Raw genomic sequence first — 461373 nt, forward strand, 5'->3', positions numbered from 1 at the left:
ACGCTTCCTGACATCGACACACCTCCTACAGGACAAGTCTTCGTTGGTTGGAGTGATGGTACAACGACCTATAAAGCGGGTGAAACCTTCACGATGCCAGCTAAGGATGTGACGCTTACAGCGCAGTACACAGCAGCTTCAACCTTATTCAACATAAACATCACACCAACTGATGGAACAGCTGATAAGGCTCAAGTAGCTTTAAATGAAACCGTTACACTCACTCCTCCAGAGACACTTCCTGAAGGGATGCAATTAAAGGGATGGACTGTTACACCTGCTGATCAGAACATCGCACCATTCACAGTTCCAGTAGATACAGCTTCCTTCCAAATGCCTGCATCGAACGTAACAGTTAAGGCTGTGCTAGAACCCATTCCATATACACTTACAATCAATCCTAACAACGGAGTGGCTTCTACAATTCAAACGGTTCCTTTTGGAACAACGGTTCAGCTAAATGCTCCTACAGTTCCAACGAATAAACGGTTTGTAGGATGGAAGATTAATGATGGCACAGCAGAGGCAATTCTACCAGCCTCTCAAACCTCTTACACGATGCCTGCAAAAGATGTGACACTCACTGCTCAGTATGTACCTATCTACTACGTAGAAGTCGTTAACGGTGTTGGTGACGGCTGGTACGCAGCAGGAGATATCGTTTGGATCGATGCTTACAGTGCACCAGCTGGTGAAATCTTCTACGGCTGGCATTCAAGTGATCTAAACCTCGTGTTAAGTAACATTTTTGATGCTAATACATCCTTTGTCATGCCAGATCATGACGTAACCATGACGGCCTGGTATGCTAATGAAGCACTACAATATAGCATTAGCCTCACCGTTCTAAACGGTTCAGGTGATGGCAACTACCTCCCTGGTTCGAAGGTAGTCGCTACTGCAGATCCTGCTCCACCTGGCTACGTATTTGATCGTTGGATAACACGTATTGGTCAAGTAACTTATAACAATCGTTTTGATCCACAAAGCGTTGTTACAACGAGCGGATTCCATACAACCATCGAAGCGACCTATCGTCCGATTAACGTGACACCACTTCCGATGACTTCTATCGATCGAATTTCCGGTTATGATCGTATCGGTACAGCCATCGAAGTGTCACAGAGCCAATATGCTTCTGCTTCAGCAGTTATCATTGCTCGGTCTGACATGCCATTTGATGCACTGGAAGTTGCCTCACTTGCAAAGTCTATGAATGCTCCCATTCTCTTAACGGATGGTGCTTCACTCGATGCACGTGTAGCTAGAGAAATTGCTCGCTTAGGAGCTAAACATGCTTACGTTTTTGGTGGACCTCTCGCTGTTAGTAATAATACATTCTCACAGCTTCAGAAGGTCGTAAGTAATGCAACACGCATCGGTGGAGGTGATCGCTATGAAACAGCTACTCTTATCGCTCAACAAGTTCTAGCTAAGTATGGTAACCAAGGTAAGGTCATCATAGCAACAGGCGAAAGTTACTACGATGCCATCGCTGTTAGTAGCTATGCTGCAAAAGCTGGTCTCCCCGTCGTTCTCGTTCAAAGAGATTCGATCCCTGCTGTTACGGAGAAATTCTTAAGTGACCATGGGTTTAAAGAAGCTATCGTTATTGGTGGTACGACTGCTATTAGTAACTCAACGGTAAATGCACTTGGAATTCCTGCAAACCGTGTTAGTGGTGCAACTCGCTATGAGACGAGCGTAGCCATTGCCAATGAGTTCTTCCCAACTGCTACTCATGCATTCTTAGTTAGCGGTGAGAACTTCTCAGATGCACTCGTAACAGGGCCAGTCAGTGCTTCCTACAATGCACCGATCCTCTTAACGACTAAAGACCATGTACCAACAGCTGTAGCTAATCACTTAGCAGCACACAATTACACTCACATAACCATCGTGGGTGGACATCTAGCTGTATCTGGTGTAGTTCAAAACACACTACATTGAGACTTTAAAAGGCTATCCGACGGGATAGCCTTTTTTCATTGATTCTTTATTTTATTTTCTGTTTTTTCTATCCTACTCTTCCTTCCAGACCTTTGCGCCTAGACCTCTGAGTTTTTCTTCCATGTCGCTAAATCCACGATCTACGTGGTAAGCGTCAAAGACTTCTGTCTTTCCTTCTGCCACGAGACCCGCTAAGATCAGTGCAGCACCGGATCGAATATCGGTTGCTTTAACCTTTGTTCCCTCTAGCTTATCGACTCCATAAATCGATGCGATGGCTCCTTCAATCTTTACATCTGCGCCCATTCTCTGAAGCTCTGTGACGTGCTGGAAGCGGTTGTCGTAGATCGTTTCCTTTACGGAGAAGCTTCCCTTACAGAGTGCAAGGAGCACGATAATAGGAGCTTGTAGATCGGTAGGATAACCTGGATAAGGCCAGGTAGTGATGTCAAAGCCCGTGTATCCGTCTGTGGCATCGACTAAGATGCTGTCATCTCGTTCTACAATGATGACACCTGCTTCTCTGAGCTTTGAGATGATGGGTCTTAAGTGTGTCGCTAGAACGTTTTTAAGGGTTACTTTACCCTTTGTAAGAGCCGTTGCAATCATGTAGGTTCCCGCTTCAATGCGGTCTGGAATGACCATGTGGGTAACGCCCTTTAGGTGCTCTACACCTCTTACTCTAATGGTCGAGGTACCAGCTCCTGAGATCTTTGCACCCATCTTATTTAAAAAGCCTGCGAGGTCTGTAATTTCAGGTTCTTGGGCCGCGTTTTCAATGATGGTCGTACCCTCTGCCTTTACGGCTGCCATCATGATGTTCTCTGTGGCACCGACGCTCGGGAAGTCCAAGAAGATCGTCGCTCCGTGAAGTCCATCCTCTACGGTTGCTTCAAAGTTTCCGTGTTCTAGCTCTACCATGGCTCCTAGGGCATGAAATCCCTTGAGGTGTAGGTCGTGCTTTCTAGAGCCTATAGCATCTCCTCCAGGAAGCGATACCTTAAAGGTCTTGTTTCTTGAAAGGAGCGGTCCCATCATAGTAACTGAGGCACGGATTCGACTACTTAGTTCATAGTCGATCGTGCAGTTTTCGGGATGGATGACGTTTGTCGTCATGCGTCCCGATTCGACGTCAAATTCAACTTCACTACCGAGTGCTCTTAGAATTTCTATCATGACGTGCACGTCTAAGAGGTCAGGTACGTTTTCTATGACACAGGGGCCCTCTGCTAGGATGGTTGCACCCATGATTTTTAGTACGGCATTTTTAGAGCTACCTATGGTCACTTCACCTTTTAGTGGTGGTGATTGTTCTATGATAAATTTACTCATTCTGTCCAGATCCTTCCGCCCACTTGAGAGAGCTTCTTTTCTATCGACACAAACCCTCTATTGATGTGATCGGGTTCGTAGACGACGGTTCTTCCATTCGCTACAAGTCCTGCAATGATGAGCGCTGAGCCTGCTCGTAAGTCTGTAGCCCTTACTTCTGCTCCTTCGAGCTCCTCGACTCCTTGTACCATGGCACTCGAGCCATCGAGCTTGATGTTGGCTCCCATGCGCATGAGTTCATTGACGTGCATAAAGCGATTTTCAAAAATCGTCTCTTTTACTACATGCATACCCTTACAAAGGGTCAAGAGAACCATAAATTGAGCTTGCATGTCGGTAGGAAAGCCAGGATAAGGAAGTGTTGTGACGTCGACTCCATGAAAGCCATTTGTGGCATCTACAAGGATTTCTTCGTCCTTTATGTCTAAGTATACACCTGCCTCTTGAAGCTTCGAGATGACAGGGCGTTGGTGCGTCGCTAGGACATTCTTGATAAGTACCTTACCCTTTGTAATCGCTGTTGCTACCATGTAGGTTCCAGCTTCAATTCGATCAGGGATGACTTGATGGCGAACACCATTTAGTTTATCTACTCCCTTAATTCGAATCGTAGATGTTCCTGCTCCGTAGATGTCAGCTCCCATCTTTACTAAAAAGCTTGCGAGGTCTGTAATTTCAGGTTCCTGTGCAGCATTTTCTATGACGGTCGTGCCTTCTGCCTTTACAGCAGCCATCATGATGTTCTCTGTGGCACCGACACTCGGGAAATCTAAGTAGATGTTGTTTCCCTTCATTCTCTTTTGGACGGTTCCACTTACGGATCCGTGACCCATCTTTACATCGACACCTAAGGCCTTAAATCCTTTAATGTGAAGGTCTATGGGTCTTGAACCGATGGCACATCCTCCGGGAAGTGCAACCTCTGCTCGGTTGCATCTTGCAAGAAGTGCACCCATTACAATAATCGAAGCTCGCATTTTATTCGTGAGCTCGTAATTCACTTGATACTTTTCTGGGTCTATAACCTTCGTTGTAATGCGGTTTTCTTCTTCGTAGTAGTGAACCTCACTACCGAGCTCTCGTAGAATTTCTATCATGACGTGTACATCGAGAAGATTTGGTACATCTTCTATGATGCATTCGCCTTCTGCGAGTAAGCTTGCTGCCAATATTTTTAAGACCGAGTTCTTTGCACCACTGACTTTAATCACACCTTGAAGTGGCGGACTCGTTTCTATAACGAACTTTTTCATTCATTACTCCTAATAGGGTAGTCAATTAATTATAGCATGGTATAATCGAGTTGTTCTATTTCTAGGAGAAAAACATGCTTTTAGACAATTTCTTACTCGGAGTACAGGTCGTTATCCCTGTATTTATCCTGATTGGCATAGGATTTCTATTAAAACAATTTAAATTTTTATCAGAAGAAGCGCTCACAGGTCTCAATGACCTGGTTTTTACTGTATTGCTCCCTGCAAACCTCTTCTACTCCATCTCAAGAAGCGATTTAAAATCCGTCTTTAACCTGCCCATGGTGCTTGTCGCTTGCTTCTTTGTGACCTTCACCTTCTTCTTTGGGATGTTCCTCATGAAAAGAGTAGAACCCGAAGGATTAAAGCGCGGTGTCATGGTTCAAGCGATGGTTCGAGGAAACTTTGTCATCTTAGGCTTTCCCATTCTCACAGCCATCTACGATCCTTCAGCGATCGACCGCTGTGCTGTGCTTCTCGTCCTTTCGATGCCTCTTTATAACGCTTTTAGTGTCATCGCTTTAGAGAGTGCAAAGGGACAGAAGGAAAAGTCCAAGATCTTTTCGAACATTCTTAAGAACCCTCTTATCTTAGGGACGATTGTTGGCTTTCTCTTTATCCCGATTCCCGTTCCAGACCTCATCATGAAGCCCCTTTCGATGCTAGGAAATATCTCTTCTCCCCTGGCTCTTTTAACGCTTGGGGCAAGTCTTGAGCTCTCTGGGTTAAGAGACAATCGAAAGCGTCTCGCCTTCATCTCTTTTTATAGACTTCTACTCATTCCCTTCTTAGTCCTTCTCGTAGGCCTTCTCATAGGTTTTGAGGAGCGCGTGATGATGACGCTAATGGTCTTTATGGCAGCACCTACTGCCGTCTTTAGCTTTACCATGACGAAGAAGATTGGAGGGGACATCGCACTCAGTCAGCAGATTATATTGGCGACCACCGTCTTAAGTCTTTTTAGCTATGTCGGTTGGATCTTTGCAGTAAAGAGTTTATTTGTATGAAAAAATTTCGTTGGATTTTCTTTGCACTCCTCGCCTGTCTTTTATGGGGAAGTGCCTTTGGTGCCGTAAAGAGTGGCTTCGCTCTCTTTCAGGTCGATCCCTCCAATATCTTTAGCCTCTTCCTCTTTGCTGGAACGCGCTTCAGTTTAGCAGGGCTCTTGACACTTATCATTGGCCTTCTAATCGGCCGTGGATTCCCGAAAGTAAACAGAGAAGATGTCCCGAAGCTCCTACGTGTGAGCCTCTACTACACCTTCTTTCAGTACGTCTTCTTTTACATCGGACTCTCGCATACGTCTGCCGTCCACGGATCCATCATCGCTTCCTTTAACTCCTTTTTACCCGTCGTCCTCGCACACTTTTTCTTAAAGGACGATCCCTTAAACCAAAGGAAGCTCATCGCGATCGGCCTCGGTGTCTTAGGCATTATCACCTTAAACCTCGGGGGAAGCGATCAACATGCGACGCTCTTTGGAGACGTCTTCATGTTTCTCGCTACTTTAAGTAACTCCTATGGAGTCATCGTAAATAAGAAGTCGAGCTCCTCGATCGATCCCTTTCACCTTACGAGTCTGCAGCTTCTCATAGGAGGCCTAGGGCTCCTCATTCTGGGCGTTTCTTTTGGTGGTCGACTCATACCATTAAATTCGACTTCCTACGCTCTTATGGCCTACCTAGGGCTTTTAAGCGCACTCGCCGTTTCCATCTGGACCGCACTCCTATCGAAGCACGATGTGAGTAAGTTATCGATCCTTTTATCACTCGTTCCTGTCTTTGGGGTCTTAGGTTCCTTCTTCTTTATGAAAGAAGATATCTTTAAACTAAAAAATGCCTTGGCACTCCTTTTTATCGTAGCCGGCATCTTATACATGAACATGAAAAAACGACCTACAGTAGAGTAGGTCGTTTCCTTTTAAAGGTTATTAAAGAGGATCTCGCCGTTAACCATCGATAGAAGTGGTTTGACGTTTCTTAGATCCATCGGATCGATCGTAAAGACATCCCTATCTACTACGATGAGATCCGCACAGTATCCTTCTTTAATGCGTCCGAGTTCGTTTTCTTTAAACATCGCTCTTGCACCCTCGATCGTATAGCTATCGATCGCATCATAGATGTCTACGCATTCTTCAGGATTCCATCCTTGTTCAGGAAGTCCCTTTTTGTTCTTTCTCGTAACCGCCGTATAGATATTGATCCATGGATCAGGATCCTCTACGGGAGAGTCTGTTCCAAAGGCTACGTGTGAACCACCCTTAATGAGTGTTTTAAAGGCATACGATGTACGAGCCATCTCTTTCCCTACGCGATCCTCTACGACAGCCATGTCGTAATCTAAGAAGATCGGCTGTGTGAGTACGTAGATGTTGGCCTTTGTGATTTCATCGAGTAGTTCTTTATCCGTAATCTGACAGTGTACGAGGGCAAAGCGCTCAGGGTTACCTTCTGTCATAAATTCTTTATAGAGTCTTACCGTATCGGAGACAGCACGGTCTCCAATGACGTGGGTTACAACTTGAATGCCATTGTCCTTGGCGATCTTTAGGAGTTCGCGTTGAATGCTTTCGCTCATCGCTTCTACACCGTAGTTACCCGGATCATCTGCATAAGGCTTTCTCATGGTCGCCGTTCTTGCACCAAGGGAGCCGTCTTTAATGCACTTTAGGGGCCCTAATGTAAGAAGTGGATTGGAGTAATCGCCTGAGACGAATTCCGTCTCCGTGTAGCGTTTAAATTCCTTAGGATCTTCTAGGCGAAGCTGATGATGATAGCGGATCTTTGCTTTCTTCTCGTCATAGACCTTATGAACGAGCTTAAAGACATCGTCGGTCTTTGCAGGACCTTCTCCAATGTCATTACTGTGAACACACGTAATACCGTAGTTCATGCAGTATTCCATCGCCTGTAGATACATGCGCTCTACGTCTTCTTTCGTGGGCTTTGGAATGACACTGTGGATGTAAGGAAGCGAATTCTCCTTAAAGATTCCATTCGGATATCCATCCTCGATCTCGAAGGTTCCACCTTCATATTGGGGCGAATCTCCAGTGAGTCCTAGAAGCTCAATGGCCTTCGTATTGGCAGCACAAATGTGAATGCAAACGCGGTCTAAGACAATCGGAATCTCCGTACTGATGCGGTCGAGATCGTGACGATTGGGAATACGCTTTTCATCGGTAAAGAGGTCTTGGTTCCATCCTCCAGCGTGAATACCGTTTTTTACAGCTTCTGGATGCTCTTCGATAAAGCGCTTACACGTCTCTACGAGATCATTAATGGAAGTACAGGAGCTGATATTTACAGTACTTAGTCCCATTCCTGTAAAGATGAGGTGAAGGTGTGTATCGATAAGACCTGGAAGAACTGTCTTTCCCTTAAGGTCGATCACATTAGCACCGTCTGATAGTTTCTTAATGTCTTCAGTTGTTCCAACGCATTGAATGACGGAGTCCTCTACGAGAACTGCCTCTTGAAAACGATCTCTTTCAAGATAGATTTTGCCATTCAAAAATACGGTTTTCATAAGACCTCCTATGCGCGTTCTGATTTAACTCTCTTATCAAAGAGGAAGTAAACTCCAATACCTACAGCAGGTACGACGAGTCCGATAAGTGCTGTAACAGGGTCTTCTAAGAAGGTGTTGACCATGAGGCCGACGTTAATGAGAATCGTAAGGACGATTGTAAACATTCCGCCCCAAACTCTATAAGGTCTTTCCATGTCTGGATACTTCTTACGTAGAACAGCTACGGCAACAAAGACGAGTACGTTAAAGAGAATACTTGTAAAGACGACTAAGCTTGTAAGCTGGTCGAGGCTACGCACCCAGATGAGGATGAGTGTAATGATGCATTGTGCAATAAGTGGAGCAGTTGGAATTTTGTACTTCGGATGAAGCTTTTTAAAGCTTTTAAAGAAGTGACCTTCTTCTGCCATTGCGTAGTAAACACGCGGGAAAGCAAGGCACATGCCGTTAATGGAGCCGAGCATGGAGATGATCATACCGACAGAAACGATCGTTCCACCGATTCCACCGAGAAGACGTAGGGCAACTTCTGTTCCGAGGTAGTATTCCTTCTTCGTGATCATAGCCTTGATCTCTTCGATAGGTAGAACCTTGAAGATTGCAAAGTTAAAGACCGTGTAGAGGAGCGTAATGCTACCAATAGCGAGAATAATCGAGAGAGGTAGGTTTTTCTTTGGCTCTCTAATTTCTTCTGCTACGCTGTTTAGGTTTGTCCAACCTTCATAAGCCCATAGTGTTGCAATCGTTGCAAAGGAGATCATACTGATCATCTTTCCAAGACCAACTGGTCCATCTAGTGGTACCATAGCTAAGTTTGGTTGTACCTTACCCATAAATAGAGCACTTAGCATGATGATAAAGATCGGAATGAGCTTAGCGATCATGGTGACGTTTTGTAGAATAGATCCCATCTTGATACCAAAGTAGTTGTATGCAGTAAAAGCTAAAATGATAACAGTTGCAAAGATTTTTCCGTTGGTGTCAGAGAAGTGAAACATTGCTGCGAGCGCTAAAGCTGCTGCTGAAAGGGAACCAGGACCACCGATTAACCAGCTGTTAAAGCCACTTAAGAAGCCGACGAGTGGGTGAAATGCTTCGTTTAGGTATACGGTCGTTCCACCGGCTTTAGGCATCATAGCACCGAGTTCTGCAAAGCAAAGGCCGCCAAGAATAGAAACGATACCACCGATGACCCAGCAAAGTAGGGATAATCCTAAGCTGAAGCCCGTTCTTTGAAGCACGTAGGAACCGAGGTAGAAGATACCTCCACCGATCATGATTCCACCTAGAATGCTTACGCCACCGAACAGACCGATTTCACGTTTAAACTCCGTCTTTTCACTGGCTAGTTCTTGTATTTTATTCTCTTCGTTCATTCATTCCTCCTATGTTGTTTAGAGAATAACGGTATTATAGCATGATTTGTATACAATATAAAGAATTTTATTTTTTCTTAAAACACCTGAAACAAAGACTTAAAAGAAAAAAAGGCCCTCAAATGAGGACCTATCTTAGTGGCCTAATATCTGTAAAGAGTGCTTTTTCGCTTTCAATCTTCGAAGGTGAACCGAGAACTACAAGCGCTCCCTCGTTGATCACTTTTTCGATTTCCTCTCCATACGACTGAATCGTTTCTTTCGTCGTCGAAAGAGCATCTTGTAACTTCTTTTCAATGCTCTCTTTGGTCGAACCGAGAAGTGTTCTAGTGACCATGAGGTCTCCTAAGATTGAACTATCGAGCGGTGGATCAAAGCGAGTGATCGTACCTAGAATCATATTTTTTACATCAGCTTCTGAAAGCGGTAGATTCTTTAAGTACTCACCCATCTTCTGATACGCTTCGATCGTCTCTTTTAAGTTTGGATCTCGATAGCTATACGTGCGTAGATCTCCATCGGGTTCGATGGCAATTCCTGCACCATAAGCACCACCTTGCGCACGGATCTTGTTGTGAAGGTAGTCGTTATCTAGAAGGTTTGAAAGGACAGCAACGGAACCAAAGTGCTTGATTCCCTCCCCTTTCATGTTTCCACCCATGGAGACGTATTGGACGATACCGTTGGTCGTAATGGCTTCCTGCTTAATGTTTGGTTCAAAGGAGTAGGAATAGTCTTTTACTTCAAAGCTAGGAAGGGCCTTGAGAAGTGGAAGGAATGCTTCTTTATATTCCTCTTGATGCTCTTCATCGGTTACAAGCGCAGCCGTTAAATTTTCTTTCGAAAAGACCTTCTTTAAGGTGCTTTCTAGGCTCTCCAATGCACGATCGGAAAGATCCTCAATGAGTTCTTCGATGCGATCTAAAGTAGAAAGTCCTTGAAGGATCTCTCTCACCTTTCCAGCGAGTGAGAACTGACTGTTGACGCGCATCATTGGAACACCAGAGGAGCTTTGGAAGTCCATGGTCTTTAGCGAGCGAGCCGTTAACAAGGCTTCCTTTATACGCTCTTTATCAGTGAGCTTGGTGCGAAGGAGGACTTCCTCTACAAGAGCGATCATTTTCTTAAGGTTTAAGTGAATCGCTTTGGTGTTTACAAAGAGTACGGGGAAAAAGTTATCCTCTGATCGAAGCACTCTCGCTTGAAACATGAGTCCACTCGTCGCTTGATGGAGTGCCTTTGTAAGGTCCATAAAGCCGTAATTCTCTGTATCGAGCTTACCTAGTAATTCAGTGAGTACAGCTACATCAGAAAGCTCTTCTTCACTCAAGTGCTTTAACGTAAAGCCGAGCGTCAGATAATCCATTCCACCTGAACTCATAGGAAGAATGAGAACGTTTGCACCATCGATCGATTCCTTTTCCATCTGTACTGGCGTAATCGTCGGTTCAATGTCTTTTAAGTCGATCTTTGGAATCGAAGCCTTGGCTTCTTCGGAGTCTTCTGTCTCCTGGAAAGCCTTTAATTCTTCATTCAGACGAATGAGCTCTTCGATCTCCTTATCGCTCATTCGATCCTTTTTCGCTTTGAGCTCTTCTCTTACTTTTTGATCCATCTTCTCAAAGTGATCGCTCTTCGGTACGTGTGTTAAGAGAATCTTAGCGGGGTTCTCTAAAATTCTCTCTTTAATGAGCTTTTCAAGAACTCCTTCCTCAATCTCTTTACGTACTTCTTCTAACGTATCGTAGAAGCGAAGTTGATCGAAGAGTGACTGATCATAGCGGAAAGCATACATGGAATGAATGAAGGCATAGATACCTCGATACGTTCCACCGAGCTCACGCTGTTCGATTTCGAGGCGATTTAAGGTAGCGCTCGAAAGATCCTTATCAAGTCCATTTTCTACGATCTCTTGTAGAGCTTCTAGGATGAGCTCTTCAAAACGAGCTGCATCCTTTTCGTTGGCATTTTTAGCAACGAGACCAAAGTGTAAGTGATAATCACCCGATTCGTAGGGAAGGATGTCTTCAGCAATCTTATGGTCTAAGAGCTTTCTCTTAAGCGGTGATGCATCGCTCTGAATGAGAGCTTTTTGAAGGACGCTCCAGAGAAAACGCTCCTTTGGATTTGTTCCATCGCCAACGTTTACGCTAAAGCTTAAGTAGCTGGACTTACTAGCATCACTCTCTTCATCGCCCTGGAAAGGAATGGTCTTTTCTACCTTTTTTGTAGGAAGTGCTGAAGGCTCGACGGAAATGGTTGTCGTCGGTGCTTTGAAGTCCTTTAAAAACTCTTGAAGTTTTGAAAGACAGCGCTCGACATCGACATCACCGTAGAAGAAAGATAATGAGTTTCCCGGGTGATAGTTTTTACGGTGAAAATCTAAGAAGCTCTCGTAGGTTAGATTGGGAATGTCATAGGGGTATCCACCAGATTCGTGGGAATACGTTCCTGTTGGCGTGAGTTCCATTCCAATATCATTATATATCTGATCTTCGGGTGAACTGTAGGCACCGCGCATTTCGTTGTAGACAACGCCTTTTAGTACAATGTCATCCTCTTTTTTAAAGAGCTCGTGGTGCCAACCCTCTTGGTAGAAAATGTTCTTGTTTTCGTAGATGAGAGGGTTAAAGACAGCATCGAGGTAGACGTCTATGAGGTTAAAGTAGTCGGTCTCGTTCATCGTAGAGATCGGATAGATCGTCATGTCGGAGAAGGTCATGGCATTTAAAAAGGTCTGCATGGAAACCTTTAAGAGATCCATGAAGGGCTCTCTTACGCGGTACTTCTTCGAACCGTTTAATACGGTGTGCTCGATGATGTGCGGAACACCTGTAGAATCCGTAGGAGGTGTTCTAAAACCGATACCAAAGGTCTTGTTCTTGGCGTCGTTTTTTACGACCAGAACGGTTGCTTTTGTTTCATTATGCATAAAGAGGAGCCCTTGGGCATTGAGCTCTCTTATGGGCTCCTCTTTTAGTAGTGTAAAGTCTTTCATCTAGTTCCTTTCGTAGCTAATTGTTCCATTGACCATTGTAAGAACTGGCGTAATATCCTTAATTTCATCCGAGGAAACGGTAAAGATGTCGCGGTCTAGGACGACGAGGTCTGCAAGGTAACCTTTCTTTAAGCGGCCGAGTCTGTCTTCCATCTGAACCATGTAGGCGCTCTCTAGTGTGTAGTTATCGATGGCTCTTTGAACATCGACACACTCATTCGGATACCATCCACCTTCAGGGAATCCGGACATGTCTTTTCTTGTTACAGCACAGTAGATATTTGCAAAGGGGTTGGAGTCTTCGATCGGTGCGTCTGTTCCGTAGGAAGTATGTGCACCTAGGTCTTGCTGTGTCTTAAAGGCATAGCTTGTGCTTGCGAGTTCATCGCCTACGCGGTCTGCTGTGATGTGTAGGTCGTAGTGTAAGAAGATCGGTTGATAGTAAACTGTGAGGTTTGCTGCGACGACTTCTTTTAAGAGCTCGACGTCAGTAATCTGCTCGTGAATGAGACCAGAGCGGTTTGGGTTTCCTTCTGGACCGACCGTTTTTAAGACATCGATGGTCTGCTTTACAGCGCCGTCACCGATGACGTGAACGACGGTGCGGAAGCCGTACTCTTTTGCAATGTTTCCAAGTTCGATCATGCGATCGTCTGTGATGGTCTCGACGCCTTTTGTGGATGGATCGTCGTGATAAGGCTTACGCATGAGAGCGGTTCTTGCACCAAGAGATCCGTCCTTATAGAGCTTTAATGCACTGAGGTAGTGCATGTCTGTGTATTCGTTCTTATGGCCCTTGGCCTCTTCTTCTAAGAAGGCTTTGAGCTTATCAGGATGTTCAAAGTTAAATTGGTGGCCGTAGCGGACCTTCATGTTTCCTTCTCTTTCGATCTCTTTAAGAGCACGAACGAGTACGGGCCAGTTATTTTCATACGTGTCGTTACATTGAACCGCAGTGAGTCCTTGACGGCTTACGTAGTCCATGGCCTTTAGGAAACGGCTCTTTTGCTCTTCATAGCTTGGCTCTGGGAAGATCTCACGGATGTATCCGTCAGCATTTTCTTGACAGATTCCGGTGAGCTTTCCGTTTGCATCCTTTTCAAAATTTCCACCCTCTACGACTGTCGTCTCGTCGACGCCTCTCATTTCGAGCGCTTTGTCGTTTGCTACACTGATGTGACCGCAAGCACGCGTAAAGACGATCGGAATCTCTCTTGAAATCTCGTTTAAATCTTCTTTTGAAGGCATTCTCTTATCGGTAAAGTAGTCTTGGTTCCAGCCACGACCGTAGAGTCCAGCTTCCTTGACTTCGGGATTCTCTTCGATAAATTTCTTAGAAACTTTGATGAGTTCATCGATGCTTCTGACATCACCGAGTCTTAGGATCGAAAGCATCTTACCGATATTTAAAAGGTGCTCGTGGGAGTCGTGAAGTCCTGGAATGACCGTACGACCTTCGAGGTCGATGACACGGTCTGCCGCTTCTTTTTTCACTTCTTCTGTCGTTCCTACGAGAGCGATGTGTTCGCCGTCTACGAGGAGTGCTTCTTCAAAGTGATCTCTTTCTACATAAATTTTTCCGTTAATAAAGGCTGTTCTCATATATTATCCCTCTAGCATAGATACGCGGCGCTCATGGCGTCCGCCTTCGAAAGATTCTTCTAGCCATGCTTTGGCTATGCTTTTTGCAAGTTCTGTACCGACTGTTCTTCCTCCCATAACGAGGACGTTTGCATCATTATGGCGTCTCGACATGCGAGCAGAAAATTCTTCACTGACATTGGCTGCTCGAATGCCCTTTACTTTATTAGCTGCAATGCTAATTCCGATCCCTGTTCCACAAAAGAGCATACCGAGTGTCTTTTCTTCTAAAACTCTATGGCAAACTCTCTGTGCGATGATGGGATAGTCGACACTAGCTGTATCGAAGCAACCCATGTCTTCTACTTCATGACCATTTTCTTGTAAAAATGTTTTGATCTGTTCTTTGAGATCAAAACCACCGTGATCACTTCCTAGAATGATCTTCATTTTCCCCTCCTAGTCGTTTCGTTTTATGTTCCGTTGAACGCATCATGCGATCCATAAGGGCTAGCCCTATTCCCGTACGCTCAACCTTTGGAATGTAGATGGCGTCGTAACCTTTTTCGTCTAGTTCTCTTAAAAGCTCGTAGAAATGCTTAGAGGCTTCAAAGAGATTTCCCTCTGGAAGAAATCGTCGGATCCGTTCCTCTTTAGTATACAATATGTCGTCTACAAGAAAAGCACTCGTGATCTCATTTTCTATAAATTTTCTTTGCTCTTCCACAGAGCCTTCTAGAAAATAGACGGGCGTCTTCGGTGCGTAGTGCTTGTACATTCTTCCAGGAGAAGCCGTCTTTTCCTGTCCTTCGTAAAGCGAGGCATCAGGGACGATGGTTCGAATATCTTCTAAGGTAACGGCTCCAGGTCTAAGAATTCTCTTTCCGAGGACATCGTAGACGGTGCTCTCAAGACCTACGTCACAGTCGCCATCCATGATGATCGCATCGACCTTCCCCTCCATCTCGAGCGTATGAGAAGCCTTGGTTGGAGAAGGATAACCGCTGGGGTTTGCACTCGGTGCAGCCACAAAGAGATCCTCTCCTAAGAGCTCTAGTGCCACGGGATGACTTGGCATTCGGACACCTACCGTCTTTAGGCCCGCACTCACCGTATCGGATACGCTTTCTTTTTTAGGTAGGACGATCGTTAAGGGTCCTGGCCAGAAGGCATCGATGAGTTTATACGTCTCTTCTGGAATCACAGAGAAGATGTCTTCGATCCTTTCTTTTTTTCCAATGTGAATGATTAAGGGATTGTCCTGAGGGCGACCTTTAGCTATAAAAATGTGTTTGAGTGCTTCTTCGGAATCAATCGAAGCACCGAGTCCGTAAACGGTCTCTGTAGGAAAAATGACATTGCGGCCAGCTTTTAAGAGCGTTCTGGCCTCAGCAATGTCATTTTTTGTTAAGATTCTTGTATTCATGATAGATCCAGCTTTTCAAGAGCTTCTGCTTGATAGTAAGTAATAAGTGCCTCTACCATCTCATCGATGTCACCTAACATAAAGGCCTCTAATTGATAGACCGTAAGGTGAATGCGATGGTCTGTGATACGGCTTTGTGGGAAGTTGTAGGTTCTAATCTTCGCCGAACGATCGCCTGTACCGATCTGCTCACGGCGTTCTTGAGCGATGGCGTCATTTTGCTCCGTGATAGCTTTTTCATAAAGCCTTGCACGAAGGACCTTCATCGCCTGTTCCTTATTCATCTGCTGACTCTTACCGTCTTGGCAGGTGACGACGAGTCCCGTTGGAAGGTGGGTTACGCGTACAGCAGAGTCTGTGGTGTTTACAGACTGTCCACCGTGACCCGAAGAGCGGAATACGTCAACTCGAATTTCATTCGGATTGATCTGGACTTCGACTTCATCGACCTCTGGTAAAACGGCAACGGTTGCCGTCGAAGTATGAATGCGGCCTTGGGATTCTGTTTCAGGAACGCGCTGAACGCGGTGGGTACCCGATTCGTACTTTAGCTTAGAGTATGCGCCGTGCCCTTTAATCTGCACGCTCGCTTCTTTAATGCCACCGACATCGGTCTCTGAATAGTCGATCATCTCGGTCTTCCAGCGATGTTTGTCAGCATAGCGTAAGTACATATTTAAAAGCTCGTTTGCAAAGAGTCCAGCTTCATCTCCACCGGCTCCTGCGCGAATCTCTAGGATGACGTTCTTATCGTCGTTGGGATCCTTGGGAATGAGAAGGATCTTTAGCTCTTGATTGATCTCTTCTTCTCTGGCTTTGAGATCCTCAAGTTCCATTTCTGCCATCTCTTTTAGTTCAGGGTCTGAGCCGTTAAGCATCTCTTCAGCACCCTGCTTTTCTTCGAGGACGCTTTTGAGTTCTCCAAACTTCATGACGATGGGTTCCATGTCACTATGCTCTTTCATGAGCTTTTGCCAGCGCTTATTATCACTGATCACCTCTGGATCGGAAATGATTCCGCTCAGTTCATGATACTTTTTTTCAATATTTTCTAGTTTCTCGATCATTTATCCCTCACTCGACTGACGACTACGCGGTAAAACCCTGCATAGTCCTTTTTAACTTCAATCTCTTCGTAGCTCTCTTTAAGCATAGCACAAACGCTGTCCTTTTGATCATACCCGATCTCTAGAATGAGTCGCCCGTCTGGATTTAAATACTTCGTGGCTTCAGGGATCAGGCGCTTATAGATATCGAGTCCACCCTTTCCTGCATCGAGTGCAAGCTTGGGTTCATACTTACTCACTTCGAGGGTTTTAAGTTCCTCGGAATCGATGTAGGGAGGGTTTGAAACGATGACATCGAAGGTTCCTTCGATAGGTTCAAAGAGGTCTCCTTCAAAGAAGGTGATGTTCGTTTCATGGGCCTCAGCATTTCTTCTTGCAACCTCTAAGGCTTCAGGACTGATGTCTGAAGCAAAAACTTCAGCGTCGGTCTCAAGGGCCGTCGTAATCGCAAGGATTCCAGAACCCGTACAGAGGTCTAGGACGCGCTTCGGTTTAAGGGCTTTCACCTCTTCTATGAGTAGCTCCGTCTCAGGCCTTGGAATGAGTACGTTTTCATTGACCTCAAAGCGTCTACCGTAGAAGTAAGCATAACCTAAGATGTAGGCGATGGGCTTTCCTTTTTCACGCTCTTTTGAGGCTTCAAAGAAGATGTTTTCTCGAAGCTCTCCAAGCTCTAAGTCTTGTCGTAAAAAGAACTCCGAAGGTGAGTAACCAAATAGCTCCATCAAAAGGTACTTCGCTTCTCTAGTCGGTAGATTCGATTGTTTGAGTGCGTTTCGTATCGTCATCAATGGCTCGTTTCATGGCTGTAAGAGCTACTTCTAGCTCATCGTCATCTGGTTCTTTCGTAGTAAAGTGTTGAAATAGAAGGCCCATAGAACGTAGGGCTCGGTTTACGGGTGTATCTTTGGCGCTATACTTTAAAACTTCAAAGCTCACTCCTGCTAAAAGCGGAAAGAAAAGAAGCTTTGTAAGAACTCTCTCTAGAACGGTTTCAAAGCGAAAGAGGCTAAAAAATAAAATGGAGAGTGCTAGGACAAAGAAGATATAGCTCGTTCCACAGCGTGGATGAAAGCGCGACATCGTTCTAGCATTTTCTACCGTAAGGGGAAGTCCTTTTTCGTAGGTAAAGACTGCCTTATGCTCTGCTCCGTGATATTCAAAGACGCGCTTGATATCGGGAATGAGCGAGATCGAAAAGACGTATAGGAGAAAGATGAGGACTTTAATGAGTCCTTCGATGAGACTTAGAACGAAGCGGCTTTTCGTAAGGGGTTTTAAAAAGCTCGTAAGAAAGGTCGGTAAAAAGCCAAAGAGGATAAAGGCGAGTGCAAAGCTAATGATAAGGTTTAGGATAAAGATACCGTTTTTTCCAAAGTGTTTTTCTACAGCCTGTTCAAACTTGCTCTCTTCGACCTCACCGACTGCGACTTCACTCGAACGATTGAGTGCATCCGTTCCCACTTTAAAGGAGGAATAGAGCGCATAGAGGCCGCGAAAGACCGGCAGACTCCAAATCCCCTTGGTCTTTACTTCCATCGTCCTCGATTCTGTTAGAAGTGTTCCATCTGGTTTTCGAAAGGTCATCGCGACACTCGAACCAGAACGCATCATGACGCCTTCAATGAGCGCTTGTCCGCCTACGGTCTTATTTGCCATACTCACTCCGATATTTTCTATAACAGCTTCCACAGAGGCTTTCGTAGCTTACTTCCCCCTGATCGATCGCCACTTGTTCTCCTTCAAAGACAAACTTTCCGTTGATCTTTCGGCCATTAAAGAGGGCCTTTTTGCCACAGCGACAAATGGTCTTTAACTCCTCTAGTGCGTGTGCTAAGAGAAGGAGTCTTTCGCTCGCAGGAAAGCCTTCGGTTAAAAAGTCTGTGCGTAAGCCGTAGCATATGACGGGAATGTTATCTTCTACGACGAGCTCAAAGAGCTCATCCACCTGCTCTACTGTTAAAAACTGTGCTTCATCGACGAGCACACAATGAACTTCTCCACGAGAGAGGATCTCTCTTCTTACGTTCATCGTTTTCGTCGCTAGAATATCGACTTTTCTCGAGACACCTAAGCGAGACGTAATCTCATCAGCACCTTTCGTGTCGATGGCAGGCTTAATAAGGAGAACTCTCATTCCCCTTTCTTCGTAGTTATAAGCGACCTGTAAAAGCGCCGTCGATTTTCCTGAATTCATTGCTCCGTAGCGAAAAAATAACTTAGCCATAGCAAAAAAGAAAGACTAGAGAAACTCTAGCCTTCCAAACCATACTTTTTCTTGAATTTCTCAGCACGGCCGCCGCGTTCATGACTCTTTTGAGTACCTGTGAAGAACGGATGGCATTCTGAACATACTTCGATACGGATTGTGTCTTTTGTGGAGCGTGTTTTAAAGGTGTTTCCACACGCGCACACAACTTCTACTTCTTTATATTCCGGATGAAGATCCTTTTTCATGAATTCACCTCTTTCTCGTTTTAATTCGATTAACTCCGATATTATAACACAGAATCGATAGATTGCAAAAGATTTTTCTTCGTTTTCTTACTTCGCCACTTTACAAGCTTCAATGACAGCCTTTAGGTACTCTTTTTTATCGACGAGCGTACAGCTAGAAAGCGCATCATTATCCTTCGTATCGCTCTCAATATACTTCTCGAGATCCTTTACGGTCTTACCCTTAATGAAGGCTTCAAGGGCGTCGTGATTTTCTTTAAAAGTCTTGGTGGCATTTCCTACCGTTTTCATTTCTTTCGAGTAGTAATCACTATTTAATGACTTGGTCGCTAAGGTAAACGTTTCGTCTCTAAATTCATGACCAAAGGTACCAGGAAGGTTTTCATCGCTATTCGGTACGCCTTTGACCTTATCTCTCGGTAAGAATTGATACTCTTCGATCGAAACGCCTTCGATCACGTCTCCTTTTAAAAAGACGACAATGTCTGCAAAGCTTTTTAGTCCATGAGGAGCGGCCTGAAGGCGTCCTACCTTGGTGACGTCTTCCGTCTTACTGCACCCTAAAAGCAGAAGAAAAAGGAGTGCAAGCATAAAAATTCGCTTCATATGTAGTCCTTTCTATAAAATCATCGATATCATAACACGAAAGATACCCTATTTTTCTTTTTTTGGCAACATGGAAGAAAAGGATGCCTTGGTGTATACTTAAGCTGGAGGAGATCATGAAAAAACGAATACTCTTTTTAATGATACTATTGCTTTTCATCCCGAGCTTCGCTTTTGCCGAGGGAGCTGTTATTACATACGTCGCGAACCCACCAGCGATTACGATTCCTGCAGGAACAGATCCCAACGAGCTCATTCTCACAGAGACCGTTCGCGTTATTACAGAAGACGGTATGAGCTTAAGTGCAAACGTCAAGTGGGATAAATCGAACCTCGATACGAGTGAGGCCGGTAAGGCGACTGTTAAAGGAACGCTTACGCTTCCAGAGGACGGTTCACTATTAAATCCTAAGAACCTCGCGCCTTCGATAGAGATCATCATCCTCGGTAAGAAGGCTCCAAACATTGAATCGATCATTCCGATAAGACCGATCTCGGTCACACTCGGAACGAAACAGGATGCGATCAACTTCCCCACCTCTGTAACCGTATCTTTAGAGGATGGAACGGAAGTCGATCTCAAGGTTCACTGGAATCGTTCGACTCGCTATGATTCACAGGCTGCTGGAAAATACACGTTCTCAGGTGATATCGTACTTCCGCCCGATGGAAGTATCGGTAACTTAAAAGGCGTCGTCGCAGCCATCGTGGTTGAAGTCAAAGGAAAAGTCGTAGCAACGGTTCCAACCGTAAGCTCCATTCAAAATCCGGTCGATGTAAACGTCCCCTTTAACACGGATAAGGACGAACTCGACCTACCAAAGACTGTTCTCGTAACGCTCGATAACAATCAGGTGCTACCACTTAATGTAAAGTGGAGTGCTCCCTCTCACTTCGATAAGGAAGATCCAAAGGTCTACACCTTTACAGGTGAACTTGAACTACCGGACGATCACTCCATCGAAAACCCAGGAAACTTAAAGGCGAAACTAAACGTCACTGTGATGACAGAAGAGACGCTAGAAATTAAGGACATTCCAAAGCTCACACCGATTGAAGGCGTACTCGGTAAAGACGCCAAGAGCCTCGACATTCCAAAAACCGTGAGTGTCATTTTATCCGATGGAAAGACGCTTAGCCTTCCTGTCGAATGGACGACAGAGTACAACCCAGAACTCAGTGAACAGACGCTCTTTGGTGTACTAGAACTACCAGAAAACATAAAGAATCCCGATAACCTCGTCGCAGAGGTCACGATTCAGCTTCAAAGCGAACAAGCTGAAACGTCAGAACCCGTCGATGTGACGACGACAGAAAGTCCAGGAGCCCATTTAAATCCACTCATTTGGATCATCGTGCTCGTGGTACTCATATTGATCTTCTTACTCTACTTGATTTTTAGCGGTAAAAAGAACGAATAAAGCGAGGCACATTGCCTCGCTTATTTAAATAGATTCATAAGGGAATCCCAAAATCCCGTTTTTTCAACTTCTGGAACAGCGATGGGCTTCGATTTAATCGGCTTAAATCCATCGGTGAGAAAGACAAATTGGACCATATCCACTTCATTTCTCTCATCGACAAAGCTCACCATCTTAAAGTCTTCAGGTTTTAAGGTCTGAAGCTTATCACTAATGAGCTGGTCGATATCCGTTGTTCCTTGTCTTAGAGCACCCGTACCTGATTTGAGTGCACTCGTTCCTTGAGACGTCTTTTGTACGCCTTCGATATAGGCTCTAAGTCCTTTCGCGTACTCGTCTGCACCACCCGAGATCGATGCGTTAGCTGTTTTTAACTCGATAGAACCTGATACGAAGGGCTCAAAGCCTAGGTAAAGCTTTTCGATTGCAGCCTTTAAGGACTTCGTTCCTTGTTCGAGTTCAACGAGCTTTCTCGTATCGGTTGAGGGCGTTTGACTAATCATTTGATCACTAGCTTTCGATAGTTTTGTCGCAGCTTCTTTAAGGCTTCCTAAGTCTGGGGCTTTGTAGCCTTGAAGTCTTCCAATGAGTTCATCGACACCTGATGAGAAGGATTTTAGACCTTGATCAAATTGGCCATATTGGTTTGAAAGCGTTTCAATCGCTGATCCTAGAGACCCAGCATCACTTAAGCCTTGAGATAGCCTTTGAATCCCACCGTCAATTTTCTCATAATTCGTCACGAGATCATCGACAGCTTTACTTAAATCTTGAATACCACCTAATGACTGAAGAGCTTTTTGAAGATCACTTCCCGCTCCACTTAAGTTCTTCGCAGAATCTAGAAGTTCTGCTCTAAGCGCTTGGTCTTCGATTCCTTGTGCAAGTGCTTGAAGCTTTCCGGCTTCCGTAAAGACCGTCGTAACAGGGCCTGTAACATCGACTTGAGGTACGTTGAGTCCGCTCTTAAGAGCTCTTAATCCTGCTAAAAATTGACTGCTTCCTTCAGAAAGACCCGTGATGGATCCACCATTCATCGATCCCGTTTCCTTCGCCATGAGAGCGAGACCATCTCGGATCTCACTCGAAGCGTGTGAGAGCTTAAAGGAAGCTTGCTTTAGCTCCTCTAGTCCCTTTTGATCCATCTCGCTACCTTGAGGTAGCTCTTTTAAAATGCCTTCTGTAAAGGCCTTTACGCCTTTGGCGTAATCGGTAAGTCCCTTTGTATTTCCGCTCATCTCTTTAAGCGTATTGGTAAGTGTTTGGATACCTTCGGTGTACTTTAGAAAGCCTGTTTTAAAATCCCCTAAGCCTTTTCTGTAAACTGAAAGACCTTCTGCAAGTTTTCCTTGACCAGTAGCTGTCTTTAGTAAGCCACTTGAGATGGCTTCCATACTCGTAACGAGTGCATCACCGTTTAATGAAAGCGTCTTGGTGCCATCATTTAGTAACTGTACGCTGTCGTCAAGCTTAACAATCGCATCCTGAAAGACCTTGATGTCATCCGTGTACGTACTGAGATTGGGAATGTTCATGTCCATCTTAAAGGGGAGCGCTGAAATCTGGATTCCTGCCATCTCAAACGAGGTGGCATCGAGTTCGACGAAAAAGTCGAACTTTTCTTTGGGAAAAACGATGTAGTTTAAGAGTTCGTTCGATCCCTCCATGGCTCTCGTCGCACCGTCTGCTTTTACGACCGTGACGCATTCTGTAGGAAAGCTAAGTCTTAACTGCAGCATGTAGCGATCGCTAAAGGTATTGTTTTTTCCAGAAGGGGCGATACTTCCATGGAGGACGACTTTTCCTTTCGAACCGGGAAGGAGGCCGATATCTACAGGTTTTCCTTCGAGTTCATAGGAAAAAGTGATGTTCCAAGGGAGTTCTCCTTTGGGATTCTTTCCCTCGTAGGTAAAGCTTCCTCTTTTTACAGGAACTAATACCTCTCCCTCTTTCACCTTCATTTCCTCTTTCGAGGTGAGGTTTACAGCACTTTCGTAGGAACCGAAGTCCTTTAAAAGCTGATCATTCGATACGTCAAAGATATTCATGACACTCGTATTTTCTACGTTACCTAGAGAATCGAGCTTTACGTAGACGATCTCTTTCTTTTGAAGAGGTACTTCAGCAAAGCAGGTCTCAAACGATAGGAGTAGTAATAGGAATAGGGCTACAATTCGTTTCATTTCTCCTCCTTTTTAAAAGAGATCTTTAGTGTCGTCTTTTCTACGAGCCTATCGAAGAGAGCGAAGAGTGCAGGTAGGAAAAGAATGGTGTTTAAAAAGCTTAGGAACGCTCCTCTACCGAGCACTTCACCGAGCTCACTCACCACCTGAATGCTTGAAATTCTCCAAAGCAAGAGGCCGGCAAGGGTCAAGATGAAGGCCGTGGGAACTAAGGGAGCGATGACTTCTTGAAGGGTTGTGACAAGTGCTTCTTTTTTTAAGAGCTTTTGGCGGTTATCGAGGTAGTGCTGCGTAAAGAGGATGCCGTAGTCTACGGTTGCTCCAAGTTGCACACTACTTATGATGAGGTAGCCTAGGTAACTGAGCTTTGTCTGTGTAAAGTACGGGACGCTCAAGTTGATCCAGATGCTCGTTTCGATCGTAAGAAGAAGGAGCAGTGGAATACTTAAGGATTTAAAGGCAAAGAGGATGACGAGGCCGATCGTAAGGATCGCGAGACCGTTTACGATGGCGTTGTCCTTATTGGTCACATCCTTTACGTCGTAAAGGGCTGGTAGAATTCCTGCAATATGGGCCTTTGGGAAGCTCTCTCGAACACGCTTATCGAGCGCTTCTTCAAAGGCAAAGGACTCTTTTCCTTCCGATTCCAGGTCGTTAAAGACGATGATGCGGTTGTAGTTATTACTGACAAATTGGTTGCGCTCTTTTTTTCCTAAGATCTCTTCTGGAATGAGCACACTCACATTTTCTGTATAACTTACGACGGCCTTTACGTGATCCATGGCCTTGATGTCTTCGACGAGTTCTTTTTCTTTAACGAGTTCGTCTTTATCGACGAGGATTACAATCTGATTTTCCCGTCCAAACGTCTCATCGATAAAGGTGCGGTCCATCGCTTCTTTGGACCCCTTGGCATAGGGGTCGTTTCCGTAGAGGAAGTCGTTTTTTCCTTGGGCTAGAAAGGCGATGATGGTGATTAAAAAGATGAGTAGAAAGGCTTTGTGGAATCGACCGACAAAGTTTGAAAAGCCTTTAAAGCTCGGTAAGAAGGAACGGTGTCTCGCCTTTTCAACGATTCCCTTTAAGTAGAGGACGAGAACCGGTAGGAGCATGATTACTGTTAATAGGCTAAAGAGGATTCCTTTAGCAAGGACGATTCCGAGGTCGCTTCCGATGCGAAATTGCATAAAGAGAAGTGCTAAGAAGCCTAAAAAGGTCGTAAGAGCAGAGCTCGTAACGGCTACGGAGGACTTCACGATGGCCTTTTCCATGGCGAGCTCGTGATCGTCTCCTTCTTGAAGGTTATCGTTATAGCGGTGCAGTAAGAAGATCGCGTAGTCTAAGCTCACCGCAAGCTGTAAGACACTCGAGACGCTTGCCGTAATAAAGGAGATATTTTTAAAGGCGACGTTCGTGCCCATATTTAAGCTGATGGCAACGCCGATCGTTAAGAGGAGCAAGAAGGGTTCTACGTAGTTTCTCGTCGTAAACATGAGAAGGAGGAGTCCTAGAGGAATCATGATGATCATGATCCTAGCGATCTCACCCTCTGACGCTTGGCGCACTCTCGCATTTTCTACGAGTTGACCACTCATGTGGCCGTCCTCACCGATAGCTTTTCGAATCGCTTTGACCGTTTCTACCGAGCGGTCCGTTCGAGATGTTAGCTGCATCATGACGGTAGAATCTTTGTAGTACATCTCGAGATAATCGGCATCGATAAAGCTCACAGGGACCTTAACATTCGTAATGTCATCGAGCCAAAGCACACTCTCTACTTCTGGGATCTCTTCGAGGCTCTTTTTAAGCTCTAAGGCCTCTACGATAGAGAGGTTTTCTTTGGCAATTCTCACATTGGGGATAGCTTGACCAAATTCCTCCTTTAGCACATTCATAGCAACCGTACTCGGTGCGTGCTCTGGAAGATAGTCGAGAAGATCGTAATTAATTTTTACAAACGGAATGGAGGCGAGACTTAAGATCATAAGAATGATAAAAAGAATCAGCACCAGTCGTTTTCGATAGACGATAAAATGCGCTACTTTCTGCATATTAACCTCCACCTTAGTTATACCACTTGGCCTCATTTCTTCCTAGGTTCATAAGTGAAGCATTCGTCTATTAATGGACACTTGTTGCGAAACCTGTCTAAAACGACTAAAATGTTTCTAAGGAGGACATATGGATCGAAGAAAACGTAAGACCGTTCACGCACTAAAGCGTCACGTCATCACCCTTTTACACGAAAAACCACTACAGGACATCACAGTGACCGAGCTCTGCCACTTAGCTGACATCTCTCGCTCCACCTTTTACCTGCACTTTAAAGACATTCACGAGCTCTATCAAGCTCTAGAAGAGGACCTTTTAAACGATTTTCAAGAGCTCATCGATGAGACGATCGTAAAGAAGGCCTCAGTCTTTACCTCAAAAGAAGGCGTCATCACACTCCCTCACCAGACCTCCATTTATCAGTACATAAAAAAGAACGCGGAACTCGCGCTCTTAATTTTAACGGAAAATGGCGACAATGCCTTTTTTAATAAGATTTACGAACAAGGTCGCATTAGCTACAATAAGCTCCTTAAGGTAAAGACGCCCATTACGGAGTACTACTACGACTTCATGGCCTCGGCTTTTATCGGTCTCATTCGAGCCTGGATGCGAAGCGGCATGAAAGAAAGCCCAGAAAAGATGAGTCAGCTTGCAAACGAATTTGCGATGCGAAAGATCTCTCTCTAGCGCTTTTTCATGACATCTAGGAATTCATCGTTCGACTGCGTTTGACGAATGGTCTTTACGATGTCTTCAACGACCTGCTCTTGGTTCTGGCTATTGAGTGTTCTTCGAAGCGTATAGACAAACTCTCTCTCCTTCGGTTCGTAGAGTTTCTCTTCTCTTCGAGTGCCGCTCTTTAAGATGTCGATTGCAGGGAAAATTCTTTTATCTGAAAGAGAGCGCGTCAAGATGAGCTCCATATTTCCTGTTCCCTTAAACTCCTCGAAGATGACCTCGTCCATTCTAGAACCCGTATCGATGAGGGCAGTCGCAAGGATCGTAATCGATCCTCCTTCTTTAAAGTTACGAGCAGAACCAAAGAACTTCTTCGGCTTATGTAAGCTTGCAGGATCGATACCACCACTTAAGGTACGACCAGAGGATTCCGTCTCTAAGTTATAAGCTCTCGCTAAGCGCGTTATAGAGTCTAAAAGAATAATGACATCGTGCCCCATCGATGCTAGTGCTCGAGCTCTCGCTAGAGCGAGTTCTGCGATTCGAATGTGATTGGAGGGAAGTTCATCAAAGGTTGAAAAGAGTACGTCACTTTCGATCGATTCGATCATCTCTGTGACTTCTTCTGGACGCTCGTCGATTAAGAGCATCATGATCGTGAGGTCCTTATAGCGTTCTTCAAGGCTTCTTGCAATATTTTGTAAAAGGACTGTCTTACCTGCTTTAGGCGGTGAAACGATGAGTCCTCTCTGGCCACGACCTACGGGACTAAAGAGATCGATGAGTCTCGTCGAAAGCTCGTTAAAGCGGTGCTCTAAGCGAAGACGTTTATCAGGGTGCACGGGTGTCAAGCGGTCAAAGCTCTGACGGTGAATGCACTTATCGAGTGTCATGCCGTTGACACTATTGATATAGACCATGGCACGGTAGCGGTCGGTCTCATTGTTGCGCTTGGCTTTTCCTACGAGTTTATCGCCCGTTACAAGGTTTAACTTTCGAATGAGTACAGGAGAGACGTAGACGTCGTCTTCGGAGCTTGCGAAGTTTGCTCCACGCAAAAATCCGAAGTCCTTTCCTTCGACTTCTTCGAGAAAGCCTTCGACCGTGTCTGCACCTTGAAAACGCGCTTCACGATCGACTTTTAATTGTGCTTTTTCAATGGCTTCAATGAGCTCCTGCTTCCGAAACGAAGCGACCGATGGAATCTCCAAGCTCTTCGCGAGCTCTCTAAGCTCGACTAACTTTAAACCAGAAAGATCTCTAGGCATGGGCCCTCCAAAAAAAAGAATATGGGAACAATACAATTGCATCGTAACATAGTTTAGAAATCGAGTAAAGAAACGCGAGATAGGGTATTATTGAGGAGAACCAAGTAGAAAAGGAGAAGACTATGCCAGTACTCTATATTATTATCGCAATTGTCGTCCTCGTTGCCCTTTGGATTATGGGCGTTTTCAATAAGCTAACACGTCTTCGCATGGCAGTAAAAAATGCCTTTGCAAATATCGACGTTCGCTTAAAGAAACGCTATGACTTAATTCCAAACCTCGTCGCTACAGTCAAGGAATACATGACGCACGAACGCGAACTTCTAGAACGCATCACAGCACTCAGAAGTCAAGCAATGCAACCAGGATTAGAGCCAAAAGAACAAATGAAGGTGGAGAATCAACTTTCAAGCTCGCTACGTCAACTGAACGTACAAATTGAAAATTATCCTGACCTCAAAGCCAACGACAACGTGCTCATGCTTCAAAGCTCCCTCTCTCAAATTGAACAAGAGATTGCTATGAGCCGCGACATGTACAACAACCTTACGGGTGAATACAACACACAAATTGCTATTTTCCCGAATAACCTCTTTGCAGGTATGCTAGGATTCCAAGCTGAGTCCTTTCTAGAGACACCACAAGAAGAGCGCGCTAACGTCTCTGTCGGCGAACTCTTTAAAAAATAATTAAGGCTTCAATGTGATAAATAGGAGCTCCGGTCGATTAAAAAGACGCGGAACCCTCGTACTTTGTGTTGCAAGTCCACGGCCCGTGATCATGGTCACGGGTCCTTTTTTTACCATTCCTCCGGCAAGCTTTGGAAAGAAGCCCTGGTCCGGTGCATAGACGCCGTTAATGAAAGGAAAGATCCACTGACCACCGTGCGCGTGGCCACTTAAGATGAGATCGTAGCCCGATGCTACGTATTCATCAAAGCGCTCCGGGCGGTGCGATAAAAGAAGTTCGAAGCGATTTTTATCGACAGTTCCTTTAAAGGGAGGTAGTCCTGCTTCGGGGTCTTCATACCCTGTTAAGACAATACCTCCAAGATCTATTTTTTCATTCGAAAGGATCGTCACTCCGTAGTCTCTTAGAACCTCTTTAAAGTGATCCATCCTTCCGCTCCAATATTCATGATTACCGCTTACATAAAAGACCCGGTATCCCTTTAGTCCTTGAAGAAGCTTTATCGCACCCTCTTCTTCCCTCACGTCATCAAAGATGTCTCCACCGAGGAGAACGTAGTCGACCTTTTCTTTTTCGATGATACCTAGGATGTCCTTTTCTTCACTGTGGAGGTCACTGATAAAACAGAGCTTCACTTCACTCGTTAGCTTCTCGTTTTCGATCGAATAACGAACGACTTTTACATCCCATCTCACGGCCCAGAGAATGAGAAGGAGGACCAGTACAAGCCCTATAATCCAGCGTTTTCTTTTAGTTGAATGTTCTTTCATAATCTTATTACCCCATTAAATACAAGACTTTTTAGATCTCTACTTTATCCTTTTTAGATCCCTTTGTAACTCTTTTTTAGATATCTCTATCCCTATTCCAGCAGAAAAAACCTCGAAAAAGTACGACCTTTTCCCATTTTTTCAAGGCTTTCACTAACTTTTTGTATACATTTCTACAAGTTTCTGTTATAATGTCCTCGGAGGTCCTATGCGCCGATTATCCATACTTTTACTGAGTTTGATCCTACTCACGAGTTGCTCGAATCGGTCCCTCACAAGCGACGAAAGTATCCGAGCAGCCTATACCAAAGAAAAGGTGACAGAGCTCGCCAAGGAATGGATCAAGACTAAATATGACAAAGACATCGAGATTCAATCGATCGATGAATTAGAAGCGACTCAGACCGACGAAACTCGCTTCCAAGGGTATGCACTTCGCACAAAAGACGGTGGAGCGCTACAGTTTCATGCGCTCTCAAACGACACACATTACTTTGTAGATAGTTACCAGGAACCGATTTATCGATCGATCATCACAAAGGAAGTGGAAAGACTGACGAATGGTAACGCCAAGGTCTTTTTCTCAAACGACCCCCTACCGCGTTACTTCTGGGCAGAGCCCACGGAAGCTTCTTCTCCCTTTATGCTTCTCGAGCAGAAGCTAAGTCCCGACATGACACTTGAAGATCTCGAAGCCAAGGACGTCTATGTCAATGTCCTACTCTATCACAACGAAAGGGATCTCACGGAGCTCGAGGGTCTCGTTCGAAGCCTCGATAAGGTCGGCATCCACGCCAATGTCTTTGAGCTCTTAGATAGCGTAACAAAAGAGGACACCAAAGATGGTCTCCTCTATGAGCAAGTGGCTCGTACGTATAAGTTGAATGGCCCTAGCTTTGTCGTTCATGATTACTTAAAAGAAGAGCAGTTTGGTGTCTTCTCTGACGTACCCGTGCTCATGAGTAAGGGCTCGAATGTACAGAGCTTCTTAGAAGCAAGTCTTACAGAATATGACCCGAACCTTTTAAAGGGTGCTGTCTTTGCACTCTCTTCAAAGGGCATGGTCATTATCGATACCGAGAAGTTCTTATCGGGAGAGCTTACAAAATATAAGCTCCAAATTCGTCTAGCGAAGGAAGGAACCGAAGTTCCTTACTATCAGACGGGAAAATACATCGTGATCAGTGCGAAGCTTCCCGTAAAAACGGATGCTCCGAGAAATAACTTACTCTTCTACTTGACTTCTGAATCAAAGTAACTCGTCTGTTTGTATAGATCAAAGACGAGTGTACCGCGTTCACCGGCGATCGTAACGCCCTCTACGAGTTCGACCTTCTTTGTGCGCTCCATGAAGCGTGAAATCCACTCGTAAATGGTGATACTGATCTTTTCGTCCGACTGTCTCACGCCTGTTCGAATTTCATCACGAACCTTGACGGCGTTTCTTAATAGCATTTCAAAACGATCATTCACACTATCGACGAGCTCTTTGAGCTCGCCTTTTTTCCATAATTCTTCCTCGTACGCTCTAAATTCTTCAAGCGATTCAAAAGTCATTTTATCTAATGTCATTCTTACTCCAATGTAATGAGGTTGTATTCACTCGTACCGAGACCGATTTTTTCTGCGTGCTCGATCGTCCTACGTCCCTTATCGAAGAGGAGCTTTCCTTCTCTCTCTTGTAATAGCGTGAGGCATGCTGTATCGAGTGCTACAGGGTCAGTAGATGCTAAAATTCCGATGTTATCTGCTACTGTCTCGAGTTCTTTTCCTACGCAGTCACAGACATTTGTAATCTGAAAAGCAAAGTTCAGGTAGATATTATTTCTACCCTTTTGAGCGCCGTAAGCGTACTCTGCAAGCTTTTCGTAGAAGTCCTTTTGACTCCATTCCGTTTCAATGGCACCTGTAGGGCATGCTGCAACACAGCCGGCACAACCGACGCACTTGCTGCTATCGATGGAAGCTTTCTCTACGATCTCGATAGCATCGTAGTTACAAGCGCCTTTACAGATTCCACAGCTTACGCAGACATCTTCGTTTACGAAGGGTTTGATGGTCGCATGTTGCTCAAGCTTACCACCTCTTGCTGCAAAGCCCATGCCGAGTTGCTTCATGGCACCGCCAAAACCTGCTTCGACGTGGCCCTTAAAGTGCGCGAGTACGATAAACTGCTTATAGGGAGCATAGCCCTTACCGATCTTTACAGACTTTAAAAGTTCTCCGTCGATCGCTACGTTATCGTACTCTTCGCCGTGATCGCCGTCTGCAATCGTAATAGGTAGCATGGTAAAGCCGTGGGAACGAGCCGTTTCTAAGTGCTTATCGCGAGTCGTTCGTGAACCACGATAGAGTACGTTCGTCTCGATAAAGCGCGTATCCACGTGCTTTTCTTTTAAATAGTCGATGACTCCAAGGTAACAGGTAGGCGGAATAAAGGTCACGTTTCCCTGTTCGCCGAAGTGAACCTTGAGAGGAACTTCCTTTTCGAGCACTACATTTTCTTTCGTTACGAGATGATCTAAGATGCGCTTTGCTTCGACGCTGATCTTCTCTGGGTTCCAGTCCTTCATGGGAATAAAATATACGTTCTTCATAGAGCCTCCTATCTAAAAAAAGTATACCATACTAGAGCTTTTTTCTTAAGATACGTGTGGCATTTAACACGGCGAGGAGTGCAACCCCGACATCGGCAAAGACGGCCATCCACATGTTCGCCATACCAAAGGCTGCGAGGAGCATGACAAAGGCCTTCGCAAGGAGAATAAAGAGGATGTTTTCCTTTACAACGTGCTTCGTAAAGCGGGCCACATCGAAGCCTTTTTTAAGCGTCATAAGACTTCCATCGATTAGGACCATGTCGCTCGCTTCAAGTGCTGCTTCACTTCCGATGTCACCCATGGAAACGCCGATGTCTGCAAGGGCAAGGCTCGGTGAATCATTCGTTCCATCGCCGCAGAAGAGGACTTCTCCGGGATGCTTTTTAAGAATCTCCTTAAGCGCGTCGAGCTTTCCTTCAGGAAGGAGCTCGGCTTTGTAGGAGTCGATTCCCGTCTCCTCAGCAATTCGCTGAACTTGTTCTTCTCTATCACCACTTAGTAGCGTAAAGCTTTGAATACCGCTCTCCTTGAGATGTCGAATCGCTTCCTTGACGTCACGTTTTAGTTCATCGCTGATTTCGATCGTTCCTACAAAGCGATGGTCCTTTGCTACATAGACGACTGTCCTCTCGCTCGTACTCTTTTCGACGTCCACGCCAAAGCGCTCCATGAGCTTTCCATTACCTACGAGCAAGGACTCTTTTTCACTTACAAGTCCCTCGCCAGAGATCTCCTTTACATCTAGAACCGGTCTCAGTTCTCCCTCGTAGGCACTTAGGATGCTACTTGCGATCGGGTGGTTCGAACCTTGTTCTAGTAGAGCAGCGTATAAAAGGGTGTTCTCTCCTGTAACGTGTCGAACCTCGAAGCGTCCTTCTGTAAGCGTTCCTGTCTTGTCGAGAACGACGTGTTTCACGCGATCGAGTGCTTCTAGGTAGTTTGCACCCTTCATCATTAAACCGAGCTTAGAAGCGCTTCCTAGGCCACTAAAAAAGCTCAGTGGAATCGAGAGAACCAGAGCACAAGGACAACTTATGACAAGAAAGATCAATGATCTTTTAATACTTAGGTCAAGTGGTAGCGAGAAGAAAAAGTAACTTACGAGGCCATTTATTACACTTAAGGCTACGACGATAGGCGTGTAGATGTTTGCAAAGCGCGTAATAAAGTGTTCCGTCTTTGCCTTCTTTTCGCTCGATTCTTCGACCAGGCGAATGATACGACTTACGGTAGAGTCATAGAAGTCTTCGGTCGCTTCGATCACGAGCGAATCGGTCATATTGATCGTAGAGCTTATGACTTTTTCTCCCGCCTTTACGCTTCTCGGTACGCTCTCCCCTGTGACAGACGAGGTATTGAGTGTCGATTCACCCTGGATGACGATTCCATCTAGCATGATGCGCTCCCCTGCTTTTACTAAGAAGCGGTCGCCTTTCTTACACTCTTCTGCAAGGACGTCTTCGAGATGTTCTCCTTCAAAGCGGTGCACTCTGTCGACTTTCATCTCTAGGAGGTCGCGAATGGAACGCTTGGAGCGATCGACGGCGAGATCTTCAAAGTACTCACCGATGAGATAGAAGATCATAACGGCTGCAGCCTCTTCGTATTCACCTAAAAAGAGGGCTCCGATGGTTGCGATACCCATTAAGAAGTTCTCGTCAAAGACCTTACCAGAAAAGAAATTCTTTACGGCTTCAAGGAGTACTTCGTAACCGGAAATGGCGTAGGCTATGAGGTGAAAGGTAGGATTTTTAAAGAAAAATCCGAAACCTAAAAAGACGAGCGAAAGAAGAATCTTTATGCGGTCGTCGATTCCTTTTTCTTCCTCTTCTTCCTCCTCTTTTTCAAAGACGACATGGACGTCCTTTTCGTGCTTTTTTACGATCTTGCGGATCGTCTCTTTCTCAATCTCACCACGTACAGTGAGGACGCCTGTGAGAAAGTTTATGGAGGCATCATTTACTCCCTCTTTTGCTTTTAGTTCCTCTACAATGAGGCCTGAACAGTGCTCACAGAGGGTTCCTTTTAATTGTGCTTTCATCGGTGGCTCACGTGCTCCTTTGTAATATCTAGAATTTTTTCTACGTGTTCATCGTCTAAGGAATAGTAGACCGATCGTCCTTCCTTACGCTTTTTAACTAAGCGATACGTCCTTAAGAGGTTTAGCTGGTGACTCACAGCAGAATGGGTCATCTCGAGCTTCTCTGAGACCTCTGTCACGTTGGCTTCACCTTCTCGTAGGACAGCAAGAATCCTTATTCTCGTTTCATCGGCAAAGATCTTTAATAGCTCTGCCATCTCTTCTATGATGGAATCCATGAGACCTCCTAATATATGTTCATCTGTTCATATATTAGTACGCGAGAGAAACGGTGTCAAGAAAAAAAGGACGCATAAGCGTCCTTACTTGATGAGTGACATGGCTCCTATAGAGAGCGTGTACATGATCGCACTAGCTCCTAGAACTCCAAGGGCACAAGCTAAAAAGCTTCTTCCCTTTTTCATGCCGAGAATCACAGCGATGAGGCTTCCTGTCCAAGCGCCTGTTCCCGGAAGAGGAATGGCGACAAAGAGAAAGAGGCCTAGGAATTCAAAGGTTTCTTTGTTTTTTACTTTATTTAGTGACCGCTCAATGATGTGGTCCAGTTTACTAGTAAAGCCCTTCAGTTTCTCTTGTTTCTTTAACCACTGATAGAAAGGATCAAAGAGATAGAGAATGGGAAGGATGACGAGAATATTTCCTAGGATCGGAAGAACTAACGTCCAAGGCATCGGAACACCACTCGCTACAGCATAAGGTAGTGCTCCGCGGACCTCTAGGATGGGTGTCGCCCCTAGAAGGAAAGCGATGAGGTATTTCATAGTAGTTGTTCAAACTCCGAAACCATCTCTTTAAAGGTCTCAAGCGCTTCTCTTACGACGTTAGGATCGGTCATGTCGAGTCCAGCATCCTTTAGTACTTCGAGTGGATACTTGGAGCAACCAGCCTTTAAGAAGCCCTTATATGCTTCGAGTGCGCCTTCTTCTTTATTGATGATGCGCTTAGCAAAGGCCGTAGCTGCACTCATACCGGTAGCGTATTGGAAGACATAGAAATTGTAGTAGAAGTGTGGAATACGACTCCATTCGTAGTCAATTTCCTTATCTACGAACATCTCTGGTCCAAAGTAGAGCTCATTGAGCTTGTGGTATCTCTCGTTTAATAAGTCGCTCGTAAGCGTTCCACCCTCTTCTACGATCTTATGGATGTCGCGTTCAAATTCTGCAAACATGGTTTGACGGAAGATGGTGCCCTTGAAGGCATCGAGGTAGTTGTTGATGATCGAACGACGAACTTCTTTATCGGTCTCTGTGCTTAAGAGGTAGTGATTTAAAAGTGCTTCGTTGAAGGTCGATGCAATCTCTGCAAGGAAGATCGAATAGCCACTGTTTACATAGGGCTGGTTCGTTCTGGAGTAGTAGGAGTGCATCGAGTGACCGAGCTCGTGAGCGAGCGTAAAGGCACTGTCTAGTGTATCTTGATGGTTTAGAAGGAGGTATGGAGGCATGTCGAAGGCACCGCCACTATAAGCTCCACTTCTCTTTCCTGGTGTCTCATAGACGTCGATCCAGCGGTTATTGAACGCTTCTTCGATCTTTTCCATGTAGTCTTCACCCATGGGTTTTAGCGCATTTTCTACGAGCACGCGTGCTTCTTCAAAGGAAATTTCTTTGGCCTTTTCTTTAATGAGCGGTGCATAGACGTCGTACATGTGAAGTTGATCGACACCTAAGACCTTCTTACGGATCTCAAGATACTTATACATGGCTGGAAGTGCATCGTGAACGGCATCGATTAATGCATCGTAAACACTCTCAGGTACGTTATTTTCAGCTAAGCTCATCGCTCTAGCAGAAGGGAATTTTCTTAAGCGTGACTGAATGACGTGGTTTTTAACGGTCGAATGAAGCGTCGTAGAAACGGTATTCTTATGACCCTCAAAGACACTGTAGAAGGCCTTAAATGCACGCTCTCTTAGATCTCGATCGAGGCTCATGAGCGTAGGAACGAAGTTACCTTGGGTGAGTGTAAGGTCCTTTCCTTCGCTGTCTTTAATGGTTGGGAAAGTGAGGTCAGCGTTTGTGAGATCCGAGTACACCTTGGAGCTTGATTCGGTCACTTCACTTACAGCAGCTAAAATCTTCTCTTCAGCTTCCGTGAGCGTATGCTCCTTAAAGCGGAAGATATCATCGAGGAATCTCTCGTACTTATCGTCAGAAAGGAGTGCAAAGACTTCTTCACGGTCATATGAGAGTAATTCTGGTCTTAAGTAAGCGATCTTTCCCTTGTAGAGCGCAAAGACCGAATACATCTGCATCACGCGATTTTGCCACTCGGAATCTCTCGTATCGAGGTCTGAAGAATGGGATGCATAGACATAGGCATTTTCTATTCTTCTTTCGATATCCATGATCTCATCGAGAGCACTTACGAGTTTCTTTTCAGAGATGAGCTTTCCCTTAAAGCGCTCTAAGCCTTCGATGTCGTTTGTGATTGCTTCTCTTTCTTTTTCAAAGTCCTCTACGCTCTTAAAAGCAAGCGTCATGTCCCATTTGTATTTTTCCGGAATATCCGAACGTTTTTCGTATGCCATTTAGTTCTCCTTAATGAGTAAATTTTCGATCCGATTCAATGCATAGAAACCGTCACGATTGATCGGATCACGACGGTTATAGAGGATCTCCTGGTTTTTAAAGTCCCGAAGAACCCCTCCTGCCTCATGGACAATGAGGTCCATGGCACAGGTATCCCACTCCATAGTATAACCCATGGAGAAATAGGCTTCAGCTTCTCCTTTTGCGATGGCGCAGCCCTTTAGGGCACTTCCCATCTTCGTGACCGTTACGACCTCGTCACGCTCAAAGAGACGTTTTAGTTTTTCTGAAATATTGGAACGACTACGGACGATGCGAAGTTCCTTGGTGCGCTCACTCACGTGAAGAGGAGCTACTTCATCCCCCACTTTTTCAAACGCTCCCTCACCCTTTATAGCATAGTATGATACGCCCGTTACGGGTGCATAGATGTAACCAAAGACAGGCCTATGATCCTTTACGAGGGCGATCAAGATACTGAAGTCACCGTTACGTTTAATGAATTCCTTCGTACCGTCTAAGGGGTCGATAATAAAGACGTATTCTTTATCGAGTCTCGAAAGGTCATCTTCGCTCTCTTCTGTGAGAAAGCCGTAGTCGGGATATTGTTCTTTTAAGGTATCGACGATTAGTGAATCAGCCCCCTTATCAGCTAGGGTTACCGGAGAATCGTCGGCCTTGATCTCAACGAATAGCTCTTCTCGATCGTAGACCTCCATGATAAAGTCGGCTGCCCTCTTACAGGCGAGCTCAACCGTTTTTAGTAAGATTTCTGACATAACTACTCCAAAGGGTGTGCGGTTTATTTAGCATGATGTATCCGAGCTCTCTGAGCTCAGTAATTTTCTCAGGGTCACTTAAATCGTCCACAATGACACTTCTACCCATTTTGTAGCCTTGAAACAGCACCGTTGAATAGACACTGATGACTGTTTTCGCACGAGTGAGTGATTCTTCGATACTTAGATTTTTTTCGATTTCAATTCCCTTAAAGGCACGCTCGACACTAGGCATGTCGCTAAACCTCGGGTGGGGCCTTACAGCGACGGGTGAATCCATCTGAAGAAGTGCTTGTGCGATGATCTTCATCTTCTCTTCGTCTTCTTTTTGCAGGTAATAAGTCGTATAGGATCCTAAGGGAGCAGAATGCAAAAAGGAGGGCGCCTCAACGACAAAGGAAGCTTCTCCCTTTAAGAGGGAGAAAAGTTCTTTATAGTATTCGTCAAAGACGTAGAAGCGAGAGAAGCTCACATAGCTATCGCGTGGGTTTAAGAGCTTATCGCCGTGCATCATGTTGATGTGCTCCATCCCTTCTTTCTCACAGAACTCTGTAAGAAGGGATGAGATGAAGCTGTATTCGATGCCACTTAAGACGGCCTTCACACGGTAGGCGTCCTTTGCATAGCGTACATTCGCTAGGTTTCTAAGGATGTTGTACTGGTAAAAAAAGCGAAAAGGTGCCTTAAAGACGACGTTCTTATAAAAGAAAGCGAGGTCTTTAAAGGTCAGTGCTTTTTTTGCCGTTTCGATGCGCTTAGGAAACTCTATCTTTATGCTCTCTGGCATCGTCTCTTTAAGAACCGTCCGATCGAGGGCATCAAAAGATTCGATGAAACGCACTTTTTTAAAGACGAGAAAAAAAAGCGGAATCAAGAGAAAGAAGCTAGCGACGTTTTTAAGAAAGTGCTTCCAAGGATTCTCTTGTTTTACGCTTTCAAGGTACTGAAAGAGAGAGCGTTCAGCTCGATCTTTCGGTACTTTTTTTAGACTCGAAAGAATTTCTTCTCGAGGCTTTTTCATCCAATCGGTTCGAATGGTATTAAAGCGCCTATAAAGTGCTTTTTTGTTCATACATTATGAGTGCTTCGGCTAAGAAAAAGTCATCCATGCTGTCGATGTCGACCGAATGGTTCTTTTTCATCATATAGGCGAAGCTCCTTTCTCCATAGAACGTTTGATGAGCTTTAAAGTGCTCTGTATCGGATAGATAGATGGCACCGTTTAAGACGAAGTTCTTCTTCAGTTCCTGTGTCCTTACGCCCTCTTTTTTTAAGAAGTTCTCAAGACTTAGTGATTCATCTAAAGTATTCATAAGTGCTAAGGGCTCGCACTCCGTAACACTTACGACACTTAAGGCACGCTTTTCTTCAAAGAGTAAAAAGGCCTTTTCGATGTCGGTCTCATCTCTTAAAGGCGAGGTCGGCTGAAGAAGCATGAAGCGATCTGATGGAAAGTGCTCTAAGACATCTAGGATGACGTCGTTGGACTTCGCGGTATCGGTAGAAAGCTCGGGGCTTCTAAGGTGAAACTCTGCTCCAAAGCGTGTAGCAATCTCACCATACTCTTTGCTATCGGTCGTAACGATGACTCGGTCAAAGCGCTTACTCTTAAGGGCCGCCTCGATCGTATAAGCGATGAGGGGTTTACCTAAGATCGGCTTTATGTTTTTATCGAGGATTCGCTTGGAACCTTGTCTCGCAGGAATAATGGCAATGTTCATAGGTCGTAAAACCCTTTCATAAGATCGATCGCTGAAGCTTTTTCTTCGATGATCCTGGCAATGAATCGCTTAGGATCCTCTCCTTCATAAGGATTCGTATAGTCTCCCTTATATTCTAGTGCTTCATGGATTGCACGTTGAATGCTTTCACTCTTACACTCGGCATGTAGTACACTCTCTGCTCTTTCACGGCCTCTTTGACGGTTTCCGATGTCTACAGAAGGAACCTTAAGGCTTGGAATCTCGATGACTCCAGAAGAGCTATTCCCTACGACTGCTAGAGCATGTTTGGCTGCACTTAAGTATCTCTTAAGGCCAAGGGATGGAACAAAGTGAATGCGAGGATCCGTCTCACTTTTCTCTCGAAGCACTTTATTAATGTCATCCCCTCTTGGGTCGGCGTTAGCTCCCGTAAAGAGTACGTCACAATCGAACGCTTCAAGTGCTTTTAGGAGTTCATCGAGTTCATCACTACCTTGTAGTGTCACGGGATGATAGGTCGATAAAATGTAGTTCTCTCGAAGATTTAAATCCTTAAGAACCTCCTCTTTACTTAGAAGTTCGGTCTCTAAGATGTTTTGAACACCTAAGGCTCCTACGTTAAAGACGCGATCAGGGTGTTCGCCGAGCTGAATGACGCGCTTTCGATGGGACTCGGTTGAAACGAAGTGAAGACTCGAAAACTTCGTGATGCTATGACGATAGGCGTCATCGAGCGCCCCTTCTGTCACTTCTCCGCCGTGAATATGGGAGATCGGAATGCGGTTTAAGTGTGCCGCTACAACAGCCTCAAAGATCTCATAGCGGTCCCCGAGGACTACAAAGTGATCGGGTCGATCCTTTTTAAACGCTTCATCAAAGCCTAAAAGAGAACGACTCATGGCTTTTGAAACCGATCCCGATTCATCGAGGATGGGAATCTCTATAAAAGGGAATTCAATCTCATCGGCTGTATATCCATGAGCCTTTGAAAGGTGCGTTCCCGTCACGTAAAGCGTGAGGTCGTGATGTTTTTTAAGCTCTAAAAGTAACGGGCGTAGGAGAAAGTATTCTGCCCTAGAGCCCGTAGCACAAGCTAGCTTCAAAGTGTAATCTCCTCATCTTCTTGAAAGTTCTTTTTAGCCGTCTTTCCGATGACTTCATCCCAAAGCATCGGAGAAAGGCCTGTAGCAGGGCGCTTTACAGCGAGGTTTTCCTCGGTAAAGACTTCGCCTTTTTTAATGACTCTCTTTGCGACGATCGACTTTCTTACGGCCTTTATGTTCTTCGCTTCCGACTCGGTCGGGGCTTTCAGTCCATCGCCTAGTGCTTTTTCAATATTTCGAATGGCTGAGACCATCGCTCTTAATTCTTTTGGATCCAAAGAAGCCTTATGGTCTGGGCCCTTTAATTCTTTATCTAAAGTAAAGTGCTTTTCAATGATCTTTGCACCGAGTGCCACGGCTGCGATCGGAACTTCGATCCCTAGCGTGTGGTCAGAATAACCGACTTCTCGAGCAAACATCTCTCTTAAAGTGATCATGGCAGAGAGGTTTACGTCTTTCATAGGGGTCGGATATTCACTGTTGCAGTGAAGAAGCGCCACTTCTCTCGCTCCAAAGCGGTCGAGGATCTCGAGGGCATTTTGGATCTCTCCTAAGGTACTCATACCAGTAGAGAGGATGACCTTGGTCTTGAGTTTTGCAACTTCTCTTAGGTATGGAAGGTTTGTAATCTCTCCCGAAGGAATCTTAATGGGAGAAAGCTTGAGTTCTCCTAGAAAGCGCACAGAAGAGAGATCGAAAGGAGAGCTCAACATGTTGATATCTAGCTGATGGGCATAAAGAACGAGCTCCTTCGTGGCTTTTTCAGAGAGTTCGAGGCTTTTTAGAAGCTCACTTTGATCAGCGATCGTGCCATCCTCTTGATAAGGAGCTAAAGGCGTTCTTTTTGTGGTAAGCTCTTCCGTTTTAAAGCTTTGAAATTTTATGGCATCGACACCAGCTCGCTTGGCTTCTTGAATCATCTTTTTTGCAAGCTCAATGTCTCCATTGTGGTTGACGCCGGCTTCGGCAATGATATATACGCTCATTTTATCTCCTTCGCGGGATTTCCCACGAGCCAGTTTTTTATCGTAACGTCTTTCGTTACGACACTCCCCGCTCCAATCTTAGAGCCTTCTACAAGATGGAGTCCTTGAAGGACGGTCGCATGGAGTCCAACGTGAGAATGACTTCCCACAGTGACCGTGCCAGCGAGGACTGCACCCGAACTTACGTGAGCGAAGTCACCGACTGTTACGTCGTGTTCTACGATGGCACCTGAATTTATAATGGCATGACGACCAATTTTTGCGCCGCTATTAATAATGGCACCTTTACCGATGAAGGTTCCAGGTTCTACTTCTACATCCTCTGAAAGGATGGCACTCGGATCGATGATGGTAGCGGCCTCTAATCCGAGTGCTTCCATTTTTTTCGAGATTCTTACACGTATGCTCGTATCCCCCAGAGAACCTACTGCGATAAAGTAGAGATCGGCTTCATCTTTATGGCTTTCTAAGTCTTTTTCTAGTGAAAAGATGGGAAGGTTCGTATCGGCTTCACTCGGTACGATGACGCCTACAAAGGTAAACTTCTCTTTATCGATTGCGCCGAGGACGCTTCTCGCATGACCTCCGCCTCCAAAAAGGGCTACGCGCTTCATCAGAGACCGAGCCTTTCGATCATGGAGTGCATCTCTGGTAGTTCACCCATGTCGAGCCAGTCGTCGCCACCTATGATAAAGGCACCGAGACGCCCCTGTTCGATGGCCCACTCTAAAAGCTCTGTCATGGGATAATCTCTTCCTGAAGGAACTTCTTTTAGAACTTCAGGCTCCATGAGATACATTCCAGTCGATGTAAAGTGCGTAAAGGAAGGCTTTTCTTTTATCGCAATGACGCGGTCCTCTTTGAGTTCTACGACACCGTAGGGAATGGTCGTATCGCGCTTTGCAAGGACGAGCGTGATGAGGTTTTTATTTTTCTCATGGACTCTACGAATCTCGTCGTAGTCGGTTCGAATGAGGATGTCGCAGTTTGTGACAAAGAACGGTCCATCGATGATCTCTGTCATTAAGGAGAGACTTCCTGCTGTTCCAAGCGGTGTGTCCTCTTCGACAAAGCTCACTTGATAGTCCTCGTTGCTCTCGTTAAAGTAGGCTTTAATCATGTCTTTTTTATAGTTTAGGCTCAAGATAAAGCGCTCATAGCCTTGGTCTAAGAAGCGGTCCATGATGCGCTCTACAATGGGCTTATCACCGATGGGGATTAAGGGCTTAGGGAGGACCTTCGTATAAGGGTTTAATCTCGTGCCCTTCCCACCTGCCATGATGACAATTTGATTCTTTTTCTTAGTGACAGGCTTTCTCTTTTCATGAAGAAAGACGATGTCTTTGATCTCAAGGTTTTCATTTACAACAGGAACCGATTCAATTTCATGTTCCTTCATAAACTTTACCGGGTCCTTAAGAGAGCCCTTTATTACGTACTTCACGCCACGATACATGGCTTCACGCACAGGGCTATTTAAAGAGCCTTCTTTTAAGATCCAGCGACGAATGTCACCATCCGTGACGCTTCCTACGAGCTTCGATCCCTCTACGACGTATAAAATTTTTCTAGCGTTTCGGTCGAGCTTTTGCATGGCATCGAGCACGCTCCGATCAGGAGATATGATGAGTTCATCGATCATGACTTAGCTCCTTTAGGGCTTCTGTAACGGTGAGTAGATCTTCTTTCGTTAGATTCGTAGAACAAGGAAGATTTAATACATGTTCATAGTAATCTTTGGCTTTTTCTATGTCAATGTGAAGAGCGTCTTTATAAGGTGTCTGCTCGTGAATGAGTCCCCAGATGGGACGCGTTTCAATGCCACGCGCTTTGAGCTCTAAGAGGAGCTCATCTCTAGAGTAAGGAAAAGACGATTCAATGTAGAGTGCGTAGAACCAGTAGTTTGGTGACGTTCCTTCACGGAAAGGAAGAAGGCGTAATCCCTCTACACCATCGAGTTCCCTTTGATAGAGCTCGTAGTTTCCTCGCTTCGTTTCGAGAAAACCTGGTAGTACTTCCATTTGAGAAAGCCCTAGAGCCGCTTGAAGGTTTGTCATGCGGTAGTTAAACCCAACATCTTCATGACGGTAGTAGAGTGGATCGTCTTTGGCTTGCGTCGATAGATAACGAGCGCGTTTAGCCATTTCTTCATCTTTTGTTACGATCATGCCGCCGCCACCCGTTGTAATGATCTTATTTCCATTAAAGGAATAAGCACCAAAGTGAGCGATCGTTCCCGCCATACGGCCCTTTTCATCGAAGCTACCGAGTGCCTCGGTAGCATCCTCTACGACGGGAATCATGTACTCAGTAGATAGTTTCATGATAGAATCCATGTCACCGAGGTTACCGAAGACGTGAACGACGACGATGGCACCGATGCGCTTTCCTTCGTAGTATGTACCGTCAGTCCTCTTTTCACACGATGCTAAAAAGCCTTCGAGCTTTTTAGCGTCCAAGGTAAGAGAATCATCGCAGTCAAAAAAGATGGGATTTGCACCCAAGTAGTGAATCGGATTAATAGCTGCAATGAAGGTTAAAGTCGGTGCGATGACGTATTCATCGCGCTTCACTCCTGCCATGACAAGGCTCAGGTGAATAGCTGCCGTTCCACTTTGACAAGCGACACAGTAAGCGCCGTTCATCTCACTTACTTTCGATTCAAACTCGTCGATAAAGGCTCCACCTGTAGAGACCCATTCCGTCTCTATGGCTTCCCTTACATATTTCATCGCATTTCCCGATAGATTCGGTACCGATAGCGGAATTCGTTTCATAATGACCTCTAGATGTTATAGATATCGCTCTTAAAGGCGTCTTCGTGGGCTTTAATCCAGTTGATGGTCTCATTGAGACCTTCTTCTAGCGTATAGCGAGGAGCCCAGCCCGTGAGCTTTTTCATCTTTTCATTACTTCCTAAGAGTCTGTTGACCTCGCTCTTTTCAGGACGAAGACGAATATCTTCTGTGACGATGCGAGCGTTTTCGTTGATGAGAGAAATGAGTGTTTTTGCGAGCTCTCCGATGGAAATTTCTCTCGAAGTCGCAATGTTCACTTCTTCTCCGATGGCTTCATCACACTGACTTAGTGCTAAGAAGCCCTCTACCGTATCTTTTACGTAGTTAAAGTCTCTCGTAGGCGTGAGGGATCCTAAGTGAATCTCTTCTTTTCCTGCGAGAAGCTGACTAATAATCGTTGGAATGACGGCCCTTGCAGACTGTCTCGGACCATACGTATTAAAAGGGCGAACGATCGTAACGGGGAGGTCAAAGGATCGATAGAAGCTCTCCGCTAAGCGGTCAGCACCGATCTTTGTCGCAGAATAAGGAGACTGTCCTTGGAAAGGATGCACCTCATCGATCGGAACGTATTGAGCCGTTCCGTAGACTTCACTCGTACTCGTTACAAGGACTCGTTCTGTATTTAAAAGCCTTGCTGCCTGAAGCACGTTGAGCGTTCCCTTGATGTTCGTATCGACGTAGCTATCGGGTGAATGATAGCTAAAGGGAATGGCGATGAGTGCTGCCAGGTGAAAGACCGTATCGATCGATTCCATGGCGGTTCGAACGCCATTCGGATCTCTGATATCTCCAGAGAAGATCTCAATCTCCTTTTGCATATCTTTGGGGAGATCTTCAATCCATCCCCAAGAGTTAAAACTATTGTAATAGACGAAGGCTCTTACATCGTAACCCTCTTCTACTAAGCGCTCGACTAAGTGACTTCCGATAAACCCGTCACTACCTGTGACCAATACTCGTTTTGCCATGGTCTCTCCTTCTAAACATATTCAATTCTATTCTATCACAAAGTGTTTTAGAGAGAAAAAAAAGCATCACTTAAAAGTGATGCTAGTCTAGGAGTAATCCTGGTAGGTCGAGTGGCTGAATGTATTCCGTTCCTCTGTAGACGCGCATGTTACCACCGCTAATCTCATCGATGAGAACGACTTTACCGTTTAAGTCACGACCAAACTCTAATTTGATGTCGTAGAGTTCGAGACCTTTCTTCGCAAGCTCGTCTTTAACGAGGTTTGAGATCTCTCTTGTCATCTTAACGAGCTCATCGTATTCACTGTCTGTGACGATCTTTAGCATCGTTAGGATTTCACGCGTCATCGGTGGGTCACCGGCTGCATCGTCCTTAATGGTAATCTCTACGAGAGCATCTAATGGTTCACCCTCTGTGACGTACTTCTTAAAGCGACGAAGGAAAGAACCGACAGCTTTATAACGACATACAAATTCGAGACCTTGACCAAAAGGTTTTACTGGAATAACTTCCATTTCATTTTGATCGACGTTGGAATCGACGTAGTGTGTATAGATACCGTTTTCTTTGCACTTTTCGAAGAAGAAACGAGTGAGGCGAAGAGCTGCATTACCTGAGCCCTCAATGGATAATCCGACTTGGTTCTCACCCGGATCAAAGACACCGTCTTTACCTGTGACGTCGTCCTTAAACTTTAACATAATGTTTCCATTATCGAGTGCATATACGTTTTTTGTCTTACCTTGATAAATGAGTTTCATACTTACCTCCTGACTTGCTCATTATACATCACTCATACCCTTAACGATGTGTTATTCTTGTCATCTTTTTAGAAAATAATGGAGAAAACAAGGGTACAATGGAAATGGAGGTAGGAATGAAAAAACTCATCGCATGTATTTTAGCCATCATCTTACTCACAGGTTGTGAACTCGTCGATGTAGCGAGACTCAAAGAACTCGAAGAAGACAACGAAAGGCTCAGAAAAGAGCTTGCCGTCTTAAAGGAAGAAGAGACGGGAAAACCGAATAGAAACACACTTCCAAAGATCAAGGAGCTCTATGGGCAGGGAGAATCCAAAGATATCTATGCGATAGAGACCATAAAGGTCGGAAAAGGTGGTCATCTAAAGCCTGGAATCTACGATCTAAGTGCCACTACAGGCACAGGAAATGTCATCGTAAAAAGAAAGCTCTTTAAACAATTAGAAACAAACTACGTCTTAAAAGCTCAAAATATCAAACCACCTCGCTTTCCCTCAAAAACTCGAGTGATACTCTTTGAAGGCGACTCATTGGAGTTCATGAATGTCAATAAGGTACACTTTGAAGCCGTACCAAAAGATGTCACAAAGAAGACGGAACTCAGTATGGGAGAATGGATCGTAGGACGAGATATTGAGCCAGGAAAGTATAAGCTTGAGACCAATGGTGCTTTTAATAAAGAGTATCCGAGTCTCGGCTGGACGATCGACCAGTACAGCGATGACGAAGAATATAAAAAGTACATATCCTTCAATTTGGAAGAAAATGATGTGGCCGTTAACCTAAAGCCCGGAGATGTACTCATGATCGAGTGGATCTTTGGTTCCGTAGGAGATGAGCCAGCAGAAGAAGACGTACTTAAATTCGTACCTCTAGAGGAACAAACGAATTAAAAGACTGCCTCCCTTTTCATACGAAAGAGGGAGGCAGTTTATTTTTAGTGGACTCTTTTTATAAATCCAGAATCGCCTCATTAAGAAGAAAGTCCTCTATTCCAATGTACAAGATGCCGTAGTTGTCGTGCCTAGGAATGATGGGGTTCCTGACCACCACAATCTTTTTAAAGGAATCATCAATTCTCTTAAGAGAAGCTGTTTCTTGCTCTCTTTTCTCTGGGCTTTCTACATTCAAAGCCGATTGAATGTAGTACCTTTGGTGTCCTTTGTTTATAACGAAGTCCACTTCAAGTTGAATCTTTTTTCTCGTTCCGTCTTTCTTCACATCGTGTTCAAGCACACCGACATCGATATTGTATCCTCTACGAAGTAAGTCGTTATAGATGATGTTTTCCATGATGTGGGTGTCTTCTATTTGCTTAAAGTTTAGTCTGGCATTTCTAAGGCCTATGTCTGCAAAGCAGTATTTTAGTGGCGTTGAGAAGTATCTTGAACCTTTTACGTCATAGGATTTACCACATCTTCTGATGCCTGTAATAATCTTTATCCTTCCGTTCTCTCTTTTGTCGATGAGTTTTTTAGATAATCATCTCTTCGGATGGTCATAGGGCTACCTCTTAAGAATAATCGAGGTGGATTTCCACCTTTTTATTTCGATTCTGTTGTTCCGTTAAGGGATCTCCTACGGGATGAAATCATGCGTATTAAACGAAAAATAATCATCACTTATCGAACAATAGAGTGTTTTTACAGTCAAAAATCTCCCCTACCTTTTCGTATATCGCTATCGTATCTAAAAATTGTATCTCTTTCGCATAAATATTTCCCATCACGAATTTTTTCCACATACTTTTTATCGATTCACTATGGTAAAGCATTTTTGCAACTTCTTTATGCATGAGAATAGAATCAAAAGTTCCTCTATGCCTACTTGTTCTTTCAATCGCTTCTCTTAACGTATCTGTATCAATTTTCATACTATACAGTTTATAGATCATGTACAGGTCATAAAAATCTCTTGCCCTTGTTGTAGTAATATTTCGGCTAGTAATCGTCTCGAATTTTTCAGCAAGAATCGTCTCAATGGTATATGCTCTTATGGGTATTACGCCTTCATCTAGTATCCTTGGATAACAATAACTCATCTCACTAGGAGTGATAACATCACCTGTAGTAATGTCAATATTGAGAATGGCATTGATTTTTCCTAAGGTACATGAGACCCTTGCACTAAAATTTTTGTAGACATCATTTGAGCGAATCGGTGATATCTGGATAAGGTGATATTTTATCTCCGATTCGATCTCGACTTCTAAGATCTCATTAATAACTCTTCTAATAGCTTCTTGGTTTACAGGAATCCCTTTAATGGTCGTATCCATATCCATCGTGCTTCGCATGTCTACTCCAATGAGAGAAGAAATTAAAAGTCCGCCCTTTAAGATAAAATGATCTCTGTATCTAGATCTAGAAAGTTTTTCCAATACTCCTTCAAATAGGCACATTTGCAGTAGTGAATTAGGATTGACCCCTGTTTTCTTGGAAATATTCCTAATCGCCCCCTTTATTTTTTCTGCTGTACTCATAGAAGAACCTCTGTATAGGTCCTTAGCTTTTCTTCCATGTTCATTTGAATCGCATACTGAGAAAGCTTTAGTAAGTCTTTCTCTCGCGAGGAAAAATATTCCTTTAGAGCTTCACTAAAACTGTAGGTGTCGAGACGCTCTTTATCCTTGATTAGATCTAAAATCGTTCTTTCTTTATCATAAACTGCCACAAATCTTCCGAATGGATTTTTAATCGTGGTTTTTCCAATGTCAAAGGTATCACTTTTTACATACTTAAAAAGCACGTCATCTCTCTCTGTCTTGACTCTTGTGACATTGGTTCCTGTTATCACACTCATTACGTAAAGAAGCGGCATTCTGGTAGTCAGGCCATGTAAGTAAGCTGCTGTTTCATGGGAAAAAACACCTTTAGGTACTCTGTGCGAGAAGTAGATGTACTCATCTATTTCCTCACCAGGTAAAGCATACAGACCAGTAGCAATTTTTACTACTTCATACTTTGCAAGCGACTCCTTTAATACATCTTTATGAATACCAAGAGATAACGCCTCTTTGGTCGTGATGAGTCCATCATTATCTTTTAGTTTCATTAGTAAAAAATCTCTCTGTGTCATAGCAACACCGCCTTTTCATGCTTATATTATAAATTTTATAAGCACATAAGTCAATTTTAGTACCACTCATTCGCTTTCATCTAAAGTCTAATATTACTTAGGATACGTCCATTAGATTCTATCCTAATCTCTAACTACTAGTTGAATTAATCTGTGATGTTGCTTTTTGAAACAAAAAAAGGACTAACCCCTTACAGGATTAGTCCGTTTTCTTATCGATCCATGATCACGCCATACACTGGAATTTCAAAGCGGAAGCTGAAGTTATCTACCATTTTGTACATCTTATTCATCTGATACGTTTGAGCCTCTGCCCAGCTGACATCGGTTGCATACTGATGATACATGTTGGTGTAGTTCCACTTCATCTTGTAGAGCGTGTTCTGCTTGTATTTGTCTGAGTTAATGTAGTTAACGCTGATCCACTTGGCACCGCCTGAAATGGCCTTTGCTGGTGTATCCCAGCCGTTTTGATAAGCGTGCTTAATGCCACCGTTAATGGGGTCATTGTCGTACGCTCCGATGCCATACATGTTGTAGTAGAGCTTTCCGTCTCCTACAGGTGTCGTAGAAGCCTTTTGTGTCACAGGGTCATAGTAGAGACCTCTTGCGAGCTTACTCGTACCGTTACCGCTTTCTAGGAAGGCATGAGCTACGAGGTAGATCTCGTTTACGTTAAAGGTCTTGGATCCTTCGATAAAGGCTGCACCTTGTCCTTCAAGGGTGCCCTTACCGATGAGAACCTTTTCGTTGAGTTCTCTTTCACTCAGTCCAGAGTAGTGCTTGAGGTTTAAGAACTGATACATCGACGGAGGAATTTGGCGTGTAATCTTAGCATCTACGAGTACGCTAGAGCTCGTCGTATAGGCCGTATAGATCCAACCCATGACTCCGTTTCTATTGATCTTAACCCATCCAGAGGAGTTTCCAAGGACGATGTAGACCTCACCATTTTTTGCCGTTCCGACTTGACTTGCTGATGTCGTAGGTTCCGATCTCATGGCGAGACCATCGAGCGTATAGATTTGAACGAGTGTTCCAATCGGATGGAATTCTTCTGGATTTTTCGTGATGGTTGCGTAGTTACTTGCGATAAAGGCGCGTTGACCTTGGAAGCGAATTTCGATCCAGTTGTTGAAGACATCGATGACATCGAAACGCTCTCCACGGTTTACTCGACCTAGGATCTGACCGCTTTGATCGGCCTTATCTCTGACGTTTAGACCATTCGTTGTAATCGTCGCAACGCCTATGGAGTTGTAGTTATTTTTAATACCAGCTGTGATATCGAAACCGAGAATTTTTACCGGGTCGATCGTCGCTTCGACGTCAGAGAGTGTCGCACTCACCCAGCGTCCGTTCTTCTGTACCGTATTCGATCCACGGTTGTACTCAAGGTGAGCAAATTCGGAAGCCGTGAGTTTATGATAAGTCACTTCAAAGTAATGGGCAGAACCCACTTCGTTTGAAATCATAATGGTCCTCGTCTGCGTTTTCACTTGGTAGCTATCGCGATCTCTCGCTTCAACGGTAAAGGTATATGTTCCTGGTGTATCGGTTGAGAAGCTTACCCCTGATTCTTCGGTCCAGTCTTGAAGGACACTTCCATTAACGAGGTAGCGGTAGAGGATGATCGGTGAACCTTCTGCTTTTGCAGAGATCGTGATCGGCTCTTGTCTCTTATAACTACCTGTCATCGGCGGGAAGAGGCTTAGTTCGAGACTGGTCACTTCCCTACGAAGAACGCGAACCGTTCTTTGTGTCGTCGCTTCGACGCGGTCTGCAAATTGATCCTTGGCTCGAACGACGATGTTGTACGTTCCAGCTTGTGTCGGTCTCCAGGTAAACTCGGTGTTCGCGATAAAGCCGTAGTTTAGCGGTGCACCGTTTACATAGACTTGATAGACAGCATTTGGAGATCCTTCTGCCAATACGTGTAACGTGTTGTCCCAATCGGTGTAGAAGGTCTCTTCGTTTAAGCTAACAGCCGTCACGTGACGACGACGTGCTGTAAAGTCAAAGGTCTTTTCATAGGTGTCGCTTGAAACAGGTGAAGGGTTCTTTCCTGTAATGATGAGGCGGAAGGGTCCTTCAAATTCAGGCTTAAAGCTAACCGTATCGAGCTCACTATAGTCTTTTACGAGCGTTCTTTGACCATATCTTTCAAGCTCAAGCTTTACTAAGGCCTTTGGAACAGTTCCTATGGGTTTTACTTTAAAGGTCAGATTTTCTTTATAGAAAGCTTCTTTGCTATCGGTACTTACTTGAATTCCTGTAAAAGTACCATAGCTAAAGGTAAGGCTCTTCTCTTCTGTATAGAACTTTCCATCCTCACTTCTCGCTTCGACCTTAAAGTTCTTGGTGCCTTCTCCATTCGGTGAATAGCTAATAGAACTTACTTTAGAGAAGTCACTTAGAACTTCTCCGTCCACGGTAAAGCGGAAGACGGGGTTAATGAGACTTGTCGGTAATGCCGTAAGCTTAAGTGTCGTAGGAAGAGCTGTTCCTCCTTCAACCTGTAAGCTGACGCCTGGTTCCAGGCTCATAACCTTCGTGTAGTAATCGAAGACGTAGCCCTTAATTCCGTTGAAACTCACTTGATACCAGCGTCCTGACTTATCGTAGAAAGGAACAACCTGGTTATAGGGAATGGATCCTAGGGCACTCGACGACGTACTCATTTGAGAACGCATCGTAAGGCCGTCGGATGCTGTCACTTGAATCGTTCCCTTGGCATCACTTGTACTTACGGGAGCTGGCTTCGTTACGACATCATTTCTGATTTCTTTCGTGTAGTAGTTATAGATGTAACCACTCTTACCAGCGTAGGTGATGTAGTACCACTTGCCGTAGACCTTATAGAAAGGGACCTCGGCATTATAAGGGATGGCTGTTACGATCGCAGACGACGTGGATGCACTCGTTCGAACGTTTAGTCCATCGGTCGCTGTGATTTTAAGTTTTCCGAGGCTATCACCTGTCGTAGGCGTTGGGTCATTTACAACTTGACTAACGACTTTCGTGTAGTAGTCAAAGACGTAGCCCGTTTTTCCGTTGTAAGTGAGCTTATAGTAGCGTCCGCTCTTACTAATAACGGGAACCTTCGTACCATAGGGAATGGTCGTAAGGAGTGTCGATGACGTATTCATCGCCTGACGGACGTTGAGTCCATCACTCGCTGTAATCTGAATCGTCGTACTGGACGGCGATGGCGGTGTCTGTGGCTTAGGTGTAGGAGCTGGTGTAGCCTGAGTTACAGGCTTCGTGTATTGCTTTGCAATGTAACCTACTTTTCCGTTATACGTAATCTTAAGCCACGTTCCGTCATCGGACGTGTAATTTAGTTTTGTTTGATTGGGAATCTTTGCGAGAATCGTGCTCTTAGTTGTGGCACTTGCTCGCATATTTAATCCGGCTTTCGCATCGACAATGACAGAGCCTGAGGCTGCATCTGCATTCGTAGGAAAGAGAAACAGCGTGAAGATCATTGCGATGGAAAGGACGATTGATAGCGCTTTCTTCATAGCACCTCCTTTTCAATCGTCCCTATTTTATCACAGCTTTGTGGATAAATCGAAAAAAAACGAGAATTCCAACGGTTTGGAACTCTCGCCACTATATTTGGATGCATCTTCACCCGATGGGCACAAGATGTGGTACTCAATAATATTATATTTTAGAAATAAACTTGACAACTATTCGTTAAAATATTGAACAGCGAAAAATTCGTCGAGAGTGACACCGCTTTCTTTGATAAGCTTGGCCCAGTAAGGCCCAACGTAGCGGTAGTGCCACGGCTCATAGATATATCCTGTAACATTCTTTTTTCCTTCGGGATAGCGAAGGATAAAGCCATACTCGAAAGCGTGTTCCGTTAGGAAGCGGTCTGCCCTACTTCCCTTCGTGATTCTTCTGGAGTTTGCCACGAGATCGAAGGCGAGACCCAGTTGATGTTCACTTTGGCCTGGTTTTGCCGAGTAGTTGTTGGCATTCGGGTCTTTTTTAAGGTAATAGTTATAGAGCGTCTTTTGCGTCTTGTAGCTACGGTAGCTTGAAGAGAAGTCGAGCTTAATCCCTTCTTTTCTCGCAGCTCTTCTCATGCGCATAAATTGCATGAGGGCCGTCTCATTCATTCCATCCGAAAGGGACTCAGGAATTGAATACTTTTTATTTACGATAGGAACGGTATTTACGCTCGTCACACCCTTTGTAACCTTTACATCTCTTCTGAAGGCCGTATTCTTAAAGACCATGATCTCTCGCGACTCCTTAAGGACTTCAGAGTCTTTTTTAAGTTCCATGGTGACCTTAATGAGCCCCTCCTTATTAGGAACAAAGCGAGAATCGACTTTTCTTCTTACACCGTTTTCTTCCACTTCATAGGAGACGTCATAGCCAGGTGCGAGATAGAACATGCGAACTTCTTTACTGTTTCCCCAGACGAAGAAGACGTGTTGGGGATTAGGAATGGTTACAAGTTCTGTGTAGTACTCGTGAATCCAGCCTTCCTTTTGATCGCTCGTTTTCACTTTAAGCCAGGAGTCGCTCTTTCCTAAGACCTCCACTTCGTCGGAGAAGGGGATGCACTTTAGGATCGTGCTCTTACCATTGGGCTCACTTCTAAGGTTTAGTCCTGTAAGAGCTGTGATTTCTCGCGTTTCTGCGAAACTCACAGATGTGATAAAGAGCGCTAAGAATAAGAGGAGTAATCTTTTAGCGCGCATTGGTATACACCTTTCCCGGCGTAAAGGATTTTCCCTTTAGGCTTAGAAGATCACTTACCGTAACAAAGGTATAGCCTTGTGCTTGAAGGGTCTTTACGATCGTAGGAACGGCACGAATGGTATTCGGTTTCGTGTCGTGTAAGAGGATGATTGCACCGTCATAGCTATGGCTAATGACGTATTTGGAGATGGTCGCTGGGCTCTTTCCCTTCCAGTCTTCGGCATCCATCGACCAGAAGATCATCGGCTTATTTAATACCGACAATACGCGCTTATTGTATCCACCGTAAGGAGTGCGTAGTACTCTCGGTGTCTTTCCGATGGCTTTTTTAATCGCCTGATCGGTGCGACTCACTTGGCTACGAATTTGTTCATTTGTAAGCTTCGTATAAAGCGGATGGTTCCAGCCGTGATTCGCGACTTCATGACCACCTTGATCCATCTTCTTTAGGACCTTTTCCATGCGCGGTACACTAGCCCCCACGACAAAGAAGGTGGCCTTCGCACCTAAGCCATTCAGAGTATCTATGAGTCCACTCGTATAAGCACTCGGTCCATCGTCAAAGGTAAGGGCGATAAGTTTCTTTCCCCCCTTTACTGGGGCACTCACCGTTCCCTTTTGCTCTGTCACGAGGGTTCGAATGACGTAACCCGTCTTACCGTTAACGCTCACTTGAATCCAAGGAGCTTTGTAGTCTTTAATGATGAGTTTAGCATCGCGTGGAAGCTTTTCTAGGACCGTGCTCTTAGGATTCGGTTCACTTCTTAATACGAGTCCTTGAACCGCTGGATAGATGGCTCTGTCTTTCTTAATTAGAACGGTATGGTAGTCGTAGATAAAACCACCCGACACGCAGTAGAAACGACCTACTTTTTTATCTAAGGGAAGAAGTCTTCCTTTTTCAAAGGTCTTTACGACCGGGCTCTTTAGATCTGCGCTCTTTCTTACGTTTAATCTGTCGCTCGTTACCTGAATCTGAGGTGTAAAAGCAAAGCTAAAGCTAGGTAGTAATAGAACGACCAGTAATAGGATTGCTATTGTCTTTTTCATAAGTCCTCCTTTCTGTAATGATACCACCTATTAGCCCGCTAAAAGACTAAAAAAAGGTAAAGCTTTGATATAATGATCATAGATAGGAAAAGAAAAGAAAAAAAGACCGCGCTTTTATTGTATAATAGCCCTATTGATAAGGAGATTTTATGAAGATTACATTTTCACCCCCCGACATCTCTGAAGAGGAGATTCTAGAGGTTCAAGATACCCTTCGTTCCGGATGGATTACGACGGGACCTAAAGTAAAGCGCTTTGAAGAGGAACTCACAGCATTTACAGGTAGTGCTGAGACGGTGGCTGTTGCTTCTGCTACGGCAGGACTTGAGACGGTCTTAAGACTCTTTGGAATTAAAGAGGGAGACGAAGTCATTACACCGAGTTATACGTATACGGCTTCTGCAAGTAGTGCACACCATGTAGGAGCAAAGATCGTACTCTGTGATGTGAAAGAAAACACTTGGTTTTTTGACCTTGAAAAGCTTGAGAGCTTAATTACAGAAAAGACCAAGGCTATTATCCCCGTAGACATCGGTGGAGTAATGGCAGACTATGAAAAGATCTATGAGATCGTAGAGAGAAAGAAACATCTCTTTAGAGGCGATACGGAGCTTCAAAAGAAGCTCGGAAGAATTCTCGTATTAAGTGACAGTGCCCACTCCTTTGGAGCCGTCCAAAAGGGTAAAAAGAGCGGTACGGTTGCAGACTTCAGTGTCTTTAGCTTTCACGCCGTAAAGAACCTTACAACAGCTGAAGGTGGAGCGATTCAGTGGAAGAAGGAACTCGCTCTAGATGATGAAAAGATTAAGAAAGAGCTCTACTTACTCATCCTCCACGGTCAAAGTAAGTCGGCGTTAGAAAAGAGCTTAGCGGGAAGCTGGGAGTACGACATCGTGCACCTAGGCTACAAGGCCAACATGACAGACATCTTTGCATCCATTGGTCTCGTACAGCTAAAACGCTACCCAGAGCTTCTAGAGAAGCGAAGAAACATCGTAAGAAAGTACAATGAAGCCTTTAAAGACGAGCGCTTTCAAGTCTTAGAGCACCTAGGAGATGACTACACCTCAAGCTGTCACCTCTACCTCATTCGACTTCTTGGTGAAACATCAGACTGTAGAAATGCACTCATTAAGAAGCTTGCAGAAAAAGAGATTGCTGCAAACGTTCACTATAAGCCTCTTCCCCTCTTTACAGCCTATAAAAACTTAGGCTTTAAGATGGAAGATTACCCTGAAAGCTTCAAGCAATATGAAAACGTATTAACGCTACCCTTGCACACTCTACTAACGGAAGAACAGACTGACTACATCATTAAGTCCTTCTTGGAGAGTTATCATGATTGTAAAAAGGATTTTTGATTTTACCGCGTCCTTTTTTGGTTTAATCGTACTCCTACCGTTCTTTATCATCTTTGCACCCATTCTCATACTTACGAATGGTCTTCCGATTCTTTTTAAGCAAGAACGCATCGGAAAGAATGGCGTGCCCTTTAAGATCCTTAAGCTAAGGACCATGAAAGATGAAAAAGGACCGATGGTGACAAAAAATAATGACCCTCGTATAACGAGAGTCGGAAGGTTCTTAAGAAAGACAAAGCTCGATGAGCTTCCACAGCTCATTAACGTCCTAAAGGGAGAGATGAGCTTTGTAGGGCCGAGACCAGAGGTTAAAAAGTATGTCGACCTCTACACAGAAGAACAAAGAAAAGTCCTACAGGTTCCTCCAGGAATTACAGATCCTGCTTCGATTGAGTATCGTAATGAAGGAGCACTCTTAGAGGCTTCAAAAGACCCTGAAAAGACGTATATTGAAGAAATCATGCCTAAAAAGCTTTCGATGAACCTCGAATACCTCGAGGAAAGGACTTTTTTAAAGGATATTGGAATCATCTTTAAGACTATCTTCGGATAGTCTTTTTGATTCGAATAAAAAGGACTCACCGGGAAGTTTCTCTTGAACTTTAAGTGCTTCCTCACGTGTTAAAAAGAGACTAAAAAGCGATGTCCCTGAGCCACTCATGGCCGTATAGTAAGCGCCTTCTCTTAGAATTTCTTTAAACGCTTTTAAACGCGGTTCTAAGCGCATAGCAGGTGCTTCTAGATCATTACCCTTAGAACCGTAGTCAGAGGGTTTTAGCTCCTTATAGACGTCTTTTGTAGAGAGGGAAAAGGATGGCTTAAAAAGCACGAGGTAGGGCACAGAAAAGGGTGCAACGGGAGAAAGAATCGTTCCCGTGCCCGTAGCGAGCTGAATGGTGTCAGATAAGAAGAAGGGTACGTCACTACCTAACTGTGAGGCGATAGCATGAAGGGTTTCATCGTCTACAGGTAGTGAAAAGAGCGATCTTAGCGCTAAGAGGGTCTTTGCAGCATCACTGCTACCTCCCCCTAGTCCTGCGCCAAAGGGAATGCGCTTTTCTAAGTGGATGGTGACGGGAGGTACCGTGACGTGCTCTCTAAGAAGAAAAAGAGCACGAAGGACGAGATTTCCTTCACGTAAGGAAGACTCTGAACACGTAAAGTGATCAGAGTCTGAAGGATTGATATGAAGAGTGTCGTAGAGAGGAATGGGCATCATAAGGGTTTTTAACAGATGATAGCCGTCCTCACGCTTACCTAGAATCTCAAGATTTAGGTTAATTTTCGCAGGTGCTTTAATGATCATAACCGGCTCGATTCGGCTTATAGGTATCTACAATCTCGGTGAGATATTGGATCAAACGATCGGTTTCGTTGGTCATAGCGATCTCACGAAGGACCTTTAAGCGCTCCATGAGAACGGGAAGTTCTGTAACGGGAGGCGATTCGATCCAAATTTTTTCATACTGTGTCTTTTTCGCTTTGCTCTTATCTAAGAGGAGCTCTTCGTAGAGTTTCTCACCCGGTCTTAAGCCTGTAATCTCAATCTTAATGTCCTTATCGAGTTCGAGTCCACTCAAGCGAATCATGTCCTTTGCAAGGTCAATGATCTTAACGGGCTTACCCATATCTAGAATGAACACTTCTCCCCCGCTTGCAAGACTTCCTGCAGCAAGAACGAGTTCACTCGCTTCAGGGATGGTCATAAAGTAGCGGTTAATGTCTTCATGCGTTACGGTTACAGGACCGCCGTCACGAATCTGCTTACGAAAGAGCGGAATGACAGAGCCGGAAGAACCTAGGACATTACCGAAGCGGACAGCGACAAAGTCGGTCTCACTTACAGGGTCATAGGCTTGAACGATCATCTCACCGAGACGCTTTGTGGTACCCATGACGTTTGTCGGGTTTACGGCCTTATCGGTAGAGATCATGACAAACTTTTCGACGTTAAATTCGTCACTTAAGCTTGCGAGGTTTAGGGTGCCAAAGACGTTATTAAGAACTGCCGACTGCGGAGAATCCTCCATGAGAGGAACGTGCTTATGGGCTGCCGCATGAAAGACGATCTCTGGCTTATGAGACTCAAAGATCGTGCGCATACGGTCGCAGTTACGAACAGAGTCAATAAGAACTACGAGGTTTAAGTCGGGATAGTTCTTACGAAGCTCAAGCTGAAGATTATAGACGTTGTTTTCGTATATGTCTAAGAGGATGAGTTCAGCTGGTTTGAAGGATGCAATCTGTCTCGAAAGCTCGCTACCGATAGAACCACCGCCTCCCGTCACAAGAACTCGTTTTCCTGTCAAGAAAGCCCTCATCTTGTCGTGATCGAGTTCGATCGGATCACGATGTAAGAGGTCTTCGATGGAGACTTCACGGATATCTGTGAACTTAAAGTCTGGGGAGATAAATTGGTAGACGCCGGGAACGGTACGAACCTTGGCCTTTGTAGTATAAGCGCGTTCAATGATGTCCTTACGGTCTTCATCGGAAGCCGAAGGAAGCGCGATAATAATCTCATCGACTTCATACGTCTCTACAAGTCGAGCGAGATCTTCACGACCGCCTGCAACTCGTACACCGTGAATCGTACGGCCAATCTTCTTCTTATCGTCGTCTACAAAGCCTACGATGTTATAGCCTAGGTGAGGGTTTCTTCGAACTTCTCGAAGCACGAGATCTCCAGCTTCACCAGCACCGACAATGAGAAGGCGTTTTGCTGTTCCATTCTTTTTAAAGAGGTTTGGACCCCTTGCCACACGGTAGAGCACGCGAACGCCAGCTAAGAAAAATGCATCTAAGATGACGACGACGGGATAAATGCCCTTTGGAATGCGGCTATTAATGAGAATGAGTATTGCAATGGAGATAAAGTTTGCTATAGCACTCATGACAAAGAGGTACATGTACTCCTTGACACTTGCGAAAGACCACATGATGCGGTAAAGGCCAGTAGCTATGTAAACGATAAGCTTAATGGCAACAATGAGTGCCATCCACTGAAATACGATATTTTGATATAATTCGATAAATTCTTTTACGCTAAAGCGAATGTGAAGCCCGATCCAGTAGCTAAGAACGATGATCAGCGCATCCACAAGGACTAGCGAATACTTCTTCAAACGATCCATGAATACTCCTTAAATGATTCTTAGTACATTATACAATGAAAAGGTTTTGAATCAAAGAAAAGGAGAGGAAAAAAATAAAGGGCAGGAAAACCTGCCCCCACGGAGGAAACTACTTACCGCTATCTTTCTTAAAGGTTAGGAACCAGTCCTTCATCTCGTAGCCATCTCCCTTAGCAATCTCTTTAATCTCTTGGATTGCTCCACATGTTCCTGGAGGTGGAACGATGACATCCTTACCTGGCTCCCAGTTTGCTGGAAGTGCAACGCCATCCTTCTCAGACTTTTGAAGACCTAAGAGAATGCGTTTAATCTCTTTAAAGTTACGACCTAAGCTCGATGGATAGTAGAGAATGGTCTTAACGATGCCTTCTGGATCGACAAAGAAGACGGCACGTACAGCGCTCGTGTCGCTCTCACCTTGAAGCATGCCATAGAGGTTTGCAACCTCCATCTTGATGTCTGCAATGAGTGGGAACTTCACTTGTGGCTTCTCGATGCCTTCCCAAGTGTAACCTTGGATGGAACTTAGCCATGCGAGGTGGGAGTGAATGGAGTCGATGGATAGACCAACGAGCTCACAGTTTAGAGACTTAAACTCCTCGTGCATGCTAGCAAAAGTCATAAATTCTGTCGTACAAACAGGTGTAAAGTCTGCAGGGTGGCTAAAGAGGATAATCCACTTACCAGCGAAGTCCTCTGGGAAGGAGATGGGTCCTTGTGTTGTCGTAGCTTCAAAGTGCGGAGCCTTTGTCCCGATTAGCGGGAAATTAATTGTCTTCATTTCTTCGTTCATTTTTTCTCCTTATGATGTTTACATTGGTTACATAGTCCGCTCACAACAATCTCTTCCTGTTCGATGGAGAATCCCACAAGCGAATCATCGAGTGACTTTAGTTCATAGGGAAAGTTTTGAATCTTTCCACAAGAAAGGCATACAAAATGTGCATGCTCACTCACATCGAGATCGTAGTGGATCTCACTATGATCAGGTGACATCGAAGATAACAGGCCGCACTCTGTAAAGAGATGAAGCGTGTTATAGACCGTTGCCTTAGAGATTGTAGGAGACTCGTTCTTAAGTTCTAAAAAGATCGTTTCGGCCGTCGGGTGTGTGTCGTGTTTAAGTAGATAATCCAAGATTAGAAGCCTCTGATACGAAGGCTTAATCCCAACGTCTACTAAGAGATCCATGGCGCGTTCGTACATCGCTCCTCCTTCCTGGTAATAGATAAATACCCGATTAGAATTATTCTAAACATAGAATAGATATAAAAAAAGAGACACATCTGTGTCTCTTAGTTGTTCGTATATCGTTCAAAGACGACAGGCTTAATGACGCCCGTTCCTCCTAAGAGGTACATCGTCTGAGGATTCAGGTTCTTAAGGTAGCTTTCAAGGGTGTTTAATGCCACACTGTTTGGTGATAAAAGTACAGGTGCGTGCTTTAGACCACCAAGAGGTCCTGCGACCAACGCATCGGAAAATCCCTCACCACTTACGATAAAGACGGTCTTTGCTTTATTAAAGTACTTCCTAGCGACAGCGAGCGCTGTATCGTAGCGAGTAGCCCCCTTAACACGCGTCACACTTCGAGCCATGCGTCCAAGAGATTGTTCTAGGGTAGCACTTACAGAACGCTCTCCCCCAATAATTTCAACCGCTGGCTTAAAGGAGCCAAGGAGAAGAGTTTTAGCTGACGATGGTAATTCGTTGGGCTTTACGAGAAGAATCGGTCGATAGAGTTCAGCGGCCTTCGCACCGATCGTAAGGGCGTCGTGGTACGATTCACCAGAAGTGATGAAGTAAGATGAGGCATCTCCTGTGAGACGGATGAGTTCCTTAGCGATTGTTACACTTGTCTCGTAGCGGTTAGAGCCACCCAGACGAGTAACAGAAAGGGATGAAGGAAGAGCGTCTTCTACGCGCTTACTGAGAGCGTTTAAAGAGCCTAAGAGGTAGACTCTCTTAACACCCAAACGTTCGATCTCAGAGAGCACTCTGGAATCTAAAGAATTCGCACGAGTTAATAGAATCGGAGCACGGAGCTTACTTGCTAAAGGTGCTGCACCCAGTGCATCAAAGGGAACGTCCTTACGAGCAAGGATCACAGCATCGCAAGAAGAATAGAATCTTCTAGAGCACTCGATAGCGGTAGCGATGCGGTCTGAACCGAAAAGACGAGTGCCCTTTACAGAAAATGTTGGTCTAACGGTCACAGAACGAGAAGTTAGGGAGTCCTTCGACTGCGTGATCGTAAAGACAGAGTTTGAGGTAATAAGACCGATATCGATCTTCCAGTTCCCGTAGTGATCGACGACCACCTCACGCTTTTCTTTCGAGTAGATAATGGTAATCGTAGAACCGGGAACACCCGTACCCTCTAGAATGTAGTCACCCACCTTTAAAGGCGTCACAGTAAAGGGTAGTTCTCCTCCTACTTCTCCACCAACCTGCATGGTAACACCATCACTTGTGGCACTACCGTTCGACTGGTAGACGTCAAAACGATCCCCAGGAAGCGTCAGAGGAACCTCGATAAACCAGTACCCTGAAGCGTCAGAAACGGTCGTATAGGTCGAGTCACGGTGAATTACAGTAATCTTAGCGTAAGGTAGCGAATACCCAGAAAGATTACGAGAACCGACCGCTACAGGATCGATCACGGGGCGTTCAAAGAGCTTCGTGCGAGACTGTACATAGACGTAGGCTGAAGCGTCATTGGAACGAACGGTTACAATGGTTCCACGAGAGAGTGGACCAAAGGGTATGCGGAAATTTCCAGCTCCATCGATGACCCCAGAAACAGAGCGACCGTAAGAGTCTAAGAGGGTAACGACAGAACCAGGCTCTCCCGTACCAGAGACGTAAGCATCGTCTTCATGAAGAAGAAAGACCGTTAAAGGCCTGACTTCAGGCGTAGCTTCTTCTGGCGCAGGAGCCGCAAAAGAAAGCATTTGAGTCATAAGACACAAGGTAATGAGACATAGTAGTATAGCTTTTGTTTTTTTCATAATAATCTCCACTTTTTTTATTAGTAATTCCCCTAACGCTAGTCTAAAACAAACGAATCACACTTACAATATGACTCATTGTATATCTTTTTTCACATAGTGAAGGTAAGAAACGAGAATGCCTAGAAGGCCAAAGGAAAGGCCTATAAAAAGCTTTGTCGTATCGAGGCTCAAAGAGGTTACAATCTCAGCCCCATCACAGTAAGAAAAGGGTGTGATGTACTTCAAGAAATCCACCTTCTCACTAATATTCGCTATTAGATGTAAGACATACATAAGAAGCGCGATTCCTAAGCCTAAACCAGCCCCAGACTTTCTTAAAAAGGATGAGATACCAAAGCATACGCCAGCGAGTTCAAGTTGAAGGAAGTAGAAGCTTACGTGCAACAAACCAACTTCCTTCCAAGGAATGGGCTCACCGATGATAACAATAGTACCTACCGTAACACCAAAGACGATGAGGTTTAAAGAAGTAATTAAGACAAAGAGAGCACAGAGTTTCTCCGTAAGAACTCGAGTACGGCTAATAGGGTGAGAAAGGAGAAACTCGGCGGTCTTATCCTTTTCTTCTTTACTTAGCATTCCAACGGCAGTAAGAGAAGCATAGAAAGCACCACCAAGCCCCAAAATATTTCCGCACTCCAACGCATAGAAGCCAACGAGTGTACCCATGTTTAAGCGATCCATCCCAAAGGCTTGAGATAAGGAACCCATGGAAGAAAACATGTCGTTAAAGCTACTCATCTTGTCTTTCATCTCAGGAAAGAGAAAGACACAGAGGGAAAGTAAGAAGCTAATAGTAACGGTCCAGATCCAAAAGGGAGTCCGAGAAGTCTTTAATTCGTGTTTAAAAAGAGTCATCTTATTCCCCCCTCTCGTAATAGTGTAAAAAGATCTCTTCTAGATCGGGTTCTGTAATCGTAAGATCTGAAAGATCAAAGGTAGATAAGAAGCGAACCAAAGAGTTAGTAGAGCCACTAAATAGAAAGCTCGTAGAGTCATCGGTAACGCTAAGATCGCGAACACCTGATAAACGACCAAGATCCACCGAACCCTTTAGCGTAATGCGCTTAGCATTCGTCTTTGTAAGAGCCTCCACACGATCTAGGGCGATGATGCGACCGTCACGAATGATGGCTGCACGGTTACAGTAGTGCTGAATCTCCGTTAACACGTGACTCGATAAAAAGATCGTAGACCCTTCCTTATGACGCTCCTTAAGGATGTCAAAGAACTCCTTTTGCATCAGAGGATCGAGCCCACTCGTAGGTTCATCTAAGATTAAAAGCTTTGGCCTATGAGCTAGAGCACAGACGATAGCAACCTTCTTCTTATTACCAAAGGAAAGCTCTTCAACCTTTCGAGACATGTCGAGCTCTAGACGATCACAAAGCACCCGAGCTTCAGAAAGAGAGTCTGAACGACGCAAGTCACTCGAAAACTTTATGGCATCCCGAACACGCATACCAGGGTAAAAGGCTCCCTCAGAAGGAAGATAACCGACGTTTTTTAAGATAGAGAGCTTATCCTTAAGGATGTCGAAACCTAAAACGGATGCACTCCCCCCTGTCGGTTTAATGAGACCTAAAAGCGTTCGAATCGTCGTCGATTTACCTGCACCATTAGGACCGATGAAACCGAAGAACTCCCCCTCAGCAACCGTTAAGTCAAGGTCTACGATCCCCCTCGCTTTACCATAGCTCTTTGTTAGCTTAACTGCTCTTATTGCATCCATACCTTCTCCTATCTAGACCTATCTCTCTTTAGTTATATGTCCACAGAGAGCTTTTTTCAAGCAACTTTAAGTTGAAATTTTTAAGGACTCGCATTTCCGCGAATGCTAGTTTGCCTACCTCTATCTTCCATAGACCAAAAGAAAAACGAGCTAACCCCCATTCAAATGGGATTAGCTCGTTTTCCGTTCATTTCAGTGCGTTTTCATCTTTTTGCATTTCTGCGAAAAGGTGTTTTATTATTTTAGGAAGCTTGCTAGGTAAACTTCGATAGCCTTACCTAGAACAGATTCTCCACCGACGATATTAGCGCGTTTTACATAAGCGTTGCGTAGGAATCCTTCGATCGGACTTGGAATGCTGAAACCTTCAATGAGAAGGATTGGAGCATTCTTTTGTGATGCGTAAGGTCCAGCAACGAGAGCGTCTGCAAAGACACGGCCGTTTGCTACAAAGACTTCTGAAGCGTAGCCACTAAACTCTCTTGCAATTTGAGCACTCGTATCGAAACGGTCAAAACCACCAATACGGCGACTTACGTTGTTAAGTTGGCTCTCAACATTCTTTGTCACAACGCCAGTACCTCCGACGATTGTTGTCGAACGGATACCAAGTTCTTGAATGACTTCACGAATGCTTGCTGGAGCCTCATTTCCTGCAACGAGGAGAATTGGAGCAACCTTGCTTGATGCAACAGGGCTAATGCTTAATGCGTCTGGGAAAGAAGTACCAGAAGCGATAAAGGCTTCTTGTACACCACCATTTAAGCGAGCAATTTCTCTAGCAACTAAAGCACTTGTCTCGTAACGGCTTGTACCTGCAATACGTTTTACTTCAGGAACGATGCTTTGAAGCTCTGATTCGATGACAGTGCTTAGACCGTTTTCACCACCGATGACAACAGCCTTCTTAGCACCTAAGCGAATGATCTCTTCAACGATACGAATGTCTAGACCAGATCTGTTGCTTAAAAAGATTGGAGCATTCATAACCTTAGCAAGAACGCTTGCAGAAAGAGCATCTGGGAAGTCGTCTTTGCGGACGATAATAACAGCAGGAGCACTTTGTGGGAATTGACTACGGCTAATGGCAACAGATGTACCAATGCGGTCAGGTCCCATTAAGCGAGAGATGTTTTGCATTCCAGGGAGGGTTGGTTGTGGTTGTGGCTCAACTGGCTTAGCAACTTCTTTAAAGATTGCTTCAAAAGTCATGTCAGCACCTTGCATCATGACTGTAGCTTCTGCAGTCTTAATCGGTTTTAGCTCAACGTCGCCTGACTTTACCTTCCACTCTACAAACTGATAACCAGCTTTGGCCACATCAGCTTTAATCGTAAACTCTTGGCCTACTAGAGCCACCGTTGTGCTTGATGTACCGTTTTTCACAGTGATTTTGTGTGTTTCTGCGGAGCCTGTTTTCGTTACAACGACGAAGACGCTCTTACGAACGCGACCGGTTGCATCTGTAAACCAAACTCTTGTAGCTCCCTCTTTCATAGCTCTGATGTTTTGGAAGCTGACTGTAGCTACAGCTGGGTTTTCGCTGTAGTTTTTAATAGTCTTATCTGTTGCACCAGAAGGGAAAAGTGTTACGTCAATGTGAGTAGAACCGTTTACCGGTAAGATTATAGAATCTTCTGAGAGTTCCATCTTCTGGACAGCAATAAAACCAGGGCCATCAAGGGCTTGTGCTGTTGGTACGAGTGTTAAGATCATTAACACTGCTAACAGCAAACTCATTGTTTTTTTCATTATTTCTCCTATCTAGTAAGTAGATCGATTGTAGATTGGTCGATGACACTATATCCACCGACAGCGTAGATCGTTGTAGGCTTCTTTTCTTTTACATAGTTTTGTAGGCTTAGGCTTGGAGCAGACTTCTCTGTGAGAAGAATTGGCGCATAGTTTGCACCAGCTACAGGACCAGCTACTAGAGCATCAGCAAAGCCATCTCCGTTTACGACAAAGACTGTCTTTGGTGTATCGAAGTACTTCTTAGCAATTTCAAGTGCAGTTTCGTAGCGAGTAGAACCAGCGATACGTTCTACTGTTGCATAGCGATAATCTAAGTCTTTTTTTAATGCTTCACTGATCACACCGACACCACCGATGATCGTTAGTTTCGGATGATTTGATGCATCTAGAATAGCACGTGTAGGAGCAGGAACCTCATTCTTCTTTACTAAGAGGATAGGTCTCTTATACTGTGCTGCTCTTGAACCGATAGCTAGTGCATCGGCAAAAGACTCACCAGTAACAACAAAGTAACTCCAGTTATTTCCTGTTAAACGAATCACTTCCTTAGCGATCATAGCACTTGTTTCATAACGAGTGGATCCACCGAGACGTGTAACAGTACCCATTTGTCTAAGAGCAGACTCAACGCTTGGTGAGAGTGCTTGATTCGAACCAAGGATGTAGATATTTGTAGCGCCGAGACGACGAATTTCATCCATTACACGACGATCGAGTTCTTGAGTAGCTGAAAGAAGAATGGGAGCATTGAGTTGACCTGCGAGTGGTGCAGCAGAAAGTGCATCATATGGTACACCACTACGTGCAATGACAACATTCTTTGAGCTTGTGTAGAACTTGCGAGACATCTCGATTGCCGTTTGAATGCGGTCGTTTCCGTAGATACGAGAAGCATTCACTGCAAGACCAGGTTTAACCGTTAGAGGTGCAGAAACACCTTGAGCATTTGATTGAACCACTTGATACTCACTACCTTGATAGATCGTACCAACATCGATAGACCATTTTCCAAAGTAGTCAACGATTGCTTCTTTCTTGAAGTATCCATTAGTAATCGTAACCGTTGCACCAGGAACACCTGTACCACGGATGACTGTATCGCCAACTACAAAAGGTTGAACGGTTGGTTGTGCTAAAACAAGGGCCTTATCTAAAGCTTTAACTGTTACAGAGTCACTGATACCATTCGCTGTCTCTTGAGAAACAGTATAAACATCTCCGACTGATGCTTCAAAAATTGCTTGCTTCCAGTTACCTTGACCATCTGCATTCGTATTTACTGTTCGTTTTGCGTACTGAATGATCACTTTAGCATATGGAAGCGCCTTACCTGTAAGAACGGTATCTCCAGCACGAACAGGATTTACCGTTGGTTTTTCTGTAATGCTTCCCTTTGGAGCTACACGTAAATTCTTAATGTCCTTAATTCCTTCGTGTTCAACATAGATGTTCATGCCAGCTTTTAAGGGACCAAAGGCAACTTTCCATGTTCCATCGGCTAGGACAGTTGTAGTCATCTGATTGAAGCTATCGTCACGAACGGTAATCTTTGAACCAGATGCGCCTGTACCTGAGACATAAATGTCTTCAGCACGTGGTTGAGAAACAGTAAATTGTGCTGCTGGAGCAACTGTACCAGAACCAACGACATAAGTTACAGGGTTTGATGTTACACGATTATATGTTTGTGTTACCACAATTGTTTGACCAGCTAAAAGCACAGGTGTTGTAACCGTCCACTTTCCGTCACTTCCGACAGTGTCAGAATAAGTGAAGTTATCAAAACGAACAGAGACAGATGCTCCCGGAAAACCTGTACCTGAAACATTTCTGGAACCAGCAACTGCGTAAGTAATGACAGGTGCTTGAAGAGCACTAGGTGTTGTCGTAGAACCTACAACTGCTGAGGTCGTTCCATAAGATATTCCATTAATCGATTGACTAGCATAAACGGTATCACCCGCTTTAAGGGCGAAGTAGAGATTTACGGTAAAACGACCGTATCCGTTTGCAATCGCTGAATTGGAGTAACCATTAACAGTAACGGTAACAGTAGCACCCGGAGTAGCACTACCAGATACTGAGTTTGTAGCTGCCACTAATGGATCTAGTTTTAGCGTTGACGTTGTAGTCGAAGATCCACCGTAAACTGTGAACTCTCTTGTTTCAAAAAGTTGTCCAGGTTCAGCATATTGAACGATAATTTTCTCTCCACCATTTAGTTTGTAACCAACAGGAACACGCCAGATTCCTGAGGGTTCAACTACAGTTGCTTGAACAGCAAAGTTTTGAATCTGAACATTGACTGTAGCTCCCGGCAGTCCACGACCAGAGATTTGAGTAGAACCAGCACCAACAGGATCAATATCCCAGTTTAAAGCTGCGAAGCTTGGCATAACTGGAATACATCCAAGTACTAGAGCGACGAGTAGTAGTAGACTAATAGTCTTTTTTAATTTCATAGTAACTTCCTTTCTTTATTTTACTAAGAATTAGGGTCTCCCCCACAATTAGTTTATCTCTATCTTCATTATTTGTAAAGAAGTAACACAAAAAGCCTGACCAAATGGTCAGGCTTTAAGTTGATGATTAGTCGTTAAACTATTTTGAAAGAACAGCAGCTTCGAGCTCTGCACGAACTTTTTCGCTTACAGAGTCTGTTCCGCCGATGACTGTAACACTTGTGATCTTGGAGTTCTTGATGTACTCAATTACCTTTGGATCAACATTGTCTTTGCCAACTAGAATGATAGCTGCGTTGTGTTCAGCTGCGAGTCTGCCTGCTACGAGAGCGTCAGCATATTTCTCACCTGTAGCTACGTAAACCTTTGTAGCGTTCGGGAAGAATTTCTCAGCGATAACCATAGATGTTAATTGACGGTTCCATCCATAGAGACGTTCTTTTGTTGTTGTGTTGATTGCTGTGTAAACGTTAGCGCCTACAACTGCTTCACCACCGACAACTGTTGTCTTGTAGAATGCCTTCATTGCATCGTATGTTACTTGTGGAAGTTCATCTTTTGCAGTGAGAAGGATTGGGAGACCGTATGTTACAGCAGGTACAGAAGCGATAAGAGCGTCTGCATATGTGTAACCGTTAGCTAGGAATACGTTTTCGTATGGGTAAGCTTTGCCATGCCATTTTTCCCAGTATTTGATCAATGTGTCTTTGACCTTAACAGCTGTTTCAAAACGGTTAGCACCAGCCATACGTGTTGTTTGGTATCCGAGTTGTTCAAGTTGTGATTCAACGTTAGCAGAGATTGCTTGTGTACCACCAACGAGAACTACTTCAGCAACGCCTGGGTGATCTGCTAGGTAGTCAGCAACTTCCTTAGAAAGTTTGTCTTTTGTTGTAAGAAGTAGTGGAGCATTGTAAGCCCATTCAGCTGTGAGGCCGTTAGCTACGAGAGCATCTGGGAAGTTTGTTCCTGTTGTGAGGATGATCTTGTTGTTGAAGCCCTTACCTCTGAAGTTAAGAGCGTTTTCGAGAGCGGTAGCTACTTCTACTGCTGTAGCGTAACGTGTGTTACCAGCGATACGATCTACGATGTCAGGATTCTTAACACCCTTCATCCAGTAGTATTCCATGAAGTCATCATTGATGTCTTTCATCGTGATGAAGTATGTTTCTGAATCTTGTTGTCCATCGTGTTCTGTATCGTATACGAAGAAACCGTCCTTAGAAGCTACAACCTTAGAACCGAGCATTGCCTTTGTTGGGAATGTTGTTCCTGAGTATTTGCCATTTAATTCTACCCACTCGAGGAATCTCTCAGAGTTTACAATGCTGTCGCGCTTGAAGTATGCGATACCGTTTTCGCCAGAAACTTGTGTTTCAACAGCTTTTTCTTCGAATACTACAGCTGCGCCGATTGCTTTTGTTACGTTCTTGAACATCTCAACCTTAACGTCCTTGAGAGGATGTTTGGTAAAGATTCGTCCAAGATCGTCTTCATAGTACATAGAATGGAATGCATCTAGTGCTTTGACCGAGGTAGCTTCAGAAAGTTCCTTAATTGTTAGGCGTTTTCCATTTTCAGTGTAAATTGATGGAGCGTTTTCGTCAGCGATTGTGCGGATTTCAAAGTTACGAACTTGGAATCCAAGTGCATGATCAGAATCGATCTTAGCTACAGCCTTGTCATCTGAAAGGTTAGCGAAAGATACGATACCCTTTTCATTTGTGTTAGCTAGTTTTGTGTTTTGGAAGATATAATTACCTTTGTTATAAACGTCTCCGCCTGTTGCTCTAACAGCTACTGTTCTTGGTTGACCAGGAGCATAGAGAAGCTTAGCGTTCATATCATTGATTTGTGCATCTGTTAGAACGATGTGTCCATCAGCGTCAACGGGGAATGAACCGATTGGCATAGCCTCGTTGATGATAGCGTTCTTTGTTGCTGTTGTAGCATCGAGAAGGATTTCACCTTTTTCGTCTGTCATTACAGCGTAGAATGTTACCCAACCTGGAGCAGCATCGCCACCTGTGTATACTCTGTAGAGATCGAAACCATCAGCTGTAACGAGTTGTGCTGGTTCGTTCTTGAGCTCAAGAATTACAGGGTTTACGTCAGCAACGAGGTCAGCATCTGTTACAGAAATCTTGAAGACTTCTTTAACGCCGCTCTTAAGAACTGAGTAACCTGTGAATGTGTATGTTGTCTTAGGTTGTAGGTAAGAAACGCCTGTGTTTGCATCGATAGCAGTATCGCCGTCGAATCCGAAGAATTCGAAATGACCGAATTCATCTGTGTAGAGCGTGTCCTTGTGGCCCTTGTTGTCTGTGATGACTACAGGGATTCCACCAGCGTTAAGGCCGTTAACCTTTGTGATAACTTCGATGAAACGTGTAGCTGGAACGATTTGCCAGTTTCCGTTACCGGTAGCATCAACTACGTTGATTGGAGCAAGTGCTTTAACGTCCATAGGAACAACTACTTTAGCAACTTCTTTGCCATCAACTGTAACTGTGTATGTTCCTTGTTCGAAAGCCCAGAACTTTGCAGTTCCATCAGCTGAAACAGGAAGTGTAACTGACTTTGTTCCGTCAGAAACTACAACATTACCAGTTGTGTAAGGAACGATTTGGCCGTTAACGTTCTTCTTCATTGTGATGACTTGTTCAGCCCAATGGAAGTCAACGCCGTCTTCGTTGTTAGCGAATTTTAGTTGATTGTCAGCAACGATAGCAACACGTTCACGCATTACGTCAAAAGTACGGTCTTTTGATGTGAATGCGAAAGTACCATCTCCTGGGAAGGTGTATGTGAATGTTGTGTTGTGTGCATCATTAACGTTAACAAGAACTTGGTGTGAATCTTGTGCAACACCGTTTTCGTAAACGTTTACTGTTGTTGAAAGAGGGGCGTTAACGAGTTCGATTGTAGCTGGATCAGCAACGTCGTTTGTAACTGTTACTGGAACTGCTTTGAATCCAGGATACTCGAATGAGTAGTTACCATCTGTTGTTGTAAACCATTTGAAGGTACCGTCTGCAGCAGATTGGATTGTCTCTACGAGAACGCCATCTTTCATAACGTTTACAGGACCAGGTGTAGCAACGCCATTAATGAGACGTTGTCCTTCAACACCAGCAAAAGTTACTAGGAACTCAGCTGCTGTAGCTCCTGCTGCTGGCTGTGGTTCAATTGACCAAACGAATAATGGGTTAGACGTACGAATTCTTAGGTTAGAACTAATCTTACCAGGAATTGTTACAGGCTCCATAACGCCGTTCGTAAAGAAAGCGCCTGTAGCTACTGCTGGATCGTACTTCGTACCATTCCATGTGCTAGTTACAATGTGGTAGCCTGTGCCATATTTGTCGAGTTCTGGTCCTGTGTAATCAGCGCCGTTTACTTGGATTTTGCCAGTTAGTGTCATGTCAGGACCGACAATAGCTGCAAATGCGCTGAAAGGAACCATGCTTAGAACCATTAGCATTGCTACGAGCATTGCTAACATTCTAGTTGATTGTTTCTTCATTTTTCCTCCTTGAATTTGTGAAGAATCCATTAGTTTTAACGACTTCTTCTTTGTCATCAAGACAATTATATAGAAACCGAGAGACAAAGGCAACTTATTTTTTTGTCTCAAGGGGTTTCCCGATGGGATTTATCATGCCTTTAACATGATCTTTTTGTGCTTAAGTGGCAAAGAAGCGATTGAGTTCCGACCAACTTAACGTTCTTCCCTCCTTTCTTTGTTACTTAACCTTTGACGTACGTAACTTAGAACGGGAGTTACTTCTTCGGTTTTTAATAATAATAGGAAGAAGAAGTAGCTTAGGGCTCCTATGACTCCCATGACCATTACGGTTACATATTTATTCATGGAAGTGAAGGGACCTAGTGTTCTAAGGCCATATATCAAAGCACCCATTAGTATGGACGCTACGGTTATCTTTATGATGCTCTGTGAGTAGAGCTTTAATCCGTACTCTTTAAATACTTGCTTTGCGTTATATAGTAGAAGAAGTACGGCCAAGATAGCAGCGATGCTAGAAGCACTAGCTAGGCCATTGAGGCCTCCTAGTCTTACTAGGATGTAGCTTAGGATGATGTTTAGTACCATGCCTGCTATAGCAGAAGTCATGACCTTTCTGTACTGGTTCATACTGAAGAACATCTTTGAAAGGAGTTCTGTCAGTGCAAACGGGATGAGGCTGGGTGCGTACCAGAGTAGGACGCCTGCGGTGTTCAGACTGTCTTCTGTACTGAACATGCCTCTTTCGTAGAGAACTTGTACGATCGGAATCGATAGTACCATGGTTCCTACAACGACAGGAAGGACGAGCATGAGTACGTAGTAGAGATTATCTCTACTGACCTCTAACATACCCTTTATGTTGTTATCACTCACAAGCTTTGCTTGTTTTGTGAATACGACCATGGAAAAGGTGACTACGAGAATCTGCTGAAAGAGGATGATGATCTTCTGTGAGTAGGTGAGGTAAGAGATAGATCCTTCCGAAAGACTTGTTGCGAAGGATTTACTTACCATGTAGTTAATCTGACTCGCCGATAGGATGAGTATGACGGGAAGGATGGTTGCGATCATGTTTCTAAGATCTTGATCCTTGAGGTCTACTCGAAATTTAAAGGGCTCGGAGATCTTTTTATAAGGAGCCCATACCCAGATCATCTGTGCGAGGTAACCTATGATAGTCCAGTAGACGAGTGTTTTAACATCAGACGTGTTCTTTGCAAAGATTACACCTAAGATAATGAGGAAGTTCAAGGGAACACTTACGAAAGAAGCCATGTAGAAGCGCTCGCTTTGCTGTAAGTAACCGATATATGCAAAGGTAAAGATCTGAAAGATGGCAATGATACTCATCCACCTAGAATAGAGTACGACGTCAGAAAAAGAAGATTGGGGTTTGAAATCTCCTACAAAAAGCTTGTTAAGTGGCTCAGCGAACACGAAAAGTGCAATTGTAATTGCAATGCCAACTATTATTAATAGACTCATTAAATTATTAAAAAAGTGAGTCTTCTTCCCTTCCTTCTCCGTCTTAGAAAGCGTTGGAATGAGGGAATTATTGAGCCCTGTAACAACAAAGCTAATGATTAGAACAGGAACGATCATAGAAGCAAAGTATATGTCTGTCGTAAGTCCTGCTCCAAATTTGTTGGCTAGAAAGATCTCTCTTAAAAAGCCTGTTAGACGGCTTAGAAAAGTAAAGACCATGAGAATAAAGATTTTTTTTCTCATAGGGTGCCGTCCATGATGCTTTTAATATCTTCTACGGCTTCTTTAAAAGAGTACTTTGGAGTATAACCTAGGATATCTTTTGCCTTGGTGGAATCCATGAAGCTACTTTTTAGTGTTCCTTGGCCCTTTTGTTCAGCAAGTCTTGGGTTATCCATCACTTCATTAATCGTGACTGCAATCTCTTTATTCGTGAGGTTATTTCCACTACCGATGTTAAAGATTCCTGAGCCTTCGTACGTAAGGCTTAATAGGATAGCCCTTACGGCATCCTTAACGTATAGCATCTCTCGCTTTGCCGTCTCTTCTCCAAAGAGAATGAGCTTTTCGTGGTTGTAGCTCTGACGTAAAAAGCGGTTAATCATGTAGTCGTTTTCTTCGTTGGCTCCAAAGATGTGACCAAAGCGAAGACAAATCGTTTGGAAGTCTTCCAGTTCTAGTAGCATCTCTGAAAGTCTTTTTGAAACGCCATAGGGGTTAAAGGGGTTGGTCCTTTGATCCTCATTCCATGGAAGAAGACTTTCGTCCGAATAGACGGAGATGCTAGAAGCAAAGATGATTTTCTTTACTCCCTTTTCTCTACTCGCTTCAATGACTCTTTCTGTAAGGCCTACGTTTACTTTGTAGTCCTTGGCACCTCGCTCTGCTGCGAGGTGGATGACCGTGTCCCCTTCATGAAAGATCTTTTTTAAGCTCTCTAACGAGTAGTCACACGTATTTCTTGAGATGACGTTGCACTCTTCGAGCTCGGGAACGAGGTTTCTTCCTACGAAGCCACTACCACCTAATACGTGTATCATTTGTGCTCCTCGAGGGAGTAACCGATCTTCTCTTGGAAGGTATTGATGGGTCTTACGGTGTCGCCCTCTTTGTAGTAGGTTTCAAAGTATAGTGAACCATCTGGCTTCTCGTAGTGAGCCATGGGTGTATGGGGTGGCTGTGTGATAAAGTTTAGATCGATCGTTCTCTTTACACCGGTGTACTTTTTAAGTTCTTCGGTGGTGCCAAAGATTAGATCTTCTAAGGTGAGCTTTAAGAGGTTGAAGCCTGTGGCGTGGTAAATGGCGTTCCAGAGGTGACAGCCATCGAGCCTTGGCGTAATTTCAATGATGTAGGGCTCGTTTTCAAAGATTTTAAACTGGATATAGGCAGGACCATTTAGTATGCCTACCTTTTTACAAGTGGCCTCTGAAATAGCTTCGATCTTTTTAGTTGTTGTTTCATCGATCGATACGGCAGGGGTAATGTGTCCCTTTACAATGCCCGTGTATTCTTCAAAAGTAATGCGGTCACTCACCATGCAGAAGACCATTTTTCCGTCTTTCATGTAGATGTTCGCGCTGACCTCGAATCCTCCGATAAAGCGCTCGACGATGACTTCTCCACTTCGGCTGAATTCTTTCGTCTCTTCGAAGTACTTGTCAAAGTCTTCTTGGCTGTTTATCGGATGGATTCCTCTTTGACCTTGACTATCCGCTGGTTTCATCATGAAGGGAAATGGAAGAGAAACATTCTGTTTCTCTTTTAAGATATCGAAGGGGACGTTTCCCTTAAAATCTTTTCCGAGTGTCTTTCGCATGAGTCCTTTGTTGTTACAGATTTTTGGAACCTCTGGTGGAAAGAAGCACTTCGTTGAGAAGTACTCCGAGAGCTTTGCGACTTCTGGCATCGCAATGTCACTTCCGGCAGAATAGACGAGTTCAATTTCTTTTTCTTTTATAAACTCGATGACTTTTTGTGTATCTAAAAAGTTGATCGCTTCAAAGTGGTCCGAAAGAGCGGCTCCCGGGCCATCTAACGCTTTTGCGATCGCAAACGTTTCTATGTTCATGTCTTTAAGTACACCGATGGCGTCACGCTGTGTTGGGGCAACGCCTAGAATCAGGACTTTTTTCATCCTTCCCCCTATCTAAGAAAATCTACGTACCTTGCGCCTTTGCCCTTTTCCATGAAAAGAGCAGGGATCAATAGAAAGATCCAGACGATATAGCTCACTTCAAACGATGGATTGACAAAGCATTCCATGGAGTAGACGAGCATAAGGATATCATAAAGGGCACGTTTGTCTTCACGTAGCTCCTTACGAGTTGCTAAATAGATGTAGCCGTGTATCAGTATGAATACGATAAACCCAATCATACCAAATTGACTGAATACGTCAAGTAAGAAGGAGTGGTTTCCGATGGGCCAGTCTCCCTTACCAAGTCCTAGTAGACCTACGAATGGTGAGTAGTTGTAGACACTCAAGCTCTTTAGGTACACGCTTAGGCGGTTACCGAGTTTTTCAGAGATGTTGAGTGTGCCCATGTCATACTTGTAGGTTAAGTCGATGATGGCTTTACTCAAGGGGTTGTCGAAGGCCATGAGGAGCATAAAGAGAACGAGTAGCGAAAAGGCTACGATTAAGATCGTTCGAAAGGCTTTTCCCTCGTAGTGTGTGAAGTGTCTTAAGAGTACGAGTACAAGGCCGATGAGTAGGATAATGATCGCAAAGCTGTAGTCAGCGGCGATAACCATTCCGACTAAGAGAGCTGTGAGGATTCCAAAGAAGATCCTGTCCCTTCCCTTATTCTCTAGTACCCTCGATAAGGTATAGAGAGCCATGATGACGCCTAAGTAGACGGCATGGAGGTTCGATAGATAGGTCGAGGCTCTAAAGTTTCTCTCTCCTATTCGGCCTAGGGCAAGGTCTCTAGAGATACCTGGGTTTAGAATGTTCATCACGATCGTTACAGCTGCAATTTCGATCCAAAAGACGAAGAGGATCATTCCCACGGTCTGTACGTATCCCATGCCATCGATCTCTCGGTAATACCAAAAGAGAAGTAGGAGTAGGCTTATGGCTCCGTAGTTCAGTGGAATTTCTCTAAGCTTTAGCACCCAGCAGACCATAAGGAGTGCGGGCCAGATGAAGACGACGAGGATCTTTCTTGAGAAGATCACGCTCATGCATTCTCTGGGGTTTCTTACGAGAGCTAAGAGTAAGAAGAGAAGGAGTAGCCCTGCCCAGATGCCCCACTTGTAATAGAGGCTTTCGGGGCTTGTAATCCAAAGGCAGATGACAAGCAGTAGTACGTTCATGAGGTTTAAATAGAGGTCCCTTGAAAAGAAGGTCTCTTTGATTCTAGAGCGGATCGTACTCATTAGCGCACCTCTTCTCGAGTCGTCTTCTTACTTGTAAGAAAGACCATTAGGCCAAGGTTAAAGATATTGATGAGACTCGGTACACTTGGAATGTAACGTAAAAGCTTACCCACGGTGAGCTTCTTTGCCTTTAGTACCTCTCTCTTATTGTCTTCATACGTTCTGTATTGTTCTCTAAAAAAGTCATCTCGGATCTTCGCCTCTTCCGCGTTGTAGTTCGGTACAAAGGGATCGAGGCTCTGAATGATAAAGTCAGGGTTCATGGAAGTGGAGCGGTAGTCTTTACCGATTTCCATCGCTTCCCCTGTTCCGTTTCTTTTGTATCTCAGTGTTTCGAAGCGCTCACTTACGACATAATCTTCTTTAAAGAAGACGACGTTAATGAGCTCTCCCCAGCGCGCTCTCTCTTTAAAGTCATCGGCTAACTTTTTACTTTGGAAGTAGTATTCGAGCGGATCCTTTTCGATTTTCTTAAGCGCTGTGAAGTCTTCGTTGGGAGAATAGGTCGTAAAGTTCTTATCGTCTTCGTAGATTTGTAGATACGGTAGGTTAAAGTTTAGAGAGTCTTTAGCGATGTTAAAGCCTATGAGCGTCTTTCTTCCGATCGCAATTTCCGGAATCTCTAGCATCTCATCTTCCGTTTCATTCCACTTATGAAGTCTTACGTTTCTCTCTCGATCGAGGCTTAAGAAGTAGAGAGAACCCTCATAGAAGGTACTTTGGTTATAAACTGCACCTTCCGAGTGGAATTCTTCGGGAAGTTTTGTTAGGGTGTCTTTTTCAAGATCGTAGATATATCTACTAATTCTTATATAACGCACTTCCTTACGGTGTTCTAGGATATATAACTTGTTTCCATAGCGGAGCACCGTCTTATTTTTTCCGTAAAGGAATTCCTGATTCTTTTGGGAGAGTGTTTGACTCTTTGTGTAGTCATCCATTTTATGGATGTAGCGCATGGTGTCATTAAAGCTTATGAGCCTGTGTCCGTATTTAAACGGCATGACAGAGGCCTGTTGTCCATCGGCATAGAAGAGATAGGAGGGTTTTAGGGCCTTTTCCGTATCGTCTAAGCTACCGAAGGTCAAAAAGCCGTATAGCCACATGACTACAGGTATGAAAATGAGAAGGATTCGTACAATTTTCTTATTCATAACTCACTCTTTCTATAATGTCTTTGAGTGTCTTTCTTACGGTCTCTTCTTTAAAGGGGATGCTACTTCTTTTCGCTTCCTCTCGCATCGTTTCTTTATCTTCTTTGCTTAAAGAAAAATATTTTTCAAGCTTTTCTTTGATGTCTTTTCCATCCGCTTCAATGTGATAGCCGTTCTTTCCATCTTCTATGAGGTATGTGAGAGCACCTCTCTTGGTCGCAAGCACGGGAGTGCCTGCTTCAAAGGCCTCTACAGCTACCCATCCCAAGCTCTCATCGAGTTTTGTTGGAAAGATCAACAAATCTAGTTGCTCATAGTAGCTAAAAAGCTCCTCGCGTGCTACAGCACCGATAAAACGCGCATTTTTAGCGTATTCTTTGAGTTCCTTTTCGTCTCGACCTTCTCCGACGTAGATGAGTTCTAAGGGAACATCTTTTCTCAGTTCCTCTACCCCATCGTAGATTTCGAAGACTCCCTTTTCTCTAATGAGGCGTCCTACAAAGCCCACGGCAGGTTTCTTTACTTCAACAGGAACATCCTTATGTTCTGGAAGGGCTCCTGGAGGACAGACGACAATTTTTTCTGGATCGAGTCCGTAGCGGTCGATGATTCTTCGCTTGTAGTCTTCACTACTTACGACGATTAGGTTTGACCTCTTTAGGACGCGTCTTGTCCAGGGGTTTAGGAGCTTCTGAGTCGTCGTAAGAGGAAGAGCATCCGTTCCATGGAGCGTCGTTAAGAGAACGGCATCTTTCGGAAGGTGTCTTAAAAGCGTCGGTGCCGAGTGCGAAGGATAGTGGACGTTTACGATGTCGTAGTCTTTTTTTCTTAAGGCATCTTTCATCTCGCTAAAAAACTTCATGTAGTTTGTTAGCTTTCCACTCTTTTCCTTCTTGTATCTTACGAGTGTTACTTCTTCTCCATTTTTTAGATATAAGTCATGAATGCTCTTTACAAACGTTCCATAACTTGGATAATCCTTTGAGGGATAGATGTTACTGATGAGCAGGATGTTCACGTTTCCCTCCAAGTTTTAGGATCATCGTTAAGCCTATGGCTGCAACGAGTGGTAGCCAGTTTTGAGGCTCAAGGAGTAAGAAGATAAAGCGCAGCGCTTGAGCTCTCGGAATGTAAAAGAGCTCACTTAGCATAATAAAGCTCGCTACTTTTACAAAGAGATTTCTATGGTCTTTCGATAGGAGTCCTAAGAGGAGTCCCAAGAAGACGCTATAGATCATGACACCAATGGATCTAAAGTCCATGTAGATTTCAATGATGTGATTCGATCCGATTCCTAGGCCGTTTACAAAGCGCGGTCCATAGAGGTGGTAGGCGATGTCGGCTGCGTAGCTATTACCTAGCTCTACCATGTCCATGCTGTAGGGGTTTACACCCTTTAGGTTCGGGTCGAACTTATCGATGAGCGGTCCAAAGCTATAGTTCTTTCTTTTAGCGAGACGGTGTTCGGTAAAGTCGACACCACGCGTAATGGTCGTAAAGCTAATGCCTTGGTCGTAGACGAGCTGAACAGGCGTGATCATGAGCTTCTTCGGACGGACACCGAAGCGGACGCTATCGATGTATAAAAAGAGCGGTGTCACGACGGTTAAAAAGATGACGCCCCAGAGGACGAGCTTTTTAAGCATCTCGCCATTTCGCTTATCGTTTGCAACCTCGATAAAGAGGACGACAAAGACGAAGAAGAGGGCTTTTGCAAAAGGTGCACGAAGTCCCGCAAGAAGTCCTATGGCATTACTAAAAAGGTATAAGGCAACAAGGATGATTTTCGTCCTTCTCTTTTCACTCAGTGCGTAGGCTGTAACAAACGATGCAAAGAAGGTTCTCGCAAAACCTGTCACGACAAAAGGAAGCGTCGTTTTAAAGGAGCTATAGAGTTCGAAGTAGCTGTGCGTTCTTCGAAAGAGGACTTTCTCTACGTTTTCTGCCGAGTAGCAGAGAAAACCGATGGCAAAAAAGAGTAAGAGGAAGCGAAAGAGATTCGTCTTGTTCTCTTCCATCCACTGTGGTTTTAGTGTCGTGAGTGTCTCTTTTTTCGTAAAGAACCTTTCAAAGGCCACTTGACCTATGTACATACTTACGAGACTGAGCTCGATGAGTAAGATAGCCTTAGTGCCGTTTACTGGATTGTAATGAAGACCTCTTAAGAAGGCAAAGCCTGTAAAGAGATCGATAGAGGGTCTCGAGACGAGAAAAATGGCGATACTGATCGTAAAAAAGAAGAGTACAACGCGCTTTTCGAACTCACGAAGGGATTCTAAGAATAAAAAGAGCGTCACGAGTAAGAGCGATACGATATGGAGATTAAAGTTCTTTAAAACGAGCGCGACGATTGTAAGAAGAATCGCGAGTCCAATCGTCACCGCACTTAGTATAGTCGGGATGCGTTTATTTTCCATCGTTACGGTTAATGCCTTTCCGTCTGAGTACACCGACTGCTGTGAGCCAGATAATTTTTAAATCTAAAAGAAGCGACACGTGGTCGACGTAGTACGTATCGTAATACGTCCTCTCTTCCATGGTCGAGGCGTTTCTTAAGACTGCTTGGTTGTAACCAGTGATACCTGGAAGAACCTGAAACTTCTTTTTAAAAGCCTCCGTATATCTCGCTTCGTTTCCTAAAGGAGAGGGTCTCGGTCCTACAAAGCTCATGTCTCCCTTTAAGACGTTTAAGATCTGTGGGAGCTCGTCGATAGAGCTCTTACGTAGGAAGTTTCCTAAGCGTGTTAAACGTGGGTCCTTTTCGGAGTTAAAGGTCGATCCATCTTCGTTACGGATGTCGGGTGCGTTCACCTTCATCGAGCGAAATTTATGCATGGGAAAGGGCTTCATGTTCTTACCTAAGCGAAGCCCAGAATAAAAAATGGGACCACCGTCATCGAGCTTAATGAAGATCGCTACGGGAATTCCAATAAGGATCACAAAAGGAAGTAGTACGAGACTACCTAAAATATCGAAGACACGTTTTAAAAAGTGTTTATAAAACATAGTAAACCTCATGCTTTCTCACAATAAGTATATCAGAAAGAGAGGCTCTTTCCAAAATAAAAAGGCCTCCTTAGAGACCTTTTAAAGCGTTTCGATGTTCTCACGATTCGTGATATTCTTTAGCGCATTTCTCGTATCGAAGATGAGCTTTGCATTCTTTGATACGTACTCGTAGTCGACATTACTGTGAGCTGTCGTTACGACGACGATGTCGTAGTCTTCGATGGAGTCGAGATTTTCGATGGAATAATATTCCTCTTCCCCGTCTTTATAACTCTTTACCCAAGGGTCGTAGTATTCGACGAGGGATCCCATCTCACGAAATTCTTCTGCAACTTTGATCGCAGGAGACTCCCTGTAGTCGTCAATGTTCGACTTATAGGCCATACCCAAGAGAAGCACGCGTGAGCCATTTAAGGCCTTTTTAAAGCGGTTTAGCATGACGCCTGAGCGCTCTACGACGTAGACGGGCATGCGGTCATTTATAGCTCCACTCGTTTCTATAAGCTGCGTGTGGAACTGATACTCTCTCGCTTTCCAGGAGAGATAGTAAGGGTCTAGTGGAATGCAGTGACCGCCTAAGCCTGGTCCTGGATAGAAAGCCTGGAATCCGTAGGGCTTCGTCTTTGCAGCTTCGATCACTTCCCAGATGTCGATGTCCATCTTGTGGCAGAGCATGGCAAGCTCATTTACAAGGGCAATATTTATATTTCTATACGTGTTCTCTAAGAGCTTTTCCATCTCTGCAACTCTTGGAGAAGAGGCTTCAAAGACGTCGGAGCAGAGGACACTACGGTACATGTAGCTTGCGACTTCTGTCGCATCCTTACCGATGCCTCCGACGACCTTCGGTGTGTTTTTCGTCTTATATTGAAGATTTCCTGGATCGACTCGTTCAGGAGAGAACGCAAGGTAGAAGTCCTCACCATAGGTGAGACCACTCTCTTTTTCTAGAATGGGCTTAATGAGTTCCTCCGTCGTTCCAGGATAAGTCGTACTCTCAAGGACCACGATGGTTCCCGACTTTAAGTACTTACCTACTTCGCGTGAGGATTTTTCTACGAAGCTGATATCGGGCTGCTGATACTTATCGAGGGGCGTTGGAACGCAGATGGCGATAAAGTCGACATCTTTTACAAAGCTAAAGTCGGTCGTAGCTGAGAGCATGCCGCTTTTTACGAGGCTCTTTAAGTCTTCGTTTACGACGTCACCGATGTAGTTTTCGCCTTTATTTACGAGCTCGACCTTTTGACTTTGAACGTCGAAGCCGATCGTCTTAAAGCCAGCCTTGGCCTTTTCTACTGCCAGAGGAAGACCGACGTAGCCGAGTCCAATGACTCCTACTCGAATCGTCTTCTCTTTGATTTTCTTTAATAGATCCTCTTTAATGGACATGTTATTCCTCGTTTATGAGTCTTAGGGTGTCGCCTACTTCTTCATAGCGTCTTCCACAGCTACACTCAAGGCTATGAAGCCTTAGCCCACACTTACAGACAAAGCCGATATGTACGGCAGGATTTCCTACGACTAAGCTAAAATCTTTGACGTCTTTTGTGACGACAGAACCAGCGCCAACCATGGCGTATCTTCCGATGTCGTGACCACAGACGATGGTCGCATTGGCTCCGATTGAAGCGCCTCTTTTTACTACAGTCTTTCGGTATTCATCCTTTCTCGGGATGAAGCTTCTAGGGTTTATGACGTTTGTAAAGACACAGGAGGGGCCCAAAAAGACGTCGTCTTCAACCGTTACCCCTGTGTAGACACTTACGTTATTTTGAATTTTTACGTTTCTTCCGATCGTAACCTTAGGGCTAATGACGACATTTTGACCGATGTTACAATCCTCTCCGACCACCGAATCGTCCATAATGTGCGAAAAGTGCCAGATGCTCGTATTATCCCCTACTTTAGCGCTCGCTTCCACGATGGCTGTCGGATGAATTCGAATCATAGACTGTCCTTTAGTGAGCTTAGGATGTAGCTTCGCTCTTCGATGCCAAGTTCCGGGTAAATCGGAATGGCGAAGGTGCGCTTTGAGAGATACTCTGCAACAGGGAGGTCTCCCTCTACGAAACCTAGATACTCAAAGGCCTTTTGAAGGTGAAGAGGTACGGGATAGTAGATTCCCGTAGCAACTAAACGATCGTTTAAGTTCTTTACGACCTTGTCGCGCTCTTCACTCTTTAGGACGTACATGTGATAGACCGATTCTCTTTCGGGCTTAATAAAAGGCGTTACGAGGTTGGTCTTTGAAAGACTTTGGTCGTATTCTTTGGCAAAGAATCTGCGCTTTTGGTTCCATTCAGCGAGCATGGGAAGTTTAACATTTAAAACTGCAGCCTGTAATTCATCGAGTCTCGAATTATAGCCTACGAGATAGTTGTAGTATTTTGCACCTTGATAGACGCTATCACCAGTCTCTTCGTGATCCTTTAGCTCGACTCCTAAAATATCTCTATAGGCTTCAAGTCCATTTTGACCTGAGCCGTGAGCTCTTAGGGCTCTTACGAGCTTAAAGAGATGTTCATCGCTCGTTACGACCATGCCACCGTCTCCAGCACCACCTAAGTTCTTTGTTGGAAAGAAGCTAAAGCAAGCGATGTCAGAGAGGCTTCCAACGGGACGTCCCTTGTAGGTTGCTCCGATCGCTTGGCAAGCATCTTCAATGACGAAGAGTTCGTGTGCCTTTGCAATCTCATTGATCTCATCCATGTCGGCCGGTTGCCCGAAGAGGTGGACGGCGATAATGGCCTTGGTGTCTTCTGTAATAGAAGCTTCGATCTTTGTCGTATCGATATTAAAGGTGTCCTCTTCGACGTCCACGAATACTGGCTTTGCTCCGACCATAGCGATGGCTTCTGCGGTTGCAAAGAAGGTAAAAGGAGAAGTGATGACCTCGTCTCCCTCGCCAATTCCTAATGCTCTTAGGCTAAGGACGAGTGCATCGGTTCCACTGGCTACACCGAGGGCATAGGTTGAACCTGTAAGCTCTGCCATCGACTGTTCGAGCTTTTTTACCTCGGAACCTAGAATATAGTTGGCTTCTTTTAATGTATTAACTACAGCTTCTGAAAGCTTCGGTTCTAAAGACTGAACCTGAGCTTTGAGGTCTATGAGTGGAATCTTCATGCTAATCTCCTTTCAAACTCTTGCTATCATATGCTTTTTTGAGGTTTGCGTCAAGAATCAGGGCTTTTCGTAGAATACGCCCGCATCTCTTAACTTAGTAAAAAGATACCCGATCGAATGCGCTCCTACTGCATAACGATTCTTCTCTGGGTTCCAGCGATCATAGGAGTAGCCTTTGGCCATCTCTCTCCATAGAAGGAGCTCCTCTTTCGTCGCAATGTGTTCGATATATCCCTTGGGAGCTCCATCCTTTTTCCAAAAGCCTACAAACCATTTGGCGTCCTTTACTCTTTCAGGAAAGTTCTTCTGATAGAGCTTTTGAACTTGCTCTGCAATCGAGTGATCCCGCTTTCCACGAGAAAAGTCGTAGCGGTAATCCATGGTCACCGTCCTAAGTTCAATGGGGCGGTTCGGATAGCGGTTAATGAGACTTACGAGTCTCGGATAGAGCGTATCGATGTTTAAAACCCTTTCATCCATGTGGGAATAGTGAATGTGCTTTTTATCGACACCGAGTACACTTAAAGACTCTTCGAGCTCCGCATTACGGCTTAAAACGATCTCTTTATCCGTAATAGGATCGATTCCTTCTTTTTTAAGCCTGTCGTTAATGACATGGATGGTAGACGTCATGTTTCCATTCGTGGCTTGAAGAATGTGAATCTCTTTTCCCGCCTTGTAGTCACGAATGAGCTGTAGACCTAAAAAGACCGTCTCATCGTCTTGATGGGGGTTTATGTAGATCGCTAAGGGGCGATCTTTCGGTTCAAAGGTACCCATGACGCGGTCGTCTACGAGATCATCGCCGATGACGGTGATATCCCCCTTAAAAGGTAAGTGCTTTAACGACTCTGAAAAGAGCCTTAGCCGAGTCTCTTCGTCGATGAGATTTATGGCCGCTAAGGGGTTGGGAAAGGTAAGTCCTTTGGTCAGAACGAGCCTTTTCGCCTCTTTAAAAAAGCGTTCTCCTACTTTCTCGCTCGTTTCATAGCGCGTTCTTCCAGCAATTCGTTCGGGGTTCGGTAGATACTCTAAAGCCACCTTTTCGATGCACTTTTCTCCCCCTAAGACGTAGGCGCCCTCAAGCTTCGGGTAACGCGTTTTAATGTCTCGAAGTTCTAGTCCTTGGCGCGAAGTGAGTACGAGCGGAAGCTTTTCTTTAAGGGCTACAGCCATTCCCGAGATGGCATCCGAGAATTCTTCTCCGCTTGCGACGACGATCTTCGTGACGTCTTCTTTAAAGATCTCTTCGTTTACGGCGCGGTTTGTCGTATAGCGGTTTCCTCCCTTAATGACTGTAACTGGGGCGATCTCTTTTAGCTTTTCTAAGACCAACTTATCGAAGCCACCGCCTAATACGGTAATCTCTTTCACCTGTAGCCGTTTTAGCTCCTCTAGGACTCTCTCATCCGTTAGACGCGTAGACATAAGAAGAATCGGAGAGCGCTCCTTTATTAATAGAGCAGAAGCACTGAGGGCATCGGGAAAGTTTTCTCCATCGACGATGATGGCGCGATTTGCTTCAGAAAAGCTTTGTGCGGTAAGGATCGCGGTCTCGTAGCGATCCTCTCCTGTCATTCGTGTGAGATCCTCTGCGTATGCTGGTTTTATAAGTAGTAGTAAGAGTACGAGTAGTACTGTGAGCCTTTTCATTTGTCACCTCTTTATAAAAATTATAAGACTTTAAGGAAGTGAAAGCAAACGAAGAAAAGCGCCCTATTGGCGCTTTTCGTAGGCTTCTTTATAGAGTTCAAGGAGTTCCTTTGTAAGGGTCTCCCAGCTTCTTTGAAGCGTGTATTCACGGGCATTTTTAGAAAGGGTCCAGTAGTGCTCCTCGGATTCAAAGAGCTTATCGAGTGCCTTTACGTACTCTTCAGCTTCGTTTTCCATAATGGCATAACCATTGAAGCCGTCTTTTACGTTTTCTGTGACGCCACCTTTAAAGATACTTATGACAGGTAGTCCACTCGCCATGGCTTCCATGATGACGTTTCCGTACGTTTCCGATTCACTCGAAAAGACGAAGACGTCCTGGTTTCTGTACATCTCGTAGAGCTCTTCTCCACGCTTAAAGCCATGGTAGATGACATTTGGGGTGTTCTTTCCCTTTAGGTCTTCTAAGATCGGACCGTCTCCTACAATATGTAGCGTAAAGTCGTAGTTCTTTTCATTAAGTAGCTCTGCTAAGCGAATGAGTACATCGATCTTCTTTTCTAGAGCGACGCGTCCTACGTAGAGGAGGTTCTTCTTTTTCTCTAACTTTCTCTCAGGATTCGGATAGTACTTTTCCGTATCGATTCCTCGCTTCCAGATGACATTATTTTCTAGTCCCATCTCTTCGAGCTGTGCCTTGGAGTGCTCACTCGGTACGAGGTTCATGACGGCATGCTGATGGACGTGCTTTACGTAGGCTTCCATTAGAGGCTTCATGGCTTCAAAGGTATAAAGCCCTGCATAGAGCGGGAGGTTTGTCGTATAGGATGCAATAAAGGGAATCTTTTCATCCCTTGCGTAGTGCTGTGCGTGAAGACCTAATGGCCCTTCTGTGATGACGTGTACGACGTCGGGCTTATAGGCTTCAATCGCACTTTTAAAGATGGGATAGATTACAAAGGCAAAGTGAAGCTGATCGTAGAATAAGAACTTCATGCCCTTAAAGAAGTGGTGCTTCTCGTCATTTTCTTCCGGATTTCCTGGACAGAAGAGCTTGTATTCAAGACCTAGTTTTTCAAAGTACTTTTCTAGATAGACGACGGTATTTACGACACCGCTCACGTCAGGCGGATACGTGTCTATAACAACGGCGACTTTCATTTAGTTCCTCTGGAAGATGTCTCTCGTGTAGACTTTGTCTTTACAGTCGTAGAGATCGGGTTCTAAGCGGTTAGCGACGATGAGCTGAACGCTCTTTTTAAATTCTTTTAAGTCTTTCATGACCTCAAAGCCGTTAAATTCCTTCTCTTTGAGGTTGGGCTCATAGATGACACAAGGGATGTTCTCTCGCTTGAGTCCTTCTAGGATATCTATAATGGCGGCCGAGCGGAAGTTATCGGAGTCGCTCTTCATGATGAGGCGGAAGATTCCGACGCTCTTTGGCTTTTTCTTTACGATGCGTTCGATGATAAAGCGCTTTCTCGTGTTGTTGCTATCGACGATCGCTTGAATGATGTTATTGGGTGTATCAGAGTAGTTGGCCAGTAGCTGCTTGGTGTCTTTCGGTAAGCAGTAGCCACCGTAACCGAAGGAGGGATTGTTGTAGTGCATGCCGATGCGTGGGTCAAGGCTTACGCCCTCGATGATCTCTTTACTGCTTAGTTTCTTCTTTTCGCAGTAGCTATCGAGCTCGTTAAAAAAGCCGATGCGAAGAGCGAGATAGGCGTTACTAAAAAGCTTGATCGACTCTGCTTCTTCCGGATGCACAAGAAGCGTCGGAACGCTCTTTTCGATCACGAGACTCTTATAAATCTCTAGAATCTTTTTAGCATCGTCGTTGACGTCTCCTACGATTATTCTCGAAGGATGTAAGCAGTCATAGAGTGCCTGACCTTCTCGTAAAAACTCTGGGGCAAAGTAGATTCTTTTAAAGCGGAAGCGCTCTCTCATGCGGTTTACAAAGCCTATGGGAATGGTCGAACGAATGACGATCATGGCTTCGGGAGCATACCTTAAGACGCTCTCAATGCTCTCTTCAACGGTCGATGTGTCGAAGTAGTGCGTCACCGAGTCGTAATTTGTAGGCGTTGCAATGAGTACCATCTCGGCATCCTTTAAGGCCTTTTCTTTGTCCGTCGTGACGTTCTTTGCAAGCTTCGACGTGCGTAAGAATTCGCCCATGAGCGTATCTGAGATGGGAGATTTTCTGTCTTCGATCGCTTTGATCTTCTTTTCGTCGATGTCGAGTGCTTTTACCGGGTGCTTCGTAGAAAGAAGGAGTGCATTCGCGAGCCCTACGTAACCTAAACCAACAACTGTTATGTTCATTTCTTCACCTCTTTAGGCTATTGTATGAAAGCAGTATGCGGGAAAGATTAATAGGAGGTTAAATCAGCATTATGTATGATTCCAGAAAAAAGATGCTATACTTTGTTTAGGAGGAATGTATGAAAATTAGTAAAGCAGTCATCCCAGCCGCTGGTCTTGGAACTCGATTCTTGCCTTTCACGAAGAGTATGCCTAAAGAAATGCTAAACGTGGTCGATAAGCCGACCATTCAGTATAACGTCGAGGAGCTCATTGAGAGCGGCATCGACGATATCTTAATCATTACGGCAAGAAATAAGGACGCGATTCTAAACCACTTTGACGAGACGCCGGAGCTCGACGAGTCTTTGAGAAAATCGAACAAGCTCGAGCTTTTAGAGATTAGTAAACAGGCCTCTAGTTTAGGCCACATCCACTTTGTTCGCCAAGGCATCGCCAAGGGCTTAGGTCACGCGGTGCTCTGTGCAGAGAGCTTCTGTCACGAGGAGCCCTTCTTAGTCTTACTAGGTGACGATGTGCTCTATAATAAAGACAATCCTGCCACAAAGCAGCTTATCGATATCTACGAACAGACGGGTGGTTCTGTGATCGCCGTTAAGGAAGTGCCACTCGAACACACGTCTCGCTATGGAATTGTAGCAGGTGAAGAGGTCTCTCCTGGTCTCATTCGCTTAAATCACATTGTTGAAAAGCCAGACCCCAAGGACGCTCCGACAAACTTAGCCGTCATCGGTCGCTACCTTCTCTCTCCTACGATCTTTAAGCTTTTAAAGGAGACGGAACCTGGTAAAGGTGGGGAGATTCAGCTTACAGATGCCATCGCAAAGCTCTTAGAAATTGAACCCGTCTACGCGTTTAAAGTCGATGCCAAGCGCTACGACGTAGGCGATAAACTCGGATACTTAGAAGCTACCGTTGAATACGCCTTAAGACATCCTGAATTAGGAAAAGGTTTCTTAGAATATCTCAAAGAAAAACACAAAGAAGGTCTCTTTTAGAGGCCTTCTTTTTTAGTAAAAGGGTATCGCTTCAATTTTTTTAATGTACTTCTTGACTCGCTCTGAGGGCTCGTAACTTTCGTCATCGTAAACGAGTCGATGGAGCTCTTTTAAGTCTTTTTTGAGGTTTCTTGAGACCTCATACCAGATGCTCTTATAGCGGTAGCTGTCGTGCTTAATAGGGAAGGTTCCCTCGACAAACTGGGCCGAAGAGCGGATCGAGACGTAGAAGTCTAGTAGTGAAAAGACCGAAGAATAGTCATAAGAAGTCTCGACTCTAGGAAGCATGTCGCGAGCCACTTGATAGAGGTCTGCTGCTGGCATGGTCTTAAGCTTCTTTAGAATCTCTAGGATGACTTCACGCTGTCTACCCGTACGCGCACCGTCTCCGCCACTTTGAAGTCGACTTCTCACGTAGATCTGGCTTTCGTTTCCATCGAGCGTATACCAGCCGGTCTTTTCTTTGGGCTTCGCGTGATAGTATTCGCCATTTTCTGCCATGTAGTTAAAGTCTTTGAGTTCTCCCTCATCGATATAGACTTTAACGCCTCCAACGCGGTCTACGAGCGTTCGTAGATCGTCGTAGTCAAATTGAACGAAGTCTCGGATGTCGAGATCGAAGTTCATGTTCATGGCTTTGATCGTCTCTAAGGGACCTCCGTACTTGTAGTTCATGTTGAGCTTTTCGAAGTTTTCAGTAGACGGTGCAAAGGCGATCGTATCTCGCATAAAAGACGTCATGCGAATGTCTTTCGATCCTTTTTTTAAGGTCACCATGATCATGATGTCAGAGCGCTGACCGTCTGCGTAGCCACTCGGCTGATCGACTCCGATCACGAGAATATTTACGATGTCCTTTGAAAAGAAGCTCGAGGGCTCCTTTGTCATCCCTTCTGTCGTTGTCACTTCGGGGCGTGCGGTAATCCCTAGACTCTCGTCGTCCTTTGGAATCGATACGGTATTCAGTTTTGGTACGAGCACATCCCAGAGAATACTAACCGTTCCTAGGATTACGATTAAAAGAAGGGCAATGCGTTCTCGCTTGCCCCATTTAAAGTCTCCAAGTCGCATGGATTATTCGACTCCTGTTCGTTCGACGATCGTATTGGAGTATTCCTCTACACGATCAGACGGTGTATAGCTTTCTAGTCCAAAGATATCCTTGTGGAACGTCTCGACGTTCGATTTTAACGTCTTTGGTATTACATACCAGAGTTTATCGCCCTTATAGATCTTTCCTTCAGATTCTACCGGGAAGGTTCCTGAAGAGAGCGTTGCAGAGCTCTTAATGGTCTCAAAGTATTCGAGCATCTCGACCATCTTTCCGTAGGTATAAGAAGTCTGAACACTTGGAACGATGCGCTGAGCGATCTCTAGAAGCTCGGAGAGGTTCTTTTTCTTCGCACGTTCAAAGACGCTCTTTAAGATCTCACGTTGTCTTTCGTTACGGCCTGGGTCATCGCCCGTATTATGTCTAATTCTCGCATACGTTAGAGCCTGCTGACCGTCCATTACGACATCACCGAGACCAGGTGCTTTTGTACCCTGATGCTTCATCTCTTTGGCTTCTGCCTTATCGACATTGACGTCTACGCCACCGACGGCATTGACGAGTTTTCTTAAAGCATGGTAGTCAAAGGCTACGAAGTTTTCGATGTTCATGTCTAAGTTTTGGTTTACGGTCATGAGCGTTCCTACAGGACCGTCGTAAGCAAAGGCGTGAGTGAGCTTTTCATAGGTTCCCTTTTTCGGTAGGTAAACCATGGTATCTCTCGAAAGGCTCGTAAGCTTAATGTCCTTTGTGACTTTATTGATGCTCATGATCATCATGACATCACTTCGTCTCGCGTCGTAGCCTTCGCCGTCGACACCGATTAAGAGGACATTTAAGACGTCTTTTTCTTTACTTGAAAGTTCTTCCTTTTCGTCTTGAGTGAGGTTCTCATTTTCTGTGATACCTAGCGCTTCCTTATCGACAGGAACTTCGACGCTGTTGAGCTCTGGTAGCATGGCGAAAATGGCGCTCACTCCGACTAAGCCAAGAAGAACGAGTGTGAAGAGCACTTGAAGAACTCGCTTACCTGTTTTTGTTTTTTTCTTCTGGTAAGGAATTTCTTCTCTTGCTTCAGGCTCCGACTTCTGTGGTTCTAGTTGTTTTTTTGGTTCATCTTTATACGGAACCTTTTTCGTTGGTTCCTTATTTATTTGGTATGACATGTATTCCCCCTTTTTGATACTGAGATATTATACAGTATTTTAGGGTCTCTTACAATCTTCGTAGCTTTTTAAGACAATTTCAACACTTTTACGGCCTTCTCTACCAGAGATATAGGGCTCTCTTCCTTCTAAGATTGCTTCCGAAAAGTCCTTATAAAGTGGAGTATGTCCGCTACCGTAGACGTTTTCAACGACGCTCGAAGCGTCCTCGTGGTCGTAGTCGCGCTCGTCTTCAAAGTTCCAGACTTTAAGTTCATTCACGGCTAATCCACCGATCACGACCGTTCCCTTTTCACCGAAGACAGAGAGCGTCTCTTCAAGGTTTTTAGGGTAGACACAAGCACTTCCTTCGACGAGGCCGATGCTGTCGTTTTCAAAGCGAAGGAGGAGCGCACCGAAGTCTTCCATCTCGATATCTCGAAGGAAGGTTCCGCGCTCACTTTTTACGCTCTTTAAGGGACTATTCATCATCCACTGCAAGAGGTCGATGTTATGAATACACTGATTCATGAGTGTTCCGCCATCCAAGGCTTTTGTTCCTCTCCAGGGTGCAATGTCGTAGTAGTTCTGATCTCTCGTCCAGAGGATGCGAGCGGTGATATTTATGATGCGTCCGAAGCGACCCTCTTCGATGGCACGACGGAGCTTTTGAATGGGCTTATTAAAGCGGTTCTGATGGCATACGCCGACTGTTAGATGATGCGCTTCTGCGTAGTCGTTAATGGCATCGATCTCTTCTAGCGTCATCGCCATGGGCTTTTCGATGAGTACGTGCTTACCGGCTTTAAGGGCCTCTAAGGCAATTTCACCGTGGTAGCCGCTTTCTGTAGCGATGGCTACGGCTTCAATGTCTTCACGGCTTAAAAGCGTCTTGTAGTCTTTATAGAGAAAGACGTCTCTACCGGTCGCTTCTTGATATTGTTTTTTTCTATCTTGCATGCGCTCTTCGACGAGGTCACTTAGGGCAACGAGTGTCAAAGTGTCCTTGTTATCGATGAGAGCTTGAACGTGTTTATAGCTGATTCTTCCACAGCCAATGATAGCAAAGCGCATTAGAGCCTCTTTAGCACTTCAAGAAGCATCTTGTAGGTGCGCTCTGTACTTGAAATAGAGAGTCTTTCCTTTGGCGTATGAACGTCGAACATCTCAGGACCGATGGAGATCATGTCGAGGTTTCCGATGCGTTCTTTAAAGATACCGCACTCGAGACCTGCGTGAATGACCATCTCTTCAGCATCTTTTCCGGTGAGTTCACGATAGACGTCGTGGAAGACACCGCGCAGAGAGCTCTCTGGTTCAAAGGCCCAACCGGGGTAATCGCCTTGGCTTTCAAGTGTTCCACCGAAGCGCTTTGATAGGCGCTCATAGAGGTTCATAAGTTCTCTCTTTTTACTGTCTAAAGAGGAGCGGTGTGAACTCTCAAAGACGACCTCATGGTCTCGAGTTTCTACGACTCCGAGGTTTGTCGAGGTCTCTACGAGTCCTTCTAAGAATTGACTCATACCGAGAACGCCAAAAGGTAGAATATTTAAGAGGTCGATGACCTTTTCTGTACTATCTTTATCGAAGGCTTCCGTCTCATTCGAAAGCTCTTCAAAGGTTACCCTTACATCGGGGTCACTCTTTTGTGATTCGTGAGAAAAGATTTCTGTAAAGTCCACTTCAGGAAGAGCATTGGTCGTAAAGATGGCTTCCGCTCTCTTGGCGATGGCATTCATCTTTTCTCCACCCTTTACCATTACGAGTCGAATGTCACCGAGACCACTTAGAACGCGTCCCATGAGTTTATTGGCATTGGAACGAAGCTTATCGATCTCCATGCCACTGTGACCTCCCTTTAAGCCGTCGATCACGACGCGGTACGTCTTCGCCATGGGATTCTTTTCTTTTTTCACAGGAAGCTTTAAGAAGTTTCTTACACCACCAGCACAACCTGTCGTAAAGATGCCTTCTTCTTCGGAGTCAATATTTATAAGTCTCGTCGCTTTAAAAAGCGAACCATCGACTTCTGTCGCACCTAGTAGACCGATCTCTTCGTCGGTCGTGATGAGGGCTTCGATGGCAGGGTGAGGAAGGCTTGGGTCATCTAAGATGGCTAAAATCATAGCGACAGCGATGCCGTTATCAGCTCCTAAGGTCGTGCCCTTCGTCTGAACGAAGTCTCCAACCACCTCTAATGGAAGGGGAGATTCAAAGTCGAAGTCAAAGTCTGCTAAGCAGACCATGTCCATGTGACCTTGAAGGACGACGGGTTCGTGATCCTCGTAGCCTTTGGAGGCCGGCTTTTTAATGAGGACATTCAAGGCTTTATCTTGATGAACTTCTAGAGAGCGTTCTTTAGCGAAGCTTACGAGGAAGTCACTCATTCTTTGGTTATCACTGCTGCAATGAGGAATGGTCGTAAGCTTTTCAAAGAACGTAAAGACGTTCGTGGGTTTTAAGTTTTCTAACATAGTGCTTCATTCTCCTTTTTCACAGGCTCTGTGATCGTAATCGTCACCTGATTTAATGCCGACTCAAGGTCTCCAAGACTCATGCTGTAGAGAATCATTGCTTTCCCTAAACCAGCATCCATGTTCAGTTCTACACGTTTCGTTTCGAGCTTGGTCGTAATGAAGCCTGCAGGAGTAGGATAGTCCATGAGCTCTCTGAGTCCTTCTTTAAAGTTCATGATGTAGTGGTCATCTTCATGAATACTTCGCACGACAAAGTCGGGACCAATTTCAATTTGTCCCGTAACAGGTGCTTCATTTTCCGTGAGATATTCTTTATACGTATAGGTATAACTATACTTGTGCTTTTCCATCTCGGCTTCGGTAAAGAAGACCATCTTTTGTTCGTCTTTGGTATTCACTTCGAACGTGGTTTCAATCGTAATATGAACGGGTTTCAATGAGCGTCCTTTCTAGGAACGAAGACTTTTAATAAGCTCCATGACCGCTTCTTCCACTTGTTTCTTCGATTCATCGGTTGGAGTTCCGTTAAATTCGATCCCTTGAAGTGTCGTAAAGTTCATGCGGTTGCGTTCAACAATTTCGTTATATTCTTTTAGAGCTCCACCACTCCAGCCGTAGCTACCGAGGTAGATGGCCGTCTTATTGTAGAGTCTCTTCTTGCCCATTTCCTCTAAGGTCGATGCGACCATAGGGAACATCTTATACTCGTAGGTAGGAGCAGCTACGATAAGACCCTTGCAGTCGAAGCTCTTTTCTAGGACTGTTCCTAAATCCGTTGCAGGAACCTCCATCGATTCATAGCTTATACCCTCGCGTTCTAAGAGGGATTCAACAAAGTGAACCATCTTTTCGGTCATGCCGTACATGCTACCCCAGACGATGGCAATCTTCTCTTCTCCACCGTTCTTCTGGTAAGCTGCATAGCGCTCGTAGTCACTGAAGATCTTTTCGAGCTTGTCGTCCCAGATGAGACCGTGACCGGGAGCGATGGTTTCAGGTTCTAGAGCTTTGGCTTTTTCAATGGCCTTTTGAACCATGGGGCTAAAGGTCATTAAAATGTTTGAGAAGTAGCGCTTTTGACCGTCTTCAAATTGAGAGAGTTCCTCCATGGTATAAGCGCTAGAAGTAATCTTATCTAATGTGCCAAAGGCACCGAAGTTATCACAGCAAAAGAGTGTCTTCGTTAAAGAGTCGAGGCACATGAAGGTATCTGGCCAGTGTACGTTAGGAGCTTTGTGGAAGCTTAAGGTGCGACCACCTAAGTCGAGCGTGTCACCGTCTGAAACGACAACGACGTTCTCTTCGATGCCAAAGAAAGCTTTAATGAGTGCTGCACTTTCTTTACCAGCGTAGATCTTAGCCTTTGGGTTTAAGGAACAGAAGCTTGGAATCCAACCGCTGTGGTCAGGCTCCATGTGGTTAACAACTAAGTAGTCGACATCAGAGACTTCAATATCGAGCTCTTTTAGCCAAGCGTAGAGTGTCTCTGGAACGCCGTCCCAACCGATGAAGCCATCGATGACAGCTGTCTTTTCTCCCTTTACGACATAGGAATTTAGGGTTACACCTTCGTGTAGATCCCACATGCCTTCAAAGAGAATTTCTTCAACATTTAAAGAGAGAGCATGGATGCCCTTTTTGATTTCAACTGAGTGCATAAAAACCTCCAAAAGTTTCTGATTTTATCATATCATACAGAGAATAAAAAAGGAAAAAGAGCAAGCTCTTTTTCCTGGTGGCAGGGGATGTCGGGATCGAACCGACGAATATACGGGTCAGAGCCGTATGCCTTAACCGCTTGGCCAATCCCCAGTAACATTACGATGATACAGAATTTAACCCTTGATGTCAAGAATTATTCTAAATGGGGCAAGTATGAGATACATCACTTGAAAGGAGAGATTATGAATATAATAGGACTTATCGTTCAGCTACTGATCGGTGCTGTAATCGGTTGGATTGCTGGAGCGATCATGAGAGATCAAAGAGGTCTCATCGGCAACATCATCGTAGGTATCGTCGGTACGGCCATCGGTAGTTACCTTGCAACACACGTTTTTCATACAAACTTTGGAGACTTAGATGTAAAAACGATTCTTTTAAGTGTCCTAGGTGCAATGATCTTACTTTGGGTTAAGAAACTCATCTTTGGTAAAAAATAATGCCGGGTTAACCGGCATTTTTTGTTTTTCTAGGAAAAACTTTCTCGTAGTACTTTGAAACAAAGTACAGAACGAGTGCATTACATACGATAGCTAAGAACTTAAACCACGTGCTTGTCGTAACCTCTGCCATCGCTAAGAGGTAGAGGATCGTAAAGAAGGACCACTTTAGATAAAGGTGCTTACTACAAGCATCGTCAAACCACTTGGAGCTCACGGTGAGTCCTAGGAGAACCGCCGTATGAATGATGAAGGCCTTAATGTATCCGTAGACGAATACGAGGTCTCCTACAAAGTAAGTGGGGTTCGATCCGCTCACATGGTAGATGTGAGCGTGGACGACGTTCGATAGTGGAACCTTTCCTAGGATGAGCCCCGTATCTTTTAGGTAGATTCGATCGATAAAGCCCGATCCTTGGGTGACAAAGAGTCTTCGGACCATTCCTAAGATGTTCTTTGTAATGTCTCGAGTGAGGTATCCGAAGCCTTCTTTTAAGCCAAAGTAGAAGATGGCAGAAACGACACCCATCACGATCACTCTCCAATCGAGTTTAAGCTTTAAGACGTAAACCCAGATGAAGAAGAGGAAGTACAAGAAGACGCCTTTGTTTCCACCGATGAGTAAAAGGCAAGAGATGAATCCGATCATAACGACGTGCATGAGAGGACTCGTCTTTCTCGTCTCTATGATGTAGAAGTAAAAGCTAGGTACAACATAATAGACAAAGGTCATGACCGTAAAGTATAAGGGAATACTTCCTGTAGAGTCTGGCCTATAGGGGTTCTTCTCTGCATCCTGTGTGAGCGCCATAATGAGTGGAAAGCGGTCTCTAAAGTAGAAGATGTAAAGAAGGATGACGACAACGATTCCTGCCATGTAGAGGGTGATTAAGGGGTTACTCTTAATCGCTTCTAGCGGCTTAAAAACAGGGAGCTTTTGCTTTAAAAGCAGGATCGCTGAAAAGCTCAGTAAGATTACGATACTAAAGAGAATAAAGGCCTCTAGGTGTTGATCCTTAAAGTATCGATACGTACGTCCTCCAAAGATGTAATAAGAAGGCGTAAAGTAAAAGATCGTCGATGCCATAAAGAGATAGATTGCCAAAGACTTTTCGTACTCCTTATATCTTATAACGATGAGTATGAGAAGTAGAAAGGCTATGGTAAGTGCGGCAAAATATCCCATCATAAGCTATTCCTAAAGCTTTCAATGCGTTTTTTCGTAAGCTCACACCCTAAAATTTGCTGAATGGCATGAATGTCGGGTGCATTCTGTCGTCCAGTAAGAGCTAAGCGAATGAGCGTAGAGACGTCAGCAACAGAGCCCTTGTAGTTTTCTGGATGCTTCTTGTAATCGCCCATCTTTACTGCATAGTTATACTTGGTTGCAATATCTCTTACACCCTGGAACCAACCGGATGCATCGAGGGAATGGTCGTAGCTTTGTAGGTACTCGTCTAGGAGGACTTTTGCTTCTTCATTAGAAATCTTTTCTGGAAGAGCGTCCTCGACGTTAAAGTATTCTTCGTAGAAGAATTGAATCTGACCAAACATCTGACTAGCAGAGGAGTAGTCCTTTCTAGGATTCTTCTGATCACGACCGATGGAAAGGATAGCTACGAGCTTCTCTTCGTCTTTAGAGAGGACTTCATAAGCTTCAGGGTTATATTCCTTCGCCCACTCTAAGAGGAAGTCTTTAAGCTCTCTCGGGTCGATCGTTACGAGCATGTTTTTAGAGATGTCATTCAGTTTGTCGATGTCAAAGAGTGCACCGCTACCGCCGACCTTTTCAATAGAAAAGGGGAACTCAAAGGCATCAGCGAGAGGATTTTCTAAACGCCACTCTTCGAAGTTTGAATTTAATAAGGTTAAGAGATAGTCGATGACAGCTTTGGGATGGTATCCAACTTCTTTATAGAATCCTAAGCTTAGCTCAGGGTCTTTTCTCTTAGAAAGCTTACGTCGATTTCCATCATCGAGCTTCATTAAGTGCGCTGTATGGCAAAAGACAGGCTTTTCCCATCTTAAAATGTCAAAGAGTTCAATGTGAAGTGGGAAAGTTGAAAGATATTCTTCACCACGCACAATATGAGTAATGTGCATAAAGTGATCGTCTACGACGTGAGCAAAGTGATACGGAGGAATGCCGTCGCTCTTCATGAGAACGCTGTCGAGGTTATTAGGGCGAACTCTCACCTCTCCTCGAATGCCATCTTGAACGAGGTCTCCCTCACCCTCTAGATTTCTAGACTTTAAGCGAAGTACCCATGGCATACCGCTCTTGAGCTTCTCTTCAATCTCTTCTAAGGTTAAGAGGCGATCTGTGGCCCACTCTCCGAAGTAACCCGTCTGAAGGGCACCTTCGGCTTCTTGACGAGCACGGAGAGCCTCAAGCTCTTCTTCCGTCTGAAAAGAAGGATAAGCATAGCCTTCTTCTACGAGCTTCTTTGCGACAACGGAGTAAATCTCTTTACGAGCACTCTGATAATAGGGACCGTAGATTCCTTGTTCCCCATCGTGAAGTACACCTTCGTCAAACTCGATACCAAAATATTTGAGCGTCTCTAGAAGCACCTCTTCTGCACCCTCTACACGACGTTTATCGTCGGTATCTTCAATGCGAAGGATCAGTGTTCCACCGCTCGTATGAGCTAAGCGCTCATCTAAAAGAGCGCTATATAAGTTACCTAAGTGAATAAAACCTGTAGGAGAAGGGGCCATACGTGTGACCTTTGCTCCTTCAGTAAGCTCACGCTTAGGAAAGCGTAATTCTAAATCTTCAATTGTTTCCGTAACAGACGGATAAAGCATTTGAGCGAGTTTCTTCGTGTCCATAATTCCTCCCACATTATAGTAGCATAAAAAAGTGCTTTACAAAATAACTAGAACATGTTATATTTCTTTGGTACACACGGCCCATTGGTCAAGCGGTCAAGACGTCACCCTCTCACGGTGAAATCATGGGTTCGATTCCCGTATGGGTCACCAATCATTTTTCAGAAGAGTATGAAGGGAACATGAAACCCTTGCAATCACTCCATTTGAAAAGGATAAAAGCACTCAACCTAAGAATAGGTGAGTGCTTTTTTTCGTAGTCAAATCGGGGTCAAAAATGTCTCCTGAAAAGACAATAAGAGCCTTAATAACACTTGTTTGACACACGCTTTGTGATGTTATTAAATGAGTGCACAGAGTCGACTCTGAAAAGCAACGCTTTACAAATCCTTAGGAGTAGCCCCCACGATACGGGAAAGGCCAAAACTAAGGATTTACTTTTTTATCTGGAGTTTTTCCGAGCGATTCAAAAATTTTTCAAAAAAAGCGGGCGTTGGTCGTAACCGCCACCCATGAAAAACCTAATGGTTTTTTTGTTCACACCAGTACAATACCACAAATATTATTCAACAAGTAGTCTCTTAAAGGCCTCTTTATAGACCTCATAGGTCACTTCGATATCCTTTAAAGGAACTCTTTCGTTGGGTTCATGAATATGATAATTTTTTCCTGGTAGAGAGGGACCAAAGCTAATGAAGTTCTTCATGGCTCTAGCGTAAGTTCCTCCACCACTGATGACAGGTTCTGTCATATCTCCTGTGACATCTCTAAAGCTCTGAACGAGCGTTTGAACAAAGTCGGATTCTTTTGGTAGGTAGAGACTATCTAGCTTACTTTTGACCTCTGCATGAAGTCCGTAGGCTTTGCCGTCCTCGTTCATCTCCTCGATTACCTTCTCCACATCAAAGGTAACAGGTAGACGCATGTCGATCTTTAGGACTTCTTCCTCTGGTCCAAGTTCTACGAGACCGAGGTTAACTGTCATCGATCCGCTCTCTTTATCACTTGTAACCTTTAAAAGCTTTTCTCCACGAGGAGCATTGAGGAGCTTATCATGGACATATTTAGCAGCTGGACTCTCTTTTCCACTTTGATGGAGGGCACTTAATAGCTCGATGAGTGCATTCTTTCCTTCAAAGCTCACTGCAGCATGGGCGTTCTTTCCCTTTACAACGAGCTCTCCATTTTCTTCAGTTACTGTTGAACCCATCTCCTCTAGCTTCTTCTTTACCTCTTCATCCTTTTGGTAGCGTGCTTCACCACAGACGACGTTATAAGCGACACCACTCTTTAACGATAGGTCGCTTCCTTTTCCCTTGAGGTCCACTTGTAAGATGGTCTTTTCTACGTAAACGACGGGGAAGTCACTGTCTGGTACGATGCCATAAGCTGGAATCTCCATTCCATCGGCCTTATACTTATTAATTCCTCTCCAGTCGGTCTCTTCGTCGGTTCCTAGAATAAATCTTACTCGCTTGTTGAGTTTCTTATCCTTTAATACGTCTAAAAGTGCATGAAGAGCGATGACAATGGGTCCCTTGTCGTCACTTACACCTCTACCGTAGATGTTTTCTTCATCTTGATAGAATTCAAAGGGTGCATGTGTCCATTCGCTGACGTTTCCTGCAGGTACGACATCGAGGTGTCCTAGGATTCCAAAGAGCTCTCCTGTACCCATTTCTGCGTATCCGTAATAGCCTTGTGGATCTTTATAGGTCTCAAATCCGTACGACTTAAACATCTCTAGTGCTTCATTTAATGCTTGGTCGATTCCGTCTCCTAAGGGCTTCTCTCCCCCTTGTTCTACACAGACGGATGGGATGTTGACTAATCGTTTGATGTCCTTTAATAGTTGTTCCATGTTTCCTCCTAGCTCTATTGTATCCAAAGATTTTTAAAACTCAACAAAAGAAGCAGGCTTAAAGCCTGCTTCTAGTGTCTTTTAAGAATCAAGTATCCACCGAGTGTTAAGAGCACTCCTAAGAATAGGATGGATTCTTCTGGGTTGAATCCTGTCTTTGGTAGATTTTCCTTTTCACCGCCTTGAGGTGGTTTCGTAACGAGTGTATTGGTCACATCGTAACCATCATAGGTTGTGGTATAACCATCGACAGAAACTTCCCTCACCGTGTAGGTGACAGCTTTTCCGTCCACGAACTTTTCGAGTCCATCGAAGACGTAGTGCCAAGAATCTTCGGCTCTAACGGTCTTTCTTTGAACCTCTACTCCGTCTCTATAAAGGATCATAATGATCGATTGAGGACGAGTATTTTCTGTGTCTCCAACCCACGTCTTTTGTCCCTCTACTTTTACTAGCTCTACTGGCTTCTTATAGGTGTTAATGATGTTGAAGCCATCGTAGCTCACTTCGTAGTTTTCGATCGAGTCGAGTTCTCTTATGCGATACTCGTAAAGCTCTTTCGTTTCGGGATCAAATTTTGGTAGGTTTGTAAACTCGTGACTCCAATTTTGGTTCTTTAGGATGTAGGTTGGTTCTCCGTATGGAATCCAAGCTTCACCCTCTAAGCGTTCAAGCTGAACCTTAATCGCATCTGGACGAGTCGTTTCATCGTCACCGATCCAGGTCTTTCCGACCTTAATCGAGATCGTTTCTACTGTTGGCTTCTTAACATACGTATTTGTAATCGTATAGCCGTCATAGGTGACTTCGTAGCCACTCGGTGTATCGAGCTCGATGACGCGGAATCCATAAGGCTTACCGGTCGTAGGATCGTACTTTTCAAGACCGATGTAACCGAATAGCCAGTTGTCCTTCGCACTCACTTCGAGCGGTCCACGGACGTTCTTCCAGCCATCTCTTTCAAGACGTTGAAGCTGTACGTAGATGATCGACGGACGAGTACTTTCGGAGTCATTCTCCCAGCGTTTTTCGCCGTAGAGCTCGGTTGTTTCGATCGGTGGCTTCTCAGGCTCTTGATACGTATTAAAGATGTCATTATCCTTATAGCTTACGACATAGTTATCAAGCATTGTAAGCTCGATCACACGATAGGTCGGTCCCTTTTCAAGGTCTCTAAATTCATAAGCCCAAAGTGTTTCTTCAGAAATGGTCTTTTCTGTAACTGTAATCCACTCTGTTCCTTCAAGCTTCTGTAGAGCTATCTTTATACTTTGTGGACGAACTTCAGGAGTATCTCCGAGCCAGTACTTCTGACCATTAATCGTCAAGAGTTCTGGAGGAACGACTTCTTTCGTGTTGATGATGTCTAGGCCTTCGTAGCGAACCGTATAACCTGTTGGAACACTCTGTTCTCTTACACGATAAGCAAACTTTTCATTCGTATGTTCATCGTTTAGAGGTAGATGTGTGAAGGAGTACTTCCAGCCGGTAGCTGCACTGATGGTCTTAGGTTCACCGTAAGGTTTCCAACCGCCACCTTCATAGCGCTCTAGTTGGATGATGAGGCTTTCAGGTCTATCGCTAGGTGTATCATTCACCCAAACCTTTTCACCTGATAGGTCGGTGTACTTGACTTTATAGGGGTCAAGGTTATGGAAGCTAATGACACCGTTTTCTTCCTTCGGGAAGCCATCCTTCGGATAGTAGTAATAGATGTAGTCAGGTGCAACCTTTGACTCATCGATGACTTCTGTCGCTTGATAGGTGACACCTGGTTTTAATCCAGTAATCTTCACGCTATAGACGAAGTTCGAATGTGCTCCTGCAGAAACCTTGCTGACATGAATTCGACCATTTGATACCTCACCGCCTGTTACAACTGCGGATGCAGGAACCGCGATCGGTCTACCATTTTCATAGAGTGTAAAGTAGAGCTCAAAGTTCTCTGGCCACTCCTTCGGGTTGTTTTCGATGTCATACCAGGTCTTTTCAATGATGAGTTCCTTCGTTCCAGCTAAGAGTGAGTAATCGAGTTTAATGATCACAGGCTCACTCGTTCCGTTACTATTTGGAAGAACGAATGGAATCTCTCCCTTACCTCTGGACTCATAGCCAGCAGGTGGATTCTCTTCTACAAAGTAGTACTCTCCGTCAGGTAGGTTTCCGATGCTAATGAGACCTCTTCCATCCGTTGTATAGGTGCCTATGAGTTCAGGCGTTGTTAGACCTGTACCACTGGTCACACTTGGAGCACCTGTCGTAGAACCAGTCTTCTGAGTTGCTCTAATCTCATAACCTGAGCCAGCCTGTACGACTTCAAGATCGACTCCTGGTACGGCATCGAGTGCGATGGAGTAATTTCCTGCTTCTGTGATTCCATCGAAGATGTTCGTTGAAGCACCCGTTAGACTGAACTCTCGACCTGTCGGGAATCCGTCTTTTAGGAGTCGGATCGATGGAATGGTGAGGTTCGTATCGACATTCGGTCCTAATACGAGTGTTACAGGAACATTCGTTGGATTCGTCACAACATCGTTTGTAGGTGTGACGGTTCCTTGCGGTAATTCCGCTTGGATCTTAAATCCTGTGCCTGATTCATCGTTTGTTAGGGTCAAGGTAACACCTGGAACATCGGTCGCTGTGATCGTATAGTTTGCATTTGGATCGATGTTCTTAAAGCTATAAGCACTTTCCGTTGTCACATCGATGGTGTCTACTGGTACGCCATCCTTTAAGAGCGTTACCGTAGTTCTGATGCTTGGATCGACTCCTGCACCTAGTGTTAAACGAACCGGGATCGATGAGAGGACTGCACTCTTACGATAGAGTTTGTATGAAGCGTTCGGTAGAACTTCGAGTGTATCTTTGTCTGTAACTTGTACGACAACACCATTTGTATCTGCAAAGACGTTCGTCAGGCTAAAGCCATCGCGGCTGTTACCTACGAGAATGGTCTCACAAGGAACTGTGGTGGGATCGGCTCCATCGATCAGAGTCTGTTTGATCGTATAGACGATCTCTTTTCCATCCGCATCGAACTTGTCGAGACCTTCAAAGGTCGTCTGGGTGTTACCCGTTAGAGTAACAGTACGAATAGGCACTCCGTTCGCATAGAGCTGAACTTCACTCGTATGATCTGTTGAAGCATCCTTAATGTTCGCCCATGAGAGATCGACGACAACTCGAGTTTGTTCCTGTGTCTTTGTATTTGTGATCGTAAAGCCTGTGGTTTGATCGCCTGTGATGGTCTTCGTGTAACCAGGTAGGCTTCCTACTTCATCGACACTGTAGGTGTAGACGTTACCCATGAAATCAGTTTCAGGGAGGTTCTTCCAGGTGTAGGTGTAGTTATTCGAAGCATTGAGGTCGATGACGCCACCGATGAATTCACGGTTTTGTCCTGCTGCTTGACCAAAGAGTTGAATTTGTACCGGTTCACCCGTTGATCCGACCCATTTCTTCGTAACCGTCACGGTATTGGTCTTCGGTGGAACGTAGGTATTTGTAATAACTGTACTGTTACCACTCGTTCCGATGATTGAAGCATACGATGCAGTGTAGTTGGCTACAGCTTGCTCTCGTACAAAGTAGACGTAAGCTTCACCACTTGGTGCAGTCTTTTCGAGGTCTGACCAAGTGTAGAGATCATTTACAAGCGTTGCTTCTTGAACCTTTGTAGCTTGTGAGTCATCTTCACTTTGAAGCTTTCTCATGAGGTCTACTTTAACTTGAGGTCTTGCAGTCGTTCCTCCGATCCAGACCTTAACGGCCGTATGACTCGTTACACCTGGTTTATAGATGTTCGTAATCGTCGCATTACCGTCTGCGTCATAAGTTGTTTCATTCTTCACGTAGTCTTGAGGTACTTCAATCTCTTCTACTGTGTACTTGTAGTCATAGCCATCGAGTGATTTCGTCTCGAGGTTATTCCAGGTGTACGTGTCTGTTATCGACTGAGAAGGTCCAACCATCTCGCGGTTTCCGACTTCTGTACCAGCTTGATTTAAAGCGATGCGGTAGAGCTGTACCTTTACTTGAGGCTTCGGATCAGGTCCACCACTCCATGACTTCGTAACCGTCAAGGAGCGTGTTCCTACGGTGTAGGTATTTGTAATCACAAAGCCAGTTTTAACATCACCCGTGATCTCTGTACTAAATCCAGAAACAGGATCCTCAGAGATGGTGTAAGTGATCAGTTGACCTGAAGCATCACGAACAGGTAGATCTGTAAAGCTACCCATGAAGGTGCCGTCTTTTAGGGTGATCGCTGGTACTGGTGTACCGTCTGCATACTTAGCAGCTTGACCGTTCGCGAAGAGATTTACCGTGATGTCTGGTTTTGGCGTTGATCCACCAACCCAGCGTTTCGAGAAGGTCACTTGTGTCGTACCACTTAAGGTATTCGTGATGGTATTACCATTAATAGACTTCGTATAACCATTGACATCGACTTCATCGACGGTGTAGGTGTACTTAACACCGTTCGCATCGAACTCTGGAAGGTTACTGATCGTATAGGTCTTGGATGTACCTGTCTTATCGACTGTAACAGTCTCATTAAAGACCTTACCATCGTTTCGAATGGCTTTTAGAGTGATCTCTGTAGGTCTTAGCGATTCGTTTCCTGCCTCTGCCCAGACCTTTGTAACATCCACTGAAGTTGTTCCAGTGTAGGTGTTCGTTACTGTAAGACCACTTACCGTAGCCTCATAACCTTGAGGAACTGTTTCTTCCGCTACGGTGTAAACATAATCTTTACCATTAGCATCGGTCTTATCGAGGCCTGTCCATGTGGCTGTGGTCGTGCCACTTGTTAGCGTAATCGGAGCAGGATCTGTGAGTACCACTCCGTCGCGCACTAAGCTAAGGGTGACATCTGGCTTATTAGCCGGTCCTCCCACCCAAATCTTATTGGCTGTAATATCGATCTTTGGACTTACATAAGTGTTCGTGATCGTTGTGCTCGAACCGTTCTCTTCAACTGTAACGTTGTAATTCGCTGCCTTATCATTCGCTACGGCTTCACCACCGATCACGGTCTCTACGACGGTGTATGTGTATGGATTACCGTCTGAATCATTCATCGGTAGCTTCGTCCACTCATAAGTCGTCATACCATTTGCTAGAGCGACAGGTTCGAGATAGTTCACGCCGTTTTGCTTTAGCTGTACGGTGATGGCTGGATGTTCTGTAGGTCCACCCACCCATGACTTTGTAAGTGTATGTGTCGTTTCAGGACTGTTGTAGGTATTTGTGATCGTATAAGGATCGGTTTCAGTACCTGCTCCTGATACTGGACTTACGCCGAAGTTCGCTGGTGCATTGCTCTCAGCGATCGTGTAGAGATAGTCTTGACCAAAGTCGTCAGTCTTCTTGAGGTTTGTCCAGTGGAAAACGAACTCAGAAGACGTACCTGTACTTGGCGTTATCGTAGCTTGATCCGTTACCTTCACACCATTACGGTAGAGATCGAAGGTTGGTGCAACATGATCAGCTTCTGCTCCACCCGACCATACCTTCTTCGCCCATACTTCTGTCGTTTGAACGATGAATGTATTCGTAATGAGCGTGCTGTTACCGTTAGTACCTACTGGTGATGCGATGGTCGAGGTGTACTCTGCGACAGGTTCTTCTTTTGCAAAGTACTTGTACTCGACACCGTTCGAATCATGGAGAGGTAGGTCGTTCCACGTGTAGAGGTTGTTTTCAAGCGGATGTGTGCTATCAGGGACGGCCTGAGCTTGATCCATTGTTTCTGTCGCTAGGTAGCGATAGAGCGTTGCTTGAACCGTAGGCTTATCGATCGGTCCACCCTTCCAAACCTTAATCGCCGTATGCGATGTAATGCCTGGTGTATAGGTGTTCGTGATCTTCGCCGTGTTCTCTGTTAGATATTCAGTCGGACTCTTCGTATAGTTTGCTGGCCCTTCAATTTCTTCAACCGTATACTTATAGGTCTGACCATCTTTATTCGTTACTTCTAGTTCTGTCCAAGTCTTATCCCAGCCTGTCGTGCTATCGAGCGTGACAGGATCTCCTACGAATTCTCGGTTTCCTACAGGATTTCCCGTACCATCAACTGGAATGCGATAGAGTTGGAATTTAACAGCTGGACGGTTATTAGCATCTCCTCCAGACCACTCCTTCGTAGCTGTAAAGGTCGTCTTATCTACGATGTAAGTGTTCGTAATGAGGAAGCCATTGACGCTCTTTTGGTAACCTTGTACATCGTCTTCTGTGATCGTATAGGTAATCGGTTTACCCGTCTGATCATAGCGAGGTAGGTTCGTGAAGGTTCCTGTGAGTGTTCCGTCCTTTAGAACCATAGGAGCTACATTATTACCATCGCGGTCGACAGCCGGATTTCCATCGGCTAAGAGGTTTACTGTGATGTCTGGTTTTGTCGAAGGACCACCAACCCATTGCTTCGTGAAGGTGACTTCTGTCATGTCACTGAGCGTGTTTGTGATGGTGTTATTCGTTTGATCAACGGACTTCGTATAACCATTGACATCGACTTCATCGACGGTGTAAGTGTAAGCGTTTCCATCGGCATCGAACTCTGGAAGGTTACTGATCGTATAGGTCTTGGATGTACTTGTCTTATCGACTGTAACAGTCTCAGTGAAGACCTTACCATCGTTTCGAATGGCTTTTAGAGTGATCTCTGTAGGTCTTAGCGATTCGTTTCCTGCATCTGCCCAAACCTTTGTAACATCTACTGAAGTTGTTCCAGTGTAAGTGTTCGTTACCGTAAGACCACTTTCTGTCTTCTCATAACCTGTAGGAACAGTTTGTTCTTGTACGGTGTAGACATAGTCTTTACCAGAAGCATCGGTCTTATCGAGGCCTGTCCATGTGGCTGTGGTCGTGCCACTTGTTAGCGTAATCGGAGCAGGATCTGTGAGTACCACTCCGTCGCGCACTAAGCTAAGGGTGACATCTGGCTTATTAGCCGGTCCTCCCACCCAAATCTTATTGGCTGTAATATCGATCTTTGGACTTACATAAGTGTTCGTGATCGTTGTGCTCGAACCGTTCTCTTCAACTGTAACGTTGTAATTCGCTGCCTTATCATTCGCTACGGCTTCACCACCGATCACGGTCTCTACGACGGTGTATGTGTATGGATTACCGTCTGAATCATTCATCGGTAGCTTCGTCCACTCATAAGTCGTCATACCATTTGCTAGAGCGACGGGTTCGAGATAGTTCACGCCGTTTTGCTTTAGCTGTACGGTGATGGCTGGATGTTCTGTAGGTCCACCCACCCATGACTTTGTAAGTGTATGTGTCGTTTCAGGACTGTTGTAGGTGTTTGTGATCGTATAAGGATCGGTTTCAGTACCTGCTCCTGATACTGGACTTACGCCGTAGTTCGCTGGTGCATTGCTCTCAGCGATGGTGTAGAGATAGTCTTGACCAAACGCATCGGTCTTATCGAGACCTGTCCATACGTATTCAAAGGTATCTGCTGTGCCTGTTGCCGGTGTGATCGTTGGAGCATCTGCAACCTTCGTTCCATTGCGGTAGAGATCAAAGGTCGGTGCAACATGATCGGCTAGAGCTCCACCTGAGTAGATCTTCTTCGCATAGATACTAACCTTTTGAACTTGGAATTCGTTTGTAATAACAGTGCTGTTACCATTCGTTCCGAGGACAGAAGAAGTGAGTGAAGTATAACCTGTGACAGGAACTTCCTTCGCAAAGTAGACATACTCTACGCCATTACCATCGGTCATCGGGAGACTATTCCAGGTGTGGATGTTATTAACGAGTGTTGACCTACTTCCATCCACTAGAACAGCTTCTGCTTCCGTTTGAGTCTTTAGATAACGATAGAGCTCAACTTCAACCGTAGGCTTTTCTTGAGGTCCATTCTTCCAAACCTTTAGTGCCGTATGCGATGTAACACCAGGTGTATAGGTGTTCGTAATCGAGCCATGCGTTGCATCTGCGTAGGTTGTCTCAGACTTCGTGTAGTTATCCGGTACTTCAATTTCTTCAACCGTGTACTTGTAGGTCTGAGCATCATTATTCGTTACATCGAGGTTCGTCCAGGTGTACTCTGTCACACCACTTAATGTCACAGGACCACCGACGAGTTCGCGATTACCTACTTCATTATTCGAAGCATCGAGAGCAACTCGATAGAGTTGGAATAATACATCAGGTCGTGTGAGGGTATCTCCACCACTCCAAACCTTCGTAGCTGTAAAGGTCGTCTTATCTACCACATAGGTGTTCTTAATCACAAAGCCTGAAGCTTGATCACCAGTAATTGTCGAAGTGTAACCCGTTACAGCATCTTCTGTGATGGTGTAAGTGATCGGTTTACCATCCTTGTCGTAACGTGGAAGGTTCGTGAAGGATCCGATGTAATCGGCTTCTCCTGTGAGAATCTTCTTGATCGCATTACCTGAACCATCGAGAGCAGCAGTATCGTTTGCCATGAGGTTCAAGGTGACTGCTGGACGGTTCGTTGCATCGCCACCACTCCAGATCTTCTGATAACCGACAGAAACGGTATCAGCGAGCGTATTCGTGATGGTGTTACCATTAATGGTCTTCGTATAGCCGTTGACATCGACTTCATCGACGGTGTAAGTGTAAGCATTTCCATCGGCATCGAACTCTGGAAGGTTACTGATCGTATAGGTCTTTGATGGATTACTATCTACCTTCACAATTTCTGTAAAGACCTTACCATCGTTTCGTGTGACTTTTAGAGTGATCTCAGCAGGTCTACGAGATTCATTACCTTGATCTGCCCAAACCTTTGTTACATCTACTGAAGTTGTTCCGGTGTAGGTGTTTGTTACTGTGAGACCACTTTCTGTCTTCTCATAACCTGTAGGAACAGTTTGTTCTTGTACGGTGTAGACATAGTCTTTACCAGTAGCATCGGTCTTATCGAGATTTGACCACGTGGCTGTGGTTGTGTCATTTGTTAGCGTAATCGGAGCAGGATCTGTTAGTACCACTCCGTCGCGCACTAAGCTAAGGGTGATGCTAGGCTTTGTAGCCGGTCCTCCCACCCAAACTTTTGTGGCTGTGATATCCGTTTTTGGTGAATTGTAGGTGTTCTGGATAGCCGTATTGTCGCCGTTTTCTGTCACATTGACTGTGTAGTCACCTGCAACAGAGTTAGTAACAGTGATGCCATCAATCTTCACTTCACCTACGGTGTAGTTGTAAGGTGTTCCATCTTGCTTATTCTTAGGTAGCTTGTCCCAAGTGTAGCTCGTTGTTCCGTTTGCTAGAGCAACAGGGTTTCCATAAGCCACGCCATCCTGGTAAAGCTGTACTTCAATGGTCGGATGTGTATCCGGTCCATTGACCCAAGATTTATTTACTACATGTGTTGTCTCAGGACTTCCGTAGGTATTTGTGATCGTATAAGGATCATCTACAGCTCCTGTACCTGTGACAGCACTCTTACCGTAGTCTGCATACGTTCCTGTTTCGACTACTGTATAGACGTAGTCGACACCTAAGAGGTCAGTCTTATCTAAACCTGTCCACGTGAAGGTGTAGGTTTCTGCTGTTGCGGTTTGTGGATCCACTGTCGGTATGACATCGATCTTCGTGCCATTTCTATAGACATCGAATTTCGGTTGTACGTGCGTATCCGCTGTTCCACCTGACCAGATCTTCTTCGCATAGAGATCGCGTTTTTCTGGCGTATAGGTGTTCGTTACCGTGAGTCCACTCTCTGCCTTCGTATAATCTTGAGGTACACTAACCTCTGTTACAAAGTATTCGTAGACTGCGCCAAAGCTATCGGTTCTCGGTTGATCCTTCCAAGTGTAAGAGATCTCTCCACTAGCGAGGTCAACAGGAGCACCAACCGCCTCTGGTGTATTGGTCGTTGAAGACGTGCGGTTCAGTTGTAACTGAACAGTCGGTTTTTCGATTGGTCCACCAACCCACTTCTTCACTGCCGTGACATCTGTCACTGGACTATTGTAGGTGTTTGTAATCGTTAGACCATCGACGGACTTACCGTAGTCTTTCGGTACATTGATTTCATCGACAGAGTAGGTGTAAGCCTTTCCTTCGTTATCTGTCGCTGGAACGTTATCCCATGTGTAGGTGGTCGTTCCAGAAGCTAAGGGTACAGGAGCTCCTACTGCTTCTTTTCCATTAGGTCCTTCGCGGTAGAGTTGAAGCTCGATCGAAGGTTTCTCTGTAGGTCCACCAACCCATGTCTTTGTAGCTGTGACAGAGGTTGTTGTGACATTGAAGGTGTTCTTAATCACAAAGCCTGAAGCTTGATCACCAGTAATTGTCGAAGTGTAACCCGTTACAGCATCTTCTGTGATGGTGTAAGTGATCGGTTTACCATCCTTGTCGTAACGTGGAAGGTTCGTGAAGGATCCGATGTAATCGGCATCCGGTGATAATGTCTTCGTAATCGGAGTACTTGTTTCGTCAAGGGCAGCCGTTCCATTAGCTAAGAGCTTCAAGGTGACTGCTGGACGGTTCGTTGCATCGCCACCACTCCAGATCTTCTGATAACCGACAGAAACGGTATCAGCGAGCGTGTTCGTGATGGTGTTCGTCGTTTGATCAACGGACTTCGTATAACCGTTGACATCGACTTCATCGACGGTGTAGGTGTACTTAACACCGTTCGCATCGAACTCTGGAAGGTTACTGATCGTGTACTTCGTTGAAGCACTTGTCTTATCGACTGTAACGGTCTCAGTGAAGACCTTACCATCGTTTCGAATGGCTTTTAGAGTGATCTCTGTAGGTCTTAGTGATTCGTTTCCAGCATCTGCCCAAACCTTTGTTACATCTACTGAAGTTGTTCCCGTGTAGGTGTTCGTTACCGTGAGACCATCCTCTGACTTCGAATAACCTAGTACATCAGCCTCTGTTACATAGTAACGGTAGACATTACCATTCGCATCCGTTAATGGCATGTTCGTCCAGGTGTTCGTTGTAGCTGGGCTCTGAATGGTAGCGGTTCCAAGGTCTTCAACCGTTACATCATCCGTCGTTCTGTGGAGTGTGAGGGTGACTTCAGGTTTGACCTGAGATCCGCCGATCCACTTCTTCTCTGCGGTAATGTCTCCCGTAGGAACGAGGTAGGTGTTCGTAATCTTCGATTGATCACCATTATCCGTCTCTACAACGGAGTAGTTATTCGCCTTACCATCCGTAATCGTTTGTCCACCGATTCGAACTTCTTTTACAGTGTACTTGTAATCGACACCTGAAGCGTCTGTCTTCGGTAGGTTGTCCCAAACGTGAGTCGTCGTTCCGTTTGCAAGAGCTACGACATCACCATAGACTTGATCGTTTTGATAAAGCTGTACTTCAATGGTCGGATGTGTATTCGGTCCACCCAGCCATTCTTTTGTCAGCGTATGGGTCGTGACAGGACTTCCATACGTATTTGTAATCTTATAAGGATCGTTTTCTGTACCCGCTCCTGTGACAGCACTCTTTCCGTAGTTATCGTATGTTCCAGACTCTACTACGGTATAGACGTACTCTTGTCCAAAGGAGTCGGTGAGATCTAAATTGGTCCATGTGAAGCTATAGGTATCTGCTAGACCTGTTGCGGGATCAACTGTCGGTATGACATCGATCTTCGTGCCGTTTCTATAGACATCGAAGGTCGGTTGTACGTGCGTATCCGTCGTACCACCAGACCAGACCTTGGTCGCATAGAGACTTCGTTTTTCTGCGGTAAAGGTATTTGTTACCGTGAGTCCGTTTTCTTCCTTCGTGTAACCCGTGGGTACCGTCGTCTCGATGACGCGGTAGGTGTATGCATTACCGTCTTGGTCTACGAGCTCTTGATCCTTCCAGGTGTAGTCTGTAACATCACCCGTGAGTGTCTGCGTATCGACTTGTGTCCAGCCAGTAGCTAGGTCGGTCTTTCGTTCGAGTGTAAGAGCATAACTCATCGTGCTCTTATCGATCGGTCCACCCTTCCAGACCTTATGAGCAGTGATGTCACCCTTTGTGAGGTTGTACGTATTCGTAATAACCGTCTCGCCGTTTGCTTGGGTGATGCTCTTTCCATAACCAGCTGGAACATCGACTTCATCTACGCTGTAGTTAATCGTCTGTCCAAAGGCATCGGTCTTATCGAGGTTTGACCAGGTGAAGACATAGTCAGCCCCATCTCTAGTAACAACTGGTGTAGCAGCCGTCAAGACTTCGCCATTTCTATAAAGCGTAAAGTTCGGCTGAACATGGTCTGTCGCTACTCCGCCTGACCATACTTTTCTTGCCTTTACTTCGATCTTTTCAGCTTGGAAGGTATTAATGATCTTTTGATCGCTTGTACCAGTGCCTTCATAGGTTGTTACATAACCTGTTACAGCATCCTCTACGAGAGAATACTTAATGACACTTCCATCTTGATTGGTCTTCGGTAGGTTCTTAAAGACACCCGAAACCGTACCATTAGCTAGGGTAATTGGATCAACTGGTTGTCCATCTAAATCCTTGGCATCTTGTCCGTCAGCTTTTAGATGTACAGTAATCGTTGGTTTTTCAATAGGTCCACCGACCCAAACCTTATCAAAGCGTACTTCAGCGATCTCCTTATTATCCATTGTGAGAGTTACTGGAGTCGTCTGATCTGCTGTGATGGTAAAGGTTATTGGTGTCGTGTCGAGCTTAAAGCCTACAGGTGCTGTCTTTTCTACAAACTTATAGTCACCCGGCATGAGGTCTAAGACCTCTACTCGACCATTAACCGTTTGATAGTTCTTAATGAGAACATCGCCAGTTGGTGTCACTTGATAGAGTTCAAATTCGGCACTTAGTCCTTGGGCCATGTCTTGTCCACCCGTGGTCTTTGTTAGAATCACAGAGCCAAAGGCAGGTCTTACGTTAACCGTATTCGTTTCGACACTTGGAAGGTCGTTCGTGGTAATCGTTGCCTTGTTCGGGATGAGACCATTTGGATACTTGGCTTGAACACTTTGAGGTGTCGTTGTATCTTTTAACGTTGCTTTTAATCCGATCGTGATATCAGAAGTTAGAAGCTTATCGATATCTTCTTTCTGATCGATTGTTAAAGTGATCGAATTTCCACTGAGGACTGGTTGAGCGATGAGTGTTGGAGTTACTGTAACCTGTGGATCGAGTGTAAAGAGATCATCGATGGTATCGGTAAGGACGATCTTCGTGATGCCATTTGTATCCGTAATCTTAGGAATCGTGATCGTATAATCGACGACATCGTTATTTGCTGTCATCGTATAAGAATCTTTTCCTTCAACTGTCTTTGTAGCCGTGAGACCTGAGATCGGTTCGTTATTCCAACCGACATTGACAGGATTGATTCCCACCGTCTCTCCACCGAGGATCGTGAATGGAATCTGAGTGCTATCGAGTTTAGCATCAACTGGTGCCACAGTCTCTACAAAGTAATACTCACCTGGTACAAGGCCAGTAACGGTGATCTTTGAGTCTACTGTCGTGTAGCTATCTATCTTCGTTCCATCCTTCTTATAGAGATCGAAGGTTGCTGTAACACCACTCGGTAGTGGCTTTCCTTGAAGCGTCTTTGTAAGTACGACATCGCCCTTTGGAACTGTTACTGTCGTCGTTTCAGAGGTGTTCGTCGTATCGGTGCCGTTAAGCGTACCAGTGAGTGATGCAGTGTTGTCGATCGTTTCCTTGGCATTCGCCTTATCGATCGTAGCTGGAATCTCCACTCGAATATTCTTATTGGCATAGTTATTAGGAGTATCGAGTGTGAGACTCAATACGCCACTTGTAAGCGTTGGTACTAACGTATTATCTACTACCTCATTGACATAGACCTTGATGTCTGCACTATTTACCTTGAGTGCCGGATCGAGCGTGTCATTTAATACGAGCTTTGTGATACCTGTCGTATTTTGAGGCACTTGATAGGTAATCGTATAGAGGAAGGCTTGTTCGATGTTTTCTAAGGTCTTCGTGAGAACGCCATCGACGACCTTTCTCGGTGTCGGGATGACACCAGGAACGGTGACGGTGACATCGTTACTCGTCTGGACTGGACCACCATTAAAGGTCATCGAAGCCGTGTTATGAACGGTCTCGACGTCTCCTGTAACCGTTGCATCTACTTTTACCGTAATCGTCTTTCCAGCATAAGCTGTGAAGTTGTCGGTGATATCGAGGCTCACCTTGTTTCCAGCGACGTTTGCAGTAAGTGCCGATGCTACGCCATCAACGAGGACTGAAGTTCCACTAATTGTTAGCATCGAATCGAGCGTGTCCTCTACATGAATGGACGTATATCCTTCGACGTTTTGAGGTACCTTGACATCGATGAGATAACTGAAGGCTTCATCCTTTGTTTTTAGGTCAGCATGGGTCGTACCGGAAGTGTTGACAGATTTTTCAATCGTCGGTCCACCTTCTGGGATGTTGACTTTTACGGTCTCTGATGTTCTAGAAGTGTTACCGAGCGTTAGCGTTGCCGTGTTTTGAACACTTGCTACGCCATCTGTCGTGACGCTCGTTAGGTCAGCGTCCTTTTTCACGTTGGCATCGATTTCTAATCGAATTAAGCTACCCTTTAATGATTCGAGTTCATTGTCAGGAATCGAAAGCTTAACTAATCCTGTAGCGGTTTCATAGGTAAGGAATGCTTTTAGAGCATCATTCACCTGATCGTTTACATAGATCTTGATTCGATTGAGGGATGTTTCAAGTACAGTGTTTAACGGGTCTTCTAGCGTGAAGTTCGTAAGTCCCGTGATATTTAGCGGTACATAGGTGCGGATGTTGTACTTAAAGCTTTGATCCTTCAAACCGAGGTGTATCTCAGTCTTTCCATCGACATCCTTATGAGGTACAGGATTTTCTCCAGGAATCGTCACCGTAACGACTTCAGTCGTCTTTGTGAGTTCTGGTGTATCTCCTACCGTTAGGGTCGCTGTATTTGGAATCTTTCCGTCTGCATACTTCGCTAAAACAGCATCGTTTGTAGCATTCACGGTCGCTTTAAAGGTTACGGTAACAGTTTGACCTGCAAGCTTTGGTAGGTCAGCTGCATCTGCCGTTACAGTGATCGTATTTCCACTTAAAGTAGGTGTAAAGGTTACGCCGTTTACTGGGTCAGCTGTAACAGAACCCGATGTCACGGTTAGGAAGGAGTCAACGACGTCTGTGAGTTCAAACTTCGTCCAACCGTCCGTGTCTACGACAGGAACCGTAATGGTATATGTCACTTCATCTGTTAGAGAATCTAGAATCGGCTTATCGACTGCTTTTGTGACATTCGGTAGCGTCGTCATGCGGTTATCCATGGAGACTTTTGCTTCCGTCTTGTCTGTCACAGTAAAGGTAATCGGTGTTGTATCGAGTAGATAGCCATTTGGTGCTACTTTTTCTACAAAGTAGTAGTCACCGGGTTCAAGTCCTAATACCTGAATTTGGTCGACGGTTCCAACCTTCTTCGTATCAAAGGTTCCGATTAAGATATCGGTATCTCCATTTTCCTTGTAGAGTTCAAAGGTAGCTGATGTTCCACTCGGTAATGGATTTCCTTCTCCTGTCTTTGTAAGTAAAACAGATCCAGAAGGAACCTTGACGTTAACTGTAGATTGGCTCGTTAAGTTGGGGTCACCATTAAGCATTAATTTTGCTGTATTTGGGATCCCTGAGGTCTTGTATTCAGCTGGTAAATCGTTATAGCTAAAGCCATCTTTAAGCTTCGCTTCGATCGTCAGTGTCACAGCTCCATTCTTAACTTCTTGAGCTGTTGGTTTTAAGGTAATGCTGTTACCACTTGTAACTGGCTGAGCGGTTATGTTACTTGTAGCACTAACAATCGTAAAGAGCGGATCAACCATATCTGTGATCTCGATCGTATCGAAGGACGCCGTATCACCAAACGGTACGGTAATCGTATAGGTTACAGTATCGCTGTAATTTGTAAGATCCGTCTTATTAGCAGTCTTTGTAATCTGTGGAACCTTTTGGTTATCGACTGTAAACGTTCCTGTAGCCGTTCCATCGAGCGTAAGCTCTTGTGGTTTTGCTAAAGCATAGCCCGTAGGAGCGACGGTCTCTCGAATGCGGTAACGTCCTGCGATAAAGGTACCGAGCGATATGTCCTCATTATTCGTACTATCGACTGTGATATTGTCCTTAATGACCTTCCAGTCATTATTGATCCATTGTTCGAGGACAAAGGTTGCCGTACCTTCTGTGAAGGCCCCACCATCGAGTGTCTTCGTTAATAGAAGTTCATTAAGTGTTGGTGTGACACTCTGTGTTGACTTAGCTCCCGGAGCACCATTTACTGTAATGCTTGCCGTATTTACGAGCTTTCCATCAACTAGAGCACTTGAAACATCGGCGCCGTCTTTCACTGCGGCCGTGTACGTTACGGTGATGGTCTTTCCAGCATATGCGGTAATCGTTGCGTTGTCCTTAAAGTCTAACGTGAGCGTATTTCCTGTAAAGGTCGGTACGAGCGTTGCATCCTGATTGCCATCCACCTTCACCTGAATATTTGAGACATTAAAGACACTTGGAACGACGTCCGTAAGCGTTAACGTATCCATGGTCGTAGTATTATAAGGAACGATCATGTTGATGGAGTACTGGAAGTTGTCGTTTGCAATGTCATTCGATGTCTGTTTATCGACAGTCTTCTCTAGCGTTACATTCGACGTTGGTACGACATAAACTGTATTCGAGGATACAGGTGTTCCTTGGTTAAAGGTAAAGGAAGCTGCATTCGGAGCCTTATTCTCTGTATACTTTGTAAGATCGATCGCAGGATCTAACTGAGCATCAAAAGAAAGGATAATCGTCTTTCCTTGAACGGTCGTATAATCAAAGTTCGGTCCAAAAGTGAGTGTGATCTTTTCTGGATCTGGAGATTGAGTGAGTGTGTAGGAACTTTGCGGAATGAGTATGCGTGAAAGCTCTGCTCCACCGGTATCGTACGTGACTGCACGAACCTCGATACCAGAAGCGACGTTGATTCCAGGATCTAAGACATCTTCGATCACAAGATCCTTGTAACCTACTACGCTATCTGGGACCTGAACTTTAATTTCATAGCGGAAAGAATCCGTGTTCTTTTGTAGTGAATAGAGGTCACTACCTTGAACCGTTTTTGAAATCGTCGGAGCTGGTGCTAACGGAGAGTCTGTAATATACGCAGGATCACTCGTAACCGTCTGCATTGTCGGAGTTCCTTCATTTACAACGACATCGACAGTATTCGGTAGACCTTGGCCAGCGACATAGGCTGTATCACCCGTGATTCCCGTAAAGTCTGTAATGGTATCCTCTGCTCTCGCCTTAAAGTTCATTTCGACCGTTCTTCCGACGAGGCTAGTGAGATTCGTTCCTTCTACCTTATAGCTAATCGTATCTCCGGAAATCTCTACCGTGCCTAAACTCTTCACATCCTTACCATCAGCAGTTACAGTGACGTTCGCTACTTGTGATGTAATCTGCATGATCGAAGGAATGGTATCTGTGAGCTTAAAGGTCGTGAGTCCATCTACAGAATCGACTGCGACACTGACCTTATAGGTCACTTCCTCATGAACGTCTTTTAAGGAGTACGTAGGCACATCGTTGACGGTTTTTACTGGCTTTTGAACGGTTGCGATGGTATTAGAAAGAGTAATTCCGTTGGTTTGATCGTTAACGAGAGTAGTATCTCCATCCTTCACCGTAACCACACCGTTGGCATCGACCGTCACATCGTAGATCTTCTCCGGCTTTGTATAGCCCGAAGGAGCCTTCGTTTCAGAAAGCGTATACGTTCCTCCAGGAATGAGGTGCTCGAAGCTTAGGGTACCGTTGGTATCCGTTTTCAGTGTCTGAGCCCAAACGGTTCCATCTGGGTTAATACGCTTTAGGGTAAATTCGGCATCAGAAAGTAGAGTGTCATTAACACCCGTTTTCGTAATCTTTAGTTTTCCCTCGTTTAGCGTATTCGTTACTGTAAGAATGTTGTCATTCTTCGAATAGCTCGCCGTGTAGTTCGCTACTGGATCCTCGACGATAAAATAATCATACAGATTTCCTTCACTGTCATGCATTACGATCGATGGATCGTTAAAGGCATGTGTGTTGGAATCACTTGAAATCGTCGTTGTCATCTGGAAGTCAGGATCAAACGTGTCGGCACCACCAACAGCTGTCGGTGTAATAACCACCTTACCGTCTGTATCCCGAGTCCATGTGTAGGTGTCTTCTCCATCGACGACCACGCGACGAAGGAGCGTTACTGTAATTTCCGTCGGTCTCGTCTGATAGAGATTGTTCTCATCGACCCAAGTCTTTTGTGCTACCACATGTTTTAGGGTTGGGTTTTGAATAGTAAAGTCAAAGGTTCTCGTATCCGGCGTGAGGTTGACCGTTTGAACGGGACCATTCTCCGTTAGATAGTTGCCATCTGCATCTTTTTGTGGTTCACCAACAGCATCATAAACGTAGTTAAATGGCGTTATAGTTGCTACTTTGTTACTAATTTCCACCTTATGCATGCGATAAGGAACTTGATAGCTCTGATCGAAGTATTCTTCCGAGATGAAGTAAGTACCATCTTCAAGCCATGGTAGGAAGTTGACCATTCCGTCTTCACCCGAGCTCAAGTGTGCTACGTAATTTTGCGGGATCGTCGCCGTTCCTACTGCTGGAAGTTCCGCAGCAAGCGATCCATCAGCTCTCACGACAGGTTGTGTCGCAGAGAGATGGAAGGTGATGTTAGCTAGTGGCTTATTATCATCCGTAAGCTTATTAATTCGAATACCCGACTGATCTGGGAATTGGATAGCCGCATTATCGGTGAACTTATTGACGGCATTCATCGTAATGATGGCATTGTTATCGACGATGCCATTCGTATTCGCTACGTCATCGATCGAATTTGCATGACTATTCGTATAAGCCTTAAAGGAGAGACGGACGACTTTGCTTTGAAGCTGCTTTAAGTCTTTTCCTAATTCGCCATCAAGCGTAATGCGTTTTCGCAGTAATCCCGTGACTTGGATGCGATTTTTTAAATAGTCGCCAATTGCTTGATCAGTAGGATTCTGCGACTCAACAAATGTATTTGTCGCACTATCTCGAATCATTACCTGAACATCGAGGGAGTTTAGATCGAGATCGATTCCCGTTGGAAGGTCGTCAAGTAGAGTGATCGACTGATAACCTGTCATATCTCTTGGGAACATGAAGTCAATGACATAGGTAAACGGATCTCTAAAGGAAGGAATTTGTTTCGTCGGCTCACCCGTAGGAACGGTTGCTCCAGAAATGGCATCAGATGTTGCTGCTGGATAGACGACGTGCTTTGATATTCTCATCTTTTGAGGTTGTGGGTCGACGACATCGATGAGCACAGGATCAGCAGATGTGAGTTCTATCGTAAATTCCGTGTCTTGGACTCTTCCGTAACCAACTGGTGCGTAGACTTCCGTTAATCGATAGGTTCCAATATCGAGATTTGGAATATCGATCGTTCCATCGGTATTCGTGTGGAAAACTCCTATGAGCGTATCGTCTGTTCTCAAGTTGGGATCATAGTACTGCCCCATGGGCGTATCCCAAGCGCCTCCCTCCATGTAGTAAAGAGCAAAGGTTGCACTTAATTCTGGAGGTAGACTGAGTCTCGTAACGCCGTCTGGATGCAATAGATATTTTGTGATTTTGGCAGACTTTAAGTTGGCCTTTACGGTCGTTTCATTCGTAAAGACAATGTTTTCTTCGTAGTCATTGATGAGTAAGAAGCCCGAGTTCGTAACGATTCCATCTGGATGACTCTTACCAAAGGTCACACTATCTACCTTGACCTTTACATCGAATTCAAAGTAGATTGTTTGATTTTGAAGTTTTTCATCGATAAAGGCTTTATCGGTCGTTACAAAAGTAATATCGGTACTATCTGTACCTAAAACTGTCGTGAAGTTCGAGGTTAGATCTGTAAGGCCATCCTCTGTTGTGATCTTCCAACTATCTTGAACGACGGCTGTTTCTAGGTCGAGGTTATCTCCGACCATGACTTGCTTAATATCCCCTGTACCTTTAAAAGGCACAGCGATTCGATAGCGTACCGTATCGTGCACGCCATTAACTGTCGTATCGGTTACAAAATCCGTATCGAGTGGAGCTTTTACGCTCTTTGTGGGCTTAGGAAGCAGGTAGTTATAGAACACATATCCTGTGTTGGTTTCATCCATCTTAAAGACGTCTGGTGTTAGCTTAGCAGCACCAAACTCATCTAGAACAAGATGAACCGTTCCACTATTTACGATATAGGGGTCTGAAATAGGAGTCGATTTCTCAGAAATGAGATACTCAACACCAGGAATGAGGCCTGTAAAGGTGACATTACCCGTACTATCAGACACGACCTCTTCATACGCTGTTACCATGTTGGGGCCAATGGGAGTTGCACTACGAATGATAAAGGTCGTTCCTACAATAGGCTCTTTCGTATCACCATTCGTTTTAAGGAGGGTAAAGCTTTTTGTACTCAAGGTGTTTTTAATGTTAAAGCTGCCATCCGTTCCCTTTACAACCTCTGAGGTATATCCCGTAACTGGACTTTCCTCGATAAAATACTCATAGGGCTGTCTTCCCGTTAAGTCGTACTTAATCAGGTCATCCCCTGTAAAGGTGTAGGTTGTGTCCGTCTTTGGCATCTGATACTTCTTTTCAAACGCACCATCTAGTGAGCCATTGAGGTTTCTCTTAAGGACAATTTCGATCGTATCAGGACGTGTGCCGAGGATGTCGTTTGAGTCATCCCAAGTTTTTGTTACAGGAATGGTTACTAGCTCGTTGTTATAGATCTTAACTGATCCATCCGTTTCTGTAGGAAGTATGTTGGTATTGGTATCTCGAATGACGATGCCATCCTTGAAGTCAATATTTACAGTGTAATTAGGATAGTTAGGAACTGTTCCGCTAGGAATGATGGTCTCTTCTAAGGTATAACTTCCCTCTGGAATGTTGGGGAAAGTCACAAACCCCTGAGAGTCTGTTGATGCTTCGTAGGTCTTATTCGCATCCGTTGTTTTCGTAAGCTTAAAGGTTGCACCCGTTAGCCCCTTAGAACCGTCACCGTTAACCTTTTGAAGTTTAACGGTCCTTAGAATCGTTGGAACAATATCTACTCTTGAAGAGTCTTTCTTATCTCCAAACGTTAAGTAACCGGTGTTTGGAATAACTCCAAATTCATTTAACGCATTTTTTTCATAAAGGTTTGTTCCCGGTCTTACGCGGACCTGAACATCAAAGGCAATGATTTTTCCGGCATAGGTAGTAACCACATCTCCTGGAATGACCATTTCAATGTGGTTTAGATTTGAATAGGAAGGTGCTTTGATATATTGCTGAAGTGCTGAGTCGGCGCTAAAAGTCCAAGTTCCAGTGTCATTTGTTGCACTCATAGCAGTAGGATTGTCAACAATTTCAAACCACTGGGGGATATCGTCCGTGAGTGTCAGCGGAAGGGTATCCACGTTTGTAGGAATAAGTGCAGAAACACGGTACGTAAAGATCTCCCCTACAAAGATATGGTGAGGATCTCGTTTAAAGTCTGTTTCTTTTTCGCCCTTAATGCGTTTTGAGATGGTTGGAACTCTAGCTACTGGGTTATCGATCGTTTCGATATCAACACTCGCTGTGTCTGCTGTAATGGTAAAAGGATAAGGTTTTGAATCTTTAACGAATCCACCTGGGGCGTTAATTTCTTTTACGTAGTAGGTACCTAGTTCTAGATTTTCTAAGGTGAGCTTACTACCCGTCGTTTCAGAAACGTTACCTTCTTTTACGCGGATATCGTCGGTTTCTGTATTGCCTTGACCGTCAATTTGACCAACTTGCTTAAAGACGCCGAATACAGCTGTTTGCATTCCCGTTAAGGGCTGACCGCCAGCCGTCTTAGTAAGCGTTACAGAACCACGTAGGACTTGGAAATCTACTGATGATGTTGTTGGTGTTTGACCATTTACACTAACTTCTACCTTGTTTGTTATGACTCCATTGGGATAGGTAGTATAAAGTGTTTTTAAATCGGTATTGAGCGCGCCTTCAAATTCGAGATAGACTGAGGTATTTTGAATCTGTTCAAATTCACTCGATTTTGTAAAGGTTCCTGAGAGATCGTAGACACCTGATACAGGAACTTGGTTGTTGCTTGCATCTAACGTATATGCCTTAGCCGATTGAATAATCGGACTAAAGTACTTCGGCATAAGGTCTTTAATCACAAAGCTCGTCCAACCTTCGACACTTCCGACATCGACTTTAATACGGAAAAATAGTTTTTCCTTACTTGATGTCATCTGATAAGGCGTAGGTGTCGTATGGTAGTCAGGGTTTGTATCATCTGCTCCTCGCATGAGCTTCGTGACGCTTTCAATGGGAAGTGGAGCAGGTTTTGTGTCTTCTACCTTAAGGAAGGCATCTGTAAAGTTATTACTAATTAAGACACCGTTTCGCTCAATCTTTAGATTACCTTCAGGAGACACCGTGATTACATATTTATTTGCAGGGTCTAAAAGGTATCCACTCGGTGCTTTGGTTTCAACAAGGTCGTATATTCTACCCGGTACGAGGTTTTCAAAGAACGTCGTACCGCCGGCATTCGTGATTTTTACCGTTTGAGCATTGTTATTCGCACGATCCGTTAAGGTGAATTCAGCATAAGGTAGACCTTTCGTTGTGTCCGCTTGATCTACCTTCTGAATGTTTAGGTTGTAAAGGGGAGGTGATACGATCGTTTTATTCGACTGCTGTACAGGAAATTCGTTTAGTTGAAAGCTCGCAGTATTTGGGACTTCAATACGTCGGGCAGCTGAATTGAAGAACGTATCAATCTTGGCGTCGGGAGCGATGCTCGTATTAAAGCTTACGGTGAGCGTCTTTTCTGAAAGCGAAGAATAATCGTATCCTGGGAGAAAGACGATCTTCATGAGCTTTGTAGTAGCATCGTACGTATACGTATAATTTGTATTTTCAGCGAGTGTCACCGTCGTTCCATCTGTATTTTTATAAGAAACAGTGACATCTGTAGGCGCGACAAAAGGCGAAGCCAATGTATCTGAAATCGTAAAGCTTCGATAGATGCCTGTATCTAAAGGCATTTGGAAATTTAAGAGGTATTGTATTTCCTGTGTCTTTGAGTTTAAATCGAGTTCCGTCACAGCAGTAGTCATGCTTGCCGTTTTGACGCTCTTGACAAGTCTTGGAAGCTCCGGTGTAGGAGGAACAATACGAACCTTGTTACTTAATGTTTCATTCGTATCTAAGAAAACGGATGAAGTATTGGGAATACCAGCCGATCGTCCGTCGGTATCACGCTGAATGATCATGGCAGCAATATCAGAGTCCTTGAGCTTTGGATCGAGATGACCTGTGATCTCTAACCGGTACTGCGTATTTTCGTATCCACCATAAGGATAAGTCACTGTGTTTACGGTCGAAGGTTTTTGAGGGAAGGTATACTGAACGACATTTCCTGAAACAGTTGCAGGGTCAATCGTTGCAACCACAGTACCTGCGCTATCCTTTAACTCAATTTTTTCGATAATAATCCTTGGGTCGACCTTGTCCTGAATCATGAGCTGATTCGTAGCCGATTGAACACCATGAGAGAATCCGTAGGTCGTAACGAAGGTAAAGGAATCCGTTCTTTTTTCTAGCTGACTATATTCGGCATTCGTGGGATAAGTTTCGTTTTTTAGGTCAATTTCTTTATTGACCGATACATTACATGTAGTAAGCGTATTTGGAGGGAGGGTCGGGCTATCTACAGTTGAGCCGATCTCATAGGTCGTTCCATTGTAGAGTGCTTTAACCGTCACTGGATTCGTCTGAGCCGGTTGGAACTGATTTTCAGAGATCTTGTAGACAATTTTATACGTTCCTGGATCCATCGGCTGCATGTCGACGGTAAGTCCACCTTTCGTACTCGTCGAGTTCGATCCTGGCGTTACCTCACTCCACGTTCCATTAAGATTTCGGTAGAGCTTAAAGGAATTGGTATTGATTCCACCAGAAGGCGAAATGGTTACACGGTCAAATTCAGGATTAATAACACGTTTAAAGGCAGCTTGCATATTGATGGCAAATTGGGTAAATCCAGCGTCGTTCTTTACGGAATAGAGTGGGTCAGATGCCATCACATCAATTGTATTTATAATTTGAGGGCGAATGGTTTGTAAATAGGCTGCACCATAAGATAGTGCTCCCCAGGAATCTTCTTTTGTCTCATAGAAGCCAGCGACGAATTCACTACTCGTTCGAGTGCCATTTATCACGGTAGGAATACCGCCTCTTGTTTTCATCTGGTTTGCATAATATTTCATAGCAGCAAATTGGATGCCGTATTCTTCAGCGTTGGCTGAAGGTTGACCGTTAGAGCTATAGAATGTATTAGCACTGGTTGGCACGAAAAATCGATAGTCACGGTAACTTGGAGCTAACATAAAGAAGGTTTTATTGTTAGCGTCCGTGTAAACCGCTCCGTTGTACCATTGTGAATCAGTATAGTCGTATAACATCATTTTAGGTAGCTTAGCGTAGAGATCAGAGTAGTATTTTGCGTATTGTTGATAATCATTAAATGCGCTAGTACTTGCTTTGTACATAGTAGAAAGACTATTGTAAGCCGTCGGAAGCACACCAGCTGCGAATAGGTTATTCCCTGTGGCAGCATTTGCGATACCGTCCGTGATTAATACATAGATCGTTTTTCGCGTGTATGTGACGCCATTAATCTCATACTTTGCTTGGTCGTAGATATTCGAGGTACTCGTCGAGCTAATATAATCTGCTTGAGCCTTCACCATACCATCTACGGTAGGAGTAGCACCATTAAATGTCATGGCATTGATTGCACCCAATACCACGCTTTCAGTAGCTGTTAGCTTTGTTGTATTTAACTTTGTAGGCGCAGTCGTACCTGAAGGGGCATAAACCATAGTACCATCTCTTGTAAAGGAATATGTATTACCTTGATAAGACGTGAACTGCACGCGGTCCATAGGGTAGGAAACGCCATCTACGGTATAATAGCCTAAATTCAAGGACTTCACCATGTCAGTGAGCATGCCTTTAAGTAAAGGAGCTTCATCCGTGAAGCTTCCAGAAGTGTCTTGAATAAAGACGACGTCTAAGAAGGAGGTCGGTTGAGGCCAATCAAGAGTAATCGTACCGGTTGCAGTACGCTGACAGAGCTGATCGCTTCCCGGATCTAGCTGGATCGTATGAGTTACGTTCGTAAAGGGCCCATACGTCGCAGCGAAGGCTCCTGGACTTGATCCTGTTAGAATATTGAAATACGGTAAGAGCGGACTCATTACCGTTAATATGACAAGGCATAATGCGATCGATCTATTTATTATCTTTTTCATTGGACACCCTCCCGAAAATGGACATAGTTTCACATAGTCATTATAGCATAAATGAAACGTGTTTTGCACACATAATTCACACCTTTTCCACATCTTTATCAACAATTGTTAAGCGTAAAAAAGAAGACTCTATCTAGAGTCTTCTTCTATCTGTTGATATCTTTATTTTTTTAGTGGATCTCTGTTGAGAGCCATGGACATACAACGTGGACCACCACGTCCTCTTGAAAGGTCGGCTGATGGCATCTTTAAGAGTTCAATGCCATGTTGGATGAGAATCTCGTTAGTAACGTAGTTTCTATCGTAAACGACAACCTTACCAGGAGCAATAGCGAGTGTATTGGATCCGTCGTTCCATTGTTCTCTTTCAGCATCGATTCCGAGTCCACCTGCACAGCGGATGAGATCGACCTTATCGAGTTGGAGGTAAGTCTTAAGTGCTGTCTCGAGGTCCATGGAAACTTCTTCGATCTTAAGCTTTCCGTCGACGTATGTGATGTCGTCGATCTTTAATGGGCCTTCTACCTCTGGATGGATTGTAAACTTGTCGTAGTCTACCATCGTAAATACTGTATCTAGGTGCATGAAAGCACGTTTAACAGGAATATGAAGTGCTAGGATGTGTGCGTTTTCTTTTCCTGGAAGAATGCGATTTGCAAGCTCAAGGATACCATCAAAGTCTGTTCTTTGACTTACGCCGATTGCAAGCAGATGATCATTTAGAACAATGATATCTCCACCCTCTAAGCTGTGCTTGCAGTTTCTGTCGTAATATCTTGGAGCATCTTTGAAGTCAGGATGATTGTCAAAGACATATTGACCGAAGATGGTCTCGCGGTTACGAGTTTCCGTTTGCATGTGGTGAATCGTTACACCGTTACCAACGATTGCAAATGGGTCACGTGTAAAGTAGAGGTTTGGCATTGGATCGATGTGTAGGTAGTTCTTAGCTCCCTTAATTTCAGGAACTTCGCTCTCTCTTACACCAGCGATTACTTTGTCGACGAAAGCTCTTCCTTCAAATTGATTGAGGTAATCATAAAGTGTTTGGAAGTTCTTTTCTTCGACTTTGGCCTCTTTAAGGTATTGCTTTAAGAATTGATCTTTAAGCTCCTTTGTGTGAAGTGCTTCGTTTACGAGATCTTCTAGATAGACGACCTCTACGCCTTCTCCACGTAGGATACCTGCAAAGATGTCATGCTCTTGCTTTGCGAGTTCTAGATAGGGAACGTCGTCAAAAAGCAATCTTTCCATCGTAGATGGAGTGATGTTTTCTAGCTCCTTACCAGGCCGATGTAAAAGCACCCGATTGAGCTTTCCGATGTCGGATTGGACATTGAGTATTGGTTTCACTTCTTCCTCCTAGAGTTATACAGTAAAAAAACAGCGTCAGCTGTTCTTTTATGACAGGATGTTGTTTTCAGTCTCGCCTTCAAAGGTCACAATGACAGCCTTTGTTAGGACGTCAGCATAGCTGAAGGAAACATTGCGTGGGGCAGCACCATCGTCCACTTTAACGACAAAGAGACTGGGATATGCTTCGGTGATAACGCCATGCGCAATGCGAACCTTCTTGCGACCACGATTGGTTTGGAGCTGAACACGATTTCCTACTTGTTCTTCCAGTACTTCTTTAATCTGTACTATCTTTGGTCTGTTCATAGCTTTCACCTCTTCTAAATCAGTATACCACAAGAAACTGAAATGGGCAAAAGTTACTGCACCCCTCCATAACGGTAGATGGCATCGAGGCAAAGCTGTCTTAGGTCGCTGTCTTCATCGATCGAATGGAAAAAGAGTCTGAGCTTGGCTTTTAAGAAGTCGGAGGTCTGCATGGCCTGATAACTCGTAATGAGGATGTCTATAAAGAGCGAATACCCTTCAATGTTGATGTCACTTCGAATTTCCCCCTTATCGATCGCCGTCTGAACCATGCGTTTAATGAAGGGGAACCACTCGCCTTCTGTAATGATGACAAGCTCTTCTGCAAGGCCAGGATTCGATTCTGTTCGAAGGCTGTTGTATATCTGAATGAGAGAAGGGTTATTGACGATGTTATCAAAGGCAATCGAAAAAGAAGCCTCTAATTTTTCCTTAAAGGGCATCTCATCTGGAAGAGCCTTTTCTAACCGCTCTCCCATCCCTACAAAGGTGGCTTTAAAGAGAGCACAGAACAGGTCTTCTTTACTTGTACAATAGTTGTAAAGACTTCCTATGCTCGTCTGCGTGGCCTTGGCAATATCTGTCATGCTCGTCGCATAAAAGCCTTTTTTCGCAAAGGCATCAATAGCTCTATCGATAATGAGTTCTTGTTTTTTTTCAGGTAATGCGTAAAAACGCGGCGTGAAGTATTCTTTCATGGGATCTCTCGCTACTATGACTAGATTTACCTCATTTTATAAGTTTAAGTTATTCTAGTCAAGCGAATCAAAGTTCGGTAACTTTAGACTCAAAAGGTAACCCAAAATAAAGAGGGGTAGGATTCCAAAGATGGAGATTCTAGCAGACCCTGTGAGGTCTGTCACAGCGCTCATAATGAAGGGTCCCATGATGGCTGCAAATTTACCAAAGATGTTATAAAAACCAAAGAACTCATTGGATCGTTCCTTAGGGATGATCTTTGCAAAGTAGCTTCTCGATAGCGCTTGGATACCGCCTTGAGCCGAAGCGACTAAGAAGCCTAAGACGAAGATATCTACGATCGATTTCATGAAGTAAGCGTAGACGACGGCGATGATGTAGGTTACTATACCGATTCGTATCATCTTTAATGTGCCTAGCTTTTTCGCTAACTTTCCGTAGAGGATCGCAAAAGGAAAGGCGATGATCTGAATGACGAGTAAGAAGATCAAAAGAAGCATCATGTCGAGGCCTTTTCCGAGCGCACTTTCTGCATAGGGAACGACCATTTTTATGATGGTTCCAACGCCATCGATGTAGAGGAAGTAGCTCGCTAAAAAGAGCGTGATGACAGGGTAAGCTTGAATCTGCTTCATGGTGTCAAAGAGCTGCTTAAAGCTCGAACGAATGACGTTTTTCGTGTTTTCTACGTAGTAGATTTGTTTGACGTTTTTTAAGAGTGGAATCGTAAAGAGTCCCCACCAAAGGGCGGTAATCATAAAGCTAATCTGATAACCGATGGGCTTACTCATACCTAAGAGGTAGATGACGGCAAGGGAGATGCCAAAGGGAATGATGGATGCGATGTAGCCGTAGCCAAAGCCTTTGGAACTGACGTCATCCATTCGTTCATCGGTCGTGACGTCGATTAAGAAGGCATCGTAGAAGATGAGGCTACCCGAAAATCCTACGTTCGTTAGAACGAAGAGGATCGTAATGAGGTTTACCATCTCCATAGGAGCGATACCTAAAGCTGCGGTTGTGATGATTCCTAATAAGAAAAAAAAGGAAAAGAAGCGTTTCTTTTTACCTTTATGATCTGCAAGGGTGCCTAAAATAGGTGCAATGAGTGCAATGATAATACCGGCTACGCTATTGACGTAGCCTAGATCCATGGAGCTTCCTCCCGTTTTTAACATACCATAAAAGACGGGAAAGAGTGCAGTCGTGATGGCCATCGAGTAAGCACTATTTCCACAGTCATAGAGGATCCAGCTGCGTTCGGTCTTTTTGTCCATTTCTTCTCCTTATCGCATGAGCTTCACGAGTGCCTCTTTGCCTTCTTCTGAGCAAAAGACACCAATTTCCATGTATTTTAAGAGTAGTTCGAGATCGGCTAAAATGAGCGCACGGTTTCCAACGAGCTTAGCATTCCTTGCAAGGAACAAGTGAATGCACTCGACGTTTGAAACCTTTGGATAGAGTTTTCCAAAGGGCTTAAGTGATTCGCATTCGAGTGCATAGTCATGTAATATTCTTAAGGCTGTTTGTGTTGGTGTTTCTGTAGGTCCAACGTTTTCTATGGGAAATTCGACACAGAGCTTTTCTCTCGCGATAAAGGAGTTCAAGAAAAACTCTTCTCGTTCACTCATGGCAATCACAAGAACCGATTCACGTGGCTTTAGAAGCGTCGTTTCCTCGATCGATATGCGAAGCGTCGTATACATTAGTCGTCAATGCTTACGTTTCGAAGTAAGCACACTTCGCCGTTATCGCATTGTTTCCAGATGTAGACGTAGGTACCCGTATAAAAGGGTTCCTCATTTTGATCGGAATAGCTATAGGAGAAGAATCCGCTTTCATAAGCGATATCTCCTTGATCCCAGAGGTCCTTTTTGGTGAGTTTGAACGTCAAGGGGCCTAGAAGGTCCATAAAGCTTCGAATTTGATTCTCGATGTTTTCAGGTCCTTGAATGACAAGTCCACCTTCCATGAGAATTTGTCCCTCTTGGCCGTAGACCATGCTGTAGAGCGTGCTATCGCTCTGAGCCATGGCCTCGATCATCGTTTGTTTTACGTGATTAATCTTTCCTTCATCCATTGATCGTCTTCTCCAATGCGTCAATACACGTCTGGGTATCCTCGGGTGTACCTTCGCTGATGCGAAGCCACTCATCATCTCCCCATAAGAATCCCGGTCTTACAATGACGCCTTCCTTTTGTAGCTCTACAAAGAGCTTTCGAGTATCTGTCTTTACATTGACCCAAATGAAGTTACCGCCTGGTTTAACGTAAGTGAGTCCTTTTTTATCAAAGTAGTCCATAAAGGCATGCATTGACTTCTTGTTTAATTCAACGCTCTTTCTAATGTGCTCTTCGTCATCGACACTGGCAAGAGCAGCAGCCTGTGCTAGTCTATTTACGCTAAATACACCTGCGCTTTTCGAGATGTTTTTTAGCATGTTTTCGTTACTCATGATGTAGCCTACGCGCGTTCCTGCGATGCCCATGACCTTAGCAAAGGTTCTTAGAACAATCGTATTGGGGCGTCTCTTTAGAATATCGAGACCATTGGGATAGTCGAGTCCGCTTTGAACGGCAAAGTCGTAGTAAGCTTCATCTAAAAGGAGAACGACATCCTCGGGAAGCTTATCGACAAAGTCGTTTAGTGCTTTCGTCTCAAGGATCGTTCCTGTAGGGTTATTCGGATTACATATGTAGACAATTTTCGTCTTTTCGTTGACTTTAGCGAGCATTCCTTCGAGATCGTACTGGAAGCTTCCTTTTAGGAGCGGTACGTTATGGAAGACGCCTCCCATGTGCGTTACACTGATCTCGTAGAGTGAGAAAGATGGAGATGCTCCGATGGCTTCATCACCCTTATCGATAATACTCATCGCGATGAGTTGGATGAGGCTTTCACCACCATTACCTACCATGATCTCTTCTGGCTTTAATCCATGCTTCTTCGCTAGTCTTTCACGAAGTGCTCTAACAGAAGGATCGGGATAGATGTTTACCATGCCAGCCATTTCCTTAATCGCCTCTACAGCTTTGGGAGAGGGTCCTAAGGGGTTTTCATTACTAGCAAGCTTTACGACCTTCGTGAGGTTAAACTCACGCATAACATCTTCGATGGGTTTTCCTGGAACGTAGGCCTGAAGGTTTTCAAGCTCTGGACGGAATATGTTTTTCATTTTAATCTCCTCGCGATTGATATCAATATTGTAGCACAGCCCCATGAAAAGAGAGTACATATCTCTTTTTTTTAACTGATGCGGTAGAGCTCGGTCACCTGATTTCTCGTAGCAACGTGGACGATGAGATCCTCATCGACTTCGATGCCTTCTTTTCGAAGAAGTCCGGTGACACTCATGAGGGCGAGCTCGGGGTAGTTGTTGTGCTCACTCAAGTGAGCCAAAAGAACAACTTTTAGATTTCCTGCTTCTTTAAATAGTCTAGCGATTAAAAGGGCTGCATTTTTATTCGAAAGATGTCCACGCTCTCCTAAGATACGCTGCTTTAAGACGTAAGGATAGGGCCCCACCTCTACGAGTGCTTCATCGTGATTACTCTCAAGCACTAAAAATTCTGCTTCTTTAAGCGTCTCAACGAGCTTCTCTGAGACGTAACCGATATCGGTTGCGATCGATAGGACGCGGTTAATGGAGTAAAAGGTGAATCCAAGCGTCATTCTGGCGTCGTGACTCACTTCAAAAGGCTTAATAACGACCCCTTCGTACTCGATAGGCTTATCAGGCTCGATCAAGATGATTCGGTCGCTGTCGATGGTTTCCAAATCGTCTTTTAAGTAGTCGTAGATCGATTCGTGTAAGAAGAGAAAAAAGGAGTGCTTTTTTAGAAGCACCTTTAGCCCCTTAATGTGATCGGAGTGCTCGTGGGTAATAAAGACTCCCTCGATGTCTTCCATCCTCTCTCCGATGTCTAAGAGACTATTTGTGATGTAGCGTGCACTCATGCCGACATCGACGAGAAAGGCGTGGCCATTAACTTTTAAAAAGTGGCAGTTGCCACTCGAACCGCTAGCTAAGGAACAGTAATCTATCATAGATCCATTATAACAAAAAAAGAGAAGATTATTATTCTTCTCCTAGGATTATGTAGTTTGGATTGAGTCGTTCCAATACAAAGCCTTTTAGATAGATAGGTCTCGGTCTGAGGTACCCAATGGGTCTCACGCTGTTGTATTTTAAGAAGTAATCGGGTGCATAGTAGCACTTTTCTTCAACAGGTGTTCTACCTGAACCGAAGCTATTTTGACTAAAGACGTAAAAGGCATCGTCTGTGACACCTTTAATGACTGCAATGTGACCACTTCCTCCACCCCATACGACAATGTCACCGAGCTCTGGCTTTAAGCCAAGTTCAAAAGGAATCTTTTCAAAGTAGATCTCGCTTGCATTATAGTAAAGGGAACTCGCATCTCCGAAGCCTAAGGTCTCACGGTGATCAGAGTAGAAGATGGCGTCTACATAGTGATGGACAAGGTCTGTGCACTGTGCTCCGTACGCTCCATCGATGTCGACCAATTCTTTATCTAGTCTTTGGGTTTTGGTCTCGTAGAGCCATTCGTTTTGACTCGCTTCTAAAGCAAAGCCCATAGAAGGGATGGTTAGAAAAAACAAAACGAGGAGCATCAGAATGATTCGTTTGGTCATAAATCCTCCTCGGCCGAGTATAACACAAAAGGGAGAAGAAAATAAAACGATTCTGTAACAAAAATTAGCTCGCTCTTCGTTATAATGAGTAGAGGAGAACGAGTGTGATTAAAAAAACGCCTGAGATCTTCGATCTCAATACCACGACAATTGAAAATATCTTTTTAGACGACTTCATGCTCTACGCGCCTGAAAAGGCCTTAAAGCTTTACCTCATGGTCGTCCGCCTCTTATCGAAGTACCAGGAAATTGAACTAAAAGAGCTAAAAGAGCTCTTAAAGTTCAGTCAAGAGGAGCTTGAAGAAGCACTCTCCTACTGGGAAGAGCAAGGACTTCTTAAAAGACAAAGAGTCGGTATGACTGATGAGATTCGCTTTATTAGCGTAAGAAGCCTCTACATAGAAAGTAACTTCGACCGAAAACGAACAGAGCTATCGATCGACTACAACCCTTACTTTCAGCGCCTCTTCGATGCAGTTAATCATGTCATCGCCGTCCCTTTAACGGAACTCGAGCGTCAAAATTTAGCTGACTTTTTAAAGGATAAGACGGTCGAAGAAGACGTCGTCTGTAAAGCCTACGATCAGTCGAGACGTGCTTCAAGAAGGACAGTGCGTGTCATCGAGAAGCTTCGCTACTGGTTAGAAAATGGGGCTTCTACGTTAAATGACGTACTCCTACTTGAAGAGCGATTAAACTTAAGACAGCTCTACTATAAGCGCGTACTCGAGGCCCTAGGAAGAGGCTACGAGAGCCCCACAGCGGGAGATAAAGAGTGTATCGACCGCTGGCTCGATGAGTTTGAACTCGGTATCGATGAGATTATCGATAAGATTACGACCATAACGATGAGAAAATCGAAACCCACGATGGTTTATCTCGATGCGGCTTTTAGAAATAGTCAAAAGGAACAAGCTGAAAAACCCGAAGAAGACGATCTAAAGAAGATGTTTAGGAATTAAGATGCGAGAGAGGATTCGAAAGGAGCTCGTAGAGCGCTTCGAAAGAAAGCGCACAGAGCGAAAGGAAGAAGCGCTAAAAAGGCGCTACGAACTTTATACGTTAGATAAACGCTTTCAAGAGATCGATGACGCCATTAGAGATTCGAGTGAAAGCTTCTTTTTAGCGAGCCAAGATGAGCCCAAAGAAAGTCTCGAAGAGGCTTTAAATGAGCTTCTAGAGAGAAAGGGCGAAGAGCGAAAGAAGCTTCTAAAGATCCATGGACTTCCAGAGGATTACTTAGACATTCACTATGACTGCACGCTCTGTAACGACACCGGAACAAAAGACGGAAAAGACTGTCTGTGCTTTAAAAGAGAGCTCTCAAAAGAGCTCTATCGTTCGGAAGACTTAACGGGCGGAAGAGGTCCCAACTTAGAAGAGTGGACGGCCGATATCTTTAGAGATCCCACTCAGCGTCAGGAGACTCTTAGTATCTATACGTATACGAAGCGCTATTTTGAGCGCTTTCAAGAAGAGCCCGGTAAAAGTATGATCTTCTACGGGCCCTCTGGTTTAGGAAAGACATATTTATTAAATGCACTGGCTAAGAGCCTTTCGGAAAAAGGCTACTATGTCATCTATCAAAGTGCTCCGGAGCTCTTTAAGGTCGACTTTAAGATGCTTCCGAGCTACCGAGATGAGCTCTTAAGTGCCGATCTCATCGTGATCGATGACCTCGGTAAGGAGTATTTATCAGAACACTTTGAGTCGGAGTTCTTCCAGCTCATAAATTCCCTTACGAGGATGCAAAAGAGCTTTGTCATAAGTACAAATCTCACGTTAGATAATCTTCGTAAGCGCTACGGAGACGCCATTTTCCAGCGATTTGCCATGGTTTCGTCGGTTCATGAATTTGCTGGAAAAGAAGTTCGAAGCGCCGGTCTCTAGCCCCAAAGGTAGAGTGAAAGCGTCGTATTGTAGGGAGAAAAGCGCATTCTTAAATCTTGCGGGTCTTCTCCGGGAAAGAATCGCTCCAGTCCCTTTTTAATGCCGAGGTCTAAAAGACTTAAGACATCGCCTCGGTCAAAGTAGAAGATGAGCATCATTTCTGCACTCCATCTTCCGATGCCTTTCAATTGTGTAAGCTCATTTATAATCTCTTCATCCGTTGACATGATGAGATTTTTTTCGTCCAAATGGGCTTCTGCGATTCCTTTGATGTAATCAATTTTTCTTTGAGAACAGCCGATTCCTGTAAGATCAGCATTCAAAAAGTCTTCTTCCTTCAGTAATCCTCTCTCTTCGATGCGCTTCATGATGGTATCTTTGGCTTTTCCTGAAATCTGCTGGCCGACGATCGTCTCTAAGAGAGCCTGAAAGAGGGTCGTCGGACGCACTCTCAAAGGTTTTTCCTTTGAGAGGAGCTTTTTTAGTCTGGAATCCTTTCTTTCTAGCATCGAAAGGTCGTGATCTAAAATGGTCACGACGTCACTTCTCTTTTCTAAGCGTATTAGAAAGTGCTTCTTATCGAGCCCTCCTGTGTAGCCTCCAAAGCCGTTTTTAGCGACGACACGATGGCAGGGAATGAAGATAGGAAGCTTGTTCTTTCCGTTCGCTTGACCGGCTGCACGGCATCCTCTAGGAGACCCTGCACGCGTTGCTAGCTCTTCATAGCTAATCGTCTCACCGAAGGGAATGTTTAGAAGTTCTTCGTAGACTCTTTTTTCAAAGGCGGTGCCTTGAATCTTTAGCGGCAAATCGAAGTCTTTTCTCTCTCCTGAAAAGTACTCCGAAAGCTGTTTTTTCGCTTCAAAGAGGACTTCTGAAGGGTCGTTTTCATCTTCTTTATATCTTAGTTCTGTAATGAGCCCTGACTCTTCGTAGATGGTGAGTGGGCCTAGGGGGGAATGAATCGTAAGCTTATGCATAGAAAAAAGAGGGGTGTTTCTCCCCTCTTACTGTCCTAACATTTTTCCAAGGAGATCGCCTAGACCACCTTTACCGCCGAGGCTATCTAAGAGTCCGCCACCGTCAGTGTCTTCATGGTCCTGATTTCCTGTGAGGATGTCTTTAAAGAGATCACCGAGTCCTCCGCCCATAGGTGAGCTTTGAGGCTTACTTCCTCCACCGAGCATGTCCTTAATGGACTCTGTGATGTTCGGTAGACCTGCTTCACGTTGAACCTTGGAGAGTTCTTCTGTGACTGCATCTTGAATTCTCGAAGGTGAACGGTCGGTCTTCGTCTTATTGGCGAGCATCTCCATGATAACAGGCATGAGTTTTGCGATGACGCCCTCTGCATCCTCTGTGGATACGTTAGCGTTCTTAGCAATTTCCTCTACGATGCCAGATTTATCTCTACCGAAGATGTGTCCAAGAATCTTAGAACCATCTTGTTCGTCTGCCGTTTCAATTTTATTAAAGATGTCGTTATCGAGTTGGTCCTTGGTGTGCTTTTGAAGGGCGTCGCCAAGAGCTTCTGCCTTTTTCTTACTTTGTGAGTTTCTGAGTAGTGCAAGTAGGATCATCGGTAGTGCCATCTTTACGATGGTTCCTGTGCCAGAATTTCCTTTCGGGGATTGGTTTCCTCCGAGCATTGCCTTTACAATATCTAAAATATCCATGTGTACTCCTTTATACGTGATACTTATACATACCCAATGGAACGAAAAAAACAAGCGTTAGTCACGCTTGTTTTCGTAGAGTAGGTTATCAAAGGTCGTTGTTTCACCGAGCCAGGCGAGTTTAACCTTACCCGTTTCACCGTTTCTTTGCTTCGCTATAATGACTTCAGCGACGCCTTTTTCTTCACTTTCTGGATTGTAGTATTCGTCGCGGTAGAGAAGCATGACGAGGTCTGCGTCCTGCTCGATAGCACCTGATTCACGCAGGTCACTAAGCATCGGGCGCTTGTCGGTACGTTGCTCCGGTCCACGAGAAAGTTGAGAGCAGGCGACGACGGGACAGCCCATCTCGCGCGCAATCATCTTTAAGCCACGCGATATCGAGGAGATCTCGACTTGACGGTTTTCTCCCCCACCGCCGTCCATAAGCTGCAGATAGTCGATTAAGACGAGGTCTAAGGCACCGTTTTCCATGCGGTAGCGACGGAGCTTACTTCGTAGGGCTTGAACGGTTATCGCTGGGGTGTCATCGATCGAGAGGTTAAAGTTTCCGATCACCTTATAGGCGAGTGCAAGCTTCTTCCAGTCTTCATCGAAGAGCTTAAAGTTCATGATGTTCTGTAGGGGAATGCGCGTTTCGGTCGCTAACATACGGTAGATGAGACTCGTACGGTCCATTTCTAAGCTAAAGACGCAGACGTGCTTTCCACGTTGTGCGACCTTTTGAGCGATGTTCATCATGAGCACGCTCTTACCCATCGATGGTCTTCCAGCGATCAGTACGAGGTCGCTCTTTTGAAGGCCATGGGTCTTTTTATCGAGATCGATAAAGCCTGTAGAAAGTCCTCGAATAGCATCGGGATTCTTGGCATTTTCGGCAATTTGATTCTGAACGAAGACGAGGTCCTTTTTAACAGAACGTAGACCCTCTTGGTCGCGTCTTTCACTAATGTCAAAGATGAGCTCTTCTGCAAGCTCTAGGACGTTATCGTTTCCTTCAGAAAAGTAAGCCGTTTCTTTAATCGAATCACAAGCTGAAATGAGTCTTCTTCGGACCGACTTTTCTCGAATGATTCGAGCATATTCCTGGGCATTATAAGTGAGAGATCCTGCTACGAGGAGCTCTTCTAGGTACTCTTGTCCACCGATCGCCTGAAGCTTACCGATGTCCTTTAAGCTATCGGCTAAGACGATGGCATCGATGGTCTCCGTACCTACGGTGAGCTTTTCAATCTGCTCGTAGATGATCTGATGGCTTTCTTTAAAAAAGTCTGATGGCTTCAGTGAACCGATGACATTGGCGATCGCTTCTTTACTTAAAATCATCGCCCCTAAGAGGCTCTGTTCGGCATCGATGTTATAAGGGAGTACCTTGGGCTGAACGGCCATCTTATTCTCCTACGACGTGTAGCTTGATCTTTGCTGTAACCTTGGTATGAAGCTTTACAGGAACGGTATAATCACCTAGCTCTTTAATGGGAGCCTTTAGTTCAATGTCCTTTTTATCGATCGGGAGGCCGAGGTCGTTCATTTTTTGAGCGATGTCCATGCTCGTAATGGAACCGAAAACTCTTCCCTGTTCTCCTGCTTTTACAGGAAGTGTAATGGGCGTCTTTTCAATTTTTTCCTTTAAGGCTTCGCACTCCTTTAAGTGCTCGAGGTCGCGCTTTTCTTTCGCGCGCTTTTGGCTCTCTAGTTCTCGCATGTTGGAATCGGTTGCGAGCATAGCCTTTCCACCCTTAATTAAGAAGTTGTTGCCGTAGCCGTCTTTGACGTTTACGACCTCACCCTTCTTTCCTAAACTTTTCACGTCTTCTAAGAGAATGACTTTCATTGTTCCTCCAAATATTCATCGAGCGCTTGAATGAGTCGAGCGCGTACTTCTTCTAATGTCGTATTTTCAAACTGTGCCCCTGCAACCTCTAAGTGGCCACCGCCACCGAGCTTTTCAGTGACTACTTGTACATTGATATTTCCGTTGCTTCTTGCACTTAAGAAGATCTTTTTGTTCACGTTCATACCGAGTACAAAGGAAGTGTGAATGCCTCGAATGTCGATGAGTTCATCGGCACCGATAGAGATGATCTTAGAGATGTTTTCTACGGGTTCTTCAATCATGGAGACGGCGATGCCTTCACGGATCAGGACGCTATTCGAAACGATTTGACTCGTTAAGATACTCTCTTCAAATTTATCCTTAAAGATCTCACGAACCACTTGTGTATCGGCACCCTGGCGTCTTAGATAGCTTGCGGCATCAAAGGTTCTCACACCCGTATTAAAGACGAAATTCTTGGTGTCAAGGACGATGCCTGCAAGTAATACATTCGCTTCTTCCGGCTCAAGTCTCGGCTTATCCGAGATGTATTGAATGAGCTCAGCGACCATCTCTGCCGTACTCGATGCGTAGGGCTCGAGATACGTGAGCGCTGGGCTTTCGATAAACTCTGTGCCACGACGATGGTGGTCGATGACGACCTTGGTCTTAAAGGCACCTAAGAGCTCTGGATCATCCGTAAAGGTGGGACGATGGGTGTCTACGATAATTAAGATGTCTTTTTCATTGATGTGGTTTTTAATCTCAGAACTCTTAACGAAGCGGTGTTCCTTAAGAGCTTTCACCATGTTGTAGACTTCGGAAACGCTCTCTGTCACTTCGTTCATGATGATGTTCGCGTGTTTTCCGAGGTTTATCATGGACCGACTTAATCCGACGGCTGCACTGAAGCAGTCGAGGTCTGGATAGCGGTGACCCATGATGTAGATATTTTCTGAATCGGCGACGAGGTTCTTTAAGCTCTGTGCAATGACACGGCTTCGAACGCGGTTGATGCGCTCGACGCTCTTTGAACGTCCACCGAAGAATTGATAGCTTCCGTCTTGACGCACGACAGCTTGGTCACCACCACGACCTAAAGCAAGCTCTAAGGCTTTTCTACTTAAAAGGTCGCGCTCGATGATGTCTTCTCCGTCGTGACTTAAACCGATCGATAGTGTAATCGGGCTCTTATTTCCACGGTCGATGCGTCGAATGTCATCTAACACTTGAAAGCGTCTCTTTTCCATGCCGATGAGCTTTCCGCTTTGAAGGGTGACATTGTATTCGTCTTCATCGACTCGTTGAAGAATGGCTTCATTGCGATTGGCCCATTCTTTTAAGACACTCGTCACTTCACTGATGATAAAAGGTGCAGAACCCTCCTCGGCATTCTTAAGAATTTCGTCGAGGTTATCGACTTGAACGTGAGCAAAGAGTGGCTTTTCGTCTTGATATTGCTGTTCGAGCTTTTTGTACTCGGTGATGTCGATCCAGTAGAGTGTAAAGAGCTTGGGGTCAGAAAGAGAGCTTACAGTGCGATAGATGCGGTAGCTCTTTTCTTCCATATTCTCTTCAAAATAGGATTCCTCTGTCTTTTGAAGTTCATTCCACTTCCATTCGGGAAAGAGCTCTGTAATAGGCTTATTAATGAGATCTTTCTTTCCTGGAATAAAGGAGCGGAAAAGCGAGTTATACCAGAGAATCACTCCATTCTCATCTAAGATAACGAGAGGAAGTGGCATGTTTACGATTCCTGAAAGGTGACTTTCAGAGAGCTCTTCCTCGCGCTCACGCATGAACTTTTCCCAGTTGGATCTCTTCTCAAAGCCACGGTACAAGGAATAGAGAATAAAGGCCATGCTGATGGCGATTCCGACGTAACCGAAGTCAGGCTTTGCGACGTAGAGAAGAACGTTCAATACGGCCAAAATGATGACGACAATGATGAAGTTTTCGCCTAGTTCGCGCGTAAAGCGTTTTGGATCCTTCATGATTTGATATGCTCCAATTTTCTGAAGTCGAGGACGTTATCGATAAGGCCTACGACGCCATAGATTCTTTGTACAAAGGGAATGAAGACACTGATGATTATGATGAGGCCACCGACAAAGGGGCTCATCTTCTTTACTCGTAAGAAGAAGTAGACGACGCTCATTCCTTCGAGACCTATGACGAGGTAGAGAATGGAGATGATGTTCGTCAAAAAGACTTCGTTATTACTGATAAGTGCTCCTAAAAAGAGGATGAAGATGAAGCTTAAGAGCTGGCCGATCGTAAGCTTTCTAAAGCGGAAGGTTGCGAGCGGCTGCGTGTAGAACTTCACCATGCCAAATTTTCTTAAGAGTAAAGCGACACCAAAGAGTACGAGAATCCAAGCGAGAGCCATGCTAAAAAGGACCGTTGGAAGCATGCTCGTTGCAATCTTTATGAGTTCCTCTGTACTAATGGAGAGGTTTCCCATCATGGGCTTTAATGCCCCTTCGCTATTTAATACGGCCCGCTTTAAATTGGCGGCGATCATTTGAGCGGCGCTCTGACCACTGATTTCTTGAATGGCAACGTGACTCATGATGAGAGCTGCAAAGGATACGATGGTGCTCTTCATGATCGTATCTTCAATGTGTTCGTTGGATTTTAAATACAGCGTAAAGGCTGCCGGCGTCAGTGCAAAGAGAAGTCCCATCGTAATCGCTTGTGCGTTTCCAAAGAGGAGTGCTACGACAAAGAGAAAGAAGCCGGCTGCAATGTAAGCATGCATCGGCGTCAAGCGTAGCCCCAGTGTTAGAAAGAGTACCGGGATCAAAAAGATCGCAAAAGAGAGCCCTGGTACAAACACGGCTAATAAGACGATAGCAACAGCTAGCGATGTGTATAGGAGACTCTTCAAAATTTGGGTGTGGGTCATTACCTTCCTCGATGTGCGAGCCTATCTAAAAGGTCGCGTTGAACGTCCCAAAGTTTTTGGGACAGGTCGACAAAGTAGCGGTGCGGATTTTGGACGCGTTTTACGCCGTCCCATAGGCGCTCCTCTTCTTTGATGCGGTGTTCGTTAATTTCATTAATTTCTAACTTCGGATAGACGCGTTTTCCGTTTCGAATGACGGGAACGAGAAGCTCTTGAACGCTGAAGTTTTCGAGCGTTTGACGCTTCCAAGTGTAGATGGGGTCGAAGATCTCTAAAGGTTTTGAGGTATCGATCACTTCATCTCGTAAGGTCATGTAGTCGGCTAACGCTTTTCCTGTCTTATTGTCGTAGATGCGGTAGACTTGTTTAAAGCCAGGAACCGTAATCTTTCCGATGTTTTCACTAATCTTGATCTTGGGTTCGATCATTCCTTCGTGCTCGACGGCTACGAGCTTATAAACGCCTCCTAGTACGGCATCACTCGATGAAGTGATGAGGTTTTCACCGATACCGTAGGAATCGATCTTTGCTCCTTGGTCACGAAGGTCTTTTAGTGTCTCTTCGTTAATGGAGTTTGAAGCCATGATCTTTACGTCTTCAAAGCCTGCTTCGTCGAGCATCTTTCGAACTTCCTTCGATAAGAAAGCGAGGTCACCGCTGTCGAGACGAACCGACTTGGGACGATGGCCACTCGGAAGAACGACTTCATTAAAGACTTTAATGGCATTTGGAATGCCACTTTTTAGCGTATTGTACGTATCGACAAGAAGGCTTACGTTGTCGGGATAGACTTCACAGTAAGCTTTAAAGGCTTGATATTCATCGTCAAAAATTTGAATCCAGCTGTGTGCCATGGTGCCATAGACGGGAATGCCATAGCGCTCGCCTGCCATGAGGTTTGAGGTGCCGATGACGCCACCGATGTAGGCAGCTCTAGCACCTTTCGTTGCTGCATCCTTACCTTGAGCACGTCTCGCACCGAATTCTACGATCGGCTTTCCTTGGGCTGCGCGCACGAGGCGGTTGGCTTTGGATGCGATGAGTGTCTGGTGACTAATGATAAGTAGAAGCATGGTCTCTAGAATCTGTGCTTCAATGATAGGAGCACGGACGGTGACCATCGGTTCTCTTGGAAAGACGGGTGTACCTTCAGGGATAGCCCATACGTCACCAGTGAACTTGAAGTCTCTTAAGTAGTCGAGAAAGTTTTCGTCATCAATTCCCACAGAGCGCAGGTAATCGATGTCCTCTTCGGTGAATTCAAGCTCTTCGATGTATTCTAAGAGTTGCTCTAAGCCGCAACTAATCGCAAAACCACCATCGTCGGGATTGTTTCTATAGAACATGTCAAAATAGACGACGAGATCTTTCATACCGTGCTGGAAGTAGCCGTTACTCATGGTAAGCTCGTAAAGATCGACGAGCATGCTGTTGTTATGGCCAAATGCTAAATTATTCATTCCTTTTACTCCTCTTGGGTTTCAACACCATTATAGCACGAATCATTTCTTTTATTGTATGATATGAAGGGAGGAAATCATGATCATTGATGCACATAGTGATATACCACAATATATTCTAAAATATGGAAAAGAAGCTTTTAGGACGCGTTTTGAAGAAGATATGGTAGAGCATGGCGTAAAGGCTATCATTAATGCCATCTTCTTAGAGGGCGAAGAATTAACTCATCCCAAGGAAAGTGCTCTTATGCAGTTAAAGGCCGCTAAAGACTACTGGGAGGACTCCCCTATTACACCATTTTTTTCACTCGAAGGCGCAGAACCCATCGAATCGCTCGATGATGTGGCTTTTTTTAAGAAGGAAGGAATCGGTCTCGTAGGCCTCACCTGGAGTCGAGTCAATCGCTTTGCCAGTGGTTGTGATTTTGACTTTCCCACGAATAATCCAGGGCTTACAAAAGAGGGCTTTGAGCTTTTAAAGGCACTCGAAGAACACGACATCATAATAGATGTCTCGCACCTTAGTGACCTCGGCGTAAAGGACGTATTAAAAGAAACGAAGGGACGTATCATTGCGAGCCATTCGAACTTAAGAAGCTTTACGAATGTTCCGAGAAACTTAACGGACGAAGATGCCAAAGCCATCGCAGATCGCGGTGGAGTCATTGGATTAAATGTAGCTAGTAGCTTCGTTTCAGCGAAAGAAAAGCCTTCTGTAGGCGATCTCGGCATGATGCTCTTACACATGATCGATGTCGTCGGTGAAGATCATGTGGGCTTTGGCCTCGACATGTGCGACACGCTCTTTGAAGAAGGATTCGATGGTCCTCGAAAGAACTACGACGTCCTTACAAACTACAAAGATGTGAAAGCCTTTAGTGAAGCACTAGAGGAATTCATTCCAGAAAGAGTCATTCAAAAGGTAACTCATAAGAACTGGGAGCGAATCCTCTACAAGTAACTACTTCTTTTTCTTCGCCAAAAGTAAGACAATAATGCCCAAGAGAATCAGGACGACGCCTCCGATAAAGAGGAGTCTCCCCTGATCAATATTTTGTAATTGAAGAAGCTGATCCAACATAATAACCTCCGTAAGAAAAAGACCTTCACGTAAACATGAAGGTCTTTTGATTAGTCTGCAACGTATGGTAGTAGAGCGATTGCTCTTGCACGTTTTACAGCTGTCGTAATCTTGCGTTGATGTTTTGCACAAGCGCCTGTTACACGACGTGGTAAGATCTTACCGCGCTCTGAGATGTAACGTTGGAGTGTGCGAATATCTTTGTAATCGATTTCTTCGATTTTGTTTGTGCAGAAATGACAAGCTTTCTTTTTACGTGGACGAAATGCCATATTGTCCTCCTTTAGAACGGAATGTCATCGTCGTTCACCATGGGGAAACTATCCTCTGGTTCTTGTGGGTAGCTCGATTCCTCGTTGGACCCACTCGGTCTACTTAGGAATTCGACGCTATCTGCGACGATGTCTGTGGTGTATCGTGTGTTGCCGTCCTTATCTTGGTAGGAGTTGTTTTCAATTCTACCGTGAACGGCACATTGAGAGCCTTTTCTCAGGTATTTAGAGACGTTTTCAGCTTGAGCTCCCCAAACCGTCACGCGAAAGAAGTCGGTCTTGTTATCGCGTGAGAAGGGTCGGTCTACCGCTAAAGAAAAAGTAGCTACTGCTCGTTGGTTAGCCGGAGTATAACGTAGTTCCGGATCACGAGTTAATCGTCCGATTAGAATAACCTGATTCATTTGCCCTCCTAAGAATCTTTGCGAATGACGTTATAACGAAGCACTTTATCAGAAATTCGGTAATTTCTTTCAAGTTCTTTAGGTAGTGTTTCGTTTGCTTCGAAATTGATAAGTACATAATAGCCTTCAGTTAGCTTTTCAATTTCATAAGCAAGACGACGCTTGCCCCATTCGTCGATCGACTCGATTACACCGTCAGCTTCGATGATGCTCTTAAACTTCTCAAGAAGTTCAACTCTTGCTTCATCTTCCATGTCTGGTCGAAAGACAACGATACTTTCGTATTTCTTCATTTTTACCTCCCTTTGGTCGTTTCGGCCCCAAAAACACTTTGGAGCAGAGAGTAATAGCGACATCAGCCATTATAGCATGAAATGGTCGCACTTGGAAGTGGATTTTTAGAGAAGATCGTGTTTTTGATTTCGTTTACTTCGTTTCCAAAATAAAAGCGACACTTCTTCATGTTATGGGAGTTGCAATTTTTATGAAAACTAGCCTCAGGATTCAGTGGCTGTTGTATTTTCTGTGATCCAAAGGAACCTATTTCATAATACCCTTACTAACCAGTGACAATGATAGTAGTAAAACAAGAAGAGCAAGCCCAGTCTGGCTTGCTCTTTCGAATAAGGTATTTGATTGATTGTATTTTCCATCTAGTGGAACACTTAACAATTGTTATTTACCGCCTTTTCAACGTGCTTTGTCGGTTTTGCCTCCTTATGAAACCCTAATATTTTCTGAAAAATAACGGCTGATAGAACCTCTTTTGTCCAATATATTTACTATAGAAGTTGTAGCGATTTGAAGAGTGTTGTGCAAATTTACCTAAATTCTTAGATACGCATATTGCACTATGATCATATATTCCGTCTTTGTTAAAGTCAATTTGCATTATTCCACCGTCAGACAAGGTTTCCCACGTTCTATCGGAAACTCTTGGGCCCTCCTGACCTGTTTTATTCATAAACATATAGTTCCAATGCGAACCTACTGTTTCCCAAGCGGGAAGACCTCCACCACTACCTGCAGACCATGTGCCAAGTACCATTCGGTAAGAAGTTGGCAAAGAATAAGAGTTAGTGGTTCCAAATCCATAAGAAACACACTGCGATACAAAATTCGTGCAGTCAGCCCCCGCGTCATAAAAAAACGTATTCCTATTAGTAACAAATTGATCTGCATAAGCGACAGATCTGGTGGCTGAATACGCATAATCGTCATATGGCACGTACCTTGACTCCTTATAAGATTTTTCATCTACTCCGTATTCTATATCCACTTGTTTTTGTATATCTGATAATTCGCTAGCCTTAAACTCACTCTCATTTAGTAGCTTCATCAGTACATTATTATCGGCTTTGATAGATTCTATGATCCATTTCCCACCTGATTCCTTAAGTGTAACTGTATTATCACCAAGCGAGATGAAAAAAGGATATCCCCCATCCTTATCTCCATCAACCTTGAGCCAGACTATTGCAGTTTCACCATGGACTGCGATCTTCTCAAAAGACAATATGAGAGGCAGCCTCTTTCTAGGGATATCAGCATACCCCTTTTCTAAGGTATATGCATTTTCTGCGATGCCTTCTTTTATATACACAATGAGGTTTTTCCCAAATTTAGATTCATCATCTAAAACTAGGCTCATGTCTTTTATTTCAAGGTCTATAGTGCTTTCGTAGGACAAATCATAAAACTGTTCAATGACCGCTTTTATTTTTTCTTCAGGCTTGGAATTCGATTCAGTAAAAGCCAATTTTCCTAAAGAGAAAACGATCATTATAGAGAATAAGGCAATGAATAGTTTTTTCTTAAACATAGACCACCTCCATTTTAACAAGTCTGTTAGCTATGATTTTGCTTGAGTTTATGTATACTATGACCCACTTTTACTCTATCATTTTTTGAGATCATTGGCAAGTTTTTTCAAAAGCGGTGTCATATCCCCTTAATGGATTCGTTTCCAAAATAAAAGCGACACTTCTTCATATTAAGTATTCTACCTATGCATAAGTATATGCCCCTATATGTTGCTAGTATTATTCTTTTAATTTACAGTGTAAACTACTTGTGTTATTACAAATATTGAAAGGTGATGAACAGATGTCTACCGTTCCTGCTCAGATCCGTATTGATGCGAATAGAAAAACATGGATGATCTTAAGAGAGTTCTCACATCTTACAAGAAAAGCTATAAAGAGATGAAGAAGTGTGGAAAAAAACCTTTTTCTTCTATTGAATTATAATATTCTTTTTATAACATGAGATTTCTTCCTTCTCTCCGTCCGATTTCCTATACCTAACTCGTTTCTATACTTACCCACAACTCTTCTAGAAACTTGAATATTTCTCTTTTGTAGCTCTCTTTTGATGGCTTCATCACTGAGAGGATGCGCTTTGTCTTCTTCTTCAATAATGTGGCTCATAGCATAGAGGATCAAGGGCTTTGCTGCACTTCCTACGCCGCTTGGAAAGAAGACGCGAAAGGGATAGACGTCCCCTTTATAGCTAAAGGAGCGGTCTTTTAGGATTCTCGTCACAGACGATTCAGAAATCTGAAGGTGCTCTGCGACGTCTTTTCTCGTGAGCTTTTTTAAAAAGAGTTCACCCTCTAAGAAGAATCCCCTCTGTTCTCGTAAGAGAAGTTCAAGGATTCGTTTCATGAGCTCTTCTCGCTTTTTTAAAGCCTTTACGATAAAGCTTGCGCGGTCGTAGTACTCTTTGATGCGTCCCTCGAGTTCAACAATTTCACTATCGGGAAAGCTAAGCTTTGAAAGCTCAAAGGTGAAGTCGTCTTTTATCATGACATCGACCGGTCTCGAAAGGACTTGATTTTCACTAAAGGGCATCGGCTGAAGACTTCTTAGGATGTCGAGCTTTTCCTGAAGCGTCTCTTCAGAGATCTCGAGGGCTTCTTCTATGATGTCATAGTCTTCATAAGCGATGCTCTCTAAATGGTCTGTGATAAGAGCTCTTACGAGCTCATCATCGGTCTGCATGAGAAGCGCTTCTGTCACATCCTCAGCTCCCGCCGGTGGACTTAGGCTCTTTAGAATCTCCTTTGCACGGTCTAGCTCTTTCTTTTCGATTCGCCTGAGTCTCGGATCTCGATCGAGGTCTTTTAAAAAGCCATTTCGATCCAAGGAATGAATGAGGTAGCTTACAAGTGAATGGAGTGGAGCACTTAGTCGTAAAAGCGATAACTCGGTTTCTAGCGCTTCTTTCGGATCGACGGGCTCTAAGAGAGCGAGGTCCAAGTTGGTGATGTCGATCGGATTTCTTGAAAAGTGCGGATTCATCTCGACTTCTTTACGCAAAAATTCCTCGAGCTCGTCAGTAGAATAGCTCAAGAGGTCTAGGGATAGCATCATGTTTTGCGTTAAAGCGAGCTTTTGCTTTAGCTCCGGCTTTTGTTCCAGTATCTGTTTCATAAGAAAAAACGCTCCTACTCAGGGAGCGCTCCGTTGATCTTTCGGATCTTTCGTTCTAGTTTTTCTCTTGTAATCCAGAGCTCCTTCTCACACGTAAGACAGCGCATCTTCATGTCTGCTCCCTTTCTTACGATCTCAAAGCTATTCCCACCACAAGGATGTGGCTTTTTGACGAGAATAATATCTCCGATTTCAAGCTTCATCTTTACCTCAAGAAAAAGGTGATCATGGCGTCTTCATAGAAGAACTTAGCCAGAATAGATTTGTGATAGAGGTCGTAAAGTAATCCAGAGTTGTAGAAGGATGCTACCGAGTGAACGACGATAGCGATTAAAGAAGCATAGATAAAGCTCTTTAATAAGCTAAAGATGATTCCACCGGTGCGGTCGATCGAGGTGAGTCCTGCCATCTTATTACTGTTTTCAATGAGTCCTCCGATGAAGCGTGTAAGGAAGAAAACGAGCAAGTAGAGAAGGATGATGGCGATGATGTTCGTGATGAGCTGTATTGCGAGCTCTGTAAAGACGATCGATTCCTTTTCTCTAAAGAAGCTACCTTGTTTAAAGAAGTAGTTGAACTCTGGTGTCATGTTGATCTCATGGAGCTGTTTTAGGGTAAACTGTGTCTCCTCGTCCATACTAGAAAGCGGAGAAAGAATGCCCTTTTGAACGGCTCCTAAGATGTGGCTTATGCCTGGGATCTTTTGGACGAATCCAGCAAACGTTCCGAATAGACGGAAGGCGACCACGAGAGCAGCAAAGATGCTAAAGAAGTCGAAGAAATTTCGAAATAGGTTTTTTCTGTAGCCTGCAAAGAGTGTAAGCAGGATCGTAATGAGAATTAGGATATCCGTCATAATAACCTCAATAAGTAACTTCGTTCACAGTGATTTTATCTGGGTAGACGAGAATCATGATGTTCTTTTTCGGAAGCATCGCCTTTCGAACGGATTCTTGATACGTTTCTTGGTAAGCGAGTGCACCGTCGTCACTGTACAACATGACATTATTTTTCTGTTGCATGAGTACATAACCCTTGTTCGTATCTATGTTATCATAATTTTCCTTCATTTTGTTATGAAATTCAATACGTTTTGAGTCGAGTGAGAACTTCGTGATTTCGAGTTCCCCTTTGGAGCTCACTGGATTACTCGATCCCGTCGTAAGGTAGAGGCTCGAACCATCACGGTAAGCGCTATTGACCTTTGAAAGCTCGACCTTTCCTAAAGAGTTCATCTTTTCATCGAGCATCTGAATGCCCCAAGGATAGATGACAAAGTATTCGTTCTTTTGGTAGAAGACGTTCATAGCAATGTCAGGAAGCGCTTGGTTTTTTAAAGGCTCCCCTTGAAGACTAAAGACGAGGAAGGAACTCGTAAGTGTTCCTGCGTTATCTTTTAAGACGAGAACCATGATGCGCTGCTCTTCAAGGCTGACGTCAGCATTAATGATGGAGCCGTCTGGAATTTCAAGGTCAGCAATCTGCTCGAGCTTATTATCTAAGAGCTGAACGCGTTTATTTCCTTTGTTAAAAAGGAGGACCGTCTTATTTTCAAGGAGGTCAACACTTACGACTGCACCCCTTGCGAGGTTCGATGCGACGACTTCTCCTTGTTCATTTAATAGATACGTATTTCCCGTCTGTTTTTCAACAACGAGCGTAATGCCACGAGAGTGATCGAGAATGACATTGTCGTTAAATTCCTTCGACCAGAGGGCATTTCCCTCGAGGTCAAAGGCACGTAAAACACCTCTTTCACTAAAGAGTAGGATGTTTTCTCTCGATACGACGTTTTCCATGAGATCGGTTTCCGTTCTCGTGATTTCGTACTCTTTAATCATCTTTACCGAGGCATGTCCTGTCACCTGATCTCCCCGAACGATGGAGAGGAGTGCCCCACGGTTAAAGACGATTAAACCGATGACGACAAGTATAAGCAGGCTTACGCCTGTTGGAATTTTCTGTTTCATCTTACCATCTTTCTTCTGGTTCATATTGGTAGAAGTAAGCTTGGATATTTCCGTTATAGAGCCTTCTTACCTTTGCATAGCGTGAATGGTACTGCCTGGAGAAGTCTGGGTTTCCAAGAAGGAGTCCTAGTCGAAAGGTCTTAAGAGTTAACACTCTTTCAGAAAGAGCCTTCTCCATCTCATCTAGTTCGGTATCGGTACCGATTCGTTTTCCATAAGGAGCATTCGTTACGAGTGTTCCGCCTCGGAGATCCGTTTCAAAGTTCACTAAATTTTTAATCTCAAAGTGAATCTGTACACCTGCACGCTTAGCATTGCGCTTCGCTAGACGCACGGCCTCAGGATTCATATCGGAACCAAAGTACTCACTTGAAGGTTCCTTGATCTTAGCTCGTAAGCGTTCTCTCGTATCAGAACTATCGATCCCCCACGTTTCAAAGAGAAAGCTTCGGTTGATTCCAGGAGGACGATTCTCTGCGATAAGGGCTGCTTCGATCGCGATCGTTCCACTTCCGCACATGGGATCAAAGAAAGGCCCCTTTCCAAAGTAGCGTGAAAAGAGGACGAGAGAAGCTGCAATCGTCTCGCGAATGGGAGCGATCTTACCACTTTCACGGTAGCCTCTTTTATGTAGAGGAAGTCCTGACGTATCGAGAAGCACGAGGACTTCGTCCTTTTCGATGCGAATCGTAATAGGATAGTGGTTTCCCGTCTCTTCCATCACGAGAACTTTATAGCGCTCCTTAAAGCACGTAGCGATCGCCTTTTTCGCGATGCGCTGAATGTCCCTTAGAGAAAAGAGCACACTCTTATGACTCTTCGCTTCAATCGTAACACGCGCATCTTTAGGGAAGTATTCATCGACCTCGATCGAACGGACGAGGTCAAAGAGCTCATCAAAAGTGACGGCTCTTCCCTTTTTTAGAACAATATAGACTCGATCCGCCGTTCTTAGGGCGATATTCGCTTCGACGAGGTCTCCATCAAAGAGCACAGAGCCCTGATCGACTGCATCGATCTCGTAACCTAAGAGCGTACATTCGTTTTTTAAGATTCCTTCAACACCAAAGCCTGTCGTTGCAAAAAGCTTCAAATAATGCTCCTTCCGAGTTCTCTAAAGCCAAATCTTCGATAGAGATGATAGGCAGGATTACCAACAGTACATGCGAGCGTCACCTCTTTAAACCCACGTTCTTCGAGAACTTCAATGACTGCTTCTAAAAGACGTGTGGCGAGATGACGATTTCTATATTCTGGTAGTGTAAAGAGATAGGCGATGAGCGGTTTATCGTTAAGGAGTGAGGTTAAAACAGCACTTACAATACGACCGTCCTCTTTTACAACAAAGGAAGCATCACTTAAGAAAGGGAAGTCTTTTCCCTCTAGGATGCTTTCTACCTCATCTCGCATCTCAAGGAGTGTCTCTCCGTCGTAGTCGATCGTATTTCGATAGCTCGTATACATCGTATCGGCTAGTTTCGGAACGTCACCTTTTACAATGCGTTCACCAAACAGTGAAAGGGAGTACTTATTTTTCCCTTGGAGGGCACGATTCATGTAGATGCGAATTCTAAGATCCTTTTGATTTTTCTTTGTAATAATGTGATTTACTACATAGATCGTCGAGTCTTCAAAGTCCTCTTTGACGTGCGCATAGCGCTTCTCTAATTCCTGACTCTTTTGATCTAAGACAATGACATTTCCGGCCTTATCGGTGAGTTCTTTGAGCACATCGATGAGGTCTAGATAGTCTCCGATGAGTTCACTCGGATTTCTAATAATCACGGTATCAAAAAGGGAGCCTTGAAAATCACCCTTTAATCGATCGACGAGGGTCTGCCAGCTTGAAAAAGAATGATCCCCTTCCTGAAAAAGCACTTCTTCGACAACACAGCCTTCGAGCTTCAGCTGTTCCATGAGTGGTTCGTGCTTTTTTCCAATATATAAAACGTGTTTTTTTAACCTGTGAACGGTATATTGCCACAATACGTGATCCGGGTAATTCAATCTTTCCATCGCTTCTCCTTTCTTGTATTCTAACACAAAAAAAGAAGCAGACATCTGCTTCAAAGAAGTTTTAACTCGGCTAATGTACTCGTCCAAATGCGCTTTGCTTGGCCCTTAAAGCCATAGTATGGAAGAGCCACCCAGCCTTTTCTTCGAAGAAACGGCTTGGTGTGAATGACAAGTGCTTTTTCACTCAGTCTCGGACCAAAGAGTTCTCTCCAACGTGCGAGCTCCTTTGAAGAGCCGTCCCAAAAGAGAAGCTTTAAGTCTTCCCCCCTTGAACCAAAGTGAATGCGAAGGTTCTGCTTATCGAGAGGACCAATGGTCGGATGCTTTTTTGAGAGCTCCTCTAAGCCCTCTTTTAGCCACTCGGGTACCTCTACACCGATACAGTAATCGTAGCGCTTACTTAAGTACTTTAGAAATTGAAAGATGCGTTTTACATCACCGTCGACAGAGAACTCAAGTCTCGGTGCGTCTTTATCAAGAAGAGACTTTTGAAAACGTAATGCGGGATAATCCGTCGCTTGAATCCCCTTTCGGACGTTCTTTTCTAGAAAGACCCTAGAGCCCTCATCGAGCCGCTTTAAGCTCATGAGCTGGTCGAGGTTATCGATGTAGATTAAAAAGTCCTCTTCTCTATACTTTTTTACGGCCTCAAAGTCCATGATGACAAAGGGCTCATTCGTTATGAGTTGATCGACGAGCCGTTCGATCTTTTTTCCTTCGTAAATGATCTTTTCCATAGCTAAAGTATAGAAAAGATCGAAGGCATTTTTTAGTTTTTCTCGAAGGTTTCCAATTCGAAACAGTGAAAATCTTCTCCCATCGATCCATGAAGGCCGACAAAAAAGAGACCCCTATCCAAAGGAATGATGTCCTCACGGTTTTCTATCGTTCGCATTTTTCTCGTAAGAAGATCGAACAGCGCATAGAGCTCGTCATTAATTACGACACCAGCTCTCGTCGATTCATCGTTCCAGATGAGGTAGACGTTATCATCATTCGATAGCGGTGGATCAAGCTCTTCATAGATGCGCATCGATGCGATCACAGAAAGCTCTTTACAATCGATTAAATACGTTTCTGCAGAGCCATCGGTGTCTTCAAAATAGATGGCGTACTCTTCTGAGGGGCTTTTCGCTTCTAAATTCATCGCTCTCTCCTTTCAGAAAAACTATTATACAACAAAAAAAGCGCTATGACACGCTTCCTTCGTTTGTTTCTGGGTCGATATCGGTTTTATGGGTTAAAGACTCTTGAATGATGATTTCTAAGGCCTTTGTTATCTGTTCTAGGGACATGCTGGGTGCATTTTCGACCTGTCCATCCATATAGGGAACGTGGATGAATCCACCTCGCTTTTCTGTACCTTTGAGCTTTTCCATAAGTGCATAGAAGAGCGTGTTGCAGACGAAGCTTCCAGCACTGAGACTGAGTTCACATGGGATACTCTCTTTTCTAAGTGCCTTAAGAATTGCATGGACAGGTAGGGTCGTAAAGTAAGCCGTCTCTCCAGTAGGACTGATGGCTTTAGCTTTCGGCTGAGCGTTATCGTTATCAGGAATCCTCGCATCCATGTAGTTAATGGCAACCTTTTCGATACTAATAGCCCCTCTACCGCCTGCTTGACCGACGTGTAGGATGAGGTCTGGATTCCACTTTTCTAGCGCTTCTTTAAGTGCCTTTTGACTTCCTTCGAAGCTCGTTCGAAACTGAAGCTTAATGACTTCTGCACCTAAAATTTCATCGGGAAGCCTCTTTACAGCTTCAAACGATGGATTCATCGTATCATTTCCAAAGGGATCAAACCCTGTAATTAGTACTCGCATTCACACTCTTCTTCCCGAAAGGTCAGTTCCCCTTCAAAGTTTCTAACGTAGCAGAGATGATCATTACTTAGGATCATCTTAAAGAGCTCTTTTCCTCGAGCGTAGTCCTCTAAAAAGTCATCGAAGAGTTCATCGGTTAGAACAGTCTTATCCTGTGCTTTAGGATAGAAGTAGTGGGAGATATCCTTTTTAGATAGGCTCGATACGACCTTTAAGAAGAGCTTCTTCGGCGGAGCTCCAACGCGCGTGAGCTTTAAATACTGAATGAAGTTTCTGTAGGCAAGGTCGACGGCTTTTTTAGGAAGCTCCTTCTCATAGACAGCTTTATAGGCTCTTTCATACCAAGATGAAATGCATTCAGGGAGTCCACGGTCTATGGAGATGAGTCTATGGGGAAATTCCTTTTGAATCGAGCGACCGCGCCTTAAGCCGTGCATGGCGACATCGATGTTCGCTTCTAAACGCTTGTGGGATGGAAAATCGGTCGTTTCACTGAAAATTAGGGGATGGGTCGAGCTATCGAGTGCATAGTGCGCTAAAAAGCCCAAGAGGTAGCTACGAAGGAGCGGATCCTCTTGCTCTCTTAAATCGTTTTTTACGTATTCTAATAAAGCGTATGTATTCTCTTGATGGAAGTCGCTTCCGGCCTTCTGATACTGACTTTCTTCTTTCCAGGGTTTTAGAGCTAAGTAAAAGAAGAGATCGGGTCCTTGGGAACCGAGATAATACGCACTATCGTGAAGCTCCTTTAAGCGGAGCTCAAGCTTCATCTCTTTTGCAAAAAAATAATGGGTCCAAATATCAGGCATTTTTCACCTCGTTTAGCTTAATTACCCACGGTAAAACAAGAATACACAAAAAAGAGAATAGCAAAAGCTATTCTCTTTCAAAGGAATGGTTTCTTATGACATCAGGGTAGGTGAAGAGGAGCTCGATAAATTCTTTCCTATAGGGAATGAAGAGCTTCTTTTCGAGGAGATCTAGGACCTCATCTTTTGTAGCAAAGCGGGCTTCCTCTACCTCTTCTTCTTGAAGTGTGAGTGACTTTGGATCGAGGTCGAGCTCTACAAAGTAGTAGTCGTCAAAGCCACGATCGAAATTTATCGTAAAGTGCGCTCTTTCAAAGGTGAGGTCGAGTCCCAACTCTTCGAGACATTCTCTGTGCATGCCTTCGGTGCTCGATTCGTCGCCACTTACGCAGCCCCCGACCGATACGTCCCAAAGGCCACTCCAGGAACTCTTTAAGGGAGAACGCTTTTGAATCAAAAGCTCTCCTTTGGAGTTAAAGATACAAAGATGGACCACCTGATGGTAGAGCCCTTTTGGGATCATCTCTCCTCTTAGGATCGTCTGATCCGTAGGCTTTCGGTCTTTCGTATAGAGCCTTAAGATGTCTCTCATTATTTATAGCTCGACTTGAGTCCAACGACTTGGTTCAGTGTAAGCTCTTTGGCCTTAGGATCTACAGAGTAGTAGCCGATACGAACAAATTGGAACTTGTCGAAGGGTTTCATGTCTTTCCAGCGGTTTTCAATGCGTGCCTTATAGACCTTGACGCTATCTACGTTTAGATCCTCGACCGTCGAAGTCTTTTTCGAGTAATCGTCTGGAACTAAGAGGTCAAAGTCTTTTACGATCGCTTCAAAGCTATCGGTTGCATCAACCCAGTGAATCGTTCCTTTTGGTTTTCTCGCGTTAAAGCCAGAACCGCTCTTGGTCTCAGGATCATACGTACAGTGGAGCTCTACGATCTTTCCATCTGTGTCTTTAATGACTTCATTACAGGTGATAAAGTAAGCGCCTCTGAGTCGCACTTCGACACCAGGTGAAAGGCGCTTAAAGCCTTTTTCTGGATTCTCTTCGAAGTCGGTGCGTTCGATGTAGATCTCTCTACTAAAGGTCAAGGGGTAGTTACCCATGGACTCATTTTCAGGGTTTACTTCAAGTTCCAAAGCTTCTGGTCCGTCGTTCTTATTCGTGATCACGACCTTTAAAGGATCTAATACGGCCATGATGCGAGGTGCTTTAAGCTTTAAGTCTTCACGGATAAAGTGCTCGAGTTGACGAATGTCTACGAGGCTATTTTCTTTCGCAACCCCCGTCTCACGAACGAAGTTCTTAATGCCCTCGGGCGTATAACCACGGCGGCGCATACCACTGATCGTGAGAAGTCTCGGGTCGTCCCAACCGTCTACGATGCCGTCTTTAACGAGCTTTAGAATAAAGCGCTTACCGAGGATCGTATTGGTGACGTTGAGCTTTGCGAATTCATATTGGTGGGGCTTCTTTTCGATGTCGGTATGATCGATCACCCAGTCGTAGAGTGGGCGGTTGTTTTCAAACTCCAATGAACACAGTGAGTGCGTGATGCCCTCATATGCGTCCTCTAAGGGGTGTGCAAAGTCGTACATCGGATAGATCTTCCACTTGTCGCCATGACGATAGTGAGGATCGTTTACGATGCGGTAGATGACGGGGTCACGCATGTTGTAGTTGGAGCTCGCCATGTCGATCTTAGCTCTTAGAACCATCTGACCTTCGTCGAATTCTCCCGCTCTCATGCGTAAAAAGAGATCTCTCGATTCTTCAATGGGACGATTTCTATAGGCGCTTTCAATACCCGGTTCGTTCCAGTCGCCGCGTTCCTTACTCATCTGTTCCGATGGCGTTTCGTCGACATAGGCAAGGCCCTTATCGATTAGGATGAGTGCCTTCTCAAACATCCACTCGAAGTAGTCGGATGCATAGCGCTCCTCTTTCCAGTGGAATCCGAGCCACTCAATGTCTTCTTTAATGAGATCGACAAATTGAGCATCTTCTTTCGCTGGGTTGGTGTCGTCAAAACGAAGATACGTACAGCCATTAAATTCCGTAGAAATATCGAAGTTAATCGTGATGGCCTTGGCGTGGCCGATGTGAAGAAGACCGTTGGGTTCCGGAGGAAAGCGTGTAATCGCCTTATCTACGAGCCCTTTTTCAATGTCTTCGATGACTTGATTTCTAATAAAGTTACTGCTCTCTGCCATGAATCCTCCTAAATTTCTTCCTTGCCGTTCATGTAGGGTCTTAAGACCTCAGGGATCACAATGTGTCCATCTTCCGTCTGATAGTTTTCCATAATGCAAGCGAGCATTCGTCCCGTAGGAATACCGGAGCCGTTTAAGGTGTGAACGAATTCCACTTTGCCGTTTTCATCGCGGAAGCGGATGTTCGCTCTTCTCGCTTGATAATCTAAGAAGTTTGAAATCGAAGAGATTTCTCTGTAGCTATTGGACGACGGGAACCATACTTCGATGTCGTAGGTGCGAGCCGAGCTAAAGGTGAGATCTGCACTACAGAGTTCTACTACGCGGTATGGAATTCCGAGTGACTGAATGAGCTTTTCTACGTGAGAAACCATGTCCTCTTGCTCTTCAAAGCTCTTTTCTGGTCGAACGAATTTGACGAGCTCGACTTTACCAAATTGGTGCTGACGGATGATACCGCGCGTATCACGACCAGCACTTCCAGCTTCCCTGCGGAAGCATTGCGTAAAACCTGTGACGTAAATCGGGAGATCTTCAAAGCTTAAAATCTCATCGCGGTAGAGGTTTGTAAGCGATACCTCGGCCGTTGGAATTAAGAAGAGGTCGTCTTCTGTGACGTGATACATGTCCTCTTGGAATTTAGGTAGTTGACCCGTTCCGACCATGGAGTCGCGGTTTACAAGCACAGGAGCATTGATCTCTTCGTACGTGTCGGCATGGAAATCTAAGTAATAGTTCATAAGTGCTCGTTCGAGCTTTGCGAGGTCGCGTCTAACGAATGTAAAGCGTGAACCACTCACTTTTGTCGCTCTTTCGAAGTCGAGCATGCCGCTCTTTTCTCCTAAGTCCCAGTGAGCTTGAGGCTCAAAGTCAAAGACTCTCGGTGTACCGAAGCGGCGGATCTCTACGTTATCCTCTTCGCCCTTACCGATCGGAATGTTTTCGTGTGGAACGTTTGGTACATAGAGGAGCATCGTCTGAACCTTTTCATCGATCTCCTTCATTTCCTTTTCAGCAACCTGAATCTCTTCTGCAAGAACCTTCAGTGATTGCATCAGTTCGGTCGTATCTTTTCCCTCTTTTTTAAGCTTCGGAATGAGGCGAGAATCCGAATTCTGACGCGCCTTTTTCTCTTCAAAAATCTGTAGTTTTTCACGACGAACTTGTTCTAACTTTTGCATCTCTAAGAGACCGAAATCTCCCTTACCACGCTTCATTACACCTTGTAATACTTCGTCAAAGTCCCTTCGAATGCGCTTTAAATCTAGCATTTTTCCCTCCTTTTTAGGAAAAAAAAGAACGATCAAATAAAGGGACGAGCCTTTGGCCCGCGTTGCCACCCTTCTTGATCGATCGATCCTCTTCATTCATCTGTGCTCAAAGCCTGATTCACTTCGCTGTCGCACTCCCTTTCACCACCCGGAAGCTCTCTATAGCGCTCATTGAAGTTACTATTCTTCTCACTGCACGTATCAATTTTCTAAAGTTTAGCACGCTTAACGAATGCAATCAAGAGCTTTTTCGTTAAGGATCTCACTGTTATCGGTGACGACATAGAGCGTATCTCTTCCTTCATATTGGGAGAGTGTCTTAAGATCGTTGATGCCCCAGATGAGAGAGTCTACCTTCGAAGCGCTGAAAAAGGCTTCGTCTTCTCGGTTAAAGAATTCTTCTGAGAAGGAATAGAAGCTCGCCTTTGTCATCTTTAAGTACTCTAAGGGATCTTGAATTCTACCGTAGACGATGAGTCCCGTGTGAAAACCAGGATATTCGTCGTTCCACTTACGAATAAGTTTGTGGTCAAAGCTTTCTAAGCGGAAGCACTTCGGGTCGTACCCTTTAAGCGTTTCATGGAGTAGATCGAGATCTACTTCACCTTTCACTTCGATGACGAGTTCCTTTTTTCCATCAATCGTCTCTAAAACTTCTTTAAGTGATGGAATGGAACCCTCCGATCCCTTTAGCTTAAAACCTTTCAGTTCACTTAACGTGTAGTCCTTAAGTCTACCGGTACCCTCTACCGTTCGACCTAAGATAAAGTCGTGGTGCACGACGATTTCGCGATCCTTCGTCTCGTGGATATCGATCTCGATACCATGAGCTTTTGTGGTGAGTGCATAGCGAATGGCATCTAGGCTATTTTCTGTATGTTGGTAGCTAAAACCTCTGTGTGCAACAAATTTCATGGAAACCTTCCTTTCTTTGTGAAAGCTTTTTCTTTGTTTGTGGTATATATGAGTCAAAGAGACCATAGGAGGACTAATATATGTTCGTACGTGCCATAATGACCCCAAAAAGCGACCTTACAACGGTAACGAGTGATGCTACACTCGGTGATGCGCTAAAAATCATCAATGAAAAGGGCTTCCTTTCCCTTCCCGTAGTCGATGGAACCGACTTCGTTGGATACATTACGAAGCAATATATCTACGAGAAGTTCGTAGAGCTCGGTTGCCAATCTTACGAAGAATTCTTAAAAACACCGATCAAGGGTGCTACTGAGATGAGTATCGACCCGATCGATGAAGGAACTTATGTAGAAAACGCAGCTGAGATCTTCTTTAATAATAAAGCTCGCTTTATTCCTGTCATCGATAAACAAAATCGCTTCCAAGGCATTGTTACCCAAAGAAGCATCTTTGAGTTAGTCATTCGTGCACTTGGATTAAAGGATGCAAAAATTACGATCCTTTCCGATAACTTCGTTGGAACGCTTGCAAGAATATCCGACATCATTCAAAGCCACGGTGCGAATATCACAAATATTACGCAGTTCCAAGTAGGCTTTATGAATACACAGGAGATCGCTATTCGCGTCAAGGGTGAAAACATTGAAGAACTCGTAGAAAAGCTAAAGAACAAGGGAATTCGTGTCAGAGACTACGAACCATCAAAGCTAGTTAAATAAGGAAGATCCCTCCTAGGAGGGATCTTTTCACTTATAGAGAACCTTTGATACCTTGGTAAACATCTGATCGCGGTAACGGATGAGCTCTTTATCGAGGTCATTGGAGTAATCGTAGAAGCCCTTTTGATTTTTAACGCCTAGTGCATTTTCTTCAAAGCGCTCCTTGAGTTTTCCAAATACTTCCTTTTGATCGGCTAGATCCTTAAAGAGATAACTTGAGATGTGATAGAAGATATCTAAGCCACCGAGGTCTGCAACCTGAAAGGGTCCGAGACTTGCATAGCGAAGACCGAGTCCGTACTTCATGACAGCGTCCACGTCTTCCATCGATGCGATGTCTCGCTCGACGATGTTTAAGCACTCTCTCATGATGGCAAATTGAATTCGATTTAATACAAAGCCTGGAGCATCGTTTACGATGACGGGCTTTTTTCCTAATTCTAAGGAAAGCGTTCGAACAGCTTCGGCGTACTCACTCGCGGTCTCTTTTCCCTTAATAATCTCGATTAGAGGAATGAGGTGCGGAGGATTGATCCAGTGCATGCCTAAGAAGCGCTCTGGGTGCTTTACGGCCTTTTGAATCTCCGTGATACTGAGACCTGAAGTGTTCGAGCAGAGGATGACATCACTTTCTACGAGCTCTGAAATCTCCCGGTAGAACTTGTGCTTGATTTCAAGGTTTTCTAGAATCGCTTCTACTACAAGATCTGCTTCTTTAAAAACGGCAGGGTCTGTAGCGTATTGGATGTTAGCGAGTAGATTTTTTGATTCTTCTGCCGTTAACGTCTCTTCCTTGATCTCCGTCTCCTGGTGAAGGCGAATGAGTTCTTTTCCTTTTTCTAGCGCTTCTAAAAAGATATCGTAGATGATGACTCGATAGGAATGCTTCGCAAATGTCTCTGCGATCGATGCGCCCATCGTACCTGCGCCGGCTACTATGACTGTTTTTATTTCTCTCATGAGTGCTCCTTTTTTCTTATTTTTTTGTGTGTACCCAACTTGTTAACTTAGTTATCACAATGAAGTAGGGCTTATGACTTTATTTTCATGATAAAAAGGCGTATACTAAAAATGATATATTTGGCTTTTGCCTAAATTCTAGTGTAAAGGTGGGCCTATGGTAAAGCATTTTGGAATCCCGTTTTTAAAACAAGCCAACATGAGAACAGTGCTCTTAGCACTCACTCCCCTTCTCCTCTTTGGTATATACCTCTTTGGACTTCGAGTCCTCGTGCTTTTTCTCGTAAATATGCTCGTAGCTGTACTTATTGAATACGCCTTTTTTAAAGGGAAAAAGCCCGTCTCTGAAGCAGCCATCGTCACAGCACTCCTCTATACCTTGACGCTTCCTGCGTCGGTTCCACTGTGGATTTCTGTCACAGGAATCGCCTTTGGCATGTTCTTTGGAAAGATGGTCTATGGGGGCTTTGGAAGAAATGTCTACAACCCCGCTCTCGTTGGGCGTGCGTTCGTCTACATTTCCTTCTCAACCTTCCTTACAGCTTCTTGGAGCGAACACTTAAAAGCTTTCCCCGCTGGTTTCGGGCGCTACCTATCCGATTCGATCGAAGTCGTAAGCACGGCGACGCCGATGCTTTCCATGCAAAGCGAGGGAAAAGCGAGTCAATTACTCGATCTCTTTTTAGGCTTTGTCAATGGTTCGATCGGTGAAACGAGTAAGCTCTTGATCCTTCTTGCACTCGTCTTTCTCTTCTTTAAGAAGGTCATCTTTAAAGAGAACGTCATCGGCATGTTCCTAGGTTTTAGTATCACGACTCTCGCTCTTAGAGCCCTAGGACTTCCCGTAAACTCTCTCGATTTTGGACTCTTAAGTGGAGGTTTCCTCTTTGGAATGACCTTCATGATGACAGATCCCATTAGCTCTGCAAAGACTCCTTGGGGACGCTACCTATCGAGTGGAATTGCAGGTATTGTAACAGTCATTATCCGTAGCTTTGCGATCTTTCCAGGCGGTGTGATGTTTGCGATCTTAATCGCCAACACCTTTGCTCCGATCCTAGATGAGCTCGTTCGCTTTATGGAGTCGAGGAGGAAGCATGAAAAAGAAGCATAGTACGCTCTACACCGCACTCTTTATGCTTCTCGTCACCGTCATTACGGTAGGAAGCTTAGCGGCTCTTACGATCCTTACGAAGGATGCTGTAACGGCGAACGAAACGAAAGAAGTGAAGCTTGCGATTCTAAAGGCCGCTGGCATGGATCCCACCGAAAAAGAGAGCGAAGAGAAGTTTGATTCCCTAGCAAAGCTTGTAAAGAATTCTCCCAGACCTCTTTATAAGGTACAGACTGATAAGGGAGAGGTTCTCGTCTTCGAGTACACGGGAAATGCACTTTGGGGAAGTGTCACAGGTTACCTCGGTATTGATCCTTCTCTTAAAACGCTTAAAGGCCTTGCGATTACAAAAAATGCAGAGACACCGGGACTCGGTGGACGCATCACAGAGCGTTGGTTTCAAAAGCAATTTGAAGGCATCGAGGTCAAGGAAGGTGCGTTTATTACTTACCGACCTAACCCAGGTGGAAATGTCGATGCCATTACAGGTGCGACACTCACTTCAAACTCCATTAAGGACATCATTCTAAAAGAAGTTCCAGCCTTTATTAGTGAATATAAAGGAGGTCAATATGAAAAGTAAAACAAAGCTCGTCATCATGTCGGGAATCTTTAAAGAAAATCCCGTTTTAAGACAAGTTTTAGGAATCTGCTCTTCCTTAGCTGTCACAAACCTCATGATGAACTCTCTCATCATGGGACTAGCTTTGACCTTTGTAACGGCCCTTTCCTCCTTTATCATCTCACTCATTCGAGATCTCATTCCGAAGCACATTCGAATGCTCGTTCAGACGCTCATCATCGCATGGCTTGTTATTATCGTGGACATCCTCTTAAAAGCCTACTATCCAGCCATGAGTAAAGCACTCGGACCGTACGTCGGACTCATCATCACAAACTGCATCATCATGGGACGTGCAGAGGCCTTTGCAGCCAACAATCCGCCCTTCCTATCGATGTTAGATGGAGCTTCAAACGGCTTAGGTTATACGCTCGTGCTCCTTTCCATCAGCTTCTTTAGAGAGATCTTAGGCTTTGGAAGCATCTTTGGCATTCAGATTTTTGGAGAAGGTTTTGTGCGCTGGACGATCATGGTCATGCCACCAGCAGCCTTCTTCTTCTTAGGCGTCTTCATTTGGATTACGAACAACATGAAGCTGAAAGCAGGTGAAAAATGACTATTAGCCCAATCGTGATCTTTTTTGCCTCGATCTTTACGAACAACATGATCCTTTCAAACTTCTTAGGCATGTGTTCTTTTATCGCAGTCAGTAATCAGATTAAAACGAGCTTAAATCTCGGTATCGCAGTAACTTTCGTCTTAGCCTTTACGACCCCCTTAAACTGGTTTGCCTATAGACTACTCGTGCACTTCTCCCTAGAGAACTACGCACTCATCGTCTTTATCCTCGTGATCGCAGCGACCGTTCAGATTCTAGAGATGATCATCGATCGCTACCTTCCGACGCTCTACTATGCACTCGGTATCTTTTTACCGCTCATTACAGTAAACTGTGCGATTTTAGGTGTTGCGCTCTTCATGCAAATTCGCGGCTACAACCTCACCCAATCCTTCTTCTTCGGTCTAGGTAGTGGTCTCGGCTGGACGCTTGCCATCACAGCCATGGCTGGTATCCGTAAGCGCATTGAAAAAGCACCCGTTCCAGAAGGACTTAAAGGTGCAGGCATTACCATTATTACGACAGGGCTCATGGCCATGGCATTCATCGGCCTATCGGGCATCGTAAACATTCAGTAGGAGTGATTATGTCAGAAAATATTCAGACCTTTCTCATAAGCGTCGGTGTGATTTCTGCGATCGCAACCTTCTTAGCACTCCTTCTTTCGATCGCACAAAATACCATCGGTAACTACGGTGAAAAAGAAATCACCATCAATAAAGATAAAGTTGTAAAAGTCGACGGCGGTGATACGCTGCTTTCAGGACTCATTGAAAACGACGTCTTCCTCCCTTCCGCCTGCGGTGGTAAAGGAAGCTGTGGCTACTGTAAGTGTAAAGTCGTAAAGGGCGGTGGTCAGATTCTTCCGACAGAGACGGGATTTATCTCTGAAGAAGAGCAAAAGGAAGGCTATCGTCTGGCGTGTCAATGTAAGATTAAAGAGGACGTAGAGATCTCCGTTCCAGAAGAGATCTTAAGCTTAAAGCAGTACCATGCGACCGTCACAGACATCTACGATGCAACAGAGATCATTAAGCACATCACCTTTACCTTCAAAGAAGGGGAAGAGGTTCACTTTAAAGCCGGTCAGTACATGCAGCTACTCGCTCCTGAGTACGAGGGAAACGATGAAGAAGTGTACCGCGCTTACTCCATCTCATCGCCTCCGAGCTTTAAAAATGGAGTGACACTCATCATCGGTTACATTCCAAACGGCATCGCTACGACCTACGTCCATCACTTCCTAAAAGTAGGAGATGAAGCGACATTGATCGGTCCCTTTGGAGACTTCTTCTATCAAGAGGATTCCACTCGAGAGATGCTTCTCATCGGTACGGGAACGGGACTCGCTCCACTTTTAAGTATCTTAAGGCACATGAGAGATATCGGAAGCACTCGAAAGGCGACGCTCTATACGAATGCTAGAACACCTGAAGACCTGTACATAAAAGAAGAACTCGATGAACTCAAGAAGAGCCTTCCAGGATTTGATTATGTGCTCGCTCTAAAACCTGTTCCAGAGGGCTACGAATGGAATGGACCGACAGGCTATGCAACGAATGCCATTAAAGAAAAAGAGAACCTCGAGGAAGCAGAAGCTTACCTGTGTGGTTCTCCTAGAATGCTAGATGGAATTGTAACGATGCTCAAGGAACTCGGTGTTCCAGAAGAGCGCATCTACTTCGACAAATTTGAATGACAGACTTGGTCTGTCATTTTTTATTTCGTAAAGTTATCGAAATAGCCTTGAATGTAGATGATCGGTGTTCCCTTATCACCACTTCCACTCGTAAGGTCACAGAGACTTCCTAAGAGGTCTGTGAGTTGTCTCGGTGTCGTTCCTTGCGTGAGCATTTGACCTACGAGGTGGTCGTCTTTCTTTTGGATGGCGTCTTTAATGGCTTCTTTTAGCGCATCGCCTTTGAGGTCTTTAAATTCATTATCGGCCATGTATTTGAGCTTAATCTCATTCGGTGTGCCTTCGAGGCCCTCCGTATACCCAGGGGATACGACCGGGTCTGCAAGCTCCCAGATCTTTCCAACGGGATCCTTAAAGGCTCCATCACCGTAGACCATGACTTCAATGAGCTTTCCTGTGCGTCTCTTCATCTCGTCTTGAATCTTTAATACGAGTTCCTTAGAGTTTCTCGGAAAGAGCTTAATGACTTCTTCTGTCGACTTATTTGAGCCTAGAAGACCGTACTCTTTGTTGTAACCTGATCCATTCACAGGCTCGTTCATAATTTCTGCAAGTGTCTTTACGGTTGTAGCACCATTTTGAAGGAGTCTTCTCTTCGTGCGTTCACGCGTATGAATGTCACAGTTTAGGACGTATTTCGTGTGCTTTAGGATGGTTAGAGGATCGTTTGAGAAGATGACTTCCACATCTTTTCCTTCTCCTGTAACGATCTCTTTGTAGTATTCAATGTAATCGATTCCTGTAAAGGTGTGCTTTTTGTAGCCAAAGTGCTTGCGGAAGGTCGCTTCATCGAGTTCATCTTTCCATGGGTTTACATTGGCTGCATCGAGCTCATCGTAACTCACTAAGTGATTTCCCACTTCATCCGAAGGATAGCTAAGCATGAGTGTCACTTTCTTTACCTTACTACGAGCGATGGCTCTTAAGATAATGGCAAAGCGGTTACGACTTAAAATCGGAAAGATAACGCCTAGATTTTGGCCGTCATAGCTTTTCGATAGATCCGATGCGACCTCGTCAATGTGGACGTAGTTTCCTTGGGTTCTAGCGACGACACTTTCCGTAATAGCAAGGACGTCCTTTTCACCAATTTCTACATGTTCTTCTTTATAAAACGTCTCGAGTAGATCGCAGACTTCTTTTGCTAGGTCATCGCCTGCTTTAAAGATGGGAGCTCTCAGTCCTCGAACGACCGTACCAACGATTCTTTCCATTTTTTACCTACCTTTCACACTAGTATCATAACGCATTCTGTGGTATAAGAAAAATAAGATATTTACTTATAAGACATAATGAAAGCTTATGGTTCATCATGAAACTATCGATTTACCAAGTATTTTTAAAAGCTTGCGAGAAGAAAAACTTCTCCCAGGCTGCACAGGAGCTCTTTCTCACACAACCTGCAGTGAGTCAGATGATGAGCTCCTTAGAAGAAGAACTTCAGACGACGCTCTTTGTTCGACTCCCTCGCGGTGTACAGCTTACAGAAGAAGGACAAGCTTACTACCTAAAGGTCAAAGAAGCGATGAAGCTTCTTTCCGATGCAGAGGAACTCCTCTCTGACCGAAAGGCCCTTCGGTCGGGTGTCCTTCGATTGGCCGTAAGCGACATGGTCTCGCGCTATCTATTACCCGAAACGCTGAAGCTTTTCTCAAGAAAATATCCAGCACTTAAGGTTCGTATCCTTAGTGGCACGACAAAAGAGCTCGAAGAGCACCTAAGGGCCGGCGATGTAGACCTCGTCATCGGGTTTATTCCAGACGACGAGAGAGAACTCATCTTTCATGAACTCCTTCGCGTTCACGATGGCTTTGTCGCAAGCGAAGAGCTTCTTCACTCCCTCCCCGAAAAGCCCACCATTCAAGATCTTAAAAAACATCGCATCATGATGCTCGATAGAAGAAGTGAATCGAGAAAGCGAACGGATGCGACGCTATTAGCAAATGGGATCGAACTAAAGCCCGATATCGAACTTGCAAGTCACGACCTCTTAATCGAATTTGCTCGCCACAGTTTAGGCATTGCACTTCTAACGCTCGAATTTTCTGAAGATCTAAAGGAAATTAAACTTCCTCTAAGTCTTCCATCGCGTCCTATCGGCTACTATTACAGGAAGTCGAGCCCTCTCACGAAAGCTTCAGAAGCCTTTATCGATCTCTTAACAAAGAGGGGTAGCGAATAATCATACTAGGTGGTACAATGAGAATTGTTCAAAATTTATGAAAGGAGATTTCTATGAACACTCGTACTCTTTCAGCAAGAGACCTAGTGTTATGTGGCCTCTTTGCCGCTCTCATAGCGATCGGAGCATTTATTAAGATCATGCTTCCCTTGGGAGCCTTTGAAGTCACCTTCTCGCTACAATTCTTCTTTGCGCTACTTGCGGGATTACTACTAGGATCTCGAAAAGGGTTCGTGAGTGTGCTCACTTACTTAATCATCGGACTTCTTGGCATACCAGTGTTTGCACATGGCGGCGGACTCGGATATCTACTAAAACCCACCTTTGGGTTCCTCATCGGCTTTGCAGGAGCAGCGTGGATGAGTGGCTTACTTCATGAAAAGATGAAGAAGTCGACTTTCCCCTCCCTTCTCTTTGCAACCTTCGTTGGGGAAATGGTCTACTACTTCTGTGGACTCGTCTATTATTTTATCGTCTTTAACTTCGTGCTCACGCACGGAAAGACGATCGGCGTGGCAGAGCTCTTTAGCGTCTGGTTCTTAAGTACAGTCATTCCAGACTTCGTGCTCTGTATTCTCGCAAGTCTCGTTGCTGTAAGGATCCTTCCGATCATTAATAAGGAAAAGTAGGTGAATTCATGGTCTTTCCCTTTTATGTACATATAGACAACTTGCATTTTCTCATCTTAGGTGGGGGCAAGACTGCGCAAAAAAAACTACAGACACTTCGATCCTTTACGGAGAACATCGTGCTCATCGCTTCCGAAACGGAACTCGATGAGCCGTTTGTTATCCATAGGTCTTTTGAACCAAAGGACTTGGAGGGAGTCGACATTGTTGTCTGTGCAACAGGAAAAAAGGAAACCGATCGAAAGATCGCTTCTCTATGTAAAGAACGGGGAATCCCCGTCGATGTGACGAGTGATCCTGACTTTGGAACATTTATTATCCCAAGTATCATTCATAGAGGAGACCTCCTTGTAAGTATCTCTACCAATGGTTCTTCTCCTCTCTATGCAAAGCTTTTAAGAGAGCGCATAGAAGAAGTCCTTCCAGAACACGTGGAAGAAGACCTTTCCATCTTAAAGGCCTTTCGTGAAAAGGTAAAAGCAGCGGTCACGTCAGAAGTCCAACGAAGAAGTATCTTTGAGAAGTCCCTAAAAAGACGATTAGAGGGGGCATCGCTTGAAGAACTCATTGAGGAATTCCTATGAAAAAGATCATCATCGCCACGCGAGGTTCCAAGCTCGCATTAAAACAAGCGCATATTGTACAGGACATCCTCGGTGTAGAAAGCGAGCTCTTGATCGTTCACACCAAAGGTGACAAGGATCAGACGAGTTCTCTCAGGCACATTGGAGGAAATGGGCTCTTTGTTCGAGAGATTGAAGAAGCACTCTTAAGTGGAAAGGCTGACATCGCCGTCCATTCGGCAAAAGACCTACCTTATGCCCTCCATTCGACGCTTACGATCGGTGCAGTCGCTCCAGCTTGGGACGCACGAGATGTACTCATTTCTAAAGTAGAGATGCCTCGCTCCATTGCTACCGATTCGCCGAGAAGAAGAGCTTCATTAAAGAAGCTCTTTCCTGAGGTCGCTTTTGAGTCTTTAAGAGGAAATATTGAAACGAGACTTCAAAAGCTAAGAGATGGTGACTTTGAAGGAATCGTATTAGCCAAAGCTGGTCTCGACCGCCTCGATATCGATCTACGTGAATTCTTTGTTCGAGTGCTCGATGTCGAAGAATGTATTCCTGCACCGAATCAGGGAATCATCGCCATCGAAGCGAGAAAAAATGATCGAGAGGTTCTAGAACTTTTGAAGGAGAAAAATGACCTTCAAACCTGGAACCGCTTTGAGATTGAACGAAAAGTCTTTGAAAGGCTCGAAGCCGACTGCTCGATGGCAGTAGGCGTTCATGCTGAGATCGAAGGACCCTTACTAACCCTCCACGCACTCTTAGGAGATCGAGAAGAACGAATGGAAGGGACATTTGAAGAAAGGATAGCCTTATGCGAGAAGCTTCTAGAAGCACTTCTTTAAAACCTGTGACGCTCGTCGGAGCTGGAAGCGAAGTAGGGTTACTCACGCTCAAAGGTCTCGAAGCCATTAAGCGTGCAGAGGTACTCATCTATGATAACCTCATCGATCCCTTACTACTAGAACTCGTAAGTGAAACGTGTGAATGCATCGACGTCGGTAAGAGGTCTGGACATCACAGTAAGACACAAGATGAGATCAATGCGATTCTCGTCGAAAAGGCCAAGGAGAATCGACTCGTCGTTCGACTAAAAGGTGGCGATAGCTTCGTCTACGGAAGAGGTGGCGAAGAGTGCTTGGCCCTTGAAGAAGAAGGTATTCCCTACCGTCTCATTCCAGGGGTGAGCTCTAGCATCAGTGTCCCTGAAAGCTTTGGGATACCTGTGACCCACCGTTCGATGGCACAGTCTTTTACGGTCGTAACAGGAACGAGTGCCACCGATGAAAGCGAGAATTATGAAGCGCTTGCAAAGCTTAAGGGCACGCTCGTCTTTCTCATGGGAATTAAAAAGATACGCGAGATTTCAGAAAAACTCATGCACTTTGGAAAGGATCCAAAGACGCCTGTCGCTATTCTCTGTGAGGGCTTTCGAAAGGGCGCTTCAAGAATCGACGGGACGCTCGAAACCATCAGTGACCTAGCGATCGAAAAGGGTGCGACGACGCCTGGAATTATCGTCGTTGGAGAAGTTTCTAAGATGCATCTTAAAACTCCAAGACCTCGAGTCGTCATTACAGGAACGAAGAGCTTTATGAAGGAGCTCGCTGAAACACTTGAAGACCATTATGACATTCTGAAGCATGAATCGCTTCAGTTAGTTCCTATAAAAGACAGCGTTCCAGAGGATCTATCAGCTTATGACTGGGTTGTCTTTACAAGTTCCGTTGGAGTCAACCTCTTCTTTAAAGAGCTACGACAAAGAGAAGTGGATCTAAGATCCCTCTCTCGCCTTCGTTTTTCTTGTATCGGTTCTGGGACTGAAAGAACCCTTCGCTCCTTTGGCATCCATTCCGATCTCACCGCGAATACCTACTCTGCGATAGGACTAAGAGAAGTGCTTGTAGAAGCAGTCGACTCAAAGGAGCGCGTTCTCTTTCTTCGCTCGGAAGCAGGAAGTAAAGAACTTACAAGGGATCTTCCCTTCGAGTTCGACGATTTAAAAATCTACGAAAGTAAACCTCAGAGTGAAGAGCTTCATGCTTCTTACGACGCCATCGTCTTTGGAAGTGCACTCGGAGCTAGAGGATTTTTCGAAAAGAATACAGTACCTGAAGGAGTCGTTACCATCTCCATCGGAGAGATCACAGCGAAAGAAGTTTCAAAGTACGTAAAAGAGAATCACTATGTTGCATCAAAGCACTCGAGAGAGGGCATTTTGGAAGAATTAAAAAGGACGGTTTAGAATGAAACCGTCCTTTTGTTATTCACAGCGTACAACTGCTTCTGCTAATACATCTAGGCTATCGACGATATCGATTCCTAGGACCTTGCCCTTCATGACAAAGCCGATCTCCGTACAACCTGCTACGATCACTTCTGCCCCACGTTCGATGAGGCCAGCGGCGACGTATTCAAATTGGTCGACGGGCTTTCCTGTCGTAAAACCTTGCTTGACGCCTTCTGGTCCGTAGATACCATCCATCACAATGCGCTGTTTATCGGGTTCTGGATAGAGAACCTCAGCTTCTAAGAATTTTTCAAAGAGACCTGCTTGTCTCGAACCGTCCGTACACATGACACCAACCTTTTTGATCGTAGGATAGTGCTCCTTGAGGTAGCGGTTCAGCTCCTTATAAGCATGAATAAAGGTTAGGGGTGTGCGCTTTTCTACTTCCTCTAAGAAATAGTGACTCGTCATACAAGGAATGACGCCGACTCTGGCACCAGCCTCATAGAGTCTGTTGGCCATTTCAGCGATAGTATCGACTGGCGATGTCTCGTGAAATAAGATGGCGCGTGTTCTGTCAGGAACTTGAGGATTGGAGTCTAAGAGAATGTGAAAGTGATCTTGTTCCGTTTCGATAGGTGTCTTCTTTGTGATCTTTAAGAAGAGCTGTGCTCCAGCTTCTGGACCCATGCCACCTAAAATGCCGACGATCGTCCTACGCATGGCTACCTCCTAGCTTACGAAAGACCTTTTTAAAGGCTCTTCGAAGTAAGTGTAATGCATAACTAAAGCCAGGCATTGGGTCGTCCTTATCCCATACAGCGGGAACGATCTTTCGCTTGAGGCTCTCCTTCACCTCTTCCTCGGTTAAGTCGCCTGCTTTAATGTATTCTTTAATCGCTAAGCGGTCTTCAAACCAGTAGCGGAAAGTGAGCTCCGTTTCTTCCGTGATGTTTTTCGGTTCCACGGGATCACCGATCATGTCGCGGTAGAGGATGTAGGGCATGTTGAGTCCGGCTTTTTCGACGAGGCAATTTAGAGAAGTCGTTCGGACGTTGACTTCAATTAAGTAGAAGGCGTTTCTCGTCTCATCGTACTTGAATTCGATTTCGGCATAGCCTTTAAAGCCGACTTTTTCAAAGAACTTGATACCGATCGGAGGAAGTTCTTCAATATACGTCTGTCTCGTAAAGACGCTCGCTCCAAAGTGAATGGGATACTGTCTGAGCTTCTGACACGTGAGCCAGTGAGTGACTTTTCCTTCGTTATTTACATAGGCATCGAACGTCACCATGTGATCGTCAAAGCCTGGAATAATGCGCTGAATGATAACTTCAAGACCCTTGTCGTTCGCTTCTTTTACGCGAGCCTTGAGTTCCTCTAAGTTTTCAACCTGGAAGAGTTTCTTTCTAAAGGTCTTTACGAAGAGCGGGGAATCGGTTGGCTTTACAAGACAAGGAAAACCGATTTCTTCCTCTACGCGCTCGAGATAATCGCCCGTCGTGTGAAGGGTTTCGGGAATTAAAACCTCTGCAAATTCGGCACACTTTTTAAGCTCGTCCTTATTCATAAGAGCCGGCACGAGTCCTATTTCATTTTTCGGAAAGAGATAATAAGGGTCGAGCTTATCTCGATTGGCTTCAATGACCTCTACATAGGGATCGGCTCCTGGAAAGAGAACGGGTGGTTCCTCTTGCTCTTTTGCAAAGTCTATTAGTGCCTGTACGAATGCCTCGGTCTCCTCGCGGTAATGCGGAACAATTCTCGTTTCTTTTACGTAGCGGCTGTTCCAACCGTAGTTATCTCTACTTTTGTAGTCCATGTTTACGACATGGACACCCATTTTTCCTAAGCATCTCGTGATGCTTAGACCAATATAGTAATTGTTTCCCAAGACGACAGCCTTGTTCATTCTCTGTTCTCCTTTAAAAAATCGATGACCTTTTGAAGAAGGACTCGGTCTTCTTCAAAAGTAATAGTCTGAAGTGCCTCGTTAAACGAAAACCAGCGAATCTCTTCAATCTCTTCTGGCTGAGCTTTGAGTGACTTTGAAGTCGGTCTCGCCAAGTAATAAGAGACGGTCTTTTTCGTTCTGGGATCGATCATGTAGTGCGTTTCTTCTTTAAATCCAGCGATAAAGCGGACACTTAAGTTCGTCTCCTCTTTAATCTCTCGCTCTGCCGTTTCCATGTCGCTCTCGTCGTTTTCAGGGTGTCCCTTAGGAAACGACCAATGACCTTGAAGGTGCTTTAATAGAAGTACTTCCTCTTCATCTACAACGACAGCTCCTACCGAACGATCATAGAAGAAGGCGCTTTCTAAGAGCCCATCGATGTCTTCCGCCTTTAACCTACGGTAGAGGCGTTTTTCAAGTTTTACAATGGTTTCGATGTACTCTTTTCTTTTGAGTCCAAAACGCTTTGCAAGTTCCTTTACGGTTCTTGGGATCTCTCCCTTTAAAAGAAAATGGCAGTAGAGCATCTCGCGCTCCTTGGGGTCAGAAAACGATTCATCGATAATGAGTGTTATCTGTTCCCAGTCGAGCTCGTATTCATTTGTCGGTACGTTTCCATTAACCATTTTGATCGCTCCACCATTTCTTCACTTAAGGTATTTTCAATGAGTAGTTCTCCACTACCTAATTCTTGTGGTTCCAGTAAGGACTTTAGCCTCTCTATCGTACCATGATTTCCATCAAAGAAAGTAATCGGATGCTTGAAGTGCTTTTGAATGGCTTCTTTTAAGTATAAAAAGTGCGTGCAACCTAGGACGACGCTCTTCGTGTCGTCGAGTCCCTCTAAGATCTCATCGAGATAGAGGTCGAGTTCCTTGGAATCTAAGGAACCGCTCTCTACAAAGCGAACGAGTCTTGGAGCACTTACGCTGTAGACCTTTTCACCATGAACGACGCGGTCTTTTAGGCGCATAAATTTATCATTTTTTATCGTATAATCGGTAGCTAGAACGAGGATCGGACTTTCTCCTTTTAATACAGCTGGCTTTAGTGCCGGCTCCATTCCTACGATGGGAATAGAATACTCTCGTCTCAGTTCTTCTACGCACGCACTCGTCGCTGTATTACAAGCGATGAGGATAGCCTTAGCGCCCCTTCCTACGAGGTCTTCTGTGATCGCTCGACAGCGCTCTGTAATCTCTTCTTTGCTCTTTTCTCCGTAAGGAGCGTGCTTACTATCACCGATAAAGATATAGTTTTCTTGGGGAAGTTCTCGTTTGAGGTCTGATAGGACCGTGATTCCACCCAAGCCAGAATCAAAAACACCAATAAATTGCATAGTACTATTATAACAAAAACGAGATGATTTTTTTTATTCATTCGACTAAAATAGAACGAGTAACATTGAAAGGAGTTTCCATGAATAACGAAAGCGAATTGAAGTTCAATTCCAAAGCTATCCATGCTGGAAGCAGAAAAAATGAATTTGGAGCCTTTGCTACTCCGATCTATCAGACCTCTACCTTTGTCTTTGATACAGCAGAGCAAGGGGGAAGACGTTTTGCTCTAGAGGAAGAAGGCTACATCTACACACGTCTTGGAAATCCAACGACGACCGTAATCGAAGAAAAGATCGCAGCACTTGAAGGAGCAGAAAGTGCAGTCGCTCTTTCTTCAGGTATTGGTGCGATTACGAGTGCACTTTGGGCACTTCTAAAAGCAGGCGATCACGTCATCGCTCAGACGACGCTCTACGGCTGTACGTTTGCCTTTTTAGAGCACGGTCTTTCACGCTTTGGTGTAGAGGTTACGTTTGTCGATACGAGAGACCCTGAAAACGTAAGAAAAGCAATGCGAGAAAATACGCGTGTCGTCTACCTCGAGACACCTGCAAACCCCAACATGTTCCTAACGGATATTGAAGCCGTTTGTAAGATTGCACACGAAAACGAAAACTGCAAGGTCGTCGTAGACAATACATACATGACACCTTACTTACAGCGTCCGTTAGAATTAGGTGCTGATGTCGTCGTTCACTCTGCAACGAAGTACTTAAATGGTCACGGAGACGTCATCGCAGGCTTTGTCGTTTCAAGCCAAGAGATCATTAACGAAGTACGTTTCGTAGGTCTTAAGGATATGACAGGTGCTGTTCAAAGCCCCTTCGATTCCTTCCTCATTAACCGCGGAATGAAGACACTCCCTCTTCGCATGGAAAGACACTGCGAAAATGCACAAAAAGTAGCAGAGTACCTAGAGACACATCCAGCCATTGACCACGTCATCTACCCAGGTCTAAAGAGCTTCCCCCAATATGAGCTTGCGAAAAAGCAAATGCGTTTACCGGGAGCGATGCTCGTCTTTGAATTAAAGGGTGGAAAAGAAGCTGGAATTAAGCTTATGAATAACGTCAAGCTCTGCACGCTCGCAGTCAGTCTCGGCGACTGTGAAACGCTCATCCAACACCCCTCAAGCATGACACACTCTCCTTACAGTGAAGAAGAGCAAGCTCGTGCTTTCATTACACCAGGTATGGTCCGTCTGTCTGTAGGTCTTGAAGATGTAGAAGATATCATCGCTGACCTCAAACAGGCTCTCGATACACTTTAATCGATGAATAGAAAAACAAACCTCACTGAAGGATCGATTCAACAGAAGCTATTTAAACTAGCACTTCCCATCATGGGAAGTGCTTTCATTGCTATGGCTTATAACCTCTACGATATGTATACGGTAGGTCATATCAGTGCCGATTCCGTGGCAGCCGTAGGTACGGGTGGTTTCTACCTGATGCTGAGCTTTGCTATCGGCATGCTCACACGAACGGGTGGAGAGGTCTTAACGAGTCAGAGCATAGGAGCAGGTGATGAAGAGAAAGCGAGAGCTTTTAGTCAAAGTGCTATCCGCTTAGCGATATTCCTTTCTAGTATCTATGCGTTCTTTGTGTTTCTCTTTAGAGATCCGCTCATCGGTTTCTTTCAGATTTCAGACCTTTCGGTCGTCTTAAAGACACATGAATACCTATCGGTCGTTATCTGGAGTGTCCCTCTTACGATTACATTAAATGCCTTAACAGGTATCTTTAATGCCGGAGGAAACTCGCGCGCTCCCTTCTATGCTTCAATCCTCGGTCTCATTACAAAGATCGTTCTTAACTTCTTTCTAGTAAACAGACTGGGCTTTGGCATTCGTGGAGCAGCACTTGCGACTGTAAGTGCTCAGTTTATAAGCGTACTAACGCTTTTAATCGTAAAGGCGAGATCCTCAGGATACTTAAAGTTTATTCGCTTTCAGCGCCTAGGAACAGAACCTTATAAAAAGGTCCTTTCTTTAGGTGCACCTGCAGCCCTACAAAGTCTTACCTTTACACTCATCGCCATGTACATCGGAAGACTCGTATCGAGCTTTGGAAAGGAAGCCATCAGTGTTCAGCGTTTAGGAGCGCAGATTGAATCGGTCAGCTGGATGACTTCAAATGGCTTTGGAGCAGCACTCAGCGCTTTTGTCGGACAAAACTACGGAGCCAAGAAGTACGACCGTGCAATCGATGGATTTAAGGTAGGAACGGTGATCGTCGCTCTAATCGGCCTTTGTGCTTCACTTCTTTTAATCCTACTTCCTCGAGAGCTCTTCAGTATCTTCATCCGTGAAGATCACGTCATCGAGATGGGTGTCGTATACCTTACGATCCTCGGCATCAGCCAGTTCTTTCAGGCCCTTGAGATCTCGACAAATGGAGCTTTTAACGGCGTAGGACTTACGAAGTTTCCCTCGATCATAGGAATTAGCCTACAGCTACTTCGCATCCCTTCTGCCCTCTTTCTTAAGGAGACAGTCTTAGGCTTAAGTGGCATCTGGTGGTCCATCAGTGGCTCTACCGTCTTAAAGGGAACGATTGGACTCCTCTGCTTCTATCTCTTTGTCATACGTAACTTAAAGAAGGAGTTAAACTAGGCTTTCCCTTGTTATTTCAAGGATAGTGCGTTATAATGAGCCTGAGGTATAATATGAATCATTTTACAATCGATGAATTAATGGATAAGACGGGAAATAAGTACGTTCTCTCTGAGGTCATCGCTCAAGAGGCTCGTCACTTAAAAAAAGAAAAGGATCTTACGATCGGTTATCAGGCGATCAATGCAGCGATTGAAAGCCTCATGAACAATGAATTTTCTTATCACGAAGGTAAAAAAGCGACCTCTACGGAAGAGTAGAGGTCGTTTTTTTATCCATGAAAAAATTGCTCCAGTGCTTTATGTCCACTCCGACTAACGGGGAGTGCTGTTCCTAATATTTTCACCTGCTCTTTGTTCCATGCTTGAATTGCCCTTCCATTTACTAGAAAGGATTGATGAATCCGAATAAAACGGCTTTGAAGCTTCTTTTCGAGGTCCTTCATCGTAGAGTAAAACTGATGACACTCTCGAAAGGTCGTGACCTTCACACGACGTCCCTCTTTCTCTAAGTAGAGAATGTCGGAAATGTCTACCTCGACCGAGTGCCTTCCGAGCTTCAATTCGATCAAGTGATCTTTGGAGTCGATGTTACTTTCAAGAAATCTAAGTTTTTCTGCATCAAAGGGAATATGCACGAGGTCAAGCGGTGCATAGCAAAGAAAATGTCGAAGAAAGGATTTGTCTTTCTCGATTAAAATAACGTTCCTATGAAGGGTTTTGTACTTCTTAAGAAGCTTTTTGAAAAGAGGTAAGAGATCTTCAAGTACAGGAAAGAAGAGTAGATCTGGATGCGTGTCTTTTAGTTCTTTCGTGAGTGTCGTTTCGTCCGTTACGAGTATCAGGTGATTACAAAGAAGCGATGACAGAGGCTGAAAGAATTCACCTTTGGGATCATACAAAATAAGCTGCATGGTTCCTCCAAAAGCGTATTGAAATTTTTCACCATAAATATATCACCTGTTCCAAAGCGAAACAATCGACTACTTTCTAACGATTATGTTCTTAAATTCCTGTTACAGAGCTTTTCCTAAGACTCACAGAATAGTTACATGCTGGTTTCTTGCAAATCTTCGCCATTTCTATTTCTATCGATATATGAATGCGTATCAGAACCTGTGTGAAACTTAAATCTGATAATGATAAAGATCATTGGCGTGAAAAAAATGTTATAATATCAATAACAAGAATTAAACGAGGAAGCATGAAAACAGATAGTGAAATCAAAAAATACAATACCAATGCCACTGAAAAAACTCTTTCAGTCATAGATTTTTTATTTTGTTCTGAGGCCACTTTTACCGATATTCAAAACGCGCTACATATCCCTAAAGCAACGCTTCATAGAATTCTACTCTCTTTAGAAAACCATGATTTTATCTCTAAGAACAGCTTGACTGAAAAGTATTCGTTAGGGAATAAGTTTATTTATTACGGTGAAACGACTAAATCTCAACGAAATTTAACTACTATTTCTGAAGAGTATGTAAAAAAACTGGCTGAAGTAACAGGCGAAAGTGCCTGTTTAAGTGTTTACTACCATGGCGTTTCTATTAGCTTAGTATCTGCAGAAGGCGACTCAACAGCGTTGACATCAAAACTGATTCCTTTTTCACCACTAAATTGCTCAGCAAGCGGAAAAATATTTCTTTCACTGCTTGATGAAAAAACAATGGAAAACTATTTTGAGACGAATACATGCATTCCAAGAACAGTTAACACCATCACGACGTTACAAGACTTTCTTCCTGAAAAAGAGAAGATCTTAGAGCAGAAGATTTCATTTGATGATGAGGAGTATGAGTATGGGTTGTTTTGTGTGTCGGTTCCTCTGGAATCGTACGATCAAACCATCTTAGCATCCGTTGGAATCACTGGGCCAAAAGCTCGAATTATGATGAAAGGCCTAGACTCCATGGTTAATGAAGTCAAATCCTGCTCTGATAAAATCAGTGCTATACTAAAAAAAATGCGATACCAATTCGAATTCTAAATTTAAAAGCCAAACCTAAAAAGGTTTGGCTTTACATCTTATTGGAACAAATCCATTCTGGAAATTCTGTCTAAAGCTTCTTTCAGAACGTCAATATTTTGAGTGCAAGCAAGCCTTAAGTAGCCTTCTCCGCATTCTCCAAATGCATTTCCAGGTAGTGTCAATACGTGCGCTTCCTTTAGTATACGATTGGAAACCTCCGCGGAACTTAACCCAGTTTGTTTGATATTTACAAAAATATAGAAGGTCCCTTCAGGCTCTAATACACTCATGTTAGGAATTCCCGCGATTCGCTTTGCTACATAACGAACCCTCTTTTCATATTCCTCTTTGTAGTATGGCTGAATGGCATCTCGGTTTCTTAACGCAAATAAGGCGGCTCTCTGAGAAATTGAAGGAGCTGTGAAAACAACATTTTCATTGATCTCTTGAATCACTTCAATTAAAAATTCGGGAGCAATGATATTACCTACTCTCCAACCGGTCATCGTAAAATCCTTGGAGAAACTATTAATAATGATTGTCCGTTCTTTCATACCTTCTATCTCGATAAAACTATGAAAGGGTTTATTAAAAGAATATAGCCCGTAAATCTCATCAGCAATCAGTAATAAATCATGCTTTTTAACGATCTCCGCAATCTCGAACATCGTGTCTTCACTCAAAGTACAGCCAGTGGGATTATTGGGGCTATTAACAATAAGTGCTTTCGTGTTTTCAGTGATGAGGGCTTCCAAACGATTAGGATCAATCTCAAAACGATCTTTTTCAAATGTATCCAAAATAATTGGTGTTCCACCTGTTAAACGTACCTGACCGGGATAGGGCGTAAAATAAGGAGCATGCATGATGATCTCATCATAGGGATTAGTAATAGCTTCTAACGCCAAATACATGCCTAGACATGCACTAGCTGTTACCATAACATCCTGATCTTCAATTTGAACGCCAAAACGCTCTTTATAGAATTTACAGATTTCCGCACGCAACTCAGGATCACCCCTAAAGTCCGTATATTTTGTATGCCCTCTCTTTGCATCCTCAAAAGCAGCTTCAATGATACGCTCATCAGTGATAAGATCTGGATCGCCCAGACTTAGATCGATGACATCATGAAACATTTTCGCCATGACATCTGAATTACTCATGGCGTTTTGAGCACTTTTCCAGTACTTAGATGCAATAAATCGATGCTTCATACTATTTCCTTTCTAAGGAAAACTTTCCATCTTTAAAAATCCGAACGGTTTCTCCGGTTTGTAAGACGGCGTCACAATTTAGATCATCCGTTCCAAACATAAAATCGACATGGACACTGGAGGAGTTTAAACCTTTTGCATAGAGTGCGTCAAAACTCCTATCATTCCCTCGAATAACGTCTGTGTATCCAGCTCCTAATGCTAAGTGACAGGCTGCATTTTCATCTAGTAAGGTATTGAAAAAAAGAACACCCATCTTATGAATTGGAGAATCAGATGGTACTAACGCTACTTCACCTAGTCGACGACTCCCTTCATCCGTTTCTAAAAGAGTTCTCAATACGTCCTGCCCCTTCTCGGCTGAGTAATCTATCACAACGCCATCTTTGAATTCCAGGCGCATATTCTCAATTACATTTCCAGAATATACAAACGGCATTGAGCTGTATACAACACCATTAGCGCTATTTCTATGAGGAGTTGATAGAATTTCTTCCGTCGGAATATTGGGAGCAAATAAATCTCCGTCGGGTTCAGGTGAATGACAAATGCCTCCAGCAAACACTGCATCTTCGCATAAATCCAAATGTAAATCAGTTCCCAGTGAATTTGTAAAGTGTAGAGATTTAATCTTTAATTGGTTGAGTTTATGCACATTTTCAAGCATTTCTTGGATATGCTTATCCCAGCCTTTTGTTGAGCTTTCCTCTGTGACATAGCAAGCATCCAATATGTTTTCCCAAAGTTTTTCTTGAGCAACTTCCGAGCTATCGTCTGGATATACTCTTTGCGCCCATTCCGCTCCAGGTATAACCGATGCACTCCATTTAAATAAATTGTCTTTCTTCATGAAATTCAAATCTTTAAGGGGTTCTGTTTTAGCTTTATTCCAAGCATCTAAGCGGTCTTTCTGAACCATTGATAGCCCGCTTGGATCATCGTTATTAAGTCGCAAAAAGCAGGAGTTCGGTTTTCCATAAGTGACTCTAGAATCAACCCACCATTGATCCATGTTTTTTAGAGTATCTAAGCTTGCATTTTGAAGCCTTAAGCGAGTTAACTCTTGATCGGAGAAATGTATAATTACATCCCTAGCCCCCAACTCATAGGCCCTTTTGGTCAATATCCTTAAAAATTCGATTGCCGAGACTGATGTTTCTTCAACCACAAGTGTGTCACCTTTTAGTAAACCAACACCTCTTCGCAAAATTAAATCTGCATAGTTTTCGATTCTCTTACTATTCATCAAAAGATTCCCCTTCCAAGTAATTTCTACAACAAGCTGACAAGTGCCCCTCTGATATCTGTTTGAGCTCCACAGGATACTCTTTACAAATATCTTTGGCATATTTACATCGATGGAAGAAGCGACAATATTCTACTGGTTCAATAGGTGAACTGACCTCTCCTTTAATCAGCTCAAATTTTTCTCCTCGTTTTGAAATATCAATTACCGGGATAGACTTTAAGAGAGCTTTCGTATATGGATGTTTCGGGTTTTGAAACAATTCTTTTTTCGGAGCCAGTTCAACACACTGACCTAAATACATTACTGCAATAACATCAGAAATATGTTTCACTACACTCAAATCATGCGTAATAAAAAGGTAGGAAATATGTTGCTGTTCTTGTAAATCCATTAAAAGATTAATAATCTGAGCTTGAATAGAGACATCCAGCGCAGACACTGGTTCATCACAAACAATAAACTTTGGATTCGTGGCTAAAGCTCTTGCGATGCCCACTCTTTGTCTTCGTCCCCCATCCATTTCATGAGGATAAGAGTTAATTAATCGCTGAGATAGTCCAACAACATCCATGAGTTCTTTTACTCTTTGCTCTAACTCTGATTTTTTAGAAAACAGTTTATTGACAATAAGAGGCTCTTTTATAATTTGAGAGACACTCAAACGAGGATTTAATGAAGAGTATGGATCCTGAAAAATAATTTGCATCTCTCTTCTTAATTTCTTCATTTCTAACTTATTGCATTCAATAATGTTTTTACCTTCAAACAGGATCTCACCAGCGGTAGGTTCAACTAGTCGGAGTATAGTCCTACCCAACGTCGTTTTTCCGCAACCTGATTCACCTACTACTCCAAGAGTCTGCCCGCGTGGAATTTGAAGTGTTATATTATCAACCGCATGAAGCATTCCTTTAGGGGTTGAAAAGTATTTTTTAAGTCCTTTGATTTCCAATAATGGATTACTCATGAGCAGCCTCCTTGTACAAGTGACATTTAATTTGGTGTAATCCTCCTAATAAAAATGTCTGTGGTTCGACTGACTTACAAATCTCCATGCATTTTGGACAACGGGGATGGAAAACACAACCATCAGGTAAATCAGTTGGTTCAGGCATTAGACCAAAAATAGGTGATAACCTTTCGGTTTCAGAGGAAATATCTGGAATGGAGCCAAAGAGACCATCTGTATACGGATGATGTACCGTTGACAAGAAAATCTCCTCAGCAGTTCCGTATTCAATAATATGTCCTGCATACATCACTGCTACTTTCTCGCATGTCTGAGATACAACTCCTAAATCGTGCGTGATGAGAATCATCGAGGTTCCTAATTTTTCCTTTAAATCATTCATCATTTGGAGCACCTGAGCTTGAATGGTGACATCCAATGCTGTAGTAGGCTCATCGGCTATCAATAATTTAGGTTCTAAACTAAGTGCCATTGCAATAACGACTCTTTGCTTCATTCCACCGGAGAATTGATGAGGATATTCATGTTTTCTAGTCGGAGAAATTCCGACCAGCTGGAGCATTTCATCTACTTTATTGTTTATTTGATCTTCTGATAGATCTTTTCTATGTACTTTAAAAGACTCTTTTATTTGATCTCCTATGCGAATGATTGGATTGAGACTTGTCATAGGATCCTGGAAAATCATAGATATCTGATGACCTCGGATAGCCTTCATTTTTTCTTCACTAACTTCAAGAAGATTACCTTCATTTGAAAAATGAATTTCGCCACCTGTCACGAAACCGGTTTTTTTCGGTAATAATTTCATTACTGAAAGGGCTGTCGTTGTCTTTCCTGCCCCTGTTTCGCCAACAAGCCCTAATGTTTCTCCTTCCATCACTTCTAAACAAACGTCATTTAACACCTTATAAATGCCATCATCCGTTCGATACTCAACGGAGAGATTCTGTATATCTAATAATTTTTCTTTCATCTTTTTTATCCTCTAAGCCTTGGATCAAGCGAGTCTCTCAAGCCATCACCGATTAAATTCAAAGAAATGACCGCTGTGGTAATCGCACCTCCAGGAAATAAAACAAGATAGGGTGCTTGCTTCAGATAATCTCGACCTTCATATAGCATAGTTCCCCATTCAGGACTGGGTTGTTTGACTCCCATGCCCATGAAACTAAGTGACGAAATAATCAAAATGGTTGCTCCCATAGCCAAAGTAGCTTGTACGATGATTGGCCCTATCGCGTTAGGAATAATATGCTTGAAAATAATTCTCAAATCGCTCGTTCCGCAACTTTTGGCTGCTTCAACAAATTCCTGATCCTTTATTGATAATATGGACGAGCGAATGACTCGAGCAAAAACAGGAATATACGCTATAGACAGTGCAATCAAAAGGTTAACCATACTCTGACCCAATGCTGCCACGATAGAAATGGACATCAGCATAGGAGGAATTGCCAATAGAACATCCATAAAACGCATTAGAATATTGTCGATCTTACCACCGTAAAATCCAGCCACTGCTCCAATTAGAGCTCCGACAGCAACTGCAATGCTCATCGAAATGATGCTCATTGTTAGAGAAATTCTTCCTCCATGAATGATGCGGGCGAAAACATCACGTCCGAACTGATCCGTTCCGAACCAATGTTTTGCCGACATCCCCTGAAGTCTCATCCCCGTATTTTGTTGAATTACTTGAGTGTCATAGTCAGCAATAACATCTGCAAAAACTGCCAATAACCCAAGTATGGTCAATACGAGCAATCCTACCATAGCTAACTTATTTTTTCTTAAACGCCTCAGTATAGAGGCAAATTGTCCACGACTTTTTGGTTCTGTTTGCATATTAACCCCTTTCATACTGAGCTTTAATTCTCGGATCTATAAAGGCATATATTAAGTCAACTAGTAAATTAACAATGCTATAGGCAAGTGTTACAAACATAATTGCTGCCATAACGGTAGGAGTATCCTTCATGCGGATTGCATTGATTAATAACGTACCTAGACCGGGTATGGAAAAAACGGACTCTACTACTACGGTGCCTCCTAGCAGATAACCAAAATCCACTCCAATGACCGTTACAATAGGGAGAAGTGCATTTTTCAAAGCATGCTTTAAGACAATTGATTTTTCGCCAACTCCCTTAGCACGTGCAGTTCTCACATAATCTTGCTTTAAGACCTCAAGCATTGTCGATCTAGTCATGCGGACTAGAGTGGCCATGGTTATAGTTGATAACGTTACCGCGGGTAATATGTAGTTTCTAAATGAATCAATACCAGTTGGAGGAAGCCACCTTAGTTGTAAACTAAAGACCAACATTAAAACTAACCCCAAAACAAAAGAGGGAATCGATGCAAAAAGTAAAGCTAACGTCGTGCTTATCGCATCAGTAAATGAGTATTGCCTTACAGCAGAAATCACTCCAACTGGAATTCCAATTAATGATGCTATAAACATCGCTATTGCTGATAGCTTTAATGTGGTTGGAAATCTTGCAAAAATCTCTTCAAATACTGGTAAGCCAGTATTATAGGAATTTCCGAAATCTCCTTTTAGCATATTTGCCATATAATGGAAATAGCGCACAAAAAATGGATCGTTAATTCCCAACTTTGCTTCAAGTTTAGCCACCTGTTCGGGTGATGCACTTTGACCGAGAATTAAGTAAGCAGGATTTCCTGGTGTTAAGTTCATAATAGTAAAGACAATAAATGAGATCCCGATAATGACTAAAATCATCATCCCTAATCGTCGAAATATGTATTTTCCCATAATGCCTCTTTTCTAAAAACAGGGGACAATCATTTAATAATCGTCCCCCAATGTGATCACTTATTTCCAACTAAATCGTTTAATCTTATAGATTCCTAAAGAGTTCGCCTCAATGCCTAATAAGTCCTTATTGGCTGTAATTGTAGTAGGCTCATAAACTAAGTTTGCTACATAGGCATTATCAATTAGCATCTTGGTAATTTTGCTATAGGCTTCAACCTTCTTAGAATCATCCACTTGCGCTGCGTCGTCCAAAGCCTTAGAAAGGTTTTCATCTACGACGTGAGTGATATTTCCGGTACTTCCATAGGTGTCTTTATGGAATTGGCTATAAAGCAAGGAATAGGCATCTGGGAACATTGCTGTCCAGCTGATCAAAGTTAATTCGTAATCTCCATTGGTATTGATATCAGTAGAATATTTTCCAGCTTCCATGATTTCAATGTCAATTTCAATATTCACCTGTTTAAGGTCATTTTGAATTACCTGAGCAACTTTTTGAACTTTTGCGTCTTCCTTGATTTTAAGCTTTAATTTTAATGGATTTTGTTCGTTGTAGCCTGCTTCTGATAAAAGAGACTTGGCTTTCTCAACGTCATACTCAAATCCCTTGGTCTCTGCAGAATAACCTGCCACGGTAGGAGGAATAGCTGAATTAGCAACTTTTCCAATTCCTTCTAGAGCTCCATCAATAACATTTTGCCTATTTATTGCGTAGTTAATTGCTTGACGGACCTTTACATTATCAAGTGGAGTTTTCTCAACGTTCATGTCTAGTGAAAGAACTGAAGCCGATTCGGTACTTGAAAATTGGAGATTTTGATCCTTTTGCACGTTAGGTATGTCAATGTAATTAACATTCAAATAAGCATCTAGAGAACCTGTTTGTAGAGAAATCAAACCCGTGTTCTTATCAGTTACTGGTTGGAATGTTACTTTTTTAATCTTTGGTGCACCTTGCCAATACTCTTCGTTAGCTTCTAACTTAATATGTGTTCCTGCCAGCCATTCCACAAACTTGTAGGCACCTGTACCCATAGGTTTTCTTTCAACAATTTCATCGCCATTCTTATCAATATAGGCTTTGCTCATAATTGAAAAATAGGGAGAAGCTAGGCTACCCATCATACCGCCAAAAGGTCTTTTCAACTTCATTACTACTTTAAAATCATCAACTTTTTCCACCTTATCGATAAAAGCGGTCATATCAAAAGCCCAACCCTTTTCGATTGTTCGATTAATGGAAAAAACGACATCATCTGCTGTTAGAGGGGATCCATCATGAAATTTCACGTTTTTTCTGATATCCATCGTATAAGTAAGACCATCATTCGATACATCAATTTTTTCAGCTAAAGAAGGTACAAAATCGCCTTTTTCATTTTCTTCTACTAAATTGTCATAGATCGCATATGTAACACTGAAAGTACTCATCGTAGCAATAGCCATTGGATCAAGTTTATTTGGCTCTGACGCCAGACCAAACTTTATTTCGTCCTTGCCTGTACTACCTTCCCCTGTAGTTACATCTTTACTACCGCAACCACTTGTCATCATTAGCATTGCAATAACTAAAAAGAACAAAGTAAATTTTGTTGCCCAACTGTGTTTAGAACGCATCATTTTGTCTCCTTTCGCTTTTGGAACTCTGTTCCAATTTTCATTTATTTTAACTCCTTATAACATGGAAGTCAATAGGTTACAATTATTACATTATTTTTTGTTGTATTACAAAAAATCAGTCCATTATTCATTGCTACAAAGAGCTCGTCGTTATTTCTGTGTATACATATTGCATCAAAATTACAACAATCCGAACGAACATTGTTTTCTATGATAGATTCTATTTAGGTATTCAATGAAGTAACTCACTTATTATAAAATGATCATAAAATGTCTACTCACGAATCAAAATAGCTCTGGTTGTAAGGTGAATGACTTAATTTCGCAATAGACTTTTTGATTAAAACATCATGTATTTCTTAATCTATGTAATAAATTATAATGCTACAAAAATGATTTATGAAAAGATAAACGAAAGTGTGATAATGTACTCCCTTTTCATGATATACTAGGGTCGAGGTATTATGTAATGAAATATGAGCAGTTTATACGCGACTTCCTTATCGCAAAACAGAATAAAGATGAGCTGATCTTTAGACAGTTTTTAGATCCTACGGTCACACTGACGCTCTTTGACGGTTCGAAGAGTGCGCAAGCTCATGGTATTCACGAATACATTCACTTTATCAGTACAACAGGAAAGAGACTTCTGACCTTTAATACGCTAAGTCATATTCGCGAAGAAGGAGACACGATTGTCGCTATCATTAAAGACTCCAAGGATACCTTTTTAATGAGTCATTTTACGATCGAAGATGAACGAATCACAAGTGAGCGTGATTTTATCGTGACACCCTTAGATAAAGAACGAAGTAGACTGTAAATTAATAAATATTTTGTAATTATTGGTGACTTTGTTTCTTTTTTGTGTTAGTATGTCCATGAGGTGATTCAATGTCAGCAAAAGAGTTTATTACAAAATTCCTCACAACAGAACAAAACCGCGACTGGGACAACTATCCTAGCTTTCTCCATCCAGATATTGAGTTTGTTTTCTTTAACGGAAAGCAAATGCATGAATTCCAAGGAAGGGATGAGTATATCAAGTTCGTCCGTAGTTACTACGATAAAAACCCCGATTATACTCTAAACATCGTAACGATAGAGGAATCAGGTCCCAATCAAGCGATCGCCGTTATGAAAGATAAAAGTGGCGTGTTCTGTATGAACCGATTTGACATAGAAAATGGTCAAATTATTAGGGATACACAATTTTTACAAGACGAAAGTCGTAACTTTTAAAAAGAAAGCGTAATACGCTTTCTTTTTTTGTTAAAAATGATACAACTTAAACGGGTTAATTACATGATTTTCTTGGTATAATAACGGGTGAACGCGATCAAGTAAGTGTTTTTTTTAGAAAGGAAATGAGATATGAAAAAATACGTTTACTCCTTCAAAGAAGGGGACAAGAACATGAAGGATCTCCTAGGTGGCAAGGGTGCTAACCTAGCAGAGATGACAAACATCGGCCTTCCTGTTCCGCAAGGATTTACTGTTACGACAGAAGCATGTAATGAATACTATGAGAAGGGCAAGCAAATTTGGCCTGAACTTAGAGAAGAAATCTTTGCAAAATTAAAAGAATTAGAAGAGACCACAGGAAAGAACTTCGGATCAGATCACAATCCTTTGCTCGTTTCCGTACGTTCTGGTGCTAAATTCAGCATGCCTGGTATGATGGATACCGTGCTGAACCTGGGACTTAATGACCGCGTCGTTGAAACACTCATTAAAGAAACAAATAATCCACGCTTCGTACTAGATAGTTATCGCCGCTTTATCCAAATGTTCAGCGACGTCGTCATGGAAATTCCAAAGAGCCACTTCGAAAGAGTACTCGACGAGATGAAGGCTGAAAAAGGCGTTAAATTTGATACAGACCTCACAGCAGACGATATGAAAGACGTCGTAGAGCGCTTTAAGTCCATCTACAAGGAAGCTCAAGGAAAAGACTTCCCACAAGATGCAGACGAGCAACTCATCGAAGCCGTTACAGCTGTTTTCCGTTCTTGGAACAACGACCGTGCTATCGTCTATAGAAATATGAATGGCATTCCTCATAACCTAGGAACAGCCGTAAACATCCAATCCATGGTATTCGGAAACATGGGTGACGACTGTGGTACAGGTGTTGCCTTTACACGTGACCCTGCTACAGGTGAAAAGAAGATGCTCGGTGAGTTCCTCATGAATGCTCAAGGTGAAGACGTCGTTGCTGGTATCCGTACACCTCAGACGATCGATCACTTAAAAGATGTAAATCCAGAAATTTACCAACAATTCGTAGAGATCTCTACACTTCTTGAAAACCACTACCACGACATGCAAGATATCGAGTTTACCATTGAAAAGGGCAAGCTCTACATGCTCCAAACTCGTAACGGTAAGCGTACAGCACAAGCTGCTCTTCGCGTAGCTGTAGAGATGGTTGAAGAAGGACATATCACAAAAGAAGAAGCGATTATGCGTATTGAGCCAAGTCAACTCGACCAGCTCTTACACCCAGCTTTCGATAAGGCTTCACTCGCTAGCCATACACCAATTGCTAAAGGACTTGCTGCAAGCCCAGGAGCTGCAACAGGTAAGGTTTACTTTACAGCAGATGCTGCAGTAGAAGCTGCTGAAAAGGGAGAAAAGGTCATCCTCGTTCGTCTAGAGACATCTCCAGAAGATATCGAAGGTATGGTCAGTGCTCAAGGTATTCTAACAGCTCGCGGTGGACGTACATCTCACGCTGCCGTTGTTGCACGTGGTATGGGTAAGTGCTGTGTCGCTGGTGTCGATGCACTTGCTGTTCACGAAGAGACAAAGACCTTTACACTTCATGGAAAGACCTTCCACGAAGGAGATGAGATCAGCTTAGACGGTTCAACAGGTAATGTCTACGAAGGCATCATTAAGACCGTAGAACCAGAATTAAGCGGTCACTTTGGAACACTCATGGGCTGGGCTGACGAAGCTAGAAAACTCATGGTTCGCACCAACGCTGATACACCAAAGGATGCGCTCCAAGCTGTGAAGTTCGGTGCACAAGGTATCGGTCTTACAAGAACAGAGCACATGTTCTTCGAAGAAAGCCGTATCGCAGCTGTTCGTGAGATGATCGTTTCCAGAACTGTTGAAGAAAGAAAACATGCACTCGATAAGATCCTACCTTTCCAAAAGGAAGACTTCGTTGGAATCTTTGAAGCTATGGAGAATAGACCGGTTACGATTCGTCTCCTCGACCCACCACTTCATGAGTTCCTACCTCACACCGATGAAGAGATTCGCGATCTTGCAAAGACCATGAACCTCTCCTTCGAAGAGTTAAGAGATGCAGTAGATAATCTACACGAATTCAACCCAATGCTCGGTCACCGCGGTGTTCGTCTTGCTGTAACGTATCCAGAAATTGCTGAAATGCAGACGAGAGCTATCATCGAAGCTGCTATTCAAGTGAAGAAGGAAAAGGGCATCGACGTTCATCCAGAGATCATGATTCCACTCGTAGGCGAGCAAAATGAGCTCACCTTCGTTGAAGAAGTCGTTCGTAAGACGGCTGATACACTCATCCAAGAGAGTGGCGTTGAACTCAAATACATGTTCGGAACGATGATCGAAGTACCAAGAGGAGCTCTCACAGCCGATGAAATCGCTAAGAGCGCTGAATTCTTCAGCTTTGGTACAAACGACCTTACACAGATGACGTATGGCTTTAGCCGTGACGACGCTGGTAAGTTCATCAAAGACTACCTCGAACGCGGTATCTTTGAAGAAGATCCATTCGTAACGATCGACCAAGTTGGTGTTGGTAAGCTCGTTCAAACAGCTGTAGAGCTTGGTAAAAAGACACGTCCAAACATTAAGCTCGGTATCTGCGGAGAGCACGGTGGAGATCCAAAGACAATCGACTTCTGCCATCGCGTAGGTCTTAGCTATGTATCCTGCTCACCATACCGTGTACCGATTGCACGTCTAGCTGCTGCACAAGCTGCTATTACTGAAAAGAATGGTGCTTCAGAGCATACAAATAAATAAGTAATAAAAAGGAAGCCACAGATCAAAAGATCTGTGGCTTTTTATATAGCAGTTCCATAGCTCATGTCGATGAATTCAATCTCACGCTTCTCCGTGATGAGCTTATCGACTGGTAGGTCGTGGTCTTCCTTCGGGAAGGAACAGATGAGCTGTAGGTCAAAGCAGATACCGATGCGGTAGCTCCTCTTCCCCTTTAGATACTCATCGTAGTAGCCTCCACCGTAACCGATGCGATAACCATCGACACTAAAGGCAACGCCTGGTGTGATGACGACATCGACTTCTTCATCCGTCATGGTCGCTTCATCGGATACAGTTAAGATGTCGTAATAACCAAGTCTGAGGTCACTAAGACTTTTGATCTCCGCCTGCCTCATCGGTTCGCCTTTTGATTTTATGTACGGTACGAAGACGCGCTTTCCCTCTTTTAATAGCTCATCGATGAGCTTGTGGGTCTCTACTTCATCCTTAAAGCTTACGAAGCAGAAGATCGTTTTCGCTTTCTTTATATGCTCTTCTTTTAGTACGCGAGAAAGGATGCTTTCGTTGGCGTCGTCAAAGGCTTCTTTATTGCTATAAAACTCTCTTCTTTCCGCAAGAAAGTATTGTCTCAGTTCTTTTTTTAATGATTCCATAAGACTCCTTTCAAACAATCTTTAGGTATTGTATCACAGGAGTACAAAAAATGGTAAAAAAAATTCAGCGCTTAGCGCTGAATATCTATAAAGAACTCCTTAAAGGATAATGCAAAACATTTACAGGAAGGAAAGGAAACTCACAGCATTACCCGGAGGTCTGTAGCTTAAGGATAAGGGGTTCACTTTAAATGAACTAAAAATGCGTAGATTTTTTCCACTCCAGTTCGATTTTAAATTGATCGCTTGTAATTTGAGGCTTTATGGTCCATTTATTCTTTTTTGCAATCTCATATAAAATCGAAAGCCCTAATCCATAGCCTTGTTTTTCCGAGTTTCTCGATTGATCTCCACGATAAAAGCGTTCAAAGTACTGATTCTGATTCTTCGAATCCTCTAGAATCGCTTCGTTTGCGATCGAAAAGCGATACCCTCTTCCCGTCTCCTTTAGTTCAATGGTTATCGGGGTATCGGGTTTTGCATACTTCATGGCATTATCAATGAGTACGCTGTAGACGCGTTCTAAATCGGTGGGGTTCGTATCGATCATAGCTTTTTCTACAGATTCTAGCTTAAATTCATGGTGTGATAGCTTTTCGAGTGCAGCAAAGCTTTGAATCGTCCTTTGAAGCAGAGCCTCAGCATCGACGGGAACTCTTTCGAGCTTTCGCTCTTCGAGTCTCGATAAAAAGAGCAGATCTTTTACGAGTTCATCGAGGCGCTTCGTCTGATTTTTAATGCTATCGGTCCAGTCAGTGGGGCCATATTCCATCTCTAGGATGTCTGCATCCGCAAGGATGATTGAAAGCGGTGTCTTAATCTCATGCGAAGCATCGGATATGAATCTCTTTTCCTTCTTTAAGCTCTCTTCATGAGGCTTTACAATGAGTCCCGAGAGGAACCAGAGGATGAGTCCTATGACTAAAAGACTAATGAATGCTACATAGAGACTGATGGTACTCAGTCGGTTGATGGCGCGGATGTTCGGAGAGATGTCGATGAAGACCGCCATGTGCATGGCGTTTTTCGACGTGACGATAAATTTAAAGTCTCCGATGTGCCCCATCGATGTCTTTTGATTTCTCACTTCATTCACTAGATTTTGTAGATCTTCAAATTCGAGTCCACTCGCCCGCTTTACGTTCTTTGCAAGGAGCATTCCCACGTCGTTATAAAAGATCGTGAAATACCTCTCTGGCATGCTTGAGGGAGTGCTAGGACCAGAGGGGATCCGCCCATAGTCCATTCGATCTAGTGTTCCACCATTCGATGCAATGTACTGAAGCATACTGTCAGCATTTCGTTCAATCTCCTGGCGGTTTAAGACGTTAATGGTAAAGATGACCATGAGGATGACAAGACCCATGAGTAGCATCGATATCAAGAAGAACTGGGTTCGAATCTTTTTAATCATTCTTTGTACCTAAACGATAACCGATGCCTCGGTTGGCGACGATGACGACTTCACTTCCTATGGCTTCAAAGCGTTTTCTAAGAAATGAGATGTGTGTCCATACGACGGCAATGGAACTTTCAGAATCAAAGCCCCAGATGCGCTCTAGAAGCGTTTCACTGCTAAAGAAGATCCCTTGATTTTTCATGAAGAGTTCTAGTAACTGAAACTCTTTATTCGTAAGCTGTACGCTACCTTTGGGTCCCATGATGGAGGCACTCTTTTGATCGAGTGAGAGGTCGTGAAAGTGAAGTCCCTCTTCTTGAATCTCACTCTTTCTTCTCGCAAGGGCTCGAAGTCTTGCAAAGAGCTCACCTCGATCGAAGGGTTTACAGAGATAATCGTCTGCTCCTGCATCGAGTCCTGTGATGCGATCATCCACCTGACTCTTAGCTGTAAGAAGAAGTACAGGCGTATGGATACCCTGCTTTCGAATCTCTTTTAGGACGGATATGCCATCTCTTTTTGGCATCATGACATCGAAGATCATCACCTCGTATTCGGCTGAAAGGGCGTAATCTAGCGCATCTTCTCCGTCAAAGACACTGTCGACCTCATAATGCTCATGCTTTAGCATGTGGACGAGTGCACGATTTAATTCTTTTTCATCTTCTGCAAGTAATAATCTCAAATGCACCTCTTCTTAAAAAGAAAAGTCGTCTTAAAGACGACTTATTCCATCTCCTCTACAAAGGCCTTATATCCTTTGAAGGCTTCATACAGGTCGGCTTTACTGATCACTTCCCAAGGTGCATGCATGTTTTGAACTGCTACACCGGCGTCAATCACCTGCATACCCATGTTTCCCATGATGTAAGCGATCGTACCGCCACCGCCTTGGTCGACCTTTCCTAGTTCACCCGTTTGCCAGTGGACGTTGTTCTTGTTGAATACAGAGCGAATCTTAGCGATGAACTCTGGGTTCGCATCGTTACATCCACTCTTACCACCAGCACCTGTGTACTTATTAATGCATAGTCCACGGTTAAAGAAGGCCGTGTTTTTATCTTCATTTACAGAAGGATAGTTGGGGTCAAAGGCTGCTGAAACGTCTGAAGAAAGCATCATGGAATTTGTGATGGCATCTCTTCTCGACTTATCGTCCTCTTTGCCCATTTTTTCTAGAAGCTCATAGACTGTATTTTCAAAAGCTCTTGAGTGCATACCGGTTGCACCGTAGCTACCGACTTCTTCCTTATCTACGAGAATGCATCCGATGGTGCGCTTTGGAGCTTTCACATCTAAAAGTGCTACGAGTGATGCATAAGCACAGACTCTGTCGTCGTGACCGTAGCCAATGATCATGGAGCGATCTAAACCGTAGTCGCGAGCTTTTCCTGCAGGAACGACTTCAATTTCAGCACTCACGAAGTCTTCTTCGTCGATGTTGTACTTCGTTTCAAGGATGTTTAGGATGTTCTTTTTAATGGCGTTTTTAACTTCCTCATCCTTCTCTTGAGCGAGTGGACGTGACCCGATGAGAATATTTAAGTCCTCACCTGTCACACCTTCACGCATATTTTTTGCCATCTGATCCTTTGCAAGGTGTGGAAGGAGGTCGCTGATACCGATCACAGGATCGTTTTCGTCCTCACCGATCGAGATGTCGATTCTCGTACCATCTTCTTTAAAGACGACACCGTGCATAGCAAGAGGCATTGCAACCCATTGATACTTCTTTACACCACCGTAGTAGTGTGTTTCAAGAAGAGCGAGTTCATTTGATTCATAGAGAGGATTTTGCTTTAAGTCTAAGCGAGGTGAATCGATGTGAGCACCGAGGAGGTTCATTCCCTTTTCGAGTGGCTCTTTACCCATGACAAAGAGGAAGACGTTCTTATCCATGTTTACAGAATAGACCTTATCTCCTGGCTTTAGCTCTTTCATGTCGTGGATGTTCTTAAAGCCCTTCTTCTCTACGAGTGCAATCGTCTCTTTGACGAATTCACGCTCTGTCTTTGCATCAGATAAGAAGCGGATATATTCCTTGGATAACTTTTCAAGCTTGTCGTAGTCGGTCTTTTTGTAGCTAGACCAAACGGTTGTAATTTTTCTTTCCATTGTTTCTCCTTATTTAAATATTGAAAAGATCATAACGATTCCTATGAGGGTTAAGATAAAACCTATATAGCGAAGCGGAATCCAAAGGATCGTATCGAGGTTTTTAAACTTTGTTCTCGTACCACTCACGGGATCGATGTACACTTTTTCAGGTGTCGAAAGAGGGAGTGATCTAAGTAATACCCACTGTAGTACGCCTGCACCGAGAAAGAAGACAGCGAGGGCGATCTTTTTTCCTATAAAGGGTGAAAGCGCGAGGGATACGAGAAAGGAAGCGACGATCAAGAGAAGACCGATCTTTCCTCTTCCCCTTAAAAGGCCCTTCATTTGATTTCTCCCATAGAGAGGACAAAATCCTGGAAGCGTCTTTCAAGCACTGAAAACTCTTTCTTCTTATTGTAGACGAAGTAGAAGCTCCTTGTAAACTTCAAATTTTCAATTTGTATGGCTTTTAGGGTGCCTTTTTCCAATTCATCTTGTACGGCAATTTTTGATAAAAAGCTATAACCTAGACCGTGCTTCACCATCTCTTTAATAGCTGTAGCATTCTCACAGCGACAGGTCACATTACCACTTTCTAAAGAGACTCTCTCGCGATTTAAGATCGACTCAACGGCCGTGCGATGACCACTTCCCTCTTCACGTAATATGAGTGGAAGGGTTTGAAATTCCTGAAGAGTCACACTGTTACGTTCTTCGTTGGAAGGCCCTAGAAAGAGAATCTCATCCCTCGAAATTTCAGTGTAAGAGAGATCTGAGTGGGACTCTTTCACGCCAGTAAAGCCGAAAGTGATCTCATCGCTCTTTAGCATCTCAATGACTTCCTGACTGTCAGAATGCCTTAAGCTAAAGGTGATCTCAGGTTCAAGCTTTTTGAATCTTGCCACGATCTCTGGAATGAGGTACATTTCAGGAATACTCGATGCATGAATTTCAATTTGACCCTTTAGATTCACCCTATTCTTGTTTATTTCATTGACGAGTGTCTTCTTTTTCTCTAACACTTCTTTTGCGTAGTCGTAAAGCAGTCTTCCCTCTTCTGTCAGCTGGATTCCCCAGCTATTCCTTTGAATCAAGACGACATGCAACTCATCTTCTAAACTCTTTAGGTGGTTCGATATGGTAGGTTGTGCTAAATAGAGGCTCTTTGCTGCATCAGAAAAGCTCTCAAAATTCACGATCGCAACGAATGACTCTAACTGTCTGTAATCCATCATGACCTCCTTTTACTAAATATTATATCAAACCGTTTGTCTTATGCTAGACTACCCTTGAAGGAGGTAAAAATGCTTACAATCATTAAAAATGTCGATGTCTACGCTCCAGAACACCTGGGAAGAAGAAATCTTCTTTTAAGCGAAGCAAAGATTGAAAAAATAACGACGGAAGAAATAACTTTGACACCGAGCGAGGGTGTTCAAGTAATCGATGGAAGTGATTTGATCCTTACGCCTGGCTTTATCGACCTACACGTACATATTACGGGAGGCGGTGGAGAGAGAGGTTTTGCATCTCGCGTAAAAGAAAGTGAAACGAGAGAATTTCTAGAAGCTGGAACAACGACTGTCCTTGGACTCCTAGGAACGGACTCCATCACGAGAAGCTTAGAAAATCTCCTCGCTAAGAGTGAAGCCTTAAATGCAGAAGGCATGAGAAGTTTCTTTCTAACAGGTAGTTACTCCTACCCTTCAAAGACGTTAACAGGAAGTGTCGAAAGAGACCTCTGTCTCATAAAAGACTGTGTCGGCTGTAAGATCGCTATAAGTGATCACCGCGACAGTAAAATGACCTTTGAAGAGCTCTTTAAGCTCGTGGCAGAAGTGCGTCTAGGTTCGATGCTCTCTGGTAAAGCTGGCCTTTTAACACTCCATCTAGGGGATGAGGAGAAGAAAATTGACGACCTCCTAAAGATCGCTGAGATCGATAAACGCTACGTAAAGCACTTCTTACCGACACACATGGGAAGAAACACCGAATTATTAACCGCGGGATTAGATCTCATAAAGTGCGGTGGAAACATCGATATCTCCACGGATGACGACCCGAAAGCACTAGAAGAACTCTTAAGAAACGTCCTTCAAATCTTTGATCCTACGACGTTCCCCTCACTGACTCTTTCTACGGACGCCTATGGTTCAATCGCACGCTTTAACGAAGAGGGAGAGTGCATCGGATACACTTACGCAAAGCCCACGGGGCTACTAAGTGCTTTAAGGATCCTCGTAAATTTAGGACTTCCTCTCTCAGAAGCCCTACCCTTTGTAACAAAAAACCCCGCTCAAAGACTTCAGATGAAGCTGGGCGAGGTCAAGGAAGGATACCTTCCCGATCTACTTCTTTTTACCAAAGATTTAAACTTAGAGCGTGTGATCCATAGAGGCCTTCTCTAAGCGCTCTGAAATCTCACTCGCTACCCTTTCTGCCATGGCTTTCGTTAGATGGACGCCATCGACCGTATAGGGGATGCCTTTTTCGTAGAGCTCCTTTTCCATCTCGTAGAGATCGATGAGTTCTGCATCGAGTTTTCTTGCAACTCTACGAATACTTTCTGATGGGATAGAAGTATCCACGAGTGGTGTAAAGGGAAGCGTAAAGAGCATGAGTCTTCCTTTGTAGTCCTTTAAGCGATCGAGGAAGACTTCTTCAAAGTCTTCTTCTTTTAGAAGTTCAAAAATGGTCCCAAGGCCTTGGCTTCTAAAATAGAGATCATTAAAACCTAATTCTACGACGAGGTAATCGATGTGCTTTCTTTCATACTGGCTTAGCCTTTTAAAGCCATGAAGAACGGTATCTCCATTTTGACCTCGGTTGACCTTTTCTTCTTTCGTCTCTACGAGATCGACAAACTGATAAGAGAGATCCCCTCTCGTGAGACTGTCACCTAAAAATAAAATCATAGATCTCCTTAACGTAAAACACCTGCCTAGTTAGGCAGGTGCTTTTCATTCTAAAAGGTTTTGATGGAGGTTGTCACTACGTAAACTATAGTAACCCAAGAGATCTTCAAATGAAAGTCTCCTTACGAACCTTTAACCACCTTTTAACTAGATTGATCTCTTCCGTTTACGCTTCGTTCAGTTTTAGGAATTCCTTCTTGAACTTATAGAGTATTTTCTTTTCGAGTCGAGAGATCGTCATCTGCGATACGTTTAATTCTTCGGCGACGGCAATTTGCGTCTTCTCTTCGAAGAATCGATCGTAGATTATTTTTCTTTCCATGGGATTGAGCTTTTTCATCATGTACATGATGAAGTCCTGATTGTTGATTGATTCAAAAACCTTGTCGTCTTCACCAATGATGTCCATCAAGCGAACGTTTTTGTCGTCGCTAGATGATTCAATTTCGATATCTAAGCTCTTCGGTGTGTAGACCTTTGAAGCTTCCATGGCTTCAATGACAGCTTCTTCTGTGACATCGAGATAACTTGCAATATCTGAAACGAGTGGAGGACGGTTTAGTTCTCGGTAGAGCTTGTCTTTCGCAAGCGATACTTTCTTTGAAAGCTCTTGAATGCGTCGTGGGACACGAATGGTCCACCCCTTATCTCGGAAGTATTTTTTAATCTCACCGACGATGGTAGGCGTAGCAAAGCTCGTAAATTCGAAGCCTTTTTCGACATCAAAGCGCTGTACTGCAAAAAGCAGTCCTAAGGAAGCTACTTGATAGATGTCCTCGTATTCTATGCCTTTATTGATATACTTCTTTGAAAGGATCTCTGCGATATAAAGGTGACGCTTAAAGAGCTCATCGCGGATTTCTTGCGACTGCGTCTTTTGGTATTCACGAAAGAGGTTTTTGGAATCAACACCTTTAAATGATTGTTCCATTTTTCCTCTATTTCTTTTTCGTCATTTGGATTACAGTGCCTTCGTTTGTGGAAGAAGAGAGCTTCACTTCATCCATTACAGAATCGATGATAAAGAGGCCTAATCCACTTCCATCGTAAGCTTCAAGGTCGACGGCTCCGAGTCTTGAGGTATCAAAGCCAGGACCACGGTCCTTGATGGAGATGGAGATCATCTCTTGATCGAGTTCGATGTGCATGTCGATCGAATCGGTTGACTTTCCGTGGATGACGGCATTATTACAGGCTTCACCGACGGCTAAGCGAATGTCTTCGATCTTTTCTACATCAAAACCAGCGACTCCTGCTAAGCTCGTAGCAAGTAGGCGCGCTGCGATGACGTATTCTTTGTTCGCAGGAAGCGTGAAAGAAAAGCGTTCCATCATTCCTCCTTCACTAAAAAGACTTTATCAAGTCCAGTGATTTTTAGGAGTTTTACAATACTTGGTTTTGCACCAGCAATAATGAGGTCGTTGTTCTCTACTCTTAGGCGCTTAACGATACCGATGAGCATTCCTAGACCCGTTGAATCGATATAATCGAGTTCCTCTGCATTAATGATGACGGTGCGGTTCTTGTCTTCGATGATGTCGATGAGCTTTTGCTTGAGTTCAGCTGCTGTGTCGATGTCGACCTCACCGATGACTTTTACTTCCCAACGATCTTTTTTTTCTGAAAAGAGACTTCGAATTTTAATAGCCATACGAATCTTCCTCCTCTTTTAATTCTGTATCCAATGGTTCCTCGCGTGGTTCTTCAAGTTCTTCTTCGATCTCAAGGGCCTTCGTTCCTCCGATCAATTGCTCCCCTTCTGGAAGACGCATGATGCGAACACCTGATGTATTACGTCCGATGACACTGACGTCACTCATGCGGACGCGAATGACGACGCCTAAGGAATTGATGAGTAGAATCTCATCTCCCCTGTCAACACAAGCACTCGAAACGACAGGACCTGTCTTTTCTGAGATCTTATAGTTTAAGATACCCATTCCGTTACGACCTTGCGTACGATATTGATCGGGTTCTGTAAGTTTTCCATACCCATTTTCTGTAATCGTAAAGATAAAGGTATCGGGTTTAATGATGTCAAGGCCGATGACTTCGTCACCTTCGCGTAGTCGAATGGCTCGTACACCTCTCGTTCCACGACCAAGAGTGCGCATCGTCTCTGGTGAGAATCGAATGGCTTGACCGAGCTTCGTTGCGACAAAGAGGTCGAATTTGGCCTCTGAAAGACGAACACTAATGATTCGATCATCTTCGTCGAGATTCATAAACTTCAAACCACTTTGACGATTCGTATCGAGATCCTGTAGACGTAAGCGGTTAATCATACCCTTCTTGGTTACGGCTACGATGAAGCGTTCGTCGAAGTCGTTTACAGGAAGGATGTTTGTAACGCTCTCTTCGGCTTCAAGCTGAAGGAGGTTTACAATCGGTGTTCCCTTCGACTGACGCGTCGATTCAGGAATCATGTAAGCCTTCTGACGGTAAACTTTACCAAGGTCCGTAAAGAAGAGTAAGTAGCTATGAGTCGAGGTACTGAAGATATCTAAGACGAGGTCTTCATCTCGCATCGATAGTCCCGTAATACCGCGTCCACCGCGATTTTGTGCTTGATACGTCTCTTGGTCGACGCGTTTTACATAGCCACGCTTTGTTAGCGTTACGATCGATTTCTTTTCGTCGATCAAATCTTCGTCCTCGATGTCATCGAGGTTCGCTTCGATCGAAGTCCTTCGTTCATCGTTATACTTGGCCTTTAGAGCGTTTAAATCGTCCTTAATGATACCCATGAGTAGGTTCTTATCACTGAGTACGCTCTCATAGAAGGCGATGGCCTCTTGAAGCTCTTTGAGTTCGTCGGCGAGCTTATCGTATTCGAGACCTTGAAGACGAAGTAGTTGCATCTGTAGAATGGAGTTTGCTTGAATTTTACTGAAGCCAAACTCGTTCATGAGTTGTTCTTTAGCATCGTCGTAGGCACTGCGGATGACGCGAATGATTTCATCGATGATATCGAGTGCCTTTAAGAGACCCTCTACAATATGGGCACGCTCTCTCGCTTTTTCGAGATCGTATTGGATGCGTCTCGTCTCGACATCTACCTGGTGCTCAATGTACTTTTCTAGGAGCTGTTTTAGGTTAAAGGTCTTCGGAACGCCTTTATCGAGTGCGATAAAGATCATCGAGAAGGTGCTTTGTAGTGGCGATAGCTTATAGAGCTGATTTAAGATGACATTGGGGTTCGCGTCACGACGAAGTTCGATGATGATGTTTACGCCATTTCGGTTCGATTCGTCGCGAAGCTCCGTGATGCCGTCGATCTTCTTTTGTTTTACGAGATCGGCGATCGATTCGAGGAGCTTGGCCTTATTCGTCATGTAAGGAATTTCTGTTACGACAATTCTGAATTTTCCATTCGACTGCTCTTCAATCGTCGCTCGCGATCGAATTTTAAGTCTTCCCGTTCCCGTCTTATATGCTCTTCGCATGGACTCACGGCCCATGATGAGAGCACCCGTAGGAAAGTCTGGTCCCTTAATAATCTCTAAGAGTTCATCGATCGTAAGATCGGGGTCATCGATGAGGGCTGTCGTGGCATCGATCACTTCACCCATGTTGTGAGGAGGAATCGAAGTCGTCATACCGACGGCGATACCCGTCGAACCATTCACTAAAAGGTTCGGAAAACGAGAGGGTAGAACCCAAGGCTGAAGCTGTGTCTCGTCGAAGTTTGGATACATGTCGACGGTGTTTTTATTGATATCTCGAAGGAGTTCGCTTGCAAGTCCACTCATTCTCGCTTCGGTATAACGCATGGCTGCTGGCATGTCACCGTCCATGGAACCGAAGTTACCGTGACCATCGATTAAGGGATAGCGCATGCTAAAGCTTTGCGCTAAACGAACGAGTGATCCGTAGATGGCACTGTCACCATGGGGATGAAAATTACCCATGACTTCACCGATGATGGTTGCCGATTTTCTATGCGGTTTATCACTCGTAAGGGATAGCTGATTCATGGCATAGAGGATACGTCTATGAACAGGCTTTAAACCGTCACGGACGTCGGGAAGAGCACGTGCTGTAATGACCGTCATCGAATAGTCGATGTAGGCCTTTTCCATGGTCCTCGCTATGTCAGCGTGCTGTATTTCGTCTCTAATTTCTTCCACTTGATCCTCCTAGATATCGAGCTCTGCGTAAGTGGCATTCTCTTGAATAAAGAGCCTTCTCGGTTCTACGGCATCACCCATGAGCGTAGAGAAGATGCGATCGGCTTCTACGGCGTCGTTAATCGTGACCTTTAAAAGAATGCGGTGCTGTGGATCCATGGTCGTGTCCCAAAGCTGTTCTTCGTCCATTTCTCCAAGACCCTTATAGCGCTGTACCGTTCCCTTTTGCTCATCTAAAATTTCCTTGAGCTCTACGTCAGAGAAGGCATAAGTGATCTTTTTTCCACTCTTTACGCCAAAGAGCGGAGGCTGTGCGATGTAAATATGTCCCTTTTCGATTAAAGAGGGCATGTAGCGATAGAAGAAGGTCAAAAGGAGTGTTCGAATGTGACTTCCATCGACGTCGGCATCGGTCATGATGACGATCTTATGGTAGCGAAGTTTCGTGACATCAAACTCCTCTCCTACACCGACGCCAAAGGCTGTGATCATATTTCGAATCATCTCAGAGTTTAAGATGCGATGGAAGTTTGCTTTTTCGACGTTAAGAATCTTACCCCGAAGCGGAAGTACAGCTTGATACTTAGAGTCTCTAGCACCCTTTGCACTGCCGCCTGCACTGTTACCCTCGACTAAGAAGATCTCGCTCTTTGAGGGATCCTTTTCGGAGCAGTCCCAGAGGGCTCCTGGTAAGCTAAAACCATCTAGAAGACCCTTTCTTCGAGTGATCTCGCGGGCACGCTTAGCAGCTTCTCTAGCCTTCGCTGAGCGGATGCACTTATCGACGATGATCTTCGCTTCGGAAGGGTTCTCTTCTAAAAACTGTGTGAGCATCTCACCTGTAATGCTATCGACCGTTGAACGGACGTTGGAGTTACCTAATTTTGTCTTCGTCTGACCTTCAAATTGAGGCTGTGAGACCTTAACGGAAACGATCGCTGTGATACCTTCACGAATGTCTTCACCGAGGAGTGCTTCCTCTGACTCTTTTAGCATGCCTTTTTTTCTAGCGTAGTCGTTTATGGCTCTTGTGAGTGCTGTCTTAAAGCCCGTGAGGTGTGTACCACCCTCGATCGTATTGATATTATTTACAAAGCTAAAGATGTTTTCGTTGTACTGGTCAGTATATTGAATGGCTATTTCGACTTCGGTGCCTTGTTCATCGGCATTGTTCTTATCGCCGTAGATAACCGACTGATGGAGAGCCGTCTTCGATTCATTGATGTAGTTGACGAATTCACGAAGTCCTCCCTCGTAACAGAAGTCATGGGACTTTTCTGTCCTTTCGTCAGTAAAGACAATACGGATGCCTTTATTTAAAAAGGCCATCTCACGAAAACGATTTTCGAGCGTCTTATAGTCGTAATCGAGCGTCTCAAAGATCGTTCCGTCGGCTAAAAAGCGCGTCGTCGATCCCGAGCGATCGGTTGTTCCGATGATGTGCATCTCTTCCGTCGTCTTACCGCGTGAAAAAGCGATGCGATAGATCGAACCATCCTTATGGACATCGACCTCCATCCTTTCACTTAAGGCGTTAACAACTGAAGCACCGACACCGTGAAGACCGCCCGAAACCTTGTATTCGTTATTATTAAACTTACCACCGGCGTGAAGCACCGTATGAATGACTTCAACCGCTGGCTTTTTAAGCTTCGGATGAATATCGACAGGCATTCCACGGCCGTTATCCGAAACCTCTACCGTATTATCTTTTAAAATCGTAATCGAAATGGTATCGGCAAAGCCATTGAGCGCTTCGTCAATGGAGTTATCGACAATTTCATAGACGAGGTGGTGAAGTCCTCTCGGTCCGGTGGAACCGATATACATACCTGGTCTCACTCGAACAGGCTCTAACCCCTCGAGGACCTCGATCTTATCCGCGGTATAATCATTAACCAAAATAGCCTCCTACATTTTTTCCCGCTTCAATCTCAATGAGATTGGCTGGTAGCTGTATCTTTCCAACATCGGTGGTGCTTATGAGCACTTGATGGTTCTGTACGTGTTCTAAAATTTGTTCTTGACGAAGTTCGTCGAGCTCACTAAAGACGTCATCCAAGAGGATGATCGGCGATTCCTTTGTCTGACTTTCGATAAAAGGAATGAGCGATAAGAAGATACTTAGGGCAGCGGAACGTTGTTGACCTTGAGAGCCGAACCTCCTCACATCGATTCCATTTAATTCCACGCGAAAGTCATCGAGGTGAATGCCCTCTGTCGTCGTTCTCATGCGTAGTTCTTGGCTTCTCTTTCTCTTTAGGCGTTCACTTAAAGAAAACTCGGAAAAACCATCGGATTCATAACTTAAAGCGAGTTCTTCTCGTCCAGAGCTGATCTTACGATGCGTCTCTTTTGCGACTTCAGCGAGTTTTTGAAGAAAATCTTTTCGCTTTTCAAAGAGAAAGGCATTGGCTTCGCTCATACCCTCGTCGTAGACACTCAGAAGCGTCTCATCGACACGTTCACTTCGAAGCAGTGCATTTCTTTCAGAGAGTAGCTTTTGATAGCGAAGGAGCTTATAAAAGTAAGTTTTTGAAAGAAAGGAAATCTCTCGATCTAAAAAATCTCTACGTTCGGAAGGACCTTCTCGAACCATCTTTAAATGGTCTGGTGAGAAGAGAACCATAGGAAAATTCCCGAAGAGCTCTGCTCTCGAGGAAAAGCTTACTTGATTGATGTGAAAGAGATGGCTTTTTTTGTCTAATTGATAGCGAAAGTCCTTTTCTTTTCCAAAGGACTCAAAAATGAGCCTCAGTTCCATTCGCTCTTTTCCGAAAGAGATCATATCTTTCGTTCTTGAAGTACGAAAAGGCTTTCCTGTACAAGCGAGGTAGACGGCTTCTAAAAGATTCGTCTTTCCTTGTGCATTTTTTCCTATAATTAAGTTGATATTTGGATCAAAAGAAAAAAATTCATCTTGATAATTTCGAACTTGATATAAACGTGCTTTTAATAGCTTCATCCCACCCTCTTTATACAGTATTATTATAGCATTTTTTTATTGATTTTTCAATAAAAAGAGCCCTTTTAAGAAGGGCTCTACGGTTAGGCTAAAGGAAGGATTAAACTGACTAAAAAACCTGCCATTAAAAAGAAAATGGGATGGATTTTTGGGAACTTTCGGATGAGAAAAAAGAGGAGTAAAAAGAGGGATAAAGGAATGACCTTTAGGCTCGCTTTGGGATAGATAGAAAAGAGAGCAGCTAGGATTAATCCGGCACTGACGGCTCTTAGTCCATAGAAGAGATCCTTTATGGTCTTTGATTCTTTATAAGCATTCAGAACTCGTATGAGTAGAAAGACGATGATCATAGAAGGTACGACCATGATTAAGGTCGCAAGGATACCCCCGACGATCCCTTCTGCTCTTAGGCCAGAGAAGGTTGCCATGTTGATACCGATCGGTCCAGGGGTCGATTCACTAATCGCGATCATGTCGACGAGTTCTTCTTTCGTAAACCAGTCGTAGCGTTCGGCCATCGACTGTAAGAAGGGGATCGTCGCTAAGCCTCCTCCGATCGAAAAGAGGCCGGTGATAAAGAATTCCCAGAGGAGATAGAAAAAGTTCATTTCACTCTCCCTATTACAATGCTTACGAGTCCTCCGACGAGAACAAGTAGTGCAGGATTGATGGAGCTAAAGAGAATCAGAGAAGCACTCACGAAAAAGAGGATCAAGGTGAAGATGTCCTTGACTCCTTTTTTCGCCATCTTTAGAAGTGCATCTAAGACGAGAGCGCTCACGGCGATTCGAATACCTACCATGCCTCGTGCGACGATAGGCGATGTCATGAGCGGTGTAAAGAAGTAGTAGACGAGGGTGATAATAACAATCGAGGGAGCGACCATTCCTAAGACGGAAACAAGGCTCCCCTTCTTTCCCATCGCCTTGTGACCGATGAAATTGGCAGTGTTCACTGCAATGATTCCAGGTATCACTTGACCGATGGCATAGTAATCTAAAAGCTCTTCATTAGTGACCCACTGATTTTTATCGACGCATTCACGCTCGAGTAAGGGAAGCATCGTATAACCTCCCCCGAAAGTGAGCATGCCGATCTTAAAAAAGCTAGTAAAGAGCTTAAAGAGATCGTTCATTCTTAGGTCCCTTTCTCTTGTCGTAAAGAACCATGAAAAAGTTCATAATGAGCGTTACGACCATGGCATAAAAGAGCGAATGATAGCCAAATTGAACGGATAAAACACTTCCTACGGCAGGTGCTAGTGCCCAGCCCAAGCCACCTACGAGTCCTAAGTAACCGAAGAGCTGTCCGCGGTGCAAGGGATCGACGCGTTCTGTTGAAAGGGATGTGAGTAGTGGCTCGATTCCTCCGATAAAAAAGCTTAAAAGAATGTAGAAGATGACAAATTCCCAGAAGCCTTTGTTTACAATGAGATAGCCATTGATCGCAATGACAATCGCAAGGAGGATGAGTACAACTTTGCTCTTCGACCACTTATCACCGAGTCTCGAGAGCGTAAAACCACTTAAAGCCGTCGCTAAGCTAATGCCCATAGCGACATTACCGTTAATTCGAATGATTCCTTCTTTGCCGTGAAGTTCCTCGAGATAAAGCGGCATAAAGGGCGGAAAGAGACTACGTAAAAAGCGGAGTAAGAGGAGTACGACGAGAATAATACCGACGCTCTGAAACATTGTCTTTAGTGTCGTGTTCTTCGTGTCTGACTTCTTAATTCCATAAGTCGATGGGTCCTCGTGAATAAAAAAGAGCGTCATCAGTGCACCAATAAGCATAATGAGCGCACCAATGTAGAAGGAAGCTCTAAAGCCTAAGGATTCGGCACAGATTCCACCTAAAAAGGGTCCAATGGAAAAGCCTAAGAAGTTCGCAGAACTCAGGACTCCTAAGGCATAGCTCATGTGTTCTTTCGGGGAATTAGATCCGATAAAGGCATTGGCTGCACCGACGGTTCCTGTAAAAAAGCCTTGAAGTGTACGTAAGCCTAAAAGCATCCAAGCACTCGTCGAAAGACCCATTAAGAAAATGATGATAGAGGCTGAAAACATCGCTCGAAGCATCATGAGTTTTCTTCCCTTTAGGTCTGCGAGTCTACCCCATACGGGTGCCATAAAAGCCATGCTTAAAGCCGGTGCCATGCTGAGTAGTCCCGTAAAATATTTCAGTGTCGTAGGATCAATGACTCCTAGATCTTCTTTTAAAAAGTACGGCATAAAAGGCAGACCAAAGCCGAAGGAGATCTGGCTTAAAACCTGCCCTGTCCATACGATATATAAATTTCTCTTCCATTTTTCCATATCATTCTCCTCGTCTATTATACAAAACTTCTCTTCTTAATCCAATAACGAAGTATTCTTTCCTTGTTTCTTGTCTTTTTTTTTGGTATTATTGACCAAGAAACTCTGTTTTTTTCTCGAAAAATCAGGTTTTTTTTTGCCTAAATTCCGGAGGTTTTATGAAAAAAGTCTATCAAGTTGAAGAAAAAGTTCCTGCAAAACTTCTCCTGCCACTCTCACTTCAACATACCTTTGCGATGTTCGGTGCGAGTGTCCTCGTCCCCTTGATCTTTCAGATGGATCCAAGCGTCGTGCTCTTCATGAACGGTATCGGAACGTTCCTCTTTATTCTCATTACCAAGGGAAAAGCTCCTGCATACCTCGGTTCTAGCTTTGCTTTTTTAACACCAGCTGGCGTGATCATTGCAAAATACGGATTTAACTACGCTCAAACGGGCTTTATCGCCGTCGGTCTACTCGGTTGTGTGCTTGCATTTATCATTTATAAATTTGGTATCAAGTGGATCGATACGGTACTTCCTCCGGCTGCAATGGGTGCTGTCGTTAGTCTCATCGGTTTTGAACTGACACCGCTAACGGTTCAGGGTGGTGCGATCGGCGCAAACATCATGGTAGAAAACTCTACACCGAATGATCTCATCGTCTTCTTTGTCACCCTACTCATTGCTATTTTAGGATCTGTCCTCTTTAGAGGTTTTCTCTCAGCAATCCCGATTCTAATCGCTATCATTGGCGGTTATATCACATCGCTCGCTTTAGGAATGATCGATTTCACACCCGTTCTTACGGCTAAATTCTTTACGATTCCCCACTTCCAGCTTCCAAGCTTCAACTGGGACAGTGTACTCATCATGCTACCCGTACTCTTAGTCATTACGAGTGAACACATCTCTCACCAAGTCGTTACTTCAAACATCATAGGACGTGACCTTCTAAAAGATCCTGGCCTTCATCGTTCGATCTTTGCCGATAACTTCTCTACGGCTCTTTCAGGACTTGTCGGTGGTGTACCTACGACAACGTATGGAGAAAACATCGGCGTCATGGCGATTACAGGAGTCTATAGTGTTCAAGTCATTGCAGGAGCAGGTCTTATTAGTATCATCATGGCCTTTATCGGACCTGTAGCTGCTCTCATTCAAACGATTCCCGGCAATGTCATTGGCGGTGTCACCTTCTTACTTTACGGAATGATCGGAACGAGCGGCATTCGTCTTCTCGTCGATGCTAAGGTCGATTACTCGATCTCTAAGAACTTAATTCTTACTTCTGTCGTTTTCGTTTCTGGTTTAAGTGGTCTTACACTGAAATTTGGAACGATTGAATTAAAGGGAATGGTTCTTGCAAGCGTCGTCGCAGTCGTACTAAGCTCTTTCTTCTATCTCTTTGAAAAGCTCGGTATTATGAATCAGCAATAAAAAAAGCCCTAGGGGCTTTTTTTTTACCTTCGATACCATTTGAGTGCTAAAAAGTCGAGTACTAAAATCGGAATCGGAAGAAGTGTTGGATACTGGAATCTAAAACCTAAGAAGAGCGGTACGAGCATGATAACCGTAAAAATCGTACTTAATTCATAGCGCTTTTGTGAATAGAGCTCTCGAATTAAGACCGTAAATAAAAAAGCTAAAATCATCATGACGGGATCGCTAAAAAAGAAGATTCTCCACTCATCTGAAGTGATCGTAAGCATCCTCGCACTATCCATCTGATCGACGGTAAAGCGAAGGACGAGTCTTAAAAAGAGGTAGATCGTGAGCGAAAAGCTAAAAATCCAGTGCCAAGTTTGAAGCTTACCTTCTTCAATTTTCTCCATTTTTTGCGCGCTCCGTTCCATAGAGAGCTAAGTATGCTTCGATGCGTTCCTTCATCTCATCATCGATATAGACTTTTCCATTCACTTTTCTATTGTAGAGATCTTTAATAATTTCTCGAATCGTAACGACAGGATAGACTTTGATCTTTAAGAGTTCTTCAATCTCTTCGATGGCTGACTGATCGGTCGTTCCCTTTTCCATGCGGTCGACTCCAATAAGGATGCCATCTACTTTTACGTTGTATGGCTCTAAAAGAGCTAGTGTTTCACGGATCGCCGTACCTGCTGTAATGACGTCTTCAACGATCACTATCGAATCGTTCGCTTCGAGTTTTTTTCCTACAAAGACGCCTCCCTCACCGTGATCCTTTACTTCCTTTCGGTTAAAGGTGACATCTAGGTTATACGTATCACTTAAAGCGATACTTGTAGAAACGGCGAGCGGAATACCTTTATAAGCAGGACCATAGAGGACGTGATTTCCATTAAAGTGTGCCTTATAGTTTTCTGCATAGTAGCGACCAATGCCAGAAAGCGCACTGCCGCTTTTGATATTTCCAAAGTTTAAAAAGTAAGGCGTCTTTCTACCGCTTTTTGTCGTAAAGTCACCGAATGTAAGAACATTCGAAGCGAGTAGAAATTCGATAAATTCACGCTTATAGTTCATTCGTAACTCCTATAGTCTCTTTAATGGTATTGATTTCATCCGAATACTCGACTTCGACGGTATCACCCTTTCGAATCTTCTTTCCTCTCATCGTGCATACCTCTCCATTGACCTTAACAAAGCCCTCTTGAATGAGGTGCTTTGCAAAGCCACCCGTATCTACGACATTGGCGTATTTAAGTAGCGAATCGAGTTTAATAAATTCTTCTTTGATCGTAAGAATCATGAATTCTCCTTTTAAAAAAGCATGGATTCTTCCATGCTTAGATTACTGATTAATTCGAATGGGAACGAGATAATATTCGTAGCTATCGTTGTCCTTAGGCTGAATGAAGCATGGCCTTACAGGGGAGCTCATTCGAATTCGAAGTACCTCGTCATCGATGACTCGGAGGGCTTTAATTAAGTAGTTGGGGTTAAAGCCGATGCGAATGTCACTTCCATTTTTACGGATATCAACTTCTTCCATCGCTGTACCCATCTCCGATTGTGAGGTGATCGTTACCTTATCGTCTGCAAAGTCGAAGATTTCAATGTAACTACGTGACTGATTGGCCATAAGTGCTGCACGGTCGATGGCTTCATAGAAGTCTCTACTGTCTACTTCGATATCGATCGGAAAATCGCTCGAAATGACTTGTTCGTACTTGATGTATTCACCTTCTAAGACTTTAGAGATGATGACGACATTACCGAACGTAAAGGAAACATAGTTATCTGTGACGTTCATGATGAGGTTGTCATCGACGTTATAGGCTGTGATCTTTTGAATCTCGCTTAAGGTCCTACCAGGAATGATAACGCTTAAATCTGGTGCATCTTGAACGGGAACCTTCTTAATTGCGATATTGAAGCCGTCGATTGAAACCATCTTCATTTCGTTGTTTTTGACTTCAATTAAGCTACCTGTTAAGGTAGGACGCGTTTCATCACGACTTACAGCAAAGTTTGTCATGCGAATCATGTTTGAGAAGATCGATTGATTGATCGTAATGACCTTACCCTCTTCAATTTCTTTAATTTGTGGGAAGGTCGATTCATCCATCTGCATGAGTTTATAATGACTCATGAAGCAGACGAGTGACGTATGATCGTCTTTCTTTTCAATCGTAATACCGTCTTCTGGAAGCTTTCTTACGATGTCATTAAAGAAACGACTTTCGATGACCGTACTTCCTTGACGTTCTACTACTGCTGGAACGGTGACGATAATAGACATGCTCAAGTCATTGCTCTTCATGACGATATGATCTTCTTTGGCTTCGATGAAAATACCTTTAAGTACTTCTAACGTCGTTTTGGTAGAAATGGCTCTCGATAAAATATTGAGCGCATAAATAAGCTCAGCTTGGTTTACGGTAAATTTCATGTCTCCTCCAGTCTTAACCTAGTTCATTAGGATCAGTAGTAGTAGTAGAGCCTGTTTGTTATGTGCATAGATCATTATACCATTAGAGTTCTATCGTTGCACGCTTGGGATAAGGATGTGGAGAAAATCCTTTCAAAAAAGGCTTCATACACAGGGGTTCGTTTTCCCAAGAAAAGCTCTTTTTATACACAAAAAAGTGTTACTCAATCATGAGTTCTTTTTTCAAGTTTTCGATGAGCGTTTGTGTCGTCGTATTAGTCTCTAATTCCTTCGTAATCTTATCGCAGGCATGGACAACTGTCGAGTGATCGCGACCACCGAAGATCTCACCAATTTTAGGAAGCGAAAGGTCGGTGTATTCTCGAATTAAGTACATAGCAATCTGTCTTGGATAAGCGATCTTTTTCGTTCTTCTCGGGGAATCGAGCTCTTTTTCAGTCACTTCAAAGGTAGTACAAATGACTTCACGAATAAATTTTTCATCGATGGCCTTAGGAAGGTTTCTGATGAGAATATCTTGAAGTGCTTCTTTTGTTAGCTCGAGGTCGATTTCACGTCCCACGAGACTCGAATATGCATTGACTTTATTGAGTGCTCCTTCGAGTTCACGAATGTTCGATTTGACGTTCTTTGCGATTAAATCGAAGACTTCGGAAGGAACATTTTTTCCGTCTTTTTCGGCTTTCTTTTGAAGAATTGCGACTCTCGTTTCAAAGTCCGGTGGCTGAATGTCTGTAATGAGGCCCCATTCAAAGCGAGAGCGAAGACGATCTGCTAACGTATTGATTTCACTCGGTGGGCGGTCAGAACTGATGACAATCTGACGGTTATTATTGTAGAGTTCGTTAAAGGTATGGAAGAACTCCTCTTGTGTCTGTCTTTTATCGGCGATGAACTGAATATCGTCGATTAAGAGGACGTCGATGTTACGATAGCGGTTTCTGAAGTTCTCACCGCGGTCATTTTTTAAAGACTGGATGAATTCATTCGTAAAGTTCTCACTCGAGGTATAGAGCACCTTGGCATGAGGATTTTTATTTTTAATATGATGACCGATCGCTTGCATGAGGTGCGTCTTACCGAGTCCTACACCACCGTAGATAAATAGTGGGTTAAAGCTTTCAGAGGGGTCTTCTGCTACAGCTACACAAGCAGCATGTGCGAAGTTGTTGTTATTTCCAACGATAAAGTCTTCAAAAACGTACTTGGGGTTGAGATTGGAATGATCCATTCCATCATCTTTTAAAGGGGTGCTATTATCGACATCCTCGGGACTTAAAATCATAAAGTCCTTTGCAATGCCCGTCTCTTCAAAGAAGAGTTCCTTTAGTTTTTCAGGATAACGACGCTTTAAGATGACGCTTTGTGTAAACGAACTAGGACTCATCAGATAGATGGTCTGGTTATCTTCATTAAAAAAGGTCAACGGCTCAAACCACGTATTATAGGAAACGCCATCGACGATTTCTTTAATTCGCACCTTTACCTTATCAAATTGTTCGGCTGTTTTAGTGTAATTCACGTTGTTTTCCACAGATTTTCCTTCTCTTTCGCTCCACATCGTTTTAAACAAAATTTCCGACTGCTTTTTATAAGTGATTTTCTTACTAAGGTGTTCCACGCTTTTTCACAAACCGAAAAGGATTGAAAATTGTGGATAATAACAACCTTATACACACTTTTATCAACATTATGGCAAAAATAGGATAAAAAAAACAAACCACAAAGCAGTTATCAACATTTGAAATAATTTTAGCATCTAACCGAGGTCGTTTCAAGTTAAAAAAACGAGTTATCCACAAATAAAATGTGACGAAAAGCGATTTTTATTGACACTCACCTCATTCAAACGTATAATATAGAACCGTAGTAACTCGCTCAGGAACTAAATCCTAAATCATAAAAGGAGGTGAGTTGAATGAAAGAAACGTTCCATCCAAAAAAACGCCAACGTTCCATGGTTCACGGTTTCCGTGCTAGAATGAGCACTAAATCAGGAAGAAGAGTATTAAAGAGCCGTCGTGCGAAGGGAAGAAAAGTACTTAGTGCCTAGACCGCAAACAAGTGGTCTTTTTTCGTAAGGGTGAGACCATGATTAGCATTAAAAATAATCGAGAGTTCCAAAGAGCCTACAGTAAAGGGCGAAGTTTTGTAACGAAGAGCTTTGTTCTCTATGCCGTAAAAAATCGCCAAAATCAAACAAAAATTGGTTTCACCGTTAGTAAAAAGATAGGTAATGCTGTCACCCGTAACCGAGCCCGAAGAAGATTAAAAGAAGCCATTAGAGAACTTCCTCTTCCAGAAGGCTATGACCTTGTTCTCGTAGCAAGAGGACGCTCACTGACGATAGAATTTGAGTCGTTAAAGCGTGCCCTTCAAGAAGAACTGAACAAATTAGGATGACTAAAAAATTATTTTTATTTCTGATTCGATTTTATCAGAAACACATATCCCCTCATACCCCTCGAGCTTGTCGCTTCTACCCTACTTGCTCTCAGTATAGCTATCAAGCGATTGAAAAATACGGAGCGATTAAGGGTTTGTATTTAAGCATCAAGCGCATTTTAAAATGTCATCCATTCAATCCCGGTGGATACGATCCACTTGAGTAAGGAGAACCAGATTGCAATTCATTCATCAAGGAATCGCCTGGCTGTTAAATACTCTATTTTCCGTGATTCACAGCTATGGTTGGACGATTATTTGCTTTACAATTTTGGTACGCTTTATCCTTTTACCCCTTAATATCTCGCAAAAAAAGAATATGGCAATGCAGCAAAAGCTGCAACCGAAAATTCAAGAGCTTCAACGCAAGTATGCAAAAGATCCTCAAACACTCAATATGAAGACGATGGAGCTCTATAAGGAGCACGGACACAACCCTTTAGGTGGTTGTCTTCCCTTATTGATCCAACTTCCTGTTCTATTTGGACTCTTTGCTGTGCTTAGAAATCCAGTAGAATACGGATTACCACAAGAAGCTCTCAGTCAGAGTTTTATGTGGCTACCTAACATGTCAGCTCCTGACACATTAATGAACGTAATTAAAGTATCAGGCATGGATCGTGTACCTGGGCTATTACCGATCATCGCTGCTATTTTTACGTACTTAACTGCAAAAATGTCTATGGCTAATCAGCCAAAACCTGATCCCAATGGACCAAAAATGCCCAATATGAACTTTATGCTCTACATGGGTCCTGTTTTAATTCTTGCTTTTGCTACAAGCTATCCTGCAGGACTTATCCTCTACTGGGCTGCATCGAATATCATTCAGCTCATTCAAGATCAGGTTTTAAATCTTAAGTTTCGTCAACAGGAAACTGAGGAAGTGAAATGAGAGAAATTGAAAAATCAGGTCGTACCGTCGAAGAAGCGATTGAACTCGCGTTAATCGACTTAGACCTTCAAGAGTCCGAAATAGAATACGAAGTCCTAGAGCGTGAGTCAAAGGGACTTTTCGGTATTTTCGGAGCCAAAGATGCACGTGTTCGCGTCTGGAAAAAAGAGACGCAAGCCGTTGAAGAAAAAGCTCCCGTTGTAAAAGAAAAGAAAGTGGAAGAACCTGTAAAGCCTGTCGAAGTGAAGGAAGAAATTCACGAAGAAAAGGTCGAAGCACCCGTTCAGGATGCTGAATTAGAGGGTCGAGTAAAAAATTATCTTTTACAAGTGACAAAGCATATGGGAATCGACTGTGACGTACAGTTTACGCCAGAAGAAAATCAACTGTGCTGTGAACTAAAGGGTGAAGATATGGCGCTTCTCATTGGAAAGCGTGGAAAGACTTTAGATGCTCTCCAATATCTTACAAACCTTGCCGTCAATGGAAAAGATAACTATACGCATGTGCTTTTAGATACGGAAAACTACCGTGAAAAGCGTAAGCAAGCACTCGAAGATCTCGCTTATCGCATGGCTGATAAAGCGAAGAAACAGCGCCGAGACATCATGTTAAATCCCATGAATGCCTATGAACGTCGCATCGTTCACTCGGCACTAGCAAAAGATCGTAGGGTATCTACACGTTCGGAAGGACAAGATCCCTATCGCAAGATCATTATCTTTTTAAACCGATAACCCAGTCTTGACTGGGTTATCCTTTTTGGAGGAGTATGGATATCATTTCTGCCATTTCAACAGGTTTAGGTCAAGCAGCAATAGGCATTGTGAGGTTAAGTGGTACGGGCGTAGGAAGTCTCGTAGAACCACACTTTACAGGAGCTCGGTTTACGAAAGAACCGAGAAAGCTTTGCTACGGCTATTTAAAAGATGGAGATGAGCTCATCGATGAGGTGATGGTCGTCTATCTTAACGCGCCTAAAACGTATACGGGTGAAGATATGGTAGAAATCTACTCCCATGGTGGGAAGAATGCCCTCACACGTGTTCAGCGTTTTCTCTTAAAGCTCGGTGCAAGAAGTGCTGAAAGAGGAGAATTCAGTGAGCGCGCTGTATTAAATGGACGCATGAATTTGACGCAAGCCGAGGCAGTGCACGAACTCATTACAGGATCAGAAAGTGCTTTTTCAAACCATCTAAAGCACTTAAAAGGCGATACGCTAGAGACATTAAATGAACTAAAAGAAGGTGTTCTTTTCGTTCTTTCAAAGCTCGCTTTAGCGATCGATTATCCGGAAGAAACCGATAGTGAACTCACCGAGCAGGAATTAAAAGAAAAGCTTACAGAACTTCAAGAGAAGCTAGAGATTCTTTTAAGGAATGCGAAAAAAGCGACCATAATGGATAGTGGGTTAAAGCTTGCCATCGTCGGTAAGCCTAACGTAGGAAAAAGCTCACTATTAAACGCACTACTGGGAAGAGATCGTGCTATCGTTACGGACATTGCAGGAACGACGAGAGATACGGTAGAAGACACGCTTCTACTGGGTGGTTACATGGTTCGAGTGATCGATACGGCTGGTATTCGAGAGACGGACGATCAGATTGAACGCTTTGGAGTTGAAAGAAGTCTAAAGGCCATGGATGAAGCCGATATTGTAATTCTTCTTTTAGATAGCAAAGAAGCGATCGATGAGAATGAAAAGATGCTCATGGATAAGCTTAAGCCACACGATTTAATCGTTCATAATAAGGCTGATCTTTTAGATAACATACCAGAAGATGGTTTCTATATTAGTGCTAAGGATAAAAAAGGAATCACAGAACTTGAAGAGAGCATTCTTTCTTTTATCGAAAAATTAGATAGCGATGAATCCCTCCCCCTCATCAGTAATGAAAGACAGCTGGAAGGACTTCGAAGAGCTAAAAAAGCGATCGATGAAGCACTCGAGGGAATTGATTTAGGCGTCTTCTACGACTATATCGAAGTCGATATGAAGGAAGCTTATAATCAAATTGGCTTTGTCTTAGGCGAACGCTTGGAAGGTGACGTGATAAAGGAAGTCTTTGCACGTTTTTGTGTAGGTAAATAAATGTATGATGTGATCGTCATCGGTGCTGGGCACGCAGGTGTAGAAGCTGCTCTCATCGCCGCAAAACAAAAAAAGCATACGCTCATTCTTTCGATTAGCCTCGATGCCATTAGTCTCATGGCTTGTAATCCCAACATCGGTGGAACGGGAAAAGGCCACCTCGTGCGTGAGATCGATGCCTTGGGTGGCATGATGGGGATCGCTGCCGATCATGCGACGATTCAATCGAAGATGCTAAATACGGCCAAAGGACCTGCTGTACATTCGCTTCGAGCACAGATGGATAAGAGAAGCTACCATGTATTTATGAAACAGTGCCTTGAAGATCAGGAGTACTTAGATCTGCGTCAAGGAGAGGTCATAAATATCACGAAAGACGATACGTTTAAGGTAGAGCTTCTTTCAGGGATTACGATCGAGGGAAAGACCGTCATTCTAGCGACTGGAACCTACTTAAAGAGTTCTGTCTTTTTAGGCCACAAGGTGATCGACATCGGTCCGAGTGGTTTTAAAAACTGCCATGAGCTTTCAAAGAGCATTGAATCACTTGGTCATTCGCTTCGTCGCTTTAAGACGGGTACACCAGCACGTATTCATAAGGATAGCGTCGATTACTCCAAACTCACCCTTCATCCCGGTGATGATGAGATCGTTCCCTTTAGCTTCTTACATGACTCTTTAGAGATTGATCAGATTCCATGCTTCCTCGGTTATACAAACGAAGAAACGCACCGAATTATTGAAGAAAACATTGAAAAGAGTGCGCTCTTTTCTGGACTCATTGAAGGAACGGGACCGAGATACTGCCCCTCGATCGAGGATAAGATTACGCGCTTTAAAGATAAGCCCAGGCACCAGCTCTTCCTAGAGCCAGAAGGAATCGACACGAAAGAACTCTACGTACAAGGTATGAGTACTTCCCTACCTGAGGATGTTCAAGAGTCTTTTTTGAAGTCCATCGACGGACTAGAAAACGTAAAAATCATGCGTCCCGGTTACGCCATTGAATACGATTCGATCGATCCTACGACGCTAAAACTCAGTCTCGAATCTCGCTTTGTCGAAGGGCTCTTCTTTGCAGGGCAGATTAACGGTTCAAGTGGTTACGAAGAAGCGGCAGCCCAAGGATTAATCGCAGGCATCAATGCCGTCTGTTACCTTGAACAGAAAGAACCTCTCATCTTAAGAAGAGATCAGGCTTATATTGGAGTTCTCATCGATGACCTCGTCACGAAGGGCACAAACGAACCCTTCCGCATGATGACATCGCGCTGTGAGTACAGATTAATCTTAAGGCAAGATAATGCCGACGAACGCCTCACCCCTATCGCCCATGAAAGAGGACTCGTTTCTGAAGAACGTTATCAACGATTGCTTTCGAAGCGAGAAAAGATTGAAGCGGAAAAGAAGCGGCTCAAAGAGACGAAGGTCAGTTTCCTCGATGCAAACCCCATTCTTAAAGAGTGCGATGAAGGCGAACTACAGGAAAATACGAACCTCTATCAGCTTCTCACGCGTTCTAAAGTAACGTATGAAAAGCTAAAGACAGTTGATCCCAATCGACCGAATGTTCAAAGAGAAATCATCGACGGCATCGAGGTTGAACTCAAGTATAGAGGATATATTGATAAGCAGTTAAAACAGGTGGAACACTTCAGATCACTTGAGGAAAAGAAGATTCCACCCATCGACTACGACGATGTCAAAGGACTTTTAATCGAAGCGAGACAAAAGCTCAAAGCCACGATGCCTGAAAACATCGGACAAGCTTCTAGAATCTCTGGCGTAAACCCTTCTGACATCCAAGTCCTATTACTGTACTTAGAACACTTTAGGAGTAAACATGACAGCAAATGAGAAGTTAGCGCGTTTTCAAGAGATGGTTCTTGAAAAGAACAAGGTCATGAATCTCACAGCCATTACCGACGAAAAGGAGTTTTACGAGAAGCACATTCTAGATAGTATGACTCCTCTACCCTACTTCAACTTGAAACCGAACGATCTCGTAGCAGATCTCGGTACAGGTGCAGGGTTTCCTGGAATTGTCCTTGCGGTACTTAGGGAAGATGTTACCTTTCACCTCATCGACTCCTTAAAAAAGAGACTGACATTCTTAGAAGAAGTGATAAAGGAATTAGACATCAAAAATGTAGAACTCTTCCACGGACGCTTTGAAGATCTAGGTCAGAGCAAAGTTCATCGTGAGCGCTACGATGCCGTCGTCACACGTGCTATCGCAAATCTTCCCGTACTCCTTGAATACGTCGTACCCTTCTTAAAAGTAAATGGTTATGCTTACTGTTATAAGAGTAGACGCATTGAAGAAGAACTTCAGGAAGCTCAAAACGCTATCAATATATTAAAAGTAGATATAATAGAAACTAAACAATATGAACTTAATAACAACGACCGATGCATCCTAAAACTACAAAAGAAAGAAAAAACACAGAAGACGTATCCCAGAAAAGCAGGAACGCCTAGTAAAAATCCACTGTGATATTTTTTGAGTCAAGAATCACCTTGAAGAAGGGCGATTCTTTTTTTATTTCATGATATGATAGATACGAGGTGACTTATGGGAAAGATCATATCATTATTTAACCAAAAAGGCGGCGTCGGAAAGACGACGATTCATATCAACTTAGCCGCCGGACTTGCAAAAAAGAAGAAGAAAGTTCTGTGTATTGACCTCGACCCACAAGCAAATGCAACGAGTGGTTTTGGTGTAACGAGAACTTCAGAGACACTCACAACATACGACGTTTTATTAGGCGAAGCAAGCATTGAAGAAGCAAAATTGAACGTTTTAGATCGCGTAGACCTCGTTCCCTCTTCCCCCGATTTGGCTGCGAGTCAGATCGATCTAGCAAATGAAGCGGATAGAGATTTCTTACTGTATAAGGCATTAGAAGATCAAAAGGACAAGTACGACTATATCCTAATTGACTGCCCGCCAGCTTTAGGAATCCTTACGATAAACGCACTCACGTCGTCAGATAGCGTATTAATTCCCATTCAGTGCGAATTTTATGCGCTCGAGGGATTGAGTCAACTCGTAGAAACCGTTAACATGATCAAACAAGGTTTGAATCCTAAAATCGACATTGAAGGAGTCATTTTGAACATGGTCGATAGGAGAAATAACCTGACAAGAGATGTAATGAATGAAGTAAAGGCTTATTTTGGAGATAAGGTTTACGAGACACAAATCCCTAGAAACGTGCGTTTAGCAGAGGCACCTAGCTATGGAATGAGCATTTATGACTACGATCCGCTAAGCACAGGAGCATGGAGCTTTAATAAGTGGGTGAAAGAGTTTCTAAAAAGGAGTGAGTTAAATGGCTAAGAGGACAGGATTAGGTAAAGGATTAGGATCACTACTAAGCGTACAAACAGAGCAAATACCTGAAAATAGCGGTGTTGTAGAGATCGATTTAGATAACATCAGACCGAATACAACGCAACCGAGAACATATTTTGATGAAGAAGGTCTTGAAGAACTCAAGAATTCCATCTTAGAACATGGTGTGATTCAGCCAATACTAGTAAAACAAGTAGAAAACGGTTATGAAATCATTGCTGGGGAGAGAAGATATAGAGCAAGTAAGCTCGCAAATCAGAAAACAATACCAGCTATCGTACGTGATTACGACGAATTGACGAAAGCAAAGGTAGCTCTCGTAGAAAACTTACAGAGAGTAGACCTAAATATCATTGAAGAAGCAAGAGGATATCAAACATTAATCGAGGATTTCGCTTTAACGCAGCAAGAATTAGCGACAACAATCGGAAAAAGTCGTGTTGCTGTGACAAATACCCTCAGATTATTAGAACTCCCTGCAACGGTCATAAACCAAATTGAAGAAGGACTCCTAACGGCAGGCCATGGAAGAGCAATCCTATCAGGAAAGCCTGAATACTATGAGGAACTAGCAAACATTGCCATCACGAAGAAGCTTTCCGTAAGAGACCTAGAGAAACTAGCTAAAACTTATAAAGAAGGAACAAAGCGAAGGCTTCCCAAGAAGAACCCCCTTGTAGAAAGCTTAGAACGCGAAATTAGCGAAAAGTTAGGAACTAAAGTAGAACTAAAGATGGGTAAGAAGAAGAGCACGATGGAAATCAGCTTCTACTCTGAAGACGACCTACAGAGAATAATCAATAAACTAATTTAGCATGTTTCACGTGAAACCTTTTCCAGAGTGTTTCACGTGAAACATTAGGAGAACGTATGAGGAATTTCTTAATCATTGAGAATATCAATGCGGGGAAGAACAAAAAGAGAAAACACGTACAGAAACTCATTCACACACTCAAGGATGCAGGACATCAGGTGACGCACGATGCGAGCTCTTCAGTACACATCTTTCAAGAGAAGTACAAAGATATACAGAATCTACCCTATACAGATATCGTCATCTGCGGGGGAGATGGAACATTAAACGCTATATTAAACACATTTGAAATTAATAAATATACATTTACACTCTTTCCAGTAGGTAGTGCGAATGATTTCTATTTAAAAGCAGCGGGACCTACAGACTTTAACGCACTCATAGATCGAGTCCTTAAGAACCAGATCAAAGAGTTTGACATCGCGAAAGCTAACGACCACTACTTCATTAATAACGTAGGAATTGGAATCGACGTACTTACTTTAGAATACGTCAATAAAATGCGCGCAGCCCTTAAGTCAGGACCTCTTTATTTTCTAGGTGTCCTTAGAGCCATCGCAACCTTTAAACCCATGAAAGCCACCATTACTCTTGGTGACGAAGTTATAAAAGAAGACTCCATCATTGTCATTGTAAGTAACGGCTCCTACTTTGGTGGGGGAATGAATGTGTCACCTCACTCCGATTTAGAGGATGGAGAGCTAGACCTCGTCATGCTAAAGAACACCAATGTGTTTCACGTGATAAAGCTCTTCAGTAAACTTCTAAAGGCAGAACACCTAAGCTATCCAAGTATCATTTATAGAAAAGTGAAGAACGTGAAGATCGAAGTAGAAGGGGAGACCAAAGCACATCTAGAAGGTGAAATCATAGAGAAGACTCCTCTTCATGTAGAAGTTCTTCCGCAAGCCATTAGGATGATCGTATGAATGATGAACTCTTTATGCTAGAAGCCATAGAAGAAGCAAAAAAAGCCTACAGAAAAGACGAAGTCCCGATAGGTGCAGTCGTCGTCTGTGGGGAAGAGATCATAGGACGCGGTTACAATAGAAAAGAAACACAGTTTGACCCTACAGCTCATGCAGAAATTTTAGCCATACAGGAAGCATCTAGGCATCTTAAGGCCTGGAGGTTGACAGAGTGCACACTCTATGTTACAATTGAGCCCTGTTTAATGTGCATGGGAGCCCTTCACCAAGCTAGGATCAAAAGGCTCGTCTTTGGAGCTAGAGATGCGAAGTTTGGTGCTGCAAAAAGCCTCTATGAGGTAGCTCAGGATGAAAGACTCAATCACCAATTTGAAGTGACAGAGGGAATCCTAGAAGAAGATTGCAGAACTCTCATGGCCAGCTTTTTTAAAGCTAAAAGAAATAAGGAGAGGTGTCCGAGTGGCTAAGGGGCACGCCTGGAAAGCGTGTAGGGCTTAACGGCCTCGCGGGTTCAAGTCCCGTCCTCTCCTCCATACAGTTACACAGTGATTCACTGTGACACGTAAAACCTTGAATTTTCAAGGTTTTTATTGTTTTTGTGTTTCTTTGTGTTTCATAGTGTTTTGGCTAGCGTCTGCACTTATATCTGCACTATCGCTAAATGTATTAGTATATAGATGGGAGCCGTAAATCTAAAAAAGTAACTTTAGATTACCGAGGGGCTTGGAACAAGCATAGCGTTTCATTGATCATGCAAATAGAAGGGTGGTTTCTGATTATTCGAATTATTCGGTAAAACGATTCATGATTGATAGGAACATTTGGAACTTGATTGAAAATCTAACATATAATGAATTCATTAAATTGTTTATGTTCTATGATTCTGAAAAGCATTTTCAAACTCTTACATCACTCATGTTTCTGTCCCAAAAGTTAAGAAATGCTGCTCATAATAATGTTTTGATCCATAATCTTGCCCCAGGAACGCAATATAAATATACGGTGTGTAGACCCTTAGGAATAATATTAGGTGAATGCGGTATCCGAAGGAAAACTGTTAAAAGAATTCTTTCTTATCCAATTACACATGATTTGAGTGCTTCCGTAATTCTCCTCCAAAACTATGCAAGTGAAGGAATAATTAAAAAAAGGATGGAGGATTTAGACACATTTATGAATATTTGTAGAAAAAAACAAAACTATTTTAGATCTCATATACATCTAATCAGCCTTTTTAGGTCTTTCGAAGAATTTCTTAAAATGGATTTCAGAAGTGTTTTGACAAGTCAACAAGATAGAGGGTATAATTGTTTCGAAGAATAAAAACTGAAAGGTTTTCCAGGCCCGAAGCATGCTGACGGCCGTTTTTTATTTGTATAAACTAAAAGAAACGCTGAATTACCAGCGTTTCTATTTTCATTTAACTTCGATAGTTTCAGTTATTCGCTTTGATTCTTCTCTTAAAATTCTTAGAGTTAAGAAAAGAATGACGAGTGTGAGTAATGACATAATCGAACTAACAATTTGCCCCTTTTTCATTGTATCCTCCTTATAAGGGATGATTCATTTAGAGAAGAAGGTAATGCTGAACTGCTATATTACATGTACCTATTCTCGAAATTTATTTTTTTGATCGCTTTTCGTCTTTTAATTGCAGCAGTCGCAGTGTGTCTCTCTCATGATTTGAAACGTTAAGCCAAGTATCACGAGTGTGATGAGGGATAGAACTAAACTTACTATTTGCCATTTTTTCATAGGAACCTCCTAAAGGTCTAGATCTTTCTTTTCAGAGAAGAAAGGAATGCGCCACTTCTATCTGATTAGTACCCCATTATTGAACGATATCTATACCTTTTACCTCCTTTCATTGAAGCCCATTATCATAGGTGCTATACTTATTCTGTATAATGCTCACTAACTACATAGAGGTGGTAATCATGAAAAAAAAGCTGTTGTCACTTCTTTTAGCTGTCGTTCTTGTTCTGGGAATTTTCCCAACAAGTGTCATGGCAGCTCCTAAAAAGGTGACGATCGATCCCAAGGCAACCTATAAGGTTGAAAAGATCATTGATGGTGACTCCATCGTCGTTCGTGTTGGAAAGAGTAAAGTAAACGTTCAGCTTCTCTATGCTGATGCTCCCGAGTATCGTCATCCGATTAAAAAATTGAATGGATTACTCGGTAAGGATGCATTTAAGTTTACTGAGAAGTTCCTAAAAGGAAAGAAAGTCTCTCTCGTCTTAGACAAAGATTCCTTCGATAAGAGTGGAACCGTCTTCGCTTATGTCTATGTAAAGGATAAATGCTTAAATGCAGAGCTCATTAAGGCTCACCTAGCAAAAGTTGGAGACAAGACGAAAAATGAGAAGTTCTATAAGGATTATGTAGAACTAGAAAAAGCCGCGAAGGATCCTGTTCTTGGAATCTGGAAGGACCTGAAAGCAAACTATCCCGTTCTTCCTACAGGACCTGTTCATGCAAACAAAGCATCAAAGATCTATCATATGCCTTATCATTCGTCCTATGATCGCATCTCTAAAAAGAATCTCGTGATCTTTAAGACGGAAGCAGAGGCTATTAAAGCAGGATATCGAAAAGCAAAACGTTAATGTGAGGATAGCTTATGAAACGCAAACTCTTACTTTGGCTTCTTACTTTTGTAATTATCGCTAGTCTGTTTGTTCCTTATAGCACGGCTGCTAAAAAGGACGTGGAAGTTAACCCCAAGGCTCTCTATAAAGTCGTTCGCGTGATCGATGGCGATACAATCGTCGTTCGCATCGGTAAAAGTAATGTGACCGTACGTCTTCTTCAGGTGGATGCACCTGAAAGTAAGCATCCTAATAAGAACAAGAATGTTCCCATGGGAAAGACCGCATCGAACTTTGTAAAGAAGTTTCTTAATAAAAAGTCGGTTCGATTAGAGCTAGATGAAGAAAAGTACGATAAGTACGGAAGACTTTTAGCTTATGTCTACGTAAAAGATAAGTGCTTAAATGAAGTTCTCATTCGAGAGAGTCTAGCAAAGACCGTTAAGTACGGTAAAAACGTGAAACGTTACCAGACGTACTTAGACATTGAACGCAAGCTTCGTGACAAGAAAAAGGGAATTTGGGCAAACATTCAAGCCAACTACCCGAGTAATCGTCCTACTCCAGAAGAGCAGCGCATTGTTCAAAAGAAAAAGGATTCTAAGATTCTACCGATTGTAAGCGAGCCTACAGAGCTATTCATTCGTGGTAATAAACGCAGTAAGATTTATCACATGCCTGGTCAGCGCGATTACGACAAAATCTCTCCGAAGAATATCGTAAACTTTAAGACAGAAGAGGAAGCCATGAAGGCTGGATACAGAAAAGCAAAAAGATAGTTCCTTTGAACTATCTTTTTTTCATGCCGATTTTCTCTGCAGTTTTTGTTTCTTTGGGAAATCTAAGCTAATGAGAGTTCCTTTTCCCAGTTCGCTTGCTATGTTTACGTGTCCATGATGGAGCTCTACAATTCGTTTAACGATACTCAATCCGAGTCCTGTTCCACCAGAACCTCTGTCTCTCGACTGGTCTGCGCGGACGAACGGTTCAAAGATCGACTGGATGTATTCTTCGCTAATGCCTTTACCACTGTCTCTTACGGTAACGAAGATTCGTTCGTTTTGTTCGGTCGCTTTCACCTGGATCTCTCCCTCAAGCGGTGTATACTGAATGGCATTATTAATGAGGTTTCTTAGGACCTCTTTAATGAGTAGTCGGTCACCTTCTAGTTCTACGGGATTACGAAGTCCTTTAAAGGTCGGTGTTTTTTCACGAATGAGCTGTGCTTCTTCGATGACCTCACGAATGAGGTCTTGTACGTTGAAGTTTGTGGGTTCAAAGTTTTGTGTTCCATGGTCCATACGGGAGATGAGTAAGAGTTTCTCTACGAGTTCTCTCATACTCTTCGATTCTCTTTTGATCGCTTGAATGGCTTCATCGCGAACGGCTGGATCATCCTTACCCCATCGATCCAGAAGATTTCCGTAGCCATCGATCACAGAAAGTGGTGTTCTCAATTCGTGAGAAGCGTGATTAATAAACGCCTTCTGTTCCTCTATGCCATGCTCAAGCCTTTTCATCATGTCATTAAAGGTGATGGTGAGGTCTCTGAGCTCATCTTCTGCTGCACGAACGTCTAATCTCGCACTTAAGTCGCTTGTAGAAATCTCTTGTGCTTTGGTTGTCAGTTCTTCTATAGGCTGTAAAAAGTACTTTACGGCCCGGTAGCCGAAGACTGCAATGAGTGGAATTCCAACGGGTCCGATGAGTGGACCTAAGATGGAGGATAGGACCACGAGCATGAGGATAAAGGTAAACGTGATCTTAAAAGCGATCGAGAGTCGAAAGTGTTCCGACTGACCGAGAAAGAAGCGTCCAATACCTTCAAAGATCCCTTCGATCACTCTCCATATTTTTTTGTAAAAGGGAATATTATTTGATTTCTTTTCTTTAGTTTTCTTCATGTAATTTGTACCCGACACCTCGAACGGTTCGGATGAGTTTCACTCCAAACGTATCGTCGATTTTTGTACGAAGGTATCTGACGTAGACATCGACGTTGTTGCTGTCTCCGAGGTAGTCGAAGCCCCAGACGTGGTTCATAATCTGATCTCTCGTGAGAACTTGTTCGGGGTTTGTAAGAAAGTATTGTAGGAGGTCGAATTCTGTTCGAGTAAGCTCTATCTCTTGGTCGTTATAGGTTACTTGATAGCTGTTGGAGTCGAGTGTGAGTCCGTGATAGCTTAAGACATTTTTTGCCACTTGATCTCGAAGTAATCTTCTGATTCTAGCTAATAGCTCTTCGATCGCAAAGGGCTTTGTCAGATAGTCATCTGCTCCGCTATCTAATCCACTCACCTTATCCGTGACGTCGTCCTTTGCGGTGACTAGAATAATCGGCGTCTTTTTTTCTCTACGGAATCTTCTTAAGATTTCCATTCCGCTCAGTGAAGGAAGCATAATATCTAAAAGAATCAGATCGAAATCATCGCGAAGGGCTACTTCTAAGCCTTCTCTTCCGTCATGGCATAGTGTCACCTGATGCTTTTCATGTTCAAGCTCTAATTGAACGAAACGAGCAATCTGTTTTTCATCTTCTATAACCAATATCTTTGCCATAGTACCTCCACCTGCAGTATATCAAAAATAGTCCGCTTGGCGGACTATTTTCCGATCGTTTCAATGTTATCCTGTACTTTGTCGATTTCTTTTTGGAAAGCTACGGGCTGACCTAGTTTTGTGATCTTAAGCTTATATCCAAAGAAGATCGATCCTAGTAGGATCACAATCGATAGAGGTAAGCAGGCGATGAGAAGGATCAGAGCGATCGTTCCAGGGAGTGTCACAAACTCGGTGTCGTGTTTAACGAAACTTACCTTGGTCTTATTGAGTTCTGCAATCCATGCCTTTAGTTGATCCCAAAGTGAATGACCCGTCGTCGTTTTCTTATCATCTAGAATAGCGAGTGCTCCAAGGATGTCTCCATTGGATGCTTCAAGAGCACGCTTTGCTTCGCTGTAACTTACTTGCTTTCTTCTTAATACTTCATCTACCATTTCTAATGTAATTTCTTGATTCATTTTGTCCTCCTTTGATTTGTCTTTATCATACCTACGAACTCTTTGAGTTCTTTTAGAGTAAGATTAGAATTTGATTAGATTATCGACCGATGCTTTCGATATTTTGTTGAAGCGTGTCGAGTTCTTTACCGAGTGCTAGTAGTTCGTTCTCTTTTCTAATCTTTAGCTTGTAACCGTTAAACATGAGTAGGGCTGATACGACAACCGTGAAGGGGAAGGCCATGATGAGTAAGAGTAGTGAGATCGTTCCAGGAAGATTAACGAGTTTCTTTTCAGGCTTTTCGAAGCTTACCTTTGTAGCATGAAGTTTCTTAATGAGATCTTTCACTTTATCGACCATTGCATTGGGTTCGTTCTGATCGATCATTGCTAGAGCTTCTAGTACATTGCCGTCTGTCTGTTCGAGTGCCTTTTTTGCTTCGCTAAAAGATACATTCTTACGCTTCGTGATTTCTTCGACTTTTTCTAATGTGATGTTTTCCATTTTTTTCTCCTTTTTTTGTTCGCTTGTTTTCTACACCCTTAAGATACGCGAAGAGCTTTGGAAAGCTAGGAGAAATACATTAGAAGAGGATGAGAAATTACTTAACTTCTTTCACATTTAGGACGAAGAATAAGAGCAATGGTTGCGATAAGAATAAAGGCACAACCTAGAATCTGAAGGATCGTGACGTTTTCTTTTAATAAAAAGTAGCCGAGCACGAGTGACGTAATCGGTTCAAAGGTACTTAAAATAGCAGTGCGTTTGGCACCGATATGATGAATGGCTTGTTGGAAGAGTAATCCTGCAAGGATGGCGACGAGAATGGTGCTAATAGAGAGATAGAGCCAACCGATGGCAGGAAAACAAAGGGTTACTGGACTCTTTATAACAAAACCGATGAGGTAGATAAAAAGTGAACCAAAGATATTTAAATAAAAGGCAAGACGAAAATCTTTGATGCCTATTCTCTGTGCTCTTTCTAAGAATAGCGAATAAAGTGCATACGTAATAGCACTCGATAAAGCGAGTATGATTCCTTCTAATGAAAGTGCTTGAGAGAAGTCATTGATGAGAAAGACGCCTACGATACTAAAGAGAATGGCTAGAGTTTCTAGCGTACTCGGTCTTTCCTTTAATGAAATCTGCGTGAAAATAAAGATGATCACGGGGTAGAGGAAATGGATCGATGTGGCAGAGCCTGTCGATATGTACTCGTAGGATAAAAACAGTAAAAGTGTGGTGATGCTTAAAAAGAACGAACAGAGTAAAGAAATGCGGAATTCATCCTTTGTTAAGGTGAGACTTTTTTTGTTGACAAACTTTTGCAACAGAAAAAAGATTGGTAGTCCCATAAGCATGCGGATCGTGATGGCCGTTGTGCTGCTAATTCCCAGGTCTAAGAGGGTCTTGGTGATAAATGGCAAAGTGCCAAAAGTGATAGCCGAAATTAGCGCTTCGATATACCCGAGGCGTTTCATAAGTTTCTCCTTTCTACTATGATAAGTATATCAGAGTTACTGAATGTGTTACAATATCCCATGAGAGGAAAAGCCTATGACAAAAGAAACAAAAGGACTCATTGCAACGCTTACAGGTGGCATCATGTGGGGGCTATCGGGAGCATGCGGTGAATATTTAATGGTGCAGCGTGGCTACGATCCATTAAGTCTCACAGGTCTACGAATGCTCGTAGCTGGTGTGGTCATGCTCATCTACTTATTGCTTTTTAAACAGGATGATTTGAAGCAGTTTTTTTATGTTAAGAGAAATATCGTAGATCTCGTCTTGTTTGCTATCTTTGGCCTCTTTGGCTGTCAAATTTCATATCTTTCTGCGATAAAGTATACGAATGCCGGTACAGCGACGGTTTTTAGTTACTTAGCACCCGTCTTTATCGTGATCTTCATCTGTTTAAAAGAGAAGCGTTTGCCGACACTCCGAGAGATTTCAGCGACGCTCTTTGCCGTGCTCGGAACCTTTTTTATCGCGACACACGGAGACATTCGAACGCTTGCCATCACACCGAAAGGGCTCATTTGGGGATTAATTAGTGGCGTTGCCGTATCGTTTTACTCGCTCTTTCCTGTAAAGCTTTTACAGCGCGTGTCGTCACTTGTGGTCATTGCTCTTGCTATGTGCCTAGGTGGTTTTGTGCTGTTCTTTGTGCATCCTTTTTACGTAGGGATGCCACCATTAGATACGGGTGTCATCATTGCACTCGTAGGACTCATCGGCTTTGGAACGATCCTAGGATTTAACCTCTATCTCGTAGGGCTTCATCTCTTAGGACCCATTAAAGCGAGTCTCCTAAGCTCCATAGAAACGGTATCTGCGGTATTCTTTAGCTTTATCGCACTAGGAACACAATTTAAATTTATGGACTTTGTAGGCTTTGCCTGCATCATGTCCACGGTCTTTATCCTAAATGTCCGTTTAAAGAGAAAAGAGAATGCATTGTAAAAATCTTTTGCATTCTCTCTTTTTTCGTTGTAAACTATATACACCGTGCTAGATGGGGAGCTAGCGGTTCCCTGTAACCTGCAACCCGCTACAGCAGGATTGAACGCCAATCGAGGGCTAGTTTACGTGGAGCTGCCCCCAGCAAGTGACGTTGAAGGATGGGTCCGATGCAATGGAAACTTGCGAACCTCGTCAGGTCCGGAAGGAAGCAGCGATAAGGAAGACCTTTCATGTGCCATCGGGGTGCTTGTCCCGAGTAAACTACTGGGGTAACGTCTGTGGAATGTGTTCAGAGTTGGTGCACGGTCTCATAAATATTAAAGAGCGAAAGCTCTTTTTTTATTTCCTTTAAGGTAAAAATGAAATACTAGAATGGAATGGGATATAATTAGATAGAATGTACATAGGAGGTGGAGATGGGAATCCTCAATTTTTTCAAAGAAAAGATCAACAAAGGGGAATTAAATAAGCTTGAAGATCAGGCTTTATTAGTAGAGGAATTAGAGCCTCAAATGCAAAAGCTCTCCGATGAAGAGCTACAGAAGAAAACGGAAGAATTTAGAGAAAGAATAAAAGCGGGCGAGACGCTCGATGATTTATTAGTAGAGGCCTTTGCTGTCGTTCGTGAAGCGTGTGTTCGTACACTCGGTCAAAGACCGTATCACGTTCAGATCGTCGGTGGTATCGTCCTTCACCAAGGACGCATCACAGAGATGAAGACGGGTGAAGGTAAGACCCTTACAGCGACGATGCCTCTTTACTTAAACGCACTCGAAGGAAAGGGTGCACACCTCGTTACCGTAAACGACTACTTAGCAACGTATCAAAGTATGCTCATGAGTAAGGTCTTTCACTTCCTAGGAATGACGGTCGGTTGTCTTACAAACGATGTCGAAGGGGAAGAGCGAAAAGAGCAGTACGAAAGAGACATTACGTACGGTACGAATAACGAATTTGGCTTCGACTATCTGCGTGACAACATGGTCATCTATGCCGAAGAGCGCGTTCAGCGACCGTTAAATTATGCGATCGTGGACGAAGTTGACTCGATCTTAATCGATGAAGCGAGAACGCCTCTTATTATTAGTGGTCGCGGTAGAAAGTCTACGGATGGTTATTCAAGAGCCAATGCCTTCGTAAAGACACTTAAAGAAGACGATGTCATCATCGATGAAAAGCAAAAGACGATCGTCTTAACGGATGAAGCGCTTAAGAAAGCCGAAGCTTTTTATCGCATCGAAAACATGTCAGACCCTGAAAACATGGAGACGAGTCACCACGTGAACCAGGCCATTCGTGCGAAATTCTTAATGCACCGAGACATCGACTACGTCGTAAAAGACGGAGAAGTTCTCATCGTTGATGAATTTACTGGTCGTATCATGGAAGGACGCCGCTATAGTAATGGTCTTCACCAAGCGATCGAAGCGAAGGAAAATATTGAAGTCAAAAAAGAGACGCAGACACTCGCTACGATTACACTTCAAAACTTCTTCCGCATGTATCAAAAGCTCGCCGGTATGACGGGTACGGCAAAGACCGAGGAAGAAGAATTTAGAGACATCTACGGAATGGACGTCGTCGTCGTTCCTACGAATAAACCAGTCATTCGAGAAGACCTCGCCGATTTGATCTTTGGCAACAAAGAATTTAAATACAAGGCCATCGTCGACGAGATTCAAAGACGTCATGAAACGGGTCAACCGCTTCTCGTCGGTACGATTTCGATCGAGGTGAGTGAACTTCTAAGTAGCATGCTTAAAAAGCGTGGCATCAAGCACGACGTGTTAAATGCTAAGCAGCACGCCAGAGAAAGTGAAATCATCGCTCAAGCCGGTCACTTTGGTGCCGTCACGATCGCGACCAACATGGCTGGTCGTGGTACCGACATCATGCTCGGTGGTAACGTCGAATTTATCCTCCGAAAAGAGCTTCGTAAGGAACAGTATTCAGACGAAGTTATCTCGAAAGCACTGAGTCCCTTCCACTACGAAGAAGAGGATGTCATCAGGGCCAAGGAATTCATTCAAAGCATTCGTCCAAAGATCGAAGAAGAAGTCAATAAGAATGCAGAAGAAGTGAGAAAGGTCGGAGGACTTCACGTTTTAGGTACCGAGCGTCACGAATCGAGACGTATCGATAACCAGCTACGCGGTCGTAGTGGTCGTCAAGGAGACCCTGGTTCGAGTCAGTTCTTCTTAAGTTTAGATGACGATCTCTTACGCATTTTCATGAATGAAAACTTCGCCGGTATGCTCAATCGCATGGGACTCGACTCTGGAGAACCCCTCCAACACTCGATGCTCACGAAACAAGTTGAAAATGCACAGAAAAAGGTTGAGTCGAATCACTACGGATCTCGTGCTTATGTTCTACAGTATGACCAGGTCATGAACGAGCAGCGAAAATACATTTACGCTGAACGCAATAAAGTACTCGAAAACGATGACTTAAAAGAGCACATCTTAAGTATGGTTCATAACGTCATCTCTGGTATCGTCGATAACTATACGAGCAATCGTCACTTTGAGGAGTGGGACGTAGAAGGTCTTCACCGGGCATTAAAAGAGATGTTCACAAACGTCGCTCCGTTTGAAAAAGTAGAGGTCGAAAAGTACGATCCGAGCGAACTCAAAGAGCGCTATGAAGAGATTGCAGATAAGATCTACGAAGAGCGAGAAGATCTCGTAGGACCCGAAAGAATGCGTGAGTTTGAACGCAGAGTTCTCTTACTCGTCGTCGACAACCACTGGATCGACCACATTGACGACATGGATAACTTAAAGCAAGGTATTAACCTCCGTTCCATCGGTCAGATTAATCCGATTCAAGCCTACCAAACGGAAGGTTTTGAGATGTACGAGGAGATGATTCAAGCCATCACTGAAGAGACTGTTCGAACGCTTTATGGTGCGAAGATCGAGGATGCGCCGATCGAACGCGAACAGGTTGTAGATGTCATGGCAGAAGGAGAAGCGCAGAAGACGCCGATGGTTCGTACGGAACGAAAGGTCGGAAGAAACGAGCCCTGTCCTTGTGGATCGGGAAAGAAATATAAAAACTGCTGTGGCAGGAGTTAGCCTCATACTGTTGGGAAATCCAACAGTTTTTTCTCTATTATGAGGGTGATCTCTGTTATAATTGAACTAATTGAAAGGAAGTTCATATGATGGAAGAATTATGTCGCGTAGAGCTCGGCCAAGAAAAAGAGCGCTGGGCCTACATTAAGGAGTCTCTTTGACCCGAATAGAATAAAAGAGGAACTCGAAGAGCTGACGAAAAGAATGAGTGAGCCCGGCTTTTGGGATGATCCCAAGACGAGTGCTGAGGTTCAAAGAAAGCACAAGAGCTTAGAGAGAAAGCTCGAAGATATGGATCACATCGAAGAGCTACTTGAAAACTGTAGTCTCAGCTGCGAGCTCTTTGAAATTGGCGAAGAAGTGAGTGAGGGAGAAGAACTCTTTCAAAGCCTCACCAAGGAACTCGATCGCTTAGAGGTCGATACGCTTTTAAGTGAGCCGTACGATCAGAACAATGCCATTCTTTCGATACAGGCTGGTACGGGTGGACTCGATGCCCAGGACTGGGCAAACATGCTCTTAAGAATGTACCTGCGATTTTTCGACAAGAAAGGCTTTAAGAGTCGCATCTTAGATCTCGTAGAGGACGATGAAGCGGGAATTAAGCACGTCGACATCGAAGTCGAGGGTGAATTTGCCTACGGAACGCTGAGATCCGAAAGAGGCGTTCATAGGCTCGTTCGCATTTCACCTTTTAATACGAACGGAAAGCGCCAGACTTCGTTTGCAGCTGTCGAAGTGACGCCGGAAATTGAAGAGGACATCGAAGTAGAAATCAACGACGAAGATCTAAAGATCGATACCTACCGCTCTGGTGGTCACGGCGGTCAGTCGGTCAATACGACAGACTCTGCAGTCCGCATTACACACCTTCCTACGGGAATTGTCGTAAGCTGTCAAAATGAGCGCTCTCAGCTCGACAACAAAAACTTTGCCATGCGCGTACTCCGAGCGAAGTTATACGAAAGAAAGCTCGAAGAAGAGAGACAAAAGCGCTTAGGAATTACTGGTGAGGCCATGGATAATACGTGGGGATCGCAGATTCGTAGCTACGTCCTTCATCCCTACAACATGGTAAAAGACCACCGTACGGGCTGTGAAACAGGTAATGTCCAAGCTGTATTAGATGGAAGTCTTGAAGATTTTGTGAAAGCATATTTAAAGGAGAACAACAAATGATTATTCGCGGAGCCAATGTCCTCACTATGGTAGAGGATAAGGAAAACTATCAAAAAGTAGACGTCCAAGTAAAGGACGGAAAAATTGTAGCAATCGGTAACGTCACAGCAGACGATGAAATCATCGATGCAGAGGGAGCACTCTTACTTCCTGGCTTTATCGATGCCCATACACACCTCGGCATGTGGGAAGATTCCATCGGCTTTGAAGGTTCCGATGGAAATGAGATGACAAATCCCATTACACCTGAACTTCGTGCCATCGATGCCATTAACCCCATGGATCGAAACTTCTCTGAAGCTCTTCAGGGCGGTGTCACTTGCGTTTCCTCTGGACCAGGAAGTGCGAATGTCATGGGAGGAGCCTTCTGTATCCTAAAGACCTTTGGTCATCGCATCGACGACATGCTCGTTAGAACTCCTTCTGCGATGAAGATCGCCTTCGGTGAAAACCCAAAACGAATTTATAGCAGTAAGAATGCTTCCCCTTCAACTCGTATGGGAACGGCTGCAGAACTTAGAAATGTTCTCTTTAAAGCCAAAGATTACTACGAAAAGAAACAGAAGCCAGATCCCAAGGATCATCCGAATTTCGACTTCAAGTTAGAAAGTCTTATTCCTGTCTTTGAGAAGAAGATTCCTTTAAAAGCTCATGCTCACCGTGCTGACGATATCTTTACAGCCATTCGCATTGCTAAGGAATTTGACCTTAAGATCACGCTCGATCACGTGACGGAGGGACATCTCATTGCAGACGATCTCAGTAAAGAAAACCTACCTTGTATCGTAGGACCATCCTTCGGTGAGAGATCAAAGGTAGAGCTTAAAAACAAATGTTATGAAACAGCTGGAGAGCTTCAACGTAAAGGCGTTCTCGTCGCTATCATGACAGACCATCCAGTCATTCCCTTAGAGCATTTAAATATGACGGCAAGCTATTGTGTGAGAGACGGCATGGATCACTACGAGGCACTCAAGGCCATCACCATTAATCCTGCTAAGATTTTAGAGATTGAAGACCGCGTCGGTTCGATCGAAGTAGGAAAGGATGCAGACCTCGTACTCTGGAGCGGAGATCCACTCGACATCCGTTCACGAGTATTACTCACTTTAGTCGATGGACGCATTGCATACAAAAAGTAAGAAGAGTTCTCTCTTCTTTCTTTTTAAGCCTTCAAAAACGGATCAAAACGACCTTTTAAAGCTCATTGCGCTCATTACGATGACGATCGATCACATCGGACTTCTGTTCTTTCCAGAAGACGTACTCCTTCGCATCATTGGGCGCATCGCTTTTCCCATCTTTGCTTATGGAATTGCACGAGGTATCGAGTATACGAGTGACCGAAAGAGATATCTTTTTCGGCTCCTCGTCTTTACCTTGATTTCTGCCATTCCCTATAAGTTCTTAAATGAAGGTGCGACCTTTGATCCCTATTCTATTAATCAGATCGCTCAGCTTCTCTATAGCGCTATCGTTTTAATCGTGATCGACGAAGCGAGGAAAGAAAAACATTACCTCTATCCATTAGCTGTTTTTCTTACCTTTCTTCCAGATGCGCTTGTCTATCATTTTAGAGCGTTTAGCTTTGCCTATGGAAGCTATGGAATATTAATTAGTGTCGTATTCTTTCTCATAAAGGAAGAAAAAGAGCCCTGGCTCTTTTTCGCAATTGTAGCGGTCACCTTTTACTACCGATTAAATCTTATCGTGATGAACCTAAAGCCTATGGAAGCGTCCTTCCTTTGGGCCCATTGCACGATAACTCTCGCTGACTTTAAAGAAGTATTCATCGTAGGTCAGGACTTTGCGTTTCTTTCGCTTCCTATCATTCACAAGGTGAATGGCATGAAAGAAAAGATTCGAATTCCAAAGTACCTTTCCTACTGGTATTATCCCGTACATATTACAGTACTTGTCGTTCTCTATCACTTGATACATTGAGGCATTATGACATTTGAAGCAAAGACCTTAGAAGATACAAAAAAATTAGCTCAGTCCTTTGCTGAAAAGGGCTTTCACATCCTTCTTCTAGAAGGAGATCTCGGTGTAGGAAAGACCACCTTTGTTCAAGCGCTCGCTGAAGCGATGGGCATTAAAGAACACATCGTATCTCCTACGTATTCGATCATTAAAGAATATGATCACCCCGTAGAACTCATTCACATGGACCTCTACCGCATCCTTGAAGAGGAGGAGCTCTTAGCCATCGGCTTTGAAGAGTACTTAGAGCGCGATCATATTGTGATCGAATGGCCAGACATTGCCCGGGATCTCTTACCGGAAGCCACTCGCATGCACATTCAAAGAGATGGTGAAAAGCGCATTTTCACTTGGGAGGAAGTATGATTTTAGCCTTTGATACGGCGACAAAGTACTGTTCTGTCGCTTTAGAAATAGAAGGATCCATCGACTGCATGAGAGATAAGAGTGAAAACGGTCACGCAAAGACCCTTCTCGTTCTTATCGATAAGATCCTTAAAAAACATGATGTCACCATGAATCATCTCGATGGCATCGTCGTAAGCCTTGGACCAGGATCCTTTACAGGACTTCGTATAGGCATTGCCACAGCACTTGGTTTTAAAAGTGCACTGGGAATTCCCGTCTACGGTGTTTCAAGCTTAGAAGCACGCTCCAAGTTTTTAGGAACGACACGTGTTCCCTTAATCGATGCCAGAAGAAATCGAGTGTATGCCGCTTCCTACGGTGAGGTAGAACTACCTCCACAAAACTGCTCCTTTCCAGAACTCTTAGAAAAGCTTCCTAAGGATGTGACCTTTAGCGGTGAATCCATCGAAGCCTTTATGGAGCAAGTGTCAGGAAGTTTCTTAGAAGTACCCTTTTATGACTATGCAAAGGGTGCGATCCTTTGCTACCAAGACGGCCATTATACTGAGGATCTAACCCCCATCTACTTAAGAGAAGCTGAGGCACAAGCGAAGCTCGATGGGATACAACTAGAATAGGAAGTACCATGAATGAATTAAAATTTGCCCTACTCATCGACGCCGAAAACATTTCGAGTCGATACGTCCGTATCATCTTGGACGAGATCGCAAGCTTCGGCGTCGTAACCTACAGAAGAATTTACGGCGACTGGACGAGTCTTGTGCATAGCTCTTGGAAAGAGGTGCTCTTAGAGTACTCGATCACACCCATCCAGCAGTACAGTTACACCTCAGGAAAGAACAACTCGGACTCTGCACTCATCATCGATGCCATGGACATTCTCTACTCTGGAGACGTCGATGGCTTCTGCATTGTTTCGAGTGACAGTGACTTTACTCGCTTAGCCATTCGTCTTCGTGAAAGTGCGAAAAAGGTCATCGGCATGGGTGAGAGTAAGACACCTCAGGCCTTTATTAGCGCATGTAACCAGTTTAAGTACTTAGATATTCTCTATGACAATGAAAACGGTCATAAGAAGAGCATCACGCGTCAGAGCACGCAAAAGCGCGTCGTTCATAAAACGCCACAACCTCAGACGAAGCTTACGATCATTAAAAAGGCTCTCTTAGCCATTGTCGATGAAAACAGTGCTGAGGACGGTTGGATCAGTAGTGCAGACTTAGGAAATCAACTAGCCAAGCGCTATCCAGACTTTGACGTTCGTAACTTTGGCTTTAAGAAATTCACACTCTTCGTTCAGAGCCTCGGTGAATTTGAATTAAAGCGCATTGAACCGAAGGACGACTCCTCTTCATCGGTCGTCTTTGTGAGGACAAAAGAATGAAACGATTTGAATCCGGCCGAAACTTTATGAAATCTACGAGTAGTGATTTTGAATCGGACCAAGATAAAAAGTTACCACAGCCTCCCCTTTTTCATGAGAGAAAGCGAGAGATCGTCGTTCCCCTTCCGAAAGACTTCACGTCGCTCCATCTAAAGGACAACTTATTCGAGCTTTTAGATGCGAGAAAATCGAGAAGACTCTACGAAGAAAAGGGCATTACGCTCTTAGAGCTCTCTTTTCTCTTATGGTGTGCACAAGGCATTAAGGGAAGACGTGGAAAGAGCTATGCGACGCTTCGAACGGTTCCGAGTGGAGGTGCACGCCATGGCTTTGAGTGCTATCTCGCGGCACGAAACGTAGAGGGACTAAAGCGAGGCATTTATCACTACCTCGCAGGAGAGCATGCCTTAGAATTTATAAAAGAATTTAGCGATGAAGAGCTCTTTAAGAGCCTAGAGGAGCAAGCCTGGGCCGTAAAGAGCGACGTCGTCTTTTTCATGACGGCCGTCTGCTACCGCTTTGAGTGGCGCTATGACATCTTTAGTCACCACATTGCACTCATAGACCTCGGTCACATCGGACAGAGCTTCTACTTAGGTGCAGAAGCTCTAAAACTCGGCACGTGCGGTATCGGAGCCTACGAACAAACGCTTTCCGATTCTCTATTGGATGTCGACGGGGAAGAGGAATTTACCGTTTACGCTCAAGCCGTAGGAACACTCACGGATCGCGAAAAGAGTGAAGAAAAAGCATTTTATCAATTTGTCATCGATGAAGGAAGATAATGAGCACGATTATTTTAGGAATTGAGACGAGCTGTGATGAGACGGCTGCGAGCGTCGTAAAAGACGGTCGAGAAATCTTATCTAACGTCGTCTACTCACAGATAGAAATTCATAAATCATTTGGAGGCGTCGTCCCAGAAATCGCCTCGCGAAAGCACGTCGAAAAAATCGAAGGTGTCGTAGAAAAAGCGCTATTAGAAAGTGGCGTAAAAAAAGAAGATCTCTCGGCGATCGCTGTGACGGTGGGACCAGGGCTTGTAGGGGCACTCCTCGTAGGGGTTAGTTTCGCAAAAGCCATGAGCTTTGCATTAGGAAAACCCCTTGTTCCAGTGCATCACCTCGATGGTCACATTGCTGCGAATTATCTGGCTTTTTCAGAGCTCGAACCGCCCTTCTTAGCACTTATTGTTAGTGGCGGTCATTCGCACTTCTATCACGTTCCATCCTATGGAAGTTATACGCTTCTTGGAGCTACTCGAGATGATGCGCTTGGAGAAGCCTTCGATAAGGTCGCAAGACTCTTAGGATTACCTTATCCAGGTGGACCTGAACTTGAAAAGCTTGCAAAGAAGGGAACCAAGGATCTGGGATTTCCACGTCCCTTTTTAGAGGACGATTCGCTCGATTTTAGCTTCAGTGGCTTAAAGAGCGCCATTCGCCAGTATATCGATAAAAATCCCATCGAATCCGATGAAGACCGCGCAAATATCGCCTATTCCTTCCAAGAGGCGGCACTAGAAGTCGTCATTGAAAAGGTGAGACGAGCACTTGAAAAGACCAAAGAAAAGCGCATCGTGATCGCAGGTGGTGTCGCATCCAACATGTCTCTTCGAACAAAGCTCGACGAACTCGGGGTGGACGTTCGTTATCCAAAGCTCAGTTTCTGCACCGATAATGCGGCCATGATCGCATCTGCGGGCTACTATCTCTATCAAAGAGGGGTTACAGCAGACCTCGATGTGAATGCCACACCGAACCTTCCCCTTAATACACAAAGCACGTGTGGATAAAGTGTGAATACTGTTAGTAACGCTCTCAAATGGGGCAGGATGAACGGCTTATAGATGGGATTCTTTTCCACAAGTTATTCACAGACTCAACAAGGATAAAAGATGATCAGTTTAGTGAACTTTCCTAGAGTTGATAACCTCTATTTCGGAGGAAATCAAAGCTGGTTTGAAGAACCTCGAAGAAAAGCGGGAGGCTGCGGAGTCGTTGCAGCGACGAACATCGTGCTCTATTACATGGGTAACTTTACTCCCAGTAAAGAGCAATTTGTCCACGTCATGAATGGACTATACCGCGTCTTATCGCCACTTCATGCCTTTAATCCCTTCATTCATGAGAATACGTACGGTCTCCCTTGTTTTACACTAGTTATCCACAGACTTTCAAAGTACCTAAAAGCCCTAGGTCAAACGAAGCGGTTTCGAGTCCTTAAAAGGGGCAATTTAGCCTCCTTTAAGGCCTTTATTAAAGAAAGTATCGATGAAAAACATCCCGTACTACTCCTTCTTCTCTTTCACAAGAAGTTAAAAGCGTATTCCAATCACTACATGACGATTACAGGTTACGAAGAAGGAGATACCTTTCTTTTAGAGTTATCTACATGGGGGCAGCGGATCACCCTTAATCTTGAAGACATCCTAGACGGGGCAGGAATCATCCGCATGGGGAGGTTCTATTGAATACACATTACTATACGAATAACAGCGAGCTTAAGAGCGCTGAAAAAACGATACAGGTGAAGCTCTTTCAAGAGGAGTACTCCTTTATTACAGACCACGGTGTCTTTAGTAAGGATCGCCTCGACTACGGCTCAGAAGTTCTCATTAAAGCCGTAGAGCCCTTCATTAAAGGAGAAGTTTTAGACTATGGGGCAGGATATGGCCCCATCGGGATCATTCTCATGAAGCGAAAGGGGATAAAGGCTACTTTCGTTGAGATCAACGACCGGGCTGTAAGTCTCATTGAAAAAAATCTTGTAAAAAATAACCTTAAAGGCAAAGTTCTAAACGTTGAGACGCTTCAAGGACTAGGTCCCTTCGACTACGTCTTATTAAATCCACCCATTCGAACGGGAAAGGACTCCATCTATTCGATGTTTCGTGAAGCGAAAGAGGTCCTAAAAGAGGGTGGTTCTCTGATCCTTGTCATTCAAAAGAAGCAAGGACTAGAGAGCGCAAAAAAAGAGCTCCAAACCATGTTTTCTAATATAGAAACCATTGAGAGGAGCTCCGGTTATCACGTATTAAAGTGTACTCTTTAAGTGCTCAATGATTTCATTGAGCGCTTCTTTTTCTACGAGATTGTAGGAAGATTGGTACTTCTCTACAATATAAGCTTCTGCCTTAGAGGGATCTTTTTTCTTAGAAAGTGCTCCCTTTAAGAGTTTAAGCACCGACTTCATCGGAAAGCTTAGCTTTTCGAAATCGACTCCACCAGGAAGGTAGAAGTAAGGCTTTTCTAGCTTATTCGCTTGAATGGCCTTATTGTTATCGTTTAGCTCCTTTGGAAGAGAACCGACAGCGAAGACGGCCTTTAAGTTCTTTTGATCCTTAACTTTTGAGTACCCTGCAATCTTACTTGCGGAGAGCCAGCCACCGAATACGATGCCATCGTAGACGTTTAGGTTTTTTGCTTCCTTAAGTGGGAGACATTTGGCGTCGAGTGCTTCTGCTAACCATTCGGCGTATTGTTTGACGTGACCTGTTTGAGATTCATATAAAACGATCATTATTTCCTCATATTTCCAAAAATGCCGCGGACGATGTTGCGTCCAATTTGGCTTCCGATAGAGCCCATCGCATTTTTTACCATTCGTTGTAGTGGAGAGTCTGATCTGGAGCGACTCTTAAAGAGTCCGTCGAAGAAACCACCTTGTTTCTCTTCTTCCTTCGGTGCTTCCTCGGCCTTTTCTTTTTCCTTTTGCATTTCTTCCATGCGCTTCGTTAGAAGTTCATAAGCACTTTCACTGTCAAAGGACTTTTCATATTTAGAATAGCAGAAGGAATTTCGAACCGTCTGATCGACTTCATCAGCGCTACAGGGTTCAAAGGCTGAAGCAGGAGCTAAAATGTAAGCCTTTTGAGCGACACTCGGTTGACCCTTAATATCTAGGGTACTGATGATCGCTTGTCCGATCTTTAAGTTCAAGAGCTCTTCGAACATGTCGATACCTTCTTCTTGACGGAAGGTGTCTGCAATGGAGCGAACGACGCGTTGCTCGGCCGGTGTAAAGGCACGAAGAGCATGTTGAATGCGGTTACCAATTTGAGCTAGGACATTGTCTGGAATGTCTCTTGGGTTTTGTGTAGAGAAGAAGATCGCAACGCCCTTTGAACGGACGAGTTTTACGACTTGCTCAATCTTTTCTAAGAGTGCTTTGGAGGCATTCTGAAAGATCAGGTGTGCTTCTTCAAAGATGAAGACGAGCTTTGGAAGTGGGTTATCTCCAACCTCTGGAAGGTTCTCATAGAATTCTGATAAGAGGTAGAGGATAAAGGCACTGTAGAGGTCTGGGGAGAGGTAGATCTTTCTAGCGTCTAGAATGTTAATGACGCCTTTTCCGTCCTCTGTACGAAGGAAATCTCTGATGTCTAGAGCCGGTTCTTGGAAGAAATCGCTAGCACCTTGTTGCTCTAGGATGAGAAGTGCTCTTTGAATAGCACCGATCGATGCTGCTTGGATATTTCCGTAGACTTCAGATAGTTCCTTACGATTCTCTTGGACAAAGAGAAGCATCTTTTGAAGATCCTTAAAGTCTAGGAGTAGTAATCCCTCTTCGTCAGCGATCTTAAAGACGATGTAGAGGACACCCGTCTGAACCTCATTGAGGTTTAAGAGACGACTTAAAAGGAGTGGACCCATCTCTGAGATGGTCGTACGAAGCGGAACGCCACTCGTCTTATAGATGTCCCAGAAGACGGTTGGGAAGGACTCGAATGTTGGAGTAGGTGCGCCGATCGATTGGAGTCTCTCTTCGAGCTTTGGGTTCATCGATCCAGCTTTCATAAAGCCTGAAAGATCGCCCTTGATGTCTGTGATAAAGACAGGAACACCTTGCTTTGAAAACTCCTCACTTAAGAGCTTAATCGTTACTGTTTTACCCGTTCCTGTCGCTCCAGCAATGAGCGCATGACGAGTCGCCATGGATTCATCAAATGTGATGAACTGACCGTCTTTCAAGCCAATATTCATGATACCTCCTAAAGAATAAAACCGATTTTCGTTTTGACGTCGTCTAACGTTTCCTTAGCAATTTCTGAAGCGTGCTTAGCTCCTAAGCGATAGATTTCTTCAAGCTCTGCAGGTTTTGCTAAGAGCTCATTTACACGTTCTTGAAGTGGAAGGATGACAGAAAGCACCGCATCCGTCACGTCGTCTTTTAGTGCTTTATACCCTTTTGAATCGAAATGTGCTAAGCATTCATCAATATTCTTTTCGGTAATGAGTGAATAGATGTTTAGTAAGTTTTTTACGCCTGGTTGTTCGTCGTTATATTGAATCTTACCAATATTATCGGTAACCGATCTCGCGATTTTCTTTCGTAGTGTCTTTTCGTCGTCTGAAAGGAAGAGCACACCAGCGCTATTTTCTTCTGACTTACTCATCTTCTTTGTCGGATCCTGTAAGTCGTAGATGCGTGAACCGTGACTATTTAAGAAGGTCTTTGGCATCTTAAAGGTAGGTCCGAAGAGGTTATTAAAACGCTCTGCAATGTCACGCGTGATCTCTACGTGTTGGCTTTGGTCATCGCCTACGGGAACGAGGTCCGTTTGATAGAGAAGGATGTCCGCAGCCATAAGTACGGGATACGTAAAGAGGCCGACTCCGATGCTGTCACCGAGGTTTTTCGACTTGTCCTTAAACTGCGTCATACGAGAGAGTTCACCCATGTAGGTAAAGCAGTTTAGGATCCAGCTGAGTTCAGCGTGTTCCTTGACGTGCGATTGAATAAAAAAGGTGTTCTTTTCTGGATCCACACCACTTGCGATGTAGAGAGCGAGGTTTGTTAGCGTTCTCTTACGAAGTAGCTCAGGATCTTGTCTTACCGTAATCGCATGCATGTCTACAATCGAATAGATGGCTTCGTAGTCGTCTTGAAGTCTAGCCCAGTTTCTAAGTGCTCCTAAGTAGTTTCCAATCGTAAGTGATCCGCTCGGCTGTACGCCGCTAAAAATTCGCTGTTTCATTTTTCCTCCATAATAAAAAAAGACCATGAGTAGGGCGGAAATCCCGCGGTACCACCTACCTTTGGTCTCTAAGTATAACGCTCACGCGATGTATCTTGAAGGTCCATTCCAAAGTTCTTCCCATATCCTCACACCACCCGGATACTCTCTTTAGAGAAGATCATCTCGTACTCTATCTTCGCATCGATACTTACCTTAAGTATAGAGCGTACAGGTTTTCTTGTCAAAGCTTATCCTTTTACAACGTCTTGAGTTTTGCTATAATGGGTCAAGGGGTTTCTATGACAGAGAAAAAAAATATTGATTTTAACAACAAAATGCTCTTTATGTACCTCATGGTACTTCCTTTACTGATGTTTCCTGATGGCCATAGTTTTAATGTAGCGCTCACGAAGTTCATTGCGTTAGCGGTACTTTCTTTGGTTTTCTTTTTGCATGCCTTTACAAGCTCTTCTTTGGAGGGTTTTTCACAGCCAGAAGATAAAATGTTAGGCCTCTACTTCCTCTGGCTAACCTTTACCGCCTTCTTTGCGAGTGATATTGAATACGCCTTCATCGGTTCCAATGCACGCCATGATGGAATCTTATCGATGGCCTTCTACATGATCGCTTATTTTGTGGCAAAATCGAGTCGTATCACGATGAAGTTTTTAAAGGGTGTCATCGTTTCATCGATACTCATCTGTATCTACGGTGTCCTTCAGTTCTATCACCTCGATCCACCCTTCTTACACCTCTATCCTGATTCCTGGATCGGCCTTACCTTTTCCACGATGGGAAACCCAAACTTCTTGGGAAGCTACCTCGTACTGGTGTTACCCATCAGCCTCTATGTCGCCCTAAAGGAACGAAAACCCGTTTACTTCATTCCCTTTGCCTTCATCCTCTTTACGCTTCTCTGTACGAGAACGAGAGGAGCTTGGATCGGCTTTGGCGTATCGATGATCGTGCTCTTCTCATTAAGTCTTCGTGTGTTTCCTAAGAAGCGAGTGATCATCTACGGACTCATCGCACTACTCATCACAGGAGCTGTCTTTGTAGGCTTCGACAGGACGAGTAATGGTGTGTTAACAAAGCGTGTCACGATCGCAAAGGTCGACGTAAAGAAGGTCGTAACCGATCCGGAACATGCGAAGACCGCTGGAACGAACCGCGTCTATCTTTGGAAAAAGTGCATCGAACTCATTAAAGAAAAGCCACTTTTAGGCTATGGTGTAGAAAACATGAGCGATGCCATGTATACGCGCTATAAAGCACAGATTGAAAAAGACTTTGGAAAGTATCTGAACTGGGATAAAGCTCATAATGAGTACTTAAATATCTTAGTGAGCGGAGGAATTCCTGCACTTATCCTCTACTTGGGCTTTATCATCCTCGTCTTAATGAAAGCCTTTAAGCGTCTAAAGGACTGTCCTATGATCGTCCTCTTTCTCTCGGGTATCTTTGGTTACTTAGTACAAGCAATCTTTTCGATACAAATGGTCAGTGTTTATTACGTCTTCATGTGCTACCTCGGACTCTCAACGTCGAGATTCATTTGTCCTGAAAATGTTGATTCGATCGGGGTATCAGTGGAGTACGAACAATAGAAAGGAAATTTCATGGAAAAAGTTTTAGCACTTGTTAATGGAAAAGAAATCACTCAAAAGGACATCGATGAATTACTCGCATCGGTCCCACCGGAATATGCTCAGCGTATGCGACAAGCTGGAGAAGAGTCGCTACTAAATGAAGCGATCAATCAAGAGCTTTTTTATCAAGATGGTCTCGACAGAAAGCTTCAAGAGAGCGATCTCTATAAAGAAGAAATGCGTAAGATCGAGCGCGGTCTCTTAAGAGGCGTCAGCGTCAATCGTGCACTCGAAGGTTCTGAAGCTACAAACGAACAAGGCCTCGCTTACTATGAACTTCATAAGGGAGAATTCATTCGTGAAGAAGAAGTCGATTGCTCACACATTCTCGTAGACAGCGAAGAGAGTGCGAAAGCCGTGAAGGAACGCCTCGAAAAGGGTGAGAGCTTTGAAGAGCTTGCAAAAGAACTCAGTAGCTGCCCATCTAAGGAAAATGGCGGTAACCTCGGTAGCTTCGGTCGCGGAAGAATGGTTCCTGAATTTGAACAAGCTGCCTTTGATCTAAAGGACGGCGAGATCAGTGGTCCTGTACAGACTCAATTTGGCTACCACATCATTAAGAGAAATTCTTCCTCACCAGAGCAACAAATTCCTTACGAAGAAGTAAGTCACGACATCTATCACCGCGTGACGAGCTTAAATCAACAAAAGCGCTTTGATGAATACGTAGAGGAGCTTAAGAAGAAATACCCTGTAGAGGTTAAGTAATGATCGTCTCCTATGAAGAGGTTCGAGAGATATTGAGTGAACTCATCGATGAGCTCCCAGAGCCCTTCTTTAAAGAACTCAATCTAGGGGTCATTTTAGAGGATAAGGCCATGCTTCATCCCGATTCGAATCCCCAAAAGCCTCTTTATACGCTCGGTCAGTATTCGAGAAACGCTCTCGGGAAACAGATTACGATCTTCTATGGTTCGCTTGAAAGACTGTATCCTTATTACGATAAGGAACGTCTAACAGAAAAGCTAAGGGAAGTGCTTCGACACGAGTTTCGTCATCACGTCGAATTCCTCGCCGGTGAGCGCGACCTAGAGATCTATGATCAGGAAATATTAAGGAAGTACTTTTTTGGACTCGAAGGAGAAGCTACGATCGAATAGCTTCTCCTCTTTTTCGGAGGAGACATGAGTTTAGAGATAGGTGCCATCGTCTGGGGGGTAAAGGATCTTTCGAGGGCCATTGAATTTTGGTCTAAGGCCTTAGATTACAAGTTAAAATATCCTGCCGATGTCGATTTTGCGATCCTCGTTCCTCGAAACGGAGAAGGCACACAGCTTTCACTCAACCGCGTGACGAGCGAAAAGGCGAGAAGGCATCACATGGATCTCTTCACCGATGACAGAGAAAAAGAAGTAGAAAGGCTCTTAGCCTTAGGTGCTACTCGAATGGAGTGGCGCTACGAAGAGGGAGCAGATTACGTCGTGTTAAAGGATCCCGATGGGAATCCCTTTTGTGTCATTGGCTAGGATGAGGAAAAGAAGGGAAAGGTGACTATGCACATTTATATTATAGATTTTGAAAAAGGACAGCGCATCGAGGGCTTCTACATGATCCGAAGTTTGAACCTGCGCACGAGCTCTAACAACAAAAAGTATCTCGATCTACAGCTTGCAGATAGTACAGCTGAAATCAATGCGAAAATTTGGGATGTCGATGAAGTCTTAGAAGAAGAGTTAGAGCTTGGTGACATCATTAAGGTTCGAGGCGATGTCACGCTTTGGAATGACGAGCTCCAATTTAAAATCATTCAGACGAGACCGATCCGAGAAGGCGATGAATTCGACTATTCTGCCATCGTTGCGAGTGCTCCGATAAAGCCACAGGAGATGTACGATTACATCCACTCTGAAGTCGAGGGAATGAAGGATGAGGATTATAAAAAGCTCGCCCTACATCTTTTAGAAGTCAATAAAGAAAAGCTCTTTTATTATCCGGCGGCCATGAGAAACCATCATGCCATCCGTTCAGGACTTCTCTATCACCTGCTTCGCATGATGAAGAGCGCCAAGGTCTTATGTCCTATCTACGAATTGAACTACGACTTCCTTTTAACAGGAATTCTCATTCATGACATCGATAAACTTCGAGAGATGAATTCGAATGACCTCGGTATCGTAAGTGGTTATACGACAGAGGGCGTGCTCTTAGGTCACATTGTGACAGGCATTACCTTGATTCATGAACTCGGTAAGGAATTAGAACTACCGAGAGAAAAGACCATGCTCTTAGAGCACATGATCTTAAGTCACCACTATGAAGCAGAGTACGGCTCTCCGAAGAAACCGATGTTTCCAGAAGCCGAGCTTCTCCATCACTTAGATATTATTGACGCTCGTCTTTACGACATGAAAAAAGCTCTTCTTACGACCAAACCTGGAGAATTCAGTGAACCCGTCTTTAGCCTAGATCGAAGAAAAGTCTATCGAGAAAAGGAATAAACGACCCTAGGGGTCGTTTATTTTTCCTTCTTTAAGCAACAAGCTTTATATTTTTTTCCACTTCCACAAGGACAAGGATCGTTTCTTCCCACCTTGTTTTCATTTACGACGATGCTCTCTGCCATAAATTCATGCTTTAAGCGAAGCTTCGTCTCCTTGTCTAGAATCTCATCCCACTCTTTGAGTCCCGATAGCCACTTGGCTTTTGCACGGAGCATATTTTTAAAGAGCTTTGGATAGTCGATTTTAAGCGCTACGACGGAGTCCTCTTCGAGGTTCTCTACATCGTTTGGCGTCTCGATCGATTCATTGATTCCATCTAAGAAACCTGCCATGATCGGCGGTTCTACATGAAAGCGATCAGATAGCTCTTGAACAGTTCCAGTGATTTCTTCTGGACGTTCTTTTAAAATTTCTTGGTAGATTCCCTTTTCTGTATCGAAGTATTCCTTCCAGAACATGGCATGCTGTTCGTTTGTCGTGAGGGAATCACTCATGCCTTTCCAAACATCATAAATTTTCATTTGTACCTCAATTCTTAATCTAGATCTATTATAAAGGAGCAACCTAGGTAAGCAAGACTTTTTCGTGATATGATAGAAATAATGATGAAAAAAATATTTGTTTCGGATCTCGATGGCACACTACTAAACAACAAAGGGGACCTTTCAAGCTCCTCAAGATTAAAGCTAGAAGCTCTTTTAAAGGATGGGCTGCCCTTTACGGTGGCGACAGGAAGAAACTTGTCGAGTGTTCGTAGGGCACTGGGGGACCTTTCGATCGTGCTTCCTATCATAGAAAATAATGGTGTCTTTATTACAGACTTCCAGACGGGAGAGAAGCTAAAGGCACATTTCTTAGAGAAGGATCACCTCGATAGGGCACTCGAAATACTAAAGGATTTTAAGGGGGATTTACTTTTTAACGCCTATCCAAAGAGAGAAAAGCTTTATGTATTAAACACGTCACTTAGCTTCGGTACAAAGTGTTATCTCGAGTATTTACGAGGTATGAATGAACTGGAAATTCAGTTGATCAATTCCATCTCAGAGCTCGATCGAGAGACGATCGTAAACATCCAGTGCGTTGGCCGAAAAAAGGATATCCTAAAGGCGGAAGGAAGCGTTCAGGAATTAAAGGAAGTCACCGATATTCATGCGATGAGTTCCTATGCGAACTACTGGTACATGACGATAGCGAATCGGTTGAGCTCTAAAAAAATGGCACTTCGAGCGCTAAGAGAAATGGTTCCAGAAGCGAGCTTCACTGTCTTTGGCGATAATATCAATGACATAGGGCTCTTTGAAGAAGCCGATTACAAGATTGCCGTAAAAAATGGCATGGACGAATTAAAAAAACTAGCAGATGAAACGATCGATCAGAATGAAAAGGATAGCGTTGTAAACTATCTAGAAAGGATATGGAATGGGACTCAAAGGTAAGATGTTAATCGCACAAGGTGGAGGGCCAACAGCTGTCATCAATCAGTCCTTTGTTGGAGCTGTGTTAGAGGCGAGAGATAATCCAAATATCACTCACATCTACGGAGCACTTCACGGTGTAGAGGGCATTGTAAACGAAGAATTCGTCGAACTCGACTTTGAAACGAACGAGAATTTAGAAAAGGTTGCTATGACGCCTGCTAGTGCTCTTATGAGTACGCGCGTCAAGCCAGACGAAGCTTATTGCGAAAAGATGTTTAAAGTTCTTCGCAGTCACGACATTCGCTACTTCTTCTACATCGGAGGAAACGACTCTTCCGACACCGTTCGCATTGTAAAACAATATGCCGAAAAGAACGATTACGAGCTCGTTGCCATTCACATTCCAAAGACGATCGACAACGATCTCATGGAAAACGACCATACGCCAGGCTTTGGTAGTGCGGCTCGCTTTGTAACGCAAGCGATCATGGGTGTAAACCAAGACAACCGCGCATTAAATGGCGTCTACATCGCTATCGTCATGGGTCGTCATGCAGGCTTCTTAACGGCCTCGAGCGTCCTTGCAAAAGTATTTCCGGACGATGGTCCACATCTCATCTACTTACCAGAGAGACATTTCTCCATTCCTCGCTTCTTAGATGACGTCAAGGCAGTTTACGAAAAATACGGCCGCTGTGTAGCTGTCCTAAGTGAAGGCATTCAAGATGAAGAAGGCGTACCGATCGTCACAAAACTCATCGGAACCGAAAAGGACCAGCACGGAAACATTCAACTTAGCGGTAACGGTGCATTAGGAGACTTACTCGTAAACGAAGTGAAGAACATCCTAAATATCAAGCGCGTTCGTTCCGATACGTTTGGTTACTTACAGCGCTCCTTCGCCGGTGTCGTAAGCGATGTCGATGCGAGAGAAGCGAGAGAAGCTGGCCAAGTGGCTGCCCGCTATGCAACGCACGAAAAGAGTGGTTCCGTTGCGATTAAGCGCGTAGGTGACTATGCCGTAGAATATCAGCTCGTAGATCTTTCATTAGTCGCTGCAAAGACGAAAGTCATGGATCCTTCTTTTATCAATGAAGCAGGTAACTTTGTGACCGATGCCTTTGTCGACTACGTTAAACCGCTCGTCGGAACAGATCTTCCAGTCGTTGCAAGACTCACTGCTCCCCTTGTAGAAAAGGTTAATAAGGAATGAAAAAGCTTCAGAATCAAATTTTAGGAGCAGTAGGCCTACTTGTGGCCTCTGCTACTGTAAATAAAGGCATGGAGTATCAAGAAGCACAGAAGATCACACCAATCGGTACGAGAATCCCTGTGAACTTTCAGATGATGAATGTCGAGGTTCGTGGAAAGGGCGAAAAGACGTATGTCCTCTTAGCGGACCACTATACGGCAGCTCCTGTTCTAGACTTTACTCCACTTACCGATGAACTTTCGAAGCACAACCGCGTCGTCGTCATCGAACCCTTTGGTCACGGCTTTAGCGATGAAGCGAAAGAGGAGAGAACCTTAAAGAATCATTCGGAAGAGCTCAAAGAAGCTATCGATTCCCTCGGGCTTAAAGAGATCCTTCTCGTCGCTCGTGGGACAGCTGCATTTCAGGCGATGGACTATGTGAATCGCTATAAAGAAGACATCTCAGGACTCGTCCTCTATGACATCTTAAATCCAGAAGGAAGAGATTTTTCTTACTCAGAGACACAGCATCAAATAGATACGTTTACGAAAGTCATCGGCGTAAACCGCTTAGCACAGTATCTAAATCTTACGAAAAATCTCCCCTTAAGTGCAGATAAGCGCTATACGAATTCGATTCGAGAAAACATGAAGATGCTTCAAAACTTCTTTGTCGGATCGAATACGTATCGCATGGAAAATAAGGCCATGCGTGCGAGCATCGAAAGTGCCTTAAAGCTTTCCATCCCTAAAGATATTCCACTATTACTCATGGCTACAGGTAAGAAAAAGGATGCTCCCATCGAGATCATGCAGAGACTCATGGGCAAGAGAAAGCGCGGAAAAATGGCGCTCGTAAAGCTTAACGAACCGTCCCACTGGTATGGAGCGAAAGAACTAAGAAAAGTGATGGAATCCTTCTTCGATGAAAAATAGTAGTGTTGTCACACTTCGTCTCGTTCTCATGGTCTTTTGTCTCATGGGACTCGTTCTATCTCAAAACTACAGAGGGTTTGCCATCATCTTCTTTCTTTCGACGGTGCTGTTAAGCCAGGTCGTTTACTACAGCTTCTTTCATGATTTCACCAAGCAAGTAATCCTGCTTTTAGAAATCATCTCATTGATGCTCACGGTAAAGTACTTTTCAGGCTTTGCTTTTGCCGTTGTCGGGATGGTTGCAACCGACATCAGCCTCTGCTCTAAGGGAAAGTGGAGAATCCTTCACTGGGTTCTTTTCTACGGAGGACTCTTTTATGTTCTCTATCCTCCGAAAGAAAGCTTCTTCTTTCTCGCATCCCTCGGCTTTATCATCTTTCTTGCCTTCCATTCTGTGCAAATTGAAGGCAACTTAAAAGTAGAAGCGCAGGCTCTCTACGATAAGCTAAGGCAGACTGAAGAGGAGCTTCGAGAAGCCAACGAAGAGCTAAAAGATTACGCCAAGAGTATCGAAGAGATCACGAAGCTCAGAGAGCGAAATCGCATCGCAAGAGACATTCACGACAGCGCTGGTCATGCGCTGAGTACCTTAAATATTCAACTTGGAGCACTCGAAAAGATGGTCGATGAGTCGCAGAGGGAACTCGTAACAGAGCTTAAGAGCTTTACGAAAAGTTCTTTAGATGACGTTCGTCGCACGGTTCATGCCCTAAAGCCTAAAGAACAGCTCATGTTTGACGGCGTCAAGCAGATTGAACAGCTCATCACAAACTTTAAGCGCATCTCTACGATTGAAATCACAAAACGTGTCAGTCCTTTCGTATGGAACCTTTCTGAGGACCAGTCGAGTGTCTTTTACCGCGCCGTGCAGGAATTTCTTTCGAATACTCAGCGCCACTCCGACTCTACAAAAGTAGATATTACGATCCTCTTTGAGGAAGTGAGGGTCATTCTTACGATGCATTCGAATGGCCTCGTAGAGGGTCCTGTTATCTTTGGAATGGGACTTTCATCCATGAAAGAAAGAACAGAAGAACTGGGTGGTGAGATGGCCGTTCGGACGGACGATGGATTTACCGTTCGAATCGAGCTACCGAGACAGGAGGCACTCGTTTGATAAAAGTCATGCTCGTCGATGATGAAAAGCTCATTCGAGAAGGCTTAAAGGTGATTCTTCAGAGCTATGGAGATATTGGAGTCGTCTGTGATGCCAAGGACGGCGAAGAGGCCTGCAGTATTGCTCAAGAAAAAGAAATTGATGTCATCTTAATGGACATTCGAATGCCTGGAATGAACGGTGTCGAAGCCACGAGGTGTATTAAAAAGTCGAAGCCTGAGATCAAGATCGTAATCCTCACGACCTTTCAGGACAGCGAATACATCGATCAGGCACTGAGCTACGGTGCGAGTGGCTATCTCTTAAAAGACTCCGAGTCGGATGTCATCTATAAGGCCGTTCAAGCAGCCTACGAAGGAAGTGTCGTCGTGCATCCCAGTATCGCATCAGCTATGCTCCATGGAGACCTAAAGAAGGATCTTGAGCGCGTTCAAGAGACGTATGACCTTTCTGAAAAAGAGGTCGAACTCATTCAAGAGGTCGCAAGAGGATATACGAATAAAGAGATTGCAGACAAGCTCTTTCTTTCGACTGGAACAGTAAAGAATCAAATTTCCATGCTTCTATCGAAGCTTGACCTCAGAGATCGAACACAGCTTACGATCTTTGCTTTTAAAAATCATCTCGTTCAATAAATGACTTAAGTCATTTTTCAAAGTGCTTTGGGTGACTAGGACCTAGAGCACTTTTTCTATACAATAAAATCAGGAGGTAGAGATGAACATCATTGAAGTAAAGAATTTAACCAAGCGCTACAGCGATAAGCTCGTGGTCGATAACGTAAGTTTTGATATTTTTGAAGGGGACATGTTTGGACTCATTGGACCAAACGGTGCAGGAAAATCGACAACCATCAACATGATGACGGGACTCTTACAGATCGATGGTGGAACAGCTACCATCCAAGGTCATGACATCACAAAAGAGAGTAAAGAAGCGAAGTCATTAATCGGACTCGTTCCTCAGAACCTCGCACTCATTGAAGAATACAGTGCTGTATCTAACCTAGAGTACTTTGGCATGTACCATGGGCTTTTTGGTAAGACCTTAAAAGAGAGAGTCGATGAAGCACTCGAGATCGTAGGACTTCAAGATAAGAGAAAAGATAAAGTGAAGACCTTCTCTGGCGGTATGAAGCGCAGACTCAACTTAGGTTGCTCCATCCTACATCACCCCAAGATCTTAATTTTAGACGAGCCCACAGTCGGTGTTGATACACAATCTAGAAACTATATCCACGAATACTTAAGAACGATTAACCGCGAATTTAACACCACGATCGTCCTTACGAGTCACTACATGGAAGAGATCGAAGCCCTCTGTAACCGCTTGATCATCATCGACGGCGGTAAGGTCGTAAGCTACGGTAAAAAAGAAGATATTAAGAAGCTCGGTGGCGGTAACCAAAACGTCTTTGTAACGACCGAAGGAGAAGCGGAGATTCAAAGTAAACTCGGACTTCTCGAGGGCGTTCAGCAAGTCGATAAGGACATCGACGACTGGAAGCTCGTCGTCGATACTAAGAGCTTTAGTCTAGAAAATCTCATTGCACTCTTACACCAAAATAACCACAAGCTTAAAAACCTTCGCATCGATGAACCTAGTTTAGAAGAGGTCTTCTTAGCTCTAACCGGCAAGTCGCTAAGAGATTAGGAGGAGCTATGAAAATATTACGTGCATCATTTATGAGTACGATGAAGCAATTGATCGATGCTCCAATGGGCGTGCTTATCATCGTCGCACTTCCACTCCTTCTATCCCTACTCATGGGAGGCATTGAAGGCGTGGAACCTGAAAAGTTTGAGCCGATGGAGATTGCCATCGTCGATCAGGATGAAACGGAGCAATCGAAGCTCTTTACGAGTATCCTTTCAAGCGAAGGGATGAAATCCATCTTTTCGTTCGATGATGACGCCAAGGTTCGAGTGATTCTTCAAAAGGGCTTTGGAGAAGCCCTCGGAGGAGAAGGAAATACGAAGATCATCATTAAAACGACGGAAGAGACGGCAGACTTTAAGTTCATGGTCGTAGAAAATGTCGTTCAGAGCATTGCAAAAGGGTTTAGAGAAAACACATTCCTCTCAAAGCTCGAAGATCAAGAGCTCGCAGCTAAGGTTCGTTCCTTAGATCTCTACATGCCCTTTAAGGACGTCGAGGTTTCTTTTGCGAAGAAACTAAGTAAGAAAGAGCAAGTGGCAGGCACCTACTTTCCACTCTCCATCTTAATGCTCACATCGATGTACTATCTTGGACACCAGAAGCTTAAAGAAACGAATGTGTTACATCGAATTTTGTCGAGTCCACTGACACCTTCGGAATTTTTAACCGATAATGTCTTTTCACTCTTTCTTCAAGGCATCATCTACACGCTCTTTTACTTCCTGTTCTTTAAGCTCACAGGAATGGCCTTTAAAGAGGTTAGTTTACTCGAGATCCTTCCAATGATTCTCGTCTCCTGTCTCTATGTAGCAGGATTAAGTATGCTAGAAACGAGATTCTTCTTGAATAAAGAAGTGGGACAAGTGCTCTCCATTATCGTTTTATACGTTCAGATGATCCTTGCAGGCATTATGTTTCCGATTGAAACACAGAACCCGATTCTTCTTACCATCATGAAATACTCACCAACGAGATCGATGATCAATGGAATGAATCTACTACAGGGTGGTGGAACGTTTGTTACTTCCGCTCCCAACATGATCCCAGTAGCTTGTGGTGCACTTGTGACCCTTGCCATAGGCTACGCACTATGTCATGTGAAGTATTGGGAGGTATAGATGTTCAAATTGATTCGTGCCAATAACCGACTCAGCTTTAAAAAGCCCTTGGGGCTTATCCTCTCTGCAGTCCTTCCGATGATTCTCATCATCGTCATGAACTACATCATTACAAAAGATAACGAAGACGTTCACATTTCGATCGGCTTTGTAAATAATGACCCTCAAGCCGTATCCTTTATCGATGAGATTCAAAAGGAATCGATCCATTCGGAAGAAGAAGCGCTAAAGATGCTAGAAAATGGCGATTTAAAGACAATTGTGACGATCCCAGAGAACTTCATCGAAACACTCGACCGTGGAGAAATTCCTACCCTCGATGTGAGAAAGCGCGGCGAGCATGCACCGTCTATTTCAATGCTCATGCTTTTACGCGATAAGATGATGCAAAGGGCAAAGACAGCACTCTTAAAGGAAGTTCCTGGCTTTGAAGCGAAAAAGGTCTTCTCCAATGCGATTGAGGTTAAGACCGAGAATGCCAAAGGCGTCGATGCCTCAAAGGACAGTATCGTACTTCTCTTCATCTGCTACTTCTCAGGAATGGGAGCAGGAGTCCTTGCGACAAGACTTTTAACCTTTAAAAATAACGGTGTTCTAGAACGCCTTATTACGGCTCCTAACTCACCGAGAGCCGCCATCGGAGGAATTTTTGGAAGCTATATTCTCCTAAACTCCATCGCCGACATTCTCGTCATGGTCATTCTCTACTTTGTCGTAAAGATCCAAGTGGGTAGCTTCTTCTTAATAAGTATCTACTTTATCCTACTAAGCTGTATCAACCTAGGTGTTGCATTAAATGCAGCGAGATACATTAAAAATGAGCAAACGGTCTCTTTACCGATTACAGGCTTTGGCATGTTAACCTTCTTTGGTTACCTCATGTACATGATTCAAAGAGACTTCGGAACGGTAAGCAAACTTCTAGAGATCGCAAATCTCATGAACCCACTCTACTGGGCTATTGAAGGGATGACAAATAACGCATGGTTCCCACACATCCCGATTCTCGTCCTCATGGTAGGCATACTCTTCACCTTTGGAACGATCTCCATGAGAAACTTCATTAGAGCACAGCACTAAAAAGCCCCTCGGGGCTTTTTTTTCGTTCCAAGGTGTCTCTCCGGTGTGCTCGTGTTATGATTAACCTAAGAAAGGTGATTATGACATTACAAGAATTTTTTAAAGAACATCCATCGGTTGCCATCGGATTTTCCGGCGGTGTCGATTCAAGTTATCTTTTATATGAAGCTCTTAAGCACGCAAAGGAAATCCTTTGTTACTTTGTAAAGACGCCCTTTGGTCCTCGCTTTGAGTTAGAGGATGCAAAAAAAATCTCAAAAGAGCTTCAGACGGAGCTCATCATTCTAGAAGAAGATGTGTTAGGAGACGAGCTCGTACGAAGGAATGAAAAGGACCGCTGCTATCACTGTAAGAAGCTGATCTTTTCACGCATTAAAGAGGACGCCTTAAACCGAGGGGTAGAGGTCATCTTAGACGGTACGAATGCATCGGATGACTTAAGTGACAGGCCAGGATATAAGGCACTGCAGGAATTAGGAGTGCTATCGCCTTTAAGATTGTGTGATCTTACAAAAGAGATGATAAGAGAGCACCTTAAGGAAGCGAATCTCTTCACCTGGAAGAAACCATCCTATGCTTGCCTTGCGACTCGAATTCCCACAGGAAAAATTATTACAATGAAAGATCTAAAGCGCGTCGAGTGGGCAGAAGACTACTTAAGAGAGTTAGGATTTATAGACTTCAGGGTGCGAATGACAGAAGAAGGATGTCGCTTAGAGCTCACAAGTGTAGACATGGAAAAGCTCATGATGAATCGAGTAGAGGTTCTTTCCGAGCTAAAGAAGGAGTTTAAGAAAGTTTACTTAGATCTGGAGGAACGATGATAAAAGATTTATTAGAAAAGCTACAACGGGGTGAAGTGTGTGTCGATGAGGTGATGCTCGAACTAAAAAAGGAACCCTTTGAAGAAGTGAAGGACGCACTCGTCGATCACCACAGGTCTTTAAGACAAGGGCAGATTGAAGTGATCTACGGAGCATCTAAGACCGTGGAGCAGATTGCTACGATCACTAAGGCTTTAAGAAAGAGAAGTGATGAAGCAATTCTCGTGACGAGAGTTTCAAAGGAACAAGCACAAGAGCTTCAAAAGGAGCTTCCTTTTACCTACCACGAGGTCGCGAGAATCCTGACCTTAGGAGAAAAGAGAAAAATCGATGGGTTAGGAAAAGTCGTCCTATGTGCTGCTGGAACGAGTGATCTACCGGTGCTCGAAGAAGCAGCCGTTACGTTAGAATATTTAGGAAATGATGTCGTGAGACTTACGGATGTGGGTGTTGCAGGACTTCATCGCATCTTAAGCCATCTCGATGTACTCATGAACGCATCCGTTGTGATCGCGATCGCTGGAATGGAAGGAGCGCTAGCAAGCGTTCTAGGGGGACTCGTTAGTGCTCCTGTCATCGCCGTTCCTACGAGTGTAGGCTACGGAGCAAATTTCGGTGGACTGGCAGCGCTCCTTGCGATGTTAAATAGCTGCGCGAATGGCGTGAGTGTCGTAAATATTGACAATGGTTTTGGAGCGGCTGTACAGGCGAGTCGCATCAACCACATGGAGGCAAAATGATCCTATATCTCGATCTCAGCATGGGAGCAAGTGGAGACATGCTCACTTCGGCTCTTTTAGGACTCTTTGACGATCCGTTTAAGATTCAAGAGGAGCTCAATGATCTGAAGCTCTCTGACGTTCACTTTGCATTAAAAAGAGTGACAAAAAGTGGCATCGTAGGACTCAAGATGGACGTAGAAACCGAACAACATGGTCACGTTCATCGTTCGCTTCAGGATGTATTAGATCTCATCGAAAAAGAAAACGTAGAAGAACCTGTAAAGAGTCAGGCGAAGGAAATTTATAAGCTCATCGCAGAGGCCGAAAGCACGGTCCACGGCGTATCGGTTTCTGACATTCACTTTCATGAAGTCGGTCGCCTAGATGCGATCGCAGACATTACTGCTGTATGTTATCTGATCAATAAGCTAAATCCCACGGAGATCATCGCAAGCCCCGTACACGTTGGCTTTGGGTCGGTAGAGACAGCCCATGGCCTTCTTCCCGTACCTGCTCCTGCTACGGCTCTCCTTTTAGAAGGGATCCCAGTCTATTCAAAGATCGAAGGTGAGCTCTGTACACCTACTGGAGCTGCACTTCTAAAGTACTTTGTCGATCGCTTCGAAAGACTCCAAGACTTCTCCTTTAAACGCATCAGTTACGGCATGGGCACGAAGGAGTTTGAGCAAGTGAACTGCCTACGAGCTTATCTCGGAGAACGTGCGAAAAATGAATCGATCGTTGAATTCAACTTCAACGTAGATGACATGACGGCAGAGGAGATCGCCTTTGCCACGGAAAAACTCTTAGCTGGCGGTGCACTCGATGTCTATACGGTTTCTGTCGGGATGAAAAAGAACCGTCCAGGGACGCTCTTTGTGATCCTCTGTGAAGAAGAAAAGAAAGAAGAGATCCTTGAGATCCTCTTTAAGCATACGACGACGATCGGAGTACGCGAAAAATCTTACCGACGACATACATTAGAACGAACGATCGAAACCGTCGAAACAAAGTGGGGAAGTGTACGAAAAAAAGTTTCTAAAGGCTTTGGCGTCGTTCGAGAAAAGTACGAATTTGAAGACTTAAAGAATCTTGCTGAGAAGCATCAAAAGAGTATCTCTGAGATCAGAGGTTCCCTCGATGAATAAGCTCGCTGTACCCATGATCAGCTTATTCATGGCACTTTTGATCCTCTTTTCGAGCTTCTTTGTGCTCGTACAAAGTGCTCCCTTCTATCGCTTTTTAATGCACAAGAACGGCGTCTATGAGTCGATCGGTTTACCGAGTGAAGTCGTCGATGAAGGGGCTAAAAATATTTCGGACTTCATGGTAGGTCGTACTCCACACCTCATCGTAGAATATGAAAACGAGAGCCTTTTTAAGGCCCAAGAGATCTTTCACATGAAGGAAGTCGTATTGATCTTTAAGTGGATCTTCATCCTCTGTGTCGTGATGTTTACGCTCATGGTATGGGGGCTCTTTTTAGTACCTCAAAGAAAGCGCTTTCTTCGCTACCAGTTCTATGCCATGCTTCTTTTGTTCTTATTCTTTGGAATTTCTGCTCTCTACTTCGATCAAGCCTTTACACTCATGCATAAGGTCCTCTTTTCGAACGACCTCTGGACCTTTACGAGCGAGCACTACCTCATTCAGTTCTTACCTCAAGGCTTCTTTTTAGGCTTTCTCGTAAGTACAATCCTTATCGCTTTTCTCGTGAGTTTTGTACTCTTTTTACTAGGAAGGAAAAAGCATGATACGAATCTATAGTGGTGTCGATAGCTTCGAAAAGAGAAAACGCATCTTTGAACTCGTTTTAAAGGGAGAATCGACCGTCATCACACCGCCTCAGTCGACCTTGGCCTTTGAATCACAGATGATCGAATTGTTAGATCTCGAAGGCCTTATCGATACACAGGTGACGAGCTTTAAGCACCTTTTAGAGGTGCTCTCTCGGGACATCTTTACACCTTCAAAGACCCCGATTACAAAGATCGGAAAACGAATTCTCTTTCGTTCCATTCACGAGTCGGTTCGAAAGGAACTTAAGATCCTTCTTAGCTTTGAAAAGGAAGGCTTCTATGAAGAACTCGAATCGACCATCGAAAAGCTTCAAACCGACCACATCTTACCAGACGATCTAAAGAAACTTTTAAAAGAAGAAAAGGAGGAGTCACTCCTTTATAAGACGCTTCATGACCTCATCCTGCTATACGAAAGATTCCTTGAACGCATGCACGATGAGTACTTTGACGAGGAAGAAAAGGTTGAACTCTTTTTAAAGCATTCCAAGGACTTTGGACTCGTAAGCACTGAAAACGTATGGCTTTTAGACTTTAAGCACTTTGATTACAACACCAAGCGCTTAATCGAATGCATCGAAAAACAGACGAAGTGTGTACATATTGTTCTGAGTCTTGAAGAAGAGAGTGCTTTTGAAGTCACGCAAAACACCAAGGACTGGATCCTTCGAACCTTCCCCTCTGTAGAGGAGATAAAGCTTTCTTTTCCTAATCCTTTTAAGGACTTTGCGACGAGTCTCTTAGAAGAAAAGGGATCTATGAGAGAAGGTATACGCATCTTTGAAGCGAAAGACATCTACGAAGAGGTGGAGTTCGTAGGTTTAGACATTTTAAAGAAGCTAAGACAAGACCCCTCTTTAAAGCTTTCTGACATTCGAATTATTACCTCAGACCTCGGTCTCTACGGATCGATCATTAAGCGCGTCTTTGAAGAGCTCGGACTCTTTGTCTTTAGTGACTCCAGAAAACCGATCCTTAAGACTCGCGTCATGAAGAGCGTCTTTGCGCTATTAAATATCTTTATCCGTGGCTTTTCTAGAGATGACGTCATCGGCTATTTGCGTGGCATTCGAACAGAAGACGACTACGATAAGCTAGACCTCTTTGAAAATGAACTCATTGAGCGAGGAATCGACTACGATCGCTTCTTTGTTCCCTTTGAAGAGGAAGAGCTCGAAGCGATCCGTCAGGATTTTCTCTCTGAGATGCTCCCTCTAAAGAAGTTTATGAATCACAAGGCAACCCTTAAAAGCCACGCCGAAAACCTAAGAGAAGCACTCATTCGACTTCACTTTCCTGAATCCCTCTTAAAAGAACAGGAGGAACTTGAAAGACGTGGGGAGATTGAAGAGGTTGCTGTCATCAGTCAAATTTGGGAGACCTTTGTCGATACGCTCACCCAACTTCAGACGGTGAGTCTAGAGGATCCCATAGAGCTTAAAGAATTTAGACGCATATTAGCTTCTAGCTTAAAGGATGTCACGATCGGTATCATTCCTCCGAGAGAGGATCGAATCTCGATCGTTACGCTTCACCGAAGTACCCATGAAAGTGCTTTGGAAGTCTACTTTACAGGTTTTAACGATGGTTTAATTCCTAGAGAACCGAGTGACCACGGGCTCTTTCGAAGTTCCGAAAAAGACCGCTTAAAGCTCATGGGTTACGACCTTCACGACACCATGGACTTCAATGAAAAACTCGACGAGCTCGACTTCGTGAGCGCTCTAAGTCTCGTAGGAAGAGAGCTTACGATTAGTTACGCCTTAAGTGACTATTCTAAGGATCAAAGGCGAGTCAGTCGCTACTTAAAAGGCCTTACGAAAGATGCCCTTCATACGCTAGACGATCACTACTACGAGCATCCGTCTTTTAGTAAGAGAAGAGCATTAGAAGCTTTAAAAGAAAAGCGTGAAGAGGAACTGATAAACATTACGGAGGAAGAGCTTGAACGATTGAAAAAGCTCTCTGAAGACGTTCCCTTGACAGAAAATCTCGTAGGAAGAGAGATCCTCCATTCGAGTGTTTCAAGGCTTGAGACCTTTAATAGCTGTCCCTTTAGATACTTCGTTCGCTACGACCTGCTTCCGAAAGAACGAAAGGACTTTAAGATCCAGCTCAATGACATCGGTACGCTTTATCACAGTGTCGTTGAGAATGCCGTTGAAGAGTACGTCAAGGGAGAGTGGACGTTAGAAGAGATGGATCCCTATCTAGACAAGCTCATTCAAGAGATTGCAGTAGCCGAGAACTACGACGTCTTTAGAGAAAAGGCGAGTGGTCGCTACTTCTTAAAAAAAGCCAAGCGCATCGTGAGCCGAGTGCTTAGAGACACCTTCTCCTACTTAAAGGAGTCGGTCTTTGTACCCATGCGCTTTGAAGAGAGTGTCTCTTATCTTTTGGGGCAAGTGACACTCTATGGGAAAATTGACCGCATCGATGAAAACGACTCGCACTTTCGAATCGTCGACTATAAGAGTGGTTCCAAGCGCTTCGACATGACGCGTGCAAAAGAGGGACTCGACCTTCAGCTTTTAATCTACGCCAACGCCTATGAAAAGCTCAGTGGTAAGGATGTGAGTGGCGTCTACTACTCGAGAATTCAAGATCCACTCGTAGAGGAAGGAAGTCAGCTAAAGGTCTTAGATGGAATCAGCCTTCCTGGTGTAGAAACGAATGACTATGTCAGTCAAGTGAGTCTATCAGAGAGTGAACTGAAAGAACTAAGAGAGATCGCAGTCGAGAAAGCAAAGGAAACGCTAGACCGCATGAATATCGGAGACATCAGCGCAAAGCCCGTTCTCTATGACAAAAAAGTCCCTTGCACCTACTGTAACTATGCTTCCATCTGTCGCTTTGACCCGATGTATGGGCCGTTTCGAATCATTCGAAAGGAGAAAGAGTCATGAAATGGACACCGAGTCAAGAGCGTGTCATTAATGAACGCGGGAAAAATATTCTCGTAAGTGCGGCTGCTGGAAGTGGAAAGACGGCAGTCCTTACAGAGCGCATTCTCACGCTTCTTCGAGAAGGCGAAGACATTACAAAGTTTCTCGTCATCACCTTTACGAATGCTTCTGCAAAGGACATGCGAGAAAAGATTCATAAGGCCCTTAGAAAGGATCCTTCTTTAAAGGATGCACTGCGTGCTCTTCCTCAGGCGAGCATTCAGACCATCGATAGCTTCTGCCGAAGCGTTGTCCTCGAATGCTTTCACTACCTAGATGTCGACCCGTCTGTCAGTGTCGGTAGTGATACGGAAAATGCCATCTTAGAAGCAAAAATTCTAGATGACCTCTTTGAAGCCTACTACGATGAGGAGAGGCCTTCATTCTTGCGCCTGGTGGAGCGCTTTAGTGACGATCGAAGCGATGAACCGCTTCGAAACATCATTCGAAACTTAGACCGAGAGCTTTCAAACCACGCCTCGAGAGAGCTTGCGGTAGAGGAGATGATAGAAAGGCTTTCCGACAGAGACTACTGGAAAAGTCTCTTTGAAGCGCGTATCGATGGAATGAAAAGAGAAGCACTGGAGCTTTCGGAAGAAGCACTAACACTCTCTTATTCTGAAAAGATGGAAGACTTCTTAAAGGAAGAACAGAAGCTTCTTGAAAACCTCCCTCAGGCCATCTCCTTTGCTACGATTCCAAGGCTTCCTAAAGGAAGTGAAGAGCTAAAGGAGGATCACGAAAGGATCAAGGATCTAAGAAATCGGTATAAAAAGCTAGCCCAGGAATCGATTCTCTATACCGACGAAAGCTTTGAACGCGAATGGGCCGTGTATGAAAAACAGAAGGAAGATCTCAAAGATCTCATCGAACTTACGGAAGAATACCACGAGCGCTTCTTTATCGAAAGAAAGGAAGAGGGGCTCTTAAGCTTTCAGGACTTTGAGGCACTCGCACTGGAAGCCCTAAAGGTTCCCATGATTCAAGAGAGCTTTAGAGAACGCTACGATTACATCTTTATCGATGAATATCAGGACACGAACCGCATTCAAGAGGCGATCGTTACGGCTTTAAAGCGTACCAATAACGTCTTCATGGTAGGCGACTTAAAGCAATCGATCTACCGCTTTCGTCAGGCCGACCCCACGCTCTTCTTAGAAAAGTACGACTCCTTTCAATACTCAGACGATTCCGTACGTATCGACTTAAACCAAAACTTCCGCTCAAGTCCAGGTGTCATAGATGGAGTAAACCACCTCTTTAAGCACCTCTTTTGTAAGGACTTTGGAGGCATCGAATACGACGACAATACGAAGCTCATCTTTGGTAATGAGTCACTAAAGGACATTGAAGATCCAGTCGAGATTCTAATTACGAAAACGACGACCGAGGATAAGGATGTCGATGAGGTTCGAAGTATTATTAAGAGAATCTACGAACTTCGAAGGGAAGGATACCGTTATAAGGACATCGTCGTTCTCTTTCGTTCGACGAAACGATTTAAAGATCTCATCAGTAAGGAATTTTCTCAGTACGGCATCCCTGTCTACATGGATTCCTCCACAGCTTACTTAAAAAGCCTTGAGGTGGATATCCTACTAAATTACTTGAAAGTGATCGATAATTTTAAGCAAGACCTTGCCATTCTAAGCTTACTGAGACTTCCGAGATACGCTCTTACAGACCAAGAGATCTATGATTTTAGAAAAGAGCACGAAGAGATGCCGATCTACGAAGCCATCAAAGAAGAGTCGAAAAATGAAGAGGTGAAGAAAAAAATAGCCTTCTTCTTAGACGAAATTCGAGGATTTAGGCACCGTTTGAGGTCAGTGGGAATCGACGAACTCCTTGAAGAAATTTTCTATGAGACGGAACTAGAGACCTTTATTCTCGCCATGCCTCAAGGGGAGCAACGCATTGCAAACGTTCATCTCCTCTTTAAGCTTGCCAGGGAATACGAAGAGACGAGCTTTGTCGGCTTAGGTAAGTTCCTAAATTATTTAGATGAGCTCGTCGAACGAGAAAAAGACTTTGAAAGTGCAAAGACACTAAGTGAAGACAGTGACACCGTGCGCGTCATGAGTATCCATAAGTCGAAGGGATTACAATTTCCTGTCGTCATCCTCGGTAACTTAGAAAAACTCTATAACGAGATGGATACGCGTGGCCCTATCATCATAGACGGTAGCGACATGGTGGCACTCGATATCGACCTTGAAACTCGCACGAAGACCAAGCCTCTTTTTAAGCGCATGATCGAAGATCGCATGAAGGAGAAGAACCGCGAAGAAGAAGTGCGACTCTTTTACGTAGCTCTTACGAGAGCGGAAAAGCGCCTCATCCTAAGCTTTGCTACGACCGACATTGAAAAGCTCGAAAAGAAAGCTGGTGTTCACTCTTTAGGAAGTCTAAAGAGTGCAAGAAGCTACCTCGATCTCTTTCTAGGCTGCGGTGTCTTTTGTGAAGGCGGATTACACCCATCCTTTACCTTTACCGAACCAGAGGATGTCACCTTAGAAGCTCAAAAGAGATCGGTTCGTTCTGCAGGAAAACTTATTGAACGAAAGATACTTAAGGAAAGAAAGCTTGCGAGTAAGATTAGTGTATCAAAGCTATTAAGTGAAGAGCGTGCTCATACGGTAGAGATCGAGGTTGAAGAACAAGGTGGATCCTTACGAGGAACAGCTTTCCATAAGGCCATGCAGTGGATCGATGTCAATCGTCCCGAAGAGAGCCTTAAGGAACTCATGGAGTTAGGCGTATTAAAGGACTTCGATGAAAAAGAACTCTTAGAGAGTTTCCTAACCGATGAACGCTTTGTAGCACTCCTTAAAGACGCGAAAGGTATGAAGCGTGAGTTACCCTTTGTCTACCGCTACGACGTAGAGGGCGAGACGACTCTTTTACAAGGTATCATCGACCTCGTACTCGAATACGAGGAGGGTGTCGTTCTGATCGACTACAAGACAGACCTTTCGACCGCTTATGTCGAGCGCTATAAGGAACAACTTAGACTCTATGCGACGAGCTATGAGGCGATTAAGAAAACGAAGGTTCTTAAGAAGCTTTTGTGGTTTGTACGCTTAAAGCGCTTTGTAGAAGTGGAATAAAAAAGATGCGAATCAGTTGATTCGCATCATTTTTTTAATTCAACCATCAAGGATCTCGCTACAAAGGCTGCAAAGACGTCGGTTCCTTTTGGCATCTCAGGATGTACACGGTCTTTGTAGAAGATCTGATTTCTACCGTTAGCGTAGTCATACCAACGAATGAAGTGAACATTTGGAAGTTCATCGGCAACTTGCTCTAGGAGCTCATTGTTGTGCGATTCGTTTTGACTCTTCGGCGAGATGTTCGCTACAAAGAAGAGTTGTCGATCGCCTGCAAGCTTAATGGCTTCTCTCAGGTGCTTCTCATGAATGTAACCGTTTACACCGAGGTGAATGATGACCACGGGGTAGAGCGTCTTTTTCGAGAGGTTTACTCGAATCTGTTCCGGTAGCTTTTCAAACTGCCTGCTCTTTTTCGAGTCATTATAGAGCTTAGGGAAGACCTTCTTTAAGCTCGCATTACACATGAGGGTGACGGAGTCACCGATGACGGTAACGGGCATGTCCTTAAAGACAGCGAGTTCTTCATCGGAAAGTTTAATCGATGCTAGGATGTCTTCAAGGGAAGCTTCCTTTGCAGGTGGCTTCATCTTTAGGACGTTTTCACCTAAGACGAGTTTTCCGAAGTTCTCTGGAAGACTGACTTCAGCCGAAGCTGTAGGTTCCATCGTAACGGGTTCAAAGGTCACAGGTTCAACCGTTACAGGCTCTTGACTTTCTAGGGCTTCCTCTTGTTCCTTGGCGACTTCTGCCATGGCATCGATATCACCACGGTCTACAGGAACGAAGAAGGTTGCGATGAGGAGGACGGCGAGGACGAGTGCCGTTCGACGCTTTTGATAAGGATTAAAGATGTTCATAAAGAAGCGGTAAGCTTCTGTTAGAGCGATCATGATGGCTACGGTGATTAGAATCTGGACGAGGAGTCCTTTTTCTACATTCACTGCGACAATTTGAAAGAGCGGGAAGCTCAGTAGATACCACTCATAGCTTCTGTCACTTAAGAAGTTTATGATCTTCGATTCACCGAGGATGCCCATCGAACTCTTTTCACTCACGGCTAAGAAGACGATGAGGAAGAAGAGGAGCGTGTGGAGCTGCATGACAAACCAGAAGGTTTCTGGAAAGTCCGTTCGAACGAAGTGGGCGGTGAACATCGTGAGCAGTAGGAGTACGCCTTCGACGAAGCGAAGATTTCTTTCTGGCATGTTCCTAAGTAGCATCTTCGGTGCACTCTGTTTTACAAAGACCGATAAGAAAGCACCTAAGCTAAAGGCAAAGAGCCTACTGATCGTATGATAATACGTAAGCGTATTATCTCCATTGGCATTTGTAAGAACTGCCATTACGACCATAGAAAGAATCGTGATGACTCCAAAGGTAAGAAGCTTCACGAAATCTGGACGGCGCTTTACGAGAGAAACGACGAGTGGCCAGAAGATGAGAATTTGAAATTCTACTGAAAGGAACCACAGGTGGCTAAAAAGCAGAGGGTACGTCGCTTCGAAGTAACTCTGTCCATCGAGAATTTGCCAAATGTTATTCGTAAATGTCATTGCTGTAACTGACTGCAAAAGGAGCTTACTTAGGAGTACTCTTGCAAAGATACTTGCTAAGATGGCGCTAATTGCAATCGTAAAGAAGACGGGTGGGAGTAGCTTTTGAATCTTCTTTTTCAAGAAGTCCAGAAGAGAAAAGGAATCCTCTTCTAAGAGCTTCTTCGTTATGAGAAAACCGCTAAGCATGAAGAAGGCGTTTACAAAGATATATCCGCCGCGAAATATAGTTGTAGAAAAGTGATAAAAGAGCACAGCCAAGAGGCTGATGGCTCGTATTGTATTGAATCCATTAATTTTTTTCATATCAAATTCATTATAGACATCTTGACTTTTAGTTACAAGAGCCATTTACTGATTCTTTTGGTATAATGAAGTGAGGTAACATTATGGTTAAAAACATCATTTTTGATTTAGGAAATGTAATAGCACTTTGGCATCCCGAAGAACAGCTCGACTTCTATGTCGATAACGAGTTCGAGAAGGAATTTCTCCTAAAGCTCTGTTTTAACGACGAGGTCTTTCATGGACTCGATAGCGGTGCAAAGACACTAAAGGAAATGGTTGAAGAACTTCAAAAGGAAGCGCCAGAGGATTTAAAAAAGACTGTTGAATTAGCTCTCGGTGAGTGGTGGAGACTCGTTCCTTTTGAAGAAGAGGTTCTTTCTTTAATAAGGGATTTAAAAGCAAAGTATGGAATCTACTTATTAAGTAATACGAACGAGGTCTTTGAACGCCTCCGTGAAAGAGACGAGATCTTTTCACTCTTTGATGGCATGATTTTAAGCTACGAAGAAAAGTGCGTGAAGCCAGAAGCAGAAATCTATGAGAAGCTCTTTAAACGATTCGATCTAGAGCCAACCGAGTGCTACTTTATCGATGATCGCAAGGAAAACATCGAAGCCGCTAAGAAGTTTGGCATGGATGGCTTTGTCTTTACAGGTGATGTAAGGAAGCTAAGGGAAGATTTGGGTACTAAAGGAGTCACACTTGGCTAAGATCTATGGATACGTAAAAACGAGAGATGGAAATCCACTCGAAGGGGCAGAGGTCTACCTAAAGAACGATCAATTTGAAGACCTGATGACTTCTTCAACAAATAGCAAAGGCTACTACGAAATGACGTGTGAAAGCACGAAGGCGCCTTTCTTAGCGATCGTTAAGGACTACGCGAAGGATTACCTGGAGTTTTGGGCACACGATCTACCGGAAGCAGAGGAGTTACAGATTGACTGTACGATCGATACGCTCGAACTCTATGGAATCAATGCTTTTGAAGTAAAGGGAGCGTATCCTTCCTACATGATCTACATAAGACCTATGAGTTTAAAGAAGTTTCAAGCCGAAGAGACCGACATCTTCCCCGATCTTACCGATCATTCCGTTAGAGTCTTTATCGATGACGAAGAAGTCGATGTTTTAAAGGCCAATGTCGTAGAAGAGGGCCACGCGCAGGGCTTTATGAAGGGCTTACTCCTCCAGGCGAAAAAGCCAGTCGGACCAAAAGGAACTTATCGCACCATTCGAGTAGAACTAAGAGATCAAGAAGAACATTTAGGGCAAGCACTGCTCTACCTATAGGAGAAAAAAATGAAACCAGATCAGAAGACGATTGATACCATTCGCTTTCTCGCAGTCGATGCGATCAACAAGGCGAATAGTGGACATCCAGGATTACCCATGGGCGCAGCACCCATGGCCTATACGCTCTTTAAGAATCACCTTTCCTTTAATCCGAAGGATCCAACATGGGTGAACCGCGACCGCTTTATTCTTTCAGGCGGCCATGGAAGCATGCTTCAATATGCACTTCTACACCTCTTCGGCTATGACTTATCTTTAGAAGATATCAAAAACTTCAGACAGATGGGATCGAAGACTCCAGGGCACCCTGAAGTCGGTGTGACAGAAGGTGTCGAGATGACGACAGGACCACTCGGTCAAGGAATCGCAACGGCCGTCGGCTTTGCCATGGCTGAAGCGAGACTTCATGCCGAGTTCCCCTCCATTATCGACCATAAGACGTATGTCATCTGCGGCGATGGAGACCTCATGGAAGGCGTTCAATACGAAGCCATGAGTCTTGCAGGACACTTAAAGCTTAAAAACCTCATCGTCCTCTGGGACTCTAACCAGGTTACGATCGACGGTAGAACCGACATCACCTTTACAGAAAACGTCCGTGCTCGCTTTGAAGCCATGGGCTTTGAAACGCTTTATGTAGAAGACGGAAACGACATCAAGGCTATCGACAAGGCCATCACGAAGGCCAAGAAGAGCGATAAGCCAGTCCTCATTGAAGTTCGTACCATCATCGGTTACGGTAGCCCCAACAAGATGGATAAGAGTGCTGCTCACGGTGCACCGCTCGGTAAAGAAGAAGCAGAACTCGCTAAGGACTTCTTAAAGTTTAAACACGATGGAGACTTCTTCGTATCAGATGAGGTCCGTGAATTCTTAAAAGACATCATTAAAGAAAAAGTCGATGCTTATAAAAAATGGAACGATGCATTCAACAAGAATCCAGAAAAGGAGGCTTTCCTTCTTCGTATGGATACGACACTTCCTACAGAAGCAAAGCGTGCTCTTCTAAAAGTAAGTAAAGGTAAGAAAGCAACTCGTATTCATGGCTTTGAGATGATTCAAGTGCTCTCGAAGTATCAAAAGGGCTTATTCGGTGGAAGCGCAGACCTCGCAGGAAGTAATAAGAGCGACGTCAAGGGAGCAGAGTACTTCCAAAGCGACCTTCCGCTCGGACAAAATATCCACTACGGTATCCGTGAATTTGCCATGGGTGCAATCGTTAATGGAATCAACCTCCATGGAGGACTGAAGTCCTATGGCTCGACTTTCTTAAGCTTTAGTGACTACATGAAGCCTGCCATTCGTCTTGCGAGCATCATGAATGTTCCATCCGTCTTTATCTTTACACACGATTCCATCGGCGTCGGTGAAGATGGTCCTACCCATCAACCGATCGAACAACTGACGATGCTTCGCTCCATTCCTGGAGTCGATGTCTATCGCCCAGCAGACGGTTACGAGACGGCACTCAGCTACTACATGGCTTTCCGTTCCGATCGTCCTTCTGCCATTTGCTTATCACGCCAAGACCTTCCAGAACTTACAGGTTCAAGAACGAACATCGAGAAAGGCGCTTACGTCATCTCTCCAGAAACCGATCACTGCGACCTCATTCTCATGGCGACGGGAAGCGAATTACAGCTTTGCCTAGAAGCGAAGGAACGCTTAAAGAAAGACTTCGACATCCGAGTCGTAAGTATGCTCTCGATGGATGTCTTTAACCGTCAAACGGCTGCTTACCGCGAAAAGGTTCTTCCAAACGCTGTTAGAAAGCGCTTTGCAGTAGAAGCTCAGAGCAAGCTAAGCTGGGACAGATACTTAGGTCTTGATGGAGAAAGCATTACACTCGATCACTTTGGCGAAAGTGCAAAGGGCGAAGAGCTCTTTGAGAAATATGGCTTTAGCGTCAATGAACTCGTTCGACGCATTCGCCGCTATATGAAATAAGATGCGCATTGGAGTCGATCTTTTAAAAGTCGATCGCATCGAGCGTTTGATCGACACCTATCAGGAATTTATCCCTCGCTTCTTTAGCGAGGGCGAAGAGAAGCTATATCATGAAAGAAGTGAGAATCCTTTGACCCTCGCTTCGAACTTCGCTTTAAAGGAAGCCTTTGTCAAGGCTATGGGAACGGGTTTAAAGGACTATTCACTCTCCGATATCGAAGTGCTTCGAAAAGACAGTGGAGAGCCCTATATCCATACATTAGGAAATTTACAGACGATCTTTAAAAAGAAAGGCTACCAAGAAGTCCTCGCCAGTCTATCTCATGACGGTGACTATGTGGTAGGAATGGTGGTAATTCTATGAGAAGCACACACGCGATTATCGATCTCAATGCCATTGTAGCGAACGCTAAGCTCTTAAAAGAACGCGCAAAGAAGGACATGGTCTGCATCATTAAAGCAGATGCCTATGGTCATGGCGTTCTTCCCGTTTATAAGCGCTTTCTAAAAGAAGGTTTTCACTTCTTCGGTGTTGCAACCTTTGAAGAAGCGATGGAACTAAGAAATGCATCGAAGGACTCCGATATTCTAGTCATTGGAGACACTCCGGTAGAGGACTTTAAAGCGGCTGCAGAGAACAACATCTGTGTAGCGATTCACGAAATTCACGGTCTAAAAGCAGCACTCGAGATTCCAAATCTCCGTTGCCATTTAAAAATTGACTCTGGTATGCACCGCATCGGTTTTCAGTTAAAGGACCTTGAACACATTGGAAACGATGTTCTTAAGCTTAAACCAGAAGGCATCTTTACACACATTGCAAGAGCTGATGAAGTCGACAAGGCTGCAGCCATGAAGCAAGTCAATACCTTTAAAGAGTGTGTCGACTTCTTTACGTCAAAGGGTCACACCTTCCGCTGGATTCACTTCGAAAACTCCGCATCGATTCTTGAAATCGATCCAGCATACTCCAATCTCGTTCGCGGTGGCATCTGCATTTACGGCTTAAATCCATCAGGCGAAGTAACAGAGAAAGATTTAAAGCCTGCTTTAAGTCTCTATACGAAAATTGTAGACGTAAGAGAGATCGAAGTGGGAGAAGGCGTCAGCTACTCTCACATCTTTAGAGCAACGCGTCCTACAAAAGTTGCAACGCTTCCTATCGGTTATGCCGACGGTTATAAGAGACAGATGTCTACAAAGGCTGAAGTTTATGCCGGCGGTAAGAGACTACCCGTCATCGGTCGCATCACGATGGATCAGATTATGATCGACATCACCGACACCGACCTTAAAGTAGGCGATGAAGTCGAACTCATCGGACCACACGTAACGTGCGATGAACTCGCAAAGTGGGCTGATACCATCAACTATGAAATCGTAACGAATCTCTCGAAGCGCGTACGCAGAGAATATATAGGTGAATAATGGCTGAACAGATCTTGAGAGGAGATATCTTCCTAGCAGATCTCAGTACAGGTGTAGGCAGTGAGCAGCAAGGCAGACGTCCCGTGTTGATTCTTCAGAACAACATGGGTAACCGCTTTGCTCCCACCGTGATCATTGCACCCATTACCGCTCGTATGGAAAAAACCGATCTACCGACACACGTACTCATTCGTGAAGAGGTGAGTGGTCTCGAACGAGATAGCTTTGTTCTTTTAGAGCAGCTACGAGCCATTGATAAATCAAGGCTTTTAAGAAAGATCGGTTCTCTCAATAAAGTAAACCTCATGGAGACAGAGCGAGCGACTTTGATTTCACTGGGACTCCTAAAGGAAGAAGAAATCTAATATTAAGGGCTTTTCTACATATTTAGTCGAAAGATCAACATACGCAAAAAGACTTTTATTACGAAAAAATAACAGATCTCGTAGCTTTGGTTTTGACAACCTTTTTCGGGGGAAATCACTCGTTCCAAAATGGGCTAAAACCACGTAAACATTGAAAAATGAGGAGTTTAAGGCTATAATTGGTGAGACTGGAACTACGAGGAGAGTCACATGGTAGTATTTAAGAACGTTACAATGCGATATCCTACTGGAAACGTCGCTCTAGACGATGTCTCATTGCAGATTAAACCAGGGGAATTCGTATTCCTCATCGGTCCGAGTGGTGCTGGAAAGAGTACCATGATTCGCCTTTTAAGTAAGGAGATACATCCCACCGATGGGCAGATCTTTGTGAACGGAAAAAACGTCACAAATCTTCATAAACGCCTCATTCCGCATTATCGCCGAGAAATCGGTATTGTCTTTCAGGACTATAAGCTTTTAAATAAACTCAATGTATACGATAACGTCGCCTTCGCTATGGATATTACCGGAAGAAGCAGACGTCATATCAAAAAGACGGTACCCCTATTGCTAAATCTCGTTGGACTCGGTGGAAAGGAAAAAGTCTTTCCATTAGAGATGAGTGGTGGTGAGCAGCAACGCGTTTCCATTGCAAGAGCGCTTGCCAACAATCCATCCCTACTCATATGCGATGAGCCGACAGGTAACTTAGACCCTGAGACGAGTTGGGGCCTTATGGACCTACTCGATAAATTGAATACGTATGGAACGACGATCATCATGGCAACGCACGAGCGAGATCTCGTAGATGCCATGAAAAAGCGCGTCATTGAGCTCGAAGCGGGCAAGATCGTGAGAGATGAAAAACGAGGAGGATACCGATGAGAAACAATCCCATCTATCTAGCCCTAAGAAACATCTCAAAGAATGCCCTCATGAGCATTGCTTCCATCATCAGTGTAGCTTTTACGCTCATTATGCTCGGTTTTGTGCTACTGTTACTATTAAATACACAGCATGCTACAAAAAATGTGGCGGAGCGTTTTGATACCATTCGCTATGAAATTCCTAAAGGAACGAACGATAAAACCATCAAAGATCTTCAAGAGAAGATCCTCCATCTTCCAAACGTAACAGACGTAGAACTCATTACGAAAGAAGAAGGATTAAAGGACTTTATCGCTTCTTTAGGAGAGGACGGAAAGAAAGCTCTCGCCGGTCTTGACGAGAACCCACTTCCAGACTCCTTTAACATTAAGATTGCTGATATAGAGACGGCCAACGAGACGCTGAAATCGATTCAAGCGCTCGACAAAGCCGGAAAAACTTTTTATAACCGTGACGTAGCAAACGTCATTACGAATATATCGAGAGCCGTCCGAATTGTCGGTTTAGCTCTCATCCTAGCGCTACTTTTCATTACGATTTTATCGATCGTAAACACCATTCGAATTGGAATCTCCAACCGAAGAAATGAAATCACCATTATGCGCTTTATCGGAGCAACACGCGGTTATATCCGAGGACCATTCCTCGTCGAGGGTGTGATTCTCGGAATTCTTGGAGCGGTGATCAGTTCACTCGTACTCCACTACAGCTACACACAGCTTCTCTTTCTCATGAAGAACTACTTGAGAAATATGAGTTCATCCATCTTAATTAGTGACATTCACATTGTGAATCAGGTCATCTTAGTGAACTTCATCATCGGAGCAGGTGTAGGACTATTAGGCAGTCTATTTTCAATGCGAAAGTATTTGAAAGCTTAGGAGGTTTTACTTGAATAAACGGAGAATATGGGTTTTACTCGCACTTCTTTTGATTTTCAGTCTCGCCTTTAGTTCGTTTGCAAGCATTAAGGCTTCTGAGCAAAAGCTTAAGAATCTTAAAGAACGCATGGAAACGAAGCAAGAACAAATTGATGAGACGTATCAAAATCAACAAGGTGTTGAACGCGACCTCAGAGTCATCCTTTCGAGAAAACTCGTACTTGAAGGGAAGATCAAAGAAAACAACTTAAAAACAAAATTGAAGGAAGCGGAGATCAAACGTCTCCAAGAGACTCTTGTGCAGGCGAAAGCCGATATCAAAGAGCAACAAGCGGACTTCAGTGAAAGACTTCGAGTCATGTACATGCAAGATGGCATGGAGAGCAATCTTTCACTCCTTTTGACGTCTAAGAGCATTGAGGACTTCCTCATGAACTCCTCTTACATGCAAAATATTGTCGATTTTGACAAGGAGACGTTAAAGAAGCTAAATGATAAGCAAATTGAGATTGAAAAGCTCGAGATCAAAGCGAAACAGAGCTTAGAAGAGCTAAGAGTACTACAAGTGGAGCTTGAAAACGATAAGAAGGAACTAACGAGTATTCAAGCGACACTTGCTAAGCGCAATGAAGAGCTCAAAGCTTTGACGGAATCCTACAGACAAGACTATGCGAAGATGCGTTCTGAAGAAGAAAGCATCAAAGCAAGTATTGCAGAAGAAAAACGAAAAGCGGAAGAGCTTCGTAAAGCTCGAGAAGCTCAGGCTCGTAAAGCTGGTAGACCCACAGGAAGCTTTAGCTTTACAGTTTCTAAAGGCTGGGCTTGGCCGACGCCTACCGTTACCTACATCTCTTCACCCTTTGGTTGGAGAGCAGATCCGTTTACAGGAGCGAGCTCCTTCCACAACGGAACGGACTTAGCAGGACCTGCTGGTTCACCGATTGTAGCTACAAAGAGTGGACTCGTCATCGCCAGTGGTTTCCGCGGAATGAGCGGTAACTACGTGACGATCGACCACGGTGATGGTACCGTTTCACACTATGCCCACGGTCTCTCTCGTGTCGTCAAAGCCGGAGATGTCGTGAAAAAAGGCCAGCTCATCATGTACATGGGTTCTACGGGATATTCGACCGGAAGCCACTTACACTTTACAGTTTTTGTTAACGGCCAAGAGGTCGATTCCATGAGTTTCTTTAGATAAGCGACGGTGACGTCGCTTTTTCTAGGATAAAAAAGGAGAGCGTATGAAAAAGAGCACAGTCCTTGTGCTTCTACTGATCGTAGCCATTTTAAGTGCAGGTATTACTTACTACATTCTCGGAAACACATCGCTTGTTACGGGAAATCGAGTAGTCCTTACAAAGACGGAATACGATCAATATCAAGCCCTAAATACCCGCTTTAAAAAGGTCATTGAGCTTGAAAAGCACATTAAAACCAACTTTTACACCGATACCAAGGAAGTCGATTTTGACTCCTATATTCTTAAAGGTCTCTTCTCTGCTTTAAAGGATCCTTACTCCACCTACTATACAAAGGATGAGATGAAGGCCTTCCAAGAAGACATGGAAGGATCTTTCGTAGGTATCGGAACGTATGTAGAGAAGATGGATAACGGCCTCATTAAGGTCGTAAGCCCCATTCAAGGTTCACCTGCTCAAAAGGCAGGAATCCTCTCTGGAGACCTCATCTATCAAGTGGATGAGACTGACATCACCGAGATGTCGCTTCAAGAAGCAGTCAAGCTCATGCGTGGTGAAGAGGGTACCGATGTTACGATTCACCTCCTTCGTGGAAGTGAGAAGAAGACGTTCGATTTAAAACGTCAGCGCATTGTAAATCCATCGGTCGTTTCGTCTGTAAAAGATGGCGACATCGGATATATTCAAATTGTCGAGTTCAACTTAAATACGAGAGAACTATTTGATAAAGCACTCGCTGACTTAGAATCAAAGAACGTCAAGAGCTACATCTTTGATGTGAGAAATAATCCAGGTGGAGACTTAGATGTCGTAAGTCACATCACCGATCAACTTTTAGGTGCTGGCGTGATCGTTACGACCAAGGACCGCGCAGGAAACGAAGAAGTCACGAAGAGCGATGCAGAGCATAAGCTCGATAAGCCGATGGTCGTACTTACAAACCAAGGTTCGGCCTCTGCTTCTGAAATTTTCTCCGGAGCCTTAAAGGATCACAAGGTCGCAACCCTCATCGGCGATAAGACTTTCGGTAAAGGTATCGTTCAGTCGGTTCATCAGCTTCCTGATGGAACAGGCTTTAAGCTAACGACTTCCTACTGGGTGACACCGTCAGGTCACATCATCCACAAGGAAGGAATCGCTCCCGATATTACGAGAGAAGAAGTAGAGAAGAAGGGCTACAAGAGTCCTGAACGCTACGAGATCGGTACAGATCAGGATTCCCTCTTAAAATTTGCCATCGATTTCCTAAAAGGAAGAACGAAATAATGAAGAGCTCTTCGAGATCCCCTCGGAGAGCCTTTTTTTGGGTATCAGAAAGTTAGTTCTTATGGTATACTAACATAGGAACATATGTTCGGAGAAGAGTATGAAATTTGAAGTCCATGCACCCTTTGAGCCTTCAGGTGATCAGCCTCAGGCGATAGAAAAATTAGCAAATGGCGTATTAGATGGCGAACGCTACCAAACACTTCTAGGTGTTACAGGTTCTGGTAAGACCTTTACCATGGCAAAGATCATTGAAAAGGTTCAAAAGCCTACGCTCGTCCTCGCTCACAATAAGACACTAGCAGCACAGCTCGCTAGTGAATTTCGCGCGTTCTTTCCTAAAAATGCCGTAGAGTTTTTCGTTAGCTACTACGACTATTATCAGCCCGAGGCCTACGTTCCAGGTCTCGACCTCTACATCGAAAAGGACGCCTCCATTAATGACGAGATCGATAAGCTTCGTCACTCGGCGACAGCGAGTCTTCAAGAACGAGAAGATGTTCTCATCGTAAGTAGTGTAAGCTGCATCTACGGTCTCGGTGACCCCGTGGACTACAAGCACCTCGTACTGAGCCTTCGTCCAGGAATGGAAAAGAGCCGCGAAGAGATTTTAACGAGACTTATAGATATTCAGTATAAAAGAAACGACATCGACTTTAAGCGTGGTACCTTCCGCGTTCGAGGCGATGTGATCGAAATAATTCCTGCAAACGGTGAAGAGAACGCCTACCGCATCGAACTCTTTGGCGATGAAGTCGAGCGCATCAGTGAAGTGAACGTCCTCACAGGCGAATGGGTCGGTGACCGTGAACACGTCGCCATCTTTCCTGCGAGCCACTTCGTCACCGATAAAGACAACATGGAACGAGTCATTAAAGACATCGAAGAAGAACTCGTAGAACGCATCAGCTACTTTAAGAGTAAGAATAAGCTCCTCGAAGCACAGCGCATCGAAGAGCGCACGCGCTATGATATCGAAATGCTTCGTGAGATGGGCTTTACGAGTGGTATCGAAAACTACTCGAGAATCTTAAGTAACCGCGCTCCGGGATCTCGTCCATTTACGCTTCTAGATTACTTCCCGAAAGACTGGCTTTTAATGGTCGACGAGTCGCACGTGACGATTCCTCAAGTTCGAGGAATGTACTTCGGAGACCGCTCGAGAAAAGAAAACCTCGTGGAATATGGCTTCCGTCTACCCTCGGCTTTAGATAACCGTCCACTCAAGTTCGATGAGTTCGATTCTTTAGTCGATCAGGCCATCTATGTGAGTGCAACGCCTGCAGACTTTGAAAAGGAACGATCTACAACGATCGTCGAACAGATTCTTCGTCCCACGGGACTTCTCGATCCGCTCGTAGAAATTCGCCCCATTGAGAATCAGATGGATGACCTCTTTAAAGAGATCAACGTTCGCACGGAAAAGGGCGAACGCGTACTCGTTACAACGCTTACGAAGCGCATGGCAGAAGACTTGACGGACTATTTAAAAAGTCTTAAAGTGAAGGTCACCTACATGCACTCCGACATCGATACCTTAGAGCGTATGCGAATTATTAGAGATCTTCGATTAGGTGTCTACGATGTACTCGTAGGTATTAACCTTTTAAGAGAAGGACTCGACCTTCCAGAGGTGAGCTTAGTTGCGATCCTCGATGCCGACAAAGAAGGCTTCTTAAGAAGTGAGACGTCGCTCGTGCAGACCATCGGTCGTGCAGCGAGAAATGAACAAGGAAAAGTCATCATGTATGCGGATCAGGTGACAGAGAGTATGCGTAAAGCCATCTCTGAGACGAACCGCAGAAGAACGATTCAGGATGAATACAATAAAGCAAACGGCATTACGCCGAAGTCGGTTTCTAAGGGCGTTCGTCAGGTCATTGAAGCGACCAAGAAGGACGAGAAGCCGATGAGCTACAAGGATCGCATGAATCAAGAGGAGATCAAGGAACGCATTCAGTCGCTTGAAGTTCAGATGTTTAAGGCAGCTAATGATCTCGACTACGAAAAGGCGATCGAATACAGAAACGCGATCGATAACTTAAAAAAGAAACTCAAGAAATAGGACATCATGCAAGATTTTATTCGTATTAAAGGTGCAAAAGAGCACAATCTAAAAAACATCGATCTCTCTTTACCGAGAGATCGCTTTATCGTTATCACAGGACTCAGTGGATCAGGAAAGAGCTCGCTAGCCTTCGATACGATCTATGCCGAGGGACAGAGGCGCTACGTAGAAAGTCTTTCGGCTTACGCGAGACAGTTTTTAGGACAGATGGAAAAGCCCAACGTCGAATCGATTGAAGGCCTTTCACCTGCCATCTCGATCGATCAAAAGACGACGAGTAAAAACCCTCGTAGTACCGTAGGAACGATTACTGAAATCTACGACTACCTAAGGCTTCTGTACGCTCGTGTAGGTACACCTCACTGTCCCATCTGCCGAAGTGTCATTGAACCTACCAACGTCGATGAAGTCGTCGATAAGGTCATGGCACTCGAAGAGGGAACAAAGCTCATCGTCCTAGCCCCCGTCATTCGCGGTCAAAAGGGTACGCATCAAAAGGTCTTTGATGCCCTAAAGAAGTCGGGCTATGGTCGCGTTCGAGTCGATGGTGAGATCTTTGATCTCATGACCGATAAGATCAGTCTCGAAAAGAATAAAAAGCACTCGATTGAAGTCGTCGTAGACCGTCTCGTCATGAAAGAGGGGATCGAAAGACGTCTTGCCGATTCGATCGACACGGCGCTAGGTCTTGAAGAAAGTCAGCTAAAAATACAGATTGTCGGTGGTGAAGAAAAGATCTTCAACATGTCCTTTAGCTGTCCAGAACACGGCCTAGGGATCGAAGAGATGGAACCCAGAATGTTCTCCTTCAACAGTCCCTTCGGTGCTTGTCCCGAGTGTAAGGGACTGGGCTTCTTACAAGAGATCGACCCCGAGCTCGTCATTCCCGATAGAAACCTTAGCATTAACGAAGGAGGTATTCTTCCTTTTAAAAATGCGCAGGACTCCTCTTTTTATAGTGGCATGCTAAAGGGGCTTTTAAAGGGCAGTCCCTATACCATGGATACGCCTTTAAAAGACTTTAGCGATGAGATGTTCAATCGCTTACTCTACGGCGATGCCGGAGAAGAGATTGAAATCGTCTATGAATCGACAAAATACGGTAAGAAAGTGATGCGCAGTCGCTACGAAGGCGTCATCAATAACTTAAAGCGTCGTTACTTTGAGACGACCTCCTCTTACATTAAAGAATGGATTGAAGGCTTCATGTCTCAAACGCCTTGTCCTCACTGCGGAGGCGACCGCTTAAAAGACGAAGTCTTAGCCGTTACGATTCAAGATAAAAACATCATGGAACTCACAAAGCTTAGCATTAAAGAGTGCATGAAATTTTTTGAATCTTTGGAGCTTCCTACGCAAAAGGCAAAGATCGCAGAGCTCATCGTAAAAGAGATTAAGGCGAGACTTAAGTTCTTACTCGATGTCGGTCTCGGCTATCTCACGCTTTCAAGACAGAGTGCCTCGCTCTCTGGTGGAGAAGCCCAGCGCATTCGCCTCGCGACACAAATTGGTTCCGGACTCATGGGTGTACTCTACATCTTAGACGAGCCTTCGATTGGACTTCATCAGCGCGATAACGCCAAGCTTTTAATGACACTAAGACACCTCGTAGATCTCGGTAATACGCTCCTAGTTGTAGAGCACGACGAAGAGACCATGAGAAGTGCAGACTATCTCGTAGACATCGGCCCAGGAGCCGGTGAAAAGGGTGGTTACGTCGTAGCGAGTGGTCCTGTAGAAGAGGTTCTTAAGGTCGAAGAATCCATTACAGCGCAGTATCTTTCCCATAAGAAGTGGATTCCCGTTCCTGAAAAGCGAAGAAAAGCAGAGAAGTGGATCACGATCGAAGGAGCAGAAGAGAACAACCTCCAGTCGGTCGATGTCAAGATTCCACTCGGGATCTTTACAGCTGTTACAGGCGTCAGCGGCTCTGGTAAGAGCACGCTCATTAACGACATCCTCTATCAGCAGATGTATAGAAACGTCTATAAAAACTTTTCGATCAAAGCTGGTAAGCATAAATTACTAACGGGCTGGGAAGGCATTCGAAAGGTTATAAATATCGATCAGTCTCCGATTGGCCGCACGCCTCGAAGTAACCCAGCAACCTATACGAAGCTCTTCGATCACATTCGTGATCTGTTCGCCTCACTTCCTGAAAGTAACATGCGCGGGTTCACCAAGGGACGCTTCTCCTTTAATGTAAAGGGAGGACGCTGTGAAGCGTGTTCAGGTGACGGTATTATAAAAATTGAGATGAATTTCCTTCCTGACGTCTACGTCAACTGTGAGACTTGTAAGGGAAAGCGTTATAATAGAGAGACACTAGAAGTTCGCTACAAGGGAAAGAACATCTATGAGGTCCTTGAGATGACGGTCGATGAAGCGTTAGAATTCTTTAGCGTTCATGAGCCGATGAAGAGAAAGCTTCAAACCCTTAAGGACGTAGGACTCGGTTACATTAAGCTCGGTCAGCCCTCAACACAGCTTTCGGGTGGAGAGGCACAGCGTATTAAGCTCGCAGCAGAACTTTCAAAGGTTCAGACCGGCGATACGCTCTACATCTTAGATGAACCTACGACGGGACTTCATACGGCCGACGTCCACATGCTCATTAGCGTTCTCGATCGACTCGTAGAGAGTGGAAACACCTTAGTCGTCATCGAGCACAATCTCGATGTCATTAAGAGTGCCGACTACATCATCGACCTCGGTCCAGAGGGCGGTGACCAAGGTGGAACGATCATTGCCAAAGGCACACCGGAAGAAGTAGCTCACGTTGAAGGAAGTTTTACAGGAAGCTACCTAAAAGATATTTTACAAGATGTATGATAGAATAAAGAACGAGAAATGAGGTCACTATGAATTTTCTAATCGGCTGCCATCTTTCAAGCTCTAAGGGCTTTCGCCATATGCTGAGCGAAATGGAAAGAATCGGCGCAAACACCTTCCAATATTTTTCGAGAAACCCACGCGGTTCAGGAAAGAAGGCGATCGATCCTGATGATCTAGGAGCCTTTCTCGAAGCGTCAAAGGGCTATGGTCCCTTTGTGGCACATGCACCCTATACATTAAACCCAGCTTCTAAGGACGAAAAGGTTCGTCAATTTGCTGGTCTCGTCTTTGAAGAAGACTTAGAAGAACTAAAAGACCTACCAGAAATCTACTACAACTTCCATCCCGGTTCACACGTTGGTGATGGCGTAGAGGTAGGTATTAACCGCATCGTAGAGATTTTAAACCGAGCGCTAGACCGCGACTTTAAAGGCTACGTCTTACTCGAGGGTATGGCAGGAAAGGGAACGGAAATTGGTAGTCGCTTCGAAGAACTTCAAGCGATCATCGAGCGCGTTGAAAATCGCGATCACGTCGGTGTTCTACTCGACACCTGTCACCTGCACGAAGCAGGCTACGACATCATCCACGATTTAGACGGCGTCTTAAAGCACTTCGATGAAGTCGTCGGACTCGATCGCTTAAAAGCGATTCACTTAAATGACTCAAAGAATCCGATTGGTGCCCATAAGGACCGCCATGAAAAAATTGGTCAAGGTCATATCGGTATTGAAGCACTTACAAGAATCATCAATCATCCTCTCTTAGCACACCTTCCCTTTAACCTAGAGACACCAAATGAGATTGAAGGGTACGCTGAAGAGATTAAGTTACTGAAAGGACTTAGAAGGAACGAGTGAAGACTTATTTTTTAGTTGGACAAACAGATCTTGAAAAAGCAAGAGTTCAAATTGAAGAGTACGTTTCTCTCCTCACGATCGGAGAAGCGGCTACCTTTCGACTTCTCGTAGAGGACGACAAGTCACTAAGAAAGGAAGCGGAGTGGGTTCAACAGGCACTTAAGATCGAACCCAAGGATGTCATCTACGTTCATCCCGACTTTTCGATCCGCGATGTAGCTTCTAAAACAGAGCTTCTCATGGTCCTTGGAACGAGTAAGACCGTGACAGGATTTATGGCCGAACTAGGTCATGAAATCGTCATGAAAGAAAAGCGCATCGCCTGCTTTGAAGACCTACAGTTTAAGTGGCAAAGACGTCTGAAAGAGATCGTCGATGTCTACATTAAACCGGAACTCTTTGATCCTACACCGAGTGAAAAGGATGGACCCTTTCCGGTTGTCTTTCGCATGAAGGTCGATGAAGCGATGGATTACATCCGTGAACGCATCGAATTTTATCGAAACGATCCCACGCTCGTAGAGTCTCCGCACCAACTTCGCGTCTCGATTCGAACCTTTCGTGCACTCATTAGCCTTGTAAAAAAGGCCATGCCACTCGAGACGTATCTCGCCGTGCACGACATCTTCCGAAAAAAAGCAGCAGAACTTGCAAAGCTCCGTGAGACGGACGTCATCATAGATATTTACAAAAAGAAGCACGGTGGAGAAGACGACAAGCTGACAGCGCATCTACAGAAGGTACGAAAAGAAGAGGAACAGCGCGTATTTAGGCTCATTGAGAGCGGATCGTTTTCCGCTGACGTCGAAGCAGGTTATGACCTCTTCGTACGATCCCTAGATTTTACGAAGCTTCCAGAGAACACGTCAGATGTCGTTCGTGGACGTTTAGACGGCTGGTTCCGCTTTGTCGTCGCACGCATGCTTCGCTACAACGAGTTCGATTTCCACTACATTCACTCGACGCGCCTAAAGGTCAAAAAGAGTCGCTACATCTCCGAGATCTTTAGTGATTACATCAATCAGACCTATAAGAAGCGTGCAAAGACTGTAAAGGGTTTACAAGGAAAACTCGGTGATGTCTGTGACGTCATCGCAAACCAGGCGTTTTTACAAGAAGTCATGGCCACAAGTGACCGCGAGGTTCAAGAAGAAGCCCTCGACTTCATCATGAATGAAAAAGAACGATCGAAGGAATACCAGCAGGTCTTAGACGACAACGTGTGGATTCAAGAGATGATGGTAGAAGAGAAGAAGAAACCGAATCTCGAGCTCTTCATAGGCATCGGACTCTTCGTAATACTCATCCTTTACTTCTTATGGAGACACTTCCATGTTTAAGGTTCGTGATTCGATCCTAGAACAACTGAAGACGGTACCGATGGAACCAGGCGTCTATCTCATGAAGGATGCCTTTGGAAAAATCATTTATGTAGGAAAGGCGAAAAGGTTAAAAAATCGCCTTTCTTCCTATTTTCACGGTGTCGACAAGCATCCGAATAAGACCAAAGCACTCGTCGTAAACACCGTCGAGTTTGAATACATCATCGTAACGAGCGAAGCAGAAGCACTTATCCTGGAAGCAAACTTCATTAAAAAGAATCAGCCCAAGTTCAACATCGCTCTAAAGGACGATAAGAGTTACCCGCTCGTTCGCATTACGAAGGAGACGTACCCCAGGGTTCAAAAGGTGCGTAAAGTCGAAGGAACGGATAAGCACTACGGTCCCTTTACGTCCGATTACGACGTAAACATGGTTCTAGATGCCCTAAAGAGTCTCTATCCTATTAGGCGCTGTGATGTCCCTTTAGAGACCATTAAAAGGCCGTGTCTCTACTATCACATGGGGCAGTGCATCGGGCCTTGTAGAAAAGTGGACCTCACCACGGAATACGATGCACTCATGGAAAAGATTCATGAGTTCTTTAAGGGTGATAGAAAAGCACTCGTAGAATCCCTCACCACAAAGCGCGACGAAGCCTCAAGGGCACTCGACTTTGAACAGGCGATTATCTTTAGAGATCAGCTCGAGTGCGTCGAACACTTGACGCATTATCAGAAGATGCTCGATGTGAAGCTCGGAACGAGAGATTACATCGCATTAGAGACTAAGGGAGAGAGAGTCTGCGTTACAGTCTTTGAACGAAGAGAAGGAAAGCTTCAAGAGCGTCAGAATTTTATTATTGAAAATACGATCGAAAAAGAAAAAGCCGAAATGCTTCAGGAATTTATCGTTCAGTACTACAAAGAAGCAAACTTTGTACCTCCTGAGATCGTGTTAGAAGCTGGGGAGGACCTCGAGGCGTTAGAGAGCTACTTCCACACCTTAACGGGAAGAAAGATCACACTCACCGTTCCTAAGCTCGGTGAAAAGAAGCAGACCATTGACCTCGTGAAGCGTAATGCCGAGGAGTACCTCTTAAAATTCAGTGAACGAATCGATAAGAAAGAGCGGGAAAAGGAAGAGCTACAACTCATTTTCCAGACCCTCCTTTCGATCGATTCGATCGACCGTATCGAAGCCTACGACATCTCAAACATCTTTGGTGCAATGAGTGTAGGAAGTATGGTCGTCTATGAAGGCTTTGAAAAGAAGCCCTCGGACTACAGAAAGTTTCGAATAAAGCACGTGAAAGGACCAGACGACTTCCACAGCATGAAAGAAGTTCTAACAAGGCGCCTTTCAAGAATTGCAGAAGAAGGCTTTGGAAAGGTTCCGGACCTCCTTCTCATGGACGGTGGAAAGAACCAGGTTCATGCAGCACTCGAGGTACTAGAGGAGCTAAAGCTTTCTATTCCCGTCATCGGTATGGTAAAAGACGACAAGCACCGTACGAAGGCGCTCTTTTATGAAGAACAAGAGATTGCACTCGAACCTTCAAGCGATCTCTACCGCTTTATCTATGGCGTACAGGAAGAGGTTCACCGCTTTGCTTTGAGTTACCACCAAAAGCTTCGAGGAAAGAGCTTGGCTCAGAGTATTCTCGACGAGGTGCCCTTTATAGGACCCAAGAGAAAGCTCGCCCTTCTTCAGCACTTTGGTTCGATCGATGCCATTCGAGAGGCCACTGTCGATGACTTAAAAGCTGTCGGTGGCATGGATTCTAGAGCTTCTCAGGCGGTTTTTGATTACTTTCACTAATGCTAATAATACGATTTTGTAAAAAAGAAGGCACTTCACGATGTGAAGTGCCTATTTTTACGCGAACAGCAAAGTTTGTTTGATAATAAGAATATATTTTAATAAAATTGTGGTGATAAATAGGCTATAGCCTTGCAAATAAAGGCTTTTAGCCAACATTAGAAGAAAATTCTTATTTATTGAATTCAATTGCAAACCTTGTTACTTTGATTTAAAATATCGATAGAGTCAATGGAAAGGGCTCGAACGGCTCAACCGCTCGGGAAAGGGACTTTTATATGATTACATTTCTTATCGGCATTCTCATTCTTGTAGTCGGCGGCTTACTCTATGGAAAGTACTGCGAATCCGTCTTTGGACCAGATGATAGACAAACTCCAGCACTCTCTATGACAGACGGCGTAGACTATGTTCCCATGAAGCAGTGGAAAAACTCACTTATCGAACTCTTGAACATCGCAGGAACAGGTCCTATCATTGGACCGATCCAAGGTATCCTCTTTGGACCTCTTGCATTCCTAACGATCCCGATCGGTAACGTTCTCGCAGGAAGTATGCACGACTACTTCTCAGGTATGATCTCCATTCGTAACGAAGGTGCTCAGATGCCTCGTATGATCCAAAAGTACCTCGGTAAAAAGACGCGTGCATTCTACGACATCGTCATCCTCGTACTCATGCTCCTTGTTGGTGCTGTATTTATCTATACGCCTGGTGACCTCATTGTTGCAAACCTATTGAACCAAAAGGCTGTTGCAGCAAACCCAACAACATGGATCGTCTATGCTGCAATCTTCATTTACTACCTTGCAGCAACGCTCTTCCCAATCGACCAGATCATCGGTAGAATTTATCCTATCTTTGGTGCCTTCCTCGTACTCAGTGCAGTAGGTATCTTTGTAGGTGTTCTCATGCACCCAGCAGGACTTGAAAACGTCGATTTCTCAAACCTAGCAGCTCAAAATAAGACAGGTCTTCCTTGGATTCCGATCTTCTTTATCACCGTAGCGTGCGGTATCCTTTCAGGATTCCACTCCACCCAAGCAACACTTATTAGCCGTTCTATGACAAGCGAAAAAGAAGGACGTAAGACTTTCTTTAACATGATGCTCGTTGAAGGCTTCATCGCAATGTGCTGGGCAGCTGGTGCTATGATCCTCTTTAGATCAGGAACAGACATTGCTACACCTGCTCCACAGATGATCGGTATTGTAAGCCACGAATTCCTTGGAAATATCGGTGCTATTATCGCTATCATCGGCGTTATCGTACTTCCTATCACATCTGGTGACACAGCACTTCGTGCTTGCCGTTTGATCATCGCAGAGAAGTTCAACATCGACCAAGTTAGCTGGAAGAAACGTATTGCAGTATCTACTGCCATCTTCATTCCTGTAGCTTTAATTCTCGTTTGGGCAAAGCTCGAACCAGCAGGATTCGCAGTGCTCTGGAGATACTTCGCATTCATGAACCAATTCATCTCCATCTTTGCACTCTCCATGATCACGGTTTACCTCATGATCCACAACAAGAACGGCCTCGTATCACTTATCCCTGGCATGTTCTACACCTTTATCGTAACGAGCTTCATCCTCAATGCTTCTATCGGATTCAACTTCGATAAGCTCCTTGGAAGAAGCGACTTCCTCTATAGCTACATCCTAGCTGGTGTCATTACAGTTATCTATGCTATTCTTACAACCAACTATGCGAAGAAACATGGAATGACAATTGAGGATAGAAAGATCTAACTAGTTCTCTAGAGCCCGCCTTTAAAAGGTGGGCTTTATTTTTTTGGGGGAAATCGGAGTTTTTTTCCCAAAAAAGCAGTCTATATCCATTTTTAACGCTGATGTATCGAATTCAAAGAAATATCGTGTTTCATGAAAAAGATGATTTTTATGAATCTGAATAGAAGTACGGATCGTGTATTAAGCGTCTTTACTTAGCAAAATCGGGCCAGAGTGAAAGGAACGAATAGTGTACCTATCTCTCTAGCCCGATTTTGGGGGGAAGGACTCAAAACAAACTATTTGTTGTAAACGATGTTACCGCGAATCATGGTTATATTAACTTCTGCGAATAAGTCAAATGGATGTCTATCCCAAACTACAAGGTCTGCATGTTTACCTGGAGAAATCGATCCTTTGATGTCTGAGATTCCAAGTATTTCAGCGGGGTTTATTGTTACAGATCTAAACGCTTCATCCACTGGAAGTCCTGCTTTTGCAGATAAAGCGGCCCAAAGAATTAAGCTCCCTTGAGGATGGACGGGATGATCACACATCAATGCGATTTTAATGCCTTTTTCAGCTAATACTTTAGGTGTTATAAATGACTTGTTTTTGAGTTCTACTTTGGTTTTAAATCCAAAAGTGGGACCGATTATTGTGGGGAAACCGCTGTTAGCTATGTGTTCGCTAATTAAGTGTCCTTCGGTGCAATGATCTAATGTAAGTTTGACATCGTACTCCTTAGCGATCCGAATCGCAGTCGCAATATCATCCGCTCTGTGAACATGGGCTTTTAAAGGAACTTGTTTTTCCAACACAGGGATTATTGATTCGTATTTTTCATTCCAGGGGGTATGAGGATCTTCTTGCTTTTGTAGCCAGTAGCTTTTAGATTCGTTTAAAAGCTTTCTTAACTCCGCAGCTATCGCCATCCTTGTCATTGGGAACTTGCCTGTTGCGCCGTAGTATCTCTTTGGATTTTCTCCGAAAGCGCACTTCATTGCTGCAAATTGAGAAATGACCATGTCATCAATCACATTTCCTGCCGTCTCGATAATAGCGAATTTTCCTCCAACAATGTTTGTGCTACCAGGGCCAGTACAAACAGTTGTTACTCCACCTCGACGGGCTTCTTCAAAAGCTTCATCGAACGGATTTATTCCGTCAATTGATCTAAGGTGGGGGGTCACAGGATCAGTCATTTCGTTCCCGTCAGCCCCTTCTGTTCCAACGCTTTCTTCCCACATTCCAAGGTGAGAGTGTGCATCGATTAGCCCTGGAGTAATATAGCACCCAGTACAGTCGATGTAGTCCTCGTTGTTAGGCTCGTTGACGAAAAGTTCGCCATCGATATAAATGTCTTTTTGCTCGAATTCACCTGTTTTAATATTTAGAACTTTAGCTCCTGTAATCTTCATTTGGGTAACACCTTTCTTAGAAAACGAATGAGATTTTTAGATGCGATTTTCTCTATTTGAACTTCGGAAAGCCCTATCTCTTTAAGGACGCTGAGTAATTGAGGTACGTCGTTATATCCCTTAACTACATCGAAAGCTGGTCTCGGTAGAAGGTCGAGTTCTGCTTTGGGGACGTATTCCAGTATCTGATCATTAAAATCAAATCCAAAACCCAGATTATCTTCACCACCTAATTCTACAATGTGTCGTAGATGCATGGCATATCCATGGTTGTTCTCTGGAATGTTATTTCCATCTGATATTGTGAAATTCATTGCATTTAAGCCAATAAACCCATCCTTTTCGATAACAGCCTTGATTTGGTCATCGGTGAGGTTTCGAGGAGTAGGATTTAATTTTGCTACCGAGGAGTGTGAAACAAATGGTGGGTGTTGGAGGTGATTCAATGAGTCCCAAAATCCTTTGGCATTTAAGTGGGCTAGATCTATAAAGTAACCTCCTTCACCGGAATTTCTAATTATTTTTTCTGCAAAAGGAGAAAGACCGTATTGTGGTTCTTGTTGAGAATTTGATAATACACTACCTTCGCCCATCTGGTTTCGTCGAGACCATACAAGACCAACACCACGTAAACCCAATCGGTAAAAGGTGTTAAGAAGTTCGAAGTCTGTGTGAATGGGTTCAGCTCCCTCAAAACTAATAACTATGCCGATTTTTTCTGTGTTCAAGACCTCATTCAAGGAGGTTTGATCTGTTACTAGCACAAAGTCTTTGCATTCTTCTATGTCCTGTAAAAGGGATTCCATTTGCTTAAGAGCTTCACGCAATCCAGCCTCTGGAAGATATCTGTTTTCAATGAAAATAGATGAAATCACCAGTTTCAGGTTAGAACGTTTGAACTGTGGTAGGTAAATGTTTTCGAGCACTCGTCGTTGACCATATGATCTTCTGTGAACAATGTCAAAAGCTAAATCCAAATGTGCATCTGCTACAATCATCTGTAAACCTCCGCTGAGTGTGAGTAGATTTTTTCGCGTTCCTGAAGAACCTTTAAAAACACATCTTTTTTTCTCTCTATTAATTCGTTGGTAACTAAATTAATGAAAAAGAGTGCTGTGATCATTGAATTTAAAAAATAATCTGTACGGGAAGTGCAAATAAAACATAGATTAGCGATTTCTTCAAATTCCTTTTTTTGTTGATCAGTAATTAAAACGATTTTAAGACCTTTTTCGCTGGCGTACCTCGCTGCTTGAAGAATTGAACTCGAGTAGGGGAAATAATCTATGATGATCAAAAGATCGTTCTCCTTAGAAGAAAACAGTCCTTCTGCGAATTCTGCATGCCTTCGATATAACAGATTTACATTAACGCCTGCTAGCTTTAATCTGTCCGATAATATCTCGGCTAAGAAAGCGGATTCTCTCCATCCGGCGACATAGCAACACTGCCTTTGGAGTATATCGGAAATGAACTCATTAAATTCCTTTTGATCGAGTTTTGAAATCATTTGTTGAATGAATTCACATTCCTGAATCGCCATTTCACTGCCAGAAATCTCGTGTTGGGAACTCATCAATTCTTGCATTCTCTTTGTGGGAGATGATTGCAATATTTCTTCCTCTTGAAGTGTGCGGCGAAAATCAGAATATCCTTCAAATCCTAGATTTTTTGCAAAACGGACAAGAGTAGAAGCCGAAACCCCCAGTTTTTCTTTAACTTTAGCAATGGGTTGAAGAGCAAATGAAGTGGCATTCTCTGCAATTAGGCGATAGATTTTTTTCTCGCTTGAAGTCATCGTTGGGTATCGTTCTTTCATGGTTTCTTTAATGGTCATTTAAAACCTTCTCTCCGAAGTGGCATGCTACCCAATGGTTAGGTTCGATTTCTCGTAATTCGGGATGATTTTCAGCGCAAAATGCAGATGCGTATTTGCAACGGGGATGGAAAACACAACCATTTGGTAAGTTTGTAGTGGACGGTATTTCACCGGTCATTTGCAATTTTACCCGACCTCGAGATCTATTAAAGTCTGGAACGGAACGAATTAACCCTAGAGAGTAAGGATGCGCAGTGCGAGAGAAAATAGTTTTCGTAGTTCCGCTCTCGACGATCTCTCCACAATACATAACCGCAATATCATCCGAAAAATGCTCAACGATTGAGAGATTATGTGAAATGAAAATATATGATAGATCGTTGTTTTTTTTCAGATCAAGCATAAGATTCAAAATCTGACTTTGAATTGACACGTCCAGTGCAGCGGTTGGCTCATCACAAATAATCAATTTTGGGTTTAATGATAAGGCCCTAGCTATACCTATTCTCTGGCGCTGCCCTCCTGAAAATTGATGTGGGTACTTATACACAGCACCTTCATCAAGACCTACCCGGTTAAGAAGTTTTTTTGCTTCTTCTACACGTTCTGATTTTGAAAGCTTTAAATGTTTTCTAATTCCTTCTGTGACGATTTCCAAAATTGTCATTCTGGGATCTAAGCAAGCAAATGGATCTTGAAACACTAATTGCATATCTTTTCGAATATCATTCATCTCGGAATTACTTAATCTAATTCCATTTTCACTATCCAATAGAGTTTTTCCGTCAAAGACGATTTTTCCTTCGTTAGGAGTGATCAGACCAATTAAGCATTTTCCAACTGTTGTTTTTCCGGAACCTGATTCTCCGACAATGCCTAAGATTCGACCTGTTTCTAAAGAAAATGAGACGTCTCTGACTGCATGAACATATCCAGACACTTTTGAAAAGACGCCTTTCTTTATGGGAAAACGCTTTTTCAAGTGTTGAACTTCAAGTAATTTACCCATGAATATCCTCCTTAGCCTCATGACAACGCACTGAACGATCTGTGAGATTCACTAATTGAGGCGCTTCCGTACTACAAATTTCTTTGCAATTAGGGCATCGTGGAGAAAAACGGCATCCTTTAATAGAATCAAATCTACTTGGCACCATTCCTTGAATTGTGACGTACCCTTTTTGAGGATCGAAATTTTCAGGACGCGATTGTATCAATCCTTTGGTATAAGGATGCTGGGGATTTCTAAGAACGGATTCGCTCTCGCCGATTTCAACAATTTGTCCTGCATACATCACAGCCAAACGGTCTGAAACTTGAGCTATTACGCTTAAGTCGTGAGTAATGAATAGAATAGATATTCCTTTTTCCTCAACTAGTGATTGCATTATATCTAGTATTTCAGCTTGAATTGTGACGTCCAGAGCAGTTGTTGGCTCGTCTGCAATAATGAGTTTTGGCTCACAAGCCAAAGCCATAGCGATCATCACGCGTTGTCGCATTCCTCCAGATAATTGATGCGGATAAACGGAATAAACTTTTTCAGCGTTAGGAATTTTTACGAGTTTTAGAAGTTCTATTACTCGCTCTTTGCAAGAAGCTTTATCAAGGGATTCGTGGATCATTAAAACTTCGCTGATTTGATCGCCAATTCGAAAAACGGGGTTCAATGAAGTCATTGGTTCTTGGAAAATCATACCAATTTGTTTACCACGTATGTGTTCTAGCTGTTTTTCGCTTAAAGTAGTTATTTCTATTCCGTCCACTTGAATTGAACCACTGGCGATAAATCCATGAGGTTTTGGTAATAGTCCCATGATCGACAGACCAGTTACGCTTTTTCCGCTACCGCTTTCACCTACCAACCCTAAAACTTCACCTTCTTTTATTTCTAAACACAAATTTTCAACGGTTGGTACGATACCTTCCAAAGTATGAAAGTGAACAGATAAGTTGTCGATTGTTACGATGTTTTTCATTTCATACCTCACAATTTAAGTTTTGGATCCAGTGCATCACGAAGTCCATCTCCAACGAAATTGATGGATAAGACAGTTAGTAACACCATTATTCCTGGTGGCACCCACATCCACCATTCGTATTGAAGGATGCGCAAATTTTGAGCTGCTGCAAGCATATTTCCCCAACTTGGAACGTTGGGTTTAACACCTAAACCTAAAAAGCTAAGAGCAGCTTCCGTTAATATTCCATTGGCAATTGCTAATGTAGCATATACAGTAACAGGCGCCAAAACATTAGGAATAATGTGTCTAAAAATAATTTCAAAATCATTTAATCCAAAAGCTTTGGCTGCTTCAATGAATTCGCGCTTTTTTAGGCTTAAAACTTCAGCGCGAACAATTCTGGTGACATTAGTCCAGTAAATGATGGCTATAATAAGGATAATATTTTTTAAGCTTGGTCCTACAAAAGCAGCCATTACTATTGCTACTATGAAAAATGGAAAGCACATGATCGTATCAACTATTCGCATGATTACGTTATCTAACCATCCACCATAATAACCAGCAAGCGCTCCTATTAGGACTCCAATCAGTACTTGGCTTAATGAAGCTAAAATACCGATTGTAATAGAAACTTGACCTCCATAAATTAATCTCGAGAACACATCTCTTCCTAAATCGTCAGTTCCAAGAATATGATTTTCACCAGGAGCTGACTCAATGTTGAAGAGATCGATGTCGTCGATTTTGTAAGGTGCAATGAGAGGGGCGAATATGCTTGCTAAAACAAATAATAAGAGTATTCCCATTCCGAATAAGGCTAACTTATTGTTTCTTAGCTTTCTCCAGGCGATTTGTCTGGGTGATAAAACATCAGATTTCATCATACCTCCTCATCATAGCGGATCTTAGGATCTGCGATAGCATATAAGATGTCTGCTAAAAGATTTGATAATAGAATGATTACCGCCATGAGTAATAAAATCCCCATTACGAGTGGATAATCTCTTCCTAGAATTGCGTCATAGTTGACTCGTCCGATTCCTGGCCAAACAAATATAGTTTCCGTTAAAACTGCTCCTGAAAAGACAGTTGGGATTGAGAATGAGAATATAGTGATTATTGAAATCAAGGCGTTTCTGAGGGCGTGTTTATGTATAACTTTGTGCTCACTTACTCCTTTTGCCCTAGCGGTTCTGATATAGTCTTGATCAATGACCTCAAGCATCGAACTTCTTGTGTAACGCATGAACGTCGCGGTTTGCAATAAGGAGAGTACTATAGTCGGAAGAATCATATGTCGCCCAATATCTAAAAGTAGAGGAATCCCTGATAAGTTTGCTCCTATTGTCACCATTCCAGAAGTTGGAAGCAGCTTCCAATCGAAAGCGAGCCATTTAATTAGAAGCAATCCAAAAAAGAAGGCGGGAATAGAGAGCCCTAAGAAGCTAAATATTGTGACCATGTAATCGAAAACGCCATTTCTTCTGGTTGCTGAAAAGACACCTGCTGGTATTGCTATAACAAGACTCACTATCAAGGATGCAATGCCAAGGAGTATGGTATTTGGAAGATAATCGGAAATTACCTGGGTAACAGGTTTGTTGTATTTTATTGAGTATCCTAAGTTACCTTTTAGAGCTTGCGTCATCCATTTGAAATATTGGACATGGACGGGGTCATAGTATCCTATATCGTTCAACATTTTCTCTCTCATCTCAGGAGTGATATTTGGATTAAGAGATTGAATAAATGGATCTCCGGGGGCTAAATGAATCAGGGTAAAGATAACTAAAGTAACTGCGAGTAAAATGACAAGGGATTGCAAAAGTCGTTTGACTAGAAATGCCCACATTATTATTTTCCTTTCTAAAAAAGCGACGGGAATGAGTCATTCCCGCCGCTTTTAAAATTATTTAGCGATTTGCCATTCATGCACGTTGTAAAAATCGACGAATGTTGTGGGAGAATAGTTCATCAGCTTTTGATTGTAGGCTTTAGTAATATTTGGAGCATACAGTAGTACGACTGGCGGATCGTCGTTAAACATCACCGCAAACTCCTGATAGATGGCAGCGCGTTCTTCTTGATTAATTGTTTTCAGTCCATTAACCATCAGTTCGTCTGCTTTGCTGTTTCTATAGCCAGGAATATTCCAAGCTGCTACTCCTTTTTCGTCTGAAGCAGCAGATGAACTCCAATAAGGCGTTGGGTCTGGGTCAAGTGAAAGAGAGCTTCCCATGAGATACATTTCAAATTCGTGGTTTTCCATTGCTTCACTTAAAAGAGTAGAGAATTCCATTGATTTTAACTCAACTTCAATTCCGACGTCTTTAAGGTTTTTCTGAATGATTGCGCCGTATTGCTCACGAATTTTGTTTCCGATAGGATACTTCAAAGTTAGTGTCAAGTTTTTTCCGTCTTTATCAACAAAACCGTCCTGGTTTGAATCACTATATCCGAGGCTGCTTAAAAGCTCTTTAGCTTTTTCTGGATTGTACTCAAACTCATTTAAACCAGTTTTCGGATACTGCCATGTATTTGGTAGCATAGGAGCATTAATAAGTGTTGCGTTTCCACCGATAAGTTTATCAATCACGGTTTTTCTGTCGATTGCATACGTGATAGCTTGTCTTAATTCTTTAGACTTGAATATGTCAAGACGCATATTGAAGCCCATGTATTGATAACTCTTTCCAGGGAACGAAGTGATGTTTAGGTTGTTCGATTTGAGTTGCTCAATATCTTGTGGCTTGAAGTTAGATACATCGGCTAAATCAATTTCGCCGTTGGTTAAAGATGCTATTGCAGTTTCCTGGTTCTTAATTTGATAGATTAAGTTTTTGGTCTTAACATCTCCACGGAAGAAAGACGGATTGCTTTCAAGTTTAACAAATTGCCCAGGTACAAATTCTTTGAATACATAGGGTCCCGTTCCGATAGGCTTATTTAGAAGATCTGTGGATTCTTTCCACTGATTGATAGGAACTTTTGACCAAATATTTTCTGAAACGATACCGACTTCGGTTCCGATTCTAATTAAACCTGGCGAGTAAACTTCTTCATATGTAAAAGAAATTGTGTAATCGTCGATTAGTTTTATTCCTTCGATAGATGGCTTTAATCCTTCGCGTACATCCTTAGCACCGACCATATTGCTTACGATTCCATATAAAGGTCCTAAGTAATCTTTCTGTGCCAATGAATTAAAGGTAAAGTAGACATCTTTTGCGGTAAATGGAGTCTTATCATGCCAAGTGACATCTTTTCTTAAGAAGAACGTAATGGTTTTTCCGTCTTGAGAAATTTCATAACGCTCAGCCAAGCAAGGAATCAATTCCTTTTTGTCATTCAACTCTAGGAGTGTAGAGAATACTACATTATTCACGATAATGTCGTAATCACTGTCGGCATAAAGTGGGTTAAAAACTCCAGTAGGGGAGGTGAATAAGCCGATATTAATGGTATCTTTAAACTCGCCCTGAGTCGTGTTAGTGGCACTTTGTGGTGTGGGTTCGTTGGTTTTTTCGTCGATTTGTGTTTTGCCACACCCTGTGAGGAAAACAGCAGTGATAAGTACGAGACAGAGTAATCTAGTTATTGACCGTTTCATCTGAACCTCCTTTGAAAATTTTGTTCCATTTGCGGAACTAAAATGGTAATTTTTTTACATATTAGCAGGTGCGACTCATAAAGTCAATACAAAATGTAATTATTCGAGCTCTATCGTCTATTAAATTAAATAATTTAACAAAAGCACGTTAAGTGGTAATAATGTTAATAAATGTACCTAAAATATCCAAGTTGTTTCATGCGGTTTTCTTCGGCGTTCTGAAAATTGTTGTATAGTGTTTTTGCAAAGAAATGGTTCATAATGGGTTGTTTTTTTTCTAGGTAAACTTTATTATTGATATGAAGTACTTATAAAGATTTAGGTACTTGAGGTATTATGGAAGAAATTATTGATAAGTTAAGAAAATTCAATCGAGAGCGCGATTGGGAACAATATCACACTCCCGAAAACTTAGCAAAATCTGTCATCATTGAAGCCGCAGAACTCTTGGAGAACTTTCAGTGGAGTCAAGGATACGACATTCAGGCTGTCAGGGAAGAGATAGCCGATGTCTTACTGTATACACTTCAGCTCGTTGATGTGCTGGGTCTCGATTTCAGAGAAATCTGTTTGGAGAAGATCGAGAAAAATGGTAAGAAGTATCCGGTGGAGAAGTGTGCAGGGAGTGCTAAGAAGTACTCACAACTTACATAGGAGAAGAAATGAAACGAACAATGTCAACCAAGATGCTGGCACTGATGGGTATTTTCATCGCTCTAAGTGCTGTCGGAAGCTACATTAAGATTCCGAGTCCAACAGGAACGGTAGCCTTTGACTCTGCCCCAGGATTTTTAGGAGCCCTCATCATTGGACCTATTCCAGGAGCAATCATCTGCTTCTTTGGCCACATGCTAACAGCAGGTATCACAGGCTTTCCTCTCACCGTGCCGATCCATCTTTTCATTGCAGTGGGCATGGGCTTCTGTGGCTACTTCTTTGGTCTCTTTGGAAAGAAGGGAAAACTCGGTCTCATCCTCGCTATCATCATCGGTCTTATTATTAACGTCTTTGTAACGCCACTCGTGGTCGTTCCAAAAGCAGGATGGGGACTCTACGTATCGATGCTTCTACCACTTTTTGTAGGAGCAGGACTCAATATTCTCGTAGCTGTCTTAGTTTTCCTAGCGATTAAAGATCGCGTAACAGTTTAAATTTCAAGCTTTAAGGTGCATCTCGAAAAGAGGTGCACTTTTTTTTCTAAATTTTTTCAAAAAAAGTGTTGACAAATTAGTTGGTTGATTATATGGTTAGTTACAGAAGTAGTTAACCACTTAAGAACGGAGGGGGCTATGGAATTAAATCAAGATCGGTCCATTTATCAGCAAGTGTCCGATCTGATCGAAAACGACATTTTGAGAGATGTCCTCTTAGAGGAGGAACAAGCACCGTCGACTAATCAATTTGCAAGACTCTATCAGATCAATCCGGCTACAGCACTGAAAGGCATAAACATGCTTGTCGATGAAGGGATCCTTTACAAGAAACGTGGAATCGGTATGTTCGTATCACCTGGAGCTAAGGAAAAAATCATTCAAAAGCGCAAAGAGGAGTTTAAACGGACGTTACTACCACAGCTACTAGAAGAAGCAAAAAGGCTTCAGATTTCAGAAGAAGAACTCATAGATTATATTCAGAAAGGGAAAAAATGATTCAGATTACAGACCTTTATAAGTCCTATGGACATCAAAAAGTCTTAGAAAACATCAACCTCACCTTTGCCGATAAAAAGATCTACGGCCTCCTAGGTCGTAACGGCATCGGTAAGAGCACCTTATTAAACATCATCAGTACTCAGATTCCTGCATCGAGCGGAAGCGTCCTAATCGATGGAGAAAATCCATTTTCTTCCATTGACGCAAGAAGCAAGGTCAACATGGTGAAAGAGGGTGGCTTTGGAGTCAACATCAAAGTCGGAAAGATCTTAGATTATGCGAAGATGTACTACCCCAACTGGGATGAGGAATTTAAAGAACGTCTCGTCACCTTCTTCCACATTCCTACGAATAAGAAGTACTCTTCCTTATCTCGTGGTAATAAGACGATGGTCGGCTTTATCATCGGACTCGCTTCAAGAAGCCCATACACCTTCTTTGATGAGCCTTCACTCGGACTAGATGCTGCGAACCGCTATGACTTCTATAACCTGCTCTTAGAAGACTACGAAAAGCATCCACGCTGCATTATCATTTCGACGCACTTAATCGACGAAGTGACCAATCTCTTTGAAGAGGTCGTGATGCTTAAGAACTCCAAGGAATTCATTCAAGGAGAAGTGAGTGAACTCTTAAGTCAGTACAGTTCTATTCAAGGAAGAGCAGAAGATGTCGACTCTTTCCTAAACGGTAAGAAGGTCCTAGCTACAGAACACTTTGGTTCGAGTAAGATCGCTTACATCGAAGGTAGTGTGACAGAAGAAGAGAGAGCACTGCTATCAAGTAAAAATGTCACTGAACAACCCATTTCCTTACAGAAGCTTTTTGTATTACTAACACAAGAAGGAGAGAACAATGCTAGATAAAGCGATCGCCCTACATGAAGGGAAGAAATATTTAAAGAACATTGTGTACGCGTTCCTATTTAATGTCGTATTTCTCATCGTCACCTATGGTTTAGTGAGGGCACTCTCAGAAAAGCCAGATATGACATCATTCAATCAGTTTGTCTTGAAGGGACCAGTCATCAGTGCAGCACTCATCATTGGCGTAGGTATCGCTACCTTCGTTACAGGGATTGGAATGTTTGTTGAAGTCTTTCCGATCTCCATCGGTACGAGTAAGACTCGAACTCAATTCCTCTTTACTACGATCATTACAAATGTTGCCATTGCTGTCGTTATGGCTGTACTACTCGTAGGCATCTTATACCTAGAACTCACGATCAAAAAGATCGATGGATACTTTATTAAAATACTCCTTAATGAGCTGGGTGATGTCAATAATATCGCTATTCTTATCGGACTACTCGTTCGTGGCGTCGCTGGAAGTGGACTCATTGGTTATTTAAGCTACAAGTTTGAGAAGTGGTTCTGGATCCCCTTAGGCTCATTCTATATCTTTGGACCGATGATTGCCTTTATTCCTTTCGTAAGAAGCATCCTTCTAAATATCATGAGCGTTCCGTTCATCAATAAGGTCGTGCTCTTCGTTTCAAGTAACGACTTCGTTCCAGCTATGACGGTTGCACTCATCTGCTTTGTCATCACGATCTTAGGTACGATGCGTCTCGTTCCAAAAGATAAGAGTGCTGCTTAATCGCATTTCGTATATAATAAGTCCAAGGGGGGCTTATGAAACGCATTCATTGGATCACGTTCGAAGGCACAGAAGGTTCGGGAAAAAGTACGCTCATAGAGCTTGTTAAGAAGGCACTCGAAGAGAGAGGAGAAAAAGTCCTTCTTACGAGAGAGCCGGGTGGTGTCTCCATCAGTGAGGAGATTCGACAGATCATCTTAGATGATAAGAATAAAGCCATGGATGGACTCACAGAGGCCCTGCTCTTTGCAGCTGCTAGGCGTCAGCACTTAGTAGAAAAGGTGATTCCTGCCTTAGAACAGGGGATGACCGTTCTCATGGATCGCTTTGTCGATAGTTCGATCGCTTATCAAGGCTATGGTAGGGGAGTAGGAGTCAAAGAAGTCATAGCCATCAATGAACTAGCAATCGAAGGCAATCTTCCCGAGGTGACCTACTTACTCGACCTCGACCCAGAACAGGGGTTAGAGCGAGTGAGAAAGAATGAACGTGCTGTCAATCGAATGGATCAGGAGAAGATCAGTTTTTATCAGAGTGTAAGAAGAGGCTACCTAGAGATAGCAAAGGACTCTGAACGAATCGTAGTCCTAGATGCGACGAGGACCCCAGAAGAATTATTAGAAGATGTCCTTAGGGACTTATCCATTAAGGAAAAATGAAGCCCTGTAACAGTGTTACAGGGCTTTTTCTTTTATAGTTTTTATAGACGTTCTTCTTGAACAACGGAGGTAAAGCGCTGAAGCATCTCTTTTCCTCGTTCGCCTAAGCACTTTAAGAGAGCGACATAGACGATATCTAAAACGGTAAGCTGAACGATACGAGAGACCATGGCGTAGTTCTGCGTAGGGCTGTCGTAGGTGGAACTAGAGAGGGTGAGGTCAGAAAGAGAGGCTAAGCTCGACTGGGTGAAGCTCGTAAGGCTTGCGACAAAGGCACCTCTCGCTTTCGCTTTCTTTAAGGCTTCAATGAGATTCTTTCCCTCTCCCGAGTGATGAATACAGAGAAGAAGCGAGTCTTCGTCGAGTGCATTGGAAGCTAAGCGCATGATGAGAGGATCTTCTGTTCGGATCACGGGAAGGCCGAGCTTAATGATTTTATTAAAAAAGTCGAGACCTACAGGAGCACTCGCACCCGTACTTAGAATGAGAACCCTAGAAGCCGTAGAAATCTTTTCAGCAAGAATTTCGATGGCCTCGAGATCGAGCGAGTTTTCAAGATCTAAAAGCGCATCGGTCGTTCGATGAATGAGCTTATTTCTCGCTTCATCTAGGCTATCGGACATGTGGATTCTAGCTTTCTTCTCTTTGGGATCATCTCCTAGTAGCTCTTGAGCAAGCGTCGAACGAAAGATTCGAAAGGAGCTAAAGCCGATTTTTTGAAGAAAGCGCATCACGGTCGTATCGCTCGTTTGAGCGAGTTCTGCCACATCGCTTAGACGGTACGAAAGAAGCTCTTTGCTGTTTTCTAAAAAGAGATCTGCAATGTGCTTTTGCGGATCACTCAGTGTATGATATTGAGTTCTTATGAGGGTGTGAATCTTATTCATGTGATTATTATAACGGAGAAGGGGAGGAAATTCAAATGGAACGAGGTTCGTTTACGGTTGAACTTACTGTATTTATGGTCATCATTTTACTATTAGTAGGCACCATTCTCATACTGCTCGATCGATCGAAGGCGATGCTCCTTTCGAAGGATCGAGATATTGTCGTTTATGAAGAAGCTTTCTGGGAGAAGATCGATGAGATTCGCGTTGAAAAACTACATAAAGAAAAACGATAAGGGAGCAGTAAGCGTATTCCTCCTCATCCTCACGGGACTTATCATCATCTTAGGTGGTGTCTTTTTTGAATACGCGTATGTGAAGTTTTGCTTTCAAAGGGAGAAGACCAATCTCTACTTAGACCTCGATCAAGCCATGAGTGCCTTTGAGCGTCCCCTCTTTCAGGAGATGGGAATCTTTGCCGTACAGACAAAGAGTGCAGAGAAGTACGAAAATCCACTATCCGATCGAAAGATTCTAGAGAGGTCTATCACAGAACTCATGGATCAGAAGCTTCTGTTAGATGGTGTCATGCTCACAGAAGACATCGTAAACGAGTTTGCCCGAGAGAAGCTTAAGGTAAAGCTTCCGATCCTTGACGTCCAAGGGCTCAATGATGAGCTTCAGTACCTCATTCAATGCGGACTCAATGGAGAAGTGCCCCAGATGAAGCTCGAAAACTTTCTCGTAAAGATCATCACATCAAAAGCCTATCTCGAGCTCGAAGGGGCTCCCGTCGACTATGTGATCGACTGCTTGGAAGCGCTAGACTTTGAGAGTCTAAAGGAACTCAGTCCCGTCTTTGTCATAAAGCCCATCATTCGTAAGCACTACACGGATCTTAAAAATGCCCTAGAGAAGTACGATGCACTAAATCTCATTGGAAATTACGAACTTGCAGACTATGCCATAGGTTACCTCGGTTACTCTGGAACGGAGGAGCAGCCGGAGAAGCTTTTAAGTGAATTCCTTCTTACCGGCATTCGAGATAAAGGGCTACAGCAAGTCGTCGTGGGGGCCGAGCTCTACTCTGTTCGCTTTATCATGAACTTTGCAGAGACACTCTCTAACCCTTTGATTCGTGAAAAGATTGCTGCTGTGAGTTTTGGTGATCCCCTGATCGCACTCATTGAACAGCTTACCCTGAGTGCAGGGGAGTCACTCTTTGACATCGACGACATCTTTGACCGAAGAGAGATACCCCTCTATAAAGGAGAACACGGCTTTCAGATCTTTAAGGGAGGCTTTGTCGACTACCCGAAGGGACTTAAGTATCAGGAATACTTAAAGCTCTTACTCGTCGTCATTCCGAAAAACATCTACTTTAATAACTTACAGACGGCACTTGAAGAAAACTACGACATCAAGCTTTCCGACTGCTATACGGCAGCGCATGAAAAGAGAAAAATTACCATCAAAGGAAAGCTCATTCCTATCGATTTCGTTCGCATTTTTGAAGGGAGGTTAAGCTTTGTCAAGAGGATCGATTAGTGCAGAAGCGTGTATTGGAATATTCGTCTTTTTTATCGCAGTTAGCTTACTTTTTGCCTTTATCTACGGGTATATTTTAGAAGCTAAGGCTTTTGATCATTTTACAGAACACATTTTGAGAGAAAACGACGAACCCATCGCTCCGGCCGACTTAAACGCTGCCATATCAAGTCAGTACGTTCACGTCAGTGAATCGTTTGAAGTAAAAAGTCTCGCCGCAAAAGAATTCATCGAAGCGACAGCGAGTGGCTTTTATAATGCCAGTGACTACGTTGTCTTTGTCACGGATACGGGTAAGTGCTACCACAAACCCTTTTGTCGAACGGTGAGTTTGTCACTCCATCCCATTCTTTTAAAGGATGCAGGGGGTTACACGCCCTGCTCAGTGTGTTATCCTAAGAAATGAAAAAGCAAACCTAAAGGGGGAAACATGCTAGAGTTAAAAGATATTTTTAAACGGTTTGAGTCAAAAGAGGTTTTAAAAGGAGCTACTTATTCTTTTGAAAAAGGAAAGATCTATGGACTCCTAGGACGAAACGGTGCAGGTAAGACGACGCTCTTTAACATCATCTACGATGAATTAGAACAGGATCAAGGAACGATTACATTAAATGAAAAGCCACTCACAGAAGGTGAAGTAGCACTTGTTTTTAGTACGCCCTTTGTTCCAGACTTTCTTACAGGATTCGAGTACGTCAAGTTTTTACTCGACATCCAGCATCTCTCTTCCACTCAAGAAGACGTCGAAACATACCTTAAGCGTTTAGATTTTGATCTTTCAGACGGTGACCGTTTAATTAGAGATTATTCTCATGGTATGAAAAACAAGCTAAACCTCATAAACCTTCTCGTCATGAAGCCTGAGGTCATGCTCTTAGACGAACCGCTCACATCCTTTGACGTCGTCGTTGCCAAAGAGATTAAAGACATGCTTCGAGAACTCAAAGAGGATCACATCATTATCCTAAGTACGCACATCTTAGAACTTGCAAAAGACCTCTGTGATGAGGTGGTGCTTTTACACGATGGCGTGCTATCGGGTCTATCTAAAGATAACTTCAATGATCCAGACTTTGAAGACAAAATTATTGAGATCTTAAAGAGCGGTGAGAACGATGCGTGATCTACTCATACTCCTACGCTTTCAGTTTATTATGAGTCTCAACACGAGACTCTACATGCTTCGAACGATTCCTGGCATGAAGCGGATTCTACCAGATGCGCTCTTTGGAGCTAAGCGTGCGAAAGGTGCTGTTTACACACTTCTCTTTATCCTAAATATCATCTTTAGCTTTGCCATAGCCACTGCACTCTACTTTCTCGTCCATGGAATTTCAGTGAGCCTTTCAAAGTTTTTTGAGACGGATTTTACATCAGCCTTTGTCGGGACCTTTTGGCTTATGATCGTCATGTTTCCAGGACTCGTTTCACCGGAAATGGTTGATGTAGACGTGAATCATGTGACGCTCGTAAGGATGCTTGGTTTTCCAGCGAAGACAAACGTCTTAGGAAGAATCTTTTTAAAGCTCTTAAAGATTGTGCCATATGTTCCTGTAATCTACCTCTTCGCTCCTGAAAATTTAAAGGTCGTCTTTCTCTCGCTACTCGTTCTAAGAGTAGGACTCGTTCTTTTTGCAGAGATCTTTTGGTACGGTGCATACCACTTTAGCGAGGGGCTCTTTAAAACGAGAGGATACTTACCATTAATCATGACCGCTCCTTTTGGAATCATTCTGGGTCTAGGGCTAGGTCTAGGTTTTGACTTCACTATCTTTTCAAAGCCAGCAGTGACCATTGGTGCACTCATTGTATCCCTTCTTTCAGGGGTGATTCTTCTTAAAGCGAACGATTACAAGAAGCTCTTAAAGAAAGTGTTATCGATAGAAAGTGCACTTAAATATAATCCTGAAGAGCTTAAAAAGGCTCAAATTACAGCCAATACGGTAGGTGAGCAGAACATCAGTAAAGAAGCTATTCAAGTTGATGAGTCTAAAAAGGGTTATGAGTACATTCACGAGATCTTCCATAAGCGCTATAAGAAAGCGTTTATGAAGCCCATTCGTTTTCGCGTGATTGCTTATACGATCTTCTTTATCGTTCTCATCGCCGGTAACATTTTTATTGAAGAACCCATTGGTCCAGTGTATCGTGACGTTTTCTCTAAGGGAGCATTCTATTTTCTCTATCTCTTTCACAGCATGGGAAAAAAGTTTGTATCCATCTACTTTGCCAACATGGATGTCACGCTCTTACACTACAGCTACTACCGCCAACCTGAAATGGTCCTTACAGGATTAAAGACGAGATTAAAGGAATCACTGCGATTAAGCGCACTACCGACCCTTGTACTGATTCTAGGTTTCGGCATCCACCTAGCACTCTTCTTAAGGCCCTTTCAATGGACGTATGTCTTATTTATGGCACTAGAGATCATCATCCTCACCGTGTTCTACACACTGCATGAATTTATCATCTACTACGCCATCCAGCCCTACAATGAGAACATGGAGACGAAATCCATCTTTTCCATCATTACCTCAATGGGCATAGCAATAGGAAGCTACCTCCTACTCATGCTTCAAGACATTCCATTAGGAGTCGTCATTGGAATCATCGTCTTCATGGTGATCTACAGTATCGTGGGTGTTCAAGTGATGTTAAGAAGAGCGCCTAAGCACTTTAAGTTAAAATGAAAAAACCTGCACACGTGCAGGTTTTTCTTCGTTTTTTTTACTCAATGAATATAAAAAATGCAGACCATAAATTAAAAAACGGCAACGCTTAGTTTTTTGCCGTCAATTAATTGAATTAAAATAGATTTATGGTATAATTGAAAAAAACTAACATTTTCTACTATTGAGTATATGAATATCTAATAGAGAAAATGTGATTTATTCACTTTGGATACGTTTACCTAGTTGCTGGAACTAAGTCTTCTGTGTTAAAAGCTGACACTGAGTAACATTCCAAATAACATCTTGATAGTTATTTGAATCAAATTTTGATGATTATTAGGAGGTTGGAAATGATTAGAGAACGTGTAAAACATTTGATGAAAACGATGGAGTTTCATTTCAGTGCGTTTTTTTTGCTTGCGTTTGTAACGATTCCGTTTGTATTTCATGCTATCAAAAGTCAGTCCATTTCCGAGGTAATATTAGAACCAGCTAACCAGCAGTATATCCTTTTTAAAACTTCTTCATTCATGGTCCCTGATATTTTTATTTGGATTCTCATTCCATCGGTTTCTGCCTTATGCATTTTTGGGATGTTAAAGTATAATGAGATCAGCTCCATGGGTGGTTACTTTCTGCACAGAACTTCTCGATTTAGGTATTACTTTGGAGGTTTTGTCATTTCCTTTAGTGTTCCTTTTGTCCTTTTCTTCCTCAGCTTAGCACTAAACCAATTACTTTGTATCATTGCTTATCCGTGGAGTTCCTATTCGAATGGATCGTTTAATTTAACAGAATTTCGTGGTCTACGATATCTTCTGTTTCCGGAGATGTATATAAATAGCCCCTATTTATATAGCTTCACAAACATCTTTTTGGTAAGCCTTACTGCAGGATGTTTCTCTCTATTGTTTTATAGCTTGGTTACACTGAAACCCAGTAAGAGGAATGTTTTCTTTATATTTCCCTTTATGTTTTATATGGCTGCTTCTTTGGTCGCTGCTCTGGTTGGCAACTTTGGCTATATCCCTGCTTACTATTTGTACGCAAATAATGGGCTGGATGACATGGATTTATCGGTTTTCGTAGGATTTTTAGGTGTGATGTTGCTTATCAGTTTGATACTAACCAGCTACAGAGTCTGGTTTGAGAAGGATGAGTTGTAAAATGAAAAGAAATAAAAGCCTATTCATAGGCTTCTTTCTATTTCTATTGGCTGTGACGTATTATTTTATCAAGTTAGAACAAGATTTTCCGGACGGAATACTTCGAGTTACGATTTTAATGACTATACCCTATCGATTTTTGTTTATGTATTCCGTGATGATCTTTATTACTGTTCAACAGATACTAAAGAAAGAACAAAATCTACCGATATACTTTCGCTACACAAATCGTAAAGAACTAGCGACAAAGATCACTCTGGCGGTAATAAAAACAAGTTTTTTATTATGTTCAGCCATCTTTGTAGCGGTCTTAGCTAACTGCTTATTACTTCGTATTCCTATCAGTGGATCGCAGCTATTGGCCTCACTCATTATTTGCTTTTTGGGTTACTTTATTGGAATATGCATTTATGAAATGATCTTACTGATATCAAGCTTTTGGTGGTCAAAAGTAGTAGGAGGGGTCATTTATTTCGTGCTTATTGGAATCGATTTTAACCTTTGGTATATCCAGAGGGGATGGAATTTGCTGATCAATCGGATGAACTTTTCAAGAGGGCTTGTTTTTGAAGGATCTATAATTAAGATTTCTCCTGGAGTTTTCCTGAGAGAATTTATCATCCTTTTACTGATATTTTTTCTATTACGAATTGTGCTTCTTTTCACGTTGGAAAAGAAAGAATTTTTAGGAGTAAGAAGATGAAAAAATATGGTGTCTCGATTCTCATTTTACTTGTCTTTTTATTGATTTCTACGGTTATGGTATCTAATGCACTCATTGGCCAGTTGGACCATGAAAAAACGATAATGATCGTCATGTCAGATACAGCGATCATGAGTGTTTATTATCTGATGTTCATTTTTATGATGATACCGTTTTATTTCATGCTAACCATTTTCTTGCGCTATGTGCAGAATACGCTTTCATCTAGTAATCTCTATCGACTGATTCGGCAGAGCACGATGCGAAAGGCCAAAGGGGAAGTGGTTATTACAGCTCTCCTTGCTTCCGTCTTCTACATTAGCTTTAAATTTTTGATACCTAATGTTTTACAAGGCTCTTTTACGATAAACGGGAAAATAGTGCTACAGGCACTACTGCAAATAGAAATTGTGGGCATTATATTGATTCTTTCAGCTTTTCTTCTAGGAAAGGGAGGGATCGGTATTGCAAGTTTCAGTGGTGTGATGATTTACATTGTTCGTTCTCTCGTAGATCGATTCTTGGTTTCGAACGAGATGTTGCGTTTCGTTTGGGGAAGTCTTCTTTTCATTAAAGATTCTTCTTCGGGAATCGAAGTATCAGAAGCGAATGCTGGGATCAATCTTTTTCTCTATGGTTTCTTATTCTTAGGACTATCATGGGTTTTCTATACCCGAACAACTGATGTATTACTTGATACGCAAAAGGGGGAACAGCGATGATTGCAGTACAAACGAAACATCTAACAAAGAATCTGAAAGGACATATCGTCTTAGATGATGTATCTATTTCTCTTGAAAGCGGTAAGATTTATGGCTTTTTAGGAAGAAATGGGTCAGGTAAGACAATGCTCCTACGAGCGATTGCAGGCCTTATTATTCCAACTTCAGGAGAAGTTGAAGTGTTTGGACAGAAAGTTGGAGTAAACGGAAGCTTTGCTCATGATACGGGCATTGTGATTGAGGAGGGTGGCTTTTGGGACGATTCTACTGGATTTCAGAATTTAAAGGCACTCGCAAATATTAATAAGAAAATTGGTGACCAAGAAATTAGAGAAGCACTCAACAAGGTTGGGCTTGCTCCAGATGATAAGCGTACGTTTAAAAAGTACTCTCTCGGTATGAAAAAGCGCTTAGCTCTTGCTCAAGCAATTATGGAAAAACCGAAACTTTTGCTTTTGGATGAACCGACGAATGCTCTTGACTTACAAGGTGTAGAAGATCTGAGACATTTCCTGCTAGAAGAAAAGAACAATGGCATGACCATTGTTATGGCTAGTCATAGCAGTGAGGATATTAAAATTCTATGCGATGAGACGATCTTAATCGATAATGGAAAAATTATAGATGGTGAGAGACATGAATAGCAAGCTTTTACGCATCCTATACTTTTTGATCATTATTGTGCTTGTGGCTTTTGCATTTTATATCAAAGGAACACATCCATCGAGTGCTGAGATGTTAGAGCGCTATGAAAACATGAAGTTTGAGTTAACTGACAGTCAGGAAGAGTTGACTTTGAGTGAAATAAAGCCTGATTTAGTCATGATCGGTGAAGAGGTTAAGATCCTTTCTTTGGCGCAAAACTGTACGGTCTATGAACTTAGCGTAGAAAAGGTCTTAGCGGGTGACAAGTCCTTGGAGGGTCAAACGATTACGTATTTTGAGCCCATCTATATTAGTCCGAATGGGAACCAAATGATTTCCTTAGCACCAGGGTATACACCCATTCAAAAGAATCAGAAGTATGTATTCTCCCTCTATAGATATTCCGATTACCGTGAAGGTTTATTTACGCCCGAAGATAAAACAGGAATCATTTCACCATTTTGTAAGGTAAGCTTAGAAAATAAAGAAGTACTTGTAAATGGTCAATTCGAAATGCTAACGAAAAAAGAACTCGAGAATGTAGAGTTCATTGCTAACAGCGAAGCGCAGAAGGAAGACTTTTACAGTAAGAAAAAAGACATCTTGAAATCATTTGGACTACCTAATGAATGATAAGATAGGAAATATAAAACCCCAGTTCAGTATTCTGAACTGGGGTTTTTGTGTCTTAGGTTTTGTATTATTCAACAATGGATGCGCCAGCGTAGTAGACGAATCCAAGAGCGCTCATTACAACGTTTTGTACTCTTTCATTTAAGAGTGCAGGTTTGGTGTAGTAGTAGACTGGTGCAACGATGTGATCTTCCATCATGAGCTTTTCAGCTTCGATCATGGCAGCGTCACGTTCAGCACCTGTCGTTGTCTTTGACTTGTCGATAGCTGCGTCAAAGGCTGGGTTCTTCCAGTGAGCGTCGTTGTTACCAGAAGTTGAATACCACATGTCTAGGAATGTCATCGGGTCTGTGAAGTCACCGATCCAACCGTGTCTAGAGACTTGGAAGTTACCTTCGTTACGTGTCGTTTGGAATACTTTCCATTCTTCGTTACGTAGTTCAACTTGAACGCCTAGGTTTGCATTCCACATCTCTTGAACGGCTTCAGCGATGGCTTTGTGGCCTTCGTCTGTGTTATAGATAAGTTCTACTGGAGGTAGACCTTGTCCGTCTGGGAAACCAGCGTCAGCAAGTGCTTTCTTTGCGCCTTCTACGTCTGCTGTTTCACTGAGACCATAAGTCGTGTTGGCAGCATCACGGAATTCGCGTTTATCAGAGAGTTGCATACCGTAAGGAACGAATCCCATAGCAGGTTTCTGTCCACCTTGTGCAACGGCTTCTACGATGCCTTTACGATCGATTGCAAGGCTGAATGCCTTACGAACGTTTACGTTATCAAAAGGAGCTTTGGTCGTATTGAAGCAGTAGAAGTATGTTCCGATGTATGGATAGATTTGGAAGTCTTTTCTTTCCTTGGTTAAATTCGGAATTTGATCTTGAGGAATCGTCTCGTCATAGTCGAGCTCGCCGTTTAAGTAAGATTGAAGAGCTGTAGGAGCTTCTACGATCATGTAGAACTCTACGCCTTTAAGTTTTACGTTTTCAGCATTGTAGTATTCGTCGTTCTTGACGATACGTAATACGTCATTGTGTGCCCACTCGTCTAGTTTGAAAGGACCGTTACTAACGTGTGTCTTAGGATCGAGTGACCATTTTTCTGGGTTTGCACTTACGATGTCTTCACGAACTGGGAAGTAGGTTGGGAATGCAGTAAGTGATAGGAAGTATGGTGTTGGAGCAATGAGTTTAACCTCAAGTGTCTTGTCGTCGATTGCTTTCACGCCAACGCCTTCAACAGTACCGCTCTTATCGTTATAAGCTTGAGCGCCTGCGATGTAGTACATTTGGTAAGCATACTCAGAAGCTGTCTCAGGAGCTAATGCTCTCTTCCAAGCGTATTCAAAGTCTTTTGCTGTAACTGGCTTACCATCGGACCACTTGGAGTCGCGAAGATGGAAGGTATAAGTTAGGCCGTCTTCAGAGATATCCCATTTTTCTGCGACGCCAGGAATGACTTGGTTGTCTTTGTCCACTTGAACGAGACCTTCGTACATGTTTACGAGTACGATTGCACCGTCAACAGCTGTGTTGAGTGCAGGGTCAATAGTCTGTGGATCGGCTCCTAGGTTGTGGCGAACGAATTCGCCTGCAGGTGCCTTAGGTGTTTGTGCTGAAGGTTCGCCGCTTGCTGCAGGAGCCGGTTCACCACTCTTTACTGGGCCTGGGTCGTTTGTAGCTTTCTGACAACCAGCAAAGATCGTCAGTACCATTACGACGACGAGTAGTAGTGATAAAAATCGTTTCATGTTCCCTCCTGTGAATTTGAATGTTTAGTAAAACATTCTTATTAGAGCATAGTTTACTACAAAACCTTTATGATTAAAAGCTTTTTTTACAAACTTTTATCATTAAACAGATGGCAAGCTCCGAAGTGACCGGGAGCAATCTCCTTCCACTCAGGTTCTTCCTTGGCACAAATTTCCATCGCCTTTGGGCATCTCGTACGGAAATGGCAACCGGAAGGAGGATTGATGGGAGAAGGTACGTCGCCCTCTAAGATGATTCGCTTCGATTTCTCGCTCATGATAGGGTCTGGAATCGGGATGGCAGAAAGTAGTGCGATGGTGTAAGGATGCATGGGGTTGTCGTAGAGTTCATCGCTCGAGGCGAGTTCTACGAGCTTTCCGAGATACATTACACCGATGCGGTCTGAGATGTGTTTTACCATTGAAAGGTCGTGAGCGATAAAGAGATAGGTGAGTCCTCTCTTCTCCTGAAGATCCTCAAGCATGTTTACAACTTGTGCTTGAATCGATACGTCAAGGGCACTGATCGGCTCATCGCATACGATGAAGTCAGGCTCTACTGCTAGGGCTCTTGCGATACCGATACGTTGTCGCTGTCCACCGCTGAATTCGTGCGGATAACGTGCTGCGTGGTCGGGATTTAGACCGACTTCTTTTAAGAGTGCGTGAATTCGCTCGAGGCGATCTTCCTTGGTTCCGATGTTATGCGTCTCGAGTGCTTCACCGATGATGTCAGCAACCGTCATACGAGGGTTTAAGGAAGCATAAGGATCCTGGAAGATGATCTGCATTCTCTTACGGTAGGGTAGAAGCTCCTTTTCTGGTAGCTTTGCAATGTCTACGCCATCAAAGAGAATCTCTCCCTCTGTAGGTTCGTAGAGTCGAATGATCGTTCTACCTGTAGTGCTCTTACCACAACCTGATTCACCGACTAAGCCTAGCGTCTCGCCCTTTTCGATAAAGAAGCTTAAGTTATCTACGGCTTGAACGTTTTGTACTTTTCCTCCGAAGAAGCCTGTCTTCATAGGGAAGTACTTCTTCAGATTTTTAATCTCTATTAAGGGAGTTTGTTTTTCGTTATTCATGGTTCTCCCCTCTCATATTTCCATTGATCTCTTGAACGAGTGGTGATTCCTCATGCATGAGCCAGCACATCGAGCGATGTGAAGGGCTTACAGAGTGCATAGGAGGTAGCTGTTCGGCACAGATCTTCATTGCATAGTCACAGCGTGCTGCAAAAGGACAGCCCTTGGGTGGAATGAGAAGATCTGGCGGTGTTCCTTCGATAGGAATGAGTCGTTGCTTGTTGGCCTTGGTCGTCACTTTCGGAATGGAGCGAAGGAGTCCTAAGGTATAAGGGTGCTTCGTATTATAGAAGATTTCTTCTTTCGTTCCCTCTTCCATGACGAGACCGCCGTACATGACGACAATGCGCGTACATACGTCGACGACGACACCGAGGTCGTGCGTGATTAAGATGATCGAGGTCGATAGTTTACTCTTTAAGTCTTTCATGAGCTCGAGAATCTGCGCTTGAATCGTTACGTCGAGAGCCGTCGTGGGCTCGTCTGCAATGAGTAGCTGAGGTTCTGTCGAAAGACTCATAGCGATCATGGCACGTTGTCTCATACCACCGCTGAATTCATGAGGATATTGGTCGATTCGCTTTTCAGGACTTGGAATACCGACTAAGCGAAGCATCTCGATGGCTTTCTTTCTAGCATCGGCCTTTGAAATCTTTTGGTGCTTTCGAATGGCCTCAATAATTTGATTACCGATTGTATAGACGGGGTTAAGGGAAGTCATCGGATCTTGGAAGATCATGGAGATTTCGTTACCACGAAGGTCTTCCATCTCTTTTCTAGACTTTTCTTTTAGATTCTGACCATTAAACCAGACGTTTCCGCCTACGATCTCTCCTGGCTTCGGAAGGAGTCTTAAAATGGATAAGCTCGTAACCGACTTACCAGAGCCGCTTTCGCCGACGATGCCTATTGCTTCGCCTTTATCGAGGTAGAAATTGACACCACGGAGGGCTTTAACTTCTCCGACGTGAGTGAAAAAGGAAGTGTAGAGGTCATCTACAACGAGTAAGTGTTCTTTTGGGTTCATACAAGCCTACTTTCTCATCTTGGGGTCGAGGGCGTCACGAAGACCGTCGCCCAAGAAGTTAAAGGCCAACATGGTTAAGCACAGAGCCAACGCTGGGAACAAGAGGTTCTGTGGGTAGAGTGTGTAGTTCGTAAGAGCATCGTTACAGAGTACTCCCCAGCTTGCCATCGGAGCGCTTACGCCTAGACCGATGTAAGAGAGGAAGGCCTCGGTAAAGATAGCGGAAGGGATACTCATCGTAAGGAGTACGATGATGGGGCCCATGGCGTTTGGAACGAGATGGCGGATCATAATCTGACGGTCCTTTACACCGAGTGCCTTGGCGGCCATGACGTATTCTTGCGTCTTTAGGCTAAAGAACTGACCGCGCACGACACGCGCCATACCGATCCAGTAAACGAGTCCAATGGCTAAGAGGATAGGTCCCATACCTTTACCGAGGTAAACCATGAGTAGGATAACGTAAAGCATAAGAGGAATCGTGTAGAGGATATCGACGATACGCATCATGATGTTATCGACTTTTCCTCCGTAGAAGCCTGCAATACCACCGTATAGGACACCTACAAGGAGGTTAATGAGACTCGCGACGAATCCTACAGATAAGGAAATCCTTGCTCCGTAGAGAACACGGACAAAGATGTCACGACCGAGCTTATCGGTTCCAAAGGGGTGATCCCAACTGGACCATTGGTTTCTAGCACTTAAGTTCTGTGAAGAATAGCTGTATTTCCAAACGAGTGGAATCACGATCATCGAGACGATTAAGAGAATGAGAAAGATCGCTGAAATGATAGCTGCCTTATTTTTCTTAAAGCGACGCCATACGTCCTGCCAGTAGGTCAGGGAAGGGCGCATCTTGTTTTCTTTTTGCTTGGCATCCATTGACATCGGATCCCATACGCTTTTATCAAATTGCATGTGCCCTCCTATTCATTAATCTTAATGCGTGGATCGATAAATCCATACAGTAAGTCGACGATGAGAACCATCACGACGAGGATAAAGGCATAGAAAATCGTAGAGCCCATGATGAGCGTATAGTCACGGTTTCCGATACTTTCTACGAAAAGCTTGCCCATACCAGGAATCGCAAAGATCTTTTCAATGACAAAGGAACCAGTAAGGATTCCTGCGGCCAAGGGGCCTATGTAGGTAACAATCGGGATGAGAGCGTTCTTTAAGGCGTGCTTAAAAACGACGACCCAACGGGAAAGTCCCTTTGCTTCAGCCGTTCGAATGTAATCCTGCTGAAGAACTTCGAGCATACTCGATCTCGTAAGTCGAGCGATAAAAGCGATCGAATAACCGCTTAAAGCGATAACCGGCATGATCATTTGCTTCCATGTGCCCCAACGCGATGTCGGAAGCCATCCGAGCTTGGTTGAGAATATATAGATCAATAAAGTCGCGAGCACAAAGCTTGGTATGGTGACACCGAGGATAGCGAAAAACATCACCAGGCTATCGACCCAGGTTCCTTGCTTTAAGGCCGACACGACCCCGATAGGAATACCTATGATAAGGATTAATGCGATCGACCAACCACCTAGCTGAGCACTTACAGGGAAGGTGTCCATGATCATCGTCGTTACGTCTTGACCTTTTTGTTTAAAAGAGGGGCCTAGATCACCGCGGAAGATCCCTGCTAAGTAATCTGTATACTGCTTAAAGAGCGGATCGTTCAGGTGATACTTTTCTTCTAGGGCGCGCTCGATTTCAGGGGGAAGTTTTTTCTCGCCTGTAAACGGGCCACCGGGAATAGCTTTCATGAGAATGAATGTAATCGTGATGACTACAAAGAGCGTAATGATCATCGATAAGATTCGATTTAATATATAGCGTCCCATGATACTCCTTTCCAAAAAATAGATTGTAACTACATTGTAATGGAAAAAGAGACATATATCAATAAGTTATAATTACGTAATATTGAAAAGCGCCATGAAACCATTGTAATTACTGAGTTACAGAGATTTTAATGAAATTGTCATAAATAAACCTTGCGAAAAACAGGGTTTAAAAAAATAATATACGGGGTATTTGACAAACAAATGAAAGGGTGTTATCATGAACTTGCAAAAAGGAGGTTCTCATGAAAAACAATTACAAGGAATTGGGAATTTGCAAACGTTGTAAAAATGAAAAGCCCGTAAACGTAAACGGACTTTGCATTAACTGTGATGATCAAATTGATATGGAACTAACTCAACTATATACAACAAAGACTATGGAATAAACCGAGGAAACTCGGTTGTTTTTTTTAATATAAGAAAGAAAGTGCTTGCATCTTTACTTCGATGAGCGCTTTCTCAGCATCGAGAAATTCTCCGTCGATATCGAAATCAGCATCACTAATGACAGTGATTCGATTTGCTTTAAAGTAGACGACGTCTTCGCTAAGAATTTTCTCTCCGCGACTTAATTTCAAAAGGAACTCTGCAAGATCCATCGCAGAGACTTTTTTTATTAGTAGACAATCTAAGAGACCGTCTGTGATGTTTGCTTCGGGTGCGAGATTTGAAAAGCCACCAGTGGTTTTGGAGTTATTCGCTAAAAAGAGCATAAAGGGACCGCGGTAGAGGTATTCGTCCGTTTCGAGATCGATAAAATGATCCTTCGTAAGATCGGGAAGCTTTCGTATCCCTTCTAAATAGTAAGCAAGAGGTCCAATGATGGCTTTTTCTTCAGAAGACGTGCTGTGAGCGACAGCAGGAAGAGCCCCTGCGGCAAAGACATTGATGCCAAATTGATCGTTGATTTTTAGAACGTCTATTGCATGCATAGAAAAAGAACCTAAGGTCTTTGCAAAGGCCGTGGCATCTTTCGGAAGCTTTAAGTAGCTTACAAAGTCGTTCATAGTTCCTCCTGCGAAGGCTGTGACGGGAAGGGGATGGGCGCTTGAAAGAATTCCTCTTACGACTTCATTTAAGGTTCCATCGCCTCCAAAGCTTAAAATGAGATCGGAAGAAGCTTGATCGCACACGTCCCTCGCATTATTTGTGGCATCCCCTGCCGATGTGGTTTCATGCATTGATACGGTGTAGCCATTTACGAGAAGTTCAAAGGAGAGCTTCATGAGCTCTTTTTCCTTTACAGAGTTTCTATTTACTATGATGTGAATTCGTTTCATGCTTCCTCCTTTAACCTATCTATACCCGAAAAAAAGACCTGCGATTTCGCAGGTCTTTGAGGCTTTATTTTACAATCGTTGCACTTCCGTTGCCGTTTCTGGTGCAGGACGCGCTTCCAAGCGTATTCAAAGTCCTTTGCTGTAACGGGCTTTCCGTCAGACCACTTGGCATCTCTTAAGTGGAAGGTGTAGGTTAGACCATCTTCTGAGATGTCCCGCTTCTCTGCAGCGCCAGGAAGGACTTGGTTGTCCTTGTAGACGTTTACGAGACCTTAGTAGAGGTTATCGAGGACAGTTCCTCCATCGAGCGCTGTATTCAGAGCGGAGGCGATGGTCTGTGGGTCAGCTCCTAGGTTGTGGCGAACGAATTCGCCTGCAGGTGCTGTGGGTGTTTGTGCTGAAGGCTGTCGTCACTAAAAGGACGACGAGTAGAAGGGATAAAAGTCGTTTCATGTTGCTTTATAAATCTTAATGTATATTAAGATTTTCTAAACAATGAATAAGCTACTACAAAATCGTCGCTTTGAAAAGATTTTTTACAACTAGTTTATTTTTTGACGGCTCGTTTTTGCAAAAAAACACATGGCAAAATGCTTCGATTTTGCCCATCTTTCGAGCCTTTTGGGTATGATATACTTGACTTTGGAGGAAGCATGCTTAATACAATTCAGAAATTAAACCAAAATAAACTGCGCTACACCGAAGGAGAACTCTTAAAGGACCATACGAGCTTTCAAATTGGTGGTAAAGCAGATATTATGATATATCCGACGAGTGTCGAGGAACTTAAGAAGGCACTCGAAATCTTAAAAGAGGAAAACGTTCCCTTTTTCGTTTTAGGGAATGGTTCGAACGTTCTTTTTAGCGATGACGGATACCGCGGTGCGGTGATCAAGCTAGGAAAAAACTTTTCTCACTATGAGATTCAGGGAACGACTGTCTTTGCAGAAAGCGGTGCGCTTTTAAGTACCGTAAGTAAGGAAGCTTCAAAGCTAGGATTAAAGGGCTTTGAATTTGCCACAGGAATCCCAGGAAGCATTGGTGGAGGCGTCGTCATGAATGCCGGAGCTTACGATGGGGAGCTTAAAAACGTTATTACAGAAGTGACTGTTTTAACGCCAGAACTCGAAGTCAAGACGTATACGAATGAAGAGATGCGCTTTGGCTATCGAATGAGTCGCGTGATCGAAGACGCTCTCATCGTCCTATCGATGAAAGCAGAGCTTACGCCTGGAGATCCGGAAGAAATAATGGAGAAGGTTCGTGATTTTACCGAGCGTAGAACGACGAAGCAACCGTTAGAACTTCCTTCAGCCGGTTCTACGTTTAAAAGACCTACAGGTTACTTTGCCGGAAAGCTCATTGAAGACAGTGGTCTAAGAGGCTTTCGCTACCGCGGTGCAATGGTCAGTGAAAAACACTGCGGATTTGTCGTAAATATTGATAACGCAACGTGTGAAGACGTACTCACACTGATCGAACTCATTCAAAAGCAGGTCTATAAGGACAGTGGTGTTCTTTTAGAACCTGAAGTCAAACTCATTGGAAAGAAGACATGTTAAGAGCCGATTATCATTCGCACACGCGCTATTCCGATGGGAAGGGCACGATGGAAGATACCATTATAGAAGCTCGAAAAAAAGGTCTTAAGGTCGTGGGCTTTAGCGATCACGCTTGGGGCCATGCTTTCTATGGTTATAAAAAGGAAGACCTTCCTAAGATGCGCGAGGAATTCGACCGCTTAAAAGAAAAATATAGCGACATGACCTTGATCTTTGGCGTTGAAGCGAACATCTTAACGCCTGATGGTGATGTCGATTTAACCGTGGAAGAAATGGAACTCTTCGACCTTGTCCTCTGTGGTTATCACTTTGGATCACGTCTAAAGAACCTCTCTTCACTAAAGATGCACGTCATAAACTTCATTCATAAGTGGACGGGACTCTTTAAGAACAAGGCCATAGAAATGAATACGAGGGCACTTGTACGAGCGATGGAGCGTTATCCTTTTAAGGTCTTAACACACCCTGGAGATAAGGGAATCGTAGACATTGAGACCGTGGCACTCGCTTCCGTTCGAACAAATAAGTTATTAGAGATTAATGAAAGACATCATCACTTAACGACCGAACAGCTAAAAAAGATCAAGCACATTCCCGTGCGTTTTCTCATGAGCTCTGATGCCCATAGGCCAGAGCACATTGGCGTCGTAACAAAAGCAACAGAAAGGGCAAAAGAAGCATCGATTGAACCAGAGCGCATCATAAACGTAAAGGAGTTACTATGATTATTAAGCTCATCACAGGTCTTGCTGGAGGCGGTAAATCGACCGTACTAAACGCCTTTGAAGACCTCGGTTACTACTGCATGGATAACCTTCCGCCAAACCTACTGAAGGAATTTATCGCACTCTTTGAACACCGTGAAGATACAGGAAACATTGCCCTCGTAATGGACCTCAGACTAGGAAGTTTCTTTGAAGACGTTCAAGTGGTCGTTGAGGAGCTTCGTTCACTCGGTTATAATATCGAAATTCTCTTCGTAGAAGCGAGCGATAGTGCCTTAAAAAAACGCTTTGCTCTTACGAGACGTACGCATCCTTTAGAGACCAAGGGAAATGTCATGAAGGCCATCGCAGAGGAGCGTGAAAAGCTTTCCAACTTAAGAGAAATGAGCGACCGCATCATCGATACGAGCTCATTAAATAGTCATCAGCTAAAGAAAATGATTCAAGAGCTCTACGCCGAAAAGCGCGAAGGCGATTTTACGATTAACGTCGTAAGCTTTGGCGTAAAGCACGGTGACTTTGTAGGAGCGGACTTTAGCTTCGACGTCCGCTTTCTACCGAATCCCTTCTATGAAGAAAAGCTACAGAGCCTAACGGGTTACGACGAAGCCGTAAGAGAATACATTATGAAGGATGAAGTGAGTCAAAAGCTATTTGAAGCGATTATAAATGTCCTTGAAATCGCCGTGAGTGAGATGCAAGCGAGTGGAAGAAACTCAGCGACTATCGCTTTCGGTTGCACCGGTGGAAGACACCGCTCGGTGACGTTTGCTTACCTCGTACACGAACACTTTAAGAGACTCGGTTACTCTGTCGAACAGAACGATCGAGAAATCGTCTGATGCGCATCGTTATCATCGGAGGAGGTACGGGTTTAAGCGTACTTCTTCGAGGGTTAAAGCAAATAACGAGCGAACTCGATGCCGTCGTAAATGTTGTGGACGATGGGGGAAGTAGTGGTATTTTAAGAAGAGACCTTGGCTCCTTACCGCCAGGCGATATCAGAAGCTGTTTGATCGCGTTAAGTAACGTGAGTCCTCTTTTGGAAGCACTTATGAATTACCGCTTCGAAAAGGGCGTCCTCGCCGAGCAGTCCTTTGGAAATCTCATGATCACCGCTTTAGAAGATATAACAGGAAGCTTTGAGCGAGCCGTAAAGACGACGGGTGACATCATTCGAATCACAGGAAGAGTGCACCCTGTAAGTCTCGATCATATCGATTTAAAAGGAACGCTAGAAAACGGTAAGGTGATCATTGGAGAAAGTGCGCTTCCTAAAGAGTCGTTAAAAGAAGAAAGCCCCATCCGATCTGTCGACATCTATCCGAAGAGACCTCGTACGACCTTAGATGTCATTGATGCGATTCTGAAAGCTGACTTTGTCTTAGTAGGTCCTGGTAGTCTTTACACCTCGATCCTTCCGGCGTTACTCGTCTCTGGCATTAAAGAGAGCATTCTTCGAAGTAAAGCACGAACGATTTATATCGCAAATCTCATGACGCAGCCGGGAGAGACGACGGGCATGAGCATTTCCGATCACGTCAGAGTCATCTATGATCATTTAGAAGATCCCATCTTCGATGAGATCTTTGTCAATGAAAGCTTTGGACCGGAATCTTCTTTCGAGCACTATCTCGAAGAAAATCAATATCCACTTCGACTTACAGAAGAAGATCGTGCTTACTTTCATCAAGAAGGAATCGCTCTTACGACGGGTTCTTACTTAGAAATGAAGGAGGGCTTCATTCGCCACGACGCCCAGGCCATCGCAGAAGACTTAAAGAAGCTTAAAGCCCAGTTAGATGAGGAAAAGCTCATTAAGAGTTGGCCTTTCAAATAAAGTGGTAGAAAGAACGAATGAAACATGATAGAACTTCAAAATATCTTTAAAAGCTATGGAAAAAAAGACGTCTTAAAAGGCGTCAATCTCAAGCTAAACCGCGGTGAGATCGCAGGTCTTGTAGGAGAGAATGGAAGCGGAAAAAGCACACTTCTATCGATTATGAGTGGCTTAGAGCGAGCGGACTCGGGAAGTATCCTATATAATGGAAAGCTCATGAGTAGTAAAGAGGACTTGAGTCGCTATGCGGCCTTTGTCCCGCAGGATAATCCTCTCATAGAAGAGCTGAGCGTAAAGGATAATTTAAGGCTCTGGTATGCAGAGAGTCCTATTAAATTAGAAGAAGCGCTAGAAAATGGTCTCCTAAAGGAGCTCGAACTCGACTCCTTTTTACATGACCGCGTTTCGACGCTATCTGGAGGCATGAAAAAGCGCCTCTCCATCGCCTGTGCCTTAGCTTATAATAGTCCCATTTTACTTTTGGATGAACCATCGGCCAGTTTAGACCTCTTAACAAAACGCGATGTTCAGGAGTATACTAAGGAGTACGCCAAAAACGGTGGAACAGTCGTTTTGTCGAGTCACGAGCCCGACGAGTTAATTATATGTAATCGATTGTTCTATCTCGTCGATGGTGTGTTAGTCGAAGCCCCTAGGGGTACAAATATCAATGAAGTGATTAGTCACTTAGAAAAAAAGAGGAGGAACGAATCGAATGGAAGATAATCAAGAAAAGGATCTTCTAACGGAGCAGGTGGAAGAAACAGTCGAAGAAGTAAAGGAGACGGTTGAAGCACCTGTAGAAAATCCAACATGGGAAGAGGTTGAGCCTGTTCAAAAGAACACGAAAAAGAGTAAGGGTCTCATCGCAGGTGTATTAGCTGTGATCCTAGCACTCGCAGTTCTCGGCTTTGCCGGAACAAAGCTCGGTTGGTTTGGTTCAAAGGGTGGAACAGAAGTCGCTAAAAACGATACCGATCGCGTCATCTTTGGTCTTCAAAGCATGGCTGGTGGCGGACTATCCGACAAGAACCAAGAGATTCTAGATCTCAAGACTTTCTTTGAAAATATGCAAAAGGCAGCTTCAGTCGATGCGACACTTACACTCGTTGAAGCACCTATCGTAGAACAACAGTCGGGTTTTGCACTTCCTCAAGGATTGACCTTACACTTCCAATCCAATACAGATAGTCAAAAGAAAGCATCGGAAGCAGTTCTAGGCTTTGGATTTAATGGAAGCGACCTCTTAAGCATGAACGTACACGCTCAAGACGAAGCTGTCACATTTATGGTTCCAGCGCTAACAAAGACGGCTTTTACATTGGATCTTTCTGGCGACCTGAAGTCAAAAATTAAAAATGCACCGCTTCTAAAGGATGCAACCATCGATGAACAAAGTCTCAATAGCTTCGTAGAGGGCTACAAATCGATGATGGCTAATTCAGCCAAGTTCCAAGCGATGGCAGCAGGTGGCATTGGAAATCAATTAGACACCTATCCACTCCTTAAAAAAGCACTCGATGACTTTAAGGCCAACTGGAAGGTAACAAAGATAGAGAGCAAGAAGTTCACATACAATGGCACGGAACAAGACTTTGATGGTTTCAATGTAGAAATTCCTCAAGAGACCTACATCAAGTTCTTAGAAGATATTAAGACCTTCGTTACGACAGAAGAAGCTTTCCAAAAAGACTTCATCGATCCATTCATTGGTACTTCGTCACCGACGATGACCAAAGAGGAATTCATGAAGGGCTTCTCCGATAGTATCGATCAAGCCGTAGCGTCCATTAAGAAAGAAAACCTTCCTGCCTTCACTTTCACAGAATATCTAACCGAAGATAACAAGCTCGTAAGCTTTGAGAGTGAATACAAGGTCAAAGATGAAGGCCTAAAGATCGACGTAAAACAGCTCGGTGGTGCAACACACAACCAAAATGCCGAAATCAAGATCGATGCAGTAAGTGCTGCTGGTGCAACACCTGTAATTCACTACGTAAGTAAGGGTGAAAATACAGGAGATCGCGAAGAGACGAACTTTCAATTTGACGTAAACACGGGTGGACAAAAAGCTGTATTTAGTGGTAAAGAAGCAGTAGACTGGGCTCAAAAGACGCTTAGCTACAGCGTTGGAATGACAGATTCTACGAACAAGAAGTACTTCGAAGCCGTAGCAGAAGGTAAAATGGAAGACATCGTAAAGGGCAAATCCATGACCTTAAACTACGACAAGATCGACGTAGTCTTCTCTGGACAAAAAGCAATTGGCTTAAAGGCTAAGATCAAGCTTTCCAATGAAGTGCCAGAGATTAAAGCACCTGACACAGGAAAGAAAGTGGACGTCTTCCAAGCGACAGAAGAAGATCTGAACGCAGTGATGCAAGAGATTCAATCGAACGCTGTTGGTCTCTACATGCAACTACAGAAGGTGTTCGGACAAAAATAGAAACAGAGGTCCGGCGTATGCTATTCACATTCTTTGAATTACAATTAAAACGCGCATTACGTCAGATCCCCTATGTACTCATTGGAGCAATGCTGCTGTTAGGCTTAACAGCAACCATTGCTTTTCTTTCTTCTAAGGCCCTTTATGGTGATTCGATTACAGGAAGGCTAAGTTTAGGAGTCGTAAGGGATGAAGATCAAAAAGCGGAAGAGCTTATGATCAATGCGCTAAGTCAGCAGGAGACGCTAAAGGCACTCGTAGACTTTAAAGACATCGATGAAGAGGTAGGAAGAAGCGAACTCAAAGAAGGAAAGCTTCAGGCTCTTCTACTTATTCCTGAGGGCTTTGTAAGAGGGATCATCTATGGAAGAAATGACCCGGCAAAGATCCTCTTAAACGAGAATCAGCCCTTAGAGAGTAGGCTCATTCGTGTCGTAAGTGAAGCTGGTGCCAAGACCTTAGGAACGAGCCAGGCTGCACTTTACTCGATGTATGACCTCTATGGAAGTAGGGGAGTAAGTAAAGCGGAAGAAGAGAAGATGAACAAGCGCGTCAACGAAGCGTTCTTAAGCTTTACGCTCGCACGCGATGAGTTCTTCGGTAAGACCCTGATTTCAGCTACGGGTGACGTAAGTGCCGTGCTGTACTTTATCGCGTCTATGAGTGTCCTTTTCATGCTTTTAATGGGCATGATGGATGCCTTCCTCTTAAAACCGCTTCACGAGGGACTACAGAAGAAGTTAGAGATCGAAGGGATAACGACATTTTCGAGGCTTCTCATCGACTGGATCATCGTATCTACGGTCCATTTTCTCTTAAGTATTGTGATCGTCGTTCTTTATAATAGCCAGGCGAAAGGACTTCTTCTCGATGTGATCGATCTCAATGGACTTACGATTTTAAAACTCATGCTCTTAAGCTTTTCCATTAGTGCTTTTATCATCATGATCTATAGCTTCTACAAGGACCGCTTAAGTGCCATGCTCACGCTTTTTGCCTTGAGTTTTGTGATGCTCTTTCTCTCGGGAGGTTTCATTCCAACCTCCTTCTTACCAGGAGCGATTAGAAAGTTGCAGTTTCTACTTCCAACTACCTACTGGATGAAATTTACGCAAGATACCATACTGAATACGATCCACGGACCCCATGTGATCGCTCTCTTTTTCGTGCTATTCGGGTCACTCGCTCTCGCATTTTTCGGCAGACGATATGTCAGAAGGGAGGGACTCCAATGAAGCTTTGGATTTGGTGTGAGCTCAGCTTAAAACGTGCTTTTAAAAAGAAGGGCTTTATCGCTCTTCTAGTAGCCCTCCCCCTTTTAAGTGCCCTCATCTTCTACTGGTCGAGTCATCATACGACGGGCGTAGAGGTAGGCGTTCTCAGGTCCGAAGAGGAAGCCTTTAAGGAAGTGAGTGAAAGGATCCTAAAGAACGAAGGGATGTATCACTTTGTTCTCTACGATGAGAGGGAGGTGCTAGAAGAGGACGTAGCGAATAGAAAGCTTGAAGCAGGCGTCGTTTTTGATGCTTCGGAGGGTTCCCTTGGAACGAAGGTTACGATGCTTATGAGCCCCTCTAGTGTAAGCCAGGGGATCATTGCAGAAATCATCTTTAGTGAACTCTTAGATGTCAAGACCGAAGACGTTTTAAGGGATCTCGTAAAGGAGACGAAGCTCTTCGATTTTGATCTTAAAAAAGCCCAGGAAGATGTGCTTAAATACTATAGTAAGCATCAGGCAAACGGAGGACCGTTTCACTTTAGTTATGAATACCTCGATGGAACCAATGCTGATGAAGCGGGCTTTACGCTCTTTCAGTCGGAAGGCCTTATCGCAATCTTCGTCCTTCTCGGTGCTTGGATTCACGTACTCGAGTGGTATAAAGATGAAAGCAACAGGCTCTATCTCGCATTTTCTACAAAGCGTCAAGCGATCGCAGGCTTCTTAAGCGTGCTCGTTCCGACCTTACTCATCACGATAAGTGGAATACTCGTTCTAATCATTACGGAAGGAAGTCAGGGCATTTTTAAGGGCATAGGCCTCATTCTTTACACGCTCTCTGTCTGCTCCTTACTCTTTGGAGCAAAGGCCTTCTTTCGCTCTCCGCTTCGCTATGCGTCGCTCATTCCTGTCGTCTTACTCGGTTCTATCATCACAAGCCCCATGATTGTTAACGTCGGTAAGTACATTCCTGGGATCCATATTCTCGAGAAATTCTTTTTACCGAGTTATTATTTGAACATGTACAGTGGAAAACTCCTTTGGGGGGCTTTAGGACTCGTGATGTTCATGCTTTTCGGGGCATTTTTATGGTACTTTTTCGTACCAAAAACAGATCGAATGTTACGATAAGGTTAAAAAAATTCTGATTAGAATCAGTTGAATGTGTTACAAAAAAGGGCTAATTTAGCCCTTTCTTCTATATTATATAGTCCTGCCAACTCTGGTTCTTGCAAATCTGTCACTATCGTGATAACATGAAGAAAATGCTAGGGAAACCCCTAGCGTCTATCTAAAAGGAGGAAGGGATGAGTAAAAAACTCACAGTATTCTTACTCGTTGCACTCATGATCGCTACAACTGTTCTTGCTGGATGTCAACCAGCAACAAACGGCGGCAATGCAACAAGTGGAGAACCCCAAGTAAGCGGAGAACCCGCTCAATCAGGAGAACCTACTACAACACCAAGCAATGTAAAGAACGAAGTAATCGTTGGTACAAACACAGAACCAAGTGGTGACTTCGCGACACCATGGTGGCAAAACAACGCTACAGACGTATCTGTTAACAGCCAACTCTACTGGTACGGCACACTCGATACCAACAAAGCTGGTGAGTTCGTTTGGAACAAGACAGTCCTTGCAAAGGATCCTGAAGTTACAGCTAATGAAGACGGTAGCAAGACTTACACATTCACAATCAATGACGGTCTCCAATACAGCGATGGAACACCAATTACAGCAAAAGACTATGTTGCTCAAATGGTTCTATTCTCATCAAAGCAAATGGTTGACCTCAAGGCAAAACCAACAGCTGGTTTCTACCTCGTTGGCTACAATGAATTCAACGAAGGAACAGCTAAGGAATTTGCTGGTGTTCGCCTCTTAGATGACAAGACATTCTCTTTCACACTTGCAAAAGAGAACGTTCCTAACTACTGGGAAATCACACAAGTATCTGCTGGTCCAGAACCACTAAAATTCTGGCTCGGTGAAGAATACGACATCAAAGACGATGGTAACGGTGCTTACATCACACCTGAACTCAAAGTTAACCCAGATGATGACAAAGACCCAATCAAGGTTAAAGTAGACACAGCTCGTTTCGCAGTAGAGCGTCCAACATGCGGACCTTACAAGCTAAAGAGCTATGACCCATCAACAAAGACAGTTGTTCTCGAAAGAGATGAAAACTGGAAGGGTAACTTCGAAGGACAAAAACCATCTATCGATACACTCATCTACAAAAAGGTCGAGTCCGCTACAGCAATGGACGAACTCAAGACTGGTTCTGTTGACCTTCTCGAAGGTATGAGCAGTGGTGATGAAATCAACGCTGGTCTAACAGTTGTTGAAGAATCAAACGGTGGATTCAGCTACGTAGACTACCCACGTAACGGTTACGGCAAACTCCTCTTCACATGTGACCTTTACCCAACAAAGGACGCTGAAGTACGTCAAGCAATCGCTCACCTCTTAGACCGTAAAGACTTCGCTAACTCCTTCACAGGTGGTTTCGGCGGCGTTGTAAACGGACCTTATGGTGACGGCGTTTGGGAATACCAAGAATCAAAATCAGTCATCGATTCACAAATCGATACTTATGAATACTCACTTGACAAGGCTAAAGAGCTTCTTGACAAGGCTGGATGGAACCTCGATGAAAAGGGACAACCATATCCTGGAACAGGTCTCCGTTATAAGAAAGACGAAGCTGGTAAGCTCATGCCACTTAAGATCAAATGGTGTTCTTCCGAGAAGAACCCAGTATCTGAACTTCTCGTTGTTAAACTCATGAAGAACAAAGACGTTGAAGCTGCTGGTATCGTTATCGAACAAGATACCATGGACTTCGATACACTTCTTAACTACCTCTACCGTGACGGTAGCCAAGACAAGAAGTACTCTGTTCCGATCTACAACATGTTCAACCTCGGTTCAGGATTTACACTCGTTTACAACCCAGAGCTCTACTACACAACAAAGCCTGAACTCTTAGCACAAGGTTACAACGAAAACTACATCATCGATCCAGAACTCGAGAAGTTAGCTGATAACCTCGCTAAGGTTGATCCTACAGATAAAGAAGGCTTCTTAAAGAACTTCCAGAACTACATCATTCACTGGAACAAGGCTCTTCCAGACCTACCGCTATACTCCAACATCTACCATGACTTCTTCAACAGCAAGATCAAGGGATACGAGAATAGCGCTACAATCGGAATTCCGATGGCACTTCTCTACTCACACGTTGAGTAATCAAAACAAAATAAGTTCATAGTACTTTGGTATATGGGGCGAAAGCCCCATATACTTTTTAAAAAAACATTTTAAGAAATCGTTACTCCCCATAGGTCGCGTCGCTCGGTTTTAAGGGATTGTAACGTAATCAAATCTCGTTTAGGGAAGGTAGAGACAATGGCTAAATATATTGTCAAAAGAATATTTTACATCATCTTTGTATTCTTTATCATGTCCGTTCTCCTCTTCTTCTTATACAACTCGATTCCCGGCGACCCAGCCCGTGCAGAAGTACAAGAACTAAAGGGTAAAGTTTCCCCTGAGGCTATCGAGAAGGCGTATAAAGAAGCAAGAGCCCGTTATGGACTCGATGATCCACTAATCGTCCGTTATCAAAAATGGATGACAAGACTTCTAACATTAAATCTAGGCTACTCACAAAAATACAAAGCCGACATCAACAAACTAATCGTTCCGCCGATTAAAACGACGGTCTTTATTAATATCTTCGATATCATACTGACGCTTGCGATAACGATACCCTTGGGTATTGTGATGGCGGTGCACAAAAACTCTATTTTTGACCGCACCGTGCAGGCCTTAACCATTGTTGGTTTTAGTGTGCCGACCTTTATCGTCGCACTCGTATTCATCTACTTATTCGCAGTTAAACTGCGCTGGTTCCCTGTTTCTGGTATGAATACACCGAACTTCCAGGGAACTCCTTGGGCCAAATTTGTCGATACCGTTTGGCACATTACGCTTCCAATCATCATCATGATCTTTGGTGCGTTGGCTGGAATGACCCGTTATGTTCGTGCTGCTATGGTCGATGCTCTAAGCATGGACTTCATCCGTACAGCAAGAGCTAAGGGTGTTAAAGAAAAGGTAGTTATCTACTCACACGCTTGGAGAAATGCTCTCCTTCCAGTTATCACTCTGATCATCAGCTGGGTTATGAGTATCTTTGCAGGTTCCCTCATTCTCGAATCGATGTTCAGTCTAAATGGCATGGGAAAATTCTACATTGATGCGCTCATGGCAGGTGACTACAACGTTGCCTTGGCACTTCAAGTTTTCTATATCCTCATTGGCTTAGTTGGAAACCTTATCACAGACTTGAGCTATGGTCTCGTCGATCCACGAGTACGTATCAACGAATAGGAGTGTTTCATGGAAGAAAATAAAACAAACAATCCCGTTGAAGCAAAAGTAGATCAGGCGAAGGCCGATCTTCAAGCTCAAATGAATGATCCTGAGCTTCAAAAGCTCATGAAGGAAGAAACGGTTCAAAGTCCTGGAATTACGATCCTGAAGACGTTCCTAAGTAACCGTCTAAGTGTCATTGCACTTGGCGTGTTCTTTTTCATCTTCGCACTCGTACTCATCGGACCTTTATTCTACCCTGTAGACCTTAGCTTTGTAGAGACGACACAGCAAAATATTGCTCCTGGTCAAAACATGATGGCGATTCCAGCAGCGCTTCAAAAAGCTGATAATCTAACCGATCTCAGCGTTGGACGTAGCTTTGCTGTGGGTCTTGATAAAGACGGTAAGGTTCACGTTTGGGGTGAAACCAATGTTCCAGGTGCAGACATCTTAAAGAAGATGCCAAAAGATGTTCCACAAATGAAAGCTATCTCTGCTGGTTTTGACCACGTAGCTGGTATTACCAAAGATGGTAAATACTTTGGCTGGGGTAATAACCGTCAAAAGCAATCGAAGGCAAATGCTGATGTAAGAAAGGTAAATAACTTTGTAAAAGTCCTTGCTTACCATCAATTCACTTTGCTTCTAGATGCAGATGGAAATAGTAATTACCTCGGTAACACGCACATGGTTGACTACAACCACTATCACGAATATCAAGGTCAATTAAAAGACATCGCTTTAACGAGTGATGCTGCGATTGGTCTATTAAAAGATGGAACACCCGTTTACCTCGGTACAATCGATTCTGCTTATCAGAAGATTCCGGAAGGCGTAAAGCTTACAAAGATCGTCGCTTCTTCTAAGGCTGTTGCTGGTATTACAGAAGAAGGTAAAGTCGTTGTCTGGGGTAACTTGTCATCTAAAGGTGAAGGCAATGTTCCTGAAGAATATCGAAACGGCAGTGATAAGAAAGCAGAACATAAAGTCGTTGACCTACACGCTGGTCAATTCCACTTTATTGCAACGCTCGACAATGGCGATACGGTTTCTTGGGGTGATAACACCTACAAGCAACTCGCTACAGTCAATGGCGTAGAACGTGTTTACACAGGCTACTACCAAAACTACTTTGTTACAAAAGACGGTTCCGTTAAGACAACTGGTCTTAAGGGTTACATTCTAGGTAGTGATGAATTTGGTCGTGACGTTTGGCAACGTATGCTAAACGGTGGACGTTGGACGATGACAATCGGTGCTGTTGCCGTATTGATTTCAACCATCATCGGTATCATCATCGGTGGTATCTCTGGTTACTTCGGTGGCGCAGTCGATATTATCCTTCAACGTATTGCTGAAATCGTCGGCTCACTTCCATTCCTACCATTCGCTATCATCTTGAACGCTATCATCGGTAATAAGATGTCTCCGACACAGCGCGTGTACTTGATCATGATCGTTCTAGGTCTCTTGAGCTGGACAGGTCTACAAGCACTCGTTCGTGCACAAGTATTCAGTGTTCGTGAGCAAGAGTACGTTACAGCTGCTCGTTCACTTGGTATTAAAGAGTCATCAATTATCTCTCGTCATATCATTCCAAACGTCATCTCGATCATCATCGTATCGACAACATTGTCGTTTGCATCTTCCATGCTCAGTGAGTCATCACTATCCTTCCTTGGATTCGGTGTTCAACCACCTATTCCAACCTGGGGTAACATGCTCTTCGGTGCAAACAACTCCGTTGTTATTCAAAGCTTCTGGTGGCGTTGGGTGTTCCCAGCTATTGCCTTGGCACTCACTGTTATCAGTATCAACCTGATTGGTGACGGTCTCCGCGATGCAATCGATCCTAAGAGCCAAGACAGGTAGGAGGAGCTATGGCACTATTAGAAATTAAAAACCTTCATACCTTCTTTAAGACGAAAAAAGGTATTGTAAAAGCTGTAAACGACGTGGATTACTCCATTGAAGCAGGTAAGACACTAGGTCTCGTAGGTGAAAGTGGCTCTGGTAAGAGCGTTTCCGTTATGAGCGTTATTCGTCTGCTCGATGGTAACGGTTATATCGAATCTGGAGAAATCATTTTCGACGGAAAAGATATGATCAACATTCCGCTATCTGAGATGCAAAACATCCGCGGTGATGATATCTCTGTTATCTTCCAAGAGCCGATGACTGCTCTTAACCCTGTATTCACCATTGAAAAGCAAGTTGCTGAGCCTTTTATCATTCACCAAGGCTTAACAAAGAAAGAAGCTGAAAAGAAGGTCGTTGACATGCTCCGCATGGTTCGTATTCCGAACCCTGAAAAGGTAGCAAAGCAATATCCCTTCCAGCTTTCTGGTGGTATGAGACAACGTGTCGTTATCGCTATGGCACTTGCTTGTGAACCCAAACTTCTCATCGCAGACGAGCCTACGACAGCTCTTGACGTTACGATTCAAGCTCAAATTCTTGAACTCATGAACGACCTTAAGAAACGCGTAGGATCCGCTATTATCTTCGTTACGCACGACCTCGCTGTTATTAACGAAATGGCAGACGATGTAGCCGTAATGTACTGTGGACAAGTCGTAGAGAAAGCCTCTGTAGAGACGATCTTTGCTCACGAGGAGACAGTGTACCAGCATCCATATACGGAAGGTTTGATGTTCTCCATTCCGCGTCTCGATACGCCACACGGAACAAGACTTGAACCGATTCCAGGTTCAGTACCTCATCCGCTTGCTCTTCCAAAGGGCTGCAAATTTGCACCGCGCTGTAAGTATGCGACGGAAAAATGCGTTCACGAGGAACCAGAGTTAGTCGAAGTAACTCCAGGTCACGTCGTACGCTGCTTCTATCCGAAGAAGGGAGTACGTTCCAATGGCTGAAAAAGAACTACTATTTAAGCTTGAGCATTTGACAAAGCGCTTCCCAATTAAGAAAGAAAAACTCTTCCAAAAGGAACAATACTTTGTCCATGCGAATGAAGATATCAATCTGGAAATCTATAAAGGTGAAACCCTTGGCCTCGTAGGTGAATCAGGTTGTGGTAAGAGTACACTCGGTCGTACGATTCTCCGCCTCTATCCTGTAACGGAAGGTCACATCTGGTACTACGGAATCGATCCGAATAACCCTGTAGACCTTGCAACCTACTCTGAAAAGGAAATGCGTCCTCTTCGTAAAGACCTACAGATCATCTTCCAGGATCCCTATTCATCACTCGATCCTCGTATGACGATTGGTCAAATTATCGGCGAAGGACCAATTGCCCATGGCATGATTAAGATGGGTACTGACGAATCTCAGAACTACATCCTAAAGGTCATGGAGGAATGCGGACTTGCTCCGTATTTCGTTCACCGTTATCCTCACCAATTCTCTGGTGGACAACGTCAACGTATCGGTATTGCACGTTCCGTAGCGATGCAACCAAAGTTCATCGTAGCAGACGAGCCTGTAAGTGCTCTTGACGTATCCATTCAGTCACAGATCATTAACCTTATGATCGACCTCAAGGAGAAAGAGCAACTCACATACCTCTTCATCTCCCACGACCTCTCTGTTGTTAAGTACATCTCTGACCGTATCGGCGTTATGTACCTTGGACACATGTGCGAGCTCGCTTCTACTGAAGCACTCTTTGAAAAGCGCTTCCACCCATATACAGAAGCACTTCTCGCAGCTATTCCTACGACAGACCTTCGTGAAAAGGTACAAGTTAAGGTTATGGAAGGAGATATCCCATCTCCAATTTTCCCTCCAAAGGGATGTAAATTTAACACACGCTGCCGTTATGCGACAGACAAGTGTCGTGAGGAAGAGCCACAAATGGTCGAGTTAGAGCCCAATCATTTCGTAGCTTGCCATTTCCCGCTCATTAAGAAGTAACATGCTGTTTCCAAAAAAAGTAAAACGAGCATTCGATCTACAAAAGGAACAAAATAAAGCTCGCTATGCTGGACGGGAGAAGGAGCTTGAAGCCTTCAACAATGAGAAGCATGAGCTCGAAAAAGGTGATGCTTTAGCGATCTTCCTTTCAGCAGTCATTGTCTTTGGGCCGATCTTTCTGTTCTTTATCATCTTGCTCGTATTGGTGTATATATCGATGTAGAGGTATTCATGATCATCAGTGCTGGAGGTGTCGTATTAAGAGGCGATAGTGTCCTCTTATTACAAACGAAAAAAGGACGTTGGGTTCTGCCCAAGGGTCATCTCGAAGCCGAAGAAACGACGGCGGAAGCGGCTCTTCGTGAAGTTTATGAGGAGTCAGGTGTTGTCGCTAAGATTGAGGCTGAGCTTGGCTGGGCAAAATATCGATACTATTCCGGAGGCAGACTTCATTCGAAGAAGGTCTTCTGGTATAAGATGCGTCCCGTCACTGGTGATATGACACCACTTCGAGCAGAGGGTTTCGTCGATGTTCGCTATTTCCCGAAAAACGAGATTCCCGAGCAAAAGATGTATGAAAGTGAACTTATTATGGTTCAAAAAGCGCTGGCATAAGCCGGCGCTTTCCTTTTGGGTATGAATACGAGGGTGGAGGAACGATGACAACGTATACGAGTAGATTAAAAGAAGATTTAATTCGAAGATTTCCCGGTGACCTCTATGAGCTCGCTGGATTTTTACATACCATAGCCTCAGTCCACTTGAGAGGACGAGGTATTCTTGACGTCTCCTTTGAAACGGAAAAGAACGTGATAGCACGTCACTACTATAAATATTTGAAAACGGACTTTGGTCTCGACGTTGAGATTCGTCTGGAAGAAGTGGCGGCTAAAAAGCGCTACCGAGTGCTCTCTAAGAACAGCTCGAGACTCTTAAAGGAAGTGGGCATTGTAAAGGAACAAAATGGTGTCCTAGAGCTTGAGAGCGCTATTCCGGCACAAGTTCTACAGTCGGAAGGAGCAAAGAGATCCTTCTTTAGAGGTGCGTTCCTCGCTGGTGGAACGATTGCGGATCCGAATAAAAAGTATGAACTCATGCTTTCTTTTCGATCCAAGGAACTCTCAGAAGCCATGCTAGACCTTCTCATCGAATACGGCTCCTTTGGTCTTACTGAGAGCAGAGGACGCTTTATCGTATACTCCAAAAGCGCAGAAGTCATTAGTGACTTTCTCACCCTCATCGGAGCGACCAAAGAAGCGCTGGAACTAGAGAACATCCGAGTCGTAAAAAGCGTTAAAAATGACATCAACCGTCAAGTGAACTTTGAGACGGCAAACATTGAAAAGACCGTAAAAGCTGCTTCCGATATCACACGTGCCATTGAAAAAATTCAAAGTGTTCGTGGGATTCATACGCTTCCACCATCACTTCAGGAGATCAGTATTCTTCGCTTAGAAGAGCCTGAACTCAGCCTAAAAGAGCTCGGTGAAAAGTGTAATCCACCTATCTCAAAAAGCGGCGTAAAAAACCGCTTGGTGCGCATACAGAAGCTCGCTGAAAAGCTTTAAATTAAGGAATGAATTCGTTCAGATGTTTGTGTATAATGAGAATGAACAGGAGTTCCTATGAAACCATTCGTCCACTTACACGTCCATACGGAATATAGTCTCCTCGATGGCTTTGCTCGCATCGATGAGGTGCTTTTGCGCGCCAAAGAGCTTGAACAACCTGCTCTTGCGATCACAGACCACGGCGTCCTCTTCGGTGCCGTAGAGTTTTTTAAGCGTGCAAAAAAAGTGGGCGTAAAACCGATCATAGGCTCTGAAGTCTACGTTCAATCGAACGATCCTAGAACGAATTACCACCTTGTTCTCCTTTGTGAGAATGAAATTGGATACCGAAATCTCGTTGATCTCGTAAGCAAAGGCTTTACCGATCACTTTTACTATAAGCCTCGCATTACCCTAGAAGAGCTTTCTTCTAGGAGCGAGGGTCTCATTGCACTATCCGCCTGTATGCAAGGTGAGGTTTCTCACAAGCTCCTTTCTGGAGATCTAGAAGGGGCTAAGAAGGCGGCCCTCTTTTATCAATCGATCTTTCCCGGTCGCTTCTATCTTGAAATTCAAGATCAATTTATCCCGATTCAAAAAAACTTAAATCGAATGATTGTAGATCTTTCGAACGAAACGAGTATTCCTCTCGTTGCGACCAATGACGTCCACTACGTAAAAAAGGACGATGCACTCGCACACGACATTCTCCTTTGCATTCAGACGGGTTCCACCCTTCAGGATGCAGAGCGCATGCGCTTTCCCTCTGATGAATTCTACCTTAAGAGTCGTGAAGAGATGGAGGAGCTCTTTTCCTATGCTCCTGAAGCTCTTGATAACACCGCAGACATTGCTGAGAGGTGTCAGTTTGAATTCCGCTTTGGCGAGAGACATCTTCCAAGATACTCGAAAGATCCTGAATTTAACAGCCAAGAGGAACTTGTTCAGTTAGCGAACAAGGGACTTAGAGAGCGCATAAAAGATGTCACCGAAGAGTATCAAAAGCGTCTCGATGACGAGCTCGCTGTCATTCACGAGATGGGTTTTGACGACTACTTCCTCATCGTAAGCGACTACATTCGCTATGCAAAGAGTCAAGATATTGCCGTAGGTCCAGGACGTGGAAGTGCGGGAGGAAGCCTCGTTGCATACGCCCTGTACATACACGATATCGATCCCATCTACTATAATTTGATCTTTGAAGTGTTCTTAAACCCTGGAAGAAGAAACATGCCCGATATCGATACCGACTTTGAAGACGAACGACGTCAAGAGGTCATCGATTACATGTACCGAAGGTATGGTTCTGACCACGTGGCACAGATTGTAACCTTTGGAACCTTAGGAGCACGTGCTGTCGTAAGAGATGTCGGTCGCGTCATGGGACTCGACTACAGCGCTGTCGATAAGGTCGCAAAGGCCATTCCTTTTAATAATAAAATGAAGCTCGATGAAGCCGTTCAAGAGAGCGAGAAGCTTCAGTCCTATATCGAAGAAGACGAATCGATTCGCCTCCTTATAGAAAATGCCAGAAAGCTTGAGGGCGTTCCGCGCCACGCTTCGACACACGCAGGAGGCATCGTCGTAAGTGATGAACCCATGGCACACCATGTGCCACTCTACGTTCACGATGAGACGATAAGCACGCAGTATACGATGACGCTTTTAGAGGAACTGGGACTACTTAAGATGGACTTCTTAGGACTCAGAAATCTAACGGTCATTAAAGATGCGATAAAGATGATTAACGAGGGAGGAAATCCTCTCACGCTAGATGACATTAAAGATAAGGATGAACGCACCTTCGAAATGCTTTCACGCGGTGAAACGCTAGGCGTATTCCAGCTTGAAAGTACAGGGATGCGTCGCTTCATTAAAGAATTTAAACCAGCATCCATTGAAGATATCATCATGGGAATTAGTATCTACAGACCTGGTCCCATGGAGAGTATTCCGACCTTCCTGCGCGTTCGAGGAGGAGAGGCAGTAAATTACCCGCATCCAGAACTTGAGCGCATCTTAAAACCGACCTATTCCGTCATGGTCTACCACGAGCAGCTCCTTCAAATTGTTCAAGCTATCGCAGGTTACGACTTAAAGCAGAGTGACCTCGTAACGCGAGCAATGAAAAAGAAGGATGCGCTTCTCATGCAAGCGGAACGAGAGAAATTTCTCTATGGAACGGATGAAATACCGGGTGCTATAAAGAATGGACTCACCGAAGAACAAGCCAATCGCTTGTTCGATCAGATGGTAGATTTTACAAAATACGCCTTTAAAAAGAACCACGCTACAGGCTATGCTACAATTGCTTATAGGACGGCTTACTTAAAAGCCAACTACCCGAAAGAATATATGGCCTCTCTCATGACGAGTGTCATGGGCTTTGAAAGTAAGCTCATTCAGTACATGGAAGAAGCCAAAGCTCAAGGACTTGAAGTCTTAAAGCCAGACGTCAACTGCTCCTTTGAGCGCTTCTCGATCGAAGAAAAGGGCATTCGCTTTGGACTCTTAGCCGTAAAAAACGTCGGCTACGGACTGATCCATTCGATCATTCGTAACCGCACGAAACCATATGAGAACCTCGACGATTTTCTCTCGCGCCTCGATGTCAATGTCATCAATAAGCGTGCCATTGAAAGCCTCATTAAAGCCGGTGCTCTCGACAGTCTCCATGAGACGAGACGCGGTATGATGCAGCGCTATGAGCAGATTATTGAGAGAATTCAGATGGGATCTCGCGTCAATGCCCAAGGTCAACTCTCTCTCTTCGATGACGTCTTAGAAAAGCCCGTCATCATACCGAACATCGAAGAGTTCGAAAAGAGAGACCTCTTAGAGATGGAAAAGGAAGTCTTAGGGATGTACTTTTCTGGTCATCCTCTAGAAAGCTACCGAGAGGCGAGGGAGAGACTTCAGACTTCGACGCTTCTAGAGCTTGAAGAAAACGATGTCTTTGAACTCGACAACAAACCCATGAAGCTCATCGCCATGGTGAAATCGATCGAATATCGACTCACTCGAAAGGGCGAGAAGATGGCTACCGTCCAATTTGAAGACGAATTTGCTCAAATTGAAGGCGTTGTCTTTGCACGAACACTTAAGGAAACGGAATCGTTACTCTCAAAAGACGCTGTCCTTTTAATCGATGGACGTCTTTCTGTAAAGGACAACGGCTCTGTAAGTCTACTCGTTTCAAAGCTTCAAAAAGTAACCGATGAACGAGAAGAAAAGCTCTTTCTAAAGTGCCCTACACTCGATGAACAGCAAATTTTAGACATAACGACACTTTGTGAAAAAAATCCTGGCTCGACGAAAGTACTCATCTACTTTGAAGATACGCGTGAACTCAGAGAGCTCGCTCGTTACAACGTAACCCCGACCGAATGGTTTCTCGATCAGCTGAAGGCATTCTTAGGAGATGATTCAGTGAAGCTCTATTAGGAGGAGTAATGAAACGGATAGGACTTTTGACTAGTGGAGGCGATTCTCCTGGCATGAATGCAGCCATTCGTGCTGTCGTTCGTACGGGAATCTACCATGGCTTTGAGATTATAGGCATTGAACGGGGATACGATGGACTCTTAAGTGAATCGTTCATTCCCTTAGACTCAAGAAGTGTCAGCGACATTCTCTTCCGCGGCGGAACCATGCTTCGTTCGGCCAGAAGTTTAGAATTTATGGAAGAAGCAGGCATCCAAAAGGGTGTCGAGATTCTTAAAAAGCATGCGATCGAAGCACTCATCGTCATCGGCGGTGATGGATCGTTTCGAGGAGCGAAAAAGCTAAGTCATGCAGGCATTAAGACCATCGGTATCCCGGGAACGATCGATAACGATCTAGGTTATACCGATTACACCATCGGCTTTGATTCAGCCATTACGACCGTGATGGAAGCCGTATCGAATATTCGAGATACCTCGAGCTCCCATGGAAGAGCCTTTGTCGTAGAGGTCATGGGTAGAGACTGCGGAGACATCGCTCTCTATGCAGGAATCATCACCGGAGCAGAAAAGGTCATCGTTCCAGAACTCCCATGGGACTACGAAGACATTATTCAGTCCATGAAGGATCGAAAAAAGGAAGGTAAGAGCCACTACATCATCTTACTTTCAGAGGGTGTAGGAAATCCTTACGAATTTACACAAAAGCTTGAAGAGATGAGCGGCATCTCGACACGCCTTGCGGTCATCGGCCACCTTCAGCGTGGCGGTGCACCGAGTGCTTTTGACCGCATCCTAGCTACTCGCATGGGTGCCAAAGCCATCGACCTACTCATCGAAGGTCATACGGGCGTGGCTGTTGGAATTAAAGGTTCCGACATCATAAGCTTAGACATAGACGAAGCCATTGCTGTGAGAGATCACTTAAATCTAGAGCTCTACGAATTAGCTCAGATACTTGCACGTTAGGAGGGAACATGAGACAGACGAAAATTATCGGAACGATAGGACCAGCAAGTGAAAACGAAGCGCTGTTAAGAGAGATCTTTAAAGCTGGACTCAACATCGTTCGTTTTAACTTATCGCATGGAACACATGAGTCACACAAGAAGAACATCGATCTCGTGAAGAAGTTAAGAAAAGAGCTCGATCTTCCAATCGGTATCATGATCGATACCAAGGGTCCTGAAATTCGCTTTAAGACCATGAAGGCAGGAATCGTACTCGAAGAAGGAAGCGAGTTTATCCTTTCTTCTGGTGACTTTGAAGGTGATAACAAGAAAGCTTGTATTACTTACGAAGGTCTCTACCGCGATGTCGTTCCCGGTGGAAAGCTTCTCGTAAATGACGGAAAGATCGTCCTTGAAGTCATTCAGACGGAAGGAAAGGACATTCGCACGAAAGTCCTTCACGGAGGAGAGCTCACGACGAGAAAGGCACTCAATGCACCCGGCATTCGAGTCAAGCTTCCTGCTGTCACAGAGCAAGATGTAGAGGATATTCTCTTCGGTATTAAAGAAGACATGGACTTTCTCTCTCCCTCTTTCATTCGAAAAGCAAGTGATGTCTTAGAGATTAGAAAGCTTTTAGAAGCCAACAATGCAAGTCATGTAAAGATCATCGCAAAGATTGAAAACCACGAAGGTGTAGCAAACCTCGATGAAATTATTAAAGTGAGCGATGGCATCATGGTTGCAAGAGGGGACCTTGGCATGGAGATGCCGATTGAAGACGTTCCCATGACTCAAAAGGAAATGATTCGAAAGGCCAATCTCGCAGGAAAGCCTGTTGTTACGGCAACACAGATGCTCGAATCGATGACGAAGAGTCCACTACCGACGCGTGCGGAAGCAACCGATGTAGCAAACGCCATCCTAGATGGAACCGATGCCATCATGCTATCGGGAGAAATGGCATCAGGAGATTATCCACTGGAAGCTGTTCAGATGATGAACCGCATCAGTCTTGCAACCGAGTCAAAGCTCGACTTTGCTGACCTCTTAAAGCGCACAGAAAACGCCATGCACATGGATAGCGTCACCTATGCGATTAGCCGTTCCACTGTAGAGAGCGCGTATAACCTCCACGCGAAAGCCATTTTAACCGCTACGAGCAGTGGTTTTACTGCAGAGAAAACGGCTATTCATCGCCCCGAGTGCCCGATCATTGCAGGTACGACAAATGAGCGCGTACGTAGACAACTTTCTCTATTCCGCGGCGTTCATCCTTTCATGATGAAGCCTGCCTATAACCTCGATACGATCTTTGCTTCGCTTCAAGAGATGGGACTCGAAAGTGGTCTCATCGAAGAAGGCGATCTCGTCATCTTGACGTGTGGTGTACCGGTCGGAGTGAGCGGTGCAACGAATACCATGAAGGTCCACCTCGTAGGAGAAGTGACACTTAAGGGTACAGGTATCGGCCATAAGAAGCACTACGGAACGGTTCGTTTTGAAGAAGATAAGGACGAATTCATGCCCGGAGATGTCCTCGTCGCTCAAAGCATCGACGAATCGATGATCGAGCTTGTAAAGCTCTCTGGAGCCGTTGTAACAGTCGAGGGAGGATATTCTTCCCTAGGAGCCATTGCAGCACTAAACCTAGACATTCCTGCTGTCGTAGGCGTAGAACACGCACTAGAGAAGCTTCACCGCGGCATGCACGTTACGGTCGATAGCTCGCTCGGAATTATCTACAACAGCGTGAAGGGCAGACTATGATCTATAGAGAAAGAATCGAACCACGCTATAGTGAAACGGATAAGATGGGCATCATCTATCATGCAAACTATATCACCTGGTTTGAAATCTCAAGGACGAAGCTCAGTGACCATCTTGGCCTCCCCGTTCGAGAGCTTGAAGAATTAGGCATGCTCTTTCCCGTATTAAAGGTGGCTTGTGAGTACAAGTCTCCTGTGGCCTTTGGCGATGACGTCGAGGTCGAAGTCTTAATGACCAAGTACACAGGCGTAAGGCTTTGCTATGAATATACGGTCTTTAATAAGACGACGGGAAAAATTGCAGCAACGGGAAGCTCCCAAAGTGGCGTGACGAATGCAGAGCTCATTCCAAAACCCGTAAAGAGCTTTAGCACAAAAGTCGACGAACGATTTCGTGCCTACCACGAAGAATGCTTGAAATACCTTGAAAAGTAGCCAATGAGGCTACTTTTTTTCTTGAATTCAAAAGATAGCTGGGCTATGATGAAAGCATAATGATAAGGGAGGAAATGATGGAACCAAAGATTTTTGCTGTTGCAACGGCCCACCTAGATACACAGTGGACCTGGAACGTCCGTCGAACAATCAGTGAGTTCCTGCCCATGACCCTTCAAAAGAATTTTGAGCTGATGGAGAAGTACGAGAACTATCGGTTCAACTTTGAAGGTGCTTTTCGCTATGAGCTCATTCGGGAATACTTTCCACGACACTTTGAGCTCTTAAAGCAAGCAGTGAGTCTTGGGAAGTGGGTCGTTTCAGGAAATAGCTATGAATCCACAGATGTCCTCATTCCCTCCGAAGAAGCCCTCATTCGAAACATCCTCTATGGCCAGAGCTTTTTTAGAGAAGTATTAAATACGAAGAGCGAAGATCTCTTTTTACCCGACTGCTTTGGATTCTCAAACCACTTAGTGACCATCGCAAGTCACATGGGATTAAAGAGTTTTTCTACGCAAAAGCTTCAGTGGAACGATGCTTCAAGTGTTCCCATTCCCTTTAACATCGGAAAGTGGATGGGGCGAGATGGAAGCTTTCTCTATGCAGCCCTCCGTCCTGGTATCTACGAAACAACTTTTGATATGAGTCTTTTGGGTGGACCATATCGCGAACAAGCATTAAAAGAAGGACTCGTCGTTCTCTACTACGGAACGGGTGATGAGGGAGGAGCTCCTACAGAAGAAAGTGTCCAAGTTATCGAGGAAGATGTAAAAAAAGGAACAGATCCTGAGGCTGAGGTTCAGGTCATAAGTGCGAGAAGCGACGAGTTCTACCAAGATCTCTACCAAAAGGAACTACCGACCTACGAAGGAGAGCTCCTGTTAAAAACGCATGGCGTAGGGACCTTTACTTCAAGAGCCATCTTAAAAAAGTGGAACAGGCTTGCAGAGCGCTTAGCTTTCTACGCAGAAGGCGTCCATGCCATCGCATCCGACTTCGGATACGACTATCCGAGAGAAAATCTAACGAACGCCTGGAAGCGTTTCCTTTGGCATGGCTTTCACGACGACCTCACAGGAACGAGTATTCCTTCTGCCTATAGAATTTCTAAAAACGACTATCTATTAAGTATCGGCCAATTTTCTGACCTCATGAGTGCAGGAGTGAGAAGCTTTTCTCATCTACTCGATACAGAGTCGGATGGTGTCAGTGTCGTCGTCTTTAACCCGACGGGTTTTCCTCGATTGGCTCGAATCTCTTTAGAAGTTCCAGAGGGAAACTTTGTCATAAAGAATAAGGCAGGGGAGAAGCTCTTAACGCAGCTTCATGGGACAGAGCTTAGCTTCTTAGATTACCTCCCTTCCTTTGGCTATAAAGTCTACGACCTCGTTCAAGGAACGAGCGAGAAATCAAACGACTTATCGATAAAAAAAGATAAGGAATATATCTTAGAAAACGACTACTACCGCATTACGGTGACTTTAGAAGGAAAAGTTCGAAGCATCTATGATAAGGAGTTTTCGAGAGAGCTTTTAAGGTCTCCTATCCGCTTCGAGTTCTTTAAGGACACTTCAAAGACGTGGCCCGCGTGGGAGATCCTCTATGAAGATCTGAAAGAACCAAAGAAAGTAGATCTCACGCTAGAATCGATTCAGATTGTTGAAGAAGGACCCGTTAGTGTCGCACTAGAGATCGTCGAGCGTTACGATACGAGTGTCTTTAAATCGACCTATCGCCTTATTAAAGATACTAAGCGCATCGAAGTGAGCTTCGATATCGACTGGTTCATGAAAGCGACGCTCTTAAAAGTCGCCTTTAACCTTTTAATTCCAGGTAAAGCGAGCTACGACATGGGCGTCGGTGCCATCGAACGACCTGTAAATAGTGAAACGGGATACGAAGTACCTGCTCATGACTTTGTCGACCTTTCCGATGGAAACTTCGGAGTGAGTATCTTTAGTAAAGATAAGTACGGCTGGGATCATCCCGACGAAGAGACCATTCGTTTAACGCTCATTCATACGCCAGAGGGAACGTATAAAGATACACACCAGGACCTGCAAGACCTCGGAAAGCACCACACCGAACTTGCCCTCTTTAGCCATACGGAAGACTACAGAAGGTCGACTGTACGCGCGTCTTCTGACTACCACTACGAGCCCGTCGCCTTCTATAGCGATCCTCATCCAGGGCGCTTTAAAGAATTCTCCTTCATAGAAGTAGAGGATAAGAACTTAAGGCTTCTTAGCGTAAAACGAGCTGAAGCATCGAATCACCTTGTTGTTCGCGTGCAGGAGATGGCAGGAGAGGCACATGAAGAGGCAAGGATTCAATTTCACTCGAGAGTCGCTTCCGTTCACGAAGTAAACGGTATGGAAGAACTCATCAGTCAAAAGTCCATCATGAAGGGTTCAACGGTGGCCTTTCACATCGGACCTTATGAACTTAAGAGTCTACTTGTAGAGCTTAAGGAACAAGAGCCCGCAGAACCCATTCGAGAAAAGGAAATTCCTCTCGTCTATAACTACAACCTCTTTAGTCCAGAAGGATCGAATAAAATTAACGCCTTCCTTCCCATTGAAGTGACGCCAAAGACGCTCCTTTCAGGAAACGTTCACTTTACGCTCTATCCAGAAAATCTCTACAGCGTCATGAAGTGTACGGGGCAGAAGATCTTCTTACCAGATGACTTCGAACAGCTTCACTTCTTAGCAGCGAGTCTCGATGGCGATCGAGTGGTCGAATTTGAAGTCGATGGAGTAAAAGAGAAGCTCGTGATCGGAGACTTCTTTGAAGACATTGGAGGCTGGGAGGATCTATCCACTGATAGTGTGAGCTATCTTAAAGAGCAACGCGTAGCCTTCTATGCCACACATCTCCATACGCCCGATGGAAACATTCCCTATTCCTTTGGATACCTCTTCCATTACTCCTTAAGAGGAAGAAAGATCAAGTTTCCGAACAACGAAAAGATCATCGTCTTTGCAGCCACCGCTGCAAGCTACTATGAGCTAGAGAGTGCAAAGAGTCCTCTTACCATAAAAAGAGAACCCACCTACCTTCTACGTGTCGTAGGAGAGAGGGATCAGTACGTGAGAGCAGGAATGGACCTAAGACTCCTATTAGGAGATGGACACTTTGAACCAGACGTCAAAGTGATGCCTGCAAACGATCTAACACTCGAAAGAAAAGAGGTTCGTGTTTAAACTCACTTTTTGGGGTATGAATTTAGTACTCTTGAAAGGAGGAGAACATGGATTTAAAAGACACATTAGAAAAAGCTAAAAAAGAAGTTTCCACTTGGGACGACAAGGCTAAAGAAGCATTTGAAAATGTCAAAGACAAAGTAGAAGACTTTATCGAAGACAATAAACTAGATGAAAAAGCAAACGAAGCACGTAAGAAAGCTGAAGAAGGACTCGGAAAGCTTAAAGACGGTGCTGAGAACGCTTGGGAACAAGCAAAAGACAAACTAGAAGACCTTAAGAAGTAAGAAAAGTGCCTCAAAAGAGGCACTTTTTTCATGGTAAAAAAAAGCGCTCCCCACAAAGGGGAGCCAAAAAAGGGGAGTTATGAAAAGTTTGTCGGAGTTACTTTTCTCAATAGCTACTGCTACTATCGATAGTTTACGAATAGATTGTGTCAAACTTGTTTCAGATTGACATATTTTTGGGAATGCCTAGAAATGCCTAAGAAACAAGGGTCTGACGCACTCAGAGAATAGCCTATTTTTCTAATTATGTCAAGAAAAGCCCCATAGAGGCTTTACTTTCTAGGACCTTGATTGTAAGGGCAATTTCCCATGCCTTGACCTCTTCCCATGCCTTTATGACGTCCATGACCCATTGGGCTTTCTACGCCAGCTGCACGGAGTTTGTCTTGAATAGCATGCATTTGTTGCATCTCAGCATAAGTGTTCTCTTTGATCTTAGAAATGAGGAAGTCACCTTCTTCTTTCGTTAGAACCTTTTCTGAGACGAGGGCATTAACATAGTCGATGCGAGACTTCTGCATGGCATTAAAGAAGGCTTCACCCTTTCCGAGTTCTTCTGCCTTTTCCATGAGACGTGTTCCAGGAGTAGCTTCTACACCCGTTACTGATTTAAAGATGTCTTGTGGATTCTGTTTGGTTGCTGCAAATGTAAAACCAGTAATGAGTAGAGCCATTAGTAGTGTCGTTACAATCATTTTCTTCTTCATAATAGATCTCCTTTCGTATGAAGTGAGATCAGTATGGAAGGACAATGTGTCATATCTTTTTCATATTTTGCTACATTATGTCAATGTCGTTTCAAATGACATCATTTTCATCGCACTTTAATACATCCTCTACATCATCCTCTGTAACCCACAGCTCTTGTTCCTTCTTAGGAAAGAAGCGATCCAAGGGATTTTCCATAACAGGAATTGGTTCCACAGGTGCTGGAGTTTCAGGATTTACAGGCTCTACCGGTTCATCTGGAATCTCTTCAACAATCGTTACGAGCTTACCTTTAAAGAGATTCGATAGCGACTGAAAGAGGATGATGACGATCACTAAGGTTACGAGTGCACTCGGTTCAAAGGTACCACCGATCGTCTCTACCGGAATGTCTTTGGCAAACGCTTTAAAGGGATTTACCGCAAAATCCGTGTAATAGTAGAGTTTTCCGATGTACTCGTTAACACCTGCTCCAAAGAGTTTTAAAAGGACACGACCGACGAGAACAATGCCTATAAGGGCTCCTATGAGGGCAATGAGTTCTCTTAAAAAGGGACTACCACCCTCGACTTTTGTAATTCTTCTTTCTCTAGCCATATGTACTCCTTCCACCCTATTTGTACCCAAAAGAAGGAAAAAGAGCATGGTATAATATTCCAGAGGTAGAAATGGAAAAATATCGAGTGATCATAGAAGATCTAGGAGAAAACGGCGAAGGAATCGCCCATATCGATGGACTCACGGTCTTTGTAAAGAGGGCCACCTTAGGTGACGAAGTAGAGATCGAACCGATCAAAAAGAAGAAGAACTACTGGATAGCTAGAGTAGTAGAGATTGTCACGCCTTCGAAAGATCGAGTCGAGCCCCCGTGTAAACACTTCTATCAGTGTGGAGGGTGTCAGCTACTGGACCTCTCATACGAAAGGGAGCTAGCGTTTAAAGAGACGCTCGTAAAAGAGAGTCTAAGGAGAGTCGGGGGAATCGATGTAGAGGTCGAGAGAATCCAGGGAATGGAAGAACCGTACCACTATAGAAATAAGATGAGTTACCCTGTAAAGGACGGATCCATCGGACTCTACAAAGCACTTTCACACGACATCGTTCCGATCGAGGAGTGCGTCATCTATGATCCAGAAGCACTAAAGATACTAGAGGTCGTTCGAAAGCATCTAAAGGGCTTTAAGAGCTATAACGAAGAGACGCATACGGGTTCACTAAGGCACGTTCTCATCCGTTCGAATGAAAAGAAGAGTGAGCGCATGGTCGTCCTTGTTAGAAAGGACAAAGAGGACTTTAGAAAGCTCATAGAAGAACTAAAGAACCTAGGAATCGATACGATTGTAGAGAATGTAAACCTCGAGAGGGGAAACCGCATTCTAGGAGATAAAAATATTGTTCACGTAGGAAGTGGAACGATAGAAGATGAGCTTCTAGGGCTCAGTTTTCACATCTCACCACACTCCTTCTTTCAGGTGAATCACAGACAGACGAAGAAACTCTATTCTATTGTTAAAGAGAAGGCGAATCTCACGGGAAAAGAAGTCGTCGTCGATCTCTATGCAGGAATGGGAACCATAGGATCTGTCCTTTCGAAGGAAGCGAAGCACGTCTATTCGGTAGAGGTTGTAAAAGAAGCCGTACGAGACGGCATAGAGAGCGCTAAAGAGAATGGCTTAAGAAACATCACCTTCATCGAAAAGGACGCGAAAGACGCCTTTAAAGAGATTCTAAAAGAGACCCCTATAGATCTCATTGTCGTAGATCCACCCAGAAAAGGACTCGACCCCGAACTCATCGAAACCATCATCGCATCAGGTACAGAGCGCATCATCTACGTCTCCTGTAAACCCTCGACACTCGCTCGAGACCTAAAACTCTTTAAAGAGGGAGGGTACGAGATTCAAAGTGTAAACCCTGTCGACATGTTTCCTCATACGGTGCATGTGGAGACGGTCTGCTTGATGTCTAGGAAAGAGAAATAAATAGCGAAAAGTAGCGTATTTACGGGCTTTTTTGAAGTTAGGCAATAGCTCATGAAAGTCCGTATTTCTTATATTGAAACATATCTACTGTAAAAACGGCCAGAGGGTTTAGGCTGTGGATTAGATGTCGTGGGTTGTGGCACTAGGATAGATGTTGTCCAATCCGGCAACTCGACTGTCAGCAATATGGCAGGTAGTGGATTAGATGTTATGGAAGGAGGAGTTTTGTATGCCAACCAAAAAGCAGCATTTTGTACCACGTGTTTATATGAAAGCTTGGGAAACGCAAGTATAAACACTTAAAGAGCCTGATAAAAAATTCAATGGAATTTATGTGATTAAAGACGGAAGTACTGGTGATGGAGCAAACAGAAATTCCGTACTTTGGAAACCACATCTGTATACCATCAATTTTAAGTATTCTTTTATTTGCAATTCATGTGCCAAAGTAAAATCACAGTTTGTTGACATGATTTACGAGTTGCTAAGAAATGAATTTAAACAGCCTGTTGGCCTTGGAAGAAGCGAAAGAATTATCCCAGTAGATACTGCAAGGGATATGTTGGCGTCTTTTTTCATTATGCTTTGTAGAAATCCTGAATTTGATACTATGGGTATTTATACACAAATTAAAGAAAACTTGTTGTATCCTGTCTTTGACTCGATGTGTAAAGACGAGGATGTTGAAACAGTAGACGTGGAGACAAACGAAGGAAAAGAGTATGCTGATGAGTTAATGACGGGAATATGGTATTCTGAGCTCTATAAAATGTTCTTTAAGAATACAGGTGGATTTTATCATAATGTTGTGCAATTCGCGTTAAGCGGTTGTCAGATGATTCTTTTCGAGGCATGCGATAACGCAGGTTTTTTTATCACATCTGATAATCCTGCATTCGAACATAAATCAGCTGTTGTTGAGAGAGATAATGGTAGTGGTCTTGTTTTTCCGATATCTCCTAAATATCTAGTTTTTGTTGCTAAAGGAGATGAAGGAATTAATGTTGTTGACCATAGATTGCAGATGCAGAAACTATTAAAAAGTTCAATAGAATAATCAATTCGCACAAGACGGAAATAATAATCTCTTCATCAAAAAGCTTAATGGATGTGACGTAGTTCGCAAAAATTACAAAGCCTATTATAGAAACAATAGGAGGGGCAGAACATATGGAATACATAGGAATAGGTATTGTCATAGCTGTAGTAATAGCAGCAGGCATTATCATCTATACAAAATTTAATAAGCGTGAGGCTATTCCATCAGGGGATTTGGTATCAGTGTCATCAACGACAACCAGTGGAAAAGATGAGCTTGCTGAGATTCATCAGGAAAATGAACTTATTATTCAGATGGAGATGCTCCCGGCTGAAGCTATTGATGATGAAACTAAGCTGGTAGAAATTACCGATAGCAAGGTTCTGGCATACGTAAATAATCTGGTTCCGGGATTAGCTCAGGCCGGTAATGCAGTCAATAATGCTGCACAAGCTGTTCAAGCAGCAAATGGTGAAGTGTTATATCGTGCGGTTATTCCGGCAGGGGCCAAACTGACAAAATCTAAAGCAATGGAAGGTGCTGTTCGCGGTATCTATCATGGTGCAGATGGGATTAAAGGTCATGTCAATCTTGTAGCTGTAGAAGCACAAAAAGGGACTTCGGTAGTTGCTAATACTGCTGCAGCGGCAATGGGCGTAGCATCGATGGTTGTTGGCCAGTATTACATGACTCAGATAAATGCTGAGCTGGGTGAAATCAGTGATGGTATTTCTCAGATACAGGATTTTCAGGATAATGAGTATCGTAGTAGAGTGTTTTCGCTCGTGGCTCATGTAAAGAAGATTGCTGATTTCCAAACTGAAATTTTAGAAAATGATGAATTGCGTCTTTCGAAGATTGCGCAGCTTGATAGTTTGGAAGAAGAATGCACACAGCTTCTTGGACAAGCAAATCTAACACTCGCAGGTTTCGCAAAGAAAACGGGTCTGGATTATGAAGCTTATGAGAAGGCATTAGGCAATGCACAGAACTGGTTTATGTATCAGAAGTCATTATTGGATGTACTTTACAAGATATCTGATTTGAGATATACATTGCACTTAGGCGTTGTCTCAAGAGAACAGTGCGTTGCGTTATTACCAACCTACACTAAGCAAGTAAGCGAGACGCAAGAACGACTTACAGCATGGCATGATGGAACGACTCAGCACCTAGGCATCGAAACCGACGAAATTCGCAGAAGAAGAGCTGGATTTGATAGCGTGATTCATTTCATACTGGGACTGTTTAATGATGATTTCAATTTCCGTTCAATAGAAAAGAAAACAGCAAAAATGATTACTGCGCAGGCATCTGGCCATGAATCATTACATGTTGTAGATACATCAGAGCTATATGCAGAAGATGTTCAGCTAATTTCAAAAGACGGAAAGATTTATTATCTTCCTGAAAGTAAAGATGAATAATAAAAACAACCCTCTCAACCTGAGGTGACCCCAAAAAGTTGAATTTTTAGGTCCAACTTTTTGGGGGCAGTTCATACCTTTCGCCCTACTTTTTCTTGAAATATCAAATTAATAGTTGCAATTGTGCTTACTAAACGGTACAATGTAAGCACAAATACAACAAGCAGAGGGATACTATGGACTATGCAAAACAAATAAAAGAGAATATGAAAAAAACAGGTGGGGTCATTACAAGCAAAGAGGCGAGAGACTCCAATATTCCTACGATATATCTTACACGAATGGCACAAACAGGTGAGATTATTCGAGCAGACAGAGGAATATACATTCTCCCTGACGGAGACTATGATGAATATTACTTTTTTCATAAACGATATAAAGTTGCTATATTTTCCTACGTATCTGCTCTCTATCTTCATCAATTTACGGACATAATCCCGGAGGAAATAGAAATCACAGTGTATAAAGGCTATAACCCTCATCGTATAAGCGGAAATGTAAAAGTTCGCTATGTAACAAAAGCGATTTATAATTTGGGCGTTACAGAATGTGAAACTGTCTTTGGAAATACTGTAAAGGTCTATGACTTGGAAAGAACGATTTGTGACTTTGTTAAAAATAGAAACGAAATAGAGACGGAACTTTTTTCTAAAACCATCAACAAATATGTTCGTGATAAAAACAAGGATTTGAATAAACTATATGAGTATTCCAAGAAGATGAAGATATATGAAAAAGTAAAAGAAATTTTGGAGGTTGTTTATGAATAAAGGCAAGTTGAGAGCTGTGTGCCAAAAAATATCAAAAGAAACAGGGCTTACTTTTAATCAGGTACAGACGCATTATTTTTTAGAAAGTATTTTAGAAAAGATAGCAGATAGTGATGAGAATGAAAATTTTATTTTCAAAGGCGGGTTTTTACTTGCAAATGTAATCGGAATCAGGCAAAGAAGCACAGTAGATATTGATTTTCTGATAAGAAGATTCTCACTTACAGAAAAAAATATTGAGCAAAGATTTAAGAGAATTCTTCAGACCGGAAAAGACAACGGTATAACTTATGAAATTCAAAAGATTGAAGAAATCCATAAAGAAGATGAATACGGCGGTTTTAGGATTAAGATTCTTTGCAGATTGGAGAATATAAAACAGGTTATTCCGCTTGATATAGCGACGGGTGATCCGATTACGCCAAATGAAATATCTTACGAGTACAAAAGCATTTTCAGCGATAAAGTTTTTGAGATTTGTGCCTATAACATTGAAACAATGCTTGCCGAGAAGATTCAAACTGTCTTTCAAAGAGGGGTATTTAACAGCAGAAGTAAGGACTTCTATGATATTTATGTTTTATATCATCTGAAGAAAGAGGAAATAGACTTTGGAAGTCTAAAGAAAGCGTGTCAAAATACATTCAAGCACAGAAACACGGATTTTAACATAGACAGCATTCTTGGTGTATTACAGAATTTAAAAGATGAGCAAGACCTTAAAACACGATGGAAAAGTTATAAAAAACGATTTACCTATGCAGAAGAAGTCAGTTTTGATGATGTGATAAGTACAGCGATGGAACTCATAGAAAAAATAAGATAACTTATTAAAAAAATATAAGATTTGATTGACGATTAGAGATAAAGAAAAACAGCCTAATGGACAGTGGTTAAAGTCAATAACTTTCAAGCTTCCAATCATTGACGAGGACTTGAATATAAGTTTGGACAATGATGAGCATGTGGAGACGGTGGTAGTGATGAAAAAATAACTGAATTCAATTGATAGGAAAAAATTATGGTTAAGGAAAATATTTTGTGGAATCATCCTGAGAACACAGAGAGTAAAGGATCCAGCTTACTTGTACATGAAACAACTGCGTTGAATTTAGATGGTAACGTACCTAATGTCACGTTAGAAGAAATAGTGAATTGATTAGAAAACATATAAGAAGCAAACATCAGGAAAAAATGAGCAAGATAAATTAGAACTCTGTGATTTGATATGCTTCATTTATAGTTTACTTAACTAGTCATATGATATTTAGAGAGTATATACAGAAAGGGGATTTGATTTATGAAGAGTCAAAAAAAGAAAATAGTATTTTTGAGCATTGCCATCATATTACTTATAGCGTGCTTCATTGTGCTAGATAGATTTAATTATATTCCTCATAAATCGTATAGCACGGAAGACTTTAATATACTTCCTTACAAAAGTGCTATGGACATGGATAATGATGGGATAGATGACCAGAGCGATATTTTATTATCTGCCCGAAAATATTTAGAGGGCAAGCCAAAGTATAAAAGCAAATATTATGCATCGGGTTATTCTGATGATGAATACGGGGTTTGTACAGATTTGGTAGCCAATGCTCTTCGCGGTGCTGGCTATGATTTGATGGAATTAGTGAATCATGAGGTTTTGCAAAACCCAGACAGATATGACATAGACGATGTAGATAAGAATATTGATTTTAGAAGAGTAATCAATTTACAAGTATTCTTTGCAAATAATTCGATATCACTAACTACAGATTGCAAAAGAATAGAAGAATGGCAAGCTGGAGATATTGTTGTCTGGAACGGTCATATTGGAATAATATCTGATCATAGAAATCGAAAGGGAATACCATTTGTCCTACATCATTGGTCACCTTTTCAAGCCAATTATGAAGAAGATATTTTAGAAACCTGGGGAAAAATTATTGGTCATTACCGAATGTCATAGGTATTCTATTAGTCAACTATGCCCATTGAATCATGAGAAATTAGTTAGCTAGAACTCTAGATTTTTTTAAAAGATTTTTGCAGAGGTTTTTACATATGATATTTGGACACGTCATTAAATAGATAGGATTTATTTACACTCGAGGCATGTGGATACGGTGGTTACGTTGGCAAGAGTGACAGAGTAAAAGATAAAAACGAACGATAATCAAAGGATTCCGAAAGATTTCCCCAAAAGGGGCAGATGATCGGAATCTTTTTTTATCTGACAACAGGTCTGATTACTGGAAATAGCATCATGGAACAATGAAGATCAAAAGTGAAAAAAACTCTAATCCCCGTTTAAGATGTAGTAAGAGATTTAATAAAATTTACCTCAGAGGTTAACGGAATTGTTTACGAAAACACGTATTCATGTTAGAATGTATTTACCTTAGAGGTAAATTTACGGAAGAGGCGATGGCGTGGATATCACGTATAAAAACAACAAAATCAGAAAAGTTTGTACGGATGCTTATACTGCAGAAAAAATCTACGGCCTTAAGATGGCCCAAAAAATTCACCAGCGTATCGGCGAAATAGGGGCTGTGGATACGGTTGAGATGATGATTCGCTTCCGTATCGGACGATGTCACCCTCTAACGCAGAACAGGAAAGGCCAATACGCTGTGGACCTGGTTCAACCGTATAGATTGGTATTCGAAAAGTATGGAGACGAAATCCAGATTGTGAACATCTTGGAGATCGTAGATTATCATAAATAAAGAGGGAAATGAAGGAGGTAGCACTATGGTGAGAAGCAGGAGTACTTTTGCAACGCCACCTGGAGCGACAATGAAAGAGCAGCTAAATGACAGAGGCATGAGCCAAAAGGAGTTTTCGGCCAGGATGGATATGTCAGAAAAACATATCAGTAAACTCATCAATGGCGAAGTGCAACTCACACCTCAGACTGCTGTCAGATTAGAAATGGTGCTTGGCATTCCGGCAAAGTTTTGGAACAATCTTGAGGCCATTTACAGGGAAAATCTTGTTAAGGTAGAAATAGAGAATGCCATGGATGCTGATGTCGAAAGAGCAAAACAATTTCCGTACAGCGAAATGGCCAAATATAGATGGGTGCCAGAAACCAGAAATGCCAAGGAAAAGGTAATAAATCTCAGAAAATTCTTTGAGGTTGCTGATCTTTCCCTTCTCGAAAAGGATCAGATTATGCCAATTGCTTGCAGGAAACTCGGGGACACAGAAAAAAGTGATTTTGCACTGATGGCGTGGGTTCAAGCAGCAAAGATAAAGGCGCGTGATATCCAAACAGCTCCTATCAATATAAAAGGTGTAATTTCTGTACTGCCTGAGATACGTAAAATGACGATGAATAAACCAGAGGACTTTTGTCCTAAGTTAATAAAGAGTCTAGCGGATTGTGGAATAGCATTGGTTTTTCTTCCTCATATTAAGGGCTCCTTCCTTCACGGGGTTTCTTTTATAAACGGAAAAAAGATTGTCTTAGGACTTACTGCAAGAGGAAGTGATGTAGATAAGCTCTGGTTCAGTTTATTCCATGAATTGGCGCATATTGTGCTTGGTCACGTAGGACAGCTTAACGGAATATCTGAAGATGATGAGAATGCAGCAAATAAATGGTCGACTGATAAGCTGATCACACCTGAAGATTTTGAAAACTTCAAAGGGAACAGGGATTTTTCCGAGAAAGGTGTGCTTAAGTTTTCCAAAGAACAGGGAATTGCTCCTGGAATAGTAGTTGGAAGAATGCAGTCAGAAGGAATAATTAAATACAACACGCTGAACCATTTGAAAGAGAAGTACGAAATAGCATAAAAATCACATGAAGAGTGTCGTTGGAGGATCATCCTCCGACGACACTTTCTTTTGCAAATGCGAAGTAGGTAATTTTAGAAAAATGAATATGCTCCCATACTCGCTCCGGATAATCGAACCCAAATCGAACAGCAGGCGGAAAGGGGAGTTTGATCGTCTTGATCAAAATGCATTGACAAGTTTACTTGGCGGTGTCATAATGTCATTGACAATAAAACTTGGCAGTGAGGTGTGGTATGAATAAAGAAGAAATATTATCTAGAAGTCGAAAAGAATTACAAAATTCTGACTTGGTCGAAATGCAAATAAGCTATCAAGCCGGGAATATAGCGGGAAGAGTTGGGGCAACCATGTGTGTTCTGATTTCTGTTATTGCGAGATCACTAACAGGAGAATATCTAGTTAGCCCTTGGATTATCTATTTTTCGATTCTTGGGACAAATTGGCTCGTTCGATTCTTAAAATTAAAAAAGAAAACGGATTTGCTTTTAAGTATAGTCTTTATCGCTTTAGCCATCATTTTATTTGTTGTTCAAATGAAGCAACTCATGGGTGAAAGTGTATGAACGAAGAATTAATCCTAAAAAACAATTTGAAAGAAGTACGTACGGAAGCAAAACTATCCCAAGCAAAATTAGCGGAAATGGTAGGAGTATCAAGAAATACCATTAGTTCAATTGAAACAGGGCAATTTAATCCAACTGCTAAATTAGCCTTAATACTATGTATTGCTTTGGACAAAAAATTTGAGGATTTATTTTATTTTTAGAAGGAGTGTAGCATGAAAGACATGGGTTTACTTTTGGTAGGGATATTGGTATCCGTATTAGGAATCGTGAATATTACGGGAAACATCAGCACCATTCATTCCTATAATCGAAGAAAGGTAAAAGAGGAGGATGTGCCTAAATACGGAAGGGCTGTTGGGACGGGGACTCTTATCATTGGAATATCTTTAATAATAGGTTTTATCCTACCGCTACTCAATATTCATATACCACTTGAGTATGTCGTAGCGCCTATGGGTGCAGTAGGGATCCTACTCATATTGTATGGTCAATTTAAATATAACAAAGGCATTTTCTGATTCAATTGAGTTAGAAATAGGCCTACAAAGGTTATTCACCTATTTAAGCCCAGAGAAATCTGGGCATTTTAGTGCGCTATTTTCATCACTCATTTCATCGATTATTTAAGTTGAATAATGATCGATGAACGCTATATAACGAGAACAATGCCTATAAAGGATCCTATGAGGGCAATGAGTTCTCTTAAAAAGGGACTACCACCCTCTACTTCGGTAACAATCGCCGATTGCTGGAAACCTTTATTTTTTGTCTTTCAAAAGTAGGTTAGGTCTTAAAGGATTGTTGGGTTGAAGCTAGAGAACTGTTGTTTAAAAGGGTCTATAATACAGAAAAAGTGTGAAATGAAAGAAGTTGTCCCATCGCCCAAATCAAAAGTAATACCATCTTGTGAATGGATTGAATGGGTTTATGTAATTCGTTGCCCCCATTGTGGTCAAGAAATAGTTCTATCGGAAGAGAATAAAATCAAGAATGGTATTTATGAGTGTGGGAACAAATCTTGCGAAGGTCATTTTGGAGTGAAAAGAGTCGAAGGTATACCAAGTGATAGTATTCCAAGACGTGCACGATACAAAGCTCAACTGATTGAAGATAATGACAGGGTATTCAAACAACAGATACAGCAATGTTTTTCAACTGGGCAATCTAAAGGTGAAATCAGGCAGGATGTTTCCCCGGGAGCTCTCCGCCTATATTTTTGCATGATTCAGGGTATCTTGAATGGGATACTTTTATATCCCAAAGAGCCTTTCGATCTCGGCAATACTGATGAACTGTTTGAGGCATATTGGGATGGTATTCGCGCCAATGGCACCGATTAGCATAAAGAGCACATTAGCAAGAAAAATCGTTGTAATGAAGGAGCAATAAATGATCTCAAATCAATGGTATGCAATACTGCCGTCAAAGAAAGTCAAGGCTGACCAGATTGTAGGCGTTAAACGAATGAATCTGGATCTGGCTTTATTTAGAAACAGCAAGAATGAAATCGGCTGCGTTGTAGATCAATGCACTCATCGTGGCGCTGCCCTTAGTTTAGGGAAGGTTCAGGATGACTGCATCCAATGCCCATTCCATGGACTTGAATTTAATAAAATTGGTCAATGCACGTTTATACCTGCAAACGGTAAAGCTTCTGTGGCTGACATCAGCCGATACAATGTCAGGCATTATCCTGTCAGGGAAGCAAACGGAATCATCTACATGTGGTATGGCGATGAGGAAAAAATCACTGATGATCTGCCGTTTTTTGATCAGGAAATTGATCAATCCTACGCTTTCAGCGAGATTGAGGACCACTGGAATTCCCATTATTCAAGATGTATTGAAAATCAATTGGATGTGGTACATCTTCCTTTTGTCCATAAAACCACCATAGGCAGAGGAAACAAGACTCTAGTCAATGGACCAAAGGTAATATGGGAAAAAGGGATTTTGACGACCAGTGCTAATAACGAGCTGGATCATGGACAAAAACCAAAATCACCTGAAGAATGCGTCATCAAGGATACCCATTTGAGCTTCATATTCCCCAATATCTGGATGAACCACATCAGCGAGAAAATCAAGGTCATTATCTACTTTGCTCCCGTGGATGATGAAAATACCATTCTATATATTCGGTTTTACTGCAAACTGAGCAGCTTTAAGCCAGTAAACAGCTTGATCGCATACATAGGGAAGTTTGGCAACAAAGTCGTTGAAAGGCAAGATAAGCGCGTGGTAATTACACAAAAACCCAAAGCCTCGGCATTAAGATCCGGCGAAAAGCTCGTTCCGGGGGACGGCCCGATCATCATGTACCGAAAAATCAGAGAAGGGCTTAAAATAGCGTCACCTGATGGAGAATAGGATTATCATAAAGCTATACAACATGTCCATTCCTAAAAGCAGTCGGTCCACAAAAAGAAGGGAAGAGTTAAGGAAGATTTCGCTATGGAACTTAATCTAGTCACAAAACAACACACGATAAAACCTAATTATAAGCAGGATTTAAGCATCCAGAGAGTGATTGATTTTTACTATCTAGAGAATGACATGGTTCTTCTTGAGGGCAGTATGGATGGACAATTTCCTTACTGGATTTCGATAACAGCGGTAGATGATACTAAGACAAACGCCGAGATTTTAGAGAGGGTTCTCTTTGATGAGTTCACTATCTTCACAACCTTTCTGCCAGAGGTTAGTGAGAAGAAGAGTGGGTGTTATCACAGAAGAATAATGATTCAACATGGAGAGATAGAGACCCCATTTAATAAACGTTACCTGAGTGACCCAAGAGAGAGGAAACGTTGGGGTCACTATCTAGCAGAAGATATAAAAAGACACGACATCGAGTTAAAAGATCTTTGTAAGTGGAGAGAGATGGATGGAAAATATCTAGACGTCTTAAAAGAGTATTTGACCATCCTGGAGTCCGATAAAGAAACCGATCCTGTAAGAAAGTATCAAAAGAACCTAAGCTTAATAAAGATCATGGAATATGAAGACTATCTGTACCGCTCTCAAAATCAAAGAATTCTATCGACCTATCAAAGGATCAGAGAGGTAACGAAATATCTCTATAATCGCTACATGGACGTCGTAAGGTGAAAAGATTCTAAAGAAGATTTAACACGAGGGCCTCACTTGCGCTCTTTTTTGTGTGCCATAATGGTGACATGAAACTCATAAAGTGAGGAAAGATCAATGAATAAAGTGACTAAGACATTGGGCTTGTTCTTAGGATTATTAGCTGTTCGAATCGTGGAATATTTTTTCCTTAAGACAGATAGGACCTACTTAGCAGAACATTTTATCCATAAAGTCATTGGAATCGTGATCCTCTTGTTGGTTCTAAGGGTAACTCATAGACATATTTCTGATATTGGTTTTACCAAAAAGAGTAGAGATACATGGAAAGGGTTTTTGATGGGAGCCTTTTTCTTTTTGATCTCTTATGGTATTGAGATCATGATTCAAACGATGAATCAAAATCATCCAAAACTCATGATCTATACCGCAGGCTTCTCCCTGGACGATAAAGTGGTGATGAATACCACCTTACTATCTTTTCTATTAGTCATTCTATTTAACCTCATTAATGTCTTCATGGAAGAAGGCGTCTTTCGAGGACTATTCATTCATGATTTAAAAGAGCCCTATGGATTTCACAAGGCGAACTTCCTAGTAGCCTTATTATTTGGCATCTGGCACTGGCCCATGCCTTTTAGAAGCTACTTAGAAGGATCCATGGAGTTAGAAAACATGCTCATTATGATGATAGGATACATCGTAATGTCTGGTATCATGAGCATCAAGTGGGGACTTCTCTATGAGATGACGGGATCACTATGGATGGGACTCGGAGACCACCTATTTAATAACTTAGTCGCAACAAACCTCCTCCATGTCGTTACCGATGGGGGAGCGGATGAACTCATGATCGTGCGCATTGTAGTGGCCCAGCTCTTATCCTTCTTTACGGTGTTGTATGTTTACAAGGTGAAGTACGCTAAAGATAAAACTACATTTGAAAAGAAAAGCTTATGATAAATAGATCTATATGTATTGGCACGTATAACGACTTAGAAATCTTCTATAACAAAGAGACCAAAAGCCTAGAGACATCTGGGGTAAGTGAACGTAGCTTTAATCAATCGCTATTACTAGGACTCATTTTAGTTGCTACTCCCGGATTAAAAATCATTCATTCCATGATGCCTGAGACCGGAATCAAAGTAAGGATTCTCCTCCTGCTCCTAAGTGCTGTAATAGGAGTCTTCTCTGGACTTCTTGTAAATAGAAATGTTAATCGAAAAATAAAGCTAACCCCATTTACTCTAAACAAGTATCAGTTTGAGGTATTTTACCAAGAAAATGAAAAGCGATTAAAGGCACTAAAGTGGGTGAACATTGGTCTCATCCTACCTCTTTTTATTGAAATCCTCATTTTTATTAGCTTTGGGCTATTTATAGCAGCCTTCATTTTCCCACTAAACGTCTTTGCTGTTACCTTATTATTTATAAGCGGAGCACCTTATAGACGAAAAACCTTTGAAGAGATAAGAAGGTCCTACGAATAGTTCTACGATAACACAGGGAATTTCTTTCCCTCTGCCTACTATAACGGGGAAACACTTGAACAGATGCATAGAGATGGTGAGGGAAAAATCCTCATTATAGAGGATAAGAAAGAAGCTGTTGGTTATCTCTTTTATGAGTGGGATGGTACCATCGATTTTCTAGCAGTCGATGAAAGCTATCGAGGTAGAGGGTTGGCACGAAAGCTATTAGAAGGAGCACTAAGAGAGCTTAAAGAACAGGGTGTGAAAGAGGCATCTCTTACGGTAAATCACTTGGATAAAACGACCATTGAATTCTATAAGCATCTTGGATTTAAAGAAAGAGAGAGGAACGTTTCCTTTATCATTGAAAGATAGAAGGGGAAGAAAAGCGTGAAGATCTCCTCCATTACTCCGTTAAGCACAGATTGTTTATTCATCCAATTTGGTTTATAATTGGACTAAATATAACAAACTGGACAAAGGTGGGGCTATGAGACCATTTGATTACAACAAGCTTTATCAAAAGACTTGGGATTCAGATATTCTAAATTTAGTAGCTAAGATTCACGAATGCAAAGGAAGACAAGAGCTCTTTATCCGTAATAAAACGGTAATGCTCAACCGATTGACAGAAATTGCAAGAATACAGAGCACGGAAGCTTCTAACAAAATAGAGGGAATTGTCACAACAAGTGTTCGCCTGAAGAAGCTGTTTGAGGAAAAAACCACCTCGAGAAATCGAAATGAGGACGAGATCATGGGTTATCGAGATGTACTTCAAACGATTCGTGAGAGCTATGAGGTTATTTCGCTTCGACCCTCTTATATTCTTCAGTTGCACCGAGATCTTCTGAAAAGAGCCAAGCTTTCCTTCGCTGGGCATTTTAAAAACGTTCAGAACTTCATCAATGAAACGAGACCTGATGGAACTCAAGTAACAAGATTTACTCCCACACCTCCCGTTGAAACACCCGAAGCAGTAGAGAATCTTTGTAGAGCGTATGAGAAGGCTGTATCTCTCGAGACGATCGATTCCTTGATACTTATTCCTGCATTCATCTGTGATTTTCTCTGTATTCATCCTTTTAATGATGGTAATGGCAGAATGAGCAGGCTTCTCACGCTCCTTCTTTTGTATAAAAGTGGATTTTTAGTAGGGAAATACATCAGTATTGAAAAAGAAATAGAGAAGACCAAGGATCTTTACTACGAGGCGTTAGAAGAATCTAGTCGAGGATGGCTCGAAGGTGCAAATGATCCTACACCATTTATCCGATACATGTTACGAGTTATTCTATCTTGCTATGTAGACTTTGAAGATCGGGTAGGGGTCATGTTAGAAGGTGAACGTGGCACGACAGCATATGACATTGTAAAAAAGTATAGTGCTGAAAAACTTGGTAAGTTTACTGGATCAGAGGTTATAGAATACTCACCAAGCATCGGAAGGTCTTCTGCACTAGCGGCACTTAAAAAGCTTACAGAAGAAGGCTTCATTATTAGAGAAGGGGCAGGAAGAAGTACCTACTACTATCGAGCGATAGAGGAGTGAGCAGAGTGATGCAGATGATAAAGAGTGATGAGGGGTATGTAGTAGAGGTAGACGGGAAGAAGAGAGTATTCATTAAAACCTATAGAAACCCCTATCACAAGGGAAATTGTTACCTCAATTTCAACCTAGAAGATGTAAAAGCATTAAGGGATATCCCGGTTTTTGATCTCATTTATAAAGAAGAAGCGAGTCCATTACAGGTTATGCTATCATCTTTAGAAGTAGAGAAGGGTCATTATCTAGCTTCTAAAGGTTTTACGAAAGCTAGAAGCTGTTATGAGATGGAAGTAAAAAAAGAGGACTTGATCCTTAAGGTTCCTCTCGATGAAGACATCTTAAAGAGAACCCTTCGGGATCAGGAAGGATTCAAGGAATGCTCTAAGATGATGTTCGAGTACTACAAAGAGATACATGAGAACATCAATCCTCTTACCATTCCTTTTGAAGCGTTTTTAGAGATCCTTCCCAAGGCCGCTTACTATACTCAAAAGAATGAGCAAATAGAACACGTTGCTTTTGTCGAAGAAAATGAGATAGCTTACGTGGCATCAAGAGATGCAGATGCCTTTCAAAGCTTTATAAGAGCGCTTCTAGAAATACTCTTTAAAGAGTATGAAACCATTGAATTTGAAGCAGATGATGTAGATCAGGTAGCAATGAAGTTAAAAGACCTATTTCAACAGAAGACAACTGAAACCTTTGATACGTGGATATATAACATAAAAAAATAATGTGTGGATCCTAGTGGAAAGATATGCGTGTTTTTCGGAAGTTTGAAAGTTCTTAATTAATGTTTTCCTAAATATGTTAGAATTTAGGAAACGAATGTAAATAAGATGGAGAAGTATTGATGCAAATCGGAAATAGACCCGAAAGAGTTTTGTTATATCAGGAAGTAGTAGAAGATCTTTATAAGATTATAGACGCACAGAATATCCAGCCAGGAGAAAAATTACCGTCAGAGCGCGAGCTTATTGAGTACCTTCAGGTTAGTAGAAATGTCTTACGAGAGGCATTTCATGTACTTGAGGCAAGAGGCGTAGTCATTTCAAGGCAGGGTAAGGGTCGTTTCCTGAGAGAGCAGCCAAAAGAAATTGACAATATGCGTTATGACAGTCTAAGTAAAAACTTAGAACGCTACTCAATGGTAGAGGCTTATCAGGTTAGACAAGCCTTAGAAGTTCATGGCATCGGTCTTCTTATTATGAATGCCTCGGATGACGACATCGTTGAAATAGAAAGAGCTTACAAAAAGCTAGATGCTCAATTTCATGCGACAGGTAAAACTCAAGGAGAATTTGAGTTACACAGGCTATATGCAGAAAAAACAGGAAATCAATTTTTAACGAGAACACTAGAAATCGTCATCAGTGCAATTAATGAGATGATGTATGGAAAATTCTATGATGTCCTTGAAAATTACAACTTTAAGGACGAAATGCTATCCCACAAAAAGATTATTGAAGCAATTCGTGAGCGTGATGTAGAAAAAGCAAGAAAGTTAATGTTCGAGCACTTACAAATTGTTGTTGATGAAGTCAAATAAATATGATTCTGTTCGCACCGAGAAGAGCATGGAACTAATTATTAGTTGTCCATGCTCTTTTATTATGGAGTTAATTCCTGACAATTAGTTACAATACTAAAATAGTCCGCGTTCAACAAGACAATTATTTACAACGAGAAATAATGATTTGTTTATTTAAGAATTTGTTTGACAACCTTGTCTTTGCAGTGTTACTATTTAGTAAACTACTGGGTGACCGAGTAACCCGGGGACTATGTGAACCAGATCATGCAATGGAAGGATATTATGGATTACAAACAGAAAGCTTTAGAACTACATAAGCTCAAACGAGGAAAAATCGAGGTTGTAAGCAAAGTGGAAATCGAAACACGTGACGATCTTAGCATTGCTTACACTCCTGGTGTTGCCGAACCTTGTTTAGCGATTCATAAGGACGAGAAGGATTCATACACTTACACATCCAGAGGGAATTTAATTGCTGTCGTTTCAGACGGAAGCGCAGTCCTAGGACTTGGCAACATTGGACCCTATGCAGCAATGCCTGTAATGGAAGGAAAAGCAGTACTATTCAAGAAGTTTGCAAACGTGGATGCTTTTCCTATCTGCCTAGACACACAAAATGTCGATGAAATCATTCAAACGATCAAGCATTTAGCGCCTTCCTTTGGTGGAATCAACTTAGAAGATATCAATGCTCCTAAGTGCTTTGAAATTGAAAGAAGATTAGAAGAAGAACTTGACATTCCAGTCTTTCACGATGATCAACATGGAACTGCTATCGTAACGACGGCTGCTCTCATGAATGCATTAAAAGTGGTTCAAAAAAGAATGGAAGACATCACGGTTGTTGTGAATGGAACCGGTGCAGCTGGTACAGCAATTATTAAGATGCTTCATACGGCAGGAGTATCTAACATCATTGCATGCGATAGCACAGGAATACTAAGTCGTGACCGTAAGGTGAATATGAACGAACAAAAGTTAGAGCTTTGTGGGATCACGAACAACGAAAATGTATCTGGTAACCTCAGTGATGCTTTAGCCGGAGCGGATGTATTTATCGGAGTGTCCCAAGGAAACATCTTAACTTCTGAAATGGTTAAACAGATGAATAAGGATTCCATCATTTTTGCTATGGCAAATCCGACTCCGGAAATTATGCCTGATGTAGCAAAAGAGGCGGGAGCAAGAATCATTGGAACAGGTCGATCAGATTTTCCAAATCAAATTAATAATGTCTTAGCTTTCCCCGGCATTTTCAGAGGAGCTTTAGATAGCGGTGCAAGAGATATTAATTCTCAAATGAAGTTAGCTGCAGCTGAAGCAATTTCCTCACTTATTAGTCCAGAGGAATTAAATGAGGAATACATTATTCCATCTGTATTTGATAAGAGGGTTGCTGAAACAGTTGCAAAACATGTGGCAGAAGCGGCTATAAAGTCAGGTGCACTTAGAAAATAAAATCACAGGAAAATGGAGGTTTTTATGGAAAATGTAAAGTGGCCAGAAGGGAAGAAATGTGCTGTCATGTTCAGTTTTGACTTGGATGGCGACATTATTTGGCAGAATATGTCGTCGGATGAGCCTAATGCTGAACAACTAATTCGAGCAAGGTCTATCGGACAATATGGTCCGAATCGCTGTGTCGACATGTTACTCGATCTGCTTGACAAATACAAAGTAAAGGCAACTTTCTATGTACCTGGCTATGTAGCGGAAAAGAATCCAGAAGTAATTAAAAAGATTGATGCTTCAGGTCATGAAATCGGGAACCACGGATACACTCATGAACGTTTCGTCGAGAAAACGGTTGAAGAGCAACTTGAGATCTTAAAAAAGACTCAAAAAATTATTAAAGACATTACTGGTAAAGAACCTGTAGGCTTTAGAACGCCTTCTGGCGATTGGCATGTTCGTACTCCTTACCTTTTATCAGAACTAGGCTTTTCTTATTCAAGTTCGATGAGAGGCGATGACATCCCCTACTATACTCTCCTAGATGGTGAAGAATCAGATTTAGTCGAGATCCCATCAAAGTGGGAATTGGACGACTATGTTGCTCAGGCATATAGCGTTTATCCTGCAGAACCTTCTGGTCTAGATCGCATTAGTTGCTATCGAAATGTACAAGATAACCAACTACGAGAATTTGAAGGTTACTACGACCGCGGATTATGCATCTCCTTCTTGATGCATCCTCAAATTTCAGGAGCTCCAGGCCGCAACTTAGTTTTAGAAAAAATTCTAGAAACGGTGACTTCACGTGGAGACGTTTGGGTGGCTACTGGTAGCGAGATCGCTGAACATTGGAGAAAAACTTATCCTAAAAAGCAATTAGGAGGCAAATAAATGTACGCAAAAGGTATGACGTTACCAAAAGGGAAAAAATGTGTCGCATTCATTACAGTGAATCTTTCCGCTGAGTTTTTTTGGATCTCACTCGATAAAAAAGCCTTAGATATGCCCAAAACCCTATCCCTTGGACAATATGGCATGTCGCATGGATTACCTCGCCTATTAGATATTCTTGATGAATTCAATATTAAAGCGACCTTTTTTACACCAGGTAAAACAGCAGAGACATATCCAGCAAAAATCAAAGAAATTGTCGATAGAGGACACGAGATCGCTTGCCACGGATATGAATATGAAAACTTCGGTTTACTAAGTTATGAAGAGCAGAGAGAAAGAATTGAAAAGTCAGTATCTGCTATCGAAAAAGCATGTGGAAAGAAGCCTCTTGGATTCAGAGCACCTATGGGCGATTTAATGTTAAAGACGTTAGAAATTGCTTCAGAAAACGGAATGGTTTATTCAAGCGACCTATTTGATGATGATAGACCCTATTTTATGGATGTCAATTCAAAAGGCAATGAAATGCTCCAAATTCCTATGCAGTGGGCGAATTTTGATTTACCCTATTTTGCTTTCAACTACCGCCCTGCATTTCCAGCTGGACAAGGCCGCATAGCAAATTACAGTAGCGTTCTATCAAACTGGAAAGATGAATTCACAGGTCATTACAACCATAACCTTTGTTACACGTTGCAATTAGACACGCAAACGACTGGAAGCCCTGGGCGCTCAGCACTCATTAAGGAGTTTCTACAATACATGGTGGAACATGAGGGAGTATGGTTTGCAACGGGAAGTGAGCTTTACTCCTACTGCTTAGAAAATAAAACGGAGGTCGAGAAGCGTCATGTCAAGTAGTTTATGGGGTGGAAGATTTGAAAAAGAAATGGATGATATCGTTAAACAATTTAACGCATCCATTGATATCGATAAAAGAATGTACCTTGAAGATATTAACGGTAGTATCGCGCATGTAACGATGCTCTGTAAGCAAGGCATTGTATCTGAAAAGGAAAAGGAAACAATTATTGAAGGACTTCGTTCGATCCTTAAAGAGATCGAAGAGGGTACGTTAGAATTTACCGTCAATGACGAAGATATCCACATGGGAATCGAAAGTCGACTCATCCAAAGAGTAGGAGATGTCGGTAAAAAACTACATACCGCACGTAGCCGAAATGATCAGGTTCAAGTAGATACAAGACTCTATTTACTCAAAGAAATCAAAGACATTATTAATCGTCTTTGCCACTTGGAATCGGTCATTCTTGAAAAAGCTGAGCAATATGCTGATCAATTGAGTATTGGTTTTACTCACTTACAACATGCTCAACCAATTACCATTGGTTTTATGTTTATGGCGTATTTTCAAATGTTTAAGCGTGATATCGGTAGACTTCAGGACACCTTTGAAAGAATGAATTATTGTCCTCTTGGTGCCTGTGCACTTGCTGGTACAACACTACCCATTGATCGCCATAAAACAGCGGAGCTATTAGGTTTTAAAGCTCCAACTGAAAACGCAATGGATACTGTCAGTGATCGTGACTATACCCTGGAATTTTTAAGTGATGCTTCTATCTCCATGATGCACATCTCTCGTTGGGCAGAAGAGTTTACATGGTGGAATTCATCGGAATTTTCTTATATTGCGATCGACGATAGCTTTTGTACCGGAAGTAGTATTATGCCTCAAAAGAAAAACCCTGATATGGCGGAACTCTTAAGAGGAAAAATTGGCAGAGTCTATGGAGATTTAATCCAGCTTCTTACCGTTATGAAAGGCACACCACTCGCTTATAACAAAGATTTCCAAGAAGACAAAGAAGGCCTCTTTGATGCCATTGATACATGGAAAAGTTGCATTACTATTTTCGCTAAAATGCTTGAAAAAACGGAATTTAGAATCGATAAGATCGAAGCTGCAATGAGCAAAGGATTTTTAAACGCAACAGACATTGCCGAGAACTTAGTTCGACTAGGAATTCCATTCAGAGATGCACACTCCATTGTAGGAAGAATGGTGAAGATGTGTGAAGTTAACAACTGTGATTTCGTTGATCTTACGGATGCTCAACTGAAAGAAATCGATGGTAGGTTAAGCAAAGAATCCCTTGGTGACATTAGCATGAAAGGTTGTGTAGAAGCCAGAGTTTCATATGGTGGCACTGCACCATCTGAAGTTAGAAGACAAATTGAACAAGAAAGCAATTGGCTAAAAGGTTTGACTTTATAAAGCACTTTGATTGACGGTGGTCAATCAAAGAAGGAGGAAAAAATGACAGATTATGGTGTCCTTTCTCTCGTACCCCCTGTTTTGGCAATTTCTTTGGCGTTAATTACCAAGGATATTATTATTTCCCTGTTTGTCACAGTATTCGTCAGTTCAACCATTATTGCAGGTTGGAACCCAGCACTTGGTTTTACCACAATGATTAAGGAACACATTTTTGGTGCTCTGGTTGACCCTGTTAATATTCAAGGTTTAATCATGATGGTAATGATTGGAGGGTTTGTTGCATTACTCACGAAATCGGGAGGTGCATATGCCTTTACAGAAAAAGTTACCAAGTGGGTAAAGACCAGAGAAAAATGTGAAACAGGTATCTGGATCGGCGGCTTAGCCGTTTGGTTTACGGATTCAGGAAACTCTTTAATCGTAGGACCTATTTTTGAAGCATTGGCTGAAAAATTACGAGTCTCAAGAGAAAAGTTTTCCTACATATTAGACTGTACAACAACTCCGATTTGCTCTTTGATTCCGATTATTGGTTGGGGTGTTTATACTCAAGGTCTCATCGACACGGAGTTAGCCGCTGCATCAATCACTAACACGACAGGATTCGAAGTTTTCGTACAAGGAATCCCACTAAACTTCTACTCTATCCTGACTTTATTTATGGCAGGAGTAATGTCCATCACCTCATGGGATTACGGTCCAATGTTACAGGCTCAAAATAGAGCAATGAAGACGGGCCAAACGATCAGAGAAGGTGGAGAGCCCATGCGTGGAGATAACACAGAGAACCTCAATATCGATCTGAGTAAAGCCAAGATTAGTACGATGGTCATTCCACTCTTAGTACTTCTTACGGTTATGTTTGCATACTTAACAAAATGTGGCCTATGGACTACAAAAGTCCCTGGAACAGACATTAGAACAGGTATCGCATCAGGATTTCTATGTGGTTTGATCGTGCTTGTCTACTTGTGTGTTAGAACAGGCGTCTATTCATTCAGAGAATGCATGAAAATTATTGCCAGTGGTTGGTCCAACATGATGTTTATGTGTGTTGTTTTGACCCTTGCATGGGCACTATCTGGCGTCAATAACATCATGGGAACAGGAGACTATTTAGTAGGAATTACAAGTGGCTTCTTACATCCTGGTATTCTGCCTTTTATCCTCTTTATCATGGGTGCTGTCATGTCTTTCGCTACCGGAACATCTTGGGGAACCATGGCTATTTTATTCCCGATTGGAGTACCAGTAGCAGTTAATTTAGGTGTATCACTTCCATTAATTGCAAGCGCTATTATTAGTGGATCTGTTTTTGGAGATCACTGTTCACCTATTTCTGACACAACTATTTTGGCATCCATTGGAGCTGCTAGCGATCACATTGATCACTTCCGTACACAGATGCCTTACGCAGTGACCTGCGGTATCGTTTGTGCTGGATTATTCTTATTAGCTGGTTGGGTTCATATGCCGATTATGACTGTAGTAGGCGGTTTAGTGCTTACGGTTGTTGTTTATTTCCTCCATAAGCACTCAAAGAAGAAACACGGCCAAGTAAAGTTAAGTGACATACAAGGAGTTATGTAATTATGAAAATAAAAGTCATCATGTCGGATAAAGCTATGACCAGAGAAACGATGGATGCACGGGAGATAATGCTTAAACAAGCATTATCTTCCGATGCTGAAGTAAGCGTCGATTGCATTAAACGAGGTCCAGATGAGCTGGATTGCAACACGGATGAGGCTTTTGCCGCTCCTGAAATGGTAAAAGAAAGCATTAAGGCAGAAAAAGAAGGCTTTGATGCCATTGTCATCTATTGCTTCAGTGATGTTGCGATTGATGCGATTCGTGAGAATGTCAGAATTCCAGTCGTGGGACCAGGAGAAGTGAGCCTTGCTGCAGCATCCATGCTCTGTAATCGCATCACCGTTCTCACTTCGGCTTCTTCTAATATTCCACGAACCTATCGTAGATTAATGCGAAATGGAATTGCACGAGAAAAAATGGCGTCAGTAAGAGCGTTAGATGTACCCATCGGTGAGCTACGTGTTGATCCAAAAGCAACAGAAAAATACATCAAAAACGTGTGTGAACAAGCGATTAAAGAAGATGGCATTGATGGTGTTATTCTAGGTTGTCTAGGGATGGCCGGTTATGGTGAAAAACTCGAGGCTGAATTACCTCTAAAAGTGATTGATCCAGCATTCCTCGCTGTGGCCTATGCAGAATTGTGTGTTCGACTCGGCTTGAATCACGCGAAAGCGGTTTATCCGGTCTTTACGAATGCGAGTAATGTAGAGCTTTAAAGATACACATTGAGTCTTGAAAAACACTTGAAGAAGGGAAGAACCTTAAATGACAACAATATTCGAATGGGTAAATAATTTGTTCGCTGCCGTCGTACCAGTAGCTGACTTTTTGTGGGATTTTCCAACAAACCTCGAATGGTATGCTAATATCCCGATTTTAGGTCAATTTTCACTAGCTATTTTGTTACTAATCGGTGGTAGCTTGTTCTTCACATTCCGCTTCGGATTTATCCAGCTGAAAGAATTTAGAACAGGCCTCAAATTACTTGGAGAAAAACAATCCTCAGATGTAGGTACCTCACAGCTAGCTGCCTTTCTAATTAGTATGGGCGGAAGAGTAGGCGCTGGAAATATCGTAGGAGTCACAGGAGCAGTTACTATCGGCGGACCTGGTGCCATCTTTTGGATGTGGATATCAGCATTCCTTGGCATGGCAACGGCCTTTGTCGAAGCGACATTAGCTCAAATCTTTAAAGAGAAAAAAGATAATGAGTACGTAGGCGGATTTACATTCTATATCCAAAAAATTTGGAAGAATAAAAAATGGGTGGGATTCGGCATGTGCGTGTTGTATTTGCTTTACAATATGCTTAGTATACCGGTCCACACGTTCCATGTGTTTACCGCAGTTAGCTCCATTGCCAACGAAGTAACTGGACGTACGACAAGCGTGACGGAACCTTTGTATTACATCATTGCCGTTGCAATCGTTGTTATCATTGCTGTAATTACGTTTGGAGGAATCAAAAGAGTCGTACAGTTTTCGGATGTAGCGGTACCTGTTATGGCAGTAGCATACATTGCTATTGTTGGGTTACTCATTTTATTGAACTTAGAAAAGGTTCCAACTTTCTTTGGAGCAGTATTTAAAGGCGCTTTCCAACCAGCTTCAATGTTTGGCGGTGCCTTTGGAGTGGCACTATCTCAAGGCTTAAAACGAGGACTCTTATCGAATGAGGCAGGTATGGGTACATCCACACAAGCAGCCTCCATTTCTGCGGGTAATCACCCCTGCGAACAAGGATTTGTACAAGCAATTGGAGTTTTTGTCGATACGATTATCATTTGTTCACTGTCAGGATTTGTTGTTGCAGCTGGTGCAATTTGGCAAAACCCAGGACTTGACTGGAATACGATTAAACTAGATAAAATAGGAACGTTTTTAACATCCATTAAAGCCCTAACTCCAGGGGAAGGTGTTCTCGATACAATCGTATTTATTATCGTAGTAGTAGCATTTGGTCTATTCGCATTTACTACTTTACTTAGCGATCTGACTTATACAGAAATTGCTGCGAATAAAATCTCGAAGAGTAAGTCCTTCATCCAATTTTCAAGAGCACTAGGAGCATTGCTTTTTGTACCTCTTGGAACATTAACAGTGCTTGCTGGATTACAGCTAGACAACTTGTGGTATGTTTCTGACCTAATCAATGTCGTTTTAATTCTGATCAACATTCCAACGCTAATCGTCGGCAGAAAAATTGTTCTAAAGGCTTATAAGAATTATAAGACTGGTGGTGGAAAACGATTTGTTAGTTCAGACATTGGAGTTGAAACAGACGTTTGGAAATAATTGTTTGCTCTGATTTTAAGAGAGTATGTAACACATATCTATGCTTTCACTAACGAGTATCAAGCGAGAAATAGTTTTAGAATTGGGAGAATTCATTCATGCGTGAAATAGAAGTAAGTAAGATTACTGAGATCGTTCAAAGACTCTGCGTAGATATCAATCTAAACTTACCACCGGATATCAAAAAGACTCTGTTCTCCTTTCAAGAAAAGGAAGATGGAGAGCTTGCCAAGAACGTTTTAAATAACATTATTAAAAATGTACAAGTGGCTAAATCAGAAAGACTACCTCTTTGTCAAGATACTGGGATAACTTGTGTATTCCTAGAGATTGGTCAAGATGTACACTTTGTGGGTGGTGATTTAAAGGAAGCCATCAATGAAGGCGTTCGGCAAGGATATAAAGAAGGGTATCTCAGAAAATCTGTTGTCAGAGATCCTTTACGTCGTGAAAACACGGGTGATAACACTCCTGCTATGATTTACACCGAAATAATTCCAGGTGATCAAGTCAGTATTATGGTAGCTGCCAAAGGATTTGGAAGTGAAAACATGAGTATGCTCCGAATGCTAAAACCTTCTCAAGGCAGACAAGGCATCATCGACTTTGTTCTTGAAGTCGTTGAACTTGCTGGCCCAAATGCATGCCCTCCGATAGTCGTAGGCGTAGGTATTGGCGGTACCTTTGACAAAGCTGCACTCATAGCCAAAAAAGCACTAATGAGGTCAGTAGATAGCTTAAATCCAGATCCTTTTTACAGAGAACTAGAACAAGAGTTGCTAGAAAGGATAAATGAGCTTGGAATCGGTCCTCAAGGCTTTGGTGGTAGAACGACGGCGTTAGGTGTAAATATTGAAACGCTACCTACACATATTGCAGGCTTACCATGTGCAGTAAACATTAATTGTCATGTGACAAGACATAAGACGGAGGTGTTATAAATGGCAGTAAAGACAATCACACTTCCGTTAACAGAAGAATTGGCAACCACACTAAATGCTGGAGATAACGTTCTCCTCACAGGGACCATTTACACCTCACGCGATGCTGGACACAAAAGAATGATCGAAGCATTAGATAGAGGTGAAGAATTACCCTTTAATCCAAAGGACGCAACCATCTATTATGTAGGTCCAACACCAGCCAAGCCTGGTTCTATCATTGGCTCTGCTGGCCCAACGACTAGCGGACGCATGGATGCTTATACACCTAAGCTATTATCAGTAGGTGTAAGAGGGATGATTGGAAAAGGTCACCGCGCCCCCGAAGTAGTAGAGGCAATGAAAAAACATCATTGTGTTTACTTTGGAGCCATAGGTGGTGCTGGTGCACTCATTGCTCAAAGCATCAAGTCAGTCAAGCCTATTGCGTATGAGGACTTAGGTCCTGAAGCATTAGTAGAGTTGTATGTAGAAGATATGCCAGTTATCGTTATCATCGATAGCAAAGGCAATAATTTATACAAGATAGGAAGAGAAGAATACAAACGCAAACAACAAGATTAATTTGACATTTATGCTAATATCTCTATCCAACTACGAGTTCCTTATAATGTGTAAGCAATGCATGGATTCCTAATTTAGGGATCCATGCATTGTTTTTAGGAAAGGTATTGGAATCCTTCTGTTTCCAATTTATAATTCTAGAAAAGAGGAAAAAGATTGAGAATTTAATTTCCAAGCAACAAATGTCCAAAAGAGCTAAGTAACCTCCCTTGTAATTAAGAGAAATCTGACCCAGATCATCGAACTTAAGAATCAGTATTTAAGGACGGTTTCAAAGCTTTTGCGATTCTAACATTTTCGGAGGCCGCTATGTGGTTACTTTTCGGTATCAGTTCAATCATCTTCTGCATATTAAATTTAGCATGGTCAGCCCAAAAGAGAGATCCTAAATGGTTCCGTTTCCTTAGCTTATCCCTTACGGCGCTTACTGTCTGTGCTTTCTACATGGACGGAGCTACACGTGTAGTTAAGGAAGACTGGGCAGGTCTTATGGACACCATGCCAACGATGAATACTGCCTTATGGATCTGTGTTTTGTTATCGATCCTACTTAACTCTGTATCACTATTTAAAGAATCAAAGAAATAGAATTACTTGGTATTGGAGGTCTAGATGAATAAAAATGAATACCTAATGAATCCAACCTCTGCCTCTTCATTAACCTACTGGAAGACGTGTCACTTTGAAGTCCCTTCTCACATGAAAGTTATTCATGAGTCGGGCTTTGATTCATCTCTTCTTGAAAACTATACAGATGTTGTCTATTTTAAACTCCTTCATGATCTCTCCAATCTACCTGTACCGTTTGAATCTACACGATACACCTTCATGGACGCTCCTACGAAAGACTTTGTAGATCACATTAACTCCTGCTATGAGTTAGAAGGCGTAACTCTTAATGAACTAGAAGCCTATAAAAGTAGACTCGTCTATGACGAGGATCTATGGATCTGTCTCTACGACAAGGAGAAGAATGTGATCGCTGCTTCTGGTATCGCAGAGTATGATCCTGAGGTTCGTGAGGGCTCTCTCGACTGGATTCAAGTGTCTAAGGAGTATAGAGGGGAAGGCCTGGGAAAGGTTATCGTTTACGAGCTCTTACGGAGGCTTAAAAAGAAAGCTCTCTTTGTAACTGTTTCAGGAAGAGTCGATAATCAAACGAACCCTGAGAGACTCTATGAGAGCTGTGGATTTAAAGATAAAGCATTATGGCACATATTGATGGAAAAATAAGGAAAAAGAATGGATATAAAGATTAGAAAAGCACTTCCAAGTGATGCCAAAGATTTACTTGAGTTAGGTAAGATCTGTGGCAGTGAGACAGATAACTTAAGCTACGGAAGTGAGGGGTTTGGTCTTACTCTAGAGCAAGAAGAGAAGTTCCTGGAAAAGCTCTCACAAAGTGAAAAACAGCTCCTCATCTTAGCTTTCGTCGATGGAGAGATTGCTGGTTCAGCTAATTACTCTTCCTCAAACCTTAAGCGCTTCTCTCACCGTGGAACGATTGGTATGGCTGTTCAAAAGAAGTACTGGAACCATGGTATTGCTTCCTTATTTCTAAAAGAACTCATCGATTTTGCAAAGAACAAAGCAAAGGCTAAGATCCTTTCTTTAGGAGTGAGATCGGACAATGAAAGAGCCATTCACTTATACAAAAAGTTTGGTTTTAAAAAGATTGGAACCTTTGAAGGCTACTTTGAGATCAACGGAGAACTTATTGACGTAGACTACATGAATCTAAGACTTTAAAAGAATTTGGGCGTAAATTTCAAGTTCAACTTGAAAAATACGCCCATTCTTTAAAAATATCCCACTTGTAACCTCTTGTTGCGCTAATGGAAAGTGAAGTTGGTAGTGTATTTTGGCCTTTTGGGTTAGTGTAAAGACAGAGAAAGAAGGAGGCCTTTTATGAACATCGGAGAAAAACTCATACAACTTAGAAAAACGAAAGGAATGTCTCAAGAGGACTTAGCTCAGAAAATTGGACTCTCGCGTCAAGCCATATCACGCTGGGAAAATGGTTCCGCTCTACCAGATGCCAATAATCTCTTAGCATTAAGTGAGATCTATGGTGTATCGACAGACTATTTACTAAACGATCACTTTGAGAGCGATGAAGATCTTCCTAAGGTGAAGGAGAATAAAAAGATCCTTCATAGCAATTTGACCCTCATCGCTATCATTCTTCAGGCGTCGTTTTTAAATGCAGCTTTTGCAACTTATACTGGAACAGGGGAGGATCAAACCTTCATGACGATCTTTAAGATCGTTCCTCTTTTACTTACTTCCATCTGGATGGCTAGCAATCACCGTTATGAATTAGATATGGTTCAAAGAGTAAAGAATACGAAGATTGAACTTCTCTACTGCGTGATTCAAGCTCTTATCGCATTCTTTGGTTATCACTTTAAGCTAGGTATCGTGACACCTCTATTACTCATAGCCGTTCTAATGACTTATATCTTTGTCGTGAATCCTAAATTTATGAACCGTAGATTTGTAAAATCAAAGAACCCCAGACCTTAAGATCTGGGGTTTTATTACTCTACAGATAACGTCGAGATGTAGTCATAGATCGCCTTTTCTCGCTGTGGTCCTTGTAAGAACTCTTCCCAGCTATCGATGAGGCAGTCGTGCTCTTTGTTTTCTAGATCCTTAGTCTCTGAGAAGTGGAAGTTTCTCATGTAGTGGAAGTTGTTCCAGCGTCTGTGTTCGAGCTCTGTAAAGAAGTTCTTTACGGGGCTCTTTTCAATGATGCTCACTTCTTCTGTCACACTCACACTCTGAAGTTCCTTCTTCCACTCGTCTACAATCTCCTGACGAGTGTTGGGGAATCCCTCAATGCTCGTGAGTTTCTCAAGGATAGCGCGTTTAATGGGTGCATGTAGACTCTGAGCAAGCGATGACTCCCTCTTAAAGGATGTGAGCTCATTCCACTGTTCTTCACTCGTCTTACTCGGTATCTCCCAGCCCATGAGCTTGGCTGCCGTTTCGTTGTAGAAGGCATTAAAGGCCTTGGCTTTTCTTAAGAAGCGATCTCTTAAGATGACTTCTCTCGTTAAGAGATCCTTTTCTTCACCGAATGTCACGATGTTTGGTAGTTTCTCTTTTATTGCATCGAGTAGTGCTGAGACTTCATCTCTCTTTGGCGTATAGAGAGATACAGGACCATCACTAAAAAGCTTTCTAAAGCGCTCGATCGTAACGAGGCTTTCTTTCGCTGAATCGATCGTAAAGACGACGGATGTGAGGGGATCTTCTTCGATCGCTTTTGAGAGTGCTTGAGGGAGTGCCTTGGCTCTTAAGTCGTAGGGGAGAATGTCTACTCTACAGACCTTCTCTAGCTGATCGATGTCACTTTCAAAGTAGTCAAACTGCTCTTTGGCATTCTTATCGAGTATCGTGATGTGCAGTCTATCGGACGGATTTAACGTAAGAAGGTTTGTCGCCTCTTTAAAAATTTCTTGCCCGAGTGCTGTGAATCCAACGATCAGTAGGTGAGCGTGACCGATTTTCTTTGCCATCGTCATCTCGTTTTCTACATCCTCTTTGGTCCACGCTTCCTTTAGCCCTTTTGTCTCATACGCTCTAAAGTCTTCCCTCTGGAAGAGCTCGATAGCTCTTAGGTGATCGAGGTTAAAGTAGTGAATCGAGAGGGCTTTTAGATGATCTGCTTGGTCCTCTATGAGTTCCTTCATCTTCGTATTCGTACTCATGACGTGAGTAGGAATGCGCTCCGGGCACTTGTCCTCTAGAATCTCATTGATCGCTCTTAGTGTTCTAAAGTTCTCTGGTTCTCCTTCAAAGACGATGAGTGCTTCTGCTTGATGGATCTTATACTTTCTAACGAGTAGTGCGTTTTCAATGTTCTCTGGATGAAGGCAGTCTATCGTAGCTATTTTTATCCTGTGATCGAAGACGCCTTCGAGTGCGTGCTGTTCCTCCATACTCTTTGCTAAGTATAAGAGTCTATCTTTTGGACGTTCTAGGAAGGCCTCTCTTAAGAAGGGCTCTGCAAAGGCGCGGTCACCCATGACGACGAGGTGCTTACGGTTCAAGTGGTAAAGCCAGCTTTGAAAGCGCTTTAGGTACTTTTGACCGATATTTAAAAAGCCACTCACAGTAGAGATCGGCGTTATCCATATGGCGAGTTCGTAGGGCCAAGGGAACGATCCGTCGGAACCTGGTGACGGCATAAAGAGATAGAGCTTTATGACACTTGCGATGGTGTTTGTCACCTTCTCCCAAAGGTTTCGATCGACCGTCCAGTAGATGAGTACGCTACCCCAAACGGCTAGGAAAAAGCCTAGGACATAAATGAGGGTCATGAGCCTCTTTTTCATTAAGGGTAGCCATTCTAGTCGTTTTCTATTCATCCATACCTCTATTTCTTTAAGCTTAATTCGCTCAGTTCATCTTCCGATAGCTTGCGATTTCCTGTAAACTTCTTTGCTTCCTCTTCAAGTTCTTCTCTCGAAAGAAGCTTTAAGTGCATCGTTCTACCGATGACTAAAGACTCCTGTAGGTATTCGCTTTCTGACGGAACGGTAAAGTCGTTAAAGTACGGATCCTCGCTAAAGAGCAGGAGTTCTTTTCCTCCTCTTGCGATGTGGCATTGTACTGTGCTTGCACCTGTATCGAGTGAGAACTCTTTTACAAGCTCTCCCGTTTCAAAGTTTATAAGAACGGCCTTCCTTGAATTATTAAAGCCTTCCTTTTTGATCGTAAGAAGAAGTCCTGATTCCTTGTCGTACTCGTTTAGATTATCGGGCGAATTTCCAAGTTCACTTCGTGCCGAGGAGAGGGTGTGATACGTCTCCTCCTCATCTCCTAGCTTCCATGTGAATCCTTTATCTACAAGTATTCCTTTGGCTTCGAGAATTCCCTTTTCATCATTACCTACGTAGAAGACCTCACCTGTTCCTTCGTGAACAACCGTTTCCGTATCGACTCTTGTAATTCGGTAGTTACCGCTTTGAAAGTTTTCTACATAGAACTTCATGTCGTCACTAAACATGAGGTTTTGGAAGACGTCTGTTTTACTCGGGATCACCTGAACGACCTTATCTTTTTTCCAGTCGATGAGGCGGTTGTAGCCGTCTGTAGTTCTTAGATAGAGTAGATCGGGGTTACTCGTAAAGCCAAAGTAGGCAGTAGAACCAGAAAAAGGCGTGTAGTAGACGGTCTTTAGGTCTTTTAGACGGATGACTTCTACTTGCTGCTTATACTTTACGAGGTCGCCCTTTTCGTTCCTCGTCTCGTAGGCATTCCCTGTGATGACCAAGTTTCCGTCATTACTGAGTCCAAAGTCTTTATTTAAGTAGACGCGGGAATCAAATTCCTGCCTGTTTGCTTTAGGAAGCTCTAAATGCACACCCTTCTTTTCTAAGTCCCAAACGAAGCTTCCCTCTTTCTTATAAAAGAGAGCAAAGCGGTTATTTTTACTGACAGAGACGAGCTGTGCATCGATGTCTTCGAAGGCATTGATGCTTGAGGTCGAGCCAATCTTAATGATTCCATCTTTTAAGGATCCTACGATGGCGTATTTTCCTGTTCTTCCAAGGGTCAGATAACTTGCTTCAGCCTTTCCGTAAGGGACTCTCCAGCCGATGATTTTTAGATCCTTTAGTAGCGTTAGATCACCACTCTTTAAGAGAAGTCCCACCGTTCCGTCTTCTGCCATCATCATTTCATTGATGGTTTCACCTGGAAAGAGACTGCGCAGAATCTTTCCTGTATTTCCGTCAAAGACTACGAGAGAGGAGTTGTCGTTCATGTAGACATACTTTCCATCCGAAGAGACGGCGAGCATGTTGTCATCATTCGATCGATTCATGGGTTCTTTAAAAAGAATCTCTTTGGTCTTTAAATCGAAACAGTAGAGGGCATTGGTTCCTGTGGCATAGAGCTTTGTAAAGTCACTATTTACCCTACAAGATGTGAAATAGGGAGAGTAGACGTCACCTACATCTTCCTTTGGAATGGGAAAATCAAAGACTGGAGCACCAGAGCCCTTTTTAATGATTTTAAGTCTCGTATCCTCTTCTAAGCCGTTACTTGTAAGGATGATGATCTCGTCACTTTCTGGTAGTACGATAAAGTTTTTAAGGTTTCCTGGTAGGAGGGTTTGACTCGTTTCTTTCCAGTCGGTTGTAGAGATGGTCGAAAGGAGGATCTTCTTATCCTTTAAGGATAAGATATGGAGTTCCTTTGCATCTTTCGTAAAACGACTCATGATGACGATATCGTCTGTCGTAAAGGTCTTCACTTCTTTGTAGTCTTTCGTATCCCAGACCTTCACCTGCTTATCAAAAGCACCTGCTACGAGGTACTTTCCATCAGAGCTAAAGTCTGTCTGCTTCACTTGTCCCTTAAATCCATCGAGTGTCTTTACGAGCTCTCCGTTCGATGTCTTATAGATTCCTACGCTCGATGCCCCGAGCCCCGTGGCAACGTACTCTTCTTTGGGGTCTATGGAAGCGTAGCCAAGGGTGTTTCGCGTAGTAATAGATGAAGTGTAGTGAAAGCCACTATGGATGAGGTTTTGACTCAAGATGTTTTCATAGCGAGCGTTGATCTCATCATAGAGAGGCATCTCCTTCGATGCCATCTTCATAGCCTTTTCTGAAACGAGCACTGCCTTTGTGGCATCGCCTTCTTTTGTTAGCTTCGCTGCTTCATTTAAAAGCATTGCGGCGTTTGATTCCTGCGCTTCAAGTCTTGCAATATTCGCCTGTCTATAGGCGTTAAACATAAAGATACCGAAGACTAAGAGTGCAGCTGCTACAACGCCTGTGAGGCGTAGCATGCGCTTTGTTCTTCGTTCCTTTTCACGCTCCTTTAGGTCGCCATAGGAGACGCCAAGCATAGCAGCCATGATGCGATAGATCTCTGTCGTCTTTAAAAGCTTTAGCGAATCTTGTAGTAGTGTCTTTCGCTTTTCGGAGTTTTCTCTATCGAGCGTTTCATAGCCTACGAAATCTGGACTTTGGACTTCTGCTGGCCTTAGCTCCGCAGCTAAAAGTTCCATCTGCACATCGACAGAATCTCCCGCTTCATTCGTGATCGTCTTTTTAAGATCCAAAAGAGGTGCTGGGAAGGACTCCTGAGGTTCACCTTCAACAAGTACAGGGATAATGCGATCTGGTCCGTGGAGGCGAATGAAAGTTTCAATCTCCTTCACGCACCACGGTGAAAGTGGCGTACGCTTGGAGCAGATGACGACGAGAAACTTGGACTCTCTTAGAGCAGCGTCGATCGAAGTACTGAGTTCAGTACTCGTAAGTTCCTCTCGGTCACGGAACACACGGTAGGTGGGTTTTTTCCCGTCTTCATAATGGGTCTTTGGAATCGGGAAAGTTTCTATTAACGTATGAATTTTCGATGCAATGGTAGCGTCAGGTTCGACGTGACGATAGCTAATAAAGGCTTGATATTTATAACTTTTTTTAGGCTCTTTGGTTTCGTCAGGATTTAGAACGATCTTAGAACCGAGATCATTACTTTCAGGATCAAGATGTAACTCTTCTGCCATAGGCTCCTCCTAATCATAGTTTTCTTATTATATCCTAGTTTTGTTAAGTTTTATGGTGATCAAGAGGGTGAGAGCGTTCGATCTCTTCTATTTTTGCTATAGTAAAAGAAAAGGAGGCATTATGAATCACGAATTGAAAGAAAAATCGTTGCGATTAAGCGAAACGGCGAGAGAATATGCACTCGATTTTAATAGGCGCTTCGATTACTCCGAAGCGAGCATTAGGGACTTAGAAGCGATCTTAGACTATTATTCCAAGGACATGAAAGAGAGTCATCCGACAGAGAATCAAGTCTGGTCTATGGCTATGGTCTTCGGTTCCTACCTCGGTGAAGTCCTTTTAAGAAACGGACTCGAAGAACGCGGGTTCTACTGGAACGTTTTAGAAGATTCTCCCATTCCCGTGTTACAAAATGAAAAGGGAGCATTCCTTACGCCCGTCGATAAGGTTTTTAACCGCTTTGTAAATGGTAGTGTTGAGAACGTCATAAGCTTCTATGAAGTGATGAAAGAAGCTACCAAGTGAATAAAAAAAGTGATCCTTTATCGGTGTCTCTACAGTCGTCTCGATCATTTCGAGCTTTTTTATACTAAAAGACCCCTTTTTATTACTACAGCTTGTAGGGGTTATTATCATCCTCGCTGGCGTGTATACAGCGAATCAAAGGAAAACCTATGGAGAAAAATCTATTTAAGAAATATCGAGAAGCGATCCTCTTATTTGTCGTTTTTGAATGCATCGCAGTCATCCTTTGGCTTACAAAAGGAAAGATCTTTTATCTCTTAAACTTCAGCTACCTCGGAAGCTCTTTAGCGCTAGGAGTTGCGCTCTTAAAAAGCGGTCATCCCTATGGTAGAAGAATTGTACAGCTTTTAATCGGCCTCTATATGCTTTTCTACTTAGGTGTCATGAATCGGGAGAACATGCAGCTTGAGGGCTTCTGGTATTATCTCTTCACAGGTGTCTTTGAAGCGGCGACGATTCACTACGCCGTCGCTAAGATCTTCGGCCCGCTCCTCTTTGGAAGAGGTTTCTGTGGCTACGCTTGCTGGACGGCGATGGTACTTGATCTATTGCCTTATAAGAGGCCTGATCACAAGAGAAAGTCGATCGGCTGGATCCGCTATCTCATGTTTCTACTCTCACTAGGCTTTGTAGGAGCGCTCTTTTTCTATAAAGTGTTAGGCTTAGAAGAGATCATGTTCGTCGCTTTTCTTGTAGGGAATGTCCTTTATTACATCATAGGAATTGGTTTAGCTTATGCTTTTAAAGATAACAGAGCCTTTTGTAAGTACATCTGTCCCATTACGATCTTTCTAAAGCCCATGAGCTACTATTCACTCGTTCGAGTAAAGGTCGATGAAACGAAGTGCATCCGCTGTAACCAGTGTAAGAAGGTGTGCCCGATGGATGTCGATGTACTAGACCCTAGTCGTAAGCGTCTTCACGGGACCGACTGCATCCTCTGTATGGAGTGTGCAAGAATCTGTCCCAAGAAAGCTATTTAGAGGAGAAGAAATGTTTCTTTTTGGCTTTAAACGAAGTATTTATAATCTATTCGTGGCCCTCGTCCTTGGTATCCTAGCCAGCACTTGCTATCTCTTGTCAGGAAGAGAAAAAGCTCTATTGCAAGTTGGGCATGCCTTTTCGGCCTTTGCCTGGATCTTTATCTTGTTATTTATACAATATCGAAGGAAAGAAGCGGACCGAAAGAATAAAGATTTTCTCTATGAAGAGAAGAATCACATTCCACATTCGATTCATTCCAAGCACCTGGAAGCCATCATAGAGGGAAAAAGTGAACCTAAAAAAGGAGAACCTTTGAGATACCTCCTACGCGTTCTATCTGGCTGTGTCTCCGTATATGACCGGGTGTCGCTTCCTTCTGGAAAGAAAGCGACGGTCAAAAATCTCTATTTTCCCGAGGAAAGACCAGCGACGTTTACCGCTTATGAGGGAGAAGAAGTGGTAGCTCTCTTTTCAGGGGATCCACTTGAAGTCGGAGATCGTATTCAAAGGATAAGGAAAAATGATGTGGTTTGATTGGAAAAAATACATTGGATGGGTGATCATTGTCATCCTCTTCGGAGCATTCTGGCTCTTTTTACATTTTGATAGACAAACCGATTACGCTGCACCCCAAGAGACGATTGTGCTCTTAGGGGAGGCCCATGGGGTCAAGGAGTTTTATGACATCGAGCTTCAGAGGTGGATCGAAGCCTATAAGTTTGGTAAGAGAGATCTCTTTTTAGAGCTCCCTTATTACACAGGACAGCTCTTAAACGAATTCCTCCGTGCTCCCGATGACAAGATTCTGATAGAGCTTTATAACAATCTCGAAGGAACGAGTCAGCACACCGATCTCTTTTTAAACTTTTTCCGGAATATAAAGATAGTAACGCCGGAAACGAGAATTCATGGAACCGACCTCGGTCATCAATATGACTCTACAGGTAAGCGCTACCTCGCGACACTTACGAAGGGTACGAGGGAATACGAATTAACGGAAGAAGCCATCAATCAGGGGAAAACGTGGTATGAAGAGTTAAAGCGTGACCCAGAGTACCGTGAAGAGATGATGGTTAAGAACTTCATTCGGGCGTTTAATGATGTAGACCGAATGCCTATTTTAGGCGTTTACGGCGGTTACCATGTGAATGTGAAAAACCCTAAGGTCATGGCAGGAAGACTAAAAAATGAGCTCGGTGACATCATTAGTGTGAGGTTTCTTTCGAATCAGGTGACAAAGACCCAATACCACTGGTTTAGCTACGTCGGTATAGCTTTCACACTCCTCGTTACCGTACCTTTTCTCATACTCAATAAAAACAAGCTCAACAGGATGTTTCTTATGGGCTTTAGCGTATATCTCATCTTGTTATGGGAACTCGATCCAATGGTCCTCTTTAAACCGGGCATTGCACTCTACTTTTCCGATCGCTTCCAGTGGATCTTCTTAGCCTTCTTACTCCTCATCCCTTGGTTTAAGTCCGTCATTAAAAAAAGAGTCGATTTCACAATCCCCGGACTCATCATCTCGAGTCTTTTGATGTTTGCCAATGTAGACATAAAGATTGTTCTGTTTCCGCTTCTTTTAATCTTTCTAGAGAGGTTTAATAACTATGCGGCCACACATTAAACTCGATGGCATCACGATCGACTGCCCCGAAGAGCAAGTCGAAGAGATGCTTCATTCCTACGAAAAACTCACAGGCTATATGGCGGAACCCATAGAAGAGGGCGTCATGCCCGGTGTCTTTGGACCACATCTTTCGATCAACATTCAAGGCGTTAAAGACTATCAAGGACCTACCTGGCCCACACAAGAGCGCGGTCAGATGTTACATATGGACTTTTTTGTGAGAGACTTGGATTCAACTGTAGAGTACGCGAAGTCGATCGGTGCAAGAGAAGCGGAACATCAATACGGAGAAACTTGGCGAGTCTTTTTAGATCCAGCAGGTCATCCTTTCTGTTTAACGCTTAATGGAAGGGATGACGGAGAGGAGGAATAGTGGGTCTTTTTAAACATCTTTTTAAGAAAGAGGAAGCAAAAGAACTCGGCAAAGAAGAAGCATACCTTAAAAAGTACATGAAGTCCGATGAACCAGGCGATCTGGCCATTTTAGATGCATTTTCAATTTACTCAGTTGAATAGCAACGCCATTATGAAACAAAGCTACGATTCTTAGACGGTGGAAGCGACCTTTAGACCGACCACGGGTTGGTCACCTTTTTACAGATGGCGGGCATTACATCAGAAGAGTTCGCTTGGCTTTAAGAAGATCCTACGACGGAGCGAGTACAGACATTAGTTGAGCGCCTGAAAAAAGAAAATCCACTTCTGATCACGGATTTGAATCGTAAATAAAAAGAGGTTTGGATGGATTTTAGTAATACGCTTTAAAGCTGTAATTCATGCGTTTATCTTTGACTTTTTCTTAAAGAATAACAGCGAATACGTCGGTTAGTCATAAAAAAATTGAATAGGATATTCCTTTTTTGCGTGTCATTATATGCGGAATTTTATTAAAAATAATAAACAAAGTGCTGTGATTTTTTTATGTGCTTTGTATACAAGGAAAGATTTGCTCATGACTTAAAAAAGCTCGTTTTTACGAGCTTTTTTGTTCATTTTTCAATGAATTATTCAATTTAACGAGAAATTGCTTTGTTTAGTTCATGTTAAATGAGAATGGGTTTTTATGAGAAAAAGCTCATACTCCTTTTTTGTGAATCTATTTTACGAAAAAAAGTTTTTAGAATTTGCGAAAAAAAGGTCACACCTAACCTATAACATGCTATAATTATTTTGCTAATACGGACTCGTGTTTAATAACAGCTATCATCTATATAAAGCATGCTTTAAAACAATATTAATATACATATAAATATAGCTTGGTTCAAAGGGTCGGCGACTCCTCTAATCGCTACATACATATTTCTTATTCTTCTTGCCTTCATTACGCTTTAAGCGTTTCGAATGGACTTTTGTCCGTTTACCCACGTGTAACGTGACAATTTTATAGGCATCGTTTGTTTCAATATTACTAATCAATATTGAATTTTTTGTGCACCTAATTTTTATATTGATTAAAGACTACGAGCCAGAGAGGAGAATGTATTTGGATACCAACAATAACGCCTGTGTCATCGCATTAGCAGGTAAAGGTGGAGTCGGTAAAACCTCACTTTCTGCTGCCATTGTTCGAGTTCTCTGTGAATCGTTTCCAGAAAAAAAGATTCTCGCAATCGATGCAGACCCTGCCATTGGACTAGCTATTGCTTTAGGAGTCAGTCCGCGTGAGACACTCGATGACATTCGTAAACGCGTCGTCGACGATGTCACAGGAAACTTAAAAAGTACGGAAGACGTCTTAGCAGAAGCGAAGTTCAGTCTCTTTGATGCCATGAGCGAGACCGACAAGTTTGCTTTTCTAGCCGTTGGTCGCCCAGAAGCTGAAGGATGCTACTGTGCCGTCAATGCTTACCTTCGAAATGTCATTTCCATGCTCGTTCATGAATTTGACTACGTCGTCATCGACGGTGAAGCTGGCATTGAGCAGATTAATAGGCGTGTCATGGACAAGGTCAGTAAGCTTGTACTCGTTTCTGACCAAAGTAAAAAAGGCATTAACATCATCGGTACCATTAAAAAGGTTGCCGATGAGATGATGATGTGTGAGTCGATCGGAGCGGTCATTAACCGAGCTCCAGCACCGGATAAAATCGACTTCGATAACGTGGAAGGCGCACCACTCGTAGCTGTCATTCCGATGGATATGAGTCTCGTTGACATGGATATTGAGGGCGAAAATGTCTTTACTCTTCCAAAAGAATCAGAACTTTTGAAAGGCGCAAAGAAGATCCTTACAGAGCTCCATGTCCTTGATTGAACGAACACAAGAGTAATAGAGGAGGATGAATCGTGAAAGACCTAAAGCATTTGATTTACTTTGAAGGGCTCCTAGAAAACCCCGATAACGAACTAGTCAAAAAAGCACAAAAAGACGGTGGTCTTGCTATTGGCTGGACTTGTTATCACATGCCTGAGGTCGTATTGAACTTAGGTAATTGTTTTTCTGTGAGACTTCGTGCACCGAGAACGGGTAGCCTCGACGTATCTACCTATTATATGTCGAACTACACGTGTGAATTTTCACGTGCGCTCTTAGAACGTGCCATCGAAGGTGGATATCAGTTCTTAGACGCGCTCGCTGAAGTCGATGCATGTACGGCCATGAACCGCTGTGCTGAGCACATTGAGACCATGAACGTAAATGACAAGCCAAACTTCTTTGTAACGCACTTAGACGTTCCTTACAAAGTGGAGGACTACAGCGTAAAAGCTATGGTTACTCAAGTTCGACTACGTTGGCTCGATGTACTCCACGAAAAGTATGGCGTAGACACTTCTGACGAAGCACTCAGAAAAGCTGTTGAAAAGCACAATGAGCTCTGCCGCGTGATCACAGAGATTGGTGAATTCAGAAAACTCGATAACCCACCGATCACTGGTTACGAATTCGCAGTTCTTACCATGGTTAGCTACACTTCACCGTGCGATCTGATCTTACCTTATCTTAAAGAGACACTCGAAGAGATTAAGACACGTAAGCCAGATAAGGAACCTTGGTACCGTGCTCGCGTAGCTATCGTCGGTTCTGAAATTGACGACCTAGAGCTCATTCAACTCATCGAAGAGTGCGGCGCTATGATCGTTGCAGACCGTTACTGCTACGGATCCTTCCCTGGTCGTGAAGAGATTAAGCTTAACGACGAAGAAGACGTGCTCACTCAAATTTGCCGTCACTACATGCTCACAAGCGAATGTGCTCGCTACATGGCAGACGAAAAAGTTCAACAACGCCGTGATACAGCAGACCGCTTAGCAAAAGAGTTTAACGCTGACGGTATCATCTATGAACAAATGAAATTCTGTGACTTCTGGGCCTTTGAAAGACCACTTGCAAGCCACATCCTAACCGATGAATACGGCTGGCCAGTTCTTTCTATCGACAGACCTTACCGTGCGAGAAGCTCCGGACAGCTTCGTACACGCTTCCAGGCTTTCGTAGAAGCTCTAGAAATTAAGAGAATTCAGTCTGGTAAAGGAGGAACCAAGTAATGGCGAATAAGTATCCGCATCCAAAATTTTACCGTAAAAAAGACAACATCGATTGGAAGGTTCAGGGAGAAAACCTCAAGGAATTCTTTTCGATCACCCTCGATCTTGCAAAAGAAACCAACTGGAAAGACGTTGGTAAAGGCTTCTTAGAAGACCTAAAAGATACAGCCAAACGTATTAAAGACGAAGCCATCGCTGTAAAGAACATGACACCAGCAGAGCGAAAGGACCTCTTACTTAACGGTGAGAAGCGCCTCGGTAAGCTCTATAAAACGGGAAAGATGGCAACTGTTCGTAGAGAGTGGCGTGGTATTCGAGACACTGCTGTAGACTTCTACGGCTGGGCAAGAATCTGGGGAATGCTCCTTACAACCTTTAGTAAAGACCTCATTCCTGCTATGAACGGACTCTTCCACTATCGCTGGATGGTTTCCTACTTCTGCTGTCACTCCTTCATGGATAAGAGCTTACAAGGTCTTCGTGGAACACAACTCAAGATGCACCAAGAGCTTACATATGGTATTTTCCGCTACGTTGCTGAAAACCTCGTGTTCCTCATGAAATCTGACCGTAAAAATGGTAACTCTGTCGATCTAAGTAACCGCATCGTACTCTTCGACGAGATGACCATGGGACAGCTTATGGCAGGTTTCCCGACCCTTTTAGGTATTCCTTATCAACTACTACCAGTATTCTTAGTTTCTGAAGTTGACCAAAACGTCTGCATCCCATACATCGATGCCGTCGAAGCCTATGGTCTTCCTTCTGACACTTGCCCGGTTCCTACCTCAGAAGCTGGTGCTTGCGTCATCGACGCTCTTCCACACATGGGCGCATGCTTCATTAGTAGCTCCATGCCTTGTGACGGTAGCGTCATGGCTTCTAGCTATACATCACGTCGTTATAAAGACCTTCCAACCTTCCACTTGACCTTCCCTGTTCGCTATGAAGACGAATCGATCTTAGATAGCGCAGTAGAAGACGTCAAAGCTTGTATCAAGTTCATTGAAAAGCATACAGGCGCTAAGTGGGACTGGGATGCTTACTTTAAGGCAATGGATCGCTTCAACCAAGAGACCGACTTTGAACTTAGAAAGTGGGAGATGAACCAGACGCCAAATCCACAGCTCATAGGACCCATGTACGAACTCTTCCGTAAGTTCAGCTATGAGATGGACGGCGGTAACGACCCACGTCTACTAAAGACAGCTCAAAAGGTCGACAAGCTCATGACCAAAGCTTATGAGCGTAAAGAAGAAGCTTGGGTTGGTAAGATGCGTCACCGTGCGATTGTATGGAGCGTACCTGCTCACTACTATCCAAACTTCTCTGGTTGGCTTGCAAACTGCTGGGGCATCAACGTGCTCGTAGAAATGGAATCCTTGAACTTTACGAAGCACTTGAATACGACCGATCCAGAAGAAGCACTAAGAGACCTATCGAGACTCTATGAGCGCATGGTTATGAGACGTCACACCAACGGTGGTTATGAAAACGTCGTCAGTGAACTCTGGAGAAACGTTGAAATTTGGAAACCAGATATCGTCATCATGTATCAACACGTTGCATGTAAGAACATGGCAACACTACAAGGTAAGTTAGACGAAGGCGCACGTGAACGTGGCGTACGTCTCATCTGGATCGAGCACGACTTAATGGACCCACGTACTGTATCTCGTAAGGAAATGCGTGAACGCGTCAACAGTTATATGAAGACCGTTATGCGCGAAGAACCCATCGACCCATCACTCGTCGACTTTGATGATGACGTCGCGATGTAAACTAAATTTTTAAAATTTTTTAAGGAGTAGAAAATGAAATATTTTGGTGGATGTGACGTAGGATCAACTTATACAAAGGCTGTCATCTTAGATGAAGCTGGAAAAATCGTAGCTCATACAACGATTAAAAGTAAGATCGTAGCGGAAGAATCAGCTCGTCAAGCAATGCAAGAAGTACTTGAAAAAGCTGGTCTTAAGAGCGAAAAGGATCTCGCATACTTAATCGGTACAGGTTATGGCCGTAATAAAGTTCCTTTTGCAGATGAAAACATCTCTGAGATTTCCTGCCACGCTATGGGCGTACACGTAACCGATCCTCAAGTCAAAGCAATCATCGATATCGGTGGTCAAGACGTCAAGGGTATCGCAATCGATACAGACGGAACCGTTAAGAACTTCGCTATGAACGACAAGTGTGCTGCTGGTACAGGTCGTTTCTTCGAAGCCATGGCTCGTAGCTTTGAATTATCCCTTGATGAATTCTCAAAGCTCTCCTTAGGCGCTAAGAACATCATTCCGATTACAGCACAATGCACCGTATTTGCTGAAAGTGAAGTTATTACACTCGTAGGTGAAGGTAAGCCTATGGATGAGATCGCAGCTGGTATTCAAATGGCAGTAGCTAAACGCTGCTTCGTCATGGCGAAAAAAGCTGGAGCAGTAGACAGCATTACACTTTCTGGTGGATGCGCTAAGAATGCTGGATTAAAGCAAGCGATCGAACAAGTTCTAAAGATTAAAGTCGTAGACTTAAAGACAGACCCACAACTCATGGGTGCATTGGGAGCTGCAGAATTCGCACGTCAGAAAGCCCAATAGAAAGGAACTAAGACATGAAAAAACTTTGCAAAACTCTCCTCAAGATCTTCCTTGTGCTCGCGAAGGTCGTAGGGATTTTGTTCATCGTCTATTTCTGGAACCTCGATCAAAAGCTCTTAACGGGAGTCTATCGCCTCGTCAATAACGTCTTTGATCGTAAGAAAGCTGACATTAAGTTCTAATGAAACTCTTTGATACATTGATTCAAGAGATGCTATCGTTTTTCGGTAAGGATGAGCACACCACTCATCCTTATTCTGAAAAACAGTCTTGGAAGGAGCTTGGCCACAGCGAGCTCGTACTTTCGAGAGATGCCGCCTTTGAGCTCGGGGGAGGAGATTATCCATCCGTAAACTGCACTTATGTGACTTCGAACGGAGAATTCGTTCCAGCCGATGAAATTGTCGTTTACGGTCAACCGCTCGAACGCATCAGTTCTGACACATCGTTTGTACGTATGGCCATTCTTCTCGTAGACGATACTGAACAAAACGAAGAAGAGTCCTACAACATGATCAAGCAACTGGACTTCATTCGCTACAACGTGCACCCTGAAGGTTATATGGTGCGCGTTTCCAGTGAGAGCAACCAAGAAAAGGTTCGCGTCAGTAAGGCAGCAAAAAATGCTAACATCAACTTCTTTGAAGTAGGTAATAGCTATATCAATAAGTACAAGGAAAATCCTAAGGTCAAGCGCGTTCGTCTGATCTTCGCAACCGGCTACAAAGATCTTTCTCCATTAAAGAAAAATGTTGAGTCGGTTCATGAAGTGACGAAAGCACTTACAGAAATTTTAGATGGGCTCATCGCAGATTGTTCCAAGTGTTCCATGAAGCCAGTGTGCGACACGGTCGATGGACTTCGCGAGATGCACATGAGTAAAGTAAAAGGAGGCTCGTCCAATGCATGATGAACATTGCCACTGTGGGCACCATCACCATCATCACCATGAAGCGATTCAAATTGAAAGTGGTGATAAAGCACGCCTGAAGCTCAAGTACATGGCAGAGCATAATGAATCTCATGTAAAAGAGCTTGAAGAACTGAGTGGATTTTTTGAGGGCGAAATGAAACAAGTGATCGATGAAGCCGTAGCGCTTTATCGTGAAGCGAACGAAAAACTCGCAAAAGCCCTTTCAATCGAGGCCTAATATGTGCTTATCTCAAGTCTTTGTCGTAGAAGATGAGAAGAGAACGCTCTTTTGTAAAGACATTCAGACGGTCCATCAAACAGCGGACGATAACTACGTCTTTACGGATCTCTTTGGAGCACAGTTTCAGAAAAAAGGAAAGATTTTACGCGTCGATATGATCCACAATGAAATCCACCTTGAAGAATCAAAATAACACTGAAAAGGCGGTAATCCTGTGAAAGCATTAAGTCATTTCATTTACTTTGAGAGGCTTCTTGAAGAAGCGAAAAATGAACTCGTGCAAAAGGCGATAGATAATGGAGACATTGCATTAGGTTATAACTGCTATTATATTCCGGAGACTCTTTTAAATCTTCCTGGATGCTTCTCCTCACGCCTCAGAGCACCGAATTCAACGTCAACGGAAATTGGCGACTATTACTTAACAAACCGTAACTGCCCCTACACACGTGCAATCCTAGATTATGCCGTGAGTGGAGCGTATAACTATCTAACGGCACTCTTTGGTGCAGAAGCTTGTTCGGCGATGGAGCGCATGGAAGAGCACTTTGAGCTCATTAAGCCTGTAAAGAATAAAGACTTCTTTACGACCATCATCGATGCACCGCTTAAAGATGACGAAGCAGCGATCGCTTATTACAAGAAAGAGCTTCAAGACAAGGTCGTCGATGAACTCAAGAAGCGTGGTATCGATACGTCTGATAAGGCGATGCTCAAAGCGATCGACCTTCACAATGAACTCTCCCGCGTAATTCGTGAGATCGGTGACTTTAGAAAGCTCGATAATCCACCCATTACAGGCTACGAGTTCCATGTCATTCAGCTCGTTACACAAGTGTGCCCACACAGGCTCATCCTACCTCTTCTAAAAGAAACACTAGAAGAGCTTAAAGTGCGAGAGCCAGACAAAACTCCTACCTTTAAAGCACGTGTCGTCATCGCAGGTTCTGAGATTGATGACCCTGAATTTACAAAGCTCGTCGAGCTCTGTGGTGCTTTAGTCGTAGCAGACCGCTACTGCTTTGGTTCCGTTCCTGGACGTGAGCACATCGAAGTGAAAGACGGTGAGACACCGATGGATGCCATCAGTCGTCACTACGTCGAGACGTGCCTCTGTCCACGCTACATGACAGGTTCAAAGATCGATCAACGTCATGACGTCATAGAAAACCTCGTTAAAGAATACAAGGCAGGTGGAGTCATCGTTCAGAGCATGAAGTTCTGTGAATTCTGGAGCTACGAGAAAGTGCTCGCTTCACACGTATTGACAAACGAGCGCGGTATTCCAACGTGTCAAATTGAGAAGGAATATACGCTTGCTTCCGCTGGACAGCTTCGTACGAGAATTCAAGCCTTTGTAGAAGCTTTACAGCTTAAAGAAATTTCGAATGAGAGGAATGGGAAATGAAGCTAGTTGACAAAGTGATTCAAAAAATCGATAAGAGTCTTCAACGCTTTGACCCCATCTGGAGAGCAGAGAATGGTCAAGGTGGCCAGCGTTCTCGCTACAAAGACAATACCGGTATTGCAGCTTATCGTGAGTGGCGTGGCACCAAGGATACCTTAAGTGATTACGTCGCTTGGTTAAGAACGGTCGGTATGATGGGAGCGATGTTTGCAAAGATCCCTGTGAAGTTTACGAAGGGACTTTTTGAGTATCGCTGGGTAGGAAGCTACCTCGGTTCCTTCGCTTTCTTAGACCGTCTCTTTGAAGGCTTCCGTGGAGAAGAGCTAAAGGTTGCTCACCTCCATTCAAACGCTATCGTCTATGAACTTACAAAGAAAATTGCAAGCATCTTAGGAAACGACCGCCGCTTAGGTGGTGGACCGATGACAGATAACATGGTCGGTTTAGATGAAACGATTCCTCCACTCTTTATGGCAGGATTCCCAACGCTAAGACCAGAACCCATGCAGTCACTTCCAGAATTTGTCATCTGTGAAGTAGACCAGCATTTGATGCCTCACTACATCGACATCGCAGAAAGCTACGGCTTACCTGCAGACGTCTGCTCACGCTGTTCAGCTGAAACAGGCGTTACCTTTGACGATGCCTTCCCGATCTTCGGTAAGATGGTCATCTCCACGAACCAACCTTGTAATGCCTCTGAAGCAACCTCGATGTTCCAACGTCGTCGTTTCCACTCCAAAGGACTCATCGACTATCCGTTCGTCTTTGCCATGCAGCACAATACGGAAAACGGCAATGCCTACTCCCGTGAAGAGCTAAAGCAAGCGATCGAAAAGATCGAAGAAGTCTACAACGTGAAGTACGATTGGGATGCACTCTATGAGTCGATCGAACGTATGAACGATGTGAGCCGCACAGAACTCGAAAAGTGGGAGATCATGGCTACGCCTTATTCACCCGCTACAGGTGCACAAGCTTCTGTCTATAAGCTCATTGAATGGGCACTCGTCAATGGTAACGATGGTAAGTTCAATAAGTACGATAAAAAAGTCCTTGAGATCATGCGAAATGCCGCAAGTAATAAATATCTCCCCTTTAAAGGTAAGACGCGTTACCGTGCATTCCTATGGGGACCCTCTGCACCTTACTATGCAGACTTCCCAACTTGGATTCAAAACTGCTGGGGCGTTACCATCGTCCTAAACATGGACTCCACCATGGGACATAACATCATTAGCACGGAGAACCCTGAAGAAGCACTCACGGGTGTTGCTAAGCTTTCTGAAAAAGGCGTTATGCGTCACCATGCAGTCGGCGGATGGGATAACGTCAATGCCGTTTGGGAATGGGCAAAACGCCTTAACTGCGACATGGTCATCTGTAATGAAAACGTCGCATGTAAGGGTATGAACGGCGTTCTCTCACTTCTAGAAGAACAAGCAGAAAAGCACGGTATGAAGTTTGTGCTCTTGCCACAAGACCTAGAAGACAGTCGTACGATTTCACGTCGTGACATGAGAAAGACGATCAATACATACATGTCGGTTGTGCTTGGTGAAGAACCACTCGACCCGACACTCGTAGACTTTGACGACTCATTGGCTTGGTAAGGAGAAAACGATGAAAAAAGTAACCAAAAAGAAACCTTGTGTGGGTCTTCGAATCCTACGACTCTTCAATAAATTATTATTTATTGGAGCGCTCTTTTTCGTCTCGACCTTTACCATTTACATGTTCAACCTTGATAACAAATTAATCTACCGTGTCATTCGTCCCGTCTTGAACCGTCACTATGACGCTCAAGTGCGCGACAGACGTATCTAGTAAAGGAGAAAAACCAGATGGCAAAAGAACTAGATAAGAGCCTTGAACCGCTATTTACCCCCTGGAAAATCGGTAACGTAGAGATCAAAAACCGCTTCGTTATGACTTCCATGGGTGGTACCAACCTTCTAGGCTGGATGGAAATTCACCACTTCGATAAAGTTGGCGCTAAGATGATGATGGAAGCAGCAAAGAACAACTGTGGCCTCATCCTTCCTGGATGCCAACCTGTATATAACCCCATGTTCGGTCAATGGCTCTATAAGAACGAAAAGATGTTTGACGATCTAGCAGACTGGCTCTTAGACTTCCATAAGACCGGTGCTAAGCTCTTCGTTCAATTGACAGCAGGATTTGGTCGTTCCTTTACGATCAGCCCCTTGATGGAGAAGCTCTACACCAATAAACTTCTTCGCGTTCTTTCAAAGCCCTTTATGGACCTCGATAAGATCACAGCGACAGCATCTCCTTCACCGAACCGCTGGAGTGATGTCGTTCCTTCCCGTGAACTAACGGTTGAAGAGATTCACGAATACGTAGAGGCTTTTGCAAAGACAGCGAAGCTTCTAAAGAAAGCTGGCGTAGACGGCGTAGAAGTTCACGCAGTTCACGAAGGCTACCTACTAGACCAATTTACACTTCCATACGTCAACAAGCGTACCGACGAATACGGTGGAAGCTTTGAAAACCGCTATCGTTTCCCAGTAGAGATCGTTCAAGCGATCAAGCGCGAATGCGGTCAAGACTTCCCAGTTTCCCTTCGTTACAGTGTCGTTTCTAAGACCAAGGGATTCCGCCAAGGTGCTATTCCAGGAGAAGAATTCGTCGAAGCTGGTCGTGACATGGCTGAGTCAGAAAAGGCTGTTAAGTACCTACAAGACGCTGGCTATGACATGCTAAACTGCGACAACGGTACGTATGACTCATGGTACTGGGCACATCCACCTGTATACATGCCAGAAAACTGTAACCTCGCTGATGTCGAGCACATCAAACAGTTTGTCGATATTCCAGTCGTAAGTGCTGGTCGTATGGATCCACGCGTTGCTGCTAAATCTATCGCTGAAGGAAAGCTCGACGGAGCAGGCTTTGCGAGAAACTTCCTAGCAGACCCAGAGTGGATCACAAAGCTCATGAATGGCCAAGAAGAAGACATCCGTCCATGTATCCTCTGTCACAACGGCTGCTTCAACATGTGTCACTACAAGGGCGTACCGAACGATCAGAAGCTCACAGACAGTCTCGGTCTTGCGCGTTGTGCAGTCAATGCTGAGACCATGCAATGGAGCAAGCACTACATTAAGCCAACGAAGAATCCAAAGCGTGTAGCCATCATCGGTGGTGGTATCGGTGGTATGGAAGCCGCTCGTGTATTAAAGCTCAGAGGACATGAGCCAGTGATCTATGAAAAGGCTGACGTTCTAGGTGGTACTTTCATTCCTGCAAGTGCTGAAAGCTACAAGGGAAAACTAAGAGATCTCCTCGCATGGTATAGAAGAGAAATGGATAAGCTCGGTATCGAGATCCACTTCAATACAGAAGTTAAAGACATCGCACAATTTGGCAATAGCCCGATCATCGTAGCTACAGGATCTACACCACGTATCCTTAAGAAAGTTCCTGGACACGAGAAGATGGTAGAAGCTTGTGAGTTCTTAAATGGTAAAGAAGTCGGTGAAACGGTTGCTGTCATCGGTGGTGGTTTAACAGGTAGTGAAATTGCTTACGAACTCCACCTCTTAGGAAAGAAACCGATCATCGTCGAGATGAAAGACGACCTCGTAAGTCAAACGGGTGTCTGCTTAGCAAATAGCTCCTACTTAAGAGAATACTTTGAATATCACAAGGTTCCAGTATACCTCGATTCTGTTCTAAAAGAAGTGAAAGACGGATCCATCGTCGTATCACAACTAGACGGCAAAGAAGTCGAAATCCCATGTGATTCTGTCATCAGCTCCGCTGGTTACATTCCAACACCTCTCGTAGAGGGTGGAAAGAATGTCTACCTCGTCGGTGACTGTAATGGAATCGGAAACCTCAGAAAGGTTATCTGGGGCGCATACGAAGCCGCAATGAAGATCTAACATGAAAAACCCAAGCGAAAGCTTGGGTTTTTTTATATCCACTTAACATTCGTCCTGTAGAATAGGATTATTCTGAAGGAGGGACTTATGAAAAAACGTGTTCTTAAATACATCCTCTTAGGCCTTCTCGTCATCGCGGTTATTGGTGCAGGAGTCCTCTTTTACTTACAGTATAAAGGTGAAGAACAGCTGAAGAAGCTCGCTCCCATGAGCTTTCAAGAGACGCTTTTCGCTACGACCAAGGATAACGAACGCGCGGTCATCACGGTTGGTATCGTGAAAGATGGACATAGCGACTTTACCGTCTATGGAAAAGACGCGAAAGAGCTAGAAAAGAAGGAACATCTCTATGAGATCGGATCCATCACAAAGACATTTACAGGTGGTCTCATTAGGGATAGCATGGATCAGGGAAATTTAAACCTCGACGATACCGTAGGTGAGATCTTGGGGTTTGAAGGAAAGACACCGACCATCAAAGAGCTCCTCACCCATACTTCAGGATATAACGGCTATTACTTTGAGTGGCCGATGGTCAGAAATTTCATCTTCGGTGGAAATAGCTTCCGTGGAATCGATAAAGAGATGACTCTTTCTCGCTTAAAGAAGGTCTCAGTATATGATAAGGAACATCCCTTTCTCTATTCGAACTTTGGCTATGCAACGCTTGGACTCATTTTAGAAAAGGTCTACGAAAAGCCCTATGAAGAGATTATGAATGAGTATCTAAAGAGCCTTGGAATGACCCATTCCGTCATGAGAAAAGCGAGTGACCTTGGAAGAACGTGGGAGTGGGAAGAAAATGACGCTTACCGCTCAGCAGGAGATATTCTCTCAACGATTAGCGACATGCTCCGCTACGCTGAACTTCAGTTGACGGATCCTTCGATGGCTTCACACCATGAGACGCTCCATGTCGTAAAGGAATCCTTTCCTCGCTTTGAGTTTCTCGGTATTCACATGAATGAAGCGGCAAGCGCTTGGATGAAGGATACGAAAAATGGCACCATCTTTCACAATGGTGCCACGGGTGATTACAACAGTTACCTTGGATTCAATAAAGAAAAGGGAGTTGCCGTTGTGATCCTTTCGAACCTTGCACCGAACGATCGCGTTCCTGCGACCGTCATGGGTGTAAAGCTCTTAGAGGAGCTTACTCGTTAATGAGAACGGCTTTTTTATCCTCTGGCTTTAAGCTTATAAAGAGGATGATGGAGATCACGATAAAGCCAATAATGTAGACGATCCCATGAAAAACTTCGACGTTTGAAGAGAAGTCTACACGAAGATACTCTGAGTAGTTATGAAGAGCATGGAAGGCGATCGGAAAGTAGAGACTTCTCGTCTTTATGACAAAGAGACACATGGTGATGCCAAAGAAGAAGGCAAAGACCACTTGATTGAGTGTCATCATTGGATCTGCTCCTTGTAGGAGATTTAAGAAGTGACCTACGCCAAAGAGAAAGCTCGAGATGAGAACGGCTTTTAAAAGCCCGTTGTGGCGAAGGGTACGGTAGATGAGTCCTCGAAAGATCGATTCTTCTGTAAATCCTACGATGAGGGCGAAGAGTGCGTGCGTGAGAACGTAGTCTACAGATAGGTTACTGCGAAAGCCTTTAGAGAGGTTAAAGACGATGAGTGCGAGGGCGATGATGATACTTACTACGACGAGTGGATCTACATTCTTAAGGTTTTGATAGCCGACAGCTTGAACGCCACCACGCTTATGAATGAGATTGAAAGCAATGTTTGCGGCGATAAGAAATGCAAAGATTTGTGCTCGTACGACATCTGTCCCTTCGAGCTTCATGACGACAGCTGCTACTCCAGAAGAGGTCGCAAAGACGAGAGGGAGTAGGAGATAGAGAATCGAGACGAGAAGTGGTCGGTTACTGTAAAAGGGCTTATTCATAGGTCCTCCAAAAAGTAATTGGTCTTATCATACACTATATTTATTGACTCAGTATTAAGTAAAGAATAGGAAGTTTAATGAATCTATTTGACTCAACCGCTGGTTTATATGCGATCGATCATATTGTTTATCCTAAAATCACCATCGAAGACGTTCCCATGACCTTTCTAACGGGTCCTAGTGGTTCGGGTAAGAGCACCTACTTGAGGCTTTTAAATCGTACGTTGCTTCCAAAAGCAGGAACGATTCTCTATAGAGGAGAAGAGATCTCAAAGTTTCCAGTACTCGATTACCGTAAAGAAGTGCTTCTCGTTCCTCAAGAAGTCTTTCTTTTAGAAGACTCCATCGAAGAGAACTTCCGATTTTACTACAGTGCACGAGGAGACGCTCTTCCATCGAAAGAGATCATGGAACACTTTTTAGCCCTTTCAAAGCTAGATCAACCCTTAACTGCTGACTGCAAGGTCTTATCGGGTGGAGAGAAGCAACGTGTCTTTTTAGCCATCTTTCTTTCCCTCAAACCGAAGGTCCTGCTCTTTGATGAGCCAACCGCTGCGCTCGATGAAAAGACGTCCTTTGAACTCTTTACGATGCTTAAAGAGAGCTTAATGGAAAGTAAAACGAGTGCTGTCGTTGTAAGTCATAACGAATCCCTGAAAGAGCACTTTGCAGACCGTTCGATTCAACTAGGAGGTGGACGTGGAGCTTGAAATCTGGCGTTTCTTACTCATCTACCTGCTTTTGATTTTTGTTGTCTACGTGATGAAGAAAGCGAGCATCGATAAGACCAAGGTTCTCTTCCTTTCAAGCTTTAAGATGACAGTACAGCTCGTTTTAGCAGGAATCATTCTCACCTACATCTTTAAAAATCCCCATCCCCTCTTTACCTTTAGCTACGTCCTTGTGATGATTGTCTTTAGCGTTCACCGCGTATTAAAAGACCACAAGGACCTGTCCGTTCGCTTTAAACGCGTCATCGGCCTTTCGATCGGGGTCTCAAGTATCGTGATCCTCATCTACTTTGTGGTGCTCGTAATCGGAGAGCGTATCACCAACCCTCAGTACGTCATTCCTCTTTCGGGCATGCTCATGGGAAACTCGATGACGAGCGTTTCCTTAGGCATTAAGACCTTTCGTGAAAGCCTTGAAGGGCAACGTGCGAGGATTCAGGCGCTACTCGCAGTGGGAGCTGACCCTAAAGTAATCCTTCATCCCTTCTTAAAGAGGTCTTTAGAAACGGCTATCCTTCCAACGATCAACTCTATGGTCGGTATGGGTATCGTTTCGCTTCCCGGTATGATGACGGGGCAAATTTTAGCTGGAGCCGTCCCCAACACGGCCATTTTGTATCAGATTGCAATCATGATCGCAATCTCTGCTTCCGTTTCACTTGCGTGCTTCGGTAGCTTATACTTTGGACTCAAAACACTTTATGACAAAGAAACAATGATTATCTAGGAGACACTATGGAACTACACAAAATGAAAACGGATCTTATCCTTAGACAAAAAATGGGAATTCACTTTATTCTAGCCTCTATCATCATCTGGGCACTGATTTTGGGCGTTCATTTGACGAATTTACCTCTTGAAACGAAGAATTTCTTTACCTTCTTCGCTAGCGCTCCACTTGTACCGATCTCATACTTTATTTCAAGAGCCATCGGTGTGGACTTTCAGTCCAAGGACAACCCGCTAACGAAACTTGGAATTATTTTAAGTACGAATCAAATGCTATACATACTTATCGTCATTTGGGCATTCTCAGCACACCCTGAAAAGATGCTCATGATCTATGCCATTATCTTTGGAGGTCACCTACTACCTTTTAGCTGGCTCTATAATTCCAAGAGCTATCTAGTCTTTTCCTTTATAGGATCGATCGGTGGATTCATCGTGGGACTTCTTTTCCCACCACTAATCCTTGCTATCGTAATGCTCGTCGTTGAAATCCTCTTTTCTATTTCCTTAACGCTAGAAAACAAAACCTTTAGAAAGAAGATAAATGAAGAAAAAGAAGGTCTACAAGAGTAAACAATTAGAACGGGCAATCTATTTAAGCAGAGTGAAGTGGCTCATACCTTTAGGGTTTGGATTACTCCACTTTGTTCTTCACTTTGCCCATTATGTTCAGGTGTTCTTTAAAAATCCAAGTCTGAATACGCTCTTAAGCATTCTCTTTGCAAGCTTACTATGGGGCATCTTTTTCGCGGGACTCCCTTTCATTGTCGTACAAGTTTACTCCGATCAGCTAAAGCACGAATCGAAGATGAACGCGACCTTTAAAGGTATCGAATTCCTAGACTACTACAAAGAAAAGCTCCATGGACTCACGCCTGCGATGATCAGTCTCATCGCAGACTTGCAGATTGAAACGGAGAAAGACCTCTCGGCTTCTATCTTAGAACTTAAGATGAGAAAAGCGAGAACGGAGAGTGAACGCTACATCGTAGATGCTTTAAGAGAAGGTGGACTTCAAAAGATCGACCGAAAGAAGTGGAGAGAGATCGCAGAACGAGAAGCCGTTGATGCAGGTTACATTGAAAAAGCAGGAAAGAAGAAGCAAAGGAGCATCGGATGTCTCTTCCATGGACTCATGGTCGTGGGCGTTGGACTCTACTTCTGGCTCGATAAACCGCTTTATAATAAGTTTGAAGTGCTCTCAGAGCAAACTATCGGTGACGAAAAACTCTTAGATGTATTCATTCAAAACCCTGACGTATTAATCTTTAGCTTAGTGGTCCTCGTCGCTTCCTATTCGCTCGCGTACTTCTTCTTCGTGCCGATCGTTGCGGCTTTTGCGATGCGGGGGTATAACGAGGGGCACTCCGACTATCAGAGAACAGCTTTAGGTAATGAAAAGGCTGAGCTAATAAATGGTATGAAGAACTACATTCACGATTTCTCAGACCTTTCTACCGCTCACCAGGAGGAACTCATCCTTTGGGATGACTACCTCATCTATGCCGTGGTCCTTGAAGAGAACGAGCAGATTCTTGAAGACATTAAAAAGAAGAGAAGAGAGAAAGGGATGATCGCATGAAGATCCTTGCCATTTACGGTCAGAGCCACAAAGGAAATACGTATGAGCTCGTAGACATGCTCCTTGACTCTCTAGGAGAAGAAGCAACCGAAGTCTATTTACCAAGGGATTTCGGTTCTTTTTGTATAGGATGTAATGCCTGTTTTCTTAGAGGAGAGGAGTACTGTCCTCATAAGAAGGACCTGGAACCGATAAAAGAGAAGCTCTTCGATAGTAATCTCATTATCCTTTCGAGTCCAGTGTACTGTATGCATGGATCAGCTCATAGGCCAGACGAGAGAATGTTTAAAAAAGATGGTGTCGCTGTCTTAACGACCGTCGGGGCTGGATTAAAGTCGAGTGCCAAGATGCTACAGGACAGTCTCTTTTACTTAGGTCTTAGAAACCGCTATACGCTTAGCTTTGCACTCCGCGAGAGTGATTTTTCCAAGGTTGATGAAAAGCGTTTAGCGGCCTTAAAATGTCGAGTTCAAAAGCTCGCTGAAAAAATTAAAAGAAATCATGGGAAAAAAGGGGTATCTTTAAGAACCAAGCTCTTCTTTTCCCTGTTCCGGTTCCTCATGAGTAAAAAGCTCAATCCATACGATGCAACGTACTGGGAGGAAAAGGGGTGGCTTAATAAAGTAAGACTATGGAGTTCAGATGAAGCTAAGAAAAATGCTCAGTAATTACAATCATCCTGTGATCCAAGACATCATGAAGCAGATGGAGACACAGAGTAAAGAAACACTCGCTCATTGGGCCGTCGATTATTCAGAAAGAGTTCTTCTTCCTGTGCTTAAAAAGCACGTTCCAGAAGAGACGTGTGCAGAAGTAGCCATAGAAGGTGCCAGAGCGTGGCTTAAAAAAGAAAAGAAGCTTCCTGAAGTGAAGCCGCTCTTTCTCGCTTGTCACGAAGCTGCAAGGAATACAGATGATCCCATCGCTGAAGCCATCTTTCGTGCCATCGGACAGAGTGCATCGACTGTCCATTCAGCTCGTCATGCCATAGGACTTGTCTTTTACGGTGCGCTCGCTTTAAGTTATGAGAAGTTTGGGGTAGAAGAAAAGTGGGAGAAGCTTGAAGAAGAAGCTTTTCACGAGGCTGAACTCATGCTACAGGCTCTTAAAGACGGCTCTGTAGAAAACGAACCAAAGCCAGCAAAGATCGTCTGGTACTGTTAGGAGGATTTTTTGAAAAGAAGTATAAAGCGTGTTATTAACGGATTTCCCACTCAAGACGGTGCAGGTGTAAAACTGGTGCGCGTCCTAGGTCACGGTACGGTACAAGATTTTGATCCCATTTTGATGTTAGATAGCTTCGATGCCACCGATTATGAAGCTTATAGAAGAGGTTTTCCTCTTCATCCACACCGTGGCATTGAAACCATTTCCTATGTCTATAAAGGTGCGATGACACATAGAGATAGCTTAGGAAACGAAGATACCATCTCGGATGGTGAGGTTCAATGGATGACGGCAGGAAGCGGTATTATGCACGAAGAGATGATGCCAGAAAGTGAAAGACTTCTAGGCGTTCAGCTCTGGCTCAACTTACCTCAAAAGGATAAGATGTGCCCGCCGAAGTATGTGAGTGTAAAGAATAAGGAGATTCCAGAGGTTCCCTTTGAAGGAGGATACCTCCGTGTCTTAACGGGTAGCTACGAAGAGACAGAAGGATTTACGCCATCGTATCTACCGCTTGATTACTACGACATTCATTTAGAAGAGAACGCTTCCTTTACCTTTGAGGTAGACCCTCAAAATACAGCGATTCTCTTTACCTTAGACGGTGAGATGGAAGTCAATGAAGAACATGTTGATGCGAAGTCGGCTGTCCTTCTTACAGAAGGTGATACGATCACCATTTCCTCAAAGAAGGGAGCTCAGGTACTCTTCCTTTCATCGACTGCTCTAAAGGAGCCTGTTCGTTGGGGTGGACCGATTGTCATGAATACGAATGAGGAACTCAAGCAAGCGTTCTTAGAACTTGAACAAGGAACCTTCCTGAAGGAAACGATCGCTTACTAAAGAAAAAAGATCTCGTGAAAACGAGATCTTTTTCATTATATATATCATGATATCATGATATACTAATAACAAGGAGGAACCTATGGCTGTTCAATACAAAAAACTATTTCATCTTTTATTAGACCGAGATATGACTCCTGCAATGCTTCAACAACAGGCTGGCTTTAGTGCCAATATCATCTCTCGACTGAAACATAACGAATATGTATCTTTAGAAAGCATTGAATCCATCTGTCGTGTGCTTTCCTGTAAAGTTGATGACATCCTTGAGTTTACCTCGAAGGAGGATGTGATTGCATGAATTAAAATCGAAGTTTAAAGAGGTCATGGGATCGGTCCTTCCGATCACATTCTTAGTATTACTTTTGCACTTTACTGTAGCACCATTACCGACCAATCTCATCATTAGCTTTCTCATCGGTTCGGTGCTCGTGATTCTAGGCCTTACAGCCTTTCTCTTTGGCATCGATCAGGGGCTATCTCCTATCGGTAAATCGGTATCAGAAGCACTTGCTCACTCGAAAAACATCTATCTATTTATTGCAGTAAGCCTGATCTTGGGTTTTTTTATTTCCTATGCAGAACCCGATATTCACATCCTAGCAAAGCAAGTGGATCTCGTGACGGATGGTGCTTTGAGTCATCAGACGGCTGTCATTAACGTAAGCATCGGTCTTGGTATCATGATGACCTTAGGAATGCTACGAATTCTCAGAAAAGTCAAAGTGAGCTACGTGATGGCAGGAGCTTATGGGCTGATTCTCATTCTTTCGTTCTTTTCAGGAGCAGACTTTTTAGCCATTGCCTTTGATGCTTCGGGTGCTACGACGGGAGCGATTACCGTACCCTTTATGCTCGCGTTAGCTGCCGGTGTATCGGAGATAAAAAAGGATACGACGGCTCAAGAAGCCGATAGCTTTGGTCTCGTAGGAATCTCTTCCACGGGAGCTATTTTAGGAATTCTAGTTACAGGACTCATCTTAGATACGGAAAAGCTCACGGGAACGCTTTCTGAAAGCGCAGCACTCTCAGAAAATATTTTTGAAGTCTATAGCTCGCTCTTTTTAAAGATTGCGGTCGAGGCATGCTACAGCTTACTTCCGATCGTCGTCGTATATCTCATTGTTCGCATCTTTTCAAAGCGTGCGAGAAGTCAGTCGCTTGTAGACATTGGACGTGGTGTTTTCATTACCCTTGTAGGACTCATCATCTTTTTACTTGGCGTAAACGGCGGTTTTATGGCTGTAGGAACGGAGCTTGGTAAGTCTCTAGGGGCGATGGATGGCTCCTTCTGGGTGCTCTTTGTGAGCTTACTACTAGGGCTTTCTACGGTTCTTGCAGAACCTGCTGTACTCGTTTTAACGGATCAACTGCAGGAAGTTACTGCTGGAGCCGTAAAGCGTTCGCTCGTGCTCTCGTTCTTATCTGTAGCCGTCGGCTTATCGATTCTCATGAGTGCCATTCGCATTCTCGTTCCATCGCTTCAGCTTTGGATGTACCTCTTACCAGGATTTGGTCTAAGTGTTCTCTTAGCCTTTTTCATCCCAGACCTCTTTACAGGTCTTGCGTTTGACGCTGGTGGAGTGGCATCAGGACCGATGACAGCGACCTTTTCACTCGCGTTTATCAATGGACTTGCGCACGTGACGGAGAGTGCCGATGTAGTAACAGACGGCTTTGGAATGATCGCGATCGTTGCGATGATGCCGATCTTAGCACTAGAGATTCTAGGAGCCATTTATCAACTGAAGCTTAAAAAGCTTCAAAAGAGGAGGGGACAATGAAGCGCTTAACGCTCATTTTAAACGAAGAAAAAGTAAAGGGTGCACTCAAGCTTCTTCGACCGAGATCCCTTCATGAGATCTTACTCATCCTTGCGAAAGGAACGGTTGAAGGACATCTCTTAAGAGCCCTTGGAATAAAAAATGAGAAACGAGTGTGGATAGAAGCTGTCATTGAAGACGACACCTATCTAGACGATATCTACGAAAAGAAACGTATCCTTGAAGCCAATGGCGGTATTGCTTTCCTTCAAGAGATCTATGATTATTCAAGCTATATGGATAGAAAAGAGGGTAGTGTGATTCAAAAGATTACGGTCATTGTAGAACGAGGTAAGGGTGAAGAAGTCATGCGCATCGCTAAAGAAAATGGAGCACGCGGTGGTACGATTCTTCACGGTAGAGGCTCGACGACGGATGTCACAGAGACGATCTTTGGGATGGACATTGAACCAGAGAGAGAGCTTGTGGTAATTCTTTTAGAGCGAGAGCTCGCGAAGAAAGTTGCGGAAAAGATCAACGAAGAAATTACACTTCATAAGGAATATCAGGGAATCCTTTACATTGAAGACGTACTCGATGCAAAGGGATTAAGGTAGAGCGTGGTAAAAAAAGGAAGGGAAGGATTAGTGGTCCTTCCCTTCGGCATTTAATACGGCAGTGACTGCAGTGGCGATTAAAAAGATGATCCAGCCAGGATGCCATAGATGAAAAACGAAGCCTAGAAGTAAGTATACGGCTACTGCGACAATCCAGACGACAGGTGTATAAGGATGACTTTGTTCTGAAGAAGACTCCGATGTATTACTGAGGCCTGCAGCTTCTTTTAAGGATTCAAGTTGCATGCTTGAGAATATAATGAGTGCTACGCCTATGGTGATAGGACCAAAAAATCCTAAAGTAACGATGCCTTCTTGAAAATCATTGCTCTCTAGGAAAGATCCTAAGAAGATGCCTATGATACAACAAGCGATGCCGAGAGGGAGAAGGATGTTGAATTTCTTTTGAAAGCTTCTATACTCTCTGAGTGCCATCTGTTCGTCTGCTGTAGGAACTTTTTCAGTGGGTGCAAGACTCAAGTGTTCCTTTAGGTCTTCAATATTTCCGATGCGTTCGATCACAAGTGTCGTAGCTTCGGCTTCCGTCTTACCTGATTGAATGAGTTCATTAAAGTATTCTTCGCTATCCCGTAGAAGATTTTCTTTCATCTTCTGATTCTCTTCTGTAGCGGGAATTAAGGTAAATAAGTTATCGAGATACAATTGGATCGTTTTCATACCTTCCTCCTAATAATTTGTTCGATGAGTGTTTCAATGTCTTTCCATTCCTGTAGTTTCTCGCTTAAGAGTCTTCTTCCTTCCTCTGTGATTCGGTAGTTCGTACGACTCTTTCCGAAGCTCAATTCGCCTTGATATCCTTCTATCGCGTTGAGGGAAACTAAGCGGTTTAGAGCGGAGTAGAGAGTCGTTTCTTTCATGGTGTACTTACCTTCAGAGAGGTCTTGAATCGTCTTAGAAAGGGCGTAACCATAGGAGTCCCCTTCAGCTAGGAGTGAGAGAATGAGAAGGTCATTGAATCCTCGCATTGCATCACTTGTTATCATGAGCTCCTCCTACTTCATCTGTCGTAGTAATAATAACACAACTACTACGACAGGTAAAGTAGTTAGGGAGTAAAAAAGACGTTAAATGAATTAACGTCTTTTTAGGGAAGGTATACTACAGAAAGCGCTTGAGGCTTTCCTCTGTATCAGGATGAAGTTCAATATAGCGACGAATCGTCTTTCTACGTACGAAGGGAGCGAGGAACTTGGGATCGTTCTCTTCAGGATCGATCGCCATGAAGTACTCACTTAAGGTGTCTTTATCGAGAAAGGGTGCAAGGGAGATGACTTCCTTAAAATCCTTATCTAAGATTCCTCTCGATTCCTTTACTTCAGGCTTTTCTTTCTTCGGTGTTACGATCAGCGATCGAAGCGTCTCTGATGATAAGAAGGGAGCGAGTCCTATAATATGGCTCGATGGAACTTGTCCATTTCTAACAATTCGGTCGAGTGTCTTTTCTGAAAGGAAGGGAGCGAGTCCGATGATTCTCTTGGGATCGATGTCGGTTTCACTAACCATACGGTCTAACTGTTCTTCATCTAAAAAGGGTGCAAGAGCGATGAGTTCGTTGGTCGTTGCTTTTCCTTTAATGATCACTTCCTCTAGTGCTTCTTCTGAAAGGAAGGGAGCGAGAGGGACGAGTTCGCCGGGTGTGAGTTGACGTCCTTCTACGATGTCAGCGAGGGCTTCTTCATCTAAGAATGGGGCGAGAGAAACGAGTTCACTTTGAGTGAGGTCGAGCTCTGCTACGAGATCCGCTAGAACATCTTCATCGAGGAAAGGAGCGAGGGCGATAAGAGCATTCGCGTCGTACTTATTATCCATGACGACTTGTTCTATTTTTTTTGGCTTTAAAATGGGAGCGACATCTACGAGATCCTCTGGATCGATCTCTTCTTCCTCTTCAATATCCTCAATGACTCTGGCAGACTTCTTTCCTAGAAGCTGATCGAGTTCTACATCGAAGATATCTGCTAGAAGGATCAGGTTTTCGATATCTGGCATCGACTGACCGCGTTCCCAACCACTAACGGCTTGGTAGCTCACGCCGAGTTTATCAGCGAGCTCAAGTTGTGTCATGTTTAATTCTTTTCTTAATTTAGCAATTTCTTTTCCTGTTTTTACCATGTTGATCATATTGCCTCCTTGGCTTAAGAATACGAGAGCCAGTCGAAAAAGGCTATCAAGCTGTCCTTTACATTTTAGTATACGCACTAAAGGAGTACTTGAAAATGGGTAAGAGTAGCTAACAAGGAGGCGACATGCAAATATATATTCGCGGTGCAAACCGCTTAGCAAGTATTATAGGAACCAAACTCTATCGCTATGGCCACCAGCTGACGATGGGTGTAGATAAAGATTACGTACCTACAGAAGAGTGTTTTGGTCAGGCTGTAAAGGAAGGTTCTGTAGTCCTTTGGAAGATCGAGGGAAGACTCGTCACTTACGATGAGATCGATCCTTTTTGTGTGAACATATTAGTAGGAGAAGAGAAGCGCTTCTTAAAAGAATATCTTCCAGACATCTTTATCGATGCTTCGTTTAAAGAAGAGGTCGATTATACGCTGCACCTTGCTCCCATTGTTATAGGCATAGGAAAGGGCATCTGTGCAGCGACCGATGTCCACTTTGTTATCGATACGAGAAAAGAGTCGGCAGGGGAGGCGCTCTATTCAGGGTCACTTTCTGAAAACGGCGAGGGACTAACAGACCAAGACTATGAAAAAATTGCCGATGGTGTCTTAGATGCCATCATGCGAGTGAGTGACTAGGAGGACCTATGTACTACGATATGCCACTCTATAGGCCCCCGAGTGAGAGAAATAGCCTCATTATTCAAGTGACACTTGGGTGCTCCCATAATGAATGTAGCTTTTGCAGTATGTATAAGAGTAAAGAGTTTCGCATTCGTCCGATCGAAGACGTATTAAGAGATTTAGAAGCGATCAACTCTGATGCTGTACGTAGAATATTCCTTGCTGACGGCGATGCCCTCGTTCTAAAGACGAGTCTACTCAAGCAGTACTTGAGCTACTTTAAAAACCGCTTTCCAAAGCTTGAAAGGGTCAGTGCTTATGGAACTGTTCAAGACCTTCAGAGAAAGACAGAAGAAGAGCTAAGAGAGCTTAAAGAAGCGGGGCTGACGCTCCTTTACGTCGGCTTAGAAAGTGGATCGAATGAAGTTTTAAAGGCTCTTCATAAGGGCGTTACAAGAGAAGAATCGATTGAAGCTTGTTTAAAGGCCAAACGGGCTGGCATGGAACTTTCCGTGACCCTCATGGCAGGCTTATCAAACGAAAGAGCTGAAAACGTTCCCGTAGAGACGGCTGAACTCATTAGTGCCATTAAGCCCACCTATGTCTCGTACCTCACGCTCCACTTAGAGCCAGGAACTGAAATCTATGAAGACGTGAGAGAAGGACGTTTCCGTCCCTATTCACCCGTTGAAGTGGCGCAAGAGATTTATGCGTTTTTAAAGCATGTGGACAGTGAAGGAAGCGTTTTTCGAGCAAACCATGCTTCGAACTATTTGATTCTTCGAGGAACGCTTAATAAAGATAAAGAGTGCCTACTTTCAGAGATTGAAGAGGCACTCTCTACAGAAGAATTTCGTAATGAATCGTGGCGGTCACTTTAAGAAGTGCTTTAGGATGACTGCTAAGAGGATGCACCAGAGGATGAGAATGGGCACCGCATAGAGGAAGCGCTTTTTCGCCTTAGGTGCATTTTTTGCTTCTTCCTTACATTCATTGAGGATGTCCTCTGGAATGAACTTCAAGGAAAGCTTAATGAGTAAAGGAAGAATGACGACGTCATCGAGATAACCTAGGACCGGAATGAAGTCGGGGATTAGATCGATCGGTGAGAGCGCATAGGCGAGTGTAATAGCGAGAAGGATCTTCGCTTTTTTGGGTGTCTCTTTTCTTTTATAAACGAGCACTAGCGCTGGTAGCGTCTCTTTCAGTTGTTTTGTAATTTCTGCTATCTTTTTCATGGTTCTACTATACCCACTGAGCGATTTCCTTTACAAGAAGAAGGCATCCAGAAACATATTGTAATATTTATGTAAAAATAGCTTGATTTATTTCTAAATCTTGATATAATCATGGTAATCAAAAAATATGTCGTAAAGGAGGCTGAATGAATGATCGAATACAGTGAATCTGAAAGTTCTAATGAAATGAATCGTGAAAACAACTCAGTACATGACTCCCATCGACACAATCAGTCTAACTATCAAAAGGAATCTCCATATAAGATCCGAAGGTATTAACATATTCCTACTCCTAGAAAGTAGATTTTTCCACTCTTAGAAAAAAGACGACCTCACTTCTCCAAATCGGTCGTCTTTTTTCTGCGTTCTATTCACGATATTTCTTTACAAGTATTGCCAGTCCACAGTCCACCATAAGTTCAATCACAATCATAAGTAGAATCGTAAAGAGTCCAAAGGGGAGGATCAGGGTAATGACTCGTGTCACGAGACTTCCTCCTAAACCTACGAGAAATTTCGAGTACCACTTGAGTTTTGCGCGTGTTATCGCTGAAGCAATCGTCCCGAAGAGAAAGAGGACGCCGATAAAGAGAAGAAAACCGAGTGCTTTTCCCAAAGAAACATCCTTTCTGTTACAATACAAGAGGAGGAATTATGCCAGAATTACCTGAAGTAGAAACCATCGTTTCAGGCCTTAAAGAGACGGTCCTTAAGCGCACGATCGCTTCCATCGACGTTCTTACAGAACGTTCCTTTCCAGACATCTCTCTTCTAACAGAGGTTCAGGGAAAGAAAATTCTTTCTGTAAATCGAAAAGGGAAAGCGATTCTCATAGAGCTTTCAGGAAATCTCTACTTTCTCATTCATCTCATGATGACGGGGTCCCTTACGACTGAAAAACTTCGTAGTGATACGCGAGTCGTCATTCACTTTGAAGAAGGAGACTGTCTCTATTTCAATGATATAAGAAAATTTGGTTACGTTCGTCTTATGACGAAAGAGTGCCTAGATGGAAACACCTTTCTAAATAGTTTAGGAGCAGATCCATTGAGCGAAGATTTTCCCTTTGACTCCTTCTATGAGACCCTCAAACGAAAAAAGGTGTCGATTAAGGGAGCTTTACTCGATCAAAAGGTGATTGCAGGCTTAGGAAACATCTATGTCGACGAAAGCCTCTTTCTAAGTCGCATTCATCCAGAGACACCATCTTCTTCACTTACGAAAAAAGAAGTGAAAGTGCTTCTCGAATCGATTCGAAAAGTGCTACTTCGTTCCATCGAGCTTCGAGGCTCTACGAGAAGAAACTACATGGATCTTACGGGAAGAAAAGGTGACTATCTCAATGAAGCTTGGGTTTATAACAGAGAAGGATCTCACTGTAGAATCTGTGATACACCCATTCAAAAGACGCGCGTTGCAACACGTGGGACGCATTTTTGCCCCCATTGTCAAAAACCTAAAAGGAGGAAATCATGAACGAACTCTTGGAACGTATGAAAAAATATGAAGAAGTACTTTGGCTAAACGATAGAAAAGAACCGTACTTTCCTTATACTGTAGAGCAGATTGAAGAGGCAGAAGCACTCTTAGACCGCTTCCGTCCCTATTTCATGGATCGCTTTCCAGAAACTCGGGCAAACGGTGGACTCATTGAGTCTCCCTTACTTAGCCTAAAGAATCCCGTGTTTGGGGCGAAAGAAGTTTACGTGAAAGCCGATCATCTCCTACCGATCGCAGGAAGCGTGAAGGCGAGGGGTGGAATCTATGAAGTACTAAAAGTAGCAGAGAGAATCGCAAAAGAAGAAGGGCTTCTTACGAGTTCAACGGATTATAGAGATTTCGCTTCGGATGCTTTCCGAAAGGTCTTTGAGACCTATACCATTCAGGTGGCATCGACCGGAAACTTAGGTCTTTCGATCGGCATGATGAGCGCTCACTTAGGTTTTTCTGTAAAGGTTCACATGTCTCATGATGCCAAAGCGTGGAAAAAAGAAATGCTACGCAGTCACGGCGTAGAAGTAATCGAGTACGAAAAGGACTACTCCGAAGCCGTTCTACGTGGTCGTGAAGCTTCCATGAACGATCCTAAGAGTCACTTTGTAGACGATGAACGTAGTACCGATCTCTTCTTCGGCTATGCTGTAAGTGCTCTACGCATTAAAAAACAATTTGAAGAGCAAGGAATCGTACTTACTCCGGAGGATCCACTCTACGTGTCCATTCCCTGTGGCGTCGGTGGGGCTCCTGGTGGCATCGCCTACGGACTAAAGCTACTCTTCGGTGAGAGCGTTAAGATCTTCTTTGCAGAGCCTACGCACGCTCCCTGTATGCTCTTAGGCATGATGACAGGAAAGCAAGATGAGATCAGTGTCTATGACATTGGTCTCGATGGTCTTACGATTGCCGATGGACTCGCCGTGGGAAGAAGTTCTGCTTTTGTCGGAAGACTCATGGATCACATCTTAGATGGGCTCTATACGGTAAATGACGACCGTATGCTCGCTTTTGTTAAAACGCTCTTTGAGACCGAGTCGATTCGCGTAGAACCGTCTGCAACAGCTGGTTTCTTCCTACCTGAAAAGCTCGGAAAGCCTTGCCGTTATCTTATTTGGACGACGGGTGGTAGACTCGTTCCAGAGAAGGAATTTGCATCTTGGTTGTAATTTGCAAGCGATCTTACAGATCGCTTTTTTTTTACAATAATTATTTCTTCAAAGTAAGAAAAAGATTAGAATATAGGGATTTATCAAATATGAAACAATTCGTTCTGACAACTTGTGTTGATTTAACACGTTGACACAGATAAGAATAACTATTAAAATCTATGTATACAATATGTAGGAGGAACTCATGAAAAAAACATTAGCACTATTACTAGCACTCTTGTTGACATTCACACTCTTCGCTGGTTGTGAAGCCCAAAGCAACGGAAACACAGCTGGTGATACGATCAAGGTCGGTTGGATCGGTTCTTTAACAGGTGACCAAGCCGTTTGGGGAACTTGTGAAAAGCAAACGCTTGAGATGCTCATTGAAGAGTACAACGCTAACGGCGGTTTCAATGGTAAAAAGATTGAACTCGTTGCGCTTGACTCTCAAGGTAAATCATCTGAAGCACTTAACGCAGCAAACCGTCTTGTAAGCCAAGACAAAGTAGTTGCAATCCTCGGACCTAACTCTTCAGGTCAAGCAATCGTTATTGCTCCTGCTCTTGAAAATGCTAAGGTTCCGGATATCGCTACAGTAGCTACAAACCCAAAGGTAACAGTTGGTGACGACGGAAAGGTTAAACCATATAACTTCCGCGTATGCTTCATCGACCCATACCAAGGTGCTGTTGCAGCAGCTTACTCCATCGAAAAGTTAAACTTTAAGACAGCAGCAGTTCTTTACGACCAATCCGATGAGTACTCATCTGGTATGACAGAATTCTTCGTTAAGACATTCGAAGATAAGGGCGGAAAGATCGTTGCAAAAGAAGCTTTCAATAAGAACGACGTAGAATTTAAGACACAACTTACAAAGATTAAAGAAGCTAACCCAGACGTTCTCTTCATGCCTTACTTCTACCGTGAAGTTATCATGACAGCTCAACAAGCTGCTCAACTCGGAATGAAGATTACAATGTTCGGTGGCGACGGTTGGCCTTCAGAAGACCTTATGAAGCTTGCTAAGAACGAAGTTCAAGGCGCTTACTTCGTAAACCACCTCGACTACGAAGACCCAGCTGTTCAATCACTTAAGACAAAGTACACTGAAAAATTTGGTAAGGCTCCAGAAATTAACGGTTACCTCGTTAACGACGCATTCCTACTCTTCACAGAAGCACTTAAGAATGCAAAATCTGTAAATAGCGCAGACATCAAAGATGCTCTCGAAAAGACAGAAGTTCAAGGTATTACAGGTAAGATCAAACTCGATCCAAATACTCACAACCCAATGGGTAAAGACGCAGCTATCCTTCGTATCGAAGGTGACAAATACGTCTTCCTAGAACGTTTCTCTGTCGATATTAAATAAAGCAATGGGGGCGTAAGCCCCCTTCTTTTTGAAGAAAGGTATGCCATGACACTATTCTTACAGTACCTCATCAATGGAATTGCTCTGGGTAGCGTGTACGCATTGATGGCTGTAGGCTATTCACTCGTCTATAGCATCATGAACTTTAGTAACTTTGCTCACGGCGGCGTTATCATGCTCGGTAGTTACATCGGTTACTATTCCATGCTCCTATTAAAATTCCCACTTTGGCTTACGATCATCCTTTCGATGCTCGGTGGACTCATTATTGCCGTTGCCGTAGAACGTTTTGCTTATAATCCTCTACGTAAACGTAATGCTCCAAGTCTTTATTACATTATTTCTGCCATGGGTGTTTCCATCTTCTTAGAAAACATCGTCGTGGCAACGATTGGACCGAACTTTAAGCGTTATCCTGATATCTTTGAGGTTCCTTTTGTGAGCCTAGGATCGCTTTCCATCGGTAAAGTCGATATGATCATTCTACTTATCAGCGTTGTGAGCTTACTTGCTCTCATGTTCTTAATCGAAAAGACGAAGACAGGTATGGCCATTCGTTCTACCTCGTTCAACATGCGCGCTGCAAGCCTCATGGGTGTTAATACCGAATTCATTATCTTCTTAGTCTTTGGACTCGGTGGTGCCTTTGCTGGTCTCGCTGGCGTTCTCTTTGGACTTCGTTATCTCGTTTATCCATCGATCGGTGTCATTACGAACAAAGCCTTCGTAGCAGCCGTATTCGGTGGTCTTGGAAGTTTACCTGGAGCTATCGTAGGCGCCGTTCTCTTAGGTATTATTGAGACGATGGCAGCAGCTTACATCAGCTCCAACCTACAAAACATCATCGCCTTCGTACTGCTCATCATCGTGCTCGTCGTACGTCCACAAGGTATCATGGGCAAGATTACAGAAGATAAGGCATAGGAGGGGAAGATGAGTGCAGATTATATTATTGCGGTAGCGATCCTAGCAGGCATCAACTTGATGACCGTTCTAGGTCTCTCCGTCCTAACAGGTTATACAGGACTCTTCTCATTCGGTCATGCTGGATTTATGGCTATCGGTGCCTATTGTACGGCATTCTTAGCAAATAAATTCCACTTGCCATTTTATGTTGCGATTCTCATCGGCGGACTGTTATCAGGCCTTGTAAGTATCGGCCTTGGTAAGCTAACGCTTAACTTAAAGGGTGACTACTTTGTCATCGCAACCTTAGGTTTCGGTGAAAGTGTTCGTCTCTTTATCGCCTTCCTCGAGCCACTCGGCGGTTCTCGTGGTATTAACGTCATGACACACCGTACGACACTCGTCGACGTACTCATCATCTGTACGATCGCTGTCGTGCTCGTTTGGAACTTAATTCACAGTAAGCACGGTCAAAACCTAAAGGCCATTCGTGAAGAAGAGATGGCAGCGAAGATCATCGGTGTCAATACCTTCTACTACAAGATGCTCGCATTCTTTATCTCCGCTCTCTTAGCAGGTATTAGCGGTGGTCTATGGGCAGGCTATCAACAATTCATTCAGCCGATCATGTTTGACCTCTTAAAATCTACAGAACTTACGATCATGGTCATCTTCGGTGGTCTCGGAAGTATTTCTGGTTCGATCATCGGAGCACTCTTCCTCACCTTCCTACCTGAAGTACTCAGAGACTTAAAAGTATGGCGTTTCGTTATCTACGGTCTCTTAGTAGTCCTCATCATGGTTGCAAGACCAAAGGGACTCATGGGTGGTATGGAATTCAACGATTTCTTCAAGCGTAAGAAGAAAGTGCAGAAAGGAGAGAGCAAATGAGTCTATTAGCACTCGATCATGTGACCAAACAATTCGGTGGTCTGACTGCCGTTGATGATGTCACACTGCACGTTGAAGAAGGCGATCTGTTTGGTCTCATTGGTCCAAACGGAGCTGGAAAAACGACAATTTTTAACCTCATTACTCGAATTTATCCCATTACCTCAGGATCGATTACCTTTGAAGGTAAGCGCATCGACGATATCGAAACCTTTAAGATTGCTGAGGCTGGTATTACGAGAACATTCCAAAACATCAGACTCTTTAAAGAGCTAAGCACCTATGAAAACGTTCTCACGGCTTGCCACTTTATCTCAGACTACAGTGTATTGGATTCACTTTTCCGTACGCCAAAGTATAAAAAGGGAGATACGGCACTTCGTGAGCGTGCAGATGAGCTTTTAGAGATTATGAAGCTTACAGAAGAGCGCGATCTCGTCGCAAAGAACCTCCCTTATGGTGTTCAAAGACGCTTAGAGATTGCGAGAGCTGTTGCTTTAAATCCAAAGCTACTCCTTCTCGACGAACCAGCAGCTGGTATGAACCCCGACGAAACGTTAGAGCTTGTCGGTATGATTCGTGAAGTGAAGGAACGATTCAATCTTTCCGTACTCATCATTGAGCACCACATGGATCTCATTATGAATCTCTGTAACAAGCTTCTCGTATTGAACTTTGGTCATCCTCTCGCAGAAGGTACGCCAACCGAGATTCAATCGAATCCGAAGGTTATCGAGGCATACTTAGGTTCAGGAGGCGAAAATGCTTAAAGTCAAAGATTTGCACGTTCATTACGGCGGTATTCATGCCCTCCGTGGAATCAATCTTCAAGTTGATGAAGGAAAGCTAATCAGTATCATCGGTTCAAACGGTGCTGGTAAGAGTACACTACTGAATGCCATCAGTGGTCTCGTAAAGTTTCAAGGTGAGGTTCTCTTCATGGGAAATCCTCTTCCTAAGAAAGCCAACGCCATTGTAAAAACAGGTATTAGTCAGATTCCTGAAGGCCGTTTGATCTTTGTTAACCTCACGGTAGAAGAAAACCTCATGATGGGTGCCTTCTTAAGAAACGACAAAGAAAACATCCAAAAGGATCTTAAAAAGATCTATGAAATCTTCCCAAGACTTCTTGAACGTAAGACACAGATTGCTGGAACGCTCTCTGGTGGTGAGCAACAGATGCTTGCCATGGGTAGAGGTCTCATGAGTGATCCAAAGCTCGTACTCCTAGATGAGCCTTCACTCGGACTTGCACCACTTCTCGTGCAGACGATCTTCGATATCATTCAAGAGATTCGAAGCATGGGTAAGACGATCCTACTCGTAGAACAAAATGCTTATCAGGCACTAAACGTTGCCGACTGGGCTTATGTTCTAGAGCAAGGTGTCATTGTAAAAGAGGGACCTGCGAAGGAACTCAGTCAAGATAAGAGTATCCAAGAAGCATACCTCGGAAAAAAAGCATAAATACCAGAATAAGATAGGTTTGGTAAAAAGGAAGGAGCTCACCGAGGTGAGCTCCTTTTAATCTAGAACATTTAGAATTTCAAAGTGCTTTTCTGATTCGTTTCCAACGACCTTTAGGCGAGCGCCTTCTTTGAGTTTTACAACTTGAATACCGATCTTCTTTCCTGTCACGGTATAGACGAGTTCGTCTTCTTTGGCTGTGATAAAGTAGGTCGTATTTCCGTCGATGACGACCTCTTGAATGGTATGAATCGTGATCGTCTTTTCTTTACTTTCTGATGTCACTTGACCCGACGTACTATTGGAGTTCAAGTAATTATTTACAGCTTCTGCTGGCGTATTTCCTGTATAAACCGTATCGAAACGCTGAGCGTCTACGATCGCAAACATCTTTGCAATCTCTGTGGCATCTTTTAGACCCATGAAGTAGACGGGGCGATTTGCAAGGTTTAATAGGACGGGGAAGCTTGCCATGTAATCCTTCTCTTGAACCTTACCTTGAGCACTTTCCATAGCAGAAAGCTCGGTAGCACTTGCACAGGGGTAGAACTTTGCTTCTTTAGTACGTAGGTTTACGTAGTAGAATCCGAGGTTCGACTGGTCACTTCTTGCACTCGTTACGCCTGTTACGAGGTAGATGTCATCTCCGATGGAGACGTAGTTGTAACCTTCTGTCGTATGCGTTACGTTCTTTTGACCGAAGATGCTATTGATGAATCCTCCAGCGAAGGTGCCTCGGTCATCGAGCTGAGTAATGATCATATCTGAGGGATAGACTCGGTCGACCCATGTAGGGACATCTTTTAGTTCATAGCGTTTGCTTTCGCCGCTGTTGGCATCTGTAATAATAGCGCCTTTCACATCCTGACCACCGAAGAGAGCGATCTTCTTTTCGATGATCGAAGTGATGAAGTAGGGGTTTCCACTGTCATCGACCTCAAAGTTCGTCTCACCAAACATGGTGAAGGGGTACTGGAAGCGAAGGTGGCGATTGATGTTTCGAAGTAAGATGTCGCTCTTTGAAAAGAAGATGGGCTTTTCAAGCTTCACCATCGAACCAGCCTGAGTCGTCATGTCGATACTTACATAGTAGGGAATACCGTTTCTGTAGTTAAAGAGATATTTGATGAGATCGTAGTACTTTAAGGGCGTTACGCGAATGGGTTTACCTTTGAGGTTTACTTGTGCGTAGTTGTCATCGATTGTAAACTGGCTGACGAGTTCTCCCATGTTTCCCATTTGTCTTTCACCGATGACGCTCGCTGCTGATCGGTCGACGACGGGAATTTGACTCATCTCGATTCTCGTCACGTCCTTGGCGAAATCGCCGTTTTCTACGGTGATGAGCTTCGAGTAGCTCTTTGCATGAAAGAAGGGGCTACTGAAGAAGCTTAGGACGAATGGTAGTACCAAGAAGACGATCATGAGAATACCACTCACTCCGCCTAAGAAAGCTTTTTTTTGGCCTATGAGTAGGTTTAGTACGTTAAAGACGATGAGGGCTACGATGAGTAGTCTGTAGAAACCAAAGTCAAAGAAGTTTAGAGCGGGAAGCTCAAAGAAGTAGTAGATGAACATGATGCCTGCTGTAATCAGTAAGATGATCCAGGGGCTCAGTTCAAGTCGCTTCTTCCTCGCTTCAAATTCTACGGGCTCTTCTCGTAGAGCCTTCAAGAGTTTAAGTAGTGGGTTCGGATTTCCTTTCATTTTTCCTCCCTTTTTTGTATAATGGAAATACCAAGATATGTAAGGAGTCGCATGCGTTATCATAATATTTTCCGCTGGGTCCTCGAATTCATATGTACCCTGCTTTTAATTGCAATATTAGTATTTAGCCAAAATTATTTCCGCCTCGAGCAGACAGATCTTGCAGACATCATCTTTCTCTTAGCTCTAGCAGACACGATGCTCACGGCTGTTATGGTTGCAAGCATCTTCCAAGAAGAGAATGTCGGATCGAATGACGAATATCGATCGGTTCACTTGCGCATTCTCTTGACGCTCTTTGGAAATATTACGATGCTTCTCTATCTCTTCTTTATCCTCATTACGATGCAAAAGAAGATCTACATTCCTACCTCCTTTCACCTCTATATCAGCTTATTCTGCTTTGCTCTTATCATCACGAGTGAGGTTATAAAGATTCGCTGTAAAGTCAACAAAGAAGATCAACTAAAAAAAGAAAAACAGGAGAAAAAAGTATGAAAGACCGTATGAAGACTATGAAAGGTGAGATATTTTTACTTCTCACAGCCCTCATCTGGGGAGCGAGCTTTGTTTCTCAAAAGCTTGGCATGGACCACAATGGCCCCTTCACCTTTAGCTTTGTTCGCTTGACCATTGGATGGATCGTACTCATTCCCATTTACTTCTGGCAAAGAGGAAAAGGAGAAAAGCGTCAAGACAACTTAAAGTACGATATCATCGCAGGCATCCTCTGTGGACTCATGGTCTTTATCGGTATTACGTGTCAACAGCTCGCTTTAAAGACGACGACAGCAGGAAAGACTGCCTTTATTACGGCTCTCTACATCATCCTCGTACCTGTCTTTGGTATCTTTTTAAAGCGAAGAGTCAGTATCTATTCCTGGATCGCTGTCATGATCGCAGTCGTTGGAATGTATTTTTTAAGTATCAAAGGATCCTTCCAGGTGAGTATCGGTGACCTCTATGTCTTCATCGGTAGCTTCTTCTGGGCAGGACACATTCTCTTAGTCGACCACTTTGTAGAAAAGGTACATCCTGTAAAGCTCTCCTTGTTCCAGTTTATTGTAGCGAGTTCTCTCTCAGCAATCGTTGCCTTTGCTATCGAAACGCCAACTCTATCAAACATGATCTTAGACAAATATGCCATCCTCTTTAGTGGTGTCGTCGTCGTAGGTGGTGCGTTTACACTACAGATTCTCGGTCAACAATACGTAGAACCAGCTCTTGCTTCGATCATCATGAGCTTTGAATCGGTCTTTGCTGTGCTCTTTGGTTTCTTACTACTCCATGAGACGCTACAGACGAGAGAAATCATCGGCTGTATCTTGATGTTCATCGCGATTCTCTTAGCTCAAAAGAGTGACGTCAAAAAAGAAGAGGGCTAGGGGATGCGTATCGTTCATCCGATCGAACCCTTTATACCACAACATGCTAGAATTCTCATTCTAGGAAGCTTTCCTTCCGTAAAAAGCCGGAAAGAAGGCTTTTTTTACGCCAATCCACAGAATCAGTTCTGGAAAATTCTAGCCAGTGTCTTTGAGGTCGAAGTCCCTCTTACCTTAGAAGAAAAGAAAGCGTTCCTTATTAGATTTGGTATCGCTCTCTACGATACTGTCTACGCCTGTAGTATCGAAGGTAGCAGTGATTCAAGCATTAAGGATGTCATCCCAGCAGACATTCATTCGATCGTAAAGAAACATGGAATAGAGCGTATCTTTTGTAATGGAACCAAGAGCTTTGAACTCTTTAAGAGGTATCAAAAAGGGCTCGAGGCGACGCTTTTGACGTCCTCAAGCCCGAGAAATGCCACTTATCGACTAGAAGATAAGATTCTTTTATGGCAAAATATTCGTGCTAACTAGCACTTTTCTACTCACTTCAGAGGTCTTTTTTATAACTTAGATCGAGTCCTTTTTCGTAAGTGATTCGATAGCGCTTACAGCCTGGTTGATCGAAGGTCACTTCTAACCGAAGAACATCTGCTTTTAGCGCTTGAAAACTAGCATTCGGTTCTACCGGTTCGTCGTAGCGAAAGAGCTCTAAGACGCCATCCTTTTCATAGTAGAGGAAATAGCCTTTCCAGCGCTCTCCTGTGAGGTTTGTGACCTTTCCCGTTTCGTCTGGAAAAGCACTGTCGATTGACCGCTCCGTCTGTGACGGTATAGCTATTTGAAGCTTTTGAAAGAGCTTCGGATCACTTAATACGACGTATTCAACGGGAGAAGACTCTGCGACTTCAAAGTGAAGCTCCTTAAAGCGCATCGGTTCTTCTGCCTTAAATCGAATCCAAGGAGAAGCTTCCTTCGGTTTAATCGTTAGCGTATATTCGAAGTTTTCTGACTGAGCCGCTGTTTCAAAGCGTGCACGAAAGCCGAAGAGGGGAGCATCAAAGGGGTTTTGAATGCGCACAAAGGACTCATTACCGATAGTCTTTGTTTCCAAGGTAAAGTCTCGAAGTGTCGATTCTAAGTTGTCTTTCGGTGTACAGCTTACAAGGAAAATAAGCATTAACATGAGAATGATTCGTTTCATAGTTCTCATTTTATCAAAGATTCATGTCGGTTCTTGATTTTTTATGTAAAAAAACGGGAAAAAGAAGAGTAGCCCGTATATTTTGGAGGATTTATGAAATTTATACTTACGTGTGATTCGACCGTTGACTTGTCCAATGAAGAATTAGAGAGAATGCAAGTCAAATACGTCCCTTATACCTTTCAGATGGACGGGGTCGTCTATACGGATGATCTAGGAAAGACCATGAGTTACGATGAGTTCTTTACACGCATCGAAAAGGGTGCGATGCCTACGACATCCCTCGTACCACCTGTAGAATACGAAGCGTTCTTTGAACCGCTTCTTAAAGAAGGAAACGACGTCCTTCACCTCGCTTTTAGTTCAGGACTCTCTGGATCCTTTCAGTCGGCTTTAAGTACAGCAGAGATGCTAAAGGAAAAGTATCCCGACCGAAAGATCATTGTCGTCGATAGCTTAGCGGCATCGAGTGGTTACGGATTACTCCTTAGCTTCGCCGTCGACAGAAGAGACGAAGGAATGACCATTGAAGAGACGAGAGACTGGCTCGAAGAGAACAAGATTTTCTTAAACCATTGGTTCTTTAGTTCCGACTTAACGCACTACAAGCGCGGTGGAAGAATCTCAGCGGCACAAGCTGCAGTCGGTGGTCTCTTAAATATCTGTCCTTTAATGGATGTAAACGACGAAGGAAAGCTCATTCCGCGTCAAAAGATCCGTGGTAAGAAACGCGTCATCGAAGAAGTCGTAAAGATCATGCGTGAGCGTGCAGAAGGTGGAGTAGCGTATAGTGGACGAATCTACATCAACCACTCCAAAGCTTATGAAGATGCACTAGAACTAAAGGCACTCGTCGAAAAGACCTTCCCGAAAGCCGGGGAGATTAAGATCTTTTCCATCGGAACCGTCATCGGAAGTCACACGGGACCCAAGACAGTCTCACTCTTTTACCAAGGAGAGAAACGAGGTAGATAGTGTTATATCAAGGTATTATCATTACAGAAGCGCTTCGTGAACCTTGGGTCATTAATGACCTCATGATCGAAGAAGCGAAGATCTCAAAAGAAAACGGTCAGCATTACTACGAAGTTCGTCTCACCTTAGATGACATCGGACAAGTGGCTTCAAGTCTTGAGAAGGGGTGGTTCTTTCACTTCTGGAACGATCAGTCGATGATCGTTTGCTTTGGCGAAGGAAAGCAGTTCTTTATGGATCGTGAAGATCGAAGCACCTGGACAGATGCCATCCTCTATGGATCGACCATGGGCTTTACAGAAGATGAACTGAACTTCGAACCTTATAAGCTATGAAGAACAATCGATATCTTATTGATCACTTACTCGATCTTGCAGAGGCCGGCTTGGATGAGCCGACCTTTTCTAACTTTTTAAGCCTAGAAGAACAGCAAGATTTTTATGAAAATCGAAGTGCCTTCTCCTTTGTCGAGTGGTCCTTCCACGACGAACGATTCGATCGAAAGATGATTCGCTTTGGTTCCACTTCGGACTTTCCCATCGAACGCTTGAGCTTTTCTGTAGAGGAGCCCCTTACGCATAGGGACATCTTAGGTGCTTACATGCACCTAGGCTTTGAACGAGAGACGATCGGTAACATCTTTGTCGATGAAAAGCGAGGTATCTTTGAAGTCGTAAGTCACATGGTTCCTCTTGTCCTTCATACGATGACGAACATCAAACATTCATCGGTGGAACTACAAAGGACAAAAGAGGAACTTCCACTTCCTCTCTTTGAAAAGACGGAATGCATCGTAGCAAGCGAAAGACTCGATAATGTCATCTCTGAGGTCTTTCACATCTCAAGGCAAGTTGCTACAGAACTCATTGAACAGGGAAAAGTACTCGTCGTAAAGAGACGTGAAAAGGTGAGTCTTAAACTTGTGGAGGGGGATATTGTGAGCGTTCGAGGATTCGGAAAGTTTCGATACCTTGGAATTCTTCGGGAGACGAAGAAGGGAAATCCTGTGATCTCCATCGAACGCTACGTATAACAGTATGAAAAGAACGCATTTATCAAAGACTAGTACAGCCTATACATTTTTTGATCTCTATGAGGAATTCCACTGCGAAACGAGTCTCGTCGTCATCGAACGAGAGTCGATACGCTACGTCATCGACACCTATCTAGGCCCCGATGTTTTAAAAGAGATCTTTAAAGACAACGTAGAGAAGAAGACCATTGTCATAAACACCCACTACGACTGGGATCATACGTATGGTAATGAGTTTTTTACGGGTGAGATCATCTCCCATGCACTCACCCCTCATCTTTTAAAAGAGAATTTTTACGATTACCAGAAGTACATGAAAGGCGTCACAGAGATGCGTCTTCCTACACGTACCTTCTTTGATGTACTTCTTTTAAATGAACTCGTGCTCTTTTGGATGCCTGGTCATACGATCGATTCCATCGGAATCTTCGATAAAGAAGACGGAATTCTCTACCTAGGAGATAGCGATGACCGCTTTGATCGAGATGAATCTCTTATCGATCGGCACATTGAAAGTCTTACTTATGCTTTGACATTCCCTTTTAAAAAGGCTTTTAGTTCACATGGTGGTCTTTTATCAAGGAAGGATCTCGAAGAAACGATTCAATTTTTACAACGAAAACGGCTCTAAGGGAGAACTTAGAGCCGCTTTCGTGATATGGAGAAATTATCGAATATATGGTTACTCTATTCCTACTTCTGATGGAAGAGAAGTGAGAAGAATTGGGAAGAGATTCTCCTCATAGGATGGAGCTACCTACAATGCTTTTAGGGAAGAAAAAAAGATTCTTCAAACGAAGAATCTAGCATTTAAAAACCATAAATGTCGATTCTTCCCTCACCGAAAGAAATACTTCACCTATGGCAGGTCTCCTGACTCGAAGCTTCAAACCTCCGAACCGCCTTCTGGTTTCCCATGGCATTGGTTCTTTGTAGCTTTTACAGTAAAGTGAGCTGTTCCAGACTTTCACTGGATTCCCTTATTAATGCATAAGTAGCAACCACAAGCTTATTCAGTTAATTTAAGTATATGCCTATTTCCTAGCTTGTCAAGCGTCGGATATCACCTAAAATGCTCTGAATCGAAGTCGATTCATCTAAGCGATTCTTGAATTCTCGCTGAACTTCTAATGGAATTCCCTCATCCTGTAAGCTCTGTAAAAAAGCGTTTTCGAAGCGCTTTTTTTTCATTTTATACGAGATGATCTCGAAGGGGGAACTCAGTAAAAGGTAGATACTCTTTAGAATCACACGAGTGATCTTCATGGCCTTATTTTATTTCCATGCTTTTGATATCTTTTAAGCTAATGATGTAGCTCTTTGCCATCTCGAGTGCATCCTTTTCAGGAATTCCACTGTTTACGAGTTCCTTGTAAAGGCCTCCAACGCTCTTTCCGATGTTTGCTCCTGCTTCAGGTGAATAGAGTGTTCCCATGACTTCTCTTAAAAGTCTTGGAACCTTATCGGTGACTGTATCTAATATTTCTGCAAGATCTTTGATATCGCTTTCGTTACTCATTTTGTCCTCCTAAGAATAAAATGTCTCTACAGAGCTTTAGGCTCTTTTTTGTGATCGTTGCCGTCTTTTTAAGGGAGTCGAGAACGGACTCTTGAGGAAGTTCCAATTTAAAGGGTGGTACCTCGATCTCATTAAGCTTCACAAACTTCTTAAGCTCAAGGAGTTCTTTTAATTCATCTCTACATTCATCACACGTGATGAGATGCTCTAGAAAGGCGATTCTTTCTTCACTATTCAAGCGATCTTGAATGTATTCTAGGGTTCTGTTGTCTTCACACATGTGTTTCTCCTAATTCTCTCTTAAGCTTCTCTTTAATCGTAAAGAATCGACTTTTTACGGTTCCTTCCGGGATGTTTTCAAGTTCTGAGATTTCGCGGTAGCTAAGACCTAAGGTGAAGATAAGCGTTAATAGCCTCTCTTCTTCCTTCGTTAGCTTTGAGACCGCATGCTTTAATTCCAGTTTCTCTTCATTGATCGAATCCTCTAGTGTCTCTGGTAACTCCACTGTGACCTTTCGATCTCTGTAAAAATCAGCGATGCGCCGCTTTACAATGCGTATGGCAAAGGTCATAAATGACGAATCGCCTCGAAAGGAAGAGATGCTCCTAAAAATACTTATAAGACTGTCCTGAAGGATGTCGAGGGCATCATGAGAGTCGCTTACGTAGCCTAGAATGTAGTTGTAGAGTGATTTTTGATGGTCTTGAACCCATGATTCAAACGAAGCTTGATTCAAGTGTCCTCCTTTTTTCCCTTACACCTTATTCGTCGTGGGGAGCATCAAAAAGGTTCAGTGTATTTTCGAATGCAAAATAAAATGATAAGGCTCAGGATGAAAAAGAGCGGCACGAGCATCTGAAATCTCAAGTGTTTCGTCTTATGACGAAAGAGTTGCATGGAAAGAAAAGCACCTAGTCCACCTGCTAAAGCACTTAGGAGCAGTGTCTTCTCTGAGATCCTTTGAACATGTCTCGCAGCCTTGCTCTTATCCGCTAGAAAGAGGATAAAGCTAAAAAGATTTAATAAAGCCCATAAACCGATTAAAATTTGTCTCATTCTTCAATACTTTCCAATCCTATAGGGGTAACAATAACATAATACCATTAGTTTTGGTAAAGGAGGTGAGTCCGTGCACGAAGATGCAATAGAAATCATTAAAGCTTGTGAGAGTGAAGCCAAAGCTCTCGTGGAGAATGCCAAAGCTCAGATCGAAAAAGATCGAGAAGAAAGGCTTCTTCAGTCGAAGGCTGACTACAAAGAAGCCATTCGTAAGAGCCGACTAGAGAGTGAAGAGCTCATTCAACAGGCGAAGCTCGAAGGAGAGCGAGAGGCGGAACCCATCCTAGAAGAAGCTCAAAAGAAGAGTCAAGCGCTTTGGGATCTCGCTAACGCAAAAAAGGATGAAATGTCACAGTGGATCGAAGAAAGGATACGTAACTATGGCCATTCAGGAAATGAGTGAATTCTCGCTCTTTGTATTTAAAGAACATCGAGAAGAATTGCTCCGCGTCCTGCAATCGTTTTCCTATGTCCACTTTCGAGACCTGCGTCCTTTGAGTGAAGAACACGGTCTGAAGGAACTTCCGACCGATGCAAAGGTTCAAGCAGTAGAAGAAAAGCTTACAAAGCTCGACTGGATGATGAAGCTTCTAAAGAACTTCGATTCGAGAAGTAAGGGCCTTAAAGCCCTAAAAGAAGGTGTTCCTAGCTACTCCTTAGAGGAACTTTATAGAAAAGCAGACGAAAGCACCTATCTTAAAGATTACGAAGAGCTTAAGAGCATCCAGGAGCGAATCGATTCCTTACAGACGAAGTACACGGAGAGCCTGAACGAAAGAGAAGCTCTCTTACCTTGGAAGAGCCTAGAGGTTGCTCCGAAGGATCTTCACTTCTCTTCCGTACAATCTATCACAGGAAGTGTGCAGAGGAAGTACTTCGATCGCATCAAGGAACTCGTAGCAGAGGAAGAGCTCGTACACATGGATGTCATAAGTGAAGAGAAGGGACAACTTTTCTTGCACTTCATCATTCATAAGAATGTCCTAAAGGACTTTGAAGAGCTCCTTCGTAGAAATGGATTTAGTGAAATTAAGCTTCAGGGCGAAGAACTCATTACATCGAAGCTTTCAAGGCTAGATGAAGTGATTCAAGATACTCTTCAGGAAAAAGAAGCTCTAGAAAAGGAGATTCCTACGTTTGCTTCGAAGCTCCTAGAGTACGAGGTGGTAACGGAAGCACTAGAAAACGAGCGCTTTAAGCTCGGCGCACCGAAAAAGTTTTTAAAGACCGATTCACTCGATCTCGTGAGTGGATTCGTTCCTACAGATAAAGTAGAAGACTTTAAAAAAGAACTAAAGGGTCTTTTAAAAGAAGATTATGTATTAGAAGTTAAGGAAGCAGAAAGAGATAGTGAAGAGGTACCGATCCTCTTAAAGCACGGTCCTTTCTCAAAGCTCTTTGAGTCCTTGACTTCGATGTACGCTCTACCAAAGTACAACGAGATCGACCCGACGCCATTTTTAGCTCCCTTCTACTGGGTCTTCTTTGGCATGATGGCAGCAGACTTGGGCTATGGTCTCTTGATGCTTCTCGCTACAGGCTTTGCGCTAAAGACCTTTAACTTAAAAGACTCCATGAGAAATTCTTTGAAGTTCTTTTTCGTTTTAAGTATTAGCGTAACCGTTTGGGGAGCCATCTATGGTTCGATCTTTGGTGGAATCATTCCCATGCCAGCACTCATCGATTCTAATAAGGACTTTATGCTACTCCTTGGTATCAGCGTGTTCTTTGGCTTAGTCCATCTCTTCTTTGGACTGGGAATTAAAGCCTACATGCTCATTCGAGATGGAAAACCACTCGATGCACTCTACGACGTCATCTTTTGGTACATGACGATCTTAGGTTGTATCGGATACCTAGGTGGTGGAGCTCTTCCGATACCTCCTGTGGCTAAAACCATCATCTTTTGGATGATGATCATCGGTATGGTAGGTATCGTCCTCTTCGCAGGAAGGGAATCGAAGAATCCAGGAGCTAGGCTTGCCGGTGGACTCTATTCCCTCTATGGCATTTCTAGCTGGGTAGGAGATCTCGTAAGCTTTTCGAGACTCATGGCTCTAGGCCTTGCAGGTGGATTTATCGGTATGGCAGTCAACATGATCGTAAAGATGGTCGCAGGCGGTGGTATTGTTGGGTTACTCGTTGGAGTCATTATCTTTGTCGTCTTCCATCTCTTCAACTTGTTTCTCAGCTACCTCGGAGCGTATGTTCATGCGATCCGCTTAACGTATGTCGAATTCTTTGGAAAGTTCTATGAAGGAGGCGGAAAGGCCTTCGAACGTTTCCGTAAAGAACCTAAATATATCAATTTAAAGGAAAAATAGGAGAAAAAAATGACTGAATTCTTTATTCAAAACGGCGGACTCTTCTTTGGCGTTCTTGGAGCAGCAATCGCTGTCGTTCTTTCCGGTATCGGAAGTGCGAAGGGTGTCGGTATGGCAGGTGAAGCAGCAAGTGGAATCATTATCGAAGAACCAGAAAAGTTCGGACGTTCACTGCTCTTACAACTTCTCCCTGGTACGCAAGGTCTTTACGGCTTCGTCATCGGCCTCATGGTCATGGGTAAGCTCAATGGTTCCATGAGCCTTCAAGAAGGACTTTTCATTCTAGGAGCATGTCTTCCAGTAGGTATCGTAGGACTCATTTCTGCAGTAAAGCAAGCTAAAGTTGCAATCGCTGGTTTAAATATCCTCGCTAAAAATGAATCGCAATCGATGAAGGGTGTCATCTACGCCGTCATGGTTGAGACCTATGCCATCTTAAGCTTTGTTACATCCCTCATGCTTCTTCTCTTCGTTAAGCTGTAGGAGTTCCTATGTCAAACTTAGAGAACATTCAAAAGAAGATTCTCTCCGATGCACATTCCGAGGTCGAAGCACTTCAAACGAGGGCGAAGGAAGAGCTTGATGGTCTCTTAGAAAAAGAAGCAAAACGAACGAAAGAAGAGACGGATGAGATTCTTCGTGAAGCGAAGGAACGTGCAGAGCAGGTGAGAGAACGTGCAAGAAATGCTTCGAAAATTGAAGCGAGAGATGTCGTTCTTAAGACCAAACAAGATATTCTCGTAGAGATGAAAGAAACTGTAAAAGAAAAGCTCAAAGCCATGGACGATCATTCGTTTAAGAGCTTTCTAGAAAAAATCGTTCCTCCAAATGAGAGAGAGGGAAGCACGCTCGTTTTACCTTTAAAGAGAAGTGCTCTAAAGGAGAGCTTTAGCGAAGCTACCTTTGAAGACATGGAGGATGGTTTCTACCTTCGTAAGGGCGCAGTGACCATGAACTTTAGCTTTCAGAAGCTTGTAGAAGAAGTGATGGATGACATGGAGGGAGAAATCGTTCAGAAGCTCTTTGGGGAGGCGTAATGAAAAGAGAAGATTTTATTCAAGCCTCAACCCATACGAGAGTGTTAGAAAAGAATCTCTTAAAGAATTCCTTTTACGATAGGCTCATTGAAAGTGAATCCCTTGAAGATGCCGTAAGAATCCTAGATGAAAGCTCTTATCAGAAGTACTTTCTACGCTTGGATTCCTTGAACCACTTTGAAAAGGCTTTTGGCCTCATGCTTCAAGAGATGTACAAAGAAGCCCTTTGGATCAGTCCTGATAAGGATCTCATTCGCCTTTTAGAGCTTCGCTATGACTATCATAACTACAAGGTCTTTCTTAAAGAGCTTCTTTTAAAAGAAAACCTGCGTTCGCTCTACATCGACTACGGTTCGAGTGAACTACTAAAGGAGAGAGAAACACTCTTAGAGCTCGATGAAACGGTGCGTAGAAAAGAGTTTCCTCCTTTCTACGAAGAAGTCGTAAAGAAATTTGAAGAGACAAAGGATGCCACGATGATCGATCTCATCGTCGATCAGGCCTACTTTAAAGAGCTTCTAGAACTTACGAAAAAGCTCGATAGCGATGTCTTTACGCGCTATGTGAAAGAGGAGATTGATTTTACAAACCTTAAGACGCTACTTCGCCTTAAAAAGCAAGACCGAGACATCGAATTCTTAGAATCCGTACTGATTGAGGGAGGCACTGTTTCCCCTGATGAGTTTGAATCTTTGTACTACGAACCGAATGAAGTTCTACTTGAGAAGTGGAAGGGATCCTCACTGGATGCTACGCTTCAAAAGGGCTTTTCACTTATGAAAGAAGACGGACGCATTAGTGGCCTTGAGAAGGTCTATGAAAACCACGTGCTCGATGCTTTTCGAGAAGCTAGGCGCATAACCTTCGGACCCGAGGTTCTCTTTAGCTATCTCTTAGAAAAAGAGAATGAAGTGAAAAACCTTCGAATGATTCTCGTCGGTAAGGCCAACGGTGTCAGTAAAGAAGCGATCCGCGAACGCTTGAGGGGGATCGATGAATAGATTAGCAGTCATAGGAGATAAGGACAGCGTCATGGTCTTTAAAGCGCTCGGTATCGATGTCTTTAGTCCGGAAGACCGAGAAGAGACGAGAAAGACGATCGATTCGTTGGCCAAAGAGAACTACGGTGTCATATTTATTACAGAACGCTTCGCCACTGAAGTTCAAGAGACAATAAACCGCTACGATGAATCGATGACGCCAGCGATCATCTTGATTCCTGATAACCAAGGGACTCTTGGTATCGGTCAAGCACGCATCGATCGCTTTGTGGAAAAAGCCATTGGTTCAAACATTCTGTAGATGGAGGGAAGCTTGAAGACAGGAACAATTATTAAAGTATCAGGTCCGCTCGTCGTTGCGAGCGGAATGGAAGAGGCCAACGTCTATGACGTCGTGCTCGTCAGTGAACAAAAGCTCATCGGTGAGATCATCGAGATGCGTGACGACCGCGCCTCCATCCAAGTATATGAAGAGACGACAGGCATCGGTCCGGGAGAGCCCGTCTATACGACAGGTCATCCGCTTTCGATCGAATTAGGGCCTGGTCTCATTGAACAGATGTTTGACGGGATTCAACGACCGCTCGATGTCCTAAGACAGGTGGAAGGAAACTTCCTGTTAAAAGGAACGGAGATCAAGAGCCTAAACCGTGAAAAGAAGTGGGACTTTACACCCACGATGGAAGTTGGAAGAGAAGTCGAAGAGGGAGATATTCTAGGAACTGTTCAGGAAAATCCCGTATTCCTTCATAAGATCATGGTTCCTCCCGGTGTAAAGGGAACCTTAAAGTCGATTGAATCGGGCTCTTTTACCGTAACCGATACGGTCGCTGTTGTTGAAACAGAGAAGGGTGAAGTCCCTTGTCAGCTCATGCAGGTGTGGCCCGTTCGTAAGGGTCGTCCTTATAAGAAAAAGCTCGATCCTACGAGACCGCTCATTACAGGTCAGCGCGTCATCGATACCTTTTTCCCCGTCGCAAAAGGCGGAACGGCAGCGATTCCAGGTCCTTTCGGATCAGGAAAAACAGTCGTTCAGCACCAACTTGCCAAGTGGGCTGACGCAGAACTCGTCGTCTATGTAGGTTGTGGTGAGCGCGGTAATGAGATGACAGACGTTCTCATGGAATTTCCCGAGCTCATTGACCCTAAGACGGGTGAATCGCTCATGAAACGAACGGTGCTTGTAGCAAACACTTCAAACATGCCAGTAGCAGCGCGTGAAGCGTCTATCTATACAGGTATTACGATGGGCGAGTACTTTAGAGACATGGGCTATAGTGTAGCTCTCATGGCAGACAGTACCTCGCGCTGGGCAGAAGCCCTTCGTGAGATGAGTGGACGCTTAGAGGAGATGCCAGGAGATGAAGGATATCCCGCATACCTCGCATCGCGTGTCGCTGAATTCTACGAACGCGCAGGTCGTGTCATCACGAAAGGCTCGGACGAAAGAGAAGGAGCACTTACGGTCATCGGTGCCGTATCACCTCCAGGTGGAGACATTTCTGAGCCTGTTAGCCAGTCAACCCTTCGTATCGTAAAGGTCTTCTGGGGACTCGATTACGCACTAAGTTATGCGAGACACTTCCCAGCCATCAACTGGCTCAACAGTTATAGTTTGTATCAAATGAAGATGGACCGCTTCTTCGATGAAGCTGTAGACCCTGACTTTTCTAAGAGAAGAGTTCGTGCGATGAGTCTTCTTCAAGAAGAAGCATCGCTTCAAGAAATCATTCGCTTAGTCGGTAGAGATTCCTTGAGTGAAGGCGATCAGCTCAAGGTCGAGATCGCAAAGAGCTTGCGTGAAGACTTCTTACAGCAAAATGCCTTCCATGAGATCGATACCTTCTGTTCACTCGATAAACAAAATCGCATGCTAAAGCTCATCTTAGGTTTCTACGATGAGGCACTCGAAGCGCTTCAAAACGGAACCTACTTACGTGAGATCTTAGCGCTACCCGTAAGAGATCGCATTGCTCGTTCGAAGATGATAAAAGAAGATGCACTCGAGACCTTCGATGACATTGAACGAACGATCAAGAGCGAAATGAAAACACTTCAAGGAGGACTCCATGCTTAAAGAATACCAATCGATTCGCGAAGTCGTAGGTCCTCTTATGATGGTCGACGGCGTAGAAGGCGTCAAATACGAAGAACTCGTAGAGGTGACACTTCAGGACGGACAAAAGCGCCGTGGAAGAGTACTAGAGATCAATGGCGATAAAGCCATGATTCAGCTCTTTGAAGGCTCTAGTGGCATTAACCTTCCGAAGTCCACCGTACGCTTTTTAGGTCATCCACTCGAGCTCGGCGTCAGTGAAGATATGATCGGACGTGTCTTTGACGGTACGGGTAATCCCATTGACGGAGGACCGAAGCTCATCGCCGAAAAGAAGCTAAATATCAATGGAAACCCCATGAACCCAGCGAGCCGTGACTACCCGAGTGAATTCATTCAAACGGGAATCAGTACGATCGATGGGCTGAATACACTCGTACGTGGACAAAAGCTACCCATATTCTCAGCTTCTGGTCTACCGCATAACGACGTAGCTGCACAGATTGCAAGACAGGCGAAAGTTTTAGGTACAGGAGAGAACTTTGCCGTCGTCTTTGGAGCCATGGGAATCACCTTCGAAGAAGCACAGTTCTTCATCGATGACTTCACAAAGACCGGTGCCATTGACCGTGCTGTGCTCTTTATGAACCTAGCGAACGACCCGCCGATCGAACGTATTGCAACGCCACGTATGGCTCTAACAGCGGCAGAATACCTCGCATACGAAAAGGGCATGCACGTACTCGTCATTCTAACCGACATGACAAACTACGCAGAAGCCCTCCGTGAGATCAGTGCTGCGAGAAAAGAAGTTCCTGGGCGTAGAGGTTATCCTGGTTACCTCTATACGGACCTTGCAAGCCTCTATGAGCGTGCAGGACGTGTGCGTGGACTCAATGGATCGATCACGCAAATTCCAATTCTTACGATGCCTGAAGATGACATCACACACCCCATTCCTGACCTCACAGGTTATATCACAGAGGGTCAGATCATCCTAAGCCGTGAGCTCTATAAGAGCGGAATCATGCCACCTATTAACATCGTTCCCTCGCTCTCTCGTCTAAAAGACAAGGGAATCGGAAAAGGTAAGACGCGTGAAGATCACGCCGACACCATGAACCAGATTTATGCCGCTTATACAGCCGGTATTCAAGCGAGAGAACTCGCTATCATCCTAGGTGACAGTGCACTCAGTGAAGCCGATCTCGCGTTCTCAAAGTTTGCGGAGGAATTTGACAAGGAATACGTCAACCAAGGCTTCGATCAAGGACGTACGATTGAAGAAACCTTAAACCTCGGTTGGAAGCTTTTACAGATCATTCCAAGGTCAGAACTCAAGCGAATTCGTGATGAGTACCTAGAAAAATACCTCCCGAAAGGGGAGTAATATGGCTAAGCTCAATGTGAATCCAACGCGCATGCAACTGAGTAACTTAAAGACTCGACTAAAAACTGCAAAGCGCGGACACAAACTTTTAAAAGATAAGCAAGATGAGCTCATGCGTCGCTTCATAGAAAAGATTCGAGAGAATAAGAGACTTCGAACCGAGGTCGAAGGAAAGCTTAAAGACTCCTTTACAGACTTTCTTTTAACAAGTGCCGTCATGACACCAGAGATGTTAAACCTCGCTCTAACGAGTTCAAGTCGAGAAGTGACGGTAGACATCGAAAAGAAGAATGTCATGAGTGTAAACATCCCCGTGATGACGTTTCGCCGCGAGGGAGGGACGATTTTTCCCTACGGCTACGCTCAGACCTCAGCAGAACTTGACGATGCCATCGTAAAGCTCGAGGGAGTCATGGAGGATCTCTTAGAGCTTGCTGGCCTTGAAAAGGCTTGCCAGCTTATGGCAGATGAGATTGAAAAGACGAGAAGAAGAGTCAATGCGCTCGAATATCGTACGATTCCAGACCTCGAAGAGACGATCTCTTACATTCGAATGAAGCTCGATGAGAACGAACGTGCGACCATCACGAGACTCATGAAGACAAAAGAAATTATCGCCAAAGAGAGCTCCCAAGGAGCATAAATTGGCAAACCCCCATCCTTTGATGGGGGTTTTTATAGTGTATACTAATATTACATGGTATAATCTTACGGAGGCAACGCATGACAGAGAAACTTTTCCACGCTCAACCCTATACGACCGAATTTGATGCTGAAGTGATCGCTTGCACCAAGGCGAAGGGAGGCTTTGAAGTCGTCTTAGATCGAAGCTTTTTCTTTCCGCTAGGCGGTGGTCAGCTTCCTGACCGAGGAGTGATCGGTGGAAGTAATGTCCTCGATGTCACGGAAAGAGATGGCGTCGTCTTCCATCTCGTAGAATCGGAACTTCCGTTAGGTCCCGTTCACGCGTCGATCGACTGGGATTTTCGCTACGACATGATGCAGCAACACTCCGGGGAGCACATCATCAGTGGCCTCGTGCACAAGCACTTTGGCTTTGAAAACGTAGGCTTTTCGATCGGAGAAGATGTGACGCGCATCGATTACGATGGCGTTTTAAGTGATGAAGACTTAAGAGAGCTTGAAGATAAGGTGAACCGAATCCTCTGGAGAGACGTTCCGATTTTAGAAAGCTATCCCACAGAAAAAGAGCTAGAGACACTCGATTTTCGCTCGAAAAAAGAACTCGCGATGCCCATTCGAATCATTACGATTAATGACGTCGACATCTGTGCTTGCTGTGGTACGCACCTTCGAACGACGGGTGAAATCGGCTTCATGAAGATCCTTACGAGAGAGAATTACAAGGGTGGAACGCGTTTGACGGCCGTCTTTGGAAGACGAGCCACAAAGTACTACGACGGAATTCTTAAGGAATTACAGAACTCCGGAGCACTACTCAGTTCTCCCATCTTAGAAGTTCGAGATCACGTCGAGAAGTTAAATGATCAGCTTTTAAAGCAAAAGGAACGAAGTGCAGACCTTGAGCGAATGCTCGTAAGAGAGCTTTCCAAAGGAACAGAGAATGTACTCTGTCTCGACTTAAGTAATAAAGCTCTTCAAGATCTAGCAAGAAACCTTCGTTCAAATTTACAAAAGACCATCACCATTCTGACCCCTACAGAGGGTGGTGTGCACTACTTCATTTCGAGTGATGTAGAAGATGTTCGTCCCCTTCAAAAGGGACTTAATGAGGCCTTCCTTGGCCGTGGTGGGGGAAGAGAAGATCGAGCAGAGGGTCTCTTAAAGGGATCCGTAGAAGAGGTAATGGAATGGATGACAAAGTAATGCCTGTGCTCTTTGTAGGGCACGGTTCCCCAATGATAACGTTAGAAGATAATCCTTATAAAGACGGTTGGGTGGAGCTTTCAAAGAAGCTTCCAAAGCCGAAGGCTATCCTCGGTATCAGTGCTCACTGGATGACGAGGGGCTTATATGTAAACGACGAAAGCGAGCCAGAACAGATCTATGATTTTGCGGGCTTTCCGAAAGAACTCTATGAGATGATTTATCGCCCCATGGGTTCTCCAGGACTCGCAGCTAAAGTAAAGACCGAGCTCAACATCGAAAGTGACAACCACTGGGGCATCGACCACGGAATGTGGGCCGTTTTAAGGCACCTCTACCCGAATCAAAATGTTCCTGTGACGATGCTCAGTATCGATGCTACAAAGAGCTATGAAGAACAATATAAACTCGGTAAAGCCCTCCAGTTTTTACGTGATGAGGGAGTCCTCATCGTAGCGAGTGGAAATGTCGTCCATAACTTAAGAAGAATGGATCCTGATAGAGGCTATGATCCACTCCCTTTTTCGAAGGAATTTGACGACTTTATCGAAGAAAAGGTCGTTCACAACGATCATCAAGCCATTTTAAACCATGGCTTTACGCCAGCTGTTCCAACAAAAGAGCACTTTATTCCACTCCTCATTGCACTCGGTGCATCGAACTTAATCGATCAGATTGAAGTCATAAATAAAGGCTACGATTTAGGTTCCATTTCCATGACCAGTTACCTTTTCTACAGAAAGTGAGATTATGGCCCTTCAGTTTTTAAAAGACTACATTAAAAAACATCGTTATGAATACATCTTAGGCGTACTTTTGATGCTTGTAGCGACCTTTGCTCGCATGCAGTATCCGAAGTTTTTAGGTCAAGCCATCGATACCATTAGAAATCCAGAGTTTTCGAATGATGATCTCTTAACAGCCATCTACTGGATCGTTGGGGTGAGCTTTATTAGCTTCATTGGAAGCTTCTTTGGACGACACTTTCTCATCGGTAACGCGAGAAAGCTAGACCGCGAGCTCCGTGAGACACTCTTTTTGCACTTCCAAAAGCTCTCTCAGAGCTTTTATACGAAGAATAAGACGGGCGACCTCATTAGCTATGCGATCAATGACGTCAACGCCGTTCGAATGAGTGCTGGACCTGTCTTTGCGCTTTCTCTAAATGGTCTTGTGACCTTAGGGATTGCCCTCTATCAGATGGTTACAAACCTCGATCCGGCGCTCACCTTTTATTCGATGCTTCCAATGCCCATCGTTCTCCTTCTCATGGGACGCTATGGAAGCTTTATTCGCGAGCGCTTTCGAAAGGTTCAAGAGAACTTCGGTAGAATCTCTGACCGCGTCAATGAAAACATCTCAGGTATTCGAGTCATTAAGGCCTACGTCCAAGAAGAAAAGGAAGTGGAGCGCTTTGATGAACTGAGTGAAGAGATGAGACAGTCGAACCTCAAGATGGTTCACGTGTCTTCTCTCATGACGCCTACGGTACAGATTGGTTTTGCCTTAAGCTTTTCGATCTTTCTCGTTCTAGCGACCGAGAAGGTGCTTTCAGGAACGATAACGATCGGTCAATTTGTCGCCTACAATGGCTACCTCGCACTCATGCTCATGCCGATCACATCGATCTCACGAATCATTAACTTCTTACAGCGCGGTATGGCGAGCATGGACAGATTGAATAAGCTCATGGATCATCCGATAGAAACTGTCGATGGAACAGGCCTTGCAAGCGAGATGAAGGACGGTTCTTTTAAAGCAAAGAATCTCTCCTTCCGCTATCCAGGGGCTAAAGTGGAGTCACTAAAGAACGTGAGCTTTGAAGTAAAAAATGGCCAGACGATAGGAATCATTGGTTCTACGGGTTCTGGAAAGACGACACTCGTAAACCTCCTTTTAAAGCTTTACAACGTACCGAATGGAACGCTCTACATCGGTGGAGAAGACATCAACGACTATACACTCGATGTCCTTCGTAAAAATATTAGTATTGTTCCTCAGGATAACTTCCTCTTTCAGGCTTCTGTCACAGATAACGTCACCTTCTTTCAGGATAAGTTCACAGAAGAAGAGGTCGTTCAGGCACTTAAGGATGCTGAAATCTATGATTCCGTCATGGAACTTGAAGAAGGTCTCGATACCTTTTTAGGGGAGCGCGGAGTGAACTTAAGTGGTGGTCAAAAGCAGCGCATTTCCATCGCGCGTGCACTCATCCGTAGACCAAAGCTCTTAATCCTAGATGATGCATTAAGTGCTGTCGATACCGATACCGAGCGTAAGATTCTAAAAAACTTAGAGAAATATAGAAATCAGTCGACGACGGTGATCATTTCTCACCGCATCAGTGCCATGAAAGACAGCGATCAAATTTTTGTCTTTGATCAAGGTGAGCTCATCGAGCACGGCACACATGATGAACTCCTTACGAAAGGAGGGTTGTACCGTGAAATCTACGAAGTCCAAAACGAAGCGAGCCATTCTTAGGCTCCTAGGTTACATGAAAGACCATAAGTTTTTTGTCGGTCTTTCACTCCTTCTCGTCGTTTTCATTAACGCCACGACGCTTTTACAGCCCTATGTACTTAAGCTTGTGACTGACCAGTACCTCGTACCTCATAAGAGTGTCGTTCATGGTATCTCGATTCTAGCCATCGCGATCGGCTACTTTGTTTTGATGGGAATCGGTAACGTGCTTCTCTTTGTGCAGGTTAATATCATGAGCCGAGTGGCTCAGACGATTCTTAAAAAGATCCGCATGGAGCTCTTTGAGACGATTCAGCTTTTACCTCTGAGTTACCTCGATAAGACATCCTCGGGCCGCTTAATTACGCGAGCTACAAACGACGTCGAAGCACTTTCAGACTTCTTTTCAAGCTACGTCATCGACCTCATTCAGTCGAGTGTCCTTCTAATCGGCATCGTGGGTGCCATGTTCGTCATGAACTGGCGCTTAGCGCTCGTAAGCTTTACCGTCATTCCCGTCATGATCATTACGGTCATCTACCTTAAGAATCTCATTCATAAGAACTGGGCACGCTTAAAGTCCTTTCAGTCGAAACTCAACGGTAACATTGCAGAAAATATCAGCGGAATGAAGCTCATTCAGACCTTCCAAGCAGGAAAAGAACGCAAGGAAGCTTTCGATGAACTAAACCTCGGGTACTATAAAGCAGGCTTCATGAACGTCCTTCTAAACTCCTTGATGCGTCCTAGTGCAAACGTCTTTGAGAGCGTTGCTATAGGTCTACTCATCTACTACAGTTCGACAAAGATCGGCCTTCATGGAATCGAAATTGGTACCATCATCGCCTTTAGTACCTACATTCGTCAGTTCTTCCAGCCGGTAGCGCAGATTAGTGAAATTCTTACAGATATCGAAAGTGCTTCCGTGAGTGGTGAACGTATCTTTGAAATTTTAGACGAAAGCTCTGTTATAGAAGACTTAGACGAAGGAATTGAGCTCGAGGACTTTAAAGGAAACGTCGAGTTCAAGGACGTATGGTTCAAATACGACGAAGAGTGGGTATTAAGAGGAATAAGCTTTAAGATTTCACCCAAGGAAACGCTTGCCATTGTCGGTGAAACGGGAAGCGGAAAGACGACCATCATCAGTTTACTGAGTGGTTTCTACACCATTCAAAAGGGACAGATTCTCTTGGATGGCGTAGATATCTATAAACTAAAGAAGTCTTATCTCAGAAAAATTCTCGCCGTCGTCTTGCAAGATGTCTTCCTCTTTAGTGGTACGATTCGAGAAAATATCACATTAAATGACCCGATTACTCAAAAAAGAATTGACGAAGCGATCGAAGACAGTTACTCTGATATTGTGATTAATAAAGTTCATGGTGGTTTAGAAGGTAAAGTTAGTGAACGTGGATCTTCTTTTTCTGCTGGAGAAAGACAGCTTTTAAGTTTTGCAAGAGCACTTGCGCATTCTCCCAAGCTCTTTATCTTAGATGAAGCGACAGCCAATATTGACTCGATTACAGAAGGTTTAATTCAAAAGGCCATCGATCGAGTGTCGCATGCCCATACGACGATTATTATCGCCCACCGACTCTCTACGATTCGAAATGCGGATCAAATTCTCGTCCTTAAAAAGGGTGAGATTATAGAGACTGGTAATCACGATCAGCTCATGGCAAAGGAAGGCCATTATTACGATCTCGTTTCGAAAGGATTGGATCATGACCAAAGATGATTTTTGGAACAATTTTATACAGGAGAATCCGTCGTACCGAGACCGAACGTTTCTAGCCTTTGGCTACTGGGGATTGACAGATAGACTCGCAGAAATGGTCGTCGAAAGAAAGAAGCAGATGTCCATCTCGAGCTATCAGTCTTACATCTTTTACAAAGAAGAGATGCCTAAAGAGGGCGATGTCTTCATGATCTTAGACAGTGATGACGAGCCCGTATGCATTATAGAAAATAGAGAAGTAAAGGTCATTAAGTTCCACGAGCTCGATGAGAGCTATTCCCACATGATCGGTCAAAATTCTTTTGTGCTTTGGAAAAAGGTACAAGAGAACTACTTCCGAAAAGAGTGTGAGAACTTTGGAATTCCCTTTGATCCAGATGACTTCCCGGTCATCCTAGAAATCTTTGACTTAAAATTTACAAACGAAGAAAAACAACGCTGACACGTTGTTTTTTCTTTCATAGGTGATACATGAAATATAAAAATAAAAATGATCTCATTCAGCATGGACCGCTCTATAAGGTCCTGCTTTCTTTATCGACACCTCTCATTCTTTCAAACCTCATGCAGACGTTGTCGGATCTTTCGAATACGTACTGGTTAGGGTTTTTAGGAAAAGAAGAGATCAGTGCTTCGAGCTTTGTTTGGCCTGTTCTTTTTTTATTTATAGCAATAGGCTTTGGAATCTACGTCGCAGGAGCTTCGATCCTCGCACAGTTACTCGGTAAGGGAGAAGAAGAACTTGCTGAGAAGTACGCAGAACACGTCGTCGTCATTACGGTCTTTATAGGGATCGTCTTTACTGCGATCGGATACTTTTTAACACCTACCGTCGTTCGCCTCATGGGTGCTCAGAGTGACTTTGAACACTTAGCGATAAGCTTTTTACAGGTGAGCTTTTTAAGCTTTCCCTTTATGGCCGTCTATTTTTCTTATCAGGCCATTTTAAATGCTCAGGGACGTACGATCGAGATGATGGTAGCGAATGGTCTGAGCTTACTCGTAAACGTCGTGGTTGCACCCTTTTTCATCTTCGATACCATTCCGATCTTTGGCTTACAGGGCTTAGGGTTAGGTATCGATGGAGCAGCGGCTGCAAGCATTGTGAGTAAGGCTTTTCTTTTAGTCTTAGGATTCCTACTCGTAAAAAGATATTCTGCCATTCGCTTGGAGCTAACAAAAATTAAGTTTGTCTTTGACTACATCAAAGAGATCCTTTCTGTCGCTTTTCCCGCGATGCTCGGGCAAGGAGGAGCAGCCATCGGCTTTATCATTCTCCACAGTGCCATTGGTAGTTACGGTACCGATACGATCTTTGCCTTTGCACTCATTAACCGCATTACGGGCATTTTCTTTATGCCAGCGATGGGCATTGGCGGAGCGCTTACTTCGGTCGTAGGACAGAACCTCGGGGCAGGAAGCTTAGAGCGTGTCATTGAAGCCTTTAAAAAGGCCAATGTGATGAGCTTTATCATCACGGGACTCGGGTCACTCTTTTTAATCTTCTACTACGATCCTGTGATCAAGCTCTTCTTAGATCCCAAGGCCGGACAGAATGCACTCGATCTCTGCAGGATTTACATGTTCTACTCGATTCCCATCATCCCACTCATGGGCATGTTCAGTATCTTTCAAGGCCTCTTTCAGGGGTCAGGCTATACGCACTACTCCATGTACATGGAAGTGGGAAGACTGTGGGCACTGAGACTTCCTATGATTCTACTCTTTAAGCACTTTAGTAATTTAGGATCCACAGGCATCTGGATCTCTATGACCACATCGAATCTTCTCATCATTCTCTACGGCTTTTGGCTGTATAATAAAAAGGGATGGACAAAGCCAAGAATCTTATCCCATTAGAGGTTTGGAATGAAATTAGTAAGTAACGTAATGATCCGGTACAACGAGGAGCTAAAGGATACGCCGGTAAAAGACTTCGAATCTTATGACTTTGTAAAAGAGATTAAGCCACAAAGTCATCTTCTTCGTCCTGTCACCTGGATCTTAAGTGCTCCTAAGCTCATAAAACATAAAGTAAAGATCACGAAGGACTTACAGGGCGTTAAGCCTCCGTATATTCTACTTTGTAACCACAGTTCCAATTTAGACTTCAACGTGATGACCATGGCACTCTTTCCGAAGCGTGCTAACTATGTCGTGGCACTCGATGCCTTTTCTGGTAGAGAATTTCTCATGCGAAACGTAGGCTGTATTGCAAAGAGGAAGTTTACGACCGATATTCAGCTCATTCGACAGATGCACTCTTTAATAAAGAAGAAGCAGATTGTCGTCCTCTATCCAGAGGCACGCTATTCGATCGATGGAACGACATCGACCATGCCAGAGTCGTTAGGAAAGCTCGTTAAGCTCTTTAAGGTACCGGTCGTGACGCTCATGATGCACGGCCACTACGTACAAGAACCCATGTGGGCTCAAGGGAAGAAGCATGCTGTTCCTACGACGGCTGAGATGAAGACGATTCTAACAGAAGAAGAGATTAAGAAGCTTTCTTATGAAGAGATCTTTGAAAGAATCTTAAAGGAGATGGAGTACGACGAGTGGGCCTACAGAAGAGAGACTCCGCTACTCATAAAAGATCCTAAGAGAGCAGAGGGTCTTCATCGCATTCTCTATAAGTGTCCCCACTGTAAGAGTGAAACCATGAATTCAAAGAACCACGAGGTCTTCTGTGAGTCGTGTGGTAAGGTGTGGGAGATGGACGAGAAGGGCGTATTAGAAGCGCTCGATGGATATACGGAATTTCCCTACGTTCCCGACTGGTACAAGTGGGAGCGAGAAGAAGTGCGTAAAGAGATAGAAAATGGTACCTACGATGTAAATGTCGAGGTCGAAGTCGACGCACTCCCGAATTCCAAAGGCTTTGTAAAGCTAGGAAAAGGGGTATTAAAACATAACCTTGAAGAACTAAGCGTCACAGGTCACCATGCAGGAGAAGACTACTTTGCAAAAAGAACCTCGCGTGACCTCTACAGCACGCACATTGAACTCAATTACATGGATCGACATAAGGATTGTGTCGACATTAGTACGAACGAAGAGACCTACTTCTGCTACTTAGAACCAGGTGAAAGTGCCGTAAAGATTTCACTTGCAGTTGAAGAGATCTACTTCTATCTAAAGAAAAAGGAGCAGAAATGAATATCGTAGTCTTAGCAGGAGGACTCAGTCCAGAACGAGACGTCTCTTTAGCAAGTGGCTCTTTAATAGCAAACGCCCTTATGCGAACGGGAAATCGCGTCGTACTCCTCGATCTTTTGGAGCGCGTAGAGATCCCAAAAGAGGGTGTAGATAGTCTTTACTTCGATAAGAACTCAGGAAAGACGTATTCCTATACGGTTCCTGAAGTAGAGCCCGATCTCGACATGCTTCGAGAGCGCTATCAGTTAGGCGATGCAAAGATCGCAGACGGCGTCCTTGAGGTCTGTAAGAGCGCGGACATTGTCTTTTTAGCACTTCATGGTGATATTGGAGAAAACGGTGCCATTCAAGCACTTTTAGATATTTATGGCATTCCTTATACGGGTTCTGGTTTTGAAGCGAGCTTAATCGCTATGAATAAAGAACTTGCGAAGATCTTTTTAAGAAGAGCAAACATAAAGACTCCCGAGACCTTTAGCTTTGATCATTACGAGCTTCCACTTGTCGTAAAACCTGTCGACTGTGGTTCGAGTATTGGTGTTTCGATCGTCCACAGTGAAGAAGAACTTGAAAAGGCCCTTCAAAGCGCGAAAAAGTACGGTGAGGTCATGATCGAGCCCTACATCAAGGGACGAGAAATTCAAGTGGGCATTCTAGATGGAGTGGCCCTTCCATCGATCGAAATCCTACCTCATGGTGGTTTTTACGACTATAAGAACAAGTATCAAAAGGGCGTTGCAAAGGAAGTTACCCCAGCACCCATTCCAGAAGAAGCAGAGAGAAGAGTCGGTGAGATCGCCCTCAAGGTGCATCAGATCTTAAACCTCGGAGGGTATTCTAGAGTCGACTTTATCTACGATGAGGAGGGAGAGTTCTGGTGCTTAGAAGCGAATACGCTTCCAGGAATGACACCTACAAGCCTACTACCTCAAGAAGCCAAGGCAGTCGGTATCGATTACGATAACTTGTGCCTAAAGATTGCATCGCTTGCGAAAGGAAAATGAAATGAATAAAATGACCATGGCCATTCCCTTCTTTCCTGTTACAGACCTTGAAGAAGCCATTCGTTTCTATGAATCCTTAGGATTTCTCATCCTTCAAAAGGACCCAGAGAAGGTCATTATTAGACAAGATGAAGTCATGATCGTACTCGTAAAGAAGGAGTCGAGCCCACAAGAGTTACTCATTGGCGTAGAGAACGTTGAAGAGCTCTACAGTAAGCTCCTTCAGACCATGGAGCGGGCGATCTATGTAAGAGAAGAAGGGATGCACTTTGGTAAGCACGACTTTTCCTTAAGAGATCCCTTTATGAATATCATTACCTTCTATGAGAGGGATTAGGAGGGTCTTTGGAATCTAAGCAAGCTCTTCGTACGGCAAACTACACACTTTTTTATCTCGTGGCCCTGTCACTCATCGTCTCAGGGCTCTTTTTGGATTCACCAAAAAACTTGGTCATAGGCTTCTATGAGATTCTGACCTCACCCTCACAGCTTTTTACCGACTACATGAAGTTAGCTGGAATGGGGGCGGCGTTTTTAAATAGTGGCCTCATCATGCTCTTGACGCTTCGTCTCACCCAGAGAGTAAAGGGAAGACTTACAGGTGTCATGCTGAGTGCTGCCTTTATGATGGCGGGCTTTGGCTTCTTCGGAAAGAATCTCTTTAACTCCATTCCGATTACCTTTGGAACGTATCTTTATAGCAGATATAAGGGCGTGGAATTTAGAAATGTACTTCACATTGCTCTCTTTGCATCGTGTTTAGGACCACTCATCTCGATGATCGCCTTCGGGTATTCCTTTTCGCTTTGGGTCTCAATTCCTGCAAGCTACCTCGTAGGTATTCTCATTGGCTTTACCATCGTTCCTCTAAGTGCTAAGACGCTCATTGTGCATCAAGGCTACAACATCTATAACGTGGGATTTTCTGCAGGCCTTTTAGGGATGCTTACCGTAGGTATCATGCGCATGTTTAATCTTGAGATTGAAACGGCTCAGGTTCTCTATACGGGAAACGATTTGTATTCCCAGTACTATATCCTTGCGGTTTCCTTGTTCCTTGCTGTGTTCGGATTTGTCTTTCACGAGAGAGGGGATTTTCTCAAGATCTTAAAAGAGAGCGGAAGAATTTCTTCCGACTTCGTTCTGACCTACGACATGGGATCGGTCCTTTTGAACATGGGACTACTGGGACTGATTGGCTATCTCTACGCAGAGCTCAATGGAGGCGTATTAAATGGTCCTACCGTGGGAGCCATCTTAGGAATGCTCGGCTTTGGAAGCTTTGGTGCACACGTGAAAAATACGGTTCCCGTGCTCTTAGGTGTGCTCGTTGCAACGCACCTAAATATCTACTCACCGAGTGATACGGGAATCATCTTAACGGGTCTTTTTGCCGTGACGCTTGCTCCCATAAGCGGAGAATTTGGCGTTTTTGCAGGCTTTTTCGCAGGCTTCTCACACGCTGGAATGGTTGTAAACATCAAAGACTTACACGGAGGAGTCAACCTATACAATAACGGCTTTAGTGGAGGGTTTGTGGCAGCGACACTCGTGCCACTATTCACACACTTTTTTCCTCCCAAAGAAAAAAAGACAGGAGATCCTGTCTAGAGATAGTTTAGTATGTCGCTAAAGTTTTTTAAGATGACGTCTGGGGAGATGGGGGAACCGAAGCCCCAAGCTGCCTGGTAGAAGGGAATTCCCGCTTCACGGGCAGCAATCTCATCACCTCTTGTGTCACCAATATAGATAGGTTCTTTAAGGTCATTTCTAAAGATGACCTTTTTTATATTCTCACCCTTTGAAAGCCCCGTGGCTCCAAAGGACTCAAAGTCTAAGAAGTAATCTTCTAGCTTCAAGGTCTTTAAAAAGGTCTGGATGTAACCATCTTGGCAGTTACTTACGATGCAGACGGGCACCTTCTTCTTTTGAAGTACTTCGAGTGTCTCACGAACGCCCTCATAGGGAGTACCAAATTCCTCCAAGAGATGCTCTTCTTCTCTTTGGCAGAGCTCTGGTAGAAGATGATTGTGTGAACCTAGGCCAAATTGATCGAGAATGCGATCCATGGGGAGTCCACAGACACTTCTTACATCCGCATCACTTACAGTTCTCAGTCCATAGCGACTCAACACTTGGCTCCAAGCGAAGCTTATGGGCTTAGATGCATCCCAGAGTGTTCCGTCTAAGTCATAGATGATCGATTTCATAGCACCTCCTAAAGTCATTATAGCAAAAAAAGAAAAAGCCCGTAGGCTATTTTCTTACGAGCTTTACGGCTGTACCACTCGCTGTTGCCATGAGCATCGATCCATCGACTCCGAGTACCTCATAGTCGATATCTACTGCGATAACGGCATCGGCTCCAAGCTTTTGGGCTCTTGCCTTCATCTCTTCAAGGGCTTGGGTGCGAGCTTCTAGGAGTTCCGATTCATAACCTTCTGAACGTCCACCAAAGATATTTCTAAAACTAGCTCCAAGGTCTTTTAGAAAGTTTACTCCGGTAATGACTTCGCCAAAGACGATATCTAAGTATTGGCTCACTTCATAGCCGTCAACATTTGGTCCTGTTGTGATAATCATAGAAATCTCCTCCTTATTTTAAACATCTTTTACCCCATTTTGCTATACTTACATTAAGTGAGGTGCCTATGCAATGTAAAGTTTTCACGAAGTGTGGCGGATGCTTTTTTAAACACAACGACTATAAGTATCAGCTTTTAGATAAAGAAAGAGCCGTACAACAGCTCTTTCCAGACGTTAAAGTTGAGCCTATCATTGGGATGAAGGAACCCTTCTTTTACAGAAATAAGGTTCATCAAGCCTTTGGCTTTGAACGAGGAAAGACGCTCGTCGGTAGATACATGGAAGACACGCATCGCATTGTTGAGACCGATACGTGTCTCATAGAAAATGAGACGGCTCAGCGCATCATAGAGACGCTAAAAGACATGCAGAGGTCCTTTAAGTGGAAGGTGTATGACGAGAACACAGGCGTAGGATTTCTAAGAAGAGTCCTCATACGAGTAGCAGAAAAGACGAATCAGGTACTCTTAGTGATCGTTGTGACAGATCCTATGATTCCTGGAAAGAATAACTTTGTAAAAGCGATGACCAAGAAGCACCCTGAAATTACATCGATCGTCTTTAACGTCAATGACCGCTATACGAGCATGATTCTAGGAACGAAAGAGATCGTAGCCTACGGAAAAGGGTGGATTGAAGAAGAACTCATGGGACTTAAGTTTCAAATTTCTTCGAAGTCCTTCTTCCAGGTGAATCGTACGATGACAGAGGTTCTATACGATACGGCGCTAAAGTATGCTGGGCTTACGAAAAATGACATCGTTATCGATGGGTATTCGGGAATAGGCACGATCACACTAAAGCTTGCAGAGAAAGCAAAGTGCGTCTATGGGGTAGAGAACAACAAGGATGCTGTAAGAGATGCCATCAATAATGCCAAGAAGAATGGGATTCAAAACGTACAGTTTAGTGCGATGGAGACGGGAGCATTCCTAGAAAACTTCGAGGGACCAGTCGATGTCGTTGTATTAGATCCACCGAGAAGTGGACTAGATCCTCTAACGAGGTCGATGCTACTAGAAAAGAAACCGAAGCGCATTGTCTATGTATCGTGTAACCCTGAGACACTTGCAAGTGATGTAGAGGAGTTAAAAAAGAGCTACCACGTTCAAGCGGTACAGCCAGTAGATATGTTTCCATGGACGAAGCACGTTGAGACGGTAGTATTGATGTCAAGGGTTGATAAGTAAGCGTGTAATAAGATAAGTAAATAAAGGCTTTCCGTGATTTGAGGTCTGGTTCTAAGCCGGAAGGATAATCACGGTTTTGTGCTTTGAGGGAAGTTATCCAAGATTGGTGAATTAGAAAATTCATCATTCAATACGGTTATTGAGTTGGTGAGTTGATAAGATGGTTGGCAAAATAATGGTGAGTTGACAAGATGACTATAAGGGTGATATTTTTTCTGTTACTAAAGAAATTACCGGGTGAGATATAAAAAATGGAGTATATTTAATGTGGTCATAATTAGACTTGGGATGGAATTATTCTTCAACTACATATTCGGAGTTATCGCTCAACCACTAAAGATGATGTGGCGACCCATGGTGCAGGACTAGCCTCTCCTTAACTTCGAGAAGCTGGCTTCGATGAGGGTGAGAATTGAATCAAATTTTAAGTTTATATTAAGCCTTAAGAAAGACAAAAAGAAATAATCCAAGATAGTCCGAGATGACTATAAAATTGAAGGAATCTCGATGGAATGGGTTACTTCTTTTCTGGGCAGGGAGGTTAGATTATGATTATTTTGATAGCAGGAGCTTCACATACAGGAAAAACAGCATTGTCACAGAAGCTGCTTGAAAAATATAAGTATCCATATTTTTCAATAGACCATTTGAAGATGGGTTTAATAAGAAGTGGCAACACGGAACTTACCCCAACAAGTGATGATTCAGATTTAACAGCATATTTGTGGGCGATTGTTCGTGAAATGATTAAGACAGCAATAGAAAATAAGCAGAATTTGATTGTGGAAGGCTGTTATATTCCATTTGATTGGGCGAAAGATTTTGAAAAAGAGTATCTTGATAGTATCAAATATTATTGTCTTGTAATGAGTGAGGATTATATTAGAAATAATTTTGCAGATATAAAAAGCTATGCAAGTATAATCGAAAGTCGTTTTGATGATGATTGTTGTACTTTGGATTCAGTGATAGAAGATAATAGGCAAGTCTTGGAACACGCCATCGCACACGAAGTTAATTATATACTTATTGATGACGAGTACAAAATAGATATTGATTTAGAGAGATAAATTTCAATTCCACAGACATATTCCCACAAACGACTCAATTACAAAAAGGCTATGGACTTGTTTCCGTAAACGGTAAAATAGCAACGACATTGAGCCTGTCGTATCGACACAACATTTGAAGGTATAGCAAATGCAATACAGGAAGTAATTGATGATAGGGATTATGAAATGCAGGAGGTTTTGGATGATTATTTGAATTACTGTTACAACGATGGCCTCATTGCTGTTTCAGATTCATGGAAATTTATGAGGATGCAATTGGCAGGAACAACACTAGATTTTAATGTAAGCCAGGATATTTACTATGATAATGCCGACCGTGGTTTTCGCGCACACGATTATTTGAGCTTGTATAAAAATAAAAGCGTACGTGCGGTTGGCAAGATTAGTGCTCGTATCACGGCTGTAGATACTGATAATGGTATGCAATATGAAGTAGAGTTTGGCGAATTGACCGAGGAAAGAAAACAGAAAATTGCAGATGCAATTATTGATGGTGTTCAACATGGATATGATATAAAAAGTAGTAAGCACAGATACTTCTTTGTTGAAAAATTCTATGAGACTGATTTCAAGAAAATCACACCAAGAGCTCCTATGGGAACGAGGGTATTTGATTTAACGCAAGTTCTGGAGACAGAGAATTTACCTGAAACACAGGAAATCGCTGAGTTGTTAAAAAGTAAGACATGGAGTTAATAATCTGGTGCGTTGTTTGTTGTGTTGAAAACCACAATATCATCGCGAAAATTACAAGTACTGTTATAGAGGGATAGAAACTGAAAGGAGCGAAATCTTATGAATAAGGAAATCCAGAATAAAGAGGAATCAGAAGAAATTTCTGATGATAAGAATGGAATTGTGACTTGGGTGAAAGCACATAAAAAGCAGCTTGTTCTCATTGGAATAAGCATCCCTACACTTATTGCTATCGTGCTTGGATCGAAGAATAAAGATGCCATAAAAGAATTATTTGATAATTTGAAAGATGAGATAGAAAAGGCAAATCTTTATAGTGATAAATGGTTTGAAAATGCAACAGATGCAGAACTTGATACAGCACGAGAAAAAGTAAGACTAGACTATTGTTCATCAGGTGATGATTTTAAAGCGGCTTGTAGCCTACAGAACTTACTTGGAAGATTTGATAAAGAGATGAGCAAAAGAGCATGGGGCAATGAAACTCCACATGCACCAAGTATTCATCGTGAGCACGGATGGTATTTATCTAACGATGATTAAAAAGAGCAGGATCACTTAAATAATTGCAAAAAGTCCTGCTTTCTGACATCAGTTAACCAAACTATGAAGAAGACTAAATTCCTCCAGAAGAGTAGTATTTGGTTTCGATATATTGTCGAGAATCGTAAAGTAGTAGATATGTTCCCACATATGCAAGCCCTCAGTGGATATGTTCCCTCAAAGACAATAATGTTCAAGTGACAATTTTTGACAGCTATGAATTCATCTTAACACATGTTGAGTGCGTGACATTGATGTCGAGGGTAAAATAACATGAAGTCCGGAAACCCTTATATATCAAGGTTTATAACACTTATGGGTTTGAAGCCCAAAAAGCAAAAATGAAATTTCTGCATTTTGCGGGAACAAGTCAAGAAATGCCCTATTTGATAGTTATGTGGTCAGGTTGGATGTTAGTATAACTATGTGTAGCGATTAAGGAAATCGATAAATCGGAATTTACAGGGATTTTGAGCATGAAAAACATTTATTTAATTGGCGGAACAATGGGAGTAGGAAAAACAACTACTTGCCAGATTATAAAAAATAAATTAAACAACAGCGTTTTCCTCGACGGAGATTGGTGTTGGGATATGCAGCCTTTTCAAGTGACAGAGGAAACAAAGCAAATGGTATTAGAGAATATCTGCTTCCTTTTAAATAACTTTATTAAGTGCTCTGCTTATGAAAACATCGTGTTTTGCTGGGTTATGCACGAACAGAATATTATTGACCATATTGTTTCACGACTTAACACAGATAACTGTAAAGTTCATTTCATATCTTTGGTATGCAGCGAACAAACATTGCAAGCGCGCTTGAGAAAGGATGTTGATGCTGGTATTCGTACAGAAGATGTGATTGGTAGAAGTATAGAGCGAATACCTCTTTACGAAAAATTGAATACGTATAAAGTTGATGTATCGAAAATCAGTCCAGAGCAAGTTGCTGATTTTATTATTAGGAACTGTTAAATTTTAATTTGAGGAGATTAGGTTAGGAAGGCTGTTTATGAAGAAACTAAGGTAATACCAATACATACTTCATAAGCGGTTCTAATAACCATTTACTTTACATCTGTAGAAAGAATCAATATCATACTCCTAAACGATAGAAGGGGGTAATCGTTTGAGAGTATTCCTAATGATATGTTTGTTTATACATACGTATCTAAAATGACAGTAATAATGTCGTGTCAGGGCATGTGGAGTGTGTAGTATTGATGTCAAGGGAAGGCGAGTAAAGTAGTCCTGAAAGGCTTGAAATCAATAGGTGTATGTTTTTTAGGCTAGGTAATGAGATAATAAATTTATTGAAATTAACGTTCAAAAATATCCCCTGAATACTTGCTTGTAGCAACAATATGAATATTCCTAAAGGGTCGTGTCAACACTTTGGATATTTAGGTAGGTCGTGTCAACGGTATGGATGGTATAAAATATATAATATTAATTAGAATTTGTGGAGGCATAATGGAGTACGATTGTGGATTTGAAAAAGAGAATAATTGGTTTAGATATCGCACGGGTGGAATCATAATTCATAATAATAAAATGCTTTTTGTTAAAAGTACAGTTGGTGATTATTATTATATGATAGGGGGCGGTGTACATTTAGGTGAAAAGTCAACTACATGTATTGTACGAGAGGTTTTTGAAGAATCAGGTTTAGATGCCCGTGTAGAACACCTTGCAGTAGTGTGTGAAAATTTCTTTAAAGGCGTTGGTGGGAAAATCGATGGATTAAACTGTCATACAGTAGAATTTTATTACTATATGCAGATTGTAGATGATGATGTTAGTTTTTGTAAAGATACAACTGATGATGGAGAAGCTTTGGTATGGTTACCAATTGAAAAGATTGAAAAATTCAAGATTAAGCCGTCGTTTGTAAAAGATCACATCAATGAAATAATAAACGGAAAAACCACGATTCATATTATTGAGGAAAAAGATAGATAGCTCTCGGCTTATCTGTCTTAAACCTCTTAACGATAGCTTCCACCTATCGTTAAAAGGTTTATTGATATGTTTCTACAAACAGACAGGCTGATTTGACATTCTTAGTGTTCACTCGTTTCATGTGGAGACAGTGGTGCTATTGACGAGGGTTTCTCCCAGTAAGTAAATAAAACGTTCAAATTAATGGCTTATTCCAAGGCTATTTTTAGAAATAAGGAGGAGTTTTAGAGAGGAAAAAGTCGTATTTAGATTTATTTTTCTAGTTCATAACACCTTTTTTTAAGCCTAAGTAATAGCATTCATATAGGGGTAGCTACGTAAGTCTGCCTCCTTTTGTTTTTTTACCATATTTTGTTTTTACAAATTAAGGATTGAAATCAGGTGGGGCGTTCTGTTATTATTAGTAAACAAAATGACAATTCCTTTTACAAACTTTTTAAGTGGTGGCATTCATTTTGATGCACACCTATTCACTAATGGTCAAAACACTCCGTTTGATTTGGCTGAATTTGTAGAGCTTGAAATAATCTAGCAATGAAAGGAATTAATATGAAATTAATTACGTGGAATACTCAGCTGTTCCAGTTTGATTCAGTAGAAAAATTCACAGAAGAATTTGCACTAAGCGAAAAAGATATGATTGTAGCAACAAAAAGAAGCTATGACTCAATCTTTGGTAAATTAAATCTTCCTTGCCAGACCCTTTTCCAAAATGAGTTTGGTACTGGTGAACCTACCGACATTATGGCAGAAGCGATGATGAAAAGAGTGGCTGATGCAGATGTTAAACGTATTATTGCAGTCGGCGGAGGTTCTGTCATTGATGTTGCAAAAGTGCTTGCCGTGTCAAAAGATGAGACGATTGACGAACTATATGATAAGGCTCCTAATTTTGAAAAAAGACGTGAACTAGTTATCGTCCCAACAACATGTGGTACAGGTAGCGAAGTAACCAATATTTCCATCCTTAACCGAACCAGAATTGGTACAAAAATGGGACTTGTTGGCGAAGCTTTATTTGCAGATTCTGCCGTTCTAATCCCCAGCGTTCTCGAAAGCTTACCTTTCTCAGTATTTGCAACAAGTTCAATTGATGCGCTTGTTCACTCAGTGGAAAGTGCTCTTTCACCGAAAGCTACACCGGTTACAAAACTCTTAAGCTATAAAGCGATTGATATGATTGTTAGTGGTTACAAGGAAGTAAGAGAAAAAGGAAAAGACGTTTTACCGAGCCTTCTTAGTGATTTCTTACTCGCTTCAACTTATGCTGGTTTTGCTTTTGGAAGTGCTGGCTGTGCTGCTGTACATGCCTTGAGCTATCCATTTGGTGGAAACTACCATGTTCCACACGGTGAAAGCAATTATGTTATGTTCACAGGTGTCCTTAAGGAATATTCTTTAATCAGAGAAGATGGGGAACTGATCAAATTAAAGAAGTACCTAGCTGAGAAACTCGAGTGCTCAGAGGATCAAGTTTATGATGAATTGGATCGCTTACTAGGATCTATTCTTAAGAAAAAATCTTTAAGTGAGTACAATGTAACTAAAGAAGATCTCGATGTTTTCACGGATATCGTGATGAATACCCAAGGACGTTTAATGGGCAATAACTTTGTTCCGCTAAGCAAGGAACAGGTTCGTTCCATTTACGAAAAACTATATTAACATCTATTGCTAGCAAAAGATGTCTGAATCATGCGATTCAGACATCTTTTTGCTTTTTAACAAGTAGTAGAATCTATATTTTTTTTCGCTCTCTAGTGCTAGGAATTCCGAGTTCTGCTCGATAATCTGCTATGGTTCTTCGAGAAATCATAATCTTTCTTTGTTCAAATATAGCTTGAATTTTAGCGTCACTTAGTGGCTTAGAAGGGTTTTCCGCTTGTATGATCTTTATAAGTTCATGCTTAATGGCTTTAGGTGAGACTGTTTCTCCTAAACTACTGGTAAATAAGTTTCTTAGTTCCAATATGCCTTGCGGTGTTTCAATATAGGTTCCTTTTATGGCTCTTGAAATCGTAGAAATGTGTAGATTCAGCTCTTCCGCAATATCTATTAAACGCATGGGGAGAAGATGGTCGATTCCACTTCTTAGAAAATCAATCTGATACTTACAAATACATTCGATCACACGGTGTATCGTGGTATTTCGTTGCGTAAAATTTTGAATTAAGATTTCAGCCTCTCGTTTTTTCTTATCAAGGTATTTTTTGGTTTCAGGATCGAGTGCATTTTCATAGATGGCGTTTACCGATGTGGAAAGTTCGAGCTCAGGCAGGATCGAGGTTTCTTTAATCGCTAGCTCGTTATTTTTTATATGGATTATCGCATCCACTATTATAAAATCTGTTTGGTTTTTTGTGTCATAGCCATTACCCGGAAGTGGATTTAAACTTGAAATTCGTTCAAATGCTTGTTGTGCTTCTATAAGCGTAATGTTTTCTTGTTCAACAATGGCTTTTAGATTTTTCTTTTCAAGATTATTTAAGTGATGGCGACAGATGGTGATAGCAATGGTTTCATTTGGATCTAGCTGGAGTTCTAGGCATTCCGCTAAATTTCTTGCCCCCACACCTCTGGGCTCTAATGATTGAACTAAGCCGAGAGCTTCCTTAGCTTCGCATAAAGTGCATTTTGTAAAACGAGTGATGGTTTCTAGAGATTCTCGGAAGTAGCCATCATGGTGTAAGGATTGAATGATCCAACGACCAATTTTATCCATAGTCTCGCTTTTATTGAGGGCATTCCATTGCTCCAGAAGATCTTCTTCAAGGGTGGCGTATTGATGATCGAGTGGAACATATGCTTCGTTGAAGCCAGTTTGAGATGTGGCTAGTTTTTGAGGTGGATCTTGAATGGCTTCAATGGACAGCGTTGAGGGAGCTAGTACTTCTAAAAAGGGGTTTTCAAGAGCGCACTGATCTAGGTATTCTAAGAGCTCAGCTTGTGTGCACTGCAACAAATCAATGGCTTGAAGCATTGATTGACTTAAAACTAATTTTTGGGTCTGCTGTTGCTTAAGATTAATGTTCATGGCTCTCTCTAAAGATCGTTTTGTGAATTAAGGTGAGATAATTGATATGCCGAATTGCAATAATGAAATCGATTGCAATAATAAAATGATCGTTCAAAGCATAACAAGGTATTTGGACCAGGATAATTGCATTATTGCAATCCTGTATACAAAAAACTTTATCAGCGCTTCTGCGATAAATCAGATAAAACACGTTTTGTATTGATATTCCAGCATTTTATGAAGTTGAATCAGAATTGGCGAGCGTTTTGCTATTAAGATAATTGTAAAGGAATTGTTTAGAAACTACAAGGAGGTAATTATGGCACTAATGAACGGAAAACAATACATAGAAAGTATTGCAAAGCTAAAACCAAAAGTTTATATCTTTGGTGAACTCGTTGAAGACCCTACGAATCATCCAATTATTCGTCCTTCACTGAATTCAGTTGCAATGACTTATGATCTAGCATTTGATCCTGAATACGAAGATTTACTTACGACAACATCACACTTAACGGGGAAAAAAATCAATCGCTTCTGCCACATTCATCAAAGTACATCTGACCTAGTTAAAAAAATTAAGATGCAAAGACTTCTAGGTCAGAAGACAGCTAGCTGTTTCCAACGTTGTGTAGGTATGGATGCCTTTAACGCTATCTATTCAACGACCTTCGAAATGGACAAAGAGTACGGTACCGATTATCATGAACGCTTTAAGAAATATCTTCTTTTAGTTCAAGAGAACGACTGGACCGTCGATGGAGCTATGACCGATCCCAAAGGAGATCGTAGTTTATCACCATCAAAGCAAGCTGATCCAGATATGTACGTTCGAATCAAAGAAGTTCGTGAGGATGGTATCATAGTTTGTGGAGCTAAAGCTCACCAAACGGGATCCATTAACTCACACGAACATCTGATTATGCCCACCATTGCTCTTGGTGAAGAAGACAAGGATTATGCAGTTTCTTTTGCAATTCCAACAGATGCTGACGGTGTATTTATGATCTATGGACGTCAATCTTGTGATACTAGAAAGATGGAAGATGGCGTTGACATTGATCTAGGAAATAACACATTTGGTGGTCAAGAAGCTCTCGTTATTTTCGATGATGTCTTTGTACCAAATGAACGTGTATTCATGTGTAAAGAATGGAAATACGCTGGTATGTTAGTAGAACGTTTTGCTGGATACCATCGCCAATCATATGCATGTAAAACTGGTGTAGGAGACGTTTTAATCGGAGCTGCAGCTTTAGCGGCAGATTATAACGGTGTTTCAAAAGCTAGCCATATTAAAGATAAAATCATTGAAATGCAACATCTTAATGAAACCATGTGGGCTTGCTCTGTAGCTTGTTCTGCAGAAGGACACCAAACCGAATCCGGAGCTTACCTCATCAACTTACTACTAGCTAATGTCTGCAAGCAAAATGTAACGAGATTCCCATATGAAATCGCTCGTTTAGCTGAAGATATTGCTGGTGGACTCATGGTAACTATGCCTTCAGAAAAAGATCTAAAAGCTGAGGAAACGGGTAAATGGGTGGCTAAATTCCTACAAGGTAAGGTCGGCACATCTACAGAAAACAGAATGAGAGTTCTACGTCTGATCGAAAACCTAACACTTGGTACTGCTGCTGTAGGATACAGAACAGAATCAATGCATGGTGCAGGATCTCCTCAAGCTCAACGTATAATGATTTCTCGCCAAGGTAATTTAGAAGCTAAAAAGCAAATGGCTAGAGATATCGCTCATGTTGATCCATCAAAAGATAAATAATTTTTAGGTGCGGAAATATTCCGCACCTGCTTATCCAGAAAGACAGCGAAGTGGATCTAAAAACACAAATTCAAAACATCATTGATGATGAAATCAAATCGCAACTTCTACTTCACGGTGGAGGGATCCAACTCAAAGCGGTCGAGGGGAAAAAAATTACAGTGACTCTAACAGGTTCATGTCATAATTGCCCTCAAGCTCAAATTACCACTGAAGAAATTGTAGAAGAAACTCTAAGACGACGTCTTGGAGATGAAGAAATTAGTGTTCATCTCTATCAAGAGATTGACGAGTCTTTATGGGAATTTGCTAAGCAAATTCTTAGAAAAAATCATGAATGAAAGGAGGTTAAACATGCCTTGGAGGAAAGAGTATCAAAACAAAGTAGTTGATGCAAAAGAAGCTGTTTCACATATCAAATCGGGAAACAGAGTTGTCATTGGACACGCCTGTGGCGAGCCAACAGTCCTAGTTGATGCGATGGTTCAAAACGCCGAGCAGTACAAAGGCGTTGAAATTGTCCACATGGTAGCGATGGGCGGTGCGGTATATTGTGGTGAAGAGTATAAAGAAAACTTTTGGCATAATGCAATCTTTGTCGGCGGATCGACTAGAGATGCAATTAAAAGAGGCCAAGGGGACTTCACACCTGTATTTTTCTATGAAGTGCCCAAGCTTTTTAAAAGCAAGCTTCCCATTGATGTTGCCTTAGTACAAGTAACCCCACCTGATGATCACGGATTTGTTAACTTAGGCGTATCAGTGGACTATACTCTGGAAGCTGTGAGACAAGCAAAAGTGGTTATCGCACAGGTAAATCGAAATATGCCTCGCGTTTTCGGTGACGGCTTCATACATATCTCTGACATTGATTACTTTGTCGAAGCGGATCAAGACATCATCGAATTAGGACGTCCTAAAATCGGTGAAATTGAGTCCCAAATTGCACGCCACTGTGCAACACTCATACATGATGGCGACACACTTCAACTAGGGATTGGTGCTATACCAGATGCGGTACTTTCAGTTTTAACTGATAAAAAAGATCTCGGTATTCATTCAGAAATGTTCAGTGATGGAGTTTTAGAGTTATACAACAAAGGTGTCATTACAAATAAAAAGAAAACGACGTACCCTGGTAAGATGGTTGCAACTTTTTTAATGGGAACTAAGAATTTGTATGATTTTGTTGACAACAATCCTGAAGTTCTAATGATGCCTGTAGATGTAGTCAATCATCCTTTAGTGGTCAGCCAAGAAAAGAACATTGTGAGCTTAAATTCGTGTGTTCAAGTCGACCTGATGGGACAAATTGCTTCAGAGAGTATTGGCAATACACAGATTAGCGGAGTCGGCGGACAAGTTGACTTTGTTAGAGGCGCTGCAATGAGTGAAAATGGCAGATCCATTATCGCCATGGCTTCTACAGTAAAGGGAAAAAGCTCAAAAATTGTTACAAGACTTGATGACGGAGCAGCCGTAACTACGAGTAGAAATGATGTCGATTATGTGGTCACAGAATATGGCGTTGCAGAGTTGAAAGGAAAGTCGTTACGTGAACGTTCAAGGGCTCTAATATCAATTGCACATCCTGATTTTAGAGAAGAACTGATTAAGTATCATTGCGAAAAATTTAATGAAACGTGGGATTAGAAACTGCTTTATTAAAACGCACCATCGGTATATTTATGGTGTCAAATAATTAACAAGGAGAACTTATTTATGAACCCAGAAGAAAAAAGAAAAGCTTCTGAACAACCTGTTGGATTCAATTCAAGCAAGTTTCCACTGAAGAAGCGTGAGTACGGAGGTGTTCAGCCTCACATTAAGTTTGGTCCATTTAATATTCGTTTGCCTCTGATTCACCATGCATGGTCATGGACGGAGATGGGAGCTGCTCTATTTTTAGGTGTTGCATGTCTAGGTGCTGGTACTGCTACTACAATGACCACATTTGGTCTAGACGAACCAGCAAATATTGCAGCACTTGGATTAACTGAAAATGGCGCATTCTTGATGTCACTTACTTTTGGTATTTTAAATGCCATTTGTTATTACCTCCCATCATTACTTGGTGACCCTGTAGTACCAGGTTGGATTACACCTGCACTTCCTCTGACAATCAAATACCTAGGTGAATGGTCACTACCTAACTATGCAACAGGGGATGTCAATCGAATACACGCCATGATAGCCCTGCAGATGATAGTAGCCGCGTTCTTCCTGGTCATGGGTGCTGCTGGACTAGGTAGAAAACTCGTTGAAATTGTACCTAACTCGATTAAAGCTGGTATTGTTCTAGGTGCTGGTGTCACAGCTGGTATTAACGTATTCCAGGCTCGTTTACCCAAAGCTCCTATAACCGTAAGTATTGCTGTACTAATGTCATATTTCTTCTTATTTAACCCTTATTTTGCTAGGAAAGCAAAAGAGCATAAGTGGGTTGAATTTATGAGAAATCAGGGTGTTGTACCGGCTCAAATCTTTGCAATTGTCATCGCGCCGTTCCTCATTAAAGAAATTGCAGTTCCACAAATTCAATGGGGAATTACACCTTTCTCAGGAAGTTTCGTGCTTGAGCACTTCACGATTTTTGGACTTGGATTCCCTGCTGCTGAGTTCTTTATCAAAGCGCTTCCAATGGCCTTTACAGTATACATAATTGCTTTCTCAGACTTCGTACTAGCTAAAGAGCTTGTCACTGAAGCAACGGCTAACCGTCCTGATGAAACGGTTATCTTCGATGCTGGTCGTTCTAACCTCGTATCAGCACTTCGTAACATCATCATGTCACTATTCGCTCCATGGGTTCCAATGTGCGGACCACTTTGGGCATCTGGCTTACTCACCATTACGGAACGTTATAAGAGAGGTTACAAAGTACTTAACAGCTACTGGGATGGAGTGTGTACATTCCGTGCAGCAACCGTTATTTCAGTATTAATTCTTCCTCTCGTTACACTCATTCGTCCAGCTTTCGCTATCTTCTTTGGTATCACCATGGGTGTTCAGGCTTTCGCTTGTGGTAATGTTGGAATGAGAATGTGTCGTAATGCAAATGAAAGAGGAATTGCGTGCGTTATGGCAGCAGCTCTTGCTTTCTATACACCAGGAACAGCCCTATTAGTTGGTTTAATTGTTTGGGCAGTTGTTGAAGGCACTGAAATTTTTAACAAAGACCAAAAGGTTGAAGCTTAATCAACAGGCTGTCACAATTAAGTGACAGCCTTTTTTTAGGAGAAGTGATGAAAAAACTCAGTGAACTAAGTATTGATAGCCATGTCACTGTTTTTAAAATGAAGAGGAATAAAGCTATTCAAATAAAACTCGAAGGTATGGGAATAATTCCTGGCGTGGATTTGAAAGTTTTAAAAACGGATCAGAATTCAGTAGCAATTAGTACAGGTAATAAGGTCTGTGAACTTAGCAAAGAAGAAGCTGAACATGTTATTGTGACAGAGTTGTTTTGCAGAAAGGGAGATCCTGTTTTAATAAGCGGATGTTGTGCTTTTGGGAATACAGGGGATATAATAGAGAGAATTAAAGAGTACGACGAGGAGGAATGTCGTGAAGATTAATCCCGTTCAAATTGCTTATGTTGTTATGATAGCAGGAATGGTGTTCACTTATCTTTTTATAAAGAAAAACAATCGAGACCTAAGAGAAGGTGCCGATGAGTTTGCTTTTGCTTTTATAGAGCTTACAAATTATTTAATGCCTGAGAGGGTCAAACAAGGACTATCCGTTCGAACAGATGCGAGTGGTAAGCTTGAGCCTGTAAGATTAGAAAATCAATCTGAAATGATCCGAGCTATTATCGAACGAGCTCGAACTGTAAAGGCTGAAGCGTGTTATATGAAGATGTATCAAGCATCTGAAAATATTGATCAGCTTACTAAGAGAAGTAAGCGAAATCAAACCGACTTTTCGGATCCTATTTATCAAATTCTTGTAGACACACAGACTTTCTTATCGCATTGTGAGGATTTAACTACGATTCGGTCAAAAAAGGAGAAGAAGGAGTTTGATTCTTTCTTATTCGGACAAGTCGACTATCGAATGATCCTGCTAAAAAGGATAAGCGGAAAAAGAGCTGAAGAGTACAGAAAAGTAAACTCAAAATATATAGAAGAAATGTCTCAAATTGAGAAAAAGGAAAAGTAAAAATGAAGACGAATTTGAGAGCAAAGCGAACGGTAGGGATTATTTCCTTCCTAATTCCAATAATAGGTGAACTTCTCATAGCGAACAAGGTGATTACAGATCAAAGCCAAATCGTTCATATTGTTGTAGAAGGAATCTTTTTAGCCTTACTCGCTATGGGTATCATAATTCTTCTTGTAAAAAAAGATGGTTGGGGAGTTGGCTTTGGTAGGTACTTTGCCTTAGTACTCTTTTGCATCTATGCTGTGTACGCCGTCGTTTCAAGGCAGTTTTTTGAAAGCTGGTACGAACAAGCTTTTGTTGAGACAATGCCAAGCACGATAAAAGCGATACTGGGAATTAAATTAATTATTGTTATGGTTGGAATCATTGCTGGAATTCCAGTAGCTCCTAAAATTGATAATAGAGAATATTCTAGGAGACTTCGCCAAAAGACCATTGAACGTGAAGCAATGTGGACGAAAGAGTCGATAAAAGGCACAAAATCGGATTTAAAGAAAAATATTGAGAAGTATAAAGAAAATCTGTCTGAAGAAGAATTAAAAGAATTAATAGCGTTCTTGCAGACAGATTTACCTAGTGAATCCGAGGAATAAGGAACGATTATTTTTTGTTCTGACGTAAATACGAATAGATCAAACTAGCAAGGATGATGATATTGGCGAAAACCATAGTACCATGTCCTTGCTCTTTTGTTAGAAACAAACGAACTAGATTAGTAATAATTGTGAGAAATCCAAAGATATAGGTGGATCTTGATAATTTTGGATTTATTTTTCCGCTTTTTTTAGTAGATACAGCATTCAAAATAATGAATAAAAGCATAGCAGCCATAAAAGCAAAAACTGCGTAGGTTAAAATAGTCTGTGTATTCATATTGACCTCTTTCTTTCTTCTATTATAGCAAATTAAAGGGTTCATTTTACACGTGAAAGGAGCAATTTATGAGGATAGGTATCAAGTTTTGTGGTGGATGTCAAAGCTGTTATAATAGAAAAAAGGCATTAGAAGAGATTATGAAACTTGTACCGGAGCACGACTATATTTTTGCTCAGTCCGATAGTGTCTACGACAGTTTACTCGTCATATCAGGATGCAAAATTAAGTGTGCTTCGACTGAAGACTATAATACGAAATATGGAGAAATACACCTAGATTCAGTTGACATCACTTCTGTTGTGAAAGCTTTGAAGGCCATGAAGAGAAAGGACTAGTGATTATGGGCTATGGACCATCTAAAGAAATCTTGGATTCTTGGAATTATTTGATGGATAATGAGGCGTTTTATTCTAACTATTTGCAAATCCTTGAAAATATTTCTGAAGGAATCTATATAACGGATGGGGAACCTAGAACACTTTACTTGAATCGAGCCTATGAAGAAATTAGTGGCGGAGAGAGGAAACTATTCTTAGGCAAATCTATGCTTCAAGTTAAAGCAGAAGGTCTGATTGATAATTCTGCGAGTCTGGAAGTTATTGCGACAGGGCATGAAGTGACCATGAACCAAACGCTTAAGAATGGAAAAGTGGGCTTAATCACAAGTACACCTATTTTTAAAGACGGAAAAATCTCTTTAATTGTAACCATCGTGCGTGATGTTACGGAAATCGTTGCTATGAGAAGGCAACTTGATGAACGTACGAAGAGCGTCAATAAACTTCGCTTCATGATCAGTGAAGAAGAGGAAGTCGTAGTAAGAAGCGCTAAGATGAAGGAAATTCTCACCAAGATTGACCGAGTATCGAAATACGACACAACGATTCTTATTACTGGTGAAACTGGCGTAGGTAAAGATGTTTTAGCAAGATACATCCATAAGAGTTCAGCTAGAGCGAATAAAAATTTTGTGGATATCAACTGTTCTGTAATACCAGCAAGTCTAATTGAATCTGAATTATTTGGTTATGAAGAAGGAGCATTTACTGGGGCTTCCAAAAGAGGGAAAAAAGGAATTTTCGAGCAAGCTGACGGTGGAATCATATTCCTTGATGAAATTGGGGAACTTCCACTTGAAATGCAGAGTAAGCTCTTAAAAACACTTCAAGACAAGAAAATCAGGCGAATTGGTGGGAACAAAGATATTCATGTAGATGTTCAGATTGTCGCAGCTACAAACCACGATTTGCGCCAAATGCTGGAGGAAAAGACCTTCAGAGAAGATCTCTATTACCGTCTTAATGTCGTCCCTATTTTTATCCCTCCACTCAGACAACGACGTGAAGACATTCTTGCTTTAGTCGATCACTTCATCGAAAAACTAAATGGAATACATAATACGAAGAAAATGTTTGATCCCAGCGTTTTAAAAATCTTACGCGACTATGATTGGCCTGGGAATATTCGCGAGCTAAAAAACACAGTGGAAAGGATGTTTGTGCTCAGTACTTCTCCTATTCTATCGATTGAAGATTTACCAGACGACTTGAGAAATAGTCAAACAAACCTATTTGAATCAAATGAATATCAAGGTTTAACATTAGATGAGGCTACTAAAAAGCTAGAGCGATTCTTAATGAAAGAAGCTTTTGATAAAGCTGGAAATGCTAAGGAAGCTGCCAAACTTCTTGGTATATCTGCTTCAACTTTTGTTAGAAAAAGGCAACGACATGGCAAACTTTAGCCTTAGTAGAAATGGAAAAACATAGAAAATGGAAACCATCGAATACAAAAAAGTTCGAGTACAAGAAAACGATGCAATCCTAGAGGAATTGCTTCAACTATCAGAAGAATGGGCTGATGAAAAGACCTGCCCCTCATATAATAAAAATGATCCAAGTGAGTTCATCGATCACGATGTATATCTAGCTTTAGAGGGAGATCGCATCGTTGCGTACGCTTTAGGGCATATTAGTGTTCAAGAGGAGGAAACCTCCTACAATAAGATAGGTGAGAAAGCCTTTGAACTCGATGAGATTTACGTTGCACGTACACATAGAGATAAAGGTATTGGAAAGGAACTCTATCGATTCTTAGAGAAAGATATCTGGGATCGTGTTGATGTCATTGGTTTAGTAGCGGTGTCGTATCAGTATAAAAAGCTTCTAGAATTCTATATAGAAGAATTAGATTTACAGTTTAATCATGCGCTCTTGGTGAAGAGAACGCATGAAAAGGAATGATGATGAATGGATGCTTTCTGACGATGAATACTTTACAGATTATCTTTTAGAAGATCTAGAACGAATATTTTCAGGGAAATCGGCATTCACGCCTTACGATTGGCAGAAATTTCGCTCGGGTTTTGAATTTAAGTATCAAGGAAAAGATGCTATTGTAAGCATCTTAGATGGAATTGTGATTGGATTTCTTGGAGAAGAAATGCATTTTGATTCCATGTTTAAAGGGTTTCACTATGAGCTGTTTTTTGGCAAGAGTTTCTATGACATTTGGGAGGAAATATCTAAAACGCTGTGACTTATAGGGAAAGGAGATAAACATGCACAAAGGAATGATAGGAAAGGCACTCTGTGCTCTAATACCGGTTCTCATTGGAATATACCTAGCTGTACGGGATTACATAAATATTTTGAATCATCCAGAGTGGAGTGTTTCTCCATCCGTCGTATGGATTGAGTTTGGTATAGGGCTTCTCATTAGTCTTGTTTTGTTCTTCTTTCTTTTTAAACAAAAGAAGTAGAGGTGATCACAAGATACCATTCCTGCTTTAGGGGCTCTTGCAGTTCCGAACAATCGATTATCGTTATTAATCTCTTAAGTAAATAGCTATAGACCAGTGAAAGTATTTGGAATAGATTTTTTGTAGAGCTTAATAAACAAAGGGGAACAAGAGTATGATAAAGAACATCTTGTTTGGGCTCATTCTACTGTTATGTGTTATCGCATTGTTGGTCTTGGTTGGAAGCTCATTGGTCAGCTTGTGGA

General features: G+C 43.4%; 437 protein-coding genes, 2 tRNA genes, 1 other RNA gene, 1 pseudogene and 1 riboswitch. Of the genes and pseudogenes, 251 read left to right on the forward strand and 190 right to left on the reverse strand.

Annotated features, from left to right (window positions below; translation table 11 throughout):
- The coding region (locus ACUB3H_RS03695) for a cell wall-binding repeat-containing protein (RefSeq protein WP_459129308.1) at nt 1–1950 on the forward strand (1950 nt) is incomplete at its 5' end.
- A gap of 72 nt (nt 1951–2022) precedes the next feature.
- Here the strand turns inward: ACUB3H_RS03695 and murA (ACUB3H_RS03700) are convergent.
- Both murA (ACUB3H_RS03700) and murA (ACUB3H_RS03705) read right to left on the reverse strand, forming a co-directional pair.
- Nucleotides 2023–3282 carry a UDP-N-acetylglucosamine 1-carboxyvinyltransferase gene (gene murA / locus ACUB3H_RS03700; protein WP_459129309.1) on the reverse strand — a complete coding sequence of 420 codons (1260 nt, stop codon included), beginning with the start codon at nt 3280–3282 and terminating at the stop codon, nt 2023–2025.
- Nucleotides 3279–4535 (reverse strand): UDP-N-acetylglucosamine 1-carboxyvinyltransferase, encoded by a 1257-nt coding sequence (gene murA / locus ACUB3H_RS03705; protein ID WP_459129310.1) that lies wholly within the window; start codon nt 4533–4535, stop codon nt 3279–3281. The genes murA (ACUB3H_RS03700) and murA (ACUB3H_RS03705) overlap by 4 nt, the downstream gene beginning before the upstream one ends.
- A gap of 74 nt (nt 4536–4609) precedes the next feature.
- Between murA (ACUB3H_RS03705) and ACUB3H_RS03710 the strand changes: the two genes are divergently transcribed.
- Nucleotides 4610–5542: an AEC family transporter gene (locus tag ACUB3H_RS03710; RefSeq protein WP_459129311.1), complete on the forward strand. Its 933-nt coding sequence runs from the start codon at nt 4610–4612 to the stop codon at nt 5540–5542.
- Nucleotides 5539–6444 (forward strand): DMT family transporter, encoded by a 906-nt coding sequence (locus ACUB3H_RS03715; protein WP_459129312.1) that lies wholly within the window; start codon nt 5539–5541, stop codon nt 6442–6444. The genes ACUB3H_RS03710 and ACUB3H_RS03715 overlap by 4 nt, the downstream gene beginning before the upstream one ends.
- An 11-nt stretch (nt 6445–6455) precedes the next feature.
- Here ACUB3H_RS03715 and ACUB3H_RS03720 read toward each other — a convergent pair whose 3' ends face one another.
- The 12 genes from ACUB3H_RS03720 to ACUB3H_RS03775 form a co-directional block, all read right to left on the reverse strand.
- Complete coding sequence (locus ACUB3H_RS03720) at nt 6456–8066, reverse strand: amidohydrolase (protein WP_459129313.1); 1611 nt, start codon at nt 8064–8066, stop codon at nt 6456–6458.
- A gap of 8 nt (nt 8067–8074) precedes the next feature.
- Complete coding sequence (locus ACUB3H_RS03725; protein ID WP_459129314.1) at nt 8075–9445, reverse strand: APC family permease; 1371 nt, start codon at nt 9443–9445, stop codon at nt 8075–8077.
- Between the two features lie 130 nt (nt 9446–9575).
- Nucleotides 9576–12443, reverse strand: coding sequence for an insulinase family protein (locus ACUB3H_RS03730; RefSeq protein WP_459129315.1), 2868 nt, complete (start codon nt 12441–12443; stop codon nt 9576–9578).
- A complete protein-coding gene (locus ACUB3H_RS03735) occupies nt 12444–14045 on the reverse strand; it encodes an amidohydrolase (RefSeq protein WP_459129316.1) in 1602 nt (533 codons plus the stop codon).
- A 3-nt stretch (nt 14046–14048) separates the two neighbouring features.
- Nucleotides 14049–14474 (reverse strand): ribose 5-phosphate isomerase B, encoded by a 426-nt coding sequence (gene rpiB / locus ACUB3H_RS03740; RefSeq protein ID WP_459129317.1) that lies wholly within the window; start codon nt 14472–14474, stop codon nt 14049–14051.
- The gene (locus ACUB3H_RS03745; RefSeq protein WP_459129318.1) at nt 14452–15450 is read right to left on the reverse strand and encodes an L-threonylcarbamoyladenylate synthase; all 999 of its coding nucleotides are present in this window, start codon (nt 15448–15450) and stop codon (nt 14452–14454) included. The genes rpiB and ACUB3H_RS03745 overlap by 23 nt, the downstream gene beginning before the upstream one ends.
- Nucleotides 15447–16517, reverse strand: coding sequence for a peptide chain release factor 1 (prfA, locus tag ACUB3H_RS03750; RefSeq protein ID WP_459129319.1), 1071 nt, complete (start codon nt 16515–16517; stop codon nt 15447–15449). The genes ACUB3H_RS03745 and prfA overlap by 4 nt, the downstream gene beginning before the upstream one ends.
- Nucleotides 16514–17305, reverse strand: coding sequence for a peptide chain release factor N(5)-glutamine methyltransferase (gene prmC, locus ACUB3H_RS03755; protein WP_459129320.1), 792 nt, complete (start codon nt 17303–17305; stop codon nt 16514–16516). The genes prfA and prmC overlap by 4 nt, the downstream gene beginning before the upstream one ends.
- On the reverse strand, nt 17262–18176 hold the full coding sequence (locus ACUB3H_RS03760) for a DUF1385 domain-containing protein (protein WP_459129321.1): 915 nt from the start codon (nt 18174–18176) through the stop codon (nt 17262–17264). Before ACUB3H_RS03760 ends, prmC begins: the two co-directional genes overlap by 44 nt.
- Nucleotides 18166–18744, reverse strand: a complete 579-nt coding sequence (locus ACUB3H_RS03765) for a thymidine kinase (protein WP_459129322.1) — start codon at nt 18742–18744, stop codon at nt 18166–18168. The genes ACUB3H_RS03760 and ACUB3H_RS03765 overlap by 11 nt, the downstream gene beginning before the upstream one ends.
- A 26-nt stretch (nt 18745–18770) precedes the next feature.
- Nucleotides 18771–18974, reverse strand: coding sequence for a 50S ribosomal protein L31 (gene rpmE / locus ACUB3H_RS03770; protein WP_459129323.1), 204 nt, complete (start codon nt 18972–18974; stop codon nt 18771–18773).
- Nucleotides 18975–19061: 87 nt separating this feature from the next.
- Nucleotides 19062–19580, reverse strand: coding sequence for a hypothetical protein (locus ACUB3H_RS03775; RefSeq protein ID WP_459129324.1), 519 nt, complete (start codon nt 19578–19580; stop codon nt 19062–19064).
- Nucleotides 19581–19696: 116 nt separating this feature from the next.
- Here ACUB3H_RS03775 and ACUB3H_RS03780 point away from each other — a divergent pair, with 116 nt between their 5' ends.
- Nucleotides 19697–21001, forward strand: coding sequence for an Ig-like domain-containing protein (locus ACUB3H_RS03780; RefSeq protein ID WP_459129325.1), 1305 nt, complete (start codon nt 19697–19699; stop codon nt 20999–21001).
- A 20-nt stretch (nt 21002–21021) separates the two neighbouring features.
- On the opposite strand, the gene ACUB3H_RS03785 is transcribed toward ACUB3H_RS03780, so the two are convergent.
- Together ACUB3H_RS03785 and ACUB3H_RS03790 are read right to left on the reverse strand one after the other, a co-directional pair.
- Entirely contained in the window at nt 21022–23184 is a 2163-nt protein-coding gene (locus ACUB3H_RS03785) for a hypothetical protein (protein ID WP_459129326.1), read from the reverse strand.
- Nucleotides 23181–25235 (reverse strand): efflux RND transporter permease subunit, encoded by a 2055-nt coding sequence (locus tag ACUB3H_RS03790; protein ID WP_459129327.1) that lies wholly within the window; start codon nt 25233–25235, stop codon nt 23181–23183. Before ACUB3H_RS03790 ends, ACUB3H_RS03785 begins: the two co-directional genes overlap by 4 nt.
- 130 nt (nt 25236–25365) lie before the next feature.
- Here ACUB3H_RS03790 and ACUB3H_RS03795 point away from each other — a divergent pair, with 130 nt between their 5' ends.
- Nucleotides 25366–25926, forward strand: a complete 561-nt coding sequence (locus tag ACUB3H_RS03795) for a TetR/AcrR family transcriptional regulator (protein ID WP_459129328.1) — start codon at nt 25366–25368, stop codon at nt 25924–25926.
- Here the strand turns inward: ACUB3H_RS03795 and rho are convergent.
- The gene (gene rho, locus ACUB3H_RS03800) at nt 25923–27185 is read right to left on the reverse strand and encodes a transcription termination factor Rho (RefSeq protein WP_459129329.1); all 1263 of its coding nucleotides are present in this window, start codon (nt 27183–27185) and stop codon (nt 25923–25925) included. The genes ACUB3H_RS03795 and rho overlap by 4 nt on opposite strands.
- Nucleotides 27186–27307: 122 nt before the next feature.
- Here rho and ACUB3H_RS03805 point away from each other — a divergent pair, with 122 nt between their 5' ends.
- Complete coding sequence (locus ACUB3H_RS03805; protein WP_459129330.1) at nt 27308–27874, forward strand: LemA family protein; 567 nt, start codon at nt 27308–27310, stop codon at nt 27872–27874.
- Here the strand turns inward: ACUB3H_RS03805 and ACUB3H_RS03810 are convergent, their stop codons facing one another.
- The gene (locus ACUB3H_RS03810) at nt 27875–28645 is read right to left on the reverse strand and encodes a metallophosphoesterase (RefSeq protein ID WP_459129331.1); all 771 of its coding nucleotides are present in this window, start codon (nt 28643–28645) and stop codon (nt 27875–27877) included.
- A gap of 208 nt (nt 28646–28853) precedes the next feature.
- On the opposite strand from ACUB3H_RS03810, the gene ACUB3H_RS03815 reads away from it, so the two are divergent.
- A complete protein-coding gene (locus tag ACUB3H_RS03815; RefSeq protein WP_459129332.1) occupies nt 28854–29903 on the forward strand; it encodes a hypothetical protein in 1050 nt (349 codons plus the stop codon).
- Here ACUB3H_RS03815 and ACUB3H_RS03820 read toward each other — a convergent pair.
- The 16 genes from ACUB3H_RS03820 to ACUB3H_RS03895 form a co-directional block, all read right to left on the reverse strand.
- Nucleotides 29879–30217 (reverse strand): hypothetical protein, encoded by a 339-nt coding sequence (locus ACUB3H_RS03820; RefSeq protein ID WP_459129333.1) that lies wholly within the window; start codon nt 30215–30217, stop codon nt 29879–29881. The two genes, ACUB3H_RS03815 and ACUB3H_RS03820, sit on opposite strands and share 25 nt — an antisense overlap.
- A gap of 2 nt (nt 30218–30219) precedes the next feature.
- A complete protein-coding gene (locus ACUB3H_RS03825; protein ID WP_459129334.1) occupies nt 30220–31242 on the reverse strand; it encodes a DUF362 domain-containing protein in 1023 nt (340 codons plus the stop codon).
- Between the two features lie 31 nt (nt 31243–31273).
- Nucleotides 31274–33286 (reverse strand): heavy metal translocating P-type ATPase, encoded by a 2013-nt coding sequence (locus ACUB3H_RS03830; protein ID WP_459129335.1) that lies wholly within the window; start codon nt 33284–33286, stop codon nt 31274–31276.
- Entirely contained in the window at nt 33283–33564 is a 282-nt protein-coding gene (locus ACUB3H_RS03835) for an ArsR/SmtB family transcription factor (RefSeq protein WP_459129336.1), read from the reverse strand. The genes ACUB3H_RS03830 and ACUB3H_RS03835 overlap by 4 nt, the downstream gene beginning before the upstream one ends.
- 84 nt (nt 33565–33648) lie before the next feature.
- Nucleotides 33649–34107: a COG2426 family protein gene (locus ACUB3H_RS03840; protein ID WP_459129337.1), complete on the reverse strand. Its 459-nt coding sequence runs from the start codon at nt 34105–34107 to the stop codon at nt 33649–33651.
- Nucleotides 34104–35879, reverse strand: coding sequence for an oligoendopeptidase F (gene pepF / locus ACUB3H_RS03845; protein WP_459129338.1), 1776 nt, complete (start codon nt 35877–35879; stop codon nt 34104–34106). Before pepF ends, ACUB3H_RS03840 begins: the two co-directional genes overlap by 4 nt.
- A complete protein-coding gene (locus ACUB3H_RS03850; protein WP_459129339.1) occupies nt 35880–36659 on the reverse strand; it encodes a 3'(2'),5'-bisphosphate nucleotidase CysQ family protein in 780 nt (259 codons plus the stop codon).
- Nucleotides 36631–37731, reverse strand: coding sequence for a hypothetical protein (locus ACUB3H_RS03855; RefSeq protein WP_459129340.1), 1101 nt, complete (start codon nt 37729–37731; stop codon nt 36631–36633). Before ACUB3H_RS03855 ends, ACUB3H_RS03850 begins: the two co-directional genes overlap by 29 nt.
- Nucleotides 37709–38380, reverse strand: coding sequence for an acylneuraminate cytidylyltransferase family protein (locus ACUB3H_RS03860; RefSeq protein WP_459129341.1), 672 nt, complete (start codon nt 38378–38380; stop codon nt 37709–37711). The genes ACUB3H_RS03855 and ACUB3H_RS03860 overlap by 23 nt, the downstream gene beginning before the upstream one ends.
- Nucleotides 38377–39465, reverse strand: coding sequence for a UDP-N-acetylglucosamine 2-epimerase (gene neuC / locus ACUB3H_RS03865; RefSeq protein ID WP_459129342.1), 1089 nt, complete (start codon nt 39463–39465; stop codon nt 38377–38379). Before neuC ends, ACUB3H_RS03860 begins: the two co-directional genes overlap by 4 nt.
- Nucleotides 39462–40451, reverse strand: a complete 990-nt coding sequence (neuB, locus tag ACUB3H_RS03870) for an N-acetylneuraminate synthase (RefSeq protein WP_459129343.1) — start codon at nt 40449–40451, stop codon at nt 39462–39464. Before neuB ends, neuC begins: the two co-directional genes overlap by 4 nt.
- Nucleotides 40448–41065, reverse strand: coding sequence for an acetyltransferase (locus tag ACUB3H_RS03875; RefSeq protein WP_459129344.1), 618 nt, complete (start codon nt 41063–41065; stop codon nt 40448–40450). Before ACUB3H_RS03875 ends, neuB begins: the two co-directional genes overlap by 4 nt.
- Nucleotides 41065–42093 carry a nucleotidyltransferase family protein gene (locus tag ACUB3H_RS03880; RefSeq protein ID WP_459129345.1) on the reverse strand — a complete coding sequence of 343 codons (1029 nt, stop codon included), beginning with the start codon at nt 42091–42093 and terminating at the stop codon, nt 41065–41067. The genes ACUB3H_RS03875 and ACUB3H_RS03880 overlap by 1 nt, the downstream gene beginning before the upstream one ends.
- The gene (locus tag ACUB3H_RS03885) at nt 42083–43231 is read right to left on the reverse strand and encodes a LegC family aminotransferase (RefSeq protein ID WP_459129844.1); all 1149 of its coding nucleotides are present in this window, start codon (nt 43229–43231) and stop codon (nt 42083–42085) included. Before ACUB3H_RS03885 ends, ACUB3H_RS03880 begins: the two co-directional genes overlap by 11 nt.
- A gap of 5 nt (nt 43232–43236) precedes the next feature.
- The gene (locus ACUB3H_RS03890) at nt 43237–44220 is read right to left on the reverse strand and encodes an NAD-dependent 4,6-dehydratase LegB (RefSeq protein WP_459129346.1); all 984 of its coding nucleotides are present in this window, start codon (nt 44218–44220) and stop codon (nt 43237–43239) included.
- Between the two features lie 82 nt (nt 44221–44302).
- Entirely contained in the window at nt 44303–44983 is a 681-nt protein-coding gene (locus ACUB3H_RS03895) for a phosphoribosylaminoimidazolesuccinocarboxamide synthase (RefSeq protein ID WP_459129347.1), read from the reverse strand.
- A gap of 116 nt (nt 44984–45099) precedes the next feature.
- Here ACUB3H_RS03895 and ACUB3H_RS03900 point away from each other — a divergent pair, with 116 nt between their 5' ends.
- Complete coding sequence (locus ACUB3H_RS03900) at nt 45100–45879, forward strand: hypothetical protein (protein ID WP_459129348.1); 780 nt, start codon at nt 45100–45102, stop codon at nt 45877–45879.
- A gap of 58 nt (nt 45880–45937) precedes the next feature.
- Here the strand turns inward: ACUB3H_RS03900 and ACUB3H_RS03905 are convergent, their stop codons facing one another.
- The 6 genes from ACUB3H_RS03905 to ACUB3H_RS03930 all read right to left on the reverse strand — a co-directional run bounded on the left by ACUB3H_RS03905 (nt 45938) and on the right by ACUB3H_RS03930 (nt 53839).
- Nucleotides 45938–46279: an ATP-binding protein gene (locus ACUB3H_RS03905; RefSeq protein ID WP_459129349.1), complete on the reverse strand. Its 342-nt coding sequence runs from the start codon at nt 46277–46279 to the stop codon at nt 45938–45940.
- Nucleotides 46280–46604: 325 nt separating this feature from the next.
- Complete coding sequence (locus tag ACUB3H_RS03910; RefSeq protein ID WP_459129350.1) at nt 46605–47468, reverse strand: nucleotidyl transferase AbiEii/AbiGii toxin family protein; 864 nt, start codon at nt 47466–47468, stop codon at nt 46605–46607.
- Nucleotides 47465–48040: a type IV toxin-antitoxin system AbiEi family antitoxin domain-containing protein gene (locus tag ACUB3H_RS03915; protein ID WP_459129351.1), complete on the reverse strand. Its 576-nt coding sequence runs from the start codon at nt 48038–48040 to the stop codon at nt 47465–47467. The genes ACUB3H_RS03910 and ACUB3H_RS03915 overlap by 4 nt, the downstream gene beginning before the upstream one ends.
- A 236-nt stretch (nt 48041–48276) precedes the next feature.
- Nucleotides 48277–51588, reverse strand: coding sequence for an SH3 domain-containing protein (locus ACUB3H_RS03920; protein ID WP_459129352.1), 3312 nt, complete (start codon nt 51586–51588; stop codon nt 48277–48279).
- A 171-nt stretch (nt 51589–51759) separates the two neighbouring features.
- Nucleotides 51760–52788: a D-alanyl-D-alanine carboxypeptidase family protein gene (locus ACUB3H_RS03925; protein ID WP_459129353.1), complete on the reverse strand. Its 1029-nt coding sequence runs from the start codon at nt 52786–52788 to the stop codon at nt 51760–51762.
- Nucleotides 52778–53839, reverse strand: coding sequence for a polysaccharide deacetylase family protein (locus tag ACUB3H_RS03930; RefSeq protein ID WP_459129354.1), 1062 nt, complete (start codon nt 53837–53839; stop codon nt 52778–52780). Before ACUB3H_RS03930 ends, ACUB3H_RS03925 begins: the two co-directional genes overlap by 11 nt.
- 149 nt (nt 53840–53988) lie before the next feature.
- On the opposite strand from ACUB3H_RS03930, the gene ACUB3H_RS03935 reads away from it, so the two are divergent.
- Both ACUB3H_RS03935 and ACUB3H_RS03940 read left to right on the forward strand, forming a co-directional pair.
- Nucleotides 53989–55200, forward strand: a complete 1212-nt coding sequence (locus tag ACUB3H_RS03935; RefSeq protein WP_459129355.1) for a DegT/DnrJ/EryC1/StrS family aminotransferase — start codon at nt 53989–53991, stop codon at nt 55198–55200.
- Nucleotides 55178–55753 carry a sugar transferase gene (locus tag ACUB3H_RS03940; RefSeq protein WP_459129356.1) on the forward strand — a complete coding sequence of 192 codons (576 nt, stop codon included), beginning with the start codon at nt 55178–55180 and terminating at the stop codon, nt 55751–55753. Before ACUB3H_RS03935 ends, ACUB3H_RS03940 begins: the two co-directional genes overlap by 23 nt.
- Here the strand turns inward: ACUB3H_RS03940 and ispE are convergent.
- The 24 genes from ispE to ACUB3H_RS04060 form a co-directional block, all read right to left on the reverse strand.
- Complete coding sequence (gene ispE, locus ACUB3H_RS03945) at nt 55712–56506, reverse strand: 4-(cytidine 5'-diphospho)-2-C-methyl-D-erythritol kinase (protein ID WP_459129357.1); 795 nt, start codon at nt 56504–56506, stop codon at nt 55712–55714. The two genes, ACUB3H_RS03940 and ispE, sit on opposite strands and share 42 nt — an antisense overlap.
- Entirely contained in the window at nt 56496–58334 is a 1839-nt protein-coding gene (locus tag ACUB3H_RS03950) for a polysaccharide biosynthesis protein (RefSeq protein WP_459129358.1), read from the reverse strand. Before ACUB3H_RS03950 ends, ispE begins: the two co-directional genes overlap by 11 nt.
- 109 nt (nt 58335–58443) lie before the next feature.
- On the reverse strand, nt 58444–59127 hold the full coding sequence (locus tag ACUB3H_RS03955; protein WP_459129359.1) for a peroxiredoxin: 684 nt from the start codon (nt 59125–59127) through the stop codon (nt 58444–58446).
- Nucleotides 59124–59540, reverse strand: a complete 417-nt coding sequence (locus ACUB3H_RS03960) for a Fur family transcriptional regulator (protein WP_459129360.1) — start codon at nt 59538–59540, stop codon at nt 59124–59126. The genes ACUB3H_RS03955 and ACUB3H_RS03960 overlap by 4 nt, the downstream gene beginning before the upstream one ends.
- An 89-nt stretch (nt 59541–59629) precedes the next feature.
- Nucleotides 59630–61345 (reverse strand): cell wall-binding repeat-containing protein, encoded by a 1716-nt coding sequence (locus tag ACUB3H_RS03965; RefSeq protein WP_459129361.1) that lies wholly within the window; start codon nt 61343–61345, stop codon nt 59630–59632.
- Between the two features lie 75 nt (nt 61346–61420).
- Nucleotides 61421–62206, reverse strand: a complete 786-nt coding sequence (locus ACUB3H_RS03970; RefSeq protein WP_459129362.1) for an ABC transporter permease subunit — start codon at nt 62204–62206, stop codon at nt 61421–61423.
- 1 nt (nt 62207) lies between these two features.
- Complete coding sequence (locus tag ACUB3H_RS03975) at nt 62208–63080, reverse strand: ABC transporter ATP-binding protein (RefSeq protein ID WP_459129363.1); 873 nt, start codon at nt 63078–63080, stop codon at nt 62208–62210.
- 237 nt (nt 63081–63317) lie between these two features.
- A complete protein-coding gene (locus ACUB3H_RS03980; RefSeq protein ID WP_459129364.1) occupies nt 63318–64832 on the reverse strand; it encodes a cell wall-binding repeat-containing protein in 1515 nt (504 codons plus the stop codon).
- Nucleotides 64833–64840: 8 nt separating this feature from the next.
- On the reverse strand, nt 64841–67297 hold the full coding sequence (locus tag ACUB3H_RS03985) for a cell wall-binding repeat-containing protein (protein WP_459129365.1): 2457 nt from the start codon (nt 67295–67297) through the stop codon (nt 64841–64843).
- Between the two features lie 139 nt (nt 67298–67436).
- Complete coding sequence (locus ACUB3H_RS03990) at nt 67437–70823, reverse strand: cell wall-binding repeat-containing protein (RefSeq protein WP_459129366.1); 3387 nt, start codon at nt 70821–70823, stop codon at nt 67437–67439.
- Between the two features lie 195 nt (nt 70824–71018).
- A complete protein-coding gene (murJ, locus tag ACUB3H_RS03995) occupies nt 71019–72554 on the reverse strand; it encodes a murein biosynthesis integral membrane protein MurJ (protein WP_459129367.1) in 1536 nt (511 codons plus the stop codon).
- Nucleotides 72551–73351 (reverse strand): NAD-dependent epimerase/dehydratase family protein, encoded by an 801-nt coding sequence (locus tag ACUB3H_RS04000; RefSeq protein WP_459129368.1) that lies wholly within the window; start codon nt 73349–73351, stop codon nt 72551–72553. Before ACUB3H_RS04000 ends, murJ begins: the two co-directional genes overlap by 4 nt.
- A complete protein-coding gene (locus ACUB3H_RS04005; RefSeq protein WP_459129369.1) occupies nt 73348–74448 on the reverse strand; it encodes an ATP-grasp domain-containing protein in 1101 nt (366 codons plus the stop codon). Before ACUB3H_RS04005 ends, ACUB3H_RS04000 begins: the two co-directional genes overlap by 4 nt.
- An 8-nt stretch (nt 74449–74456) precedes the next feature.
- On the reverse strand, nt 74457–75695 hold the full coding sequence (locus ACUB3H_RS04010; protein ID WP_459129370.1) for a hypothetical protein: 1239 nt from the start codon (nt 75693–75695) through the stop codon (nt 74457–74459).
- The gene (locus ACUB3H_RS04015; protein WP_459129371.1) at nt 75695–76849 is read right to left on the reverse strand and encodes a hypothetical protein; all 1155 of its coding nucleotides are present in this window, start codon (nt 76847–76849) and stop codon (nt 75695–75697) included. The genes ACUB3H_RS04010 and ACUB3H_RS04015 overlap by 1 nt, the downstream gene beginning before the upstream one ends.
- On the reverse strand, nt 76842–77867 hold the full coding sequence (locus ACUB3H_RS04020; protein WP_459129372.1) for a glycosyltransferase family 4 protein: 1026 nt from the start codon (nt 77865–77867) through the stop codon (nt 76842–76844). Before ACUB3H_RS04020 ends, ACUB3H_RS04015 begins: the two co-directional genes overlap by 8 nt.
- On the reverse strand, nt 77845–79266 hold the full coding sequence (gene wzy / locus ACUB3H_RS04025; protein WP_459129373.1) for an O-antigen polysaccharide polymerase Wzy: 1422 nt from the start codon (nt 79264–79266) through the stop codon (nt 77845–77847). The genes ACUB3H_RS04020 and wzy overlap by 23 nt, the downstream gene beginning before the upstream one ends.
- Nucleotides 79256–79855: a sugar transferase gene (locus ACUB3H_RS04030; protein WP_459129374.1), complete on the reverse strand. Its 600-nt coding sequence runs from the start codon at nt 79853–79855 to the stop codon at nt 79256–79258. Before ACUB3H_RS04030 ends, wzy begins: the two co-directional genes overlap by 11 nt.
- An 81-nt stretch (nt 79856–79936) precedes the next feature.
- Nucleotides 79937–81250, reverse strand: coding sequence for a nucleotide sugar dehydrogenase (locus tag ACUB3H_RS04035; RefSeq protein ID WP_459129375.1), 1314 nt, complete (start codon nt 81248–81250; stop codon nt 79937–79939).
- 1 nt (nt 81251) lies between these two features.
- Nucleotides 81252–81809 carry an acyltransferase gene (locus ACUB3H_RS04040; RefSeq protein WP_459129376.1) on the reverse strand — a complete coding sequence of 186 codons (558 nt, stop codon included), beginning with the start codon at nt 81807–81809 and terminating at the stop codon, nt 81252–81254.
- The gene (locus ACUB3H_RS04045) at nt 81806–82987 is read right to left on the reverse strand and encodes a DegT/DnrJ/EryC1/StrS family aminotransferase (protein WP_459129377.1); all 1182 of its coding nucleotides are present in this window, start codon (nt 82985–82987) and stop codon (nt 81806–81808) included. The genes ACUB3H_RS04040 and ACUB3H_RS04045 overlap by 4 nt, the downstream gene beginning before the upstream one ends.
- 57 nt (nt 82988–83044) lie before the next feature.
- Nucleotides 83045–84640 (reverse strand): cell wall-binding repeat-containing protein, encoded by a 1596-nt coding sequence (locus ACUB3H_RS04050; RefSeq protein WP_459129378.1) that lies wholly within the window; start codon nt 84638–84640, stop codon nt 83045–83047.
- Nucleotides 84641–84703: 63 nt separating this feature from the next.
- On the reverse strand, nt 84704–85801 hold the full coding sequence (locus ACUB3H_RS04055; RefSeq protein ID WP_459129379.1) for a glycosyltransferase family 4 protein: 1098 nt from the start codon (nt 85799–85801) through the stop codon (nt 84704–84706).
- Nucleotides 85802–86968, reverse strand: a complete 1167-nt coding sequence (locus ACUB3H_RS04060; protein ID WP_459129380.1) for a nucleotide sugar dehydrogenase — start codon at nt 86966–86968, stop codon at nt 85802–85804.
- A 119-nt stretch (nt 86969–87087) separates the two neighbouring features.
- Between ACUB3H_RS04060 and galU the strand changes: the two genes are divergently transcribed.
- Nucleotides 87088–87966 (forward strand): UTP--glucose-1-phosphate uridylyltransferase GalU, encoded by an 879-nt coding sequence (gene galU, locus ACUB3H_RS04065; RefSeq protein ID WP_459129381.1) that lies wholly within the window; start codon nt 87088–87090, stop codon nt 87964–87966.
- Between the two features lie 12 nt (nt 87967–87978).
- Here the strand turns inward: galU and ACUB3H_RS04070 are convergent, their stop codons facing one another.
- From ACUB3H_RS04070 to ACUB3H_RS04095, 6 genes are read right to left on the reverse strand one after another with little or no spacing between them, the layout of a single operon-like run.
- Nucleotides 87979–89037 (reverse strand): LCP family protein, encoded by a 1059-nt coding sequence (locus ACUB3H_RS04070; RefSeq protein WP_459129382.1) that lies wholly within the window; start codon nt 89035–89037, stop codon nt 87979–87981.
- Nucleotides 89038–89040: 3 nt separating this feature from the next.
- Nucleotides 89041–90183, reverse strand: a complete 1143-nt coding sequence (locus ACUB3H_RS04075) for an LCP family protein (protein ID WP_459129383.1) — start codon at nt 90181–90183, stop codon at nt 89041–89043.
- Nucleotides 90184–90222: 39 nt separating this feature from the next.
- A complete protein-coding gene (locus ACUB3H_RS04080; protein ID WP_459129384.1) occupies nt 90223–91236 on the reverse strand; it encodes a Gfo/Idh/MocA family protein in 1014 nt (337 codons plus the stop codon).
- Nucleotides 91236–92636: an aminoacyl-histidine dipeptidase gene (locus tag ACUB3H_RS04085; RefSeq protein WP_459129385.1), complete on the reverse strand. Its 1401-nt coding sequence runs from the start codon at nt 92634–92636 to the stop codon at nt 91236–91238. The genes ACUB3H_RS04080 and ACUB3H_RS04085 overlap by 1 nt, the downstream gene beginning before the upstream one ends.
- Nucleotides 92630–93076, reverse strand: a complete 447-nt coding sequence (locus tag ACUB3H_RS04090; RefSeq protein WP_459129386.1) for a YwiB family protein — start codon at nt 93074–93076, stop codon at nt 92630–92632. The genes ACUB3H_RS04085 and ACUB3H_RS04090 overlap by 7 nt, the downstream gene beginning before the upstream one ends.
- Before the next feature lie 12 nt (nt 93077–93088).
- Nucleotides 93089–94297: an FprA family A-type flavoprotein gene (locus ACUB3H_RS04095; protein WP_459129387.1), complete on the reverse strand. Its 1209-nt coding sequence runs from the start codon at nt 94295–94297 to the stop codon at nt 93089–93091.
- 246 nt (nt 94298–94543) lie between these two features.
- Between ACUB3H_RS04095 and ACUB3H_RS04100 the strand changes: the two genes are divergently transcribed.
- The gene (locus ACUB3H_RS04100) at nt 94544–94801 is read left to right on the forward strand and encodes a GlsB/YeaQ/YmgE family stress response membrane protein (RefSeq protein ID WP_459129388.1); all 258 of its coding nucleotides are present in this window, start codon (nt 94544–94546) and stop codon (nt 94799–94801) included.
- A gap of 7 nt (nt 94802–94808) precedes the next feature.
- On the opposite strand, the gene ACUB3H_RS04105 is transcribed toward ACUB3H_RS04100, so the two are convergent.
- Both ACUB3H_RS04105 and gltX read right to left on the reverse strand, forming a co-directional pair.
- Entirely contained in the window at nt 94809–95990 is a 1182-nt protein-coding gene (locus ACUB3H_RS04105) for a hypothetical protein (RefSeq protein WP_459129389.1), read from the reverse strand.
- On the reverse strand, nt 95987–97636 hold the full coding sequence (gene gltX, locus ACUB3H_RS04110; RefSeq protein WP_459129390.1) for a glutamate--tRNA ligase: 1650 nt from the start codon (nt 97634–97636) through the stop codon (nt 95987–95989). Before gltX ends, ACUB3H_RS04105 begins: the two co-directional genes overlap by 4 nt.
- Before the next feature lie 78 nt (nt 97637–97714).
- On the opposite strand from gltX, the gene ACUB3H_RS04115 reads away from it, so the two are divergent.
- Nucleotides 97715–97789, forward strand: a tRNA-Glu gene (locus tag ACUB3H_RS04115).
- Nucleotides 97790–98198: 409 nt separating this feature from the next.
- On the opposite strand, the gene ACUB3H_RS04120 is transcribed toward ACUB3H_RS04115, so the two are convergent.
- The 11 genes from ACUB3H_RS04120 to ACUB3H_RS04170 all read right to left on the reverse strand — a co-directional run bounded on the left by ACUB3H_RS04120 (nt 98199) and on the right by ACUB3H_RS04170 (nt 131883).
- Nucleotides 98199–99497 (reverse strand): Sapep family Mn(2+)-dependent dipeptidase, encoded by a 1299-nt coding sequence (locus ACUB3H_RS04120; protein WP_459129391.1) that lies wholly within the window; start codon nt 99495–99497, stop codon nt 98199–98201.
- 71 nt (nt 99498–99568) lie between these two features.
- Nucleotides 99569–124864 (reverse strand): Cna B-type domain-containing protein, encoded by a 25296-nt coding sequence (locus tag ACUB3H_RS04125; protein ID WP_459129392.1) that lies wholly within the window; start codon nt 124862–124864, stop codon nt 99569–99571.
- A gap of 162 nt (nt 124865–125026) precedes the next feature.
- Nucleotides 125027–126217, reverse strand: a complete 1191-nt coding sequence (locus tag ACUB3H_RS04130) for an arginine deiminase (protein ID WP_459129393.1) — start codon at nt 126215–126217, stop codon at nt 125027–125029.
- A 48-nt stretch (nt 126218–126265) separates the two neighbouring features.
- On the reverse strand, nt 126266–126526 hold the full coding sequence (locus tag ACUB3H_RS04135) for a Veg family protein (RefSeq protein ID WP_459129394.1): 261 nt from the start codon (nt 126524–126526) through the stop codon (nt 126266–126268).
- Nucleotides 126527–126579: 53 nt separating this feature from the next.
- The gene (locus tag ACUB3H_RS04140) at nt 126580–127224 is read right to left on the reverse strand and encodes a TetR/AcrR family transcriptional regulator (protein ID WP_459129395.1); all 645 of its coding nucleotides are present in this window, start codon (nt 127222–127224) and stop codon (nt 126580–126582) included.
- Between the two features lie 54 nt (nt 127225–127278).
- Entirely contained in the window at nt 127279–128502 is a 1224-nt protein-coding gene (locus ACUB3H_RS04145) for an MFS transporter (RefSeq protein WP_459129396.1), read from the reverse strand.
- 9 nt (nt 128503–128511) lie between these two features.
- On the reverse strand, nt 128512–128931 hold the full coding sequence (locus ACUB3H_RS04150) for an NUDIX hydrolase (protein ID WP_459129397.1): 420 nt from the start codon (nt 128929–128931) through the stop codon (nt 128512–128514).
- A complete protein-coding gene (locus ACUB3H_RS04155) occupies nt 128931–129305 on the reverse strand; it encodes a YybH family protein (RefSeq protein WP_459129398.1) in 375 nt (124 codons plus the stop codon). Before ACUB3H_RS04155 ends, ACUB3H_RS04150 begins: the two co-directional genes overlap by 1 nt.
- A complete protein-coding gene (gene hisC, locus ACUB3H_RS04160; protein ID WP_459129399.1) occupies nt 129298–130401 on the reverse strand; it encodes a histidinol-phosphate transaminase in 1104 nt (367 codons plus the stop codon). The genes ACUB3H_RS04155 and hisC overlap by 8 nt, the downstream gene beginning before the upstream one ends.
- 71 nt (nt 130402–130472) lie before the next feature.
- Nucleotides 130473–131273: an MBL fold metallo-hydrolase gene (locus ACUB3H_RS04165; RefSeq protein ID WP_459129400.1), complete on the reverse strand. Its 801-nt coding sequence runs from the start codon at nt 131271–131273 to the stop codon at nt 130473–130475.
- Nucleotides 131274–131304: 31 nt separating this feature from the next.
- Nucleotides 131305–131883 carry a CHAP domain-containing protein gene (locus ACUB3H_RS04170; protein WP_459129401.1) on the reverse strand — a complete coding sequence of 193 codons (579 nt, stop codon included), beginning with the start codon at nt 131881–131883 and terminating at the stop codon, nt 131305–131307.
- A gap of 104 nt (nt 131884–131987) precedes the next feature.
- Between ACUB3H_RS04170 and ACUB3H_RS04175 the strand changes: the two genes are divergently transcribed.
- Both ACUB3H_RS04175 and ACUB3H_RS04180 read left to right on the forward strand, forming a co-directional pair.
- Complete coding sequence (locus ACUB3H_RS04175) at nt 131988–132845, forward strand: hypothetical protein (RefSeq protein ID WP_459129402.1); 858 nt, start codon at nt 131988–131990, stop codon at nt 132843–132845.
- Between the two features lies 1 nt (nt 132846).
- On the forward strand, nt 132847–133773 hold the full coding sequence (locus ACUB3H_RS04180; RefSeq protein WP_459129403.1) for an ATP-binding protein: 927 nt from the start codon (nt 132847–132849) through the stop codon (nt 133771–133773).
- On the opposite strand, the gene ACUB3H_RS04185 is transcribed toward ACUB3H_RS04180, so the two are convergent.
- From ACUB3H_RS04185 to ACUB3H_RS04215, 7 genes are read right to left on the reverse strand one after another with little or no spacing between them, the layout of a single operon-like run.
- Nucleotides 133770–134753: a methylated-DNA--[protein]-cysteine S-methyltransferase gene (locus ACUB3H_RS04185; protein WP_459129404.1), complete on the reverse strand. Its 984-nt coding sequence runs from the start codon at nt 134751–134753 to the stop codon at nt 133770–133772. The two genes, ACUB3H_RS04180 and ACUB3H_RS04185, sit on opposite strands and share 4 nt — an antisense overlap.
- Before the next feature lie 27 nt (nt 134754–134780).
- A complete protein-coding gene (locus ACUB3H_RS04190) occupies nt 134781–135449 on the reverse strand; it encodes a DUF937 domain-containing protein (RefSeq protein ID WP_459129405.1) in 669 nt (222 codons plus the stop codon).
- 57 nt (nt 135450–135506) lie between these two features.
- Entirely contained in the window at nt 135507–136838 is a 1332-nt protein-coding gene (dnaB, locus tag ACUB3H_RS04195; protein WP_459129406.1) for a replicative DNA helicase, read from the reverse strand.
- Nucleotide 136839: 1 nt separating this feature from the next.
- The gene (rplI, locus tag ACUB3H_RS04200; RefSeq protein ID WP_459129407.1) at nt 136840–137283 is read right to left on the reverse strand and encodes a 50S ribosomal protein L9; all 444 of its coding nucleotides are present in this window, start codon (nt 137281–137283) and stop codon (nt 136840–136842) included.
- On the reverse strand, nt 137280–139259 hold the full coding sequence (locus ACUB3H_RS04205) for a DHH family phosphoesterase (RefSeq protein WP_459129408.1): 1980 nt from the start codon (nt 139257–139259) through the stop codon (nt 137280–137282). Before ACUB3H_RS04205 ends, rplI begins: the two co-directional genes overlap by 4 nt.
- Nucleotides 139256–140173: a DUF2232 domain-containing protein gene (locus ACUB3H_RS04210; RefSeq protein ID WP_459129409.1), complete on the reverse strand. Its 918-nt coding sequence runs from the start codon at nt 140171–140173 to the stop codon at nt 139256–139258. Before ACUB3H_RS04210 ends, ACUB3H_RS04205 begins: the two co-directional genes overlap by 4 nt.
- Complete coding sequence (locus ACUB3H_RS04215; protein ID WP_459129410.1) at nt 140173–141633, reverse strand: nicotinate phosphoribosyltransferase; 1461 nt, start codon at nt 141631–141633, stop codon at nt 140173–140175. The genes ACUB3H_RS04210 and ACUB3H_RS04215 overlap by 1 nt, the downstream gene beginning before the upstream one ends.
- Before the next feature lie 79 nt (nt 141634–141712).
- Here ACUB3H_RS04215 and ACUB3H_RS04220 point away from each other — a divergent pair, with 79 nt between their 5' ends.
- Entirely contained in the window at nt 141713–142594 is an 882-nt protein-coding gene (locus ACUB3H_RS04220; protein WP_459129411.1) for a dipeptidase, read from the forward strand.
- Between the two features lie 170 nt (nt 142595–142764).
- Here the strand turns inward: ACUB3H_RS04220 and rpsR are convergent, their stop codons facing one another.
- The 18 genes from rpsR to ACUB3H_RS04310 form a co-directional block, all read right to left on the reverse strand.
- The gene (gene rpsR / locus ACUB3H_RS04225) at nt 142765–142986 is read right to left on the reverse strand and encodes a 30S ribosomal protein S18 (protein WP_459129412.1); all 222 of its coding nucleotides are present in this window, start codon (nt 142984–142986) and stop codon (nt 142765–142767) included.
- A gap of 11 nt (nt 142987–142997) precedes the next feature.
- On the reverse strand, nt 142998–143390 hold the full coding sequence (locus ACUB3H_RS04230; protein WP_459129413.1) for a single-stranded DNA-binding protein: 393 nt from the start codon (nt 143388–143390) through the stop codon (nt 142998–143000).
- An 8-nt stretch (nt 143391–143398) separates the two neighbouring features.
- Nucleotides 143399–143683, reverse strand: a complete 285-nt coding sequence (gene rpsF / locus ACUB3H_RS04235) for a 30S ribosomal protein S6 (RefSeq protein ID WP_459129414.1) — start codon at nt 143681–143683, stop codon at nt 143399–143401.
- Nucleotides 143684–144117: 434 nt separating this feature from the next.
- Nucleotides 144118–145212, reverse strand: coding sequence for an amidase domain-containing protein (locus tag ACUB3H_RS04240; RefSeq protein WP_459129415.1), 1095 nt, complete (start codon nt 145210–145212; stop codon nt 144118–144120).
- A 421-nt stretch (nt 145213–145633) separates the two neighbouring features.
- A complete protein-coding gene (locus ACUB3H_RS04245; RefSeq protein WP_459129416.1) occupies nt 145634–146824 on the reverse strand; it encodes an RNA polymerase factor sigma-54 in 1191 nt (396 codons plus the stop codon).
- A 14-nt stretch (nt 146825–146838) separates the two neighbouring features.
- Nucleotides 146839–147027, reverse strand: a complete 189-nt coding sequence (locus tag ACUB3H_RS04250) for a DUF951 domain-containing protein (protein ID WP_459129417.1) — start codon at nt 147025–147027, stop codon at nt 146839–146841.
- Between the two features lie 2 nt (nt 147028–147029).
- Nucleotides 147030–147680 (reverse strand): CvpA family protein, encoded by a 651-nt coding sequence (locus tag ACUB3H_RS04255; RefSeq protein ID WP_459129418.1) that lies wholly within the window; start codon nt 147678–147680, stop codon nt 147030–147032.
- A gap of 7 nt (nt 147681–147687) precedes the next feature.
- Complete coding sequence (locus ACUB3H_RS04260) at nt 147688–148794, reverse strand: DUF5711 family protein (RefSeq protein ID WP_459129419.1); 1107 nt, start codon at nt 148792–148794, stop codon at nt 147688–147690.
- Between the two features lies 1 nt (nt 148795).
- Nucleotides 148796–149887 carry a THUMP domain-containing class I SAM-dependent RNA methyltransferase gene (locus ACUB3H_RS04265; protein WP_459129420.1) on the reverse strand — a complete coding sequence of 364 codons (1092 nt, stop codon included), beginning with the start codon at nt 149885–149887 and terminating at the stop codon, nt 148796–148798.
- Entirely contained in the window at nt 149884–150810 is a 927-nt protein-coding gene (locus tag ACUB3H_RS04270; protein WP_459129421.1) for a GNAT family N-acetyltransferase, read from the reverse strand. Before ACUB3H_RS04270 ends, ACUB3H_RS04265 begins: the two co-directional genes overlap by 4 nt.
- Nucleotides 150811–150860: 50 nt before the next feature.
- A complete protein-coding gene (locus ACUB3H_RS04275) occupies nt 150861–151547 on the reverse strand; it encodes a hypothetical protein (RefSeq protein ID WP_459129422.1) in 687 nt (228 codons plus the stop codon).
- Between the two features lie 32 nt (nt 151548–151579).
- Nucleotides 151580–151957, reverse strand: a complete 378-nt coding sequence (locus tag ACUB3H_RS04280) for a DUF2251 domain-containing protein (protein ID WP_459129423.1) — start codon at nt 151955–151957, stop codon at nt 151580–151582.
- A 43-nt stretch (nt 151958–152000) separates the two neighbouring features.
- Nucleotides 152001–152633, reverse strand: coding sequence for a pyroglutamyl-peptidase I (gene pcp / locus ACUB3H_RS04285; protein WP_459129424.1), 633 nt, complete (start codon nt 152631–152633; stop codon nt 152001–152003).
- Nucleotides 152621–153442 carry a zinc dependent phospholipase C family protein gene (locus ACUB3H_RS04290; protein WP_459129425.1) on the reverse strand — a complete coding sequence of 274 codons (822 nt, stop codon included), beginning with the start codon at nt 153440–153442 and terminating at the stop codon, nt 152621–152623. Before ACUB3H_RS04290 ends, pcp begins: the two co-directional genes overlap by 13 nt.
- 67 nt (nt 153443–153509) lie before the next feature.
- Entirely contained in the window at nt 153510–154034 is a 525-nt protein-coding gene (locus ACUB3H_RS04295) for an NUDIX hydrolase (RefSeq protein WP_459129426.1), read from the reverse strand.
- Nucleotides 154034–155659: a glutamine--tRNA ligase/YqeY domain fusion protein gene (locus tag ACUB3H_RS04300; RefSeq protein WP_459129427.1), complete on the reverse strand. Its 1626-nt coding sequence runs from the start codon at nt 155657–155659 to the stop codon at nt 154034–154036. The genes ACUB3H_RS04295 and ACUB3H_RS04300 overlap by 1 nt, the downstream gene beginning before the upstream one ends.
- 8 nt (nt 155660–155667) lie before the next feature.
- Nucleotides 155668–156930: a serine--tRNA ligase gene (gene serS, locus ACUB3H_RS04305; protein WP_459129428.1), complete on the reverse strand. Its 1263-nt coding sequence runs from the start codon at nt 156928–156930 to the stop codon at nt 155668–155670.
- A 225-nt stretch (nt 156931–157155) separates the two neighbouring features.
- The gene (locus tag ACUB3H_RS04310) at nt 157156–157845 is read right to left on the reverse strand and encodes a glycerophosphodiester phosphodiesterase (protein ID WP_459129429.1); all 690 of its coding nucleotides are present in this window, start codon (nt 157843–157845) and stop codon (nt 157156–157158) included.
- Between the two features lie 80 nt (nt 157846–157925).
- On the opposite strand from ACUB3H_RS04310, the gene ACUB3H_RS04315 reads away from it, so the two are divergent.
- A complete protein-coding gene (locus tag ACUB3H_RS04315; RefSeq protein WP_459129430.1) occupies nt 157926–158567 on the forward strand; it encodes a CBS domain-containing protein in 642 nt (213 codons plus the stop codon).
- 27 nt (nt 158568–158594) lie between these two features.
- Here the strand turns inward: ACUB3H_RS04315 and ACUB3H_RS04320 are convergent, their stop codons facing one another.
- Nucleotides 158595–159527: a 3-hydroxyacyl-CoA dehydrogenase family protein gene (locus ACUB3H_RS04320; RefSeq protein ID WP_459129431.1), complete on the reverse strand. Its 933-nt coding sequence runs from the start codon at nt 159525–159527 to the stop codon at nt 158595–158597.
- A gap of 157 nt (nt 159528–159684) precedes the next feature.
- Between ACUB3H_RS04320 and ACUB3H_RS04325 the strand changes: the two genes are divergently transcribed.
- Genes ACUB3H_RS04325 through ACUB3H_RS04345 form a run of 5 tightly spaced genes read left to right on the forward strand, consistent with a single transcriptional unit; the run spans nt 159685 to nt 163521 of the window.
- Nucleotides 159685–160641: an RnfABCDGE type electron transport complex subunit D gene (locus tag ACUB3H_RS04325; RefSeq protein WP_459129432.1), complete on the forward strand. Its 957-nt coding sequence runs from the start codon at nt 159685–159687 to the stop codon at nt 160639–160641.
- On the forward strand, nt 160625–161224 hold the full coding sequence (locus tag ACUB3H_RS04330) for an FMN-binding protein (RefSeq protein ID WP_459129433.1): 600 nt from the start codon (nt 160625–160627) through the stop codon (nt 161222–161224). Before ACUB3H_RS04325 ends, ACUB3H_RS04330 begins: the two co-directional genes overlap by 17 nt.
- Nucleotides 161214–161819, forward strand: a complete 606-nt coding sequence (locus ACUB3H_RS04335; RefSeq protein ID WP_459129434.1) for an NADH:ubiquinone reductase (Na(+)-transporting) subunit D — start codon at nt 161214–161216, stop codon at nt 161817–161819. The genes ACUB3H_RS04330 and ACUB3H_RS04335 overlap by 11 nt, the downstream gene beginning before the upstream one ends.
- On the forward strand, nt 161816–162400 hold the full coding sequence (locus tag ACUB3H_RS04340) for an NADH:ubiquinone reductase (Na(+)-transporting) subunit E (protein WP_459129435.1): 585 nt from the start codon (nt 161816–161818) through the stop codon (nt 162398–162400). The genes ACUB3H_RS04335 and ACUB3H_RS04340 overlap by 4 nt, the downstream gene beginning before the upstream one ends.
- Nucleotides 162401–162408: 8 nt before the next feature.
- Nucleotides 162409–163521 carry an NADH:ubiquinone reductase (Na(+)-transporting) subunit F gene (locus ACUB3H_RS04345; protein WP_459129436.1) on the forward strand — a complete coding sequence of 371 codons (1113 nt, stop codon included), beginning with the start codon at nt 162409–162411 and terminating at the stop codon, nt 163519–163521.
- A gap of 20 nt (nt 163522–163541) precedes the next feature.
- Here ACUB3H_RS04345 and ACUB3H_RS04350 read toward each other — a convergent pair whose 3' ends face one another.
- Nucleotides 163542–164735, reverse strand: coding sequence for a coenzyme F420-0:L-glutamate ligase (locus ACUB3H_RS04350; RefSeq protein WP_459129437.1), 1194 nt, complete (start codon nt 164733–164735; stop codon nt 163542–163544).
- 98 nt (nt 164736–164833) lie between these two features.
- Between ACUB3H_RS04350 and ACUB3H_RS04355 the strand changes: the two genes are divergently transcribed.
- The 5 genes from ACUB3H_RS04355 to cobA are packed head-to-tail and all read left to right on the forward strand — an operon-like array spanning nt 164834 to nt 169146.
- Complete coding sequence (locus ACUB3H_RS04355; protein ID WP_459129438.1) at nt 164834–165703, forward strand: LysR family transcriptional regulator; 870 nt, start codon at nt 164834–164836, stop codon at nt 165701–165703.
- A 53-nt stretch (nt 165704–165756) separates the two neighbouring features.
- Nucleotides 165757–166332 carry a biotin transporter BioY gene (locus ACUB3H_RS04360; RefSeq protein WP_459129439.1) on the forward strand — a complete coding sequence of 192 codons (576 nt, stop codon included), beginning with the start codon at nt 165757–165759 and terminating at the stop codon, nt 166330–166332.
- A gap of 8 nt (nt 166333–166340) precedes the next feature.
- Entirely contained in the window at nt 166341–166916 is a 576-nt protein-coding gene (locus tag ACUB3H_RS04365; protein ID WP_459129440.1) for a precorrin-2 dehydrogenase/sirohydrochlorin ferrochelatase family protein, read from the forward strand.
- The gene (gene hemC, locus ACUB3H_RS04370; protein WP_459129441.1) at nt 166913–167746 is read left to right on the forward strand and encodes a hydroxymethylbilane synthase; all 834 of its coding nucleotides are present in this window, start codon (nt 166913–166915) and stop codon (nt 167744–167746) included. Before ACUB3H_RS04365 ends, hemC begins: the two co-directional genes overlap by 4 nt.
- Nucleotides 167716–169146: a uroporphyrinogen-III C-methyltransferase gene (cobA, locus tag ACUB3H_RS04375; protein WP_459129442.1), complete on the forward strand. Its 1431-nt coding sequence runs from the start codon at nt 167716–167718 to the stop codon at nt 169144–169146. Before hemC ends, cobA begins: the two co-directional genes overlap by 31 nt.
- Before the next feature lie 18 nt (nt 169147–169164).
- On the opposite strand, the gene cuyB is transcribed toward cobA, so the two are convergent.
- The 4 genes from cuyB to murI are packed head-to-tail and all read right to left on the reverse strand — an operon-like array spanning nt 169165 to nt 172424.
- Nucleotides 169165–169854 carry a cysteate racemase gene (cuyB, locus tag ACUB3H_RS04380; RefSeq protein WP_459129443.1) on the reverse strand — a complete coding sequence of 230 codons (690 nt, stop codon included), beginning with the start codon at nt 169852–169854 and terminating at the stop codon, nt 169165–169167.
- Nucleotides 169847–171043, reverse strand: coding sequence for a carboxylate--amine ligase (locus tag ACUB3H_RS04385; protein ID WP_459129444.1), 1197 nt, complete (start codon nt 171041–171043; stop codon nt 169847–169849). The genes cuyB and ACUB3H_RS04385 overlap by 8 nt, the downstream gene beginning before the upstream one ends.
- Entirely contained in the window at nt 171040–171711 is a 672-nt protein-coding gene (locus tag ACUB3H_RS04390) for a bis(5'-nucleosyl)-tetraphosphatase (protein WP_459129445.1), read from the reverse strand. The genes ACUB3H_RS04385 and ACUB3H_RS04390 overlap by 4 nt, the downstream gene beginning before the upstream one ends.
- The gene (gene murI, locus ACUB3H_RS04395; RefSeq protein WP_459129446.1) at nt 171657–172424 is read right to left on the reverse strand and encodes a glutamate racemase; all 768 of its coding nucleotides are present in this window, start codon (nt 172422–172424) and stop codon (nt 171657–171659) included. Before murI ends, ACUB3H_RS04390 begins: the two co-directional genes overlap by 55 nt.
- Before the next feature lie 80 nt (nt 172425–172504).
- On the opposite strand from murI, the gene megL reads away from it, so the two are divergent.
- Genes megL through ACUB3H_RS04410 form a run of 3 tightly spaced genes read left to right on the forward strand, consistent with a single transcriptional unit; the run spans nt 172505 to nt 175299 of the window.
- Complete coding sequence (gene megL, locus ACUB3H_RS04400) at nt 172505–173695, forward strand: methionine gamma-lyase (RefSeq protein WP_459129447.1); 1191 nt, start codon at nt 172505–172507, stop codon at nt 173693–173695.
- Between the two features lie 3 nt (nt 173696–173698).
- On the forward strand, nt 173699–175039 hold the full coding sequence (locus tag ACUB3H_RS04405; protein WP_459129448.1) for an MATE family efflux transporter: 1341 nt from the start codon (nt 173699–173701) through the stop codon (nt 175037–175039).
- Nucleotides 175040–175092: 53 nt separating this feature from the next.
- The gene (locus ACUB3H_RS04410) at nt 175093–175299 is read left to right on the forward strand and encodes a DNA-directed RNA polymerase subunit omega (protein WP_459129449.1); all 207 of its coding nucleotides are present in this window, start codon (nt 175093–175095) and stop codon (nt 175297–175299) included.
- A gap of 11 nt (nt 175300–175310) precedes the next feature.
- Here the strand turns inward: ACUB3H_RS04410 and ACUB3H_RS04415 are convergent, their stop codons facing one another.
- Nucleotides 175311–175952, reverse strand: a complete 642-nt coding sequence (locus ACUB3H_RS04415) for a LytR/AlgR family response regulator transcription factor (RefSeq protein ID WP_459129450.1) — start codon at nt 175950–175952, stop codon at nt 175311–175313.
- A gap of 290 nt (nt 175953–176242) precedes the next feature.
- Here ACUB3H_RS04415 and ACUB3H_RS04420 point away from each other — a divergent pair, with 290 nt between their 5' ends.
- Nucleotides 176243–177031 carry an IclR family transcriptional regulator gene (locus ACUB3H_RS04420; RefSeq protein WP_459129451.1) on the forward strand — a complete coding sequence of 263 codons (789 nt, stop codon included), beginning with the start codon at nt 176243–176245 and terminating at the stop codon, nt 177029–177031.
- A 38-nt stretch (nt 177032–177069) separates the two neighbouring features.
- Here the strand turns inward: ACUB3H_RS04420 and ACUB3H_RS04425 are convergent, their stop codons facing one another.
- From ACUB3H_RS04425 to ACUB3H_RS04455, 7 genes are read right to left on the reverse strand one after another with little or no spacing between them, the layout of a single operon-like run.
- Nucleotides 177070–178230, reverse strand: coding sequence for a pyridoxal phosphate-dependent aminotransferase (locus ACUB3H_RS04425; RefSeq protein ID WP_459129452.1), 1161 nt, complete (start codon nt 178228–178230; stop codon nt 177070–177072).
- 1 nt (nt 178231) lies between these two features.
- Nucleotides 178232–179476 carry an aminopeptidase gene (locus ACUB3H_RS04430; protein WP_459129453.1) on the reverse strand — a complete coding sequence of 415 codons (1245 nt, stop codon included), beginning with the start codon at nt 179474–179476 and terminating at the stop codon, nt 178232–178234.
- Nucleotides 179469–180446, reverse strand: coding sequence for an ABC transporter ATP-binding protein (locus ACUB3H_RS04435; protein ID WP_459129454.1), 978 nt, complete (start codon nt 180444–180446; stop codon nt 179469–179471). The genes ACUB3H_RS04430 and ACUB3H_RS04435 overlap by 8 nt, the downstream gene beginning before the upstream one ends.
- Nucleotides 180439–181425, reverse strand: a complete 987-nt coding sequence (locus ACUB3H_RS04440; RefSeq protein ID WP_459129455.1) for an ABC transporter ATP-binding protein — start codon at nt 181423–181425, stop codon at nt 180439–180441. The genes ACUB3H_RS04435 and ACUB3H_RS04440 overlap by 8 nt, the downstream gene beginning before the upstream one ends.
- 5 nt (nt 181426–181430) lie before the next feature.
- A complete protein-coding gene (locus ACUB3H_RS04445; RefSeq protein ID WP_459129456.1) occupies nt 181431–182297 on the reverse strand; it encodes an ABC transporter permease in 867 nt (288 codons plus the stop codon).
- 1 nt (nt 182298) lies between these two features.
- The gene (locus ACUB3H_RS04450) at nt 182299–183231 is read right to left on the reverse strand and encodes an ABC transporter permease (RefSeq protein ID WP_459129457.1); all 933 of its coding nucleotides are present in this window, start codon (nt 183229–183231) and stop codon (nt 182299–182301) included.
- 60 nt (nt 183232–183291) lie between these two features.
- Nucleotides 183292–184854, reverse strand: coding sequence for an ABC transporter substrate-binding protein (locus ACUB3H_RS04455; protein ID WP_459129458.1), 1563 nt, complete (start codon nt 184852–184854; stop codon nt 183292–183294).
- Nucleotides 184855–185323: 469 nt separating this feature from the next.
- On the opposite strand from ACUB3H_RS04455, the gene ACUB3H_RS04460 reads away from it, so the two are divergent.
- The 3 genes from ACUB3H_RS04460 to ppdK all read left to right on the forward strand — a co-directional run bounded on the left by ACUB3H_RS04460 (nt 185324) and on the right by ppdK (nt 188877).
- Nucleotides 185324–185677: a nuclear transport factor 2 family protein gene (locus tag ACUB3H_RS04460; protein ID WP_459129459.1), complete on the forward strand. Its 354-nt coding sequence runs from the start codon at nt 185324–185326 to the stop codon at nt 185675–185677.
- Between the two features lie 71 nt (nt 185678–185748).
- Nucleotides 185749–186096 (forward strand): nuclear transport factor 2 family protein, encoded by a 348-nt coding sequence (locus ACUB3H_RS04465; protein WP_459129460.1) that lies wholly within the window; start codon nt 185749–185751, stop codon nt 186094–186096.
- Between the two features lie 132 nt (nt 186097–186228).
- Complete coding sequence (ppdK, locus tag ACUB3H_RS04470; RefSeq protein WP_459129461.1) at nt 186229–188877, forward strand: pyruvate, phosphate dikinase; 2649 nt, start codon at nt 186229–186231, stop codon at nt 188875–188877.
- A 41-nt stretch (nt 188878–188918) separates the two neighbouring features.
- Here ppdK and ACUB3H_RS04475 read toward each other — a convergent pair whose 3' ends face one another.
- From ACUB3H_RS04475 to ACUB3H_RS04500, 6 genes are all read right to left on the reverse strand, one after another.
- Entirely contained in the window at nt 188919–189512 is a 594-nt protein-coding gene (locus tag ACUB3H_RS04475) for a 5-formyltetrahydrofolate cyclo-ligase (protein WP_459129462.1), read from the reverse strand.
- 196 nt (nt 189513–189708) lie between these two features.
- Nucleotides 189709–190926: a sensor histidine kinase gene (locus tag ACUB3H_RS04480; RefSeq protein ID WP_459129463.1), complete on the reverse strand. Its 1218-nt coding sequence runs from the start codon at nt 190924–190926 to the stop codon at nt 189709–189711.
- Nucleotides 190919–191602, reverse strand: a complete 684-nt coding sequence (locus tag ACUB3H_RS04485; RefSeq protein ID WP_459129464.1) for a response regulator transcription factor — start codon at nt 191600–191602, stop codon at nt 190919–190921. The genes ACUB3H_RS04480 and ACUB3H_RS04485 overlap by 8 nt, the downstream gene beginning before the upstream one ends.
- A gap of 35 nt (nt 191603–191637) precedes the next feature.
- Entirely contained in the window at nt 191638–193026 is a 1389-nt protein-coding gene (locus ACUB3H_RS04490) for an aminopeptidase (protein WP_459129465.1), read from the reverse strand.
- A gap of 9 nt (nt 193027–193035) precedes the next feature.
- Entirely contained in the window at nt 193036–193353 is a 318-nt protein-coding gene (locus ACUB3H_RS04495; protein WP_459129466.1) for a hypothetical protein, read from the reverse strand.
- Complete coding sequence (locus ACUB3H_RS04500; RefSeq protein WP_459129467.1) at nt 193350–194243, reverse strand: selenium metabolism-associated LysR family transcriptional regulator; 894 nt, start codon at nt 194241–194243, stop codon at nt 193350–193352. Before ACUB3H_RS04500 ends, ACUB3H_RS04495 begins: the two co-directional genes overlap by 4 nt.
- Nucleotides 194244–194312: 69 nt before the next feature.
- Between ACUB3H_RS04500 and iadA the strand changes: the two genes are divergently transcribed.
- Nucleotides 194313–195416, forward strand: coding sequence for a beta-aspartyl-peptidase (iadA, locus tag ACUB3H_RS04505; protein ID WP_459129468.1), 1104 nt, complete (start codon nt 194313–194315; stop codon nt 195414–195416).
- On the opposite strand, the gene ACUB3H_RS04510 is transcribed toward iadA, so the two are convergent.
- The 10 genes from ACUB3H_RS04510 to ACUB3H_RS04555 all read right to left on the reverse strand — a co-directional run bounded on the left by ACUB3H_RS04510 (nt 195384) and on the right by ACUB3H_RS04555 (nt 205333).
- Entirely contained in the window at nt 195384–195923 is a 540-nt protein-coding gene (locus tag ACUB3H_RS04510) for an SGNH/GDSL hydrolase family protein (RefSeq protein ID WP_459129469.1), read from the reverse strand. The two genes, iadA and ACUB3H_RS04510, sit on opposite strands and share 33 nt — an antisense overlap.
- A 166-nt stretch (nt 195924–196089) precedes the next feature.
- The gene (locus tag ACUB3H_RS04515) at nt 196090–196854 is read right to left on the reverse strand and encodes a SigB/SigF/SigG family RNA polymerase sigma factor (RefSeq protein ID WP_459129470.1); all 765 of its coding nucleotides are present in this window, start codon (nt 196852–196854) and stop codon (nt 196090–196092) included.
- A gap of 7 nt (nt 196855–196861) precedes the next feature.
- Nucleotides 196862–197254, reverse strand: coding sequence for an ATP-binding protein (locus ACUB3H_RS04520; protein WP_459129471.1), 393 nt, complete (start codon nt 197252–197254; stop codon nt 196862–196864).
- Nucleotides 197254–197574 (reverse strand): STAS domain-containing protein, encoded by a 321-nt coding sequence (locus ACUB3H_RS04525; RefSeq protein WP_459129472.1) that lies wholly within the window; start codon nt 197572–197574, stop codon nt 197254–197256. The genes ACUB3H_RS04520 and ACUB3H_RS04525 overlap by 1 nt, the downstream gene beginning before the upstream one ends.
- Nucleotides 197564–200053 (reverse strand): DNA gyrase subunit A, encoded by a 2490-nt coding sequence (gyrA, locus tag ACUB3H_RS04530; RefSeq protein WP_459129473.1) that lies wholly within the window; start codon nt 200051–200053, stop codon nt 197564–197566. Before gyrA ends, ACUB3H_RS04525 begins: the two co-directional genes overlap by 11 nt.
- A gap of 9 nt (nt 200054–200062) precedes the next feature.
- Complete coding sequence (gene gyrB, locus ACUB3H_RS04535) at nt 200063–201955, reverse strand: DNA topoisomerase (ATP-hydrolyzing) subunit B (protein ID WP_459129474.1); 1893 nt, start codon at nt 201953–201955, stop codon at nt 200063–200065.
- Nucleotides 201948–203018: a DNA replication/repair protein RecF gene (gene recF / locus ACUB3H_RS04540; RefSeq protein WP_459129475.1), complete on the reverse strand. Its 1071-nt coding sequence runs from the start codon at nt 203016–203018 to the stop codon at nt 201948–201950. The genes gyrB and recF overlap by 8 nt, the downstream gene beginning before the upstream one ends.
- Nucleotides 203019–203101: 83 nt before the next feature.
- The gene (locus tag ACUB3H_RS04545; protein WP_459129476.1) at nt 203102–203626 is read right to left on the reverse strand and encodes a chromate transporter; all 525 of its coding nucleotides are present in this window, start codon (nt 203624–203626) and stop codon (nt 203102–203104) included.
- A complete protein-coding gene (locus ACUB3H_RS04550; protein ID WP_459129477.1) occupies nt 203623–204153 on the reverse strand; it encodes a chromate transporter in 531 nt (176 codons plus the stop codon). Before ACUB3H_RS04550 ends, ACUB3H_RS04545 begins: the two co-directional genes overlap by 4 nt.
- Complete coding sequence (locus ACUB3H_RS04555) at nt 204137–205333, reverse strand: MFS transporter (protein ID WP_459129478.1); 1197 nt, start codon at nt 205331–205333, stop codon at nt 204137–204139. The genes ACUB3H_RS04550 and ACUB3H_RS04555 overlap by 17 nt, the downstream gene beginning before the upstream one ends.
- Before the next feature lie 158 nt (nt 205334–205491).
- Between ACUB3H_RS04555 and uraA the strand changes: the two genes are divergently transcribed.
- A complete protein-coding gene (gene uraA / locus ACUB3H_RS04560) occupies nt 205492–206751 on the forward strand; it encodes a uracil permease (protein ID WP_459129479.1) in 1260 nt (419 codons plus the stop codon).
- Between the two features lie 23 nt (nt 206752–206774).
- On the opposite strand, the gene ACUB3H_RS04565 is transcribed toward uraA, so the two are convergent.
- From ACUB3H_RS04565 to dnaA, 5 genes are all read right to left on the reverse strand, one after another.
- Nucleotides 206775–207146: a hypothetical protein gene (locus tag ACUB3H_RS04565; RefSeq protein ID WP_459129480.1), complete on the reverse strand. Its 372-nt coding sequence runs from the start codon at nt 207144–207146 to the stop codon at nt 206775–206777.
- A complete protein-coding gene (gene pyrE, locus ACUB3H_RS04570; RefSeq protein ID WP_459129481.1) occupies nt 207133–207813 on the reverse strand; it encodes an orotate phosphoribosyltransferase in 681 nt (226 codons plus the stop codon). Before pyrE ends, ACUB3H_RS04565 begins: the two co-directional genes overlap by 14 nt.
- Nucleotides 207803–208039: an RNA-binding S4 domain-containing protein gene (locus tag ACUB3H_RS04575; protein ID WP_459129482.1), complete on the reverse strand. Its 237-nt coding sequence runs from the start codon at nt 208037–208039 to the stop codon at nt 207803–207805. The genes pyrE and ACUB3H_RS04575 overlap by 11 nt, the downstream gene beginning before the upstream one ends.
- Before the next feature lie 42 nt (nt 208040–208081).
- Complete coding sequence (gene dnaN, locus ACUB3H_RS04580; RefSeq protein WP_459129483.1) at nt 208082–209182, reverse strand: DNA polymerase III subunit beta; 1101 nt, start codon at nt 209180–209182, stop codon at nt 208082–208084.
- A 199-nt stretch (nt 209183–209381) separates the two neighbouring features.
- Nucleotides 209382–210743 (reverse strand): chromosomal replication initiator protein DnaA, encoded by a 1362-nt coding sequence (gene dnaA, locus ACUB3H_RS04585; protein WP_459129845.1) that lies wholly within the window; start codon nt 210741–210743, stop codon nt 209382–209384.
- Between the two features lie 357 nt (nt 210744–211100).
- Here dnaA and rpmH point away from each other — a divergent pair, with 357 nt between their 5' ends.
- The 15 genes from rpmH (at nt 211101) to ACUB3H_RS04660 (ending at nt 223088) form a co-directional block, all read left to right on the forward strand.
- Entirely contained in the window at nt 211101–211235 is a 135-nt protein-coding gene (gene rpmH / locus ACUB3H_RS04590; protein WP_459129484.1) for a 50S ribosomal protein L34, read from the forward strand.
- Between the two features lie 38 nt (nt 211236–211273).
- A complete protein-coding gene (rnpA, locus tag ACUB3H_RS04595) occupies nt 211274–211585 on the forward strand; it encodes a ribonuclease P protein component (protein ID WP_459129485.1) in 312 nt (103 codons plus the stop codon).
- The gene (gene yidD / locus ACUB3H_RS04600) at nt 211582–211794 is read left to right on the forward strand and encodes a membrane protein insertion efficiency factor YidD (RefSeq protein WP_459129486.1); all 213 of its coding nucleotides are present in this window, start codon (nt 211582–211584) and stop codon (nt 211792–211794) included. The genes rnpA and yidD overlap by 4 nt, the downstream gene beginning before the upstream one ends.
- Nucleotides 211795–211805: 11 nt before the next feature.
- Nucleotides 211806–212522 (forward strand): YidC/Oxa1 family membrane protein insertase, encoded by a 717-nt coding sequence (locus tag ACUB3H_RS04605; protein ID WP_459129487.1) that lies wholly within the window; start codon nt 211806–211808, stop codon nt 212520–212522.
- Entirely contained in the window at nt 212519–213259 is a 741-nt protein-coding gene (gene jag / locus ACUB3H_RS04610) for an RNA-binding cell elongation regulator Jag/EloR (protein ID WP_459129488.1), read from the forward strand. Before ACUB3H_RS04605 ends, jag begins: the two co-directional genes overlap by 4 nt.
- A gap of 35 nt (nt 213260–213294) precedes the next feature.
- Nucleotides 213295–214614, forward strand: a complete 1320-nt coding sequence (gene mnmE, locus ACUB3H_RS04615) for a tRNA uridine-5-carboxymethylaminomethyl(34) synthesis GTPase MnmE (protein WP_459129489.1) — start codon at nt 213295–213297, stop codon at nt 214612–214614.
- Nucleotides 214615–216471, forward strand: coding sequence for a tRNA uridine-5-carboxymethylaminomethyl(34) synthesis enzyme MnmG (gene mnmG, locus ACUB3H_RS04620; protein WP_459129490.1), 1857 nt, complete (start codon nt 214615–214617; stop codon nt 216469–216471).
- Entirely contained in the window at nt 216458–217111 is a 654-nt protein-coding gene (rsmG, locus tag ACUB3H_RS04625; RefSeq protein ID WP_459129491.1) for a 16S rRNA (guanine(527)-N(7))-methyltransferase RsmG, read from the forward strand. The genes mnmG and rsmG overlap by 14 nt, the downstream gene beginning before the upstream one ends.
- Before the next feature lie 78 nt (nt 217112–217189).
- Complete coding sequence (locus ACUB3H_RS04630; protein WP_459129492.1) at nt 217190–217960, forward strand: ParA family protein; 771 nt, start codon at nt 217190–217192, stop codon at nt 217958–217960.
- Entirely contained in the window at nt 217953–218789 is an 837-nt protein-coding gene (locus tag ACUB3H_RS04635) for a ParB/RepB/Spo0J family partition protein (protein WP_459129493.1), read from the forward strand. The genes ACUB3H_RS04630 and ACUB3H_RS04635 overlap by 8 nt, the downstream gene beginning before the upstream one ends.
- A 56-nt stretch (nt 218790–218845) precedes the next feature.
- On the forward strand, nt 218846–219718 hold the full coding sequence (locus tag ACUB3H_RS04640; RefSeq protein WP_459129494.1) for a diacylglycerol/lipid kinase family protein: 873 nt from the start codon (nt 218846–218848) through the stop codon (nt 219716–219718).
- On the forward strand, nt 219715–220185 hold the full coding sequence (gene tadA, locus ACUB3H_RS04645) for a tRNA adenosine(34) deaminase TadA (protein WP_459129495.1): 471 nt from the start codon (nt 219715–219717) through the stop codon (nt 220183–220185). The genes ACUB3H_RS04640 and tadA overlap by 4 nt, the downstream gene beginning before the upstream one ends.
- A tRNA-Ser gene (locus ACUB3H_RS04650) sits at nt 220164–220251 on the forward strand. Before tadA ends, ACUB3H_RS04650 begins: the two co-directional genes overlap by 22 nt.
- A 1404-nt stretch (nt 220252–221655) precedes the next feature.
- Entirely contained in the window at nt 221656–222327 is a 672-nt protein-coding gene (locus tag ACUB3H_RS04655) for a thermonuclease family protein (protein ID WP_459129496.1), read from the forward strand.
- Between the two features lie 14 nt (nt 222328–222341).
- A complete protein-coding gene (locus ACUB3H_RS04660) occupies nt 222342–223088 on the forward strand; it encodes a thermonuclease family protein (protein WP_459129497.1) in 747 nt (248 codons plus the stop codon).
- A gap of 21 nt (nt 223089–223109) precedes the next feature.
- Here the strand turns inward: ACUB3H_RS04660 and ACUB3H_RS04665 are convergent, their stop codons facing one another.
- The 5 genes from ACUB3H_RS04665 to ACUB3H_RS04685 form a co-directional block, all read right to left on the reverse strand.
- Nucleotides 223110–224213 carry a sensor histidine kinase gene (locus ACUB3H_RS04665; RefSeq protein ID WP_459129498.1) on the reverse strand — a complete coding sequence of 368 codons (1104 nt, stop codon included), beginning with the start codon at nt 224211–224213 and terminating at the stop codon, nt 223110–223112.
- Nucleotides 224200–224868 (reverse strand): response regulator transcription factor, encoded by a 669-nt coding sequence (locus ACUB3H_RS04670; protein ID WP_459129499.1) that lies wholly within the window; start codon nt 224866–224868, stop codon nt 224200–224202. The genes ACUB3H_RS04665 and ACUB3H_RS04670 overlap by 14 nt, the downstream gene beginning before the upstream one ends.
- Before the next feature lie 44 nt (nt 224869–224912).
- A complete protein-coding gene (locus tag ACUB3H_RS04675; protein WP_459129500.1) occupies nt 224913–225329 on the reverse strand; it encodes a DUF4342 domain-containing protein in 417 nt (138 codons plus the stop codon).
- Nucleotides 225330–225408: 79 nt separating this feature from the next.
- The gene (locus ACUB3H_RS04680; protein ID WP_459129501.1) at nt 225409–225813 is read right to left on the reverse strand and encodes a DUF4342 domain-containing protein; all 405 of its coding nucleotides are present in this window, start codon (nt 225811–225813) and stop codon (nt 225409–225411) included.
- A gap of 101 nt (nt 225814–225914) precedes the next feature.
- Nucleotides 225915–226790 carry a DMT family transporter gene (locus ACUB3H_RS04685; protein WP_459129502.1) on the reverse strand — a complete coding sequence of 292 codons (876 nt, stop codon included), beginning with the start codon at nt 226788–226790 and terminating at the stop codon, nt 225915–225917.
- 76 nt (nt 226791–226866) lie between these two features.
- Between ACUB3H_RS04685 and ACUB3H_RS04690 the strand changes: the two genes are divergently transcribed.
- The 13 genes from ACUB3H_RS04690 (at nt 226867) to ACUB3H_RS04750 (ending at nt 238821) form a co-directional block, all read left to right on the forward strand.
- Nucleotides 226867–227772, forward strand: a complete 906-nt coding sequence (locus tag ACUB3H_RS04690; RefSeq protein WP_459129503.1) for a DMT family transporter — start codon at nt 226867–226869, stop codon at nt 227770–227772.
- A 43-nt stretch (nt 227773–227815) separates the two neighbouring features.
- An RNA gene (ffs, locus tag ACUB3H_RS04695) (signal recognition particle sRNA large type) lies at nt 227816–228078 on the forward strand.
- Between the two features lie 110 nt (nt 228079–228188).
- Nucleotides 228189–230852 (forward strand): preprotein translocase subunit SecA, encoded by a 2664-nt coding sequence (secA, locus tag ACUB3H_RS04700; RefSeq protein WP_459129504.1) that lies wholly within the window; start codon nt 228189–228191, stop codon nt 230850–230852.
- Nucleotides 230853–230938: 86 nt separating this feature from the next.
- A protein-coding gene (prfB, locus tag ACUB3H_RS04705) for a peptide chain release factor 2 (protein ID WP_459129505.1) occupies nt 230939–232031 on the forward strand; the annotation gives its coding sequence in 2 pieces (ribosomal slippage) (nt 230939–231004 and nt 231006–232031; 1092 coding nt in all).
- The gene (locus ACUB3H_RS04710; RefSeq protein WP_459129506.1) at nt 232028–233173 is read left to right on the forward strand and encodes an amidohydrolase; all 1146 of its coding nucleotides are present in this window, start codon (nt 232028–232030) and stop codon (nt 233171–233173) included. Before prfB ends, ACUB3H_RS04710 begins: the two co-directional genes overlap by 4 nt.
- Nucleotides 233157–233975: a TraX family protein gene (locus ACUB3H_RS04715; RefSeq protein WP_459129507.1), complete on the forward strand. Its 819-nt coding sequence runs from the start codon at nt 233157–233159 to the stop codon at nt 233973–233975. Before ACUB3H_RS04710 ends, ACUB3H_RS04715 begins: the two co-directional genes overlap by 17 nt.
- 6 nt (nt 233976–233981) lie before the next feature.
- Nucleotides 233982–234380 (forward strand): tRNA (adenosine(37)-N6)-threonylcarbamoyltransferase complex ATPase subunit type 1 TsaE, encoded by a 399-nt coding sequence (gene tsaE, locus ACUB3H_RS04720; RefSeq protein WP_459129508.1) that lies wholly within the window; start codon nt 233982–233984, stop codon nt 234378–234380.
- Nucleotides 234377–235000, forward strand: a complete 624-nt coding sequence (gene tsaB / locus ACUB3H_RS04725) for a tRNA (adenosine(37)-N6)-threonylcarbamoyltransferase complex dimerization subunit type 1 TsaB (RefSeq protein ID WP_459129509.1) — start codon at nt 234377–234379, stop codon at nt 234998–235000. The genes tsaE and tsaB overlap by 4 nt, the downstream gene beginning before the upstream one ends.
- Nucleotides 235001–235008: 8 nt before the next feature.
- A complete protein-coding gene (locus ACUB3H_RS04730; RefSeq protein ID WP_459129510.1) occupies nt 235009–235767 on the forward strand; it encodes an NYN domain-containing protein in 759 nt (252 codons plus the stop codon).
- On the forward strand, nt 235764–236552 hold the full coding sequence (locus ACUB3H_RS04735) for a SagB/ThcOx family dehydrogenase (protein WP_459129511.1): 789 nt from the start codon (nt 235764–235766) through the stop codon (nt 236550–236552). Before ACUB3H_RS04730 ends, ACUB3H_RS04735 begins: the two co-directional genes overlap by 4 nt.
- A complete protein-coding gene (gene tsaD, locus ACUB3H_RS04740) occupies nt 236552–237562 on the forward strand; it encodes a tRNA (adenosine(37)-N6)-threonylcarbamoyltransferase complex transferase subunit TsaD (protein ID WP_459129512.1) in 1011 nt (336 codons plus the stop codon). Before ACUB3H_RS04735 ends, tsaD begins: the two co-directional genes overlap by 1 nt.
- 102 nt (nt 237563–237664) lie before the next feature.
- Nucleotides 237665–238240: a C39 family peptidase gene (locus ACUB3H_RS04745; RefSeq protein WP_459129513.1), complete on the forward strand. Its 576-nt coding sequence runs from the start codon at nt 237665–237667 to the stop codon at nt 238238–238240.
- Nucleotides 238237–238821, forward strand: coding sequence for a class I SAM-dependent methyltransferase (locus ACUB3H_RS04750; RefSeq protein ID WP_459129514.1), 585 nt, complete (start codon nt 238237–238239; stop codon nt 238819–238821). Before ACUB3H_RS04745 ends, ACUB3H_RS04750 begins: the two co-directional genes overlap by 4 nt.
- On the opposite strand, the gene ACUB3H_RS04755 is transcribed toward ACUB3H_RS04750, so the two are convergent.
- The 3 genes from ACUB3H_RS04755 to trpS are packed head-to-tail and all read right to left on the reverse strand — an operon-like array spanning nt 238804 to nt 241747.
- Nucleotides 238804–239289, reverse strand: a complete 486-nt coding sequence (locus tag ACUB3H_RS04755; RefSeq protein WP_459129515.1) for a flavodoxin domain-containing protein — start codon at nt 239287–239289, stop codon at nt 238804–238806. The genes ACUB3H_RS04750 and ACUB3H_RS04755 overlap by 18 nt on opposite strands.
- The gene (locus ACUB3H_RS04760) at nt 239289–240752 is read right to left on the reverse strand and encodes a helicase HerA-like domain-containing protein (RefSeq protein WP_459129516.1); all 1464 of its coding nucleotides are present in this window, start codon (nt 240750–240752) and stop codon (nt 239289–239291) included. The genes ACUB3H_RS04755 and ACUB3H_RS04760 overlap by 1 nt, the downstream gene beginning before the upstream one ends.
- A gap of 8 nt (nt 240753–240760) precedes the next feature.
- Nucleotides 240761–241747 (reverse strand): tryptophan--tRNA ligase, encoded by a 987-nt coding sequence (gene trpS, locus ACUB3H_RS04765; protein ID WP_459129517.1) that lies wholly within the window; start codon nt 241745–241747, stop codon nt 240761–240763.
- 281 nt (nt 241748–242028) lie between these two features.
- Between trpS and ACUB3H_RS04770 the strand changes: the two genes are divergently transcribed.
- From ACUB3H_RS04770 to ACUB3H_RS04790, 5 genes are read left to right on the forward strand one after another with little or no spacing between them, the layout of a single operon-like run.
- Nucleotides 242029–243336: an O-antigen ligase family protein gene (locus ACUB3H_RS04770; protein ID WP_459129518.1), complete on the forward strand. Its 1308-nt coding sequence runs from the start codon at nt 242029–242031 to the stop codon at nt 243334–243336.
- A gap of 12 nt (nt 243337–243348) precedes the next feature.
- Nucleotides 243349–244086, forward strand: coding sequence for a peptidylprolyl isomerase (locus ACUB3H_RS04775; protein ID WP_459129519.1), 738 nt, complete (start codon nt 243349–243351; stop codon nt 244084–244086).
- Entirely contained in the window at nt 244086–244478 is a 393-nt protein-coding gene (locus ACUB3H_RS04780; RefSeq protein WP_459129520.1) for a metallopeptidase family protein, read from the forward strand. Before ACUB3H_RS04775 ends, ACUB3H_RS04780 begins: the two co-directional genes overlap by 1 nt.
- Before the next feature lie 24 nt (nt 244479–244502).
- Nucleotides 244503–244844 carry a VOC family protein gene (locus ACUB3H_RS04785; protein WP_459129521.1) on the forward strand — a complete coding sequence of 114 codons (342 nt, stop codon included), beginning with the start codon at nt 244503–244505 and terminating at the stop codon, nt 244842–244844.
- Nucleotides 244845–244871: 27 nt separating this feature from the next.
- The gene (locus tag ACUB3H_RS04790) at nt 244872–245816 is read left to right on the forward strand and encodes a 3'-5' exoribonuclease YhaM family protein (RefSeq protein WP_459129522.1); all 945 of its coding nucleotides are present in this window, start codon (nt 244872–244874) and stop codon (nt 245814–245816) included.
- A 17-nt stretch (nt 245817–245833) separates the two neighbouring features.
- Here ACUB3H_RS04790 and ACUB3H_RS04795 read toward each other — a convergent pair whose 3' ends face one another.
- Complete coding sequence (locus tag ACUB3H_RS04795; protein ID WP_459129523.1) at nt 245834–246340, reverse strand: SEC-C metal-binding domain-containing protein; 507 nt, start codon at nt 246338–246340, stop codon at nt 245834–245836.
- Between the two features lie 84 nt (nt 246341–246424).
- Here ACUB3H_RS04795 and ACUB3H_RS04800 point away from each other — a divergent pair, with 84 nt between their 5' ends.
- From ACUB3H_RS04800 to ACUB3H_RS04865, 14 genes are all read left to right on the forward strand, one after another.
- Complete coding sequence (locus tag ACUB3H_RS04800) at nt 246425–247258, forward strand: HAD-IIB family hydrolase (protein ID WP_459129524.1); 834 nt, start codon at nt 246425–246427, stop codon at nt 247256–247258.
- Nucleotides 247242–248453: a 6-phosphofructokinase gene (locus tag ACUB3H_RS04805; protein WP_459129525.1), complete on the forward strand. Its 1212-nt coding sequence runs from the start codon at nt 247242–247244 to the stop codon at nt 248451–248453. The genes ACUB3H_RS04800 and ACUB3H_RS04805 overlap by 17 nt, the downstream gene beginning before the upstream one ends.
- A complete protein-coding gene (locus ACUB3H_RS04810) occupies nt 248450–249370 on the forward strand; it encodes an alpha/beta hydrolase (RefSeq protein ID WP_459129526.1) in 921 nt (306 codons plus the stop codon). The genes ACUB3H_RS04805 and ACUB3H_RS04810 overlap by 4 nt, the downstream gene beginning before the upstream one ends.
- Complete coding sequence (locus tag ACUB3H_RS04815) at nt 249360–250487, forward strand: sensor histidine kinase (protein WP_459129527.1); 1128 nt, start codon at nt 249360–249362, stop codon at nt 250485–250487. The genes ACUB3H_RS04810 and ACUB3H_RS04815 overlap by 11 nt, the downstream gene beginning before the upstream one ends.
- A gap of 8 nt (nt 250488–250495) precedes the next feature.
- The gene (locus tag ACUB3H_RS04820; RefSeq protein WP_459129846.1) at nt 250496–251122 is read left to right on the forward strand and encodes a response regulator transcription factor; all 627 of its coding nucleotides are present in this window, start codon (nt 250496–250498) and stop codon (nt 251120–251122) included.
- Nucleotides 251123–251204: 82 nt separating this feature from the next.
- Nucleotides 251205–252140 (forward strand): ABC transporter ATP-binding protein, encoded by a 936-nt coding sequence (locus ACUB3H_RS04825; protein ID WP_459129528.1) that lies wholly within the window; start codon nt 251205–251207, stop codon nt 252138–252140.
- Nucleotides 252141–252148: 8 nt separating this feature from the next.
- On the forward strand, nt 252149–253264 hold the full coding sequence (locus ACUB3H_RS04830; RefSeq protein WP_459129529.1) for an ABC transporter permease: 1116 nt from the start codon (nt 252149–252151) through the stop codon (nt 253262–253264).
- Nucleotides 253265–254344 (forward strand): ABC transporter permease, encoded by a 1080-nt coding sequence (locus ACUB3H_RS04835; RefSeq protein ID WP_459129530.1) that lies wholly within the window; start codon nt 253265–253267, stop codon nt 254342–254344.
- A gap of 80 nt (nt 254345–254424) precedes the next feature.
- A complete protein-coding gene (gene larE, locus ACUB3H_RS04840; RefSeq protein ID WP_459129531.1) occupies nt 254425–255168 on the forward strand; it encodes an ATP-dependent sacrificial sulfur transferase LarE in 744 nt (247 codons plus the stop codon).
- Nucleotides 255165–255908 carry a nickel pincer cofactor biosynthesis protein LarB gene (gene larB / locus ACUB3H_RS04845; RefSeq protein ID WP_459129532.1) on the forward strand — a complete coding sequence of 248 codons (744 nt, stop codon included), beginning with the start codon at nt 255165–255167 and terminating at the stop codon, nt 255906–255908. Before larE ends, larB begins: the two co-directional genes overlap by 4 nt.
- Nucleotides 255905–257038, forward strand: a complete 1134-nt coding sequence (larC, locus tag ACUB3H_RS04850; protein WP_459129533.1) for a nickel pincer cofactor biosynthesis protein LarC — start codon at nt 255905–255907, stop codon at nt 257036–257038. The genes larB and larC overlap by 4 nt, the downstream gene beginning before the upstream one ends.
- A complete protein-coding gene (locus ACUB3H_RS04855) occupies nt 257031–257657 on the forward strand; it encodes a lipoprotein intramolecular transacylase Lit (RefSeq protein ID WP_459129534.1) in 627 nt (208 codons plus the stop codon). Before larC ends, ACUB3H_RS04855 begins: the two co-directional genes overlap by 8 nt.
- Complete coding sequence (locus tag ACUB3H_RS04860; RefSeq protein WP_459129535.1) at nt 257641–260595, forward strand: PD-(D/E)XK nuclease family protein; 2955 nt, start codon at nt 257641–257643, stop codon at nt 260593–260595. The genes ACUB3H_RS04855 and ACUB3H_RS04860 overlap by 17 nt, the downstream gene beginning before the upstream one ends.
- Nucleotides 260592–263744, forward strand: coding sequence for a UvrD-helicase domain-containing protein (locus ACUB3H_RS04865; protein WP_459129536.1), 3153 nt, complete (start codon nt 260592–260594; stop codon nt 263742–263744). The genes ACUB3H_RS04860 and ACUB3H_RS04865 overlap by 4 nt, the downstream gene beginning before the upstream one ends.
- A gap of 26 nt (nt 263745–263770) precedes the next feature.
- Here ACUB3H_RS04865 and ACUB3H_RS04870 read toward each other — a convergent pair whose 3' ends face one another.
- On the reverse strand, nt 263771–265606 hold the full coding sequence (locus tag ACUB3H_RS04870) for an acyltransferase family protein (protein ID WP_459129537.1): 1836 nt from the start codon (nt 265604–265606) through the stop codon (nt 263771–263773).
- An 83-nt stretch (nt 265607–265689) separates the two neighbouring features.
- Between ACUB3H_RS04870 and ACUB3H_RS04875 the strand changes: the two genes are divergently transcribed.
- The 16 genes from ACUB3H_RS04875 to ACUB3H_RS04950 all read left to right on the forward strand — a co-directional run bounded on the left by ACUB3H_RS04875 (nt 265690) and on the right by ACUB3H_RS04950 (nt 285519).
- Nucleotides 265690–266298, forward strand: coding sequence for an HAD family hydrolase (locus ACUB3H_RS04875; protein ID WP_459129538.1), 609 nt, complete (start codon nt 265690–265692; stop codon nt 266296–266298).
- On the forward strand, nt 266291–266881 hold the full coding sequence (locus ACUB3H_RS04880) for a carboxypeptidase-like regulatory domain-containing protein (RefSeq protein WP_459129539.1): 591 nt from the start codon (nt 266291–266293) through the stop codon (nt 266879–266881). Before ACUB3H_RS04875 ends, ACUB3H_RS04880 begins: the two co-directional genes overlap by 8 nt.
- A 9-nt stretch (nt 266882–266890) precedes the next feature.
- Nucleotides 266891–268831 carry a transketolase gene (tkt, locus tag ACUB3H_RS04885; protein ID WP_459129540.1) on the forward strand — a complete coding sequence of 647 codons (1941 nt, stop codon included), beginning with the start codon at nt 266891–266893 and terminating at the stop codon, nt 268829–268831.
- A 1-nt stretch (nt 268832) separates the two neighbouring features.
- Nucleotides 268833–269195 carry a holo-ACP synthase gene (gene acpS, locus ACUB3H_RS04890; RefSeq protein ID WP_459129541.1) on the forward strand — a complete coding sequence of 121 codons (363 nt, stop codon included), beginning with the start codon at nt 268833–268835 and terminating at the stop codon, nt 269193–269195.
- A complete protein-coding gene (gene alr / locus ACUB3H_RS04895) occupies nt 269192–270259 on the forward strand; it encodes an alanine racemase (protein WP_459129542.1) in 1068 nt (355 codons plus the stop codon). The genes acpS and alr overlap by 4 nt, the downstream gene beginning before the upstream one ends.
- Nucleotides 270259–270624, forward strand: a complete 366-nt coding sequence (locus tag ACUB3H_RS04900; RefSeq protein WP_459129543.1) for a type II toxin-antitoxin system PemK/MazF family toxin — start codon at nt 270259–270261, stop codon at nt 270622–270624. Before alr ends, ACUB3H_RS04900 begins: the two co-directional genes overlap by 1 nt.
- A gap of 210 nt (nt 270625–270834) precedes the next feature.
- Nucleotides 270835–271512 carry a cell division ATP-binding protein FtsE gene (gene ftsE, locus ACUB3H_RS04905; RefSeq protein ID WP_459129544.1) on the forward strand — a complete coding sequence of 226 codons (678 nt, stop codon included), beginning with the start codon at nt 270835–270837 and terminating at the stop codon, nt 271510–271512.
- The gene (ftsX, locus tag ACUB3H_RS04910; protein WP_459129545.1) at nt 271509–272396 is read left to right on the forward strand and encodes a permease-like cell division protein FtsX; all 888 of its coding nucleotides are present in this window, start codon (nt 271509–271511) and stop codon (nt 272394–272396) included. The genes ftsE and ftsX overlap by 4 nt, the downstream gene beginning before the upstream one ends.
- A 10-nt stretch (nt 272397–272406) precedes the next feature.
- On the forward strand, nt 272407–273597 hold the full coding sequence (locus ACUB3H_RS04915; RefSeq protein ID WP_459129546.1) for a murein hydrolase activator EnvC family protein: 1191 nt from the start codon (nt 272407–272409) through the stop codon (nt 273595–273597).
- 43 nt (nt 273598–273640) lie between these two features.
- Entirely contained in the window at nt 273641–274864 is a 1224-nt protein-coding gene (locus tag ACUB3H_RS04920) for a S41 family peptidase (protein WP_459129547.1), read from the forward strand.
- A 100-nt stretch (nt 274865–274964) separates the two neighbouring features.
- On the forward strand, nt 274965–276929 hold the full coding sequence (uvrB, locus tag ACUB3H_RS04925) for an excinuclease ABC subunit UvrB (protein WP_459129548.1): 1965 nt from the start codon (nt 274965–274967) through the stop codon (nt 276927–276929).
- A gap of 6 nt (nt 276930–276935) precedes the next feature.
- On the forward strand, nt 276936–279764 hold the full coding sequence (gene uvrA / locus ACUB3H_RS04930) for an excinuclease ABC subunit UvrA (RefSeq protein WP_459129549.1): 2829 nt from the start codon (nt 276936–276938) through the stop codon (nt 279762–279764).
- Nucleotides 279765–279793: 29 nt separating this feature from the next.
- Complete coding sequence (locus tag ACUB3H_RS04935) at nt 279794–280627, forward strand: deoxyribonuclease IV (protein ID WP_459129550.1); 834 nt, start codon at nt 279794–279796, stop codon at nt 280625–280627.
- Nucleotides 280624–281967 carry a CHAD domain-containing protein gene (locus ACUB3H_RS04940; RefSeq protein WP_459129551.1) on the forward strand — a complete coding sequence of 448 codons (1344 nt, stop codon included), beginning with the start codon at nt 280624–280626 and terminating at the stop codon, nt 281965–281967. Before ACUB3H_RS04935 ends, ACUB3H_RS04940 begins: the two co-directional genes overlap by 4 nt.
- A complete protein-coding gene (gene uvrC, locus ACUB3H_RS04945) occupies nt 281960–283768 on the forward strand; it encodes an excinuclease ABC subunit UvrC (RefSeq protein WP_459129552.1) in 1809 nt (602 codons plus the stop codon). The genes ACUB3H_RS04940 and uvrC overlap by 8 nt, the downstream gene beginning before the upstream one ends.
- Before the next feature lie 278 nt (nt 283769–284046).
- Complete coding sequence (locus ACUB3H_RS04950; protein WP_459129553.1) at nt 284047–285519, forward strand: carbon starvation CstA family protein; 1473 nt, start codon at nt 284047–284049, stop codon at nt 285517–285519.
- Between the two features lie 278 nt (nt 285520–285797).
- On the opposite strand, the gene ACUB3H_RS04955 is transcribed toward ACUB3H_RS04950, so the two are convergent.
- The 8 genes from ACUB3H_RS04955 to ACUB3H_RS04990 are packed head-to-tail and all read right to left on the reverse strand — an operon-like array spanning nt 285798 to nt 294315.
- Nucleotides 285798–286919, reverse strand: coding sequence for an amidohydrolase (locus ACUB3H_RS04955; protein WP_459129554.1), 1122 nt, complete (start codon nt 286917–286919; stop codon nt 285798–285800).
- On the reverse strand, nt 286916–287917 hold the full coding sequence (locus ACUB3H_RS04960; RefSeq protein ID WP_459129555.1) for a dipeptidase: 1002 nt from the start codon (nt 287915–287917) through the stop codon (nt 286916–286918). The genes ACUB3H_RS04955 and ACUB3H_RS04960 overlap by 4 nt, the downstream gene beginning before the upstream one ends.
- Nucleotides 287914–288756, reverse strand: a complete 843-nt coding sequence (locus tag ACUB3H_RS04965; protein WP_459129556.1) for a MurR/RpiR family transcriptional regulator — start codon at nt 288754–288756, stop codon at nt 287914–287916. Before ACUB3H_RS04965 ends, ACUB3H_RS04960 begins: the two co-directional genes overlap by 4 nt.
- Nucleotides 288746–289747 carry an ABC transporter ATP-binding protein gene (locus ACUB3H_RS04970; RefSeq protein ID WP_459129557.1) on the reverse strand — a complete coding sequence of 334 codons (1002 nt, stop codon included), beginning with the start codon at nt 289745–289747 and terminating at the stop codon, nt 288746–288748. Before ACUB3H_RS04970 ends, ACUB3H_RS04965 begins: the two co-directional genes overlap by 11 nt.
- Nucleotides 289740–290717, reverse strand: coding sequence for an ABC transporter ATP-binding protein (locus ACUB3H_RS04975; protein WP_459129558.1), 978 nt, complete (start codon nt 290715–290717; stop codon nt 289740–289742). The genes ACUB3H_RS04970 and ACUB3H_RS04975 overlap by 8 nt, the downstream gene beginning before the upstream one ends.
- 8 nt (nt 290718–290725) lie before the next feature.
- Nucleotides 290726–291589 (reverse strand): oligopeptide ABC transporter permease, encoded by an 864-nt coding sequence (gene opp4C / locus ACUB3H_RS04980; RefSeq protein ID WP_459129559.1) that lies wholly within the window; start codon nt 291587–291589, stop codon nt 290726–290728.
- Nucleotides 291586–292557 carry an ABC transporter permease gene (locus tag ACUB3H_RS04985; RefSeq protein ID WP_459129560.1) on the reverse strand — a complete coding sequence of 324 codons (972 nt, stop codon included), beginning with the start codon at nt 292555–292557 and terminating at the stop codon, nt 291586–291588. Before ACUB3H_RS04985 ends, opp4C begins: the two co-directional genes overlap by 4 nt.
- 57 nt (nt 292558–292614) lie before the next feature.
- Nucleotides 292615–294315, reverse strand: a complete 1701-nt coding sequence (locus ACUB3H_RS04990; RefSeq protein ID WP_459129561.1) for an ABC transporter substrate-binding protein — start codon at nt 294313–294315, stop codon at nt 292615–292617.
- A gap of 336 nt (nt 294316–294651) precedes the next feature.
- On the opposite strand from ACUB3H_RS04990, the gene ACUB3H_RS04995 reads away from it, so the two are divergent.
- The 6 genes from ACUB3H_RS04995 to tmk all read left to right on the forward strand — a co-directional run bounded on the left by ACUB3H_RS04995 (nt 294652) and on the right by tmk (nt 298225).
- Nucleotides 294652–294969 (forward strand): nucleotide pyrophosphohydrolase, encoded by a 318-nt coding sequence (locus ACUB3H_RS04995; RefSeq protein ID WP_459129562.1) that lies wholly within the window; start codon nt 294652–294654, stop codon nt 294967–294969.
- A gap of 8 nt (nt 294970–294977) precedes the next feature.
- Nucleotides 294978–295466, forward strand: coding sequence for an ECF transporter S component (locus ACUB3H_RS05000; protein ID WP_459129563.1), 489 nt, complete (start codon nt 294978–294980; stop codon nt 295464–295466).
- A 138-nt stretch (nt 295467–295604) separates the two neighbouring features.
- Entirely contained in the window at nt 295605–295964 is a 360-nt protein-coding gene (locus tag ACUB3H_RS05005) for a GntR family transcriptional regulator (RefSeq protein WP_459129564.1), read from the forward strand.
- Nucleotides 295961–296833 carry an ATP-binding cassette domain-containing protein gene (locus ACUB3H_RS05010; protein WP_459129565.1) on the forward strand — a complete coding sequence of 291 codons (873 nt, stop codon included), beginning with the start codon at nt 295961–295963 and terminating at the stop codon, nt 296831–296833. The genes ACUB3H_RS05005 and ACUB3H_RS05010 overlap by 4 nt, the downstream gene beginning before the upstream one ends.
- On the forward strand, nt 296823–297566 hold the full coding sequence (locus ACUB3H_RS05015; RefSeq protein ID WP_459129566.1) for a hypothetical protein: 744 nt from the start codon (nt 296823–296825) through the stop codon (nt 297564–297566). Before ACUB3H_RS05010 ends, ACUB3H_RS05015 begins: the two co-directional genes overlap by 11 nt.
- A 35-nt stretch (nt 297567–297601) precedes the next feature.
- Nucleotides 297602–298225 (forward strand): dTMP kinase, encoded by a 624-nt coding sequence (gene tmk, locus ACUB3H_RS05020; RefSeq protein ID WP_459129567.1) that lies wholly within the window; start codon nt 297602–297604, stop codon nt 298223–298225.
- A gap of 41 nt (nt 298226–298266) precedes the next feature.
- Here tmk and ACUB3H_RS05025 read toward each other — a convergent pair whose 3' ends face one another.
- Nucleotides 298267–299112: a MurR/RpiR family transcriptional regulator gene (locus ACUB3H_RS05025; protein WP_459129568.1), complete on the reverse strand. Its 846-nt coding sequence runs from the start codon at nt 299110–299112 to the stop codon at nt 298267–298269.
- A gap of 35 nt (nt 299113–299147) precedes the next feature.
- On the opposite strand from ACUB3H_RS05025, the gene ACUB3H_RS05030 reads away from it, so the two are divergent.
- From ACUB3H_RS05030 to ACUB3H_RS05075, 10 genes are all read left to right on the forward strand, one after another.
- Nucleotides 299148–299348 carry a hypothetical protein gene (locus ACUB3H_RS05030; RefSeq protein WP_459129569.1) on the forward strand — a complete coding sequence of 67 codons (201 nt, stop codon included), beginning with the start codon at nt 299148–299150 and terminating at the stop codon, nt 299346–299348.
- Nucleotides 299308–300600, forward strand: coding sequence for a hypothetical protein (locus ACUB3H_RS05035; RefSeq protein WP_459129570.1), 1293 nt, complete (start codon nt 299308–299310; stop codon nt 300598–300600). The genes ACUB3H_RS05030 and ACUB3H_RS05035 overlap by 41 nt, the downstream gene beginning before the upstream one ends.
- Nucleotides 300581–301006, forward strand: coding sequence for a hypothetical protein (locus ACUB3H_RS05040; RefSeq protein WP_459129571.1), 426 nt, complete (start codon nt 300581–300583; stop codon nt 301004–301006). The genes ACUB3H_RS05035 and ACUB3H_RS05040 overlap by 20 nt, the downstream gene beginning before the upstream one ends.
- 24 nt (nt 301007–301030) lie before the next feature.
- Nucleotides 301031–301723, forward strand: coding sequence for an ABC transporter ATP-binding protein (locus ACUB3H_RS05045; RefSeq protein ID WP_459129572.1), 693 nt, complete (start codon nt 301031–301033; stop codon nt 301721–301723).
- Entirely contained in the window at nt 301716–303293 is a 1578-nt protein-coding gene (locus ACUB3H_RS05050) for a hypothetical protein (protein ID WP_459129573.1), read from the forward strand. The genes ACUB3H_RS05045 and ACUB3H_RS05050 overlap by 8 nt, the downstream gene beginning before the upstream one ends.
- Nucleotides 303294–303625: 332 nt before the next feature.
- On the forward strand, nt 303626–304441 hold the full coding sequence (locus ACUB3H_RS05055) for a hypothetical protein (RefSeq protein ID WP_459129574.1): 816 nt from the start codon (nt 303626–303628) through the stop codon (nt 304439–304441).
- Nucleotide 304442: 1 nt separating this feature from the next.
- Nucleotides 304443–305144: a hypothetical protein gene (locus ACUB3H_RS05060; protein ID WP_459129575.1), complete on the forward strand. Its 702-nt coding sequence runs from the start codon at nt 304443–304445 to the stop codon at nt 305142–305144.
- Nucleotides 305141–305866 (forward strand): hypothetical protein, encoded by a 726-nt coding sequence (locus ACUB3H_RS05065; protein ID WP_459129576.1) that lies wholly within the window; start codon nt 305141–305143, stop codon nt 305864–305866. Before ACUB3H_RS05060 ends, ACUB3H_RS05065 begins: the two co-directional genes overlap by 4 nt.
- Entirely contained in the window at nt 305863–306510 is a 648-nt protein-coding gene (locus ACUB3H_RS05070) for an ABC transporter ATP-binding protein (RefSeq protein WP_459129577.1), read from the forward strand. The genes ACUB3H_RS05065 and ACUB3H_RS05070 overlap by 4 nt, the downstream gene beginning before the upstream one ends.
- Nucleotides 306503–307144, forward strand: coding sequence for a hypothetical protein (locus ACUB3H_RS05075; protein ID WP_459129578.1), 642 nt, complete (start codon nt 306503–306505; stop codon nt 307142–307144). Before ACUB3H_RS05070 ends, ACUB3H_RS05075 begins: the two co-directional genes overlap by 8 nt.
- Before the next feature lie 67 nt (nt 307145–307211).
- On the opposite strand, the gene ACUB3H_RS05080 is transcribed toward ACUB3H_RS05075, so the two are convergent.
- The 5 genes from ACUB3H_RS05080 to ACUB3H_RS05100 all read right to left on the reverse strand — a co-directional run bounded on the left by ACUB3H_RS05080 (nt 307212) and on the right by ACUB3H_RS05100 (nt 312853).
- Nucleotides 307212–308891: a peptide ABC transporter substrate-binding protein gene (locus tag ACUB3H_RS05080; protein ID WP_459129579.1), complete on the reverse strand. Its 1680-nt coding sequence runs from the start codon at nt 308889–308891 to the stop codon at nt 307212–307214.
- Between the two features lie 86 nt (nt 308892–308977).
- Nucleotides 308978–309976, reverse strand: coding sequence for an ABC transporter ATP-binding protein (locus ACUB3H_RS05085; protein ID WP_459129580.1), 999 nt, complete (start codon nt 309974–309976; stop codon nt 308978–308980).
- Entirely contained in the window at nt 309969–311003 is a 1035-nt protein-coding gene (locus tag ACUB3H_RS05090) for an ABC transporter ATP-binding protein (RefSeq protein WP_459129581.1), read from the reverse strand. Before ACUB3H_RS05090 ends, ACUB3H_RS05085 begins: the two co-directional genes overlap by 8 nt.
- A gap of 6 nt (nt 311004–311009) precedes the next feature.
- The gene (locus ACUB3H_RS05095) at nt 311010–311924 is read right to left on the reverse strand and encodes an ABC transporter permease (protein WP_459129582.1); all 915 of its coding nucleotides are present in this window, start codon (nt 311922–311924) and stop codon (nt 311010–311012) included.
- Between the two features lie 8 nt (nt 311925–311932).
- Entirely contained in the window at nt 311933–312853 is a 921-nt protein-coding gene (locus ACUB3H_RS05100; protein WP_459129583.1) for an ABC transporter permease, read from the reverse strand.
- Between the two features lie 245 nt (nt 312854–313098).
- Between ACUB3H_RS05100 and ACUB3H_RS05105 the strand changes: the two genes are divergently transcribed.
- Complete coding sequence (locus tag ACUB3H_RS05105) at nt 313099–313242, forward strand: hypothetical protein (RefSeq protein ID WP_459129584.1); 144 nt, start codon at nt 313099–313101, stop codon at nt 313240–313242.
- Nucleotides 313243–313266: 24 nt separating this feature from the next.
- Here ACUB3H_RS05105 and ACUB3H_RS05110 read toward each other — a convergent pair whose 3' ends face one another.
- Nucleotides 313267–314136 (reverse strand): diacylglycerol/lipid kinase family protein, encoded by an 870-nt coding sequence (locus tag ACUB3H_RS05110; RefSeq protein ID WP_459129585.1) that lies wholly within the window; start codon nt 314134–314136, stop codon nt 313267–313269.
- Nucleotides 314133–314348: an ABC transporter substrate-binding protein gene (locus tag ACUB3H_RS05115; protein ID WP_459129847.1), complete on the reverse strand. Its 216-nt coding sequence runs from the start codon at nt 314346–314348 to the stop codon at nt 314133–314135. The genes ACUB3H_RS05110 and ACUB3H_RS05115 overlap by 4 nt, the downstream gene beginning before the upstream one ends.
- A gap of 441 nt (nt 314349–314789) precedes the next feature.
- Between ACUB3H_RS05115 and murB the strand changes: the two genes are divergently transcribed.
- From murB to ACUB3H_RS05225, 22 genes are all read left to right on the forward strand, one after another.
- Nucleotides 314790–315698, forward strand: coding sequence for a UDP-N-acetylmuramate dehydrogenase (gene murB / locus ACUB3H_RS05120; RefSeq protein WP_459129586.1), 909 nt, complete (start codon nt 314790–314792; stop codon nt 315696–315698).
- Nucleotides 315692–316423 (forward strand): PHP domain-containing protein, encoded by a 732-nt coding sequence (locus ACUB3H_RS05125; protein WP_459129587.1) that lies wholly within the window; start codon nt 315692–315694, stop codon nt 316421–316423. The genes murB and ACUB3H_RS05125 overlap by 7 nt, the downstream gene beginning before the upstream one ends.
- Nucleotides 316420–317265: an RNase adapter RapZ gene (gene rapZ / locus ACUB3H_RS05130; RefSeq protein ID WP_459129588.1), complete on the forward strand. Its 846-nt coding sequence runs from the start codon at nt 316420–316422 to the stop codon at nt 317263–317265. The genes ACUB3H_RS05125 and rapZ overlap by 4 nt, the downstream gene beginning before the upstream one ends.
- Entirely contained in the window at nt 317265–318263 is a 999-nt protein-coding gene (locus ACUB3H_RS05135) for a gluconeogenesis factor YvcK family protein (RefSeq protein ID WP_459129589.1), read from the forward strand. The genes rapZ and ACUB3H_RS05135 overlap by 1 nt, the downstream gene beginning before the upstream one ends.
- A gap of 24 nt (nt 318264–318287) precedes the next feature.
- Nucleotides 318288–318989, forward strand: a complete 702-nt coding sequence (locus tag ACUB3H_RS05140) for an ABC transporter ATP-binding protein (protein ID WP_459129590.1) — start codon at nt 318288–318290, stop codon at nt 318987–318989.
- Nucleotides 318979–320709 carry a hypothetical protein gene (locus ACUB3H_RS05145; protein ID WP_459129591.1) on the forward strand — a complete coding sequence of 577 codons (1731 nt, stop codon included), beginning with the start codon at nt 318979–318981 and terminating at the stop codon, nt 320707–320709. The genes ACUB3H_RS05140 and ACUB3H_RS05145 overlap by 11 nt, the downstream gene beginning before the upstream one ends.
- A 17-nt stretch (nt 320710–320726) precedes the next feature.
- Complete coding sequence (locus tag ACUB3H_RS05150) at nt 320727–321944, forward strand: ABC transporter permease (RefSeq protein WP_459129592.1); 1218 nt, start codon at nt 320727–320729, stop codon at nt 321942–321944.
- The gene (locus ACUB3H_RS05155) at nt 321941–323059 is read left to right on the forward strand and encodes a hypothetical protein (protein ID WP_459129593.1); all 1119 of its coding nucleotides are present in this window, start codon (nt 321941–321943) and stop codon (nt 323057–323059) included. The genes ACUB3H_RS05150 and ACUB3H_RS05155 overlap by 4 nt, the downstream gene beginning before the upstream one ends.
- 176 nt (nt 323060–323235) lie before the next feature.
- Entirely contained in the window at nt 323236–325185 is a 1950-nt protein-coding gene (locus ACUB3H_RS05160) for an ABC transporter substrate-binding protein (protein WP_459129594.1), read from the forward strand.
- Between the two features lie 159 nt (nt 325186–325344).
- Entirely contained in the window at nt 325345–326331 is a 987-nt protein-coding gene (locus ACUB3H_RS05165) for an ABC transporter permease (protein WP_459129595.1), read from the forward strand.
- A gap of 9 nt (nt 326332–326340) precedes the next feature.
- On the forward strand, nt 326341–328188 hold the full coding sequence (locus tag ACUB3H_RS05170; RefSeq protein ID WP_459129596.1) for an ABC transporter permease subunit: 1848 nt from the start codon (nt 326341–326343) through the stop codon (nt 328186–328188).
- An 8-nt stretch (nt 328189–328196) separates the two neighbouring features.
- Nucleotides 328197–329192 (forward strand): ABC transporter ATP-binding protein, encoded by a 996-nt coding sequence (locus ACUB3H_RS05175; protein WP_459129597.1) that lies wholly within the window; start codon nt 328197–328199, stop codon nt 329190–329192.
- A complete protein-coding gene (locus ACUB3H_RS05180; RefSeq protein WP_459129598.1) occupies nt 329185–330195 on the forward strand; it encodes an ABC transporter ATP-binding protein in 1011 nt (336 codons plus the stop codon). Before ACUB3H_RS05175 ends, ACUB3H_RS05180 begins: the two co-directional genes overlap by 8 nt.
- 1 nt (nt 330196) lies before the next feature.
- A complete protein-coding gene (locus ACUB3H_RS05185) occupies nt 330197–330418 on the forward strand; it encodes a hypothetical protein (RefSeq protein WP_459129599.1) in 222 nt (73 codons plus the stop codon).
- Nucleotides 330419–330426: 8 nt separating this feature from the next.
- Nucleotides 330427–330810, forward strand: a complete 384-nt coding sequence (locus tag ACUB3H_RS05190; RefSeq protein ID WP_459129600.1) for an NUDIX domain-containing protein — start codon at nt 330427–330429, stop codon at nt 330808–330810.
- 44 nt (nt 330811–330854) lie between these two features.
- Nucleotides 330855–331763 carry a DNA-binding protein WhiA gene (gene whiA, locus ACUB3H_RS05195; RefSeq protein ID WP_459129601.1) on the forward strand — a complete coding sequence of 303 codons (909 nt, stop codon included), beginning with the start codon at nt 330855–330857 and terminating at the stop codon, nt 331761–331763.
- A 57-nt stretch (nt 331764–331820) separates the two neighbouring features.
- Nucleotides 331821–335189: a DNA polymerase III subunit alpha gene (locus ACUB3H_RS05200; protein ID WP_459129602.1), complete on the forward strand. Its 3369-nt coding sequence runs from the start codon at nt 331821–331823 to the stop codon at nt 335187–335189.
- 8 nt (nt 335190–335197) lie between these two features.
- Complete coding sequence (gene pfkA, locus ACUB3H_RS05205) at nt 335198–336157, forward strand: 6-phosphofructokinase (protein ID WP_459129603.1); 960 nt, start codon at nt 335198–335200, stop codon at nt 336155–336157.
- Nucleotides 336158–336165: 8 nt separating this feature from the next.
- The gene (pyk, locus tag ACUB3H_RS05210) at nt 336166–337908 is read left to right on the forward strand and encodes a pyruvate kinase (RefSeq protein WP_459129604.1); all 1743 of its coding nucleotides are present in this window, start codon (nt 336166–336168) and stop codon (nt 337906–337908) included.
- Nucleotides 337905–338342 carry an acyl-CoA thioesterase gene (locus tag ACUB3H_RS05215; protein WP_459129605.1) on the forward strand — a complete coding sequence of 146 codons (438 nt, stop codon included), beginning with the start codon at nt 337905–337907 and terminating at the stop codon, nt 338340–338342. Before pyk ends, ACUB3H_RS05215 begins: the two co-directional genes overlap by 4 nt.
- Before the next feature lie 77 nt (nt 338343–338419).
- On the forward strand, nt 338420–341551 hold the full coding sequence (locus tag ACUB3H_RS05220) for an alpha-mannosidase (protein ID WP_459129606.1): 3132 nt from the start codon (nt 338420–338422) through the stop codon (nt 341549–341551).
- Nucleotides 341552–341598: 47 nt separating this feature from the next.
- The gene (locus ACUB3H_RS05225; RefSeq protein WP_459129607.1) at nt 341599–341838 is read left to right on the forward strand and encodes a hypothetical protein; all 240 of its coding nucleotides are present in this window, start codon (nt 341599–341601) and stop codon (nt 341836–341838) included.
- Nucleotides 341839–342110: 272 nt separating this feature from the next.
- On the opposite strand, the gene ACUB3H_RS05230 is transcribed toward ACUB3H_RS05225, so the two are convergent.
- Nucleotides 342111–342545 carry a hypothetical protein gene (locus ACUB3H_RS05230; RefSeq protein ID WP_459129608.1) on the reverse strand — a complete coding sequence of 145 codons (435 nt, stop codon included), beginning with the start codon at nt 342543–342545 and terminating at the stop codon, nt 342111–342113.
- Nucleotides 342546–342636: 91 nt separating this feature from the next.
- Entirely contained in the window at nt 342637–343143 is a 507-nt protein-coding gene (locus tag ACUB3H_RS05235) for a hypothetical protein (RefSeq protein ID WP_459129609.1), read from the reverse strand.
- Between the two features lie 71 nt (nt 343144–343214).
- Here ACUB3H_RS05235 and rlmD (ACUB3H_RS05240) point away from each other — a divergent pair, with 71 nt between their 5' ends.
- The 32 genes and pseudogenes from rlmD (ACUB3H_RS05240) (at nt 343215) to ACUB3H_RS05395 (ending at nt 372289) form a co-directional block, all read left to right on the forward strand.
- Nucleotides 343215–344528 (forward strand): 23S rRNA (uracil(1939)-C(5))-methyltransferase RlmD, encoded by a 1314-nt coding sequence (rlmD, locus tag ACUB3H_RS05240; RefSeq protein WP_459129610.1) that lies wholly within the window; start codon nt 343215–343217, stop codon nt 344526–344528.
- 334 nt (nt 344529–344862) lie between these two features.
- Nucleotides 344863–345585, forward strand: a complete 723-nt coding sequence (locus ACUB3H_RS05245; protein WP_459129611.1) for a DUF4238 domain-containing protein — start codon at nt 344863–344865, stop codon at nt 345583–345585.
- Between the two features lie 113 nt (nt 345586–345698).
- Entirely contained in the window at nt 345699–346994 is a 1296-nt protein-coding gene (locus ACUB3H_RS05250) for a hypothetical protein (RefSeq protein ID WP_459129612.1), read from the forward strand.
- Nucleotides 346995–347170: 176 nt separating this feature from the next.
- Entirely contained in the window at nt 347171–347764 is a 594-nt protein-coding gene (locus ACUB3H_RS05255; RefSeq protein WP_459129613.1) for a type IV toxin-antitoxin system AbiEi family antitoxin domain-containing protein, read from the forward strand.
- On the forward strand, nt 347757–348590 hold the full coding sequence (locus ACUB3H_RS05260; protein ID WP_459129614.1) for a nucleotidyl transferase AbiEii/AbiGii toxin family protein: 834 nt from the start codon (nt 347757–347759) through the stop codon (nt 348588–348590). Before ACUB3H_RS05255 ends, ACUB3H_RS05260 begins: the two co-directional genes overlap by 8 nt.
- Before the next feature lie 474 nt (nt 348591–349064).
- Nucleotides 349065–349721: a DUF1287 domain-containing protein gene (locus tag ACUB3H_RS05265; RefSeq protein WP_459129615.1), complete on the forward strand. Its 657-nt coding sequence runs from the start codon at nt 349065–349067 to the stop codon at nt 349719–349721.
- Between the two features lie 463 nt (nt 349722–350184).
- A complete protein-coding gene (locus ACUB3H_RS05270; protein WP_459129616.1) occupies nt 350185–350484 on the forward strand; it encodes a type II toxin-antitoxin system RelE/ParE family toxin in 300 nt (99 codons plus the stop codon).
- 70 nt (nt 350485–350554) lie between these two features.
- Nucleotides 350555–351559 (forward strand): helix-turn-helix domain-containing protein, encoded by a 1005-nt coding sequence (locus ACUB3H_RS05275; RefSeq protein WP_459129617.1) that lies wholly within the window; start codon nt 350555–350557, stop codon nt 351557–351559.
- Between the two features lie 236 nt (nt 351560–351795).
- Nucleotides 351796–352125 carry a DUF6442 family protein gene (locus ACUB3H_RS05280; protein ID WP_459129618.1) on the forward strand — a complete coding sequence of 110 codons (330 nt, stop codon included), beginning with the start codon at nt 351796–351798 and terminating at the stop codon, nt 352123–352125.
- Nucleotides 352122–352328 carry a helix-turn-helix transcriptional regulator gene (locus tag ACUB3H_RS05285; protein WP_459129619.1) on the forward strand — a complete coding sequence of 69 codons (207 nt, stop codon included), beginning with the start codon at nt 352122–352124 and terminating at the stop codon, nt 352326–352328. The genes ACUB3H_RS05280 and ACUB3H_RS05285 overlap by 4 nt, the downstream gene beginning before the upstream one ends.
- 12 nt (nt 352329–352340) lie before the next feature.
- Complete coding sequence (locus tag ACUB3H_RS05290) at nt 352341–352646, forward strand: hypothetical protein (RefSeq protein WP_459129620.1); 306 nt, start codon at nt 352341–352343, stop codon at nt 352644–352646.
- 342 nt (nt 352647–352988) lie between these two features.
- Complete coding sequence (locus ACUB3H_RS05295) at nt 352989–353468, forward strand: hypothetical protein (protein ID WP_459129621.1); 480 nt, start codon at nt 352989–352991, stop codon at nt 353466–353468.
- A 49-nt stretch (nt 353469–353517) separates the two neighbouring features.
- Complete coding sequence (locus ACUB3H_RS05300; protein ID WP_459129622.1) at nt 353518–354498, forward strand: Rieske 2Fe-2S domain-containing protein; 981 nt, start codon at nt 353518–353520, stop codon at nt 354496–354498.
- Nucleotides 354499–354582: 84 nt separating this feature from the next.
- Nucleotides 354583–355239 carry a hypothetical protein gene (locus ACUB3H_RS05305; RefSeq protein ID WP_459129623.1) on the forward strand — a complete coding sequence of 219 codons (657 nt, stop codon included), beginning with the start codon at nt 354583–354585 and terminating at the stop codon, nt 355237–355239.
- A gap of 96 nt (nt 355240–355335) precedes the next feature.
- Entirely contained in the window at nt 355336–356178 is an 843-nt protein-coding gene (locus ACUB3H_RS05310; protein ID WP_459129624.1) for a CPBP family intramembrane glutamic endopeptidase, read from the forward strand.
- Nucleotides 356175–356711, forward strand: coding sequence for a hypothetical protein (locus tag ACUB3H_RS05315; RefSeq protein WP_459129625.1), 537 nt, complete (start codon nt 356175–356177; stop codon nt 356709–356711). The genes ACUB3H_RS05310 and ACUB3H_RS05315 overlap by 4 nt, the downstream gene beginning before the upstream one ends.
- Nucleotides 356712–356747: 36 nt before the next feature.
- Nucleotides 356748–357068, forward strand: a pseudogene (locus ACUB3H_RS05320) (GNAT family N-acetyltransferase); the annotation flags it as partial.
- A 115-nt stretch (nt 357069–357183) separates the two neighbouring features.
- Nucleotides 357184–358245: a Fic family protein gene (locus ACUB3H_RS05325; RefSeq protein ID WP_459129626.1), complete on the forward strand. Its 1062-nt coding sequence runs from the start codon at nt 357184–357186 to the stop codon at nt 358243–358245.
- A gap of 5 nt (nt 358246–358250) precedes the next feature.
- Nucleotides 358251–358976: a hypothetical protein gene (locus ACUB3H_RS05330; RefSeq protein ID WP_459129627.1), complete on the forward strand. Its 726-nt coding sequence runs from the start codon at nt 358251–358253 to the stop codon at nt 358974–358976.
- A 119-nt stretch (nt 358977–359095) separates the two neighbouring features.
- Nucleotides 359096–359791, forward strand: a complete 696-nt coding sequence (locus tag ACUB3H_RS05335) for a FadR/GntR family transcriptional regulator (RefSeq protein ID WP_459129848.1) — start codon at nt 359096–359098, stop codon at nt 359789–359791.
- 267 nt (nt 359792–360058) lie between these two features.
- The gene (locus ACUB3H_RS05340; RefSeq protein ID WP_459129849.1) at nt 360059–361234 is read left to right on the forward strand and encodes an NAD(P)-dependent malic enzyme; all 1176 of its coding nucleotides are present in this window, start codon (nt 360059–360061) and stop codon (nt 361232–361234) included.
- 24 nt (nt 361235–361258) lie between these two features.
- Entirely contained in the window at nt 361259–362122 is an 864-nt protein-coding gene (locus ACUB3H_RS05345) for a polysaccharide deacetylase family protein (RefSeq protein ID WP_459129628.1), read from the forward strand.
- Entirely contained in the window at nt 362123–362986 is an 864-nt protein-coding gene (locus tag ACUB3H_RS05350; RefSeq protein ID WP_459129629.1) for a polysaccharide deacetylase family protein, read from the forward strand.
- Complete coding sequence (gene argH, locus ACUB3H_RS05355; protein ID WP_459129630.1) at nt 362976–364364, forward strand: argininosuccinate lyase; 1389 nt, start codon at nt 362976–362978, stop codon at nt 364362–364364. The genes ACUB3H_RS05350 and argH overlap by 11 nt, the downstream gene beginning before the upstream one ends.
- 42 nt (nt 364365–364406) lie before the next feature.
- Complete coding sequence (locus ACUB3H_RS05360; protein ID WP_459129631.1) at nt 364407–365957, forward strand: Na+/H+ antiporter NhaC family protein; 1551 nt, start codon at nt 364407–364409, stop codon at nt 365955–365957.
- A gap of 2 nt (nt 365958–365959) precedes the next feature.
- Nucleotides 365960–366679, forward strand: a complete 720-nt coding sequence (locus ACUB3H_RS05365) for an aspartate/glutamate racemase family protein (RefSeq protein ID WP_459129632.1) — start codon at nt 365960–365962, stop codon at nt 366677–366679.
- Nucleotides 366680–366728: 49 nt separating this feature from the next.
- Nucleotides 366729–368258 carry an alanine/glycine:cation symporter family protein gene (locus ACUB3H_RS05370; protein ID WP_459129633.1) on the forward strand — a complete coding sequence of 510 codons (1530 nt, stop codon included), beginning with the start codon at nt 366729–366731 and terminating at the stop codon, nt 368256–368258.
- 98 nt (nt 368259–368356) lie between these two features.
- On the forward strand, nt 368357–369199 hold the full coding sequence (locus ACUB3H_RS05375; RefSeq protein WP_459129634.1) for a fumarate hydratase: 843 nt from the start codon (nt 368357–368359) through the stop codon (nt 369197–369199).
- A complete protein-coding gene (locus tag ACUB3H_RS05380; RefSeq protein ID WP_459129635.1) occupies nt 369200–369763 on the forward strand; it encodes a Fe-S-containing hydro-lyase in 564 nt (187 codons plus the stop codon).
- A gap of 612 nt (nt 369764–370375) precedes the next feature.
- Complete coding sequence (locus ACUB3H_RS05385; RefSeq protein ID WP_459129636.1) at nt 370376–370996, forward strand: GNAT family N-acetyltransferase; 621 nt, start codon at nt 370376–370378, stop codon at nt 370994–370996.
- 9 nt (nt 370997–371005) lie between these two features.
- Nucleotides 371006–371512 (forward strand): GNAT family N-acetyltransferase, encoded by a 507-nt coding sequence (locus ACUB3H_RS05390; RefSeq protein ID WP_459129637.1) that lies wholly within the window; start codon nt 371006–371008, stop codon nt 371510–371512.
- A 159-nt stretch (nt 371513–371671) separates the two neighbouring features.
- Nucleotides 371672–372289: a helix-turn-helix domain-containing protein gene (locus ACUB3H_RS05395; RefSeq protein WP_459129638.1), complete on the forward strand. Its 618-nt coding sequence runs from the start codon at nt 371672–371674 to the stop codon at nt 372287–372289.
- A 14-nt stretch (nt 372290–372303) separates the two neighbouring features.
- On the opposite strand, the gene ACUB3H_RS05400 is transcribed toward ACUB3H_RS05395, so the two are convergent.
- Nucleotides 372304–374139, reverse strand: a complete 1836-nt coding sequence (locus ACUB3H_RS05400; protein WP_459129639.1) for a hypothetical protein — start codon at nt 374137–374139, stop codon at nt 372304–372306.
- A gap of 8 nt (nt 374140–374147) precedes the next feature.
- Complete coding sequence (locus tag ACUB3H_RS05405) at nt 374148–377297, reverse strand: toll/interleukin-1 receptor domain-containing protein (RefSeq protein WP_459129640.1); 3150 nt, start codon at nt 377295–377297, stop codon at nt 374148–374150.
- A gap of 121 nt (nt 377298–377418) precedes the next feature.
- Here ACUB3H_RS05405 and ACUB3H_RS05410 point away from each other — a divergent pair, with 121 nt between their 5' ends.
- The 19 genes from ACUB3H_RS05410 (at nt 377419) to ACUB3H_RS05500 (ending at nt 394163) form a co-directional block, all read left to right on the forward strand.
- The gene (locus ACUB3H_RS05410; RefSeq protein ID WP_459129641.1) at nt 377419–377823 is read left to right on the forward strand and encodes a hypothetical protein; all 405 of its coding nucleotides are present in this window, start codon (nt 377419–377421) and stop codon (nt 377821–377823) included.
- 149 nt (nt 377824–377972) lie between these two features.
- Nucleotides 377973–378806, forward strand: coding sequence for a 4Fe-4S binding protein (locus tag ACUB3H_RS05415; protein ID WP_459129642.1), 834 nt, complete (start codon nt 377973–377975; stop codon nt 378804–378806).
- A gap of 10 nt (nt 378807–378816) precedes the next feature.
- On the forward strand, nt 378817–379341 hold the full coding sequence (locus ACUB3H_RS05420; protein WP_459129643.1) for a hypothetical protein: 525 nt from the start codon (nt 378817–378819) through the stop codon (nt 379339–379341).
- Nucleotides 379328–380437 (forward strand): hypothetical protein, encoded by a 1110-nt coding sequence (locus ACUB3H_RS05425; protein WP_459129644.1) that lies wholly within the window; start codon nt 379328–379330, stop codon nt 380435–380437. The genes ACUB3H_RS05420 and ACUB3H_RS05425 overlap by 14 nt, the downstream gene beginning before the upstream one ends.
- On the forward strand, nt 380421–380813 hold the full coding sequence (locus tag ACUB3H_RS05430) for a VOC family protein (RefSeq protein ID WP_459129645.1): 393 nt from the start codon (nt 380421–380423) through the stop codon (nt 380811–380813). The genes ACUB3H_RS05425 and ACUB3H_RS05430 overlap by 17 nt, the downstream gene beginning before the upstream one ends.
- The gene (locus ACUB3H_RS05435; RefSeq protein ID WP_459129646.1) at nt 380813–380956 is read left to right on the forward strand and encodes a hypothetical protein; all 144 of its coding nucleotides are present in this window, start codon (nt 380813–380815) and stop codon (nt 380954–380956) included. The genes ACUB3H_RS05430 and ACUB3H_RS05435 overlap by 1 nt, the downstream gene beginning before the upstream one ends.
- Before the next feature lie 967 nt (nt 380957–381923).
- Nucleotides 381924–382694, forward strand: coding sequence for an ATP-binding protein (locus ACUB3H_RS05440; RefSeq protein ID WP_459129647.1), 771 nt, complete (start codon nt 381924–381926; stop codon nt 382692–382694).
- Nucleotides 382695–382726: 32 nt separating this feature from the next.
- Nucleotides 382727–383926, forward strand: a complete 1200-nt coding sequence (locus ACUB3H_RS05445; RefSeq protein ID WP_459129648.1) for a 2-hydroxyacyl-CoA dehydratase family protein — start codon at nt 382727–382729, stop codon at nt 383924–383926.
- The gene (locus ACUB3H_RS05450; protein ID WP_459129649.1) at nt 383926–385707 is read left to right on the forward strand and encodes a 2-hydroxyacyl-CoA dehydratase family protein; all 1782 of its coding nucleotides are present in this window, start codon (nt 383926–383928) and stop codon (nt 385705–385707) included. The genes ACUB3H_RS05445 and ACUB3H_RS05450 overlap by 1 nt, the downstream gene beginning before the upstream one ends.
- A 33-nt stretch (nt 385708–385740) precedes the next feature.
- Nucleotides 385741–386526: an acyl-CoA dehydratase activase gene (locus tag ACUB3H_RS05455; protein ID WP_459129650.1), complete on the forward strand. Its 786-nt coding sequence runs from the start codon at nt 385741–385743 to the stop codon at nt 386524–386526.
- 14 nt (nt 386527–386540) lie between these two features.
- Complete coding sequence (locus tag ACUB3H_RS05460) at nt 386541–386708, forward strand: hypothetical protein (protein ID WP_459129651.1); 168 nt, start codon at nt 386541–386543, stop codon at nt 386706–386708.
- The gene (locus ACUB3H_RS05465; RefSeq protein WP_459129652.1) at nt 386708–387436 is read left to right on the forward strand and encodes a hypothetical protein; all 729 of its coding nucleotides are present in this window, start codon (nt 386708–386710) and stop codon (nt 387434–387436) included. Before ACUB3H_RS05460 ends, ACUB3H_RS05465 begins: the two co-directional genes overlap by 1 nt.
- A complete protein-coding gene (locus tag ACUB3H_RS05470; RefSeq protein WP_459129653.1) occupies nt 387429–387677 on the forward strand; it encodes a hypothetical protein in 249 nt (82 codons plus the stop codon). The genes ACUB3H_RS05465 and ACUB3H_RS05470 overlap by 8 nt, the downstream gene beginning before the upstream one ends.
- 1 nt (nt 387678) lies before the next feature.
- Nucleotides 387679–387873, forward strand: a complete 195-nt coding sequence (locus ACUB3H_RS05475) for a CooT family nickel-binding protein (RefSeq protein ID WP_459129654.1) — start codon at nt 387679–387681, stop codon at nt 387871–387873.
- A gap of 21 nt (nt 387874–387894) precedes the next feature.
- Nucleotides 387895–389088: a 2-hydroxyacyl-CoA dehydratase family protein gene (locus ACUB3H_RS05480; protein WP_459129655.1), complete on the forward strand. Its 1194-nt coding sequence runs from the start codon at nt 387895–387897 to the stop codon at nt 389086–389088.
- Entirely contained in the window at nt 389085–390701 is a 1617-nt protein-coding gene (locus ACUB3H_RS05485) for a 2-hydroxyacyl-CoA dehydratase family protein (RefSeq protein ID WP_459129656.1), read from the forward strand. The genes ACUB3H_RS05480 and ACUB3H_RS05485 overlap by 4 nt, the downstream gene beginning before the upstream one ends.
- Before the next feature lie 10 nt (nt 390702–390711).
- The gene (locus tag ACUB3H_RS05490; RefSeq protein WP_459129657.1) at nt 390712–390915 is read left to right on the forward strand and encodes a hypothetical protein; all 204 of its coding nucleotides are present in this window, start codon (nt 390712–390714) and stop codon (nt 390913–390915) included.
- A 17-nt stretch (nt 390916–390932) separates the two neighbouring features.
- The gene (locus ACUB3H_RS05495) at nt 390933–392999 is read left to right on the forward strand and encodes an oxidoreductase (protein ID WP_459129658.1); all 2067 of its coding nucleotides are present in this window, start codon (nt 390933–390935) and stop codon (nt 392997–392999) included.
- A gap of 87 nt (nt 393000–393086) precedes the next feature.
- Nucleotides 393087–394163, forward strand: a complete 1077-nt coding sequence (locus ACUB3H_RS05500) for a serine hydrolase domain-containing protein (RefSeq protein ID WP_459129659.1) — start codon at nt 393087–393089, stop codon at nt 394161–394163.
- On the opposite strand, the gene ACUB3H_RS05505 is transcribed toward ACUB3H_RS05500, so the two are convergent.
- Entirely contained in the window at nt 394153–394911 is a 759-nt protein-coding gene (locus tag ACUB3H_RS05505; protein WP_459129660.1) for a CPBP family intramembrane glutamic endopeptidase, read from the reverse strand. The genes ACUB3H_RS05500 and ACUB3H_RS05505 overlap by 11 nt on opposite strands.
- A gap of 77 nt (nt 394912–394988) precedes the next feature.
- Between ACUB3H_RS05505 and ACUB3H_RS05510 the strand changes: the two genes are divergently transcribed.
- From ACUB3H_RS05510 to ACUB3H_RS05555, 10 genes are all read left to right on the forward strand, one after another.
- A complete protein-coding gene (locus ACUB3H_RS05510) occupies nt 394989–395621 on the forward strand; it encodes an ABC transporter ATP-binding protein (protein WP_459129661.1) in 633 nt (210 codons plus the stop codon).
- Complete coding sequence (locus tag ACUB3H_RS05515; RefSeq protein WP_459129662.1) at nt 395611–396369, forward strand: ABC transporter permease; 759 nt, start codon at nt 395611–395613, stop codon at nt 396367–396369. Before ACUB3H_RS05510 ends, ACUB3H_RS05515 begins: the two co-directional genes overlap by 11 nt.
- An 8-nt stretch (nt 396370–396377) precedes the next feature.
- Nucleotides 396378–396944 (forward strand): DUF7010 family protein, encoded by a 567-nt coding sequence (locus ACUB3H_RS05520; protein ID WP_459129663.1) that lies wholly within the window; start codon nt 396378–396380, stop codon nt 396942–396944.
- A complete protein-coding gene (locus tag ACUB3H_RS05525; RefSeq protein ID WP_459129664.1) occupies nt 396916–397953 on the forward strand; it encodes a DUF2207 family protein in 1038 nt (345 codons plus the stop codon). The genes ACUB3H_RS05520 and ACUB3H_RS05525 overlap by 29 nt, the downstream gene beginning before the upstream one ends.
- Nucleotides 397950–398621, forward strand: a complete 672-nt coding sequence (locus ACUB3H_RS05530) for a flavodoxin family protein (protein WP_459129665.1) — start codon at nt 397950–397952, stop codon at nt 398619–398621. The genes ACUB3H_RS05525 and ACUB3H_RS05530 overlap by 4 nt, the downstream gene beginning before the upstream one ends.
- Entirely contained in the window at nt 398596–399117 is a 522-nt protein-coding gene (locus ACUB3H_RS05535) for a putative immunity protein (RefSeq protein WP_459129666.1), read from the forward strand. Before ACUB3H_RS05530 ends, ACUB3H_RS05535 begins: the two co-directional genes overlap by 26 nt.
- Nucleotides 399118–399126: 9 nt before the next feature.
- On the forward strand, nt 399127–399963 hold the full coding sequence (locus ACUB3H_RS05540; RefSeq protein WP_459129667.1) for a pirin family protein: 837 nt from the start codon (nt 399127–399129) through the stop codon (nt 399961–399963).
- An 82-nt stretch (nt 399964–400045) separates the two neighbouring features.
- Nucleotides 400046–400264: a helix-turn-helix domain-containing protein gene (locus ACUB3H_RS05545; protein ID WP_459129668.1), complete on the forward strand. Its 219-nt coding sequence runs from the start codon at nt 400046–400048 to the stop codon at nt 400262–400264.
- Nucleotides 400257–401747: a DUF1538 domain-containing protein gene (locus tag ACUB3H_RS05550; RefSeq protein ID WP_459129669.1), complete on the forward strand. Its 1491-nt coding sequence runs from the start codon at nt 400257–400259 to the stop codon at nt 401745–401747. Before ACUB3H_RS05545 ends, ACUB3H_RS05550 begins: the two co-directional genes overlap by 8 nt.
- The gene (locus ACUB3H_RS05555) at nt 401744–402343 is read left to right on the forward strand and encodes a P-II family nitrogen regulator (RefSeq protein WP_459129670.1); all 600 of its coding nucleotides are present in this window, start codon (nt 401744–401746) and stop codon (nt 402341–402343) included. Before ACUB3H_RS05550 ends, ACUB3H_RS05555 begins: the two co-directional genes overlap by 4 nt.
- Before the next feature lie 27 nt (nt 402344–402370).
- Here ACUB3H_RS05555 and ACUB3H_RS05560 read toward each other — a convergent pair whose 3' ends face one another.
- From ACUB3H_RS05560 to ACUB3H_RS05570, 3 genes are all read right to left on the reverse strand, one after another.
- Nucleotides 402371–403021 carry a permease prefix domain 1-containing protein gene (locus tag ACUB3H_RS05560; RefSeq protein ID WP_459129671.1) on the reverse strand — a complete coding sequence of 217 codons (651 nt, stop codon included), beginning with the start codon at nt 403019–403021 and terminating at the stop codon, nt 402371–402373.
- Nucleotides 403018–403347 (reverse strand): PadR family transcriptional regulator, encoded by a 330-nt coding sequence (locus ACUB3H_RS05565; protein WP_459129672.1) that lies wholly within the window; start codon nt 403345–403347, stop codon nt 403018–403020. Before ACUB3H_RS05565 ends, ACUB3H_RS05560 begins: the two co-directional genes overlap by 4 nt.
- A gap of 115 nt (nt 403348–403462) precedes the next feature.
- A complete protein-coding gene (locus ACUB3H_RS05570; protein ID WP_459129673.1) occupies nt 403463–404485 on the reverse strand; it encodes a helix-turn-helix domain-containing protein in 1023 nt (340 codons plus the stop codon).
- Nucleotides 404486–404610: 125 nt separating this feature from the next.
- On the opposite strand from ACUB3H_RS05570, the gene ACUB3H_RS05575 reads away from it, so the two are divergent.
- Nucleotides 404611–405120: a hypothetical protein gene (locus ACUB3H_RS05575; RefSeq protein WP_459129674.1), complete on the forward strand. Its 510-nt coding sequence runs from the start codon at nt 404611–404613 to the stop codon at nt 405118–405120.
- An 8-nt stretch (nt 405121–405128) separates the two neighbouring features.
- On the forward strand, nt 405129–405986 hold the full coding sequence (locus ACUB3H_RS05580) for a B12-binding domain-containing radical SAM protein (protein WP_459129675.1): 858 nt from the start codon (nt 405129–405131) through the stop codon (nt 405984–405986).
- Here ACUB3H_RS05580 and ACUB3H_RS05585 read toward each other — a convergent pair.
- Both ACUB3H_RS05585 and ACUB3H_RS05590 read right to left on the reverse strand, forming a co-directional pair.
- Nucleotides 405978–406343, reverse strand: a complete 366-nt coding sequence (locus ACUB3H_RS05585) for a YkvA family protein (protein WP_459129676.1) — start codon at nt 406341–406343, stop codon at nt 405978–405980. The genes ACUB3H_RS05580 and ACUB3H_RS05585 overlap by 9 nt on opposite strands.
- Nucleotides 406344–406710: 367 nt before the next feature.
- Entirely contained in the window at nt 406711–406959 is a 249-nt protein-coding gene (locus tag ACUB3H_RS05590; RefSeq protein WP_459129677.1) for a hypothetical protein, read from the reverse strand.
- Nucleotides 406960–406997: 38 nt separating this feature from the next.
- Here ACUB3H_RS05590 and mutM point away from each other — a divergent pair, with 38 nt between their 5' ends.
- The 7 genes from mutM to ACUB3H_RS05625 all read left to right on the forward strand — a co-directional run bounded on the left by mutM (nt 406998) and on the right by ACUB3H_RS05625 (nt 413627).
- On the forward strand, nt 406998–407819 hold the full coding sequence (gene mutM, locus ACUB3H_RS05595) for a DNA-formamidopyrimidine glycosylase (RefSeq protein ID WP_459129678.1): 822 nt from the start codon (nt 406998–407000) through the stop codon (nt 407817–407819).
- Entirely contained in the window at nt 407816–409006 is a 1191-nt protein-coding gene (locus tag ACUB3H_RS05600; protein ID WP_459129679.1) for a D-serine ammonia-lyase, read from the forward strand. Before mutM ends, ACUB3H_RS05600 begins: the two co-directional genes overlap by 4 nt.
- A gap of 187 nt (nt 409007–409193) precedes the next feature.
- Nucleotides 409194–410363 (forward strand): ABC transporter substrate-binding protein, encoded by a 1170-nt coding sequence (locus tag ACUB3H_RS05605; protein ID WP_459129680.1) that lies wholly within the window; start codon nt 409194–409196, stop codon nt 410361–410363.
- Nucleotides 410364–410408: 45 nt separating this feature from the next.
- A complete protein-coding gene (locus ACUB3H_RS05610) occupies nt 410409–411287 on the forward strand; it encodes a branched-chain amino acid ABC transporter permease (RefSeq protein ID WP_459129681.1) in 879 nt (292 codons plus the stop codon).
- A 9-nt stretch (nt 411288–411296) separates the two neighbouring features.
- The gene (locus ACUB3H_RS05615; RefSeq protein WP_459129682.1) at nt 411297–412160 is read left to right on the forward strand and encodes a branched-chain amino acid ABC transporter permease; all 864 of its coding nucleotides are present in this window, start codon (nt 411297–411299) and stop codon (nt 412158–412160) included.
- Nucleotides 412157–412930, forward strand: a complete 774-nt coding sequence (locus ACUB3H_RS05620) for an ABC transporter ATP-binding protein (protein ID WP_459129683.1) — start codon at nt 412157–412159, stop codon at nt 412928–412930. Before ACUB3H_RS05615 ends, ACUB3H_RS05620 begins: the two co-directional genes overlap by 4 nt.
- Nucleotides 412923–413627: an ABC transporter ATP-binding protein gene (locus tag ACUB3H_RS05625; protein WP_459129684.1), complete on the forward strand. Its 705-nt coding sequence runs from the start codon at nt 412923–412925 to the stop codon at nt 413625–413627. The genes ACUB3H_RS05620 and ACUB3H_RS05625 overlap by 8 nt, the downstream gene beginning before the upstream one ends.
- 57 nt (nt 413628–413684) lie before the next feature.
- Here ACUB3H_RS05625 and ACUB3H_RS05630 read toward each other — a convergent pair whose 3' ends face one another.
- The gene (locus ACUB3H_RS05630; protein WP_459129685.1) at nt 413685–415334 is read right to left on the reverse strand and encodes a hypothetical protein; all 1650 of its coding nucleotides are present in this window, start codon (nt 415332–415334) and stop codon (nt 413685–413687) included.
- Nucleotides 415335–415385: 51 nt separating this feature from the next.
- Between ACUB3H_RS05630 and ACUB3H_RS05635 the strand changes: the two genes are divergently transcribed.
- Genes ACUB3H_RS05635 through ACUB3H_RS05645 form a run of 3 tightly spaced genes read left to right on the forward strand, consistent with a single transcriptional unit; the run spans nt 415386 to nt 417196 of the window.
- Nucleotides 415386–415832, forward strand: coding sequence for a hypothetical protein (locus ACUB3H_RS05635; protein WP_459129686.1), 447 nt, complete (start codon nt 415386–415388; stop codon nt 415830–415832).
- Nucleotides 415829–416719 carry a DMT family transporter gene (locus ACUB3H_RS05640; RefSeq protein ID WP_459129687.1) on the forward strand — a complete coding sequence of 297 codons (891 nt, stop codon included), beginning with the start codon at nt 415829–415831 and terminating at the stop codon, nt 416717–416719. Before ACUB3H_RS05635 ends, ACUB3H_RS05640 begins: the two co-directional genes overlap by 4 nt.
- A gap of 3 nt (nt 416720–416722) precedes the next feature.
- Complete coding sequence (locus ACUB3H_RS05645; protein WP_459129688.1) at nt 416723–417196, forward strand: DNA-deoxyinosine glycosylase; 474 nt, start codon at nt 416723–416725, stop codon at nt 417194–417196.
- Nucleotides 417197–417212: 16 nt separating this feature from the next.
- On the opposite strand, the gene ACUB3H_RS05650 is transcribed toward ACUB3H_RS05645, so the two are convergent.
- Complete coding sequence (locus ACUB3H_RS05650) at nt 417213–417866, reverse strand: hypothetical protein (RefSeq protein WP_459129689.1); 654 nt, start codon at nt 417864–417866, stop codon at nt 417213–417215.
- A gap of 93 nt (nt 417867–417959) precedes the next feature.
- On the opposite strand from ACUB3H_RS05650, the gene ACUB3H_RS05655 reads away from it, so the two are divergent.
- The 4 genes from ACUB3H_RS05655 to ACUB3H_RS05670 are packed head-to-tail and all read left to right on the forward strand — an operon-like array spanning nt 417960 to nt 420505.
- Entirely contained in the window at nt 417960–418841 is an 882-nt protein-coding gene (locus ACUB3H_RS05655) for a DegV family protein (protein WP_459129690.1), read from the forward strand.
- Nucleotides 418841–419176, forward strand: coding sequence for a hypothetical protein (locus tag ACUB3H_RS05660; RefSeq protein WP_459129691.1), 336 nt, complete (start codon nt 418841–418843; stop codon nt 419174–419176). The genes ACUB3H_RS05655 and ACUB3H_RS05660 overlap by 1 nt, the downstream gene beginning before the upstream one ends.
- Nucleotides 419173–419874 (forward strand): YlmH/Sll1252 family protein, encoded by a 702-nt coding sequence (locus tag ACUB3H_RS05665; protein ID WP_459129692.1) that lies wholly within the window; start codon nt 419173–419175, stop codon nt 419872–419874. The genes ACUB3H_RS05660 and ACUB3H_RS05665 overlap by 4 nt, the downstream gene beginning before the upstream one ends.
- A gap of 4 nt (nt 419875–419878) precedes the next feature.
- Complete coding sequence (locus tag ACUB3H_RS05670) at nt 419879–420505, forward strand: MBL fold metallo-hydrolase (RefSeq protein WP_459129693.1); 627 nt, start codon at nt 419879–419881, stop codon at nt 420503–420505.
- Between the two features lie 215 nt (nt 420506–420720).
- Nucleotides 420721–420895, reverse strand: a riboswitch (cobalamin riboswitch).
- A 20-nt stretch (nt 420896–420915) separates the two neighbouring features.
- On the opposite strand, the gene ACUB3H_RS05675 is transcribed toward ACUB3H_RS05670, so the two are convergent.
- From ACUB3H_RS05675 to ACUB3H_RS05695, 5 genes are read right to left on the reverse strand one after another with little or no spacing between them, the layout of a single operon-like run.
- Nucleotides 420916–421140 (reverse strand): hypothetical protein, encoded by a 225-nt coding sequence (locus ACUB3H_RS05675; RefSeq protein WP_459129694.1) that lies wholly within the window; start codon nt 421138–421140, stop codon nt 420916–420918.
- A gap of 4 nt (nt 421141–421144) precedes the next feature.
- Nucleotides 421145–421393, reverse strand: coding sequence for a hypothetical protein (locus ACUB3H_RS05680; RefSeq protein ID WP_459129695.1), 249 nt, complete (start codon nt 421391–421393; stop codon nt 421145–421147).
- A complete protein-coding gene (locus ACUB3H_RS05685; protein WP_459129696.1) occupies nt 421386–421673 on the reverse strand; it encodes an anti-sigma factor in 288 nt (95 codons plus the stop codon). The genes ACUB3H_RS05680 and ACUB3H_RS05685 overlap by 8 nt, the downstream gene beginning before the upstream one ends.
- Nucleotides 421666–422130 carry an RNA polymerase sigma factor gene (locus ACUB3H_RS05690; RefSeq protein ID WP_459129697.1) on the reverse strand — a complete coding sequence of 155 codons (465 nt, stop codon included), beginning with the start codon at nt 422128–422130 and terminating at the stop codon, nt 421666–421668. The genes ACUB3H_RS05685 and ACUB3H_RS05690 overlap by 8 nt, the downstream gene beginning before the upstream one ends.
- Before the next feature lie 44 nt (nt 422131–422174).
- The gene (locus ACUB3H_RS05695; RefSeq protein ID WP_459129698.1) at nt 422175–422450 is read right to left on the reverse strand and encodes a DUF1294 domain-containing protein; all 276 of its coding nucleotides are present in this window, start codon (nt 422448–422450) and stop codon (nt 422175–422177) included.
- Nucleotides 422451–422523: 73 nt separating this feature from the next.
- Between ACUB3H_RS05695 and ACUB3H_RS05700 the strand changes: the two genes are divergently transcribed.
- The 19 genes from ACUB3H_RS05700 (at nt 422524) to ACUB3H_RS05790 (ending at nt 442087) form a co-directional block, all read left to right on the forward strand.
- Nucleotides 422524–422856, forward strand: coding sequence for a hypothetical protein (locus tag ACUB3H_RS05700; RefSeq protein WP_459129699.1), 333 nt, complete (start codon nt 422524–422526; stop codon nt 422854–422856).
- Nucleotides 422834–424777 (forward strand): V-type ATP synthase subunit I, encoded by a 1944-nt coding sequence (locus ACUB3H_RS05705; protein WP_459129700.1) that lies wholly within the window; start codon nt 422834–422836, stop codon nt 424775–424777. Before ACUB3H_RS05700 ends, ACUB3H_RS05705 begins: the two co-directional genes overlap by 23 nt.
- Before the next feature lie 9 nt (nt 424778–424786).
- Complete coding sequence (locus ACUB3H_RS05710) at nt 424787–425260, forward strand: V-type ATP synthase subunit K (RefSeq protein ID WP_459129701.1); 474 nt, start codon at nt 424787–424789, stop codon at nt 425258–425260.
- Nucleotides 425261–425268: 8 nt separating this feature from the next.
- Nucleotides 425269–425814 carry a V-type ATP synthase subunit E gene (locus tag ACUB3H_RS05715; protein ID WP_459129702.1) on the forward strand — a complete coding sequence of 182 codons (546 nt, stop codon included), beginning with the start codon at nt 425269–425271 and terminating at the stop codon, nt 425812–425814.
- On the forward strand, nt 425814–426815 hold the full coding sequence (locus tag ACUB3H_RS05720) for a V-type ATP synthase subunit C (RefSeq protein WP_459129703.1): 1002 nt from the start codon (nt 425814–425816) through the stop codon (nt 426813–426815). The genes ACUB3H_RS05715 and ACUB3H_RS05720 overlap by 1 nt, the downstream gene beginning before the upstream one ends.
- Complete coding sequence (locus tag ACUB3H_RS05725; RefSeq protein ID WP_459129704.1) at nt 426808–427116, forward strand: V-type ATP synthase subunit F; 309 nt, start codon at nt 426808–426810, stop codon at nt 427114–427116. Before ACUB3H_RS05720 ends, ACUB3H_RS05725 begins: the two co-directional genes overlap by 8 nt.
- A gap of 12 nt (nt 427117–427128) precedes the next feature.
- Nucleotides 427129–428892: a V-type ATP synthase subunit A gene (locus ACUB3H_RS05730; RefSeq protein WP_459129705.1), complete on the forward strand. Its 1764-nt coding sequence runs from the start codon at nt 427129–427131 to the stop codon at nt 428890–428892.
- On the forward strand, nt 428885–430261 hold the full coding sequence (locus ACUB3H_RS05735) for a V-type ATP synthase subunit B (protein WP_459129706.1): 1377 nt from the start codon (nt 428885–428887) through the stop codon (nt 430259–430261). The genes ACUB3H_RS05730 and ACUB3H_RS05735 overlap by 8 nt, the downstream gene beginning before the upstream one ends.
- Nucleotide 430262: 1 nt before the next feature.
- Nucleotides 430263–430904: a V-type ATP synthase subunit D gene (locus tag ACUB3H_RS05740; RefSeq protein ID WP_459129707.1), complete on the forward strand. Its 642-nt coding sequence runs from the start codon at nt 430263–430265 to the stop codon at nt 430902–430904.
- Between the two features lie 80 nt (nt 430905–430984).
- Nucleotides 430985–432109 carry an alanyl-tRNA editing protein gene (locus ACUB3H_RS05745; protein WP_459129708.1) on the forward strand — a complete coding sequence of 375 codons (1125 nt, stop codon included), beginning with the start codon at nt 430985–430987 and terminating at the stop codon, nt 432107–432109.
- Nucleotides 432094–432855 carry a 4,5-DOPA-extradiol-dioxygenase gene (ygiD, locus tag ACUB3H_RS05750; RefSeq protein WP_459129709.1) on the forward strand — a complete coding sequence of 254 codons (762 nt, stop codon included), beginning with the start codon at nt 432094–432096 and terminating at the stop codon, nt 432853–432855. Before ACUB3H_RS05745 ends, ygiD begins: the two co-directional genes overlap by 16 nt.
- Before the next feature lie 4 nt (nt 432856–432859).
- A complete protein-coding gene (locus ACUB3H_RS05755) occupies nt 432860–434593 on the forward strand; it encodes an ABC transporter ATP-binding protein (protein ID WP_459129710.1) in 1734 nt (577 codons plus the stop codon).
- On the forward strand, nt 434553–436313 hold the full coding sequence (locus tag ACUB3H_RS05760; protein WP_459129711.1) for an ABC transporter ATP-binding protein: 1761 nt from the start codon (nt 434553–434555) through the stop codon (nt 436311–436313). The genes ACUB3H_RS05755 and ACUB3H_RS05760 overlap by 41 nt, the downstream gene beginning before the upstream one ends.
- A complete protein-coding gene (locus ACUB3H_RS05765; RefSeq protein ID WP_459129712.1) occupies nt 436300–436755 on the forward strand; it encodes an ASCH domain-containing protein in 456 nt (151 codons plus the stop codon). The genes ACUB3H_RS05760 and ACUB3H_RS05765 overlap by 14 nt, the downstream gene beginning before the upstream one ends.
- 29 nt (nt 436756–436784) lie before the next feature.
- Entirely contained in the window at nt 436785–438173 is a 1389-nt protein-coding gene (locus ACUB3H_RS05770) for an MATE family efflux transporter (protein ID WP_459129713.1), read from the forward strand.
- Between the two features lie 9 nt (nt 438174–438182).
- Nucleotides 438183–439472: a 1-acyl-sn-glycerol-3-phosphate acyltransferase gene (locus tag ACUB3H_RS05775; RefSeq protein ID WP_459129714.1), complete on the forward strand. Its 1290-nt coding sequence runs from the start codon at nt 438183–438185 to the stop codon at nt 439470–439472.
- Entirely contained in the window at nt 439469–440476 is a 1008-nt protein-coding gene (locus ACUB3H_RS05780) for a D-alanine--D-alanine ligase family protein (protein WP_459129715.1), read from the forward strand. Before ACUB3H_RS05775 ends, ACUB3H_RS05780 begins: the two co-directional genes overlap by 4 nt.
- A 1-nt stretch (nt 440477) precedes the next feature.
- Nucleotides 440478–440813: a VOC family protein gene (locus tag ACUB3H_RS05785; RefSeq protein WP_459129716.1), complete on the forward strand. Its 336-nt coding sequence runs from the start codon at nt 440478–440480 to the stop codon at nt 440811–440813.
- 8 nt (nt 440814–440821) lie between these two features.
- Nucleotides 440822–442087 (forward strand): DUF1576 domain-containing protein, encoded by a 1266-nt coding sequence (locus tag ACUB3H_RS05790; RefSeq protein WP_459129717.1) that lies wholly within the window; start codon nt 440822–440824, stop codon nt 442085–442087.
- On the opposite strand, the gene ACUB3H_RS05795 is transcribed toward ACUB3H_RS05790, so the two are convergent.
- Both ACUB3H_RS05795 and ACUB3H_RS05800 read right to left on the reverse strand, forming a co-directional pair.
- Nucleotides 442084–442686 carry an HAD family hydrolase gene (locus ACUB3H_RS05795; protein ID WP_459129718.1) on the reverse strand — a complete coding sequence of 201 codons (603 nt, stop codon included), beginning with the start codon at nt 442684–442686 and terminating at the stop codon, nt 442084–442086. The two genes, ACUB3H_RS05790 and ACUB3H_RS05795, sit on opposite strands and share 4 nt — an antisense overlap.
- Nucleotides 442687–442732: 46 nt before the next feature.
- Entirely contained in the window at nt 442733–443059 is a 327-nt protein-coding gene (locus tag ACUB3H_RS05800) for a heavy metal-binding domain-containing protein (RefSeq protein ID WP_459129719.1), read from the reverse strand.
- A 68-nt stretch (nt 443060–443127) separates the two neighbouring features.
- On the opposite strand from ACUB3H_RS05800, the gene rlmD (ACUB3H_RS05805) reads away from it, so the two are divergent.
- The 7 genes from rlmD (ACUB3H_RS05805) to ACUB3H_RS05835 all read left to right on the forward strand — a co-directional run bounded on the left by rlmD (ACUB3H_RS05805) (nt 443128) and on the right by ACUB3H_RS05835 (nt 450190).
- The gene (gene rlmD / locus ACUB3H_RS05805) at nt 443128–444252 is read left to right on the forward strand and encodes a 23S rRNA (uracil(1939)-C(5))-methyltransferase RlmD (RefSeq protein WP_459129720.1); all 1125 of its coding nucleotides are present in this window, start codon (nt 443128–443130) and stop codon (nt 444250–444252) included.
- A gap of 548 nt (nt 444253–444800) precedes the next feature.
- The gene (locus tag ACUB3H_RS05810; protein ID WP_153864014.1) at nt 444801–445322 is read left to right on the forward strand and encodes a zeta toxin family protein; all 522 of its coding nucleotides are present in this window, start codon (nt 444801–444803) and stop codon (nt 445320–445322) included.
- A 180-nt stretch (nt 445323–445502) separates the two neighbouring features.
- Nucleotides 445503–446021, forward strand: coding sequence for a hypothetical protein (locus ACUB3H_RS05815; RefSeq protein ID WP_459129721.1), 519 nt, complete (start codon nt 445503–445505; stop codon nt 446019–446021).
- Between the two features lie 99 nt (nt 446022–446120).
- Complete coding sequence (locus tag ACUB3H_RS05820; RefSeq protein WP_459129722.1) at nt 446121–446564, forward strand: hypothetical protein; 444 nt, start codon at nt 446121–446123, stop codon at nt 446562–446564.
- 476 nt (nt 446565–447040) lie between these two features.
- On the forward strand, nt 447041–447538 hold the full coding sequence (locus tag ACUB3H_RS05825; protein ID WP_459129723.1) for an AAA family ATPase: 498 nt from the start codon (nt 447041–447043) through the stop codon (nt 447536–447538).
- Between the two features lie 498 nt (nt 447539–448036).
- Nucleotides 448037–448525, forward strand: a complete 489-nt coding sequence (locus ACUB3H_RS05830) for an NUDIX hydrolase (RefSeq protein WP_459129724.1) — start codon at nt 448037–448039, stop codon at nt 448523–448525.
- 549 nt (nt 448526–449074) lie between these two features.
- On the forward strand, nt 449075–450190 hold the full coding sequence (locus ACUB3H_RS05835) for a 4-hydroxybutyrate dehydrogenase (RefSeq protein WP_459129725.1): 1116 nt from the start codon (nt 449075–449077) through the stop codon (nt 450188–450190).
- A gap of 73 nt (nt 450191–450263) precedes the next feature.
- Here ACUB3H_RS05835 and rpoN read toward each other — a convergent pair whose 3' ends face one another.
- On the reverse strand, nt 450264–451559 hold the full coding sequence (rpoN, locus tag ACUB3H_RS05840; RefSeq protein ID WP_459129726.1) for an RNA polymerase factor sigma-54: 1296 nt from the start codon (nt 451557–451559) through the stop codon (nt 450264–450266).
- A gap of 301 nt (nt 451560–451860) precedes the next feature.
- Between rpoN and ACUB3H_RS05845 the strand changes: the two genes are divergently transcribed.
- The 7 genes from ACUB3H_RS05845 to ACUB3H_RS05875 all read left to right on the forward strand — a co-directional run bounded on the left by ACUB3H_RS05845 (nt 451861) and on the right by ACUB3H_RS05875 (nt 458084).
- Nucleotides 451861–453324 carry a 4-hydroxyphenylacetate 3-hydroxylase family protein gene (locus ACUB3H_RS05845; RefSeq protein WP_459129727.1) on the forward strand — a complete coding sequence of 488 codons (1464 nt, stop codon included), beginning with the start codon at nt 451861–451863 and terminating at the stop codon, nt 453322–453324.
- A 50-nt stretch (nt 453325–453374) separates the two neighbouring features.
- Nucleotides 453375–453665, forward strand: coding sequence for a NifU family protein (locus ACUB3H_RS05850; protein WP_459129728.1), 291 nt, complete (start codon nt 453375–453377; stop codon nt 453663–453665).
- 13 nt (nt 453666–453678) lie between these two features.
- Nucleotides 453679–454977: an acetyl-CoA hydrolase/transferase family protein gene (locus ACUB3H_RS05855; protein WP_459129729.1), complete on the forward strand. Its 1299-nt coding sequence runs from the start codon at nt 453679–453681 to the stop codon at nt 454975–454977.
- Nucleotides 454978–455046: 69 nt separating this feature from the next.
- Nucleotides 455047–456522, forward strand: a complete 1476-nt coding sequence (locus ACUB3H_RS05860; protein ID WP_459129730.1) for a hypothetical protein — start codon at nt 455047–455049, stop codon at nt 456520–456522.
- A gap of 47 nt (nt 456523–456569) precedes the next feature.
- On the forward strand, nt 456570–456902 hold the full coding sequence (locus tag ACUB3H_RS05865) for a FeoA family protein (RefSeq protein ID WP_459129731.1): 333 nt from the start codon (nt 456570–456572) through the stop codon (nt 456900–456902).
- Nucleotides 456892–457488, forward strand: coding sequence for a hypothetical protein (locus tag ACUB3H_RS05870; RefSeq protein ID WP_459129732.1), 597 nt, complete (start codon nt 456892–456894; stop codon nt 457486–457488). Before ACUB3H_RS05865 ends, ACUB3H_RS05870 begins: the two co-directional genes overlap by 11 nt.
- Before the next feature lie 2 nt (nt 457489–457490).
- On the forward strand, nt 457491–458084 hold the full coding sequence (locus ACUB3H_RS05875; RefSeq protein ID WP_459129733.1) for a hypothetical protein: 594 nt from the start codon (nt 457491–457493) through the stop codon (nt 458082–458084).
- Nucleotides 458085–458091: 7 nt separating this feature from the next.
- Here the strand turns inward: ACUB3H_RS05875 and ACUB3H_RS05880 are convergent, their stop codons facing one another.
- Complete coding sequence (locus ACUB3H_RS05880; protein WP_459129734.1) at nt 458092–458364, reverse strand: hypothetical protein; 273 nt, start codon at nt 458362–458364, stop codon at nt 458092–458094.
- Between the two features lie 343 nt (nt 458365–458707).
- Between ACUB3H_RS05880 and ACUB3H_RS05885 the strand changes: the two genes are divergently transcribed.
- From ACUB3H_RS05885 to ACUB3H_RS05895, 3 genes are read left to right on the forward strand one after another with little or no spacing between them, the layout of a single operon-like run.
- Entirely contained in the window at nt 458708–460111 is a 1404-nt protein-coding gene (locus ACUB3H_RS05885; RefSeq protein WP_459129850.1) for a sigma-54 interaction domain-containing protein, read from the forward strand.
- Nucleotides 460112–460139: 28 nt separating this feature from the next.
- Nucleotides 460140–460610, forward strand: a complete 471-nt coding sequence (locus ACUB3H_RS05890; RefSeq protein ID WP_459129735.1) for a GNAT family N-acetyltransferase — start codon at nt 460140–460142, stop codon at nt 460608–460610.
- A complete protein-coding gene (locus tag ACUB3H_RS05895) occupies nt 460597–460905 on the forward strand; it encodes a hypothetical protein (protein WP_459129736.1) in 309 nt (102 codons plus the stop codon). Before ACUB3H_RS05890 ends, ACUB3H_RS05895 begins: the two co-directional genes overlap by 14 nt.
- Nucleotides 460906–461373 lie beyond the last annotated feature (468 nt).

The organism is Guggenheimella bovis (genome assembly GCF_054492335.1).

What these genes read in the sequence shown, in the direction of transcription:
- murA (WP_459129309.1), bottom strand. Translation starts at nt 3,282, where the DNA reads ATGAGTAAATTTATCATAGAACAATCACCACCACTAAAAGGTGAAGTG.
- murA (WP_459129310.1), bottom strand. Translation starts at nt 4,535, where the DNA reads ATGAAAAAGTTCGTTATAGAAACGAGTCCGCCACTTCAAGGTGTGATT.
- ACUB3H_RS03710 (WP_459129311.1), top strand. Translation starts at nt 4,610, where the DNA reads ATGCTTTTAGACAATTTCTTACTCGGAGTACAGGTCGTTATCCCTGTA.
- ACUB3H_RS03715 (WP_459129312.1), top strand. Translation starts at nt 5,539, where the DNA reads ATGAAAAAATTTCGTTGGATTTTCTTTGCACTCCTCGCCTGTCTTTTA.
- ACUB3H_RS03720 (WP_459129313.1), bottom strand. Translation starts at nt 8,066, where the DNA reads ATGAAAACCGTATTTTTGAATGGCAAAATCTATCTTGAAAGAGATCGT.
- ACUB3H_RS03725 (WP_459129314.1), bottom strand. Translation starts at nt 9,445, where the DNA reads ATGAACGAAGAGAATAAAATACAAGAACTAGCCAGTGAAAAGACGGAG.
- ACUB3H_RS03730 (WP_459129315.1), bottom strand. Translation starts at nt 12,443, where the DNA reads ATGAAAGACTTTACACTACTAAAAGAGGAGCCCATAAGAGAGCTCAAT.
- ACUB3H_RS03735 (WP_459129316.1), bottom strand. Translation starts at nt 14,045, where the DNA reads ATGAGAACAGCCTTTATTAACGGAAAAATTTATGTAGAAAGAGATCAC.
- rpiB (WP_459129317.1), bottom strand. Translation starts at nt 14,474, where the DNA reads ATGAAGATCATTCTAGGAAGTGATCACGGTGGTTTTGATCTCAAAGAA.
- ACUB3H_RS03745 (WP_459129318.1), bottom strand. Translation starts at nt 15,450, where the DNA reads ATGAATACAAGAATCTTAACAAAAAATGACATTGCTGAGGCCAGAACG.
- prfA (WP_459129319.1), bottom strand. Translation starts at nt 16,517, where the DNA reads ATGATCGAGAAACTAGAAAATATTGAAAAAAAGTATCATGAACTGAGC.
- prmC (WP_459129320.1), bottom strand. Translation starts at nt 17,305, where the DNA reads ATGACGATACGAAACGCACTCAAACAATCGAATCTACCGACTAGAGAA.
- ACUB3H_RS03760 (WP_459129321.1), bottom strand. Translation starts at nt 18,176, where the DNA reads ATGGCAAATAAGACCGTAGGCGGACAAGCGCTCATTGAAGGCGTCATG.
- ACUB3H_RS03765 (WP_459129322.1), bottom strand. Translation starts at nt 18,744, where the DNA reads ATGGCTAAGTTATTTTTTCGCTACGGAGCAATGAATTCAGGAAAATCG.
- rpmE (WP_459129323.1), bottom strand. Translation starts at nt 18,974, where the DNA reads ATGAAAAAGGATCTTCATCCGGAATATAAAGAAGTAGAAGTTGTGTGC.
- ACUB3H_RS03775 (WP_459129324.1), bottom strand. Translation starts at nt 19,580, where the DNA reads ATGAAGCGAATTTTTATGCTTGCACTCCTTTTTCTTCTGCTTTTAGGG.
- ACUB3H_RS03780 (WP_459129325.1), top strand. Translation starts at nt 19,697, where the DNA reads ATGAAAAAACGAATACTCTTTTTAATGATACTATTGCTTTTCATCCCG.
- ACUB3H_RS03785 (WP_459129326.1), bottom strand. Translation starts at nt 23,184, where the DNA reads ATGAAACGAATTGTAGCCCTATTCCTATTACTACTCCTATCGTTTGAG.
- ACUB3H_RS03790 (WP_459129327.1), bottom strand. Translation starts at nt 25,235, where the DNA reads ATGCAGAAAGTAGCGCATTTTATCGTCTATCGAAAACGACTGGTGCTG.
- ACUB3H_RS03795 (WP_459129328.1), top strand. Translation starts at nt 25,366, where the DNA reads ATGGATCGAAGAAAACGTAAGACCGTTCACGCACTAAAGCGTCACGTC.
- rho (WP_459129329.1), bottom strand. Translation starts at nt 27,185, where the DNA reads ATGCCTAGAGATCTTTCTGGTTTAAAGTTAGTCGAGCTTAGAGAGCTC.
- ACUB3H_RS03805 (WP_459129330.1), top strand. Translation starts at nt 27,308, where the DNA reads ATGCCAGTACTCTATATTATTATCGCAATTGTCGTCCTCGTTGCCCTT.
- ACUB3H_RS03810 (WP_459129331.1), bottom strand. Translation starts at nt 28,645, where the DNA reads ATGAAAGAACATTCAACTAAAAGAAAACGCTGGATTATAGGGCTTGTA.
- ACUB3H_RS03815 (WP_459129332.1), top strand. Translation starts at nt 28,854, where the DNA reads ATGCGCCGATTATCCATACTTTTACTGAGTTTGATCCTACTCACGAGT.
- ACUB3H_RS03820 (WP_459129333.1), bottom strand. Translation starts at nt 30,217, where the DNA reads ATGACATTAGATAAAATGACTTTTGAATCGCTTGAAGAATTTAGAGCG.
- ACUB3H_RS03825 (WP_459129334.1), bottom strand. Translation starts at nt 31,242, where the DNA reads ATGAAGAACGTATATTTTATTCCCATGAAGGACTGGAACCCAGAGAAG.
- ACUB3H_RS03830 (WP_459129335.1), bottom strand. Translation starts at nt 33,286, where the DNA reads ATGAAAGCACAATTAAAAGGAACCCTCTGTGAGCACTGTTCAGGCCTC.
- ACUB3H_RS03835 (WP_459129336.1), bottom strand. Translation starts at nt 33,564, where the DNA reads ATGGATTCCATCATAGAAGAGATGGCAGAGCTATTAAAGATCTTTGCC.
- ACUB3H_RS03840 (WP_459129337.1), bottom strand. Translation starts at nt 34,107, where the DNA reads ATGAAATACCTCATCGCTTTCCTTCTAGGGGCGACACCCATCCTAGAG.
- pepF (WP_459129338.1), bottom strand. Translation starts at nt 35,879, where the DNA reads ATGGCATACGAAAAACGTTCGGATATTCCGGAAAAATACAAATGGGAC.
- ACUB3H_RS03850 (WP_459129339.1), bottom strand. Translation starts at nt 36,659, where the DNA reads ATGTCAGAAATCTTACTAAAAACGGTTGAGCTCGCCTGTAAGAGGGCA.
- ACUB3H_RS03855 (WP_459129340.1), bottom strand. Translation starts at nt 37,731, where the DNA reads ATGAACAAAAAAGCACTTTATAGGCGCTTTAATACCATTCGAACCGAT.
- ACUB3H_RS03860 (WP_459129341.1), bottom strand. Translation starts at nt 38,380, where the DNA reads ATGAACATTGCCATTATTCCTGCGAGACAAGGTTCCAAGCGAATCCTC.
- neuB (WP_459129343.1), bottom strand. Translation starts at nt 40,451, where the DNA reads ATGAGCGTATATATCATTGCCGAAGCCGGCGTCAACCACAATGGAGAC.
- ACUB3H_RS03875 (WP_459129344.1), bottom strand. Translation starts at nt 41,065, where the DNA reads ATGAAGCGCGTAGCCCTTTTTGGAGGCGGAGGTCATGCGAGAAGCGTC.
- ACUB3H_RS03880 (WP_459129345.1), bottom strand. Translation starts at nt 42,093, where the DNA reads ATGATCGATGAACTCATCATATCTCCTGATCGGAGCGTGCTCGATGCC.
- ACUB3H_RS03890 (WP_459129346.1), bottom strand. Translation starts at nt 44,220, where the DNA reads ATGGCAAAACGAGTATTGGTCACAGGTAGTGACGGGTTTATCGGAAGT.
- ACUB3H_RS03895 (WP_459129347.1), bottom strand. Translation starts at nt 44,983, where the DNA reads ATGAAACTCATTTATCAAGGTAAGACAAAAAACGTATATGCACTCGAT.
- ACUB3H_RS03900 (WP_459129348.1), top strand. Translation starts at nt 45,100, where the DNA reads ATGAAAAAACTCATCGCATGTATTTTAGCCATCATCTTACTCACAGGT.
- ACUB3H_RS03905 (WP_459129349.1), bottom strand. Translation starts at nt 46,279, where the DNA reads ATGGAAAACATCATCTATAACGACTTACTTCGTAGAGGATACAATATC.
- ACUB3H_RS03910 (WP_459129350.1), bottom strand. Translation starts at nt 47,468, where the DNA reads ATGAGTACAGCAGAAAAAATAAAGGGGGCGATTAGGAATATTTCCAAG.
- ACUB3H_RS03915 (WP_459129351.1), bottom strand. Translation starts at nt 48,040, where the DNA reads ATGAAACTAAAAGATAATGATGGACTCATCACGACCAAAGAGGCGTTA.
- ACUB3H_RS03920 (WP_459129352.1), bottom strand. Translation starts at nt 51,588, where the DNA reads ATGAAGAAAGCGCTATCAATCGTCCTTTCCATCGCAATGATCTTCACG.
- ACUB3H_RS03925 (WP_459129353.1), bottom strand. Translation starts at nt 52,788, where the DNA reads ATGCGCGCTAAAAGATTACTCCTCTTATTCTTAGCGCTCTTTATCACA.
- ACUB3H_RS03930 (WP_459129354.1), bottom strand. Translation starts at nt 53,839, where the DNA reads ATGAAAAAGACAATAGCAATCCTATTACTGGTCGTTCTATTACTACCT.
- ACUB3H_RS03935 (WP_459129355.1), top strand. Translation starts at nt 53,989, where the DNA reads ATGAAGATTACATTTTCACCCCCCGACATCTCTGAAGAGGAGATTCTA.
- ACUB3H_RS03940 (WP_459129356.1), top strand. Translation starts at nt 55,178, where the DNA reads ATGATTGTAAAAAGGATTTTTGATTTTACCGCGTCCTTTTTTGGTTTA.
- ispE (WP_459129357.1), bottom strand. Translation starts at nt 56,506, where the DNA reads ATGATCATTAAAGCACCTGCGAAAATTAACCTAAATCTTGAGATTCTA.
- ACUB3H_RS03950 (WP_459129358.1), bottom strand. Translation starts at nt 58,334, where the DNA reads ATGGATCGTTTGAAGAAGTATTCGCTAGTCCTTGTGGATGCGCTGATC.
- ACUB3H_RS03955 (WP_459129359.1), bottom strand. Translation starts at nt 59,127, where the DNA reads ATGAACGAAGAAATGAAGACAATTAATTTCCCGCTAATCGGGACAAAG.
- ACUB3H_RS03960 (WP_459129360.1), bottom strand. Translation starts at nt 59,540, where the DNA reads ATGTACGAACGCGCCATGGATCTCTTAGTAGACGTTGGGATTAAGCCT.
- ACUB3H_RS03965 (WP_459129361.1), bottom strand. Translation starts at nt 61,345, where the DNA reads ATGAAAAAAACAAAAGCTATACTACTATGTCTCATTACCTTGTGTCTT.
- ACUB3H_RS03970 (WP_459129362.1), bottom strand. Translation starts at nt 62,206, where the DNA reads ATGACTCTTTTTAAACACGAATTAAAGACTTCTCGGACTCCCTTTTGG.
- ACUB3H_RS03975 (WP_459129363.1), bottom strand. Translation starts at nt 63,080, where the DNA reads ATGGATGCAATAAGAGCAGTTAAGCTAACAAAGAGCTATGGTAAAGCG.
- ACUB3H_RS03980 (WP_459129364.1), bottom strand. Translation starts at nt 64,832, where the DNA reads ATGAAAAAAACAATGAGTTTGCTGTTAGCAGTGTTAATGATCTTAACA.
- ACUB3H_RS03985 (WP_459129365.1), bottom strand. Translation starts at nt 67,297, where the DNA reads ATGAAATTAAAAAAGACTATTAGTCTACTACTACTCGTCGCTCTAGTA.
- ACUB3H_RS03990 (WP_459129366.1), bottom strand. Translation starts at nt 70,823, where the DNA reads ATGAAGAAACAATCAACTAGAATGTTAGCAATGCTCGTAGCAATGCTA.
- murJ (WP_459129367.1), bottom strand. Translation starts at nt 72,554, where the DNA reads ATGAGAAAAAAAATCTTTATTCTCATGGTCTTTACTTTTCTAAGCCGT.
- ACUB3H_RS04000 (WP_459129368.1), bottom strand. Translation starts at nt 73,351, where the DNA reads ATGATACACGTATTAGGTGGTAGTGGCTTCGTAGGAAGAAACCTCGTT.
- ACUB3H_RS04005 (WP_459129369.1), bottom strand. Translation starts at nt 74,448, where the DNA reads ATGAAAAAAGTCCTGATTCTAGGCGTTGCCCCAACACAGCGTGACGCC.
- ACUB3H_RS04010 (WP_459129370.1), bottom strand. Translation starts at nt 75,695, where the DNA reads ATGAGTACGATCCGCTCTAGAATCAAAGAGACCTTCTTTTCAAGGGAC.
- ACUB3H_RS04015 (WP_459129371.1), bottom strand. Translation starts at nt 76,849, where the DNA reads ATGAATAAGAAAATTGTACGAATCCTTCTCATTTTCATACCTGTAGTC.
- wzy (WP_459129373.1), bottom strand. Translation starts at nt 79,266, where the DNA reads ATGGAAAATAAACGCATCCCGACTATACTAAGTGCGGTGACGATTGGA.
- ACUB3H_RS04030 (WP_459129374.1), bottom strand. Translation starts at nt 79,855, where the DNA reads ATGTTTTATAAACACTTTTTAAAACGTGTCTTCGATATTTTAGGTAGT.
- ACUB3H_RS04035 (WP_459129375.1), bottom strand. Translation starts at nt 81,250, where the DNA reads ATGTCCATTAAAGAGGATCTATTAAAGAAAATCAAAGAGAAGACGATT.
- ACUB3H_RS04040 (WP_459129376.1), bottom strand. Translation starts at nt 81,809, where the DNA reads ATGATTCGAATTCATCCGACAGCCATCGTGGAAGCGAGCGCTAAAGTA.
- ACUB3H_RS04045 (WP_459129377.1), bottom strand. Translation starts at nt 82,987, where the DNA reads ATGAAGATTCCACTCATAGACCTCAAAGCTCAGGTTCAGTCTTTAGAA.
- ACUB3H_RS04050 (WP_459129378.1), bottom strand. Translation starts at nt 84,640, where the DNA reads ATGAAAAGGCTCACAGTACTACTCGTACTCTTACTACTACTTATAAAA.
- ACUB3H_RS04055 (WP_459129379.1), bottom strand. Translation starts at nt 85,801, where the DNA reads ATGAAAGTCGCCGTTGTTATAGACACGTATCCGCCTGACGTGAGCGGT.
- ACUB3H_RS04060 (WP_459129380.1), bottom strand. Translation starts at nt 86,968, where the DNA reads ATGAACATAACAGTTGTTGGTTTAGGTTACGTAGGGCTCGCGAATGCA.
- galU (WP_459129381.1), top strand. Translation starts at nt 87,088, where the DNA reads ATGAAAATTAGTAAAGCAGTCATCCCAGCCGCTGGTCTTGGAACTCGA.
- ACUB3H_RS04070 (WP_459129382.1), bottom strand. Translation starts at nt 89,037, where the DNA reads ATGCGACTTGGAGACTTTAAATGGGGCAAGCGAGAACGCATTGCCCTT.
- ACUB3H_RS04075 (WP_459129383.1), bottom strand. Translation starts at nt 90,183, where the DNA reads ATGTCATACCAAATAAATAAGGAACCAACGAAAAAGGTTCCGTATAAA.
- ACUB3H_RS04080 (WP_459129384.1), bottom strand. Translation starts at nt 91,236, where the DNA reads ATGCGCTTTGCTATCATTGGCTGTGGAAGAATCAGCTATAAACACGTT.
- ACUB3H_RS04085 (WP_459129385.1), bottom strand. Translation starts at nt 92,636, where the DNA reads ATGTTAGAAAACTTAAAACCCACGAACGTCTTTACGTTCTTTGAAAAG.
- ACUB3H_RS04095 (WP_459129387.1), bottom strand. Translation starts at nt 94,297, where the DNA reads ATGCACTCAGTTGAAATCAAAAAGGGCATCCATGCTCTCTCTTTAAAT.
- ACUB3H_RS04100 (WP_459129388.1), top strand. Translation starts at nt 94,544, where the DNA reads ATGAATATAATAGGACTTATCGTTCAGCTACTGATCGGTGCTGTAATC.
- ACUB3H_RS04105 (WP_459129389.1), bottom strand. Translation starts at nt 95,990, where the DNA reads ATGATGGGATATTTTGCCGCACTTACCATAGCCTTTCTACTTCTCATA.
- gltX (WP_459129390.1), bottom strand. Translation starts at nt 97,636, where the DNA reads ATGGACACGAAGAAACTCGCTCAAATGCTTTATCCGTCTGTTACGGAA.
- ACUB3H_RS04120 (WP_459129391.1), bottom strand. Translation starts at nt 99,497, where the DNA reads ATGGAACAACTATTAAAGGACATCAAACGATTAGTCAACATCCCATCC.
- ACUB3H_RS04125 (WP_459129392.1), bottom strand. Translation starts at nt 124,864, where the DNA reads ATGAAAAAGATAATAAATAGATCGATCGCATTATGCCTTGTCATATTA.
- ACUB3H_RS04135 (WP_459129394.1), bottom strand. Translation starts at nt 126,526, where the DNA reads ATGAACAGACCAAAGATAGTACAGATTAAAGAAGTACTGGAAGAACAA.
- ACUB3H_RS04140 (WP_459129395.1), bottom strand. Translation starts at nt 127,224, where the DNA reads ATGAAAGAATACTTCACGCCGCGTTTTTACGCATTACCTGAAAAAAAA.
- ACUB3H_RS04145 (WP_459129396.1), bottom strand. Translation starts at nt 128,502, where the DNA reads ATGGACAAAAAGACCGAACGCAGCTGGATCCTCTATGACTGTGGAAAT.
- ACUB3H_RS04150 (WP_459129397.1), bottom strand. Translation starts at nt 128,931, where the DNA reads ATGTATACGACGCTTCGCATATCGATCGAGGAAACGACGCTTCTAAAG.
- ACUB3H_RS04155 (WP_459129398.1), bottom strand. Translation starts at nt 129,305, where the DNA reads ATGGATGAAGGAAAGATTAATCACGTAAAACAAACGATGATCGAGGCC.
- hisC (WP_459129399.1), bottom strand. Translation starts at nt 130,401, where the DNA reads ATGAAAAACATATTCCGTCCAGAGCTTGAAAACCTTCAGGCCTACGTT.
- ACUB3H_RS04165 (WP_459129400.1), bottom strand. Translation starts at nt 131,273, where the DNA reads ATGATAGATTACTGTTCCTTAGCTAGCGGTTCGAGTGGCAACTGCCAC.
- ACUB3H_RS04170 (WP_459129401.1), bottom strand. Translation starts at nt 131,883, where the DNA reads ATGACCAAACGAATCATTCTGATGCTCCTCGTTTTGTTTTTTCTAACC.
- ACUB3H_RS04180 (WP_459129403.1), top strand. Translation starts at nt 132,847, where the DNA reads ATGCGAGAGAGGATTCGAAAGGAGCTCGTAGAGCGCTTCGAAAGAAAG.
- ACUB3H_RS04185 (WP_459129404.1), bottom strand. Translation starts at nt 134,753, where the DNA reads ATGCATAAGCTTACGATTCATTCCCCCCTAGGCCCACTCACCATCTAC.
- ACUB3H_RS04190 (WP_459129405.1), bottom strand. Translation starts at nt 135,449, where the DNA reads ATGGATATTTTAGATATTGTAAAGGCAATGCTCGGAGGAAACCAATCC.
- dnaB (WP_459129406.1), bottom strand. Translation starts at nt 136,838, where the DNA reads ATGGCCGTTCAGCCCAAGGTACTCCCTTATAACATCGATGCCGAACAG.
- rplI (WP_459129407.1), bottom strand. Translation starts at nt 137,283, where the DNA reads ATGAAAGTCATTCTCTTAGAAGACGTGAAAAGTTTAGGAAAGAAGGGT.
- ACUB3H_RS04205 (WP_459129408.1), bottom strand. Translation starts at nt 139,259, where the DNA reads ATGAAGGATCCAAAACGCTTTACGCGCGAACTAGGCGAAAACTTCATC.
- ACUB3H_RS04210 (WP_459129409.1), bottom strand. Translation starts at nt 140,173, where the DNA reads ATGACCCACACCCAAATTTTGAAGAGTCTCCTATACACATCGCTAGCT.
- ACUB3H_RS04215 (WP_459129410.1), bottom strand. Translation starts at nt 141,633, where the DNA reads ATGAATAATTTAGCATTTGGCCATAACAACAGCATGCTCGTCGATCTT.
- ACUB3H_RS04220 (WP_459129411.1), top strand. Translation starts at nt 141,713, where the DNA reads ATGATCATTGATGCACATAGTGATATACCACAATATATTCTAAAATAT.
- rpsR (WP_459129412.1), bottom strand. Translation starts at nt 142,986, where the DNA reads ATGGCATTTCGTCCACGTAAAAAGAAAGCTTGTCATTTCTGCACAAAC.
- ACUB3H_RS04230 (WP_459129413.1), bottom strand. Translation starts at nt 143,390, where the DNA reads ATGAATCAGGTTATTCTAATCGGACGATTAACTCGTGATCCGGAACTA.
- rpsF (WP_459129414.1), bottom strand. Translation starts at nt 143,683, where the DNA reads ATGAAGAAATACGAAAGTATCGTTGTCTTTCGACCAGACATGGAAGAT.
- ACUB3H_RS04240 (WP_459129415.1), bottom strand. Translation starts at nt 145,212, where the DNA reads ATGTTTAAGAAAAAACTATTCATTGCCTTATTCTCTATAATGATCGTT.
- ACUB3H_RS04245 (WP_459129416.1), bottom strand. Translation starts at nt 146,824, where the DNA reads ATGAAACAGATACTGGAACAAAAGCCGGAGCTAAAGCAAAAGCTCGCT.
- ACUB3H_RS04250 (WP_459129417.1), bottom strand. Translation starts at nt 147,027, where the DNA reads ATGAAGCTTGAAATCGGAGATATTATTCTCGTCAAAAAGCCACATCCT.
- ACUB3H_RS04255 (WP_459129418.1), bottom strand. Translation starts at nt 147,680, where the DNA reads ATGACGGATATCCTAATTCTCATTACGATCCTGCTTACACTCTTTGCA.
- ACUB3H_RS04260 (WP_459129419.1), bottom strand. Translation starts at nt 148,794, where the DNA reads ATGAAACAGAAAATTCCAACAGGCGTAAGCCTGCTTATACTTGTCGTC.
- ACUB3H_RS04270 (WP_459129421.1), bottom strand. Translation starts at nt 150,810, where the DNA reads ATGGAAAGATTGAATTACCCGGATCACGTATTGTGGCAATATACCGTT.
- ACUB3H_RS04275 (WP_459129422.1), bottom strand. Translation starts at nt 151,547, where the DNA reads ATGGAAAAGATCATTTACGAAGGAAAAAAGATCGAACGGCTCGTCGAT.
- ACUB3H_RS04280 (WP_459129423.1), bottom strand. Translation starts at nt 151,957, where the DNA reads ATGAATTTAGAAGCGAAAAGCCCCTCAGAAGAGTACGCCATCTATTTT.
- pcp (WP_459129424.1), bottom strand. Translation starts at nt 152,633, where the DNA reads ATGCGAGTACTAATTACAGGGTTTGATCCCTTTGGAAATGATACGATG.
- ACUB3H_RS04290 (WP_459129425.1), bottom strand. Translation starts at nt 153,442, where the DNA reads ATGCCTGATATTTGGACCCATTATTTTTTTGCAAAAGAGATGAAGCTT.
- ACUB3H_RS04295 (WP_459129426.1), bottom strand. Translation starts at nt 154,034, where the DNA reads ATGAGAGACATCTTAAGGCTCTATACGAAAGACCGAAAGCCTACGGAT.
- ACUB3H_RS04300 (WP_459129427.1), bottom strand. Translation starts at nt 155,659, where the DNA reads ATGGCAGAGAGCAGTAACTTTATTAGAAATCAAGTCATCGAAGACATT.
- serS (WP_459129428.1), bottom strand. Translation starts at nt 156,930, where the DNA reads ATGCTAGATTTAAAGCGCATTCGAAGGGACTTTGACGAAGTATTACAA.
- ACUB3H_RS04310 (WP_459129429.1), bottom strand. Translation starts at nt 157,845, where the DNA reads ATGAAATTTGTTGCACACAGAGGTTTTAGCTACCAACATACAGAAAAT.
- ACUB3H_RS04315 (WP_459129430.1), top strand. Translation starts at nt 157,926, where the DNA reads ATGTTCGTACGTGCCATAATGACCCCAAAAAGCGACCTTACAACGGTA.
- ACUB3H_RS04320 (WP_459129431.1), bottom strand. Translation starts at nt 159,527, where the DNA reads ATGAGAGAAATAAAAACAGTCATAGTAGCCGGCGCAGGTACGATGGGC.
- ACUB3H_RS04325 (WP_459129432.1), top strand. Translation starts at nt 159,685, where the DNA reads ATGGTAAAGCATTTTGGAATCCCGTTTTTAAAACAAGCCAACATGAGA.
- ACUB3H_RS04330 (WP_459129433.1), top strand. Translation starts at nt 160,625, where the DNA reads ATGAAAAAGAAGCATAGTACGCTCTACACCGCACTCTTTATGCTTCTC.
- ACUB3H_RS04335 (WP_459129434.1), top strand. Translation starts at nt 161,214, where the DNA reads ATGAAAAGTAAAACAAAGCTCGTCATCATGTCGGGAATCTTTAAAGAA.
- ACUB3H_RS04340 (WP_459129435.1), top strand. Translation starts at nt 161,816, where the DNA reads ATGACTATTAGCCCAATCGTGATCTTTTTTGCCTCGATCTTTACGAAC.
- ACUB3H_RS04345 (WP_459129436.1), top strand. Translation starts at nt 162,409, where the DNA reads ATGTCAGAAAATATTCAGACCTTTCTCATAAGCGTCGGTGTGATTTCT.
- ACUB3H_RS04350 (WP_459129437.1), bottom strand. Translation starts at nt 164,735, where the DNA reads ATGGAAAGAATCGTTGGTACGGTCGTTCGAGGACTGAGAGCTCCCATC.
- ACUB3H_RS04355 (WP_459129438.1), top strand. Translation starts at nt 164,834, where the DNA reads ATGAAACTATCGATTTACCAAGTATTTTTAAAAGCTTGCGAGAAGAAA.
- ACUB3H_RS04360 (WP_459129439.1), top strand. Translation starts at nt 165,757, where the DNA reads ATGAACACTCGTACTCTTTCAGCAAGAGACCTAGTGTTATGTGGCCTC.
- ACUB3H_RS04365 (WP_459129440.1), top strand. Translation starts at nt 166,341, where the DNA reads ATGGTCTTTCCCTTTTATGTACATATAGACAACTTGCATTTTCTCATC.
- hemC (WP_459129441.1), top strand. Translation starts at nt 166,913, where the DNA reads ATGAAAAAGATCATCATCGCCACGCGAGGTTCCAAGCTCGCATTAAAA.
- cobA (WP_459129442.1), top strand. Translation starts at nt 167,716, where the DNA reads ATGCGAGAAGCTTCTAGAAGCACTTCTTTAAAACCTGTGACGCTCGTC.
- cuyB (WP_459129443.1), bottom strand. Translation starts at nt 169,854, where the DNA reads ATGCGTAGGACGATCGTCGGCATTTTAGGTGGCATGGGTCCAGAAGCT.
- ACUB3H_RS04385 (WP_459129444.1), bottom strand. Translation starts at nt 171,043, where the DNA reads ATGAACAAGGCTGTCGTCTTGGGAAACAATTACTATATTGGTCTAAGC.
- ACUB3H_RS04390 (WP_459129445.1), bottom strand. Translation starts at nt 171,711, where the DNA reads ATGGTTAATGGAAACGTACCGACAAATGAATACGAGCTCGACTGGGAA.
- murI (WP_459129446.1), bottom strand. Translation starts at nt 172,424, where the DNA reads ATGCAATTTATTGGTGTTTTTGATTCTGGCTTGGGTGGAATCACGGTC.
- megL (WP_459129447.1), top strand. Translation starts at nt 172,505, where the DNA reads ATGAATAACGAAAGCGAATTGAAGTTCAATTCCAAAGCTATCCATGCT.
- ACUB3H_RS04405 (WP_459129448.1), top strand. Translation starts at nt 173,699, where the DNA reads ATGAATAGAAAAACAAACCTCACTGAAGGATCGATTCAACAGAAGCTA.
- ACUB3H_RS04410 (WP_459129449.1), top strand. Translation starts at nt 175,093, where the DNA reads ATGAATCATTTTACAATCGATGAATTAATGGATAAGACGGGAAATAAG.
- ACUB3H_RS04415 (WP_459129450.1), bottom strand. Translation starts at nt 175,952, where the DNA reads ATGCAGCTTATTTTGTATGATCCCAAAGGTGAATTCTTTCAGCCTCTG.
- ACUB3H_RS04420 (WP_459129451.1), top strand. Translation starts at nt 176,243, where the DNA reads ATGAAAACAGATAGTGAAATCAAAAAATACAATACCAATGCCACTGAA.
- ACUB3H_RS04425 (WP_459129452.1), bottom strand. Translation starts at nt 178,230, where the DNA reads ATGAAGCATCGATTTATTGCATCTAAGTACTGGAAAAGTGCTCAAAAC.
- ACUB3H_RS04430 (WP_459129453.1), bottom strand. Translation starts at nt 179,476, where the DNA reads ATGAATAGTAAGAGAATCGAAAACTATGCAGATTTAATTTTGCGAAGA.
- ACUB3H_RS04435 (WP_459129454.1), bottom strand. Translation starts at nt 180,446, where the DNA reads ATGAGTAATCCATTATTGGAAATCAAAGGACTTAAAAAATACTTTTCA.
- ACUB3H_RS04440 (WP_459129455.1), bottom strand. Translation starts at nt 181,425, where the DNA reads ATGAAAGAAAAATTATTAGATATACAGAATCTCTCCGTTGAGTATCGA.
- ACUB3H_RS04445 (WP_459129456.1), bottom strand. Translation starts at nt 182,297, where the DNA reads ATGCAAACAGAACCAAAAAGTCGTGGACAATTTGCCTCTATACTGAGG.
- ACUB3H_RS04450 (WP_459129457.1), bottom strand. Translation starts at nt 183,231, where the DNA reads ATGGGAAAATACATATTTCGACGATTAGGGATGATGATTTTAGTCATT.
- ACUB3H_RS04455 (WP_459129458.1), bottom strand. Translation starts at nt 184,854, where the DNA reads ATGATGCGTTCTAAACACAGTTGGGCAACAAAATTTACTTTGTTCTTT.
- ACUB3H_RS04460 (WP_459129459.1), top strand. Translation starts at nt 185,324, where the DNA reads ATGAAATATGAGCAGTTTATACGCGACTTCCTTATCGCAAAACAGAAT.
- ACUB3H_RS04465 (WP_459129460.1), top strand. Translation starts at nt 185,749, where the DNA reads ATGTCAGCAAAAGAGTTTATTACAAAATTCCTCACAACAGAACAAAAC.
- ppdK (WP_459129461.1), top strand. Translation starts at nt 186,229, where the DNA reads ATGAAAAAATACGTTTACTCCTTCAAAGAAGGGGACAAGAACATGAAG.
- ACUB3H_RS04475 (WP_459129462.1), bottom strand. Translation starts at nt 189,512, where the DNA reads ATGGAATCATTAAAAAAAGAACTGAGACAATACTTTCTTGCGGAAAGA.
- ACUB3H_RS04480 (WP_459129463.1), bottom strand. Translation starts at nt 190,926, where the DNA reads ATGATTAAAAAGATTCGAACCCAGTTCTTCTTGATATCGATGCTACTC.
- ACUB3H_RS04490 (WP_459129465.1), bottom strand. Translation starts at nt 193,026, where the DNA reads ATGGAAAGAAAAATTACAACCGTTTGGTCTAGCTACAAAAAGACCGAC.
- ACUB3H_RS04495 (WP_459129466.1), bottom strand. Translation starts at nt 193,353, where the DNA reads ATGAAGGGCCTTTTAAGGGGAAGAGGAAAGATCGGTCTTCTCTTGATC.
- ACUB3H_RS04500 (WP_459129467.1), bottom strand. Translation starts at nt 194,243, where the DNA reads ATGATGGATTACAGACAGTTAGAGTCATTCGTTGCGATCGTGAATTTT.
- iadA (WP_459129468.1), top strand. Translation starts at nt 194,313, where the DNA reads ATGCTTACAATCATTAAAAATGTCGATGTCTACGCTCCAGAACACCTG.
- ACUB3H_RS04510 (WP_459129469.1), bottom strand. Translation starts at nt 195,923, where the DNA reads ATGATTTTATTTTTAGGTGACAGTCTCACGAGAGGGGATCTCTCTTAT.
- ACUB3H_RS04515 (WP_459129470.1), bottom strand. Translation starts at nt 196,854, where the DNA reads ATGGAACAATCATTTAAAGGTGTTGATTCCAAAAACCTCTTTCGTGAA.
- ACUB3H_RS04520 (WP_459129471.1), bottom strand. Translation starts at nt 197,254, where the DNA reads ATGGAACGCTTTTCTTTCACGCTTCCTGCGAACAAAGAATACGTCATC.
- ACUB3H_RS04525 (WP_459129472.1), bottom strand. Translation starts at nt 197,574, where the DNA reads ATGGCTATTAAAATTCGAAGTCTCTTTTCAGAAAAAAAAGATCGTTGG.
- recF (WP_459129475.1), bottom strand. Translation starts at nt 203,018, where the DNA reads ATGAAGCTATTAAAAGCACGTTTATATCAAGTTCGAAATTATCAAGAT.
- ACUB3H_RS04545 (WP_459129476.1), bottom strand. Translation starts at nt 203,626, where the DNA reads ATGAACTTTTTCTATCTCCTCTGGGAATTCTTTATCACCGGCCTCTTT.
- ACUB3H_RS04550 (WP_459129477.1), bottom strand. Translation starts at nt 204,153, where the DNA reads ATGAACGATCTCTTTAAGCTCTTTACTAGCTTTTTTAAGATCGGCATG.
- ACUB3H_RS04555 (WP_459129478.1), bottom strand. Translation starts at nt 205,333, where the DNA reads ATGGAAAAATGGAAGAGAAATTTATATATCGTATGGACAGGGCAGGTT.
- uraA (WP_459129479.1), top strand. Translation starts at nt 205,492, where the DNA reads ATGAAAAAAGTCTATCAAGTTGAAGAAAAAGTTCCTGCAAAACTTCTC.
- ACUB3H_RS04565 (WP_459129480.1), bottom strand. Translation starts at nt 207,146, where the DNA reads ATGGAGAAAATTGAAGAAGGTAAGCTTCAAACTTGGCACTGGATTTTT.
- pyrE (WP_459129481.1), bottom strand. Translation starts at nt 207,813, where the DNA reads ATGAACTATAAGCGTGAATTTATCGAATTTCTACTCGCTTCGAATGTT.
- ACUB3H_RS04575 (WP_459129482.1), bottom strand. Translation starts at nt 208,039, where the DNA reads ATGATTCTTACGATCAAAGAAGAATTTATTAAACTCGATTCGCTACTT.
- dnaN (WP_459129483.1), bottom strand. Translation starts at nt 209,182, where the DNA reads ATGAAATTTACCGTAAACCAAGCTGAGCTTATTTATGCGCTCAATATT.
- dnaA (WP_459129845.1), bottom strand. Translation starts at nt 210,743, where the DNA reads ATGTGGAGCGAAAGAGAAGGAAAATCTGTGGAAAACAACGTGAATTAC.
- rpmH (WP_459129484.1), top strand. Translation starts at nt 211,101, where the DNA reads ATGAAAGAAACGTTCCATCCAAAAAAACGCCAACGTTCCATGGTTCAC.
- rnpA (WP_459129485.1), top strand. Translation starts at nt 211,274, where the DNA reads ATGATTAGCATTAAAAATAATCGAGAGTTCCAAAGAGCCTACAGTAAA.
- yidD (WP_459129486.1), top strand. Translation starts at nt 211,582, where the DNA reads ATGACTAAAAAATTATTTTTATTTCTGATTCGATTTTATCAGAAACAC.
- jag (WP_459129488.1), top strand. Translation starts at nt 212,519, where the DNA reads ATGAGAGAAATTGAAAAATCAGGTCGTACCGTCGAAGAAGCGATTGAA.
- mnmE (WP_459129489.1), top strand. Translation starts at nt 213,295, where the DNA reads ATGGATATCATTTCTGCCATTTCAACAGGTTTAGGTCAAGCAGCAATA.
- mnmG (WP_459129490.1), top strand. Translation starts at nt 214,615, where the DNA reads ATGTATGATGTGATCGTCATCGGTGCTGGGCACGCAGGTGTAGAAGCT.
- rsmG (WP_459129491.1), top strand. Translation starts at nt 216,458, where the DNA reads ATGACAGCAAATGAGAAGTTAGCGCGTTTTCAAGAGATGGTTCTTGAA.
- ACUB3H_RS04630 (WP_459129492.1), top strand. Translation starts at nt 217,190, where the DNA reads ATGGGAAAGATCATATCATTATTTAACCAAAAAGGCGGCGTCGGAAAG.
- ACUB3H_RS04635 (WP_459129493.1), top strand. Translation starts at nt 217,953, where the DNA reads ATGGCTAAGAGGACAGGATTAGGTAAAGGATTAGGATCACTACTAAGC.
- ACUB3H_RS04640 (WP_459129494.1), top strand. Translation starts at nt 218,846, where the DNA reads ATGAGGAATTTCTTAATCATTGAGAATATCAATGCGGGGAAGAACAAA.
- tadA (WP_459129495.1), top strand. Translation starts at nt 219,715, where the DNA reads ATGAATGATGAACTCTTTATGCTAGAAGCCATAGAAGAAGCAAAAAAA.
- ACUB3H_RS04655 (WP_459129496.1), top strand. Translation starts at nt 221,656, where the DNA reads ATGAAAAAAAAGCTGTTGTCACTTCTTTTAGCTGTCGTTCTTGTTCTG.
- ACUB3H_RS04660 (WP_459129497.1), top strand. Translation starts at nt 222,342, where the DNA reads ATGAAACGCAAACTCTTACTTTGGCTTCTTACTTTTGTAATTATCGCT.
- ACUB3H_RS04665 (WP_459129498.1), bottom strand. Translation starts at nt 224,213, where the DNA reads ATGAAGAAAACTAAAGAAAAGAAATCAAATAATATTCCCTTTTACAAA.
- ACUB3H_RS04670 (WP_459129499.1), bottom strand. Translation starts at nt 224,868, where the DNA reads ATGGCAAAGATATTGGTTATAGAAGATGAAAAACAGATTGCTCGTTTC.
- ACUB3H_RS04675 (WP_459129500.1), bottom strand. Translation starts at nt 225,329, where the DNA reads ATGAATCAAGAAATTACATTAGAAATGGTAGATGAAGTATTAAGAAGA.
- ACUB3H_RS04680 (WP_459129501.1), bottom strand. Translation starts at nt 225,813, where the DNA reads ATGGAAAACATCACATTAGAAAAAGTCGAAGAAATCACGAAGCGTAAG.
- ACUB3H_RS04685 (WP_459129502.1), bottom strand. Translation starts at nt 226,790, where the DNA reads ATGAAACGCCTCGGGTATATCGAAGCGCTAATTTCGGCTATCACTTTT.
- ACUB3H_RS04690 (WP_459129503.1), top strand. Translation starts at nt 226,867, where the DNA reads ATGACAAAAGAAACAAAAGGACTCATTGCAACGCTTACAGGTGGCATC.
- secA (WP_459129504.1), top strand. Translation starts at nt 228,189, where the DNA reads ATGGGAATCCTCAATTTTTTCAAAGAAAAGATCAACAAAGGGGAATTA.
- ACUB3H_RS04710 (WP_459129506.1), top strand. Translation starts at nt 232,028, where the DNA reads ATGATTATTCGCGGAGCCAATGTCCTCACTATGGTAGAGGATAAGGAA.
- tsaE (WP_459129508.1), top strand. Translation starts at nt 233,982, where the DNA reads ATGACATTTGAAGCAAAGACCTTAGAAGATACAAAAAAATTAGCTCAG.
- tsaB (WP_459129509.1), top strand. Translation starts at nt 234,377, where the DNA reads ATGATTTTAGCCTTTGATACGGCGACAAAGTACTGTTCTGTCGCTTTA.
- ACUB3H_RS04730 (WP_459129510.1), top strand. Translation starts at nt 235,009, where the DNA reads ATGAATGAATTAAAATTTGCCCTACTCATCGACGCCGAAAACATTTCG.
- ACUB3H_RS04735 (WP_459129511.1), top strand. Translation starts at nt 235,764, where the DNA reads ATGAAACGATTTGAATCCGGCCGAAACTTTATGAAATCTACGAGTAGT.
- tsaD (WP_459129512.1), top strand. Translation starts at nt 236,552, where the DNA reads ATGAGCACGATTATTTTAGGAATTGAGACGAGCTGTGATGAGACGGCT.
- ACUB3H_RS04745 (WP_459129513.1), top strand. Translation starts at nt 237,665, where the DNA reads ATGATCAGTTTAGTGAACTTTCCTAGAGTTGATAACCTCTATTTCGGA.
- ACUB3H_RS04755 (WP_459129515.1), bottom strand. Translation starts at nt 239,289, where the DNA reads ATGATCGTTTTATATGAATCTCAAACAGGTCACGTCAAACAATACGCC.
- ACUB3H_RS04760 (WP_459129516.1), bottom strand. Translation starts at nt 240,752, where the DNA reads ATGAATATTGGCTTGAAAGACGGTCAGTTCATCACATTTGATGAATCC.
- trpS (WP_459129517.1), bottom strand. Translation starts at nt 241,747, where the DNA reads ATGAAACAGCGAATTTTTAGCGGCGTACAGCCGAGCGGATCACTTACG.
- ACUB3H_RS04770 (WP_459129518.1), top strand. Translation starts at nt 242,029, where the DNA reads ATGACAGAGAAAAAAAATATTGATTTTAACAACAAAATGCTCTTTATG.
- ACUB3H_RS04775 (WP_459129519.1), top strand. Translation starts at nt 243,349, where the DNA reads ATGGAAAAAGTTTTAGCACTTGTTAATGGAAAAGAAATCACTCAAAAG.
- ACUB3H_RS04780 (WP_459129520.1), top strand. Translation starts at nt 244,086, where the DNA reads ATGATCGTCTCCTATGAAGAGGTTCGAGAGATATTGAGTGAACTCATC.
- ACUB3H_RS04785 (WP_459129521.1), top strand. Translation starts at nt 244,503, where the DNA reads ATGAGTTTAGAGATAGGTGCCATCGTCTGGGGGGTAAAGGATCTTTCG.
- ACUB3H_RS04790 (WP_459129522.1), top strand. Translation starts at nt 244,872, where the DNA reads ATGCACATTTATATTATAGATTTTGAAAAAGGACAGCGCATCGAGGGC.
- ACUB3H_RS04795 (WP_459129523.1), bottom strand. Translation starts at nt 246,340, where the DNA reads ATGAAAATTTATGATGTTTGGAAAGGCATGAGTGATTCCCTCACGACA.
- ACUB3H_RS04800 (WP_459129524.1), top strand. Translation starts at nt 246,425, where the DNA reads ATGAAAAAAATATTTGTTTCGGATCTCGATGGCACACTACTAAACAAC.
- ACUB3H_RS04805 (WP_459129525.1), top strand. Translation starts at nt 247,242, where the DNA reads ATGGGACTCAAAGGTAAGATGTTAATCGCACAAGGTGGAGGGCCAACA.
- ACUB3H_RS04810 (WP_459129526.1), top strand. Translation starts at nt 248,450, where the DNA reads ATGAAAAAGCTTCAGAATCAAATTTTAGGAGCAGTAGGCCTACTTGTG.
- ACUB3H_RS04815 (WP_459129527.1), top strand. Translation starts at nt 249,360, where the DNA reads ATGAAAAATAGTAGTGTTGTCACACTTCGTCTCGTTCTCATGGTCTTT.
- ACUB3H_RS04820 (WP_459129846.1), top strand. Translation starts at nt 250,496, where the DNA reads ATGCTCGTCGATGATGAAAAGCTCATTCGAGAAGGCTTAAAGGTGATT.
- ACUB3H_RS04825 (WP_459129528.1), top strand. Translation starts at nt 251,205, where the DNA reads ATGAACATCATTGAAGTAAAGAATTTAACCAAGCGCTACAGCGATAAG.
- ACUB3H_RS04830 (WP_459129529.1), top strand. Translation starts at nt 252,149, where the DNA reads ATGAAAATATTACGTGCATCATTTATGAGTACGATGAAGCAATTGATC.
- ACUB3H_RS04835 (WP_459129530.1), top strand. Translation starts at nt 253,265, where the DNA reads ATGTTCAAATTGATTCGTGCCAATAACCGACTCAGCTTTAAAAAGCCC.
- larE (WP_459129531.1), top strand. Translation starts at nt 254,425, where the DNA reads ATGACATTACAAGAATTTTTTAAAGAACATCCATCGGTTGCCATCGGA.
- larB (WP_459129532.1), top strand. Translation starts at nt 255,165, where the DNA reads ATGATAAAAGATTTATTAGAAAAGCTACAACGGGGTGAAGTGTGTGTC.
- larC (WP_459129533.1), top strand. Translation starts at nt 255,905, where the DNA reads ATGATCCTATATCTCGATCTCAGCATGGGAGCAAGTGGAGACATGCTC.
- ACUB3H_RS04855 (WP_459129534.1), top strand. Translation starts at nt 257,031, where the DNA reads ATGAATAAGCTCGCTGTACCCATGATCAGCTTATTCATGGCACTTTTG.
- ACUB3H_RS04860 (WP_459129535.1), top strand. Translation starts at nt 257,641, where the DNA reads ATGATACGAATCTATAGTGGTGTCGATAGCTTCGAAAAGAGAAAACGC.
- ACUB3H_RS04865 (WP_459129536.1), top strand. Translation starts at nt 260,592, where the DNA reads ATGAAATGGACACCGAGTCAAGAGCGTGTCATTAATGAACGCGGGAAA.
- ACUB3H_RS04870 (WP_459129537.1), bottom strand. Translation starts at nt 265,606, where the DNA reads ATGAAAAAAATTAATGGATTCAATACAATACGAGCCATCAGCCTCTTG.
- ACUB3H_RS04875 (WP_459129538.1), top strand. Translation starts at nt 265,690, where the DNA reads ATGGTTAAAAACATCATTTTTGATTTAGGAAATGTAATAGCACTTTGG.
- tkt (WP_459129540.1), top strand. Translation starts at nt 266,891, where the DNA reads ATGAAACCAGATCAGAAGACGATTGATACCATTCGCTTTCTCGCAGTC.
- acpS (WP_459129541.1), top strand. Translation starts at nt 268,833, where the DNA reads ATGCGCATTGGAGTCGATCTTTTAAAAGTCGATCGCATCGAGCGTTTG.
- alr (WP_459129542.1), top strand. Translation starts at nt 269,192, where the DNA reads ATGAGAAGCACACACGCGATTATCGATCTCAATGCCATTGTAGCGAAC.
- ACUB3H_RS04900 (WP_459129543.1), top strand. Translation starts at nt 270,259, where the DNA reads ATGGCTGAACAGATCTTGAGAGGAGATATCTTCCTAGCAGATCTCAGT.
- ftsE (WP_459129544.1), top strand. Translation starts at nt 270,835, where the DNA reads ATGGTAGTATTTAAGAACGTTACAATGCGATATCCTACTGGAAACGTC.
- ftsX (WP_459129545.1), top strand. Translation starts at nt 271,509, where the DNA reads ATGAGAAACAATCCCATCTATCTAGCCCTAAGAAACATCTCAAAGAAT.
- ACUB3H_RS04920 (WP_459129547.1), top strand. Translation starts at nt 273,641, where the DNA reads ATGAAAAAGAGCACAGTCCTTGTGCTTCTACTGATCGTAGCCATTTTA.
- uvrB (WP_459129548.1), top strand. Translation starts at nt 274,965, where the DNA reads ATGAAATTTGAAGTCCATGCACCCTTTGAGCCTTCAGGTGATCAGCCT.
- uvrA (WP_459129549.1), top strand. Translation starts at nt 276,936, where the DNA reads ATGCAAGATTTTATTCGTATTAAAGGTGCAAAAGAGCACAATCTAAAA.
- ACUB3H_RS04935 (WP_459129550.1), top strand. Translation starts at nt 279,794, where the DNA reads ATGAATTTTCTAATCGGCTGCCATCTTTCAAGCTCTAAGGGCTTTCGC.
- uvrC (WP_459129552.1), top strand. Translation starts at nt 281,960, where the DNA reads ATGTTTAAGGTTCGTGATTCGATCCTAGAACAACTGAAGACGGTACCG.
- ACUB3H_RS04950 (WP_459129553.1), top strand. Translation starts at nt 284,047, where the DNA reads ATGATTACATTTCTTATCGGCATTCTCATTCTTGTAGTCGGCGGCTTA.
- ACUB3H_RS04955 (WP_459129554.1), bottom strand. Translation starts at nt 286,919, where the DNA reads ATGAAGATTACAGGAGCTAAAGTTCTAAATATTAAAACAGGTGAATTC.
- ACUB3H_RS04960 (WP_459129555.1), bottom strand. Translation starts at nt 287,917, where the DNA reads ATGATTGTAGCAGATGCACATTTGGATTTAGCTTTTGACATTGTTCAC.
- ACUB3H_RS04965 (WP_459129556.1), bottom strand. Translation starts at nt 288,756, where the DNA reads ATGACCATTAAAGAAACCATGAAAGAACGATACCCAACGATGACTTCA.
- ACUB3H_RS04970 (WP_459129557.1), bottom strand. Translation starts at nt 289,747, where the DNA reads ATGGGTAAATTACTTGAAGTTCAACACTTGAAAAAGCGTTTTCCCATA.
- ACUB3H_RS04975 (WP_459129558.1), bottom strand. Translation starts at nt 290,717, where the DNA reads ATGAAAAACATCGTAACAATCGACAACTTATCTGTTCACTTTCATACT.
- opp4C (WP_459129559.1), bottom strand. Translation starts at nt 291,589, where the DNA reads ATGATGAAATCTGATGTTTTATCACCCAGACAAATCGCCTGGAGAAAG.
- ACUB3H_RS04985 (WP_459129560.1), bottom strand. Translation starts at nt 292,557, where the DNA reads ATGTGGGCATTTCTAGTCAAACGACTTTTGCAATCCCTTGTCATTTTA.
- ACUB3H_RS04990 (WP_459129561.1), bottom strand. Translation starts at nt 294,315, where the DNA reads ATGAAACGGTCAATAACTAGATTACTCTGTCTCGTACTTATCACTGCT.
- ACUB3H_RS04995 (WP_459129562.1), top strand. Translation starts at nt 294,652, where the DNA reads ATGGAAGAAATTATTGATAAGTTAAGAAAATTCAATCGAGAGCGCGAT.
- ACUB3H_RS05000 (WP_459129563.1), top strand. Translation starts at nt 294,978, where the DNA reads ATGAAACGAACAATGTCAACCAAGATGCTGGCACTGATGGGTATTTTC.
- ACUB3H_RS05005 (WP_459129564.1), top strand. Translation starts at nt 295,605, where the DNA reads ATGGAATTAAATCAAGATCGGTCCATTTATCAGCAAGTGTCCGATCTG.
- ACUB3H_RS05010 (WP_459129565.1), top strand. Translation starts at nt 295,961, where the DNA reads ATGATTCAGATTACAGACCTTTATAAGTCCTATGGACATCAAAAAGTC.
- ACUB3H_RS05015 (WP_459129566.1), top strand. Translation starts at nt 296,823, where the DNA reads ATGCTAGATAAAGCGATCGCCCTACATGAAGGGAAGAAATATTTAAAG.
- tmk (WP_459129567.1), top strand. Translation starts at nt 297,602, where the DNA reads ATGAAACGCATTCATTGGATCACGTTCGAAGGCACAGAAGGTTCGGGA.
- ACUB3H_RS05025 (WP_459129568.1), bottom strand. Translation starts at nt 299,112, where the DNA reads ATGAATAAGATTCACACCCTCATAAGAACTCAATATCATACACTGAGT.
- ACUB3H_RS05030 (WP_459129569.1), top strand. Translation starts at nt 299,148, where the DNA reads ATGGAACGAGGTTCGTTTACGGTTGAACTTACTGTATTTATGGTCATC.
- ACUB3H_RS05035 (WP_459129570.1), top strand. Translation starts at nt 299,308, where the DNA reads ATGAGATTCGCGTTGAAAAACTACATAAAGAAAAACGATAAGGGAGCA.
- ACUB3H_RS05045 (WP_459129572.1), top strand. Translation starts at nt 301,031, where the DNA reads ATGCTAGAGTTAAAAGATATTTTTAAACGGTTTGAGTCAAAAGAGGTT.
- ACUB3H_RS05050 (WP_459129573.1), top strand. Translation starts at nt 301,716, where the DNA reads ATGCGTGATCTACTCATACTCCTACGCTTTCAGTTTATTATGAGTCTC.
- ACUB3H_RS05055 (WP_459129574.1), top strand. Translation starts at nt 303,626, where the DNA reads ATGATTAGAGAACGTGTAAAACATTTGATGAAAACGATGGAGTTTCAT.
- ACUB3H_RS05060 (WP_459129575.1), top strand. Translation starts at nt 304,443, where the DNA reads ATGAAAAGAAATAAAAGCCTATTCATAGGCTTCTTTCTATTTCTATTG.
- ACUB3H_RS05065 (WP_459129576.1), top strand. Translation starts at nt 305,141, where the DNA reads ATGAAAAAATATGGTGTCTCGATTCTCATTTTACTTGTCTTTTTATTG.
- ACUB3H_RS05070 (WP_459129577.1), top strand. Translation starts at nt 305,863, where the DNA reads ATGATTGCAGTACAAACGAAACATCTAACAAAGAATCTGAAAGGACAT.
- ACUB3H_RS05075 (WP_459129578.1), top strand. Translation starts at nt 306,503, where the DNA reads ATGAATAGCAAGCTTTTACGCATCCTATACTTTTTGATCATTATTGTG.
- ACUB3H_RS05080 (WP_459129579.1), bottom strand. Translation starts at nt 308,891, where the DNA reads ATGAAACGATTTTTATCACTACTACTCGTCGTCGTAATGGTACTGACG.
- ACUB3H_RS05085 (WP_459129580.1), bottom strand. Translation starts at nt 309,976, where the DNA reads ATGAATAACGAAAAACAAACTCCCTTAATAGAGATTAAAAATCTGAAG.
- ACUB3H_RS05090 (WP_459129581.1), bottom strand. Translation starts at nt 311,003, where the DNA reads ATGAACCCAAAAGAACACTTACTCGTTGTAGATGACCTCTACACTTCC.
- ACUB3H_RS05095 (WP_459129582.1), bottom strand. Translation starts at nt 311,924, where the DNA reads ATGCAATTTGATAAAAGCGTATGGGATCCGATGTCAATGGATGCCAAG.
- ACUB3H_RS05100 (WP_459129583.1), bottom strand. Translation starts at nt 312,853, where the DNA reads ATGGGACGCTATATATTAAATCGAATCTTATCGATGATCATTACGCTC.
- ACUB3H_RS05105 (WP_459129584.1), top strand. Translation starts at nt 313,099, where the DNA reads ATGAAAAACAATTACAAGGAATTGGGAATTTGCAAACGTTGTAAAAAT.
- ACUB3H_RS05110 (WP_459129585.1), bottom strand. Translation starts at nt 314,136, where the DNA reads ATGAAACGAATTCACATCATAGTAAATAGAAACTCTGTAAAGGAAAAA.
- murB (WP_459129586.1), top strand. Translation starts at nt 314,790, where the DNA reads ATGCTTAATACAATTCAGAAATTAAACCAAAATAAACTGCGCTACACC.
- ACUB3H_RS05125 (WP_459129587.1), top strand. Translation starts at nt 315,692, where the DNA reads ATGTTAAGAGCCGATTATCATTCGCACACGCGCTATTCCGATGGGAAG.
- rapZ (WP_459129588.1), top strand. Translation starts at nt 316,420, where the DNA reads ATGATTATTAAGCTCATCACAGGTCTTGCTGGAGGCGGTAAATCGACC.
- ACUB3H_RS05135 (WP_459129589.1), top strand. Translation starts at nt 317,265, where the DNA reads ATGCGCATCGTTATCATCGGAGGAGGTACGGGTTTAAGCGTACTTCTT.
- ACUB3H_RS05140 (WP_459129590.1), top strand. Translation starts at nt 318,288, where the DNA reads ATGATAGAACTTCAAAATATCTTTAAAAGCTATGGAAAAAAAGACGTC.
- ACUB3H_RS05145 (WP_459129591.1), top strand. Translation starts at nt 318,979, where the DNA reads ATGGAAGATAATCAAGAAAAGGATCTTCTAACGGAGCAGGTGGAAGAA.
- ACUB3H_RS05150 (WP_459129592.1), top strand. Translation starts at nt 320,727, where the DNA reads ATGCTATTCACATTCTTTGAATTACAATTAAAACGCGCATTACGTCAG.
- ACUB3H_RS05155 (WP_459129593.1), top strand. Translation starts at nt 321,941, where the DNA reads ATGAAGCTTTGGATTTGGTGTGAGCTCAGCTTAAAACGTGCTTTTAAA.
- ACUB3H_RS05160 (WP_459129594.1), top strand. Translation starts at nt 323,236, where the DNA reads ATGAGTAAAAAACTCACAGTATTCTTACTCGTTGCACTCATGATCGCT.
- ACUB3H_RS05165 (WP_459129595.1), top strand. Translation starts at nt 325,345, where the DNA reads ATGGCTAAATATATTGTCAAAAGAATATTTTACATCATCTTTGTATTC.
- ACUB3H_RS05170 (WP_459129596.1), top strand. Translation starts at nt 326,341, where the DNA reads ATGGAAGAAAATAAAACAAACAATCCCGTTGAAGCAAAAGTAGATCAG.
- ACUB3H_RS05175 (WP_459129597.1), top strand. Translation starts at nt 328,197, where the DNA reads ATGGCACTATTAGAAATTAAAAACCTTCATACCTTCTTTAAGACGAAA.
- ACUB3H_RS05180 (WP_459129598.1), top strand. Translation starts at nt 329,185, where the DNA reads ATGGCTGAAAAAGAACTACTATTTAAGCTTGAGCATTTGACAAAGCGC.
- ACUB3H_RS05185 (WP_459129599.1), top strand. Translation starts at nt 330,197, where the DNA reads ATGCTGTTTCCAAAAAAAGTAAAACGAGCATTCGATCTACAAAAGGAA.
- ACUB3H_RS05190 (WP_459129600.1), top strand. Translation starts at nt 330,427, where the DNA reads ATGATCATCAGTGCTGGAGGTGTCGTATTAAGAGGCGATAGTGTCCTC.
- whiA (WP_459129601.1), top strand. Translation starts at nt 330,855, where the DNA reads ATGACAACGTATACGAGTAGATTAAAAGAAGATTTAATTCGAAGATTT.
- ACUB3H_RS05200 (WP_459129602.1), top strand. Translation starts at nt 331,821, where the DNA reads ATGAAACCATTCGTCCACTTACACGTCCATACGGAATATAGTCTCCTC.
- pfkA (WP_459129603.1), top strand. Translation starts at nt 335,198, where the DNA reads ATGAAACGGATAGGACTTTTGACTAGTGGAGGCGATTCTCCTGGCATG.
- pyk (WP_459129604.1), top strand. Translation starts at nt 336,166, where the DNA reads ATGAGACAGACGAAAATTATCGGAACGATAGGACCAGCAAGTGAAAAC.
- ACUB3H_RS05215 (WP_459129605.1), top strand. Translation starts at nt 337,905, where the DNA reads ATGATCTATAGAGAAAGAATCGAACCACGCTATAGTGAAACGGATAAG.
- ACUB3H_RS05220 (WP_459129606.1), top strand. Translation starts at nt 338,420, where the DNA reads ATGGAACCAAAGATTTTTGCTGTTGCAACGGCCCACCTAGATACACAG.
- ACUB3H_RS05225 (WP_459129607.1), top strand. Translation starts at nt 341,599, where the DNA reads ATGGATTTAAAAGACACATTAGAAAAAGCTAAAAAAGAAGTTTCCACT.
- ACUB3H_RS05230 (WP_459129608.1), bottom strand. Translation starts at nt 342,545, where the DNA reads ATGAAGAAGAAAATGATTGTAACGACACTACTAATGGCTCTACTCATT.
- ACUB3H_RS05235 (WP_459129609.1), bottom strand. Translation starts at nt 343,143, where the DNA reads ATGGCTAGAGAAAGAAGAATTACAAAAGTCGAGGGTGGTAGTCCCTTT.
- rlmD (WP_459129610.1), top strand. Translation starts at nt 343,215, where the DNA reads ATGGAAAAATATCGAGTGATCATAGAAGATCTAGGAGAAAACGGCGAA.
- ACUB3H_RS05250 (WP_459129612.1), top strand. Translation starts at nt 345,699, where the DNA reads ATGGAATACATAGGAATAGGTATTGTCATAGCTGTAGTAATAGCAGCA.
- ACUB3H_RS05255 (WP_459129613.1), top strand. Translation starts at nt 347,171, where the DNA reads ATGGACTATGCAAAACAAATAAAAGAGAATATGAAAAAAACAGGTGGG.
- ACUB3H_RS05260 (WP_459129614.1), top strand. Translation starts at nt 347,757, where the DNA reads ATGAATAAAGGCAAGTTGAGAGCTGTGTGCCAAAAAATATCAAAAGAA.
- ACUB3H_RS05265 (WP_459129615.1), top strand. Translation starts at nt 349,065, where the DNA reads ATGAAGAGTCAAAAAAAGAAAATAGTATTTTTGAGCATTGCCATCATA.
- ACUB3H_RS05275 (WP_459129617.1), top strand. Translation starts at nt 350,555, where the DNA reads ATGAAAGAGCAGCTAAATGACAGAGGCATGAGCCAAAAGGAGTTTTCG.
- ACUB3H_RS05280 (WP_459129618.1), top strand. Translation starts at nt 351,796, where the DNA reads ATGAATAAAGAAGAAATATTATCTAGAAGTCGAAAAGAATTACAAAAT.
- ACUB3H_RS05285 (WP_459129619.1), top strand. Translation starts at nt 352,122, where the DNA reads ATGAACGAAGAATTAATCCTAAAAAACAATTTGAAAGAAGTACGTACG.
- ACUB3H_RS05290 (WP_459129620.1), top strand. Translation starts at nt 352,341, where the DNA reads ATGAAAGACATGGGTTTACTTTTGGTAGGGATATTGGTATCCGTATTA.
- ACUB3H_RS05295 (WP_459129621.1), top strand. Translation starts at nt 352,989, where the DNA reads ATGAAAGAAGTTGTCCCATCGCCCAAATCAAAAGTAATACCATCTTGT.
- ACUB3H_RS05300 (WP_459129622.1), top strand. Translation starts at nt 353,518, where the DNA reads ATGATCTCAAATCAATGGTATGCAATACTGCCGTCAAAGAAAGTCAAG.
- ACUB3H_RS05305 (WP_459129623.1), top strand. Translation starts at nt 354,583, where the DNA reads ATGGAACTTAATCTAGTCACAAAACAACACACGATAAAACCTAATTAT.
- ACUB3H_RS05310 (WP_459129624.1), top strand. Translation starts at nt 355,336, where the DNA reads ATGAATAAAGTGACTAAGACATTGGGCTTGTTCTTAGGATTATTAGCT.
- ACUB3H_RS05315 (WP_459129625.1), top strand. Translation starts at nt 356,175, where the DNA reads ATGATAAATAGATCTATATGTATTGGCACGTATAACGACTTAGAAATC.
- ACUB3H_RS05325 (WP_459129626.1), top strand. Translation starts at nt 357,184, where the DNA reads ATGAGACCATTTGATTACAACAAGCTTTATCAAAAGACTTGGGATTCA.
- ACUB3H_RS05335 (WP_459129848.1), top strand. Translation starts at nt 359,096, where the DNA reads ATGCAAATCGGAAATAGACCCGAAAGAGTTTTGTTATATCAGGAAGTA.
- ACUB3H_RS05340 (WP_459129849.1), top strand. Translation starts at nt 360,059, where the DNA reads ATGGATTACAAACAGAAAGCTTTAGAACTACATAAGCTCAAACGAGGA.
- ACUB3H_RS05345 (WP_459129628.1), top strand. Translation starts at nt 361,259, where the DNA reads ATGGAAAATGTAAAGTGGCCAGAAGGGAAGAAATGTGCTGTCATGTTC.
- ACUB3H_RS05350 (WP_459129629.1), top strand. Translation starts at nt 362,123, where the DNA reads ATGTACGCAAAAGGTATGACGTTACCAAAAGGGAAAAAATGTGTCGCA.
- argH (WP_459129630.1), top strand. Translation starts at nt 362,976, where the DNA reads ATGTCAAGTAGTTTATGGGGTGGAAGATTTGAAAAAGAAATGGATGAT.
- ACUB3H_RS05360 (WP_459129631.1), top strand. Translation starts at nt 364,407, where the DNA reads ATGACAGATTATGGTGTCCTTTCTCTCGTACCCCCTGTTTTGGCAATT.
- ACUB3H_RS05365 (WP_459129632.1), top strand. Translation starts at nt 365,960, where the DNA reads ATGAAAATAAAAGTCATCATGTCGGATAAAGCTATGACCAGAGAAACG.
- ACUB3H_RS05370 (WP_459129633.1), top strand. Translation starts at nt 366,729, where the DNA reads ATGACAACAATATTCGAATGGGTAAATAATTTGTTCGCTGCCGTCGTA.
- ACUB3H_RS05375 (WP_459129634.1), top strand. Translation starts at nt 368,357, where the DNA reads ATGCGTGAAATAGAAGTAAGTAAGATTACTGAGATCGTTCAAAGACTC.
- ACUB3H_RS05380 (WP_459129635.1), top strand. Translation starts at nt 369,200, where the DNA reads ATGGCAGTAAAGACAATCACACTTCCGTTAACAGAAGAATTGGCAACC.
- ACUB3H_RS05385 (WP_459129636.1), top strand. Translation starts at nt 370,376, where the DNA reads ATGAATAAAAATGAATACCTAATGAATCCAACCTCTGCCTCTTCATTA.
- ACUB3H_RS05390 (WP_459129637.1), top strand. Translation starts at nt 371,006, where the DNA reads ATGGATATAAAGATTAGAAAAGCACTTCCAAGTGATGCCAAAGATTTA.
- ACUB3H_RS05395 (WP_459129638.1), top strand. Translation starts at nt 371,672, where the DNA reads ATGAACATCGGAGAAAAACTCATACAACTTAGAAAAACGAAAGGAATG.
- ACUB3H_RS05400 (WP_459129639.1), bottom strand. Translation starts at nt 374,139, where the DNA reads ATGAATAGAAAACGACTAGAATGGCTACCCTTAATGAAAAAGAGGCTC.
- ACUB3H_RS05405 (WP_459129640.1), bottom strand. Translation starts at nt 377,297, where the DNA reads ATGGCAGAAGAGTTACATCTTGATCCTGAAAGTAATGATCTCGGTTCT.
- ACUB3H_RS05410 (WP_459129641.1), top strand. Translation starts at nt 377,419, where the DNA reads ATGAATCACGAATTGAAAGAAAAATCGTTGCGATTAAGCGAAACGGCG.
- ACUB3H_RS05415 (WP_459129642.1), top strand. Translation starts at nt 377,973, where the DNA reads ATGGAGAAAAATCTATTTAAGAAATATCGAGAAGCGATCCTCTTATTT.
- ACUB3H_RS05420 (WP_459129643.1), top strand. Translation starts at nt 378,817, where the DNA reads ATGTTTCTTTTTGGCTTTAAACGAAGTATTTATAATCTATTCGTGGCC.
- ACUB3H_RS05425 (WP_459129644.1), top strand. Translation starts at nt 379,328, where the DNA reads ATGATGTGGTTTGATTGGAAAAAATACATTGGATGGGTGATCATTGTC.
- ACUB3H_RS05430 (WP_459129645.1), top strand. Translation starts at nt 380,421, where the DNA reads ATGCGGCCACACATTAAACTCGATGGCATCACGATCGACTGCCCCGAA.
- ACUB3H_RS05450 (WP_459129649.1), top strand. Translation starts at nt 383,926, where the DNA reads ATGGCGAATAAGTATCCGCATCCAAAATTTTACCGTAAAAAAGACAAC.
- ACUB3H_RS05455 (WP_459129650.1), top strand. Translation starts at nt 385,741, where the DNA reads ATGAAATATTTTGGTGGATGTGACGTAGGATCAACTTATACAAAGGCT.
- ACUB3H_RS05460 (WP_459129651.1), top strand. Translation starts at nt 386,541, where the DNA reads ATGAAAAAACTTTGCAAAACTCTCCTCAAGATCTTCCTTGTGCTCGCG.
- ACUB3H_RS05465 (WP_459129652.1), top strand. Translation starts at nt 386,708, where the DNA reads ATGAAACTCTTTGATACATTGATTCAAGAGATGCTATCGTTTTTCGGT.
- ACUB3H_RS05470 (WP_459129653.1), top strand. Translation starts at nt 387,429, where the DNA reads ATGCATGATGAACATTGCCACTGTGGGCACCATCACCATCATCACCAT.
- ACUB3H_RS05475 (WP_459129654.1), top strand. Translation starts at nt 387,679, where the DNA reads ATGTGCTTATCTCAAGTCTTTGTCGTAGAAGATGAGAAGAGAACGCTC.
- ACUB3H_RS05485 (WP_459129656.1), top strand. Translation starts at nt 389,085, where the DNA reads ATGAAGCTAGTTGACAAAGTGATTCAAAAAATCGATAAGAGTCTTCAA.
- ACUB3H_RS05490 (WP_459129657.1), top strand. Translation starts at nt 390,712, where the DNA reads ATGAAAAAAGTAACCAAAAAGAAACCTTGTGTGGGTCTTCGAATCCTA.
- ACUB3H_RS05495 (WP_459129658.1), top strand. Translation starts at nt 390,933, where the DNA reads ATGGCAAAAGAACTAGATAAGAGCCTTGAACCGCTATTTACCCCCTGG.
- ACUB3H_RS05500 (WP_459129659.1), top strand. Translation starts at nt 393,087, where the DNA reads ATGAAAAAACGTGTTCTTAAATACATCCTCTTAGGCCTTCTCGTCATC.
- ACUB3H_RS05505 (WP_459129660.1), bottom strand. Translation starts at nt 394,911, where the DNA reads ATGAATAAGCCCTTTTACAGTAACCGACCACTTCTCGTCTCGATTCTC.
- ACUB3H_RS05510 (WP_459129661.1), top strand. Translation starts at nt 394,989, where the DNA reads ATGAATCTATTTGACTCAACCGCTGGTTTATATGCGATCGATCATATT.
- ACUB3H_RS05520 (WP_459129663.1), top strand. Translation starts at nt 396,378, where the DNA reads ATGGAACTACACAAAATGAAAACGGATCTTATCCTTAGACAAAAAATG.
- ACUB3H_RS05525 (WP_459129664.1), top strand. Translation starts at nt 396,916, where the DNA reads ATGAAGAAAAAGAAGGTCTACAAGAGTAAACAATTAGAACGGGCAATC.
- ACUB3H_RS05530 (WP_459129665.1), top strand. Translation starts at nt 397,950, where the DNA reads ATGAAGATCCTTGCCATTTACGGTCAGAGCCACAAAGGAAATACGTAT.
- ACUB3H_RS05535 (WP_459129666.1), top strand. Translation starts at nt 398,596, where the DNA reads ATGAAGCTAAGAAAAATGCTCAGTAATTACAATCATCCTGTGATCCAA.
- ACUB3H_RS05545 (WP_459129668.1), top strand. Translation starts at nt 400,046, where the DNA reads ATGGCTGTTCAATACAAAAAACTATTTCATCTTTTATTAGACCGAGAT.
- ACUB3H_RS05555 (WP_459129670.1), top strand. Translation starts at nt 401,744, where the DNA reads ATGAAGCGCTTAACGCTCATTTTAAACGAAGAAAAAGTAAAGGGTGCA.
- ACUB3H_RS05560 (WP_459129671.1), bottom strand. Translation starts at nt 403,021, where the DNA reads ATGAAAACGATCCAATTGTATCTCGATAACTTATTTACCTTAATTCCC.
- ACUB3H_RS05565 (WP_459129672.1), bottom strand. Translation starts at nt 403,347, where the DNA reads ATGATAACAAGTGATGCAATGCGAGGATTCAATGACCTTCTCATTCTC.
- ACUB3H_RS05570 (WP_459129673.1), bottom strand. Translation starts at nt 404,485, where the DNA reads ATGATCAACATGGTAAAAACAGGAAAAGAAATTGCTAAATTAAGAAAA.
- ACUB3H_RS05575 (WP_459129674.1), top strand. Translation starts at nt 404,611, where the DNA reads ATGCAAATATATATTCGCGGTGCAAACCGCTTAGCAAGTATTATAGGA.
- ACUB3H_RS05580 (WP_459129675.1), top strand. Translation starts at nt 405,129, where the DNA reads ATGTACTACGATATGCCACTCTATAGGCCCCCGAGTGAGAGAAATAGC.
- ACUB3H_RS05585 (WP_459129676.1), bottom strand. Translation starts at nt 406,343, where the DNA reads ATGAAAAAGATAGCAGAAATTACAAAACAACTGAAAGAGACGCTACCA.
- mutM (WP_459129678.1), top strand. Translation starts at nt 406,998, where the DNA reads ATGCCAGAATTACCTGAAGTAGAAACCATCGTTTCAGGCCTTAAAGAG.
- ACUB3H_RS05600 (WP_459129679.1), top strand. Translation starts at nt 407,816, where the DNA reads ATGAACGAACTCTTGGAACGTATGAAAAAATATGAAGAAGTACTTTGG.
- ACUB3H_RS05605 (WP_459129680.1), top strand. Translation starts at nt 409,194, where the DNA reads ATGAAAAAAACATTAGCACTATTACTAGCACTCTTGTTGACATTCACA.
- ACUB3H_RS05610 (WP_459129681.1), top strand. Translation starts at nt 410,409, where the DNA reads ATGACACTATTCTTACAGTACCTCATCAATGGAATTGCTCTGGGTAGC.
- ACUB3H_RS05615 (WP_459129682.1), top strand. Translation starts at nt 411,297, where the DNA reads ATGAGTGCAGATTATATTATTGCGGTAGCGATCCTAGCAGGCATCAAC.
- ACUB3H_RS05620 (WP_459129683.1), top strand. Translation starts at nt 412,157, where the DNA reads ATGAGTCTATTAGCACTCGATCATGTGACCAAACAATTCGGTGGTCTG.
- ACUB3H_RS05625 (WP_459129684.1), top strand. Translation starts at nt 412,923, where the DNA reads ATGCTTAAAGTCAAAGATTTGCACGTTCATTACGGCGGTATTCATGCC.
- ACUB3H_RS05630 (WP_459129685.1), bottom strand. Translation starts at nt 415,334, where the DNA reads ATGAAAGGAAATCCGAACCCACTACTTAAACTCTTGAAGGCTCTACGA.
- ACUB3H_RS05635 (WP_459129686.1), top strand. Translation starts at nt 415,386, where the DNA reads ATGCGTTATCATAATATTTTCCGCTGGGTCCTCGAATTCATATGTACC.
- ACUB3H_RS05640 (WP_459129687.1), top strand. Translation starts at nt 415,829, where the DNA reads ATGAAAGACCGTATGAAGACTATGAAAGGTGAGATATTTTTACTTCTC.
- ACUB3H_RS05645 (WP_459129688.1), top strand. Translation starts at nt 416,723, where the DNA reads ATGCGTATCGTTCATCCGATCGAACCCTTTATACCACAACATGCTAGA.
- ACUB3H_RS05650 (WP_459129689.1), bottom strand. Translation starts at nt 417,866, where the DNA reads ATGAAACGAATCATTCTCATGTTAATGCTTATTTTCCTTGTAAGCTGT.
- ACUB3H_RS05655 (WP_459129690.1), top strand. Translation starts at nt 417,960, where the DNA reads ATGAAATTTATACTTACGTGTGATTCGACCGTTGACTTGTCCAATGAA.
- ACUB3H_RS05665 (WP_459129692.1), top strand. Translation starts at nt 419,173, where the DNA reads ATGAAGAACAATCGATATCTTATTGATCACTTACTCGATCTTGCAGAG.
- ACUB3H_RS05670 (WP_459129693.1), top strand. Translation starts at nt 419,879, where the DNA reads ATGAAAAGAACGCATTTATCAAAGACTAGTACAGCCTATACATTTTTT.
- ACUB3H_RS05675 (WP_459129694.1), bottom strand. Translation starts at nt 421,140, where the DNA reads ATGAAGATCACTCGTGTGATTCTAAAGAGTATCTACCTTTTACTGAGT.
- ACUB3H_RS05680 (WP_459129695.1), bottom strand. Translation starts at nt 421,393, where the DNA reads ATGAGTAACGAAAGCGATATCAAAGATCTTGCAGAAATATTAGATACA.
- ACUB3H_RS05685 (WP_459129696.1), bottom strand. Translation starts at nt 421,673, where the DNA reads ATGTGTGAAGACAACAGAACCCTAGAATACATTCAAGATCGCTTGAAT.
- ACUB3H_RS05695 (WP_459129698.1), bottom strand. Translation starts at nt 422,450, where the DNA reads ATGAGACAAATTTTAATCGGTTTATGGGCTTTATTAAATCTTTTTAGC.
- ACUB3H_RS05705 (WP_459129700.1), top strand. Translation starts at nt 422,834, where the DNA reads ATGGCCATTCAGGAAATGAGTGAATTCTCGCTCTTTGTATTTAAAGAA.
- ACUB3H_RS05710 (WP_459129701.1), top strand. Translation starts at nt 424,787, where the DNA reads ATGACTGAATTCTTTATTCAAAACGGCGGACTCTTCTTTGGCGTTCTT.
- ACUB3H_RS05715 (WP_459129702.1), top strand. Translation starts at nt 425,269, where the DNA reads ATGTCAAACTTAGAGAACATTCAAAAGAAGATTCTCTCCGATGCACAT.
- ACUB3H_RS05720 (WP_459129703.1), top strand. Translation starts at nt 425,814, where the DNA reads ATGAAAAGAGAAGATTTTATTCAAGCCTCAACCCATACGAGAGTGTTA.
- ACUB3H_RS05725 (WP_459129704.1), top strand. Translation starts at nt 426,808, where the DNA reads ATGAATAGATTAGCAGTCATAGGAGATAAGGACAGCGTCATGGTCTTT.
- ACUB3H_RS05735 (WP_459129706.1), top strand. Translation starts at nt 428,885, where the DNA reads ATGCTTAAAGAATACCAATCGATTCGCGAAGTCGTAGGTCCTCTTATG.
- ACUB3H_RS05740 (WP_459129707.1), top strand. Translation starts at nt 430,263, where the DNA reads ATGGCTAAGCTCAATGTGAATCCAACGCGCATGCAACTGAGTAACTTA.
- ACUB3H_RS05745 (WP_459129708.1), top strand. Translation starts at nt 430,985, where the DNA reads ATGACAGAGAAACTTTTCCACGCTCAACCCTATACGACCGAATTTGAT.
- ygiD (WP_459129709.1), top strand. Translation starts at nt 432,094, where the DNA reads ATGGATGACAAAGTAATGCCTGTGCTCTTTGTAGGGCACGGTTCCCCA.
- ACUB3H_RS05755 (WP_459129710.1), top strand. Translation starts at nt 432,860, where the DNA reads ATGGCCCTTCAGTTTTTAAAAGACTACATTAAAAAACATCGTTATGAA.
- ACUB3H_RS05765 (WP_459129712.1), top strand. Translation starts at nt 436,300, where the DNA reads ATGACCAAAGATGATTTTTGGAACAATTTTATACAGGAGAATCCGTCG.
- ACUB3H_RS05770 (WP_459129713.1), top strand. Translation starts at nt 436,785, where the DNA reads ATGAAATATAAAAATAAAAATGATCTCATTCAGCATGGACCGCTCTAT.
- ACUB3H_RS05775 (WP_459129714.1), top strand. Translation starts at nt 438,183, where the DNA reads ATGAAATTAGTAAGTAACGTAATGATCCGGTACAACGAGGAGCTAAAG.
- ACUB3H_RS05780 (WP_459129715.1), top strand. Translation starts at nt 439,469, where the DNA reads ATGAATATCGTAGTCTTAGCAGGAGGACTCAGTCCAGAACGAGACGTC.
- ACUB3H_RS05785 (WP_459129716.1), top strand. Translation starts at nt 440,478, where the DNA reads ATGAATAAAATGACCATGGCCATTCCCTTCTTTCCTGTTACAGACCTT.
- ACUB3H_RS05795 (WP_459129718.1), bottom strand. Translation starts at nt 442,686, where the DNA reads ATGAAATCGATCATCTATGACTTAGACGGAACACTCTGGGATGCATCT.
- ACUB3H_RS05800 (WP_459129719.1), bottom strand. Translation starts at nt 443,059, where the DNA reads ATGATTATCACAACAGGACCAAATGTTGACGGCTATGAAGTGAGCCAA.
- rlmD (WP_459129720.1), top strand. Translation starts at nt 443,128, where the DNA reads ATGCAATGTAAAGTTTTCACGAAGTGTGGCGGATGCTTTTTTAAACAC.
- ACUB3H_RS05810 (WP_153864014.1), top strand. Translation starts at nt 444,801, where the DNA reads ATGATTATTTTGATAGCAGGAGCTTCACATACAGGAAAAACAGCATTG.
- ACUB3H_RS05820 (WP_459129722.1), top strand. Translation starts at nt 446,121, where the DNA reads ATGAATAAGGAAATCCAGAATAAAGAGGAATCAGAAGAAATTTCTGAT.
- ACUB3H_RS05825 (WP_459129723.1), top strand. Translation starts at nt 447,041, where the DNA reads ATGAAAAACATTTATTTAATTGGCGGAACAATGGGAGTAGGAAAAACA.
- ACUB3H_RS05830 (WP_459129724.1), top strand. Translation starts at nt 448,037, where the DNA reads ATGGAGTACGATTGTGGATTTGAAAAAGAGAATAATTGGTTTAGATAT.
- ACUB3H_RS05835 (WP_459129725.1), top strand. Translation starts at nt 449,075, where the DNA reads ATGAAATTAATTACGTGGAATACTCAGCTGTTCCAGTTTGATTCAGTA.
- rpoN (WP_459129726.1), bottom strand. Translation starts at nt 451,559, where the DNA reads ATGAACATTAATCTTAAGCAACAGCAGACCCAAAAATTAGTTTTAAGT.
- ACUB3H_RS05845 (WP_459129727.1), top strand. Translation starts at nt 451,861, where the DNA reads ATGGCACTAATGAACGGAAAACAATACATAGAAAGTATTGCAAAGCTA.
- ACUB3H_RS05855 (WP_459129729.1), top strand. Translation starts at nt 453,679, where the DNA reads ATGCCTTGGAGGAAAGAGTATCAAAACAAAGTAGTTGATGCAAAAGAA.
- ACUB3H_RS05860 (WP_459129730.1), top strand. Translation starts at nt 455,047, where the DNA reads ATGAACCCAGAAGAAAAAAGAAAAGCTTCTGAACAACCTGTTGGATTC.
- ACUB3H_RS05865 (WP_459129731.1), top strand. Translation starts at nt 456,570, where the DNA reads ATGAAAAAACTCAGTGAACTAAGTATTGATAGCCATGTCACTGTTTTT.
- ACUB3H_RS05875 (WP_459129733.1), top strand. Translation starts at nt 457,491, where the DNA reads ATGAAGACGAATTTGAGAGCAAAGCGAACGGTAGGGATTATTTCCTTC.
- ACUB3H_RS05880 (WP_459129734.1), bottom strand. Translation starts at nt 458,364, where the DNA reads ATGAATACACAGACTATTTTAACCTACGCAGTTTTTGCTTTTATGGCT.
- ACUB3H_RS05885 (WP_459129850.1), top strand. Translation starts at nt 458,708, where the DNA reads ATGGGCTATGGACCATCTAAAGAAATCTTGGATTCTTGGAATTATTTG.
- ACUB3H_RS05890 (WP_459129735.1), top strand. Translation starts at nt 460,140, where the DNA reads ATGGAAACCATCGAATACAAAAAAGTTCGAGTACAAGAAAACGATGCA.
- ACUB3H_RS05895 (WP_459129736.1), top strand. Translation starts at nt 460,597, where the DNA reads ATGAAAAGGAATGATGATGAATGGATGCTTTCTGACGATGAATACTTT.